At 41.3% G+C, this 330,546-nt stretch carries 262 protein-coding genes, 1 tRNA gene, 1 rRNA gene and 5 pseudogenes; 190 read left to right on the plus strand and 79 right to left on the minus strand.

Annotated features, from left to right (window positions below; all coding sequences use genetic code 11):
- Positions 1–184 precede the first annotated feature (184 nt).
- The 3 genes and pseudogenes from IEY40_RS12255 to IEY40_RS12265 all read left to right on the plus strand — a co-directional run.
- A pseudogene (locus tag IEY40_RS12255) lies at positions 185–772 on the plus strand (transposase); the annotation flags it as partial.
- A gap of 232 nt (positions 773–1,004) precedes the next feature.
- Entirely contained in the window at positions 1,005–1,397 is a 393-nt protein-coding gene (locus IEY40_RS12260) for a hypothetical protein (protein ID WP_188956585.1), read from the plus strand.
- A 597-nt stretch (positions 1,398–1,994) separates the two neighbouring features.
- Positions 1,995–2,435 (plus strand): hypothetical protein, encoded by a 441-nt coding sequence (locus IEY40_RS12265; RefSeq protein ID WP_188956587.1) that lies wholly within the window; start codon positions 1,995–1,997, stop codon positions 2,433–2,435.
- A 410-nt stretch (positions 2,436–2,845) separates the two neighbouring features.
- Here the strand turns inward: IEY40_RS12265 and IEY40_RS12270 are convergent, their stop codons facing one another.
- Positions 2,846–3,940: a GNAT family N-acetyltransferase/peptidase C39 family protein gene (locus IEY40_RS12270; RefSeq protein WP_188956589.1), complete on the minus strand. Its 1,095-nt coding sequence runs from the start codon at positions 3,938–3,940 to the stop codon at positions 2,846–2,848.
- A 73-nt stretch (positions 3,941–4,013) separates the two neighbouring features.
- Here IEY40_RS12270 and IEY40_RS12275 point away from each other — a divergent pair, with 73 nt between their 5' ends.
- Complete coding sequence (locus tag IEY40_RS12275) at positions 4,014–5,465, plus strand: RimK family ATP-grasp domain-containing protein (RefSeq protein WP_188956591.1); 1,452 nt, start codon at positions 4,014–4,016, stop codon at positions 5,463–5,465.
- A gap of 150 nt (positions 5,466–5,615) precedes the next feature.
- On the opposite strand, the gene dgcS is transcribed toward IEY40_RS12275, so the two are convergent.
- Complete coding sequence (gene dgcS / locus IEY40_RS12280) at positions 5,616–6,497, minus strand: diguanylate cyclase DgcS (protein ID WP_188956593.1); 882 nt, start codon at positions 6,495–6,497, stop codon at positions 5,616–5,618.
- Between the two features lie 161 nt (positions 6,498–6,658).
- Here dgcS and IEY40_RS12285 point away from each other — a divergent pair, with 161 nt between their 5' ends.
- From IEY40_RS12285 to IEY40_RS12330, 10 genes are all read left to right on the plus strand, one after another.
- Positions 6,659–8,611: a monovalent cation:proton antiporter family protein gene (locus IEY40_RS12285; RefSeq protein WP_188956595.1), complete on the plus strand. Its 1,953-nt coding sequence runs from the start codon at positions 6,659–6,661 to the stop codon at positions 8,609–8,611.
- 301 nt (positions 8,612–8,912) lie between these two features.
- On the plus strand, positions 8,913–9,449 hold the full coding sequence (locus IEY40_RS12290) for a sigma-70 family RNA polymerase sigma factor (RefSeq protein ID WP_188957032.1): 537 nt from the start codon (positions 8,913–8,915) through the stop codon (positions 9,447–9,449).
- Positions 9,446–10,213, plus strand: coding sequence for an anti-sigma factor (locus IEY40_RS12295; RefSeq protein ID WP_188956597.1), 768 nt, complete (start codon positions 9,446–9,448; stop codon positions 10,211–10,213). The genes IEY40_RS12290 and IEY40_RS12295 overlap by 4 nt, the downstream gene beginning before the upstream one ends.
- 261 nt (positions 10,214–10,474) lie before the next feature.
- A complete protein-coding gene (locus IEY40_RS12300; protein ID WP_188956599.1) occupies positions 10,475–12,064 on the plus strand; it encodes a DUF4331 domain-containing protein in 1,590 nt (529 codons plus the stop codon).
- Positions 12,065–12,074: 10 nt separating this feature from the next.
- The gene (locus IEY40_RS12305) at positions 12,075–12,590 is read left to right on the plus strand and encodes an Ig-like domain-containing protein (RefSeq protein ID WP_188956600.1); all 516 of its coding nucleotides are present in this window, start codon (positions 12,075–12,077) and stop codon (positions 12,588–12,590) included.
- A gap of 58 nt (positions 12,591–12,648) precedes the next feature.
- Positions 12,649–13,752: a tetratricopeptide repeat protein gene (locus tag IEY40_RS12310; RefSeq protein WP_188956602.1), complete on the plus strand. Its 1,104-nt coding sequence runs from the start codon at positions 12,649–12,651 to the stop codon at positions 13,750–13,752.
- A gap of 87 nt (positions 13,753–13,839) precedes the next feature.
- On the plus strand, positions 13,840–14,904 hold the full coding sequence (locus IEY40_RS12315) for a HupE/UreJ family protein (RefSeq protein ID WP_188957033.1): 1,065 nt from the start codon (positions 13,840–13,842) through the stop codon (positions 14,902–14,904).
- A gap of 160 nt (positions 14,905–15,064) precedes the next feature.
- Entirely contained in the window at positions 15,065–15,403 is a 339-nt protein-coding gene (locus tag IEY40_RS12320; protein WP_188956603.1) for a hypothetical protein, read from the plus strand.
- 428 nt (positions 15,404–15,831) lie between these two features.
- The gene (locus tag IEY40_RS12325; RefSeq protein ID WP_188956606.1) at positions 15,832–19,038 is read left to right on the plus strand and encodes a DEAD/DEAH box helicase; all 3,207 of its coding nucleotides are present in this window, start codon (positions 15,832–15,834) and stop codon (positions 19,036–19,038) included.
- A gap of 92 nt (positions 19,039–19,130) precedes the next feature.
- Positions 19,131–19,472: a hypothetical protein gene (locus tag IEY40_RS12330; protein ID WP_188956607.1), complete on the plus strand. Its 342-nt coding sequence runs from the start codon at positions 19,131–19,133 to the stop codon at positions 19,470–19,472.
- Between the two features lie 158 nt (positions 19,473–19,630).
- On the opposite strand, the gene IEY40_RS12335 is transcribed toward IEY40_RS12330, so the two are convergent.
- A complete protein-coding gene (locus tag IEY40_RS12335; RefSeq protein WP_188956609.1) occupies positions 19,631–20,629 on the minus strand; it encodes an NADH:flavin oxidoreductase in 999 nt (332 codons plus the stop codon).
- Positions 20,630–20,637: 8 nt separating this feature from the next.
- The gene (locus IEY40_RS12340) at positions 20,638–21,252 is read right to left on the minus strand and encodes a LysE family translocator (RefSeq protein ID WP_188956611.1); all 615 of its coding nucleotides are present in this window, start codon (positions 21,250–21,252) and stop codon (positions 20,638–20,640) included.
- Between the two features lie 203 nt (positions 21,253–21,455).
- Here IEY40_RS12340 and IEY40_RS12345 point away from each other — a divergent pair, with 203 nt between their 5' ends.
- Complete coding sequence (locus tag IEY40_RS12345; RefSeq protein ID WP_188956613.1) at positions 21,456–21,959, plus strand: DTW domain-containing protein; 504 nt, start codon at positions 21,456–21,458, stop codon at positions 21,957–21,959.
- A gap of 46 nt (positions 21,960–22,005) precedes the next feature.
- Here the strand turns inward: IEY40_RS12345 and IEY40_RS12350 are convergent, their stop codons facing one another.
- The 9 genes from IEY40_RS12350 to IEY40_RS12390 form a co-directional block, all read right to left on the minus strand.
- Complete coding sequence (locus IEY40_RS12350) at positions 22,006–22,728, minus strand: DUF6445 family protein (RefSeq protein WP_188956614.1); 723 nt, start codon at positions 22,726–22,728, stop codon at positions 22,006–22,008.
- A 7-nt stretch (positions 22,729–22,735) separates the two neighbouring features.
- A complete protein-coding gene (locus IEY40_RS12355; RefSeq protein ID WP_188956616.1) occupies positions 22,736–24,229 on the minus strand; it encodes a tryptophan halogenase family protein in 1,494 nt (497 codons plus the stop codon).
- 45 nt (positions 24,230–24,274) lie between these two features.
- Complete coding sequence (locus tag IEY40_RS12360) at positions 24,275–25,234, minus strand: cupin-like domain-containing protein (RefSeq protein WP_428848166.1); 960 nt, start codon at positions 25,232–25,234, stop codon at positions 24,275–24,277.
- A gap of 72 nt (positions 25,235–25,306) precedes the next feature.
- A complete protein-coding gene (locus tag IEY40_RS12365) occupies positions 25,307–26,029 on the minus strand; it encodes a SapC family protein (protein ID WP_188956620.1) in 723 nt (240 codons plus the stop codon).
- 118 nt (positions 26,030–26,147) lie between these two features.
- Complete coding sequence (locus tag IEY40_RS12370) at positions 26,148–27,743, minus strand: tryptophan halogenase family protein (protein WP_188956622.1); 1,596 nt, start codon at positions 27,741–27,743, stop codon at positions 26,148–26,150.
- A 283-nt stretch (positions 27,744–28,026) separates the two neighbouring features.
- Positions 28,027–30,933 (minus strand): TonB-dependent receptor, encoded by a 2,907-nt coding sequence (locus IEY40_RS12375; RefSeq protein ID WP_188956624.1) that lies wholly within the window; start codon positions 30,931–30,933, stop codon positions 28,027–28,029.
- A 493-nt stretch (positions 30,934–31,426) separates the two neighbouring features.
- Complete coding sequence (locus tag IEY40_RS12380; protein WP_188956626.1) at positions 31,427–32,428, minus strand: LacI family DNA-binding transcriptional regulator; 1,002 nt, start codon at positions 32,426–32,428, stop codon at positions 31,427–31,429.
- Positions 32,429–32,494: 66 nt separating this feature from the next.
- Positions 32,495–33,823, minus strand: a complete 1,329-nt coding sequence (locus IEY40_RS12385) for a glycoside-pentoside-hexuronide (GPH):cation symporter (RefSeq protein WP_188956628.1) — start codon at positions 33,821–33,823, stop codon at positions 32,495–32,497.
- 85 nt (positions 33,824–33,908) lie between these two features.
- A complete protein-coding gene (locus tag IEY40_RS12390) occupies positions 33,909–35,240 on the minus strand; it encodes a GH1 family beta-glucosidase (RefSeq protein WP_188956630.1) in 1,332 nt (443 codons plus the stop codon).
- Between the two features lie 374 nt (positions 35,241–35,614).
- Between IEY40_RS12390 and IEY40_RS12395 the strand changes: the two genes are divergently transcribed.
- From IEY40_RS12395 to IEY40_RS12430, 8 genes are all read left to right on the plus strand, one after another.
- Positions 35,615–36,928 (plus strand): sugar MFS transporter, encoded by a 1,314-nt coding sequence (locus IEY40_RS12395; RefSeq protein WP_188956632.1) that lies wholly within the window; start codon positions 35,615–35,617, stop codon positions 36,926–36,928.
- A 51-nt stretch (positions 36,929–36,979) separates the two neighbouring features.
- A complete protein-coding gene (locus tag IEY40_RS12400) occupies positions 36,980–39,577 on the plus strand; it encodes a glycoside hydrolase family 3 protein (RefSeq protein WP_188957035.1) in 2,598 nt (865 codons plus the stop codon).
- A gap of 72 nt (positions 39,578–39,649) precedes the next feature.
- Positions 39,650–40,729 (plus strand): glycoside hydrolase family 16 protein, encoded by a 1,080-nt coding sequence (locus tag IEY40_RS12405; protein ID WP_188956634.1) that lies wholly within the window; start codon positions 39,650–39,652, stop codon positions 40,727–40,729.
- Positions 40,730–41,094: 365 nt separating this feature from the next.
- Positions 41,095–41,895 (plus strand): 3'(2'),5'-bisphosphate nucleotidase CysQ, encoded by an 801-nt coding sequence (gene cysQ / locus IEY40_RS12410; RefSeq protein ID WP_188956636.1) that lies wholly within the window; start codon positions 41,095–41,097, stop codon positions 41,893–41,895.
- A gap of 70 nt (positions 41,896–41,965) precedes the next feature.
- Complete coding sequence (gene mak, locus IEY40_RS12415) at positions 41,966–42,871, plus strand: fructokinase (protein WP_188956638.1); 906 nt, start codon at positions 41,966–41,968, stop codon at positions 42,869–42,871.
- Positions 42,872–43,008: 137 nt separating this feature from the next.
- Entirely contained in the window at positions 43,009–43,788 is a 780-nt protein-coding gene (locus IEY40_RS12420; protein WP_188956640.1) for a YdcF family protein, read from the plus strand.
- The gene (locus tag IEY40_RS12425; RefSeq protein ID WP_188956642.1) at positions 43,789–44,463 is read left to right on the plus strand and encodes a DUF2982 domain-containing protein; all 675 of its coding nucleotides are present in this window, start codon (positions 43,789–43,791) and stop codon (positions 44,461–44,463) included. It begins immediately after the preceding gene.
- 36 nt (positions 44,464–44,499) lie between these two features.
- Positions 44,500–44,913, plus strand: coding sequence for a GFA family protein (locus IEY40_RS12430; RefSeq protein WP_188956644.1), 414 nt, complete (start codon positions 44,500–44,502; stop codon positions 44,911–44,913).
- Between the two features lie 23 nt (positions 44,914–44,936).
- Here the strand turns inward: IEY40_RS12430 and IEY40_RS12435 are convergent, their stop codons facing one another.
- The 3 genes from IEY40_RS12435 to galE form a co-directional block, all read right to left on the minus strand.
- A complete protein-coding gene (locus IEY40_RS12435) occupies positions 44,937–45,308 on the minus strand; it encodes a bactofilin family protein (RefSeq protein WP_188956646.1) in 372 nt (123 codons plus the stop codon).
- A 126-nt stretch (positions 45,309–45,434) separates the two neighbouring features.
- Positions 45,435–45,920, minus strand: coding sequence for a ferredoxin-type protein NapF (napF, locus tag IEY40_RS12440; RefSeq protein WP_188956648.1), 486 nt, complete (start codon positions 45,918–45,920; stop codon positions 45,435–45,437).
- Between the two features lie 66 nt (positions 45,921–45,986).
- Positions 45,987–47,009, minus strand: a complete 1,023-nt coding sequence (gene galE, locus IEY40_RS12445) for a UDP-glucose 4-epimerase GalE (RefSeq protein WP_188956650.1) — start codon at positions 47,007–47,009, stop codon at positions 45,987–45,989.
- Between the two features lie 296 nt (positions 47,010–47,305).
- Between galE and phhA the strand changes: the two genes are divergently transcribed.
- The 6 genes from phhA (at position 47,306) to ompW (ending at position 53,263) form a co-directional block, all read left to right on the plus strand.
- Positions 47,306–48,103 (plus strand): phenylalanine 4-monooxygenase, encoded by a 798-nt coding sequence (gene phhA / locus IEY40_RS12450; RefSeq protein WP_188956652.1) that lies wholly within the window; start codon positions 47,306–47,308, stop codon positions 48,101–48,103.
- Positions 48,104–48,177: 74 nt separating this feature from the next.
- Positions 48,178–48,516, plus strand: a complete 339-nt coding sequence (locus tag IEY40_RS12455; RefSeq protein WP_123776978.1) for a 4a-hydroxytetrahydrobiopterin dehydratase — start codon at positions 48,178–48,180, stop codon at positions 48,514–48,516.
- A gap of 161 nt (positions 48,517–48,677) precedes the next feature.
- Positions 48,678–50,216 (plus strand): transcriptional regulator TyrR, encoded by a 1,539-nt coding sequence (gene tyrR, locus IEY40_RS12460; RefSeq protein WP_188956654.1) that lies wholly within the window; start codon positions 48,678–48,680, stop codon positions 50,214–50,216.
- Between the two features lie 239 nt (positions 50,217–50,455).
- On the plus strand, positions 50,456–51,442 hold the full coding sequence (locus tag IEY40_RS12465; protein WP_188956657.1) for a fumarylacetoacetate hydrolase family protein: 987 nt from the start codon (positions 50,456–50,458) through the stop codon (positions 51,440–51,442).
- A gap of 115 nt (positions 51,443–51,557) precedes the next feature.
- Positions 51,558–52,208: a maleylacetoacetate isomerase gene (maiA, locus tag IEY40_RS12470; RefSeq protein ID WP_188956658.1), complete on the plus strand. Its 651-nt coding sequence runs from the start codon at positions 51,558–51,560 to the stop codon at positions 52,206–52,208.
- 407 nt (positions 52,209–52,615) lie between these two features.
- Positions 52,616–53,263: an outer membrane protein OmpW gene (ompW, locus tag IEY40_RS12475; RefSeq protein ID WP_188956660.1), complete on the plus strand. Its 648-nt coding sequence runs from the start codon at positions 52,616–52,618 to the stop codon at positions 53,261–53,263.
- Between the two features lie 76 nt (positions 53,264–53,339).
- Here the strand turns inward: ompW and IEY40_RS12480 are convergent, their stop codons facing one another.
- The gene (locus IEY40_RS12480) at positions 53,340–54,083 is read right to left on the minus strand and encodes an SDR family NAD(P)-dependent oxidoreductase (RefSeq protein WP_188956662.1); all 744 of its coding nucleotides are present in this window, start codon (positions 54,081–54,083) and stop codon (positions 53,340–53,342) included.
- A 334-nt stretch (positions 54,084–54,417) separates the two neighbouring features.
- On the opposite strand from IEY40_RS12480, the gene metA reads away from it, so the two are divergent.
- From metA to IEY40_RS12555, 15 genes are all read left to right on the plus strand, one after another.
- Entirely contained in the window at positions 54,418–55,365 is a 948-nt protein-coding gene (gene metA, locus IEY40_RS12485; protein ID WP_188956664.1) for a homoserine O-acetyltransferase MetA, read from the plus strand.
- 336 nt (positions 55,366–55,701) lie between these two features.
- On the plus strand, positions 55,702–56,892 hold the full coding sequence (locus IEY40_RS12490) for a thiolase family protein (RefSeq protein ID WP_188956667.1): 1,191 nt from the start codon (positions 55,702–55,704) through the stop codon (positions 56,890–56,892).
- 177 nt (positions 56,893–57,069) lie between these two features.
- Positions 57,070–58,563 carry a CoA-acylating methylmalonate-semialdehyde dehydrogenase gene (locus tag IEY40_RS12495; RefSeq protein ID WP_188956668.1) on the plus strand — a complete coding sequence of 498 codons (1,494 nt, stop codon included), beginning with the start codon at positions 57,070–57,072 and terminating at the stop codon, positions 58,561–58,563.
- Between the two features lie 233 nt (positions 58,564–58,796).
- Entirely contained in the window at positions 58,797–59,954 is a 1,158-nt protein-coding gene (locus tag IEY40_RS12500; protein WP_188956669.1) for an acyl-CoA dehydrogenase family protein, read from the plus strand.
- Between the two features lie 50 nt (positions 59,955–60,004).
- Positions 60,005–60,787, plus strand: coding sequence for an enoyl-CoA hydratase (locus IEY40_RS12505; protein WP_188957037.1), 783 nt, complete (start codon positions 60,005–60,007; stop codon positions 60,785–60,787).
- Positions 60,787–61,905, plus strand: coding sequence for an enoyl-CoA hydratase/isomerase family protein (locus IEY40_RS12510; protein WP_188956671.1), 1,119 nt, complete (start codon positions 60,787–60,789; stop codon positions 61,903–61,905). Before IEY40_RS12505 ends, IEY40_RS12510 begins: the two co-directional genes overlap by 1 nt.
- Before the next feature lie 14 nt (positions 61,906–61,919).
- Positions 61,920–62,819, plus strand: coding sequence for a 3-hydroxyisobutyrate dehydrogenase (gene mmsB / locus IEY40_RS12515; protein ID WP_188956673.1), 900 nt, complete (start codon positions 61,920–61,922; stop codon positions 62,817–62,819).
- A 12-nt stretch (positions 62,820–62,831) separates the two neighbouring features.
- Positions 62,832–63,590 carry an SDR family oxidoreductase gene (locus IEY40_RS12520; protein WP_188956675.1) on the plus strand — a complete coding sequence of 253 codons (759 nt, stop codon included), beginning with the start codon at positions 62,832–62,834 and terminating at the stop codon, positions 63,588–63,590.
- A 201-nt stretch (positions 63,591–63,791) separates the two neighbouring features.
- Complete coding sequence (locus tag IEY40_RS12525) at positions 63,792–63,998, plus strand: hypothetical protein (protein ID WP_188957039.1); 207 nt, start codon at positions 63,792–63,794, stop codon at positions 63,996–63,998.
- Positions 63,999–64,019: 21 nt separating this feature from the next.
- The gene (locus IEY40_RS12530) at positions 64,020–65,033 is read left to right on the plus strand and encodes a DMT family transporter (RefSeq protein WP_188956677.1); all 1,014 of its coding nucleotides are present in this window, start codon (positions 64,020–64,022) and stop codon (positions 65,031–65,033) included.
- Positions 65,034–65,059: 26 nt separating this feature from the next.
- Complete coding sequence (locus IEY40_RS12535; protein ID WP_188956679.1) at positions 65,060–65,980, plus strand: M14 family metallopeptidase; 921 nt, start codon at positions 65,060–65,062, stop codon at positions 65,978–65,980.
- A gap of 340 nt (positions 65,981–66,320) precedes the next feature.
- Entirely contained in the window at positions 66,321–67,913 is a 1,593-nt protein-coding gene (locus IEY40_RS12540) for an ABC-F family ATPase (protein WP_188956680.1), read from the plus strand.
- A gap of 130 nt (positions 67,914–68,043) precedes the next feature.
- Positions 68,044–68,409 carry a hypothetical protein gene (locus IEY40_RS12545; protein ID WP_188956682.1) on the plus strand — a complete coding sequence of 122 codons (366 nt, stop codon included), beginning with the start codon at positions 68,044–68,046 and terminating at the stop codon, positions 68,407–68,409.
- A gap of 18 nt (positions 68,410–68,427) precedes the next feature.
- A complete protein-coding gene (locus IEY40_RS12550) occupies positions 68,428–69,258 on the plus strand; it encodes an alpha/beta fold hydrolase (RefSeq protein ID WP_188956684.1) in 831 nt (276 codons plus the stop codon).
- A 145-nt stretch (positions 69,259–69,403) separates the two neighbouring features.
- A complete protein-coding gene (locus IEY40_RS12555) occupies positions 69,404–71,404 on the plus strand; it encodes a methyl-accepting chemotaxis protein (protein WP_188956686.1) in 2,001 nt (666 codons plus the stop codon).
- 1,195 nt (positions 71,405–72,599) lie between these two features.
- Here the strand turns inward: IEY40_RS12555 and IEY40_RS12560 are convergent.
- The 4 genes from IEY40_RS12560 to IEY40_RS12575 all read right to left on the minus strand — a co-directional run bounded on the left by IEY40_RS12560 (position 72,600) and on the right by IEY40_RS12575 (position 75,352).
- On the minus strand, positions 72,600–73,145 hold the full coding sequence (locus IEY40_RS12560; protein WP_188956688.1) for a DUF1415 domain-containing protein: 546 nt from the start codon (positions 73,143–73,145) through the stop codon (positions 72,600–72,602).
- A 15-nt stretch (positions 73,146–73,160) separates the two neighbouring features.
- On the minus strand, positions 73,161–73,769 hold the full coding sequence (locus IEY40_RS12565; RefSeq protein ID WP_188956689.1) for a LysE family translocator: 609 nt from the start codon (positions 73,767–73,769) through the stop codon (positions 73,161–73,163).
- Between the two features lie 148 nt (positions 73,770–73,917).
- Positions 73,918–74,736 (minus strand): DUF2797 domain-containing protein, encoded by an 819-nt coding sequence (locus IEY40_RS12570; RefSeq protein ID WP_188956691.1) that lies wholly within the window; start codon positions 74,734–74,736, stop codon positions 73,918–73,920.
- A gap of 109 nt (positions 74,737–74,845) precedes the next feature.
- A complete protein-coding gene (locus IEY40_RS12575) occupies positions 74,846–75,352 on the minus strand; it encodes a glycine cleavage system transcriptional repressor (RefSeq protein ID WP_188956694.1) in 507 nt (168 codons plus the stop codon).
- 285 nt (positions 75,353–75,637) lie between these two features.
- On the opposite strand from IEY40_RS12575, the gene IEY40_RS12580 reads away from it, so the two are divergent.
- The 7 genes from IEY40_RS12580 to IEY40_RS12610 all read left to right on the plus strand — a co-directional run bounded on the left by IEY40_RS12580 (position 75,638) and on the right by IEY40_RS12610 (position 84,593).
- Complete coding sequence (locus tag IEY40_RS12580; protein WP_188956696.1) at positions 75,638–77,893, plus strand: ABC transporter permease subunit; 2,256 nt, start codon at positions 75,638–75,640, stop codon at positions 77,891–77,893.
- Between the two features lie 58 nt (positions 77,894–77,951).
- Positions 77,952–79,613 carry a phosphate ABC transporter permease PstA gene (gene pstA / locus IEY40_RS12585; protein ID WP_188956698.1) on the plus strand — a complete coding sequence of 554 codons (1,662 nt, stop codon included), beginning with the start codon at positions 77,952–77,954 and terminating at the stop codon, positions 79,611–79,613.
- A gap of 28 nt (positions 79,614–79,641) precedes the next feature.
- Entirely contained in the window at positions 79,642–80,460 is an 819-nt protein-coding gene (gene pstB / locus IEY40_RS12590) for a phosphate ABC transporter ATP-binding protein PstB (RefSeq protein WP_188956699.1), read from the plus strand.
- A gap of 49 nt (positions 80,461–80,509) precedes the next feature.
- Positions 80,510–81,214: a phosphate signaling complex protein PhoU gene (gene phoU, locus IEY40_RS12595; protein WP_188956701.1), complete on the plus strand. Its 705-nt coding sequence runs from the start codon at positions 80,510–80,512 to the stop codon at positions 81,212–81,214.
- Between the two features lie 357 nt (positions 81,215–81,571).
- Entirely contained in the window at positions 81,572–82,717 is a 1,146-nt protein-coding gene (locus tag IEY40_RS12600) for a putative sulfate/molybdate transporter (RefSeq protein ID WP_188956703.1), read from the plus strand.
- A gap of 457 nt (positions 82,718–83,174) precedes the next feature.
- Entirely contained in the window at positions 83,175–83,756 is a 582-nt protein-coding gene (locus tag IEY40_RS12605) for a DUF502 domain-containing protein (RefSeq protein ID WP_188956704.1), read from the plus strand.
- 474 nt (positions 83,757–84,230) lie between these two features.
- Positions 84,231–84,593, plus strand: coding sequence for a YajD family HNH nuclease (locus IEY40_RS12610; RefSeq protein WP_188956705.1), 363 nt, complete (start codon positions 84,231–84,233; stop codon positions 84,591–84,593).
- Positions 84,594–85,763: 1,170 nt separating this feature from the next.
- On the opposite strand, the gene IEY40_RS12615 is transcribed toward IEY40_RS12610, so the two are convergent.
- Positions 85,764–85,991 (minus strand): DUF1289 domain-containing protein, encoded by a 228-nt coding sequence (locus IEY40_RS12615; protein WP_188956707.1) that lies wholly within the window; start codon positions 85,989–85,991, stop codon positions 85,764–85,766.
- A 78-nt stretch (positions 85,992–86,069) separates the two neighbouring features.
- Between IEY40_RS12615 and IEY40_RS12620 the strand changes: the two genes are divergently transcribed.
- From IEY40_RS12620 to IEY40_RS12655, 8 genes are all read left to right on the plus strand, one after another.
- Positions 86,070–87,371: a methyltransferase gene (locus IEY40_RS12620; RefSeq protein ID WP_188956709.1), complete on the plus strand. Its 1,302-nt coding sequence runs from the start codon at positions 86,070–86,072 to the stop codon at positions 87,369–87,371.
- Between the two features lie 251 nt (positions 87,372–87,622).
- Entirely contained in the window at positions 87,623–88,672 is a 1,050-nt protein-coding gene (locus IEY40_RS12625; protein WP_188956712.1) for a 3-oxoacyl-ACP synthase III, read from the plus strand.
- 58 nt (positions 88,673–88,730) lie between these two features.
- The gene (locus IEY40_RS12630; protein ID WP_188956713.1) at positions 88,731–89,606 is read left to right on the plus strand and encodes an alpha/beta fold hydrolase; all 876 of its coding nucleotides are present in this window, start codon (positions 88,731–88,733) and stop codon (positions 89,604–89,606) included.
- 121 nt (positions 89,607–89,727) lie between these two features.
- Complete coding sequence (gene oleC / locus IEY40_RS12635; protein ID WP_188956714.1) at positions 89,728–91,422, plus strand: olefin beta-lactone synthetase; 1,695 nt, start codon at positions 89,728–89,730, stop codon at positions 91,420–91,422.
- 33 nt (positions 91,423–91,455) lie between these two features.
- The gene (gene oleD, locus IEY40_RS12640) at positions 91,456–92,505 is read left to right on the plus strand and encodes a 2-alkyl-3-oxoalkanoate reductase (RefSeq protein ID WP_188956716.1); all 1,050 of its coding nucleotides are present in this window, start codon (positions 91,456–91,458) and stop codon (positions 92,503–92,505) included.
- A 223-nt stretch (positions 92,506–92,728) separates the two neighbouring features.
- Positions 92,729–93,913 carry a methionine gamma-lyase gene (megL, locus tag IEY40_RS12645; protein WP_188956717.1) on the plus strand — a complete coding sequence of 395 codons (1,185 nt, stop codon included), beginning with the start codon at positions 92,729–92,731 and terminating at the stop codon, positions 93,911–93,913.
- Positions 93,914–94,269: 356 nt separating this feature from the next.
- Positions 94,270–94,551: a GIY-YIG nuclease family protein gene (locus IEY40_RS12650; protein WP_188956720.1), complete on the plus strand. Its 282-nt coding sequence runs from the start codon at positions 94,270–94,272 to the stop codon at positions 94,549–94,551.
- A 713-nt stretch (positions 94,552–95,264) separates the two neighbouring features.
- Positions 95,265–95,546 carry a GIY-YIG nuclease family protein gene (locus IEY40_RS12655; protein ID WP_188956722.1) on the plus strand — a complete coding sequence of 94 codons (282 nt, stop codon included), beginning with the start codon at positions 95,265–95,267 and terminating at the stop codon, positions 95,544–95,546.
- Positions 95,547–96,525: 979 nt separating this feature from the next.
- On the opposite strand, the gene IEY40_RS12660 is transcribed toward IEY40_RS12655, so the two are convergent.
- From IEY40_RS12660 to IEY40_RS12670, 3 genes are read right to left on the minus strand one after another with little or no spacing between them, the layout of a single operon-like run.
- Positions 96,526–96,921, minus strand: coding sequence for a hypothetical protein (locus IEY40_RS12660; RefSeq protein WP_188956723.1), 396 nt, complete (start codon positions 96,919–96,921; stop codon positions 96,526–96,528).
- Positions 96,921–99,038, minus strand: coding sequence for a bifunctional diguanylate cyclase/phosphodiesterase (locus tag IEY40_RS12665; RefSeq protein ID WP_308424503.1), 2,118 nt, complete (start codon positions 99,036–99,038; stop codon positions 96,921–96,923). The genes IEY40_RS12660 and IEY40_RS12665 overlap by 1 nt, the downstream gene beginning before the upstream one ends.
- Before the next feature lie 13 nt (positions 99,039–99,051).
- Positions 99,052–99,675, minus strand: a complete 624-nt coding sequence (locus IEY40_RS12670) for a transglutaminase-like cysteine peptidase (RefSeq protein WP_229777096.1) — start codon at positions 99,673–99,675, stop codon at positions 99,052–99,054.
- A gap of 1,470 nt (positions 99,676–101,145) precedes the next feature.
- Between IEY40_RS12670 and IEY40_RS12675 the strand changes: the two genes are divergently transcribed.
- From IEY40_RS12675 to IEY40_RS12780, 22 genes and pseudogenes are all read left to right on the plus strand, one after another.
- Positions 101,146–102,312: a nucleotide sugar dehydrogenase gene (locus IEY40_RS12675; protein WP_188956733.1), complete on the plus strand. Its 1,167-nt coding sequence runs from the start codon at positions 101,146–101,148 to the stop codon at positions 102,310–102,312.
- A gap of 555 nt (positions 102,313–102,867) precedes the next feature.
- Positions 102,868–103,008: a hypothetical protein gene (locus IEY40_RS12680; protein WP_188956735.1), complete on the plus strand. Its 141-nt coding sequence runs from the start codon at positions 102,868–102,870 to the stop codon at positions 103,006–103,008.
- Positions 103,009–103,153: 145 nt separating this feature from the next.
- Entirely contained in the window at positions 103,154–104,377 is a 1,224-nt protein-coding gene (locus IEY40_RS12685) for a hypothetical protein (RefSeq protein ID WP_188956737.1), read from the plus strand.
- A gap of 658 nt (positions 104,378–105,035) precedes the next feature.
- Positions 105,036–106,319, plus strand: coding sequence for an oligosaccharide flippase family protein (locus tag IEY40_RS12690; RefSeq protein WP_188956739.1), 1,284 nt, complete (start codon positions 105,036–105,038; stop codon positions 106,317–106,319).
- 23 nt (positions 106,320–106,342) lie between these two features.
- Positions 106,343–107,431 carry a glycosyltransferase family protein gene (locus IEY40_RS12695; protein WP_188956741.1) on the plus strand — a complete coding sequence of 363 codons (1,089 nt, stop codon included), beginning with the start codon at positions 106,343–106,345 and terminating at the stop codon, positions 107,429–107,431.
- A 640-nt stretch (positions 107,432–108,071) separates the two neighbouring features.
- Entirely contained in the window at positions 108,072–109,163 is a 1,092-nt protein-coding gene (locus IEY40_RS12700; RefSeq protein ID WP_188956743.1) for a glycosyltransferase family 4 protein, read from the plus strand.
- Entirely contained in the window at positions 109,150–109,896 is a 747-nt protein-coding gene (locus IEY40_RS12705) for a WecB/TagA/CpsF family glycosyltransferase (RefSeq protein ID WP_188956745.1), read from the plus strand. Before IEY40_RS12700 ends, IEY40_RS12705 begins: the two co-directional genes overlap by 14 nt.
- Before the next feature lie 16 nt (positions 109,897–109,912).
- Complete coding sequence (locus tag IEY40_RS12710; RefSeq protein ID WP_188956747.1) at positions 109,913–111,340, plus strand: mannose-1-phosphate guanylyltransferase/mannose-6-phosphate isomerase; 1,428 nt, start codon at positions 109,913–109,915, stop codon at positions 111,338–111,340.
- Positions 111,340–112,764, plus strand: coding sequence for a phosphomannomutase (locus IEY40_RS12715; RefSeq protein WP_188956749.1), 1,425 nt, complete (start codon positions 111,340–111,342; stop codon positions 112,762–112,764). Before IEY40_RS12710 ends, IEY40_RS12715 begins: the two co-directional genes overlap by 1 nt.
- 25 nt (positions 112,765–112,789) lie before the next feature.
- Positions 112,790–114,190 carry an undecaprenyl-phosphate glucose phosphotransferase gene (locus tag IEY40_RS12720; protein ID WP_229777097.1) on the plus strand — a complete coding sequence of 467 codons (1,401 nt, stop codon included), beginning with the start codon at positions 112,790–112,792 and terminating at the stop codon, positions 114,188–114,190.
- Between the two features lie 761 nt (positions 114,191–114,951).
- Positions 114,952–116,163, plus strand: coding sequence for an outer membrane beta-barrel protein (locus tag IEY40_RS12725; protein WP_188956751.1), 1,212 nt, complete (start codon positions 114,952–114,954; stop codon positions 116,161–116,163).
- Between the two features lie 7 nt (positions 116,164–116,170).
- On the plus strand, positions 116,171–116,707 hold the full coding sequence (locus IEY40_RS12730; RefSeq protein ID WP_188956753.1) for a polysaccharide biosynthesis/export family protein: 537 nt from the start codon (positions 116,171–116,173) through the stop codon (positions 116,705–116,707).
- Positions 116,707–118,962, plus strand: coding sequence for a GumC family protein (locus tag IEY40_RS12735; protein ID WP_188956755.1), 2,256 nt, complete (start codon positions 116,707–116,709; stop codon positions 118,960–118,962). Before IEY40_RS12730 ends, IEY40_RS12735 begins: the two co-directional genes overlap by 1 nt.
- Positions 118,959–119,693, plus strand: a complete 735-nt coding sequence (locus tag IEY40_RS12740; protein WP_188956758.1) for a tyrosine-protein phosphatase — start codon at positions 118,959–118,961, stop codon at positions 119,691–119,693. The genes IEY40_RS12735 and IEY40_RS12740 overlap by 4 nt, the downstream gene beginning before the upstream one ends.
- Before the next feature lie 45 nt (positions 119,694–119,738).
- Positions 119,739–120,398 carry a hypothetical protein gene (locus tag IEY40_RS12745; RefSeq protein ID WP_188956760.1) on the plus strand — a complete coding sequence of 220 codons (660 nt, stop codon included), beginning with the start codon at positions 119,739–119,741 and terminating at the stop codon, positions 120,396–120,398.
- Complete coding sequence (locus IEY40_RS12750) at positions 120,398–121,753, plus strand: O-antigen ligase family protein (protein WP_188956761.1); 1,356 nt, start codon at positions 120,398–120,400, stop codon at positions 121,751–121,753. The genes IEY40_RS12745 and IEY40_RS12750 overlap by 1 nt, the downstream gene beginning before the upstream one ends.
- A gap of 619 nt (positions 121,754–122,372) precedes the next feature.
- A complete protein-coding gene (galU, locus tag IEY40_RS12755; RefSeq protein WP_188956762.1) occupies positions 122,373–123,263 on the plus strand; it encodes a UTP--glucose-1-phosphate uridylyltransferase GalU in 891 nt (296 codons plus the stop codon).
- A gap of 19 nt (positions 123,264–123,282) precedes the next feature.
- Entirely contained in the window at positions 123,283–124,278 is a 996-nt protein-coding gene (locus IEY40_RS12760) for an acyltransferase family protein (RefSeq protein ID WP_188956763.1), read from the plus strand.
- Positions 124,279–124,447: 169 nt separating this feature from the next.
- Positions 124,448–124,772, plus strand: a pseudogene (locus IEY40_RS12765) (transposase family protein); the annotation flags it as partial.
- Between the two features lie 224 nt (positions 124,773–124,996).
- Complete coding sequence (locus tag IEY40_RS20305) at positions 124,997–125,167, plus strand: group II intron maturase-specific domain-containing protein (RefSeq protein WP_368855374.1); 171 nt, start codon at positions 124,997–124,999, stop codon at positions 125,165–125,167.
- Positions 125,168–125,504: 337 nt separating this feature from the next.
- On the plus strand, positions 125,505–127,004 hold the full coding sequence (locus tag IEY40_RS12775; RefSeq protein WP_188956765.1) for a hypothetical protein: 1,500 nt from the start codon (positions 125,505–125,507) through the stop codon (positions 127,002–127,004).
- A 377-nt stretch (positions 127,005–127,381) separates the two neighbouring features.
- Positions 127,382–127,574, plus strand: a pseudogene (locus tag IEY40_RS12780) (transposase family protein); the annotation flags it as partial.
- Positions 127,575–127,611: 37 nt separating this feature from the next.
- Here IEY40_RS12780 and mnmC1 read toward each other — a convergent pair.
- Positions 127,612–129,717 carry an FAD-dependent 5-carboxymethylaminomethyl-2-thiouridine(34) oxidoreductase MnmC1 gene (mnmC1, locus tag IEY40_RS12785; protein ID WP_229777098.1) on the minus strand — a complete coding sequence of 702 codons (2,106 nt, stop codon included), beginning with the start codon at positions 129,715–129,717 and terminating at the stop codon, positions 127,612–127,614.
- Positions 129,718–129,849: 132 nt separating this feature from the next.
- On the opposite strand from mnmC1, the gene fabB reads away from it, so the two are divergent.
- From fabB to purF, 9 genes are all read left to right on the plus strand, one after another.
- A complete protein-coding gene (fabB, locus tag IEY40_RS12790; protein ID WP_188957048.1) occupies positions 129,850–131,064 on the plus strand; it encodes a beta-ketoacyl-ACP synthase I in 1,215 nt (404 codons plus the stop codon).
- Positions 131,065–132,205: 1,141 nt separating this feature from the next.
- Positions 132,206–133,342: a 4-phosphoerythronate dehydrogenase PdxB gene (pdxB, locus tag IEY40_RS12795; RefSeq protein WP_188956767.1), complete on the plus strand. Its 1,137-nt coding sequence runs from the start codon at positions 132,206–132,208 to the stop codon at positions 133,340–133,342.
- Positions 133,343–133,534: 192 nt separating this feature from the next.
- Complete coding sequence (locus IEY40_RS12800) at positions 133,535–134,551, plus strand: aspartate-semialdehyde dehydrogenase (RefSeq protein WP_188956769.1); 1,017 nt, start codon at positions 133,535–133,537, stop codon at positions 134,549–134,551.
- 289 nt (positions 134,552–134,840) lie between these two features.
- Positions 134,841–139,097 (plus strand): FimV/HubP family polar landmark protein, encoded by a 4,257-nt coding sequence (locus tag IEY40_RS12805; RefSeq protein WP_188956771.1) that lies wholly within the window; start codon positions 134,841–134,843, stop codon positions 139,095–139,097.
- Between the two features lie 2,883 nt (positions 139,098–141,980).
- Entirely contained in the window at positions 141,981–142,766 is a 786-nt protein-coding gene (truA, locus tag IEY40_RS12810) for a tRNA pseudouridine(38-40) synthase TruA (protein ID WP_188956773.1), read from the plus strand.
- Between the two features lie 33 nt (positions 142,767–142,799).
- Positions 142,800–144,077, plus strand: coding sequence for a bifunctional tetrahydrofolate synthase/dihydrofolate synthase (folC, locus tag IEY40_RS12815; RefSeq protein WP_188956775.1), 1,278 nt, complete (start codon positions 142,800–142,802; stop codon positions 144,075–144,077).
- Positions 144,078–144,153: 76 nt separating this feature from the next.
- Positions 144,154–144,798, plus strand: a complete 645-nt coding sequence (dedD, locus tag IEY40_RS12820) for a cell division protein DedD (RefSeq protein WP_188956777.1) — start codon at positions 144,154–144,156, stop codon at positions 144,796–144,798.
- A 152-nt stretch (positions 144,799–144,950) separates the two neighbouring features.
- Positions 144,951–145,439 (plus strand): CvpA family protein, encoded by a 489-nt coding sequence (locus IEY40_RS12825; protein ID WP_188956779.1) that lies wholly within the window; start codon positions 144,951–144,953, stop codon positions 145,437–145,439.
- Between the two features lie 39 nt (positions 145,440–145,478).
- Entirely contained in the window at positions 145,479–146,993 is a 1,515-nt protein-coding gene (gene purF, locus IEY40_RS12830) for an amidophosphoribosyltransferase (protein ID WP_188956781.1), read from the plus strand.
- 383 nt (positions 146,994–147,376) lie between these two features.
- Here purF and IEY40_RS12835 read toward each other — a convergent pair whose 3' ends face one another.
- Entirely contained in the window at positions 147,377–148,087 is a 711-nt protein-coding gene (locus tag IEY40_RS12835) for a tRNA (adenine(22)-N(1))-methyltransferase (RefSeq protein ID WP_188956783.1), read from the minus strand.
- Between the two features lie 170 nt (positions 148,088–148,257).
- On the opposite strand from IEY40_RS12835, the gene IEY40_RS12840 reads away from it, so the two are divergent.
- From IEY40_RS12840 to IEY40_RS12855, 4 genes are all read left to right on the plus strand, one after another.
- A complete protein-coding gene (locus IEY40_RS12840; RefSeq protein ID WP_188956785.1) occupies positions 148,258–150,213 on the plus strand; it encodes a DNA topoisomerase III in 1,956 nt (651 codons plus the stop codon).
- 85 nt (positions 150,214–150,298) lie between these two features.
- Positions 150,299–151,447, plus strand: a complete 1,149-nt coding sequence (locus tag IEY40_RS12845; protein WP_188956787.1) for a hypothetical protein — start codon at positions 150,299–150,301, stop codon at positions 151,445–151,447.
- A gap of 166 nt (positions 151,448–151,613) precedes the next feature.
- The gene (gene msrA, locus IEY40_RS12850; protein WP_188956789.1) at positions 151,614–152,207 is read left to right on the plus strand and encodes a peptide-methionine (S)-S-oxide reductase MsrA; all 594 of its coding nucleotides are present in this window, start codon (positions 151,614–151,616) and stop codon (positions 152,205–152,207) included.
- Between the two features lie 645 nt (positions 152,208–152,852).
- The gene (locus IEY40_RS12855; protein ID WP_188956791.1) at positions 152,853–154,217 is read left to right on the plus strand and encodes an FG-GAP repeat domain-containing protein; all 1,365 of its coding nucleotides are present in this window, start codon (positions 152,853–152,855) and stop codon (positions 154,215–154,217) included.
- A gap of 147 nt (positions 154,218–154,364) precedes the next feature.
- On the opposite strand, the gene IEY40_RS12860 is transcribed toward IEY40_RS12855, so the two are convergent.
- The gene (locus IEY40_RS12860) at positions 154,365–155,300 is read right to left on the minus strand and encodes a LysR family transcriptional regulator (RefSeq protein WP_188956792.1); all 936 of its coding nucleotides are present in this window, start codon (positions 155,298–155,300) and stop codon (positions 154,365–154,367) included.
- Between the two features lie 125 nt (positions 155,301–155,425).
- On the opposite strand from IEY40_RS12860, the gene IEY40_RS12865 reads away from it, so the two are divergent.
- The 5 genes from IEY40_RS12865 (at position 155,426) to IEY40_RS12885 (ending at position 160,198) form a co-directional block, all read left to right on the plus strand.
- The gene (locus IEY40_RS12865) at positions 155,426–156,451 is read left to right on the plus strand and encodes a zinc-binding alcohol dehydrogenase family protein (RefSeq protein ID WP_188956793.1); all 1,026 of its coding nucleotides are present in this window, start codon (positions 155,426–155,428) and stop codon (positions 156,449–156,451) included.
- 59 nt (positions 156,452–156,510) lie between these two features.
- Positions 156,511–156,801 carry a putative quinol monooxygenase gene (locus IEY40_RS12870; protein ID WP_188956794.1) on the plus strand — a complete coding sequence of 97 codons (291 nt, stop codon included), beginning with the start codon at positions 156,511–156,513 and terminating at the stop codon, positions 156,799–156,801.
- A gap of 128 nt (positions 156,802–156,929) precedes the next feature.
- Positions 156,930–158,408, plus strand: a complete 1,479-nt coding sequence (locus IEY40_RS12875) for an ATP-binding cassette domain-containing protein (RefSeq protein ID WP_188956795.1) — start codon at positions 156,930–156,932, stop codon at positions 158,406–158,408.
- A gap of 449 nt (positions 158,409–158,857) precedes the next feature.
- A complete protein-coding gene (locus IEY40_RS12880) occupies positions 158,858–159,403 on the plus strand; it encodes a thioredoxin family protein (protein WP_188956796.1) in 546 nt (181 codons plus the stop codon).
- A 138-nt stretch (positions 159,404–159,541) separates the two neighbouring features.
- A complete protein-coding gene (locus IEY40_RS12885; protein ID WP_188956798.1) occupies positions 159,542–160,198 on the plus strand; it encodes a nitroreductase family protein in 657 nt (218 codons plus the stop codon).
- A gap of 90 nt (positions 160,199–160,288) precedes the next feature.
- On the opposite strand, the gene IEY40_RS12890 is transcribed toward IEY40_RS12885, so the two are convergent.
- The gene (locus IEY40_RS12890; protein ID WP_188956800.1) at positions 160,289–161,578 is read right to left on the minus strand and encodes an alpha/beta fold hydrolase; all 1,290 of its coding nucleotides are present in this window, start codon (positions 161,576–161,578) and stop codon (positions 160,289–160,291) included.
- Between the two features lie 276 nt (positions 161,579–161,854).
- Between IEY40_RS12890 and IEY40_RS12895 the strand changes: the two genes are divergently transcribed.
- The 9 genes from IEY40_RS12895 (at position 161,855) to IEY40_RS12935 (ending at position 173,216) form a co-directional block, all read left to right on the plus strand.
- Complete coding sequence (locus tag IEY40_RS12895) at positions 161,855–162,499, plus strand: MBL fold metallo-hydrolase (RefSeq protein ID WP_188956801.1); 645 nt, start codon at positions 161,855–161,857, stop codon at positions 162,497–162,499.
- Between the two features lie 119 nt (positions 162,500–162,618).
- On the plus strand, positions 162,619–163,638 hold the full coding sequence (locus IEY40_RS12900) for an XdhC family protein (protein WP_188956803.1): 1,020 nt from the start codon (positions 162,619–162,621) through the stop codon (positions 163,636–163,638).
- Between the two features lie 2 nt (positions 163,639–163,640).
- A complete protein-coding gene (locus tag IEY40_RS12905; RefSeq protein ID WP_188956805.1) occupies positions 163,641–164,258 on the plus strand; it encodes a nucleotidyltransferase family protein in 618 nt (205 codons plus the stop codon).
- 223 nt (positions 164,259–164,481) lie between these two features.
- Complete coding sequence (locus tag IEY40_RS12910) at positions 164,482–164,934, plus strand: (2Fe-2S)-binding protein (RefSeq protein WP_188956807.1); 453 nt, start codon at positions 164,482–164,484, stop codon at positions 164,932–164,934.
- 2 nt (positions 164,935–164,936) lie between these two features.
- Positions 164,937–167,180: a xanthine dehydrogenase family protein molybdopterin-binding subunit gene (locus IEY40_RS12915; protein ID WP_188956809.1), complete on the plus strand. Its 2,244-nt coding sequence runs from the start codon at positions 164,937–164,939 to the stop codon at positions 167,178–167,180.
- A 187-nt stretch (positions 167,181–167,367) separates the two neighbouring features.
- Entirely contained in the window at positions 167,368–168,813 is a 1,446-nt protein-coding gene (locus tag IEY40_RS12920; RefSeq protein ID WP_188956811.1) for a methyl-accepting chemotaxis protein, read from the plus strand.
- Positions 168,814–168,897: 84 nt separating this feature from the next.
- Positions 168,898–169,599, plus strand: a complete 702-nt coding sequence (locus IEY40_RS12925; protein WP_229777100.1) for a cupredoxin domain-containing protein — start codon at positions 168,898–168,900, stop codon at positions 169,597–169,599.
- Between the two features lie 2 nt (positions 169,600–169,601).
- Positions 169,602–171,935, plus strand: a complete 2,334-nt coding sequence (locus IEY40_RS12930) for a bifunctional diguanylate cyclase/phosphodiesterase (RefSeq protein ID WP_188956813.1) — start codon at positions 169,602–169,604, stop codon at positions 171,933–171,935.
- Between the two features lie 12 nt (positions 171,936–171,947).
- Entirely contained in the window at positions 171,948–173,216 is a 1,269-nt protein-coding gene (locus IEY40_RS12935) for a hypothetical protein (RefSeq protein ID WP_229777101.1), read from the plus strand.
- Positions 173,217–173,311: 95 nt separating this feature from the next.
- Here the strand turns inward: IEY40_RS12935 and xthA are convergent, their stop codons facing one another.
- From xthA to IEY40_RS12985, 10 genes are all read right to left on the minus strand, one after another.
- Positions 173,312–174,118 carry an exodeoxyribonuclease III gene (xthA, locus tag IEY40_RS12940; protein WP_188956815.1) on the minus strand — a complete coding sequence of 269 codons (807 nt, stop codon included), beginning with the start codon at positions 174,116–174,118 and terminating at the stop codon, positions 173,312–173,314.
- Positions 174,118–174,417, minus strand: a complete 300-nt coding sequence (locus tag IEY40_RS12945; RefSeq protein WP_188956817.1) for a YciI family protein — start codon at positions 174,415–174,417, stop codon at positions 174,118–174,120. The genes xthA and IEY40_RS12945 overlap by 1 nt, the downstream gene beginning before the upstream one ends.
- Positions 174,418–174,452: 35 nt before the next feature.
- Positions 174,453–175,004 carry a septation protein A gene (locus tag IEY40_RS12950; protein WP_188956819.1) on the minus strand — a complete coding sequence of 184 codons (552 nt, stop codon included), beginning with the start codon at positions 175,002–175,004 and terminating at the stop codon, positions 174,453–174,455.
- A gap of 113 nt (positions 175,005–175,117) precedes the next feature.
- Entirely contained in the window at positions 175,118–175,984 is an 867-nt protein-coding gene (locus tag IEY40_RS12955; RefSeq protein WP_229777102.1) for a substrate-binding periplasmic protein, read from the minus strand.
- 148 nt (positions 175,985–176,132) lie between these two features.
- Positions 176,133–176,936 (minus strand): tryptophan synthase subunit alpha, encoded by an 804-nt coding sequence (gene trpA, locus IEY40_RS12960; protein ID WP_188956823.1) that lies wholly within the window; start codon positions 176,934–176,936, stop codon positions 176,133–176,135.
- Positions 176,929–178,134: a tryptophan synthase subunit beta gene (gene trpB, locus IEY40_RS12965; protein ID WP_188956825.1), complete on the minus strand. Its 1,206-nt coding sequence runs from the start codon at positions 178,132–178,134 to the stop codon at positions 176,929–176,931. Before trpB ends, trpA begins: the two co-directional genes overlap by 8 nt.
- 56 nt (positions 178,135–178,190) lie before the next feature.
- Positions 178,191–179,594: a bifunctional indole-3-glycerol-phosphate synthase TrpC/phosphoribosylanthranilate isomerase TrpF gene (gene trpCF / locus IEY40_RS12970; RefSeq protein WP_188956827.1), complete on the minus strand. Its 1,404-nt coding sequence runs from the start codon at positions 179,592–179,594 to the stop codon at positions 178,191–178,193.
- Positions 179,587–180,630: an anthranilate phosphoribosyltransferase gene (gene trpD / locus IEY40_RS12975; protein WP_283108116.1), complete on the minus strand. Its 1,044-nt coding sequence runs from the start codon at positions 180,628–180,630 to the stop codon at positions 179,587–179,589. The genes trpCF and trpD overlap by 8 nt, the downstream gene beginning before the upstream one ends.
- On the minus strand, positions 180,630–181,232 hold the full coding sequence (locus tag IEY40_RS12980; RefSeq protein WP_188957056.1) for an aminodeoxychorismate/anthranilate synthase component II: 603 nt from the start codon (positions 181,230–181,232) through the stop codon (positions 180,630–180,632). The genes trpD and IEY40_RS12980 overlap by 1 nt, the downstream gene beginning before the upstream one ends.
- A 29-nt stretch (positions 181,233–181,261) precedes the next feature.
- A complete protein-coding gene (locus tag IEY40_RS12985; protein WP_188957058.1) occupies positions 181,262–182,833 on the minus strand; it encodes an anthranilate synthase component 1 in 1,572 nt (523 codons plus the stop codon).
- A 444-nt stretch (positions 182,834–183,277) separates the two neighbouring features.
- Between IEY40_RS12985 and rnm the strand changes: the two genes are divergently transcribed.
- The 4 genes from rnm to scpB are packed head-to-tail and all read left to right on the plus strand — an operon-like array spanning position 183,278 to position 186,253.
- A complete protein-coding gene (gene rnm, locus IEY40_RS12990) occupies positions 183,278–184,138 on the plus strand; it encodes an RNase RNM (RefSeq protein ID WP_188956829.1) in 861 nt (286 codons plus the stop codon).
- Positions 184,135–184,755: an L-threonylcarbamoyladenylate synthase gene (locus IEY40_RS12995; RefSeq protein ID WP_188956831.1), complete on the plus strand. Its 621-nt coding sequence runs from the start codon at positions 184,135–184,137 to the stop codon at positions 184,753–184,755. Before rnm ends, IEY40_RS12995 begins: the two co-directional genes overlap by 4 nt.
- A gap of 33 nt (positions 184,756–184,788) precedes the next feature.
- Positions 184,789–185,577, plus strand: a complete 789-nt coding sequence (locus IEY40_RS13000) for a segregation and condensation protein A (RefSeq protein ID WP_188956834.1) — start codon at positions 184,789–184,791, stop codon at positions 185,575–185,577.
- Between the two features lie 28 nt (positions 185,578–185,605).
- Complete coding sequence (gene scpB / locus IEY40_RS13005) at positions 185,606–186,253, plus strand: SMC-Scp complex subunit ScpB (RefSeq protein WP_188956836.1); 648 nt, start codon at positions 185,606–185,608, stop codon at positions 186,251–186,253.
- 131 nt (positions 186,254–186,384) lie between these two features.
- On the opposite strand, the gene IEY40_RS13010 is transcribed toward scpB, so the two are convergent.
- Positions 186,385–187,317 (minus strand): LysR family transcriptional regulator, encoded by a 933-nt coding sequence (locus IEY40_RS13010; protein WP_188956837.1) that lies wholly within the window; start codon positions 187,315–187,317, stop codon positions 186,385–186,387.
- A 184-nt stretch (positions 187,318–187,501) separates the two neighbouring features.
- Between IEY40_RS13010 and IEY40_RS13015 the strand changes: the two genes are divergently transcribed.
- The 6 genes from IEY40_RS13015 to IEY40_RS13040 all read left to right on the plus strand — a co-directional run bounded on the left by IEY40_RS13015 (position 187,502) and on the right by IEY40_RS13040 (position 195,411).
- Complete coding sequence (locus IEY40_RS13015) at positions 187,502–188,581, plus strand: efflux RND transporter periplasmic adaptor subunit (protein WP_188956839.1); 1,080 nt, start codon at positions 187,502–187,504, stop codon at positions 188,579–188,581.
- A gap of 3 nt (positions 188,582–188,584) precedes the next feature.
- Positions 188,585–191,668, plus strand: coding sequence for an efflux RND transporter permease subunit (locus tag IEY40_RS13020; RefSeq protein ID WP_188956841.1), 3,084 nt, complete (start codon positions 188,585–188,587; stop codon positions 191,666–191,668).
- A gap of 201 nt (positions 191,669–191,869) precedes the next feature.
- Positions 191,870–192,742, plus strand: coding sequence for a 23S rRNA pseudouridine(2605) synthase RluB (gene rluB / locus IEY40_RS13025; RefSeq protein WP_188956844.1), 873 nt, complete (start codon positions 191,870–191,872; stop codon positions 192,740–192,742).
- Between the two features lie 175 nt (positions 192,743–192,917).
- The gene (locus IEY40_RS13030) at positions 192,918–193,250 is read left to right on the plus strand and encodes a hypothetical protein (protein WP_229777103.1); all 333 of its coding nucleotides are present in this window, start codon (positions 192,918–192,920) and stop codon (positions 193,248–193,250) included.
- Between the two features lie 257 nt (positions 193,251–193,507).
- A tRNA-Leu gene (locus IEY40_RS13035) sits at positions 193,508–193,593 on the plus strand.
- A 456-nt stretch (positions 193,594–194,049) separates the two neighbouring features.
- On the plus strand, positions 194,050–195,411 hold the full coding sequence (locus tag IEY40_RS13040) for a DUF4397 domain-containing protein (protein ID WP_188956846.1): 1,362 nt from the start codon (positions 194,050–194,052) through the stop codon (positions 195,409–195,411).
- A gap of 146 nt (positions 195,412–195,557) precedes the next feature.
- Here IEY40_RS13040 and IEY40_RS13045 read toward each other — a convergent pair whose 3' ends face one another.
- Positions 195,558–195,833 (minus strand): HU family DNA-binding protein, encoded by a 276-nt coding sequence (locus tag IEY40_RS13045; protein ID WP_188956848.1) that lies wholly within the window; start codon positions 195,831–195,833, stop codon positions 195,558–195,560.
- A 271-nt stretch (positions 195,834–196,104) separates the two neighbouring features.
- On the opposite strand from IEY40_RS13045, the gene IEY40_RS13050 reads away from it, so the two are divergent.
- The 3 genes from IEY40_RS13050 to rplY all read left to right on the plus strand — a co-directional run bounded on the left by IEY40_RS13050 (position 196,105) and on the right by rplY (position 198,759).
- The gene (locus IEY40_RS13050; protein ID WP_188956850.1) at positions 196,105–197,526 is read left to right on the plus strand and encodes a L,D-transpeptidase family protein; all 1,422 of its coding nucleotides are present in this window, start codon (positions 196,105–196,107) and stop codon (positions 197,524–197,526) included.
- 270 nt (positions 197,527–197,796) lie between these two features.
- Positions 197,797–198,348, plus strand: a complete 552-nt coding sequence (mepK, locus tag IEY40_RS13055) for a peptidoglycan L,D-endopeptidase MepK (protein WP_188956852.1) — start codon at positions 197,797–197,799, stop codon at positions 198,346–198,348.
- A 123-nt stretch (positions 198,349–198,471) separates the two neighbouring features.
- Complete coding sequence (gene rplY, locus IEY40_RS13060; RefSeq protein ID WP_188956854.1) at positions 198,472–198,759, plus strand: 50S ribosomal protein L25; 288 nt, start codon at positions 198,472–198,474, stop codon at positions 198,757–198,759.
- 215 nt (positions 198,760–198,974) lie between these two features.
- Here the strand turns inward: rplY and tamB are convergent, their stop codons facing one another.
- Together tamB and IEY40_RS13070 are read right to left on the minus strand one after the other, a co-directional pair.
- On the minus strand, positions 198,975–202,841 hold the full coding sequence (tamB, locus tag IEY40_RS13065) for an autotransporter assembly complex protein TamB (protein WP_188956856.1): 3,867 nt from the start codon (positions 202,839–202,841) through the stop codon (positions 198,975–198,977).
- On the minus strand, positions 202,838–204,628 hold the full coding sequence (locus tag IEY40_RS13070) for an autotransporter assembly complex protein TamA (protein WP_188957062.1): 1,791 nt from the start codon (positions 204,626–204,628) through the stop codon (positions 202,838–202,840). The genes tamB and IEY40_RS13070 overlap by 4 nt, the downstream gene beginning before the upstream one ends.
- Before the next feature lie 210 nt (positions 204,629–204,838).
- Here IEY40_RS13070 and IEY40_RS13075 point away from each other — a divergent pair, with 210 nt between their 5' ends.
- From IEY40_RS13075 to hrpA, 3 genes are all read left to right on the plus strand, one after another.
- Complete coding sequence (locus tag IEY40_RS13075) at positions 204,839–205,873, plus strand: isoaspartyl peptidase/L-asparaginase family protein (RefSeq protein WP_188956858.1); 1,035 nt, start codon at positions 204,839–204,841, stop codon at positions 205,871–205,873.
- Between the two features lie 432 nt (positions 205,874–206,305).
- Complete coding sequence (locus IEY40_RS13080) at positions 206,306–206,722, plus strand: CBS domain-containing protein (RefSeq protein ID WP_188956860.1); 417 nt, start codon at positions 206,306–206,308, stop codon at positions 206,720–206,722.
- A 78-nt stretch (positions 206,723–206,800) separates the two neighbouring features.
- Positions 206,801–210,676, plus strand: coding sequence for an ATP-dependent RNA helicase HrpA (gene hrpA, locus IEY40_RS13085; RefSeq protein WP_188956862.1), 3,876 nt, complete (start codon positions 206,801–206,803; stop codon positions 210,674–210,676).
- A 662-nt stretch (positions 210,677–211,338) separates the two neighbouring features.
- On the opposite strand, the gene IEY40_RS13090 is transcribed toward hrpA, so the two are convergent.
- The 3 genes from IEY40_RS13090 to ackA form a co-directional block, all read right to left on the minus strand.
- Positions 211,339–211,794, minus strand: coding sequence for a hypothetical protein (locus IEY40_RS13090; RefSeq protein ID WP_188956864.1), 456 nt, complete (start codon positions 211,792–211,794; stop codon positions 211,339–211,341).
- A gap of 800 nt (positions 211,795–212,594) precedes the next feature.
- Complete coding sequence (pta, locus tag IEY40_RS13095) at positions 212,595–214,742, minus strand: phosphate acetyltransferase (RefSeq protein WP_188956866.1); 2,148 nt, start codon at positions 214,740–214,742, stop codon at positions 212,595–212,597.
- Between the two features lie 44 nt (positions 214,743–214,786).
- Positions 214,787–215,989 (minus strand): acetate kinase, encoded by a 1,203-nt coding sequence (gene ackA, locus IEY40_RS13100; RefSeq protein ID WP_188956868.1) that lies wholly within the window; start codon positions 215,987–215,989, stop codon positions 214,787–214,789.
- Between the two features lie 212 nt (positions 215,990–216,201).
- Here ackA and yfbV point away from each other — a divergent pair, with 212 nt between their 5' ends.
- A complete protein-coding gene (yfbV, locus tag IEY40_RS13105; protein WP_188956870.1) occupies positions 216,202–216,639 on the plus strand; it encodes a terminus macrodomain insulation protein YfbV in 438 nt (145 codons plus the stop codon).
- Between the two features lie 53 nt (positions 216,640–216,692).
- On the opposite strand, the gene pflA is transcribed toward yfbV, so the two are convergent.
- From pflA to cysK, 6 genes are all read right to left on the minus strand, one after another.
- On the minus strand, positions 216,693–217,430 hold the full coding sequence (pflA, locus tag IEY40_RS13110) for a pyruvate formate lyase 1-activating protein (protein WP_188956873.1): 738 nt from the start codon (positions 217,428–217,430) through the stop codon (positions 216,693–216,695).
- Between the two features lie 78 nt (positions 217,431–217,508).
- On the minus strand, positions 217,509–219,791 hold the full coding sequence (gene pflB, locus IEY40_RS13115) for a formate C-acetyltransferase (RefSeq protein WP_188956875.1): 2,283 nt from the start codon (positions 219,789–219,791) through the stop codon (positions 217,509–217,511).
- 387 nt (positions 219,792–220,178) lie between these two features.
- Positions 220,179–221,711: a DUF3360 family protein gene (locus IEY40_RS13120; protein ID WP_188956877.1), complete on the minus strand. Its 1,533-nt coding sequence runs from the start codon at positions 221,709–221,711 to the stop codon at positions 220,179–220,181.
- 721 nt (positions 221,712–222,432) lie between these two features.
- Positions 222,433–223,323 (minus strand): LysR substrate-binding domain-containing protein, encoded by an 891-nt coding sequence (locus IEY40_RS13125; protein WP_188956879.1) that lies wholly within the window; start codon positions 223,321–223,323, stop codon positions 222,433–222,435.
- A gap of 220 nt (positions 223,324–223,543) precedes the next feature.
- A complete protein-coding gene (locus IEY40_RS13130; RefSeq protein WP_188956881.1) occupies positions 223,544–226,384 on the minus strand; it encodes a TonB-dependent receptor domain-containing protein in 2,841 nt (946 codons plus the stop codon).
- Between the two features lie 608 nt (positions 226,385–226,992).
- Complete coding sequence (cysK, locus tag IEY40_RS13135) at positions 226,993–227,958, minus strand: cysteine synthase A (protein ID WP_188956883.1); 966 nt, start codon at positions 227,956–227,958, stop codon at positions 226,993–226,995.
- Positions 227,959–228,345: 387 nt separating this feature from the next.
- Between cysK and IEY40_RS13140 the strand changes: the two genes are divergently transcribed.
- Positions 228,346–229,467, plus strand: coding sequence for a beta-ketoacyl-ACP synthase III (locus tag IEY40_RS13140; RefSeq protein WP_188956885.1), 1,122 nt, complete (start codon positions 228,346–228,348; stop codon positions 229,465–229,467).
- A gap of 35 nt (positions 229,468–229,502) precedes the next feature.
- A complete protein-coding gene (locus tag IEY40_RS13145) occupies positions 229,503–230,732 on the plus strand; it encodes a response regulator (protein ID WP_188956887.1) in 1,230 nt (409 codons plus the stop codon).
- A gap of 98 nt (positions 230,733–230,830) precedes the next feature.
- On the opposite strand, the gene IEY40_RS13150 is transcribed toward IEY40_RS13145, so the two are convergent.
- Both IEY40_RS13150 and cysZ read right to left on the minus strand, forming a co-directional pair.
- Positions 230,831–233,176, minus strand: a complete 2,346-nt coding sequence (locus IEY40_RS13150; RefSeq protein WP_428848162.1) for a carbohydrate binding family 9 domain-containing protein — start codon at positions 233,174–233,176, stop codon at positions 230,831–230,833.
- Positions 233,177–233,365: 189 nt separating this feature from the next.
- Positions 233,366–234,139: a sulfate transporter CysZ gene (gene cysZ / locus IEY40_RS13155; protein WP_188956889.1), complete on the minus strand. Its 774-nt coding sequence runs from the start codon at positions 234,137–234,139 to the stop codon at positions 233,366–233,368.
- 160 nt (positions 234,140–234,299) lie between these two features.
- On the opposite strand from cysZ, the gene IEY40_RS13160 reads away from it, so the two are divergent.
- From IEY40_RS13160 to IEY40_RS13195, 8 genes are all read left to right on the plus strand, one after another.
- On the plus strand, positions 234,300–237,722 hold the full coding sequence (locus IEY40_RS13160) for a chromosome segregation protein SMC (protein ID WP_188956892.1): 3,423 nt from the start codon (positions 234,300–234,302) through the stop codon (positions 237,720–237,722).
- A gap of 21 nt (positions 237,723–237,743) precedes the next feature.
- Positions 237,744–238,838, plus strand: coding sequence for a cell division protein ZipA (zipA, locus tag IEY40_RS13165; RefSeq protein WP_188956894.1), 1,095 nt, complete (start codon positions 237,744–237,746; stop codon positions 238,836–238,838).
- 149 nt (positions 238,839–238,987) lie between these two features.
- On the plus strand, positions 238,988–241,000 hold the full coding sequence (gene ligA / locus IEY40_RS13170) for an NAD-dependent DNA ligase LigA (protein WP_428848163.1): 2,013 nt from the start codon (positions 238,988–238,990) through the stop codon (positions 240,998–241,000).
- 50 nt (positions 241,001–241,050) lie between these two features.
- On the plus strand, positions 241,051–241,566 hold the full coding sequence (locus tag IEY40_RS13175) for a DUF2919 domain-containing protein (RefSeq protein WP_188956895.1): 516 nt from the start codon (positions 241,051–241,053) through the stop codon (positions 241,564–241,566).
- 162 nt (positions 241,567–241,728) lie between these two features.
- On the plus strand, positions 241,729–242,928 hold the full coding sequence (locus IEY40_RS13180) for a cyclic di-GMP phosphodiesterase (RefSeq protein ID WP_188956897.1): 1,200 nt from the start codon (positions 241,729–241,731) through the stop codon (positions 242,926–242,928).
- A 16-nt stretch (positions 242,929–242,944) separates the two neighbouring features.
- Positions 242,945–243,751, plus strand: coding sequence for a Rossmann-fold NAD(P)-binding domain-containing protein (locus IEY40_RS13185; protein WP_188956900.1), 807 nt, complete (start codon positions 242,945–242,947; stop codon positions 243,749–243,751).
- 50 nt (positions 243,752–243,801) lie between these two features.
- Positions 243,802–244,035, plus strand: coding sequence for an RNA-binding S4 domain-containing protein (locus tag IEY40_RS13190; RefSeq protein WP_160054335.1), 234 nt, complete (start codon positions 243,802–243,804; stop codon positions 244,033–244,035).
- An 11-nt stretch (positions 244,036–244,046) separates the two neighbouring features.
- Positions 244,047–244,439, plus strand: a complete 393-nt coding sequence (locus tag IEY40_RS13195) for a ribonuclease E inhibitor RraB (RefSeq protein ID WP_188956902.1) — start codon at positions 244,047–244,049, stop codon at positions 244,437–244,439.
- 161 nt (positions 244,440–244,600) lie between these two features.
- On the opposite strand, the gene IEY40_RS13200 is transcribed toward IEY40_RS13195, so the two are convergent.
- On the minus strand, positions 244,601–244,801 hold the full coding sequence (locus IEY40_RS13200) for a hypothetical protein (protein ID WP_188956904.1): 201 nt from the start codon (positions 244,799–244,801) through the stop codon (positions 244,601–244,603).
- Positions 244,802–244,896: 95 nt separating this feature from the next.
- Between IEY40_RS13200 and IEY40_RS13205 the strand changes: the two genes are divergently transcribed.
- The gene (locus tag IEY40_RS13205; RefSeq protein ID WP_188956906.1) at positions 244,897–245,103 is read left to right on the plus strand and encodes a hypothetical protein; all 207 of its coding nucleotides are present in this window, start codon (positions 244,897–244,899) and stop codon (positions 245,101–245,103) included.
- 58 nt (positions 245,104–245,161) lie between these two features.
- Here IEY40_RS13205 and IEY40_RS13210 read toward each other — a convergent pair whose 3' ends face one another.
- Positions 245,162–245,839, minus strand: coding sequence for an SDR family NAD(P)-dependent oxidoreductase (locus tag IEY40_RS13210; protein ID WP_188956908.1), 678 nt, complete (start codon positions 245,837–245,839; stop codon positions 245,162–245,164).
- Between the two features lie 218 nt (positions 245,840–246,057).
- Here IEY40_RS13210 and IEY40_RS13215 point away from each other — a divergent pair, with 218 nt between their 5' ends.
- The 5 genes and pseudogenes from IEY40_RS13215 (at position 246,058) to IEY40_RS13235 (ending at position 254,286) form a co-directional block, all read left to right on the plus strand.
- Positions 246,058–246,819, plus strand: coding sequence for a TSUP family transporter (locus IEY40_RS13215; protein ID WP_188956910.1), 762 nt, complete (start codon positions 246,058–246,060; stop codon positions 246,817–246,819).
- A gap of 77 nt (positions 246,820–246,896) precedes the next feature.
- Positions 246,897–248,240: an exonuclease subunit SbcD gene (gene sbcD, locus IEY40_RS13220; RefSeq protein ID WP_188956912.1), complete on the plus strand. Its 1,344-nt coding sequence runs from the start codon at positions 246,897–246,899 to the stop codon at positions 248,238–248,240.
- Positions 248,237–251,929, plus strand: a complete 3,693-nt coding sequence (locus IEY40_RS13225) for an AAA family ATPase (protein ID WP_188956914.1) — start codon at positions 248,237–248,239, stop codon at positions 251,927–251,929. Before sbcD ends, IEY40_RS13225 begins: the two co-directional genes overlap by 4 nt.
- A gap of 327 nt (positions 251,930–252,256) precedes the next feature.
- Positions 252,257–253,531: a peptidoglycan DD-metalloendopeptidase family protein gene (locus tag IEY40_RS13230; RefSeq protein ID WP_188956916.1), complete on the plus strand. Its 1,275-nt coding sequence runs from the start codon at positions 252,257–252,259 to the stop codon at positions 253,529–253,531.
- A 333-nt stretch (positions 253,532–253,864) separates the two neighbouring features.
- Positions 253,865–254,286 (plus strand): annotated as a pseudogene (locus IEY40_RS13235) (VOC family protein).
- 85 nt (positions 254,287–254,371) lie between these two features.
- Here the strand turns inward: IEY40_RS13235 and IEY40_RS13240 are convergent.
- Entirely contained in the window at positions 254,372–255,637 is a 1,266-nt protein-coding gene (locus IEY40_RS13240) for an MFS transporter (protein ID WP_188956918.1), read from the minus strand.
- A 382-nt stretch (positions 255,638–256,019) separates the two neighbouring features.
- Between IEY40_RS13240 and IEY40_RS13245 the strand changes: the two genes are divergently transcribed.
- Together IEY40_RS13245 and IEY40_RS13250 are read left to right on the plus strand one after the other, a co-directional pair.
- On the plus strand, positions 256,020–256,898 hold the full coding sequence (locus IEY40_RS13245; RefSeq protein ID WP_188956920.1) for a hypothetical protein: 879 nt from the start codon (positions 256,020–256,022) through the stop codon (positions 256,896–256,898).
- A gap of 121 nt (positions 256,899–257,019) precedes the next feature.
- Positions 257,020–257,394 (plus strand): VOC family protein, encoded by a 375-nt coding sequence (locus IEY40_RS13250; protein WP_188956923.1) that lies wholly within the window; start codon positions 257,020–257,022, stop codon positions 257,392–257,394.
- A 78-nt stretch (positions 257,395–257,472) separates the two neighbouring features.
- Here IEY40_RS13250 and IEY40_RS13255 read toward each other — a convergent pair whose 3' ends face one another.
- From IEY40_RS13255 to IEY40_RS13265, 3 genes are all read right to left on the minus strand, one after another.
- Positions 257,473–258,027: a M48 metallopeptidase family protein gene (locus IEY40_RS13255; protein ID WP_229777112.1), complete on the minus strand. Its 555-nt coding sequence runs from the start codon at positions 258,025–258,027 to the stop codon at positions 257,473–257,475.
- Positions 258,028–258,204: 177 nt separating this feature from the next.
- Positions 258,205–258,642, minus strand: coding sequence for a DUF3010 family protein (locus IEY40_RS13260; RefSeq protein ID WP_188956925.1), 438 nt, complete (start codon positions 258,640–258,642; stop codon positions 258,205–258,207).
- A gap of 115 nt (positions 258,643–258,757) precedes the next feature.
- On the minus strand, positions 258,758–260,113 hold the full coding sequence (locus tag IEY40_RS13265; protein WP_188956927.1) for a DEAD/DEAH box helicase: 1,356 nt from the start codon (positions 260,111–260,113) through the stop codon (positions 258,758–258,760).
- 177 nt (positions 260,114–260,290) lie between these two features.
- On the opposite strand from IEY40_RS13265, the gene rssA reads away from it, so the two are divergent.
- The 3 genes from rssA to nrdG all read left to right on the plus strand — a co-directional run bounded on the left by rssA (position 260,291) and on the right by nrdG (position 264,046).
- Entirely contained in the window at positions 260,291–261,235 is a 945-nt protein-coding gene (gene rssA, locus IEY40_RS13270) for a patatin-like phospholipase RssA (protein WP_188956929.1), read from the plus strand.
- 229 nt (positions 261,236–261,464) lie between these two features.
- On the plus strand, positions 261,465–263,582 hold the full coding sequence (gene nrdD, locus IEY40_RS13275; RefSeq protein WP_188956931.1) for an anaerobic ribonucleoside-triphosphate reductase: 2,118 nt from the start codon (positions 261,465–261,467) through the stop codon (positions 263,580–263,582).
- Positions 263,582–264,046, plus strand: coding sequence for an anaerobic ribonucleoside-triphosphate reductase-activating protein (gene nrdG / locus IEY40_RS13280; RefSeq protein WP_188956932.1), 465 nt, complete (start codon positions 263,582–263,584; stop codon positions 264,044–264,046). Before nrdD ends, nrdG begins: the two co-directional genes overlap by 1 nt.
- Before the next feature lie 40 nt (positions 264,047–264,086).
- Here nrdG and IEY40_RS13285 read toward each other — a convergent pair.
- Positions 264,087–265,324, minus strand: a pseudogene (locus tag IEY40_RS13285) (NADH:flavin oxidoreductase/NADH oxidase family protein).
- A 137-nt stretch (positions 265,325–265,461) separates the two neighbouring features.
- The gene (locus tag IEY40_RS13290) at positions 265,462–267,912 is read right to left on the minus strand and encodes a TonB-dependent receptor (protein ID WP_188956934.1); all 2,451 of its coding nucleotides are present in this window, start codon (positions 267,910–267,912) and stop codon (positions 265,462–265,464) included.
- Between the two features lie 363 nt (positions 267,913–268,275).
- Here IEY40_RS13290 and IEY40_RS13295 point away from each other — a divergent pair, with 363 nt between their 5' ends.
- Genes IEY40_RS13295 through IEY40_RS13305 form a run of 3 tightly spaced genes read left to right on the plus strand, consistent with a single transcriptional unit; the run spans position 268,276 to position 270,198 of the window.
- Positions 268,276–268,632 (plus strand): YibL family ribosome-associated protein, encoded by a 357-nt coding sequence (locus IEY40_RS13295; RefSeq protein ID WP_188956936.1) that lies wholly within the window; start codon positions 268,276–268,278, stop codon positions 268,630–268,632.
- 37 nt (positions 268,633–268,669) lie between these two features.
- Positions 268,670–269,278, plus strand: coding sequence for a GTP cyclohydrolase II (ribA, locus tag IEY40_RS13300; RefSeq protein ID WP_188956938.1), 609 nt, complete (start codon positions 268,670–268,672; stop codon positions 269,276–269,278).
- A gap of 53 nt (positions 269,279–269,331) precedes the next feature.
- Complete coding sequence (locus IEY40_RS13305; RefSeq protein WP_229777105.1) at positions 269,332–270,198, plus strand: hypothetical protein; 867 nt, start codon at positions 269,332–269,334, stop codon at positions 270,196–270,198.
- Positions 270,199–270,315: 117 nt separating this feature from the next.
- Here IEY40_RS13305 and IEY40_RS13310 read toward each other — a convergent pair whose 3' ends face one another.
- The 9 genes from IEY40_RS13310 to suhB all read right to left on the minus strand — a co-directional run bounded on the left by IEY40_RS13310 (position 270,316) and on the right by suhB (position 277,830).
- A complete protein-coding gene (locus tag IEY40_RS13310; RefSeq protein WP_188956942.1) occupies positions 270,316–270,681 on the minus strand; it encodes a VF530 family protein in 366 nt (121 codons plus the stop codon).
- 108 nt (positions 270,682–270,789) lie between these two features.
- The gene (locus IEY40_RS13315) at positions 270,790–272,250 is read right to left on the minus strand and encodes a carbon starvation CstA family protein (RefSeq protein WP_188956944.1); all 1,461 of its coding nucleotides are present in this window, start codon (positions 272,248–272,250) and stop codon (positions 270,790–270,792) included.
- A gap of 161 nt (positions 272,251–272,411) precedes the next feature.
- Positions 272,412–273,122 carry a two-component system response regulator BtsR gene (btsR, locus tag IEY40_RS13320; RefSeq protein WP_188956946.1) on the minus strand — a complete coding sequence of 237 codons (711 nt, stop codon included), beginning with the start codon at positions 273,120–273,122 and terminating at the stop codon, positions 272,412–272,414.
- The gene (locus IEY40_RS13325) at positions 273,119–274,795 is read right to left on the minus strand and encodes a sensor histidine kinase (protein ID WP_188956948.1); all 1,677 of its coding nucleotides are present in this window, start codon (positions 274,793–274,795) and stop codon (positions 273,119–273,121) included. Before IEY40_RS13325 ends, btsR begins: the two co-directional genes overlap by 4 nt.
- A 115-nt stretch (positions 274,796–274,910) precedes the next feature.
- On the minus strand, positions 274,911–275,255 hold the full coding sequence (locus tag IEY40_RS13330) for a replication protein RepA (RefSeq protein WP_188956950.1): 345 nt from the start codon (positions 275,253–275,255) through the stop codon (positions 274,911–274,913).
- Positions 275,242–275,910: an AAA family ATPase gene (locus IEY40_RS13335; RefSeq protein ID WP_188956952.1), complete on the minus strand. Its 669-nt coding sequence runs from the start codon at positions 275,908–275,910 to the stop codon at positions 275,242–275,244. Before IEY40_RS13335 ends, IEY40_RS13330 begins: the two co-directional genes overlap by 14 nt.
- Before the next feature lie 106 nt (positions 275,911–276,016).
- Positions 276,017–276,319: a PilZ domain-containing protein gene (locus IEY40_RS13340; RefSeq protein WP_188956954.1), complete on the minus strand. Its 303-nt coding sequence runs from the start codon at positions 276,317–276,319 to the stop codon at positions 276,017–276,019.
- 136 nt (positions 276,320–276,455) lie between these two features.
- Positions 276,456–276,866 (minus strand): phosphate-starvation-inducible protein PsiE, encoded by a 411-nt coding sequence (locus IEY40_RS13345; RefSeq protein WP_188956956.1) that lies wholly within the window; start codon positions 276,864–276,866, stop codon positions 276,456–276,458.
- A gap of 160 nt (positions 276,867–277,026) precedes the next feature.
- The gene (gene suhB / locus IEY40_RS13350; RefSeq protein ID WP_188956958.1) at positions 277,027–277,830 is read right to left on the minus strand and encodes an inositol-1-monophosphatase; all 804 of its coding nucleotides are present in this window, start codon (positions 277,828–277,830) and stop codon (positions 277,027–277,029) included.
- Between the two features lie 150 nt (positions 277,831–277,980).
- Between suhB and trmJ the strand changes: the two genes are divergently transcribed.
- The 12 genes from trmJ to IEY40_RS13410 all read left to right on the plus strand — a co-directional run bounded on the left by trmJ (position 277,981) and on the right by IEY40_RS13410 (position 290,675).
- Positions 277,981–278,697, plus strand: a complete 717-nt coding sequence (trmJ, locus tag IEY40_RS13355; RefSeq protein ID WP_188956959.1) for a tRNA (cytosine(32)/uridine(32)-2'-O)-methyltransferase TrmJ — start codon at positions 277,981–277,983, stop codon at positions 278,695–278,697.
- A gap of 23 nt (positions 278,698–278,720) precedes the next feature.
- A complete protein-coding gene (gene cysE / locus IEY40_RS13360; RefSeq protein ID WP_188956961.1) occupies positions 278,721–279,542 on the plus strand; it encodes a serine O-acetyltransferase in 822 nt (273 codons plus the stop codon).
- 229 nt (positions 279,543–279,771) lie between these two features.
- On the plus strand, positions 279,772–280,233 hold the full coding sequence (gene iscR / locus IEY40_RS13365; RefSeq protein WP_188956963.1) for a Fe-S cluster assembly transcriptional regulator IscR: 462 nt from the start codon (positions 279,772–279,774) through the stop codon (positions 280,231–280,233).
- A gap of 79 nt (positions 280,234–280,312) precedes the next feature.
- The gene (locus tag IEY40_RS13370; RefSeq protein WP_188956965.1) at positions 280,313–281,527 is read left to right on the plus strand and encodes an IscS subfamily cysteine desulfurase; all 1,215 of its coding nucleotides are present in this window, start codon (positions 280,313–280,315) and stop codon (positions 281,525–281,527) included.
- A 32-nt stretch (positions 281,528–281,559) separates the two neighbouring features.
- Entirely contained in the window at positions 281,560–281,943 is a 384-nt protein-coding gene (gene iscU / locus IEY40_RS13375; protein WP_137221296.1) for a Fe-S cluster assembly scaffold IscU, read from the plus strand.
- Between the two features lie 14 nt (positions 281,944–281,957).
- Positions 281,958–282,281 carry an iron-sulfur cluster assembly protein IscA gene (gene iscA, locus IEY40_RS13380; RefSeq protein ID WP_160054300.1) on the plus strand — a complete coding sequence of 108 codons (324 nt, stop codon included), beginning with the start codon at positions 281,958–281,960 and terminating at the stop codon, positions 282,279–282,281.
- Between the two features lie 49 nt (positions 282,282–282,330).
- Positions 282,331–282,855, plus strand: coding sequence for a co-chaperone HscB (hscB, locus tag IEY40_RS13385; RefSeq protein ID WP_188956967.1), 525 nt, complete (start codon positions 282,331–282,333; stop codon positions 282,853–282,855).
- 65 nt (positions 282,856–282,920) lie between these two features.
- The gene (hscA, locus tag IEY40_RS13390; RefSeq protein ID WP_188956969.1) at positions 282,921–284,780 is read left to right on the plus strand and encodes a Fe-S protein assembly chaperone HscA; all 1,860 of its coding nucleotides are present in this window, start codon (positions 282,921–282,923) and stop codon (positions 284,778–284,780) included.
- Positions 284,781–284,788: 8 nt separating this feature from the next.
- The gene (fdx, locus tag IEY40_RS13395) at positions 284,789–285,124 is read left to right on the plus strand and encodes an ISC system 2Fe-2S type ferredoxin (RefSeq protein ID WP_188956971.1); all 336 of its coding nucleotides are present in this window, start codon (positions 284,789–284,791) and stop codon (positions 285,122–285,124) included.
- Between the two features lie 146 nt (positions 285,125–285,270).
- Entirely contained in the window at positions 285,271–286,182 is a 912-nt protein-coding gene (rimK, locus tag IEY40_RS13400) for a 30S ribosomal protein S6--L-glutamate ligase (RefSeq protein ID WP_188956973.1), read from the plus strand.
- A 123-nt stretch (positions 286,183–286,305) separates the two neighbouring features.
- On the plus strand, positions 286,306–286,737 hold the full coding sequence (gene ndk, locus IEY40_RS13405) for a nucleoside-diphosphate kinase (RefSeq protein WP_188956975.1): 432 nt from the start codon (positions 286,306–286,308) through the stop codon (positions 286,735–286,737).
- Positions 286,738–288,146: 1,409 nt separating this feature from the next.
- Complete coding sequence (locus IEY40_RS13410; protein ID WP_188956977.1) at positions 288,147–290,675, plus strand: TonB-dependent receptor plug domain-containing protein; 2,529 nt, start codon at positions 288,147–288,149, stop codon at positions 290,673–290,675.
- Between the two features lie 108 nt (positions 290,676–290,783).
- Here the strand turns inward: IEY40_RS13410 and IEY40_RS13415 are convergent, their stop codons facing one another.
- Complete coding sequence (locus tag IEY40_RS13415) at positions 290,784–291,149, minus strand: TraR/DksA family transcriptional regulator (RefSeq protein ID WP_229777106.1); 366 nt, start codon at positions 291,147–291,149, stop codon at positions 290,784–290,786.
- 137 nt (positions 291,150–291,286) lie between these two features.
- Positions 291,287–292,231 (minus strand): tRNA dihydrouridine(16) synthase DusC, encoded by a 945-nt coding sequence (gene dusC, locus IEY40_RS13420; RefSeq protein WP_188956979.1) that lies wholly within the window; start codon positions 292,229–292,231, stop codon positions 291,287–291,289.
- 351 nt (positions 292,232–292,582) lie between these two features.
- Between dusC and IEY40_RS13425 the strand changes: the two genes are divergently transcribed.
- The 7 genes from IEY40_RS13425 (at position 292,583) to IEY40_RS13455 (ending at position 299,835) form a co-directional block, all read left to right on the plus strand.
- The gene (locus IEY40_RS13425; protein ID WP_188956981.1) at positions 292,583–293,011 is read left to right on the plus strand and encodes an HvfA family oxazolone/thioamide-modified RiPP metallophore; all 429 of its coding nucleotides are present in this window, start codon (positions 292,583–292,585) and stop codon (positions 293,009–293,011) included.
- 114 nt (positions 293,012–293,125) lie between these two features.
- Complete coding sequence (locus IEY40_RS13430; protein WP_188956983.1) at positions 293,126–293,971, plus strand: HvfB family MNIO-type RiPP peptide maturase; 846 nt, start codon at positions 293,126–293,128, stop codon at positions 293,969–293,971.
- A 56-nt stretch (positions 293,972–294,027) separates the two neighbouring features.
- Positions 294,028–294,783, plus strand: coding sequence for an HvfC family RiPP maturation protein (locus IEY40_RS13435; protein WP_188957072.1), 756 nt, complete (start codon positions 294,028–294,030; stop codon positions 294,781–294,783).
- 379 nt (positions 294,784–295,162) lie between these two features.
- Positions 295,163–295,528, plus strand: a complete 366-nt coding sequence (locus tag IEY40_RS13440) for a YbaN family protein (RefSeq protein WP_188956984.1) — start codon at positions 295,163–295,165, stop codon at positions 295,526–295,528.
- Between the two features lie 132 nt (positions 295,529–295,660).
- On the plus strand, positions 295,661–296,212 hold the full coding sequence (apt, locus tag IEY40_RS13445) for an adenine phosphoribosyltransferase (protein WP_188957074.1): 552 nt from the start codon (positions 295,661–295,663) through the stop codon (positions 296,210–296,212).
- A gap of 149 nt (positions 296,213–296,361) precedes the next feature.
- Entirely contained in the window at positions 296,362–299,358 is a 2,997-nt protein-coding gene (gene dnaX / locus IEY40_RS13450) for a DNA polymerase III subunit gamma/tau (protein ID WP_188956986.1), read from the plus strand.
- 144 nt (positions 299,359–299,502) lie between these two features.
- Positions 299,503–299,835 (plus strand): YbaB/EbfC family nucleoid-associated protein, encoded by a 333-nt coding sequence (locus IEY40_RS13455; protein ID WP_160054287.1) that lies wholly within the window; start codon positions 299,503–299,505, stop codon positions 299,833–299,835.
- A gap of 54 nt (positions 299,836–299,889) precedes the next feature.
- On the opposite strand, the gene IEY40_RS13460 is transcribed toward IEY40_RS13455, so the two are convergent.
- A complete protein-coding gene (locus IEY40_RS13460) occupies positions 299,890–300,162 on the minus strand; it encodes a hypothetical protein (protein WP_188956988.1) in 273 nt (90 codons plus the stop codon).
- 374 nt (positions 300,163–300,536) lie between these two features.
- Between IEY40_RS13460 and IEY40_RS13465 the strand changes: the two genes are divergently transcribed.
- The 8 genes from IEY40_RS13465 (at position 300,537) to nadE (ending at position 308,512) form a co-directional block, all read left to right on the plus strand.
- Positions 300,537–301,034, plus strand: a complete 498-nt coding sequence (locus IEY40_RS13465) for a hypothetical protein (protein ID WP_188956990.1) — start codon at positions 300,537–300,539, stop codon at positions 301,032–301,034.
- Complete coding sequence (locus IEY40_RS13470) at positions 301,027–301,260, plus strand: helix-turn-helix transcriptional regulator (protein WP_188956992.1); 234 nt, start codon at positions 301,027–301,029, stop codon at positions 301,258–301,260. The genes IEY40_RS13465 and IEY40_RS13470 overlap by 8 nt, the downstream gene beginning before the upstream one ends.
- Before the next feature lie 151 nt (positions 301,261–301,411).
- On the plus strand, positions 301,412–302,011 hold the full coding sequence (gene recR / locus IEY40_RS13475; protein WP_188956994.1) for a recombination mediator RecR: 600 nt from the start codon (positions 301,412–301,414) through the stop codon (positions 302,009–302,011).
- A 291-nt stretch (positions 302,012–302,302) separates the two neighbouring features.
- Positions 302,303–304,216, plus strand: a complete 1,914-nt coding sequence (gene htpG, locus IEY40_RS13480; protein ID WP_188956996.1) for a molecular chaperone HtpG — start codon at positions 302,303–302,305, stop codon at positions 304,214–304,216.
- Between the two features lie 65 nt (positions 304,217–304,281).
- Positions 304,282–305,145, plus strand: coding sequence for a co-chaperone YbbN (locus IEY40_RS13485; RefSeq protein ID WP_188956998.1), 864 nt, complete (start codon positions 304,282–304,284; stop codon positions 305,143–305,145).
- Positions 305,146–305,281: 136 nt separating this feature from the next.
- Positions 305,282–305,926, plus strand: a complete 645-nt coding sequence (adk, locus tag IEY40_RS13490; protein WP_188957000.1) for an adenylate kinase — start codon at positions 305,282–305,284, stop codon at positions 305,924–305,926.
- Positions 305,927–306,219: 293 nt separating this feature from the next.
- On the plus strand, positions 306,220–307,524 hold the full coding sequence (locus IEY40_RS13495; RefSeq protein WP_188957001.1) for an inosine/guanosine kinase: 1,305 nt from the start codon (positions 306,220–306,222) through the stop codon (positions 307,522–307,524).
- Between the two features lie 157 nt (positions 307,525–307,681).
- Positions 307,682–308,512: an NAD(+) synthase gene (gene nadE, locus IEY40_RS13500; RefSeq protein ID WP_188957004.1), complete on the plus strand. Its 831-nt coding sequence runs from the start codon at positions 307,682–307,684 to the stop codon at positions 308,510–308,512.
- Here nadE and IEY40_RS13505 read toward each other — a convergent pair.
- Complete coding sequence (locus IEY40_RS13505) at positions 308,509–309,126, minus strand: DUF6942 family protein (RefSeq protein WP_229777107.1); 618 nt, start codon at positions 309,124–309,126, stop codon at positions 308,509–308,511. The genes nadE and IEY40_RS13505 overlap by 4 nt on opposite strands.
- Before the next feature lie 367 nt (positions 309,127–309,493).
- Between IEY40_RS13505 and IEY40_RS13510 the strand changes: the two genes are divergently transcribed.
- The gene (locus IEY40_RS13510) at positions 309,494–310,945 is read left to right on the plus strand and encodes an alpha/beta hydrolase (RefSeq protein ID WP_188957006.1); all 1,452 of its coding nucleotides are present in this window, start codon (positions 309,494–309,496) and stop codon (positions 310,943–310,945) included.
- A 13-nt stretch (positions 310,946–310,958) separates the two neighbouring features.
- Here the strand turns inward: IEY40_RS13510 and IEY40_RS13515 are convergent, their stop codons facing one another.
- The gene (locus tag IEY40_RS13515; protein ID WP_188957008.1) at positions 310,959–311,864 is read right to left on the minus strand and encodes a substrate-binding domain-containing protein; all 906 of its coding nucleotides are present in this window, start codon (positions 311,862–311,864) and stop codon (positions 310,959–310,961) included.
- 371 nt (positions 311,865–312,235) lie between these two features.
- On the opposite strand from IEY40_RS13515, the gene IEY40_RS13520 reads away from it, so the two are divergent.
- The 7 genes from IEY40_RS13520 (at position 312,236) to IEY40_RS13550 (ending at position 319,635) form a co-directional block, all read left to right on the plus strand.
- Complete coding sequence (locus IEY40_RS13520; protein WP_188957010.1) at positions 312,236–313,684, plus strand: sigma-54-dependent transcriptional regulator; 1,449 nt, start codon at positions 312,236–312,238, stop codon at positions 313,682–313,684.
- A 205-nt stretch (positions 313,685–313,889) separates the two neighbouring features.
- Complete coding sequence (locus IEY40_RS13525; protein ID WP_229777108.1) at positions 313,890–315,857, plus strand: TonB-dependent receptor plug domain-containing protein; 1,968 nt, start codon at positions 313,890–313,892, stop codon at positions 315,855–315,857.
- 3 nt (positions 315,858–315,860) lie between these two features.
- On the plus strand, positions 315,861–317,276 hold the full coding sequence (locus IEY40_RS13530; protein WP_188957011.1) for an ATP-binding cassette domain-containing protein: 1,416 nt from the start codon (positions 315,861–315,863) through the stop codon (positions 317,274–317,276).
- A gap of 98 nt (positions 317,277–317,374) precedes the next feature.
- Positions 317,375–317,986, plus strand: coding sequence for a CbiQ family ECF transporter T component (locus IEY40_RS13535; protein WP_428848164.1), 612 nt, complete (start codon positions 317,375–317,377; stop codon positions 317,984–317,986).
- A 25-nt stretch (positions 317,987–318,011) separates the two neighbouring features.
- The gene (locus IEY40_RS13540) at positions 318,012–318,557 is read left to right on the plus strand and encodes a core component of ECF transporter (protein WP_188957014.1); all 546 of its coding nucleotides are present in this window, start codon (positions 318,012–318,014) and stop codon (positions 318,555–318,557) included.
- Positions 318,554–319,348 (plus strand): DNA-binding protein, encoded by a 795-nt coding sequence (locus IEY40_RS13545; RefSeq protein WP_188957016.1) that lies wholly within the window; start codon positions 318,554–318,556, stop codon positions 319,346–319,348. The genes IEY40_RS13540 and IEY40_RS13545 overlap by 4 nt, the downstream gene beginning before the upstream one ends.
- Positions 319,349–319,362: 14 nt before the next feature.
- Entirely contained in the window at positions 319,363–319,635 is a 273-nt protein-coding gene (locus IEY40_RS13550) for a hypothetical protein (protein WP_229777110.1), read from the plus strand.
- Between the two features lie 128 nt (positions 319,636–319,763).
- Here IEY40_RS13550 and IEY40_RS13555 read toward each other — a convergent pair whose 3' ends face one another.
- Complete coding sequence (locus IEY40_RS13555; RefSeq protein WP_229777111.1) at positions 319,764–321,929, minus strand: diguanylate cyclase; 2,166 nt, start codon at positions 321,927–321,929, stop codon at positions 319,764–319,766.
- Between the two features lie 362 nt (positions 321,930–322,291).
- Between IEY40_RS13555 and IEY40_RS13560 the strand changes: the two genes are divergently transcribed.
- The 4 genes from IEY40_RS13560 (at position 322,292) to IEY40_RS13575 (ending at position 326,954) form a co-directional block, all read left to right on the plus strand.
- Complete coding sequence (locus IEY40_RS13560; RefSeq protein WP_188957018.1) at positions 322,292–322,558, plus strand: DUF4212 domain-containing protein; 267 nt, start codon at positions 322,292–322,294, stop codon at positions 322,556–322,558.
- An 11-nt stretch (positions 322,559–322,569) separates the two neighbouring features.
- Complete coding sequence (locus IEY40_RS13565; protein WP_188957020.1) at positions 322,570–324,288, plus strand: sodium:solute symporter family protein; 1,719 nt, start codon at positions 322,570–322,572, stop codon at positions 324,286–324,288.
- Between the two features lie 129 nt (positions 324,289–324,417).
- Entirely contained in the window at positions 324,418–326,265 is a 1,848-nt protein-coding gene (locus IEY40_RS13570; protein ID WP_188957022.1) for a DUF294 nucleotidyltransferase-like domain-containing protein, read from the plus strand.
- Positions 326,265–326,954, plus strand: coding sequence for an exonuclease domain-containing protein (locus tag IEY40_RS13575; RefSeq protein ID WP_188957024.1), 690 nt, complete (start codon positions 326,265–326,267; stop codon positions 326,952–326,954). The genes IEY40_RS13570 and IEY40_RS13575 overlap by 1 nt, the downstream gene beginning before the upstream one ends.
- A 73-nt stretch (positions 326,955–327,027) precedes the next feature.
- Here the strand turns inward: IEY40_RS13575 and IEY40_RS13580 are convergent, their stop codons facing one another.
- On the minus strand, positions 327,028–328,110 hold the full coding sequence (locus IEY40_RS13580) for a ketoacyl-ACP synthase III (protein ID WP_188957026.1): 1,083 nt from the start codon (positions 328,108–328,110) through the stop codon (positions 327,028–327,030).
- 102 nt (positions 328,111–328,212) lie between these two features.
- Positions 328,213–328,887 (minus strand): GntR family transcriptional regulator, encoded by a 675-nt coding sequence (locus IEY40_RS13585; RefSeq protein ID WP_188957028.1) that lies wholly within the window; start codon positions 328,885–328,887, stop codon positions 328,213–328,215.
- Between the two features lie 203 nt (positions 328,888–329,090).
- Between IEY40_RS13585 and gmhB the strand changes: the two genes are divergently transcribed.
- Together gmhB and IEY40_RS13595 are read left to right on the plus strand one after the other, a co-directional pair.
- On the plus strand, positions 329,091–329,645 hold the full coding sequence (gene gmhB / locus IEY40_RS13590; protein WP_188957029.1) for a D-glycero-beta-D-manno-heptose 1,7-bisphosphate 7-phosphatase: 555 nt from the start codon (positions 329,091–329,093) through the stop codon (positions 329,643–329,645).
- Positions 329,646–330,443: 798 nt separating this feature from the next.
- Positions 330,444–330,546, plus strand: a 16S ribosomal RNA gene (locus IEY40_RS13595); the annotation flags it as partial.

Below are 330,546 nucleotides of genomic sequence, written 5' to 3' on the forward strand. Positions count from 1 at the left end.
GTGTCATTCTTTGTAAAATCAAATGCAGGCGATGTAGCTTAAATAGCATTTGGCATAGTGATGATGGTGAGAAGTCATTGCTTCATTAGCCACATCATTCACGGTCATGCTCGCTTCTCTTTTTAAGTATCATAAAAATGGGTGGCATGATTAATCACATCATAAAAATGGGTGGCATGATTAATCACAAAGTGGTTTTGATACCTACATCGCAGACAATCAATTTAGAAAACGAAACCCGTTGTTTCAAGAAAGTGAAACTTACGAAACCGAGCAAGAAAAACGCAGATTAAAAAGACGTAATGGCAAGCCTCGATTGTTTACTTCAGATGATTTTCATTATGACGAAGCAACGCAAACTTGCCGATGTCCGGCAGGCAATGAGATGTGGCGAAGCGGCATCAATGTCAAAAGTTATCACCAAGAATACACTCGATTCTGTGGTTATTTAAAAGATTGTAAAACTTGTCCGTTGCAACAGCAATGCATGCGAAAACCGCCGATAAAAACGGGTCGGCAAGTGCAGTTTAAAAATGATGCCTCACGGAAAAAACTGAGTTACACCGACAAGATGAAAGTGAAAATAGACAGCCCAATGGGGCGGCGGCAATATAGCAAACGACTGGGCTGTATCGAACCGGTATTTGGCAATATTACGGTCAACAAAGGGATGAATAAATTGACCTTACGTGGCCAAGCCAAAGTGAATGCCCAGTGGCAACTGTACTGCCTTGTTCATAACATAGAAAAGTTGCAACACACGATGCACTAAGAAGGGGAAGCCCTTTTTACCTCAAAAAACGCTACAAACCGGCCTCAATACCCCCTAAAGCACACTAAAAAAATCAACAAAACTGCATGCTAAATAATAATCTAAACACCACTAAATAATTGAATCAAAATATAAACTCAGATATTGTTTATTCATTAATCAAAATAAATTTAAAAACGAGTAATTCTACAGGCTCGTTATAAGGCAAATCTAACTCGTATGGTTTTAATGGATGAAAGCTAAAGTTAACCTAATCCCCAAAGCATTATTGGGAACAATATCGTTTCTAATGATTATTGTATTATTTCTTTGGTTAAGTGCAATTCATGAAGTTATTGAAGATGGTAACGCATTTGGATTCTCAATCGGGATGAGTAAAGCCGAAGTGTTCGCTAATTTGCAGGAGCACACAGAAAAAAATATCGAGGCTATTAACTTAGTAAGTGCCGATAATAAATCTTCGAAAAGAGGCGTGTTATCGTCAAATACTCACGACTTTTATGCTTCTGATAAATGGGTAGTTATGTTTGAGTCAGCCTATTTTTTTGATAGCGTTACACTTGAATTTTGTTCAGGTCACTTATGCAAGATATTTAGAAAAAGGCAATATCTTGAAATGCCTTAAATGGTTGTAAAGCCTTATAACACATATGAGCCTTCCGCCAGTCAATAGGCGCGCCCTTTTGCTACGGGAAGATATTTGACTGCTTTTGCAGTCAAATACCTTTAGTATCCAAGATGGTCAATCAACAAATTCATCTACTTCGTCTGTCATTTAGCTGTCAAATCATCGTGCTCTTAGCAATAAAAGAATGCAAATACATATAGAGTGTTTCTTAGTGCGATTTCTAAAAAATAAAGAATGCTGCCTGACGCTTTTCAATCCGTTGAAATATCAGGGGCACTACGACTAAATGGATTTAAGAGGTAGAGCGACGCAGGAAGCCAAAGCCGAGACATTTATCGGTTAACCCTAAGATGGCACTATTCAAGTCAGAGGTGCTTTGTGCACAGTTAGTTTCAAATTTAGTTAGGTCAGAAATTTAGTTGCTTTTGTTTAAAACGTGTTTTGTTTTCTTGAAAATATTCAAATTCAACTCTGAACTTGAGGCCGTTGAAGAAAATAGCGTGAAGTTCACATGGATGTGAGCTTAGCTTTCGCGGTACAGGATGTACCATCGGAAGCGTTAGCATTTTCGAGTAAGGCCGAAGCAGATTCCGAATGCAGGTCAAAGTTAAATCAATCCCCATGGCGACCTTTTCGTTTTTTGAAAATGTTGCGGGGCGGCTGGGAGTTCCAAGAGGGAACAGCCGTTGGTTTCCTCTTGGTCTGGTGTGGGCGAAGCGCCACGACGTTGGTGGCCGCAGGCCATTAGTACAAAAGTACAAAGCTAACACCTGGATTCCGGCTAAAAATCATTGCCGGAATGACGCCGTATTTGGCCTGTGTAGGGTGGAACCTTGCGATCGTTATTTCAAGCGAAGTTTGAACATTCTGGTGTGGGCGAAGCGCCACGACGTTGGTGGCCGCAGGCCATTAGTACAAAAGCACAAAAGTACAAAGCTAACACCTGGATTCCGGCTAAAAATCATTGCCGGAATGACGCCGTATTTGGCCAGTGCAGGGAGGAACCTTGCGATCGTTATTTCAAGCGAAGTTTGAATATTCTGGTGTGGGCGAAGCGCCACGACGTTAGTGGCCGCTGGCCATTAGTACAAAAGTACAAAAGTACAAAGCTAACACTTGGATTCCGGCTAAAAATCATTGCCGGAATGACGCCGTATTTGGCCAGTGCAGGGAGGAACCTTGCGATCGTTATTTCAAGCGAAGTTTGAACATTCGGGTGTGGGCGAAGCGCCACGACGTTGGTGGCCGCAGGCCATTAGTACAAAAGTACAAAAGTACAAAGCTAACACCTGGATTCCGGCTAAAAATCATTGCCGGAATGACGCCGTATTTGGCCTGTTCAGGATGGAACCTTGCGATCGTTATTTCAAGCGAAGTTTGAACATTCGGGTGTGGGCGAAGCGCCACGACGTTAGTGGCCGCTGGCCATAAAAAGCTTAACCATCTTAAGCCAAAGATGACTCAACCACTAAACACGATACCTGTTTCTGCTTTCCATACTGCATCACCTGCGCAAGCTCTGCCTGACTAATGGGCACGTAAGCGGCATTAATGGCATCTTTTTGAGCCTCAACAAACGGGTCGTGGATAAACATAAACTGTTCGTTATAGCCACTCAATACCACCCAATGTGGGCCTTTTTCGCCATTAAAACGATAGGTACTGATCATTAATAACACCACAAACCTTTGGTCTATCCACTGTTTTAATTGAATAATTGTTGGCGAGGCGTTATGAATCACAATGTCTTGTAAAGCCAGTTGCTGACAAAAATCATTGTGTACTAAAGTTATCACCGCTTTTTTGTTTTTATCGCGCACGCTATCGATAAATGGCACCGATGAAGACTGGCTGAAAATTGCAATTTGTAAGCCGCGTTTAAGTGCGGCTAATGCTAAGCCGTGTACGCTGCAGCCGCCATGACCACTGGTCATGAATATTGTGGTGGCCTCGCGCCAAATACTTAACTCATCAACTCGGCTAGGTCGATAATCGGGTTTAATGGCATTTATCGCCATCATTAAACACGCTGCACCGCAAGTAAAGGGCGTGGTTTGCACATACAAAGGCATCTTAATAACCTTGCTAGGTCCCGGTGGGTCTAATCGCTTATGCATTCGCACGCCATCTGCCAAGTCATCATAATAATGGACTAAGGTTTTTAGTACCTTATAACCCATTTTTAAATAAAGATTCTTTGCCGCGATATTGTCGTTTCTCACTTCGAGGCGTAATGTAATAAAGCCACGTTCGACGACGGTTTTTTCGCAGAGACTAACAAGCTCAAAAGCAATATTACGGCCTCTAAATTCGCTAGCAACGGCAATAGAGTAAAGTCTAGCTAACCGAGTGCCACGGTTAAACAGTACTAAGGCATAAGCGGCTAACGTGCCGTCTATTTCTGCGACTAATAAACAGTCTAAAGGTGAATTGATAAAACGTTTCATTTGCCGAGGGCTAATTTTGTCGCCGCTAAAGGCATTGTTTTCAATAGTATTGAGTTGGGGTAAGTCGGTGAGGTTGGCTTGGCGTAGCAGCATGAGTCGGCTCGAAATGGCAAACAACTAGTGGGTTAATTTACGCGCTAAACCGCATAAGAGGCAATAGATATTTATGGCTCAGTTTTTAATTGTCACCGACGATGTCAATGATTGGCGTCCTTATTTGCCAAGTGATCATATGGTCACGGTTCATGATTATTTAGAGATGGGGGCGTACTCGGATAAAAGCGCCATGCAAGTGATTAACTTATGCCGCAGTTATGACTATCTCACTACCGGGTATTATTGTTCGTTAATGGCTGAAGCTCGCGGACATCGGGTGATCCCTCGAGTGATGACTATTAACGACTTATCCCAAGACCGCTTTTTTAGTTTGCCTCAAGCTGGGCTTGATAAGCTGGCAGACAATGTCACTCGCATTGCGATGAAGGTTTATTTTGGCTACTGCGATAATCCTGCATTAGATAAAATTGCCCGCAAAATATTTGAACGTTTTACCGTACCCATTTTGCAAGTGAACTTGCTAAAAGTGTTGGGTAAATGGCAGGTAGAAATTATTGAACCTGCTGCTTTTCAAGACTTAACAGAGCCTGAGCAAGATTTGTTTGCTCGCTATTTAGAAGTGTTTTCTCAAAAAGTGTGGCGCTTACCTAAACCGTCAAAACGCTATCGTTACGAAATCGCCATGTTAGTTGATGAAAGCGAAAAAATGCCTCCGTCCGACAAAGCGGCATTGAAATTATTTACCAAAGCAGCCAATCGTATAGGCATGGATTTAGTGCAAATCGGTAAACACGATTTGGCTCGCTTAAGTGAGTTCGATGGTTTGTTTATTCGCTCCACCACTAACATTAGTAACTTTACTTACCGATTTGCAAAAGCCGCAGAGCAGCTCGGTTTAGTGGTGATGGATGACCCAGAATCCATTATGAAATGCACTAATAAAGTGTTTTTAACCGAATTACTGTACAAACATAAAGTGCCGGTACCTAAAAGCGTGATTTTTAAAGCGTCGGATAAAAACTGGGCTGATGATGTGATTAATGCCATTGGTTTACCCATAGTATTAAAAGTGCCAGACGGCGCATTTTCGCTTGGGGTGGTGAAGGTAAAAGACCGTCAAACCTTACTTGAGCAAGCTGAACACATTTTTGAGCACAGCGCGCTAATTTTGGCACAAGCTTTTATGCCAACCGATTACGATTGGCGCATTGGCGTGTTAAACCGCCAGCCAATTTACGCGTGTCGCTATTTTATGAGTCGTGGCCATTGGCAAATTTATCAGCATCATCAGAGCGGCCGTGTCAGTAGTGGTGATTTTGACTGTATCGATTTAAAAATGGTACCGCACAATATTGTTGATGCCGCAGTTAAAGCATCTAATTTAATTGGATCTGGTTTGTATGGCGTAGATTTAAAAGAAATCGATGGCAAAGCGTTTGTGATTGAGGTGAATGACAACCCGAGTATTGATCACGGTGTTGAAGATTTATTTTTAGGTGACTTAGTTTACGATCGGGTGATGACTGAATTTTTAAGGCGTATTCAATTACGTGGTCTTTAGTGAGGTTGAATTAAAGTTTAATATCTTAATTAGCCTCAACACAGGACAAAAGCCGAAAAAAGCCCTTATTCAAATTGACTAAGGGCTTTGTGTTCATTAATTAGTTGTCTATCCAAACCAACGCCATGGTGCTAGCACCTGCGCGATTTTTTAACCTTCACTAATACGATAACAATTGCGGCCAGCGGCTTTAGCGGTATACATGGCTTTATCTGCACGTTCGTACAAGTTGTCTGCAAGTTGTTCAGGGATAGCCTCTGCAATCCCTAAGCTACATTTTATGTCGTACTCGGTTAATTGAGCATGTTTAGGCATCATGTCAATAATTCGCTGACAGACTATTTCTGCAGCTTGCGTATCACCTTGAGTGATAATCACAAATTCGTCACCGCCAATTCTAAATGCTTGGTCGGTATTACGAATCGCTTCGTTAATTAATTCTGCAAATCCAACTAAAACATAATCGCCTGCTTTATGGCCATGTATGTCATTAAGTTGCTTAAATTTGTCGAGATCGATGACTACCAAAGACACCTGGCCTTGGTAGCGATTCGCGCGAGCCAATGCTGTACCAATAGCTTGGTTGTAATAATGGCGATTGCCTAAACCAGTTAACGAATCAAACATGGCTTGTTTAGACATGCTTTGGTATTTCAGCGCATTGCTTAATGGCTGAATAAACATCGACTCTAATCGGCTTAGCATATGCGCTTGTGCCGAACTTAGTGGCATAGCAAGTTGATAAACCATGTTAAATTGGTCTTGTTTATCTGCAACAGTGCGTTGCAGTTCAATACCGTAATGACGTCCCCAAACAAACTTTTGTTTGTCTAGGGTCAACTGTAATCCTTTAATCGGCAAATGTTGTCCTAAAATTTTGCCGAAACAGGCAAAAACTGTCCTAGGATCTAAACTTCCATGTAGTTGTTGAATAACTTGAATAAGATCCAGTTCAGAATCCATATTCAAGTAAGCGTCTGAACGGTACCAGTAATCTTCAGGATACAACTCTGTAGCGAGTGCAAAATCCATAGTATTTTCTCCAGTACGTGACAACTAATTACTTTTTTATTAGCAATAATCGTGCCCATGAATAAAATTCTATAGTTATTAGTTGTTTGATGATTTACTGTAGGAGAAGTACAGCATTAATTTCCCTTTCGACATTTTTTTGACAAGGAGCCTAGACCATAATGGAACACAGCATTTTTATTCATATTCTTTCAATGCTTGTGATTGCGATTGTGGCGATTGCATTGTTGCGCCGCCTTGGTTTGCCGGCTATTTTGGCTTACTTGTTAACCGGTGTGGTGAGCGGTCCAAGCGGTTTTCATTGGTTTACCCAGTTACAAATGCAGTCGGTTGCAGAACTTGGCGTGGTATTACTGATGTTCACACTCGGGCTTGAGTTCTCGGTGCCACGTTTATGGGCGATGCGTCGCACAGTTTTTGGTCTGGGCAGTGCACAAATGATTGTAACTGCATTGGTTGCTGGCGGCATTGCCATGTTAGTCGGTCAAAACCTGGTGGCTGCGGTGGTGATTGGTTCGGCGATAGCGTTATCGTCAACAGCCATTGTGCTTAAACTCCTTAATGAACAAAACTGGTTACGCAGACGCCACGGTGAATTATCGGTCAGTGTGTTGTTATTCCAAGATTTAGCCGTAGTGCCTTTACTCATATTAATGCCATTACTGGCAAATGATGGCACTCAAATGAGCTTTAATGCCATTGCTTGGGGCTTACTTACCGGCATTTTAGCGTTTTTAGGCTTAATGTCGTTTGGCAAGTGGATATTGCCGCGTATTTTCGATGAGGTAGCGCGTTCGCGTTCGAACGAGTTATTTGTATTGTCTACTTTAGTTGTGGCGTTAGTGACTGGCGCTTTTACCCAGTGGCTAGGCTTATCAATGGCATTAGGGGCATTTATTGCTGGTATGTTATTGGGCGAAAGCCAATATCGTAGACAATTAGAAGCTGATATTAGGCCATTTCGTGATTTGCTAATGGGGTTATTTTTTATCTCGATAGGCATGTTGCTCGACTTTAATTTAGTGATGCAATATTGGTGGCAAGTCATACTAATTCTAGTCAGTGTGGTGTTGGCTAAAGCGATGATTGTGTACGGCTTACTGAAGTTAGTGGGCGAGAATGGCAAAATTGCTTTAAGTACCGCCATCAGTTTAGCTCAAGTGGGTGAGTTCAGTTTTGTGTTATTGGCACTGGCGGTGAATTACCAATTACTCGAAAAAGAAGTCAGTACAGTACTCGTGGCCGTTGCGGTGATTTCAATGTCTATAGCACCGTGGCTTATTCGTCATAGTATTGATATTGCTAAAAAGCTCACGGGAGGACATAAAAAGCCACAAAATGAGCCATTAGAGGTTAATTTACCCATTAGTGACGACAGTGATTTAGTACTGATCCTAGGTTACGGTCGGGTAGGGCAAACCATTGCACGCTTTTTAAAAACTGAGGCTGTACCGTATATTGTGCTCGATCTGGATCCTACGCGCGTTACTGAAGCAAGAGCTGCTGGGGAAAATATCTATTTTGGCGATGCGTGCCGTATGGCGTTATTAAAAAAAATGGGCATTCGTCAAGCCAGTTTAGTCGTGGTGACGTTTTGTGAACCAAGGCAATCAGAAGAGTGTCTTGCAGTAGCCAGAAAACTGGCACCCGAAGTAAAAATCTTAGTGCGTACTCGTGATGATTCAAATTTACATGAGCTTAAAGAGGCCGGGGCGACTCAAGTCATTCCTGAGTCGCTTGAGGGCAGTTTAATGTTAGTGTCACAGGTCTTATTTAAATGCGGTGTGCCATTAACGCGGATCATTAAACGGTTAGAATCAGAGCGTCGTAACCATTACCAGTATTTACACGGCTTTTTTTCTGGCACAGAAACCGATTTCACCCTCGATTTATTGCACGCAGTATCGCTAGCCAATGGGGCCAGTGCCGTGGGGAAAACAGTAGCCGATATTCCGTGGCAAACTTTAGATGTTGAACTCAGGGCAGTGCGTCGCCGTGGAGAAGAAATGGATCCACCGCCTGATGACTGGATTTTAAGACGTAATGATATTTTGATGTTGGTGGGTAAACCGCGCAGCATCGAAAAAGCCGAAGAGTATTTGTTGCAAGGCTAATTGGTATTACTTATTTGCACTGTTTATCTTGAGTTTAGATGTCAGTAAATTTTTAAATCAAAAACACTATCATTGCAAAGTGATGGTGTTTTTTTATGGCTCAATTTTCAGCTCTTAACTCTTAACTCTAAACTCTCACTGCTCAATTGTATTGCTGATGTGTTTCATTACGTTGATTACTTAGTTTAGTGGTTAAGTTTTATTTTAAAAATGATGCATCCAAAAGATGAGTTGCTACGTATTGACTTTATTGGGCCGTTATTTTTACTCGCAAACCTACCAATAGGAAACATCGTTGACTATGGAACAAGACACGCTATTAGGGTTGCTTAGTGCAACTGCTGCAGGCGACAAACAAGCCTTTGCTGCTCTGTATAAACAGACCTCTGGTCAGTTATTTGCCGTAAGTTTAAAAATGCTTGGCAGACGAGAACTCGCCGAAGAAGCCTTGCAAGAAGCCTATGTGAAAATATGGCACAACGCGACCGAATACCAACATGGTAAAGGCTTGGTGCTCACATGGATGATTAGCATTGTGCGTTACCGAGCATTAGACATGCTGCGTTATCATAAAGTGCGTAAAGAAGATCAATTTGAAGATGGCCAAGAAGCCACGTTCGAAGCCCCTATGTCAGATGAAGGGCCCGATGTAACTAAGACCAAGCTTGATGATTGTATGGGCGAGCTTGAACCTCAGCAAAAACAGGCCATACATTTAGCCTATTACAATGGCTTAACCCACCATGAAGTGGTTGGGCATTTAGACTTACCATTGGGCACCATTAAAAGCTGGATCCGTAGAGGCTTACAACAATTGCAGAGGTGTTTAACATTATGAATTATCGTGACCCCGAATTACGAGATGCATTAGCTGCCGAATACGTATTAGGCACATTACGTGGTCAGGCTCGTCGCCGTTTTCAAACGTTAATGATGCAGTTCCCAAGCTTGCGCGAAAGCACTTGGCTGTGGGAACAACACCTACATGGCATGAACGAACGCTTAGCACCCATCGAACCTGATCAAGCTGTGTGGCAACACATCAGCCAACGACTTGGCTTTACCTTGGCAAATGCTGATACTCGTGTTGCAACCGATAAAACCAATACTGTTCACGAGCAAAGCAGTGAGTCATTAAAACAGCCTCAGTCAAATGTGGTGTCGTTGTCTTCATTTAAGACTCGTTTATGGCAAGGTGCTGCCTCATTTGCTACCGCAGCCGCAATAATCTTGGCTGTCGTGTTAGTTAAACAACAATCCATTGATATACCTGTTGCCCAGCAAGTCGCGGTAGTGCAAGGTGCAGAGTCGCAAGCCTTGTGGTTAATCGAAGTGACTGACAACAGCATTGAAGTACGTTCAACCAGTAACTTTACCCCATTGGCAAATAAAGATTATGAGCTGTGGATGATAGCCAAAGGTATTGAAAACCCAATATCACTTGGCTTGTTACCAAAATCGGGTCAACTATCATTGCCTAAAGACAGTCAATTTGATGCGGTTGATATTGTTGCGTTAGCGGTCAGTTTAGAACCATTGAATGGTTCACCAAATGGCTTGCCGACAGAGGTACTCTACACAGCAGAGTTAGCCGTATTGTAGCTCCAAGTATCAACTAACAATCATCACTTTTTTTGTGATGAGTTTAATCACCTTAAATAAAACGGCCTAAATAGTATTTAGGCCGTTTTTTATTATTTATTCGAATTTCGATATTTTATTTTCATATTTATTTTGCTTTATTATTAGTGGTTTGGTTTGAATCATCTTGAAATGTAAAAATTAATTCTAACTTGTTGCATCCAATATCGCATCTCAGCCGTTTATTGACATGACTCTACTCAAAACAACAAGGACATAGTCATGCAAGTACTTAAAGTATCGCTCATCGCAAGTCTCGTTTGTAGCAGCTTACTAAGCGCTAACACCTTAGCGTCAAGCCACCGAGAAGCACCAAACATTACCCGTATGCCAACATTAGACTCGACCGACTTTTATGCCTTTAATAGTTACGAAGCTGGCCGTGAAGAATACGTCACGTTAATTGCCAATTACATTCCCCTGCAAGATGCTTACGGCGGACCAAACTATTACGCGATGGACCCTGCTGCGATATACAGCATTCACATCGATAATGACGGTGATGCAATAGAAGATTTAACCTTCCAATTTCAATTTACTAACCAACTTGCCAATAACAATCAAGGCATCGCGTTAACTGTCGGGCCTGCCGGTAATCAACGCACTGTTGCGGTACCACTTAAAAATGTGGGTGCTATTAGTGCGGGCGATCAAAGTGCCGCAAACGTTACTGAATCTTATCAATTGAGTTTAGTAAAAGGCGCGCAAACGGATGGTAATGTCACAGTATTAAGTAACAGTGCTGGTGGCACAACATTCAATAAGCCACTTGATTATATTGGTAACAAAAGCTTTGGTGATACTGCTGCCTATGCGGACTATGCCAGCCAATTTGTGTATGAGTTTGCTATTGAGGGCTGTGAAAGTCCTGCCAAAGTGTTTGTTGGCCAACGTAAAGACCCGTTTGTGGTCAACTTAGGAAAAACCTTTGATTTAGTCAATTACGTACCTGTTGAAGGCGATAGTGCTCCAGGTGCTGGCGACCAAGGCGGATTCCCTGGTGGTATTACCCAATCAAGTGAAAACGATGACTTAATGGATAAAAACGTTACAGCCTTGTCTATTGAAGTACCAAAGTCATGTTTAATCACTCAAGGTAACGGCACGATTGGTGCGTGGACTACTGCGAGTTTACCGCAAGCACGCATTTTAAACCCGAACGCTAAAAACGGTAAAACGGAAGTTAACGGTGGTGCATTAACTCAGGTTTCTCGCCTTGGTAATCCATTGGTTAATGAGTTGGTGATTGGCTTAAAAGACAAAGATACCTTCTCGAGTGCGCATCCAAAAGATGATGCTCAATTTGCTGATTATGTGACTCATCCAAGTTTACCTGAATTGTTAAATATTCTATTTAAAGATGCAGTTAATCAAACGCTGGGTACTGATATTGCAACCCTAGCGCCAACAAACTTCCCAAGAACTGACTTAATTACGGCCTTTTTAACCGGCTTCGCTGGTGTTAACCAACTTGAAACCGTTACACCATCAGAAATGCTGCGTTTAAATACTGGTATTCCTGCTAAACCACAAGCAATGCAATCAGCTTTTGGTGTTGCTGGCGATGATTTAGCCGGTTTCCCTAATGGTCGTCGCCCTGGTGATGACGTGGTTGATATTGCACTGCGAGTGGTCATGGGACGTCTATGTTATCCAATCCCTGTTAACGGAACAGACACTGACTTAGGTTTGTGTACTAGTGATGATGCCAGTGTCGGTAATGTGCCATTTACCGATGGTGCGCCTGTGGATGCGAGCATGATGATGGATCACTTCCCTTACTTAGCGACGCCATTGTCGGGTTCAAAATAAGGAGTTAATAATGAACACATCAACTAAATCTATCACTAAACCATTTCTGTTAATTAGCCTATTAAGTGGCGGTTTGTTGGTTGGGTGTAACTCAGACGACCATAAGATGAACGCCGTTAATAAAGCGCCAATAGTTGACGACATCATGTTGACCACGGAAACCGAAACCGCAGTTATGGCACAAGTTACTGCCCTGGACAAAGAAGGCGATGTTTTAGGGTTTACCTTAAATCAGCAACCAAGTTTGGGCATGGTGAGTTTAAAACCCAATGGTGAGTTTACCTATACGCCAAACACTGAAGTCACCGGTACAGATAGCTTTACCATTGCCGTGACCGACGGCATTAATGATTCTGTTAATGCCACTGTGATGGTGACGATTGATGCACAACAGTTGCAATTTTCAAGCTTGAGTCGACAGGCATTTTTACAAAATGCCAATGATGAACCTCTACGACTCAATGGCCGCGATGTCAGTGATGATGTCAGTGAAGCTAACTTCTATGATGATCTGTTACTAGATTAAGCATTAACTAATCGTAAAACAGGACGAAAATAGCCATGGATGGTATTAAGGAGAATATATGCAAGGTGTAGCGACTAGGATAATACGTACAACATTAACTGCCTTGATTGGGGTTGTTGTCGTGTTGGCAAATAACAGTGTGGCAGCCCCATATACGCCAAAATCTGAAGATGAAATTATTGCCACTTGGAAGGTGCTTGACGATTCACCAACCTATACAAATAATGCAAAGCAAGGCGTTAGCTTAGCGCAAATCAGCGAGTTTATTGAGCAAGGACAGTATCCTGGAGAGGCTGATTATCGTTATGGTCGCGCCAAAGCATTGTTGCAAGCCAAAATGAGTCAAGAAACTCCCGATGCACAAACTTTTTATTTGTATGCACGCGTGTTACAACATCAGCATCAATTCTCTAAAGCTATCAAGGCGCTAGAACGTTCTATTACCTTAGACCCACTTGCCGTTAATAGCTGGTTATTAAAAGCCAATATTCATTTAGTGCTAGGTGACATAGTCGGTGCTCGTGAAGCCTGTTTGGCGTTAATCGGTAAAGCCGATATTTTATTGATTTCGACTTGTGCGTTAGAAGTGGCAGGGCAAAATGATAAGTTACCAGAAAGCTACAATGAGTTGGTGCGATTATACAACCTTTACCAGCCGATCAATGAACAAGAACAATATTGGATAGTGCAAATTTTAGCTGATATGGCAATGAGACAAAATCTTGCTGATAATGCCTTAGTGTATTTAAACCAAGTTGATTTACAGCGCGCGCCGGTTAGCTTATTAGCCTTGTGGGCCGACGTGCAAATGTCATTACAGCAGCATCAACAAGTTATTGATACATTAGGTGATATTGTTAGCAGTAATCCCATACAAGATGATGCACTCTTGTTGCGTTTAGCCCGAGCTGAAAAGGCGCTTAATGCTTCTGTTGAATGGCAATGGGCATTTGCTCAACGCGTAGAACTACGCGAACAAAGACAAGACAGCTTGCATGCATCAGAGCTGGCGCAATATTATTTATATGTTGATGTACAGCCGACAAAAGCATTGTACTGGGCCAAAGTAAACTGGCGTGTTGCAAGGCAAATTAACGATCGTATCTTGCTAGAAGAAGCGCGTTTATTGCTCAAACAAGAACAAACCAAAGAGACGGTTTAAACCGTACCCAGTAAAAAGGAATACACAGTGAACCTTTCTAAGTGGATATTGACCACAGCTAAAAGTGTCGTATTGTTCGGCCTGTTGATGGTTAGTCATGCCAGTGTTGCTCATCAAATGAGTACCAGTTATTTGTCGCTCAATTTAGATCCGCAAGGGCAGGTACAGGGAGCATGGCAAGTACGCTTTTTCGATCTTTATCAAGTGATTGATATCGATCAGAATCAAAATGGTCAGTTAACCTGGGGCGAGTTACAGCGTAATCAACTTGCGGTGACCCAATATTTACAATCAAATTTAATGATAAGCCGCAATCAAAACTGTGAACTTGTGTTTGATGTGGCGCAGCAAGTGGACCAACATTTTAATGAAGGTTATTTAGTCGCCTCATTTAATGGCCAATGCCTGAGTGATGGTGCGCTAAAAATTGATTATCAAGCTTTTTTTGAGGTCGATACTGACCACAAATCTATTATGACGATTGATACCCCTGAGAATCAATACACAAGAGTTATCAGTAACGACAACCGTACTTTATTGATTAACCTAGCCGAGAGCTCAACGTTCGACACCGTGAAAGAATATGTCTATCAAGGTGTTATTCATATATGGAAAGGTACCGATCATATTTTATTTTTATTAGCCTTATTGTTAACTTGCGTGCTCATTCGAGAACAAAAAAGCTGGCAGGCAATTGAAAGCCCAATAAAAATCATCAAACAAACTGCATGGATAATTACCGCGTTTACCTTAGCTCACTCGGTCACATTAACTGCGACAGCATTAGGTATTTTAGATTTTAGTAGCCATTGGGTTGAACTTGGCATCGCTTTATCTGTCTTATTTGCAGCACTTAATAATATTTGGCCAATTGTACTGCGTTTAGGCTGGATAACTTTTGGCTTTGGTTTACTACACGGAATGGGTTTTGCTGGCGTGCTGGGTGAGTTGGGATTACCTGAAAACCAAAAATTGCTGGCAATTTTAGCGTTCAACTTAGGTGTTGAAGTGGGCCAATTAGCTATTTTAGCCGTAGTGTTACCGATACTGGTTTTTTTTCGTCATCAACGATGGTATCGCGTGTGGGGTATGCAAATAGGTTCCGTAGCGATTGGCATTATGGCAATTCAATGGTCAGTTGAGCGTTTTTAATGCATCAAGTTAGCTGAAAGAGTTAACTTCACTTGCTAAAGAGTGGACTTTAGCCATAGTCTCAATCACGATTAGGTTAAATAAGACGGCCATCAGCAGTCGCTATTTTACTAGCACGCTGGTGGCGCTAATATTCGATGCAATAGATTTAGGAGTCGTGTTGGTTGTAATTATTGGGGTAATAGTGACACTCATAGCCGCGATATTTGCGGTTTATAAACTCAATCAGTGCACTCATCGTATTTACTTATATATCCAAAAACATCATCAAGATGAATATCAGCATTGTAAGACTCTTGGCGGTATTGCCGGTGGGGGGCAGCGCAACACGTCGCTGTTTGTGATGGAGTCCTTCCACTCAGGTAAACTTGCTAGTGTTGACGACCCGCAATTACAACAATTGCGTCAACAACTTACCCGCTTAAAAACATTGTTTATTTTGTCGCCAACATTGATATTTATAATCATAACCCTCATTGCTGAGCTTTGGGTGAGCTAAATATTACCAAGAAGTTAGCTCTTCCTTTGCAGCAAATATCTTATCCACAGAGTCCAATCTTGGCGGATGGAAAACTTGATTTTATGCACAGCGTTCTCATATTTGGCGCTACACATATCAAGATAAACTAAACAAAGCTGACACACTCAAGACGCAGTATTTTTGTGCCTTAATTGCAAAGCTATATCTTCTCTATAAACCGATTATAAGATAGCCCTGCGTTAATTAACTGAACTGAGAGACAAAGGGTAATCCGAATTTCTATCATCAACGTACCAAGATACAAACGTCGTTTACGTTTATTCGTGGTTAATTAACGGATAACAACACGCAAAAGCTAGATATTGCATGCTTTCTTCCATAGAATGGTAAGTTAACTTTTTATCAGCAGTGATGATTTTTCTGCTCGGTTTTTATTAGGTATATTGATGTCGGCGAAACTGTTTAATCTTCCCATTAAGCTTTCATTAGAGATGATCGCGAAACTGTTCTCGGCCACGCAAATTCAAAAAGCACAAAACTACTTGATCCAAGGTCGAGTATTGGAAGTGAGCGCCAGCAGTGATAATCATGATATCGAAGCCTATGTTGAAGGTTCTGCTGAAGAGCCATACCGCCAAGAAATCACCCTCGTCAATGTTAACCACAAAATAGTGATGCGCTCGCATTGCACTTGCCCTGTTCGCACAAACTGCAAACACGTTGCCGCCGCGATGTTGGCGCTGGTAGATAAAAAACCAGTAGAAGAGCAACGCATTCACCAATGGTTACGTCAGCTCGACGAACAAAAAACAGTGACTGAGTTTGAAGATGAGGAAGAGGAAAAAGACCGCATTATTTATGTGCTCTCTAATGACCCTAATGGTATTTTTGTCGAATTTAAACGCAGTAAACTCAATAAGAAAGGTCAATATAACAAAGGCAGTAAACTGGCGTTAACCGATATTCGTTACAGTATGCCGTGGTGGATTGGTCCTGACGATAAACAAATTATTAGTTTATTACTCTCTTCTAATAATCAAGGTTCTAAAATCTACATCGATGGTGAAATCTCATACCTTGCTTTGGTCAAAATGCTTGCCGAACAAGTGTGTTTTTGGGAAGAAAATCGCACGCCATTAACTTGGGCTAAATCGATTGTGCCAGAGTTTATTTGGTGTGAACTGGATAAAAAACACACGCAAATGCAAATGCGTATGCCCGGGCTTGAAAACTGGGAGTTTCTTGCTACTGAGCCGCCATTGTATGTTGAATTAGATTATTTACGCTTAGGTAAAATCGATACCGATTTGTCGGCCAAAAAACTCAGCTTATTGCAACATATGCCACCTGTTCCACTGGCGCAAGTGGATCAAATTAGCCACAAAATGTTACAGCACTTTTCGCCTAAAACCGTGCCTGTACCGAGTGAAATCGATTTTTGTGAGATCAGCGACCCATTGAAAACTAAACTGGTTTTTACCCGCGAAATTTATGCTAACAATCCCATATTGCAACCTGTCATTAGAGTTGAACAGCATTATGGCGATATCAGTTTTAATGCCTCACTGAAGCCTGAACGTATTAGTTTAGTTAAAAAGGGCAGTGTTCAATATCAAGTGCATCGTCATGTTGACCAAGAATTAGCTATTTTACAAGCATTGACTGAAGCTGGTTTAGTGACGTTTATTCCGAGTGAATATGGTAAGCAACCTGAGTACTTTTTAAGTGTTGGTTTGTTACCTGAATCGATTTTCGAGTGGTCTGACTTAACTGAAAATGGCCTTGATGCATTAACGGCGCTGGGCGTTGAAATTGAGTTTGAAGATGACTTTGACTTAAACATTGTCGATGCGCAGTTAGATGTTGATTTGGTCGACGATGATGAGTCTGGTTGGTTTTCACTGTCACTGAGCGCCGATATTGAAGGTCAAAATGTACCCTTATTAGCCTTAGTGGCTCGTTGGTTGCAACAAAATGGTGAGCCAGCTGATGACGATGAATTGATCCTTCCTGGCCCAAATGGTGGTTTTATTAAAATAAAAGCCAAAACCATTAAGCCATTGATTTCGATTATTCAAGAATTGTTTAATCGTCACTCTGGCGATCATATTGCTATACCGCGAAACCGTGCCCACATTCTTAATGAATTATCTGCCAGCGATGTACGTTTACTTAATGGCGAAAGAGTGCGCAACCTGGCGGCAAAATTAGCTGAATTCAAAGGGGTAACAGAAGTTGAGTTACCAGCGGGCTTAAATGCCACGCTGCGTGATTATCAAAAACAAGGTTTCGATTGGCTGTGCTTTTTAAAAGAGTACCAACTGGGTGGAATTTTAGCCGACGACATGGGCTTAGGTAAAACCATCCAAACCTTGGCGTTTTTACTTAAAGCAAAACAAGACGCCACTGAACATCGAACCAGCCTAATTGTGTGTCCAACCAGCTTAGTGGGCAACTGGCTTAAAGAAGCCAACAAATTTGCCCCGTCACTTAATGTAGTGGTTATTCATGGCAATAAACGCCAACCATTGTTAGATCAAATCAATGAGTTTGATGTGGTGGTAACAACGTATCCGTTAATGCTTCGTGATGAAGCCATTTACGGCGATTATGTGTTTGACCATATTATTTTGGATGAAGCACAGCAAATCAAAAATGCTCAAGCGAAAGTGACTCAGGTGATTAAAACCTTAAAAGGAAAGTTTCGTTTGTGTTTGTCGGGCACGCCGCTTGAAAACCACCTAGGCGAGCTGAAATCACTAATGGATTTTTGTTTGCCTGGATTATTAGGTCAACACAGTTACTTTAATAAAGAGTTTCGTGGCCCGATTGAGAAACAAGCGGATGTTGAAAAATCTGTATTGCTGAGTAAGCGTATTTCGCCGTTTATGTTGCGCCGCACTAAAAAAGAAGTCGTGTCTGAACTACCTGAAAAAACCGAGATTATCCAAACCCTTGAGCTTGAGAAAGACCAGCGTAACTTGTACGAGTCTATCCGCCTGGTGATGGAGAAAAAACTGCGGGAACTGTTTGCTAAAAAAGGCGTGTCGAGTAGCCATATTGAGTTTTTAGATGCGTTATTAAAGTTACGTCAGGCTTGTTGCGATCCTCGCCTTGTTAAACTTGAGCAAGCACAGCAAGTAAAAGACAACGCTAAACTCACCTGGTTAATTCAAAACGTACCCGAGATGATTGAAGAAGGCCGCAAAATCCTTATTTTCAGTCAATTTACCGGTATGCTCGCGCTGATTGAAGATGAGTTAAAAACCATGGTAATAAGCTACAGTAAGTTAACTGGCCAAACGCGTGACAGACAAACTCAAATTGATGCGTTTCAAGAGGGTGATAACTCGGTATTTTTAATCAGTTTAAAAGCGGGCGGAACGGGGCTTAATTTAACGGCTGCCGATACCGTTATTCATTTTGACCCATGGTGGAACCCTGCTGCAGAGCGCCAGGCAACCGATCGTGCGCATCGTATTGGTCAGCTCAATCCGGTATTTGTTTACAAGTTAATAGCGCAAGGTACGGTTGAAGAGAAAATTCAGGAAATGCAGCAGCATAAACAAGGTTTGGCAGACAGCATATTATCCGATGGCACTCAAGGCCCATGGCAAGGTAACGCCGAGGATTTATTGGCATTATTGAGTTAAGGTGTTGAATGAGTTTTTGAGTGAGTTTTTGTTTATTTTCTTTTTATAGTGGTTTAATCACTAATTAATTTGAGGTTACGGCATTGCCTGCAATGTATTTTAAACGAGGTTCTGGTGCACCAAGGCCAAGACGTGGCAATCGTGCTACGCCTGCGCTGCATATGGACTACTTTGAGCAAGTGTTTGTTGAGTTGCGCCGTCATCCTGAAAAAATTGCCATTGTTAGACACAACATTGCTGAATTTCAAGCACAGCCATTTTTGAAAAAGGGCTTACACACCGCCATTGATAGATTGCTACTGGTATTTGAAGACAATGATGATATTGAGTTGCTCTACAGGCAGGTGATGAGTGAGGATGTTGGCCAGCGGGTAAGACGCTACCCGCTGATTTTTAAAGGTATAATATCACCTGTAGTCAACGCTGTTGATTAGTGCTTTATCTGACTGGATAATCAGCTTAAGTGTTACTCATACTTAAGCTGCCGCACTCAAGCACTCAAGCACTCAAGCAAAGCAACCCAAACCAAACGCTCAATTCAAGCAACCCAAGCGCTATTAATTCAAACCCTCAATTTAAACAAGCAATGGCGCTAAGCTTGCATCACTTTGTTAGCAAATTCACTTGGGCCAGCTAAAATCGCCCGGCCTACTGCGACTAAATCCACTTGCTTCGTCGTTAAAATGGTTTCGATGTAATCCACGCTTTCAATACCGCCAACACCAATAACCGCCGCAGTGGTTGTGCCCGTTAACGGCGCGGCATCTTCTACTAAAAAGCCTTCGCCGCGTTTATCTTTAGGTCGATTCCAGCCGCCAATTCCTGATGATACATTGAGTATTTCAACGCCTGCAGCCACTAACCATTGGCAGACTTGCGCCATGTCTGCATGAGTTAACCCCCCCGGGTATCCGTCTTGGCCTGGAATGCGAGTCATAACCGCTAACCTTGGTGCCACTTGTTTTATTTGAGTGACAATTTCAATTAATATTCTGGCGCGATTTTCAAGCTCTCCGCCATATTTATCTTGGCGTTGATTGGTTAATGGTGACAACCATTGATTAATCCCGTAACCGTGAGCACAGTGGATCTCAACTAAATCAAAACCGGCTTTATCGGCACGTATTGCAGCAGCCACAAAGTCTTGTTGCCAAGTGTTGATATCGTCTACTGTCATGGCGCGTGGAGTTGGTAGTACACGGTCGTATGCTGGCACAGTAATGCCAGAAGGCCCCATGACATCACTGCTAATAGCCGCACTGTCTTTACCGCCACAATGGGTAATTTGTAAACCGGTTTTAACGCCTGCTGTATGCAGTGTACTGGCTACCGCGGTTAATCCAGGTAAGCATGCGTCATCGTGCGCACCGAGTTGGTTAGTTTCGCTACGACCAGCCAGATTAACATGACTGTATTCCACCATCACAAGGCCTGCACCCGATTGTGAAAGATGATGATAATGCGAAATGGTAGCAGGCGTTGCTAAACCATTAACGTCAGCGGTTTGTGATGCCATAGGTGGTACCACTAAACGGTTTTTAAGAGTTAATCCGTTACTTAAGGTTAACGGAGTAAAGCGAAGTGCAGTCATTGAAAATCCTATAGGGTAATGGCAACCAAGATGCCTGCAAGCAGCATAATACTGCCTGCGGTGCGATTAATGATGTTGGCAGCTTTGGGTGAGGTAAACACACGTTTAGCACTTGATGCTAAATACGCATAAGCAAGATTTACCGAACCAAAAGCACAAGTGGCAACGGTTAAAATAATGGCAACATCCAGTAAGCTTACTTGAGCCATGGGCACAAATGCGGGGAAAAAACTCACATAAAAAATCAGCGCCTTGGGGTTACCTAAAGTAATCACAATACCAGTGAGTACATTTTTGTTTAAACTGACTTTTTGGGGCTCAACAAGCTGGACACCATTCGCTGTCGAGCGCAACATACTTAAGCCTAGCCAGCACAAATATAAGGCGCTGGCATATTTAATCAGTTCAAATGCAGGTCCCATTGCATGAGCTATTGCAGACAAGCCAAATAAGGCTAATAAGATATACAGAAAATCGCCAAGCAGTACACCAATTGTCATTGCTACGCCATGTGAAAGGCCATTTGAGAACGATCGAGATACCACAGCAAACACCGCAGGGCCTGGTACAATGGCCAAAATAACCATGGTAAAAAATAATGCGACAATTTGTTGGTAAGCCATTAATACTCTTCAGTTCTTTTTTGTTGTGGTTGATGGCACATCTGCCGATTGTTGGCGATTATAGCGTAAATCGATCATGAGAATGTCATTACGATGGTGCTGTGAAGTATCAATTGTGTAATTCATTATGTCTAAAAGCTGCCTGGTAAATGTGTTACATTGCTAGATTATTCAAGCGTATAGAAATTTTTGTAGGGATTGTTGTGCAATTCATCTTATTAACCCACTCAAGAGAGTTAGTTCGTGCCAGTAACACCGGCCAAATAGTGTTGCAGGTGTTAGGTGAACGCGCCCGTTTGATTGAATGGCATCGTAAGCTCCCTGATACCAAATTGTTAACTGCCATTGATGCTGGGAAAGTTGGTTTAGTGTTTCCTGCGGATGATAATTCACCATCATTAAACTTAGATGCTACAGCGAGTTTAAATAGCAGCGCAAATAATACTGTGCCATCCTTCGAGTATTTGCTGTTGATTGATGCGACCTGGCAAGAAGCTCGTAAAATGTATAATCAAAGCCCATATCTTAAAAGCTTAGTTAAAGTGGGATTACAACCAACACATGCCTCTATTTATCCACTGAGGCGTAATCAGCTTGAGGGCGGGTTATGTACGGCAGAATGCGTGGCGTTATTACTTAAAAAAGTGGGAGAGGCTGGGTTAGCTAAGCAACTGACAGAATGCTTGATGGAGTTTATTGAGCGCTAGTTTACGCTTTTATGAGCCATAACGGACTCAGCGCGATTACTCTAGTTTACTGAAAATCGATAAATATATTTGCAGTAAGGCGACCTGTTTGCGGGTTGGCATCGATATCGGTATCTGGATTGACTAGGGTTGAATGCAGTAAGTTACCAGGGTAAATCACCACACGATTTGGCCGATATTCTACCTGATGATACAAGCAGAAATGATCATTACTGGCCACACAATAGCGTGGGTTTGATTGGATTATTTGATCAACAAAAGGCTGTGCCTGAGTAAAATACTGGTCGATATTGTCGTTAGTAATCCGTTCAAAACCACTGGCATTGTGCCTAAAAAATCCGGTGTCGCCATGGGGGCCGTCATTAAGGTAATGCAATATGGCGAAGTAATAGGGATTTGGGGTATCAAAGTGGGGCAAACATTGCAGTGGTACTAGGTCTTTTACCTGGGTGTCGATTAATGAAAATACCCCTTGTTGCGGTTTTAATCGCCGGGTTGTTGGGATGCGGTACACATCGTAAATAAGCTGAAATACAGCATCAAGTACGTCGATGATATATTGCCTTGGCAATGCAGTACGCTGACCAGGATAAAACGAGCTTTTATCCTGATTAAACTGGTCGTCATTAATCGCGATATCAATTAGTTGAGTGATATCGCCTGCAAAATTATCTATCACGATAACTGGCGTTTGTTGTTGGCCAATCAACTGCACCTGCGGTGCAATAGGATTGGCCCGTATCAGCGTTTGAGTAGCCGGTGACGACATCGTTAGCTTAGCCTTGCATCGCTGTTGACTTGCAATAGTGTTGCACAAAGTCATGATGTGCAGGTAGGGTGTCAACTTTGCGTTTAACCGTTGCTTTAATGTTGTTCAAAAAGCTTTGCAATTCTGCTGGCTCCATTAAATCGACAATTGGGTGGTATTCCTTTGGTATCAAGCCTTGTCCCATCATGACTTGGATCCACGAGCTTTCACCAAATAGTTCATTACCGTATTTATAGACTTTGCCAGATTGACTAAACATATCAATACGATGCTGCAATGATGCGGGTATTGGCATGTTTTTACAGTAGCGCCAAAAACGGCTGTCTTCGCGGTCGGTGACTTTATAATGCAAAATAATAAAGTCGCGAATATTGTCCATTTCAATTTTGGTTTGTTGGTTAAATTCATCGACATCAGCCTGAATAACTCCATGTGCCGGGAACAATTGCAGTAAACGCACGATACTGCGCTGGATCATATGGATGCTGGTGGACTCTAGTGGCTCTAAAAAGCCTGCTGACAAGCCAACCGCAACACAGTTTTTGTTCCAATGCTGGCGCCGCGTACCGGTTTTGAATTTAATGACGCGCGGTTGATTAATTGGTTGGCCTTCAATGTTATTGAGCAGTAACTCGGTGGCATCGGCATCCGAAATAAATTTGCTGCAAAACACCAAGCCGTTACCTGTACGGGTTTGTAGCGGAATACGCCATTGCCAACCCGATTGATGCGCGATAGAGCGAGTATAAGGAATCGGTTTTTGCACCGCTTCGGTTTGTACTGCAATGGCGCTGTCACACGGTAGCCAGTGGCTCCAATCTTCAAAGCCGGTATTTAACGTTTGCTCAATCAATAAGGCTTTAAAACCAGTACAGTCGATGAATAAATCGCCTTCAATGAGTTCGCCATTTTCAAGCTTTAATGCTTTGATATCGCCAGAGTCGTCATGCTGCAGCACATCGGCAATTTTACCTTCAATGCGCGTCATGCCATGTTGCTCGGCAAATTTACGTAAGAATTTGGCGTATAAACTGGCGTCCATATGATAGGCATGGTTGTAGTCTTGATTGGGTAATACGGCAAAACGGCCCTGGCGAGCAGCTAAATGTTCAGTGCAGTAATCGCCAATCTCGCTGACCATATTTTGCTGCTTGCCTTTAAGCCAAAAGTGCTGAAAGCCACAAGCCCAGCAGTCTTTGCCTAAAAAACCAAACGAGTGCAAATAGTCTTTATTGACGTCGTGCCAGTTTTCAAATTGAATCCCCAACTTAAAAGTGGCATTGGTAGCAGCCATCACATCTTGTTCTTTTAAACCTAATAATCGATGAAAAATGTGTAGGGTAGGGATGGTGGCTTCACCTACACCAACAGTGCCAATGTCGTCAGATTCTACTAAGACAATATCAAGATTTTTGCCCATAAGTTTGCTAAACGCGGCTGCAGCCATCCAACCTGCAGTACCGCCGCCAGCGATAACAACTTTTTTGATTGATTTATTCATCTTGGGCTTCCTGTTTAATGTCTTAGTTTGTTGCTGTATTCAGCATTATCGTTTTAATTTATTGATTAAATCTGCGCGTAACTTACGTGCATTTAACTCATCTAACGGTTTGGTTAACATGCCTTTAGCGTTATCTGGAATATAACTGTCGTCAACATCATCATGATCGAAGATGTAATGATTGAACATGGCCTTCCATGCCTGACGCTGCGCCTTTGGCAATGATCGTAGGCTTAATATACTGTGCTGTAATGCGTTATTAGGACGGCCTAAGTAGCCCGGGGTATCACGCCACCAGTGGGTAATGAGCACATTTATATCGTCAATTCCGCGAACATGATGCCACCACATGCTGGGAATAAATAACACATCACCTGGATTTAATTCAGCTGTTAACGAGGCATCTAACGCCTGTTGAAATTTAGGAAAACGCTCAAAGTCTGGGTGTTCAACATCTACCATGCTGATGTCCTGTCCACCGGGAGCAAATTCCATCGGGCCAACATAAAGATTGCTGATTTGTTCAGGTGGAAACAGGGTAAAGGTACGTTTGCCCACCACGTTACAGGCAAGGTTTAGCGGAAAGTCAAAATGTGCTGCTACCTTAGTTTTGTTACCCAACCAAATGCTGGTGAGTGGATTGATAGGGTGTAAGTTCAGGCTGTTTTGCTCACCAAGTCCTGGCAAAAATTGATGGATATCGGTGGAGCCCATATAAATACCGGCAGGCGTTGAACTGGCATTCTCTTGTTGTAATCGGTTAATTAACTGATTGAAATCTAAACGCCCAGCTTGATAATTAAAGCCATCAAGCTGCTGATTGTAAAACACTCGCCCTTGTTCCTCTGGCGCCAAGTAGTAGGCGGTAACGGTAGAACCTTGATAAAACTGACGTAAATAATCTAGTGCTTTCTCGGCGGATTCAAGCCCTGCCTGTACTAAAGGCCAATGACGACATAAACCTTTAAATACTATTGGTTTGTCGGCTTGTTCTATATGCGTCATGACTTGCGCTAATGTCCAATCGCTTACGCAGTCGACGGCTGTTAATGTGTCATTGGGCATCAGCGCAATTCCTTAGCCTTGAGCATTTTTAAGGTTAAGTAAGTCGCGCACTGTGCTTTGTGAAGCCAGTGCCATATAAATGGCTTGTAAGTAACCTTGTTGATGTAATTTTGCTAGCGTATCGGCAGTTAGCGTTGCTAAGGTGTTTTCGTTGATGGTGTAAAAGCCAATCATTTGATGTTTTTGGCCGTTGTTTAACTCGATATCTAAAGTAAACGACTCAAGTAGTTCATGCTCAATTAACACGTCAATAAAACGTTGGCTGTCGATAAGACCGTGATGAATGATTTCCAACATTTCACCGACTTCATCTAATAACGGTGTGTTACCGCCATAAGGTAAAAACAACGCTTCGCCCTCAGTTTTGTTGACTCTGGGATGATCTAAATCGACATGAATAACGCGTTGTTGGCGCTCAACGCCATCTTCACGCACGGTTTGTTGACCGATTAAAAATGGCTGACGACGCACACTCAGAGGGACATAAGAAGCATTCCAACCTGCATCAGATAAAAACAGGTTTTCATTTTGTGCAAACCCAAACAATGCTACCGAAAAGAATTGACCTGTGGCGGCATCTTTGTGAAAGAAAATAGGGTAGTGAGCTTGAATGCTGCGAAACTCTTGCGGGAATGTCACGCTATACCAAAGGTTGTCTCCTAATGCTGCTGAGCGACTAGTGTTAACCTTCAAGTCTTTATGATCTATGCTATTTAGTAGTACATGTTGGCTCATGTTAAATCCTATTATATTCGTTCAAATACGTTCTATTGTTATGGTTTTTGTACGTGATGTCATCTTAGTTAGCAATGTTTACAACAAGGGTGGTAATCAATTACGTTAATTAATCCCATTAAAGCTTAGGGAATCCATATTGAGCCACTTTATCTAATAGGGCTCTGTTACTCGGCAAACTTTTGCTTAATGCTTGAGTGCGTTGTTGATTATCGGTAAATAGTTGTTGTGCAAGCTGTTGCATGGACGGCTTAACATGAGTTGGTAACTGAGTTTTGAAGCCCATCCCATAAAGCACATATTGAAAACTGGCTGCAGGGAAGAGCGCTTCCTTATAACTAATGTCATGTTGGCTTGGTGCCTGGTAACGCCATAATTCAAGCTGCGCCTGTAAGCGATCGGGTATCGAGCTGCTGTCACGATGATCGCGCCAATAGGCATCGGCCTCGCGTTGACTAATGACATAATGTAGCTTTAAAAAGTCGATAATTTGTTGCCAATGCTGCTGATATCGCAAGTTAACTCGATCTGCAATTGTGTCCATTACCTGGCGGTTTTGCGGTAATTGCTGCGCTATTGTGGATGCTGTCCATTCTATTAATGCAAGGGCAGAGGCTTCTAATGGTTCGATAAAGCCTGCGGCCATACCAATGGCAATACAGTTGTTTTGCCAGCATTTGGCATGATAACCAGGGTTAATATTCAGCTTTCGAGGCTCAAGTTGTGAAACGAGTTCCTTACTGGTGCCGTTAGCGATTAAGTAATCCCGCAGTACTTGCTCTGCTTGTTGATCATGACTATGGCTTGATGAATACACATAACCAACCCCTTTGCGGGTAGGTAGGCCTATATCCCAAATCCAACCATTTTGTTGAGCCGTTGAGTGAGTACAAGAGGCAATAGCCGTTGCAGGATCTTCATAAGGCACTTGCATCGCTAAGGCGCTGTCATTAAATAATACTGACTTTTGACATAAAAACGGTACTTGTAAATGCTCACCTAATAGCAATGATTTAACGCCTGTACAGTCAATAAACAATTGACCGTGTATTTCACCATGTTGCTGAGTGATAAGCTTTTCAATGTCACCCTGTTCATTATTCACAATATGTTCGACATGATCGCGAATATGAGTCACACCTAACTTTTGCGTACAATGTTCGGTGAGTAACTGGCTGAATTTGCCAGCATTGAGATGATAACCGTAATTGTTTTGAAAATGGTATTGTGCCGAAGAAATGGTTTTTGGCGCTAAGCCTAGTTGTGATAATACTTCTTGGCTACTAACGGCCTGCGCAAAGCTGACTTGCTGTGCATGAGGTAACCAAAATGGGCACAAATCGAGTTCTTGGTGGCCATGAGGTAGGCTAAAAGGATGCAGGTAGCTATTTGATTGTGTCGATTGTGCTGCGGCGGTATCTGTACGCCAATTAATAAAGCGAGAGCCTTGTTTAAAGCTGGCATCACAACGACGAATAAAATCATTTTCATCAATACCTATCTTGCTCAAGGTTGAGCGCATTGAAGGCCAAGTGCCTTCACCCACACCAATAGTGGCTACATCGGGTGATTCAATTAAGGTGATATTGAGCTTAGGAGAGTGGGCTAATACGCCCTTGTCGACATTATGCTCAGCCGCCAGTATTCCTGCGGTGATCCAACCGGCGGTGCCACCACCAACGATGACTATTTGGGTGATTGGTTTTTGCATCATCTCTACCTACGCTTTGAGCGTTATTGTTATTTTTACTGTTCTATGATGTTTTATAAGCATCAGAAACATCATAAGTAGAATTTTAGAAAATGTAAGCTTTTTCAATTATTGGTTTTGATTGGACTGTGTAAACATCCCAATATAAAAATAGTAACGTCCTTGTTACTCAATATATAGCAATAAAAAGAGGTGACAAAGTTTGTGCACCTCAACGACCTAAATAGAGCTTTGATGTATCCCGTTCAAACTGGGTAAGACGGGATAACATCGGCTTTGTTACAACTTAGAAGGTGTAACGTGCACCAATACTATAACGTGCACCTGTTTCGGTTAGGTTTAACACTTGCTCATCAGCCAGTCCGTGTACACGAACATACTCTTCAGTAATGTTAAGTCCTTCGAAAAAGACCGTTAAGCCTTCAACTTGCTCGATGTCATAACTGACTGACAAATCGATTTGTGAATAAGCTTCAGTGTACTGAGGGAATAAACCAGTACCTTGACTGGTTGCACTTAAGAACTCATCACGCCAGTTGTAAGCCACACGCGCTTGGAAGCCATAGTTTTCGTAAACTAATACTGCGTTAGCGGTATCACTAATACCCACTAGAGCTAAGTCACTATTAACTAAAGTGTAGTTGGCTATTACGCCCACTCCGCTTTCGCCGAAGAAGTGCTGCGCTGCAAACTCCCAACCGTCAATGACTGAATTTTCTGAACTGTTTAATGGTGTGTTGATATTAAAGTTTAACAACTCATCATTGTTAGCTGCACTGCCACTAATGGTTTGGTTAGCCACATCTACAGCAGCATTATCAGCAAAGTTTGCGAAAATATAATCACGTACAGCACCCGCTTCAGTTGTGCCTGTTGCAGCAACAGCCGCTTTGTATAAATCGCCTGATGCAGGGTTATAAATGCCGTTAGTGGTGACTACCGGATCGACACTAATAAAGTTTTGCGTGTCTTTACGGAAATAACCCACAGACACATAGCTTGATGGCGCGTAATACCACTCAGCAGAGAAGTCGATGTTTTCAGATTCTAGCGGTAATAATGTTGGGTTACCTGCTGAACCACCACCGTTAGTACGGTTAGCAAGGGTGGCTAATACTGTACCGCCTTGGATGTCTGTGTAGCTAGGACGACCAATGGTTTCACTGTATGCAGCACGGAGCATGACATCTTCTACCACTTCAATATTGAAGTTAAAGCTTGGTAGTACATAGTCATAATCACCGGTTTTGGTTTCAAAGACTTGCTCGCCTGTAGCTGATAATAAAATCTCAGTTTCGGCAATCCAATCTGCCCCGTCATAACCAGCAACTGCTGCGGTAGAGGTGACATCAGTTTGCTCATAACGCAGTCCGAAATGCACGTCATATGGCATGCCAGAAATTTCGTCTTCGTAGTTATACTGTACATAAACCGCTTGTGATTTTTCTTCAGTATAACGGTCTGTTTCTGCAGCATAGTTAGTTGACGGGCAGAAGCCATTACCACAATCACCACTAACAGAAGAGGCATAATTTGCTGCAGCATAATCACGTACTGAGGCAAAATCCCACATGAAAATGGTGTTCAGGATATCAAAGTTACCGTCTGCAAGTGAAAAGTCACCGCCATTGGCATCAAATTTGTCATGGATAGTGTCAGCTGGGAACCATGCATCTTCCAAATCGCCAGCAGAACCTACTCCACCCCAATCGTTACGTTGCACGTTAACGGTTTGAGAGTGGTTATTGACGTTAGTTAATGCAATACCAAAATCAATGCTACCAGCATCTTCAAGGTAGTATTCACCGTCAAATTGATACTGGTCAATTTCAGACTTGTTACGTGAATTGGTAAATACTGAACCTGTTACCATCATATCTGCAGCTGTCACAGCGTTACCGCCGCCTACTGCCAGTACCGGTAAGTCGCCGCTAAAGTCGGTTGCTGCGCTTGTACGGATAAAGGCTGCAGTACTTAAATTGTTGCTTGAACCGTAAATGTTGTTTGGTTTGTTTTCAGCCACAGAGTTGTGTGCATCAAAAGTCAGTTTTAAGTTATCTGTTGCTTGCCACTCAATGTTAAAGCCTAATGAACCACTTTCGTTACGTACGCCATAATCGCCCGCAGCCATTGATAAGTCAGCAGGTGAGTCGTAGGTTTCAGAATAAATTAGCGGTGTTGCATAAGGACCATCAGACCATACGTTTTCAGTTGGTACGAAGTTAAACCATGCTGATACGTCATTTGATTGAGTATCGATATCGTTGCGCATGTAGGTGTAATCTAAACTGGCAGTAACGGTATCGATTGGGCTGTATTGCAGTACTAACTGGCCGTTTGTACGAGTACGTTGCTGTTCTTCAAAACGATAAACAGTAGTTTGTGGTACTGAATAGAAATCATCATCGCCAGGACGGTTAACCTGGGTATCATCATTTGCAACTCCGCCCCATTCGCTGGCGTTAGTTGCAGTGCCTGGGAATGTGCGCCAGCCGGTACCGACTTGTGCTTGTTTGTTACCGCTTTCACGATCTTGGTAGCTTGCAGACAATGAAATACCAAACGTGTCATCAGCAAAGGTATTTGAATATAAGCCAGATACCTCAGGTGTCACTGAACCATTATCGGTTGATTTGTCATCAACGGCTTTAACACCCACTGTCGCCTTAAGGCCTGGAGAGCTTAATGGCTTGTGCGTTAAAATATTGATAGTTGAACCGATACCACCGGTAGAATCCGATGCTTGGCTCGTTTTATGGACTTCTACACCGCTGATACTTTCAGATGCGATGTTAGCAAAGTCAAATGAGCGAGTACCTGTCGTTACTGGCATTTGACGACCGTTAAGGGTAATCAAGTTGTAGTCAGGGCCAAAACCGCGCACAGACACTTTACTGCCTTCGCCGTTAGAGCGGTCAATCGATACACCGGTAATACGTTGTAGCGATTCTGCTAGGTTAGTGTCTGGAAATTTACCAATATCTTCAGCAGAAATAGAATCTACAACGCCACTTGAAGAACGCTTTACGTCCATTGATTTAATTAAACTGCCACGAATACCAGTTACCGAAATGACTTCGATATTTTCTTCGCTTACTTCATCTGCAGCATGAGCTGGTAGGATACTGCTCATACCAAGTACAAGCGATAAACTGGTCGCAAGCTTGGTTTTGTTAAATTTTCTTGTTTTCATCTAGGAAATCCCCATTGACTAGATTTTATTTCTTTCAATATTGCGAGTTGGGCGCAAATCGTTTTTGTAATTCTTCATCGGCGCTGTGATCATTATTTATAAATTGTTGTCATATAAAACAGCTAATGTAAGCGCTTACATAAAACTAGTTTAAATTGTGACCTTAGTCAACAAAAACAAGTTTAAATTATTACATTTCATTAACTGTCGTGCTAGGGGATAGTTAGTCATATTTTTTAGTGTATGTTTTTATTGATTTTATTTTTTACAGGGAGATTTGGGGTAAAATGTAAGCGCTTTTTTATGTTGCGGCAAATGTTACGGTTATTAATGCGGTTTGATCTGGATAATAAAGGGGAAATGCTTGATTTTAATATTATGGTTTCCTGATATATATCAGGCATTGTTTTAAATATCGTGTTAAAGAGAATGCAACGCAAAAATAAAAAAACCAGCAAATGCTGGTTCTAGTTTATGGCTTTAGTTAATGGATCTAGTCAATGGCTCTAGTAGAGGTTCGGATAAATAGTTCTGGCCGGAATGAGCTTTCAACCACCGTTTCTTTGTCGTTATACACATGTTGTAATACCCATCGTGCAGCCATTTTACCCATTTCATGAATAGGGTTGCTCACTGTGGACAACTTAGGCGAGATATATTGCGGGAATGGAATATTATCGTAACCAATAAATGAGATATCTTCTGGCACACGCAAACCATGTTCTAAGCAAACCGATATCGCTCCAGAAGCCATTTGGTCGTTAGCGCATATGACAGCAGTAATGGGTTTGTTTAGTGACAGTAAATGCTCCATAGCTTCACTTCCGCCATCTTCTTTAAAATCACTTTCAATGCACATACTGGCATCGAAACCAATACCATAATGCTTAAGTGCGCGCTTATGACCTTTCAAACGATCTCTTACGTCTAGCTTAAACAGTGGTCCCGAAATATAAGCAATGTCTTTATGGCCGAGTGATAAAATATGATCCGTAGCCATAAAACCGCCTTGTTCATTTTCAAGATAAACACAGCGCTCTTTAATGGAGTCAATATAGCGGTTAATAAACACGATAGGCGTTGAGCCTTTACTCAGCTCAATGAGGTATTCATCTGATACCGCTTCAATATCTAAAATAAGTGCATCGCATCCACGGCTCATTAGAAACTCAACACTGTCTTTTTCTTGCACTTCATCACTGTGGCCAGCAGCGATAATAACGTGTTTGTTGGCACCACGAAGCACAGTTTCAATTTCGGTCATCATCGGGCCATAAAATGGTCCGTCGAGTTGCGATACCAATACACCAACGCTATTAGAACAATTAGACGCTAAAGACTGGGCAATAGTATTGGGGCGATAACCTAAGGTTTGCATCGCATCTAACACTTTCTGTTTGGTTTTATCACTGACTTTGGTGTTGTTGTTCATCACTCTGGACACAGTAGCCAGAGAAACACCTGCCATTACAGATACATCATAAATCGTTGCCATATAGTCATTTCACGTTAAATAATTCAAATTAGTCTTGGAGCATATGGCCCCAAGACTAACATGCTTTTATTTTACTTCTCTATTTAATTCTAAGTGGATTTCATCAACTCTTTTATTATCTAGCACATACCAACGCATCACCAAGGCGACCAAAATTGATCCAATGGCAGGGAAAAGAGTAAACGACAATAAAATACCCTGTTGTGTTGCTTCGGTTTGAACGGTATCGGCTTGATAACCGAAACCGGCAAGTAGCCAACCCGCAGCAGCACCACCAATGGCGACACCCAGTTTGATGAAGAATATCACTGAAGAATAAATCATTCCCGTGATGCGCACGCCATTTTTATATTGGCCATAGTCGACCACATCGGCCATTTTTGCCCACAATAATGGGGTAGCCATGTTGAAGGTAAAACCCCAGATAATAAACATAAAGAAGGCCAGTACCACTTGATCGCTTGGCACAAAAAAACTGAGTACACATATAGCAGCAGCAATAATTTGTAAGCTGATATACGCTTTAACTTTACAGACACGTTTGGCTAGCGGTTCAGCCAAAATACAGCCAAAGATGTTACCAACCATACCTAAGGTGATAAATAAGGTGATTGAGTCTGGCATGTTGAGATAATACTTAACGTAATAAATAGCTAAGCTAGTGCGCAATACCATGCCTGATAATAAACACACAGAGGCGATTGCCAGTACGCGCCATTGATCATTTTTGAGCATGTCGCCAAAGTCTTTCTTAAAACTAGATTGCTGATCAATTGGTGGGTGAAGACGCTCTTTTGTGCCCCAAAAACATACTAAAAACATTGCCACGCCCAAAATACTCATGGCGGTAATCGTCAGCTGATAACCTTTTGCTTCATCTCCCTGGCCTAAAAACTCAACCAAAGGTAGGGTTAAACCAGATACCAGCAGACCACCTAACATGGCAAATACAAAACGGTATGATTGCACCGATACGCGCTCTTTAGGATCGGCGGTTAACACGCCGCCTAATGCGCAGTATGGAATGTTAATGGCCGTATATACCATCATTAATGCCGTATATGTCACAAAGGCATAAATCATTTTACCGTCTTCAGTTAAGTCTGGAGTGGTGAATGCCAGCACACTGATACAGCCAAAGGGCAGGGCAAACCATAACAAGTAAGGTCTGAATTTACCCCAACGAGTATTAGTTCTGTCTGCTAGAGCGCCCATTAGTGGGTCGGTAACAGCATCAATTAAACGCACGGCTAAAAACATGGTGCCGACAAATGCAGGTGAAATACCGAAAATATCGGTATAGAAAAAGGTTAAAAACAGCATAACCGTTTGGAAGACGATATTACTTGCTGTGTCTCCAAGTCCGTAAGCAATTTTCTCTTTAATACTGATCATACGTGCCTCAATAATTGTTGTTATATTTTTATGATGCGTTGAATAAAACAAAGCCGCTCATAGGAACGGCTTAAACTGTTTAGGTTTATTTTCTGTTAGCTAATAAGTCTTTGTAGGCATGCGCACTCGACTTTAGCGTACGCTTTTGGGTGTCATAATCAACATAGACAATCCCAAAACGTTTTAAATAACCTTCGGCCCATTCAAAGTTATCCATTAGGCTCCAGGCAAAATAGCCCACAATATTTACGCCTTGTTCTATTGCATTATTTACCGCATTTAAATGAGCGTCATAATAGGCGAGTCTATCTTGGTCATCTACTTTACCATCAATTAATTTGTCTGCCATAGCGGCACCATTTTCGGTAATGTACATTGGCGGTAATGGATAAAGTGCATGGAGTGACGTTAATAAGTCAGTAAAGGATTCTGGGTAAATCTCCCAGCCAATATCGGTCTTTGGTTTATCAACCATATCAATTTGGCTAAAACCTGTAACTGGGTCCGCTTTGTATACAGCGCGGGTATAAAAGTTGATGCCTAAAAAGTCGATTTGTTGGGCAATAATATCAAAGTCGCCTTCTTGGATTAACGGCATATCTTCTGCGGTAAAATCGTTAATAATCTCTGGGTAGCAGCGATCAAACAGCGGCTTAATGTACCATTGATTAAAGTATTGGTCGGCTTTGCTAGCGGCTTTTACATCTTCAGCTGATTCGGTCGCGCTGTAACAAGGAGTAAAGTTAAGTACGATGCCATTTTCTGTGTTCGGACTATTTTGTTGCAATACCTTCATCGCTAAACCATGCGCTAACAATAGGTGGTGAGCAGATTGACGACCGTATGATTTTTTAGCCAAACCAGGAGCATGTACGCCAATTTCATAGCCTAAATATGAGCTGCAAAAAGGTTCATTAAACGTGGCGTAAGAATAAACTCGATCGCCAAAGGCTTTAGTGATTTTGTCGGTGTAGTCAGCAAATAGGTAAGCTGTTTCACGATTTAACCAGCCGCCATTGTCTTCAATGTGTTGTGGTAAATCCCAGTGGTATAAGGTTACAAAGGGTTTAATGCCACGACGGTTCAATTCATCTAATAAATCGATATAAAACTGGACACCTTGGGCGTTTAAACTGCCATCTTTGTGTAACACGCGAGGCCAAGAAATAGATAAACGGTACGCATCAACGCCTAAAGACTCAATTAAATCAATATCTTCGCGCCATAATTTAACATGTTCACATGCTTGTTCGCCATTTGATCCATCGCGAATTTTCCCAGGGGTAGCACAAAACGTGTCCCAAATACTCGCTAAACGAGTATCTGCAGCGCCTTCTATTTGAAAAGAAGCCGTCGCTACACCATAGGTGAATGTTTTTGATTGCATCTTCGAGTCAGCTGGTAACATTATTTTCATATGATTATTCACTTCGCTTAAATTAAGTTTGAGTCTTTATTATTGATAGCTTTTTGCGCTGAAACACCCGTGATAACAGGTTAATGTCGATTTGCTCAAAGATGAATTTTTCTATTCGAGCGGTTAAAAATCGTTGACATCAGTTATCGATATGTTAAAAATGAAAGCGCTTACATTGAGATTAGTGATTAATTAAACAAAGGTCAATAATTGATTTATCAAATTGATCACAATAGGTCTGTAGGGGAAGTTATTAACTCAGGGTTTATCTGAGCTAATGATTTATGGACATATTTTGTCGCTACTTAGGTGTAGCCATCAATAATTTCAATTGATAACAACCCAATATAACGATTTATAACATAGGGAATGTCATGGCGACTTCACAACAGCAACCAGAATTAACAAGCGTTGATTCTACTCACCAAATAGGGGACTTTCGCTTTGCGTTAGTCGCGTTAACTTCATTATTTTTCATGTGGGGCTTTTTAACTTGCCTCAATGATATTTTAATTCCTTACTTAAAAAACATGTTTGAGCTTAATTATACTCAAGCAATGTTAGTGCAGTTTTGCTTCTTTGGTGCTTACTTTATTGTCTCCATACCTGCGGGCGCATTAGTGGGTAAAATTGGTTATCAAAAAGGGATTATTACCGGTCTGGTTATCGCCTGTGTTGGTTGCTTATTATTTTATCCCTCAGCGAGTTACGGCTCGTACAACATGTTCTTGTTTGCTTTTTTTATTTTAGCCTCGGGCATCACTATTTTACAGGTATCAGCAAACCCGTACGTCAGTGTACTCGGTCCTGCTGAAACAGCCTCTTCTCGCTTAACCTTAACGCAAGCGTTTAACTCATTAGGTACAACCGTTGCTCCTTTCTTTGGCAGTTGGTTAATTTTATCGACGGTTGAACATGATGAGAAAATCACCGAAGTGGGTGAGGTCATTGGTCAGTTAACTGTGCAGCAACAAGCCAGTGCAGTGCAAACGCCTTACTTAATTTTAGCCGGTGCATTATTCGTGCTCGCGCTTATTTTTATGCTGTTAAAGTTGCCGTTACTTGGCAAAAAAGTTGTCAGTACACAAAAAGACTCTGCGGGCAGCGCATGGCAGTATCCACATTTAGTTTTGGGTGCTGTGGGAATTTTTGTGTACGTGGGCGCTGAAGTAGGTATTGGCAGCTTTTTGATTAGTTTTTTAACTCAAGATGATATTGGTGGTTTATCCGAGTCACAAGCTGCACATTACATTGCATACTATTTTGGTGGCGCCATGGTCGGTCGCTTTATTGGTGCCGGTGTAATGCAAAAAGTGAAAGCCGGTAAAGTATTAGCCTTTAACGCTTTATGTGCCTGCGTATTAGTGGTTGCGGCCATGTTTAGTGCTGGCAGTGTCGCGATGTGGGCACTATTGCTTGTGGGGCTATGCAACTCGATTATGTTCCCGACTATCTTTAGCCTAGCACTGCAGGATTTAAAGCAACATACCAGTCAAGGCTCAGGCATTTTGTGTTTAGCCATTGTCGGTGGTGCTGTCTTACCTTTAATTCAGGGTGTTTTGGCCGACAACTTAGGTATTCAGTTGGCCTTTATTGTGCCGTTAGTTTGTTATGGCTTTATTGGTTATTACGGTTTAGTTGGCTGCAATGCAAAGCGTCCAATATTTAATGCACAGCAGCAAGGATAAGGAAATTACATGAACACGAATAATGCGATTGTCGCTTTTAAATCGACAGCAATGACGACAAAAATAAGCACGCTAAGTTTGGCTGTATTGTTATCTTTAAGTGGTTGCAGTGATGCGAAACAAGTTGAACAAACCAAAGACGTAAAGTCTGTTGCCGACACTAAAACTGTCGAAGTTGTCGCTAAGTCTGGTATTGATTTATGGCCAGCACTGACGCCTGCTATTGCTAAAGATGTCGAGCTTGAAGCTAAGATTACGGCATTAGTTAGCAAGATGACGGTAGAGCAAAAAGTGGCTCAGATGATCCAACCTGAGATCCGCGATATCACCGTTGAAGATATGCGTAAATATGGTTTTGGTTCGTACCTTAATGGCGGTGGTGCTTATCCAAATAATGATAAGCACGCTACTCCTGCTGACTGGATTGCTTTAGCTGAGACTTTATATCAAGCCTCTGTTGACGATTCTATCGATGGCATCAATATTCCGACGATGTGGGGCACAGATGCGGTACATGGTCATAACAACGTAATTGGTGCGACATTATTTCCACATAATATTGGTTTAGGCGCGGCGAATAATCCAAAACTAATTGAGCAAATTGCTGCGATTACGGCCAAAGAAGTGATGGTAACCGGTATTGATTGGGTATTTGCACCGACAGTTGCAGTTGTTCAGGATGACCGTTGGGGTCGCAGTTATGAGGGGTATTCTGAAGACCCTAGCATCGTAAGAGATTACTCTTTTGCGATTGTTGAAGGTTTACAAGGCGCAGTAAATGGCGACTTTTTATCTGATCAACGAGTTCTGTCAACGGTTAAGCATTTTATCGGCGATGGTGGTACCGAAAAAGGGATTGACCAGGGCGACAATATCGCGAGCGAACAAACACTGGTTGATGTTCATGCTCAAGGGTATGTTGGTGGTTTAAATGCGGGCGCACAGAGTGTGATGGCCTCGTTTAACAGCTGGCATGGCGAAAAAAATCATGGCAACAAATACTTACTGACAGATGTATTAAAAGATCGCATGGGCTTTGACGGTTTTGTTGTGGGCGATTGGAATGGTCATGGACAAATTCCTGGCTGTACTAATGAGTCTTGTGCACAAGCTGCTAACGCGGGTTTAGATATCTTTATGGTGCCAACCGCGGCATGGAAACCTTTATTTGAAAACACTGTGGCGCAAGTTAACAGCGGCGAAATTAGCCAAGCTCGATTAGACGATGCTGTATCACGTATTTTACGCGTTAAATTAAGAGCTGGTTTATTTGATAAGCCTAGTCCTGCAAATCGTCCATTATCGGGCAAGACAGAACTTATAGGTCAAGCAAGTCATCGTGATGTTGCGCGTCAAGCAGTACGTGAGTCATTGGTGTTATTGAAAAATAATCAAAATGTGTTACCGATTTCACCTAAGTTAACCGTTTTGGTTGCTGGTGATGCTGCCGACAATATCGGTAAGCAGTCAGGCGGTTGGACCATTACGTGGCAGGGTACCGACAATAAAAATGCCGATTTCCCAGGTGCTACGTCAATATACTCAGGCATTGAGCAAGTGGTTAAGCAAGCCGGTGGCCAGGCTATATTAAGTGCGACAGGTGAATTGACCGAACAGCAAAAGCCTGACGTGGCTATTGTGGTGTTTGGCGAAGAACCTTATGCAGAAGGCAATGGTGATATTGATAATTTAGAATACCAACGTGGTGATAAACGCGATTTAGCCTTGTTAAAGCAGCTTAAAGCTCAGGGTATTCCTGTGGTATCGGTATTTATCAGTGGTCGCCCAATGTGGGTCAATGCCGAGTTTAATGCATCGGATGCCTTTGTTGCAGCGTGGCTACCTGGCTCAGAAGGTCAAGGTATTGCTGATGTGTTATTTACTGATGCAGACGGTAAGATCAAACATGACTTTGGTGGCAAACTATCATTCTCATGGCCTGCTACACCGCAGCAAACAACGGTTAATGTACCACTAGAAACAGCCTCAGCTGAAGCAAAGTACAAACCACTTATCCCATTTGGTTATGGCCTTAATTATCAATCAGATGCCAGTAGCAAGATAGTATTAGATAATTTATCTGAAGATAATTTATCCGCTGAACAAACAACTTCAGATTTAGCGTTATTTGAGCGTGCAGTTAAGTCACCTTGGTCAATGTACATTGCCAATAGCTCAGAGCGTCAAGGCTTGTCTAGCAGTGTTGCACAAAACAGCGCGTTAACTATTCGTACTATGGATCGTGTTGTACAAGAAGATGCTAGATTTGTGTCATTTAATGGCAGTGAAGAGGGCGTTGTTGGATTAATCAGTAACTTCCCTCGTGACTTTAGAGCCTACAGCAATAGCGACTCAGCGTTGACGTTAAGTATTAAGACTACAGCGTCATTGCAAAAGCCACTTTGGTTAGGTATGGCTTGCGAAGGGGATTGCCGCAAACAAATCGATATTGCTCAACAAGTGAATAGCAAGTTAGGCGAGTGGCAGAGTATTAGCGTGTCTTTGGCTTGTTTTGCTAGCGAGCCAATGGACTTTGGCAAAATCACTATGCCGTTCTATATTGCGACCAGCGATAAAGTTGATGTTAGTTTTAGTGATGTGGTGATCCACACTCAACCAAGTGACAATACGATTCAATGTAAAGAGTAAATTGCTCTGAAATGCTCGGCCAGACCCTAGTCAGTCTGGCCAAGCTTTAGCTTAAATTAGGTATAGAACAAGATGAGCAGAATATTGAAGCGTATTGGTAGCAACAATTCATTTTTACCCAAATTAACCGCGTTGACGTTAGCGTCGTTAATTATCTCGGGTTGCCAATCAGTTGACGACAAGCAAACTCATAGCGCAAACAGTCTAGGCACTTCTTCCTGGAAAATGGTATGGCAAGATGAGTTTGAGGGTAATGAGGTTAATACTGATAAATGGAGTTTTGCTGTTGATTGCTATGGCGGCGGAAATAACGAAGCACAATGTTATACCGCTCGCTCTGAAAACGCTTCTGTAGCCGATGGTTTACTGACAATCTCGGCGATTAAAGAGCGCTTTTCTGGACCAGCAGTGAATGATTCTGATCCAAGTTATGATGTCAATGACACCACTAAAACATTGGACTATACCTCTGCACGATTAGTTTCTAAAAACAAAGGCGATTGGAAATACGGCCGTTTCGAAATTCGAGCCAAATTGCCACAAGGACAAGGTACCTGGCCAGCTATTTGGATGTTACCAACTGATTGGCTGTACGGTCCTTGGGCGGGTTCTGGTGAAATCGATATTATGGAAGCGGTTAATCTTAAGGTGGTTGCAGACGGTGAAGCACCTGTTTCAGCTATTCATGGCACGCTACATTACGGCAAACAATGGCCAAATAATGTCTATACCGGGCAAGAATATCGCTTACCTAATGGTGTCAATCCCGCGGATGGCTTCCATGTGTATGCAGTTGAATGGCAACAAGGTGAAATACGATGGTATGTGGATGATGTTCATTTTGCCACACAACGTTCATCTACTTGGTATAGCCAATATGTCGATGATAAGGGCAAATTAGTTAACGCACCAGACGACGCCCCCTTCAATCAGCGGTTTCACATGTTATTAAATCTTGCCGTTGGTGGTGATTGGTCGGCAAATGTTCATAAAACCGGGATTGATCCCTCGGTATTTCCGCAAACGATGTTAGTGGATTACGTCAGAGTTTATGAATGTGCTCAATCTCCAAAAACAGGTGCAGGTTGTGAAACCATTAATGAAAATGCCGTCATAGTTAAAGGCAAAACCTTAGCCGACAGTACACAATAATCTGTACTATTGCTAAGGAATTGAATTAATGGCTAGATGCGGATATCAGTGTTAATGCGGACATCAGTGTTAAATAGTGTATTAATTCAAAATAGTCGTATTTTGTAATGTACAGAAATACCTTTGAAAGCATTGAATACGAATGCAAAGATGCAGTGTTTGCTTTGACGCTCGTGGCGCTTAGCTTAGTATCTGCAAACACTAATGTGTTATCAGATTGTTGTATTAGCGGGTTGTAATGACCAAATAAGCTTTAATCATTTTAGGATTAACTACGATCAAATGAATATATCAATTTACAGTGTGAACGATGGCATAATGTATATAAATGGTATCGAACTGCTATAAATTTTTAAGGAATTGATTTGTCGAACATTATATTTACAGTCACTGATTTACAGAAAATCGTTACGCTTGCCAAAGATGCTGGCGCTGCCATTATGCAGGTTTATGCTCAATCCGATTTAGGCGTAGAAGTTAAGCAAGATGATAGCCCGGTGACTGCAGCGGATATTGCCAGTCACAATGTTATTGTCGCAGGGCTTAACACCCACTTTGCCGATATTGCTGTAATGAGTGAAGAAGCCGCGGACATTAGCTGGGCCGAAAGACAAACCTGGCAGACCTATTGGTTAATAGACCCGCTTGATGGCACTAAAGAGTTCATTAAGCGTAACGGCGAGTTTACTGTCAATATTGCGCTTATTCATCAAGGTAAAGCAATTGCGGGTGTTGTTTACGCCCCGGTGTTGAACAAATGCTACAGCGGCGTGATCGGGCAAGGTGCTTGGCTTGAACATAACGGACAAGTATCGATATTAGATATTCATGACCGAGCCCTACAATCGCCTGCTATCGTGGTCGGAAGCCGTTCACATGTCAGCCCAGATGTGGCTGAATATTTACAGACTATCGGTGAGCACCAAATGCTCAGTGTCGGCAGTTCGTTGAAATTTTGTATGGTGGCAGAAGGCCAAGCAGATGTGTATCCAAGACTGGGGTTAACCAGCGAATGGGATACCGCGGCAGCGCAAGCAGTATTAGAAAGCGCAGGCGGCGTGGTATTAGCGTATCCCGCAATGACGCCGCTTGAATATAACCAAAAAGAAAATATTTTAAATCCGTATTTTATTGCTGCATCGTCAGCATGGTTTGCTCGTAAATAACGTTAATGTTATTGGCCTTTGCAAACCCAAATATGGAACCCCAATTAATAAGCAAATGGAGTGACAAGTTATGATGCGCATGGGCGTCGATCTCGGTGGTACCAAAATTGAAATTGTAGCGTTAGCTAACGACGGTGCAGAAATATTCAGAAAGCGCATTCCAACGCCAAAAAATTATCCTGGAACCATTGAAGCTATTGTTAGCTTAGTGGCCGATGCCGAAGCGGCAACAGAGCAAACTGGGTCTGTCGGTGTCGGTATTCCTGGTGTGGTATCGCCATTTACCGGTTTGGTTAAAAACTCAAACTCAACTTGGATTAACGGCCATCCATTAGATAAAGATTTAAGTGATGTATTAAAGCGCGAAGTGCGTGTTGCGAATGATGCCAACTGTTTTGCGGTATCTGAAGCTGTTGATGGCGCTGCGGCAGGTAAAGGCGTGGTATTTGGCGGTATTATTGGTACAGGCTGTGGTGCTGGTGTTGCGATTAATGGCCGTGTTCATGGTGGCGGAAACGGCATTGGCGGCGAGTGGGGTCATAATCCATTACCTTGGATGACAGCAGATGAATTTAATTCCACCACGTGTTTTTGTGGCAACCGCGATTGTATTGAAACCTTTATTTCTGGTACAGGCTTTATACGTGATTTCCGTGAAGCCGGTGGCGATGCAAACAGTGGCATTCAAATCTCTGAAATGATGCAACAAGGCGACCCATTAGCAACAGCTGCATTTGAGCGTTACATTGACCGTTTGGCTCGTTCATTGGCCCATGTGATTAACATGATGGACCCTGACATGATTGTATTAGGTGGTGGTGTGTCGAATATCGATGCCATTTATACTGAGTTGCCTAAAGTATTGCCTAAATATGTGGTTGGTCGTGAGTGTGGCACGCAAGTGGTTAAAAATAAATTTGGTGCATCTTCTGGTGTTCGTGGTGCAGCCTGGCTTTGGGGTAAAGACGAAAAGTAGTAATCCCCATGTTTGCACAGCATTTAAACGGCACTTAATAGTGCCGTTTTTGTTTTGCGCGTACTAAGTTACACTAGCGCCAATATTGGAATATGAGTTGGTATATCTGACTAAATAAGTGATTGAGTGGATTATTGATGTTTTGGTTAAAAAAAGTCTTGTCGCAATTGGTAATGCCCATTCCTTTGACTGTTTTATTGTTATTGATTGCTGGGTTATTGTGGCGCAGTCAGCGGCAATCGCTATTGTCATTAGGAAAAGTGGCATTAATATTTGCAACCTCTGTGTTGCTTCTGTGCAGCCAATCGCAAGTTAGCTATTGGTTAACTCACTCACTAGAGTCACGCTATGCCCCCAATAATCAAGTGATGACTGAACGATGTGTGGTGATGGTACTAGGTTCAGGTAATATTGAACAGGCAGGCCTAACTGCCGTGCAGCAGTTATCAGCCACAGCATTAGCGCGCTTAAGTGAAGGGCTAAGGCAACTTACTTTAGGTCAACACTGTACATTGGTTGTGAGTGGTTACAGTGGTGGCCAACAACCGACACCTCATGCCAGCATAATGGCCAAAGCGGCGATTGAACTGGGGGGGGAGCCCGCTCGTATTGTTAAGTTTGAGCAACCCAAAGACACCATTGAAGAAGCTTACGCATTACAACAATTGATTGGCCAGCAACCTTTTAAGTTAGTGACCTCAGCAACCCATATGCCACGGGCAATGGCTATTTTCACTCAATTAGGCTTACAACCGCAAGCTGCACCAACCGACTTTATTGCGCACCAAAGCTTTTGGTGGCGCTTAGATGCAGAGCAATTATTAGCTTCCCAGCGCTCAATTCATGAATATGTCGGAATGCTTTGGCTGCAGATTAAAGGCCTATCACCACAGCACATTCCTTTGGAGACAATGTAAATGACCGATGAGCTATTGATCAGTCCTTTTTCGAAACGTAATGGCATAACCTTAACCTTATTTGGCTCAGTGAGTCTGTTAATCAGCTTGATTGTTTTTATTGGCTTTGGCAGCTTGTTTGCGCTTGGAATGATGTTTTTTGCCCTTGGTTCAGTCGGTTTAATTTTAGGCGTCGCCAAAGTGTATCAACCAGCAGTTAGTTTTAAGTTTACCGCTGAAGGCGTGGCATTTTTTCACCGTCGCGGTCAGGTATTTATTGAATGGGATAATATCCAACGCATTGACAATGTAAGAGTAAACCAAAATATGGAATTGATAGAATTACCGTATATTGGCGTTAAACTTAAAAAAATAAATCCTATCTTGGATTGTATTTCCCCGCGTTTAGCCACGGGCTTATTAACGGAGCAGCGGCCACTGTTGATGACTGCAGCAACGCAAGATGAAGATTTACAAAGCCTAGAAGGGTATTTAGGCACAGAATATACGCCGCTAGTCGTAAATGGAGACCGTTATCGAGGCGTGCTAGCGATGTTTGGACATCGCTGCCAAACCTTAAATGAGCAACTGGGCTATCATCTTTACTTGTCGACAGACAGTGTCGATCGCGATCCAAAAGAGTTTGTTAGCCTACTACGCCAGTGGCAACAACAAGCGAGTGTGTCTAAAGCGTAATAACGCTTGCCGGTTCAATAACGTGCGAGAAGGTTTATGACTATGGGTATTATATTACAAGGCGGGTGTTTATGTAGGGCAATACGTTACCAAGCGACTGACATGCCATTTGATGCCGATCATTGTCATTGTAACCAATGCCGAAAAAGTGCAGGTGCGATTGTGATGAGTTGGATGGACTTTAACACAGATCAAGTGATGTGGTTGCAAGGGCAGGTAACTGAATATGCTTCTTCGGCTCATATTCGCCGAGGTTTTTGTCAGCAATGTGGTACCACATTGACCTATCGGCATGTGGATTACCCACATTATTGCACTCTGTCGATAGCATCACTTGATGACCCAAACAAAGTGCAACCCACATATCATATTTACACTAATGAGCAGGTCAGTTGGTTAACCATTGATGATACTTGCCAACGGTTTAACAGCAATAAAACCAGCGTTTAACATTATCTCGCGTTCAACATACCTTAAGTTTTACTATGGTGAGTGGCCGCAGTGGTCGAGAGTGGATCTCGATGACGATAGCCTAAAAACTGGCCACCATCTAAAATTTCAATGTTTTCACAAAATGCATCGCCTTCAAAAACCCCTTGATCATGTAAAGTGATTTTTTTACAGCGCGCTTCACCAGACAGTTGTCCCGCAACCATTAACTCGCGGCATAATATATCGCCTTCAACCGTGCCGCTAGGCTCTATGGTCACATTGCCTTGGGCTTGAATATCGCCGCTGATATGGCCGGCAATCAATACATCACCGCTAAAAATAAGCTTGCCAGTTAAATGACATTCTTGAGCGATAAAACTTAATGGATTGACAGGCTTTTTTTGACCAAACATCGTAGTGCCCTTATGTTAGTGCTCTATATGGCTAAATTGGGTGGCTAATATAACGTTAAAATCAGTTTAACAACACTACAAACTGTGCATTGTGTTAAGTCGCTTGAATTCGAGATAAGCAATAATCTACTCTATTTTGATCAATGCAATTGCATCAGTAGGGCAAGGTGAAACGCAGGCGCCGCAACCGGTACAGGCATTAGAGTCGATTTTCGGCTTAGGGACTTGACCAACGGCCATAGTAAAACTAATTGCGCGCGCTTCGCAGGCATCTTTACAGCTTTGACACCACACACCTTTAGCGGTTAAACAGCTGTCTTTTATGGTGGCAATAATAGTCCAAGGTAACTCAGTCGAGCTATCAAAAACCGGTTCAGGACACACCTCAACACATTTTTTGCAAAATGTGCACTCATCATTACTGAAGTCTATTTCAGGAAATCCTCCTTCACCACGTTTAATAATTTGCGTGTCGCATGCCGTAATGCATTTATCACAGCGGGTGCAATTGTCAGTAAAGGCTTGTTCAGATTTACTCCACGGCGGGCGGATTACATTGGTTTTGCGGCGGCTAAAGAGGTTACGGCGACTTTGGTTTATACCTTGGGTCATTACTATTCCAATAGGCTTTTATTAATTGCTGCAGCGAATATTAGCATTAGCTGCAGCAAAAAATTGTTAAGCGTTAGACAATTTATACCCATCAGGGTTATTTGATTGCCATTTCCAGCTACTGCTAGCCATATCTTCTACACTATGTGTTGCACGCCAGTCTAATTGTGCAGCGGCAAAGCTTGGGTCTGCGTAACAGGCGGCAATGTCACCAGGGCGACGAGGACTTATTTGATAAGCAATGGTTTTGCCACAGGCTTTTTCAAATGCTTTTACCATGTCTAACACGCTGTAACCAATCCCAGTACCGAGGTTATAAGTTACTAAGCCTGGTTTAGTTTGTAATTTTTTCAGTGCTTGTAAATGACCGACGGCTAAATCAACAACGTGAATATAATCGCGAACGCCGGTGCCATCAGGTGTGTTGTAGTCATCGCCAAATACACTTAATTGCTCACGCTTACCCACAGCAACCTGGGCAATAAACGGCATTAAGTTGTTTGGAATATCATTTGGGTCTTCACCAATTAAGCCACTTTCGTGTGCGCCAACTGGATTAAAATAACGTAAACGCGCGATGTTCCAGCTGTTATCTGAGTGATGTAAATCCGCTAAAATATGCTCAACCATCAGTTTAGATTGGCCATAAGGATTAGTTGCACCGGTAGGGAAGTCTTCTTTAATCGGTAAACTTGCGGGATCGCCATAAACCGTCGCAGATGAACTAAATACTAGGTTCTTAACATTATTTTCCGCCATCACTTGGCACAAAATAATGGTGCCAGTGACATTGTTTTCGTAATATTTAAGCGGTTTAGCTACCGATTCGCCAACGGCTTTTAAGCCCGCGAAATGAATTACGGATTCGATACTATGATCTGCAAACACTTTTTGCAGCAGAGCTTTATTGAGAATATCGCCTTGATAAAACGTGGCTTCCTTGCCTGTAATAGTATGAACTCGGGCTAACGCTTCAACACTAGAGTTTGATAAATTGTCTACGATGACCACTTTCTGTCCAGCATTTAGTAGCTCCACTACTGTGTGCGTACCTATATAACCTGCGCCACCGGTTACCAAAATTGCCATAGTTTAATCGTCCTGTGAATAAATGAGTCATGTTCTATCTACATTGTAAATTATCACCGTTCAAGTACCAGCAAAATTATTGATATTACCCATAAAAAGTCACTGGTCGGCTGTGAATTGATTGCGATGATTAAATGAAAAGTCACCACGGTAAACTGAGGGTTATTTTTGGCCTTTGTATGTATTTGTTTACAAATACCCCTGCATTATCCCTAGACAATAAACTGTGAAGGAGTTAACAAAAGCACAACGTTAGCACACTATGTAGGGAGTGAAGTTTACGTAAAGTGGAACCTATGACGACAGCAACAAAATATATTGCTCACCAACCTGATGCCCAAGGTTACATTGATTACTCAGAGCATGAGGATCAATTATGGCAGCAGTTATACCAGCGCCAAGTAACGAATATGCCTGGGCGTGCGTGTCCTGCATACCTTAATGGTTTAGATGCATTAGGGATGTCGATTGAGCGTATTCCTCAATTACCCGACATCGACAAAGTTCTTTTAGCGGCTACTGGTTGGAAAACTGCTGCAGTACCAGCATTAATTTCTTTTGGACGTTTTTTTGAGTTACTGGCTAATAAAGAGTTTCCGGTTGCTACGTTTATCCGTAGTAAAGAAGAGTTCGATTACCTGCAAGAACCCGACATATTTCATGAAATATTTGGTCATTGTCCTTTATTAACCAACCCATCATTTGCAAACTTTTCGCATATGTATGGCCAGTTAGGACTTGCTGCAACTAAAGAGCAGCGGGTTTTTTTGGCACGTTTGTATTGGTTTACCATAGAGTTTGGTCTTGTGCAGGCTAAAGGTGAGTCTTTGCAAATTTATGGTGGAGGAATTTTAAGTTCACCTGGTGAAACCATGTATGCATTAAGTGATAAGCCTGAGCGTAAGCCGTTTGATTTACTCGACGTACTGCGCACGCCTTATCGAATTGATATTATGCAGCCGATTTATTACGTGATTGAAAATATTGACTACTTAGATGAAATCGCTCGTATGGACATTATGAGTATGGTGACTAAAGCTCAGCAACTCGGTTTGTTTGAACCGAAATTTGAGCCAAAAGCCAAAGCCTGTTAACGATTAAGTGCAGCAGAGTCTGTGGCTCGTTAAGCTGCAAGTAACACATGACTATATTAAGCCAAGGAGTACAAATGAGCGCATTAACCGAGATGAAGTGTGAAGCTTGCCAAGCTGATGCACCTAAAGTAACCGATGCAGAGCTGGCAGAGCTTATCGGGATGATCCCTGATTGGGGAGTAGAAGTACGTGACGGCATTATGCAACTAGAACGTGTGTATAAATTTAAGAATTTTAAATTGGCGATGGCATTCACTAATAAACTTGCTGATTTAGCTGAAGCAGAGTTTCATCATCCTGGTATTTTGACTGAATGGGGCAAGGTTACCGTTACTTGGTGGTCGCATTCAATTAAAGGTTTACACAAAAACGATTTCATTATGGCTGCCAAGACGGACCAGTTGTTAGACTAGATATTACTATATCGATTTCAGCATGTTACGTTAACGTAACATGCTGAATAATTTGTCTGTTACAATTCTACTGTAAACTTCACTTGCCACCGAAGCAATATCCCTCTAACGTTGTCACAAATTTCCGTAACAAAACACTAATAAATAGGGAATCGTTACATATGCGTTTGGAAGTCAGCTGTATTGATCGCGTGGGTTTAGCGAAAGACATCCTCGTCGTGCTTGAAAAACATGGTATTAACTTAATTGCTATTGATGCCAGTAATAAAGGTTTCCTATTTTTGCAATTTGCAGAAATCAGTTTCGAAACCTTGCGTGAATTGATGCCACAAATTCGTAAAGTAGAAAGTGTACATGATGTGCGTACCGTGTCTTTTATGCCATCTGAGCAAGAGCATTACGCCTTAAAAACATTATTGAAAACCTTGCCTGATTCGGTTTTTTCAACAGATTCAAAAGGGCGAATCCGTATTGCCAATGAGTCTGCACTATTAACCCTAGGCATGGCAGAACATGAAGTGGTTGACGAATCACTTAACCATTGGGTGCAAGGCTTTAACTTTGCCCGCTGGATGAGCGAAACGCCTGTATTAGCTCAGGCTACTCGCGTGCAAATTAATTCCAATGAATACCTTGCCGAAATGCTTCCGATTTATTTGCCCGACGATGACGACACCACTATTTTAGCTGGTGCGGTAATTTCACTTAAATCCCCAGCCCGAGTGGGTAAGCAATTTAATGCATTGCAAAATCAAACCACGGGGTTTGATAATGTATTAGCTAATAGCGACAAAATGAAAGACGTATTAAAACAAGCTAAGCGTATGGCTCAGCTTGATGCGCCGCTATTGATTACTGGTGAAACAGGAACTGGTAAAGAGTTAATGGCTCGTGCGAGTCACGACGCAAGCATGCGCCGCGAACATCCCTTCATTGCCATTAACTGTGCAGCCTTACCCGACAGTGTTGCAGAAGAAGAACTATTTGGTTTTGTGACTAACGGTACCGTGGTGAAACGCGGCTTATTTGAAGAGGCTAAAGGCGGCACGGTATTTTTAGATGAAATTGCCGAAATGTCTAAAGCAGCACAAGTTAAACTATTACGCTTGCTGCAAGATGGCACCTTCAGACGTATTGGTGGCGATGTAGAAGTGCGCGCAGATGTTCGCATTATTTGCTCAACCCAGAAAAACCTCGCTGAACTATGCCAAACGGGTGAGTTTAGAGAAGATTTATATTATCGCATCCATGTGTTGAGTTATCACATGCCATCCCTGCGTGAACGAAAAGTAGATGTCATTCCGTTGACTGAAATGTTTTTAGAACATTACAGTCAGCAGTTGTCGAGTCCGCTGCGTCGTATTTCTGCCAATTGTCGTGACTATTTGTTTACTTATGCCTGGCCGGGTAACGTGCGTCAGCTTAAAAATGCCATATTCAGAGCCGTATCGATGTGGGATGGCTCAACCGAATTGACTGTCGAACAACTTAAACTTCCGTCATATGCCGAAGGTTTTGGTTATTTTGACGAAGAGTTTGAAGGCACACTCGACGAAGCAATGAAAGATTACGAAGCCGGTTTACTGCGTCGTTTGTATCCTGCTTATCCAAGTACGCGACAATTGGCGAAAAAACTCGGTGTGTCTCATACCGCCATTGCCAATAAATTGCGCGATTATAATATTAGTAAAAAAAAGTAATGTAACGATTTAATGCCAGCTAATTGCTGGCATTTTGCTCACTTTAATGCTGTAAACCAGCATTAAAGTGGCTTTTTATCGTCTGTAAATAATAATGTACAAATCACGATTTATCTCAGCACAGCGTGATTTGCTGCACATGCTAGGATTTTGCGGCTTTTTATGATCAAAATGAGTGAGCAATGCCATTCATGCTGTTGATCTCAAGCGCGGATGCCAACCAGAATTTAGGAGCAATAATGAAACTTGCAAGTTACCACAACGGACGTCGCGACGGCCAATTGATGTTAGTCAGTAAAGATTTAACCAAAGCGGTTGCCGTGCCTGCCATTGCTAAAACAATGCAGCAATTACTTGATGCATGGGATTTGTTGTATCCACAGTTAAGCGAGTTATATGAAGCACTAAATGACGGTCAAATGGATAATGCCATCGCTTTTGATGAAGCTCGTTGTTTATCACCTTTACCGCGAGCGTTCCAATGGGCTGACGGCAGCGCTTACGTCAACCACGTTGAGCTTGTGCGCAAAGCTCGCGGCGCAGAAATGCCAGAGTCATTTTGGACCGATCCATTAGTATATCAAGGTGGTTCAGACAGCTTTATTGCGCCTAAGGCTGATATACAAATGGCAAGCGAAGAATACGGTATCGATTTTGAATCAGAAATTGCCATTGTGACTGATGATGTCGCCATGGGCGTGTCGGCTGAAAATGCCGCGAAGCACATTAAACTGTTAATGCTGGTTAACGACGTGTCATTACGCAACTTAATCCCAGGTGAGCTCGGGAAAGGTTTTGGTTTTTTCCAATCTAAACCATCTAGTGCGTTTTCACCGATTGCGATAACACCAGATGAATTGGGTGACAAATGGCAAGACAGTAAGGTTCATTTGCCACTAGTGACTCATTTAAACAGCGAATTATTTGGCCGTCCAAATGCGGGTGTCGACATGACATTTAACTTTAGTCAGTTAGTCTCGCATGTGGCTAAAACCCGACCATTGGGTGCTGGTGCGATTATTGGTTCTGGCACGATTTCAAATTACGATCGCAGTGCAGGTTCAAGCTGCTTAGCTGAAAAGCGTATGCTAGAAATTATTGCCGACGGTAAAGCATCAACTCCGTTTATGCATTTTGGCGACACAGTCCGAATTGAAATGTTTGACGAAAATGGTGTAAGCATATTTGGTTCCATAGACCAAAAAGTCGTTGAATATAAAGCGTAAAAACTACGACCACGTATGTTTAAAAAGGCAATAACGTATCATCGTTATTGCCTTTTTTGTTATTGACGGTTAAACAAAACCCAAATAAAAAACAAAACAAAAAAGAGGATGGAATATGAAACTCTATGGTTATTGGCGCTCAAGCGCTGCATATCGTGTGCGTATCGCATTAAATTTAAAACAGTTATCGGCAGAGCAGGTTTCTGTGCATTTAGTCAATAACGGCGGAGAGCAACATTCGCCAGCTTATCATCAACTCAATCCACAACATCTTGTGCCAACCTTGGTTGATGATGGAACGGAGGGGCAATTTAATTTATCGCAATCATTGGCGATTATTGAGTACCTAGAAGAAAAATATCCAAAAGAAGCCTTATTGCCGAGCAATATTGAGCATCGCGCCATTGTGCGTGGGATGGCGCAAGCCATTGCGTGTGAAATCCACCCATTAGACAATTTACGGGTATTGCAATACTTAGTAAAAGACATGGGCGTGTCTGATGCCGATAAAATGCGTTGGTATCAACATTGGATAACAGTAGGTTTTACCGCGTTAGAAGCGCAATTAAGCCAGTATTCTGGCCGTTTTTGTTTCGGTGACACACCAAGTTTGGCGGACATTTGTTTGGTGCCACAGGTGTACAATGCAAAACGCTTCAATGTTCCACTTGATGCTTTTCCTAATATCGTTCGCATCAATAACGCTTGTAATCAATTAGCTGCCTTTGCCGATGCAGCGCCAGAGCAGCAACATGACGCCAGTTAAGCTTTTTTAATAGCTATCAAGACCGATATCCTTTATTCCAAACTACGGTTAACTTGCTCACAAGCTAACTGACGAGAATAGTGTTTCGAGGATCAAGCCATATTCAACTCACTTATTATGACAAGTTTTATATGGCTTAAAGATTCTTGGCATTTTTACATTCAACTCAGCAATAAGTCTATGATCTGCCTCCAATAAGGTAACTTTAAAATGCATCTTTTGTCTCGTATTGCCAATATTTTGTGATCTAAATCAAGCTCAAAGCAAGCAATGCAGTACCTCAATATGAGTAGTGTGATTTTATTGATCTAAATCAATATTGTTAATGAATAACTTAGGTAGGTTAGCGGCAATTGTTAAGGATGTTACAAAGTTACATCTATTTATTGTTGTCATGGAGTCTGAAAATGAATAAGAAAATTACCCTAGGTTTAGTTGCTGCTTCGTTACTTACTGCTGGTTTATCTTTTGGTGCTGCTGCGCATCAAGCGGGCGACATTATTGTTCGTGCTGGTAGTGCAACCGTAGCGCCTAATGAATCAAGCCCCGTGGTTGCGGGTGTCGCTGAGTTTACGGTTGATAACAACACGCAATTAGGGCTTAATTTTGGTTATATGCTGACCGACAATATCGCGGTTGAACTTTTAGCTGCAACGCCATTTAGTCATGATGTGTCACTGGGTGAACTAGGTGTGATTGCTAACACTAAACACTTACCACCAACTTTAGTTGCTCAATATTACTTTGGTGATTCTCAGTCTGTACTGCGTCCATATGTGGGCGTAGGAGTTAACTTTACCAACTTTTTTGACAATGATTTTAACCAAGGTGCCAAAGATTTAGGCTTAGATAATCTGTCGATGTCTAACTCATGGGGTGTTGCGGCGCAGGTTGGGGTTGATTACCAAATAGATAAAAAATGGTTAGTTAACGCATCGGTGTGGTATGCGCAAATCTCTACTGATGTGAGCTTTGATATGGGGGCAGATCATGTCGTGGTTGAAACCGATATCGACCCTTGGGTTTATATGATTAGCGTGGGTTATACTTTCTAAAGACTTATATCGTAGAGACAAAAACAGGAACCTTTTAGGTTCCTGTTTTGTTATGTGAGCTTAACTAAGTGTAAAGTTAACCGCGTTTCTTTTTCGGTTTCCAATGACGGGTATTATAAATATATTCGGGCAGTATCCGGTTTATCCACGCCACAAGACGCCAGCGCTTGGTGACATACACGCGGCGTTTTCCTTTTTTCAATGCTGTTAATATTTGTGTGGCCACTTTATCGATTGGCGACAGTAGTAATTGCGTATTTAAATGCACCGCTTTATCAAATAAGCCTAATTGAATGTCGCTAATCGTCACCGGTAACTTTAAGCGTTGTGCATGCATGCTCAAACCTTGCAGATAATTTGCTGCAAAGGCTTTTGATGCGTGATAAGCCACATTGGGGCCGCCTCGCTGTCCTGCAATTGAATTTATCGCTGCTAATTGCCCATAACCTTGCTCACACATCAATTTAAAAATACATTGGCTAGCGGCTGCAAATCCCATCACATTGACGTCAATGGCGTGTTGGTCAATAGACCAAGGGAGCGCAGGGTCGTACTCGTTAACACCAGTATTCACAATCACTAAGTGAGCGCCATTATGTTGCTTCCACGCTTGGTTAAGCTGTTCGATTAGCATGTGTGGTTGGTCAATAGATAATGGGTAAACGGTGACCTCGCCAGGAAGGCTCTGAGTAAACTGCTTGAGTGATTCAGGGTCATGCACAAAGAGTACTAGAGACACCTGCTGTGCCGATAACTGTTTTGCTAGCGCTTGGCTGAGTTGAGAGCCTGCACCAATGATCATTGCTGTCGCGACAGACATAGTTAACCTCATGATTATCAATGGCTCATAATAGGAATAACGTCGTTTGATAACAAGAGAGAAAAAAAATCAACCTAAGACGTGTAGACTTCTAGACATCCTTGTGTATGATTGATGATATCAATGAGTGCTTGTGTGACTATTGCTTATATCGCGTGTTATCAAGGTCTAGCGTTAATCTGTATATAAAACCACATCAGTTTGGCTTGTTCAGACAGCATTTTCGCAGAATGTTGAAACTGTGATCAGCGAAACATATTGGTTTACAGCATGTAACCTATTTTTTGCCACTTAACACATGGTTTGTATTTAATTAACCCAAAAGGTGAGTCGTATGCCGGTTCGAATTCCAGATAATCTTCCCGCTGCAGGTATTTTAGAGTCAGAAAATATTTTCGTGATGTCTGAAACCCGTGCCGCCAATCAGGACATCCGTCCGATGCGGGTGCTGATCTTGAATTTAATGCCCAATAAGATTGAGACAGAAACTCAATTGCTGCGATTATTGGGTAATACGCCGTTACAGGTTGGGGTAGATTTACTGCGTATTCATGACAAAGAATCAAAGCATACCTCTGTTGATCATATGAATACTTTTTACCGTGATTTTGAAGATGTCCGCCATAACAATTATGATGGCTTAATCATTACCGGCGCACCGCTTGGACAAATTGATTTTAAAGATGTGGTGTACTGGGATCATATTCGCGAAATTATCGATTGGTCGCAAAATCATGTTACTTCGGTATTGTTTTTGTGTTGGGCCGCCCATGCAGGTTTATATCATTTGTATGGTTTAAAACGTCAGCTGCTGCAAAATAAACGCTCTGGGGTATTTAATCACAGCCGCACCAGCGATCCACATCCATTACTGCGTGGTTTTGACGATGAGTTTTATGCGCCGCACTCACGATTTGCCGAGATGAATGTTGAAGAGTTACGTCAACATCCAGAGGTTGAAGTTTTGGCCGAATCTGAAGAAGCTGGTGCATACATTGCCATTAGCCGCGACAATCGTAATTTATTCGTGATGGGTCATCCAGAGTATCAAAAAGATACCCTTAACGACGAATACACTCGTGATTTAGGCCAGGGCTTAAATCCAGACATTCCGCAAAATTATTATCGTAATGACGACCCAACTCAAGATCCGATAGCGCGCTGGCATAGTCATGGCAGCTTATTGGTCAGTAACTGGCTTAACTACTACGTGTATCAGTTAACGCCGTATGATTTAAATGACATGAGCGCAAAAACACCGTGGGAAAATAAAAAGTCATAATAATCGACTCTTTTTAGTTAAAGCCGTAACGTCTATAGATGTTGCGGCTTTTTTGTTTTTGGTGTCACTTACCTGCGTTACGTGTATCAGTAGACTAAAGTTTAACGTCGACTTAGCTCGTTAGTGCACACAAAATAGTATGTGTTTTATTTTAATTAAAACAATATTTTGCGTGTTATTTATTATCATTTTTTATCAAGTGTAAATCTGCAATGACAACCCCATCTAATTAACATCACATTTTAGACCATTTTTTACTTGCTTTACGTTAGCGTCAACGTCAAAGTGGTGTGATATTATTTTGATATTTTCTATGCGCACAAAATAGGAGTGGTTATGAGTACAGAGCAAACAGGTCAAGATATCGTTATTGTCGCCGCGAAACGTACACCAATGGGTGGGTTTCAAGGTGCATTGTCTGAGGTAGCATCGCCAGTATTAGCTGCTGCCGCGATTAAAGGCCTTTTGGCGCAAACCGGTGTAAGTGGCAACCGCGTAGATGAAGTATTAATGGGTTGTGTGTTACCAGCAGGCCTTGGCCAAGCTCCCGCTCGTCAGGCAACATTGGGTGCAGGTTTACCATTAAGTGTTGGCGCAACCACGGTAAATAAAGTGTGTGGTTCAGGTATGAAAACCGTAATGTTAGCGCATGATTTAATTAAAGCTGGTAGTAGCCAAGTTGTCATTGCTGGCGGAATGGAAAGCATGAGCCAAGCGCCATATTTACTCGATAAAGCTCGCGGTGGCATGCGAATGGGACACGGTAAAGTCATGGACCATATGTTTTTAGACGGCCTTGAAGATGCCTATACTGGTGGGGCAATGGGTACATTTGCGCAAAAAACGGCAGATGACTTTGGCCTTACGCGTGAGCAAATGGATGCCTTTGCATTAAGTTCACTCGAAAAAGCCAATGCTGCGATTAACTCTGGTGCGTTTAAAGATGAGGTAGTGCCTGTCACCATGAGTACCCGTCGTGGCGATGTCACTGTCGACACTGATGAGCAACCAGGTAACGCCCGTCCTGAAAAAATTCCAACATTACGTCCCGCATTTACCAAAGATGGCACCATTACCGCCGCTAACTCAAGTTCTATTTCAGACGGCGCCGCAGCATTAATGTTGATGACTCGCGCAAAAGCAAGCGAACTAGGCTTAACCGTCATGGCCACTATTAAAGGCCACACCACACATTCACAAGAACCATCATTGTTTACTACGGCTCCAGTGGGCGCTATGCAAAAACTGTTCGACAAGGTTCAGTGGAGCAAAGATGACGTTGACCTTTATGAAATCAACGAAGCATTTGCAATGGTGACTATGCTAGCAATATCTGAGCTAGGGCTAGACGCCAACAAAGTGAATATCAACGGCGGAGCATGTGCCTTAGGTCATCCAATCGGCTGCTCAGGTGCACGTTTGTTGGTCACATTGATTTACGCGTTAAAAGCTCAAGGGCTTAAGCGTGGTGTTGCATCGTTATGTATTGGTGGCGGCGAAGCCACAGCCATGGCGATTGAGGTGTAAATAGAAATATAAGAAAGTTCAACAAGATTAAGTTCGACAAGACCACTGTACAGGAAGAGGCAAATGCAGCCACATAACAAGTGAGACTGACAACCAAAATAATCGCGTCACCTGTGCAGTAACTCAATATGAGTGAGCCTAGCTCACTAAAGATGTTCAAGGATCGAGGAAAGCAACATGATCACACAAGTTAAGCATTACATAGATGGCGAATTCACTCATGGTAGCGGCGATCGTAATATCGATGTGACCAATCCGGCTAACAACAGCGTTATCGCAAAAATTAATTGTGCGACCACAGCAGAAGTCGAATTAGCTATTTACAGTGCTAAAGAAGCGTTTAAAACTTGGAAAGAAGTCCCTGTTTCTGAGCGCGCACGCGTCATGTTGCGTTACCAACATTTGCTCAAAGAACATCACGATGAATTAGCGACTATTTTGGCACAAGAAACCGGCAAAACCTTTGAAGATGCTAAAGGTGATGTATGGCGTGGTATTGAAGTCGCCGAACATGCCTGTAACGTAGCATCGTTAATGATGGGCGAAACCGTTGAAAACGTTGCTCGTAATATCGACACCTATAGTTATACACAACCACTGGGCGTGTGTGCCGGTATTACCCCATTTAACTTCCCTGCAATGATCCCGTTGTGGATGTTCCCGTTATCGATCGCATGCGGTAACACATTCATTTTAAAACCATCAGAACAAGACCCAATGACGCCACAACGTTTAGTTGAACTGTTTGTTGAGGCAGGCGCGCCAAAAGGCGTGTTACAGCTTATTCACGGTGATAAAACCGCGGTAGACATCTTGCTAAGAGACCCAGCGATTAAAGCGATTTCGTTTGTGGGTTCAGTGGGTGTTGGTCAATACATTTATAAAACCGGTACTGACAACTTAAAACGGGTACAAGCATTTGCCGGCGCTAAAAACCACTGCGTTATCATGCCAGATGCGAACAAACAGCAAGTGATTAATAATATGGTCGGCTCTTCAGTGGGTGCTGCTGGTCAACGTTGTATGGCGATTTCGGTTGCAGTCTTTGTGGGTAAAGCTAAAGAGTGGATCCCTGAATTAAAAGAAGCGCTCGCGAAAGTTCGCCCGGGATTATGGGATGACAAAGACGCCGCTTACGGCCCTGTCATCAGCCCTGCCGCCAAAGAGCGTGTACTTAAACTGATTGCCCAGGGTAAGGCTGAAGGCGCAGATTGTTTACTTGACGGCAGTGACTTTACTTTAGAAGGTTACGAGTCTGGAAACTGGGTTGGTCCAACCATGTTTACCAATGTCACCACCGACATGAGTATTTACAAAGAAGAGATTTTTGGCCCTGTACTGTGTTGCATGGAAGCTGAAACATTAGACGATGCTATTGAGCTGGTTAACAACAGTCCATATGGTAACGGCACATCAATCTTTACCGCATCAGGCGGCGCGGCGCGTAAATACCAACATGAGATTGAAGTGGGCCAGGTTGGGATTAACGTGCCTATCCCTGTGCCGCTTCCATTCTTCTCATTTACCGGTTGGAAAGGCAGTTTCTATGGCGATCAACATGCTTATGGCAAGCAAGCCGTGCGTTTTTGCACCGAAACCAAAACAATTACCACGCGTTGGTTTGACTCAGAAGCCGTTAGCGGTCCTAACATGAGCATTAACTTAAAATAAATGTGCTTGATGGCGCCGCGATACATTACTTCTATCGCGGCAATAACGAGCCCAAACACAACAAGACCCACTTGATTTGCCCCTTGGATGATTTTCAACTTGTATGAGTCGTCTTTTACATGATTCTGCATTAGCTCGAATATCATTAATGCAATGGTTAAGCCGTTTAAACGGTAGGCGAACAAGCCATCAAATGACCCAAGAGTCATCTAATACTAAAATAGGAGTCCATCATGGATTTTAATTTAAACGAAGATCAGCGCCAATTTGCTGATTTAGCTCGTCAATTTTCTGCTGAAGAACTCGCGCCATTCGCCGCAAAATGGGACGAGGAGCATCATTTTCCTAAAGACGTGATTCAAAAAGCCGGTGAGCTTGGATTCTGTTCTTTGTACTCGCCAGAGTCAGAGGGCGGTATGGGTTTATCTCGTTTAGATGCGTCAATTATTTTTGAAGAACTAGCCCATGGTTGTACCGCCACCACCGCCATGTTAACCATTCATAATATGGCCACCTGGATGGTGACTACGTGGGGCACAGAAATTTTACGTAAACAATGGTCAGAAGGCCTAACCACAGGGCAACTTTTAGCCTCTTATTGCTTAACTGAACCAGGTGCAGGTAGTGACGCGGCATCACTGCAAACTAAAGCCGTGCGTGATGGTGATGATTACTTAATTACTGGTTCAAAAATGTTTATCTCTGGTGCCGGTGAAACTGAGCTTTTAGTTGTGATGTGCCGTACCGGCGAAGCTGGCCCTAAAGGCATTTCTGCTATTGCCGTACCCGCAGACGCTGCAGGCGTTACTTATGGTAAAGCTGAAGACAAAATGGGTTGGAACGCACAACCTACAAGACTTATTAGCTTTGAAAACGTGCGTGTGCCAGCCGCTAACTTGCTTGGCGAAGAAGGCCAGGGTTTTACTTTTGCGATGAAAGGCCTCGATGGCGGTCGCATTAACATTGCTACTTGCTCAATTGGTACCGCACAGGCTGCGCTAACGCGTGCGACACAATACATGAACGAACGTAAGCAATTTGGCAAACCATTAGCGGCGTTCCAAGCACTTCAGTTTAAGTTAGCCGACATGGCAACAGAGTTAGTTGCTGCACGCCAAATGGTGCGTTTAGCGGCATTTAAACTTGATACTCACGACCCAGAAGCCAGCGCCTATTGCGCCATGGCAAAACGCTTTGCGACCGATGTCGGTTTCCAGGTGTGTGACAGTGCGCTGCAAATTCATGGCGGTTATGGCTATATTCGCGAATATCCATTAGAACGTCATTTCCGTGATGTGCGAGTGCATCAGATTTTAGAGGGCACCAATGAAATTATGCGCCTGATTATTGCTCGTCGTTTACTCGCCAGTGATGCTCATCCGATCCTGTAATGAGTCGTTCCACTCGTGACTCTCTAGCCCTAGCCTAAGGACAGTAAATGATGACAACAAACACCGCATTAATCGAACATATTATTGGTCATACGGCCATTTTGACCCTCAACAACCCGCCAGCCAATACATGGACAGCAGACAGTTTACAGTTATTGAAGCAAACCATTATTAAGCTGAATCAAAACAAAGATATTTATGCCCTAGTGATCACAGGTCAAGGTGAAAAGTTTTTCTCCGCTGGTGCCGATTTAAATTTATTTGCCGATGGCGATAAAGGCAATGCTGCAAGCATGGCAAAGCATTTTGGTGAAGCCTTTGAAACCCTAAGTGCGTTCCGTGGCGTGTCAATTGCCGCCATTAACGGTTACACCATGGGCGGCGGTTTAGAGGTTGCATTAGCCTGCGATATTCGTATTGCTGAAGCCCAGGCGCAAATGGCACTACCTGAAGCCACCGTTGGATTATTACCTTGTGCTGGTGGCACACAAAACCTCACTGCATTAGTGGGTGAAGGTTGGGCTAAACGAATGATTTTATGTGGCGAGCGTATTGATGCCGCAAAAGCTGAAAAAATTGGATTAATTGAAGAAGTCGTTGAAAAAGGTCAAGCCCTTGATGCCGCGGTTGCCCTCGCGGCTAAAGTCGCGAAACAGTCACCGAGTAGCGTGAGTGTTTGCAAAACCTTAATTCAAGCTGGGCGAACGATGCCACGCACTCAAGCGCTGCCACTTGAACGTGAATTATTTGTCGGTTTATTTGATACCGAAGATCAAGCTGAAGGTGTGAACGCCTTTTTACAAAAACGCGCCGCAATCTGGAAGAACTGCTAATGACTCAAGATGTAATATTTCAAACTCTCGGCACACTATCAGGCCAATCGATTGGCATCGTGACCCTTAACATCGAAAAAGCGCTCAATGCGTTAACCCTCGATATGGTTGCCGCGATGCAAACCCAATTAACCCGCTGGCAAACCGATGACAGCATTGCGTGCATAGTGTTACAAGGTGCGGGCGAAAAAGCATTTTGCGCCGGTGGTGATGTGCGTGCGATTTATCATGCATCTATTGCTAACCCAAATAACATTACCGATGAAGCGTGCGGTTTCTTTACTCAAGAGTATCAGCTCGATTACTTGCTGCATCAATTTGGTAAACCAGTATTAGTATGGGGCGATGGTATTGTTATGGGAGGCGGCTTAGGTTTAATGGCCGGCGGCAGTCATCGTATTGTGACTGAGCGAAGCCGAATTGCTATGCCAGAAGTCACGATTGGTTTATACCCCGATGTCGGTGGCAGTTACTTTTTAAATCGTATGCCAGGCAAGACGGGATTATTTTTAGGCTTAACCGCTTACAACATGAACGCTGCCGATGCTTTGTATGTGGAGTTGGGCAATCATTATTTACACAGTGATGAACAAGAGCTGTTATTTGATGCCATGGCCGAACTAAAGTGGAGTCAAGACAGTCATCTCAATCATCAATTGTTAAGTGATTTGCTTACCAAAATGAGTGAGCCGCATCTAGCCACTCTGCCAGACAGTCATTTACAGCAATACCAAACTCAAATCGATTTATTAATGGCTGGTGATATTTTAGATGTACATCACCAATTATCGACTTTAAATACCGATCTTGAATGGCTACAACGTGCCCAGAAAACCGCCTTGGCCGGCAGCCCAATTAGTTGGCATTTAATTTTTGCCCAAGCTCAATTAGGTGCTGAGCTTAGTTTAGCGCAATGCTTTAAGTGGGAGCTTGGTGTCAGTGTTAATTGTTGCTCAATGGGCGATTTTTGCGAAGGGGTTCGCGCGTTACTGATTGACAAAGATCGCCAACCTAAATGGTTATTTAACGATGTTGAAGCAGTAGATCAAAGCCGAATCAACCAACTGACCACATCCCCATGGGACGCCAAGAATCACCCATTAGCTGACTTTACTTAATAAGGATTATTATCATGGCAACAGTAGCATTTATTGGTTTAGGTAACATGGGTGGCCCAATGGCGGCCAATTTAATCAAAGCCGGCATGACCGTGACAGTATTTGACTTAAACCCGCTGGCAGTAGAGACACTAACCTCACAAGGTGCTCTGAGTGCTAAAACCGCTTGTGGCGCAGCAGCATCGGCAGACTTTGTGATTACCATGTTACCTGCGGGCAAGCATGTTAGAGGCTTATATTTAGGTGATGCCAATAATAAAGGTCTGCTTGATGTAGTCTCTAAACAAACACTATTAATTGATTGCTCGACCATCGATGCCGACAGTGCGCGTTTAGTGGGCGCTAAAGCTGCCGAGAAAGGCCTTGAATTTATGGATGCGCCAGTATCTGGCGGTACAGCAGGTGCAGCAGCAGGTACACTGACCTTTATATGCGGTGGCTCAGATGCAGCATATGCTCAAGCACAAACGGTGTTAACTGTGATGGGCGGCAATATTTTCCATGCGGGTGCAGTAGGCGCCGGGCAAGTTGCCAAAATTTGTAATAACATGCTTTTGTCTGTGTTAATGGTCGGTACTAGCGAATCAATCCAATTAGGTTTGGATAATGGCTTAGATCCTAAAGTATTGTCTGATATCATGAAAGTCAGCAGCGGCGGTAACTGGACACTCGAAAAGTACAATCCATGTCCAGATGTGATGGAAAACGTGCCGTCGTCTAAAGGGTATCAAGGCGGCTTTATGGTCGACCTCATGGTAAAAGATTTAGGCTTGTCGCAACAAGCGGCATTAGCCTCTAACTCGAGCACACCTATGGGTTCACTTGCACGCAGTTTGTATGTTAATCATGCGCGTCAAGGCAATGGTAGTCGCGATTTTTCGAGTATTTTTGAACAGTTTTCAAAGAAAAAATAAAGGATTCAGTTGATGGAATTAAAAGATAAGGTTGTCGTCATTACTGGCGGAGCAGGTGGTTTAGGTCTGGCTATGGCCCATGATTTAGCTGCCCAGGGGGCTAAATTGGCGCTTATCGATGTTGACCAAACTAAGCTTGAGCAAGCTTGTGCTGATTTAGGCGCGACAACTGAAGTACAAGGTTATGCGCTAGACATTACCGACGAAGAAGATGTAGTGGCTGGCTTTAAGTATATTGTTGAAGACTTTGGTCAGGTGAATGTGCTGATTAATAATGCAGGCATTTTACGTGACGGCTTAATGGTTAAAGCCAAAGGTGGCGTCGTCACTGACCGTATGTCGTATCAGCAGTTTCAATCGGTTATCAACGTTAACTTAACCGGCAGCTTTTTATGTGGCCGTGAAGCGGCTGCGGCAATGATTGAAACCAAACAAGCTGGGGTTATCATTAACATTTCTAGCCTGGCTAAATCGGGCAATATGGGACAATCAAATTATTCTGCTTCTAAAGCAGGTGTTGCCGCTATGTCTGTAGGCTGGGCCAAAGAGTTAGCGCGTTATAATATTCGAAGTGCTGCAGTGGCGCCGGGTGTTATAGCTACTGAAATGACAGCAGCCATGAAGCCTGAAGCTCTCGAGCGTTTAGAGAAAATGGTCCCAGTAGGGCGCTTAGGTCAACCTGAAGAAATCGCATCAACGGTTCGTTTTATCATTGAAAATGATTATGTAAACGGCCGCGTATTTGAAATTGACGGCGGCATTCGCTTATAAGCGATAGAGTGATCCTTTTGCTCATTATCTGTTCGCTCATCGCAATGTAACGCGTTGAGCACTTTCATATAATGAATGTGATTGGTATTCCCTGCATTCAGTTTGTTATGATGTTGTCACGCCGAGCTTATGCTCGGCGTGGCTTTTTTACTTTTAAGGATTAATCACGTGGCAAAATTAGAACAAATATTAAAAAAGATCATGCTTATCGTGGGTATTCTTGGTGTTGTGATTATTTATGGCGGCTTTTTATATCTGCTGTTTTCGGGACGTTCCACAGCCGCGTTACCGTGGTTCTTACTTATTTCTCCATGGATTTGTGTGTATTTTGGCTTGAGCCACCTTCAGCAAGTTGCAGTTATTAGCTGGTTTGCCAATAAGTTCAGTTTTAGAAAGTCATCTAAATAACTCATTCAGCAAGGTTAACTTATGGCTTCTACCACGCCGCTATCTCGCACCGCACTGACATTTTATACATTAGTAGCCTTAATTGCGTTTGCCGCTAACTCTGTATTTTGCCGCCTGGCGTTGTCAAATGAACAAGCAGTGTCACTCATAGACCCAAGCAGTTTTACTGCAATCAGATTAGCATCAGGTGCGTTGATGTTGGCTTTATTGATGTTACTGACTTCAGTAAAAGGCCGATCTAAACAAGACTTAGCAACACAAGACATAGCAACGCAAAACCTAGTAACAAACGATAAGTTGTCAACAAAAAAGCACGGCAGTTATTTAGCTGCGGGATTGTTGTTTGTGTATGCCATTGGTTTTTCGTACGCTTATGTGTTGCTAGATACAGCAACCGGTGCATTAGTATTATTTGCAGCTGTACAAATTAGTATGATGATGATCAGTTATTTACAAGGTCAAAGACTGAATTTGCTTGAGATAATTGGCGCGCTAGTGGCGTTTGCCGGTTTTGGCTATTTAGTTTGGCCTAGCCTCAGCCTTGGCAGTGAGACATTATCAATAACAGGCTTAGTCCTTATGGCCATTAGTGGTTGCGCGTGGGGTGGCTATACCCTGTTGGGCAAAGGCACCGCAAACCCATTGTTTGCCACAGGTTACAATTTTATTCGCACTTTACCGTTAGTGGTGTTGATGCTTGCTATCGTATGGTTGTTATCAGGTTTAGTGTCAGTAACACAAATACAATCAGATCCGGCTGGGCTGGTATTTCAATTAAGTACTCAAGGGGTTGTACTAGCGATACTCTCGGGCGCGTTGGCCTCGGGCGTAGGTTATGCGCTATGGTATCAAGCGCTTAGAGGATTAAGTGCCAATCATGCCGCAGTATTACAACTGTCTGTGCCTGTTATTGCCGCAGTCGGTGGGGTCATCTTTGTGGGCGAAAAAATTAGTCTACACCTGATTATCTGCGCCAGTATTATTTTGTTTGGTATTGCCCTGGTCATTTTAGCCAAAACAAAATCTAAACTTTAACTAGAATTAACGATAAAAGAGGTTTCATGACAGATTCGACTGTATATCCAATTGGCACACCGGGACAAAAATGGACCGATGCTGATAAAGCGCAATGGTTAGCACAAGTTACCATCAAACGTTCATATCAAGATGAAGTGGTCAGTAAATTAATCCCACTTGCAAGCGAGTTTGAGCAAGTGCAATACGGCGCGTTATCTTATGACGCTGACAAGTATCCGTTATTTGGTTTTAAATCGCCTAACTGGGACAGTAACAAAAAGACCATTTTAGTGACGGGTGGCGTACACGGTTACGAAACCAGTGGTGTACATGGCGCAATCCAATTTTTAGCCACTAAAGCGAAACTATACAGTCAGTATTTTAATATTGCTGTTGCGCCCTGTGTGAGTCCATGGGGTTATGAAACGATTAACCGTTGGAACCCAAGAGCGATAGACCCTAATCGCTCTTTTTACGCCAATAGCCCTGCCGAAGAGTCGGCGGCATTAATGGCGTTTGTTGCCACATTAGGTGAGGTGTATGCTCATATTGATTTACATGAAACGACAGACACTGATGAGTTAGAGTTCAGGCCGTTATTGTCCGCTCGTGATGGCGTGGAATACGAAAAGGGTATTATTCCTGACGGTTTTTATTTGGTTGGCGACAGTGATAATCCAACGCCTGAGTTTCAAAAAGCCATTATCGATCGTGTGGCAAAAGTGACTCATATTGCACCAGATGACAATGGCCAACTTATTGAAGTACCGATTGAGCAGTTTGGGGTGATTAATTATCCGGTTAAAAAGCTTAGCTTGTGTGCTGGCATCACTGTAAATCATTTCAATACCACCACTGAAGTGTACCCAGACAGCCCACATGTAACGACTCAACAATGTAACGATGCGCAAGTTGCAGCAATTACTGGCGGCCTAGATTACATTGTAGACTATTTGCAGGGGTAAACCTTAGATTCGATATAGGCTGCCTAGCGGCTTAGTCTTTTTGCTGGTCTTAATCGCAAAGTGAAATCGTCTTTGCACTGTACTCATCATTACAGTGCGGAGACTGTTTTTGTGAATGACTGTTTAGGTTGATAAATAGACCAATAATCCTTACAATGTCGCGCTTTATATCTACCCCTTCGGCGATGCCGTATATCAGTTTAAATCTCATTATTATTAGGCTTGGCATTTGATAAAGCATTTGTTTAAGAACTGACTTGAGTCACACAGATGTCAACTCGAGCCATTAAGCTATAATATGATACTGGTTTAAACACACAACACGATTTGGAATTTCATTTTGATTACAACAGCTAACATCACAATGCAGTTTGGCGCTAAGCCACTGTTTGAAAATATCTCAGTCAAATTTGGTGGCGGTAATCGCTACGGTTTAATTGGCGCGAATGGTTGTGGTAAATCCACCTTTATGAAAATCCTTGCCGGTGATTTAGAGCCTTCGAGCGGTAACGTGTCTTTAGACGTTAACGAGCGCATGGGTAAATTAAACCAGGACCAGTTTGCATACGAAGCCTTTTCTGTCGTAGACACTGTGATCATGGGACACCGCGAATTATGGAAAGTAAAGCAAGAGCGTGATCGTATCTACTCACTGCCTGAAATGACCGAAGAAGACGGCATTAAAGTGGCAGATCTTGAGATGGAATTTGCTGAAATGGACGGTTACACCGCTGAATCTCGCGCGGGTGACTTACTATTAGGTGTAGGTATTGGTACCGAGCAGCACTTTGGTTTAATGAGTGAAATCGCACCAGGTTTTAAACTACGTGTATTGTTGGCTCAAGCGCTGTTTTCTGACCCAGATTTATTGTTACTTGACGAACCAACCAACAACTTGGACATCGATACTATTCGTTGGTTGCAAGATATGTTGAACCAACGTAACAGCACCATGATCATCATTTCGCATGACCGTTATTTCTTAAACTCAGTGTGTACGCACATGGCTGACTTAGATTATGGTGAACTGCGCGTATTCCCAGGTAACTACGACGAATACATGATGGCAGCACAACAATCACGTGAACGTTTAATGAGCGACAATGCCAAGAAGAAAGCACAAATCGCTGAGTTGCAAACCTTCGTAGCGCGTTTCTCGGCTAACGCATCTAAAGCAAAACAAGCCACATCACGTGCAAAACAGATTGATAAAATTAAGCTTGATGATATCAAAGCATCTAGCCGTGTTAACCCGTTTATCCGTTTTGAACAAGAAAAGAAATTGTTCCGCAACGCATTGGTAGTTGAAAATCTAGCCAAGGGTTACGACACACCTTTATTCAGCAAATTTGACCTTATGGTTGAAGTGGGCGAGCGCATTGCGATTTTAGGACAAAACGGTGTGGGTAAAACCACCTTGCTACGTACTTTAGTACATGACATTCCACAGGATGAAGGCACCATTCATTGGTCTGAAAATAATAACATTGGTTATTATGCTCAGGATCATGAATCAGATTTTGCTAACGACATGACCTTGTTCGAGTGGATGAGCCAATGGCGTAAAGAAAACGATGACGATCAATCAGTTCGTGGTATTTTAGGCCGTATGCTGTTTGGTGCAGACGACATTAAAAAGTCGGTTAAAGTGTTGTCGGGTGGTGAAAAGGGCCGTATGTACTTCGGTAAACTTATCATGCAAAAGCCAAACATTTTATTACTCGATGAACCAACCAACCACATGGATATGGAGTCGATTGAGTCATTAAACAACGCCCTAGAGAAATACGAAGGGACGTTAATGTTCGTATCGCATGACCGTGCATTTGTATCGTCATTGGCAACTCGTATCCTTGAAGTTAGGCCACAAGGCATTAATGACTTTAAAGGCACTTACGATGAGTTCCTCGCAAGTAAAGGCATTGAAGGTTAAGTTGATTGGGCTTCGCCCCAGTTAATCATTAACTCACTAAAAGCCCTGAATATATGTTCAGGGCTTTTTTGTTTTTATATTATTGATTTAGCAATATACTCAAATGAAATGATTACAGGCAGACAAATATATGAGCATTACCCTCGAACAAGCATCTAGTACCTTGAATGAACTCAAATGTCGTACTAATTTTAATATTAAGAATGTCACCGAATACATGCTACCTGAGCTTAAAGAGCCAGTTTATGTACATGTTGAAGGTAAAATCCCGTTACTCATAATCCGTCCGGCATTTGAAGTTTTTTCAACAGAGCTTGCCACCATTGACGGCGTGCACGCTAAATACGATTATTATCACAATGCGCAAATGACACGCTTTCCGACAAGGCAATACAAAGGCTTAAATGAAACCCATTACGGATTAGCCTTTAGATTCGATAATGTTGAAGCCATCAAACTGTTTATTAATCGGTTAATTGAAATCGTAAAAGGATAAGTAGGAGAACACCACGCCATGACAGAACAATTTAATATCAATCAGTTTAATTGTTCCATTAGCGGTAAAGGCCAAAGCTTAGTGTGGGCCCACGGTTTATGCGGCTGTATGCAAAGTGAAGATGCAATTGGCGTGTATGCATGGCATCGATTTCCTAAAAAGCTCCAACTTATTCGTTACGACGCCATCGGCCATGGTTTATCAACCCAAGGCGAGTCAGTTGATGACTATCGTTGGCCAAACCTAGCCAAAGATATGTTACGGGTCGCTGAGTATTATCGTGCGGCTACACCGCTTATTTTAGGTGGACAATCTATGGGTTGTGCGACCAGTTTGTATGCGGCATTAATGTATCCTGAAAGAGTAAAAGGCTTGATTTTAATGACACCACCCATAGGTTGGCAGGCTAGGGCCAACCAAGTCGATTATTATCATAAAATAGCCAAAGCAGCACGGATATTGGGTGGTAAAGGCCTTGCAAAAATGAATGCCAAGCATTTAGACAAAATGCTCCCAAGTTGGTTAATCGATGCTCACAAACACAGCGTGTTAGGCATGCTGGACGGTTTAAAGTCGATGAAACGTCAAACATTACACCAGCTATTTACCGCTGCTGCAGATAATGATTTACCGACTATAGAACAACTTACCAGTATTGATGTTCCGACACTCATTCTGGCTTGGGAAGGCGATGATGCTCATCCAGTCGAAAGTGCAATCACATTACAAAAAACACTGCCTCACGCCACATTACATATTGCTAGTTCAATGGACGATGTTAATGATTGGCCAGCATTAATCAGCGAGTTTTGCCTTGCATTAAATCAATCGCACACCAATACCCCATAGTAGGTAGGTCATTAACAATTAGAACGGCATAAACTAATTTAGCTGTGAGCTAAGTCTGAGTTTTGCTTACTGAGTAATACAGCAGTTTAAATGTCGTCTAAAGTATCACCCAATGATATGTTTTATTAATCGCAAAGGAATGTTTATGAATTGGCAGTGGATAAGTAACCTTAAAATATCACGTAAGCTTGCTTTGTTAGTATTGCCACCGCTACTCACCAGCATTTTGTTTGGCGGCATGTATGTCAGCAATGAGTATCGCACTCAGCAGCAACTCCAGTTAGTGATAGAGTTGTCTAATGTTGCCATTATCAACAGCGCGCTTGTGCATGAGCTGCAAAAAGAACGTGGCATGAGTGCAGGTTATATTGGGTCAAAAGGGCAATCATTTAAAGACGATTTACCCGTGCAACGTGGTCAAACCGACAATCAAATTAGCCGCTTTAAACAATTTGCTCAGCAAGACGATTTTCCTATTCAATTGCAATCTACTTATGATCAAGTCACCTCTTCATTACTTCAACTAAAAACAATGCGTGATAAGGTGAGTAATCTTGCTGTTACCGTGCCTGAGCAAGTTAGCTATTACACCCAAATGAATACTTTATTGTTGTCGATGGTAGATGAAGCGGCAAACCAAAGTCTAGACAGCGAGCTGTCAATGAGGCTTAAAGCTTTTGCAGCTTACTTGCAGCTAAAAGAGCGTGCAGGCATTGAACGAGCAGTATTGAGTACCACTTTTGGCCACAGCGAGTTTGCTCCAGGTTTGTTCCGCAAGTTTGTAACCTTAGTTGCAGAGCAACAAACATATGCAGAACGTTTTATTGCTGCGGCTCACACAAACAATATTAATTTATTTAAACAAGCACAACAAAGCTCAGCCATGACAGATGTTCAAGCTTTACGTGAAGTGGCATTTGCTCAAGATGCTACGGCAATGTTGGCGCAAAGTCCTGAGGAGTGGTTTAAAACATCAACAACACGCATTGCAATTCTTACAGAGCTTGAAAAACAATTTGGTAATGATTTAATTCAACTCAGCCAGGATAAGTTAGCTAAAGCATCGCAACATATGTACTCCACCGCGTTGTTATTACTGTTAGCTTTAGTGTTTGTTATTATTATGAGCCTGAGCGTGTCGGCATACTTACATCGCAGCTTAAATGTATTGCACAAACAAATGCTCCATGCCGGAACACAATATGATTTAACCACTCGTTTACCTCATCAATCTGAAGACGAATTTGGCCAAATTTCAATCGCGTTTAATCAAATGATGGCCGAGTTTGAAGACATCATTACCCAGGTGCGTGTCAATGCGGTTAATTTGGTTAATGCTGTTGAAAAAATGAATGGTTATACACGTTCAATGCAAATCGATGTGCTACAAGGTTCATCAGAAGCAGAGCAGGTCGCTTCTGCCATGACACAAATGAGTGCAACAGTGCATGAAATTGCTGCCAATGCTGTTCAAGCATCAGATGCGTCAGCAAAAGCGAACTTAGAAGCCAAAAGTGGTGAAAGTGACGTTAGTAAAACCGGTGATGCTATTCAATTGCTAGCCAATGAAATAGCAGATGCTGCACAAGCGATTGGTCGTTTAGATGTTGATGTTCAAAGTATTGTGACCATTCTTGATGTGATTAGCTCCATTGCTGAACAAACCAATTTATTAGCACTTAATGCGGCAATTGAAGCTGCTAGAGCTGGCGATCAAGGTCGAGGCTTTGCCGTTGTTGCTGATGAGGTTCGCACGCTTGCGCAGCGCTCACAAAGCTCTACTGAAGATATTAAAAGCATGACCGAACGATTAAAGTCTGGCGCTACAACAGCAGTTAAAGCCATGAAACGAGGTCAAGAACAAGCACAGCTCAGTGTTGAAGAGTCTAAGCATGCTGGCAGCGAACTGAAGCTCATTGCTGAACATGTAGGCGTCATTGACAGTATGAATGAACAAATTGCCGCTTCGACACATGAGCAGTCAGCCGTGGCTGAGGAAGTGAATCGCAATGCGATGAAAATTACTGAAATTTACCACCATACTCAAGAAATATCGCAACAACTTGCAGAGCTAAACGACAGCTTACTCAATGATGCTAACAATATGTCACAGCAAGTGAGCAAGTTTACCTTATCAACAAGCTGAGACAACAAGCGAAAAACCTAGAACGCTACGCGGCTAGAGGCTATAAAAAGCTTGAGCAACTAACCAGCAGGTTTTACTTGGCTACGGATTAAATGACTATTCGCTGTTATAGCTGCGCAGCGATCTAGCAGGACGAAGTCCGTTCTAGCTTCTAGGATCGTCATCACCCTTTATCGCCTGTTTACTTCCACTACTCCGTCGTTCCGGCAATGCTATTGAGCCGGAATCCAGGTGTTGGCTTTTATGCTTTAAAGTTTTTAAGCAAGGTCAAAAGAAACACCTGGATCCCTGATAACAGATCTCAGGGATGACGTGCAGGTGTGGCCAAATGACACATTTGCTAATCCGTACTCAGATTAAGCCCACTACTTCGCCTTTTGCTCATTCGAATTCAGATTACGCCAACTACTTCGCCTTTTGCTCATTCGAATTCAAACAACGCTCACTACTCCGTCGTTCCGGCAATGCTATTGGGCCGGAATCCAGGTGTTGGCTTTTATGCTTTAAAGATTCAATGCCCAAGCAAAGTCGAAAGAAACACCTGGATCCCTGATAACAGCTCTCAGGGATGACGTGCCGGTGGGGCCAAATGACACATTTGCTAATCCGTACTCAGATTAAGCCCACTACTTCGCCTTTTGCTCATTCGAATTCAGATTACGCCAACTACTTCGCCTTTTACTCATTTGAATTCAGATTAAGCCTATTACTTCGCCTTTTGCTCATTCGAATTCAAACAACGCTCACTACTCCGTCGTTCCGGCAATGCTATTGGGCCGGAATCCAGGTGTTGGCTTTTATGCTTTAAAGATTCAATGCCCAAGCAAGGTCAAAAGAAACACCAGGATCCCTGATAACAGATCTCAGGGATGACGTGCCGGTGGGGCCAAATGACACATTTGCTAATCGGTACTCAGATTAAGCCCATTACTTCGCCTTTTGCTCATTCGAATTCAAACAACGCTCACTACTCCGTCGTTCCGGCAATGCTATTGGGCCGGAATCCAGGTGTTGGCTTTTATGCTTTAAAGATTCAATGCCCAAGCAAAGTCAAAAGAAACACCTGGATCCCCGATTAAAGCATTCGAGGATGACGTGCTAGAACCTAGAACCTAGAACCTAGAACCTAGAACCTAGAACCTAGAACCTAGAACCTTGAGTCTGCAAGCGAAGCATTTCGTAAACCGTTATCAGTCTACGCTTTAGTACAATGCTGCAATAAATTGACAAAAAACTCGCTGCCTTTGCGTTCAGCAAAAGCAATATTACGCTCAGGGATTGATTCGGGGTCTGTGTAGTTTGCCAGCGCAATTTCCATGCTAGCTTCGCGAATGATGTGCAAGGTTGGGTAGGGAGCTCGATTGGTAAAGTTAGCGGCGCTATCCTGGGGTTCGCCTTCAAAGCAATAGTCTGGATGAAACGTTGCCAGTTGATACACACCTTCATAATCGTGCTCAACTAATAAGTCGGTGGCATCGTCTACCAGATCTAAATAGGCATAAAACCCCTCGAAGCCGCGCGGTAAAATGAACAAGGTCGTTTCAGTTTCTGGGTGGTCATCAAGGTATTGGCATTCGGTTGCTAGTGCTTTCAATACTGCTTTTACTTTGGTTTGTTCAATGGCCACATAGCGAATACTGGCACGTTCAACCTCTCTACGAGCAAACGGACAAATATTGTATTTCATGATGACATCAACAACCCACTTTTCTGTGTGAGCCAGGCATTCATGGTGTTCCATTAATTAACCTTTTCGTTATACTGGTGATGAAGCGGGTAACACCATAGGAATAATTGATGCGACCAATAGCAATGCCATCGAAATATTAAAAATACGCTGTTGGCGTTCATTTTTTAATAAACGTTTAAGTGCGACGCCAAAACTTAACCAAACAATAGCACAGGGGAATGCGACACATAAAAACACGCTGGCGATGGTAATCACCTGGCTATTTAACTCCTGTTGCACCGAAGTAAAAGTCGCTATTGCGCCCACGGCCATAATCCAGCCTTTAGGGTTTACCCATTGAAATGCGGCAGCTTGTATAAAGCTAAACGGTTTACTGACTTGTTTGCCTTCCATTTTGCTACTGCTATTAGCAATTAACCACGACAAATAGAGTAGGTAAGTAATACCAACTACTTTGATTACCGTATGAATAATCGGATAAGCCTGAAATATTGCGCTTAAGCCTAATCCGACGGCTAAAATCATAGTTGGAAAGCCCAAGCTTATGCCTAGCAAGTGCGGAATACTGCGTTTAATGCCAAAGTTTACCCCAGATGTCATCAACATAATGTTGTTAGGACCTGGGGTTATTCCAGCAGAAAAAGCAAACAATGCAATGGCGAACACTAACTCCATGAATGGGTCTCTTAAGCTAAGGTTTTGAGAAGCAGAATTTTAGGGGAATTTTTCTACCGAGCATAATGATATTTTTACAAATGAGTAAATTATTTACTCATAAATCAGTGAAACTGCTGAACATTGAGAACAGCAGTCGCCACAATGGTTAGCAACTCACATCGACTTCATAAGATGAAAACTTACGAATGTTAATCACGCCAGTATCAAAAATCAGGTATTGACCCTTAATACCTTGCAATATCCCGCTTACCTCAGCAATTTTATCAAAGTTATGTGATTTTACTTTGGTCGGAAATTCAGTAATAGGGTAGCTAATCGCTTGAATCTTGGCATCTAAACGTTCTATGACAATATCTTCATGCTCTTTGGCAAGTGCTTGCAGTTTATCTTCAATTAACGGAATAAGTTGCGCAGCCTGATCAACCAGATCGATGTCGTCATTATGACCTTTAAGCATGGCTTGCCAATGGGTTTTGTCGTTAATAAATTTGGCAAGTTCAATTTCAATTAACCCAGACATTTTACGCGTTGACACTTTAAAAATAGGTAAGCCTTGAGTGGCACCCTGGTCAATCCAGCGCGTAGGGATTTGCGTGTGCCGAGTAATGCCGACTTTAATACCAGAAGTATTAGATAAATAAACATAATGTGGCACAAAACAGTTTGACATTGCCCATTCTGGCTCACGACACGTACCCTGATCAAAGTGACAGGTTTCTGGTTTCATTATGCACATGTCACAACTGGCTAACTTTGTCATACACACATAGCAATGGCCTTGCGAGTAACTCTTTTTGGTTTTTTTACCGCAGCTGCTGCAAAAAACATTACCTGTGTGAGTCATGGTAAGCGTTTTACCAATGAGTGGGTTTAGCGCTAAGCGCTCCTCACCGACAGGTAAATGATATTCCACCTCATTGTTGTCATTGAGGTGGGTTTTCAGTTTTGATAGCGTTCCAAACATGGTGAATCCATTTTATCGTCTTTATTTGCTCGCAGTTTAGCAGATGATGAAAATGGAATTTAGCGTTAATTTAGCTAACAGGGTTCATGTACTGTTAATCAGTTAGTTTTTAAGCTGACTGGCTTAATTTATCTAATACCACATCATCTCCCATTTCATACAACGAGATGGCAATCATCTCTTCTTGAGCTGCATCAGTAAGCCCGAGCTCCATTGTGGCTCTAAATAAGGCAATCCCAGTATGGCTTGCCGTTTCATACTGGCTACTAAATCTTTCTATATTAATACCTAATGCATTCATTTTATTAGATATATGCAAAACAATACCCGGGCGATCATAAGCTACAAGGTTGTAACGGAGTTGTTTGATGGGCTTCGCACTCAAACTGGTTTTGGAAAAGGTCATGGTGAGGCCATCAATGCATTCAAGTGCATCAACCAGCTCATCCCATTTCAGTGCCGGCACTTCTAATTGTAATATTGCGGCAAAAACGCCATCAATATGGCGCATTTCAGAATCCAACCAGTTACCATTATGTCGGCTAACCACATTGGCGATTTGTTCTACTAATCCTTTTCTATCAGGTGCTTGCAAAGTGATAAGGTAACGCATCATACGATATTTCTCCTATATACATTGGCTGTAACACAACTGTCATCTTTACGTCATATAATCGCAGCCACTTAAGATTGTGTTATGGCTTTACTGCTGTTTTACGACGATTTAATTATGCATCTAATGGTGTTGAGTAATTAATAATGATATGGCTTTGCGTCGCAATATTCGTTGTTAATTTACTGAATAAAGTTAACCATTTAGTCATAAATATTTATTGTTAGCACAGTAAACTGCACAATCAAAGCGCTAATTATGGCATCGATTAATTATTAGAGGTTCTTAATGGAAAGTCAGGTAAATCAACCTGGTTCTGCTGAAAAAAGTTTACTAGCGGGTAAACAAGCATCACGCAGAGCATTTAAGGATAAAGCAGCAGAGTTTGGGATAACAGTCGGCGGCACTATGGTGTTTGTGGCTCTGTTATTAATATTTTTCTACTTGCTGTATGTCATCAAGCCTATTTTTGATGGGGCACATATAGAACCTGTGACCAGTGTGAGCTATCAACATGCTGATGCCAAAACGTTAATGATTGGCAGTGATGAGCAAAACGAAGTGTTATATCGCGTCACGCAATTAGGTACGGTTGATTTTTATTCTTCGTTAACCGGACAATTAATTTCATCGTTTACCCCTAAGTTACCAGACGGCGCAACGGTGACAAGTAGTGCTAAATCGAGTCCAAGCGAACAACGTTTTGCGTTAGGTTTAAGCAATGGCCAAGTTATCGTTGTCGGAATCGACTTTACGGTGACCTACCCAGACAATCAGCGTCAAATTACGCCTAAATTAACTTATCCAATCGGTGATGAGCCGTTAACCATCAACGAAGATGGCGCCGTATATAACCTAGTGTTCGACTACAGCGGTAGCCGTATGAGCTTTGCTTACCAAGATGCCAATGGTGCCTGGAAGCTAAATCGCCAAGAAGGCGAAGAAAACATGATGACCGAAGAAGTTGAATGGTCTTCTATCGAAGTGTTTGTTGAAGATGCGCCTAAGCAAGTGGTGTCAGCGTTAATGACCCCCGATCATCGCCAATTAATTTTAAGCACCACTGACAAGTTATTTGTGTACAACACTCGCGATGCTGACGAGGTCGAATTACTGCAAGTGCTGGATGTTAAAAAGGGTGAAGCCAAAATTAAGCAAGTAAACTTACTTGCGGGTGCTAGCTCAATTATGATCAGCTACGACAGTGGTGTGATCAGCCAGTACTTTCAGGTGAATGGCGATAAAGGCCGTTTGTACCAACAAATTCGTGAGTTTGACGATGTTGCGCCAGTGAACGCCATGGCCACTGAGTTTTATCGTAAAAGTTTTGCAGTGTTGAGTTCAGAAGGGGAGTTAACCTTACTGTACACTACTAGCCAACGTAACTTGTTTGATGAAAAGTACAGCTTACCTAACCCAGGTTTAATGGCGTTTAGCCCGCGTTCAAATGCTTTGGTGATTGAAGCGGATAACAAGCTCAATCTGTTTTCGGTTGAAAACGACCATCCAGAAGTATCGTGGAGCGCCTTGTGGCAAAAAGTGTGGTACGAAGGTTATCCTGAGCCGCAATATGTTTGGCAGTCAACGTCTGGTTCAGACGATTTTGAAGCTAAGTTAAGTTTAATGCCATTAGCATTTGGTACTATGAAAGCGGCATTTTATGCCATGCTGTTTGCGGTACCTCTTGCGGTTGCAGGAGCCATTTATACGGCTTACTTCATGACACCTAAAGTGCGTAATGTGGTTAAACCGACCATTGAAATTATGGAAGCGTTACCTACGGTTATTCTGGGTTTCTTAGCGGGTTTATGGTTAGCGCCACTCATTGAAGATCACTTGCCCGGCATTGTGGTGTTACTGATGTTGTTGCCAATATCGATATTAACCACTGCATTTGCATGGAGCAAAATGCCAGAAACCTGGAAGCACCGCTTACCAGAAACCTATCAAGAACTGATGTTGCTACCAGTGATTATTTTCGTTGGTTGGTTCTCGTTCACCATTAGTCCAGTAATTGAAGTGGCATTGTTTGACGGTAACACACGTCAATTTATCACTAACGATCTAGGCATTACCTTCGACCAACGTAACGCGTTTGTGGTAGGTATTGCGATGGGCTTTGCGGTTATCCCAACCATTTTCTCTATCGCCGAAGATGCCATTTTCTCAGTACCGCGTCACTTATCAAACGGCAGTTTGGCATTAGGTGCTACTAACTGGCAAACTTTGACCCGTGTCGTGTTGCTAACCGCAAGTCCAGGTATTTTCTCTGCCATTATGATGGGGCTTGGCCGCGCCGTAGGTGAAACCATGATTGTATTAATGGCCACCGGTAACACAGCGATTCTCGAGTGGAGTGTGTTTGAGGGTATGCGTACCTTGGCAGCTAACATTGCGGTAGAAATGCCAGAGTCAGCCATTGGCAGTTCGCACTATCGAGTGTTGTTCTTAGCCGCCTTTGTACTGTTTATATTTACCTTCTTCTTCAACACCATTGCAGAAGTCGTACGTCAGCGTTTACGCGACCGTTATAGCTCACTGTAGGGAAAGATGATGACTCATATATTGATTATTTCGCCAATCGCCTTGAGAGGTTTGTGCAATGGGTAAGTGGTTTAAATCAGGTTCACCTTGGATTTGGATGACAGGTGGTGCCGTAAGTATCAGTTTAATTGCCGTTTTAGGCTTATTACTGTTAATCGCATGGCGTGGCTTAAGTTACTTTTGGCCAGCTGACATTTATGAATGGCAACTAGAAGATAACAACGGGGTAAAAAGCACGTTAATTGGTGAAATTTACGACCGTGAAGAAGTGCCAACAGAGCGTTTAATCTCTGCCGGTCATAAGTTCACAGAACATCCTGGTGAATTTGTGACACGTTACTTGGTTAAAACCGGTAACCGTGAGTTTGTTGGCTTAGATTTTCGTTGGATTTTAGCCACAGATATCGTTAGCCGCACAACGCCAGCTGACGTTGCAAAACTAGAGCGTACCAAAAACGGTAACTTCTATGGCTACCCAATTGCTGTGATTGAAGACGGAAAACGCTTAGAGTTAAACAGTGAAGCTGATATTGAAGCCTCTCTATTTAGCCATATAGATCGAGCCGTTGATATTTCTGATCAGGCGTTAAGCCTACAAAAGTCAGATATTGGTTCAATTAACTATCAAATTGAACGTCTTCGCTTAAAGCAGCGTGGTTATGAGCTTGATGGTGAATTAACGGACAAGCGCAAAGCTGATATTAAGGCACAAATCGAGCAGTTAAACCAAGACTACCTCGTGCTTGAAAAAGATTTATTTGCACTGCGTGATCAAGCCGCTCGTGACTCAGTTGTTGTGCGCGATATGCGCGGTGAAGAAGTGATACTCAAGCTAGACTCTATTTTAGATGTTAGCTACGTAAACCACATGAACGTGCTGCAAAAAGTCGGTCATTGGTTTGCCGGTATAGGTCGCTTTATTAACGACGACCCGCGAGAAGCCAATACTGAGGGGGGAGTATTTCCAGCCATTTTCGGTACCGTGTTTATGGTGATGTTAATGGCTGTTATTGTGACGCCATTTGGTGTTATCGCAGCGATTTACTTGCACGAATACGCTAAGAAAGGCCCGATTACTAAGATGATCCGCATTGCTGTGATTAACTTAGCTGGTGTGCCGTCAATTGTTTATGGTGTGTTTGGTTTAGGCTTCTTTGTATACATGATGGGCGGATCAATTGACCAATTGTTTTTCCCTGAAGCATTACCTGCACCGACATTTGGCTCACCAGGTGTGATTTGGTCTGCGCTTACATTGGCTATTTTAACTTTACCGGTTGTGATTGTATCGACAGAGGAAGGCTTAAGCCGTATCCCAAGTGCAGTTCGCCAGGGCAGCTTGGCATTAGGAGCAACTAAAGCAGAAACCTTATGGCGCATTGTTATTCCAATGGCAAGCCCAGCCATTATGACAGGTTTGATTTTAGCGGTAGCGCGTGCGGCTGGTGAAGTTGCACCGTTGATGTTAGTGGGTGTGGTAAAATTAGCGCCAACTTTACCCATAGACATGAACTTCCCGTTTGTGCATTTAGAACGTAAGTTTATGCACTTAGGCTTCCATATTTACGATGTTGGCTTCCAAAGCCCTAACGTTGAAGCTGCGCGCCCATTGGTGTACGCAACATCGTTCTTATTAGTATCAGTAATTGTTGCACTTAACTTAACCGCGATTAGCGTGCGCAACCATTTACGTGAAAAATTCCGTTCGCTAGAACACTAATTAGCGATATCCTGAAGGAAAGAAAAAAATGATTTCTATTGATAGTTCAGCAATGCAAACAGAAGCAGTTGATTTAGTTAACTTACCCGCGCAGGATACCGCACTTGAGATCCGTAACCTTGATTTACGTTACGGTGATAAACAAGCGTTGTTTGATGTGTCGATGAAGATCCCTAAAAAACAAGTTACGGCGTTCATTGGCCCAAGTGGTTGTGGTAAATCAACCTTGTTACGTTGTATTAACCGCATGAACGACTTAGTTGATAGTTGTAAAATCGACGGTGAAATCTTGCTTCATGGGCAAAATATCTATGACAAAAAAGTGGATGTCGCGTCATTGCGCCGTAACGTCGGTATGGTGTTTCAGCGTCCTAACCCATTCCCTAAGTCAATCTACGAAAACGTGGTTTATGGCTTACGCTTGCAAGGGTTAAATAACCGCCGTGAATTAGATGAAGCAGCAGAACGCTCACTGCGTGGCGCTGCGATTTGGGATGAAGTAAAAGACCGTCTACATGACAACGCCTTTGGCTTGTCGGGTGGTCAGCAACAGCGTTTAGTGATCGCACGTGCTATTGCCATTGAGCCAGAAGTTTTATTGCTCGATGAACCGACATCGGCGTTGGATCCTATTTCAACCTTAACCATTGAAGAATTAATCACCGAACTTAAACAGCAGTACACTGTGGTGATTGTAACGCATAACATGCAGCAGGCTGCGCGTGTATCGGATCAAACGGCGTTTATGTACATGGGTGAACTGGTTGAATACGCAGACACGAACACGATTTTTACTACCCCTAAAAAGCGTAAAACAGAAGATTATATTACCGGTCGTTACGGTTAATCTCTCATTACATCGCTTTTAATAAACAGATAAAATTTAGGTGGGTATTATGGAAAAAATGAATTTAAGTAAACATATCTCTGGCCAGTTTAATGCTGAACTTGAAGATATTCGTAATCGCGTATTGGCTATGGGCGGTTTAGTTGAACGTCAGCTCGAGCAAGCACTTGATGCGTTAACAACATTAGATGCCGAACTGGCACAAAAAGTGATTGAAGGCGATCACCGAGTGAATGGCATGGAAGTGTCAATTGATGAAGAGTGCACGCGTATTATTGCCAAACGTCAGCCGGCCGCCAGTGACTTACGCATGATCATTGCTATTTCAAAAACCATCGCTGATTTAGAGCGCATTGGTGATGCTTGTGTGCGTATTGCTAAAGCTGCGCTTGAAAAACGTGTCAACACGCAACAGCCATTATTAGTGAGCATTGAAAGCATGGGCCGTCATGCAACACGCATGTTGCACTCAACCCTAGATGCACTAGCGCGTATGGATGCAGAACAAGCTCTTGAGCTTCACAAAGAAGATGCTAAGTTAGACAAAGAATACGAAGGTATTATTCGTCAATTAATGACCTACATGATGGAAGACCCGCGTTCAATTCCGGGAGTGTTAGACGTGTTATGGGCAGCGCGTGCAGTAGAGCGTGTTGGCGACCGTTGTAAAAACATCTGCGAATATGTGATTTATTATGTAAAAGGTAAAGATGTTCGCCATACTTCGTATGAAGATATGGAAAAAGATCTGTAACTTTTCAATAATAATACTCAAGTGTCTCACGAGCTTAATCGTGCTGCCATGAGTGTTGTTATGTATGGTAAAGCCCCTTAATTGGGGCTTTTTTATACCTGTTAAAAGTGACTCCGCACGTATTATCTACACTGGATCCCTTTTCACCTTATGGTAACGGCAATCTAAACAAGGTTGTTGACTGCTTTTAATTCATGAGTCGTAATCATGTGGACATAATGACAGTGTTGATAATATGCACTGGTTCAAATTGTCCCAAAAATTTTGTAAATCAGTTTTTTATTTTGAAGTAGATCTCACTTTTGATGTGGCATTGTAATTGCTATGTTTAAGTATCTATTACCTTCGGCAAGATTTATGAGATGCGAAATCAATCGTTACGACAACGTCAATAAGATTTCAGGTGAGTTCAGTGGTGCATTTGCAGACTTAGGCACCTTCCTTCCTCTAGTGTTAGGGTTAATTGCTCTTAATCACTTTTCTCCTCAAGGGATATTCTTAGGTTTCGGCTTGTTTGCATTATTTACAGCGCTTTATTATCGAAGACCTATGCCAGTACAACCTATGAAGGTGATTAGTGCGTTAGTCATTGCAGAAGGAATGTCACTCGGAATGCTCCAAGCGTCGGCGATATTAATGGGAATTATTTTGCTGATATTAGCTTACAGCGGCATTATTCAATGGATGGCTAAGCAGTTATCGCCAGCAATTAGTATTGGTATCCAGTTAGCAATAGGACTTCAGCTTATTTGGCTCGGTGGCGTTATGATGAGCGAAACTTGGTTTATTGGTTTACTTGCATTCGGGTTATTGTTCGCTAGTCGTTATATGCCAATGCAATACTTGGTCATGCCGTTAGTGATTATTTTGGGTATTACTTGGCAATATACCAGTGGTACAACGCCTAGCTTTAACTTTACCCAAGCTAGTGCATGGCAATTAAGTTGGCCTAGTATCGATGAATGGGGCTCAGCGGCAATACTATTAGTATTACCGCAGTTAGCCCTGACACTAACTAATGCCGTCATTGCCGTATCGGCAATGGCCAAAGATAAGTTTCCTGAAGACGCAGCTAAGTTTGAACCACAACAATTTGCTAAAAGTTCTGGTTGGGCTAACTTATTGTTAGCTCCCTTTGGGGCTGCAGCCATGTGTCATGGCGCGGGAGGGCTTGCCGTGCAACATCACTTTGGTGCTCGGACATGGTTAGCTCCCACTATATTTGGCAGTACATGTATACTCATTGCTATTTTTTGGGGCCAAGGCATTGCCGGTGCGCTTTCATTAATTCCTCTTGCTATTTTAGGCAGTCTACTTGCAATAGCTGGTACGCAATTAGCGTGGTCAAAACGCTTTATAGATGGTAAGCCTTTTTGTATTTTTGTTATTTTTTCAACTGCAACAACATGCTTATTAATTAATACAGCAGCAGGCTTAGCCATTGGAGTGTTATTAGAGTTAGGCCGTTATCAATGGTTGAATGTCGCTAAAATGAATAAGTAATTCATTCTGTTTGCCGCTTTTTGGCCAGAGATCAGCAAGCCTTTTAATAGGTTCTAATCGATTCAAAATCGTTAACAGTTTCTAGGGGCTGTTGTTCTTTGCTGGTTAAATTTTGTTCGAGTTAAAAACGTTTTAATCGAGGCGAATGGATTGATGCCTAGCCATCTAGGCAACTCTTTATTTGCAAAGACTCATTCAACAAAGAGTAAAACGTTTTTGGCCGAACCCTTCGGGCAGCGTTTGTTGGCCATTTTTACTGCGTTATCGACTTTTTATGTAGAATAACTACACCTCAAAGTCTCTGCCGCGCAGTTATATATGTGAGTAAAGACCAACAATTCGCTGCAAAAATAACCTTGAAAGATCAACAGACTCTAGACAGTGAACAGATTTGAAGTGACTAATCAACAAACTGTGTTAACATTTTTATCCTGTTCTTCCTGCTTTTATGTGATAAATGAAAAATACCCTTGCCCGTGGTTTAATGAATTTATTGCCTATGGTGTTATCCATATGGCTTTTTTGGTCGCTATTTATATCGCTTGATGGTTTAGGTAAGTTATTACTTGAACTCGTGGGTATAACGCCTGTGTTTGTGGGGGCAGGTTTTTGCTTAGTCGCCAGCTTGGTGTTTGTCGCCGGTTTGCTTTTTTCAGTTAGTCCTATCGCATGGGTTTATGGCTGGATAGAACGCCAGTTGATGAAGTTTCCGCTGTTTAAATCGGTTTATGGCAGCATTCGAGATATTGCCAGTTTAATGAATCGAGATGGCCAACCTAAAACCCAAAAAACCGTGTTAGTTAAACAAGCTAATGGAAGTTATGTCGTTGGTTTTATCATGAGTGAGACCGCGCCACAACCACTGGCTGATGCATTGCCTGAAGGTGAGTGGGTGCCAGTATTATTTCAATTAAGCTATCAAATCGCTGGCGTGACCAGTTTAGTAAAACGTGAAGACTTAATTAGTGTTGATTGGTCATTTGAAGATGCCATGCGTTTTAATCTCACCGCTGGGATTAGCAATACTAAAGCAGAATAATATCAATGGCCTGATTCGTCATCATTGTTACCATGTACTCAATATTGTCCTCAAAAGTGTTAAAGCAAAGGTTTCATGCCTATTTGGCAATGAAACCTTGGTTTATGTCATTTTAATAGTCGTATACGTTTGGTGATAAGTGCCGATGAATCGTTAGCATTTGCTTATGGTTTACGGATCAGAGCACACACCATGACAGGTGTAGAATTAACCGATAAAAATCCAGAACAAGGCTTTTTATCGTGTTGAAGTATATCTAGAACATGGCGGCCAGCAATATGACGTAACGGCTTACACTCGTGAGCGGATTATTGCCGACATTATCAGTCAGTATGAACGTTACTTACATTACCTTTATTTATCGAATTCAGCTCCTGTAGCAAAATGATTGTAAAATAACAGCGTATAAACAATTGCCCCAAGCGATAACAGTGATTATCCTTGGGGTAATTTTTTTGTATTAAGTGATGCATCATGTCAACCAATCAAAACTCAAGTAAATTAGATAAAGTCTTAGCAGAAGCCAGAGACTACAAAGCCTCCCGAGAAAAGGGTTACCGCGAACAAGCGCTGAAACTCTATCCATGGGTTTGTGGTCGCTGTACACGTGAATTCACTCATAAAAATCTCTCAGAATTAACCGTTCATCACCGCGATCATAATCACGATAATAATCCTTCTGATGGCACCAACTGGGAATTATTGTGTCTGTACTGTCACGACAATGAACATTCTCGCTTTGAAGAACTCATCCGTTACGGCAGCACTAAAGAAGCCAAACAAGAAGCCGCCACGTTCAATCCATTTGCTGATTTAAAAGCCATGATGAAAAAGTAGAGGCATAGCCGTCGTTGCAGCGATGCTAATTACGTAGTCGTTACGGCAATGCTTCCTATTACGTCGTTACAGCAATGCTAATGATTTAGTCGTTCCAGCAATGCTTCCTACTACGTCGTTCCAGCAATGCTTTTTAGCCGGAATCCAGGTGTTAGCTTTTTTGCTTTTACACAAGGTCAAAAGAAACACCTGGATCCCTGATACAAGCATTCAGGGATGACGTGCGGGTAGGGACAAACTCCGTCGTTTGTTCATTCGTATTCAAATGACGCCACTACTACGTCGTTTACTTATACGTATCCAAATAACACCAACAGCTACGTCATTGCGGCAATGCTTCCTACTACGTCGTTCCGGCAATGCTTTTGAGCCGGAATCCAGGTGTTAGCTTTTTTGCTTTTGCACAAGGTCAAAAGAAACACCTGGATCCCTGATACAAGCATTCAGGGATGACGTGCGTGTAGGGACAAACTTAGTCGTTTGCTCATTCGTATTCAAATGATGCCACAACTTTCTGGTTTACTTATACGTATCCAAATAACACCAACAGCTACGTCATTGCTGCATGCTTCCTACTACGTCGTTCCGGCAATGCTTTTGAGCCGGAATCCAGGTGTTATCTTTTTTTACACAAGGTCAAAAGAAACACCTGGATCCCTGATACAAGCATTCAGGGATGACGTGCGAGTGGGGCAACACCTGGATCCCTGATACAAGCACTCTGGGGTGACGTGTGAGTAGGGACAAACTTAGTCGTTTGTTCATTCGTATCCAGATGACGTCCACTATTACGTCGTTCCGGCAATGCTTTTGAGCCGGAATCCAGGTGTTAGCTTTTATGCTTTTACACAAGGTCAAAAGAAAACACCTGGATCCCTGATACAGGCACTCAGGGATGACGTGTGGGTAGGGCAACACCTGGCTCCCTGATACAAGCATTCAGGGATGACGTGCGGGTAGGGCAACACCTGGATCCCTGATACAAGCATTCAGGGATTACGTACGGGTGGGGACAACGCTTAACACCTAGTACCTAGGATCTAAAATCAGTAAGCGAAGCGTTCCGTCAACCGTTATCAGCATTACCTAATACCAAGAATCTAGGATCTAAAATTAGTAAGCTAAGCGTTCCGTCAACCGTTATCAGCATTACCTTAGACCGCTTGCTTGTTATAGCTTTAAGCGTTTTTCTGCTTTAAGCCATTGGGCGCGTGATAGGGTTTTGTTATTACGGTCACCTAAAAACAATTGTTTTCTCTCGGCGAGTTTGTCTAAAATCTGTTGTTTTTGCGGATCTGTCGCTTGTGACCAAATGACAATTTCGTCGATGTGACGAAAGCAGCCCATACAATAATCGTCAGCATTTAAGCCACAACGGGCGACACAAGGCGAGTGCATAGTTTACAATTCCGGTTTGGGTTATCTGAACCCGCATCCTACCATTTCAATCAGCTGAGGTTAACTGTAAGCATCAATATGTCTTCAATCGATTATCAACACACCTTTACAGCACTTGATGCATTGCTTGGACGCTTGGCGCCCTTGTGGCAACTGGTGGCTTTTGAGTGTGACCACTTACCTTGGCAAGCTTCATTTCCTAATCTAGCACAAATTGTGTGGCAATTAGACGATGCTGAAATCGATGCGATTGATGCTGATCAGCAGTTACTTGTCGACACACTACTCCCAAGCTTGATAAGCGACATAAATCAAAGTCAACATCAGCATGCAGCAGAAACAATTGAACAGTTAAGCTTGTTAGTCTTCACTTTGCCTACAAGCACCATTAATACCCTAAACAAGCAAGCAGCATCAACAGCCGAACAGCAATCTGATTTAGCGCATTTCAGCGCTCATATTAAAGGTCGAAAGTGGCAACAAATTAATGCATTTGCTGAGCAAATTGACCCGCAATATCAGCCAGAATTAACTCGGTTACCGATATTAGAATGGTGTGCTGGTAAAGGGCACTTAGGACGATTGGTAGCTAAGCAACAGCAAATTGAAGTCACGAGTCTCGAATGGCAAGCTAATTTATGTCAACAAGGTCAGGAGTTTGCAAAACAATGGCAGTTGTCGCAGCGGTTTATCTGTGCCGATGCATTTGCGCCGCTTAACCCTAATGACACGATACTTTATCCGCAGCAACATGCTATTGCGCTGCATGCTTGTGGTGATTTGCATGTACGTTTATTAAACCTTGCAACTCAGGCCAATACTCAGGCGATTTCGATTTCACCTTGTTGTTACCATTTAATCCAAGACACACATTATCAACCACTTTCAACTCAAGCCAAAGCCAGCAAAATAAAGCTTTCCAGGCATGATCTACAACTGCCATTGCAGCAAAGCGTCATTGCCAGTCCCAAGCAACAATCATTGCGCTTACAAGAAGTGTCGTGGCGCTTAGGGTTCGACAGCCTCCAGCGTCAGGTACGATCTATTGATGCTTATTTACCTGTTCCAACGGTTAAACAGAGCCAACTCAGTGGCAGTTTTAGCGATTTTTGCCTCTGGGCTGCAAATTACAAGAAGTTAGTACTCCCTAACGACATCGATTTCGATGTATTTTTACAGCGTGGAATAGCACGACAACGGTTAACAAAGCGCATAGACTTAGTCGCGCATTTATTTCGTCGAGCTCTAGAAGCGTGGTTATTGCTCGACCGAGTATGTTTTTTGCAACAACATGGATATGAGGTTTCACTGAGTGAATTTTGTGCAAACAGTGTTACACCACGAAATGCCTTTATCCAGGCAATTAAAACAACAGCTTAAGTTGGTTAATATGTATTTTTACAACTAAGCCTTTGTTTAAGCTATTTTATTTAACGTAACTCTGTAATAATCAAGGCGCTAGTTAATCAACAGCCTTCACAAAGCCGTAAAAAAAACATCAAAGAAGCCGAGTTAGCTGCGGTTTTTGATTGAATATTTAAGCCATTCTTGTTCAAATGGCGGGTTAATAATGAATAACAATTATTCTAGTGGCTTTGGGCTTGCTAGAGCGAAGCGAATTATACGGTTTAATGAAATATTCACGCGTCTATATCAATAGTCTGGCTTATGAGCTAGCACCACAAATAGTGTCGAGTAGCGATTTAGAATCTCGCTTAGCACCGCTATATCAAAAGTTTCGTATTCCAATGGGGCAACTTGCCGCATTAACGGGTATTACTGAGCGCCGTTGGTGGCCCAAAGGCCATCGTTTATCAGACGGTGCAATTGCCGCTGCCCGTAAAGCAGTAAACGAAACTGGCATTAATGTCAGTGATCTAGGCGCAGTTGTTTATACCGGAGTGTGTCGTGACCAACACGAACCCGCTACCGCGTGCCGCATAGCTGCTGAACTTGGCGTGTCAAAAGATACGGCAATTTACGACATCAGTAACGCCTGTTTAGGGGTGTTGTCGGGTATTTTAGACATTGCTAACCGTATCGAGCTTGGGCAAATTAAAGCGGGGATGGTGGTGTCGTGCGAATCTGCACGAGACATCGTCGATGCCACAATTGACCACATGTTAGCCGAACCGACAATGCAAAACTTTGCCCAGTCATTGGCAACACTCACAGGAGGCTCAGGCGCTGTTGCCGTTATTCTAACCGATGGTAGCTTACCACTCACCACCACTCGTCAACATCAGTTACTTGGTGCCAGTCATTTGTCTGCGCCAGAACATCACCAATTGTGCCAATGGGGCTTACAAGAAGCAGGGCACTTATTGTATCGCGAGTTTATGCGTACCGACGCGGTTACCTTGCTTAAAGAAGGTGTCGAGCTTGCTAAACACACGTGGGAACACTTTTTAGAGCAACGCGACTGGGTTGTTGAGCAAGTTGACAAAGTGATTTGTCACCAAGTTGGCGCATCAAACCGCAGGCAAGTGCTTAATGCATTAAGCATTCCGCATGAGAAAGAGTATCCAACCTACCAAAAGCTTGGCAACATGGGGACAGTGTCGTTACCTGTTACCGCCGCCATCGCACACGATGAAGGTTTTTTACGTGTTGGCGACCAAGTCAGCTTTTTAGGCATAGGCAGTGGTTTAAACTGCATGATGTTAGGAATTAAATGGTAAGCCTTAGGCTGAATTTAATTTTTGCATATCATTATAAAAATAGTTAACAGGATGCATCATGCTAGACAACTTACTGCCATTTAAAAGTCATTATTTAGACCGTAACGGCAATAAACTGCACTACATCAATGAAGGCCAGGGCGAGCCAGTGGTTATGGTGCACGGTAATCCTAGTTGGAGTTACTACTACCGTAATTTAGTGAGCGCGTTGAGCGATCAGCATCAATGTATTGTGCCAGACCATATTGGTTGCGGCTTATCAGACAAGCCTGACGATCCACAATACGATTACACCTTGAAAAACCGTATTGATGACTTAGAAGCCTTACTTGACAGCTTAGATGTTAAACAAAACATCACCTTAGTGGTACACGACTGGGGCGGTATGATTGGAATGGGCTTTGCTGCTCGTCATCCTGATCGCATCAAACGTATAGTGTGTTTAAACACGGCAGCATTTCACTTACCCAAAACTAAGCCGTTTCCGTGGGCATTGTGGATTTGCCGCGAAACCTTACTCGGCACTTTGCTTGTACGTGGGTTAAATGCTTTTTCATCAGCGGCTTCGTACGTAGGTGTTAAACGCAAACCCATGTCTAAAGAAGTGCGTGAAGCTTATGTCGCACCATTTGATTCTTGGAAAAACCGTATTTCGACATTACGCTTTGTTCAAGACATTCCACTCAAACCTGGCGACAGAAACTACGACCTAGTGACGAGTATTGGCGATAGTTTAAGTCAATTTGCTGACGTACCCACGTTGATTTGTTTTGGTTTACAAGATTTTGTATTTGATAAGTATTTTTTAGAAGAATGGCGACAGCGAATGCCTCATGCAACGGTGCACGAGTTTGCTGACTGCGGTCATTACATTCTTGAAGATGCCAGCGACGAAGTGATTGGCTTAATTAAAGACTTCATCGAAAAAAATTAATTACACCCTAAAAGGCTCATTTGAGCCTTTTAGCTATTTAATCATCTAAAATTATCTATATGTTGGCGTACTTGTTAACCTGCATATATGCGTTATTCACATTAGCCCAAAATGAAGCCACATGACCAAAACCTCTACACTTGCTAATGCCAATATCTGTCAGCACCTTAAAACGGCGGCGCAAGCTATGCCTACCGGACTTGCTGTTGCTGTGCAACACGCTAAGCAGGGCCAGTTCAATTATCAAGAAATCGACTTTGCTACCTTACATCAACAATCAGACATGATTGCCAAAGGGCTTATTCAATACGGTATCAAGCGTGGCATGAAAGCCGTGTTAATGGTTACCCCAAGCATTGAGTTTTTCTCGTTAACATTTGCCTTGTTCAAAGCCGGGATCATTCCAATTTTAGTTGACCCAGGTATGGGCATCAAAAACCTTAAACAGTGTTTTGATGAATCGCAACCAGACGCTTTTATCGGTATCCCGAAAGCGCACATCGCCAGACGTGTACTGGGGTGGGGTAAAAGCAGTGTTAAACAGGTAATTAATGTCGGTGGTTCAGGCATTGAACGTTGGTTAACAAATGCCACAAGTTTAGAAACTATTACCGAAATAGGCCGAAATGAGGCTTATCCTTTTGAAATGGCCCTGCTAAAGCCAGATGATATGGCCGCTATTTTGTTTACCAGTGGTAGCACCGGCACTCCCAAAGGTGTGGTGTACAGTCATGCCATGTTTGAAGCGCAAATAAGCGCACTTAAACACGATTACGGTATCGCTCCTGGTGAGCGAGATTTAGCCACTTTCCCGCTGTTTTCATTATTTGGCCCAGCGCTTGGCATGGCATCGATTGTGCCAGACATGGATGCCAGTAAACCTATTACCGCAAACCCAGCCAATTTGTTTGCGGCAATCGAGCAATATCAATGTAGCAATATGTTTGTTAATCCAGCTTTGCTAGAGCGATTAGGTCAAGCTGGTGAGCAAACTCAGCATAAACTGACTAGCGTTAAGCGAGTGATATCAGCAGGCGCACCGGCAACGATTAGTTCTATTAAACGTTTTAGCCAAATGCTCAACCCACAAGTTGAAGTGCTTAACTCTTATGGTGCCACTGAATCGTTACCTATTAGCATGATTGGTAGTCATGCGTTGTTTGCGACCAGTGAACTGACCGATCAAGGTAAAGGCATATGTGTCGGCAAACCGATATCGTCGGTTAGTGTTGATATTATTGCCATTACAGATAAAGTCCAATCAGATTGGTCTGAAGTTAAAAAGCTTAGCGCAAATGAAATTGGCGAAATTGTTGTGAGCGGCCCAATGGTTAGCCAAGCCTATTATCAACGTCAACATGCTACTGAATTAGCTAAAATTAATCACGGTGAACATGTTAAACACCGCATGGGTGACGTGGGGTATTTAGACGATAACGGCTTATTATGGATGTGTGGTCGTAAAGGTCATATTGTTGATGCTACGCGTGGACAACAAAGAATTAAGCGTTTTTATACACTACCTTGTGAGCGGGCATTTAACACTCATCCACAAGTAAAACGCTCGGCTATTGTTGGTGTTAAGGTTGGCGATAATATCGTGCCGGTATTGTGCATTGAACTACAAAAAGACATTGTTTGCTCCACTTCAAAAACGCTATATAAAGAACTTTTAGCCATTGCAGAACAATACCCGCATACAGACGGAATAGGGCGTTTTTTAATTCATCCAGAATTCCCAGTAGATGTACGTCACAACGCCAAAATATTTAGAGAGAAACTTGCCCTTTGGGCACAAAAGCAGTGGAAAGAATAAGGCTCGTCTTAAAGTAAGCATAAGGTATTAATAATGAATCTGACAGATTTACATCCTCTTGAGCAAGCTGCGCTTAAGCAATTATCATTGTCGGTCAACAAAGTCTTTGTTACCGGAGCAGGCGGTTTTTTAGGATTGGCGATTTGTCAGCGCTTACTGGCTGCAGGAATTCAGGTCGTCGGTTTCGCCCGTGGAGATTATCCAAAACTCGTTGAACTGGGCGTCGATATGCGCCAAGGCGATATTAGCGATTACGATTGCGTTAAACACGCCATGCAAGGCTGTGACTTAGTATTTCATGTGGCCTCAAAAGCGGGTGTATGGGGCAGTAAGCAAAGTTATTATTCACCTAATGTTGATGGCGCAAACAATATAATTAATGCCTGTAAAGCGCTTAATATACAACGTTTAGTGTATACCAGTACTCCAAGCGTAACCTTTGCAGGGCGTGACGAAAACGGCATTAATGAGTCAGCACCTTACGCTGACACATACCTCAATTATTACGGCGAATCTAAAGCTATCGCAGAGCAACATGTGCTTGCTGTTAACTCCACTCAACTTCACACTACAGCTTTACGACCACATTTAATTTGGGGGCCAAACGATCCTCATCTTGTCCCAAGAGTGATTGAGCGAGCTAAAGCCGGACGACTAAAGCTAGTTGGCCATGAAGACAAACTGGTCGATACTATTTACGTTGATAACGCTGCTTATGCTCATGTTTTAGCGGCGTTAGATTTAGTCACTAATGCCAAGTGCGCAGGCAAAGCGTATTTTTTAAGCAACGATCAACCCATTACCATGGCTGATATGCTTAATCGTATTCTCGCCTGTGTTGATTTACCACCAGTAACCAAACGTGTTCCGGCTGTTGTTGCTTACGCTGCAGGTGTGGTACTTGAAACCGTATACGGTTTACTGAATAAATCGCAAGAACCCATCATGACGCGTTTTGTCGCAAGGCAACTCTCAACCAGCCATTACTTTGACATCAGCGCCGCTAAACAAGACTTAGGTTACCAACCACTGGTTAGCATAGATCAAGGTATGCAAAAGCTTAAGCAATCTCTATCAAGGTAATGCTCTTGTTACCATTCATATTCTGCTGGTACTAATAATATGGATATAACTGATTCAAACGATGTAAACAGCTGTTTGTAACATTGTTTTTACATCTTCTCGAGGGTTATTTTCCAGTAATCACTTGGTTATATTTTATTCCTCTGTATCTTAAATTCCGACCACCACAACAATAACCCCAAAGAGGGTAACAACATATAACAAGGTGGCGCAGGGAGAAGCAATGCAAAATAACAATCAGGGTAAATGGAACTTAGCAACTTTAGCCATTCACGGCGGACATCAACGCGAAGCCTTTGGCTCACTCACCACACCGTTATATCAAACTGCCACCTTTGTTTTTGACAATGCCGAACAAGGCGGGGCACGTTTTGCAGGCGAAGAACCGGGTTATATTTATACTCGTTTAGGCAACCCGACAACCGCAGAGCTTGAACGTAAAATGGCATTATTAGAAGGTGCTGAAGACGCAGCAGCAACAGCATCTGGCATGGCAGCTGTATCAAGTGCGCTGTTAACTCATTTGCACGCAGGTGATCATCTCGTTGCATCTAAAGCTGTTTATGGCTGTACGTTCGCCTTAATGACCACTCAGCTAACGCGTTTAGGCATTACGAGTACACTAGTCGACTTCACCGACATGAACGCAGTAGAGGCGGCAATCAAGCCAAACACCAAAGTGCTGTTTTGCGAAACTCCAGTCAATCCTCACCTACAAGTGTTTGACCTCACCGCCATGGCAAACGTTGCCAAAGCGCATAATCTCGTGTCGATAGTCGACAACACCTTTATGACACCACTATTGCAGCAACCGCTAGCGTTAGGCATCGACATGGTCATTCACAGTGCCACCAAGTATTTAAATGGCCACGGTGATGTTATCGCAGGTATTGTGTGCGGCAATGCAGAACACATGCACCGATTAAAATACGAAATATTAAAAGACTTTGGTGGCGTGATATCTCCACACGACGCATGGTTAATCTTACGTGGTTTAAAAACCCTAGACGTACGTTTAACTCGTCATTGTGACAACGCAGAAGTGTTAGCTGAATATTTAGATAAACACCCTAAATTCAGCCAGGTCTTTTACCCAGGCTTATCTCACCACCAAGGCCACCGCTTTGTTGGTAACCAAATGAAACGCGCCGGCGGCGTTATTGCATTTGAGTTAACAGGCGACAAGCAAGATGCCATCAACTTCGTTAATCGTGTAAAGCTATTTACCATCGCCGTAAGTTTAGGCGACGCCGAATCGCTAATCCAACACCCAGCATCCATGACACACTCACCCTACACCCCAGAGGCACGATTAGCCGCTGGTATCACCGATAACCTACTGCGAATCTCGGTTGGCTTAGAGAATGTAGAAGACCTGATTGCAGACATAGAACAAGCACTGCTGTAGATAAATGATACAAGCGGTACGTGAAAAGAAACACCTGGATCCCTGATACAAGCACTCAGGGATGACGGGCGGGTGAGGCCAAAATGCACATTTGCTTATTTACTACACAGCTACAACGCCCACTACTCCATCGTTTGCTCATTCGTATCCAGATGATGCCCACTACCACGTCTTTTGCTCATTCGTATACAAACAACGCCCACTATTACGTCGTTCCGGCAATGCTTTTGAGCCGGAATCCAGGTGTTTTCTTTTGCTTTTGTATTTAGTAATAGAATTCTGAGCTTTGTTAAGGATCAACGAAGCTCGCATTTAACTGCTATATTTTGAGATTACTTTAATTGAGTTAAGTGTTTATGGATAAGCAATCATATATTTACATCATGGCTAATCGGCCAAATGGCACGCTCTATATTGGAGTGACGTCTGATTTAATCAGACGAAATTGGGAGCATAAAAATGGCTTGTCTGATGGTTTTACTAAAGAGCATTCAATTAAAATGTTAGTTTACTACGAAGTATTTGATGACATCTATAATGCGATTACAAGAGAGAAACAGCTTAAAAATTGGAAGCGAGAATGGAAAATTAAATTAATTGAAAAGTTTAATCCACGCTGGGAAGATCTTGAAATTTAGATATTTAAGCGAGGCCAAAAGAAACACCTGGATCCCTGATACAAGCACTCAGGGATGACGGGCGACTGGGCCAAAATGCACATTTGCTTATTTAGTACACAGCTACAACGCCCACTACTCCATCGTTTGCCCATTCGTATACAAACTCCGTCCACTACCACGTCGTTCCGGCAATGCTTTTTAGCCGGAATCCAGGTGTTAATTTTTATTCTTTACACAAGGTCAAAAGAAACACCTGGATCCCTGATACAAGCACTCAGGGATGACGGGCTGGTAGGGCCAAAATGCACATTTGCTTATTTAATACACAGCTACAACGCCCACTACTCCATCGTTTGCCCATTCGTATACAAACTCCGTCCACTACCACGTCGTTCCGGCAATGCCGTTGAGCCGGAATCCAGGTGTTGATTTTTATTCTTTACACAAGGCCAAAAGAAACACCTGGATCCCTGATACGAGCACTCAGGGATGACGGGCGGGTGGGGCCAAAATGCACATTTGCTTATTTAGTACACAGCTACAACGCCCACTACAACGTCGTTCCGGCAATGCTTTTGAGCCGGAATCCAGGTGTTAGCTTTTCTGTTTTAAGGGCAAAGCCTAAAATACCAAGTGTCTTCAGCACTAGTAAACCTTATAAAACTGTCATTGAGTAAACCTAAGCTTCCAACTCAGCTATAATTTTTGGCAAGCTATTCATTGGAGAGATTATGAACAAGCAATCATATATCTACATAATGGCCAATAGGCCCAATGGCACACTCTATATTGGAGTGACGTCTGATTTAATCAGACGAAATTGGGAGCATAAAAAGGGCTTATCTGACGGATTTACTAAAGAACATTCAATTAAAATGTTAGTTTACTACGAAGTATTTGATGACATCTATAATGCGATTACAAGAGAGAAACAGCTTAAAAATTGGAAGCGAGAATGGAAAATTAAATTAATTGAAAAGTTTAATCCACGCTGGGAAGATCTTGAAATTTAGATATTTAAGCAATGTCAACAGCAACACCTGGATCCCTGATACAAGCACTCAGGGATGACGGGCGGGTGGGGCTAAACCTAGAACCTAGTACCTGATTTAAAGAAACAGTTGGAACCCTGATACAAGCACTCAGGAATGACGGGCGGGAGATGCTTACTGATGCATACCCACTACAAGGTTAGCAGGTAATGCTTGTCACTACTCCTTACAAACAACACCTACTATCACACCGTTAGCTCATTCGTATCCAAACACCGTCCACTAACACGTCGTTCCGGCAATGCTGTTGAGCCGGAATCCAGGTGTTGGCTTTACGTTTTTAATACTCAAGCGAGATCAACAGCAACACCTGGATCCCTGATACAAGCACTCAGGGATGCCGTGAGAGTAGGGCAACACCTGGCTCCCTGATACGAGCACTCAGGGATGACGTGAGAGTAGGACAACACCTGGATCCCTGATAGAAGCACTCAGGAATGACGGGCGGGAGATGCTTACTGATGCATACCACTACAAGGTTAGCAGGTAATGCTTGTCACTACTCCTTACAAACAACACCTACTATCACACCGTTAGCTCATTCGTATCCAAACAACGCCCACTACTACGTCGTTCCGGCAATGCTGTTGAGCCGGAATCCAGGTGTTGGCTTTACGTTTTTAATACTCAAGCGAGATCAACAGAAACACCTGGATCCCTGATACAAGCACTCAGGGATGACGTGAGAGTAGGACAACACCTGGATCCCTGATACAAGCAATCAGGGATGACGTGCGGGTAGGGCAACACCTGGATCCCTGATACAAGCACTCAGGGATGACGTGAGAGTAGGGCAACACCTGGATCCCTGATACGAGCACTCAGGGATGACGTGCGGGTAGGGCGACAGCTTCACCTAGAACCTAGTACCTTCTTTTACAAACACCCACAAAAAAGCCCAATTTAATGGGCTTTATTATTACTCAACACGCTAAAAAGCTTAGTTGCTAGAGATTGTTCCTGCACCGCCACCAGAACCGCCGCCAAAACCTGGGCCGCCTGGAGCAGGGGCTGCACCAAATGCGCCGCCAGCTGCGGTTTGTAACTCTTCAAGGTTAGCTGCAACAATAGCAGGATCTATACCGTTAGCAATCGCAATAGCTAAAATTTCATCTGGGCTCAAACCGGCAGCATAAGCAGCTTGAATGGCTTCAATAATTAATGCTTCATCACCATTCGCAGCAACAAATGCATTCGCTAACTGAGCTGATACATCAGATACGGGTGCATTCTGAGTGCTAGCGGTTAAAGTATCTTCAGCTGCAATCACACCAGCAGACATGCCGGTAGTCATTAATGCAGAAACTAATAACAGGGTTAATTTATTCTTACGCATTATGTTGCCTCGTGATTCAGTGAGTGGCTAAAGTTATTCAACTCCAATGCACTTGTCCATGTGTTTGTTGCATTAGCTGGAATGATTGTACTGAAATTCCGTACGGCATACAATCCATTCCCTTGCAAACCATCGATGTTCATGAGTGAAAAGTGTTCACCTATCATAGCTGACTCAACCTGAGGTGCGATGATTTTAATACCGATACCATGACAAATTTGAGTGATGGTTTGTACAAAAAAGCGTGTATCCGCCTCTGCAATATCACGTACGTAACTAGCATCAATCTTAATGTAATCAATGTTTAAGTTTCTAATATAACAAAACGAAGTCAAACTTGAACCAAAACGTTCAATCGCAATATCAATATCGAATTGTTTCGCCTGACGAATAAATCTTTCAGTCGACTCCAGAGAAAGCATCGCAGCAGATTCGTTAAATTCATACAAAAGTGGTGGAAGCGTTTTGTGCATTTTTTGATAAAGATCGAACAACCATTCAGTAAATACCGGATTATGTAACGCTCGGTTACTAATATTAATCGCTACTCGAGTATGTTCTATGTGTTGTAACTTATAAAAAATGAAGCACACAACAGCTTGTTCTAACTCTTGTAGAACACCAAGTCGTTCTGCCATTGCAAAAACATCCAGTGTCGATAACACTTCGCCTTCAACTTTAAAACGAACAAACGATTCTACATATAAAATTGACTGATTATTATCAACCACAGGTTGCAGCATTAAATCGAATATTTTGTCCAATGGGATACATTTAATGGCAAAGTCTTTGCTATTACAATGACTGATCTCATTTTTAAAGTATTCAGTAAACTGGGTTAAAATACCGACCCATTCTACGCGAGAATGGTTTTTTTTCATCATCTGCGCCGTGACTAATCCTTTATTATTTTCGGCATATTGATTATGCACAAGCTGGTGGTCTAAACGCTTCACCACTTCAGCAAAATCTTCCTGGTGATTAACTCGTGTAAGCGAGTGCTTAGCAAAACCATTATTAAATCGACTTGAACTCTCAATCATAATATTAGCGGCAATTTGTTCATCAATCTCTTTTGCTGCTTCTTCAGTTAACAAGCTTAAAAAAGCAAATTCTGAGCCGGAAATACGATAAAACGTGGCGTCCTGTAAAGCACTTATTTGTTTACTGAATAACTGTGCGCCAGACAAAATATAATCATCACCACTGCCATAACCTTCATTGTCGTTAACATGTTTTAAAGATGTCATAGACACCAGGCCTAAATAAAATCGATTACCATGCTGGTCGTACTCAGCTTGAATAGACTCAAAGCGTTTTAATAAAGCGCGGCGATTAGGTAATCCAGTATGTGGATCGATATACACTTCTTTTGACAAGGCTTCTGCTAGCTGGGTTTGTTCGTTAAACGATCGTTGAACGTTCTCAACCATACGATTAATTGCATTAACTACAGTTCGCAGTTCCGAGGTGAAAGGGTTAATTGAATTAATACTAAAGCGTTTTTGAATTACCGACTCAGCTTGTTTTTCTATGCTGCGCAGTGGATTTAACACTGCTTTCAAAATCAAATAAGCACAAATAAGAGCGATAAATAATTGTAATAGGGTAGTCACTAAACTGCTTAGCGCATGATCCCACAAACTTTTGTAAGACGTGCCAGCATGTGACTGCACCTCAAGTTGTCCAGCAATACGCCAGCCATCGCTGACTTCGCTGGTCATAACCGGTGGGTGCAAAGTAAACCAATCAATAAACCATTTCGGTACACCAAAGTTACCTTGTGGATTAGTGCGCTCAAATATCAGTTTGCCATCTAAATCGGTAAACGTAATATGTTGATAATAGCCCGAATCGAAAATCGCGTTAGTCATTGTTTCGGCAATAACTAAGCCTTCTTCATCCATATACGGTGAAATAGATAAACCTAAACTGTGAGCAGCTCCTTGCGCATGTGAGGCAAGTTGTTCATTTAGGTAAGTCCGCATATTAGCCACGTTGTTATAAAGCGCCGCTCCAAAGCTAAAAATAGATAAGCAGCTTATTAGCAGATATAACTGCAACCTTAATGATATTCCTTTAGTAAACATTGTCCTCGCCACCATCATTTGCTCCATGTCTCATCATCGGTTATTCACCGTTTTCAATTCTATTCACTAAATCGGTCCAACTTTTAGTACCACTGCTTGTGGGCTTAGTACTACCAAGACCTTGCGCTTTAGCTAACCATAAACCTTGGCCATTAAACGAATAAACTGGCTTTAAATCACGGCGTTGGTTGGCTGGTAATATTCTGGTTTTTAAATTATCTAGCACCAAAGGCATAGCCTTTGGATTATCAAAATAAATCAGTACCATATGCGGTTCATTTATCAACAATGCTCTCACATACATCAGGCGCATCTTACTTTCATCAACGCCCATAGCTTTTAACGTAAAATACTTAAAAATGGCAAAATCTTCACAATCCCCACCTTTAGTGCCTAATGACTCTATCGGTGTTGCCCAATAATCACCTTTACCCCAATGATCACTGTCGCTTGTAAAACGTATCCTGCGATTAGCAAATTGATTAGCTAAATATAATTTGTCGGAGTCACTTAAACCAAGGCCTTCATTAATTGTATCTCGCCAGTCTGTAAAGTCATCAACTCTGTTAGCACCATAACGTTGTTCAACAACCTTAAAAAAGTCTGCTGTAAATAATTCGTCAGTAATACTGGCAATACACACAGCCGAAAAAGCCACTGACATGACAAGCCAATGGCGATACTTACTTTTAAAAAGCCAAATGAGTTTAATAGGCAAATCCCACTGCAAATGGTACAGAATGTTAATTTTGTAATTTTTTTACGAAAAACAGTCTCCATCATAATCTAGTTAGCGGTTAAACGACAATATAATGACCATATGTTGTTGTATCAATGTGTTTAAAATGCAATCTAAGTCCAAAGTATTACCAGTAATGATTTTGTAAACATAACCTCATTCCTTGTTGTTAAATGCGGCAATATTGGCTGTGTCAATTTGTTGGCATAATAATTGTTAGATTAAAGTTAAAAGTCATGTGAATTAGCGTAACACAAGCAAGGCTTACGAGCGCATTACACAAATAAAATGATGATGTTGATTTCATTTGTTGTATTGGTGTATAGCTTAAATATTGGAAAGTAATATTTATACAATGACTTAGAGTGGTTTTTTTGTTGATGTTATCTAGGTGGATAAATTTTACAAAATTAAACCCACCTAAATGGATGTATTTTGCACTGCACAAATATAGTGCATAAAATCAATGTAAGTATCATTGCAGTGCGAACAAATTAACATCAAGCATAATGAAAGTAACACGACTTTCTATGTGTTTTATTTGTAAATTTGCAGAAAGGAATCGTCACTAAGATTCGATGGATTAATACAACTAAAGACGTAATCAACACATGATAGCGTTTAAATTGAACAAAACGACGAATAAATAGCACTTTATAAAAGATCGTCAAAAAACTGTCATTAACTTACCGTATACATTATAATTACCAAATCATTAAGAGGACTGACGTAAAACAGATAGTAGAAAAGGAACATTCATACAAGGCATGACGCCACCGAGAACTGTTGTATGGGAAGATAAATCTAGTGATTTAATCCCATTAGTTACCGATGCGATCTCATATCGTTGTTGTTTCCTATTTTGTCCAAAATACATTCTTTTAGGTGTGAAGCTCTCAATATCACCTAAATCTTAAATGTATTGCCAATATTGACGAGTTAAAGCGACATCCGCATAACTTATCACAGGCAAGCGAGCATAAGCCGCAGGACCCTTTCTACTGTTTCGTTCTGAAACGCCAAACATCCTTAAAAAGTAAAAAGTAAAAAGTAAAAAGTTAATAAGTAATAAGAACAATTTTACCGGTTTTACAGCAATCTAGAGGCTGCAATCTAGTGGCGGTAGCGTGCCTTTTTTTAGTAAAACACACGCAGACATCCCATAAACACTCCATGCTAGAATCTGAACCTAGAACCTAGAAATTGCATTTTCGCACGTCATCCCTGAATGCTTGTATCAGGGATCCAGGTGTTGCTTTAAAGGCTCATCATCCTCGAATACTTTTATCGGGGATCCAGGTGTTGCTTTATCTTTAGGCTTTTACCTAGAACCTAGCACCTCCTTCTACAAAATACGCATTAAAACCAATTTACGATCAACAGGAAGTTTACAAGATGAAAATTGCCATCGCAGGCACAGGCTATGTAGGCCTCTCTAACGCAATGTTACTAGCGCAACATAATGAAGTTATAGCGGTAGATATCATCGAGCAAAAGATTGCCATGCTAAATGATAAAGTCTCACCAATAGCCGACGTCGAAATCGAAGACTTCCTCGCCAACAAGCCATTAAACTTCAAAGCGACACTTGATAAACATGCCGCCTATAAAGATGCCGAATTCGTCATCATTGCAACACCTACAGACTACGACCCAAAAACTAACTACTTTAATACTTCATCAGTTGAGTCTGTTATTAACGATGTGATAAGCATTAACCCAAATGCAGTGATGATCATTAAGTCAACCGTACCAGTAGGCTACACAGAGCAAATCAAACTAAAGTTAAATTGTGCCAACATCATTTTTTCTCCAGAATTTTTACGCGAGGGCAAAGCACTACACGATAACCTATATCCATCGCGTATTATCGTTGGTGAACTAAGCGAACGAGCACAGACTTTTGCTAACCTGTTATTACAAGGTGCGATTAAGCAAGACATTGAGGTGTTGTTTACTCACTCAACTGAGGCGGAAGCGGTTAAGTTATTTTCAAACACTTACCTGGCACTTCGGGTCGCTTACTTTAACGAGCTAGACACCTACGCTGAAGCTCACGGACTAGACAGTAAACAAATTATCGACGGTGTGTGTTTAGACCCGCGAATAGGTAATCATTACAACAACCCATCGTTTGGCTATGGTGGATACTGCTTACCAAAAGATACTAAGCAATTACGTGCAAATTATGCAGACGTACCTAATAACTTAATTGGGGCCATTGTCGACGCTAACACCACCCGTAAAGACTTTATTGCTGAATCAATCCTAAAGCGTAATCCTAAAAAAGTGGGTATCTATCGTCTGATCATGAAGTCAGGCTCAGATAACTTTAGAGCATCAAGTATTCAAGGCATTATGAAGCGCATCAAGGCCAAAGGCGTTGAAGTTATTATTTATGAACCAGTACTAGAACAAGATGAATTCTTTAACTCGTTAGTATATCGAGACCTTGAACAGTTCAAAGCCGATGCTGATGTTATTGTGTCGAATAGAACCGCAGATGAGTTAAGTGATGTTGCGAATAAAGTCTATACCCGTGATTTGTTTGGTAATGATTAATTTATTTAAAAGAGTAAAAATGCCCGAGCTAAAAATAGCTAAAAATTAGTAACGTCAATTATAAACAGTATGACGGGGAGGTATTTAGTATGCGCGGTAAAAATAATATCAATGATGATATTAGCGCTTATTTTACTCCTAATATATTTAGCGTATAGGCTGTAATTCAGGTGTGATCATTTTTTTATGACGTCACCTTTAACACCTTGGTTTTATGAAATGATTTATATCCGTTATTAGTTATCTCCGTTGCGATAAGTTGTATTTTTAATGTAGCAATTATATGTCCATTAGGATCATTTAATTGAGATAAAATTTATCTCAATTGCAAGGTGAGAAATAATTTCCGAAATAACATCTATTCTTACTGTGTTAATAGCTCTAAGGTCTAAGGTATATAGGACCCATATGGCCTGTGTCATTAAAATTCCTTGCTGCTGTCGTAAAGTTTTCCATACATTGCTATGGTTTATTAGAATATTATGAGTTACCTCAAGTTATTAATAAGAATAAAATTGGTCTTTTACCATTTAATGAACAAAAGGCCAGTCACCAATGAAGTTATGGGAATATTATTCTAGCGGATTACTTGTGTTCAGGCGAAGCTTTAATAAATATGGTTTAGGTGGTTTAGGTGGTTTAGGTGGTTTAGGTGGTTTAGGTGGTTGGGGGGGGGTTACGATGAATGCGATATGAAATCTTTATTTTATATTTTTGAAAATGCATGTTTTAACTCTGTTTTTGAATCTTTGTAAAAAACATCCTAGAAAGGATTGTTCTTGGTATTATATGTCACGAAGTATATTGGATTTTTCATTGAATGTAAAAGTATCTTGATTTTATGTATTATATCAAAATAAATTTTTTAAAAAACTATCTTGCTTTAGTTGTTATCTTATCATTATTGATAAATCCATCACTCGCATTTATTAATAATTTTATAGTAAGCACTCCAAAGTTTATGGTTATCCTTTTTGAATTGTTAGCTTATTTTTTTATTTTGCTGTATATTTATTTTAAGGGGTTTAGGGAAAAAGATTCAAGTCCATTATATATAATATTTATTGCTATATATTTCACATTTCTAATTAATATGCCTTTATATTCTGGTATGTTAGACGGTTTAAGAAATTTTCTCATTATCGGGCTGTTTACTATGGTTGGTAGCCGGCTTAATTTTCAACAATTAAAGTTCATTTTTGGTGTGTTTACTTTCTTAGTTATGTTTTTTTTAATTTTGGAAATTATTGATGTTCAGCTATATGTCAATATTTTTAATCCATCTTCTTACTTTGAACAAAGCAGGGGCTTAATTGTAAGTGAAACTAATGAAACGGGATTGTTTGGTGCTGCCTTAGGTTTTGAAAATAGATTTAGCTATGGTATTTTTAATGGAGCAAGAACATCATCTATTTTTTTAGAGCAAGTTGGATTAGGTAATTTTGGTCAGATTTTGTTGATTTATACTTTGTGTTTTTGGTCTAATTTTAAAATAAATACGAAAATATTTTTTATGTCTTCAGTATTTATTATTGTAACATCAACAGAGTCCAGGGCTGCAGGTTCACTTTGTATTATTTATATCTTGATTTTTTTATTCCGAAATATGTTGTTCAAAAGAGTTAATGCATTTGTAATGCCGCTGTGCATTTTATTTGGTTCATTTTTTACAATATTTTTTAATGTGCAATATTCGGACACCCTTTCAGGGAGATTTTATATTGGAATGGAACATTTTTTTGATTTAAGTTTTTTAGATTATTTAGGTCTGTCAGCCGCCTATTCTTATAAGTTTGCTGATAGTGGATATGCTTATTTGATGTCCTCATCAACTATTTTTGGTTTCTTTGCTCTTTATTTCTATTTGAATTTTTATAGTAAGCAAAAATATAATTATTCAGTGCTTTATTCTTTATATTTGTCATTATACATATATGCTAATTTAATTATTAGTGGTAGCTCTGTTTTTTCTATTAAAACTGCACCTTTAATATGGGTTTTATTTGGGTTTTTCAAATACAGAGAATCTATTTGTGATTTGAGTTCTTATCAATTAAAGAAGTAATAAAGGTGAATGTGAGAGTTTTTCATGTAGTTCATCCGTTTCCCTCAGTGTTCGTGGTCTAGTAGATGTAGTATTAAATTTAGTTCTACCATAGCTTAAAAAAAACATAATATTGAAGTATATTCATTAAATTCTGATTTTAAATTGAAAAAATACTTACTGATCAAGATATTTTTAATGGCATTCCTGTTAAATGTTTTTGGCTAGCTATAAGCGTTATTCTTTGTGTACGTTACTTTTAAATGCTCTAAATACGTTTGATGTCGTTCATGTGCATTCTGTTGATTTTTATTCGAGTATTTTTTCTTAAAATTATTTAAAATTATTTAAAATTTTAAAGCTTATGTTGACATTGGTTGTTCACGGTGTTTTTTTATATTAACAATCATGTAAAATTAAAAGATAATTCTCTGAATATATAACACCTTTTCACTTTCTCAATTTGAGGTTGTAATATGTTGTAGGATAAATGGTTAAGATTTATTTAAAAGGGTTAAATAAAAATAAAGTGTTTTGCTTTCAAGTTAGAGTAGTAATTTCTGTATGTGATACTTCGTGAGCTCTATGTTTAATGTAGTTTGTGCGCTCATGTTGAGTTTTTGTTTTATAACTTATTTTTTATGTCTAAGATACTTTTGTCTTAAGGGGAGGGGGGACGTTGTTATTTAGCCGTTTTTTTAAAAATGGGTACTGGATGTTATCGGAGAAATTAATCTCAGTCGTTTCCGGTTTTTTTATTACTGTATATACAGCGAGATATTTAGGCCCTGAATCAATGGGTGTTATAATATATATAATTTCCGTCTTATCTATAGTTGTTCCTTTGTCACAATTAGGTACAATGCAATTAATTTTTGATAAAACACTAAGGAATCGAAACTTAGGTATTAATATTTTATTGTATTCTAAGTTTTGTATGAATGTCGTTTTTATATTAATAATGCCTTTGTTAATATTATTTTTATATTTCAATGGCAATGGTAATGATAGTGAAACTTGGTTTTTGATTGTTACTTTAATTGCTTATGTATATTACCAGACCCTTGATAACTTTAGTCCTTTTTTCGACTCGATTTTATCGTCAAGAACAAATGTTATTGCGACAAATTTTGGAGTTTTATTTTCTCACGTTAGTAGGTTAATCTTTGTTATTTTCAACCTTCCTATGTTTTTTTTTGGTATTCCATATTTAATAAGTGTTATTGTTCCTTATGGTATAAAAAGTTTTTACTTCAACGGTAATTATAGAGGTAAAATAAACCCATCAAATAAACGAAAAAAAGTATATCGAGAGTATATACTTAAAGCTGGTGTCCCTCTTGCTATATCTTCATTTTCGGTGCTTTTATATGTTAAAGTAGGACAAGTTATTTTAGGGGGGATATCTGGTTTTTATTATTTAGGTATCTATAATGCGGCAAATGCTTTAGCTCAAGCTTGGTTGTTTATCCCCATCACTTTGATAACTATCGGGCTTACTAAAGCATTGAAATTAAATGGTGGTGATAAAATTAAGGCGTTAAGTGTAATATTATCTGTTATCACTATCTTAATGGTTTTAGTAATAATTTTTTTCTTTTTTTTATCATATGAAATCGTTTCATTCACGTTTGGAGTTGATTATTTAGCAAGCTCTGATGGTGTGTTTTTATTAAGCCTCGCAAGTTTTTTTTCAGTTTATGGTGTTTTTTTTACTCGGGTTATTGTCAGTTATGGCGGTTACAATTTTCTTATGAAGAAAATGTTTGTAACGTTAGTTTTTAATTTGATAATTTCATATGTATTCATAAATGCTTATGGTTTAATCGGAGCATATTGTTCAATAATCATAACTGAGTTTTTATCATCTATAGTTTTTAATGCGTTTTATCAGAAAGTCAATCTGTTAAGCATCTTTAAAGAATTCTTTAATTTATTTAATAATATCTCGTTATTAAAATAGTACGTGTTTTATATAAGGTTTTTATGAAAATACTGTTTTTGTCAAATGCAAGTTTAACATCGGGTTTTATTGTCGGTAGTCATCAGTTAGCTCGACAGTATATCCTTCAAGGTCATGATGTTATTCATGTAAGTTCTCCCGTCTCAATTTTAAATATTTTAAAAGGTAGAGTGGGATTAAAAAAACTTTATCAATCACTTTTCGGAAAAAATACACATACACATTGGGGTTTTTTTGACTTAATTCCATTTGTGCCTTTTCCTTATGGTTATTTTGGTTTTTTAGATAAGATTGATGATTTTTTCATTAAACAAACAATAAAAAAATATAATAAAAATGGATTTGATTTGGTCTTAGTTGATCAACCCCTTTTTCATGGGGTAATTAAATATTTAGATTCAAAAAAAATAGTCTATAGACCTACAGATATTTATAGTGATATGGGGGGTGAACGATTTAATTTAGCAGAAAAAAAAATCATTCCCTTAGCAAGCGTAATTATAGCAACAAACAAGATTGTATTAGAAAAGTTGTCTCTGAAAAATAGTATAAAATCATTCGTTATAGAAAACGGAGTGGATAGTGAGTTTTTTTCAAGTGGAAAAAGCTATACAGAACAAAGACAAGGGTGTGTATATATTGGCGCTATTGATTTTCGTTTTGATCATGAAGTATTAGTAAGGTTGGCTGAAAAATACTCAGATATTAAATTCGATATTTATGGACCATGTGTGATTGACGTAGATAATAAAATTCCTAATCTAAATTATTATGGTCCATTATCCTATTTTGAATTACCAAGTATGTTGAAGAAATATAAAGTCGGATTATTGCCATTAAATAACCATCCTGCTAATTCAGGTCGTTCACCCATGAAGTTGTGGGAGTATTACTCTAGTAAATTATTGGTTTTAAGGCGAGGGTTTGGTAATAAACCTTTAGGGCCTTGGGATATTATTTATAATGATTGTAATGATGTATTTAGTTCTTTCGAAAAAGCTTACTTTGAAGAAGATTCTGAATTAATATTAAGTGAGACTACAAGAAAAGATTTTTCTTGGGATTATATCTCGAAAGAAATTATTAGCATAACAGTAAATAGTGATCAGTAACGATATAAAATTATTAGACAACGCCCCTTTAGGTTGTATTTTTATTTACTAGCCTTACTTACTCATGTTTCTTAGATATTTTTAATATTATTATATTATTATATTATTAATGTTAGTATTATTTATTGTGCTAGCGTTATTTTATCGCATTTCAATGCATTTAATTTCAAGGTTTTGCATTTAGATAATGAAATTAAAGTTCTGACTTCTATTGTATATAATATTTTCTTCATTTTTTTGCTTTTACCAAATCTCAAAGTGGTACTTTTTTCGTAAATTGGTTACAGAATTCTCTATCTTAGCTTTATTTACAATAGTAGTATTTATTCCCAGTTTCAACTGGATGAATATTATTTTTTACCTATGTAATTTTGTTAATTAAATTGTTAACGTTAATGTATGTAGGAGGGCTAACTCATCTTCATATTTCTAAAATTGTAGTGGCTTACTAGTTAAGAACGGTGAGGTAGGATTGTTTGGTGCGATATTAGGTTTTTAAATAAGTTTTTATAGTTTATCAGCATAACTCAGTTTTTTAAATTTCTAGATAAAAGCTATTTATTTTTTTAAAATTCAAAGGCATTAAGAGATAATATAGAAAATCAATGTATAAATAGTTATAATTAAAAGGTTCGATTTTATGAGAGTAGTACACATAGTTCGTCAGTTTCTACCTAGTATCGGGGGCTTGGAGGATGTCGTTTACAATATCAGTGCTGAACAAATTAAAAGTGGCTGTGAAGTAACTGTTTATACTTTAAATACTGATTTTCAAAATGATAATCAATTATTGAAAGACGAAGTGTATGCGGGTATAAATGTTAAACGATTCTCTTGGATGGGTTCTAAGCGTTATTCTATTTGTGCTTTACCAGTTAAATTGTTAAATGAGTTCGATGTTATACATGTTCATGCTGTAGATTTTTTTGTTGAATATTTATCATCCCTTAAAAGATTAAGGTTAATCAAGTCTAAGTTAGTTTTAACTACCCATGGTGGTTTTTTTCATACAAATAACCAAGCTTATCTAAAAAGGATTTTTTTTAAATTTATTACACCTTTTTCTTTATCGCAGTTTGATGTTGTTACTTGTTGTAGTATTAATGACTATGATTTGTTCAAGAACTTAAATAAAAATGTTTTGTTAATAGAGAATGGTGTCGGTTTTAGAAAACTTGGTGAAGTTGATTGTGTCAATCGAAGTCGTTTAGATGACAATGTTTTTATTTATTTTGGTCGATTCAGTGATAATAAACGATTGCCATTATTAATTGAGTTTTTTTCATCGTTAACTCGAACTGATATAAAGTTGAAAATCATTGGTCGCTCTAAAACTGGTAATGTTGAAATTATAAAAGATGCCATCAATAAAACTAAATCTAAAAATGTAGAACTTGTCTTAGATAAATCAGATGAAGATATTTTAGATTATATAAAAGGTGCTCGATTCACAGTAAGTGCATCTGAGTACGAAGGCTTCGGTTTGAGTGTGGTTGAGCTCATGTCATATGGTTTAGTTCCTTTACTTTCATCAGCTCCTCCGAGCTTCCACCGATTTATAGCAGAATCAAAATCTGGTGAAGTTTTCGATTCTAATATTGAATCCTTCACTTTAGCAATTGAAAAAGTTTGTGATAGTTGGAGTGTTGATATGGCGGAAAAAGCAGAAGGTTATTCAAGGCTGTTTTCTTGGGATACCGTTTCGGAGAGATATTTAGATGTTTATCAATAATGAAATGGCACAAGATCAAATAGTTAACAATTTAGACCTTGTTGACGATATTAATATCGCACTCCTAAAAAGTATGCTTACTGAGTCTAAAAGCCCCATATCTATAGGTTTTATTAATCAACATGCTTACAATTTAATTCATAGTAACGATAATGTTAGGGTTTTATTTGATTCGTTAACTTTTCGTTTTCGTGATGGCATAGGAATGAAGTTTGCTTGTAAATTAAATGGCTGTCATCCTGGTTACAATTTAAATGGTACAGATTTTATTCCTGACTTGATTAGTTTTTATTTGGAGGTAAATGCAAGACCTAAAATTTTTGTTTTTGGAACGCAAGAGCCTTGGTTAACAGCAGGTGCTAATAAATTATTTAAGGACCACGAAGTAATTTCTATGGATGGTTTTAAAGATGTTAGCGATTACTTGTCAATACTATCTGATTCATTATCAATAGATGATAAGACGCTAATAATTCTTGCCATGGGAATGCCAAAACAAGAGCTTTTAGCTAAAGAAATACTTAAAATATCTCAAGGGTCACAACTAATTATCTGTGGTGGCGCAGTGATCGACTTTTTAGCAAATAGGTTTACACGGGCACCTAAGTTATTCCGAATGTTAGGTTTAGAGTGGTTATACCGTTTACTTGTTGAGCCTAAACGATTATTCAATCGTTACGTAATAGGTATTCCTAAGTTTTTTTTCTACATATTAATGAATCGTAATATTTAGTTTATAAGGTCTTTATATGCTTTTACCTGTAATTATGGCCGGCGGGTCTGGCTCGCGTTTGTGGCCTTTGTCGCGTCAACAATTCCCAAAGCAATTTTTAACCTTGCTTGGTGATCATTCTATGCTGCAAACCACAGCAAACCGTTTGACAGGCATTTCTCATTCGCCTGCATTGGTTATTTGTAATGAAGAGCACCGTTTCTCTGTTGCCGAACAATTTCGTTTAAATAACACACCAAATAGCGGGATTGTGCTTGAACCTGTTGGCCGTAACACTGCGCCAGCTATCGCATTAGCTGCTATGTTGGCTATTCGTAATGGTGATGATCCATTATTGCTTGTGCTTGCGGCTGATCACGTCATTAAAGACCAAGTGGCTTTTTGCCAAGCTGTAACGAATGCAATGCCGCTTGCTGAGCAAAATCAACTTGTTACTTTTGGCATCGTTCCAACAGCACCGGAAACCGGTTATGGTTATATTCAACGCGGCGATGCATTAGCCAGCGGTTTAGGCTTTGATGTTGCCCAGTTCGTTGAAAAACCCAATTTAACCACCGCCCAGGATTATATTGCTACTGGCCAATATTATTGGAACAGCGGTATGTTTATGTTTAAAGCCAGTACATACCTACAAGAACTAAAAATTCACAGTCCGGCTATTTTTGCTGCGTGTGAAGCAGCATTGGTTGATGTTACTCATGATGCGGATTTTATTCGTATTAACAAAGCGTCGTTTGAAGCCTGTCCAGACGATTCGATTGATTACGCTGTAATGGAAAAAACTCAACACGCTGTAGTGGTACCCATGGATTGTGGTTGGAGTGATGTAGGCAGTTGGTCAGCTCTTTGGGAAATAGACGATAAAGACGCACAAGGTAATGTGTTTAAAGGCGATGTTATTGGTATTAATACGCGTAACTCTTATGTTAACGCCAGCGAAAAATTAGTGACTACAATTGGTTTAGATGACGTCGTTGTCGTTGAAACTAAAGATGCTATTTTAGTAGCAAAACAGTCAGAAGTTCAACAGGTTAAGCAAGTTGTTGAACAACTTAAAGCGGAACAGCGCAGTGAATGGCAGCATCACCGTGAGGTGTATCGCCCCTGGGGTAAGTATGACTCGATAGATAACGGTGGCCGTTTTCAGGTTAAGCGCATAACCGTAAAGCCCGGTGCTAAATTATCAGTTCAAATGCACCATCATCGAGCTGAACATTGGATTGTGGTATCGGGTACCGCCAAAGTGACTAATGGTGATAAAGATATTTTATTAACCGAAAATCAATCGACTTATATTCCTGTTGGTGTTGTACATGCATTAGAAAACCCCGGTAAAGTGGATTTAGAATTAATTGAAGTTCAGTCAGGCTCTTACTTAGGTGAAGACGATATTGTGCGTTTTGAAGATCGTTATGGTCGAGTTGCCACCTCGGAGGCTAAGTAATGTTGGTTAGCCATAAAGTCATACAGCACAGCAATATTGCCTTTGGTACGAGTGGTGCCCGTGGCCTGGTAGGCGATTTTAATACAGACGTGTGTGCTGCTTTTACTGTTTCATTTATTCAGACTATGCGCTTCGCCTTTAGTTTCAAATCTGTTGCGATTGCCATAGATAATCGTCCAAGCAGTTATACCATGGCCCAAGCGTGTGCTAGTGCCGCTGAGCAGCTAGGATTGAACGTTATTTATTATGGTGTAATACCTACCCCAGCATTAGCCTTTCAATCTATGAACTTATGTATTCCATCGATTATGGTTACGGGTAGTCATATCCCATTTGATCGTAATGGGCTTAAATTTTACCGACCAGATGGTGAAATTTCTAAATCTGATGAGTCGTCGATTATTAATGGCCAATTTACTTTTGAACCCATTTCAAGTTTGATTGAACTACAAACGTCACTCGAGGCGTCAGAAGCTTATGTTGCTCGTTACTTAGATTTATTCGACAGTCCTTTTTTAACGGGTAAGCGCATTGGTATTTACCAGCATTCAAGTGCTGGGCGTGATATTTACCCTGCATTATTTGAACAACTTGGCGCCGAAGTTGTGCTAATCGGCCGCAGCGATACCTTTGTACCTATTGATACTGAAGCTGTGAGTGAAGCTGATTGTCAAAAAGCTATTGATTGGACAAATCAATATCAATTAGATGCATTGTTTTCTACCGACGGTGATGGTGATAGACCAATGCTGGCTGATGAACAAGGTCAATGGTTACGGGGGGATATGTTGTGCTTATTGTGCGCACAAGCATTATCGATTGAAGCGCTAGCTATTCCTGTGAGTTGTAATACTGCGGTTGAGTTGTCAGCAACGTTTAAGGCAGTAATGCGAACAAAAATTGGTTCGCCATATGTGATTGCCGGCTTTAATGAGCTAAAAGAAACATATAATAGTTATGCTGGTTTTGAAGCTAATGGTGGTTTTTTATTAGGCTCTGATGTTTATTTTAACCAACAACAACTCAAGGCTCTACCTACTCGGGATGCTGTTTTACCCGTTCTGATGTCACTATTTTCAGCAAGAAACAGTTCTGTTTCTGTGTTAACTGCAAACCTTCCTAAAAGATTTACTCACAGTGACAGACTGACTGAGTTTGCTCTAAGTAAGAGTAAACAGATAATGGAGTTTGGTAATAATTACCCCAACAAGTTGTTAATAGCGCTAGGTTTAGGCGACTGTTTTATTCAAAAGCTTAACACCGTAGACGGTTTACGTTTTGTCTTAGATTCTGGTGACATAGTGCATTTAAGGCCGTCAGGAAATGCACCTGAATTTAGATGTTATGCAGAAAGTGATTCTTTAGAAAAAGCTAAAACACTTGTTAATCGAGTTTTGCCATTGTTGGCAAAAATAAATTTTTAGTTATGTTACTTTTTAGGTGAGTCAAATGGATAGACCATCCAAATTTCAATTTGTTGGTTCCAATTCAAGTTTTCTATTGCGCATTATTGATATGTCGTTAGTTGTCATTGCCTTACTAATTATTATGCAAGGCTATCATGTTCCATTTAGCAAAGATTATTTATTAGTAGTTGCAGGTGTTTTACTTTTATTTAGTTATATTAGTGAATCTCTAGGCTTATATCGTTCCTGGCGTTTAGGTAAATTCACCCACATGTGCAGGCTATTAGCAGCTATCGTTACCATTTGTTTTTTAATCATATTTACTGCTCTGTTCTTTTTTAAATATGCTGAGTTATATTCACGTGTGGTTATGACTGGGTGGTATGTTTTATCCGTTGTTATGTTATTAAGTTGGCGCTTGTGTGTTCGTGAAATAAAACGAATTAGGCGAATTAAAGGCTTTAGTGTTGAAAAGATCGCGATTGTTGGTCTCACTGAAACCGGAATGAGTTTATATAGCGAGATTTTAGCTCACGATGAGCTAGGGTTTGACTGTGTTGGATTTTTTGATGATAGAGAACCTAGTCGTATTACTGATTTAGATCCAAAGTTAATAGAGGGTAATATTAATCAAGCAATTGAATTAGCTAAAAATGGTGATATTCAAAAACTTTATGTGTGTTTACCGATGTTAGCAGAACAACGTATTGCTGATATTATTCAACAATTAGGCGACAGTACAATTGATGTGCTAATTACACCTGATTTTTTAATGAAAAACTTGATGCATGCTCGTATTGGTAATGTCGGTGAGGTCGACACTATTAGTGTATTTGAATCGCCTGTAAATGGAACTAAGCGATTTTATAAACGAAGCTTTGATATTGTGTTTAGTATTTGTGCCATTATTGCCATATCTCCTGTATTGATAGCTGTTTCAATTGCTGTTTATATGTCATCACCCGGACCGGTGTTATTTAAACAAGATCGTTACGGCCTCGATGGTCGAAAGATTAAGGTTTGGAAATTCCGCTCTATGACAGTGACGGAGAATGCTGACAAAGTGACACAAGCTCGTAAAGGCGATGCACGTATAACGAATGTAGGTGCATTTATTCGCCGTACTTCTTTGGATGAATTACCACAATTTTTTAATGTACTATTTGGTGATATGTCAGTTGTTGGTCCAAGGCCTCATGCCGTGGCACATAACGAGGAATATCGTAAGCTTGTCACTTACTACATGTTGCGTCATAAGGTATTACCTGGCATTACTGGTTGGGCTCAGGTTAATGGTTGGCGTGGAGAGACTGATACACTAGATAAAATGGAAAAAAGAGTTGAGTATGACCTTGATTACATCCGTAATTGGACTCTTTGGTGGGATGTAAAGATAGTCTTTTTGACGTTTTTTAAAGGATTTGTCGGTAAGAACGTATATTGATTTTAGGTCCTAGAGGCGAGGTTCTTGGAACTCACAAGTTCGCCAGAGAGCGGACTTCGTCCTTAGATGTTTAGTGCGTCATTCCGGCAACGCTGTTGATCCGGAATCTAGGTGTTGGCTTTTCATCACGTCATTCCGGTAATGCTTTTGAGCCGGAATCCAGGTGTTGGCTTTCATCACGTCATTCCGGTAATGCTGTTGAGCCGGAATCCAGGTGCTGGCTGTTCATCTCGTCATTCCGGTAATGCTGTTGAGCCAGAATCTAGGTGTTCAGTTTGTAGCTTTTAAGCAAAATCAAAGCAACACCTGGATCCCTGATAAGAGATCTCAGGGATGACGAACGAAGGGATAACGGCAATGCCTACTATTACGTCATTCGCTAATGTTTCATTACGTCATTCTGGTAATGCTGTTGAACCGGAATCTAGGTGTTGGCTTTTCATCATGTCATTCTGGTAATGCTGTTGAACCGGAATCTAGGTGTTGGCTTTTCATCATGTCATTCCGGTAATGCTGTTGAGCCGGAATCCAGGTGTTCAGTTTGTAGCTTTTAAGCAACGTCAAAAGCAACTCCTGGATCCCTGATAAGAGATCTCAGGGATGACGTGCGGAGATATTCCTAGAACCTAGAACCTAGTACTTTGAATCTGTAAGCGAAGCGTTCTTTAAACCGTTATCCGTCTATTCTATCGTTTTAAGTTTACCCATTGACGTCTTGCGTCAGTGTTAATTAGTTCCATTATTTTATAAGGATATAAGTCATGAATGTACCATTTAAAGTGAGTTGTATAGCTGCCATAGTGAGTTCCGTGATACTTGTTTCCCCAGTATCCGCTGCTGATGAAAAAGCAGGAGTCATCCGTACTGAGTCTGGTATTGATTTTACGCCCGGCTTAAACACGGGTTTAAAATATGATGACAACATTACCAGTGCAAATGAAAACTCTGAAAAGTTTGATAGCTGGGCTATAACCGTAACACCCGCATTACAAGCACAGTTAATTGATGGCCAAACCACATTTACCGTCGATGCGGCACTTGAGTATGGTGATTACTTCTCTAGCAGTGACGATAGTTATTTAGATGGTCTGCTAAAAGCGAAAGCCGATGTCGATGTTAACCAGTCGAGACGATTTGGTTTTGATGTAGCCTATATCGTCGGTCATGAAGATCGAGGTAGTGGAGTCTTTGAAGGTACTAGTGGCGCAGATCAAAATGAGCCTAATGCTTATGATGTCACAAGTGTTGGTGGATATTACGAATACGGCGCCAAAACAACGCCAGCTAGAATACGTGCTAATGCTGAATATTTAACTAAAGAATACAGCAATTTCGAGACAGTAACTCAGTATCGTAATTTGGATGATACCACCCTAGGCGCAACCTTTTATTACGATACTCAAGCATCAACGAGTATTTTATTAGACTTTCAAAGTATAGATACCGTTTATGATATTGTTGATCCTACTGGAGATCGCGACAATAAAACTAATACAGCATTACTTGGGGTTGAGTGGGCTGCTTCTGCTGCCACAGAGGGGAGTATAAAAGTCGGTTACCAACAAAAAAGTTTCGATAATACTGAACGTGATGATTTTAATGGTATCTCCTGGGATGCTAAAGTAACCTGGAAACCATTAACATATTCAGCTTTTGACTTTGGCACCGGTCGTACCAGCCGTGACCCTAATGGCGAAGGAGATTTTATTCGAGGGACCAGTTATAGTGTGAAATGGCACCATGAATGGAGTGAGCTGTTTACCTCTTCAATTGGATTTCAACAGGTTAATGATGACTACACAGGTATTGATCGCGAAGATAAAAGTAAAATCTATCAATTTGGCCTCAATTATTATGTCAATCGCTGGTTAACCCTTAATACTGGTGTGGATATTTTTGAGGTGGACTCAACAGATAGCCAATATGTTTATGACAGAAATGTTTATTTTATCAAAGCTGAAATGACCCTATAGGTAAATAATGAAGTATTTAGCGACAATTTTCACTGTAGTTTTTATGTTGTTTTTAGTGTTTATGCCATTAACAGCATATGCAGAAACTCAAAACTATCGATTAGGCGCGGGTGACACTATTATTATTAAAGTTTATGGAGAAGAAGCCTTAACTCTTGAAACTCAAGTAACTAATAGTGGCACCATCAATTATCCTTTTTTAGGCTCATTAAAGTTAATTGGTTTAACAATTAAAGAAGTAGAAAAAATTGTATATAACGGCCTAAAAGGTGATTACTTCATCGAACCTAATGTGTATGTTGGTATGGTACTTTATCGTCCTTTTTATATTCATGGTGAAGTAAAACAGCCTGGGGGATATCCTTATCAACCAGGGATGACGGTTAACCAAGCCATTGCATTAGCGGGTGGATTAACCGAACGGGCAGCGAAAGACAAGATTGCTATTTCTCGAGAGGGTAGCAAGATTGAATCTGAACTAGGCAATATCAACAGTAATATCAAAGCTGGTGATACAATTACTATTGAACAGAGATTCTTTTAATGAGTTTTCAAGAGCGACGAATAAATACTTCACATTCAATGACAGTGAATGCATCTACCTTACCATTAGATCAATTAATGGATATAAAAAAGCTTATACAACCTATATTACGTTTTAAATGGCGCATTTTGACCTTTGCTTTATTAGTAACTGCAATAACAATATTTGTTGTGTTGAGTATGACGCCTATTTATAGTGCTAAGTCAACATTATTGATCGAGGCTGCTCAAGCTCAAGCTATTAAAATTGATGAAGTATATGGCATTAACTCAGGGCAAGATGAATATTACGGTACGCAATTTGAAATTTTAAAATCACGTAGTATTGCACAAAGAGTATTTAACGAATTAAATCTAGAAAATAATCCCGTTTTTAATCAAACCCCAACTTGGCTTAGCGAATTAAAATCTAAGCTAAACTTTATTCCAAAAGAGCTTATTTCTGTCGATAGTAAAGTAGCTAAAAATATTGCAACTCACCAAATGATTGATATTTTTATTGAATCTATAAATATCATACCAGTAGCTAAAACTCAGTTGGTAAATATTAGTTATGAAAGTTCCGATGCCCAATTAGCTGCTGAAGTGGCCAATGCTATTGGTGATACTTATATTGTAAGTCAGCTAGAATCGAAATTAGGTATGACTCAAAAAGCCAATACATGGCTTAGTGGTCGTTTAGAGGATTTACGTTTAAAACTTGACCAGTCTGAGTATAGGCTTGAACAGTTTAAAGTTGAGAATGGTTTAATTGACGTTGAAGGTGTCACAGCTCTTGATGCTAAAGAGTTAGAGCGATTAAGTGACGAAATCACCGTTGCGCGTTCACGCAAAGCTCAAGCTGATAGTTTTATGGCAGTAGTGAAGCGTTATGGTGCCACCGATATTAGTCGTCTAGAAAGCCTACCTGAAGTTACATCTCATTTATCAATACAAAACGTAAAACGTGAAGTGGTGTTGGTAGAGCGTAAAGTTTCTGAGCTGCAACAGGTCTATGGCCCTAAACATCCTAAGATGATTGCTGCCCAGGCAGAATTAAGCACAGTACAGCAGAACTTACACAAGCAAATTAGCCGTCTAGTGCAAGGTATTGAAGACGAGGCGCAAACTGCGGCACAAACTTTACAAGCTTTAGAAACCCAATTTGGTCAAGCAAAAGGTGCGTTTCAAAATCTTAGTACTAAAGATACTGATTATCAGCGTTTATTGCGCGAAGTTGATACAAATAGACAGCTATTTGACAGTTTTTTGTCGCGTCAAAAAGAAACAGAAGTAACTGGTGATTTCGATTCTCCAGTCGCCCGCTTTACTGACCGTGCAGTGGTACCATTAGTACCTGAAAAACCCAAAAAGAAAGCTATTATTATTTTAGCTTTTATTGCGAGTTTGGGATTTGCCATGGTGATGGTATTAATTCTTGATGCTTTAAATGACACAATTAAAACCAGTGATGATGTTGAAAAACTCCTAGCACAGCGCGCTTTAGGCTATATACCAAAAGCGAAAAAAGGCACAAGTTATGATGATATAAACTTTGCCTTTTACGATCCAAATCTTCCTCTTCATGCAGAAGCCGTTCGCACGATACGAACATCCATGTCTTTAATGGCTATGGGGAGCGACCTTCATACTATTGAGGTGACATCATCAAACCCAAATGAAGGTAAAACTACTACTTCGATGAATTTAGCTTTTGCCTATGCAACAATGGAGAAGGTATTAATCATTGATGCTGACTTGCGAAAATCAAGCTTAGGTCTGCGTTTTGGTTTACCGACTTACCAACCCGGTCTTGCCAATGTATTATCTGGAACGGAAAGTATTGAGCATTGCATTGTTAAAGAGGTGAAGCATAATGTAGATGTTATGCCAGCAGGAGCTGTGCCATTAAATCCACAAGAGTTATTGGCCTCATCTCAGTTTGCAGAATTACTCACAGAGTTAAAAACACAATACAGTAAAATTATTATTGATACGCCGCCCGTGCATGCAGTGAGTGATGCATTAATTATTACCTCGTTATGTGATGCAACGGTATTAGTTGTAAAAGCGGCTCATACTCGCAGTGAAGCTATCAAGCTTACCTTAGCCAAGTTAAATCAAGCGCGTAGTAAGGTGTTTGGTGTGGTACTGAACCAATTTAACACGAAAGATGCTGCGCGTTATCAAGGTGATTATGGTTATTATCAAGCCTATGGTGCAGAGTATGCGAGTAAAACGCCTGCTGAAAGCAGCAAGGAAAATACCAAAGCATGATAGATCTGCACTGCCATATTTTGCCTAATATTGATGATGGCGCTAAGTCTATTGACGAGGCTATCAGTTTAGTTAAATTGGCAGCAGAGCAAGGGGTGTCGCGTATGGTCGCGACACCCCATATTCATTTAGGTATTTTTGATAATACTTTGCACACCATTAATACTGCTTTTGAGTTGTTAACCTCGAAATTAGCATTAACGGATATTAACATTGATATTCGTGCTGCTGCAGAGGTAAGAATTTCACCTGAAATTATGTTGTTTATTGAACAACAGCAATTGCCTTTTTTAGGCCAATATCAGCAAAAAAATGTATTATTACTTGAGTTACCCAGCAGCCATGTTCCGCCAGGCACAGATAAATTAATTAGCTGGTTGTTAGCAAAAGACATATTACCCATGATTGCTCATCCCGAGCGAAATAGAGAGTTGCAAACCCACCCTGATAGAATAAAACCCTTTGTACAAACCGGTTGTTTATTACAGCTGACGGCAGCATCATTGTTAGGTGATATGGGATTATTACCGCAACAAACCAGTGAGTACTTTTTAAAACAAAAATTGTACACAATTGTGGCTTCGGATTGTCATTCTATAAATCGTCGTCCGCCAAAATTGAAGTTAGCTTATGATGCAATTAGTGCTTTGGTTGATGAAGATTATGCCTACTTAATGACGACCGCTACCCCGTATAATATTTCTAATTCACTATTTGAACAGTCGAGATAATTGATGATTAAAGTGGTTTGGTCAATGAGACGCGCAGGGTATTTTATGATCATAATAGTGTTAGTAGGTTTATTACCTATATTACTGCAAAAAGGCTTAGCCAATGCTTATCATTTCAAATCTCGATTTTATATTGATCAATGGCAGCAAAAGGAAACGCCCACAAAATTACAATATTCCAATGCTTTATTAGCTGCAGATTATGCTTATAGCATTGACAGTCAAAACCCACATTATTTATTAACGTTAGCGAAAGTGATGGAGTGGGGCGTTTTTTCACATTTAGCTCAAACAAATACTCCCGCTTTTAATCGTTTGTATTTGGATGCAATTGAACAGCGTCCACATTGGCCAAACGCCTACAGCGATTACGCTTATAATCTAGCTTTTATTCAGCATGATGTTGATCAAGCCTGGCTGTATTTAGAGCAAGCATTAGTATATGGCCCTTATACCCCAGAAGTGTTGCATCAAGCCTTGGCAATAGGATTCTCTTCATGGGGATATTTGTCTGTTGAGCAGAAACAGCTGGTATTTGCTGTTGCCCGAAAATCTGTTGTGGCAAATTGGCGCATGCGCAATGACTTAAAGCAACTTGCAAAGCAGTATCAATTAACCTCGGTGATTTGCACTTATTTGAAGTATTCAACTCCAACCTTAAATGCCGTTGATGAGCTGTGGGTTAATAAGGACATGTGCCGTTAATGAACGCCCAACACTCTCAAACAATAAATATGCGCTTATTTGATAAAACGATGATATTGATTATTTGTGCATTAGTGATATGGATGCCAATTCCATTGGGCAGCAATCGAATTTGGGCATTAGCTATATTAGAGTTTGCTATTGTCAGCTTAGCGATTGCGCATGTAGCATATTGTTTTAAGCATAATAGCCTGTTGTTACGTTATCGATGGCAAAAGCACTTACTCATTGCTCCAGGCTTATTATTAGTTTATTTGTGTTTACAGTTGTTAAATTGGTTCCCTAGTATCGATACGGTTGATGCTTACCAAACGGCACAACAACTGTTAAAAACCTTTTGTTTTATCATGTTTATTCTCCTATTAAGCCAGTATTGCCAGCATCAACAAGCTTTACGATGGTTGTTAATCGCTATTATTCTGTCGGGGTGTTTGCAAGCATTTTACGGCACGCTTTTGAATTTATTACAGTTAGAATCATCACCTATTTTTGGTTATCACGATGGCGACAGAGCAAAAGGGTCATTCGTTTACCAAAACCACTTTGCTAATTATTTAGCGCTTTGTTTAAGTATTGCTTTTGGTTGGCTGTTATCTGAATTAAAAACCACAAAATATGAGTACGATTTAAGGCAACGATTGGTTGATCTGCTATCAACCTTATTTAGCCGTAAACTGATTTTACGTTTAGCCATTGTGATTATGGTTATCGGCCTAATTTTAAGTCGTTCACGTATGGGCAATGCCGGTTTCTTTACCGCTCTAGGTTTTGTATCGCTTTTATCAATGTTTATTTACCGTCGCCCTCCAACTTTATTTAAACCCTTAGTGGTGAGTATTTTTATATTGGATCTGTTAATTGTAGGGTCTATTTTTGGTGTTGATAAAGTAAAGCAGCGCTTGGAAGATACCTCATTTAGCTCCGAAACTCGCGATGAAGTGGTGATTGATAGTATTCCTATTATTCAGGATCATTTGTTCACTGGCACGGGAGGCGGCAGTTTCTACACCGTATTCCCACAGTATCAACCTCAGTTTTATTCTGGGTTTTATGACCATGCCCATAATGATTATATTCAGTTCACCGTTGAATACGGGGTGGTAGTGACTGGATTATTAGGTTTGTGGGTATTGTACTGTTTATGGTTAGCGTGCCGAACCATGTATTTACGTAATAACAAACTCTATAAAGGCATCGCCTTTGGCTGTGCGATGGCCATAGTGCACATGCTGATCCACTGCACGGTTGACTTTAACTTGCAATCTCCTGCAAATACCTTGTTATTTTTAACTATTTTAACTTTATGCTGGTTGGTTAGATATTTGCCATCGGACAATCAGAAAAGAGTGAAATAGGCCGTCATCTTTATGCACGTCATCTTGGAATGCTTTAATCGGGTGCCTGGTGTCGCTTCACCCGCACGTCATCCCTGAGATCTGTTATCAGGGATCCAGGTGTTTGTTAGTTTTTAGGTCCTAGGTCTTAGCTACTAGGAGTTAGGAGTTAGGAGTTAGGAGCTAGGAGCTCTCAAGCTCGCCTGAGAGCGGACTTCGTCCTTCTAGGTTCTGGTTCATCAGCTCGTCATCCCTGAGTGCTTGTATCAGGGATCCAGGTGTTTCTTGTTATTTTGTGTAACAGCGTAAAAGCCAACACCTGGATTCCGGCTTAAAAGCATTGCCGGAACGACGGTAGTAATGGGCGTCATCTGGATACGACATAGAAATTACGGACTAGTGGGTATTTCTCACTAAGTCGTGGCTGTTTTTTGATGCTCAACCCGCTCGTCATCCCAGAGTGCTTTAATCGGGGAGCCTGGCTTTCTCCAACTCGCACGTCATCCCTGAGTGCTTGTATCAGGAATCCAGGTGTTTCTTTTTATTTTGGGTTAGGTTTTTTAGTCACTTATTCTTTTTACCTTTTTACCTTTTTACCTTTTTATTTTTTGCTATTAGCTCACGCTAAATAAGGATATTTATGAAAGTTGTTATACCTGTTGCCGGTTTAGGCACTCGAATGTTGCCTGCCACTAAAGCTATTCCTAAAGAAATGTTACCTTTAGTTGATAAACCGCTGATTCAGTACATTGTTGATGAGTGTGTGAGTGCTGGGATTAAAGAGATTGTTTTGGTGACCCATGCCAGTAAAAACGCGATTGAAAACCACTTTGATAAATCTTATGAGCTCGAATCAACATTAGAGAAGCGTGTTAAACGTCAACTACTACATGAAATACAGTCTATTTGCCCTAAAAACGTCACCATTATGCATGTGCGCCAAGGTGAAGCTAAAGGTCTAGGGCATGCTATTTTATGTGCCAAGCCCTGTATTGGTGATAATCCATTTGCTGTGGTATTGCCTGATGTTATTTTAGATTCATACTCTGCTGATCAGCGCACTGAAAACCTAGCCTCAATGTTAATTCGTTTTCGTGAGTCGCAAGCAAGTCAAATTATGGTTGCGCCAGTGCCAGATGATCAGGTTCACAAGTACGGTATTGCTGACTGTGGTGGTGAAACTATTAACCCTGGTGACTCTACTAAGATTTTTAATATGGTTGAGAAACCTGAGACTGGTAAAGCGCCTTCGAATTTAGCCGTTGTCGGCCGTTATGTGTTATCAGAAAAGATCTGGGACTTATTAGCACGCACGCTTCCAGGTGCTGGTGATGAAATTCAGCTTACCGATGCTATTGATATGCTGATTGAGTCTGACACGGTAGAAGCTTTTAACATGACAGGTAAGTCTCATGATTGTGGAGACAAGCTTGGCTATATGAAAGCATTTGTAGAATACGGTTTACGCGATCCTAAGTTAGGCGGTGACTTTAAGAAAGATTTAGCTGACTTGTTAGAAGAATATAAATAATTTTATTGAGAATATTATCATGAAAGAAAGACTCCCAACTCTTGATGGTTTGAGGGGATATGCCTGCATATTCGTTGTACTATCACACCTTCCTTGGCCTGATTCTGTAAAAGCAGAGTTTAATGGTCTATTAGGTGCTATTGGCGTTGGTTTTTTTTTTGTATTGAGTGGATTTTTAATGGGTTATTTGTATATCCAGAAAGACTTTAATGTCAAGTCAGTAGTAAATTATTCAATTGCAAGGTTTTCTAGAATTGTTCCAGTTTATTGGTTTGTCATACTGATATACTTATTATTGTCATATTTATTTTCAGGTTTAGATTACCCATTTGATATGGGGAGCGTTACTAATGCTTTAAGACATATTTTTTTAATTGGAAGTAGCTATGTTTTTTGGTCAATACCTCTTGAAATTCAATATTATATATTTTTTATATTTTTGTGGTATTCGTTTTTTAAATTTAGTTTTTTACAAAAAACACTCTTGTCGATTTCACTTGTCATCCTGCTATACTCCTTTGATCTCTGGCCAGGCCTAGTGCTATTTAGCAAATTACCTTTTTTCTTAGCTGGTACCTTTTTTGGAATATTACCAAGGATTTGTATTTCAAAAAATATTTGGTTGATTTTTTTTCAAGTTATGAGTTTTTTTCTATTATTTTTACCAATGTTTTATATTAGTGATAATAAAGCCTTTTATGATTCTTTTGAGGTGGCTGTCTATTATGGTTTGGCGATATATTTTATTTCACACGGAACACGGTTTTCAAATTTAATCATGTCAAATAAATATATGGCAGAAATTGGTGCGGCAAGTTTTTCAATATATTTGATTCACCTTTTACTATTATATTTTTATGGTACTTTTTTGGGTTTGGATATGGATGTTTATGACAGTTTATGGTTTCTGGTAGCATTGATAACGATTGTAACTTCACTAGTTTTTCATAAAAAAATTGAGGTAAAATTGCATTATAAATTTAAATACTTTTTGGAACGTTATATTAAGAGATAAAATAAGATTATATCTATTAGCTGGGTAAAAAGTGAACGTTTCTTTAACAAGAGAATCCATGGTTGGTCGATTTTCATACGTACCTATTAAAAAAAAGAGATAAAAATAACTTGTTTGCTCTAGCCTGTGAGATCTAAAAGCACTCTTTTTCTTTGCCTTTATAATTAATATGCTTAAAAGTCTTGATAATATATCTGATTGGATTTCCCTTATAAATAAATAGCTTGGTGTCATTGGTGTCTGTTTACTCGTACTAAGCGCAGTGATATCAGGTGCGCAAAGTTGGGCCGATTGCTACGAGTTAGGGACATTAAAACTCATGTGGCTGCGTAAATATCACCCCTTCGCTAATGGTCTTCCCAGCCAGCAGAACCGTAATGGTCGCATCTTCAGAGGAGTGTCAAAGCAATCCTTGCTCGATGCCTTGTTGAGTTGGGTCAACGAGCATCGGCTTAGCACAGTCTTCTATTGCGATTGATGGGAAAGTGCTTAAAGAGAGGTTTGAAGCCTGTGGGCTTGAGCTTCACCCAACGAAAACCAAAATTGCGTATTGCAAGGATAGTTCAAGAAAAGGTAATCACGAGAACATTAGTTTTGACTTTTTAGGGTACACCTTCAGACCACGTCTTTGTCGGAATAAACAAACACAGGGTATCTTTGTCAGTTTACGCCCGCAGCGAGCAGAAATGCTCAAAAAGGGATGATAAAGAAAATTAGAATGCTAGGTATTCGAAAGCTAACAGATTTAATTCTTGAGCAAATAACCAGGTGGATCAATCCAATCATCAACGGTTGGATAAACTACTATGGCAGCTTCTGTCGTTCCGAGTTGTACAGGGTCTTGCTCGAGGTAAACAAAGCGTTAATCTGGTGGGCGAGGCACAAGTAGAAACTTCAACGACGCAAAACGAGAGCGGGTAAGTTTATGGAAAAACTTGACTATTACAACGAGCCTAGATGAAAACAGCATACTTAGAAGCGGTATTAAATACTGGATTAAGTGATATGGCTAATTAATGAACTCTCATGCGGTTGCCCTGGGCGATATAGCCCTGTTATCATTAATCTAAAGCAAAATAATCAATTTAGCGGGTAAGTTTAATTATCTGATATTATGTTCAACATCATTATTTTAGAATCGTTTGCTCTGAAATACTTTGAATTAAGTTATGTACATTAGAAAGCATTTTTTCATTGAATAAATTATTTCCATCTGGAGCAAGGCTATGGAAAGCGTAAATTTTGATATATATGAAGTTGCAACCTCAGAGGTTTATACAACTGAACAGGAACTTTATAATTGTCTTAAAACATTAAATGATGGTGTTCCGGTTATTGTAGATTTTGATGAAACACTTTGGTTACGAAATTCAACAGAAACATTTTTATCGAATGTTTCTCCATCCTTATGGGTCGGGTTTTGGCTACAATTACTGGGTTTAGTTCGCCCTTGGTGCTGGTTGTCTCCAAAGGATCCAGACCATACTAGAGATTGGGTCCGTGTACTGACCATTGTGATAGTCGCTCCGTGGTCTATCTGGCAGTGGAATAAAGTTGCCGTGAAACTTGCAAAACAACATCTCAACCAGAACCTATACCATGCACTGATACAGTCAAAGCAACCAGTTATGGTGGCTAGTTATGGTTTTGGTTTTGTAATACAACCATTATTAGATGCGTTAAATGCTTCATGGCCCTTAATAGTGGCAAGTGACCTCAAAACTGCACCTAATTTGAGAAAAGAAGGTAAAGGGGCTGCTGTTGTGAAAGTATTAGGAATTGAGGTTGTTCAAAAAGGACTTTCTATTAGCGACAGTAAATTGGATAGCGATTTATTGGCAATGACCCGCTATTCGGCCCTTCTGCAGTGGCCAGAGGCAAAATATCAACAAGCTGGTTTAAAACCAATGCTGCCCTTTGTTTATCTTAAAAAAATAAAGAGACCCGATGAAAGTTACTTTACTCGTGCAATTTTGGGGCATGACTATTTACTATTACTATTGATATTTAGCCTAGCTAGCACTACTCCACTATTAAGTGCTTTATGTTTATTGTTATTTGTATTGAGTTACTTTACCGCATATGAAATTGGTTATTATGAAAATGATCGACTGGGTTTAATTAATGAATGTAAGCCTAAAGTATCAAAAGACTACCATAAACTTGCCCATAATTTTGTTCCGTATTTTTCTTGGATTATGTCAGGTCTACTTGCCATACTGGCTTCTATTGTTGCGACCCAAGTTAATGGGCTCCGAAGTATATTTTATCATGACAACATTTACTCTAGTGCTATCCATATTTGGTTGGTTTTTGTTGTTTTACTCATTAGTGTTCGACTTGTTTTTGCATGGTTTAATCGTCTACCTGAAATTGGGCGAATCGTACCGATGCTCGCTCTCCAGTTAGCGAGAACCACTGGATATTTGCTGATTTTTACAACTAGCATGGCCGGAGTACTTTTTTGTATTAGTCAAGCACTTAGTCAGTGGATTCCTTACATGATTTATCGGTTTGGAGGCTCTCGTAATCAGTTTCCAATCCATTTAGTTAACTTCATGTTGCTGCTGTGTTTTTTAATTATTGAAAGTCTGAATTATGGGGGAAGTTTTTCAACAATTTGGCATTATTGGCTGACATGGGTTCTTGTCGGCTACAGTATGCTAAGAGCAGCAATTGAACTTAGAACCTTTATTAAACATCTCAAGCTGCAGCGGAGTGATTAAAGGCTGGATTTAGTAGTTAGGTTGAAAATTAAACACTCATGCGGTGGCACTGGGGGGCGATACTGGCAGTACTCCAGAAAAGAATAAGTAAAATAATGAGATAGATTATAAACTCACGAACATTCATCGTATTAGATGATCAAATTTATCGCCAAACAAAAATTACCACGAGTCAATGTCATGAATGCGAAACAAGTTTTATCGAAATCCCTCTCACTTGTCAGGGGCTGATTATACTTGATCGCTTTTCATACATCCTACTTAAAAACAAAGAGATAAAAATAGCTTGATTGATCTCGTCAGTGTGATCAAACAGAGCTCTTTTTCTTTTTCTTTTTCTTTGTCTTTATACTTAATATGCTTAACATCTCGATAAGATTACTGATTGCCGTTCCCATATAAATCAAGAACATGATGTCATTGATATCTGCTTATTCGTCTTAAGTGCAGTGATATCAGGTGCGCAAAGTTGGGCCGATTGCCACGAGTTCGGGACATTAAAACTCATGTGGCTACGTAAATATCGCCCCTTCGCTAATGGTATTCCCAGCCAGCAGAGCATTGGACCTTACCTGAACGAAGTAGCAGTGTGTTACTGCATTTTACATTACATCAATGCTTTTCCTTTTAGCAGTTTGCGTAGCCACATTCTATTAGGGCTTAGCAATGCTTGTAGCTCTAAATTAAGAGGTGACAGTTCGCCGCATAGGTTTGCGGCGAGGCATTCGGCAACTAGCGGACCTGAGCTTAGACCGCGTGAGCCTAAACCACCGAGAACATATAAGCCTTCGTATATCGGTGCAGGTGTGGTTTGCCAGTAACGTTGCCATAGGCTGGGTTTGTCTTTGGATTGCTGCTGAATACCATATCGATTAAATAACTCTTCAACATCAGTTGCACATCCCATTACCGGGAAGTGGTCGCGACTGACCATCCTTACGCCGACTCTGGCATCGTTGTTTGAAACATCAATATCGTTTGGCCAGTTTGAATGCGGGAAGCTTTGCTTCATTTTTAAACTGTTTTCGTGTTGTTCTTGCGGGCAAAATTCTAGATGTTGTGGATCTTTTACATAACTTGCGCCGACGCAATGAAGGTTATTGTGTTGCGGCGTTAAATAACCATTAGCACATATAACAGTGGTGAGGTGTGCCAATTCACCTTGTGCGGGTACATGACTTACCTGGCCCCTAAAGCCGGTGATTTGAAGCTGTTTTGTTTGTGGGTAGTCGGTGAGTTGTGCGCCTGAGGCGACAACTAATTGTTGGTGAGTTGCGATGGGGTGCTCAGCATTATCAGTAAACAACTGCCAACCTTGTGGACCTGATTCAATACTCTTTATATGACTATTATAAACAACAGTGACTTTAGCTAACGTTTGTGCTTTGGCGATTGCTGCTTGTGCGAATTTAAACGGGCATGCCCAACCACCTAGTGGATAGTAAAAGCCTGATTTATTAATGTCGAGATTGGCGAGTTGACTCGCGCGTTTGCTATCTACCGCTAGCGCAATTTCTGCAGGCCAGTTTTGTCCGTTAATTATTTTTGTTAATCTGGCTTCACTTCGTTCATCAAAACCTGTGTGTAATACACCGCACCATTGGTGACCAATGGTAAAACCATCACTCACTAGAGACTCAATTTGGCGGCGGCTAAATAAAAATGCTTGTTGAAAAAACTGACTCAATGGCCCGTTCTCTGGTGTGAGTAATGGGTAAATTGCCCCTTGCTTATTACCCGATGCTCCATGGCCAAGTTGTGCATCTTTACAGTAAAGAATACTATTTTTACCTCTTTGTGCGAGTGACAATGCAAGGCTGGCTGCTGCAATGCCACCGCCGATGATGGCAATAGGTTGATTATCGTTAATGCTCTTTGGTGTTGGATTATAGGCAAACTGTTGTTTAAGCTGGTGTGCTAATGCATGGCGCTCTGCAATGGCAATATCATCAATGAGCTTTTGAGTTGTTTGTGTTGTGATTGTTCGAGTATTGAACCCACATTGACTCAGTTGTTTGCTTATCGTTTGCATTGTTGTTTCTGTGAGCGAATCTTTTGTCGCGATATAAACACTTGCATCATCAAGGCTTAAGCGACCACATTGCCACAGTACCGCTGGATTAAAATAGTGATCCCTATGCTCTGATTGACTCGTATCGGGTAGGGCAAGCCAGTGCTGAATCCTTTGGCATTGTGGAGTTGCAATGGTTTTTAATTGCTTGAGCGGTTCGCCATAATATACATCGACAATAAGCCGTGTATGATTAAGTGTTAAACGCTGGCAACCATTGATGGCTGCAATTTGGGTGTTTAGCAGTGTGTTAGCCTGTTCAACTAATGGGTGATTTAAGTTGAGTATCCCTTGTTGTGACCATGTTTGTTCAAGTTGCTGACGATTGATGGGTTGTTGTGCAAATACAACAAGGTGCACTCGATTTTGAGTATTATTGGCTTGTTGCTGATTTTTGTACTCGATAGCAGATTGTAATAATAGGATTTCATGACCATCTGCAAAACCAAATTGCCCGAGGGTGAGTAAATTAGGTTGTTTGTTTGCACTGTGCTGAGCGTCACCGGTTTGCAATACTATATCGATATACTGCTGTACAGATTGATAATATTGATTTTCACAGTCGCTATTATTTCCCAACAATGGGCTTCTATGCAAAGGTTGTTGGGCGTCAGATGCAGATAACAAAGTGCTTTTACTCAAAATATTTTACTCAGGCCACATAACTTGGCATTATTTTACCTGCGTTTATGGAAAGCTGACCACTTAATTGCTCCAAAGCAGCTATGATTGCCGCAATTAAGTACCGACATGTACCAAATGGATAGCAAAAAAATGAAAAGAGTCGTGATCACCGGAATGGGTGTTGTTTCAAGTATCGGTAATAACAAACAAGAAGTGACCGAGTCACTTAAAGCAGGTCGTAGCGGTATTACCCACTCTGCACAGTTTGAAGAAATGCAATTACGCAGTACAGTTTGGGGTGATATTAAAATGAACCCTGCTGACCACATCGATCGTAAAGCACTTCGCTTTATGGGTGATGCAGCCGCTTATGCTTACATTGCCATGCAAGAAGCCATCGCTGATGCTAATTTGACTGAAGAACAATATTCTAATTTCCGTGTTGGCTTAGTTGCTGGTACGGGTGGTGCGTCGTCTAAAAACCAAGTTCAAGCAGCTGATACGCTACGTGAAAAAGGCGTTAAACGTGTTGGGCCGTATATAGTGCCTCGTATTATGGCCAGTACTGCTAGTGCATGCTTGGCTACGCCATTCAAGATTAAAGGTGTTAATTATTCAATCAGTTCTGCATGTGCAACTTCTGCACACTGTATCGGCCACGCAGTTGAACTTATTCAAATGGGTAAGCAAGACATGGTTTTTGCAGGTGGTGCAGAAGAGGTTGATTGGACATTGACCATGGGCTTCGATGCTATGGGCGCGTTGTCGACTAAATATAATGCAACTCCAGAAAAAGCTTCGCGTACTTATGATGCAGACCGTGATGGTTTTGTTATTTCAGGCGGCGGCGGAATCGTTGTTGTTGAAGAATTAGAGCATGCACTTGCTCGTGGCGCGAAAATTTATGCAGAAATAATTGGTTATGGTGCCACATCTGATGGCTACGACATGGTTGCTCCGTCTGGTGAAGGTGCTGTACGTTGTATGCAAATGGCACTTGCCGATGTTGACGCTCCAATTGATTATATTAACACTCATGGTACATCAACACCTGTTGGTGACATGCGTGAGCTTGAAGCATTACGTGAAGTGTTTGGTGACAAAATGCCAGCTATCGCGTCTACTAAGTCTTTAACTGGTCACGCTTTAGGTGCTGCAGGTGTTCATGAGGCTATTTATAGTATGATCATGATGGAAGACAGTTTTATTGCACCAAGCATTAACATTGATAATCTTGATGAAAAAGCTGCTGGCATGCCAGTGGTGCAAGAAATGCGTAAAGCAGAGTTAAACACCATTATGAGCAACAGCTTTGGTTTTGGTGGCACTAACGCAACATTAGTTATGCGCAAGTACAAAGCTTAATTGTATTAGCAGCCTTATCTGCTAAGTACTAAAAAAGCCAGCATTGGAAACAACGCTGGCTTTTTTGTGTCTTTTTTGAGGGCTGGGACGACGATATTCCATTTTAGCCTGGAACCTAGAACCTCAAATCAAAATCAACAGAAACACCTGGATCCCTGATAAGAGATCTCAGGGATGACGGGCGAAAAAATGACGGGCGACGAGGTAAAGCATTGGCTTTTCCTACGTCATTCCGGCAGTGCTGTTAAGCCGGAATCCAGGTGTTGGTTTTCCGCTTTTACACAAAGTCAACAGCAACACCTGGATCCCTGATAAGAGATCTCAGGGATGACGGGCAGTAGGGTTAGCTACTTTGGAGGCCTCATAACGCCGACTACTCTGTCATTTGTTCATTCGTATTCAGTTGACGCCCACAACTCCGTCTTTTTGCTCATTCGTATTCAGTTGACGCCCACAACTACGTCATTCCGGCAGTGCTGTTAAGCCGGAATCCAGGTGTTGGTTTTCCGCTTTTACACAAAATCAACAGCAACACCTGGCTCCCTGATACAAGCACTCAGGGATGACGGGCATTTGGGTTAGCTACTTTGGAGGCCTCATAACGCCGACTACTCTGTCATTTGTTCATTCGTATTCAGTTGACACTCACTACTTCGTCTTTTGCTCATTCGTATTCAGTTGACACACTACAACGTCATTCCGGCAGTGCTGTTAAGCCGGAATCCAGGTGTTGCTTTACGCATTTAACAAGGCCAACAGAAACACCTGGATCCCTGATAAGAGATCTCAGGGATGACGGGCAGTAGGGCATTCAAATAGCGCCCACTACTTCGTCTTTTGCTCATTCGTATTCAGTTGACACTCACTACTCCGTCATTCCGGCAGTGCTGTTAAGCCGGAATCCAGGTGTTGCTTTACGCATTTAACAAGGCCAACAGCAACACCTGGAACCCTGATACAAGCACTCAGGGATGACGTGCGGGTGGGGCAACACCTAGTACCTAGTACCTAGTACCTTAAGCCTGTAAGCGAAGCGTTCAAGAATAACGGTTTCTCTCGTCCAACTTCTAGCTTTGGTATAAGATACGGGCCATAAAAGTGCGATGTGAAGTCGTTAAATTCGCTGATAATAAGATTCCCGATGAAAATAATTGCTGATGAAAATATGCCTTATGTCGATGCCTTGTTTGGCGACTTAGGTGAGATTGAATATGTTAATGGCCGCACATTAACGCCTGAGCAAGTGAGTGATGCTGATGTGTTACTTGTGCGTTCAGTTACAAAAGTGAATGCTGCATTACTTGATAAGGCTAATAAGCTTAAGTTTGTTGGCAGTGCGACCATTGGTACTGATCATGTTGAAGTAGATTATCTTGCTCGGCGCGGTATCCCATTTACCAACGCTCCAGGTTGTAATGCGACGGCAGTAGGTGAATACGCTTTCATTGCCATGTTAGAACTTGCACAACGCTCTGGTGAATCTTTACAAGGTAAAGTTGTTGGGATTGTAGGTGCTGGCAATACAGGCACTGCGGCAGCTAAGTGTTTACAAGCGTATGGTTTGCAAGTGCTATTGTGCGATCCCGTAAAGGCTGAGCAGGGCGATAAGCGCGAGTTTGTCTCGATCGATACTTTAATTGCCCAGGCTGACATCATTAGTCTACACGTACCAATCACTAAAGATGGCGAACATAAAACCTGGTATTTATTCGATGAAACACGCTTAAATCAATTAAAACCCAATACCTGGTTACTTAATTGTTGCCGTGGTGAAGTCATTGATAATCGAGCGTTGATTAAGTTTAAACAGCAACGAGACGATGTAAAACTGGTACTAGATGTATGGGAAGGTGAGCCTAATCCTATGCCTGAGTTAGTCGCATTAGCTGAGTTTGCTACACCGCATATTGCTGGTTACAGTTTAGAGGGAAAGGCGCGTGGAACTTTTATGTTGTATCAAAAATTATGTGCCGTGCTGGGTCTTGAAGCTAATAAATCACTAACCAGTTTGTTGCCGATTTTTCAGTTTAGCCAAATCAGTGCTCAAACAGAATTAACCGAAGCACAATTATTGACATTGTCGCGCCTGGTGTATGACTTGCGTGACGATGATCGAAAATTCCGTGGTTGTTTTAACACTTCATCTGGTTTTGATTTAATGCGCAAACAACATACTTATCGTCGTGAATACAATGCAATTTCGTTAACTCAAATACAATCAACTGAACAACGTAATGGTATTAATCAAACTATGTTGACAGCGTTAGGCTTTAATTGATTTAGCGAAGACTAATTTTGCGCTTGAATACGCCAATAAATAGCCATTTGTGGCATAAAAGTAGTGATATTTATCCAGTTGAGAAAAAATCACTACAAAGCAGGTGTTTTTAATACATTAACCCTAGCAAAGCATCACTAAACTAGGGTAGATTGATTGTTCAAACTGGATAATAGGAGTCGAGCGTTAATTATGTCTCAGGAATTTAATGTAGTCGTTTTAGGTGCATCGGGCGCAGTGGGTCAAACTATGATTGAGATCCTCGAGCAGCGTAATTTTCCGGTTGCTAAGTTGTTTCCGTTAGCGAGCAGTCGCAGTGCTGGCGAAACGGTCAGTTTTCACGGTAAACAAGTTGAAATTCTTGACGTAGAAACGTTTGATTGGAGCCAAGCTCAAATTGGTTTCTTTTCAGCTGGTGGTGACGTATCTGCTAAATGGGCACCAATTGCGGGCGAAGCAGGTTGTGTTGTTATTGATAACACCTCACATTTTCGTTATGACATCGACGTGCCATTAGTGATACCAGAAGTGAACCCAGAAGCCATTGCTGATTTCCGTAATCGCAATATTATTGCTAATCCAAACTGTTCAACTATTCAAATGCTTGTCGCACTAAAGCCAATTTATGATGCGTTTGGCATTTCACGCATTAACGTGGCTACGTATCAGTCTGTGTCTGGTACAGGTAAAAAAGCGATTGAAGAATTAGCAGGTCAATGCGCTAAGCTACTTCAAGGTTTACCCGCTGAGCCGTCTGTTTACCCTAAACAAATAGCGTTTAACGTGTTGCCACAAATCGACATGTTTATGGAAAACGGCTACACCAAAGAAGAAATGAAAATGGTGTGGGAAACACAGAAGATTTTTGGTGACGACGAAATCGTGGTTAACCCAACTGCTGTGCGTGTACCTGTGTTTTATGGTCACTCTGAAGCAATCCATATTGAAACACGTCAACCTGTTGATGCTGAAGAAGTTAAAGCTGTTCTTCGCGATGCACCTGGCGTGGAATTATTTGAGAGCGACAACGAGTACCCAACAGCGGTTACTGAAGCTGCCGGTAATGATCCTGTGTATGTTGGGCGTATCCGTAAAGATATTTCTCACTCGCATGGTATAAATTTATGGGTTACTGCCGATAACATTCGTAAGGGTGCGGCATTAAACAGTGTACAAATCGCTGAAATTTTGATTAGAGATTACTATTAATTGAGCTTTGCTCAACGCTAATCTATTAATCATTAAGTGATTTAGTTTAAAAAGCCTGCAGCTAGCAGGCTTTTTTCGTTTTACTTGCGCCAGTAGTAGCAGGGGTGGCAGATCTAGTTTATAGTCGTAAACGTATCATTTTTAACATCTATACTGCTTTTTTAAGTGCAAAAGTTAGCGCCAAACCGATGTGATTTGATATAGTAATGACAATAAATACTAATGATAAAAATTGCCTACAGCCTGTTGCCAAGACGGTAACTCAATAGCGCTTAAAGGGAAGGATTGGATGACTTTGCGTACTTCTTATATTTTGGGGTTAATTGCCTGTGCGACCCTTGGCTTAACCAGTTTACAGCTTATTGATTCTGCTCAGGCTGAAACACTGAAAATAACCGGTCCTAACGGCGAGGTTAAACAGCAAGTTAAGCGTCAATACGGTCCTACTACCGCTAGAGACACTTTCTGGAGTATTGCCCAAAAAGTACGCCCTAATGACCGCGTAAGTGTTTATCAGGTCATGGCCGCATTGTTTGACGCCAATCCACATGCCTTTAGTGGTAATAATTACAATACCTTAGAACGTGGGATGATTTTATTAATTCCGTCTGCTGATGTCATGGCCGCCATTCCTGATAATGTTGCTCGCCGCCGTGCAGAACAAGACGATCGCAATATAACTCGTCAAACGCCACAACCTCGTATAACCCCAAAACCTGTTATTAACAAACCGTCACCCATTGTTGAAGTGGTTAAAAAAACAAATGCAGATAAACCGCTGCAAATAGCACAACAAACGCCAGCCGTTGAAGTACAAACTCAAGCATTAAAGCAAGCCAATGCCACAGAAGTAAAAGATCTTAATTCCGTACTCGATAAAGCCAATGCCAAAGCATTAATGTTGACCGATGAGCTTGCTCGCGCTCAAGATGATTTGATGGTGAGTAACAATGATAATCAAGTGCTGAAGAATAAAATTGGCCAGATGTCGTTAAACATTTCGTCGCTTGAAGAAGATTTACAACTGTTAAACGAAAAACATGACAAACTTACCATCGAATACGAAAAACTGTTGCAGCAAGCAGGTAATGCTGAACCTGTAGTTGAAGAGCCTGCAGATTTCTGGCGCAGCTTGATGGACAACACCTTGATGCTGATAGTAGCCGCATCGGTACCCTTACTGTTGTTATTTGCTTTAATTTTTTGGTTATTGACTCGTCGTAAAAATAATAATCAAACTGCTGCAGAAGACACTCCACAAACCGAAACGGTTGCTAAGCAACCTCCTGCTCCAGCGGTCGATGAAGACGATCATGCTGATGATATGGTGATTCACCTCGACTCAGATGATGATGAATCAATTGATGATTTATTAGATTTAGATAGCGTTGATTTACAGCCTGAAGTGTCACTGGCCAATGACGGTGAAATGGACATGGCATCAGACATGTTTATTGGTGAAGACGCGGAAGCAGAAGATGACGAAGGCTCTTCTCTAGATGATCTTTGGGCAGAGGCGATGGAAGATCAAGATTCTGAACTTGAACCTCTTCAAGATGATGACGATCTCGACAGTTTATTAGCCGGGTTAGATGATGCACCAGCAGCAACTATCACAGCAGCTGCACCTGAAGATGATTTAGACAGCTTACTAGCCGATTTTGATGGCGATAGCACCGATAACGACCAACTTGATGCCTCGGCAGAAAATGATATCGATTCGCTACTCGCTGAATTTGATATGCCCGCAGAGTCAAAGCCTGAAACCGTCGAACCTGAAGAAACCGTATCAAATGACGATGATATCGATTCGCTACTCGCTGAATTTGATATGCCCGCAGAGTCAAAGCCTGAAACCGTCGAGCCAGAAGAGGCAGTATCAAATGACGATGATATCGATTCGCTATTGGCTGAATTTGATATGCCTGCAGAGTCAAAGCCTGAAACCGTCGAGCCAGAAGAGCCCGTATCAAATGACGATGACATCGATTCGCTATTGGCCGAGTTTGACATGCCAGCAGAATCAGAAGCTGAGATAACAGAGCCTGAAAAGGAAGAACCAAAAGCAGAAGAAACGGTATCAAATGACGATGACATCGATTCGCTATTGGCCGAGTTTGATATGCCTGCAGAATCAGAATCAGAAGCTGAGATAACAGAGCCTGAAAAGGAAGAACCAAAAGCAGAAGAAACGGTATCAAATGACGATGACATCGATTCGCTATTGGCTGAATTTGATATGCCAGCAGAATCAGAAGCTGAGATAACAGAGCCTGAAAAGGAAGAACCAAAAGCAGAAGAAACGGTATCAAATGACGATGACATCGATTCGCTATTGGCCGAGTTTGACATGCCAGCAGAATCCGAAGCTGAGATAACAGAGCCTGAAAAGGAAGAACCAAAAGCAGAGGAAACGGTATCAAATGACGATGACATCGATTCGCTATTGGCCGAGTTTGATATGCCTGCAGAATCAGAAGCTGAAGTAGAAACCGATGCAGACCAACCAGAAAACACTCCTGATGAACGCGCTGAAAATGATCAAACATCAGCAACGGATGCAGATGAGTTATTAGCTGAGCTTGAGCTAGACAACAATGATGATGAACCGTCAACCGATGAAGACATCGATGCGTTATTAGCTGGTTTAGCTGTTATGCCAACTGATGATAAAGATGAAGATGCTCCAGTGCAGCCGCTGAACAGTGAAACTGTTAATACAGACGATGATTTGGCTGCATTAATAGCCGCAGAGCTTCAAGATGAAGACGGTGATGAAGAGACCCAACAAGCTGAATCTGACGATGATATAGATGCTTTATTAGCGAGTTTAAACGAGCCAGTTATTGAATCCAATGTTGCGGATATTAATCCTGAAACTGATGATACCGATCTGTCAGAAGAGGAAGATTTAGCTGCGCAAATAGCAGCAGAGCTTGAGGATGATTCAGATGACGGTTCAAATAACGCTTCAAATAACCACAGCGATGAAGTTGACACTGATGACGACATTGATGCGCTGTTAGCCAGCTTAAATGAACCTGTTGTTGAGCATACCGATAGGCTAACTAGCCTAGATGCTGAGGTTGAGTCTGATACAGACAGCGACGAAGATGACGTTGCAGCACAATTAGCTGCAGAATTAGAAGATGATGAACATAATACTGCCGCAGATCTTATCAACAGCAGCGACGATGATATTGATGCGCTATTAGCTAGCTTTGATGAACCAGAAATGGAATCACCGCTGGAGCCACTTAGTGAAGAAGAATCACTCGTTGATGCCAATAGCCTAGAGAATGCTCAAGGTATTGCGCCAGAGAAAGAACAAGTCTCTGATGATGTGTTACATGAGCCGCAAACGCCAGACGATGATGTTGATGCACTGCTGGCCAGCTTTGAGCAAGACATCGAAGATGAATATGCCACGCCAGTCAATGACCCTGATGTTCAACTCGATGCCGACAACTCTGAAGATATTGAAGACGAAGATTTATTTAAAGAGCTTGATGAATACTTAAATGATCTCGATTTAAGCAGAGCAGAAAACAACGCAGACAATACTGAATCTGACAGTGAGGTTGACGATAGCGACAAAGCATTTTTTGATGCTGAACTTGATGCTATGTTGGCTGACAGTGACAACGAAGCGGATGTTGAAACTGAGCTTGGTTCAGACAGTGAAAGTAAGAATGATGATGACGGTTTAACGTTTACCCTCGATGACGATTCAGATGATTCAGATGATTCAGATGATTCAGATGCTGAAAATGATGGTACATCAGAAGATGAACTGAACGCACGTCTTGCAACAATGGGCGATGATGATGTGTCTATTGATGCATTCAGCACAAACGAAGATGCACCCAGCACAAGTGAGCCGGTAGCAGAAGAGAAAACTCGAGGCTCAACAAAAGCGAACAAAGATTCTAGCTTTTTCAATGATTTAAAAGCTAATAAGCCAAAGCCCGCCATGCTCGATTGGGAAAGTGACTTGCTTAAAGCGGCTGAAACCGCAGTGGATGAGCAAGATGACGAACCTAATGTGAGTGATGATGACTTACTAGCGGCATTTTCACAGTCATTAAACGATGACGACAGTGACGATTACACCTCAGAAGATGACTATATTTTGAGCGACGATAATTTAACTGTAGATGAAGCTTTGGCTGCACTTGATGAAAAAGAGCGCAGTAGAAACCCTCAGTTTAGTGTCAGTGATGACGACCTAATGAGTTTTGAGCGCGAGAATGGTTATATCGATATCGATAAACTATTAAACGATGCTGACGAAGATGACGATAAAACCGATCAATATAAAGACGTTGATGTTGATATGGGGGAAGTGAATTCGTTAATTGGCAATGCCGATATGATTGATGTTGATGACGAAGAAAACTCTGTTAATGCAAAATTAGACTTAGCAAGGGCGTATATCGAAATTGAAGATCAAGACAGCGCCAAAGCATTGTTGAAAGAAGTTCAAATTGACGGTAACGATCGCCAACAAGCAGAAGCGGCAAACTTACTCAAAGGTTTTCGTTAGCCACTAAAGTGTAGAGGTTCAATTGATTAAACGGCGCAGTTATCTGCGCCGTTTTTTTTGTTCCGAAAAAAGGAGCTTATGCCAACCCGAGTGCTTGTAACAGGGATCCAGGTGTTGGTCTACCCGCACGTCATCCCTGAGATCTGTTATCAGGGATCCAGGTGTTTTTTTTGACTTTTCTTGAGTATTTAAAGACAACACCTGGATTCCGGCTCAACAGCATTGCCGGAACGACGTGGTAGTGGGCACCATCTGAATATGAATGAACAAACGATGGCGTCGTGGGCGCAATAGTTGAATTACTGGATGACGTCGTGGCTATTTTTAGGTCCAACGCTTTTCATCCTCGAATATGTTAATCGGGGACCCAGGTGTTACTCCACCCGCCCGTCATCCCTGGGATCTGTTATCGGGTAGCCAGGTGTTGCTCTACCCGCACTTCATCCCTGAGATCTGTTATCAGGGATCCAGGTGTTGTTTTTGACTTTTCTTGAGTATTTAAAGACAACACCTGGATTCCGGCTCAACAGCATTGCCGGAACGACGTGGTAGTGGGCACCATCTGAATATGAATGAACAAACGATGGCGACGTGGGCGCAATAGTTGAATTACTGGATGACGTCGTGGCTATTTTTAGGTCCAACGCTTTTCATCCTCGAATATGTTAATCGGGGACCCAGGTGTTACTCCACCCGCCCGTCATCCCTGAGATCTGTTATCAGGGACCCAGGTGTTGCTCCACCCGCCCGTCATCCCTGAGATCTGTTATCGGGTAGCCTGGTGTTGCTCTACCCGCACGTCATCCCTGAGATCTGTTATCGGGTAGCCAGGTGTTACTCCACCCGCCCGTCATCCCTGAGATCTGTTATCAGGGATCCAGGTGTTGTTTTTGACTTTTCTTGAGTTTTTAAAGACAACACCTGGATTCCGGCTCAACAGCATTGCCGGAACGACGTGGTAGTGGGCACCCTCTGAATACGAATAAGCAAACGATGGAGTCGTGGGCACCATCTGAATAAGAATGAACAAACGACGGAGTAGTGGGCGCTATCTGAATACGAATGAGCAAATGACGGAGTCGTGAGCGCAATAGTTGAATTACTGGATGACGTCGTGGCTATTTTGGGTTCAACGTTTGTCATCCTCGAATATGTTAATCGGGTAGCCAGGTGTTGGTCTACCCGCACGTCATCCCTGAGATCTGTTATCAGGGATCCAGGTGTTGTTTTTGACTTTTCTTGAGTATTTAAAGACAACACCTGGATTCCGGCTCAACAGCATTGCCGGAACGACGTAGTAGTGGGCACCATATGAATGAACAAACGATGGAGTCGTGGGCGCCATTTTAATATTAATGAGTAAACGACGAAGTCGTGGTTGTTTTTAAGTTCAACGCTTGTCATCAATGAAGTCTGTTATCGGGTAGCCAGGTGTCGCTCCACCCGCCCGTCATCCCTGAGATCTGTTATCAGGGATCCAGGTGTTGTTTTTGACTTTTCTTGAGTTTTTAAAGCCAACACCTGGATTCCGGCTCAACAGCATTGCCGGAACGACGTGGTAGTGGGCACCCTCTGAATATGAATGAGTAAACGATGGAGTCGTGGGCGCTATCTGAATACTAACGTGAAAGCAGCGCAATAGTTGAATTACTGGACGAAGTCGTGGTTGTTTTTAAGTTCAACGCCCGTCATCAATGAAGTCTGTTATCGGGTAGCCAGGTGTTGCTCCACTCGCTCGTCATCCCTGAGATCTGTTATCAGGGATCCAGGTGTTGTATTTGACTTTTCTTGAGTATTTAAAGACAACACCTGGATTCCGGCTAAACAGCATTGCCGGAACGACGTAGTAGTGGGCACCATCTGAATGAGTAAACGACGTGGTAGTAGGCACCATCTGAATATGAATGAGTAAACGATGGAGTCGTGGACGTCATTTGAATGCTAATGAGTAATTGATGTCGCCTGGCTCCACCCGCCCGTCATCCCTGAGATCTGTTATCAGGGATCCAGGTGTTGTTTTTGACTTTTCTTGAGTTTTTAAAGACAACATCTGGATTCCGGCTCAACAGCATTGCCGGAACGACGTAGTAGTGGGCGTCATCTGAATGAGTTAACGACGTGGTAGTAGGCACCATCTGAATAAGAATGAACAAACGACGGAGTAGTGGACGTCATTTGAATGCTAATGAGTAATTGATGTCGCCTGGCTCCACCCGCACGTCATCCCTGAGATCTGTTATCAGGGATCCAGGTGTTGTTTTTGACTTTTCTTGAGTTTTTAAAGACAACACCTGGATTCCGGCTCAACAGCATTGCCGGAACGACGTGGTAGTGGGCACCCTCTGAATACGAATAAGCAAACGATGGAGTAGTGGGCGCTATCTGAATACTAACGTGAAAGCAGCGCAATAGTTGAATTACTGGATGACGTCGTGGCTATTTTTAGGTCCAACGCTTGTCATCCTCGAATATGTTAATCGGGTAGCCAGGTGTTGGTCTACCCGCCCGTCATCCCTGAGATCTGTTATCAGGGATCCAGGTGTTGTTTTTGACTTTTCTTGAGTTTTTAAAGCCAACACCTGGATTCCGGCTCAACAGCATTGCCGGAACGACGTAGTAGTGGGCACCATATGAATATGAATGAGTAAACGACAGAGTAGTGGCTATTTTTAGGTCCAACGCTTTTCATCCCTTACCTAAATGCCTATCAATTCTTGCTGAAATCGAGAATATTCAGGTTGATTGGGGATAAGTTTGAAAGCAGGGCGCTCTTGTGTCATTTACTCATCTATTCATTAGAGTCAGTAAGAGTGCCTATATCCAATTACATAATGTCTCAAATTGGTATAAACTTCGCGCCATTAATTAGTAGAGGAAATTGCTATGCGGGTTGCGTTAGGTATTGAATATGATGGAAGTGGTTTTTTCGGTTGGCAACGCCAGGCCGATGTCGATTCAGTGCAAGCCCAGCTTGAAAAAGCATTAACTTATGTGGCAAATGAACCCATAGAGGTTTTTTGTGCTGGTCGTACAGATTCCGGAGTGCATGGCACTGGTCAAGTGGTGCATTTTGAAACCACAGCAGAGCGGCCATTAACGGCTTGGACATTAGGCATTAACGCCAATTTACCAGACAGCATTGCTGTACGCTGGGCAAAAGAAGTCGACGACACTTTTCATGCACGTTTTAGCGCTACCGCACGTCGATATCGTTATGTGATTTACAATCATCAATTACGCCCGGGGATTTTACGCTCTGGTGTGAGCCATTATCACGGTGATATTGACGAAACATTAATGCATCAAGCAGCCCAATTACTGTTAGGTGAACACGACTTTACTAGTTTTCGTGCGGTGCAATGTCAGTCAAACACTCCGTTTCGTAATGTACACAAAGTCAATGTCACGCGCCAAGGCATGTATGTGATGGTTGATATTCAAGCCAATGCATTTTTACATCACATGGTGCGCAATATTGTCGGCTCGTTACTGGAGATTGGCTTAGGCAATCAGCCGATCAGCTGGATAAGCGAGTTACTGGCATTAAAAGATCGCAATCAAGCCGCGGCAACAGCAAAACCTAATGGTTTGTATTTAGTTGATGTGACGTATCCAGAGCAATACCAAATCCCCAAACTGGCTCTTGGGCCATTGTTTATGTTGGATTAAATTTAGCGTCAGTCAAAGAAAGTGAGATTTTATATGTCGGCTATTAATGAAATGCATGTTCCTAACCTGCAATCGAGCTTAGACCAATGGCTAGAGTATTTGCTGGCTATCCACCCAAGTGAAATCGACATGGGGCTGACTCGTGTCAAAGAAGTAGCCAAGCGCTTATCGTTATTAGCGTTAGCGCCAACGAAGGTGATAACCGTTGCAGGCACAAACGGCAAGGGCACTAGCTGCGCCATGCTTGAGTCTATTTTACGCCAATTGGATTTAACCGTGGGAGTTTATAGCTCGCCACATTTAATGCGTTACAACGAACGGGTACGGATTAATCAGCAAGATGCCAGTGATGAATCTCTTATTGAGGCATTTTGTGCTATTGAAGCCGCGAGAGCCGAGATTTCGTTGACTTTTTTTGAATACGCGACCTTAGCGGGTTTATATTTATTTAAGGCTGCAAACGTGGATGTGGCCATTCTTGAAGTGGGTCTTGGCGGTCGTTTAGATGCGACAAACATTATTGATTCAACAGCGGTTATTTTGACCTCAATCGATCTTGATCATCAAGAATACCTTGGCGACACGCGTGAGTTAGTAGGCCGTGAGAAAGCAGGTGTCTTTAGGCCTAATTGTACTGCAGTCGTGGGTGAGCCAGACTTACCTCAATCGGTTAATGATTATGCGAACGAGCTACAAACAAACTTATTCCGTGTTGGTGTTGAATTTGAATATCAGGTATCTAGTACAAATTCTACGACATGGCACTTTAAGTCGAAGCAACATAGTTATGATGACCTACCTTTACCGCGTTTACCGCTTCCTAATGCTGCCAGTGTCGTGGCTTTAGTGAGCCAAGTATGGCCTACTATTACCCAACAACAGATTAGCGATGGTTTGTTAAGTGCGCAACTTGCAGGGCGCTTAGAGCAAGTGAGCCAGCAACCATTGGTGCTACTTGACGTTGCCCATAATCCACACGCTGCTCGTTATTTAGCAAAACAATTACAGGCTTACCAAGGCCGGCGTAATGTGGCATTGTGTGGCATGTTAAAAGATAAAGACATTAAGGCTGTACTTGCACAATTAACACCACAGATTAACCAGTGGAATTTAGTGAGTCTAGACAACCCTCGTGGTGCGTCAGCTGCGTTGTTGTACCAGGCATTACCCGATGATAATAGCCGTGCAACGGCCGTACAATATGATGATATCGCTAGTGCATGGCAGGGAATACAACAGTCAATATCCAAAGACGATGTAGTTATTGTGTTTGGTTCTTTTTATACTGTTGCAGGTTTTAAGTTAGTTTAAGTCTTTTTAGCCAGTCATTGGCTAGTAAGTAGTTAGTGTTAGCAAGATAGGGCATTATTTAAAAAGGGAATTCGCTTTGAATCGTCAATTTCAAAATCGTTTGGTGGGCACCATAGTGCTTGTCGCATTAGGGGTAATATTTTTACCCGACTTATTAGATGGTAAAAAGACTCAAGTTGTTGAGGAGTTTACTGAAATCCCATTACGGCCTTTAGCAAAAAGCCACAATAACTCAAATAATACTCAAGCAACTGAAGCTGCTGGTGACACAGTTGAAGAGTTTCAGGTGTTAACCATTCCAGAGCCACAAGACTTAGGCAGTGATGTGGTTGAGTTGGGTAGTGAAGAACCTGTCGCGGTAGCTAAAAAAGTTGAAAATAAGCCCATTCAAACTCAGCCTGCTAAACCCCAGCCTAAAACTGAGCCCGTTAAAGTGGTTGCTCAGGTTAAAGCTCCAGTAAAATCAGCCATTACAGCTGGCTTTACTTTACAGTTAGGTGGTTTTAACAACGCCGCCAATGTTAGTACATTGATTGCTCAATTGCGTAAAGCAGGATTCACTGCATATACATTGCCAGCTAAACCTGTTGATGGAAAGTTAACTCGAGTGTTTGTTGGCCCTGAAGTTTCAGAGTCGAAGCTTAAAGCACGCCAAGAGCCCATTTTTAAATTAACTGGGTTAAAGGGCAAGATCATTGCCTACAATCCTCAAGAACAATAACTTGTTCAGACGGTAGATATGTTGCGTGGTTGAAATTAGCAAATTGATTGTTCGCAATCACGCATGAATAATTTGAACAATCAGGGGTGAGAAACATCTCTGTCTCTGTTAGAATCGCGCCGTCTTGAACCCTATACCGGATCCCCATTTTCATGGTTTGGATTGATTACGCAATTATTATCGTTATCGGATTATCAACTATTATTAGTTTGATCCGCGGATTCGCAAAAGAAGCCATGTCACTTGTGGTTTGGTTTGCCGCTTTCTTTATCGCTAGCCAGTTTTATCTCGATCTTGCTGCGCATTTAACTCAAATGCAGGACGAGTTAGTTAGAAACGGTATCGCGATTGCCATTCTGTTTGTCGTTACCCTGATCCTAGGGGCATTAGTCAATTATTTATTAGGTCAGTTAGTGTCTAAAACTGGCTTGTCAGGTACAGACCGAATACTAGGTTTGTGCTTTGGTGCCATTCGTGGTGCCTTGATAGTTAGTGCATTACTGTTTTTTATGGATGCATTTACTGCATTTCCAGACACCGTATGGTGGAAAGGTTCAGTACTTGTACCCGAATTTGGCGTGGTTATTCAGTGGTTTTTTAACTATCTCGAAAACACCTCAAGCTTTGTACCCAAAATATAATTATAAACATAAAACACCTTACAGTGAGGAACCTTACCCATGTGTGGTATCGTCGGAATAGTAGGAAAATCAACAGTTAACCAAACCATTTATGATGCGCTGACTGTGCTTCAACATCGTGGACAAGATGCTGCAGGTATTGTGACTGTAGACATCAATGCGTTTCGTTTACGTAAAGCCAATGGTTTGGTGAAAGATGTGTTTGAACCTAAACACATGCAACGTTTACAAGGCAATGCTGGCATTGGTCATGTGCGTTATCCTACCGCGGGTAGCTCTAGTGCTTCTGAAGCTCAGCCGTTTTATGTTAACTCGCCATTTGGTATTTCGTTAGCGCATAACGGTAACTTAACCAACACGATTGAGTTAGCTGAAGGCCTAGTGAAAAAACGCCGTCATGTGAATACCACATCTGACTCAGAAATCTTACTTAACTTATTAGCCGATGAACTGCAAGAAACTCGTAGTTTGTCATTAAGTGCTGACGAAGTGTTTGATGCTGTTGCTAAAGTCCATGCGCAAACCCGTGGTGCTTATGCGGTTGTTGCAATGATTATTGGCCAAGGCTTAGTTGCATTTCGTGATCCATTTGGTATTCGTCCTTTAGTGTTGGGTAAACACGAAACGGCTACTGGCACTGAGTACATGGTTGCGTCAGAAAGTGTTGCTTTAGACGCTGTTGGCTTTGAAGTGATGCGCGATGTAGCACCTGGTGAGGCGGTTTACATTTCACTTGATGGTCAGCTCTTTACTCGTCAATGTGCAGTAGACCCAAGTTATGCCCCATGTATTTTTGAGTTTGTGTACTTTGCCCGTCCTGATTCAAGCATCGACAAAGTCTCTGTATATGCAAGTCGCGTAAACATGGGTGCCAAATTAGGTGAAAAAATCAAGAAGGAATGGGAAGATCACGACATCGACGTGGTTATTCCTATTCCAGAAACCTCATGTGATATCGCATTAGAAATTGCACGTTGTATGGACTTGCCGTACCGCCAAGGGTTTGTTAAAAACCGCTATATTGGTCGTACGTTTATTATGCCTGGTCAGCAAGAGCGTAAAAAGTCAGTACGTCGCAAGCTCAACGCAATTAATACCGAATTTAAAGGTAAAAATGTGTTGTTAGTTGATGATTCTATTGTGCGTGGTACCACGTCAGAACAGATTATCGAAATGGCACGTGAAGCAGGCGCGAAAAAAGTGTACTTTGCTTCAGCTGCTCCTGAAATTCGTTTCCCGAACGTTTACGGTATCGATATGCCAACCTCTAATGAGCTTATTGCTCATGGTCGTGACGCAGATGAGATTGCTAAAATTATTGGCGCAGACGGCATTATTTTCCAAGATTTAACTGATTTAGTTGAAGCCGTAAGAATGGAAAATCCAGAGATTAAGCGCTTTGAAACTTCAGTTTTTGACGGCCATTACATTACCAACGACGTGAATCAAGAATATTTAGACCACTTGACTCAATTACGTAATGACGATGCTAAAGCCAACCGCAGCAAAGACATTGGCACTAACTTAGAAATGCACAACGAGTGTCATCCATAAGTGAGCCGTCTTGTTAGCAATATTTGTTAACAACAAAAAACCAGCATGAAAATGCTGGTTTTTTTATGGGTTTTAAAAGGCTTAAGTGCTAAAACCTAAAACCTAAAACCTAAAACCTAAAACCTAAAACCTAAAACCTAAAACCTAAAACCTAAAACCTAGAACCCAAATCAACACCTGGATCCCTGATAAAAGATCTCAGGGATGACGGACTAAAAATACGTCATTGCGCAACGTTCGCCTACGTCACATCGCAAGTAACGCCTACAGACTTAATCGAAGTAACGTCCGCCTACGTCATCCCGGTAACGATGTTGAGCCGGGATCCAGGTGTTATCTTTAGGCTTTTAAGTGAAATAAAGATGAGTAACTCTTACTGGCTTCTAAAAAGTAATCGTTTGATAGTCTTGTAGAGCTTGGGCTGCTTTTTGGGGATTTGAAAGGCTTATCTTTTGATAATGTGTCAGGACTTTGTCTAAATAACGCTGAGTAATATCGCGTTGCATTTCGGAGTTTGACTGCCACAGTTGATTACCCGCAGGACTAACTTGAGTGCTTTCAGAGCGGGTTGAATTGCCCGATATAGTCGGTTCTAATTTGCCATGAGATACATATAGTATTTCATAAAATCGGCGATTCTCTTCAATCAACTTTTCATCAATTAAACGGCATTCAAGCTTGATCAGATGTTGGCGTAATTCGTACTGGTGGTGCACAGGACAGAGTAAAAAATCGATATGTAGCTGAGGATTTTGCAGGCAAATTGAATTAACGAGCTCGATCATCAAATCTCCGCCCACGCCAGCGATAACAACAAGTGGGTTTTCTGGATAATCTGACAAGGGAAGCTTTGCTACATCGATACAATGTACATGCCATTGGGGAATTGATTGGCGTGGATAAAAACGTTGTAACTTATCTTCTAATTGCTGCATCAAGTTTGGGACAATATCGACAAAATGTATTGTCGGTGAAGCCTGTCTTGATAATAACGCCGCACCTAATAAACCATGGTCACAGCAACAATCCCAAATGTGCGTATAGCCTGTTGGGATCATGTCATTGAGTTGCGTTAAGCGCTGGCCAAGTTTCATTGAGCTAATAGTTTATAAAAATAAAACCCGCATTGTAATGATTTTTACCGTGAATGCTATGTGATTTGCAGCAAGATAAATTAACAGGTAATCTATACTGTAATTTTATACAGCTAATTGGCGCGATTGATGTTTGCGCTCACTGAACCTTTACGACCTGATAATGGATTATGATTTTATATATAGCTGAAAAACCCAGTTTAGGCCGAGCGATTGCTGATGTACTTCCGAAGCCTCACAAAAAAGGCGATGGTTTTATAACGGCTGCCAACGGTGATTGTGTATCTTGGTGTATTGGTCATTTGCTCGAACAGGCAGAGCCAGATGCCTATGATGATGCCTTTAAATCATGGAAGCTTGAGCATTTGCCCATAGTGCCACAAACTTGGAAGCTACAACCAAAACCTAAAACCCGCAGCCAACTGACCGTGCTACGTAAACTGGTTAAGCAAGCAACATCAATTATCAATGCGGGCGATCCAGACAGAGAAGGGCAATTGCTGGTTGATGAGGTGATTTCCTATCTGGGCGTAAAAGGCGACAAACTCAATCAAGTTCAGCGTTTATTAATAAGCGATTTAAACCCACAGGCGGTAAAACGCGCGCTAGGGCAACTGCGTAGCAATCGTGAGTTTGTGCCATTATCAACCTCTGCATTAGCGCGCAGCCGCGCCGATTGGTTATACGGCATGAACATGACCCGTGCGTATACTATTCAAGGGCGTAAAGTCGGCTATCAAGGTGTGTTATCTGTTGGCCGAGTTCAAACACCGTTACTCGGATTAGTGGTGCGCCGCGATGATGAAATCGCTAATTTTATCCCTAAAGCATTTTATGAAGTGCTAGCCCATTTATTAACAGACCAACAACAAGCATTTTCCGCAAAATGGCAACCTAGCGAAGCCTGTAAACCTTATATGGACGAAGATGACAGAGTGTTAGCTAGAGGATTAGCTGAAAACGTTGTTTCGCGAATTACAGGTAAATCCGCTGAAGTCACCAAATTAGAAGCCAAAGACAAGCGCCAAAACCCACCATTGCCTTACAGCTTATCCGCACTGCAAATCGATGCAGCTAAGCGCTTTGGCTTGTCAGCCAAAGAAGTGCTAGACACTTGCCAAAGTTTGTATGAGCGTCACAAATTAATTACTTACCCTCGTTCAGACAGTCGTTATTTGCCCAAAGATCAACTTGCATTAGCCCCCAAAGTATTAGATGCAGTGCTTAGAGGCGCTTCTGGGTTAGTGGATGGTTGCGACGCACCTAATGCCAAGCTTAAATCTAAAGCCTGGGATGACAGTAAAGTGGATGCCCATCATGCGATAGTACCCACCGAAAAAGTGGCTAATTTGTCGGCGTTATCAAGTAATGAAGCCAAGTTGTATCAACATGTGGCAAGGCAATATTTAGCCCAGTTTTATCCCGCTTATATCTATGCTGAAACGGCTGTTGAAGTGACCATTGAGGGTGGATTATTTACCACTAAGGCGCGACAAGATAAAGCTTTAGGTTGGAAGCAGTTATTTAAACGTACAACGGCAAATCAAAGTAATACTGATTCAAATAACAATGATGACGACGATAACGAGCAGTCACTACCGCCGCTAGTAAAAGGCCAAATACTGCAATGTGAGCGTGGTGAATTATTAGAAAAAATGACCCAAGCGCCTAAACATTTTACTGACGCGACCTTATTAGGTGCCATGACGGGCATCAGTCGTTATGTTACCGATAGCGACATTAAAAAAATCCTCAAAGAAACCGATGGCCTAGGCACAGAGGCTACACGTGCCGGGATTATTGAGTTGCTGTTTAAGCGTGGTTATTTAGTTCGTCAGGGTAAAGCCATTAAAGCGACGCCTGTTGGTGTTGGTCTTATTCGCAGTTTACCCGATTCTGCCACCACACCCGACATGACCGCATTATGGGAAAATAGTCTCGATGCCATTAGCCAAAAACGCTTAAAGTACGATGCGTTTATGCAGCCATTACTCAGTCAGTTAGATGGCCTAATTACTCAAGCGTCAAGTCAGTTACCCTCAGCATTACAAGGTGTTGCCAATAGTGCGCCAAAGCGCAGTTTTAAAAAAACGTATAAAAAGAAGACCAAAGCAAAAGTGAAATAGTGGTAAGGTAATTTAAAGCTTTAAGGTTTTCCTCTGTTAAAGAGGTTACACCGGTGTTACCTGTATATTTAATGGAAACAATAAAATGGATCTTTTAAAAAGAATAACAAATTTGCTTAAGAAGCATAAGATTAACGTTGAAACTGAATTATGTGACCTTGAGTCGAGCAATGATTTATTTCAAATTTTCGAAAGTATCACGCCAGAACGTTTTCTTCATTATGATCCAGAGTGCATTGATGGAATCGAATCATATAAATACGTATTTATGCAACATGTCGATGTGACCCTTGGCGAATTTAAGCCAACTAATATTTCTGTCAGTGGGAGTATGGATACAACCGTCACGTTACACTTTGAATATAAAGATAAAAAGAAGAAATTTAGCATTCTCCAAGATGGGTCTAGCTGGGTTACAGATAGTTTTTATGACAAGCTAAATAATTTTATTCAAAAAGAATTGCAAAGTAAGTACCTGACTCTTCCTACCGGTGATCAAACGACGGCTGTGGTTTATTTACCTAAAAAAGTCGCTAATACAATTAATAAGCATTATATGGGAATGAGTAGTGCCGATGATATTGTCGCGTTTTTGGTTAAAGGCGGGCTTGTTGAGCATATTAATTGGAACCACACAGCACCAGATGCATACAATGGTTATACCTCTGAAGGCGAAACCATCGCGACCGCAATACTAAAAGCGAAATTACCCGAAGGGACTCCTTACCCGCCCAACCCACGTAAAGACGGGATGTTTGAAATGTTCACAGAGTCAACACCTGTTAATGTTCATCTACAGAATAAAAAGGGAGAAACACCTTATCGCTTGGCACTTACTGGTGACTCAGTTTTTTTGAAACAATCTTTAGGTAAAATAAGTCAAGATTGCGTCAGTATTTCTAAGCTACTCAGTAGTGAATGGTTTCCTATTAATCCGGAAATTTTTAAAATTATTGAGCCAATGAAAGACAGTTTACAGCGCGCTAAATTCCATTCTCACTCTGGTTTTTATAATGTGCTATTTTCTCTAGAGGACAATTTCATCATTAGTGAAAATGCATTTTCTATCGAGGGTAGAGAAAACGCTGAGGGTGTTTTTTATTATGAAGTGTTCATTCAGAAAGCTGGCAATGGTAACAACACGATATTAAAAAACTTCTCTGAAACAGAAGTTGAAGATATCCAAGCGCTCATCAAGCAGTATTGCGATGATACCCTTTGGCATGAGAGTTAAGCGGAAAACACATATGAGTCTGGTGCCGGTTAATGGGGTAGCGGAGGTTATTTGGCGACTGTGTCATTTAAGTTTAATCAACGCCATAGTGAACTATTATCCCATTAAGTTCATATTGTAGCGTTATGATAGATAACCTTATCAATAAAAAATTCAGGAGGCTGTTATGAAAAGCACACTAGCATTAACGATATTTGCAGCAAGTTTATTGTCTTATGCATCGAATGCCACCGCAGATAAAGCTATTTTGGCTGGTGGATGTTTTTGGTGTATGGAATCGGATTTTGAAAAACTTGATGGCGTAACCGATGTAGTCTCAGGATTTACAGGTGGAAACATCAAAGACCCTACCTATAATGGTAACCACCGTGGTCATTATGAAGCGGTTGAAATAACATACGATCCAAGCAAAGTGAGCTACTCAGAGCTGTTGGAGCATTACTGGGTCAACATTGACCCTTTTGATGCAAGCGGACAGTTTTGCGATAAAGGTTCTAGCTATTTAAGTGCAATTTTTGTGGCAAACGACGCCGAACGTCAAATTGCACAACAGTCTAAAAGCAAGGTGGAAAAGCAGTTTCCCAATAATAAAGTGGTTACGCCGATTTTAAATGCGTCTATCTTTTATCCGATAAAAGGCGATGAGAGTTACCATCAGGATTACTATAAAAACAATCCACTTCGCTATAATGCTTACCGTTGGAACTGCGGCCGAGACAAAAGATTAGCAGAAATTTGGGGGGATAAAGCGACACATTAAGTGTGAGTTTATCAATCGAACTCGTATGAGTTCGGTTGAACGTTCAAATATGTTGCTTATTTCAAGAGATTTCATTGATGAAAGATAGTAACACTAGAGATGAACATTTAATCGCATTTGCTATTGCTTACCTAATGTAAGTGCTTCCGCTAGATATTTAGAGCCTTCATCTTTAGAATTGATTTAAAATATTCAAATAATGCTCAATGCTTCATTATCAAAAAATGATATTAAACTGTTTATTTAATAGTATTTATTCTGTTTTAGACGCCTGAATCTAATCAATATAACTCTTCTGCGAATAACGTTACATAATCTCTAAGTTTATCCACGATAGCAACTGATTTTATATACAGTGAAAATAATGGTTATCTTACTAATAAATCACTAAAAAGTATTAAAGTATTCATTTGAAAATTCAAGTGTGGATTTAATAGTGGGTGTTGTCTAAGGTTGATTTTAAGAATGGTAATTAATTATGGATCTTTAAAGTTTGTTAATGATTTTAAGATGAACAATCTTTTTTATAAAAAGAAACAAATTGAAAATACAGGACGTTTTTAGCAAATCACTTAAATGCTCAGACCTGATGAGTCGGTCGTCAATAAGTTGTAGGGCTATATTAACTAAATATGGAGAATTTCAATGTCTAAAAAATTATTAATATTATTATCCTTCTTTTTTGTCATATCAGGCTGTGGCGGCGACTCTAGTAACTCTGACCAAGACTCTGAAGATTCAACTGAACAGCCAACAGAGCCCATATCATTAAGTTCAACAACATTACCAGCGGTTGATGGACGTGAATTAATTACAGATATTGCCTCTACAGATCTAAATCAAGACGGAATTAATGACCTAATATTAGTCAGAGTTGGAAGTGGATATTCTGAAGATGCTTATTTTCAAGCTTTGATTAATGACGGTAATGACTCATTTGAAGATAAAACGGATTTATATTTTGCAAGCCTGAATTTTCAAGGCTATAGCTGGGTTGAAAAAATCTATCTAGTTGACCTTAATAATGATGGAAAGCTCGATATCGTTTCTCATCATGACCAATTACCCTCTAATCTTGTTAAACCTATGATTCAAAATACAGATGGTCAGTTTGAGTTTATTAATCTCGATAGCTTTGAAGGTATAGGCTCATTTGTTCCGGTCGATGCAGATAATGACGGCGATATTGATTTAATGGCACATAGTATTGATAATTTTGGTGATTCTGTTGAGCGCACACTAAGTTGGACTTTACTCATTAACAACTTAGTTGAAACTGATTCGATGACGTTTAGTCTTGGTACAGGCTCTATTTCTAGCTTTAAAGGTGTTGATACTAGTACATTTATCTATAGCCCTGTGATATTCGATTTAAACTTTGATGGTCTTGATGATGTTTTTTATGGTGGGCCTAAATATGTTAATGGCTTTATAAATGAATTAATTCCATTTACAACATTAGTTAATGCAGGAGAGCAAAGTTTTATAGATCAGAGTGATAGTGTCATTGTAGGCTCTGAAGGCTTAACTCATGTACGCGAAATCAGTGCAGCCGACTTTAATGGCGACTCATTTATTGATGTATTAGTTTCTAGCCATGGTTATGATGGTGGGAACTTTCCAGGTGAGAAAAATCAGTTGTTAATTGCTGACGGCACTGGAAAACTAATAGTTGATGACACAATGCAACAAGCTTTTAATTACCAAGGTTTTACTCATTCGCATGATGTCGGTGATATAGACGGTGATGGAGATATTGATATTGTATTTTCTGACATAACGGGTGCAGATATCGATGGTCAAAACGTGATTCAAATATTGGTCAATGATGGCAATGCTAACTTTTCGCGTAGGAGCACTTCGGTAGAGGTTGGTAGTGACAGTGCTTTTATTGTTTCAACAAAATTAGTGGATTTGAATGCCGATGGCTTTATTGATTTAGTTGTTGGTGGTGATGATTTGAGACACCCAGGTGTTATTGTTTGGAATGATGGAGCAGGCAGTTTTTAATTTGTATTACTAATATCTAAAAACTATTTAATAACAGTAGGTTATTCTTTTGGTTAAGTATAGCCTACTGTACGTATTTAAAGTTTTATTGCGCTCTAATTTATCTCTTGTCATCGACATTTCGTCATAAACTTTGACTCAACAATATTAATCCAACACACTTTTATCTAAAATGCCTTTAGCGATTAATTGTTGCAACAACTTGCGGGTTTGCTGCTTGAGCATGTCGCGTAATAATCGGGTCGCAGGGGTGATAGATTGTCTGCTGGGAAATATTAACCACAGTTCTGTGGTTTTAACCTGGTAGTCTGACATGATGGTGACAAGGTTATTGGTCAATAAATCATGTGCCATATCAAGGCATGATTTTGCTGCGATCCCTTTGCCGTTTACGCACCAACGCCTCACTAAGTCGGCATCGTTTGCGACTCGATTACCCGATACTTTAACTTTAATGCTGTCATCACCCTGGGTAAATTCCCATATATCATGGGTTAAGTTTTGTAGCTGGTAGAGTAATGCATTATGTTCCGCTAAATCTTGCGGGTGTTTGGGCGTGCCATATTTATCTAAATATGCTTGAGAAGCGCAGATTAATCTAGGGACGTTGCAAATTTTAAACCCATATAAATTAGCATCATTAGGTGAGCCATAACGAAGCGCTAAGTCGACTGAGTCGCGATAAAAATCAACATTTGTATCACTTATGCTGACACGCAAACTCACTTTTGCATGAGTGTCCATAAAGTCGTCAATCCAAGGGATAACTACATTGCGCCCCAGATCTGATGAAACAGATAATCGTAAGTCACCGTCAATAATATCCAGCTCACCTTTCATGTTCTGTTTGGCTTGCTCAAGCATTAACATGGCTTGTTCGCATTGTGGAATATACTTCTCACCAGCACTCGACAAGCGTAATTGACGCGTGGTACGAATAAACAATTCCGCTCCTAAATGAGCTTCAACTCGCTTTAAAGCTGCGCTGGCAGTTGCTGTGCGCATGTCTAAATTAGTAGCCGCAGCGGTAATACTGCGAAACTCAGCAACTTTGATCACCACTTGTAAGTCTTCTAAAAGCATGATTATCCATTTTAAATTGATAATGTTTCAATCATTATGCTGTTTATGGCGAATAAAACAAGCGCTAACATAGCTTCATTAAGTTAGTTACTCAGTTAGCCATTTTTATTATTAGGAATATCAGCATGAAAGCCATTGGATATAAGCAGTCTCTACCTATTACAAACCCTGAATCATTAATCGATGTGACCTTGGCGCAACCTATCGCCACTGGTTATGACTTACTGATTAAAGTGAGTGCCATTGCCGTTAACCCAGCCGACTATAAAGTACGATTAACAATGCCACCAATTGATGGTGAAGTAAAAGTTATTGGTTGGGATGCCGTAGGTGAAGTGATTGCTGCTGGTGACAAAGTGAGCCAATTTAAGCCTGGTGATGTGGTTTATTATGCCGGTGACATTACTCGCCCTGGTAGTAATGCTGAGTATCAATTGGTTGATGAACGTTTAGTGGGTTTTAAACCGAAAAGTTTATCTCATGCTGAAGCCGCAGCATTGCCTTTGACTGCTATCACTGCATGGGAGTTATTGTTTGAACATTTAACCATCAAGCAACAGAGCCCTGGTTCAACTGATAAATCAAATGAAGTGATTTTAGTGGTAGGTGCGGCTGGTGGTGTAGGTTCTATTTTTGTGCAAATCGCTAAAGCGATTACAGGTGCGACTGTCATTGCAACAGCATCACGTGCAAGTTCAAGTGATTGGGTTAAAAAGCTGGGTGCAGATTATGTTGTTGACCATACAAAGCCACTTACTGCGCAAATTGAGGCATTAAATATTGGTCCTGTGACCCACGTTGCCAGCTTAAATAGCACTGATGCATATTTTGAAAGTTACACCGAAGTACTAGCGCCATTTGGCAAAATCGCAATGATTGATGATCCCCAAGCGCTTGATGTTACTAAACTTAAGCTCAAGAGTTTATCGCTGCACTGGGAGTTTATGTTTGCGCGTTCGATGTTTAACGCAGTCGATATGGATGAGCAGGGACGTTTACTCAATCGCGTTGCTGATCTTGTTGACCAGGGTTATATTCAAACTACGTTAGGCCAGCACATGGGCGAAATTAATGCTGCAAACTTACGTGCAGCACACCAAGCGTTAGAGGCTGGCAGTGCGATTGGTAAGATTGTTCTTGAAGGGTTTTAAGCGTTATCGTCAGATTTGATTATTCATTGTTATTTAAATTTATTAAAACAGGATTTAACATGTCTCAATTAACTATCGTTGCCAATATTACTGCTAGAGCAGATAAAATCGATTTAGTAAAAGCTGAATTATTGAAATTGATTGAAGTAACTCGTGCTGAAGAAGGCTGTATTAACTACGATTTACATCAAAATAATACAAATCCTGCGCACTTTATGTTTTATGAGAACTGGCAGAGCCGTGAATTATGGCAAGCTCATATGGGCAATCAGCATTTAGCTGATTATGTGGCAGCTACAGAAGGTGCCGTTGTTGAGTTTGTTGTGAGTGAAATGACCCTTGTTAACTAATGAGTATCATTGACACAAGTGATGCGATAAAGACTAAAGCAGATCATTAAATGATCTGCTTTTTTTGTCGATTTTTTTCAGCAACTTGTGAGACACTCAAACGATGTAAAGTGTAGGTAGGTGGTAAGATGGAAATTAGATTTTCACAGCTGCAAAGCAGTTCATCGAGTGTCGACTTAGTGATTGACGAATGGCTCATTGCTGCGAAACAATCTTGGGGAGTGTTTAGCACCGAGGGCGATGTGGGAGCCATGTTAGGCCAACTATTAACCCAGACGCCTCACGATCAACCACTCGATTATTCTGGCAATATTATCGGCGTTGACTCGACACAAGTCGCTGTGGTGTCGTTGTTGGCTCAACAATCGTTACTTGAAGATATTTTAGAACAAGATGACAGTGAGTCACTCGGTTACACAGACCCCAAAACCACAGTGTTTGGGGTGATTTATGGCCAGTGCCATGATAACGCCATGACCCATCAGTTGTTGCAACAGCTCGATTTAATTCATCTAAGTCAAAGTAGTTTCACTCAATTATCGACAGGTGAAGGTCGCAGGGTCATGTTAGCTCGCGCCGTCGCCACCCAAGTGCCTTTTTTAGTCTTAGACGAACCGTATGCTGGACTCGATGTTGGCCATAGGCGGACTTTAACCGAGTATTTACAGCTGTTATCGCACAGCATGCAAATCTTAATAGTGGTGTCTCGTGAAGAAGATTTACCTGAGTGGATTGAGCATGTTGCTTTATTTAGCCACGGTAAATTAGACAGTGTGATGAGCAAGTCTGAGTGGGATAGTCATCCCGTTATTAATCAGTTAACCGCTCAATCAGGACAACAAAGTGAAGAGTTATTGGCACTTATTCGTCGTCATCGTCATAGCCCTATTTTTTCAAATCCGGTATTTCAATTACATAATGGACGAGTGGCATATAGCGACAAAGTGATTTTTTCAGGGGTAAATTGGCGTATCGATAATGGTGTGCATTGGCAAGTAAAAGGTCCTAATGGTTGTGGTAAAAGCACCTTGTTAGGGCTTATTTTTGGCGATCATCCACAGTGCTACAGTAACGATATTGATATCTTTGGTAAAAAGAGAGGCTCGGGAGAGAGTATCTGGGAAATTAAACAGCATATTGGCATGGTGTCGTCAGCGCTGCATATGCAATACCGGGTTAATTGCAGTGCGCTTGACGTGATTGTTTCTGGTTTTTATGACTCGATTGGCTTGTACCAAAAGCCGACACAACAGCAAGTGGCTATCGCGACAGAATGGTTAACTATTTTACACATGGGACATTTGAGCAAAACGGCGTTTAAACAACTGGAGTATGGCCAACAACGTTTGTTGTTAATCGCCAGGGCAATTGTAAAACAACCTACGTTGTTAATCCTCGATGAGCCATATCAAGGCTTAGATTATTTAGGCCGTAGGTTGATTAAAAACTCTCTTGAATTGATAGCGAAAGAACATTTAAGTCAATTACTTTATGTATCACATTATCAACAAGATAGTCTTGCTAGTATTGAGCACTATATTGAGTTTGTATTAGATGACACTGAGCAAGGTTATCGGGCTGTCATCAGCGGGCCGACGATAAATTAACCTGAGTTCGGGATAATAAACGCCTTTCAAACAGTCCTTTGTCCTGTTCACTGCGTTGAATCGACTTACAGTAGGTTGCTATTGACGCGTCAATTCGCCTTGTTAGCATAACAAATGACAAGCTTGGAGATGAGGATGGGTAACATGTTGATTTTAAATAGCATAAGTTCATGACTTATACCGAGATCAAGTTAAGTTAATTGTTAACGGCTCATGTATACGGATAAACAGTCAACTCAGGTTGGCTGTTTTGCTTTAGGCTCATCTTTCGATTATTAAAAATAAATTGATAATGTTTCAATTTTTACCCTGTATATGGCAAACAAAGTTAAGCGTACAATAACGTCATTACAGTATGCTTCGCGGCAATATGTGTTTAAACCAAATGTATGTTGGCGTTGTTACTTTACTTTGGGTTATCCCGAATTCAGTTTTTAAGGTTAAGCGTTATGTTACTTGATACACCCATTTGTGATTTTGGCTGGAAAGCCCCCAACTTCACTTTAAAGAATCCTCATGGAGACGTGTTTACCATGAGTGAACACCTGGGTGATAAAGGCTTATTGATTATGTTTATTTGTAATCATTGCCCTTATGTAAAAGCCATAGCGGCTCGCTTAGCCGAGGACACTAAACTGTTGATGGCAGAGGGCATTAACGTGCTAGCAGTGATGTCTAATGATTACCATTTAGTTGACGCTGACTCGCCAGCAAATATGCTTCGTTTTGCCGAGCAGCATGGTTTTACCTTCCCGTATTTAGTGGATGAAGACCAACAAGTTGGCCAACAATACGGCGCAGTGTGCACTCCAGATTTTTTTGGTTTTAATGCCCTGGGCGAGTTGCAATATCGTGGTCGTCTGGACGATACGCGGTTACAAAACGATCCTAATCGTATACCAGAGCTGGTGAATGCCATGCAATTAATTGCTGCTATCGGTAAAGGGCCTAAACAACAAACCGCCAGTATGGGCTGTTCGATTAAATGGCGTTAACGGCCTTAAAAACAAGTTAAGCACAATATTTGCTTGATAGAGAGCCGCTCGAATTTACTTATTTTTAAATTACTTACTTTTAACTTACTTACTTTTAAATTATTTACACTGTCATATCTTATTGTTATGGAGCATTACATGACTCACGCTATTATTTCTGATTTAGAAAAACGTTACACCGCAAAACGCTACGATGCGACTAAACGCGTATCGGCTGAAGATTTAGCCGTTATTTATGATGCAATGGTGTTGTCGCCTTCATCAATTAACTCTCAACCATGGAAATTTATCGTGATTGAAAGTGATGAAGCCAAGCAACGTCTGCATGATTCATATGCTAACAAGTTCCAGTTTAACCAGCCACACGCTAAAACGGCTTCGCATACAATTTTGTTTGCTTATAACCCAAAATATACACGTGAAGATTATGCCAAAGTGGTAGACCAGGGCATTGTTGATGGTCGTACTAAGGCTGAAGATCGCGAAGGTGCATTTGGTGCATATGCGTTTGTTGATTTAAACACAGATGAGGCAGGTAACAACGCTGCTTGGACTAAGTCGCAAACTTATTTAGCACTAGGCAACACTATGCATACGTTAGCGCGTTTAGGTATCGATTCTACACCGATGGAAGGTGTTGACAGTGAAATGCTAGGCCAAGTGTTTGCTAAAGAATTAGACGGTTATGTGTGTGATGTGGCGTTAGCATTTGGTTATCACCATCCAGATGAAGACTATAACGCTAAACTGCCTAAGTCTCGCTTAGCAGCAGAGCAGGTATTGCAAGTATTGTAATGGCTCAATAGTGTAAAACGATACAATCTCCATCAAAAAGGGGCATAAGATTCAGTCTTATGCCCCTTTAAAATCTGCCAATGTAATCAGTTAGCGCAAACAATGGCCTCTATTGAGACTAATGAGTTTGTCTAGCACCCGCTCACCGTCCATTCTAATGCCGTTGTGTTCATACTCAGAGGTGAGCCAATATTTAAGATTACTCACTTGCTTAGCCGTTTCTAAGCTGTACTGCATTTCGACAAACATATCTTCGCTGTATATCGCGGCGGCAACGGGCACTTTATTTACCGCAAGTTGCTCTAGGTTGTACAAGGCAGGCCAATCTTTTTTCGCTGCGATTAAATTGGCCGCTTGTTGCAGTGGCTCAAGTTGTTCAAATTGAGAAAACATCCATGGATACACCATTTCGCCGGTAAATAATAAGGGTTTACCTGGTTTGTAATTAAACTGGCTGTATTGCGCCCTAATTCTATGCGCAGACCATGCTGATGCTTGTTGCTGGCAGTATATTGACTCGTGCATTAATGCAAATATTGGGTTGGTGTTGTAATCAAGGTATTGACTAAATTGATGAAGAAACAATGGGTTTACATCAACGCCGTGAGGTGTGTCTATTAAGGCTTGCTCAAGTAAATAGTAAACAGATTCAGGCCCTTGTTCCATGCCCAAGTTAATACCCAATAGTTGGAGCATTTCGACCGTTAATAACTCGCCAGTGCCAAGGTAGACTTTATTGTCGAACAAGTATTTAGCCAGTGTGTCGACCAAAACTCTGGCATCGCTGAAACGTGTGAAAAAGTCATTGTTTTTGGCGATAACACGCTGATAAGTTGCTTGGTAAACCTCATCTGCGGAGCGTGTTAATGAGGGGATACCACCCGTGATATAGGCTTCTTTTACGCCTTCTGGTGCGGCAGATAAATAATGTAATACACAAAATCCACCAAAGCTTTGGCCTAAAATGCTCCACGGCTCGCCTGGTGACAATTTAGTGCGAATATATTCCGCATCACGGATAATGCTATCGGCACGGAAAAAACTTAAATAGGCGGCCTGATCGGTGGCACTCATGTAACTTAAGCTGGTGGCATTGACGGGTGTCGATAATCCTGTTCCACGCTGGTCTAATAGCAGTACCCGGTATTCTTTTAGTGCGCGTTTAATCCAGCCACTATTGCTAAGCGGTCTTACAGCGCCAAAGCCAGGCCCACCTTGGAAAAAAACTAGATAAGGTAATTGTTTGTGTTGGTTTTCAATACTTACTAGTTCTCGGGCAAATACGGTAATTTGCTTACTGGGACTTTGTTGATAATCAAGCGGCACTGAGAAAAAATGTTTACGAGCTTTGATGTCTGATAAAGTGATATCAATGTGCATACATATCCTACTAAGTCTTGTGGGAAGCATTACGAGTTGCAGTGAACTGTACGATTGTTGTATCAGTTCTATTCATTCAGCGTTTAACACTGAACAAGCTACTCATTAATAAATACCCATTGGTTATTTAATTGGGCGCTATCGTATTTCTATACTTATATTGTACATCAACAATGCAAAGCTTGATGGGTATCACATTATAAAGCTATCTAGATCAATACTGCCTAGGTAAAATTAACCGATAATCAACATATGAGCATAAGCGTGAGGTTGTCGATGAAGTATCAAATTATCCCTGTTACTCCTTTTCAGCAAAACTGCAGTGTTATTTGGTGCGAAAAAACCTTAAAAGCTGCGGTAGTTGATCCGGGTGGTGATATTGAAAGGATTATGGCTGAGGTGACTAAGTTAGGCTTGAACGTTGAGAAAATTTTATTGACTCATGGCCATATCGATCATGTCGGCGGCGCGGCGAGTTTAGCTGCAACATTATCCGTGCCGATTATTGGTCCACATGAAGCCGATAAATTTTGGTTAGATAACTTGGTAAAACAAAGTCAAAACTTTGGTTTTGCGCGAGCAGAAGCATTTGAACCCACGCAATACCTCAAAGAAGGTGACGAGGTGACTATTGGCGAGCAGACCGTCAGTGTGCTGCATTGCCCTGGTCATACACCTGGACATATTGTGTTTTATAATGAGCCAACTAAATTAGCTTGGGTTGGCGATGTGTTATTTAGAGGTTCTATTGGCCGAACCGACTTTCCGCAATCTAACCATCAAGACTTACTGCATTCAATTACCACTAAATTGTGGCCTTTAGGGCAAGACGTAAGCTTTATTCCAGGCCATGGGCCGATGTCGACCTTTGCTGAAGAGCGCCAGCATAATCCGTTTGTTGCAGATCAGTTATTTGATTAATAATCAGTTTTTGCAAATCATTCAGAAAATTAAGACATAAATTGAAACTAATGATTCTTTGCATTGTAAAGACAGTCTGTTAGCTTAGGAGACTGCCTTTACAATGATGGACAGTTTTCATGGTTCAACACCTTGTTGATTTACTCGATACCTGGTTACCTACTTATCAAGAAGATTGGGTTTTAGCTGTATTAACTCAAGTGCAAGGGTCTTCTTATCGTAAACCCGGCGCGATCATGTTATTTCATCCAATGGGGAAAAGCTTAGGCATGCTCAGCGGTGGCTGCCTTGAGGCTGATCTTCGTCGCCATGCTCAACGTGCTATTCAAACCCAACAAGTTCTGCAATTAACTTACGATGCGACAGACGAATCTGATACTAGTTATCAGTTAGGATGTGGTGGCATTGTCAATATTATGATGGTGTCGCTTAACAAGGCGAATAATTACCTCGGTCTCGTTAAAGTACATGACGCTCTAATGCGTGGAGATAGTGGTATTTATCAAATTAACATTGCCGATGATGGTGCGCCAAGTCATGCAGTGTCTGGATTATTTGCCGAACAAGAAAATGACTCGCCAACTGCGATAACCTTAAACACTAAAACCGAAAAAGTGCTACAACAGCATAATACCGTGTTGAATATCCCCCTCAGACCGCCGGTACACATTGGTATTTTTGGTGGTGGATTAGATGCTCAACCCATAGCGCAAATGGCGCAAACAATGGGGTGGAATGTGTCGGTGTTTGATGAGCGTACAGCATATGCGCGTAACTATGATTTTCCTGGTTGCCAAATTATTAAACATCCAACGCCAAGCATTCCGCCAGATTTACTCAAGGGGCTAGATGCGGCTTTTGTAATGAGCCACAACCTACAAATTGATGCCAAAACTTTAAAAACATTGCAACCCTTAGAATTGGCATATATTTCGTTATTAGGCCCAGTTCATCGCCGCGATAAAGTGCTCGATATCGCTGAGTTAAATGTTGATGATTTCAAAGGCTATTTTTCAGCGCCAGCAGGCTTAGCATTAGGTGGTGAGTTACCTGGTTCAGTAGCATTAAGTATTTTATCTCAGTGTCATGGCGTGTTGTACAACAGCAAATTGACCAGCCTTGATTGTGTGATGCTTTAGGAATGAACCGCTCATCAACGGTCAAGATTGTTAGTGTTATTTTGGCTGCTGGCGCGAGTAGCCGATTTAACGGCAGTAAAATCACCGCTAAAATTCAAAATGGTCAAAGTGTACTCGGTCACAGCATTGCCACTCTTAATCAGCTAAGCGAGGTAGCGAATATCGCAGCGCCAGTGGTGATATTGGGTGCACATATCAATGATGACGTGATGGCGATTACTGCCAATACCCTGCGGATGATTAATCCACATTGGCAGTTAGGCTTATCAAGCTCGGTTAAACAAGCTGTGACCTATGCGATTGAAGTAAAGGCAGATGCATTATTGTTGGTGTTGGCTGACCAAGTTGCCTTATCTGTGGATGATTATGTGGGCTTGATTGAGGCTTATCTGCAAAATGGCAAAACTAGTTGTAGCTATTATCATCAAGATGTCGGCGTCCCGGCGATTTTTATAGCTGACGATTTTACTGATTTACTGTCGATTAACGGTGATAAGGGCGCTAAAACGGTGTTAAAACGCCATGCTCATCAACACAGCTTAAATATTTTACCGATGGAAAACGCACAGTTTGATATTGATACACCAGCCGATTTAGCCCTGTGGTTAGATCAACAATAGTGAACTTCACTTGAGCAAGTTAAGCTCAATTTAATCAAATTCAAGTAGCGTTATATAAAGCTGTCTACAAATATAAAAGCAATCTACAAATACAACAGCGAGCGATGACCTTAACCGCAAGCTATTGCGACAAATACAAGTTACTGCAAGAAACACAAGCTACTGAAAGCTTGTTATCAAGAGTTTATATCAGTAAGGCTTTTGCCCTAATTAAGGAGTGATTATGACAACCGCAACACAAAAACTACTGGTCAATGGTAAGGACTTTACCCTTGATGCAGACCCGAATATGCCGGTTTTATGGGCTTTGCGTGATATTTTAGGCTTTACCGGTACCAAGTTTGGTTGTGGCGCGGGCTTATGTGGTGCGTGTACTATCCATGTTGATGGCAACCCAATGCGAGGCTGTTTAACCAGTCTTAAACAAGTGCAGGGCAAACAAGTCACCACTATTGAAGGTCTAGAGGCTCAAAAGCTCAAGGATGCGTGGTTGGAACACAATGTGCCTCAATGTGGCTTCTGTCAGGCTGGGCAATTAATGTCTGCCGCAGCATTATTAAAAACCACGGCTAAGCCTAATGATGCACAAATTGACGATGCAATGTCGGGCAATATTTGTCGTTGTGGGACATACCCACGTATTAAAGCGGCAATTAAATCTGCGACGGAGGCATAATCATGACGACATTTACCGCAGTTGAAAATATTAGCCGTCGTAACGTACTTAAGTTATTTGGTGCCGTGGGTGGTGGTTTAGTCCTAGGTAGCACCAGTTTAGCCTGGAGCCCAATGGCGTTAGCGCAAGACAAACAAGCCACCATGAATTTGTTTGTTGCCATTGGCGAAGATGACAAGGTATATCTAACGTGTCATCGTTCTGAAATGGGACAAGGCATTCGTACCGGTATTCCGCAAGTATTGGCCGATGAATTAGAAGCCGATTGGGACAAGATTGTTGTTGTTCAAGGCTTAGGCGATATAGCTTATGGCGATCAAAATACTGATGGTAGCCGAAGCATTCGTAAGCAGTATAAAAAAATGCGTCAAATGGGCGCAATGGCCAGAACCATGCTCGAGCAAGCTGCTGCAGATAAATGGAATGTGCCATTGGCTGAGGTTTATGCCAAACAAAGTCGCGTGTATCACAAAGGGTCAACTAAAAGTCTTCGCTTTGGTGAGTTAGCTGTCGCGGCATCGGCCATTAAGGTGCCGAATATTGAAACGCTGACGTTTAAGCCAGATAGCGAATTTAACTTTATTGGTAAGCCTAAAACTATCGTTGATATGGATGACATATTAGCGGGTAAAGCCATGTTTGGTTATGACATTAATGTTGAGGGCATGGTGTATGCCAGCATTACTCGCCCGCCAGTACTGGGTAGTGATGTGGCCACTTTTGATGATAGCGCGGCCCGTAAAGTGGCGGGTGTATTGGATATTATTCAGTTACCGGTACCTAAAGGTGCACCATTATTTCAGGCTTTGGGCGGCATAGCCGTGATTGCCAGTAATACCTGGAGTGCGATGGAAGGTCGCAAAGCGCTAAAAATTACCTGGACCCAATCTGTCAATGATAGCCATGATACCACTCAGTATTTAGCTGATTTAGTCGAACGTGTTAAACAGCCTGGCAAAGTTGTGCGTCAGTTAGGTGCCAGTGTTGATTCATGGCCCGCGGAATCGACAATCAATGCGGTTTACACTGTGCCGTATTTAACCCATGCCATGATGGAGCCCCCAGTGGCTACAGCGAGTGTGACCGCGGATGGATGCGAAATTTGGGCATCAACTCAAACACCACAGAGCACTCAGAAAAATGTAGCCGGTGTGCTCGGGTTGGCTGATGAGAAAGTGAAAGTCAATGTGACGCTATTAGGCGGTGGATTTGGACGCAAATCCAAACCTGACTTTAGCGTAGAAGCGGCCATGTTATCTCAAAAGCTTAATAGGCCCGTTAAAGTGTCGTGGACCCGAGAAGATGAAATACAAAATGGTTATTACCATGCGATTAGTGCGCAATTTTATCAAGCTAGACTAGATAAAAATAATCAACCTCAAGCCATGTTAGCCCGCACTGGTTTTCCCTCTATTAGTTCAACCTTTGCTGAGGGGGTCGAATTGCCCTCGGCTGGTGAGCTTGATTTAGGCTTTGTTGACGTGCCATTAGCATTACCACAAATTCAACTAGAAGCAGTAAAAGCTAACGCCCATACTCGTATTGGTTGGATGCGTTCTGTGTGTAATATTCAACACGCTTTTGGTATTGGCAGTTTTGTTGACGAGTTAGCGGTGAAGGCCAATAAACCTTGTCTACAGATGTGGCGTGAAATGCTTGGCGAAGCCAGAAAAGAAACCTTAGCAAATCAAGGGTTCGAGTACGGTAATTACGGTGAAACACTTGACGATCATCCTATTGATGTCGGCCGTTATCATCATGTGTTAGATATTATGGAAGCTAAGCTTGCGCAACAACCTCCAGTGCTTAAAAATCAGGGGTGGGGCTTTGCTATTCATCGCAGTTTTACTACTTATGTTGCCGTTGCTACGTTAGTTGAAGTGAAAGATGACAACCTTAAAGTGCTTAAAAGCATCGCAGCGATTGATGCGGGTTTAGTGGTGAATCCCGATCGATTAGCGTCGCAAACAGAAGGTGCGATCATTTTCGGATTAAGCTTAGCCTTGATGGGAGAGATTAGCTTTAAAGATGGTAAAGTGCAGCAATCGAACTTTCATGATTATCCATTACTGCGTTTACCACAAAGCCCTGAAATAGAAGTTATTCATATCAAATCGACCGCTAATCCTGCCGGTGTTGGCGAGCCTGGTGTACCGCCAGTGGCACCCAGTTTAACGAACGCAATATTTGCCGCTACTGGTAAACGATATCGTGATTTACCGCTTAACAAAGTATTATCTGTATAAGTTCAATAGATAAAAATTGTGAGCGCTAGCACTTAAGTTTTACACGCTTAAGTCGATAATTATTAAGTTAAATGCCTAAGTGTGTTGCACTTGGGCATTTTATTTTTTTAGCCGCTGTTCATCATCGAACAGACTTACTCAGCTATACTATTGATGTTTGATATAAATTGCCTCAGGAAGCGTAAAAATGAAACAAATCCAGTTTAGAAAAATTGACGCAATAATGATTAAGTTCAGCCTAAACGGTAAATTTTGGATTGTGTGTTCTATGGTTGCCGCGATAACCAGCGTAATTGCATTACTTAACTATCAACAAGCGAACGATTTCATCGCACAGGCATCTCAAGAGAGGGTAAAAGCCAGTGTACAAAGCTTTGCTGCCGTGGCCAATAATCAAGGTTTACCTGAGGCCCAACTGCAACAATTTGCATCAGATAACCAATTACAAATCTCTGCCCGTGATAATACCGGTCGTAATGGCGATACCGTAACCGCTTCTGCCAGTGTCGGTAATCAATATTTGAGCCAAAGCCAGAATGCGACCCAGTGGGAGCAAGATGCAAAAGGCGACGCCAGGTTTATGTTGATCATTGCCTTGGTCGGTTTACTGCCGTTGTTTCAACTCAGTTACTGGATTTCAACCTCATTGGGTGGCGGACTGTGGGAAATGTATATGGCCATTAAGCGTTTGGCCGACGGTGATTTAAGCTTTAGGCTTAACTTTTTTGGCACCGATGATTTTAGTTTGATCGCGACCGACATTGACCGCTGCGCTGATAACATGAGTGAAATGGTTAAGGCCATTCGTGATAACGCCCACACCTTATCTGCAGCGGCAGATGAGTTTAATAGCCAGGCAAATACCAATAAGGATCTTATCGACCAACAGCATCACTTTTTAGACGCGGTATCTCATGCCATGGATCAAATGACTTCTGCTATTGCTGATGTGTCACACCATGCGGGTGAAACTTCATCTCACACTCAACAAAATGCTAAGCAGATGGACCAAAGCCAGCAAAAAATTAATGATGCAGTGCAAAGGGTCCGATATTTATCTGAACGAATTGCTGAATCATTTTCGTCGGTTGAGCAATTGTCTCGCGATGCCACTCAAATTAACGATGTGGTGACCACTATTGAAAGTATATCTCAACAAACTAATTTGTTAGCGCTTAATGCTGCGATTGAAGCGGCAAGAGCGGGCGAACAAGGTCGAGGTTTTGCGGTGGTTGCCGATGAAGTGCGAACGCTAGCGGGCCGGACTCAAGAAGCGACAGTACAAATTCAGAAAATGATTGAAGGCCTACAAAAAGGCACTACAAACCTTACCGGTATCACTAATGTGATTGTCGAGCAAGCCGATCAAGGTAGCGCTAGTATTAAAGCTGTGGGTGACGATATTACTCAAATGGCAGGATCGATTAGCTCGGTATTTGACATGAGTAGCCAAATTGCCGCATCTGCAGAGCAACAAAGCATGTCTGCTGGGGACATTTCATCGCAAATTAGTCATATTCGTCAACAATCTGAAATCATAAGCAATACCGCAAAGCAGTCTAGCGTGCTAGCAAAAGAGCTTAATCAATCTTCAAAAGGATTAGCAGCAATGTTAAGCCAATATAAAATTTAAGATGGTTGAAATAAAACACCCTTTGGTTTGGTCTTGTATTGAGTTGTGAAATTGATGATTTTATTTATATTAATAGGAGTGTAAATGATTGGTTTAAGCCTGAGTCGTGACAAGAGTAAGTTAAGCTTAACGTTGTTGCTAAATCTGACAACATTGCTGTTGTTAACTCAACAAGTTACTCAAACTGTAAGTGCTCAGGAGTTTTTAATACTCAATCAACAAGGCCAAGCTGCGGTAAATGTAGTGGTATATTTACAACCCAGCAATGCGGAAAATCGTATTGTAGCCGCGGAATCTGTAAAAGCTGAAGTGCACCAAAAAGACAAACAATTTTCACCTTATATTACCGTGGTTCAAAAAGGCCAAGAAGTCGCTTTTGTTAATGAAGATGATATAACCCATCATATATATTCAGCATTAGGTCCAAAACGATTTTCGTTTAAGTTGCGCCACGAGCAAGCAAAACAGTTAATCATGTTTGAAACCGCTGGGCATGTGTCGATGGGCTGCAATATTCATGATTGGATGTCGGGCCATTTGCTGGTGGTTGATACGCCGTTTTATGCGATTACAGATAACCAAGGTAAGGTGATATTTAATGCATTGCCTGAGGATGATTTTAGTGTAGTAGTATGGCACCCACAATTAAAGCTTAAAGATAACCAGCAATTACAGACATTTCATTTACCCAGCGAACAGTCAAAAGTTATCACCTTAGACGCTGAATTTGATAGTATTCCTAAACAGCAAAGTTTAGATGAATTTGAATTCCTAGAAGGATATTAATATTGGTATTGTTTAAGCGTCTGCAGACACGGATTTTTGCGTTTTTTGTACTGGTTATTATTGCAGTACTGACCTTGTCTTTCTGGCTGTCATATCAATCCAATCAACGACTCGAACATCAGTATGTTGCTAACCAGCTCGAGGTAGCGAGTTTAGTCTTTGAGTCGCAATACGATAATCGAAATTATTATTTAGCGGCGTTTGCCTCTACAGCGGCAAAAGATTTTGCTTTAAAAGACATTTTTATTGATGGTGATAACCGAAGTTTTTTAGTGGCATTAAATAATCATCGTGGGCGTATTAATGCTTCACTCGCGATGGCGGTGTCGGGTGATGGTAAAGTTATTGGTCAGTTGGTTGCTTCACAGGATGAACTCGGACAAGACGTAGTGGCGCTCGGCTCTGAACAACATACGCCATTTCGCTATAAACTGGACACAGAGTTTGATCAAATAAGTCCTTTCTACTTACTCGATAACAAATTATATCAAATTAAGTTTTCCCCTCTGACCAGCGGCGGAGATAGTGTGATTGGTTGGGTTGGTTTTGGTTTTCTAATTGGTGACTCATTAGCAAACTCACTGCAAAAACTCACCGGATTAAACAGTGGTTTTATGCTGTTGGATAAAGATCAGATTACTTCCGTTGGTCATTCAAGTTTTCCGCTCGAGCGTCATGAAACACAATTGATGACCCAATATATTGTTGAAGGCCTGGCCGACAGTGATTTTATCTTATGGAAACAATTTTTAGGTCAAGTTGATAATAAATCCTTGCATGCTTACATGTACAAGTCGCGGTCAGATTTATTGGCATCGATAGAATCTCAGTGGTTACAGCAAGTGGCTGTGTTGCTATTAATGTTACCGGTATCGTTGCTATTGGCATTTTGGATTTCTGGCAGCATTACCCGGCCAATTAAACAATTAATAGAACAGGCTCGCTTTATCGCTAAAGGTAATTACCATTCTCATGTAAGCGTTGACTCAAGTGTTGAGTTACAACAGCTCGCTAACGAGTTTACCTCGATGCAACAAGCCATTGTTACGCGTGAAAAATCCATTGAACACCAAGCATTTCATGATCCACTTACTAATTTGGCCAATCGTAATCAACTACAACGAGTGTGCGAGCCTTGGTTGATAGCGGGTTCAAATATGGCTATTTGCTTAATCAATATCCGCCGTATGACTGAGGTGAATGTCACGTTAGGCCATGCGGTTGGCGATGAAGTGATTAAAGAAGTGGCTAAACGATTGTGTCATATCAATCCGAATGCGTTGGCATGTCGTTTGTCTGGAGATGAGTTTGTGTTGGCATTTAAAGAGTGCGAACAATCATCTTTTGAAGCATTCCTAGCCATGTTACAAGCGAAAATTAGCCAAGAATATCATTACCAAGATATTTTACTCCATCTACAATTTACTGCAGGGGTTAGCTTTCATCGGCATGGTGTAGATATCGTTACTCTTTTACGTCAAGCTGACACCGCGTTGCAACACGCTAAAATGAACAAGCGTGATTACCAGATTTACGATGCCAATATTGATAAAAATAGCATTGAGCGTTTTCAATTAATTAACGAACTAAAATTGGCTATTGAGCAAAATCAATTAGTGCTTTACTACCAACCTAAACTCAACTTAGTGAAACAAAAAATTACTCACGTTGAAGCATTAGTACGCTGGGTGCATCCTAGTCGTGGGATTATTCCACCTGATACTTTTATTCCTATTGCTGAAAAAACCATGCAAATGGATGCCTTGACTCGCTGGGTTATTACTGAAGCAATGGCGCAATATCATCGTTGGCAGGCGCAAGGTATAGACATGTGCATTGCCGTTAATATCTCTGCTGAAAATTTGAAAGACGAACAGTTTTGTTATTGGGTGATAGACACCTTGGCGCAGCAAAATGTGCCCGTATCAGCGATGACGCTAGAGATAACCGAAGATGCCGTGGTGTCAGACCCTGAACTTGCGATTAAACAGCTAACGTTATTGCGGCAAAATGGCTTAACCTTATCTATTGACGATTACGGCACTGGCTATTCATCTTTAGCGCAATTAAAACAACTGCCTGTAGACGAGTTAAAAATTGATAAGTCATTTGTGCAAAAGTTACTTCAGACAGAGGCTGACCAAATTATTGTGCAATCAACCTTACAATTAGCACATAACTTAGGCCTTAAAGTGGTCGCAGAAGGCATTGAAGATAAAGAGACCTTACAATGGCTCACTGAACGCGATTGTGAAATGGGCCAAGGTTTTTATTTGTCGCGGCCATTACCAGAACAGCAGTTTAACGATTGGTTAAGCCAGTCTACTTACGTGTAGGAGTGCTAATTATTGACTGTTATTGACCGTTTCGTATCTCGCTGCATTTGTTTATCTCTCGTAACTGTTCACTTAAGTGTCCAGTCGATGGAGTGGGGTGAAATTGAACATCATGTCAGTGGCGTAGTTGATACTCGTATTGGGTATGCAGACAGCAGCGATTCATACTTAAGCGCAGGCCTAGGTAAGTTTAGTGCCAACAATGGTTCACAGTTTGCCTTGTCACAACTAGGATTGAGTTATCACACGCAATGGGGCGATGCTTGGTCTAGTCGCATTGTCGCGAATGGCTATTTGGATGGCATCAATAATGGCATCGGTTTAACTGAGGCCTTAGTGCGATATCGCGATATTCCAAGCGAGTCGGGTATCCGTCTTGATGTTGAATTTGGCTTAATGTACCCCAAAATATCATTAGAAAATGTCGCTACCGCGTGGGCATCACCTTACAGTTTAAGTTATTCGACCATTAACAGCTGGCTTGCTGAAGAAGTTCGCCATATTGGTTTGTCGACCACAATTGAATCTTTAGGTAAATATCGCCAATCCGCGCATGACTTTTCATTAACCGCAGAAGCTTTTATGTTTAATGACACCACGGGAGCAATGCTCGCGTGGCATGGATGGACGCAAACGTCGAGGCAAACGCTGTTACAAGAAACGATTCCCATCACCGCCATTCCTGCAATGCAGCCAGATGGCATGCTCGCAGAGCAAGCCGCAAATTCAGACCCATTTACCGAACTTGATGATCGTATTGGTGCCCATGTTGTTGCTAAGTGGGCGTGGCGAAGTAACGGCAATGTGCAAGTAGGATACTATGACAACAATGCCAACACGCTTATTGTTAAGCAAGGTCAGTATGTTTGGTTAACCAAATTTGGTCATGTTGGTGCTAAATGGTTGTTGCCCTATGGTGTTAGTTTCATTAGTCAATATATGCAAGGCAATACCTTAATGACCAATACCGACGGTTTACCTGTGGTCGATAACGATTTTCATTCGGGTTATATCATGTTGAGTAAACGTTTTACTCAACACCGTGTAAGCTTGCGTGTAGAAGACTTTTCTGTGACCGATAAAGATGTTACCCCAGATGATAATAATAACGAGGATGGTCAGTCGTTGACTGTGGCATATCAATATCAACTGGATAAACCCTGGTTTATTCAGCTTGAGTACAATGTGATTGATTCTACTCGTCCTGCTAGGCGTTATATCAATCAACCTATCGAGCTTGTTGAACAGCAATGGCAAGTGTCGAGTCGATACTTCTTTTAAATTGAATAAACAAAAATGCTACACCAATTATGGTGTAGCATTTTATTTGGACAGGGCATTAGCGAGACTGACAAATCTAATAAGTCATAGATTGCTTAACTTAATGTTGTCCAAATTGGCGCATGATCAGACGGTTTTTCAATGCCGCGTAAATCATAATCAACGTCAGACTCAACTAGGCGGGTGACCATAGGTTGCGTAACTAAAATTACGTCAATGCGCAGACCTCGGTTGTCATCGAAGCCTTTACTGCGATAATCAAACCACGAGTAACGCTCAGTCCGACTTGGGTGTAAATGACGGAAACTATCGACAAATCCCCATTGTTGTAGTCGCGCTAACCATTCACGCTCTTCAGGCTGAAAACTGCATTTGCCGGTTTTTAACCAACGCTTTGCGTTTACATCGCCAATACCGATATCTAAATCAGTAGGCGAAATATTAATATCTCCGATCACCGCAATGTCTTCATCTGCTTTATGATGCTTGTCTAAATGCGCCATTAGGTCTTGATAAAACTTACGCTTAGCAGGATATTTTGTTTCGTGATGAATGCTTTCACCCTGCGGAAAATAACCATTGAACACGGTTAACGTACGGCCATTATCTTGTTTAAATTGTCCAATGATTAAGCGGCGCTGTGCGTCTTCATCGTCGGTTTCAAACCCTTTGATAATCTTAAGCGGTTCAGCTTTAGACAGCATAGCCACACCATAATGTGCTTTACCGCCATGGTAATGCACTTTGTAGCCCATGGCTTCAACATCAGCAACTGGAAATGCTTCGTCGTGTACTTTGGTTTCTTGTAGACCAATAATATCTGGCGAGTGACTGTCGATCAGCGCTTGCAACTGATGCAAGCGTGCGCGTAAGCCATTAATGTTAAATGAGACAATCTTCATTAAGGCAATACTCGCTTAAATGGCTTAACGATAACGCTTTTGTAAACTCCTGCAGCAATATATGGGTCAACATCAGCCCATGCTTGCGCCGCTTCTAAAGATGGAAAATCCGCGACAACGAGTGAACCGGTAAATCCTGCTTCACCAGGGTTTTCGTTATCAATCGCTGGATGCGGTCCAGCTGTTAATAAGCGACCTTCATCAGCTAAAGCTTGTAAACGAGCTAAATGATCTGCGCGAACTGACATGCGTTTTTCTAGGCTGTTTTCTACGTCTTGAGATGAAATCATGTACCACATATTGACGGCTTCCTTGTTGAAATACGAATTGATGATCACTGACCATCTTCTGGGTTAATTGGTTCTTCTTGCATATTTTTATAAAGATAAACAACGGTAATGACAGTATTAATTAGAGTTAGGGCAGTAAGGCCAAACACTTTGAAATTAACCCATGTTTCTAATGGTAAACTAAAGGCAATATAAATATTTGCTAAACCACATAATACAAAAAAACTGACCCAATACCATGTGACTTGTGTCCAGATTTTATCGTCTACAGTCATTTCTTTTCCTAACATGCTTTTCAGCGCAGGTTTTCCCATGACTTGTGACACAATTAACCCAATCGCAAATAAGGCGTAAACGATGGTGACTTTCCATTTTATGAAGGCGTCATCATGGAAAAATAAGGTTAACGAACCAAATACGGTCACCATTGCAAAGGTGGCTAGGTGCATCTTTTCAATGTGTTTATACAATAAATAGGTGACGACTAATTGAATCGCTGTAGCCGCAATTAACACGCCAGTAGCTGTGTAAATATCGTAAAACTTATACACAGCAAAAAAAATCACTAAAGGTAAAAAATCTAACAGTTGCTTCATAAATATCTCAAACAGAATGAGTACAGAAAACCACAAGAGTGGTTAATCTAATAATATAATAAGGTGCAATTGTACATGAGCAGAGCGTGTTTATGAACTGTAAGCTGTTGCTATTAACTGCTTGGGATATGTTTAGATTCTAATGTGATCCACAGTTGTTGCTCGTTAAGTAATTCAGCACTTTTTTTCGATAAGTAGGGATTGTGTAACACGATTTCTGTGCGTTTATCTAATTGTGATTTTTCTAGCATGTTTTGGGTAATAGGGTGGTTATAAAATAACTGATCAAAGCTGCCATCTACAATTGATTTTCTAAGCCCGTAATCAATGCGTTCAGCTAAGTGTGTATTGCTTTTACGGACGAAAAAATAAATGGGTGCAGGGTATTTGAGTAAAAATTTATGTTCTAGCACCACGTTAGGGTACCGGGCTAAGTCGCGCCAAGGTTCGTGTATTGAACGAGGGTAATAATCAAAACGACCTTTTAATAACATGGTGATGAGTTGTTGATCGCCGCCGCGGATCACATTAAAACCATTGCTGTTTAAAATATCGACATCAGGCCAGTCTGTGCCTTGACCCATTAAAGTTTGTTTGATTTGTTCTAAGTCCATTTGCTCAAACTTAGCTTGATCATTTCTACGAATAAGCCCTATTCGATATCCCATTAGGCCTTTTAATAAAGGAATGTATATCGCTTGTAATTGCTCCTCTCTTTCTATGCTCGTCATTGTCCATACAACATCAATCATTTTATTGTCAGCAACCATTTTAAGTGCGCGGCCTTGTGGCATTTCAATCATGACTGCGTTCAGTTGATAGTCGCCATATTGATCTCGACTTTTTTCTAAGGCAAGCTCAAGCAGTGAGATAAAATAGGCTTGTTTGGGATCAATACCTTGAATGGATGCATTATAATTGACAATGGTTTTTGGAAGGAGTGTATAGTCCGCCGCGTTAATTGGGCATATCACAGACATAAAGCAAATCGTTAAAATCCTTATCAACGAATTTTTCATACGACCTCAATTTCTGAGTTGATTGGTATATTGAAATCAGTATTGTTGAGTATAGAGAGTATAAAAAAGGAGCAAACTCGTTGCTCCTCAGTATTTGTTAAAATACATCTTAAGTTGCAGATTTCATCGCAGTTGTAAACTCTGCAAGCTTAGCTAAAAGTGTTACTTCATCATGTTGATGTGCTTCAATGATTTTCACCACAGCTGACCCCGAAATGGCACCTGCAGCACCCGCGCTGATAGCTGCGCGAACTTGATCAGGTTCTGCGATACCAAAACCTAACAATGGCGGTGGAGCATTAAACTCAGCTAATTGGGCCAAAATGTTTTCTATCGGTTGACCTGCTTTTGACTCGGTACCGGTTACACCTGCACGAGAGAGTAAATAGGTATAACCTTCGCCGCGCTCGCTCACAAGTTTTAAGGTGTCAGCATCTGCATTAGGTGGTGCTATAAAAATAGGTGCAATGCCATGTGCTTTAGCTGCTTGACTAAATGGCGCAGACTCTTCAACAGGCACATCGGCAATTAACACTGAATCAACGCCAGCGGTTTGTGCTTTGGCATAAAATTCATCAATACCGTTTGCAAAAACAAGATTGGCGTAAAGTAATAATCCAATGGGTAAATCTGGATGCTGTGCACGAATTTTAGCGATAAGAGCGAAGCAATCATCTGGTTTAGTGCCTGCGGCTAAAGAACGTAAATTTGCACCTTGAATTACAGGTCCGTCAGCAAGTGGGTCTGAAAATGGAAACCCTAATTCGAGTGCATCAGCGCCGTTATCAACCAAGGTCTGAATAATTTTTAATGACAGTTCGAGGCCAGGATCGCCAATTGTCACAAAAGGAACGAACGCGCCTTTTTGTTGGGCTTTAAGGGCTGCAAATGTTGTTTGATAACGGTTACTCATTGCCGCTCTCCTGTTGTTTGGCTTCTAGAATATCAGCCACGGTGAAAATATCTTTGTCACCACGCCCTGATAAATTAACCACTAATATGGTTTCTTTGGTGGCTTCTTTTGCCATACGTACGGCGTATGCCAGTGCATGTGCTGATTCTAATGCAGGAATAATCCCTTCACAGCGTGCTAGTGTTTGAAACATTTCTAGTGCTTCATCATCGGTTGCTGACTCATAACGAGCACGGCCTATGGCATTTAAATGCGCATGTTGTGGTCCAACTGATGGAAAATCAAGACCCGCCGACACAGAATATGATTCTTCAATCTGGCCCGAGCTGTCTTGCATTAACGGTGACTTCATACCAAAGAATATACCGGTTTTACCGTGCTTAAGTGGTGCGCCGTGCATTGGTGTGTCGATGCCTTTACCGGCAGGTTCAACACCGATCAATTCTACTGATGGTTCATCAATAAAGTCAGCAAACATACCTATCGCGTTTGAACCACCGCCGACACAGGCGATAACGGCATCTGGCAAGCGGCCTTCTTTTTCAAGAATTTGCTTTTTAGTTTCTTCACCAATCATACGTTGGAACTCACGTACGATTGTTGGGAAAGGGTGTGGACCAGCTGCTGTGCCTAATAAGTAATGCGCTTTGTCGTAGCTGGCAGACCAGTCACGCATGGCTTCATTACAGGCATCTTTTAGGGTTGATGAGCCAGAGGTTACTGGGATAACTTCTGCGCCCATTAACTTCATTCTAAATACGTTTGGCGACTGGCGCTCAATGTCTTTCGCACCCATGTATACTTTACATTTTAGGCCTAAAAGCGCGCAGGCTAGTGCGGTTGCTACACCATGCTGACCAGCACCTGTTTCCGCAATGATTTCCTTTTTACCCATGCGTTTTGCCAATAATGCCTGACCTAATACTTGGTTGGTCTTGTGTGCACCACCATGGAGTAGGTCTTCACGCTTTAGGTAAATTTTTACCATCGGGTTTGGACTTAAGTTACGCGTTAAGGTTAATGCTGTTGGGCGACCAGCGTAGTTTTTCAGCAAGTCGGTAAACTCAGCTTGAAAGCTTTCGTCTTGCTGCGCGTCAACAAAGGCAGATTCAAGTTGTTTTAATGCTGGCACTAGAATTTGCGGTACGTACATACCACCGTATTCGCCGAAATAAGGGTTAAGCTTGAGCTCGGTCATAAATGTTCCCTTCGAGTAATCGTGTTTTAGCTAAAAATCGTGTCGTAATATACAAACTAGTTACGGCGTAATTGGGTGAATGCTTCAATTAATTTTTGATGGTCTTTATGGCCAGGTGCTGATTCTACACCAGAGTTGATGTCTACCCCATAAAAGCCTTGCTGGCTGGCGAGATAAACGTTATCTGGGGTTAAACCTCCGGCCAACATAGCATCGGCTTTATTGTCGATGTCTGCTTGCCAGTTAAAGGTTTGGCCGGTGCCGCCAAATTGCTCTGCAGATTTACTGTCATACAAATATCGATCAGCCCCTTGCGGTTTATTTGCCATCACCCCGGTTTGACTGTCGATTGCAACGGCTTTCCAAATTTGCGTGCTGAGCTGCTTTTGAGCCAACAGTGCGCGTAGGGCATCAATTTCGAGTTCGGTTTCATTGCCGTGTAATTGCACCGCAAATAGGTTAAGTGTTTGCGCTATAGACGCGATGGTTTCAATCTGTTCATTAACAAATACACCAACCATATTTAATGCAATGTGTTGTTGCTGCATTTGAGCAATAAGCTCTGCGGCTGTTTCTGCGTTTACCGCTCTAGGCGATTTAGGGTGGAAAATTAATCCGCCAAATACTCCGCCAGCTTTTGCTACCGCAGCAATGTCTTCAATACGAGTTAAGCCACAGACTTTATTATTGCCATAAATCAATTGTCTGCAGGCTAGATCAATATCGGCTTGTGCCATAATTGAACTACCCACAAGGTAGCCATCAACTAATGGATTCAGGCGACGAGTTTGCTGATGGTTATAAATGCCTGATTCGCTTATCACTACGCGATCGGTAGGGATTTGAGGTGCTAAACGTTCTGTCGTGGCTAAATCGGTACTTAAATCGCGCAGGTTACGGTTGTTAATACCAATAATTGGCGCATTAAGTTCAATGGCGCGTATTAATTCTGGCTGATTACTGACTTCAGTTAAGGTATCAAGTTGGTACTTAGCTGCTTCGTCGGCCAGCAGGCGATATTGGTTATCATCTAACACCGATAGCATTAATAAGATGGCATCGGCACCTTGGTGGGCGGCGAGTTTAACTTGATAGGAGTCGACAAAGAAATCTTTACAGATGATCGGTTGAGTCACTCTAGCGCGAACCCGTGGAATGTAATCCATGTCGCCTTGGAAAAACTCTTCGTCTGTTAGCACCGAAATACCAGCAGCATAGTGGTTGTAAATATCTGCAATCGCTTCGACATTAAAGTCTGCACGAATGAGTCCTTTAGACGGACTGGCCTTCTTACATTCTAAAATAAACTGTGCATTAGGTGCTTTAAGTGCCGCGTATAAACTACGATCAGATATTTTAGGCTGTAAACTGGCTTCAGGAAAGCGCAGTTTAAGGGCAGCAATATGGGCAACTTTCGTATCAACAATACGCGTCAATACGTTACTTTCTGGGTTACTCATTGTTTTCTCCAGCTTGGCTAGCAGCGGCTAAATCGGTTAAAAGAGTGTAGGCATTGCCAGTGGCTAAGGTGGCTAATGCTAACTGTGTGCCTTTGAGCACCGAGTCACAAACTCCACTGACATAAAGGGCACAACCCGCGTTGATGGCAACCGCATCACGATGAGCATTTTGGCCTTGCCCTTGTAAAATGGCTTGAGTGATAAGTGCATTATCACTGGGTTCACCACCTGTTAGTGCGGTGATATCTGCGCGCGTGACCCCAAGTTCTTCAGGCGTGAGCTGATAGGTACGTACAGTGCCGTCTTTTAGTTCTGCTACATGAGTAATATCGTGCAGTGCAACCTCATCTAAGCCGCTACCGTAAACCACCATGGCACGTTTTACGCCCAGAGCATGCAACACTTGAGCAATAGGCTCTATCAATTCAAGCGTGTAAACGCCGAGTAGCATTGCCTCTGGCTTAGCTGGGTTAATTAATGGTCCGAGTACATTGAAAATAGTGCGCGTTTTTAATGCTGCTCTAACCGGTACTGCATGCTTTACCCCACCATGATAGTGTGGCGCAAATAAGAAGCATAACCCGAGATCATCTAAACATTGGCTTGCGGCCTCTGGTGTCATAGTGAGTGCGATACCACAATGAGACAACAAATCAGATGAACCCGATTTACTCGACACACTGCGGTTGCCATGTTTGGCCACTTTAGCGCCAGCAGCGGCGGCCACAAAGGCTGCCGTAGTTGAAATGTTAATGGTGTTATAACCATCACCGCCAGTACCTACAATATCCACTATTCCGGTGTCAATCGATGCTTTAGAGCGAGGAAAAGCCTTTGCGGCTTGTCTTAATGCATCGGCTGCGCCGGTGATTTCGTCAATGGTTTCACCGCGCATTTTAAGGGCGACTAACATACCCGCCATGGTTGCGGGTTCCATATCGCCCGCAATAATTGTGCTAAACAGTTCGGCGGTTTGCTCACGGCTCAGACTGTTACCTTGATAAAGGTGGTCGAATAAAGGTTGTAAGTTAGCCATTATGCGCCTCCAGTAGCCGTATTGTCTTGAGTTAAGTAAGCCAGTGTTTGTGTCAGTAATTGGCTACCTAAAGTGGTTAAAATAGACTCCGGATGAAACTGAAATCCAATAGCCTGATGCTGTGGGTGCAATATCGCCATCGGCATGTCATCGGTTGTGGCGATAACCTCGAGACAATCTGGTACACGAGTGGCCACTAAGCTGTGGTAACGAGCAACTGGCAACGGCGATGGTAAGTTAGCAAATACGCCCTGGCCATTATGAAAAGTCGGACTGGCTTTGCCGTGTACAACAAAGGGAGCGCGCTCTACTTTACCGCCATAATACTCTGCCATCGCTTGATGCCCTAAACAAATACCTAGCATAGGTACTTTGCCTGCAACTTTACCGATAAGCTCCATCATGCAGCCTGCTTCGTGGGGTGCTCCTGGGCCTGGTGATAATACCAATGCGGCTTTACCCGTTTCGTTAATGAGTTTTTCGGCCAAATAATCGGCACTGACATCGTTACGATAAATCAACACTTCACAGCCTAAACTACGGAATTGATCGACTAGGTTGTAGGTAAACGAGTCGAAGTTGTCGAGTAAGTATAATTTCATTTTCGCGCTCGCTTGTGGGTTCGTGTTGCTCATAGACCACCTCCCATTTTAATGGCAGAAATAACGGCTTGGGCTTTTTGGCGAGTTTCATCGGCTTCGGCTTGCGGATCAGAATCAAATACTACGCCGGCACCGGCTTGAATATAAGCAACATCATTTTTGACAAATGCAGAACGGATAACAATGCAGGTATCCATGTCGCCTAAACCGTTAACGTAACCGACTGCGCCACCATAACTGCCACGACGAGCTTGTTCTGCTTCACGCACCAATTGCGATGCTCGTACCTTTGGTGCACCCACTAAGGTGCCCATGTTCATACAGGCTTGATAAGCGTGCAGGGCATCTAAATCATTGCGTAACTGGCCAGTGACACGACTCACAAGGTGCATCACGTGCGAGTAACGGTCTACTTTAAGTAATTCGGCGACTTTTCGGCTACCGCTTTGGCTAATGCGGGCAATGTCGTTACGGGCTAAGTCGACCAGCATCAAATGTTCAGACAGTTCTTTTTTGTCTAGACGCAGTTCAAGTTCGATACGGCTGTCTAAATCAAAGTCGATTTCGCCTTGGGCATTTTTACCGCGCTTACGTGTACCAGCAATGGGATACACTTCTACTTGGTTGCTTGCTGCGTCGTATTTCAAAGCACTTTCTGGTGAAGCACCAAACAAAGTGAAATCAGGACCGCGGAAATAAAACATGTATGGGCTTGGATTGGTCAGCCTTAAAGCGCGGTATGCTCCTAATGTGTTAGGACAAGGCAAGCTGAAACAACGAGATGGAACCACTTGAAAAATATCGCCGGCAACAATGTGCTCTTTTAAATCGACTACCGTTTTTTTAAATTGCTCGTCGCTGATATTCACTTCAGCTTCAGCGTCAATTGTTGCTAATGCTGCGACATCACCTAGTACAGTACATTGTTCACTGACAGTATCGACTTGTGTTTTTAGCTGCGCTTTAATGGCTGGGTCTTGATTAAATTGATGACTAACAATGTCAGCTTGTTTGGTTTGGTGATCAATTAATATTAAGGTTTCAGCTAGATAGAATAAATAATCGGGACAGTCGTTATTGGCATTAGGAGCTGCAGGAAGTGGCTCTACCGTATCAATTAAATCGTAAGCCAGTACGCCACCTAAAAATAAATCTTCGAATTTAACCGCGTTATTGGTTTGAATGTGCTGAACAAACATGCGCAAACCATCAAGCGGTGAAGTTGATTTTAAGCGCGCATCTTCATCTTGTAACTCGGTAGCTTTTTGTAAGGTTACGATTAATTGATTTGGATGAAGTTGCAAACCCGCGTGATTAAAAAATGTGGCAATGGGTTCAAGTAAGCTCGCGCCGTTTTCGGTTAATGCACTAAAAGTGAGTTGATAACCGTCACAGCGGATCATCATTGCGGCGTGAGTTAACACTATGCTTTTAAGATGATCTTTACTTTCGACCTCAGCGGATTCTAGCAGCATAGTATGCGGCGCGTTTTGGGTGACATGCTGATACAGGTTTAACGGATCAGTATGGTAGGTTAACGCTTGTTTTTGCGTACTAACCTGAGCGAGTTGGTTTGGTGTGATCACTGTCGTCTTCACTATGCTGCCGCTCCTTGTGTATTAATGTTTATCATCTGGTCACCTTAACTGCTAATTAACCCGAGTAATCCTATGGGCCAAATAACAAGAAAGCCCACATCTCTGCGGGCTTTCTGGTAAAATCTTGTCTCTTAAAAATGAGCACAACGCTTCACACCACCCGTTAATTTGGGAAGTGCCACCACCAAGTAATGTGTAATGAAGCTAATGTGTGTGTCATTGATAATCGCTATATTAAGTTCTGTATTTCGTGCCTATAGGAAAACCCAGCTGGGCTTTAAAGTCAATTGAATATTACTCAAAAACAGTGAAAAATGTATCCAGTGGTGTCTGTTGTTTATTTATTGAACATAAAGCGCAGCTTCACGCTAAAAATAGTTGTTATTTGACATAATTAATTCACTAATCCCAGCAGTATTTTTATTGGTATTCTTGTACAATAAACAGATGATTACAGACACTCTATTGGCCGATCTTCATAGCCACACGACCGCATCAGACGGTCAACTAACACCAACTCAATTAATTTCTCGCGCCATTGAAAAGGGCGTAGAGATGTTTGCGATTACCGACCACGATACCGTTGGTGGTTTAGCCGAAGCACATATTGCCAATCAAGCACATGCCACGCCATTAAAGCTGATCAATGGTTGCGAAATCTCGACTCGTTGGAATAGTTTTGATATTCATATTGTCGGCCTAAATATAGATGTTAGCCATGCGGGTTTATTAGAATTTTTAGCTCAGCAACGTCAATTACGTGAGGTGCGAGCCCAAGAAATTGGCGAGCGCTTAGCTAAAGCAGGTATTGAAGGGGCTTATGAAGGCGCCAAAGCCATTGCAGGTGATGCGGCATTAAGTCGTGGTCATTATGCAAGATGGTTAGCCGATCATGGCCATGCGACAGATATGCCCAGTGTGTTTAAAAAATATTTAGCCCGCGGAAAAACCGGTTATGTGCCCAATAATTGGGGCGACATGGCCAATGCGATAGAACACATTCATCAAGCGGGTGGTGTTGCTGTGCTTGCACATCCAAGTGGTTACAAGTTATCGGCAAAGTGGCTTAAGCGTCTTGTGCGCGAATATGCAGAAGCGGGCGGCGATGCGATGGAAGTGATTTTAGGGCAGCAAACGCTGGACGACCGCAATAATCTCATTGCACTGAGTAAACAAAATAACCTGCTGGCTTCTGTTGGTAGTGATTTTCACTTTCCTAGTAATTGGATTGAGCTAGGCAAAAACTTATACCAACCCCAAGGTGTTGAGTGGGTTTGGCAATCTCAAAATTGGATGGAACGGACATGAGTCAATTTTTCTATATTCACGATGAAAACCCACAAGCGAGGTTAATCAACCAAGCGGTGGCGATTCTGAAACAAGGTGGGGTGATTGTTTATCCTACCGACTCTGGTTATGCATTAGGCTGTATGATTGGCGACAAAAATGCCATGACACGCATGGTGCGTATTCGTCAGATTGAAAACGACAATAATTTTTCGTTAATGTGTCGTGACTTATCTGAGCTGGCTAACTTTGCCCGAGTAGATAACCAAGCTTATCGCTTACTTAAAAGCTGCACACCTGGGCCATACACCTTTATTTTTAAAGCGACCAAAGAAGTGCCGCGCCGTTTACAGTGCGATAAAAAGCGCACCATTGGTATCCGTGTGCCGAACAACTTAATTGCACTTGCTTTACTTGAAGCCCTCAATGAGCCAATGATGACTACCAGTTTGGTGATGCCAAACGAGCAAGCGGCAGAGTCAGACCCTGAGCACATCCGCGATATTTTAGAACACCAAGTTGATGGCATTATTCACGGCGGGTATTTACCTGAGAAGCAAACTACAGTCATTGATATGTCGGAAGATGAAGTGGTTATTTTGCGTTACGGCGCAGGCGACACCAGTGCATTTGAATAAATCCTTGATTCGATATAGTCAAAAGGGATAGTCATGCAGGGCATTCAACAGAGCCTTCCATTAGCTGTGGTGCGCGGTCAAGCGATGGACAGCATGCCGCTCGACCTATTTATCCCGCCAGAGGCATTAGAGGTATTTTTAGAAACCTTCGAAGGGCCTCTGGATTTACTGCTTTATTTAATCCGTAAGCAAAAGCTGGATGTGGTTGATTTACCTATTCAGCAAATTACGCAACAATATCTCATTTATATTGAGATATTGACCGAAGCACGGATTGAGTTAGCCGCAGACTATCTCGTTATGGCAGCCACTTTAGCCGAAATTAAATCCCGCTTATTGTTGCCCAAAATGGCGCATGAAGACGATGAGGAAGAAGATCCTCGTGTGGTGCTGATAAGACAATTAAAAGCCTATGAAGTGATAAAGCAAGCCGCAGCTGATTTAGATGAGCTGCCGCGAATTGATCGCGATGTGTTTCAAGCCTCTGTGGTTGCAGCCCCTGGCATTAAACCTGTCGTTGTGCCTCCTGAAGTGTCGTTAGCTGATATTGCTCGCGCCTTTGGCGAAGTACTCAAACGAATCGATGCCAATGAAGACCATCATGTTAAGCGCGAACAATTATCAACCCGTGAGCGCATGAGCCAAATCTTAGCGAAACTGTCTAGTACTGAATACTTAGGTTTTGAGCATTTATTTGATGTCAGTGAAGGTCGTGCGGGCGTTGTAGTTAGCTTTTTAGCGTTAATGGAATTGGTGAAAGAGTTGCTGGTTGAATTAGTACAAAATGAACCGTTTTCACCTATCTATATAAAAGCTTTCTAGCGTTTATCTTAACTGAGTCATTAGAATCATGAATCAAATCAATGCTATTCAGCTAAAACAATTAATTGAAGCCAGTTTATTTGTGTTAGGTAAGCCCTTGTCTGTCAAAGTCTTAAAAGAAACCGTATTAGCTGACTTTAATGTGTCACGCGTGCGGATCCAAGAAACTCTTGAAGAGTTACAATTAGACTATCAAGATCGCGGAGTACAACTTGTTAAGGTTGCTAGCGGCTATCGTTTTCAAACCCAAGAAATCCTCAGTCCATTTTTACAGCCATTATGGCAAGAAAAAGCCCCTAAATACTCTCGAGCCACCATGGAAACCCTTGCGGTAATAGCCTACAGGCAGCCAGTAACGCGTGGTGATATTGAACAAATTCGTGGCGTGGCAATTAGCAGTCATATCATTAAAAGTTTGCTTGATCGCAATTGGATTAAAGCGGTTGGTCATAAAGAAGTACCAGGGCGTCCTGCACTGTATGCCACCACTAATCAGTTTTTAGATTATTTTGGTTTAAAGAAATTGGCAGACTTACCCGCGCTAACTGATGTTGCGTCTTTACATGCGTTATTTGATAAAGCCCAAATTGCTATTGACGAAGACGCAGAACCGGCGAATGAACCCAACATTGCAGATGAAGAGATTGATGAAAGCAATAGCGATACTTCTGACTAAGCAGCCTGGTGACATTGCAAGGTAGTTCGCTCTTGTACAAACTAATGATGAAATGTAATGAATAAAAACCATTTAAGTTTATGCAGGCAATCGTTGATGGTTGCATATTAATAAATTTAATCATGTCCACTTCATATCCATATTTTACGGCTGTCTTTATTTGCGTGTTGAATACTCTCCTGATTTAACGGCAAATTGGCTAACATATAATCGACTAAACGTTGGCCTGTGAGGCTTAAAAAACGTCTTGATGGATACACTAAAAATACGACGCCAAGGTATGGAGTCAATTCATTAAATAAACGCAATAATCTCCCTTGTTCTATATCATCAATGCACAGTTGTTTTGGTAAATATCCAATCCCTCTACCAGACAATGTTGCTTCATAAGCTAACTGAATACTGTTGGTGCATAAATTTCCTTTTACCGCCTGCATTGCATCATTGGCTAATGGCACTTGGCTAAATGTTTTTCCATTTGGAAAGCGGAATAATATTGAGTTATGTTGTTCGATTTCAGTTAATTTTACGGGCGTTCCCGCTTTAGCTAAGTATTCAGGACTAGCAAAAAAACACATTTCTTCACTGATTATCGGCTTAGCTACCATGTCTATTTCGCTAAAGGTTTCTTGTACCATAAACGCAATATCAATATTATGGCGCACCATATCTAATGGCTCAGTACTGCTAATCATCTCAATTGATAGCTTTGGATTACTGTCCATAAACTCAAATATTTTGTTTACTATTTCCATCATTTGCGGAATAGGAAACATCAAAATACGTAAATGTCCGCTCACTTCAGCTTTACTATCCGTTATGTCGCTGAGTGTTTGGGCTAAGTCAGCCAAGGTTAATATGGTTTTTTGGTAGAAGTGACTACCTGCAGACGTCAGTGAGATCGCTCTGCTTTGGCGGTGAAACAACTTAGTGTTTAAAGATTCTTCTAAAGACAATAGCCGGCGGCTTACTGTTGACTTGGGTAAGTTCAATAAGTTAGCGGCTTCAAGTATGCTGCCTGTTTCAACAATACGGTGAAATAATTCTATGTCTTCAGTTTTCATATTGTTAACTCTGATAGTAAGCCAGTTAATTAAGCCCAAATAATGGGATTGATGTTCCCAAACAAACCCATTTATTGCAACTATAAATCAGCGTATTGTTCACCTATTATTATCAGAATTAATTATCAACCATTTAATACCATTCTTTTATGTTTGTTATCTGCCTAACCTCAAGGATTTATCGATGAAATATCACTCAATGTTACCGTTAACATTGCTTGCTACTGTGCTTTTTGCTGGCTGTTCTCAAGCAGAGAAAACCGAACAGAAAGAAGTTATTCGCCCAGTAAAGTTATTTGAGATTAATGAGTCAGCTGCTAACCAAGTGCATAAGTTTCCTGCGAAAGTGACAGCCAATAGTCGTGCTGAATTATCGTTTCGAGTTTCAGGTCAACTGGTTAATCTTGACCTAGTTGAAGGGGAGATGGTTAAGCAAGGTTTTTTACTCGCGAAACTAGATGATCGCGATGCTAAAAATAATTTAATGACAAGTGAAGCAAATTACGAGTTTTTATCGGCAGAGTTTACCCGTAATCAGGCTATGTTTAGCCGCCAATTGATTTCTCAGGCCGAGTTTGACAGCAGTAAAGCGCAATTAAAAACCGCTAAAGCCGCATTAGAGGCCGCGAAGGATCAACTCAGCTACACCCGTTTAGAAGCGCCATTCAGTGGCACTATTGCGAAACGTATGGTCGACAATCATCAAATTGTCCAAGCAAATCAAGGGGTATTAACCCTTCAAAATAACCACTTGCTCGACATCAGTATTCAAGTACCTGAAGCAATAGTGGCCAAGTATGCCCAAACTGTCACTCATGCTTTAAAAGCGAAAGTGCGTTTTAGTGCCATGAGCGACAGGGTTTTTGATGCTTATTTTAAAGAATATTCTACCCAAGTAACACCTGGCACCCAGGCTTATGAAGTGGTGTTTTCATTAGAACAACCGCAAGACGTGCAATTGCTTCCAGGCATGAGCGCTGAACTTATCATTGCACAAGCAACCCATGATCAAAGCGTATTTACCGCAATGGTACCGATGACCGCAGTGGATAAAGATGATACTAACGCCAAAGTTGTAGTGTGGAAGTATGATCCGCAAAGTGGTGTAGTGAGTCCGGTCGATGTGACTCTCGGGCGCGTGAGTAATGAAGGTGTAGAAGTACTAACAGGTATACAAAAAGGCGATTTAATTGTTTCTGCCGGCTTATCACAACTGTCTGTAGGCATGAAAGTAAAACCATTACGCTGGCAGCGAGGAGTATAAGCGATGAGTGTTGCTGAGTACTCTATTAATAATAAAGTCATTAGTTGGATGTTTACGCTTTTATTGCTGATTGGTGGCAGCGTTGCATTTACTGGTTTAGGCCAGCTTGAGTTTCCAGAATTTACCATTAAACAAGCATTGGTGATTACTGCTTATCCAGGAGCCTCACCTGAGCAAGTGGAAGAAGAGGTCACTTTACCGCTTGAAAATGCATTACAGCAACTTGATGGGGTAAAACACATTACCTCAATCAACAGTGCCGGTTTATCACAAATTCAAATTGAAATTAAAGACAGTTACGATAAACAGCGTTTACCACAAGTGTGGGACGAAATGCGCCGTAAAGTGACGGATACTCAAGGGCAATTACCGCCAGGTACCGCTACACCACAAGTTATCGACGACTTTGGCGATGTGTTCGGTATTTTACTTAACTTATCGGGTGATGATTTTAGTAACCGTGAACTGAGCAATTATGCTGATTATTTACGCCGTGAATTGGTATTGGTTCCCGGGGTAAAAAAAGTATCTGTCATCGGTAATATTACTGAGCAAGTTGTCATTGAAATATCGCAACAAAAATTGTCTGCTTTAGGCTTAGATCAAAATTATATTTACAGCTTAGTAAACAATCAAAACGTAGTGTCTAATGCGGGCAGTATCGTGATTGGTGACAATCGTATTCGACTTCATCCAACAGGCGAGTTTAATTCGGTTAACGCATTGTCTCGTTTAGTGGTGAGCTCGCCTGGCAGTACCGAATTGATTTACTTAGGTGACATTGCCCGTATAGCCAAAGAGTTTGATGAAACGCCAAGTGTGATTTATCACAACCGAGGGCAGTTGGCATTGAGCTTGGGGATTTCATTTTCTGGTGGCGTAAACGTGGTTGATGTTGGAGAGAAAGTCAACGAGCGCCTTGAGCAGTTAGAATCACAACGCCCTATTGGCATGGCGTTAGATACGGTATACAACCAAAGCCATGAAGTGGATAGCACGGTTCAAGGTTTTTTAATTAACTTACTCGAATCGATTGCGATTGTGATTGCCGTTTTGCTGCTATTTATGGGTTTGCGTTCGGGCTTATTAATGGGCTTAATCCTGTTACTGACCATTTTAGGTACTTTCATTATGATGAAGGTGCTTGGTATCGAACTACAACTTATTTCTTTAGGCGCATTAATTATTGCGCTGGGGATGTTGGTCGATAACGCGATTGTTATCACTGAAGGAGTATTGATTGGCTTACAGCGCGGAAAGACACGTTTAGCAGCGGCAAAGCTTATTGTGTCGCAAACTCAATGGCCATTACTCGGTGCAACGGTTATTGCGATTATTGCCTTTGCCCCTATTGGTTTGTCGCAAAATGCTGCCGGTGAGTTTTGTCGCTCGTTATTCCAAGTGTTAATGATTTCGTTGTTTATTAGCTGGATCACGGCCATTACCTTAACGCCATTCTTTTGTAATGTGTTGTTTAAAGATGCAGAGCCAACTGACGAAGAAGTTGATCCTTACAAAGGTTGGTTATTTACCGCATACCGCGGCACATTATCCATAGTATTACGCAATAGAATCGCGACCTTGTTACTGGTGCTGGTAATGTTAGCCTCTGCGGTATTTGGCTTTGGCTATATTAAAAACGTGTTTTTCCCAGCGTCAAACACACCTATTTTCTTTGTCGATGTGTGGATGCCTGAAGGAACAGACATTAAAGCCACTGAGCGTTTTGTGACCGAAATTGAGCACAAGCTTATTGCAGAAGATAAGCAAAACGGTACCGGTATGGTGCATTTGTCGAGTGTAATAGGCCAAGGGGCACAACGATTTGTTTTACCTTACCAGCCTGAAAAAGGTTATGCCGCGTTTGCTCAGATCATCATTGAAATGGAAGATTTAGATGCCGTTAGAGCGTATATGCCAGACGTTGAGCGCTTTTTAGCGCAGAACTTCCCGCAAGCGCAATATCGTATGAAGATGATGGAAAATGGTCCGTCGCCAGCAGCTAAAATCGAAGCGCGTTTTTATGGTGAAGATCCAACAGTGTTGCGTGCGTTAGCAACCCAAGCCAAAGAAATTTTCAATAACGAACCCGCAATGGACAGTGTTCGTCATGATTGGCGCAATCAAGTGCCGGTTATTCGCCCACAATTATTGAATGCTCAAGCGCGCGAAACAGGTATTAGTAAACAAGACCTAGATAACGCCTTATTGCTTAACTTTAGCGGTAAGCAGATAGGCTTATATCGCGAAACCAGTCACTTACTGCCTATTGTTGCCCGCGCGCCAGCAGAAGAGCGTTTACAAGCTGATAGCTTATGGAAAATGCAAATCTGGAGTGCCGAAAACAATACTTTTGTACCCGCGACTCAAGTTGTTAGCGAGTTTACTACTGATTGGGAAAACCCTCTGGTGATGCGTCGCGACAGAATTCGTATGCTAGCCGTATTAGGCGATCCTAAATTGGGTTCAGACGAAACAGCCGACTCAGTGCATCGTAAAGTGAAAGCGAAAGTCGAAGCCATTGAACTTCCCGCAGGTTATCGTTTCGAGTGGGGCGGTGAGTACGAATCTGCTGGTGAAGCACAGACGGCGGTATTCAGTTCTATTCCGCTCGGTTACTTAGCGATGTTTTTAATTACCGTATTGTTGTTTAACTCAGTAAGGCAACCGTTAGTGATTTGGTTTACCGTGCCACTTGCTGTCATTGGTGTCTCAGCCGGCTTACTGCTGTTTGACGCGCCATTTAGTTTTATGGCTTTACTTGGCTTACTGAGCTTGTCAGGTATGGTGATTAAAAACGGTATTGTATTGGTTGAGCAAATAAACCTCGAGCTTCATGATGGCGCAGCACCTACAAATGCATTAGTGCATTCTTGTGTGAGTCGCGTTCGCCCAGTTATGATGGCGGCGATCACCACAATGCTTGGGATGATCCCGCTTATCAGCGATGCTTTCTTTGGTTCAATGGCAATTACCATTATATTTGGTCTTGGTTTTGCGTCATTGCTGACCTTAGTCGTATTGCCTGTGATGTACAGCTTATTGTTTAACATCCGTTTTGACCGCCAAGATATCACTGCACATTAGTTTATCGCAGGGCTCATGATAAAACCGCTGACACATTTAACCGTGCCGGCGGTTTTTTTTGCTCGTTTGCTACATTCAGCGTATAATCTTGGCACTTTTCTAATTGTATGCGTCAAAGGCGGGTACAATCCTAAAAAGACAATAAAGCAAAAGTAATTAACCTTTTGCTTTCTATAGAATTTCTTTAAAGAGTCCCCGCTAATGAGTGAAAAATTGCAGAAAGTCTTGGCCCGTGCAGGCCATGGCTCCCGTCGTGAGATGGAGGCATGGATTGCTGCAGGCCGAGTTAGTGTTGACGGTGAAATTGCTGGTTTAGGCGATCGTGTTGAGGCTGATGCCAAAATACGTATAGATGGCCGCGCTGTTTCATTAAAGTCAGCTGACGACATTGTTTGTCGTGTGTTGGCTTATCATAAGCCTGAAGGTGAAATTTGCTCGCGCAAAGATCCAGAAGGTCGTACGACCGTGTTTGAACGTTTACCTAAAGTGCGTGATGCTCGCTGGGTTGCGGTTGGTCGTTTAGATATAAATACCTCTGGTTTATTATTGTTTACCTGTGATGGTGAACTCGCTAACCGCTTGATGCATCCATCAAACGAAGTAGAGCGTGAATACGCTGTGCGAACTTTTGGTGAAGTGCCTGAAGCGGCTGTACAACGTTTACGCACCGGTGTGACCCTAGAAGATGGTCATGCGCAGTTTGACAGCATCAAAGCCGCCGGCGGTGAAGGCATCAATCAATGGTGGCATGTGACATTACGTGAAGGACGCAACCGTGAAGTGCGTCGTTTATGGGAATCACAAGAAGTGCAGGTTAGCCGTTTGATCCGCGTACGTTATGGTCAAGTAGAGCTACCAAAAACCTTGCCACGTGGCGGTTGGATTGAATTGCCAATTGACCAAGTTAACTATTTACGTCAACTTGCAGGACTTGATCCTGAAACACGTTCATTATTGGGATCTGACAAACACAGTGTCGCTCGCTCTAAAGTGAAAAGTGCTAAAATTCGTCGTGCTGTACGCAAGCACAAAGTGGGTACAAACCACGGAAAACCTACTCGTCAACGTGACTAATCACATGACGTAGGTTTTATTCATAAAGGTCGCGAAAGCGGCCTTTTTTATTCTAGATTAAATCTATGTAATCCTACTTGTATAAAGCCCAATCTCAGATATGATCCGCACCATTAATTAAAACTTTCCGCTCAGGCCCTTTATGAGGCTTCGGTATTATTGTGAGTCATTGAACATGATGAAGAAATTGTTTGCTGGTCTATTAGTATTATTTGTTGTTGGTTGTGCATCTGCACCAAGTTGGGAAGGCATGTCAGAGCGTGAAATTAGCCAGTGGAAGTCTATAGGTTTTGATGCGACTCAGGCTCAAAATTGGCGCGTTCGTGGTTTTGATGCAACTGAAGCAAACGGTTGGGTTCAAGCTAACTTCAGTTTAGATACCGCAACAATTTGGGCTAAAGAGTCTTTTAACGTCGAAGAAGCACAAGTGTGGTCTGAAGCTGGCTTTGAAATTGAAGATGCTGTGACCAATCGCAGTAAAGGCTTAACACCGGTTAGAGCTAATTAATCGTATTATTTGTGCTATATTTTATTGCTGTTAAGCATGAGTACGTTGCTGTTAACTCACTCAGTTTGCTGTAATTTAAATCGAATTGACGAATTTTGAAGCGTTCGGTTAGCTCAAGTAAATATTTTTGTTGCTTGGGCTAAAAAAAACAGTAAAGTATGCACCAAGTTAAACGGGACGTGAAAACGCATCAGATTAACTTAGCGGAATTAAAAATTTAGTGCCTTGATATTCAATATCAAAACACAAAAAGTTTTGCCCGAGTGGTGGAATCGGTAGACACAAGGGATTTAAAATCCCTCGCTGAATAAGCGTGCCAGTTCAAGTCTGGCCTCGGGTACCATTATAATCTCTAGCAATAGAGAGTGGTGTAAAAAAGCCTCAACATTAGTTGGGGCTTTTTTACGTCTGAAATTTGAGTTTTTTCGTTAAAGTTAACGTGAAAAAGCAGAATCCATCGTGCTCTGGTTGAACATCAGGCGTGCCACTCTTTGATATCGAGAGTCGTCTGGCCTCGGGTACCATTACTGATATAAGTGATGCTAGCAATAGAGGGTGGTGTAAAAAAGCCTCAACATTCGTGGTAATGCCGCTCACTGTTAAGCGAGCGGCATTACAACATTAGTTGGGGCTTTTTTACGTCTGAAATTTGGTACTCAAATAGGTCCCAGTCTTCTGATAATCCTGATGAGTCATGGTGCAAAAAGTGAATGTAACAAAAAAGTGTCGATAATATGAACCGATAAAAAAATACCACCGTATAGAATTTCGTCATAACATTATATGAGGAATATCTAACATGAAACGGATTTATCCAATTGCAATATGCTTTTCGCTTGTTGGCATGACGGCCTGTTCTGACGATGATGATAACGCGGTGATAGAACCCGTTGTACAAAACGCTCAGGTTAGGGTGATTCATGCTGGCAGTGACGCACCTATGGTAAATGTATCGGCAGATGGTACTGAGATACTTACTGGCGTTGATTATGCTATGTCCAGTGGTTTGCTCGAGGTGACATCAGCATCATACGACATCGACGTAGATGCTATTCTTGCTGATGGCACAACGGCGACGGTACTTAATACTACCTTGATGGCTGAAGCGGATATGGAATATACCGCTATCGCACTAGGTAAAGTTGCTGATGAGTCGTTAGCATTAAAGCTTGTGACTAACCCTGTGGCTGATATTGCAGCGGGCTATGCCAGAGTGCAGGTTTTACATGCAACACCTTCAGTAGAGCTAGTTGATGTATATGTTACTGCTCCCGGTGATGATATTGCTGCTGCCTCGCCAACGCTTTCGGCCAACTACATGGATGTGAGTACACAGCTAGAAGTGCCTGCTGGTGATTATCAAGTTCGTATCACGGCTTCTGGAATGAAAGATGTTGTATACGATTCTGGCACGCTATCACTGGCCGATATGACTGACTACTTTATCAGCGCTATACCAAATACCTGGACTGGAGATTCACCAGTTGCTTTGCATGTTGCATTACCCGATGCAGAAGTTATTGTGAACGACATTAATAGTGGTAGCGACATTAGAGTTGTACATGCTGTTGCTGACGCGCCAGCGGTAGATGTTTTTCTCGATGATGCTACAGATCCTGCTGTTGATATGTTGTCATTTGCTAGTTCCACTGGATACTTGAATGTGCCTGAGGGCGATCATACCGTTACTGTTGCTGCTGATGCCGATAATAGTGTGGTGGTTATAGATGCAGAGCCCGTGTCGTTAATGTTGGGTAAGAGTTACAGTGCCTTTGCCGTTGGATCATTAACTGATGATGCCATTGAACCTTTAGTTTTAGATGAACAAATTCGTCGAGTGGCGACAGAGGCTAAGTTATCTGTAGTGCATAGTGCTTACTCTGCACCTGAAGTTGATGTATACCTAACAGAAACTGCAGATATTTCTAATGCTACGCCAGCACTTACAAATGTAGCATTTAAAGCTTCATCTGGAAGCTTAAGTATTGCACCAGGCACCTACAACATTAGTGTGACGGTTGCAGGCACTAAAACAGTGGCAATCGGTCCTTTAGAAGTCACATTAGACGCTAATGGTATTTATGGGGTGGCTGCCGTCGATAATGAAACCGGTGGTGCGCCATTTGGAGTGATTTTATTGGATGACTTTACGACGATCTAGTGTTGTTTTAAGGTGCTCAAGCCTTGAGGCTTATATATAAAATAACGGCTTACCATTGAATGGTAAGCCGTTATTATTGGATAGTTGCCAAACTCAATTTTGGTCAAGCAGTTAATGAGTAACCTATTGAAAGGAGCTATACATCTTCAGTTGTTAAGCTCTTGCTTTAAGTTTGGCGAAGCTTTAAAGCTTGGTTGGTTAAATCCTTCGATTTCTATCGCTTCACCCGTTTGAGGGTTTCGGCCCGTTTTAGGTAAATGGAAACGTAATTCAAATGTACCAAATTGCGGAATATAAATTTTTTCGCCTTCCGCTAATCCTCTATGAATAACATGTAATATTTGTTCGAGCTGTTGTTTAGTGTCAACTTGAGATGTGTCCATTTTTTTTGCCATGGATTGGATGAGTTGCTTTTTATTCATTGGGTTTTCTGTTGCTTGGGTGCGTTAAGCGCTTCTTATAACAATTCGAGATCTGTGTTCCTAGTTGTCTGTAGATAATTTAATGTTAACCGGCTATTTTTTATATAGATGATGGAATATTGAACGTTGAAGTAACGCTTTGGTATTAACTTTTGTTGTTAAAATGTTTCTGTCATCCAAAGTTACCAATTATTTGTAATAATGATTATATTCGTTTCGCTGCAAGGGTAAACGTGACAATATTGAGGTGTCGAAGGCTATGGAGAACAGCATGTTGAGTCAAGCTGCGCGATTTATTCATATTAGTATCATCGGTGTATTACTTTTGTGCGCATCGCCATTATCTTTGGCTAATGCACCACACCATTACGACAATCTCATCCAGCATTTGCAATTACAATACTTGGCTGAACCTACAGCACTGCGAGCTCAATACTTAGCGATATTACAATCTGGATCTGATGCCGAACAGCTAGAATATATCGACAGTATTCAGCAAAGTGTTGCCGCATTTTGGCATCAAAAACACGTCCCATTAGCCTATGATGCTTTAGGCGAAAATACATCGGTATTGGCAAAAAACATTGCCCTTGAGCCCGCAGTAGAAGATTACCTTGGCGTGATTAATTATCTGCGAAAATTAATGTGGTTAACCCAAACGCAAGGCTGGGCTGCGATTGAGCCGGGTGGCTTGTTGCGTCCGGGTGATGAGCATCCAAGTATTAAGCAAATTAGCCAGCGTTTATGGTTGCTCGGAGATGGCAATGAATACCTTGCCGATGAAGTGTTGTATTTACCTTCGTTAGTGCAAAGCGTGAAGCGTTTTCAGTCTCGTCATGGTTTAAAATCTGACGCAGTTATTGGGCCTAAAACCTTATTTTGGCTTAATCAAACTCCGCAGCAAAGAGCAACATTACTTGCAAAAAGTTTTGTCGATAAAACCGCTTATTTAAGCCAATTACCGCAACCGTATTTGCTGATTAATATCCCGGCTTTTCAAATGGTGTTAGTTGAGAATAATCAAGTGGTATTGGCATCAAAAGTGATTGTCGGTAAATCATATCGGCAAACGCCGGTTATGACCGGGCAAATCTCTAATATCATTATTAACCCAACATGGACTGTGCCGCGGCAACTCTTACGCCAAGATATTTTGCCTCAAATCCAATCTAATGGTCATTACTTTAATGACAGACATTTTGATGTGTTTGATTTTGATGGTAATCGAATAGATAAAAGCCCGCAAGAATGGCAACAAGCGGCAGTAGGGCGCTTTCCTTACCGAGTGGTGCAGCGTCCTGGTGGTGATAATGCGTTAGGCCGTTATAAATTCCATTTTAATAATGACCAAAGTATCTATTTACATGATACACCAACCAAATCATTGTTTGCGCGAGCCGATAGGGATTTGTCATCTGGTTGTGTGCGAATTGAAAAAGTACAACAACTGGCAGATTGGTTTGCAAACCATTTAGTTATCGACAAACGTACCTGGAGCCGTTTACAGACCAATTACACCAAAACACAATGGTTTGCGTTGTCATCGACATTACCTGTTCACATGGTGTACTGGCGTGCATGGGTCGATGATGAACATGTTGCCCAGTATCGTGATGATATTTACCAGTTAGCTCCGGTTAAACCGGTGAGCTTATTAAGCCAAAAAGCACAGCCACAAGCGATTGTGCAATAACACATAATTATTGCTTTGCTACATAAAACACAAGCTGATGAAGCAAAGTTAATTATTGTATATTTTACTCATAAGCACTTGAGCAACATCACACTCCTGTATTTTGTTATGTGTTTATTGCCAAGCCCAAAAATATCCCCACTTGCATTTATAACCATTAATGTTTAATTTACCTGTCAGTTGGATAAAAAACCAACAATGGTGTGTTTGCCCATTGTGAAGATGAAATCGTGCTTTAATGTATAAATCTATAAATTAAGTGGTGTAAAAATGACAATTGAGTGCCTAACTCGTCGACAAATTTTATTAGGCTTAAGCGGTGTCGCTGTAGCCACAATGTTACCTAACACTGCGCAAGCAAGTCGTTCTACTCATGGTGTAAAAGATCTTCATTTTTTTAATCGCCATACAGGTGAAAGAAGTCAAGGTAGTTTTTGGGTAGATGGCCAATATCAAGCTGAAACACTGACTGAATTTAATCAAGTATTGCGCGATCATCGCCAAAATGTGGCAGCACCGATTGATAAGCGATTATTTGAATATTTGTATAAATTACAGCTAACCTTAGATAATCAAGACGAAATCCATGTAATCTCTGCTTATCGTTCACCTAGAACGAATCAAATGCTGGCATCGAAAAGTAAAGGTGTCGCTAAGAAAAGCTATCATATGAAAGGGATGGCGATGGATATTGCTATTCCTGGAATTAGTACAAAAAATCTACGAGATGCAGCTGTTTCGTTAAAATTAGGTGGGGTGGGGTTTTACCCTAGAGACGGTTTTATCCATGTTGATTGCGGTCCCGTAAGGCGTTGGGGTTAATAGTCTTTATATCTGCTTGTGAGAAGCAGGTAGCTATGGTAATATCCGCGCGCTTTATTTGAGTCATCGTTGGTCGAAAATGATGACGCCTTTATACTTTATTATTTATTAAGTGAGTGACTAATGTCTTACACAATCAACGCACAAACCCGCACTGAAATCGGGAAAGGTTCGAGCCGCCGCCTACGTCATGCTGGTCAAGTTCCTGCTGTAATTTATGGCCCAAGCAATGAGCCTGTATCTATCAAGTTTGCACACAAAGACATCATTAACATCCAGTTAAACGATGACTTTTACACTACTGATTTAACTATCGTTGTAGATGGTAAAGAAATCAAAGTACGTGTACAAGCTGTACAGCGTCACGCGTTCAAGCCAATGGTTGAACACATTGACTTCAAATTTGCTTAATCGCTAATTTGAAAAAAAAGCGCCTAAGGGCGCTTTTTTTGTGTCTTAATTTAATGCTAGAACCTAGAACCTAGAACCTAGAACCTAGAACCTAGAACCTAGAACCTAGAACCTAGAACCTAGAACCTAGAACCTAGAACCTAGAACCTAGAACCTAGAACCTAGAACCTAGAACCTAGAACCTAGANTAGAACCTAGAACCTAGAACCTAGAACCTAGTCGATTTCGAAGCTGTAATAAATGTCTAACGATTGGCTCAACGTACTTGATACACTCTCTAAATACAGCTGCGAGAACAAGTAGTAACGTACCGTCATTTCATAACCTGGGTTAAAGACTCCCACCCCGTACTTAATCATTAGATCTTCGCCAATATAACCACTTACAGCAACTTTACCGTCATCGTTTGTATCGAGTTGTACATTTGAAAAACCGAACTTTTCAATTAGCCCAGTCGCAGTACTGCCTATGCTGTTCATTGCACCACCGTCAAATTGGGCTCCTAAGCTAAGCGCCGCACCCATCATAAGTGAGTTACTTTGTTCGTTTGAAGTGGAGGTGAAACCTTTACCTGTGAGAATGTAAGATAAGACTTCAGCTTGTTCTTTAGCTGGATTAGAAAATAACGTGACGACAGGGCGCATTGGGGTACCCGTTACCCTCACGCCGGCGGTGATGTCTTCATCTTTAATGTCTCGAGTGGCTTCAATATTAAGATTTGGCACACTAGTGGGGCCAACAAACTGCACTTCACCAGTATCAATGGTGAGTGTCTGTCCCATAAATTTATAAGTCCCTTTGTTGACCTTAATATCACCGAATAACATTGGTGGTTTAAATGCCTGCTGCTTTAGCACTAAGTTACCCTGAAGCTTACCTTTTAAGCCCATACCATCGATAGTGAGGTTTTTTCCTACATTGACATTGATGTCGGCGGTAATGGCATAAGGACTGGTTTTCACTATTTGCTCAGAAATAGAATCATTAAATACCACATCATTTGATACCGCGACGCCACCTTCAGCCAGTGGCACAATCTTAATTTGCCCTGAAGGCACATCGACTTGGCCTTTAACGGCAAACAGCTGCTGATCAAATGTCATATTAATGTCCGGTGAGACATTTAAAATGGCCATAGGCGGCTGAATCACCGCTAAATTACTGCCTTTTATGTCGATGTCACCGCTAAAGTTGCCTTGTGGCCAGGCTAGAGTGCCTTGTGTTGTGACTTGGCCATCGCCCATATGCCATTGACCATTAAGTTGCCCTTGTTGGCCCTCAAGGGCTAAAGACATGTACAACTTATCGATTAACGTTGGATTACTCGAGAGAGCGAATGCACCATCACTTAGTTTAATATTACCCGAAACATTTGGGTCCATTAATGAACCTGCAAGTGTTAGTCTGCTCGACAATAACCCCTCCAGCGTGGCAAGCCTCGGGAAAAACTCGCCAAAGGGGGCAAGGTTTAAATCATTAATATTAATCGTACCTTGCAAGGTTCTATCTGGCGTAATGTTAACACTCAGTTGGCTTTGCCAGTTTGCAATACCTGATGAGTCAAAGCTTAGTGTACTCGTGACTTGTCTTTCATCTAGTGTGGCTCTAAGCAGTAGTTGCTGATAGTCGATACTCACGGGTTTGGTTTTTGCTCGGGTCAATGTGATGTTGCCCGGCATTAAGGTAAATTGTAAATCGGCGGTTGGCTTTTTACCTTTGGCCCAATTGACTTGACTTGTTAACGCTGCTTGTCCGTCCCAGGTGATTTTTTTAGACAAAACTGGAGCCAATAATTGTCCTGGATTTCCACTAAAGTTAATGTTGGCTTGGCCTGTGTTGCCCAAGTTAATGTCGTTTACGAGGCACAGTTTATTGTGTGGGTGCACTAAACAAAAACGACTGACGCTACCACGTTGTTTTACTTGATCCCAATTGAAGGTGATTGGAGTATCTTGTTGCCATGCTCCGAGCACATTTGACAAGCTGAGTTGGGTAAATTGACCATCATATTGTTGTTTGTCGAGGTTACTATTAGTGGCTAGTTGGGTGTTGATCACCACGTCACCTTGTGTGATTAAGGTGGTTTGTTGCTGTTGTTGGTCGCCTTCACTAACAAGGGTTAATTTACTCAACTTATTATTGTTCCAAAATAGTAAGTTGTTATCGAGTTTTACTCGATAGCTGTGTTGCTCAAACGGACGGTAGTTAGCCACTAGGGTTGTATTGTCTATTTTACTGCCGTTATAGCTGAATTTATTAATTTGGGCATCAACATCGACAATCGGATTAGCACTATTACCACTCACATCAACTTTAGCAAAAATATTACCTCGCCCGCCAGGCAACCACTGGCTTAAATCTGGCACACTCAGTTCTGCATCAATATCCCAAAGGGTGTCGGCAGTACCATTTATCAGTAAGTTAGCTCCTAGCGCGTTGGCTTGAAGATTATCTGCATTAATGGCAAATGCTTGGTTGATGGCAATATTCCCTTGTAAGTTTAACGGGTAGCCATTGAGCCTGCCTGTTAAGTTTGCCTGTTCAATCGCCACCTTCCAGTTTTTAGCACCAATATTGCCCTGGCTGGTAAAATTGCCACTAAACTTACTTTTGAGCGGATTAAATTGAGTAAGATAATCAATATGCTGCAATTGAATGTTGTCGGTACGCACATTAGCTTGCCATATCAAATTATCTCTATAAGACAATTGCCCATCTATGTCGACATTGCCCGCAATAGATTGAATGTTGAGTTTGTTAACCGTTAATAGTTGTTGGCGGTTATCAACATCGGCACTAATAATAAGATTCGGATTAAACGGTGTTGTTAGTTGCCCCTCAAGTTTAGCTACTTGATCGCTTATGTTTCCGTTACTGGTAAATTGCTTGATTTGTGTAATGTATTCAGGGTTTTGTAATGGCCATTGCAAATAAGCATCGTTTAAATTGATTTGATAAGTGAGTTGTTTCGACGTTAGGTCGATGGTTGACGCTAATGTAAAGGCGTTGCTGCCCTTTGCTATTGCATTAATATTAAGCTGGCTCAAGTCTTGAGTTAAATCGAGTCTTAATGTTTGTTTAGCCAGTCCAGGTAGCTCAGTGACATGGTCAATATTGGCTTGCAGCTTTAACGTCAACGGGTAATGATCTAAAAAGGCAATATCGCCAATAACATTAAGGTCGCCATAGTCGTGTTGAATATCTAGTTGGGTGATGCCTAATTGATATTGTCGGAAACTTGCCGCCAAAAGGATGTGGCTGAAATTATCCTGGCGGTCCGCAATATTCAATTGAGTGTCGGTGGCTTCAAATTGTTTTACTTTTATTGGGAAAGGCATAAAGATGGCTGGTAACTGTGCCAACGGCCAATCATTTTCTGTAGCAGGTGTTTGCTTATCGAGCGCCTCGTTATTCGTGGCGGGAATATTAACCACTAACCCTTGGCTGGTTAAGGTTTCTATCTGCAGGCCACTTTCATTCCAAATCGCTTCTGTTGCAAGTCGGTCTGCGTGGTAGCTCATGTGATTAACTGTGACATCAACTCGGTTAAACTGGGCTTTATTAAGGCTAATACTAATCGGTAGCGTCAGCTCTTGTTGTGGATTGTCTGCGTTTTCTGGTGCGCCTGGTTCACTGGCAGGGATATTGTCTGTCACAATATCGACTTTGAGTTTGGTCGCTAACAGATTCGTCACACAAATTTGCTGGTTGATAAGGCAAGTTGGCACCCAATCAAGTTCAACACCTTGAGCATCGACTTGAATACCTTTCATTTTCCAGGATAAGTGATGTAACTTGAGGTCATTATTAAGTGTGCCTGACTGATATTCTAGGCCGATATCGCTAATTAATTTATCGACCAGCATGACCGTTATTTTACTGCCAAAGGGTGTCCCAATAGACACAGCAACGAGCATTAAAATGATTAAAGGCACATAAATTAAAATACGAGTATAGATTTTAAAGTTGCGCCACAGCTTAGCTTGAAGACTCAAAGGCGCTGGTGGTGTTTTGGTCAAATTAGCTTGTGGTTTAGATGTTTCGTCTGGGGTTAGTGCATTTTGTGCTTTGTTATCTATCATAACTCTGTCCCCATGGTTAAATGGAAACGGAATGAGCGTGCTACGGTTTCGGTTTCTTTTAAACCAAATCCTAAATCAAGTTTAATTGGTCCAATGGGCGATATCCAATGTACACCACCGCCAACAGCAACTACTGGTTCGAGTTGTCCGGTGTCAAAGGCATTACCAGCATCGACAAAGGTGGCAACGCGCCATGTTGGTGTTAAATAATACTGATACTCTAGGCTGCCGACGGCCAAATATCGCCCTCCAACGACCTGACGTGATAAGCCATCATCGCTGTTTGTATAATCAATATAGGGGCCAAGTTCTTGATAGCTATAACCTCGAATACTTTGGTCTCCACCGGCAAAATAGCGCAGCGAAGGTGGGATAAAACTAATATCATTTTTACTCGCAATGTTTGCGCCTAAATCGAGGCGTGCCACAAAGCGATGTTTATCAAATAGAGTTTCAATCCATTTAAACCGGGCTTGCAAGCGTGCTAAGCGAATAGTCGAACCAAGTGATGGGTCTGCATATTCCATGCTGTATGTTTGTCGAAAACCCGATTTTGGATCCAAGGTGTTATCACCGCGAATGGTTTTAGTGAGGTTGTAGCCTATTAAGTAAAATCGTGGGTCATACTCAATATCAAGTTGTTCATAAAACTCTCGGATAGACTCAACTGAGTAGCCGTATAACCAATTGCTTTTAGAGCGTTGTTGACGTGAAAGCCCAATTAAATATTTTTTAGACTCTAATTGGCCGGTATTGTCGAACGAGCGGCTTTCTTCATCATAGTCTTGAGTCACGCCATAGGTGTCTCGCAATATACCTAATTTAACTTTTAATTGGTCATCTAAAGGGTGACTTAATGGAATAGTATAGGTGGTCAAAATTTTAGGTCGATCAGGTGACCACTCCGCGCTAGTTTCTTGATAATGACCATAACGGTTAATTTGGGGCGTGCGCCAAGTAACTCGCACTCGAGGTTCAAAGGTGTCTTCCGTGCTGTTGCCTATATCAGCACCTAGACCGACCTCAATTAAGTGGCTTGGTCTTGGGCTAAGTTCAACTTTTATCGGCACTAAACCGTCACTGATTTTATCTATTTGAGGCAATACTTTAATGTTACTAAAGTAACCTGTATCGAGCAGATTACGGTTAAATTCGGTTAATTGTTGTGTGGCATAAGGCGCATCCGCCTCAAACGGGATTAATGCTTCAATCACATCGTCATTCAGTGTGCTGCCTTCAAAATCAACGTCACCAAATAAATAACGTTTACCAGAGTTAAATTGGATATTGATTTGCGCAGTATTAAAGTCGCGATTGATGCTAATTTCAGATTTAGTGTAGCGAGCATCAAAATAACCACGAGCTAACGCTAAGGTCACTAATTGAGACTTTAAAGAATCATAAACACCGTGGTTTAAAACATCGCCTGGCTTAACTTTAAGGCTGTTTAACCAAAGTGCAAACATGTCGTCTTGCAGCATATCGCCGCTAAAATTGATGTCTACCCATTGAATGACAATCGGATCGCCTGTGGTGATATTGAGGTTAAGCTCCCAAGGGCCTGATTCGGTTTCTTTTACATCAATATCAACAATGCCGTGGTAATAGCCCATAGATTCTAAGGCGTCTTGGGTATTGTCATCAACGGTAAACAAAAAGGCTCGGCGCTGCACGTCAGATTCAGGCAGGGTACCTAAGTGAGCGGTAATGTTTTTTTCAAGTTTTTTGCTTACACCGTCAACACGTACGTTAAGCCAAGTATTCTCGGCCAGCGCAAAGCCTGACATCAATAACGTCAATGAAAATAATAATAACTGGCTAAATTTAATTCGTTTAGAGGACAAATTAGGCAAATTTTCCAAAAATAGGGCTAATGATGCTTGTCACCATATCAATATGACTATTGTCGCTATAAAGGTGTAAAGTCGCAACAATATGATTGTAATAACATGGATAAATGGTTACAAAGATATACGCCTTTCAAGGACTTGCCGATCATGAATAAATTATATTTAACAATAGCCCTGTGTTTAGGGGTGACGTCATCACCCGTTATAGCACAAGATAATAGCCCTTTCTCGATTGCGATACACGGTGGTGCGGGGACCATTAATGCTGCTGATTTAAGCGCAGAGCAAGAAAAAGCCATTAGAGATAAATTAGCCCAAGCAATTAATAGTGGATATGACGTGCTCGAAAGCGGTGGAGACAGTATTGATGCAGTTCAGGCCGCGATTAATATTTTAGAAAATAGCCCATTATTTAATGCTGGTGTTGGCGCTGTATATACCTTTGACGGTGGCCATGAACTCGATGCTTCCATCATGGATGGTAAGACATTAAATGCAGGAGCGGTATCTGGCGTAAAACACATTAAAAACCCAATTGATTTAGCTATTAAAGTTATGCAAAAGTCGCCTCATGTCATGTTATACGGTGAAGGAGCCGAAGAGTTTGCCCTTACTCAACAATTCAGTTTGGTAGCCAATAGCCATTTTGATACGCCGCATCGCTATGCGCAACTGCTTGAAGCTAAAGCCAGCATCATGGAAGCCGAACAGGTTAATGGTGGCGATTATCAAGCATCAGTGAACCAATTACGCGATAATTATAAATACGGAACCGTAGGGGCTGTTGCCCTCGATAAACAAGGTAATTTAGCCGCCGGAACCTCAACTGGCGGCATGACTGCAAAACGTTTTGGTCGTATTGGAGATTCACCTGTGATCGGCGCAGGAACCTATGCTGAAAATGGTGTATGTGCGGTATCAGCAACAGGCCACGGCGAATATTTTATTCGCTATCATGTCGCCGGTGATATCTGTGCCAAAGTGAAATATCAGCAAAAAGGGATTATACAAGCCGCGGACGAGGTGATTAATCAAACGTTGGTGAATGCTGGCGGTACCGGTGGCGTGATTGCTATCGACAAACAAGGCAATATTGCTACGCCATTTAATACCGGTGGCATGTACCGCGCAAGTCGAGTTCACGGACAAGCCGCAAATGTGATGATTTGGCGAGATAAGTAATTGTGATAAATAAGCATGAAAAAGTTGCGCGACATAACTGATTAACATAATCGATTAATTTTACTGTCCAGTTAGGGCGTGTTTATCTTTGTTGATAAATTATGTAGTCGGCTATTTTTCTGTCAGAAAATCGCAAATGAACGCCGTTTAGCCTGCTAAATAAGTGAATTTGTGGGCAGTATGGCTGGAAAATAGTCACTGCCTGTCGGGTTGAGGCTAAAATGGCTTTATGCCGTGTTGGATAATCTCGACGTAGGGTCATTATGTCCACAATTATCCGCCTTGCCTAAATCCATTTTAGCTCTCAGCATAAAAAATAAACAAAGATAAACACGCCCTCGTTAATCTTGACTAAACTTAATCTGTATCGATAACAGTCGTACAGATTAAGTTTATTTCGCACGAGAGTCATTTGTGCACTTTGGGGGTAATATGGATTCGATTAAAATCAAAGATCACATGGATAGACGTCCAGTTTTATTAACCGCAAATATGTCATTAGCCATTGCTGTAGAGCAGTTACTGGCAAGCAATAAAAATGGTGCTCCGGTTGTGGATGCCAAAGGAGAGTTGGTGGGTTTTTTATCGCAACAAGATTGCTTAGCCGTGATGCTTAAAAGTAGTTACCACTGCGATATGACGAGTACCGTTGCCGATTGCATGAAAAGCCCAGTATTAACGGTTGCACCGGATGACAGCATTTTAGCGTTAGCCGAACAAATGCTTGGAGCGAAACCTAAAATTTATCCTGTAGTGAGCAGTGGTAAAGTGATTGGCACTATTAACCGTACTAATGTACTTGGCGCAATGAATACCTACATGCAGCAATGCTACTTATCTCCGGCATAACAATCGTCAAAATCATTATCATTATGCTGTTTTCCTTGCTAGGATCGCTTTTTTTCGATGTAAGCAAGGGAATCAGATTTGAATTCGGACCTTCACCCGCTATCTAAGGCGTATCTCAATCTTTGTTATCAAACCGATGCGGCTAAAATCCGTCGTCGCTTATTTCGTATTAATAAAGAGGCTGAGTCTGAAAAAAAATCTCAAACCCTAGCCCAGCTTACAGAGGCTGCAAAGCAAGCGTACGCCAAAGCGCAGCATCGCCTGCAATCTCGACCCGTTATTAATTACCCAGACGAACTCCCTGTCTCGCAAAAGCGTGAAGACATTGCCTCTGCCATTGCGAACAACCAAGTAGTGATTGTTGCTGGTGAAACTGGCTCGGGTAAAACCACCCAGTTACCTAAAATTTGCTTAGAATTAGGCTTGGGGACTCGCGGGCTTATTGGCCATACTCAACCGCGCCGTTTAGCTGCCCGAAGCGTTGCAAATCGCGTTGCCGATGAGCTTAACAGCCCACTAGGGGACGTCGTTGGTTTTAAAGTCCGTTTTGCCGACGCCATTAGTGATATCAGTTACATCAAGTTAATGACTGACGGTATTTTATTAGCGGAGCTCACCTCAGATAGATTTTTAAATCAGTACGATGCCATCATTATTGATGAAGCGCATGAGCGCAGCCTCAATATTGACTTTATCTTAGGCTACTTAAAACAAGTTCTAAAAAAACGCCCAGATTTAAAGGTGATAATTACTTCCGCCACCATCGATGTAGACCGTTTCTCAAAGCATTTTGATAATGCACCTGTGATTGAAGTGTCAGGGCGTACCTATGAGGTGGAAACTCGATATCGACCGTTAGTACGTGACAATGACGCCGATTTAGATGTGAGTGACGGTATATTTTCCGCAGTTGATGAGTTGATTGCTGAAGGGCCGGGCGACATTTTGATTTTCATGAATGGTGAGCGCGAAATTCGAGACACTGCCGATTTGCTGCGTAAACAACAATACCGCAACACAGAAATTTTACCTTTATATGCGCGTTTGTCCTACGGCGAACAGTCTAAAGTGTTTAAAAGCCATATTGGTCGACGGATTGTGTTAGCGACTAACGTTGCTGAAACATCATTAACCGTACCCGGTATTCGCTATGTGATTGACCCTGGTACTGCACGAATTAGTCGTTATAGCTATCGCACTAAAGTGCAGCGTTTACCGATTGAGCCTATTTCTCAAGCCAGTGCTAATCAACGTCAAGGTCGTTGTGGTCGAGTTGGCCCTGGTATTTGTATTCGTCTTTATGATGAAATGGACTTTATTCAACGTCCTGAGTTTACTGATCCTGAAATTTTGCGAACAAACTTGGCTTCAGTTATTTTGCAAATGTTGGCAATTGGTTTAGGAGATATAGCGGGTTTTCCGTTTATTCAACCGCCAGATCAAAAACACATTCGCGATGGTTTTTTATTGCTCGAAGAACTGCAAGCAGTTAAAAAACAACGCCATGATTTAGTGCTTACCCCATTGGGTAAAGATTTAGCCAAAATACCACTCGACCCACGGTTAGCTAGAATGGTTATCGAAGCTAACAAATTGGGCTGTTTGCATGAGGCGTTAGTCATTACCTCAGGCTTATCAATTCAAGATCCACGCGAGCGCCCCATCGATAAAAAGCAAGCTGCAGATGAGTGCCATCGCCGTTATGCCGATAAAGATTCTGACTTTGTTAGTTGGGTTAAACTGTGGGATCACGTTAAAGATCAAAAACATGAATTGTCGGCCAGTCAGTTTAGAAAACAATGTCGCGATGAGTATTTAGCGTATTTACGGGTACGTGAATGGCAAGACTTATACACCCAGATCAAACAAGCGGTACATGAACTTAAATGGCGAGTGAGTGACAATGCCGCCAGTTATGAGCAATTACATAAAGCCTTGTTATCAGGCTTATTAAGCCAAATTGGCTTTAAAGGCGAAAACAACGAATATTTAGGTGCCCGAAATCGTAAGTTCTTTGTGTTTCCTGGTTCGCCTTTAGCTAAAAAAGGCCCTAAATGGATAATGGCTGCCGAGCTCACTGAAACATCACGTTTATTCGCGCGTTGTTGCGCCAAAATAGAACCTGAATGGGCGGAGTCTTTAGCGGCGCATTTAGTAAAGAAGAACTATCTAGAACCACATTTTGAGGCAAAAGCGGGCAGTGTCGTTGCATTTGAAAACCAGGTGCTATACGGCTTAACGATTGTTAATCGCAGGCGCGTGCAATACGGCCCAATAGATGCTGTTGAAGCTCGCGAGATTTTTGTCCGCAGCGCATTAGCTGAAGGGCAGCTACAAACCAAAGAAGCGTTTTTTGTTAATAACCAAAAACTGTTGAGTGACATCGAATCACTTGAACATAAGTCGCGCCGCCGCGATATTTTGGTCGACGAGCAAGTGCTGGTGGATTTTTATGAACCACTTATCCCTTTTGGTATTTATAACGCGCCGTTATTTTTTGCATGGTGGAAAAAAGCCCGTCAACAAACCCCTGATTTATTAGACTATAGCCAAGCGTTGTTAATGCAACGCAGTGCAGATCATATTTCAGCGTTGGACTTTCCTGAAGTGTGGCATAAAGCCAACCTAGCTTTGACCGTAAGTTACCACTTTGAACCCGGCAACGTCGACGATGGCGTATCGGTGCACATTCCTGTTGCGTTAATCAATCAAATTGACGACAACGATTTTGATTGGTTAGTCCCAGGGTTACGCGAAGAAAAACTGGTGGCATTGATTAAGTCTTTACCCAAGAATTTACGGCGTAATTTTGTTCCTGCACCTGATTATGCCCGTGCCTGTTATCAAGCAATGAAACCGTTTGAATTACCGATGCTCGACTCGATGTGCAAACAATTATTGCGCATGAGTGGCGTGCGAATTTCAGCTGACGATTTTGATTTAACCCAAATCACTGAACATCTTAAAATGAACTTTAAGATTGAAGATGATCAAGGCCGTTTGGTGGCTCAAGGGCGAGATCTAGAAACATTAAAAGGGCAGTTACAAGGTGTGGTTGCCAAAGCGATACGTAAAGTGGCAGATAAAGGTATTGAGCAGCAAGCTATCACCAGCTGGACATTTGGTGATTTGCCCGTGCAATATCAACAACGTAAAGGCAACTACGAGGTTAAAGCGTATCCAGCCCTTATCGATAATAAAACCGATGTGTCAATTAAGCTATTTGATGATGAGCACGAAGCTAAACGTCATCATCGGGTTGGCTTACGTCGGTTATTGTTAATTAACATTCCATCGCCCGTTAAGCACTTGCAGCAAGCGTTGCCCAATAAAGCCAAACTTGCGATGTATTTTAATCCATTTGGGCAAGTGCAAATATTGATTGAAGATATTATTAATGCGGCTGTGCAACAGTTACTTGATCAAAAGCAGTTAGATATTCGCAATGAGGAACAATTTGACCAAGCCAAAGATTGGGTGCGCCAAGAACTTAATCCTACGGCAGAGCAAATAGCCTTAAACGTTGAACAAGTATTGACCATTTATCAACGGATTAAAAAACGCTTAAAAGGTAAAATTAGTTTAGATATTGCTTTTGCTATGAGTGACATTCAAACTCAGCTAGACAGTTTAGTCTACAAAGGATTTGTAGAAGATTGCGGTTGGCAACGCCTAGCTGATGTGGCCAGATACCTTAAAGCGATTGAAAACCGTCTTGAAAAGTTACCTGTAGATCCAACTCGTGACCGTTTACATATGCACAGTATCAGTAAGGTACAAGATACACTGACGGCACAACTTGCCAAAGTGCCACGTTCACAGCCTATACCTGAACTGTTAATTGAAGCTAGGTGGATGATTGAAGAGTATCGAGTTTCATGTTTTGCTCAAGTATTGGGTACTGCGTATCCTATTTCAGAAAAACGTATTCTTAATCATATCAGTCAAGTTTAAGGCGTTACAGTCGTTAAAAAAGCCGATGCAACACATCGGCTTTTTTGTTTTTAGATGAAAGTCTTTCAGTATTTCCTCTGTAAAACACTGTTTTTCGTGTTTTTAAGCCGAAAAAGCATCCACAACTGAAAGTTTTCTGTAATTTTATCGTGGTGACGGTTTGAAAGTCTCATGAGTATTGTTATACTCCCCAGCAAGAAGAAAGTGATTGTGCTTTTCTCTCTGTTAGGTAAATGTCACCCCCCAGAGACAAGCTAATGTTATTGACACTGCGCACTAGTACTCCGTCACTAAGATTAAATTGTTGAAAAATAAGACAGGCCTTCCCCCTACAAAACGACCTAAAGAAGATTGGAGTTATTATGGAAGTTCATGAATACGAAAATGCTTACTATCAAGTAAAAGATGACGTGTTAGAGTCTTTACCTTCAGACGAAGAATAAGGCGTTTGAACGAGCATATTAGTGTCTTGGCCTCGACGTCATCGCATTAAATACTCCGACAACGAATATAAAAATAGCAGCCTAGGCTGCTATTTTTATTGGTTGACAAAGCTTGTGTCACTTTTGTGAAACTAAAGCCTGTTCTGATTATAATTCAGTACTCTATCAAAATATTGATAGAGTGAATGTCTGTTAGAAATGGGGTTATTCAGACTAGTATTACCCCTCAATTCTGCCTTTTTCTGGAAGAATTTCTACAATCACCCACGAGCTGCCTTTTTTGTGTAATCGTATTGTACGGTCATCTATCCACTGCCTTCCGCCTTTTAATCCTTCCATTTTAACTACAACGGTAACGTCGTCGGTAAACTTTCGGAAAAAGTCGATATCAATTTCATCAATAGACATAGTGACTTGCTTCATTGATAAACCCAGCACGTGGCGTTGAACAGCTGAAGCAATATGGTAATGATCCATTACTTCTTGAATGTCTGGTGCGACAAACTGCTTGGCTTTCTCTACGTCTCTATCGATATAAATCGCTTGAAAAAATCCGAGTGATACTTGCTCTGGGCTCAGTTTAGGTTGCGAAGCATTGTCTGGTGACTGCTCACAAGCACTGACAAAGAAGAGTAATAGTAGGGTAAGTAAAGAAATCGGTTTTATATTTAACATTGGCGAATGGCTTCTCAATATTTAGACTGATTATATTAACTTAGTATCTCGGTTTATGACTGGACTGACAACCTTAGTAGCTATTTAATTGCTTGAGTGTCTAAAAGGTAAACACAGAAGGTAGAACAAGTTCCGTTTATTGCTCATTGGTTCGTGCTGTTTATGAAGATGTTATAAATCGTGAATCGCTAGACTATTTGCTCACCCACTCATTTTCAGATGATTATCGGTTAGATGATTGTGTCAATAACATGAATTTGAAGAGATTCAGATTCGACTAGGGAAAGAATTAAAACGCGGGTACAGGAACAAGTACATAAGCTATTACATGAAGAGAGTAGAGCGATTAAGTATAAAAAGAATATTAGTATTATCGAAATTAAACGCACGCCAGCTATATTTTGCGCATTTAGTCACTATTTCTATGGGTTAGAAGCACATTTACTTGACGATTCAAACATCGCGTGTCATATATAAATATATTAGTTAATTAGATGATATTTGATCGCTAGGTCAATACAGTAAAGTAATCTATTAACCGTGATGCTTGTCGTTGTAGTTTTATAACGAATACAGGCGTCAAAAAAGTTAATGTTATCCACAGAATCTGTGGACAAGTTTGTTGATGACTATGAGTTGTATTTATAACTGACTGTTAATTATATTGTTTTTTTTGCGGTTAAAAAATGCCGCTTCTGTACTTATGTGTCATTTTCAATCCCTGTTTTAGGTTGTATCTGTTAATAAAAAAGCACTGATAGTTAATCAGTGCTTTTTTGTTGGAAAATTTTGAGTTATCGCTACTTTTTACTATTCTGTGATGCTTGAATTGCGGTTAAAGCGATGGTGTAGACAATATCGTCAACCAATGCACCACGAGACAAGTCATTTACCGGCTTGGCCATACCTTGCAACATTGGGCCAATGCTGATCAAATCTGCACTACGTTGCACCGCTTTGTATGTTGTATTACCAGTATTTAAGTCTGGGAATACAAATACTGTCGCTTTACCTGCTACAGGACTATTCGGTGCTTTAGATTGCGCTACGTTTGGCATTACTGCCGCATCGTATTGCAATGGGCCATCAATGATTAGATCTGGGCGTTTTTCTTTTGCAATGCGAGTTGCTTCACGCACTTTATCAACATCAGAACCTGTACCAGAGTTACCGGTAGAATAACTGATCATCGCCACTCGAGGTTCAATACCGAATGCTTTTGCTGATTCTGCAGACTGAATTGCGATATCTGCAAGTTGTTCAGCATTTGGATCTGGGTTAATCGCACAGTCACCATAAACCAAGACTTGATCTGGCATCAACATAAAGAATATTGATGATACTAAGCTTGAGCCTGGAGCTGTTTTAATTAACTGTAATGGTGGGCGGATCGTGTGGGCCGTTGTATTAACCGCACCAGAAACGATACCGTCAACTTCATTTTCGGCTAACATCATGGTACCTAATACCATATTGTCTTCTAGCTGTTCGCGGGCAACCACAGCTGTTAAGCCTTTACTGCGGCGCAGTTCAAGCATAGGTTCTACGTATTTTTCACGAACGCTTTCAGGCTCTATAATCTCAATACCTTCACCTAGAACAACATCTTGTTGTGACGCTACACGTAAAATTTCTTCACGGTTACCGATTAATACACAACGAGCAATACCGCGCTCAGCACAAATTGAGGCCGCTTTAATGGTTCTAGGCTCTTCACCTTCAGGCAGTACAATGGTTTTACGTGCTGCACGCGCAAGCTCAGTAAGCTTGTAGCGGAAGGCGGGTGGCGACAAACGGTGTTCACGTGGAGAGTCTTGAGTCACACTTTCAATCCAAGTTTGATCAATATGACTTGCAACGTATTCTTGAACACGTTCAATACGTACGGCATCATCAACGGGTACTTCATGATCAAAGCGTTGAATGTTCAGTGATGTTTGCCAAGTGTTAGAGTCAATTAAAAATACAGGTAAGCCTGTTTCAAAGGCTTGTTCGCATAATTTCATGATTTCTGGCTCTGGCTGGTAACCACCTGTAAGCAGTAATGCACCAATTTTAACGCCGTTCATGGCCGCTAAACAGGCAGATACAATTACATCTGAACGATCTCCAGAGGTAACAAGTAAAGAGTTGGCTTTAAAGTGGGTCAGCATGTTTGGAATGCTGCGTGCACAAAATGTCACTCGGCGCATACGGCGCGTATGCATTTCACCAGCATTGATAATTTTAGCATTTAAATGCTTTGCTAAATCAGATGCTCTTGGTGAAATCAGTTCTAAATTGTATGGCACACTACCTAAAATACGCAGCGGACTTTTACCTGGTAATTGGAACATGCCAGAACTGTCAGTCGCATGAACTTGTTTATCGTCAAACACTTCTGATAAATCAGGACGTGTGCGGCCTTCATCATCTACAGGTGCACCAATTTTATTGATAATGGCACCGATAAGACGCTTATTTTTTTGCCCACCCCAAGAGTTGTAAGCAATTTCAAGACGGTTCATTAAACCGTTAGGTGTATCAACACCTGGGGTGGCGATAAAGATGACGTCGGCATCAAGTGCTTTAGCGATTTCATAATTGATATCGTCAGCAAAAGGATGGCTCCGAGTTGGCACTAAACCTTCAATAATAAGGGTTTCGGTATTACTTGCGCATTCAGCTGCGCGAGCAATAATTTGTTCCATTAATACATCTTGTTGTTCAGAGCGAATTAATGCTTCAGCATGTTCCATGCTGTACGGCTCTAAAGGATTTACCGTAGGTGATGTACTTAAAATAGTCGTTGAACGTTCTGGACCTTTGTCGCCTGAGCGGATTTGTGCAATAGGCTTAAAGAACTGCACTTTCACGCCTTTGCGTTCTAGAGCACGAACCATCCCTAAACTCAACGACGTTAAACCAACGCCAACACCAATGGGAATAAGCATAATATTACGAGACATGAAGACCTCTTAAATATGGGTTAATCATAAAAACAATATTGGAGTTATTTAACTGTAATTAACTTGATTGCATCTTCTGCGATAACCCACTCTTCGTTCGTTGGGATCACCATTGCAATCGTGCTACCAGCCTTAGTAATTACACCTTGTTGACCAAAACGGGCCGCTTTGTTGAGTGTGTCGTCAACGCTAAAGTTGAAGATTTCAAGTAAGTTAAGTACTTTTTCGCGGATAAGATCTGAGTTTTCACCGATGCCACCAGTAAAGATAATGGCGTCTAAACGGCCTAATGGAACTGTGTATGACGCAATGTATTTGGCTAAACGGTAGCAGAAGATATCTAAGGCTAACGTAGCGCCTTTATGGCCGTCTTGGTAACCTTCTTCAATGCCACGGCAATCATTTGTGAGCTCTGAAATACCTAATAAGCCACTTTGTTTATTAAGTAAGTTATTCACTTCGTCAAGGGTGTAACCAAGTTGCTTCACTAAGTGGAAGATGATTGATGGATCTAAATCACCACAACGGGTGCCCATGACCAAACCTTCTAATGGGGTTAAGCCCATTGATGTATCGACGCTTTTTCCGCCCTTAATGGCAGTAACTGACGCACCATTGCCCAAGTGAGCACAAATGACATTGGTATCTTTAATGTCTTTACCTAAAACTTTGGCTGCTTCGCGGCTCACAAATAGGTGGCTGGTACCGTGCATGCCATAACGGCGGATACCGTGCTCGCGATAGAGCTTATAAGGAAGGGCATACACGTAGGCTTTTTCAGGCATTGATTGGTGAAATGCGGTATCGAATACTGCAACTTGTGGTAACGCCGGAAACGAAGCAATAGCTGCGCGAATACCGATCAAGTGAGCAGGGTTGTGCAAAGGAGCAAGTGAAGCACAATCTTCAATACCTTGAATGACTTCTGGAGTGATGATGACTGAGCGAGTGAACTTTTCGCCGCCGTGAACGATACGGTGACCAATGGCTTTAATTTGTGCGGCCAATTGTGGTTGTTCAGCTAAAATTTTATTCACGATGAATTCAACTGCTTCACGGTGAGCAGTAAATGCACCAAGTTTAGCTTCGTTTTTACCGCCATTAAATTTCCACTTAATGCGTGAATCTTCTAAACCAAAACATTCAGCAAGGCCAGAAATTTGTTCATCGCCTGATTGGGCATCAATGATGGCAAATTTTAATGAAGAGCTACCGCAGTTGAGCACGAGTACTAATTTGTCTGACATGTTAACGCCTTATAAGTCAATGAAACTAAATGAAAAAACAAAATCCATTTTGGTTAAGGTTTATGAACATTCATAAACATCACACTGAGTGTTCTTACCGAATTGATTGCTACTGCAAAGAGTCGCTAATCCAACAGTGTATTTTGGTCAATACGCTGTATTATGTTACTGTTAAACCCATGTACTAGGCTGTTTAGGTACCCATATTGAACATGAATTTGATTACGTTATTTGCTGACGGTCGTCGTTATATGAAGACCTGGCCAATGGTGCGACAACTGGGGCTGTATTTCCCTGAATATCGAGTCGTCAAAGCTACCCAATTAGCTATGATTGCTATGCCTTTGCTTGGCATTGTTGCTGCGGCAAGCCAGCTGTATGTTTTAGGCTGGAACTTTTTACCGCAAGCCATCACAGTGTTACTTTTTTTTGTTAGCTTGCCTATACAAGGTTTGCTGTGGCTCGGATGGCGAGCGCGTCACCCATTACCTTTGTCTTTATTCGATTGGGGCAATCAACTCAGTTCAACATTGACTGAGATGGGGGTTGCTTGCCAACCTCTTGGAGCCAAGGCATGTTACTTAGACATGGCCACCATTTTAAAACTGGCTTTTGAACGTTTAGACCGACAATATTGGGATGAATTATAATTCATCCTTTGCTTAAGTGTTCGCTAATTTAGTGCTGTTGGCCACAATCTTGCTTAATATGTCGCTTTAATGCCACGGTCTAAAAACACTTTTTGTATTTGTTGCATTGTTTGTGCGCTTGGCGCGCTCACATTGGCTAAACTGTAATCTTCACCAAAAGACTGCCATTTGTGTTCGCCTAATGCGTGATAAGGCAATAACTCTACTTTCTCAACGTTTTGCATTGGCTTAATAAATTCGGCTAATTCAATCGCAGACTCTACATCTTCAGTAAATCCGGCAACAACCACGTAGCGTATCCAGGTTTTAATGTTGCGTTTGGCAAGGTACTGAGCAAATTGTAAAGTGCGATGATTACTGACTTTGGTTAAGTCGATATGCTTGGCATCATTCATTTGTTTAATATCAAGCAGTACTAAATCGGTATTATCGAGCAATTCGTCTATAACCGGTTCGTACTTACGCACAAACCCATTGGTGTCTAAACAGGTGTGAATGCCTTTAGCTTTACACGCTTGGAATAGCTCACTAACAAATTGCGCTTGGAGTATTGCTTCACCACCACTGGCTGTAATACCGCCGCCACTTGCGTCTAAGAAAGGTTGATAATCAACCAGCTGACTCATTATGTCGTCGACAGAGATAAGTTTGCCGCCATCTAGATCCCATGTATCACGATTATGACAATACTGGCAGCGCATTAGGCAACCTTGCATAAAAGCGATATAGCGGATACCCGGTCCATCAACTGTACCGAAAGATTCCACTGAGTGTATGCGACCTAACGTCATGGTTATTCCTTAAATGTCGATAAAAAAAAGGCTGTATCGAGAGTGTTGATTCTTCGATACAGCCAATTTTAGCAGAGACTACAGACCTTTAGTGAAAGTACGCGTAATAACGTCTTGTTGTTGCTCTGGTGTCAGTGCATTAAAGCGAACTGCATAACCTGACACTCGGATGGTCAATTGTGGGTATTTATCTGGGTTCACAATTGCATCTTCAAGCATTTCACGATTCATCACGTTAACGTTTAAGTGTTGACCACCTTCACGATTTGGTTTGCTAACAAAATAACCATCCATTAATGACGCTAGGTTAGTGCGGCGACCGTTGTCATCTTTACCTAATGCATTTGGCACAATAGAGAAAGTATAAGAAATACCATCTTGTGCATGTGCAAACGGAAGTTTAGCAACCGATGTAAGTGATGCAATTGCACCATTTTCATCACGACCATGCATTGGGTTAGCGCCTGGTGCAAACGGTGCTCCAGCGCGACGACCATCAGGAGTGTTACCCGTTTTCTTGCCATAAACGACGTTAGAGGTAATGGTTAAGATTGACTGAGTTGGAATGGCATTACGATACATTTTCTTATCGCGAATTTTAGCCATAAAGCGTTCAACTAAATCACAAGCGATATCATCTACACGTGGGTCGTTGTTACCAAATTTTGGATAATCACCTTCGATATCAAAATCAACGGCAATACCGTCTTCGTCACGAATAGGCTTAACTTTGGCATATTTAATCGCTGACAATGAGTCTGCTGCGATAGATAAACCTGCAATACCACACGCCATAGTACGACGAACATCACGGTCATGTAGTGCCATTAACGCTGATTCGTAAGAGTACTTATCATGCATAAAGTGAATGGCATTTAGGGCTGTCACATAGTGTGTTGCTAACCAATCCATTAAGCCGTCTAAGCGTGACATTACGTCATCAAACTCAAGCACTTCAGAAGTAATGGCATCTGCTTTTGGTGCAATTTGCAGTTTTAGTTTTTCGTCAATACCGCCATTGATTGCATAAAGCATTGTTTTGGCTAAGTTAGCACGAGCACCGAAGAACTGCATGTGTTTACCTACAATCATAGGGCTCACACAACAGGCGATAGCGTAATCGTCAGACTCAAAGTCAGGGCGCATTAGGTCATCGTTTTCATATTGAATAGAGCTGGTGTCAATAGACACTTTTGCACAGTAGCTTTTAAAACCTTGTGGTAATTGTGTTGACCATAACACTGTGATGTTTGGCTCTGGACTTGCACCCATGTTGTATAACGTGTGCAAGAAACGGAAGCTAGATTTGGTCACTAATGTACGACCGTCAATGCCCATACCTGCAATTGATTCGGTTGCCCAAATAGGGTCGCCTGAGAACAATTCATCGTATTCAGGAGTACGTAAGAAGCGAACCATACGTAATTTCATCACGAAATGGTCAACCATTTCTTGTGCTTGTTGCTCTGTTAGTAAGCCACTTTTGATATCGCGTTCAATGAACACATCAAGGAAAGTCGACGTACGACCTAAAGACATAGCCGCGCCGTTTTGGCTTTTTACTGCTGCAAGGTAGCCAAAGTAAGTCCATTGAATAGCTTCTTTCGCATTTTTAGCTGGCATAGAAATATCACAACCGTATTTGGCTGCCATGGTTTTCATTTGGCCTAGTGCACGATGTTGCTCTGAAATTTCTTCACGAAGCTGGATAACACTTTGTAAATCTTCACCCGCTTCCATTTGAGCTTGTAATGACGCAAATTGGTTAAACTTGTCTTGCATTAAATAGTCGATACCGTACAACGCGATACGACGGTAATCACCAATAATACGACCACGGCCGTATGCGTCTGGTAAACCGGTTAAGATACCTGATTTACGACAAGCCATGATTTCAGGTGTATAAACATCAAACACACCTTGGTTGTGGGTTTTACGTAATTCTGAATAAGTATATTGCACGTCAGCGTTTAGTTCGCGGCCGTATGCTTGGCAAGAACCTTCAACCATACGAATGCCACCATTAGGTAACATGGCACGTTTTAATGGTGCATCTGTTTGTAAACCGACGATAGTTTCAAGATCTTTGTTGATGTAACCAGCATCGTGCGACGTAATTGTCGACACCATGTCTGTATCGAAATCTACAGGGGCGTGAGTTTGGTTTTCTAACTTGATGCCTTCCATAACTTTATCCCATAGCGATAAAGTAGCATCAGTAGCACCTTCTAAGAATGACTCGTCACCTTCATAAGGTGTGTAGTTTTTCTGGATAAAGTCACGTACGTTAACTTCAGTTTTCCAATCGCCTGCAACGAAACCTTCCCATGCATTGGCAAATAGTTCGGTTTTATCTGTCATTTACTTAACCCTCTGGTTGTTTAACTACGGATACGATTGCAAGTGAAACTGGCGTTGTTATCCGTTGAGTGTGTACATTCTATGTCTAGGAACATTCGCTAGACTGAGTCGTTTACCGCTTCTGCGACATTCTTGGCAACCTGTGTGCCTAACTCACTTAATGACGCTTCAGATGTAATAACCGGCTAATGGTTTAAATTGGTAAGACCATTTATCCATGTGTTAATAATAGCACAAGATTCCAATATTTTCGGCAGAATTCGTTAATGGATTGGTAAAACTGTTAACTGGTTAACAGTCCCGTTTATTATTAGGTGTCAGCCGGGCAAAAAAAAGACGAAACTTGATCTGTTTCGCCTTTTTGATGGTTTTATGAGCTGAGTGAAATTACAGCAGTGCAGGTATGCCTTCAATCATACCAACGGCAAGCATGGCTGCTAAACAAATCACAAATGCAAGTCCAGGGATCACGATACGATCTGCAAAGGATAATGTTTTAGGACGCTCTTTATCACCAATTAAGCCATTGTTATCTAATAACATGGTCAGTGCCCAAGCTAATACTGGGTTGGCAACAAATGCAGCGAAAATACAAATACCTGCAGCTTGGCTGCTAGTGGTATCTTTTACCATCTGTAACCCTGCTTCAAGTAGCGGTAAAAATACTCCTACAAGCAACGCAATAGACATCACAGGGCGCCACACGGTGATATCCATTGGATATCCCACAATCGCCACAATAATACATAAACTGCCGAGTAAAATTGCACCCGCTGGAATAGGGCGTTTAGCAATGGCTGCTGGGATCATGTATGTACCCCAAGATGAGGTGATATTACCCCCACCAACAGCGGTTCCCACCATCTGTCTGATTGAACATGTGGTCATAGTGTCATCCACATCCATCAGAACTTTCTCAGCGCCTTTAGGGTAGTTAAGTTCTTGGAAAATTCGATGACCTAAAAAGTCTGGTGACCACATGGCAACGGCTAAAATAGCAAACGGTAACGAGGCAATAAAGTGCGCCATATTAGGCAAACCTAACATCCAACCGTGTTCGGTTGAGCCCCACCAATAGACAGGGTTTAGGTTAGGAATACCAGGGGCAGTAGTAAATTGCAGATCAAGCCCAGCACCAAGACCAAAAGCTAATGCAATAGCAGCAATCGAACACAATGGGATAGCTAACCAACGTTTACCAAATTTGGCTAACGAGGCGTAGATAATGACGTTTATTACCAAAATAATAAAGGCAACATAACCCAATGAATAATCTAAGCTGTGTTTAGCTTGCAAGCCGCCAGCCCAGTCAAATAAAGAACCAATTTGACTTTTAGCCCCCATAAAACCGAGGAAGACTAATAACCCTCCGGCAACTCCACTACTGGTAAGGTTGACCAGTTTTGAGCCGCCTTTAAAGTAACTGAGTATTAACCCAAATATACCGATTAATATAGCCAGTGCTAAAGGGTGCGCACCAGCTAGAGCGATAGTGCCAATGAGGGGGATCATTGGTCCATGGTTACCACCAAGGTTCGCGCGTGGATTAATTAAGCCTGAACTGATAATACAAAAGAGTAATGCTGGAATGAGCATTTCTACGCGCACGATTTGAATGGCAAATTCGGCCCCCAGACTCACATGATCCCATTTTTCACTTAAACCAGAAGCCCATGCAGCCATTACTGCAGAGTACATTACCGTAATACCAATGGTACCGGCGATTGCTGGTACTAAGTCTTCCCATTCAAAGCGAAAATCACGTCCAGGAAGGTTAAGTCCCCAGCGCCTTGGCTTCATTATTTTTAATTCATTTTCTAAGTAGGCATCACGAGTAGGAAATTCACTGGCTGGGCGGTGAAGTTCACTGTAACTCGCTTCTGTATCGGGTGTGGCTGATTGGCTGGCTTTATCTGACATAATTTCTCATTCTCCGAAAAGAACAGGTTATTTCATCAATTGATGAAGATGAGTGTGTTCCATTGAAGTGATGGCGGTTGTCCATTAGGTCAGCTAGCCAATGAGCTTAATTTAGCTCTAATCACTTAACTCGACTGTGATGCTTTGATCGATTTGCATACAGTGATGTCCTTATTTAGTCCTTACCCTCTTGGTAAGACCAATTTACCTAAGGATTTTAGCATAGGCTTGCCTGACCATCACTTGCTATCAATAAAGTTGATGTTTTGTTTATTAGAAGTGGGAGCCGGTTAACAAGTTGATGGCAAAATTAGATCAATAAATGACATGTAATTCTAGTAATAAAAGTCAAATTTTGTACACATTGATACCCAGTATCAGTTTGATTGATACATTGTAGCACTCATGTTCAGTTTAGCGTCGGTCGAAATGACATTGATATATTGGTTAGCCATCAAAATACAGAACCAAAACAATGTTAATAAGCGTGCGCAGGTGTAAATAAAGCGTGGTGGGTGAACTTGGGGGGAATTGACGTAATGAATACAGTGAACCGTAAAAGATAAGTCTATGATTTTCAATGGGGAAATAAGGTGATCTAGATGGAAGTCAACATTGCTTTGTGCAAAGCGTGTGCATTTTAAAAGTATCAATGCTGGCGCTTGCTGATAACCCCCTGTCAGCCTAATCCGCTCAAGGGGTTGTATTTATGGTTATAAAGTTATTCTCTTGTTATCCGTTTAGCTTCTGCGATAAGACAGTCCCGTAGAGGGTTTTTACCTGTATCTTGGCGCCATATAAACGATAAATGACGATTTAAATTTAGCTCTGGCGTGGTCAATACAACCAATTCTCCTTTAGCGACATCTTTTTCTATATCTAAATAGGGTAGACAACTTAAATATACACCGTTTTTGACGAGTGCTTTTAATAAGCCCACATGCTCATATTCTTTCCAAACATTTAATTTATCAATCTGTCCATGAATAGCGGCATCAAAAATACGTCTGGTTCCAGCACCTGGCTCCCTTAATACCCATTTTGCTTGCTCTAATTGCGATACACTGGTTTTGTGGTGTTTTGCAAAAGGGTGATGAGGTGAAGCGACAACCACAAGGTGATCGTCTACCCATGGCTCTTGATGCAGTCTACTGTCATCGATACGCCCTTCAATTACGCCTAAATCAAATTGGTAGTCCAAAACCTCTTTGGCGACATGGTCACTATTTTCTACCGCGATCTCAATTCTTAGTTCAGGGAAGTCATTATCAATTTTACTGATAAGGCGAGGTAATAAGTGTTCTGCAGCTGTCTGGCTAGAACATAATTTTACAGTGCCGCTGATAATATGTTGGTCATGAAGCCCCAATGCAATTTGCTGTGCATCTTGGAGCAACTTTTGAGCTCGTGGGCGCAGCCATTGTCCCCAGTGGCTCAAAATTAACCGATTACCTTGACGAATAAACAGTGGGCGGCCTAGTAAATGCTCAAGCTGACTTAATGACATACTGACCGCAGATTGACTCATCGATAATTTTTTTGCAGCCGCACTGACACTTTCGAAACTGGCTACAGCGTCAAAAACAGCGATTTGTTTCAGTGTATAGTGCATAAGTTACCTATTGATAATTCAGTCTTTAAGTTGTTATGTTCGTTCATTTTTGTTGTTTGGTATAGTGGTGATTGTGATTTTTGTGGTGAGGTTAGCAGTAATTTACGTTAACTCAGTATATGGACTGACTGTATTACGATATAAAAAATACCAAAATAAAAAACGGCATCCTAAGATGCCGTTTGAATATAGATCAATTATATGTAATCAATACCAATAATTAGAACTTGTAAGTTGCGGTTGTGTGGAAGTAACGGCCAACGTTGTCATATGCTGAGCTAGCAGCCTCAGTACCCGTAGTACCATAAGGTAAGTCACGGTTAAATATGTTGTCGATACCAAATTTCAGCATTATGCCTGAGTCGAAGGTATAGGCAACAGATGCATCACTAATATAGTAATCACCGTATGCCATAGCACTGCTTGGGTTGGCGTTGTTGTCTAAAGTGTAGTTAGTGTATAAATCTACCGCCTGAATGTAACGGGTTCTCCAAGAGTAATCCCAGTTATCAAGTGCAAAGCTGATGCTCCAGTTGGCTTGCCATTCAGCGTAGCCTGCAGTACCTGCTAACTCTTCATATGTGTCTGGCTCATCTTGGAAAGAGTAGTCATCACGTTTTAGTAAATGCGTGGCAATTAAATTAGTGCGAACATCGCCTTCAAATGCTTCGAAGGTGTAGCTGATATCAAAGTCGATACCTGCGGCTTCAAGTGCAGCGATGTTTAATGCAAACTGTCTAATTTGAGTCACTTCGCCTGTGGTTGAATCACGAGTGATTAAACTACAGTACTGGTTATTTACGCCATTTGTTGAATCAACACAGCGGTCAAGAATATCCTGAGCACCTACAGCGCTAATAGCATTCTCGATTTCAATGTTCCAGTAGTCAGTTGTGATTGATAAGCCATCAATAAAGCTTGGCTGATAGACCACACCGAGAGTGTAACTTTTTGATTCTTCCTCTTCTAACTCTTCATTGCCGCCGCTTAAACCTTCGAGGGTTTTGTCGTCGTAATCTGAGTCAAAACTGCTTGAAACGCCTAATGCTGAACAGTTAGCTTCGCGTATAGATGAGTCACTTAAATCATTTAGGTTAGACGTACGGCATGGATCGTTAACGCTAAAGAACGTTTGACTTGCTGCGCCATAAAGTTCACTGATGTTAGGTGCACGGATCGCTTCAGAGTAGGTTGTACGGACACGAATTTCGTCATCGACTTCCCAGCTTAAACCCGTTTTCCACGTCGTTGCATTACCGATAGTGCTGTAATCAGCAAAACGAATTGCAAGGTCAAGATCCAATTGACGAACCATTGGTAAATCAGCAAGTAACGGTAAAGTCATTTCTGCAAATACTTCACTAACGTCAAATTCGCCTTTGTCTTCGCCTAATATGTTGAAGAAAGTGCCTTCAGCATTATCAGGTTCAAAAATTTCACTTTGTTCTTTACGGTATTCAACACCCGTTGAGAATCCAACATAACCCGCTGGCAATTCAAACAAACCAGAGTTTGTCATGCTGCCGCCTAACACAGTTTGCTTAATAACTGATGTGCCTGTTGAGGTGGTATTAATATAATCGATGGCTTCTTGGCTTGGTGCGCCATAGCCAAAAATATCAACCGCAACACAACCTGCTGCTCTTGCTGCTTCGTCACGACAAACTGCTTCACCATCAACTAAAATTGAATCTAGTGCATTTTCATAATTACTGATAACAAGGTTGTTGCTGTTAATACGTTCAAGATCGGTCTGACCATAAACGGCATACAGGTCGTAATCCCAATCTTGAAAAACAATACCTTCAAGACCTAATACATAACGTTGGGTTTCGCGAGTATCATCTTCAACACGCACACCTAAATCTGTCATAAAGCGGCGGATATTGACGCTATCAACATCATTTTCTTGCATTAATGACACAAGTTCAGGGCTGATAAACGCGTTGTCTATGCTGACGTCATTGGTTGGGTCAGCAAAGAAAAATGCAGGTTGACCTTCATCTTTAGACTGACTGTTAGAGTATTTAGCTTCAAAATACACATTATGGTCATCGTTCAATTGGTAGTTTGTTTTGAAGTTAACGTTATAACGTTCAAATTCTGGTTGTAAAATCACAAACTGGTTTAAATTAGTGAAATCACAATCAGAGCAACGAATACCATCAACGTTCTCACCTAAATAAACATCTTTTAGCGAGCCATCAGCGTTAAAGGTTTTCCATCCGTCTAAATACATTGTGCCCGCGTTGCTAATACTGTAATGGCCAGCGTTTGGGGTTAATATTTTATCCGGATCGGCAGGGTCATTGTTATCAACAGTACGGCTTGTGTTCGCTAGGCTTGCATAAGATGTTGAGGTTTGGTCTCTATCAAATGCATTAAGCTGCTCTTGTGAGCTGTATTCAACAGCAAAAGCGATGTTACCGTCACCTTGGGCAAAATCTTTACCGTAAGAGATAGAGAAACGGTCTTTGTTAAAGTCGCTATCGTCAGCCCAGCCTTTGGTCGCAGAAACATCTAAGCCAGTAACGTTTTTCTTTAAGATAAAGTTAACCACACCGGTTACCGCATCGGCACCATAAATAGCAGATGCGCCGCCAGTGATCACTTCTACTTTGTCAATCCACACACTTGGAATTGTATTAACGTCAACGGACGATGTACCAGCAGAGCTTGATACGTGACGTTTACCGTTCACTAATACCAAGGTTCTGGCTGTACCCATACTTCTTAAATCAAGTAAGTTAAGACCTGAAGTACCAATTGAGTTACCTGAGTTAGCGAGTGAGAAAGTACTGCCTAAGGCGGGTAATTGGTTTAGCGCTTCACCAATATTCGTTACACCTGTTGATAATAATTCATCACCGGTAATGACAGTAACAGGCGTAGGCGCGATTGCACCTTCACGAATAATACGTGAGCCGGTCACTGAAATACGTTCTACATTTGATGCTGCAGCTTCTTCAGCTATGGCATTGATTGATGTGGTAGCAGACAACGCTACACCACTGATTAACGCAATGCGAACCGCATTGGCTAATTTTGAATTAACTTGCATTTATCACTCCCAGAAATGTTTTTTATTATGGTGTAATTGATTGCAGCACTTAGCGAAGTAAGCGAGCATAACATTACACGAACATGGGTATAACGATAAATACAATAAAAAACAACACTATAAAGATTAGGTATTTAAAAATAAGCGTTAACTCAAGTCATCATTTAAATAAACAAATAACAAACAACTGGGTGACTTAAATACTAATTTGTAAGTTTGGTAATTTACAAAGACTGATATTGTTATTTAAATGTATCAAAACGAGGTGGCTGCTGGAGTTTGAGGTTGATTATTAATCTGGTGATGTTACTTATTTGTAATTGAAATTTATTTAAAATAAAGATGAATTTATTTAATAGTGAAGTATTTTACTATTAAAGTGATGCGAAACAGTACAGCGGGATATTGCATACATTATATTTTGTATTGGTTAATATCGTATATTCAATGTGTTTAAATATTAACAAAGCTGCATAAAAATTATTTTTATGCATTTTTTTGACTAGTTATTGTAATCTATTTGAATGTTCTAAAATAAAAAATGCCAGCAATTATTTGCTGGCATTTTATTAATATGTAAGCCTTATTCTAGGCTTGAGCAACGTCAATTATTGCACATTTTCGCTATCGCTAAATTCTCCAGCAAATAATACTGATGATAAATAACGCTCTGCAGCAGAAGGTAAAATAACTACAATCGTTTTGTCTGCAAATTCTGGTAACGCAGCGATACGATTAGCGGCAACAACAGCTGCACCAGAAGAAATACCGACTAAGATACCTTCTTCTTTCATTAAACGACGAGCCATTTCAATAGACTCTTCGTTCGTCACTGCTTCAACACGGTCAATAATCGACAAGTCTAGGTTGCCAGGAATAAAACCAGCACCAATACCTTGGATTTTATGCGGACCAGGTTGAATAGGCTGCCCAGCTAACGCTTGTGCAATAACTGGTGAGTCAACAGGCTCAACTGCAACAGAGGTAATGGTTTTACCTTGCGCTTTTAAGTAACGGCTTACACCTGTTAATGTACCACCAGTACCCACACCAGCAACAAATACATCGACTTCGCCATCGGTATCATTCCAGATTTCTGGGCCGGTGGTTTTTTCATGAATTTCTGGGTTAGCTGGGTTACTAAATTGTCCAAGCACTAAATATTTTTCTGGTGCTGACTGGCGAATTTCTTCGGCTTTATCAATGGCACCTTTCATGCCTTTAGCGCCTTCGGTTAACACTAGGTTTGCACCGAGTGCTTTAAGCAGCTTACGACGCTCAAGGCTCATAGTATTAGGCATTGTAAGGGTTAGCTTGTAACCACGTGCGGCAGCAACATAAGCAAGTGCAATACCCGTGTTACCCGATGTCGGTTCAATTAACTCGATATCTTTGGTTAGCAGGCCTTTCTTTTCGGCATCCCAAATCATGTTGGCGCCAATACGACACTTAACACTGAAGCTTGGGTTGCGTGCTTCTACTTTTGCTAACACTTTGCCATTGCTGACACGGTTTAAACGAACTAACGGGGTATTACCTAAAGTGTATGAATTATCTTCGAAAATTTTGCTCATGGATTATTTGCTCCTATGGTTGCATCGTTCAATCATAATCTGCTGGCCAGAATTTAGAAGTGAAAGTTTGTTCTTCTTTATTCCTTTTAGTTATTAGCGTTAATGCTGTTATACTAAAATGGCGGTATTTGATGGGTTATTAGGCTTTTAGGCTAAATTATCCCCACTTGATGGTCTGACCATTATGCAAATTTAATTTAGTATGACGAAAACAAAATATAAAATACTAGAATAGCTGCAATAAGTTAATTCAGCTCGCTGAAATGTAACAGGACTGATGTCGAGGGGAGTGATGACAATATCATCATTTCGCTTAACTCGCATCATGGGACAGTCTAGTTGCTGATGAGCATTAACTCACTTACTCACAAATAATGGTAGAGCAAAATGAATAAAGTTGTGATTTCTGGCAGTGGTTTATACACACCACCATATAGCGTGTCTAATGATGAATTGGTTACCTGTTACAATAGTTATGTTGATCAATTTAACCAACAACATGTTGCAGATATAGAAGCAGGTACGACTGCTGCGTTAGCTTACTCATCGAGTGAGTTTATTGAAAAGGCATCTGGTATTAAAAGCCGTTACGTAATGGTAAAAGACGGTATTTTAGATACTGACATCATGATGCCATTGATTGCCGACAAACCTTCTGATGCTTTATCAATGCAAGCTGAAATGGGGATTGCTGCTGCTACGCAAGCATTAGCACAAGCAAACTTAAGCGCAGAAGATATCGATCTGGTTATTGTCGCCTGTGCTTATACCCAAAGAGCATACCCAGCAATTGCGATTGAAATACAACAAGCTATGGGCACCAAAGGCTTTGCGTATGACATGTTAGTGGCTTGCTCGTCTGCCACATTTGCTATCGTTAATGCGGTTAATGCCATCCGCGGAGGCACGGCTAATCGCGTGTTAGTGATTAATCCAGAGCTGACCTCACCACAAATAAACTTCCGAGATCGCGATAGTCACTTTATCTTTGGTGATGTGGCGACTGCAGTAGTGGTTGAGCGTGCTGAGCTTTCAACCTCAACAAATGCCTTTAGCGTATTATCTACTCGTTGTGTAACCGATTACTCTAGCAATATTCGCAGTAACTTTGGTTTTGTAAACCGCTGCGATCCTGCGCAAGCAAACAGTGCTGATAAGCTATTTCATCAACAAGGACGTAAAGTGTTTAAAGAGTTGCTGCCAATGATTTACCAGCACCTTGATGCTCAATTTTCTGATGAACAAATAAAACCTGAAGAATTTAAGCGTTTATGGTTGCACCAAGCCAACATAAACATGAATTTATTTGTAGTTAAAAAGCTCCTTGGCGATAATGTTGAACCATCGCAAGCACCTATTGTACTTGATGAATATGCTAATACAGCATCGGCAGGATCGGTGATTGCTTTTCATAAATTCAATCAAGATTTTAAAACCGGCGATTTAGGTCTTTTGTGCTCATTTGGTGCTGGTTATTCGATAGGCAGTATTGTGTTAGAGAAGTGCTAAGTCGTAACGTTTATAACAGTATTAAGGTGAGTATATTGCGTATATTGATTGTTGAAGACAGTTCCACAGTATCTAAAATCTTAACGCATTTAATTGTGCAAGATCTCGGATACCAGGTGGATGTCGCTCCTGACATGTCCAGTGCTTTGGTATTATTGGAGCAACATCAATATTTTGTTGTTGTAGCCGACTTAAATTTACCAGATGCATCTAGTGGTGACATTGTGCGTTTGGTTTTGTCGTCTTACAAAACGCCTTGCATTGTGCTCACCAGTAATTTAGATGCTCATCAACGTCGTGAAATCCTTAAACTGGGTATTGTTGATTATATTCCCAAAGATAACCGATACAGTTATCAATACGTCGTCAAGCTTATTGACCGCTTGTATCGTAATCAGCATGTTAAGGTGTTAGTTGCTGATGACTCGGTGGTCAGTCGTAAATTTGTCCGAATGCTTCTGGAGCATCATTTGTTTCAAGTGCTTGAAGCAAAAGACGGTGAAGAAGCATTAGCGGTACTTGAGCAAGAGTCTGATATTCAATTGCTCATTACTGATTACAACATGCCAAAAATTGATGGTGTAGAGTTAATATTGCGGGTACGCGAAAAATATAATCGGGAAGATATCGCGATTATTGGTTTGTCCAATGACAACGATGAAAGCTTATCGGCCAAGTTTATTAAGAACGGTGCTGATGATTTTTTGCAAAAACCGTTTGTACACGAAGAGTTTCATTGCAGGGTACTTAACACCTTAGATTCGCTCGATATGATGCGCAATTTATGGACTAAGGCTAATCGCGATTATTTAACCCAGTCGTACACTCGTCGGTATTTTTTCAGCCAGCATAATAGTAAAGAAACCGAGAGTGGGCTTTTGTCGGTTGCACTGTTAGATTTAGATTTTTTCAAAAAAATTAACGATACCCATGGCCATGATGTTGGCGATCAGGTGTTAATTGAATTTGCTTTACGATTAGAAAATGCCTTTGCGGCAAACTTTACTGTTGCGCGTTTTGGCGGTGAAGAGTTTGTTATTGCATTTAAGGGCTTAGATAGCACTAAAGCCAGTACCTTAGTGGATAAGTTTAGAGAGCAAAGCACTACGACTCCAATATCTACAAGCGCTGGTGATTTAGAGGTATCATTCAGTTGTGGTGTATCGACCAGAAATAACGAGACACTGGATCATGCATTACAGCGCGCCGATGAACTACTGTATCAGGCCAAAGCAGCAGGGCGAAACCAAGTTATTAGTCAATAATACTTATTATTTAAGCTGATCTATAACGCGAATAACAACGCCGTTGATATCATCCTTCAACGGCGTTTTTGTGTGGTTAATTTATTGGCATGTCAGTATTATAACAACCAAGCGTAACTCAATTTCATGAAGTATGTTTTCTCATGTTGAGTTAACGAATCTATGTCATCGTTTGCCACAAATGCGTCAGAATACCCTACATAAAATACACTTTGCGGATTTAACTTATAGCCGTATAACAATTCATTGCCTAAGTCTTGGTAAAGTTTATCTGGGTTTTGGTACTGATATAAATCCGGATTGCGTTCAATGCGGGTATAAACACTGCTTAAGCGAATAAAACTATTAAGAGTTAATTGCCAGTTTAAACGTATGTCACTGAGATTTGCCGTAAATAAGCGACCATTGTCAACATCTAAGGTTTGGTAGCGATGTGATAAATCGAGTACTAACGACTCGGTTATTTTCCACTCAACACCAGGATTAAACATATTGACTGACGCAGGGCGATTATTGGCAAAGTCGATATCGTCACCCAAGTACATGTCGAGCTCTAATTTGACTGAACCAATAGGAGTAAAATTGGTATACAACCAACCTAAGGTTTCCTCAAACATGGTTGTGTTATCGTCAATGTGAATAATGCTTGAGTTATGGCGTCTGCCTACTCGTTCACGCTGAATAATCCCTGTCGCAATATAACTCTGTAAGCCACCTTCAAATTCAATAAACATTTCAGTTTCTTGCTCGAGGCGTTCATTATTTTGACTATGGGTAATATCCCAATCTCCACCTAATTCAATACGGCTAAAAAAGTTGTTTTCCGGATACCAAATATAACCACCACCAAATACAAATTTAGTTAAATCAACTTTATCGATAAAACCTAAATCAGCTCTAAAATCACTGCCGATTGATTCATAATTAGTAGAGACATACCAGCTTCTACGCTCATGTTGATAGGCGATATTGAACATTTTATCATCAAATTCACCGTCTTTTTTGGTGCGCAGAACTCGCTCGTTAATTGCACAATCACCTATTTCACAGTCATCTAAGTCATAGCTACAATCGTCGCGACCGCAAAATTGATTGAAAAAATTATCCGGGTATTCAGTTTGCGAGTGGGCATATTGCGCGGTAAAGGTGTCTTGTTTCGTGGGCTGATATTTAACGTCTACGCTTGCCAAGTAGTTATGGTAATCATTTGCTTGTTTTAAGGTGACTAAACCGCCTATCGAAAATTGTTTGCTCGGATCAAATCGATATCGCGTTGCAACGTTATGGCTTTGCTCATTAATAACAGCAATGTCGGAGCTTAAATTACCTGGAACCAAAAATTGGCTTTGAATGTCATTGGCTGCCAACATGGCAAAAGTGTGGTCGTCAGTTTTACTCGTGAGCTTTAAGCCGTAGTCTGGTGAGCCAATATTACGGGTATGCAATAAATCTAATTGAGTATCAAAATAGTCTTTGTTGTCTAAAAAGAATGCGCGTTTTTCTGGGAAGAATAGGGCAAAGGTATTGTTGATATCTAATTGCCCTGCATCGGCTTCTACTTGTGAAAAGTCGGGGTTAATTGTCGCATTAAGTAGCGTAGTCGGAGTGATCCCCCAGCGTAAATCGACACCAGCTTCAATGTTCGTATCATCTTGCCATGGACCTGTTGGCGCAATATCTCGCTGATTACTTTGGTCTGCTACAAAAGATGGCGTAATTTGGAGGTCTTTACCTTGTGTCGCTCCAGCAAGGCCAGACGCTGTACCAAGTTGGCAAAGCTGACAAGACACATTTCGGTCAATTTGGTGGGTCGATAACCTATGTGTTTCATTTCTCGGATAAAAACGAATTAATTCTATTCCCCATGTTTGCAAAGGGTGGCTGTCATCAAAGTTAAACAAACGCAGTGGTAATTGTATTTCAACTTGGTAGCCTTGTTCGGTTAATTTACCTTTGCTGTACCAAATACCGTCCCAAGCATCGCTTTCTTGGCCTGTGAGCTCGTTCTCTATTGAATCACTTTGTACGCCGTAAGCATTTATAAAAAACTGGTAGGCTAGGCGTGCATTGTTAAAGGTGTCGAGCTTAATACCGACCATATCGTCTCCCCATGACTTATCACGGTCTCTTAGGTTAACCCTGATATTTTCTGGCGATGGATCATGAGCGATAAAGGCAAAATATAAGCTGGTTTTAGAGGCGAATACTTTGGCATAGGTATTTACTGGGGCAGCAATGTTCTCTCCAGGAGAGGTTTCGTATTTCAGCCTTACTTGGGCTGCTTGTTGCCAAACTGATTCATTGAAATCGCCATCGATTTCAATTTCTTGATTAATAGTTGGAATGTCTAAATGAAATTGTTGGTTAGAACCGGCAAAGCTGTCTTGCGATACAACACCAGACAAAACGCCCGCAATGAACACGACACGAAAAAAGTTAATCACAACCACTGTTTCTCTTTATTGTTATTTTGGCTATTGTCGCAAAAAAGTCTGCTCAGGGCAGGTCTGACTTGTGATAAAAATATCAATGAATTGTTACAGGATGTTGGTGTGAGATAAAAAAAGCCCGTTCAACAGAACGGGCTGATGTTAAGCATTGTCTCTTATCTGCTTAAGCGAAGCATTTAAAAGTTAATCTGGCGCAATCATTGGATTTTTGTAGGCTTCGCGATATTTATCAACCCACATTGACGTTGCACCACAAATGGCCACAGGCATCACAATAAAGTTTACTACCGGGATCATCGAAAACAAGGTGACCGAGGCACCAAAACTGTAGCTTGAACCTTTGGTGTTTTTAAGGGCAAACTTCATGTCAGCAAAGCTAACTTTATGGTTGTCAAATGGGTAATCACAATATTGGATTGCCATCATCCATGCGGTAAATAAAAACCACAAAACAGGCGCAGCAGTTTGACCTATGACGGGTACCCAAAATAACAGCAAAAATAACAGTGCTCTAGGTAAATAATATTTAAGCTTAGTCCACTCCCGCCCGAGCACACGTGGTAAGTCTTTAATCATGTCAATAGACGTACCTGTGTTTAAATTTTTACCGGTAAGATGTTGTTCAACTTTTTCAGCGAGCAAACCATTAAATGGTGCTGCTAGCCAGTTCATTACTGAGCTGAATATAAACGACATCACCACAAGCATAGTTAACACCGCTAATGGCCATAAAAAAAAGTGTAACCAGCTAAGGTAATCGGGTAGTTGGCCGTTCATCCAGTCAAAAAGTTGTGTAAGCTGGCCAACCGCAAGATACATCGCTCCAGCAAAAAGCACTAAATTAATCATCAGTGGGATAAATACAAATGAGCGTAATCCTGGCTGTTTAATTAATTGAAAGCCTTGCATAAAATAATTTACACCGCTCTTTTTAACGGTCTGAGTGTTGTTTACCATTTAACTCGCCTATTTTGTGACTCATAACATTGATTTTGACTAGGCAAAGACAATAAAACAAGCGATAAACTGTTTCAAAAGGATAAAAATCGTTACAAAATGCGGCTCAATTGCTAAAGTGAGCTGCTTTTTCCTTTTAATGCGTACCTGAACTGGCAACATGAGATTAAAACAAATAAAACTTGCTGGATTTAAGTCGTTTGTAGACCCAACTAAAATCCCATTTGATAACGCGTTATCAGCAATTATTGGCCCAAATGGTTGCGGCAAATCCAATGTGATTGATGCTGTCCGCTGGGTGCTGGGAGAAAGTAGCGCTAAAAATCTACGTGGCGATTCGATGACCGATGTTATTTTTAACGGTTCATCTTCACGTAAACCTATTTCTGTTGCTGGGGTTGAATTAGTTTTTGAAAATACTCAAGGGCGTTTAGCTGGGCAATATGCGAGCTATCAAGAAATTTCGGTTAAACGTCAAGTCAATCGCGACAGCGAATCAACTTACTTTTTAAATGGTCAAAAGTGTCGTCGCAAAGACATTACCGATTTATTTATGGGCACAGGACTTGGGCCGCGAAGTTATGCAATTATTGAACAGGGAACGATTTCCCGTTTAATCGAGTCTAAACCGCAAGAGCTTCGGGTTTTTATCGAAGAAGCTGCAGGGATTTCTCGTTATAAAGAACGTCGCCGCGAAACCGAAAATCGCATTCGTCATACACGTGAAAACTTAGCGCGTTTAAATGACATCAGAGTTGAATTAGGCGCACAACTCGACAAGTTATCACAACAAGCTAAAGCCGCATTACAATACCGCGAGCTTAAAAATAGCGAACGTCAATTGCACAGCCAGTTGTTGGTTATTCGTTATCAAGAACAATTAACTCAGACTGATAAACTTGAAGCTGAATTAAGCGGGTTAGATATTCAATCTCAGCAACTGCAAAGCACCGCCCAACATGCTGATACAAGTGTTACACAGCTTAAACAGCAATTGGCGGAGTTAAGTGATGCTGAGCATAAATTAGTTGAACAATATTATTTAACCGGTAATAACATTACTAAGCTCGAGCAACAGTTGAAGCATCAGCAACAACAAGATTCACAGTTGCAACAGCAAATCACGACTTTACAACAACAATTAGCCGCAGGTGATTTGGCTATTGCGAATTTGAACGACAACTATCAACTGTTAGTTGCACAAGCAGATGGCTTAACTCCGCAATGCGAACAAGCACAAGTGGAACTTGAGTTGATTGATGAACAATTACTTGTGGTTGAAGATGCGTGCGATGATCAACAATTACTGCTCACGCAATATGCTGAAACACTCGCGTCCAATAAAATGCAATTGGCATTATCGCAATCAAGCTTCACCCATCAACAACAAAGCCTCCAGCAAGATGAACGCCAAAAAGTACAATTAACGCAAGAGTTAGCTGCTTTAGAACAACAAGATAATCAATCGCTATTAAGTACGACCCAAACACAATTAAGCCTTGTTGAGATGCAGTTGGCTGAAACTCTTGCACAGCAAAAACAAGGCGATCAACAGCTTAGCGCCGCTCAATATGCACTCGATCAGCAGCGAGAAACTTATCAAACTCTTAAGCAAACCATCACTCACCGTCATGCTCGGTTGCAGCTCATAGATGAATTACTTGCTGGACATACACAATCGACAGGCCTGCAATTGTGGCAAGTGATAGAGGTAAAACCTGGCTGGGAAAAAGCCGTTGATATGGTATTGCACGGGTTAAGCCAATTACCGGTTTTAACCGCTGACGAAGCGCCTAGCCCAGCATTGGTTGGTTTTACTCAGCAGAGCGTCGTAAGCAATAATGCATTTTCCACAGAGGTTAATTTAGCCCCATGGATCTCGTCGGTCATTTGGGCGAAAAATCTTGATGATGCGATGCAACTTCTACCGCAAATTAATGAAAATCAATACATTGCCACTCAAGAAGGTTACTTGGTCGGTCACGGTTTTGTATTAAATCATACTCAATCTGGGCAGTCGGCTATTGTACTTAGCCAAGAGCGCATAATGCTAAGTGAGCAATTAATCGCGTTAGATATACAGTTAGCAGCAGCACAGCAAGCGTTAACTGAACAAACTCAACAAGCTGCTGAGCAACAAATACAATTAAGCCAGGTACAACAACACTGCCATCAATTGCAAATTAGCCAAACTAAGTTGCAATCGACCTTGGCCAGTTTGCAACAACAACTCACAGATAAACAACAAAAACAACAGAAATGCCATGATACGCTTACCAAGCTTGAGCAAGTCTATCGTGACAAACAAATGCAAATAGAAGCTTACGAAGCACAAGTTTTCACTCAAGAAGAGGCTTTGTCTGCTGCCATTAATCAACATGAGGTCGCACAACATGCATGGCAAAATAGTCAGGCAAAACTGCGTGAAACCAAAACTAAACGGGCTGATGCCTTTAGTAAACTGACTCAACAACAAGCTCAGCTACAGCAGCATGCCACGCAACAAGCGCTTAGTTTGCAACAATTACAACAACAAACTGAAAAACAGACTGAATTATCAAATCAGTACGCTCAATTACAACAAATGTTGCAAGATAATCAACATCAACGTGGAGAGCATCAATTAGCGCAATTATCTGCTCAACTTTCTGATGCGCTTGAGCAACAGCAAGCCCTGCAGCGACAATTGCAACAAAATCGTGCCCAACAGGCTGAATTGCAAACCAGTTTAGATAGCTCAGTATTGATGCAAAAACAACAGCTTGTAGTGTTACAGGACTTGACTCAAAAGATAAGCGCGTTAAAGTTACGTCGTGAGGGTTTAAAAGGGCAAGCTAATGCACAGCTGCAATTACTGCAAGAGCAGCAAATTCAGTTGCAACAGGTGATTGCCGATATGCCCGAACATGCCAGCGCAAACGTGTGGGCAGAACAGTTAGAAAAGGTAAAACAAAAGGTTGTTCGCTTAGGTGCAATTAACCTTGCGGCAATTGAAGAATTTGAAACCCAGCGAGAACGTAAAGATTATTTAGACAGTCAAGATGATGATTTAAATAAAGGATTATCTACGCTGGAAGATGCAATTAGAAAAATCGATAAAGAAACTAAAACCCGCTTTAAAGCGACATTTGAAGCGGTTAATCACGATTTAGGGCAATTATTTCCTAAAGTGTTTGGTGGTGGCAAAGCGTATTTGGCGCTCACCGATGATGACTTACTCGAAACGGGGGTCACTATCATGGCCCAGCCACCGGGCAAGAAGAATAGCACCATACATTTACTTAGTGGTGGAGAAAAAGCGTTAACCGCTTTATCATTAGTCTTTGCTATTTTTAGACTAAATCCAGCACCTTTTTGTATGTTAGATGAAGTTGATGCACCTTTGGATGACGCAAACGTCGAACGTTTTTGCCGTTTATTGCAAGAAATGTCACAAAGCGTGCAATTTATTTATATCAGTCACAATAAAATAACGATGGAAATGGCTGATCAACTCATTGGCGTTACTATGCATGAACCGGGCGTTTCAAGGATAGTCGCAGTGGACATTGAAGCCGCAGTTGCCTTAGCCGATGCGGTATAAATTAGAAAGACAGGGATAATAATGAAAGATCTACAACTGGTGTTGTTTGTATTAGGCGCGATCGCAATTATTGCGGTGTTAGTGCATGGTTTTTGGTCAATTAGAAAACAACAACCTAAATCAATGAAGCAAAGTCCGATGGCCGGATTTTATAAAAACCAAGCTCAACGTCGTGACACTGAAGGTTTCGATGAAGATGGTATTGGCAAAGTGCGCGTTCGTAAAGCTGACGAAGTCGAAGAAACGGTAAACAAACCTATTCTCAAAACTAATTTAAGCCAAAAACCGAACACTCAACCTCATATTACGCCAAGTAACACACCATTACAGGATTCTTTACGCCAGCCAGAGGCTGTAGCCGTTCAGCCAACGTTAAAGGTAGAAAATAATACACCACCCCCAGCATCTTCTAACGTGGCGCAAAGCGTGAGTTCTGCTATGAGCTTACCTAAAAAGATTTTTAACACCTCAACCAGCACCGCAAAATTAGAAAGCTATACAGGTAAACCGTTACCAGCAAAAAGCGAGCCTGTTAAAGCGGCCCCTGTTCAAGTAGAGCCTGCTAAGTCACAAACACCAATGCAACCGGCATTTAAATCAACCGCTGAGCCAGTATTGCAATCACAAGCACCTCAAATTGAACCTAAGCCTATTGCTACTGTGCAAGTAAAAACTGAGCCCAAAGCCGTGGTAAGCGATGATCCTATCGAACCGACAGATGTATTAGTGTTGCACATTGTGGCAAAGCCGGGTGAGCAAATTCAAGGCGCAGAATTATTGCCTAGCTTATTGTCACTAAACTTTAAGTTTGGAGATATGGATATTTTCCATCGACATATTGACAATGCAGGGACTGGTAAGGTGTTATTTTCACTAGCCAATATGTTAAAACCAGGCATATTTGATCCTGACAACATGGAGCAATTTGTCACCCAAGGTGTAGTGTTATTTATGACATTACCTGCTTTTGGCGATCCAATGATGAATTTTACTATTATGCTTAACTCGGCTTATCAAATTGCTGATGATTTGGACGCTGAATTACTCGATGGACAACGCCAACCTTGGTCAGATGCCATAAAGAAAGATTATATCAGACGCGTTAACGCGGCATAAATGATGCGTAATCTGTTGTGATTAACACAGCTTTAAGGCCGCAGCAGCGGCCTTAATTGTTTTATCTCTTTTACTTACATCGACAATAGCGCCTCAGGCTATGTGACGAAACGACTTCATGTTCAACTTGTATGATGACGGATACCCAAATGCACGCAATTCAAACCGAAATGGATCAACTGACTCAGACCATTAATCAGCACAATATTCGCTATTATGTCGATGATGCCCCCTCGATCCCCGACGCTGAATATGACAGACTAATGCAACGTTTAATCACACTTGAACGTGAAAACCCGCAATTAATCTTGCCAGACTCACCAAGCCAAAGAGTTGGCGGTATCGCATTACAAAAGTTTGCCCAAATTACCCATTTAAAGCCCATGCTCAGTTTAGATAATGCTTTCGAACAAAGCGATTTCGAAGCATTTAATAAACGTATTACCGACAAAGTTGCGCAAGTTGACTATGTTTGCGAGCCTAAGCTTGATGGATTAGCCGTGTCGATCACTTATCGCAATGGTGTACTTGAACGTGCCGCTACACGTGGCGATGGTTCTGTTGGCGAAGACATTACCGAAAACGTACGTACCATTCGCTCTATCCCATTAAAATTGCGTGGTGAAGGCTTTCCCGAATTAGTTGAGGTACGCGGCGAAGTGTTTATGCCTAAAGCAGCATTTGAGGCACTAAATCAACGCCAAATGAGTAAAGGTGATAAAGTCTTTGTTAACCCGCGTAATGCAGCAGCAGGCAGTTTGCGCCAGTTAGACAGCAAAATTACCGCGTCACGCGCCTTAGGGTTTTACGCCTATGCGCTTGGGGTGGTTGAAGGTGAATCACAGCCTATGCAAATGACCCATTTTGGCCAGTTAACCCAACTCAAGCAGTGGGGATTACCAATGAGCCAAGAGGTAAAAGTGTGCGACAGTGTTGAAAAAGTCTTTGCCTATTATCAAGATATTATGATTCGTCGCAGTCAGCTTGACTATGAAATCGATGGTGTAGTGATAAAGGTTAATGACATTACTAAACAACAGTCTTTAGGTTTTGTTGCCAAAGCACCTCGTTGGGCTATTGCGTATAAATTCCCCGCACAAGAAGAAATGACCTTGCTTGAATCAGTTGATTTTCAAGTAGGCAGAACGGGCGCAGTGACGCCTGTCGCACGTTTAAAGCCGGTTTTTGTGGGTGGCGTAACCGTTTCAAATGCGACACTACATAATGCTGATGAAATAGCACGTCTTGGGGTTAAAATTGGCGATACTGTAATTATTCGCCGTGCCGGTGATGTCATTCCGCAAATTGTCGCCATTGTTGCAGAGCAACGTCCTAATGATGCAAAAGAGATTGTATTCCCGCTGCATTGCCCTGTGTGTCAAAGTATTGTTGAACGTTTAGAAGGAGAAGCTGTTGCGCGTTGCAGTGGAGGCTTGTTCTGCGAAGCTCAGCGCAAAGAAGCGATTAAGCATTTTGCTTCACGTAAAGCGCTTAATATTGACGGCATGGGCGATAAAATTGTTGAGCAACTGATTGATAAAGAGCTCGTTAAAACACCGGCAGACTTATTTTCGCTTACGGCATCGGCTATCACGATGCTTGATCGCATGGCCATGAAGTCGGCTACTAATATTGTTTCGGCAATTAAAGCTGCCAAAACGACTACGCTGGCGAGATTTTTATACAGCTTAGGCATTCGTGAAGTCGGTGAGGCTACTGCTGCCAACTTAGCGCAACATTTTGCTGACTTTGAACGCATCCGCAGCGCGAGTGTCGAGCAGCTACTAGAAGTCAGTGACGTAGGTGAGATTGTTGCAAAACACATCAGTCAGTTTTTTGCCCAACCGCATAACATTGAAGTAATAGAACAACTGCTCGCTGCAGGCATAACCTGGCCAGTAATAGAAAAAGCTGACGAGTCACAATTAAGTCTTAAAGGGCAAACGTGGGTGCTAACAGGTACTTTGACGCAACTTAATCGTAATGATGCTAAAGCACAGTTACAAGCCTTAGGTGCTAAGGTGGCTGGCAGCGTGTCTAAAAATACCGATTGCGTTGTTGCCGGTGAGGCAGCAGGTTCAAAGTTGGCTAAAGCACAAGAGCTTGGCGTTAAAGTGATTGATGAGCAAGGGTTATTAGACTTACTCAATGCAAGCAATTGACCCCTGATGATCACTTTATTAATGTCTTTGCTCGCAGATAAGAGTCTATTGTGAATTTTAGTAATATTACCTGGCTCGATGAACGAGGCCACATTAAGCCGCCATTATTCTTGTATTTAATACTGATTTTTTTAGCGCGTGGTTGGTGTATTTTTATAGCTTCACTGACCCAATTTAATGATCGCTCAGGGCTAGTACGCTTGTTTTACCCAGAAAAAAGCGATTTCATTCTGGCATTAATCGCAGGCGTCGGTGCTGTATTGCTCTATGGGCTAGTGATAGCTGAGCGAAAACGCAGTTGGCTTTTATTGAGACCTTTATTTAACCGAAGCATCTGGTTTTTATGGGCTTTACTTATTTTAGATGGCGTGTTTTTATTGCAACGGATAATACACGACGATTACTTATTTAAAGTCGGTTACTCACTTGATGCACTTTTTTTATTTTGGTCTGTGATTTATGTACTAAAATCAAAGCGGTTACATTATTACTTTGCGGATTGGATCATAGAAGATAACGATGTGGTGGCTCATGCCTCGACAAACGGGACTAAAGTAGACAAGTAGCTGTAAGCTATTTAGCTATAAATTATCGGTTTAAATATAAGTATAATGATATAAACCAAGGCATAAAGAACAAATAAACAGTGACATAATTAATGACAATGTTAGCGTAATAATGACATTATCACTCAAGCCCGATTTGGCGAATGTGAAAGGATCACGACTTTGGCTAAAGCAGAATTAACACAAATACCTGTTTCTCAAATGGTTATTGGTTTAACCGTTAAGCTGCCTTTGTCGTGGACTAGCCATCCTTTTTTCCGCAGCAAAGTGAAATTAGAACAACAAGTGCAAATTGAGATGATTAAAGGTCTCGATGTTGATTTTGTTTATGTAATTGATGGCCATGATTTATTACCTGTCATTGAAACCCCTGTCGAAATAGAACAACCGCAAGAAGAACAAGTGCAAGAAGTGGATTACCGTCCACTGGCCAAAAAAAGTATGCGTGTTAGCCAACAGCGTTTTGTGCGAGCCGTTAACGACAGTCGTACAGTATTTGGCAAGGTGGTCAGTGATCCTGAGGGCGCTTATCGAGAAGCGGCAACCTTAGTTGAAGAGTTAGTCGAGCATTTGTATGAAAGTGAAACCCCGCATTTAACCTTAGTGGGTAGTGGCGAAGCAGACATGAGTGTTACACAACATGGCATTTCAGTCGCGGTACTGGCCATGATGATCGCCCATACACTCTCACTGACAAAGAAAGAAGTGCGCGACATTGCATTAGGCAGCTTATTTCACGATATAGGTAAGCTCAAAGTGCCAGAAGACATACGGCGCAAACGCGGTGAATTAACGGATGTTGAAGCTAACTTTCTTAAAAAACATCCAAACTTTGGTTTTGATATGCTTAAGCGAAGCGGATTATACCCAGATGCAATGCTCGACATAGTATTACACCATCATGAATTTATTGATGGCAGTGGTTTTCCCGATGGTTTAAATGAGGTCAAATTGTTAATCACCACGCAAGTGGTGTCATTAGCTAATGATTACGAAACATTATTATCCAAATACCACACTCCGCAAATTGCACTTGGCATTTTATTTAAGAATCACAGTAGTAAACACAGTGATAAACTTATTTCGGTTTTGGTCAAAATATTAGGTATTTATCCACCGGGCACCATTGTGCGCTTAACCGATGACGCCATTGCCAAGGTAATGATGACCACCGCTGATGTTAAACAGCCACATGTATGGTCTTGCGATACAAGTGGTGACGAGGCCAGTTTTCGATTTTTAATTAACGAAGATGTGCAGGTCAAAGAAGTCATTAAGTTAGATGAGTTATCCGAAGGTGCAATTAAAACGCTCCAAGCTAACAATTCTATAAGCTTTTATTTTAATCATTTTAATCACTAAAACCTCTCGAGGCTCGATGAATACAATAACCCTTATTGGATGTGGATGGTTTGGGCTTCCTTTGGCAAAACACTTAATAAACCAAGGTTTTCAGGTTAAAGCATCAAAACGTCAAGTTGATGATTTAGTCTCATTACCGCAAATGGGTATTGAAGGTTACCAGCTAGATTTAGCGAATGTCACCCTTGATGCCAAGGCTTCGTCATTATTTGATTCAGATGCAATTGTGATTAACATTCCGCCAGGTCTTCGTCGCGGAGAGTCTGACTATATTGCCTACTTAACTGAGCTTAAATCACTAATTGGAACTCGACAGTATCAAAAAGTGATTTTTATTAGCACTACTGGCGTATATCCATCGCTTGACCAAACGGCGACTGAAGATGATGCGAGTGCATTTAATGACATTAGTGATACTTTATTACAAGCAGAATCAATGTTTGCTTCAATGGCCAACAGTTGCATCGTTCGATTCTCAGGTTTGATTGGCCCTAAGCGTCATCCGGGACGTTTCTTTGCCGGGAAATCTGATGTCAGTGGCGCTAATGTTGCGGTTAATTTAGTGCATCTCGATGATTGCATTGCTGCAGTTAGCTTGATTTTATCAAAAAAGGAGACATTACCGATTTATAATCTTGCTGCGCCCATTCATCCAACTCGTGGTGAGTTTTATGTCGCTGCGGCAAACCACCTTGGGTTAACTGCGCCAGAATTTAACCAACAATCACAACCGAGTAAAGTGATTGATGGCCAGTTAATTTGCCGTGATTTAGGTTATGTGTATCAACAGCCAAATCCACTCAAAATGCTTGATGCTTGCTAAACGAGCATAGGCTATAATAGCAGGCATATTTTGAATAAAAGGCAATTATTGTGACGACTCAAACTCAAGCGTTTGCATTACTTCCAGGTGATGAATTCGTAGAACTGTACAAAGTATTAAAAGTACAAGGCCTAGTTAATGGCGGCGGCGATGCAAAGCACGTCATTACTGAAGGTCAAGTGACTGTTAATGGTGAAGTTGATACTCGTAAGCGTAAAAAATGTGTTGTGGGCGATATTATTTCGTTTAATGGCGCAAACATTGAAATTGTTGCTGCTCAATAAAGGACGAATACATGCAATTCCCTGATGATGACAATGGCCAAATGTTGGCTGCTATGGCTGAAGCCGGTATTGATTTAACTCAATCACTTGAAGTTGATTTCTTTTTGGTATTTGATGATCAGCGTGATGCTGAATCGGCTATCGAAGCGTTAAGCCAAACCGACATGAATGGTGAACTAGAACTTAACTTCGACGAAGAAAGCACAAAGTGGGAAGTGATTGTATGCCTTCACATGGTGCCAGAATATAATGCACTTGTTGCTAAAGAAACTGAGTTAAATATTTTTGCACAAGAGTTTGATGGTATTTCAGACGGTTGGGGTGTAATGCAGCATCAACATGGCGACGATGAGTTTGCTGATGAAGATGATGATCACGAGTGCAGTGAGCATTGCCACCACTAATAATATCTCGTTTCATCATGTATTAATTTATTTTCAATCGATAGAAAAAGCCGTTAATGCTCTGCATTAACGGCTTTTTTATTATTAACCAATTAATCCACTAATCAATGTGCTAGTTAGCTAACTAATCAGCTAACGAATTAACAGGCCGATAAGAAAAGCTATTCTTTAATTTCTTCAACCACTTCTTTGGTTTCTCGACCAATGGCTTTAACCGTATCGCGAGTACCATGGCCAATTGCCGTGGTGACTTTTTTCGTTGTGTGGCCTATTTCTTTGCCTGTTTGTTTTAATTCCGCGCATGCTGATAAGCACACCATAATACTCAACGGCACCAATATTAAGATGACTTTTTTATACATTGTAGTAGCCTGTTATAAATGAGTGTTAACCGTATCACTTGTTTACTTTAACGATAATAATCTTGATGATACATGGACAAAATTAAGGGAATACCATGGATGTTAATGCCACAAAAATTGGCCAAATTATATTTGTTATCACCGTTGTAATGGTGTTTTTTACTTTAAAATTTGCCAAGGGTAAAACGACAAACTTACCGTTAATTGGCTTTTACGCCATTTTGCTCAATGTTATCTTTGCTCCAGCAGGTTGGATATATTGCTGGTATTGGTCAACAAAACCATCGTTACCTAAAAAATAACCCCCGCACTATTGTAAGTACTAAACCCGTGGGGATGTTGCGGCAATATTGAAGTCAGTTAACCACGGTTAATGGTTAAATCAGACACATATCCGTGCTGCGTCGCAACTAAAGCACTTTTTAGCATCTGCGCAGCTTCATCGGCCGTCATAAAACTTGATGTGTCGATGTCTTTACCGCTTGTAGACCAAAAATCTGTTGCCATTCCGCCAGGATAAACCGCAATCAATTTCATTGGGCTTGATTTTAACTCTAATCGTAATGATTCAACTAAGCCTTTTACGGCCCATTTTACCGCACAATACGTTGACTCATTGGCTTTGCCAGCTTGCGCTGCTGTCGACATGACAACCACTACGTTAACCTTATGATCACGATAGCGGCTAACGAGTTCGCGCAATACCAAAATACTTGAGGTCAGATTATTGTGGATGAGTAGGTTTATTGCTTGTGGATCTTGTTGTTCAATAGGACCAAAGTAACCACTGCCTGCACAATGAATTACCGTCGTCGGTGGTGCTGATAATTGCGAAAATAAACGATGTACATCTTCTGCTACGCATAAATCTGCAACCTGCATGGCCACATTAGCTTGTTGATCAGCAGTAAGCTTAGCCGTTACAGCGGCCAGTTTCTGTTGGCTGCGACCGCTAATGAGCAATTGGCATTCGTCTACAGCATAATGTTGGGTAAGGGCTGCACCTAGGCCACTGCTGGCGCCAGTAATAACAATCATAATAAACCTTTATTTAGGTAAATACTCACTAAGCTAGTCACTATACCAATGCATTGCGAAACCGCAATCGTGGCGTGAGTTAATCACGGATTAAGCGTTCATTGAATAAAGGTGAATAAATTATCGGAACGCTTTGTATTTTGACGTTAAAGATTGTCTAATAACGCCTTGCCAATTGTCCTTCTGACTCACGTTTGTCGCTATTAACGAGAATCTTAATGTTTGAACTCACGCTCCAACTTGCACTTATTTTATTTGCTGTAGCCTTAATTGCCGGATTTATCGATTCGATAGCCGGTGGCGGTGGGTTACTCACCATACCTGCTTTAATGTGGGCAGGATTACCTCCAGCAGCAGCATTAGGCACCAATAAATTACAAGCCTGCGGTGGCAGTTTTTTTGCTAGTTTGTATTTTGTCCGCAAAGGCATGGTTGATTTGCGTAGCATTAAGCTGTCGCTCGTGTGTGCTTTTTTGGGGGCCGCTATTGGTACCATTCTTGTGCAAATGATAGATGCGAAGCTCCTTGAGTTAGTGTTGCCATTTTTAATTTTAGCAATTGGCTGCTACTTTTTATTTTCTAAAAAGATCAGTGAGGATGATCGCCAGCAAGTGTTTACGCCTACGGTGTTTGCTTTTACTGCTGCACTCGGTGTGGGCTTTTATGATGGTTTTTTTGGCCCAGGTACTGGCAGCTTTTTTGCCTTAGCATTTGTGTCTCTTGCCGGTTTTGGGTTAGCTAAAGCGACTGCTCACGCCAAATTATTAAACTTTGCTACCAATATCGCCTCATTAATTTTCTTTTTAATTGGTGGCCAAGTCGTGATCGTTTTAGGGTTAATTATGCTGGTAGGACAGTCTATTGGCGCAACACTTGGCTCGCGTTTAGTGGTCACTAAAGGTGTTAAAATTATTAAACCGCTGGTGGTCATTATGTCATTGGGCATGAGTATCAAATTGTTGTGGACACAATATATGTAAATGCGCTTTTGTAAGCGCCAATATGTTTAGCATTAAGCAATACTTCAACAAGCCATATTTCAAATTAAAGGGATGTTATGCGCATTATTCACACATCTGATTGGCACCTAGGTCAATATTTTTACGGTAAGAGCCGTGCTGCGGAACATCAAGCATTTATGCACTGGCTATTGAGTCAAATTGAGCTGCACCAGGTAGATGCTCTGATTATTGCGGGAGATATTTTTGATACTGGCACTCCACCGAGTTATGCACGCGCACTCTATAATCAATTTATTGTGCAAATTCAGCAAAGTGGTTGCCAATTGATTATTTTGGGTGGGAATCATGATTCAGTGTCGACCCTCAATGAGTCAAGACACCTTTTAGCCTGTCTTAACACCATTGTTATTCCAGGTGCATTTGACAGTATTAATGAACATATTATTCCACTTAAGAACCGTCAAGGTGAAGTGGGTGCTATTTTGTGTGGCTTACCTTTTTTACGACCGCGCGATATGGTGCTGAGTGAGTCGGGGGAATCATCTATTGATAAACAGCGAAAGCTGGGTGATGCCATTAGCGATTTATATCAGCAGTGTTTTGAGCAAGCAAGAGCATTAAATGCGACGTTAGCGTCACCCGTTGCAATAGTGGCAACAGGTCACCTGACCACTGTCGGCGCCAGTACTTCTGAGTCGGTTCGCGATATTTACATCGGCAGTTTAGATGCTTTTAACGCTTCGCATTTTCCGCCAGCTGATTACATTGCTCTTGGTCACATTCATCGCCCACAAGTGGTGGCTAAATCTGAACATATTCGTTACAGCGGCTCACCCATCCCGTTAAGTTTCGATGAATTATCGAGTCAACATCAAGGCAATAAATCCGTTTTTCTGGTTGAGTTTACCGCGGCCAAACTCAACACCGCTACGCCATTAATGGTACCAATGTTCCAAGCTATGCAAGTATTAAAAGGTGATTTGGACAGCATTGAGCAACAGCTATCAGAATTTACAGACAAGCTCACTAGCGAACAAACGACATGGTTAAGTATTGAAGTGTCGCAGCAAGATTATTTATCTGACTTACAGTCGCGAATTGCCGAATTAACTCAAGATAAAGCCGTAGAGGTATTACAGTTAAAACGGGCTCGTAGTCAACGTCAGCAGCACATTAAGCAACTGGATAACGAAACCCTATCAGAGCTTAGTGTCAGCCAGGTATTTGCCCGCCGTTTAGCTCAAGAGCAATTTGAAACCGACGCACAACAAGCGCAGCTTAGTAGAATTAAGCAATGTTTTGAGCAAGTGGTCGTAGAGGTTGAGGCTGAGCGTAATAGCCAAGAAACCGCAGCAAGCCATGTGCTACAAGAAACAAGCGGCCCAGCAATCGTTGACAATAAACAACTGGATTACGTGCAAGAAGGTGAACAAGAATGAAGATTTTAAGCCTTCGCTTTAAAAATATAAATTCACTTAAAAATGAGTGGAAAATTGATTTTACCCAATCACCTTTTGCCGAAAATGGTTTATTTGCGATTACCGGTCCAACGGGTTCTGGTAAAACCACCATTTTAGATGCTATTTGCTTAGCGCTTTATCATCGTACGCCAAGATTGAATAATATCTCTAAAACGACTAATGAATTGATGACTCGCGGCACGGCAGAATGCTTAGCCGAAGTCGAATTTGAAGTAAAAGGCGTCGCTTATCGTGCTTTTTGGAGTCAACGTCGTTCGCGCGATAAAGCCGATGGCAATTTGCAAGATGCACAAGTTGAATTGGCACTATTAAGTGACGGTAAAATCCTCGCCAGCCAAATTAAACGTAAAACCGAATTAGTTGAAGAAATCACTGGACTCGATTTTGCCCGTTTTACTAAATCGATGATGTTGTCTCAAGGACAATTTGCAGCATTTTTAAATGCCGATGCCAATGACCGAGCAGAACTATTAGAAGAACTGACTGGCACCGAAATTTATGGCTTAATTTCTGCCCGGGTGCACCAACACTATAGTGAGGCTAAAACTAATTTAAAAGTCTTAGAAGCCAAGCTTGGCAGTGTTGAATTACTCGATGATGGGCAACGTGAAGCGCAGCAACAGCACATTAAACAACTCAAGCAAACCTTGAGTGAGCAGCAGCAACAGTTAATCCAATTAACAGGTTTTTTAACCTGGGCGGATAATGTCCAACAAACTCAAACAGCGTTAAGCAATGCTAATGAGCAGCAACAGCAAGCGCTTGAGCGCCAGCAACAGCATCACTGTGAACTGACACAATTGGCGCACAGCGAACCCGCTCAGCTTATCGCCCCCTTGTTTGAGCAACAACAAAAAGCACAACAAAAAGTTACAACCCTGGCCACGCAAAAGATTGAGCTTAATGAGCAGGCGCAGTTAGCACAATCTGAGCTACAGACTCATCAGCAGCAACAGGGGCAACATCACCAACAGCTTGAACACATTACCCAAGTACATAAAGCCTTATTGACCTTGATTGACCAACAAGTATTGCCACTTGATCAACAGATCCATCAGGTTAATTATCAACTATCTCAAGTGACATCTAGTTTTAAGCAAACTCAGTCACAGCAACAAAAAATGCAGCAACAGCAGCAGCAACTGTTAACACAACAGCAATCACTTGGTACTGATAAACAAAAGATTGAACAACAACTTAATGCGCTACCACAAGGTCAAGATATTGCTAAAGCCTTCGGTGCTTGGCAATCGCAATACGCTCAGGTGCAGCAGTTAACTGAGCAATTGGCGCAGCTTGAACAGCAAGGTCAGCAACATCAACTTAACACTGAGCAAACTCAGGCATCTTTGAAACAATTGAGCCCACAAATAACTCAAGCTCAATTGGTTCTCACTCAAACGAATGCTCAGCAAACTGAAAGCCAGCAAGCTTTGGCCAACTTATTGGCTGGTGAAGATGAGCCACAGATCAGTGCGCAATATCAACAATGTGTAGAGCAACAAGCAGGGCGTTATCAACTAACTCAACTGTTCAGTCAATTTTCCCGCTCGCAACAGCAATGTCAGCAACTGAGTCAGCAGTCGGCGCTGTTTGACAGTGAGCTGCAAGCTATCACGAAATCATTAACAACAGTTAGGGCTCAGTGGACCGATAAAAATCAACAAGTTAAAGATGTACAAACCTTATTGCAGCAAGAGCAGCAAATCGCTAATTTGACCTTAGAGCGAGCTAAATTAAAAGCAGGTGAACCCTGTGCCCTGTGTGGTGCTACGGAGCATCCACTCGTTGAGCGTTATGAAGCGCTTAATGTGTCAGCAACTGAGCAAAGGGCACAACAATTACAAACCGAACTCGACAGTATTAAAAAGCAGGGTGAGCAACTTAAAAACCAGCAAACAGCACTGCAAGTCAAATTTGATAACAGCACAGCGCAGTTCAACCAAGCACAAGCAGAATTGCACAATATTGAACAGCAATGGCAACAGCAAACTCTAGCCTTGTCAGTGAATTTACGCCTAGATAGTCAACAGCAAGTAGCATTAGAAGATTATATTGCCACTGCCGACACTCAGCAGCAGCAATTGGCCACAAAGCTCACTCAGCTCAGCCGATGCCAAAAAACGTTACATCAACATCAGCAACAATGCGTGCAAGCCGAGCAAACAGTGGGTCAGTTAGTGAATCAACAAGGTTTGCTGACACAACAACTTGAAAATGCCAAGCAAAGTGTTGTGGCTCAACAACAGCGGATTGACAGCATAACCCAACAAAAAACTGACATGCTCAATGTGCTGACAAAGCAAATTACCGCCAGTGGATTGAGCGCACCAATGCTTCAAGAAGCTACGCAGTGGTTAGCGACATTACAACAACAGTTAACAGATTGGGCTCAGGCGCAACAACAAGCTATCGACAACCAACAACAATTGACGATAACCCGCGAAAAAATCACCAGTAACCAACAACAATTAAGTGAACTTAACGACCAGTTAACCGCTCAGCAGCAACAGGTTGAGCAAGTACAAGACCAACTTGCAAGCTTACAAGCCAAGCGTCAAAGCCTGTTTGCAGACAAAATAGTTGACGATGAAAAACAGTTAAGCCTGCACACTTTAGAACAAGCTCAGCAACAGTTGGCACTTGTAGAACAGCAGTTACAAGCGGCAGACAAAAAACGCACTGCGCTTCAGGTTCAGCTACACGGTATAACTAGCCAAAAAGAAGATGCCGAGCAAGAGTCACACCAACTAAAAACACAGTGGCAAGAAGCGTTACAACAAAGTCCTTTTACCGATGAGGCTGCGTTTAATGCGGCATTAATCACACCTCTAGAGCGCCAACGGTTGCAACAACTTAAACAACAGCTCGATAACGATATCGTCAAAGCAAACACCTTGGTTGAGCAAGCCTTAGCACGTCAAATTGAATTGACGCAGATCGGGGAGCAACATGACTATGATGTTACCCAGCATGAGGTTATAGCGCAGAAACACCAAGCGCTTGATGTTGAGACGCAGCAACACAAACAAACTCTGTGGCGTTTTACGCACGAGCTCGAACAAGATGCGAGTAAACGAGTTGGGCAACAACAACTGTTAGTTGAACAAGCCCAAATGCAACAAGATTACGATGACTTAGCCTACTTACATTCATTAATAGGTTCTCAAAAAGGCGATAAGTTCCGTAAATTTGCTCAAGGCCTTACGTTGGATCATTTAGTCGCTTTAGCCAATCGTCAGTTAGATAGGCTACAAGGTCGATATTTGTTAGAGCGTAAAGAATCAGATGCATTGGAATTGCAAGTGCTCGACACTTGGCAAGGTGATGCCGTACGTGACACCAGAACCTTATCTGGCGGCGAAAGCTTTTTAGTCAGCTTAGCCCTTGCATTGGCACTTTCTGACCTTGTTAGTCATAAAACGAGCATTGACTCACTGTTTTTAGATGAAGGCTTTGGTACGTTGGACAGCCAAACGTTAGATACCGCATTAGATGCACTCGATAACTTGAATGCATCAGGCAAAATGATAGGTGTGATTAGCCATATCGAAGCAATGAAAGAGCGGATCAGCGTGCAGATAAAAGTGAATAAAATGAACGGGCTTGGAATTAGTAAATTACCAAATGAATTTGCAGTTATCTGAGTTTGATCTGCTTCAAGCTCCCGTGATAACTGCAATCGACTTCAAACAAATTATTAAATAAATGTCATTTTATATTTGTAATATGATTTTTTTTTGATATAAAAGAGCGTTGATATGCAATTTGAGTGCAAAAGTCCGTGTTTTAAGCAGTTTTACCGGACGCCGTAGTATCAAATATTGGGGCATATTGGCAATAAAACCGACGTGAAGACATAGCATTAACAAGTTTAATCTCTGTCTCGCAATAACAATTTGCAGTAAAAGAAAAACAATAAATATAAAGCGTCATCTTTTAGGGTGGATTAGACATTGCTAACGAGTAAAATTATGGGCTTTGAAAGGCCTGACGTAAGTTCATTGAACTTACCTAACTTGCATAAGAAGCTATTGCTTGCAAGTGTGTTTGTTGTTGGAGCTGCATTGTTATGGCCAACCCAACAAGAGTTTTCATCACAACGAATTCCAGTGGCAATTGATATAGATTCGTTATTGCCGCATATCGCACTACAAGACCAAGCCCCAGTTGTTGTCCATCAAGATACACCCATTCTAGACCGTGTAATAGAATCAGGTGATACCTTAAGCCATTTGTTTCAGCTTGCAGGTATCGACCAACGTACCATGTATAAAGTGCTTGAGGCCGATTTAGAAGTATTAGCATTAGATACATTATTACCAGGTAACCGCATCCAGTTTTGGGATAATGCCAACGGTGAGTTAGAAAAATTAGAACTGTATTTTAATCCTGCACATCAAGTCGTGTTTACCCGTTTTGAAGACGGCAGCTTTGAAGTAAAAGACATTAACATTGATGGTATTTGGCAAAATCGAATCGTCGGTGGTGAAATCAACGGCTCTTTTTATGTTTCTGCTAAAAATGCAGGCTTAAGTGCTGCCGAAATACAAAAGGTCGAATCTCTCTTAAAAGCCAAATTAAATTTTTCTCGTGAGCTTCGTGCGGGAGACACGTTTTCTGTACTCGTCAATGATCAATTTGTAGAAGGCGAACCAACGGGCGTGACTTCAATAGAAGGCATTCGAATCAATACGGGACGAAGAGATATCACGGCATTTCAAAATACTGATGGCAATTTTTACGATATTAACGGCCAAAGCTTAGCACCAGCATTCCAACGTATTCCTCTCGATCGTAAAGTGCGCTTAAGTTCGCGTTTTAATCCAACACGTAAGCATCCAATTACTGGCCGAATTCGTCCACATAATGGCACTGACTTTGCTACACCTATCGGAACTAAGGTTGTTGCTCCAGGTGAGGGCGTTGTTACTATGGTAACCAAGCATGCGTTCGCAGGTAACTATATTGTGATTGAGCATGACAACAAGGTTCGTACTCGTTACCTACATTTGTCGAAGTTTTTAGTCAAAAAAGGTCAACGTGTGACTCGCGGTCAAGTGATTGCATTATCGGGTAATACCGGTGCATCAACAGGGCCACATTTACACTACGAGTTTATTGTCAATGGTCGCCCAGTTGATGCAATGAAAGCTAATATCGCAGAAGCCAAAGTGTTGCCTAAAAAGCAATTACAGGAGTTTCAGACACTAGTGCGTAGCCGTACAATGATGATGGACTTGGGTTAATAAACTCTCAATAACTCCTCTGTTTAATAGCAGGATAAATACATCATAAAAAATGCAGCCTAATAGCTGCATTTTTTATGTGAGTTTGAGGTTGTGTTGCAATCCACTAGAGTAATCTTTAACCGCAATGTGCTTTGTTATGGGTACTGATCTTGACACAAGCCTGAACTCAATTGACGTTATTGCACTTTACACCCCGAATTTAGATCATTTAGCAAATTACTCTTTATCGACTTTGTTAGCCTTTCAATCATGGCTTGTCTGTAATCATTAAGCCTAGGCAGAAAATGACATTGTTACGCTAGCCACAAAAGACCAACGTTAGGTAAAACAATGAAGCAGAATATCGTGCATATTGCGCTAGTGGTAAAAGACTACGATGAAGCAATCGATTTTTATGTAAACAAATTAAACTTTGAACTTATCGAAGAGAAGATACTTATCAATCTGAACAAGATAAGCGATGGGTTGTTGTAGCACCACCAAACTCTCATGGTACGGCGATATTACTAGCTAAGGCGTCTAAGCCTGAACAGCAAGATTTTGTGGGTAATCAAACCGGTGGTCGTGTATTCATCTTTTTGAATACTGACGATTTTTGGCGTGATTACAAGCGGATGAAATCGATAGGTATTCACTTTGTACGTGAACCGCAAGAGCAAGACTACGGTACTGTTGCGGTGTTTGAAGATTTGTATGGCAACCTGTGGGATTTACTTCAGCTAAACCCCAATCATCCAATGGCAAAAAGGTAGGCGTTAATTGTCATTTCCTACAATCTGCAATGCTATTTATCAATTGTCATTTAACTTAACTTAACTTGCTAGTTGCTCGCTGAGTTTATTGTTTTACATTGTCCGCATCCACCTCGGTTCTTGGGTCCATTTCATATGCGGTTGGGCTAGCCATATCGGTGACGGCACGAAAACTTTCTTTTGTTGCCAGTGTTGAAGGGGCAATATGGCTGCGACGTCTTAATAATACGATAACGAAGAAAATCGCCAAACAAGAACTGGTAAAAGCATATAACCCCTTGGCGCCTAATAATCCCATAGCAACTGAAGCTATGGGGGCACCAATAGCCGACGATAATCCCAGAGTGATGAGCATAGCGCTGCTTATTTCAACAAAATCTTCAGCGGTGGCGTTGTCATTCGCATGGGCTAAGCATATTGCATATAGCGTCATACAGGTTCCTCCCCAAAAAAAGGCTGATATCGCTGCAGGCCAACCGCCAAAAGTCGTGACAATGTAAGGAAGGGTAACAAACAGTAGTGACACCAAAGCGCCACCTAATGCGGTAAACATTAAAACACTGCGTCTATCAAACCTATCAGATAACTTACCCAGCGGTACTTGAAAACATGCTCCGCCAAGCACGGTTGCAGATAAAAATGCACCGAGTTGAATGTTGTCAAAACCATTATCTTTAGCATAAATAGGGGCTAATGCCCAAAATGCACCTGTGACAAAACCAGCAACCACGGCGCCAATCAATGCAACATGAGAGTGGCGCCACACCTTTGGCATATTTAACTTAACCTGCTTTACCACTGCTGGTGCTGATGAACGTGTTAATGACACAGGTATGATGGCGATAGAGATAAAGATGGCTGCGAGACCGAATAGCATCGATTCTCGCTCACTACCTAAATTGAACAGTTGTTGACCACACATCACCATGATTAAATTGAGTGTGGTATAGATAGACAGTATTGTTCCCCTATTACTGGCTGTAGACGTGCCGTTTAACCAGCTTTCGATGATCATGTATAGACCAGAAATCATTACTCCGATCAAAAACCTTAACAACATCCAACTATAAAACTCAGGTAATAAAGGAAACACTAAGATGACCACTGAGTAGCATGTTGCTAATACCGCAAAACTTCGAATATGACCAACTCGTTTAAGCATATAGGGTGTGGCTAAACAGCCGGAAACAAATCCTAAAAAGTAGCCAGATCCGGTCAAGGCGACTTGCGTATCGCTAAAGCCTGATTCACTGGCTGCGATGGGGAGCAAGGTCAATAATAATCCATGACCAAGAATTAAAAATGCATTCGATATGAGTAATGCTGAAAGTGGGATTAACGCGTATAACATGTTACTCCAAAGGCTACTATGTCATATGCACAGGCATACGATGAGCCAATATTTGTAGTATTTAATTCAGGTTTTCTATGCGGACTTTAATCCTATGTGTTGCTATAGTTCCGCAACTCGACTATGACTAGCGTGCTAATGAGCGACTGTTGCTGTTAGATTAGCTTATCAGCATCATCAAGGTTGGAAGATTTATGCCAAGTATTGGGGTTATTTTTTTATTCAATATTATCAGGTAATTAGTTTGTGACTGTCACGATGAATTTAACTTAATAGCACCAACTCGGTAGGCATTTTATTTATGTTGCACTTATATTGAACAATATGTTCACACGCAGAATTAATCTTTTAAGAATGGAAATATAAACATTGGTTATTGAAATTGAAGCTTACAGCGGCGATATTAACCAATAGGATGGTTTTTCAAAAACTTTTTATGAGTCGTTTTATGTACAGGGAAGTGAAAGTGAGACAATTATTAATTTTATGGGTATTTTTTATATTCACTGGACCAGCTTTAGCGGGAGATAACTATAAACCACAATCAAATATTTCGTTGTTAAGGTCATTAGATGCTGGATATATGATTATTGGTACAACGCATACAAACGAGGTTAATGATCTTCAATTAGTTGATATCGAAAACTTATTTTACGAACTGAATCCCTCGTTAATCCTGCTAGAAGGCGGCTTTTGGCCAGATAGCACGAGTCAATCGGCCGCTGTTGAATGCTGTGGTGAAATGGGGTTTATACAGTTTTTAGCGAAAAAAAATAATGTCAAAGTATCAACTTGGGAAGGTGATAGTCTAAGTGAAGCTCAGTTTATCTTGGATAAATTCGATAGTGAAAGTGTGAAGATTTTTTATCTGCTAAGACAGGCTCCTCAATTATTTAACCATGCTAATCTTGCTGAGGCGACGGAGAAAATGAAGTCATTATTGGGAGAGTCTGGTTTTCCTGCTCAAGAGTATCAAATCCTTTCGAAGCCACATTCAATTGAACAGCTAAACAGTATGTTATCGGCAATGGTTGGTAAAACGATTTCATGGAATGAGTTTACTACGGCTGATATTTTCGATGCTCAACTTAACACTGTCGAGTTCTCTAAGTTCCAAGCAATTAAAGACCGTGTAAATGAGTTTAGAGATCTTAACGCTGTGACAAAGCTTAAAACGGCACTTGCGAATAAAGAAAGAGTGATTTTCATTGGTGGACAACTGCATTTTGTTCCGGTTATGAATGCGATTATCAAACCATAATGGCAGTTAGAGCTACTGCTTATTAAGGTGAGATAGTCATGAAGTAACCATTATGAAGTTGTTGGTTTACAGATGTCTACCTAACCTTAATCTTACAAAAAACAATTAATTTGAGGAAGTGATGGATCTCAATCAAGTGACATTACCTGTGTCGAATATGGATAAGGCGGTGGCGTTTTATCAAGTTTTGGGGTTTACCTTAATCGTTGATACGCCACATTACGCACGCTTTGAATGCCTGATAGGGCAGAGTACCTTTTCGTTATCACTAGAGCCTGAACCGACGATGAATGGCGTGGTGATTTACTTCGAACATGCAGAGTTAGATTGCTGGGTAAGTGACTTGCAAGCAAAAGGGATTGAGTTTGCTCAGCTACCAAAAGATGAAAGGTATTTATGGCGTGAAGCAGTATTGTTTGACCCCAGTGGTAATAAGCTCAAACTCTACTGGGCGGGGGATAATCGTTTAAATCCACCTTGGCGAGTAAAGTCTTGAGTTAATTTTTCGACAACTCAGCTTCGTTTTAGGGTTCAGTGTAAATGAAGAATTAAGTTGTGATTATTCAAAAGAAGCTTAAGCGTAGGGAGATTGGCCTGCTTCTTCGGCGACCAGCCATACTCGCATATCAAACTCATACTGGTGATAGTCAGGCAGCATAAAAGTGCATAATTGATAGAAGGCTTTATTGTGGTCTTTTTCACGCAGATGAGCGAGTTCATGCACCACCACCATTTGTAACAGTTCGAATGGAATATATTTTAAGCGTGATGAGATACGGATTTCATTTTTAGCTTTAACTTTACTGCCTTGGCGTCGATTGACATAAGAATGTAACCCAAGTGCATGGTGGCTTACGTTAATTTTTTCGTCAAAAATCACTTTGGCTAATGGATCTGATTGACGCATATAGGTGTTTTTTAACTCTATCGCCATATCATATAAAGCTTTGTCAGTACGGATATCGTGCACGCGCGGGTAGCGACTTAAAAAGTGAGCACCTAATGCGTTGCTATCAACAAGCTGACCAATTTGCGAGACAACTTCTGGTCGGTAACCGCTTAAATATCGTAAAGCACTTTGCTCACTTTGACGCTGTTTAATGTCGGCGCTGGTAATGAGCTTACTCATATCTGTTTTGGGCTTTAATGCCTGACTTGCCGATTTAAGTGGCATTTTGGGCGGGGCTTGACGGCTTTTGGGTTTATTGTCTGGCATGGGGGCAACTTGGGAGGCAATTAAATGTGAGTGGTAATGTAGATGATTAAGGCGTTACTAACTATTGCAGTAACGCCATAATGTGGCGGTTTACGCTTTACCAAAAATAATGCGGTTATGCTGAACATAAGCCACATCAAACGCATTTTGTTGAACACGTTTTAAATCAAGTGATTCAAAATCAACTTGTGGCGGATTACGTTTTAACTGCTCTTTAATGGCAACCGGTGAAATAAGACTAACTGGCAGGTCAGTGATTTGAATGGCCGCCTCAAGTTTAAAGCTAGTGGCGCTGCCTGCTAACTTTCCTTTTTGTTCACGCTCAATAATCACAATTTGATCGACTCGGTAATCTTCCATCAGCTTGTGAAAAGCAAAGTGAAACTCACGGATAGATTCTGTTTCGTTTGAGTTTGATACGCTAAATGATATTTTACGGCATGCTGGCACGTTGTAGGTTTCACCTTCGTAGGTCAGCATACTGATAATGGCTTCGCCACCTTTTAATTCTACACCACAAATTTTCATGTTAATCCTTACTGTTTGTTACTGCACATCAGCTTTACGCTGATGTGTCGTTGTGCTTTGAGTTACGCAATTAATAATGCACAACCCTTTGTAATATTTGCTTAAAAGATGTTACTTAGTCTTCTGAGCTGTTGTCTTCTTCAATAATTTGAATGGGTTTTGCTTTACGGCGCATTGGCGCATCACCTACGTCAACTCCAGTAATAAAGCGTTTATCACGCTTAGGAGCCGCTTTGGCTTTTTTAGGCGCTTTAGCAGAATTACTTGCAGCGGTACGCAGTGGCGCACTACTTGTTTTGCCTGCTGTTGGTTTATCTTTAAGGCCGGTAAATTTAGCCTTCATGCCTTCGATAACTGTTGGCTCAAAGTTTTTTCGTAAAAATAGTTGAACTTTTTTAAAGCTGTCCCAATCTTTTGGGCCAACAAATGAAATGGCGTCACCTTTAGCACCAGCACGACCAGTGCGTCCAATGCGGTGGACGTATTCTTCAGCAAATTTTGGCATGTCAAAGTTAATCACTAATGACACGTTAACTAAATCGAGACCGCGTGACGCTACGTCAGTAGTGACCAATATTTGTGATTGACCACGAGCAAACTGATCCATAATTTGATTACGTGCAGATTGCTTTAAGTCACCGCTCAATGCCGACGTTGCAAAACCTTGTGCAGCTAATAGCGTGGCTAAACGGTCGGTGTCGGAGCGCGTTGCAGTAAACACAATCACTTGCTTGTGCTGTTCTTGTTTAAGAATATGCTGCAGCAATGCTTGTTTATGGTCTAAATGATCCACCAAAATAATGCGCTGTTCAATATCTTTATGCTCAGAATAAGACTCACCTATGGCTACATGGCTAGGTGATTTAAGCAGGGTTGCAGCAATTTCGTTAATGCTGTCGTGATCTAATGTGGCTGAGAACATAAGCGTTTGGCGACGCTTATGATCGGCGGCATCGTTAATGGCTTTTAACTGTGGCGCAAAGCCTAAGTCGAGCATGCGGTCAGCTTCATCAAGTACCAGTAGCTCAAGCCCATTTAAAAATAGGTGACGTTGTTGTAAGTGATCGGCAATGCGACCAGGTGTAGCGACAATAAAGTGAGGGTCGCGAGCTAATGCTTTAGCTTGGTCGTTAAAGTTTTCACCACCGAGTACGCTAATCGCTTTATATTGAGTATTGGCCACTAATAAACGCAGTTGGCCATATACTTGTTGAGCTAATTCGCGAGTTGGCAATAATACCAATACACGTGGATCCTTTTTAGACAAGGCGCGAGTCGAGATAACGCGTTGCATAGCGGGTAATAAAAACGCTAAGGTTTTACCTGAACCCGTTTTAGACGAGGCCATTAAATCTTTACCAGATAAGGCAATGGGCAGTGCTTGCGCTTGAACATCGGTAGGCGTGGTAATGCCAAGGTGTTTTAAACTGTCAAGCAGGCGCTTGTCCAATTGAAAATCGGTAAATTGCAAAGGTAAATCCCCTAAAAAATGATAGCCACGGATTATAGCGGTTTCACTGTGCTATAGCCAACAAGAGTCGCTTTCGTTATGCTATTTTTTGACATCACTCATTTATGCTGAAACGTTAATTGTGAACATTATTGATTGATAACGTCTGAATAAATACCTCGCTTGAAAGGATTAAAGATGACAAAGCTGACTGTAGGATTAGCATTAGGCAGCGGCGCCGCAAAAGGGTGGGCGCATATTGGGGTCTTAAAAGGGTTAGCCTCATTAGACATTTATCCAGATAAAATTGCCGGTTGCTCAGTGGGAGCATTAGTGGGCGCGGCATATGCAAATGAGCATCTCGCCGAACTAGAAACCTGGGTAAGCGGTTTCTCTAGCTGGGATGTGCTCGGATTAATGGATTTAGGTTGGCGCAAAGGCGGCTTAATTAGCGGCGAAAAAGTGTTTGATGTTTTAGCTGGTCGTATTGGCAATCTCAACATCGAACAGCTCAAGCGTCCTTTTGCCGCAGTGGCGACAGATTTATATTCAGGCCAAGAGATATGGTTTAAAGAAGGAGACTTACGCCATGCCGTGCGAGCATCGTGCTCCATGCCTGGTTTTTTACCACCAGTACAGCAAGATAACCGTTGGTTAGTTGACGGTGCTGTGGTTAATCCTGTACCTGTATCGTTATGCAGAGCAATGGGCGTTGATATCGTTATTGCGGTTGATTTAAATGGTCATCGCCGCGGCCATATGCACATGTTGCCAGAGCAATTAAAGAGTCGTGAGCCGAAAAAGTCTCAGCCTATTGATGAGAAGCGCCAATTAGAGTCTGGTTTTATGGACTTATGGGGCAAAGGTAAAGATTACATGAGTGGCTTGACCGATAAGTTTTCGCTTGGAGGAGGCAAGTCTCATCCAGGTATGATAGCGGTGATGTCACAATCGATGGATATTTTAGAGCAACGGCATAAACGTTCTCGTTTAATGGGCGAGCCGCCTGATATTTGTATCGTACCTGAAGTGTTTGATATTGGAACGATGGAGTTCCATCGCGCTAAAGAAGCCATTAAAGCGGGTGAGGATGCTGTACACGATATTGCTCATTTACTTAAAGCAACTTTAGCAGGACATTGATTTCCTATCGTAGGCCACGGTTATAGATGTGGCCTACATCTCGCCAACTTCGTGTTTATTTATAGCGCTTAAATGCAGCATTACTGTTATACCTATCAGTCTGCTTTCTTATGATCTGGATCAAAGAAGCTTATCCCAATATAGCGCCTAATACACAGCATATAGTGTTTATTAATACTGCTGCGCCGATATATGGTGTTTGTTGCAGCATCTTAAAAAGGTGAATTGTATGCTTGTTGTGGTGAAAAGGGACGGATGCCGTACTGCGTTTGACGCGAGTCGTATTAAAGATGCGGTAGTCGCTGCAATGGATTCTGCGGGGCAAGCAGATCACCAATATGCACTTGAACTGGCACAAACAGTTAAGCTGCAAATGGCTGATAAAGATCAGGTGGACATTCACGAATTACAAGATGCTGTTGAAGTATTGTTGATGTCGGGTCCATTCAAATCTGTGGCTCGTCATTATATTGAATACCGCCATGACCGCGACAAACACCGTGAAGCTCAAAGTAAGCTAAATTGTGCTATTCGGGGTTTAGTTGAGCAGTCGGATAGTGCAATTTTAAACGAAAATGCCAATAAAGACGCCAAGGTTATTCCGACTCAACGTGACTTGTTAGCCGGTATTGTGGCTAAACATTATGCTAAAACCCATTTGTTACCAAAAGATGTGGTCACTGCCCATGAAAAAGGCGAAATTCATTATCACGATTTAGATTACGCGCCGTTTTTCCCGATGTTTAATTGCATGCTCATTGATTTAGCTGGCATGCTGACACACGGTTTTAAAATGGGTAATGCTGAAATTGACACACCTAAATCGATTTCTACCGCGACTGCAGTAACAGCGCAAATTATTGCCCAAGTGGCGAGCCATATTTATGGCGGTACCACGATCAATCGTATTGATGAAGTGTTAGCTGAATTTGTGCAAAAGAGTTATCAAAAACACCTTGCTGTGGCTAAAAAGTGGCAGGTAGCCGATGAAGAAGGCTTTGCTATGACGCAAACAGAGAAAGAATGTCACGATGCCTTTCAGTCTTTAGAATATGAAGTGAATACCTTACATACCGCTAATGGCCAAACACCCTTTGTGACTTTTGGTTTTGGGCTAGGTACCTCGTGGGAATCGCGGTTAATTCAACAATCGATGCTTACCGTGCGCATGGCCGGTTTGGGAAAAAACCGTAAAACAGCAGTATTCCCTAAATTGGTGTTTGCGATTAAAGATGGCGTTAACCACAAAGCAACAGATATTAATTACGACATTAAAAAAATGGCGCTAACGTGTTCAAGCATGCGCATGTATCCCGATATTTTAAATTATGATCAAGTGGTTAAAGTCACTGGCTCATTTAAAACCCCAATGGGTTGCCGCTCATTTTTGGGCGCCTATGAAGAAAATGGTCAACTAGTGCATGAAGGGCGTAATAATCTAGGCGTAGTGAGTTTAAACTTACCGCGAATCGCCTTAGAAGCGGGTAATGATGAACAACGTTTTTATCAACTACTTGAAAAACGCTTATTAATCGCCCGTAAAGCGCTCGATACTCGCATTGCTCGTTTAGAAGGCGTTAAAGCCCGTGTTGCGCCGATACTTTATATGGAAGGTGCATGTGGTGTTCGCTTAAAAGCGGATGATGATGTGAGCGAAATCTTTAAAAATGGTCGCGCGTCAATTTCATTAGGCTTTATTGGTTTGCATGAAACCATTAATGCTATATATGGTCATGACAAGCATGTGTTTGACGATGCAGCACTTCGCGATAAAGCGGTGGCTATTATCAGTCGCTTAAAGCAAGCTACTGAATCTTGGAAACAAGAAACCGGTTATGGCTTTAGTTTATATAGCACCCCAAGCGAGAATTTATGCAGTCGTTTTTGTCAACTTGATACTGCTCAGTTTGGTGTGGTTGCTGGCGTGACTGACAAAGGGTATTACACCAATAGCTTCCACTTAGATGTAGAGAAAAAAGTTAATCCATTCGATAAGATTGATTTTGAACAACCTTATCCAGCAATCGCTAATGGCGGTTTTATTTGCTACGGCGAATATCCGAATATGCAACATAATATCGAAGCATTAGAAAACGTGTGGGATTACAGTTACAGCAGAGTGCCTTATTACGGCACTAACACCCCGATTGACGAGTGCTACGATTGCGGCTTTATTGGTGAGTTTAATTGTACCAGTAAAGGTTTTGTATGTCCTAAATGTGGCAATCATGAGCCTAGTCGTGTGTCGGTGACTCGCCGTGTATGTGGCTATTTAGGCAGTCCAGATGCAAGACCATTTAACTTTGGTAAACAAGAAGAAGTTAAACGCAGAGTGAAACATTTGTAATGCATTACAGTGCTTACCACAGTGTTGATGTTATCAACGGCGAGGGCACCCGCTGTACATTATTTGTTAGTGGGTGTGATCATGCATGTAAAGGGTGTTATAACCAGAGCACCTGGAGGCCTGATGCCGGTCATTTATATATTCAAGCGCTTGAAGATCAAATTATTGCAGACTTAAATGATGACCGCATAAAACGCCGAGGTTTAACATTAAGCGGTGGCGATCCTCTGCATCCTGTTAATGTTGAAACCATACTTCATTTAGTTAAACGGGTTAGGCGAGAATGCCCAGATAAAGATATTTGGTTGTGGAGTGGTTATCAGCTTGCAGAATTGAGCGAGGCGCAACAAGCGGTAATAGCATTGATTGATGTGTTGATCGACGGTAAGTTTGAGCAAGACAAAGCTGATCCCGCGCTATTATGGCGCGGAAGCAGTAACCAGATAGTTCATCGTTTTACTTAGCTTTAGTTCCACTTAGTTATAAATTAACCGAGGTAACAGCTCAGCCCTGCGTTATCCCAAGCAACTTGCGATAACGCCTAGTGCGTTGTTTGGTTTTAAATTGATCGACCAGTAAGCTCCATGCTGGTGAATCGTCAGTTAAGACGCATGTCCCTGGCTCATGCGTCTTAACTGACGTTTAATGATGGCCATAGTTGCTAATCCCGCCAAAGGTTTACTTTGCCAGTCTACTCTGGGTAACTGTGGAGTAAAGTCGGGCTGACTTTCCCATAGGTTTGTCAATGAAGGGTAAAATGCCAGTGCACTGGCAATACCACATAATTCAAAGCCTGCATCGAGCACTTGCTCGGCAACGGCTTTACGCCTAATGCCTCCAGTTAACATTAATGGAATGGGCGTTCGACTCACCAATTGTTCTGTCAACGTTAAAAAGTATGCTTCACGGGCTAGGGTGCGCTCATCGGCGCTTCGGCCTTGCATTGCTGGTGCTTCATAACTGCCGCCAGATAACTCAACCATATCGATATTATAGTGTGCCAATAGGTTAATGACTTTCTCGGCATCATCAATATCAAAACCACCACGTTGAAAGTCAGCTGAATTAAGCTTAACCGCGACATCAAATTTATCTCCACAACGCTGCTTAACTTGTTTTACTATTTCAAGTAATAATGCAGCGCGATTTTCAAGACTTCCGCCCCATTCATCGCTGCGCTTATTAGTGAGCGGCGATAAGAATTGAGCCAACAAATAACCGTGTGCTGCATGGATTTGGACGCCATCAAAGCCTGCTTGTTGAGCCAAACTCGCAGTGGTCACAAAGCGAGTCATCACATCTGCTATATCTTCATTTGTCATGGCTTTAGGCTGTGAAAACATTGATGAATGCTTGCCTAAATCTAATGCTATCGCCGATGGTGCAAGGTTTTTACCGCCCATGGCTTTAAATACTTGTCTGCCAGGGTGGTTGATTTGCATCCACACTCGGGCTTGTTTTTGCTTAGCAATGTTGGCCCACTGTGTAAAAGGAGCTAAATCACTATCGACCTGTAATACCACGCCGCCAGGACCTGTCATAGCATAACGGTCCACCATCACATTACCGGTTATCATTAAACCCACACCACCTTTTGCCCATGCATCGTAAAGTGCAAATAAAGCCGCATCTGGTTGTTGTTTTGCATTGGCGAGGTTTTCTTCCATGGCTGCCTTGGCAATGCGATTAGGGATAATGCCACCGTTAGGCAGGGTATATGAGCTAAACAAATTGTTGGGCATTGAATGCTGTCCTTAAAAGAAGGTGGATGAGTTTATCCCTCTTTAATAATTAATGTCCGTTATCATAAAGTAATACCGCCCAAACAAAAACACTGCCAAACACGATAACGTGCAGGCAGTGTTTTGAGTTGTTTTAATTAAATACGGTAGGTTACCGTTAACTTAGCATTACGTTCTTCGCCTGGTAAACCGCCTAAGAACATGGCTTTTTCGTAGTATGACTTGTTAAGTAAGTTATTAATATTGAGCTGTATTTTATAACGTTCCACATCATAGCTGATGGCTGTGTCAAATATGGTGTAACTAGGCACATAACCGTCTGGAATACCAAAAGAGCTTGAGTTGGTACTGCGCTCACCAACATATTCTGCCCCTAAGCTCACCGACACTGGCGCAGGTAAATTAAGCTCTGCGGCATAAGTCACCCAAGCACTTGCGGTAAGGTATGGCACGCCTTTTTGGTGCTGACCATAATCAGTACTATTAGGATTTTGATTGTCGCGAGCATCTTGGTATACGCCATTAACATTCACTTTCCACTGTTCATTTAAATTGGCGTTTAAGTCTAACTCGACACCTTTGGTGTCTTCACTACCGTCGTAAAAATACGGGTCTATTGTGGATGTTACCGCACTGCTGTCATAGTCAGGGTTACTGTAGGCAATATTAGTCCGAGATGATTTAAAAAAGACTAATGAGGCTAATAGTTGATCATCAAACGCTTTGAAACGAACACCTAGGTCGTTACTGACTGATTCTGAGTCTTCACGGTCGGCTTCATTGCCTGTGACATCACCTAACACGCTATAAGCGGTACGACCTTTGGAGTGGTTAACGAAAATAGAGACATCGTCCGTTGGCATATACGTTAAGCCAAGGTTGAAAGTAATCCCATTATCTGTTGTGTCCGCTTCTGGTTGAGGCTCAGCTAAGCTTGAGCTATAACGAGAATCAACACCCAGATGTTCATAGGTTTGCTTAATTTCATTAAACGCCACTCCAATGCGACTGGTAAAGCCTGCACCAAGGTATCCGACATGTTGTACACCCAAGCCCCATGCTGTGACGGTTTTATTATAATTACTGGTCAGTAATGGATCGTAATCTTCAAAATCACCTTCGGCCCAGTTTGGGTTACGAATATCGTAAATGTATGGCAGGGTACCTTGATAAGATACATCGCCATTGCTGTCTTTCAATACGTAATCGGCGTCCCAAATCGAGTATTGTTTAAAGCGAATGGTGCGGTCTTCAAAGTTAGCATTGACCAATAATTCGTTTTCGATATTGCCGATGTCAAAGTCGTAACGTAAGTCTGCAAAGTATTGCCAAGATTGTTCATCTGCTGAGACTTTACGATACTCCTGACGACGAGCGGCATAAGGATATAACACTTCATCCTCAACCAGTGGTGCGCGTGGGTTTTGGTTAATGATGCCATTTCGTTCCCAATACACATAATTATACGCGCCTGTTTGGCGAGCAAAACTGGTTTCATAATTACGATATTGCAATTGTTGGTTTAAAAACAGGTTATCTGTTAAGTAAATATTGTGGGTCAGTTTGAAGCGAAGTTCTTCACCTTCGTTATCTTTAGCCATAGGCGAAATTAACCCATTGTGGCCAAAGTCATAAGGTGTTTGGCCATCAGATGCGCTCAGCGAATTAGCCAGTTGTTGGCGTTGTTCATCGGTGAGTTGTACACCATTGCTGGTGGGATCATTAACCAAATCTTGCCAACTTACTTGGTCTGCCGTTTTGCCATCGACTGAAGCCGCATTATAAATACGGATAGGATGGCCAATGGAATCAACAGGAATGGAGTCGTTTATATAAGCTGTCGATAGCATTAGATTTTGGTTGTCGTTTAACACAAACTTTAACGAGCCGTAAACTTCATCGCGGTCGGTCCCGAGGTCACGATATCCGTCACTGCGGGCACTTTTAGCCACCACACGATAGGCGACATCGTCAGTAACAGCACCTGTGCTATCGGCCATAAATGAGTAGGTGTCCCATTGACCGACTTCGGCTTCCATAACATGCTTACTTTCAAACTCTGGCTTCTTTTCAATTAAATTCATTACGCCGCCAGCGCTTCCCATTCCGTATAAACCGGTAGCTGGGCCTTTTAGCACTTCGACAGAACTGACGTTAGTGAGTGAGCGGGTCGGGTTAAAAGTATTGCCTAATCCTGCGCCGCCATACATGCCGTCATAGGTGTAGTTTGCACCTAGGCCTCGAATGACAAGGTTGTCACCAATACCGTAGTTGTTTCCTGCTTGGGTAACACCACTGATGTTACGAATTAAGTCTTGCATGTTGCTGACGCCTTGCGCATCGATTAATGCTTCGTCAACAATCACTACCGCAGCAGGGGTTTCCATCAGCGACATATCTGATTTGGTAGCAAGGCCTGAATTCATTACCACTTGGTTTTGGCGACCGTATACGGTAATGCGCTCATAATCAGTTGATGATGCTTGGGTCGCTAGTTTTTGCTCTGTTGCTGTTGAATCTTGAGCGTATACAGGAAACAAAACACTTTGGCATGCAAGAGCAAGTAGGGATAATCGTAGTGATGTCATAATGGATACCTTGAATGATTTTATGCGAATGATAATGATTATCATAAAGATTGCAATGAGGTTTATATTTAAATGTGATTAAAATGTTCACGATAGCGGTTGAGTGCACAATGTTTATTCGTTTTGGTTGTAGAATAAGCGCTAGGTAAACAAAAAGGAGGTTTCAGGGTGTTGGTATGATTCAAAATCATTGCCTAACATTACATTCCAGAGGTATAAAGTTGTTGGCTGACTCATATATGCCGTGTTTGGTTGTCGCATATTAGGTGGGTTTGGGTATATAATCTGCGTCCGAAAAGGTGTTGTGAGGTATACAACTGAGTAGCCTATTCAATAACACACCAAAGTATTTAAGGTAACCAAATGAATTTAAAGCAAGAACTGCAAACATTAAATGATAAGTTAGACAAGTTTCGTCGCAAATTAGCCGCGGCTGAACAACGTGGTGATGCCACGGTTATCATGCAGTTTAAGAAAGAGATCGCCACTGTAACTAAACGTATTGCAAGCACTAAAGGCCAGCAAACACGTGAGTTAAGTAAAGAAGGTTCGGCATTAAAAACGCTTGGCTTTAAGCGTGCATTAACTAAAGCTGAACAAGCTGATATGGGCAAATTGAATAAGTCTGTTAAAGGTTTGGTTGTTGTGCATCCGTTAACGGCATTAGGCCGCGAAATGGGCATTAAAGAAGTGACTGGTTTTGCTCCTGCTAAGTTTTAATATTTTCTTTTACAGTTAGTTGTCGTAAGGTTAATTCATGTCGATAAAATATATCGCAACATCTAAATTACCCACTCCTTGGGGTGTTTTTGACATGCACGGTTTTGAAGAAATCGCGACAGGTAAAGAACACGTTGCGTTGACATTTGGTCAACTTGATCCCACACAAGCTATGCTAGGCCGTATTCATTCAGAATGCCTAACTGGTGATGCATTATTCAGTTTACGTTGTGATTGTGGGTTTCAATTGCAGGCCGCGATGCAGAGTATTGCAGAAAAAGGTCAAGGTTTTTTGCTGTACCTTCGTCAAGAAGGTCGTGGTATTGGTTTATTGAATAAAATTCGTGCTTACGAATTACAAGATGCCGGAGCCAATACTGTAGAAGCAAATGAGCGTTTAGGCTTTGAAGCGGATATGCGTAAATACGATATGATTTTACCTATGCTAAAACAAATTGGTGTAGAGAAAGTCAACCTGATGACCAATAACCCACGTAAAGTGATGGCGATGCAAAATGCAGGGATTGAAGTCTCTGAGCGTATTCCACTGCAAGTGGGCAAAAATCGGTATAATGAATCATATTTAAAGACCAAATCAACTGAACTTGGTCATATGATGTCTGAATACCATTTTAACAACGAATAAGCAGATCGAATAATAACGATATGGTGATAAATCAAAGGCGACATCATAGTCTTGTGGGTTTATCATCGTGTCGTTTTTTACGTTTAACTTTGCTTGTTTTACTCATTTTACCTTCCATCTTTACAAACCATTATGCTGTCGCTGAAGAGATTACCTCTGAACCTGATGCCTCACACTACGCTTTTGCTAATTATTTAGGCAGCGGTATTTATCGCACCTCTGGCCAAAGTGCTGCTGTGGTAAATATTCCATTAGGCTTTGATCTTGAAGAGTCAGACGAGCACCTTTTAAAATTACGCTTAACGGCATCATTGGGTTTTTTTGACTACTCTTTTAATGACTTACCTGGCGGCAGTTTTCCTAAAAGCGTTGGTACACTAACTCTTACCCCTGGCATAGAATATCATTGGCTGGTGGACGACCAATTGACGTTAGAATCATATGTGGATTTGGGATACGGCCATAATTTTTCTACCCATAGTCATGTCGGCATTTACTCTACTGGTTTGTCTAGTTTGTATCGTTTCGGCTCTGCTGCTTATAGCCCTGTTTGGGTTAATCGTCTTTACTACGCGGGCTATAAGAGTAATCAAAACGACAGTACTGAGGGGTATTCTGTACTAAAAACCGGTGTCGATTTTGCTTTGAATTACGATTGGCAATGGGATGATATCCGGGTAGAACCCAGATTGTTTGTCGCAGGGCACTGGTATTTTAACCAACTAAAGTTTGTCTCGCCTGTCGGTAAAAATGTTTTAACGTCATATACTTATGAAGTTGGTTCAACCTTGGCTTTTTCTAAACCCATTAATTTTTCGGCTATTGGCTTAGACAGTGTTGAAATTGATCATATAGGGTTAAGTTATCAAGTCGGCGGAGGCTTAAAAGTATGGCGTTTGATTTTTGAATTTCCTTTGTAGACTGTTTTTTTACTGCCATGTGAGTTAAACAAGCCGCACTTAAACAGCAAAATATCAATAATATAAACCTAAAAGATAAAAAAGTGCTGAATATTCAGCACTTTTTTTGTTTATAGATTATCCGTTGCCCCAAATGTCGGCATTAATGGGCTTACCCGGTGTATCAGTTTGTTCGCTGGTTTTGGCTTTAACAGCTTGAGGCTTTTTAGTTGCAGCATGTTGAGGCTTAGGCGCGGGTCTGCGAGAGTCATCTTTGGGGGGCGGTAAAGGTAACTTGTTTGCTTTAAGATACAAGTATTCAACTTTGTCACGTGCCCACTGTGTTTTACGTAAAAATTTTAAGCTCGATTTTACACTCGGATTGTCTTTAAAACATTGGATATTGATTCTTGAACCGAGTTCTTCCCAACCGTATTTTTCAACCAGTTCGGTAACAATAGTTTCTAGCTTTATGCCGTGAAGTGGGTTGTTTACTTGTGTCATGGACCGTACGAGCTAATTAAATTTGCCAATATTATACCCACATTATTATCAAAGATATATCAATGCAAAAACGGCAGCCTTGGCTGCCGTTTTATGATGAAGTGAATATTATTGTTCGTTTGCTAAACTGATGCTGTCTTCATCATCTGAATCAATATCACCTTTACCTTTGGTCTTAATGATAATCAGAGCCGCAATAATTGCTGTGGTTACCATACCTGCCACAGTTGATACTGTCATCGGTAAGCCAGCACCTAAAGTAGATGAATTAAGCATGAAGCTAATTACCACACAGGTCATAAACATCGCCGGAACTGTGCAAATCCAGTGGAACTTATTATGACGTAGCAAATATGCCGCTGCGGTCCAAAGCATTAATACTGCGGTGGTTTGGTTAGCGACACCAAAGTATCGCCAAATAATACCGAAGTCGACTTGAGTTAATATTGCACCGATGGCAAACAAGGGTAGCGCTAGCAAGAGGCGTTTAGGCAGTGCCACTTGTTTGATGTTAAAGAACTCAGCCAAGATTAAGCGAGCGGAGCGAAACGCGGTATCACCTGAGGTAATAGGTAGTACAATAACCCCAAGGATTGCTAAGAAGCCACCAAATGCGCCAAGTAACCCGTTTGATGCTTCATACACTACGTTGGCTGGGTTGCCCGCCATACCAGCATTAAGGCCTTCAACACCACCAAAGAATGACAATGCAATAGCACACCAAATCAGTGCGATAACACCTTCACCAATCATGGCGCCAAAAAACACAAAGCGACCGTTTTCTTCGTTTTCAACACAACGTGCCATTAATGGTGACTGTGTTGCATGGAACCCTGATACGGCACCACAAGCGATGGTGATGAAGAGTGCAGGCCATAATGGCATGTCATTAGGATTAAGGTTGGTAAAGAAGTCACCTATTTCAAAACCAGGTAACATCGTGTGTTCAGTTGATAGCATTAATGCGATGGTTAAGCCAAGAGACATAAAGACTAATAGCGCGCCAAAGAAAGGGTAAAAACGACCGATAATTTTATCGATTGGTACAATGGTAGCAATAAGGTAGTAGAAGAAAATAATGCCAACAAATATGGCAACATCAAAACCGGTTAATTTGCTAAGTAAACCTGCTGGAGCAGAGATAAATACCACACCGACGAGCAGTAATAAGATAATCGCAAACAGATTCATAAAGTGTTTAGCGCTTTTACCTAAATACTTACCCGCTAGGTTAGGCACTGATTGGCCGTTATTACGAACCGACAACATGCCTGAAAAGTAATCGTGCACTGCACCTGCAAAAATACAACCAAATACAATCCATAACATTGCTGCGGGGCCATATAACGCACCTAAAATGGGGCCGAAAATTGGGCCCACACCCGCAATGTTCAATAATTGAATTAAATAGACCTTACCTTTAGACATGGGCACGAAATCGACGCCATCAGTCTGAGTAAAAGCAGGTGTTTGTCGTTGAGTGTTAATGCCGAATACCTTTTCGACAAAAGCCCCGTAAATAAAATACCCACCAATGAGTAAACCAACGCAGAGTAGAAACCAAGTCATTTTATATCTCCCCATAAATATAGTAATGCAACTTTAAGGCATTTCTGTGTTTAATAGGGGTCAAACTCGGTAACGGGTTCAATTAGCTGGTTAAGTGGTAAATAAGGCAGTTGAAGTGTTTTACCCTTGGCAAAACGTGCTTAATGTCACGCATTAAAAGACTATTGAAAGCCTAATAATTGCTTTAGTTCTTTAAGATAGCGGCGCGAAACGGGCACTTTAGCACCGCTGTGAGTGGTGACATCTGCCCCAGTGTCGGTTATTTCTATTTCAGATATTGCATCAGGTGAGATGAGATATTGCTTATGGCAGCGAAATAACGCGGTTTTTTCTTCGAGCACTTTGAGTGTTAAGTGTGTATGACTAAAGCCATTACGACAATGAACATGGATACCGCCCACATCACTGACGATAAACTCCACATCAGCTGTTGTAATCACTTTAAGCTTACTGCCGCTGTAGCAGGGTAAATGTGCTAATTGTTTAGGTAAAATTGGTGCTAAAAGTTGAGGTGCTATATTGGTTCTAACTTTATCTAAAGTTTGATTAAAGCGGTTTTCATCTATGGGTTTCAATAAATAATCAAAAGCATTATTGTCAAATGCCTTTACTGCATATTCGTCAAAGGCGGTGATAAATACTGCCCGAGGCATCTGTTCTGGGTTCAGCATAGCAATTAATTCCATTCCATTTATCCGTGGCATTTGGATATCAACAAATATCAGGTCAGGTTTTAATCGATTAATGTGCTGTAACGCTTCTATCGCATTACCACATTGAGCCAGTACTTCAATGTCTGCGTGTTTTTCCAGAAGGTCTGCCACTTCTTGGCGGGCAAAAGGCTCATCGTCAATAATTAAACAGCGGATCATAAGGTTGCCTCTTCAAGCGGAATGCGCACACTGACACAGGTAAACTCATCAGCTTGGCTATGTACCTCGATACCGTAGTGTTCTCCAAAGAGGTTTTGCAAGCGCTTATGTACTAGGTTCATGCCTAGTCCTTCGGTGTTTATTGAGGGTTGGTATAGGCCTGCGTTGTCGGTAACACTGAGCAATAAGTCATTGCCTTCAACTTTAGCGTTTACTTTAATTACACCTTCGTCAAGCATTAATGATGTGCCATGTTTTACCGCATTCTCGATCAATGGTTGCAAAGTAAATGCGGGCATTTTGTGATGATGATAAATAGTCGGTATGGTGATGCTGACATTAAGCTTGTCGATAAATCGTGCATGCTCAATGGCCAGATAAGCATCGATATGTTCTAGCTCATCGCCTAAGGTGACTAGGCCTGTGGTACGGGTGAGGTTGATTCGTAAGAATTGCGATAACTGTTTAATCAACTTTTTTGCCATGGGCGGGTCGCGACTAATAATCGCACCAATGGTATTTAAGGCATTAAATAAAAAGTGTGGGTTAACCTGAGCGTGGAGTAATTTAATTTCGGCTTGCATTAATAAGCTTTTTTGTTGTTCAAAGCGGCCATATAAAATTTGGTTTGAGAGTAGCCGTGCAATACCTTCACCTAGAGTGCGATTGATATTTAAAAATAACTTATTTTTTGGCTCATACAATTTAATGGTGCCGACGACTTCGTCGTTACTGCGCAGTGGTATCACTAAACTTGAGCCAAGATTACAATGATTTGATATCGAGCAGGCATAAGTGGTGTCCACACCATCGGCAAACATGACTTTGTTTTGAGCAATGGCATCTAAGGTGATTTGGGAGGATATCGGTGTATTGGGCAGATGATGGTCGGCGCCAATCCCAATAAAAGCCAATAATTTATGACAATCGGTAATCGCAACCGCACCAACGCGAGTCTCTTCAATAATAATTTTCGCTACTTTTTGGCTCGACTCTTCATTAAACCCTTTCGATAAAATGCCAACACTGCGTTCAGCAATTTTCAGCGCATTAGTTGAAAAGCTCGAAGATAACTTGTCGAACATGGCCTTTTGGTCACGAACGATACTCATAAACATTGCAGCACCAAGTGAATTAATGAGTAACATTGGTGGCGCAATAACATAAACTAAGGCCCAAGCTTGATCAAAAGGTTTGGCGAATAATAAAATCAAACTCATTTGCATCAGCTCAGCACAAAATGTGAGCATAAAAACTTTAGACGGTGTGTATACCGACTCAGATTGACCTGCCTTTTTAAGATAGTAACTGACTAAACCTGCAGATAGACCTTCAAGGGTTGTCGAGATCGCGCAGGCAATATCGGTAAACCCGCCCATTGAATAACGATGTAACCCACCGGTTAGACCAACAAAAAATCCGGTCACAGGGCCACCTAATAATCCGCCGAGTACCGCTCCCATAGCACGAGTATTTGCAATCGCACCGGTAGTTTGTTCTCCGAAATAGGTCGCCATAATACAAAAAAGTGAGAATACAACATAGATAAAAACTTTGTGCGGCAGGCGCTTTGAACCTTCTGCAAAGAATTTAAACAACGGTGTTTTGCTTACAAGGTAGACAATAACTAGGTATACGCACATTTGTTGCGTGAGTAATAAAATCAATGACATGGCTTCTCACAAATTAGTGATATTAGATAGATATTGCATACCCAATTAGAGTTGCGGAGTTGAATCTGAATCTAAATTAGAATGCGTGAATAATAGTAAGGGAAATGAAGTGCTGTTAACGTGACGACTTACTCAATATGGTTAATTGATCGTTGTCATGTTGCTGATAAAACTCATCTATCAGGACTCTGAGGATTTTAGACTTGGCCACTTTGGTGGTTTTAGCTATTTCATCAAGTTGTGAAATGCTTTTTTCAGTAAGAGTAAATGTCGCATGACGGTAGATTTTAGTGCTCTTTTTATCGAGCCCTTTGAGAAACTGAGCCGTAGTTTGGCTCGGTGCAGTTTGCCCAGCAGTTTTACCTAATGCATAGTTATTTGCATCTTCAATAAAGTCATCCACAGACACCTTTTTGCGGGTGTCTTTGGTTTTTTTACGTTTGAGATCAGTTAAACTCATAACGATTTTCTGGTGGTATAGCAAAAAGCTCATCAGCAATGGCGCGAATTTCATCGGCAGCTTTACCATCGGGTTCGATTTCGAGAACAGACGAGCCACTTTCTTCGCTATCGTCGTAAAGATTTCGGCTAAAGGTGACCGAATCTAGCGCTCGTAATCCAAATGATTGCACGACTTCTTTGGCTTCTAGAATACGCTTGCCTTGTGATGGTAGTGCAGGGCATTGAGTAATCACAATAGCAGCGACCATTTTGGGGTTAACCATTTTACAGGTGCTAAGCATGTCTTCCATGTGAGGTAATGTTTTTAAATCACGACGTTTGGGTCTTAATGGAATAACAACATAAGTGGCAACTGACATAGCGGCACGCATAGCGAGGTTATCTTGGCCGCCACAATCGACAATAACATAGTCAAAGCGTTCATCAAGACTCAACAAGTCATTACGAATTTTACCATAAAGTTGAATACAATTAATCGCTTTTAAGCTCGGGTCATTGTTGCGAGCTTGGATCCAGTCTGATGTGGTGCGCTGGGGATCACAATCTACCATCAACACATTGGCATCGAATTTTTGGGTTATATATACCGCAAGGTTTTGCGCTAAACAGCTTTTTCCGCTGCCACCTTTTTCTCCACCAACGAGCAATATCATGTTTCGTTCCTCTATGCTTAACGTTGTGTCACGCCGCAAATGGGTGATTCGGTTTATCTATTGAGTATAGAGCAGCCCATTCAGACTGCATGGAATATTCAATGATTTAAATTAATTGCAGTGCAATGTGGAAACTCTGCGCTGAGCATTGCGAACAACGACACACCTGGCCTTTAATGGTATTTTGCTTAGTTGTGTTTTCGTTGAAGGTAATCGCGATAAGATCGCCGAGTTTAAAAGCTGTTTTAAAATCTAACAATATGCCTTTACGAGCTAAATCGATGCATACCCCATAGTCTTGGCAAGACTCTCCCTGGGCGTTTATCCAATCTAAACGTACCCGTTCAGCTTCCATATCAACTCTGAGTGAACTACGTTTTTCATCAAATCCTGTTGGCTCTTGGCCCATACTGTCGCTCCTTGAAAATCAAAACACTGAATTAATGGGGGTGTATTGTTACTATTAGCTTTATTGTTAGCACAATTACTTTGTTAAGCAAGCGCTAACACGGAGTTAAGACTGAGATCTTTTAATTTATTAGCTACTAATTATCGTAATCCTGGTTTTTAGGGTAGGGCATTTTTAACTGACCCCATCGGATAACAATAACAGTACACGCCAATACTATGGTGGATACTGATATGGCTAAAATACGCCAGTCTTCCATCGCCTTCATATCTAAGATGAGGTAACGCGCTAACGCTACGATAGCAATATATAACGGCATTCGAATTGGCAGCTTTCCCGATTCGATATAGTTAACCACCATCGCAAGTACTTCGAGGTAAATAAACAGCAAGAGTAAGTCTGCTAATTCAACGGTGCGAATAGCGATCATGTGGAGGATTTCTTCGCCGATGGCAAATAAAGTCGCTAGAGCAATTATAAATAAGACTAAGTGTTCAATGCTCTTTAAGGATTTAATGCTTAAGTCTTTAGCTTTATGTAATGGCATAGTTGTTATTCTGTAAGCAAATGAAGCTGCATTATCGACGAGTTTCGATAATTTGCCCAGTGATCCGGTTCAACTTTAGCAAATTCAAAGACAAAAAAACCGCTAATAGCGATAAATGCCAATAGCGGTTTTTAATAGTGTCTTGTCGAGGGAGATAAGCTTAGCGCTTTAATCCTTCGTTTAGTAACGGACGCATGGTTTTGACTAATTGTGTAGTTACTTTAGGGCTACCAGCAACAATGTTACCAGATGTCATGTAATTGTGAGCACCCATAAAGTCAGTGACAGTACCACCTGCTTCACGGCAAATTAAGTCGCCAGCAGCGATGTCCCATGGTTTTAGGCCAATTTCAAAGAAACCATCTAAACGGCCAGCAGCTACGTATGCTAGATCGAGTGCAGCAGAACCAGTACGACGTAAGTCAGCACACAGCGGGAAGACTTCTGCTAAAATAGCCATGTAGGTGTCAGTGTGTTGGCGAGCCTTGAAAGGAAAACCAGTACCAATCATGGTATTGCTTAGGTCGTTAACATTGGTCACACGTAAACGGAAATCGTTTAGCTTAGCGCCTTTACCGCGCACGGCAGAGAAGAGTTCTTCGCGAACAGGATCATAAATAACGGCAACTTCAATTTTGCCTTTATATTGAACTGCGATAGAAACTGCAAAATGAGGAATACCACGAACGAAGTTGTTAGTGCCATCCAAAGGATCAACTATCCAAACGTAATCTTTGTTGTCGCCACGGTTTTCACCGTCCTCTTCGCCCACGATAGTGTGATCTGGGTAAGATTTACGAATTTGATAAGTAATAGTTGCTTCTGCTTCCTTGTCTACACTAGTCACAAAATCATTAATACCTTTACTACTAACCTCAACACGGTCAAGTTCAGTATAGGCGCGCATAATAGTTTGGCCCGCAGCGCGTGCAGCGCGCGTGGCAATAGTCAGCATCGGATGCATTGCAATCCCCTGGATGTTAAAGAACGAGTAAAATAGCGCCCGCATTATACTTAATTTAGAGATTATATCAAATGCAGATTTTCATATAACGTAATAAACAACGACTGTGTTAATATATGGGCAATATTTTTTGTCAAAAGAAAGTCGTTCATGCTCAGTAATATTCGTGTTGTTTTAGTTGGAACATCCCACCCTGGTAACATTGGCTCTACCGCCAGAGCGATGAAAACCATGGGTTTATCTAATTTATATCTTGCAGAGCCGCGTACCGAACCTGATGGTCAATCTATTGCGCTTGCTGCTGGTGCATCTGATATCTTAAAAAATCTCACTACGGTCGACTCCTTACAAGAAGCGATTGCCGATTGCAGTTTAGTGATAGCAACCAGTGCGCGTAGCCGCACATTAGATTGGCCGATGCTAGACCCACGCGAAGCGGGTCAAAAACTGACTCAAGAAAGTCTTACTGGCCCTGTAGCTATTGTATTTGGCCGTGAGAATCACGGGCTGAGTAATGAGGAGTTGCAGCAATGTACTTATCATGTGGCTATTCCTGCAAATCCAGAATACAGCTCGTTAAATTTAGCTCAAGCTGTTCAAATCATTTGTTATGAAACTCGCGTTGCACATTTGGCGCAAACTGAAGCAGCGCCAGAAACAGAAGCGTATCCATTAACGGTTGAGTTAGAAAGATTCTTTGTGCATTTAGAGTCAACATTATCTAAAACGGGTTTTGTGATCAAAAATCACCCTGGTCAAGTAATGACAAAGTTACGTCGCTTGTACACTCGCGCGCGTATTGAAGCCCCTGAGATGAATATTCTTCGTGGCATTTTGACTTCCATTGACAAGAAAATGGATAAATAAGATTAATCCGTAAGGAACACACCATGGGCGTCATTGCTAGAATTAAAGAAGACATCGAGTCGATTTATCATCGCGATCCAGCTGCAAACAGTACCCTCGAGATTATATTTAACTATCCCGGTATGCATGCAATTTGGATCCACCGTATTAGTCATAAACTTTGGCGTGCTAATTGGCGTTTTACCGCGCGGTGTTTATCGACCTTTTCGCGTTGGTTAACTGGGGTTGAGATTCATCCCGGCGCAACAATAGGCCGACGTTTCTTTATTGACCATGGTATGGGCGTTGTTATTGGTGAAACAGCCGAAATTGGCGATGATTGCACGCTTTATCATAGCGTTACCTTGGGCGGAACCACTTGGCAGCCAGGTAAACGTCATCCTACTTTAGGCAATAACGTCGTAATTGGTGCAGGTGCTAAAATATTAGGCCCTATTACCATGCATGATGGTGCCCGTGTGGGGTCTAATTCTGTTGTGGTAAAAGATGTTGCGACTGACAATACTGTAGTCGGTATACCTGGCCGCGTAGTAGCTACACCGACTAATCAGTCAAAAGAGAAAACAGAACGCCGAACAGAAATGGCTAAAAAATATGGTTTTGACGCCTATGCGGTATCACCAGACAATCCAGATCCTGTTGCAAATGCAATAGGTCAAATGCTTGATCACATGCATTTAATGGATTCAAAAGTCCAAGAGTTGTGCCAAGCTATCCAGCAACTTGGTGGTGATGTGTGTACCAAAAAGTTGCCAGAGTTAAATGTTGATGCATTTGATGAAGCTGAACGAAATGCGGCAAGTAATCGTATACAAGATATAGATAAGTTTGACCCAAGTATTTAGTGATAGCTAAGTACTTGTAGATACAAGTCAAGAAAATAGCCGATATTGCGATTAATTGCCTTGTCGGCATTGAATTTTTGCGGATAAAAAGGTTAAATAGCCCCGCGAAAATGAAACCTTTTGTTATAAGAAATACCTTAATACCTGAGTAAATTAGTAGGATTAATACTTGACTAAATTAGTCGGGTATGATGAAATTACTGCATACTTTTTGGGAGCAGTACAAGTTATGAAACTTACATCAAAAGGTCGCTATGCAGTGACAGCTATGTTAGATGTTGCTATTCACTCAGCTTCTGGTCCAGTGCCTTTAGCCGATATTTCTGAAAGACAAGGAATCTCTTTGTCTTATCTTGAACAACTCTTCGCAAAGTTACGTAAACATGGTCTAGTGTCGAGTGTTCGTGGACCAGGTGGCGGTTATCGTTTAGGCCTTGAAGCCATCGATATTTCAGTAGGTATGGTCGTGCATGCCGTTGATGAATCTGTAGACGCTACTCGTTGTCAAGGACAAGGTAACTGCCAAAGTGGTACTCGTTGCCTTACCCATTCGTTATGGGGTGACTTAAGTAAACAAATTTCTGAGTTTTTAGATGGTATTTCGCTTGCAGGCTTAATGCAAAAACGAGATGTACAATTTATCTCGCTAAAGCAAGACGAAATGCAAAAGGAACATAGAGTGAGTTTGTAACTCAGCTATGTTGATTGATAAATAATTATTTGTACGTTGTATGTAGCCTCATCTGAGACTGCTAAGTACGGAGTGTGTTATGAAGCTTCCTATCTATTTAGATTATGCCGCAACAACCCCTGTAGATCCGCGTGTCGCAGAAAAAATGATGCAACACATGACAATGGACGGTGTGTTCGGTAACCCAGCATCGCGTTCACATCGTTATGGTTGGCAGGCAGAAGAGGCGGTTGATGTCGCCCGTAATCAAGTTGCTGATTTAATTAATGCTGATCACCGCGAAATCGTCTTCACTTCGGGTGCGACAGAGTCAAGTAACCTTGCTATTAAAGGCATTGCTCATTTTTATCACAAAAAGGGCAAGCACATCATCACCAGCAAAACTGAACATAAAGCGACATTAGATACTTGTCGCCAGTTAGAGCGTGAAGGTTATGAAGTGACTTACCTCGAGCCAGAAGCCAACGGCATTATTCCGATGGAACGCTTAGAAGCGGCTATGCGTGATGACACTATTTTGGTTAGCATCATGCATGTTAACAACGAAATTGGTGTGATTCATGACATTAATGCTATAGGTGAGTTATGTCGTTCAAAAGGTGTTTTCTTCCACATGGATGCTGCGCAAAGCGCGGGTAAACTTCCTATTGACGTACAAGCAACTAAAGTCGATTTAATTTCGATTTCTGGTCACAAGATGTACGGTCCTAAAGGCATCGGCGCGTTATATGTCCGCCGTAAGCCTCGTATTCGTCTTGAATCACAAATGCACGGTGGTGGGCATGAGCGTGGTATGCGCAGTGGTACATTAGCGACGCATCAGATTGTGGGCTTGGGCGAAGCTGCTGCAGTGGCTAAGCAAGATATGGCAGAAGATAGCGCACGCATAACTCGTCTTCGTGACAAATTATGGAACGGTATCAAGCACATCGAAGAAACATATATCAACGGTGATATGGAACAACGCTATAGCGGCATCTTTAACGTGAGCTTCAACTTTGTTGAAGGTGAATCGTTAATGATGGCACTGAAAGACCTAGCAGTTTCTTCAGGTTCTGCATGTACATCAGCCAGTTTAGAGCCAAGCTACGTATTACGTGCTTTAGGTCTAAATGATGAAATGGCACATAGCTCAATTCGTTTCTCTCTTGGCCGCTTTACTACCGATGAAGAAATTGAACACTCTATCAAAACGATAACTGAATCAATTGATAAGTTACGTGAAATGTCTCCTCTATGGGAGATGTTCAAAGATGGTATTGACCTTAATCAGGTTCAATGGGCACATCATTAATCGTATAACGACAAAGATTTTGGAGCAGTATCATGGCTTATAGCGAAAAAGTAATCGATCATTATGAAAACCCACGTAACGTAGGTTCATTTGACAAAAACGATCCATCAGTAGTCACTGGAATGGTTGGTGCACCCGCATGTGGTGACGTAATGAAGCTGCAACTTAAAATTAATGCCGATGGCATTATTGAAGATGCAAAATTCAAAACCTACGGTTGTGGCAGCGCAATTGCATCAAGCTCACTCGTAACTGAATGGGTTAAAGGCAAAAGTGTTGACGAAGCAGCAACCATCAAAAATGCTGATATTGCTGAAGAATTAGCATTGCCACCAGTTAAGATTCATTGTTCAATTTTGGCAGAAGATGCCATTAAAGCGGCAATTGAAGAGTATAAAAGCAAACAAGCTAAGTAATACCTGGAGTTTAGATGGCTATTTCAATGACACCTGCGGCGGCAGACCGAGTAAGATCGTTTCTTGCTAACCGTGGTAAAGGCTTAGGTTTACGCCTTGGATTGAGAACATCGGGTTGTTCAGGTATGGCATACGTCATTGAGTTTGTTGATGAACTCAATGACGATGATGAGCTTTATACTATCGATGGTGTGAATATTATTATCGATGCTAAAAGCTTCATCTATTTGCAAGGTATTGAACTGGATTTTGTCAAAGAAGGCCTTAATGAAGGCTTCCAGTTCAATAACCCAAATGCAAAAGGTGAGTGTGGTTGCGGTGAGAGTTTTACCGTTTAATTATTCACCTTAGCCGTTTTATCGAAAACAGTAAGCATGATATCTGCCCATGAATTATTTCGATCTGTTCAATCTAGAACCTGCCTTTGATATCGACACCGCCTTACTTGCAGAGCGCTACCGCGAACTGCAAAGGGCGGTTCATCCCGATAAATTTGCCAACGATACCGAGCAACAAAAATTGCTGTCGGTTCAGCGTACTTCGCAAGTTAATGATGGTTATCAAACTTTAAAAAATCCCTTACGTCGTGCTGAACATATGTTGAGCTTACGTGGTATTGAATTAAGTCACGAAACCACCACACTTAAAGATGGTGCATTTTTAATGCAACAAATGGAGTGGCGTGAAGCGTTAGAAGATATTCAGCACAGTAATGCACCTCAAGACCTAATTGACGAGTTATACGACTCTTTTGGCGAATTTGAATCGACGTTGTCGACTAAATTAACCTCGTTACTCGCCTCTAGTGAAGAAGCTGATGCATTATTGGCTGCAGATCAAATTCGTAAGCTAAAGTTTATGGCAAAATTGCAAGACGAATTGGCCCGTATTGAAGATGGCTTACTGGATTAATGAATCAGTACATTCAAATTTTATGGTTAGCATAGCTAATCAATAACACAACAAGTTGGAACACTATGGCACTGTTGCAAATTGCAGAACCTGGCCAAAGCGCCGCACCACACCAACACCGTTTGGCTGTGGGTGTCGATCTTGGTACAACAAACTCGTTAGTGGCGACAGTGAGAAGCGGCTTAGCATCGACTTTAGCTGATGACAATGGTCGTCACTCTTTACCGTCGGTCGTGCATTATGGCCAAGAAACTGTGCAAGTGGGTTATGAGGCACAAGCTAAATCGGCTTTAGATCCTCAAAATACCATTGTATCAGTTAAGCGTTTTATGGGCCGTAGCCTAGCTGATGTGCAATCTGGTGTACATAAACTGCCGTATACATTGCATGCTAGCGAAAATGGTTTACCAGTTTTTAGCACACCTACGGGACAGGTTAATCCTGTGCAAGTGTCTGCTGAAATTCTAAAGCCATTAATTGCTCGTGCAGAATCGACATTAGGCGGTGAGTTACAAGGTATTGTTATTACAGTACCTGCGTATTTTGATGATGCTCAACGTCAAGGTACTAAAGATGCAGCAGAATTGTTAGGCGTAAAAGTATTACGTTTATTGAACGAGCCTACCGCAGCGGCTATTGCTTATGGATTAGATTCTAAGCAAGAAGGCGTTATTGCTATTTACGATTTAGGTGGCGGCACGTTTGATATTTCTGTATTGCGTTTAAATCGCGGTGTTTTTGAAGTGCTCGCAACCGGTGGTGATTCTGCATTAGGCGGTGATGACTTTGATCATCTTCTAGTGAGCCACTTACAACAGGTGTGGAATATCAACGACCCTAACAATCAGTTAGCACGTCAATTATTGATAGAAGCTCGCCGAGTAAAAGAAGCGCTAACCGATAATGACAGTGTTGAAGCAAATGTAGTGATTGATAATAAGTCATTAACCACACTGGTGGATAAAGACTTATTCAATGAACTTATTAGTGCGTTAGTGAAAAAGACTATCGGCAGTTGTCGTCGTACGCTTCGTGACGCTGGTGTAAGCGTTGATGAAGTGATAGAAACGGTTATGGTTGGTGGTTCAACGCGTGTGCCTTTGGTGCGTGAGCAAGTGGAAGCTTTCTTTAAGAAAACACCACTGACCTCAATTGACCCCGATCGCGTTGTTGCTATTGGCGCTGCGATCCAAGCGGATATTTTAGTCGGTAATAAACCTGAATCTGACTTGTTATTGTTAGATGTCATTCCGTTATCGCTTGGTGTTGAAACCATGGGCGGATTGGTTGAAAAAGTGGTTACACGTAACACGACTATTCCGGTAGCACGCGCACAAGAATTTACTACGTTTAAAGACGGCCAAACAGCGATGGCTTTTCATGTAGTACAGGGCGAGCGTGAATTGGTAGAAGATTGCCGTTCATTGGCGCGTTTTACTCTGCATGGCATTCCTGCTATGGCCGCTGGTGCCGCTCACATTCGTGTGACTTTCCAGGTTGATGCTGATGGTTTACTCAGTGTCACGGCGATGGAAAAATCTACCGAAGTGAAAACCACGATTCAAGTTAAGCCTTCATTTGGTTTGTCTGACACTGAAATTGCAACGATGCTTAAAGATTCTATGAAGTATGCAAAAGATGACATTACCCGTCGTATGCTTGCGGAACAAAAAGTTGAAGCAGCGAGAGTGATAGAGTCATTAAATGCCGCATTAGGCAAGGACGGTGACTTACTTGATGAACAAGAGCGTAAGCAATTAACAGATGCAATAGCATTACTTGACGTTACCGCACAGCAAGACGATGTTGATGCCATTGAAAAAGCGATTGCAAGTCTTGACGATAAAACTCAAGATTTTGCGTCACGACGCATGGATAATTCTATTAGAACGGCGCTAAAAGGGCAGTCGGTCGATAACATATAGGTGAAATAATGCCACAGTTAGTTTTTTTACCCCATCAAGAGCTTTGTCCAGACGGCGCAGTACTTGAAGCAGAAGTTGGTGAGACCATTTTAAACGTTGCACTGCGTAACGGTATTCATATTGAACATGCATGTGAAAAGTCGTGTGCTTGCACCACTTGTCATGTGGTTGTACGTGAAGGCTTTAATCAGCTTGAAGAAAGCGATGAGCTAGAAGATGATATGCTTGATAAAGCTTGGGGTTTAGAACCTGAAAGCCGTTTATCTTGCCAAGCTAAAGTGGTTGATTGTGATATGGTGATTGATATCCCTAAATACACTATCAACATGGTTAGCGAAGGCTAATTAATAATAACGTAAGCGTAATTCAAGCTTATAAAATGAGAGTCAATCATCAAGATTGACTCTTTTTTTATTTCTGGTCATTCCAGTCATTGATTTTAAATAAACTCAGCGTATGATGCGCGAAAATTCCTATTTTGGAGCACTCTGTGCGCATCGCAATACTGTCTCAAGGCCCGCAATTATATTCAACTCGTCGCTTAGTCGAAGCTGCAGTCGCCCGCGGACATGAAGTTAAAGTTATCAACCCATTAAAGTGTTACATGAACATCAACATGACTAAGCCTAGCATTCATATGGCAGGTAAAGACTTAGGTCATTTTGACGCCGTGATCCCACGTATTGGTGCATCTGTCACTTTTTATGGCTCTGCAGTGCTGCGTCAATTAGAGATGATGGGCGTATATGCGGTCAATAGCTCGATTGGTATAGCGCGTTCACGTGATAAGCTCCGTTCAATGCAATTGTTGTCAAGGCAAGGCATTGGTTTACCTATTACTGGCTTTGCGAATAAACCCAGTGACATTCCTGACTTAATCGATATGGTCGGCGGTGCACCATTAGTGGTTAAACTGCTTGAAGGAACACAAGGCATTGGCGTGGTACTTGCTGAAACCCGCAAAGCCGCAGAAAGCGTTCTAGAAGCCTTTATGGGCCTAAAAGCCAACATTATGGTACAAGAATATATTGCTGAAGCCCAAGGTGCTGATATTCGTTGTTTTGTATTAGGCGATAAAGTGATTGCTGCAATGAAACGCCAAGCAAAGCCTGGTGAATTTCGTTCTAACTTGCACCGCGGTGGTAGTGCGACCTTAGTTAAGTTGTCACCACAAGAACGTTCTGTTGCACTGCGTGCGGCTCGCACAATGGGATTAAATGTCGCAGGTGTTGATTTGTTGCGCTCGAACCACGGTCCAGTAGTTATGGAAGTGAACTCTTCACCAGGGCTTGAAGGTATTGAAGGCGCAACCCAAAAAGATGTTGCAGATGCCATTATTAGTTTTATCGAAAAAAATGCTGCAAAAGTGAATAAACAAAACAACGAAATTGCTGCTTGTTAATATAATTGACGTAAAAAAATGCTCAAATGTTATTGTGATTACTGATAAAACTAGGCTTTTTCAGTTTAATTACGTATAATCCGCGCGAATTTTTTAAACTTGCTCACATTAAGGAAGCTAGTTATGGCGATCGAACGCACATTTTCTATTATCAAGCCAGATGCAGTTGCAAAAAACCACATCGGTGCAATCTATAACCGTTTTGAATCAGCTGGTCTTAAGATCATTGCTTCTAAAATGGTACACCTTTCTAAAGAACAAGCTGAAGGCTTCTACGCTGAGCACAGCGCACGTCCTTTCTTTGGTGCTTTAGTGTCTTTCATGACTTCTGGTCCAGTAATGGTTCAAGTGTTAGAAGGCGAAAACGCTGTTGTTGCTAACCGCGAAATCATGGGTGCAACTAACCCAGCTGAAGCTGCTCGTGGTACTTTACGTGCTGACTACGCAGCAAGCATTGACGAAAACGCAGTTCACGGTTCTGATGCAGTTGAATCAGCAGCTCGTGAAATTGCTTACTTCTTCAGCGCTGACGAAGTGTGCCCACGCACTCGTTAATCTTCGCTTGAAAGATTAAAAAAAGGAGCCTAGGCTCCTTTTTTTATATTTAACAATAATGAGCATTGGCATCTACAACTCAGCCATCAACATCCTGCCAATAGCACTCAAATCCAGCACCACATTTAATACCTTTCCATTAATTATGTGACCAATCGCAACGCAGGAGCAGTTGCCGACGACTGCATGGACACAGGAGATAGAGCAACGCAGGAGCAGTTGCCGACGACTGCATGGACACAGGAGATAGAGCAACGCAGGAGCAGTTGCCGACGACTGCATGGACGCAGGAGATAGAGCAACGCAGGAGCAGTTGCCGACGACTGCATGGACGCAGGAGATAGAGCAACGCAGGAGCAGTTGCCGACGACTGCATGGACGCAGGAGATAGAGCAACGCAGGAGCAGTTGCCGAGAGCAACTATGCCTACAATCCTATTACTTTCCTAGAAGACGCAGAACTCCCGCTGAGTGGTCAGATAATGAAAGTAATTGGTTTAATACCCAACATCTAGTCCACAACATCCTCACTTACCACACAATACCTAAGACCCAAATTGAATACTCAAGACCTAATGCAAGTACTTCTACTCCCCTTTACTATGATTTTGTCTTTTCACTTAATTGAAATCTGTTGCTCGCACTCTAGGAGGTTTAGCTGAGTAGATTAATTCATAAGGTAGCCTGATTAACTGCAAGGTTGAGTTTGTCAATTAGGTGATTACTCACCTTGAGCTATTCAGTCTAGTCGAGGTTATTTTAGCTACTAAATGTTATTAATTTGTTATGTTTAGCACGTCAATTTTAGAATGATAAATGAACTATTAGTTGAATGTTAGCGGCTAAATCGATGTATTAATACACGGTTTTTTAGGTGTTTTTGATCGCTTGAATGAGCGATTTGAAGTATTTATTAACATATTTTGAATAAAAATAAGCGTATAGGATACGTTTAAGTTCATTTGTGAATAAATAATCAGTGGATCATGCAGGCAACTTTGCTGTTTTTTAGTTCAAATAAATAATAATTTAATTAAATTTACAAAAACAGTAATGGGTACATTTTGTGAGTAATTGTATTTATATTGTTGTAAGTGTATTTATTTTGTTTTTTATAGATCTTGCATTTGTTTTTTTATAGTTCTTTATTTGTATTTTTTTTAATGCGTAAAATTAACACAAGAATAACAATAGTGCCTTATTTTGGTTATCTAATTGATTTTTATGTATATTTTTTTAGTCAAATTAATTATGTCTTTTAGTTTTATTATCATTTTGTTTACATGTTACCGTTGTTGACGAAAGGTTTTTTATTCATTAATAATGTTTTTGGTAATTGGCTAGGTCGATTATTAATAATTAAAAATATAACAACTTGTTTTATTTAATTCCAAGAATAGGGAGTTTTTCATGATTTCAGTAACATTAACTGCTAAGGCGATCCGTCGCAGTTTATTAGCTGTAGCAGCAACAAGTGTGGCAACAACGGGTTTGTTTTCTTCAGCCGTTATTGCTGCCGACGAGCAGAAAGTAGAACGGATCGAAGTCACCGGTTCACGTATTCAACGCCAAGATATGGAGACAGCTTCACCTGTAACTGTTATCTCTTCTGAAGCCATACGTGCGGAAGGTTTCACATCGGTTGACCAATTACTTCAAGCTCAAACTTCAATGGCGGGTGCCGCGCTAGGTTCAAGCTCAAACAATGGTTCAGACGGTGTCGCACAAGTTGACTTACGCGGCATGGGTTCACAACGTACGTTAGTATTATTAAACGGCCGTCGTATGGTGAACTCAGGATCTGGTGCTGATAGCTCTGTGGATTTAAACTCTATTCCTGTGGCAATGATTGCCCGCGTTGAGATTTTAAAAGATGGTGCATCCGCTGTTTACGGTTCAGATGCAATTGCTGGTGTAGTTAACATTATCACCAAAAAAGATTTCGATGGTTTCCAATTAGACCTTAACGGAAGCACTACGAGTGAAAGCGATGGTGAAACGGGTGAAATAAGCGGCTTATATGGTATTAACACTGACGGCGGCAACTACACTTTTGGTGCTGCTTATTCAAAGCGTGAAGGTGTGATTCAATCTGACCGTGATTGGACTGAGCCTGGTTATAGTTCATTTCTACCAACGGGTTCACTCGATGGTATGGTGCAAGATGGCAACGGTGGATGGGAAGATCGTTCAACCGGTTACGATTACACTACGAGCAGCTACTACCAAACTCCAAACGAGCGTTATAGCTTGTTTGCTAACATGGTTCAAGAATTAGACAATGATTTAGTGCTAACTGGTGATGTGCTATACACTAAGCGCAAATCGGATCAACAACTCGCTCCACAACCTGCTGATGTGATGTTGAATGTATGTGGCGCTGATGGCGTTGCTGCTGATGCCTCATGCATTACACTAAGCGATGCGATGACTACAGCTGGCATTGCAGCTGATGATACCGGTCGTGTTAACTACCGTCGTCGTACAACTGATGCTGGCCCTCGTATTTACTCTCAAGACACTGATACATTTCGCATCTCTGCAGCACTTGCTGGTGAACTTGATATTAATACAGGTATGAACTGGGATGTTGCTTATACCTACGGTAAAAATAAAGCAGACTCTAGCGTTGAGAACTCTATTAATGCAACAAGCCTTAAAGATTCAGTATATGCGAATCAAGATGCTTGGTTCAGTGGTGCAGCATTAACGGATGATATCGTTAATGATATTAGCTTTACTGACAACGCGAATGGCGGCAACGAACAACACACTGTTTCTGCGGGTTTAAACGGTGATTTATTTGATGTAAGTGCGGGCACAGTTGCATTTGCGATTGGCGCAGAATACCGCTATGAAAGCGGTTATTACAACCCCGATCCCGTGACAGTTGCTGGTGACAGTACTGCTGCACAACAGGATGCGACTGATGGCGATTACAATGTCATTTCTGTTTTCCAAGAAGTGAGTGTGCCTTTCACTGACAAATTAACTGGTGAATTTGCTCTACGTTATGACGATTATTCAACATTTGGTAAAGCATCAACATGGAAAATCGGTTTAACGTATGAAGCAACTGATGATTTAATGCTTCGTGGTGTTGCTGCAACAGGTTTCCGTGCACCGAGTATTAGTGAACTATTTGGTGGTGACACCGGTTCTTATGACTACTTAGATGATCCATGGGGCAATGCTCAAGATCCACAAATCCTAGTCCGTTATACGTCGGATGATGATTTGAAAGCGGAAGAGTCTGACTCTTACACTGCTGGTCTAGTTTATTCTCCAAGTTATGTTGAAGGTTTATCGTTAACGCTTGATTACTGGCGCTTTAAAGTTACTAACGCGATTACTCGTTTAGATGTCCAAGCTGGTTTAGATGAATGTTTTGCTAATGCATCTGCTGCAGCATGTGAAACGTTCAATATTGGTGCTAACGGTGACTTATCTGAGTTAACTAACTCGTTAACTAACGTAGGTAGCCAAGATACCAGTGGTATAGACTTTAACTTAGCGTACAACTTTGAAGCTCTATCGTTAGATTGGAAAATCAGTAATGACACGACTTACTTGTTAAACTTTGAACAAGAAGGTAATGACTACACCAATTACATTGACGGTAACTTTGGTGCTTATGCTGAAGTTCGTAACAACTTTAGCCTTCAAGCTGGCCAAGATAGTTGGAATGTTAACTACTTCAACCGTTACATCGGTGAAATGGATGACTTAGGTACAGGCGATAAAGTGGACGCAGTTCTTTACCACAACATTGCTGGTACTTACTTTGTTACTGACATGATTACCCTGAGTGCTGGTGTGAAAAACTTCACTGATGAAGAACCATCAAGCGTTTCTAACGGTAGCGACGGCGGCACTGTCCCAGAAGTGTATGACACTATTGGTCGTCAATACTATGGCGGCGTAACTGTTAAGTTCTAATAGTTGCAACAATAATGAATGCCAATAACACCTATTGGCATGTTAAAAAGCCTACAGAAATGTAGGCTTTTTTGTGTCTGTTTCTAAGGTAAGTCTATTTATAGATGTTTAGTGATTTAACCTAAGCTCTAACCTATGTTCATTAAGATACTTTTGTTGGCAGTTGCTGCAGCGTTGTTCAGTGGGGTCTATCTGTAATCTACCTGCGTCGATGTCCATTTCACAGTCAGAGCAGAGGCCATAAAGACCGAGATCGAGTTGGCATAATGCTGCATCTAGCTTCATTAATTGAGTGAATAGATCGGTGTTGGCTAACTTTACTTGTGACAGGTAATCTATAATATCCCCCAGTGCAGCGGTATGAGCCAGCTGACTCTCGTCTGGTGATATATCCTTGATAATTGACAATAACTCACGTCTCAACTTGAGTTCAAGTTGTTGTAATTTTTGCAGTATGTCCTGGTAGTTGTGCAACTGAAATAACCTTTACTGGTAATGTCACTAGAAATTCTATTCTAGGCACAAAAAAAACGTAGGTTATGACGAAGATCAATTCTGAGGTAGATTTTTGCACTCAGGCGACAAAAGTTTGTAGCCTGAGACGATAGAAATTAGCGTAATGACTGATGTGCCTGTTGTAGCACCGTCACAATCTCTTCGGTAGTTTTATAGACCCGTAACTCACGAAATAATGCATCCGCTTCAGGGTATTGACGATTTAAGTAGCTAAACCATTGTTTAATACGCGAAGGGTAATAATCTGATTTTCGGCCGCTGAGTTCTTTCTCCGTATAACTCATTAAGAGTGTTAACGTTTGTAGCCAAGTATAAGGTGTCGCACCGGTTTTTATGGTGTCGCCTAAATTAGGTAACGAAATCGCACCTCGGCCAATCATGACACTGTCACACCCAGTGACATCCATGCAACGTTGAGCATCAGCAGCATTCCAAATTTCGCCATTAGCGATTACCGGAATAGGTAATCGTTTACGAACCTCAGTGATGTATTCCCAATAAGCAGGTGGCTTATATCCGTCAGTTTTGCTGCGAGCATGAATTGCTAACTCTGATGCGCCTGCTTCGTAAACCGCTAATGCGTTTTCCATAAATAATGATTTGTCTTCGTAACCAAGGCGTATTTTGGCTGTGACGGGGTGCTCGCCTGGCACGGCGTTGCGCATGGCTTTAACAATCTTGTAAATGTTTTCTGGATATTGCAGTAATACTGCGCCACCTTTACTCTTATTGACCGTTTTAGCAGGGCAACCAAAGTTGGCATCAACGCCATTAGAACCTAATTCAATTGCCCTAATTGCATTTTCGGCCATCCACTCTGGCTCTTGTCCCAACAATTGCACACGAACAGGTGTGCCAGAGGGGGTTAATCCGTGATTGAGTAACTCAGGGCACAATTTGTAAAATACTTTCTCCGGCAATAGCTGGTTTACAACTCGTACAAACTCAGTAACCACTAAATCAAATGGGTTAATAGCAGATAAAATATCACGCATATGGTCATCAACCACGCCTTCCATCGGAGCTAAAATAACGCGCACAATACACCTTGCTGAATAAAAAAGTGCGCTATTTTACCGTGTTTATCTGTCGATAACAGCATTAAGCACCAGTTTAAGCACTCAGGTTTATCAATAAGTCCTTTTTTTTACTATTTATCAAAAAGATAGTCGGGATCTTGCAGGTCTTAAACTCATGCTCCCTCTTCTTGTGATGTTAATTTTGTGTTAATTTAACTCCGTCCTAGCCTGATTTTTTATTACTGAATGTGAGTTTTTTCACATTTATTTATTTATTTTGAAATAAAACTAACAGAGCGCAGGTCTCTTTATGCAAGCCGGCAATGATGTTGGTCACCATTACATAATCAAGACACGAGGAAGATAAAAATTATGAACTCAATCAAACAAACTACTGTAGCTGTTGCGTTAGGTGCTGTTGTGATGACTGCTGGTTTTGCTGCTGAAGTACAAGCGAACCCTTTTGGATTTGAACAATTAACAGCTGGCTATCAATTAGACGGTGGCGAAGGCAAGTGCGGTGAAGGTAAATGCGGCGGCGACATGAAAAAATCAGCTGAAAAAGCAGCTGAAGGTAAATGTGGCGAAGGCAAATGCGGCGGCGACATGAAAAAGTCTGCTGAAAAAGCGGTCGAAGGTAAGTGTGGCGAAGGCAAATGCGGCGGCGACATGAAAAAGTCTGCTGAAAAAGCGGTCGAAGGTAAGTGTGGCGAAGGCAAATGCGGTGGCGACATGAAAAAGTCTGCTGAAAAAGCCAAAGAAGGTAAATGTGGCGAAGGCAAATGTGGTGGTGATAAGTAAGCGATAGCCAATATTAACCACAACCATTTGATATTGCTTCGGCTTATCTGACACAATTAAGGCCTGAGTTTCAGGCCTTAATTTTATCTCGAATTTATGGTTTAAGGACGCAATATGTCTACAGTAAAACATCTCCCTTTAAGCCACGCGAGTGTCGGTTTAGGATTACGCCGTGAAATGTTGGATGAATTTTGCCAGCATGTACCAAAGGCAATCAATTTTTTTGAAGTCGCGCCAGAAAACTGGATGACATTAGGTGGTAAATTTGGTCGCCAGTTTAAGCAATTAACAGAGCAGCATACTTTTTTCTGCCATGGGCTTTCGTTATCCATTGGCAGTCCTGAGTCGCTTGATATTCAATTTGTTAAAAATATAAAGCACTTTTTGGATGAACATCGCATTGATGTGTACTCAGAGCATTTAAGTTATTGCTCGGGAACCGGGCACATGTATGACTTGATGCCGATACCGTTTACCGATGAAGCCGTGATCCACACGGCACAACGGATCAAGCAAGTTGAAGATATTCTCGAACGTCCTTTCATTCTTGAAAACGTGTCGTTTTATGCCGCCCCTGGCGCGCAAATGAGTGAACAAGTTTTTGTAAATGCGGTATTACAAGAAGCTGATTGCAAACTATTACTCGACGTAAATAATATTTACGTTAATTCAATTAATCATCAATATGATGCTAATGAATTTCTTGCAGCAATGCCAACAGAGCGTATCGCTTATTTGCATATCGCTGGCCATTATGACGAAGACGTTGACTTAAAGGTCGATACTCATGGCGCAGATGTGATTGCCCCTGTATGGACACTACTACAACAATGTTACCAATTACATGGTGTTCGTCCTACGTTGCTCGAAAGAGACTTTAATATTCCCAAAACTGAAATATTACTCAACGAGATAAACCAAATTCATCATTATCAACAAGATGCACAATTACATAAGTAATTAGTCTAAGTCGAGTTAAGTAGTGGTTGTAGCAGTGATTATTGAGGAAACTAATGATGGGATTTATTGACGTACAGCAGCAGTTTATGGATTATATTCGCGATCCTAGCCAACCTTTGCCTGACGGTATTGAAGCAAGGCGAATGACAATATACCGAGAGCTGTTTTTTAATAATATTTCAGGTTTTGTCTCTAGTGCTTTTCCGGTACTAAAAAGCTTATATTCTGTTGAGCAATGGCAGGTGTTAGTGCAACAATTTTTTGTTATGCACGATTGTAAAACTCCGATATTTGTAGAAATAGCCGGTGAGTTTCTGGCATTTTTACAACATGAATATATCCCGTCTGAACATGATCCTATTTTTATGCTACAACTTGCACATTATGAATGGCTAGAGTTGTGTACCGCTGTTGCACCAGACACTTTACAATCGCAACTATTAAGCAGTGATAATGTACAAGATCATCGTTTGATTTTAGCCGCGAGTGCTAAGGTTGCTCAATATGCCTTTGATGTTCAACATATCAGCGTTGATTATCAACCCATTGAGCCGACAACTCAGGCGAATTTCTTTTGTGTTTATCGTGATAGTGAAGATGAAGTGGCGTTTTTAAAACTTACGCCATTAAGTGCGCAAGTGTTAGCTTATATTGAAGAAATGGATCTCGCACAACAAGCGGTTAGCCTTGATAATATTATCGATTGGCTTGGTGAGCATTATCCGCAAATGTCGACAGATGCTTTATTTTCTGGTTGTTTACCTTTATTGCAGCAACTTGCACAAAAGGGGATTGTGGTAGCGGCCAAATAAACAAGTAGACTTAATAATTTTAAGGTTTTTATTTTATGAATATGCGTCTAAAATAAGCCACTTTTTGTGAGCGACTTCACATCGATATTGGTTAGTTAACTCATTTGTTAACGACACTATTGCAGATTGATGTAAGGCATTGCAGTAAAAATATCACTTTAATTTAGGAATTATCATGAGTCAGCCGTTTAAAGACCCGTTTAACATTGTTTATTTTATTGGTTTTATTTTGGTTTTATTAATTCCAACATTGCCAGCGACTCTTTCATGGTTAAAAGTGTCAGGATTAATTTAACGCTTATTTCAGAATAATCTGTCATGATATTGCCTTACTAAACCACTCTGATAGAGTGGTTTTTTGTTTATGGCGAGGGTGGTTATGGCGCTAAAACGCGGCTTTTTTTTGATTATTGGTCTGTGCAGCCTAGTATTAGGCTTAATTGGCATTATGTTACCATTATTGCCAACGGTGCCCTTTATTTTATTATCGGCATTCTGCTTTGCCCGCTCAAATGACCGTTTACACCATTGGTTAATTACACACCCTTGGTTTGCAGAAGGGATCCATCAATGGCAGTCAAAAAGGGCTTTGAGTCGACCTTTAAAGCGCAAAGCCATGTTTATGAGCAGCGTAAGCTTTTGTATTAGCATCGTAATTGTACCAATAATTTGGGTTAAAATTATGTTGTTCAGTATGATGCTCGTTTTGTTGTTTTTTTTGTGGCGGATCCCAGAGTTAGAATAATAAATCGTCAGTTAATGCATGACAGTTGCAACTGAGATTAAACGGGCATAAGATCACTTAAGTATTTTTACCAGAGTCCACCAATAACGTGGACTTTTTTATTGCGTAATCACTTTTAAACAGAGTTAACTAATTATGATGAACCAAGACAGTTTAGCGCTTATCAAGAACAGCATTAAAACCATTCCTGATTATCCAAAGCCAGGCATTATGTTCCGTGATGTCACCAGCTTGTTAGAAAGCGCTGAAGCGTACAAAGCAACAATTGCTATTTTAGTTGCTCACTACCAATCAAAAGGTTTTACTAAAGTGGTTGGCACAGAAGCGCGTGGCTTTTTATTTGGTGCGCCTTTAGCACTTGAGCTTGGCGTTGGATTTGTCCCTGTGCGTAAGCCAGGTAAATTACCGCGCGAAACCATTAGCCAAACTTATGAATTAGAATATGGTAAAGACACTTTAGAAATTCATACCGATGCGATTAACGCAAACGATAAAGTGCTCGTTATTGACGATTTATTAGCCACCGGCGGCACAATTGAAGCAACGGTTAAGCTTATTCGTCAATTAGGTGGTGAAGTTTCCCACGCTGCATTTGTTATCTCATTGCCTGAAATTGGAGGCGAAAAGCGCCTTCAAGGTCTAGGGATTGAAGTATTAAGCTTATGTGAGTTTGACGGCGAATAGTACGATTAAAATAACTGCTAATTTATTAGGCAGTTAACTGCATTAACGTCCATCAAATGCCCGCTCAACAATAGCATGCCAGCCCTTGGCATGTTATTGTTATCCCCTTTAATGGGATTGACTCCCGATAGCTCTATGTGGGGAATTTCATGTCTTATCAAGTGCTCGCCCGCAAATGGCGTCCAGCAAAATTTGAACAAATGGTTGGTCAGTCCCATGTACTAATGGCACTCACTAATGCATTAAGCCAGCAACGTCTTCATCATGCATATTTGTTTACCGGAACCCGTGGGGTCGGTAAAACCAGCTTGGCACGACTTTTTGCCAAGGGGCTTAATTGCGAAACTGGCGTAACGGCAAATCCTTGCGGTGAATGTTCAAGTTGTATTGAAATTGCTCAGGGTCGCTTTGTTGATCTCATTGAGGTCGATGCGGCTTCTCGCACTAAAGTAGATGATACCCGCGAATTGCTGGACAACGTGCAATACCGCCCATCTCGTGGTCGCTTTAAAGTTTACCTTATAGACGAAGTCCACATGCTGTCGCGCAGCAGTTTTAATGCCTTGTTAAAAACCTTAGAAGAGCCCCCTGAGCATGTAAAATTTTTGCTGGCGACCACGGATCCACATAAATTACCGGTAACGGTATTGTCTCGTTGTTTGCAATTTAATTTAAAGAGTCTGTCGCAGCAAGAAATCTGCAAGCAACTTGAATACGTCATTACTCAAGAACAATTACCTTTTGAGCCTCAAGCTTTAAATGTGTTGGCTAAGGCCGCTAATGGTAGTATGCGAGATGCATTGAGTTTAACCGATCAGGCCATTGCGTTTGGTAGCGGGCAGGTGATGCTTGAGCAAGTACAAACCATGTTGGGCAGTATTGATGAGCAACATGTTATTGCGCTATTAAAAACCTTATGCGATGCCGATGTGGCACCTTTGATGCAAATGGTGGCAAAAGTATTAGCGTTTGGTGCTGATGCTGAAGAAGTGCTGCGCAGTCTACTTGAGTTACTGCATCAAATTACTTTGACCCAGTTTGCTCCCGCCGCAGCTCAACAATCTCTGTTTAGTGAGCAAATTCTAGCGTTTGCTCAGCAATTATCGCCAGAACAAGTGCAATTGTATTATCAAATGTTACTTAATGGCCGTAAAGATCTCGCTTTTGCACCAGATCCTAAATCTGGGCTGGAAATGGCATTATTGCGTGCGGTGGCTTTCACTCCTGAAAAGCAAGTCAAACGATGGGTAACAGCCACTGCTGCCGTAATTGATTTAACACAAACGCACGAGGTCACTGATACAAGCCCAAAGCTTAAAGATTCAGTATCCGTTAGCCAAGAAAGTTTAAGTGGAGCACAAGTAGCATCACTTTCAACGGGGGTTGCACAAGTCAATGCAAGCCAAGTCTTAGCTACACAACATAATACTGAATCACTTAAGGTAGGATCTAGCGATGCAGCCTCGTCAGAAGATGTTTCAACGCAAAGTGAGTCAGGTGATGATGATGAGCTGGATAATACGGTTAGTGATCAAGACTATACAATCACTGATGCGGCATTAATTGCGGAACAAAGCGTATTGTTGAGTCAAGCTCAGAGCTATGGTTTTAATGAAAAATCAACAAGTCAAACTGATGCGAAGACAGATGACTCGTTAATCTCAGCAACCGGTGCGAATGTTAGCTTGTCTATTGATTCGGCCGTTATCAACGCGACTGCTGCTAAAACTGTTGATATTGAATGCAACGACCTTGCTGATGCTGAGCCCGCTCCTATTAACAATGCCACTGAGTCGAGCGTAGTTTTAGCTGTTTCTGTTGATAACGATTTAGATGATACTCATGATAGCGCTTCAGATACCTCATCAGACAGCTCTTTTGAAGGTTATTCCTATAGTGATTATGAGCAAGACGGTGACTATCAGCCTTCAGATCATGATGATTACATCGCATTTTCTGCACAGTCAGAGTCTGAGTTTAAAGATGAGTCATTCGAACCAACCAATACACTGAGTTTATCTTCGCAAGAGCAATCTGTACAAACCTCATCGCCTAAAGCATTACAACAGGCTGAGGAAAAACCTGCAGCACAAACCGCTGCAAACCAAGAAGATGCATTAGACTTTCTAAATGTAGTACTTGCCAGCCGTGATTCGTTAATTGCCGATGTTGGCGCGCTGCAGCAAAAAGAAGCTGAGGCTGCTAAAACACCTGTTGTCAGTAAGTCCGCGAACATAAGTAAAGTACCTGCTGCGCCGAAACGCTTTGCGACAACAGCTGAGTCAATGCCTGAGACTCCGATTGAATCATCACTTGAGATGTCACAAACAGATACGCCGATTGAGCTGCATCGTGTGAGTAATACAGAGACTATTCAAGCGTCTGTTCCTGTGTCTGCCACTATGCCCGAAGATCCAACAGACGATGTCTCTAATGGTCAACATTCAACAAATGAAAGTGTAACTGCAGATGCGAAATATGATAGGGCGCCATGGATAGAACCTGCTGCAGATGAGTCCTATACAACTTTTGCCGATTTTGCCCAGCAGCAGGCAACACAACCTGTTCAAAGCGGTTCTGCAGCAATAAAGCAAACCTCGAGCGCTTTTACGGCATCAAAGCCCGCTATTACTGCTGAGCCTTTAGCTAAACCCTTAGAGTCTCGAACGTTAACGGCGATAGCGCCGTTTACTCAACACACTATTGAAGGCGACGAGCTTGATTTACATTGGTATAAAGTGATGACAAATGTATCGGTTGGCGGCCGGGTAAGGCAGTTGGGTGTTAATTCTGTTTGCCAAGCACAAAGTAACCCATTGGTGTTGGTATTAAAACCGGACCAAAAACACCTTTCAGCACCTATTGCGATAGATCAATTGCAAGTCGCGTTGACGGATTATTTGCAACAACCAACTGAAGTTCAAATTCAAATCGGTATTGTTCCACAGCGAGAAACACCGTTAGAATTGCGTAAACGATTTCATCGAGAATTGATTGCTCAAGCCGAGCAATCAATTTTGCAAGATGATAATACTCAGTGGATGATCCAACGATTATCTGCCCAGTTAGACAGTGATAGTATTGAGTATCCGCCTGAGCAGTTGGCGCAAATTGCTCAAGATATTGCTCAATTAACTGCTCAATAACTATTCGTAAATGGTAATTTAGGTTGAAATGAACATATCTTCATCTCAAAAATGCTCAGCCTAGATTGCCAATCGATTTTATTTCAGTAAGATTAGCGTCATTATGGCGACGTGCTAACAACCCTAATTAGAGAGAGACAAACTATGTTTGGTGGAAAAGGCGGTATGGGCAATTTAATGAAACAAGCCCAAATGATGCAAGACAAAATGGCAAAAGTTCAAGAAGAGATCGCACGCACAGAAATGACCGGTGAAGCTGGTGCTGGCTTGGTTAAAGTAACCATGACAGGTAACCACAGTGTGCGCAAAGTTGAAATTGACCCAAGCTTAATGGAAGATGACAAAGAAATGCTCGAAGACTTGATTGCCGCTGCATGTAATGATGCAGCGCGTCGTTTAGAAGAAAATCAAAAGACTAAAATGGCTGAAGTAACGGGTGGCATGCAATTGCCACCAGGAATGAAAATGCCGTTTTAATCGTTGTATTTAACAACAAACAAAAAGCTCAAGCATAATGCTTGAGCTTTTTTGTTATGCATCAGAGTCATTTTGTATTGCGGCTAATACTACATAGCCTTGCGCTTCATAGTCATTAATACATTGCTGAAATTTATTTTCGAGTTTGATTTCATCAAAAAAACCCAAGGCATATGAATCACATTTTACCTTCATTTTTTTATCATTAATCAATATTGCTTCCTTCTTTAATTCTGCAAACCCCATAGAATAAGCAATTTCAACAAATTTGAGATTGATGACATATCCAAGTGCAACTGCAACGATAACAATAATGAGTTTTTTCACAATGAGTCCTTATTTTTAGTCTAAATCCATACTTAACAATAGTAGACGTTAAGTTTAGTGTGTTTGTTTAACGTAACATCTCAATAGGTAAATTAGTTATAGCAATGACTATGCCAAAATTCAAACACTTAAAAATCATTGGTTTATGTTTTTTCCTTTATGGCCGAATAAGCATTTTGCTTAAATAGTTGTCAGTTTGACCAATGAGATAATAGTGTTAGTAATGAATTGTTATCACTGATAAACGGTCATCAAAACAATTTAGCTTGGGTATATAAAAGTTAACATAAAGTATAAAATATTTGACATTTGGTCTGGGTGTATTACGTTATATGAAGTTAAATATTTCATACATAAAGTTTGCCGAGGTTAACATGGATAATAAGCGAAAGTTGATTCAATGGTTACAAGAGACGAGTTTTAGAGAAGTGACGCTATTTGTCGATTTTTTAGTGACGGCTTATATTAGCTACTTTTACGTAAGTCAGTTGGTGAATGCTTCAACAGAACAATTAGCCTCAATTGAGTGGTTGTCTACTGTGTTATTTGAGGTGATAGTTTATTCGATTGCATTGATGGTGGTGAGTTATATTGTGCTGGCATTTATCAGTGACGATGAGTTATCCCGGCCAATGGACGTTCGAGAAAAGCAGATTAATTTAGTTGGCTACAAATATACTGCCATCATTTTGCAAGTCGGGGTGATTTTAGCCTTATTTCAATATAATATCGCCGCCCAAGATTTCGAATTTATGCAATCAAGCCTGCCACATTTACCGTTACACATTTTAGTTGGGGCTTTCTTAATTGCAGAGTTAGCACATTATGGCGTGCAGTTGTACAAGGGCCGATCTGGAGATATATATGGGTAACCCTGAAGTAAACAAAATAGGGATTTCAAACTCAATTCGCACCCTACGTTTTTTAAATAATGAAATGACTCAAAAGCAATTAGCTGAACACATCGGTGTTACCCGGCAAACAGTGATGGCCATTGAATCAAATAAATACTCACCGACACTCGAGGTTGCGTTTAAAATTGCAGAAGTGTTTGACCTACCGTTAGATAAAGTATTTAGTTATCGTTCGGGTAGATAGTCAAGTGATTAAATTTGGCGCTTGACGTATTAACCTTTGCATTCACGCTCTGCTCAGACAATAATCGCACAGCATTATGGTTCAGTGAGTCTATTCTGAGCAGTGTTGAAGGTATTACAAATAGATCAGTCATTAAGGTATTCGCAATTTTATGAAGTTTAGTCCTTTGCTCGATGAGTTAATTCAATCTTTACGTGGTTTACCTGGTGTCGGCCCTAAATCTGCGCAACGTATGGCATTTCAGCTATTAGAGCGTGAACGTAAAGTGGGTTTAAAATTAGCCGAGTCATTACAAAAAGCAATGTCTGAAGTCGGGCATTGTCAAAGTTGTCGAACCTTTACTGAACAAGAGCTGTGCCCAATATGTTCAAGCCATCGCCGTGTTAATGCCGGTATTATTTGTGTAGTTGAAACGCCAGCAGATGTGCTCGCCATTGAAGCAGGTGGTCATTTTAGCGGACGTTACTTTGTGCTGCTAGGGCATTTATCTCCACTTGATGGCGTTGGTCCCGAAGAGTTAGGCCTGGCACTATTAGAGCGCCATTTAGCTTCAGACGATGTCAGCGAGCTTATTTTGGCCACCAATCCTACCGTTGAAGGGGATGCTACAGCACACTTTATTGCTGACATGGCAAGACGCCATAACGTGATTATTAGCCGTATAGCACATGGCGTACCCGTTGGCGGCGAACTTGAATATGTCGACAGCACAACATTAGCTTTGTCATTTAATGGCCGTATTCCGCTTTAATCACCGATAGCTGCTTTAGCGGTTCATCAAAGTCGATGCTGACCTGCCAATCACTTATTGGCAGGTATTTCCCTGCTAATATCATCTCTCTAGTACCAGACTGTAATCGTTTGTTACTGTGAAATGATTTTAGAGTCGATAAATACGTATTGTTGGTGAAATATTCGTCAATAAAACCCAACAGCCCTTGAAAACAGTTTAAAGCCCCCCATTTCTTGGTTAACGAAGATTTTTATACGAGTGGATAGTTCGACTCGTTTTGTATTAACGTAACACCAAGGGAAATTATTCATGTCTCAACAAGAAACTCATGGCTTTCAAACCGAAGTAAAACAACTATTGCATTTGATGATCCACTCTTTGTATTCCAATAAAGAGATTTTCTTACGTGAATTAGTCTCAAATGCGGCCGATGCAGCAGACAAATTACGCTACCTTGCGCTAACCGACGACGCACTTTATGAAGGTGACGGCGAATTACGCGTACGTGTCAGCACAGATAAAGAAAAAGGCACTGTTACTATTTCTGACAATGGTATCGGTATGACCCGCGATGGCGTTATCGAGCATTTAGGTACTATTGCTAAATCAGGAACGAAAGACTTTTTCAACAATTTATCTGGTGAAGCCTCGAAAGATTCTCAGTTAATTGGCCAATTTGGTGTTGGTTTCTACTCAGCGTTTATCGTGGCAAAAAAAGTCGTTGTGCGTACTCGTGCTGCTGGCCATGCGGTAAACGAAGCAGTATTGTGGGAATCAGAAGGAGAAGGTTCATTTAACGTTGAGACTGTCACAAAAAACACTCGCGGCACCGAAATCACTTTACACTTACGTGATGAAGAAACTGAATTTGCTGATGAGTTCCGTTTACGCTCAATTATTTCTAAATACTCAGATCATATCTCTATTCCGGTAGAAATGTTTGAAGCAGGCCAAGAAGAATCTGAAGGTGAAGACGGCGAAAAAATAGCTGCCACCGAAGGAACGTGGAAGCCAATGAACAAAGCCACAGCGCTTTGGACACGTAACAAATCTGATATTACTGACGAAGAATATCAAGAATTCTATAAACATATTTCACACGATTATGCCGATGCACTTAAATGGTCTCACAACCGTGTTGAAGGTAAGCAAGAATACACCAGCCTAGTTTACATTCCTGCTAAAGCACCTTGGGATATGTTTAACCGTGACCATAAACACGGCTTAAAATTGTTTGTGCAGCGAGTGTTTGTTATGGATGATGCTGAGCAATTCATGCCGACCTATTTACGTTTTGTAAAAGGCTTAATTGACTCAAAAGACTTACCGTTAAACGTATCGCGCGAAATTTTACAAGACAATCAAGTTACCAAAAACTTACGCCAGGCGTTAACCAAACGTGTATTAGGTATGCTTGAAAAACTTGCTGAAAATGATGCTGAGAAATACCAATCATTTTGGGCTGAATTTGGTCAAGTATTAAAAGAAGGCCCAGCAGAAGATTTTGCTAACAAAGAGCGTATTGCTGGTTTACTGCGCTTTGCTTCTACTCACGATAATTCAGCAGCGACTACCGTGTCTTTAGATGCCTATATTGAGCGTATGAAAGAAGGCCAAGATAAGATCTACTTTATTGTTGCCGACAGTCACGACGCAGCAGTTAATAGCCCGCACTTAGAGTTATTACGCAAAAAAGGCATTGAAGTATTACTGATGTCTGAGCGAATTGATGAGTGGTTAATTAATCACTTAACTGAGTTTAAAGGTAAAAAACTTCATTCGGTTACTAAAGGCGATCTTGAATTAGGTTCACTAGAAGATGAAGCTGATAAAGAAGCGCAAGATAAAGTGGCAGAAGAAGCTAAAGGCTTAGTTGAACGTATTAAAGCTGCGCTGGCTGATAAAGTATCTGATGTTAAAGTGACCTCGCGTTTAACAGATACCCCAGCTTGTGTAGTGACCGGCGACGGTGAAATGTCGACTCAAATGATTAAACTGATGCAAGCTGCAGGACAACCTGTGCCAGAATCAAAACCAACATTTGAAATTAACCCAAGCCATCCATTGGTTGAGCGTTTAAATAACGAAGCCGACGAGCAGTTATTTGCTGATTGGTCTAACTTATTATTGCAACAAGCGTTACTTTCAGAGAAGGGCAGTTTGTCCGATCCATCTGCGTTTATTAAGCTCACAAACCAGATGTTGATGGCCAGCTTTAAATAAGCTTACCTAAAGCAGTAAAAGCGGACAGTAGTCCGCTTTTGTTTTTAGATGATACCGGGGGCACTATGGATTACCTGATTAATTTAACCAAAGAAAACATCCAGCAGGTTGTCGATACCTCAATGGAAAAAATGGTGGTATTGGCATTTTGGGCGCAACCGCAGCCTGAGAGTGTACAGATGCTGCAAACCTTAGAGCAGATAGCACAGGCTCAAGCTGGTCGGTTTATTTTGGCTAAAGTCGATTGTGAAGCTGAAACCGAAATCGCTAATTATTTCCAAATTCAAAATTTACCAACCACATTGGTGCTAGACAAAGGTCGTCCGATAGATGGTTTTGCCGGCGTACAAACTGAGCAACAAGTGAATGAATTACTTAATAAGCATTTGCCGCCCTTATGGGTACAAGAGTTTGATGCGATTAAACAACTGTTAGCAGAGGGGGAGCTGACGGCTGAAGAGCTGACTCAACTCGCTGTAAAGCTAAAAACAGTGTATGCCAGTGCGCAGCAAGCTGCTGAGGTTGGGTTAGTCATGGCAGATGTTGCGTTACAGCAGGGGTTGTTAGCCGATGCTAAACAGTTGTTGGCTCAGGTTGGCTTAGCAGATCAAGACAGTTATTATCAGAATCTAATGGCCAAATTAGCATTAGCTGAAGATGCAGCCGATACTCCAGAGATACGTCAGTTACAACAAAGTGTTACACAACAACCTGATAATTTAGACGCGGTTGTTTCGCTGGCAAAAGCGTTAAATATTGCGCATCGAAATGAAGAAGCCCTTGAGTTATTGTTTGCTATTTTGCAAAAAGACTTAGGCGCATTAGACGGTAAAGTTAAACAAGCCTTTATGGATATACTTACCGCGATAGGACAGGGCAACGCGTTAGCTAATCAATATCGCCGTAAATTGTATACCTTACTGTATTAAACATCCCTTAGCGTTTTTGTTACAAACCTTATTAGATATAGGTCTAATGTGATAACAAAAGCGCTATTAAAAGTGCGGTATATGTGCGAAAATCGCCGCCCTAAAAAGAACATAAACTTAAAAGAGGACTTTTGAGATGCGCATTATTTTATTGGGTGCCCCAGGTGCCGGTAAAGGTACCCAAGCTCAGTTCATTATGGAACAGTATGGTATCCCACAAATCTCAACCGGTGACATGTTACGTGCAGCCGTTAAAGCAGGCACTCCATTAGGTTTAGAAGCCAAGAAAGTAATGGATGCAGGCCAATTGGTGTCTGACGACCTTATCATTGGTCTTGTGAAAGAGCGTATTGCTCAAGATGATTGTGTAAAAGGTTTCCTACTTGACGGTTTCCCACGCACAATTCCTCAAGCAGATGCAATGGCTGAGAATGGCATTGAGATCGATCATGTGATTGAAATCGACGTGCCTGACGAAGAAATCGTTAAGCGCATGAGCGGTCGTCGTGTCCACTCTGGTTCTGGCCGCGTTTATCATGTTGTGTTTAATCCACCAAAAGTGGAAGGCAAAGATGATGTAACCGGTGAAGAGCTTGCAATTCGTCCTGACGACGAAGAAAGCACTGTACGCAAGCGCCTAGGTATTTACCACGAGCAAACTAAACCGTTAGTAGACTACTATGGTAAAGTGGCTGCAGAAGGTCGCACTCAGTACAATAAGTTTGACGGTACTCAATCTGTGACTAAAGTGAGCGAGCAGTTAGCCAACGTATTAAAGTAATTACGATGCTAATGCTTATTAAAAACCTGCTGATGCAGGTTTTTTTATGCCAGAAATATAATAAGAATTGGCCCGTTAATTATCTGCAAATTATCTCTTAATGGTAAGTAAGGCCAAACAGTGTGAAACAAGCCTAACAATTACTGCGCTTTGAGTTAAAAGTAATATAAAGTCATTACTTATGTATGGTAGAATCTGCCGCCATTTTCGCAGAGGGCGACTTTTCAACGTTGAAAGTCGTCATAGGCAATTAACATCACACTGGCATGGACGCTAAGCTATGAGAGCCCAATATGAAGTTTCCCGGTCAACGTAAGTCAAAGCACTATTTTCCCGTAAACAGTCGTGATCCTTTATTGGCTCAACTTACCCAGCAGCCGCAACCATTCTCCACTTATATTTGTGGTATTGATCAGACTCTTGTCGATATTGAAGCCAAAGTCGAAGATGAATTACTTGAGCGCTATGGTTTACCCAAGGGTAACTCGACCCTCATTAACGATGAACAAGCTCATAATTTATATCACGAACTTAAATCAAATGAGATGATCAGTGACGAATTTGCTGGTGGTACTATTGGAAATACGGTACATAACTATTCTATTTTAGCCGACGACCGTTCTGTATTATTTGGTGTAATGAGCCAAAAAGTCATGGTTGGCAGTTATGCATATCGTTACTTATGTAACACCTCATCGAAAGTCGATTTAAACTATTTACAACCTGTTGACGGTCCTATTGGACGGTGTTTTACGTTGATTTCTGATTGTGGTGAACGAACTTTTGCTATCAGCAAAGGCTCAATGGATAAGCTGACTCCTGAGTTTATTAACAAAGATGTTATTCAAGGTAGTTCGGCGTTAGTGTTAACCGCTTATTTGATGCGAGCTAGTGACGGTGATGGCATTACCGATGCCGCGATGACAGCAATTGAATATGCCAAAGAAGCCGACGTACCCGTGGTGTTAACCTTAGGCACACGCTTTTTAATTCAAGAAGATCCTAAATGGTGGCAAGACTTTATTAAGGATCATGTGACCATTTTGGCCATGAACGAAGATGAAGGTGAGGCGCTAACCGGTTTTAAAGATCCGCTATTGGCCAGTGAAGCTGCGCTTGAATGGTGTGACATGGTATTGACTACCGCAGGGCCTATTGGTTTATATACAGCTGGCTACGCAGAAGACAGTGCCAAACGTGAAACCAGCCATTTGTTGTTACCGGGCGCTATTCCTGAGTTTAACCGTTATGAGTTTTCTCGACCTATGCTGAAAGAAGACTGTGAGACACCGATTAAGGTGTATGCTCATATATCGCCTTATATGGGTGGACCAGAGCTTATCCGTAATACCAATGGCGCTGGTGATGGCGCGTTATCGGCTTTACTCCATGATTTGTCAGCTAATACCTTCCATAAAACTAACGTACCTGGGTCAAGCAAGCACAAACGTGATGGCTTATGTTATTCATCATTTTCACAAGTATGCAAATATGCTAACCGTGTTGCATATGAAGTATTAGCACAGCACAGTCCGCGTTTATCACGTGGTTTACCTGAGCGTGAAGACAGTTTAGAAGAGTCATATTGGGAGCGTTAATCTCGCTTTAATTAAAAAAAACGATAATGAATCATCATTATCGTTTTTTTTTGCTTAGAATTTAATAGAATAACCTCAGTTCGGGTACAATCAAAACTTATCCGTTCATTAACAGCAGCTAGAATCAGCTATCACAGTAAGCAATCAGGAGCGTCACGTGAAAGGACAAATCTTAAGAGAGATGCATGTACTTAAGGCTATTGAGCCTGAGTTTGAAGTTCAGCGCCGAGTTGCATTTATTAAAGCAAAACTTAAAGAGTCGCATAGCCATAATGTGGTGCTAGGTATTAGTGGTGGCGTCGACTCTTCATTAGCGGGTCGTTTATGTCAGTTGGCTGTGGATAGCTTAAACAAAGAGCAGAGTGATATTTCCTACCAATTTATTGCTGTGCGCTTGCCATATCAAATTCAAAAAGATGAAGATGAAGCGCAATTAGCCTGCCAGTTTATTCAGCCTTCAAAGCAAGTGACTGTGAATATTGCCGACGGAGTGCTGGGCGTTCACCATGCCACACTAGCGGGCTTAGTTGAGGCTGATATGACATTACCAGAAGAAAACAAAGTCGATTTTGTTAAAGGTAATGTTAAAGCAAGAATGCGGATGGTTGCTCAATATAATATTGCCGGTTTAGTGGGCGGTTTAGTGGTTGGCACTGATCATAGTGCAGAAAATATTACCGGTTTTTATACTAAATTTGGTGATGGCGCGTGCGATTTAGCGCCGTTATTTGGCTTGAATAAACGCCAAGTACGCAAGCTTGCTGCATTTTTAGGTGCTCCATCGTTATTAGTTAACAAAGCTCCCACTGCAGATTTAGAAGACAATAAACCACAGTTAGAAGACGAAGTGGCGCTGGGATTAACTTACGATCAAATTGATGACTTTTTAGAAGGCAAAGAAGTACCTAAATCAGTCGAAGATAAATTGGTCGGGATCTACAAACGTACACAACATAAACGCCAGCCGATCCCAACGATTTACGACTAATCAGATATTTTAGTTTTTATTAGCAGTTCTCTAGTGTGTTCTATCAAGGCATTAGAATATTGCCGGTAATCTAAATATGGCGTCAGTAAACATGTGTGCTGACGCTTTATTTTATTCTTATCATCAATCGTTTGCCAAAGAGTGGACTCTTCTTTACTCATCGTCGATTCAGCGTCCGCAAATATTAGGCCGAGCCGTTGTTGGGTTTCTTTGCCGCATACAATATGCCAGCAATCTTTTGAGAAGTTATTTGGTAATAAGCACTCTGGGCGAGTATTAGGCACCACAATGCGTATTTGACAAGTTAAGCGGGGAAGAAACTGCTGGCTCGTCTTTGTGTTGACCAGTATGCGCTTGTCATCATGGAGTAGGTTATCTCTGATGCTTTTCCATACCGCACCGTTATTTGCAGTTATATCCACTTTTAAGCAGCATATCTTAGCCATAATAGTGACAATTTTTCGCCAATGATTTCCATTCAAGGCAATTAGTTTTGCAATAGCATCGGGCTGCGTTGCCTGCCAACCTGTTGGTAGTATTGGCGCAGTGGGTAGATAGAAAATGATGTCAGCGATTTGCGGACCTACAATCATTGTTGCTTGTTTACTCAGCATAAAATGTCAAAACCTTTGCTCTGTAACGATTTTAAAAGAATGTCAGTATATAAAAACGAAATGATCAGCAATTTTCAGCAAAAATAATGTTGAACCTTCACCGCTCTGGCGTTTATTTCGTTTGTCGTACGCGTTTTACTGAGTTTAATGATAAAATAAGCACAATGTTAATCCCGCAGTGTAGCAGATTATTTATTGACGATTTATCGTCACCTCACTGAATTTATCGTATTAATGATTTGGTATTTAACGCGTGTTGTGGGCTCATCGAATTAATCGTTTGATGGTAAATCATCGCCGGTTGGATATCCGTTTATTCATTTGTTAACCTCATTAAGTTAACAAATTTAATTAGTTAAGGTAGATAATGCGCGCCATCGTAATAGGGTCGACCAAACACCTGTTATTTGCTGCTTTTTATGGTGCTATCGGAATATGCGTCGCTATTCTGTTTACCGCCGTATGGCTATTAAACGATCGGCCTGATTTATCAATATGGCATACGACTCATCTCACATCTGAATATCACCAACAGTCAGGCTTAACCAATTTTAAGCAATACCTTGCTTTGGAAGATAAATTATTCGCAGAAGTTGATCGTAAAATTTATCGTCAATACCAACCACAGTTAGCGTCACCACTGAATCGTTATGAGCGCCATAGTTTGTCAGATCCCGCCTTGTGGCAACAAAACTGGAACCGTTCTTTTGAATGGCAAAACCCCCAAGCAGAATTTGGGTTATTGCTGCTCCACGGTATGTCAGATTCACCTTATGTGATGTCACATATCGCGCAACATTATCAACACCAAGCGCATATTGTGGGATTAAGGTTACCAGGGCATGGCACAGTGCCCTCAGGACTGACAGACATCACATGGCCTGATTTAGCTGGCGCAGTATCTCTTGCTGCAGCACATTTGGCTGCCAAGTTACCAGGTAAACCCATTTATGTGGCAGGTTTCTCTACTGGAGCTGCTTTAGCATTAAACCATGAGCTTGAAAATATTAACCTCAATAAGCCCACCGATTTTGCTGGGATGATATTTTTATCACCCGCGATAGGTTTAGCTCCTATTGCTGCTGGGGCATATTGGCAAGCGAAGTTGGGACGATTATTAGGTCAAGATAAACTGTACTGGAATAGTATTCAAACCGAGTACGATCCATTTCGCTATCAATCTTTTGCCGTCAATGCAGGGGACGTGGTTTACCGTTTAACATTACGTAATCAAACATTATTGGCTGGATTGACGGAGAAGCAATATAAGGCCATTGCGCCGATATTAACGTTTCAGTCAGTGGTTGATGATACAGTGTCTTCTCTATCCGTGGTTGAAAAACTGTATCAACACTTGCCAGTATCCAAAGGGCATGAATTAGTATTATTCGATGTCAATCGCAAACACAGCCATAATCAGTTATTGATGCATGATCCTTTGGCGCCTTTTGCACCTTTTTGGCTCAAGACGCCATTACCTTATCGTTTGAGTTTGCTTGAAAATAATATACAACACGATCATCATGTACAAGTGCGTGAACTTGCCAGTAACTCAAACTCTAGTGATGTACAGGCGCTGGCATTAATCTGGCCTAAAGAGGTGTATTCATTATCTCACGTAGCATTAACCTTCCCGATTGAAGACACCTTGTACGGTCCATTAGCCAGTGAAGAGCCAGATAAGATACAAATAGGCAGAGGAATATACCAAGGTGAGAGAGGTATTTTTAGTGTCACAGCCGCTGATATGTTACGTCAAAAGTGGAATCCATTTTACCCATATATGATGAGTCGAATGGACGAGTTTACCCAACAATAACATGCACTGTTAATTATTGTCCTCGCCATAGAATTTGCCCACTGTCTTTCAATTTATATCCAGATAATACGTTGGCTAATTGAAGTGTTTGTGGTTGTTTCAGTAATTTTAATAACTCTTGGAGTTGACGCCTAAAAAATATGCTTTGTGACATCACAAAGTCAAATGACTCAGTCAGCTTAGGGATAAAATGTAACCCGCTTTCCATTGCAACAGCTTGACAACCAAATCCGATATCAGCATCGTTACGAGCGATATAGCCGGCTAATTCCCGTTCAGAATTGGCCGTTGCTGTGTAAAGTAATTCATCTACGCTAGCATCGTTTAATGATAACCAATTTTGAAAGTGTTGTTGGCTCCCCGCACCTTTTTGGCGGGAAACCCAGCGAAGCGGTTGCTTTGTAATATTCATTTGATGATTAAATAAAGACGACATGTCTTTTCGCACCATTAATCCTTGATGTCGTTCATAGCCACTGACCATAATCCACTGCTGGTGGTTAGGAAAACTTTTTAATAATGAGAATATACTATTGTGATCACCCTGAAGATCTTCCCAATGAATACTACAAACATCTGCATAACCGCGCGACAGTAACTCTAAGCCTAATGTTGAGCCTGTAGCACTGTAACTTATTATTTTTTGATGTTCACTTCTAGCCATTAACTGTGCAACAAGCATTGATAGTAATGGGTCATCACTACCAGTGATGTGCATTCTGTCTGACAACATACCGCTATGACAAGAGTCCATTAACCAACGGTCTATCAATACTTTAGGAAATAGCCATTTACCCGTTACTTTTGTTCCAGGGAGGATGTGGTGATTCGCCATTGAGTAAACTTTTTTTTCATTTAAATCGAGATACTCAGCGACTTGTTTGGTATTCATGTAAATGATGTTTGATTCAATAGGCATATCATTCTCATTAGTAATTTAATGGTTGCGGCACGTTCAATATTATTTTTATGTTAATCGAGGCCATTACTCAAATATTAACGGTAACAAATAGGCCTTGCAGCCATTCTGTATAATAAGTCTTTAATGCAATATAAACACTGCAATAAAGCCAAGTTGTTAACTAACAACCCGCAAGCAAACTTAATGAACTCTAATTTAGGTGTTTATTGTAAGGTGAGTTTAACACTTTGAAAATCGAGTTATTATAAAACTGAGTCATCTGTGCTAATTTTATCTTTTACATTGTTTTAAAGGCAGTATTAGCGAACATACCGTTCAATATGACCTATTTTAAGGCAAGGGAATGATTCACGCTAAGGTAGCAAGCTATGAGTGTTGAACAAATACAATGTGTAAAACTAGATCGAGCAGTATTAGTTATTGAGCCTGATTTATCTATTTGGACTGCCATATCATCATTGTTAAAGCGTGACTTTGTCTTAGTTGAGTTTGCACGAAATGCCGAGCACGCATCTGTTTTATTTCAACGATTTAATTTTAATTTATGCATCATTGAGTTAAGTGTTATTGATGATTTTTGCTCATTCTTTTCATTAAGTCATCATGCAGTTAATCAAGATTATGCTCCCTCCCACCTGAGTGATAAAAAAACTCAATTACGCTTTAACTCTATTCCTGATGCCCCTTGTTTGGTGTTTCCTCAGCAGTTTATTGTTACCAGTAAAAGCCATAAGTCAGAAGACATTTTGTACGCCATACGTAAAGGTGCTTGTGATTACATCGTTAAACCGATAAATGCTCTTGAAATGAATGAGGTTATTTCTCGATGGTTGTTTCAACAGTCGGTTATTGCTGATACTTCTGTTGAGGATAATTTAACATTTAGTACACAGGAAAAGACTCCTAATAGTTTATTTTCATTTTTTATTGGCGATAGCATAGCGATTCAACAGGTTAAAAGAACATTAACCATAATCCGTTCCACTGGCCATGCATTATTGCTTGAGGGGGAGGTTGGTACGGGGAAAAAATTCGCTTTTAAACAACTCCAGCAATCATTAAATTCGCCCACCGATCTTATAATGATTGATTGTCGAGATCTGTCTCAACTCGATGAACAACAAATCAGATTTTATTGTGCTAACAGCAAACTACCATTATGGCTAGTGTTTAATCATATTGCTGAATTGCCAATGGATAAACAGCTTGTGCTGTTAATCATATTAGATTCAATAAAGATATATGAACAAATCAGGTTGGTTAGCATGAGTGCGACTCGATTATTTTCTCGGGTACAAAAAGGTGAGTTTTTAATTGAACTTTACTACCGTCTTGCTGAGTTTATTGTCGTTTTACCGCCATTACATCAACGCAGTGAAGATATTGTAATACTGACAAAGTTTTTCATTAATCGTTGTTTGATGAAAAGTGCTGCTACGCGTAAAGAGTTGTTAAATAATTATTCACAGTGGGGAGTGACTGATTTTCAATGTTTAACTGAATATTACTGGCCGGGTAATATCCAAGAGCTAAAAAATACGATAGAGCAATGCTTATTGCTCAATATTGCGCCTAAAGAATACATGCAGCGTTTAGCCACAACCCACAACCAGCATAGTACTAATCCATTAGAAACCTCAGAAATTAACTCTGGACAACATTACCTACCAGTTGATTGGGACTTAAAGAGCATTGAAAAAGCACATATTACTCGAGTAATTAAGCATTATGGTGGTAATAAAATGCTGGCTGCTGAACATCTTGGCGTGTCACGTAAAACAATCGATCGTAAAATTAAAGAGTGGGACCTCGATTAGGTGTAATCCGTTTTGCTGTAAATATGATGACAAATTCAGATTTGCTTTGGACAAATTGTCCGTTTTTGTGTTTTCTATTTCCTTTTGAGTGATTTTTGTTGCCTTAGTTGTAGTTTTTGTTAATCAAGCTTGAGCTTAATTGAGGCCTTCGGCAAGAATACGTTCATTAAAAATTGGACCTTCAGAAAATAGGAAGACATTGCCAGTGAATCAAATTAATCCTACACGTACATCGTTACGTTTATCTCTTTTATCAATTGCTATTTTGACTAGTTTTAGCAGTATGGCTGACGATATCGAAAGAGATCCGCTATTAAAAATTCAAGAAGTGATAGTTGTAAAAGGTCAAAGTGTATCAGCAGTGGAAGCATCGATGACACATTGGAGTATTTCAAGAGATGATATTGAAGCTTCAGGAGCCCAAAGCTTAGATAAAGTGTTGAAAAATGTCCCTGGTATTTATGTTCGAGTGGGCGGGCAGGGTACACCAAGAGTGGATATTCGCGGCTTTAAAGCGAGACATGTTATTTATTTAATTAATGGTGTGCCAGCCAATGATGCTGAAGATGGTCAGTTTGATCCTAGCGTTATCCCCACCTCATTAATTGAATCTATTGAAGTTTCTGTTGGACCATCATCTGTACTCTATGGTCCTGGTGGGGCGGGTGGTGTCATCAATATCATTACCCGAGAGGGCGATATGGAGCCCAGTTCCTCTGGTAATCTTGAATTTTCTGAAAATGATACGGCAAATGGCAATATAAACGTCGCTGGCAGTGGTAGTAACTGGCAAGGGTTTATGAGTTATAACCATCAACAGACTGACGGATTTCCGATGTCATCTGATTATGATGACACGGAAGAACAAATAGGTGATACGCGTTTAAATGCCGATAAAACCCTAGATAATGTGTACGCACAAGGTAGTTATTTTGTTTCAAATGACACAATGATTACCGGTAATATTAACTATAATTCAGCAAGTTGGGGTAAGCCAAGCTCTGATGGAACCGGTTCGAGTAAAGTTAAATATGAACGTATAGATGATTTCGACAGCATGGTTGTGCAGCTGGGTATTGCACATAAATTCTCGCAGTCATTAGTGTTTCGTGGTTTTGGCTATCATAACGAGAGTGATACTGTAGATGTTGTTTATAAGAGCAGTGATTATGATGATATAAAATCCAGCCAAGACAGCACATCAACTGTTCAAGGTGCTAACTTGCAGTTGATTAAAGATATGTTTGATTATGGCATGTTAACGACGTCGCTCATAAGCGAACAGCAACGTTGGGAATCAACTAGCGCTACATCGGGTTCAGACTCAAGTGATCAGTTTGACAAAGAAGCCTGGTTACATACATTCGCAGCAGAGTATCAGTATCAGAGTGATGATCTTTATGGCATGACATTAGGTTTAGCTGCTCATAATCATGAGCAAGACAAAGGCAATGATGATAATTATTCAGGGCAATTATCAGGTTACTGGAGTGTATCTGATAACAGTAAATTACATGCAGGCATCGCACGTAAGGTACGTTTTCCTTCATTAACAAATCTATATTCTCAATCTTCTGGTAATGAAGATCTTACCCCGGAAGAGTCTGCACACATTGAATTAGGCTTTAAACAAGGCTTAGCTTATCAAACCGAATTCGATGTGACAGGTTTTTATACTGAAGCAGACGATTACATTGCTAAAGACGACGACAGTATTTATCAAAACTTAGGTGACTACAAATTTAAAGGTATTGATTTTTATGTAAAAAATCAATATTTTGATAATTTAATGCTGACTGTTTCTTACAGTTATTTGGACTCTGAAGCATTAGATGATGACAATATTAGCGAGCTAGAGTACCGACCAAAAAATCAATATCGATTCCAAGGCCAATATCAATTTAATGTAGGATTAAAAGTGAGCCTTGATATTGAACACATTACCGATCAAATCTTCTACACAAGTGAAAAAATAAGCGGCAACACAGTGTCGGTTCAGAATGAATTAGACAGTTATACGCTTATTGATCTTAATCTTTCACAGCCAATTTTTGGCGATAATTTAGACGCTTATATCCGAGCGACTAATTTATTAGATGAAAATTATTACCAAAGTGAAGCTCTGCCTCAAGCGGGAAGGCAGGTGTTTGTTGGTATTAACTGGCAGCTTTAATTCATGATGTTACTGGCATTGCATCAAGTTGAACTGCAACAAGGCAATTCAACTTATTTATACCAGAACCTGAATCTCCAGATAAATGCTGGAGAATGCCACTGTATTAGCGGTGTGACGGGGTGCGGTAAAACAACCTTGTTGCAGCTGATGGCAATGCCAAATCAATTTAACTATCAGGGGGAAATCACTCACAGTGATGAGCTCATCATTGGGATTATCATGCAAGACCCTCATGTACAGTTAATTAGAGAGACCATAGGGGCAGAAGTTGCATTTGGACTTGAAAACCTATTAGTGCGACCTATTGATATGCTGCCGTTAGTTGAACAGGCATTAACTAAAGTGGGCTTAGTTTTACCGCTTAATACGCCAGTAGACCATCTCTCATTAGGTCAAAAGTATCGTCTCATGCTTGCCGCTCAACTGGTATTTGAACCTAATTTAATTTTAATAGATGAGCCTTGGGCTCAACTTGATAACCAAGGTATTACCGATCTTTGCAAGGTGTTATTAGACTTACTTAATACAGGTGTAGGTGTTGTAATAGTGGAACACAATACATATCCATTTACTCAACTTATTAATTATCAATGGCAGTTAATATCAGGAACGCTAATACCCGCGAATAAAGAGATATCTTCAAGTGAGGATTTTATCGAAAACATAAGCCGTCATTCTGTATCTCAACATGATATTGATAAAATACCGTTGACTATGACGCACCCGGTAAAGCAAGGTGCGCTCAGTTTAGGTGGGCGTCCTTGCGTGCTTAGCATGTCAGGGCTAACAATTCAGTTTGCTAATCAAAATCCACTATTGCACATCAACAATAATGTGACGATGCATTCGGGGGATATTGTGGGATTATTTGGTGAAAATGGTTGCGGCAAAACTAACTTGTTTAATCGAATCGTCGGTGTGAGTGCTGGTTATAAAGGGCAAATTTCGCTACTAGGTAAAACACCAAAATTGGGAATATTTGGCGCTAACTTGGGGTTTTTAATGCAAAGGCCATCAAGGCAACTTTTTGAAATGACGGTACAACAAGAGCTTGAATTTAGCCTAAAGCGATTTGGATTACCATTATCAAATGCAACAGATATATTAACACAGTTAAACTTAATGCCTTTAGCATTACACTCGCCACACAAGTTGTCTTATGGGCAACAGCATCTAGTGGCATTTGCATCTGTTCTGTGTATAAACCCCAAAGTATTATTACTAGATGATCCTTTTGCGGGTTTAGATGATAATTATTTCCCACTAGTGATTAAAGCTTTGAAACACTTTTCTGAAAACGGTGGTGCGGTTATTTTTTCAAGTCATCGTCATATTTTGTCTTCACTGATTAGCAAGTGTTGGTTAATTGAGCGGCAGCAGTTAACTGAACATTGTGTGTTAAACGGAACATCATAGTCATGATAAGTTTAAAATCAACTAAACATAAAAAGTGTAGATTAACCGTCATAGCGTCTTCGGTTGGTGAAATAAACTGTGACGTTTTTCATTCAAAGATAAAATTAATAATATGCAGTGCCGCAATTATCTTCAGTATTGTCTTATCGATGAGTGCCTTTTTAGTACAACAAGAAAACCTTGCTTACTTATTGTTAGTCAACGTCTTTTTACTTTTTCATGCATGGTGTCGTCAAGCTAACTTAGCCCCATTAATAAAGCTTTTTTTTATCCAATCCCTTGTTACTGTTGGCTTGTACGCCTTGCTTTATGGTGGAGAACGATTATTTGAAGCGATTATTGTCGTTACTCGAATAATACTGGTTATGTTACCAAGCTGGTGGCTTGCTTGTACGCAATCGAGTCATCAAATAAGTCAGGTATTGGGTTTATTATTACCAACAAAGTGGGCTTTTGTGGTTACAACATCAATAAAAGTATTACCCTTTATTGGTCAAGAAGTGCGAGATATTTACCATATTCAATGTCTGCGTGGGGCTCGTATTACACCTAAAGAACTAATAAACCCTATCAATTGGTATGAATTGGTTCAATGTGTGTTATTTCCTTTATTAATTCAATTATTAAGTTTATCAAAACACATTGCACATTCAGCAAACCAACGACATTTCGACAAATCATCAAAACACACACATTGGCCGTTCAATTAACCGTATAACGTTAAGGTAATCGTAAATGAATTCGAGATTTAATTTACACCATTCTTTATTTATTGGCTTTTGTGCAACATTGCTAGTGGTAATAAAAAGTATGTTACGGATGAAATTAGGCCTTTCTGGACATTCAATGTTTTTAATGAGTCTATTTTATTTAGTGTGCTACGGAGCAACGAATAAAGTTGGCAGTATGACGCTATGCGGATTGTTGGCGGGGTTATTAGCCATGATTTTAGGGATAGGGAAAGGCGGCTTCTTAATATTATTGAAATTCACCTTGCCTGCGATAGCAATGGACATTGGCTTACTTTTCATTGCTAATTTATTTTCTCTTAAATTACGACTAATTTTGCTTGCCTTGATAGGCAGTATTGCATGGGCTGTAAAATCAGGTTTGCAAGATTTTTTAGTGGGTATGGACATCAAAATAGTCCTAATCCAATTTGGCGTTAATAGTCTTAGTGGCAGTGTGTTTGCGGTATTAGGCGCATTACTTGTGCCACTGATTTTAAAGCGTTTAGATGCGCATGATTTACTAACTAAAAATGGGATGCGTAATAAATGACAACAACCTGGTTAATTTGTATTGATGATACCGATGATATTGGAACAAAAGGTACCGGAGAAATTGCTGAGGAGATCATGTATCTCATTATGTCCAAGTCGCACTTAAATTCAGTTAATGAGACAGAAAACAATATAGCTGCATGGGTGACAAGGCATCAACTATTTGTTCATCCTGATATTCCATACACCTCTCACAATAGCGCAATGTGTTTTGAATTGCAGTCAGCATTGTCATTAAGCCAAATCAAACAAATTTGTACGGAACATTTATTAGCTGAGAGTGCCTCTGTTGCTGATCCTGGTCTGGCGATTGTAGATAAATTAGCATTGACTCACGATGATGTAGTAAATCTCATTGCCTTTGGCTCTGAGGCAAAGCGAGAAGTTAAGACAAAAGATCAGGCTTATCAATTAGCAAAAGATGTGAATGTTGATTTATCAGAGCATGGTGGAACTGGTCAAGGCGTTATTGGTGCTATTGCCGGTATTGGTTTGCGTTTGTCAGGTAATGATGGACGTGTGAAAGGTAAAATATCCGTTGGATTAGCTGAAAATACAGATTATATATCGTTGAGTGTCAACCAAATCATCGCATGTTCAGGGCTTGATGGTGTAATTGATATTGAAGGAGTAAAACGTGATGGTGAAGACATTATTGTGCTAAGTGGTAAAGTGAAAGCCGTATTCGTTCACGATCAGTTTTTATTACTGGTTTACCAAAGTCTGGATAATCAAACTGGAAAAAAACATTGGTGTAATGCTTTAAAGCAACAGTTAAAAAAATACTAGAGAAAGGTAAATCGATGGAATCTAACGTTGATGAATATGATTGCTCAGTGATGTTAACGTGGTTTATGTTTAGACCGGCATCACAATCTGGCTCTTCATCCGGAAGCTGGATATTTCGCTTTAGCAGCGATAATGTTGTTCAATCCCGCTTAGCAGCATCCCATTGTCATTACTTTATGGCTGATGATGAAGATGAAATGCTTGATGATAAGTTGCTTAGCTGTGTTAATTGTATGCGTAGAAGATGGCTTGTTGATGGTTTTGAGTGTTATGGCTTACCATCGTAAAATGACCTTATAAAGACGTAATTTTCACGATATTTGAAATAGCTTGTAAATAGAAAACTAATTTATTTTAGGCTTGTCATTAAACTCCGGACGAGTTTATCCAACACCGTCCATAACGTTAGGCGAGCTTATCCATTAATAATATCGATGACAGTCTTATTTCGTCCTTCTTGTTTTGCCTTGTAGAGATTATCGTCTGCAATTTTTATCCATTTGTCTAACTCATTTGCATAGTCGGGATTAGCAGTAATAGCTCCTATACTTACAGTGACAGTAAAAGATCGCTTGTCCTCTGGTGATATCATTTCGAGATCAGCTAAAGCCTCTCTAAAGCTATTTAAATGATGTTTAATATGCAGTGCGTTTGTGAGCGGTAAAATTAATAAGAATTCTTCACCGCCATAACGAGAAACAATATCAATATCGCGTTTAAAGTATTTTTGTAGTAACTGAGCGACTATGCGCAAACACTCATCACCGGCTAAATGGCCATAGTTGTCATTTATATTCTTAAAGAGATCTAAATCCAATACCACTACAGTAATGGCTTGTTCGCTGCGTAGGCAAAAGTCTAATAATTCGGTAAATTTACGTTCTGCATAACGGCGATTGTATAAGCCGGTTAACGGATCTCGGTCAACTAATTCTTTGAGTTTACGGTTCGCCGTTTCTAACTCTTCAGTACGCCTTACAACTGTCTCTTCTAGTTCCACTTGATGGTCGATCAATTGCTGTTTACTTGCCGCTAAACGTTGATACAAACTGAATACTTCTTTTGGAGAGTTTTCGTCAATGCTTTGGATTTTATTTAGGCCTAATCCCGATGGACTAAATTGACTTGCAACCGCCTCTAAAGGCACTGTGAGTAATGCACTGAGTTTTCTTGATATGTAAAAAGTACCTATTAACGATATCAGTAACATAATAAAACTACTGAACATTTGCTCTTCAGCCAGTTTAAGCAAAGGAGAGAATTCTTTTAGGATATATACTGTCCAACCGTTATCGAGTGTTTGGTGAGCATAGATATATTCAGGCACTATTGATTTTGGACGCTCGATATTGAGTAACTCTAAGCGGGTACGATATACCCCATTATTAATCGCGAAATTGAATTTCGATAACGACTTTAATCCGAGTTTTTCAGAAGCATAAATAATTTGATTTTGTTCGTCAACCATGACAACTGATTCATCATCGGCATACTCACTTGCTTGATCTATATGCGAAAAATGATTTAAATCGAGTGAACCCTCAACGATTCCTGCTGTTGTGGTGTGCTGTTCATTGGTATAAAAAGGTGCGCTCATGGCAATAATTGAATCATTACCAAAGCCACGCCCAAGAAATACCGATGACACAAATAAACGGTGGTTGTAAAACGACTCAATAAAATAGTCGCGGTCTTTAATCGTCGTCTTTTGCGTTTTACTTTGAGCTAATAAACGAGACACAGGGCTTGCCGCAACGATTTCTGCTTGAGGATTGGCAATTAACATACTAATAAAACCGGGGTAACTATTATGTAAATTGGATAACATTGGTTGCCATTGCAATGGGTCATAAGAAGCAATGGTTAATTGGTTCGCAGCGTTTGCAATAACTGTTTTATGGTTGTTTATGTAATTTTGAGCTGACGTAGCTAGGTGAGACACCGCATCATTGATGTTTTCTTTTAACATTTTTTGCTGACGGTCTAAAAAATAGTAATTAAAAATCAGCGCAGAAAACAGCAAGGTCAGGGTGACCATGAGTGTGAAAAAGTAAGTGAGCTGTGCACTCAGTAAGCGACGATGACGGTCTTTTACCTTGTCTTTAAAAAACCACAATTTAGGTATTGCTAAAATAAGTAGTGAAGCAATGCTGGTATATACCAAGCCATTAACACCTTGCTTTGCAATAATAAAACCTAAGTGCGATGAGGGTATGTCCATAATAAAAGTGACATACAAATAAACCAATGGTGCACCAATAACTAACCAATACGTAGCGTCTGCATACAAGGCATAGATATCACGTCGCCTTGCGTAACCTAAAAATAATGCTTCTAGTCCAAAGAATAAATAAACATGAGGACTGTCCCAGTTAATCATTAACCCTGTTGACGCAAGCATCGCTGTCACAAATGCATACCACGGACCTAGCAAAACAGCTGCTATTACGGTGACAGTGTTACCTAATACAAATTGCACATTGGCAAAGAATTGGATGGGGTAGCAATTAATTAACAAACCTACTACGCCTAAAGCAATAGAAAAAAGCAGATGTTGTTGGTTAATTTGGGGAAGCTTCAAAAAGAGGTCCTTATTGATTTTATTATAAAAAGCGTCTTGCTATTCAATACTTATCTCAAGAATCCAATCAGATTTCAATGTAAAACCAGACTTTTTATCATTGCTTTATATTTTTACACCTCAAGAATGCCGATTTTAACCACGTTTAAAAGCCATTTTTGTTCGACCTTGGTCTAACTGAGTTTAACCAGCTTGTTATATCTATACAAAATCGACTTAGTTAAGATATTAATTAATATGCCTTTTTTGTGTTTTTTATTGCGTTATCTCTATCCGGGTACGACTAAGGTCTTGATTGTGGTGCAGCTCTGAGTTGCTAAATTAACAATGACTTTACAAAAACTAACGATAGGGGAGTCGCAATGAGTTTTGAAAATAACGAAAAGGCAGCGGGATACTGGCGCGAAAATTTACGCTTAGTACTTAGCTTGCTTGCAATTTGGGCTGCAGTGTCATTTGGCTGCGGTATTTTATTAGTTGATATATTAAACGAATTCACCTTTATGGGATTCAAACTGGGGTTCTGGTTTGCGCAGCAGGGTGCAATGTATGTATTCGTGGCGCTGATTTTTGTTTACGTAGCGAAAGCTAATGCATTAGACAAAAAATACAATGTTCAGGAAGACTAAGGGGCACTACGATGGATGTTCAAACACTCACTTATTTAATTGTCGGCGCAACTTTCGCGTTGTACATCGGGATCGCCATTTGGTCTCGTGCAGGTTCTACGAAAGAGTTTTATGTTGCTGGTGGCGGTGTTCACCCTGTGATGAACGGCATGGCAACTGCGGCAGACTGGATGTCTGCGGCATCATTTATTTCACTAGCTGGTATTGTGTCGTTTGTTGGTTATGACGGTTCTGTATACTTAATGGGCTGGACCGGTGGTTATGTATTACTTGCTTTGTGCATGGCGCCTTATTTACGTAAGTTTGGTAAGTTTACGGTGCCAGATTTTATTGGTGACCGTTATTACTCGCAAACCGCGCGTACAGTTGCCGTCATATGTGCCATCTTTATCTGTTTTACCTACATCGCAGGTCAAATGCGAGGCGTAGGTGTTGTGTTCTCCCGCTTCTTAGAAGTCGAGGTTGAAACTGGTGTATACATAGGTATGGCAGTGGTGTTCTTTTATGCGGTGTTAGGCGGCATGAAAGGGATTACTTATACTCAGGTCGCACAGTATTGTGTGTTAATTTTTGCTTTCATGGTGCCAGCAATCTTTATTTCGGTGATGATGACAGGTCATATTTTACCGCAAATTGGTTTTGGTGCTGAGTTAGTTGATGCCGCTGGTAATGGCACTGGGGTGTACTTACTCGATAAACTTGACGGTTTATCAGCCGAACTCGGTTTTTCTCAATATACCGAAGGTTCTAAAGACATGATCGATGTGTTCTTTATTACGGGTGCATTAATGTTTGGTACTGCAGGTTTACCACACGTTATCGTGCGCTTCTTTACTGTACCTCGAGTAAAGGATGCACGAATCTCTGCGGGTTGGGCATTAGTGTTTATCGCAATTATGTATACGACTGTGCCTGCTTTATCTGCGTTTTCTAGAGTGAATATGATTGAGACCATTAATGGTCCAGATTCAACAGGTGTACCTTATGAGACAGCGCCTTCTTGGATTAAAAACTGGGAAAAAACCGGTCTTATTACCTGGGAAGATAAAAACAACGATGGCAAGATTTTTTACACCAATGGTGATAAAAATGAAATGAACATCGACCGCGATATTATCGTACTTGCTACGCCTGAAATTGCATCGCTTCCAGCATGGGTTATTGCCCTTGTTGCAGCGGGTGGTTTAGCGGCGGCATTATCGACTTCAGCGGGTCTGTTGTTAGTTATCTCAACGTCGGTATCGCATGACTTACTGAAGAAAAACTTGATGCCCGATATTTCTGACCAAAAAGAATTGATGTACGCTCGTATTGCGGCGGCATTAGGTGTAGTGATGGCCGGTTACTTTGGTATCAATCCACCAGGCTTTGTGGCTGCTGTGGTGGCAATTGCCTTTGGTCTTGCAGCAGCATCATTGTTCCCTGCAATTATCATGGGGATCTTCTCTAAGACAATGAACAGAGATGGCGCGATTGCCGGTATGGTGATTGGCTTACTCTCTACTGCAGGTTATATTGCTTACTTTAAGTTTATTAATCCTGCAGCTAATACATCTGAAAATTGGTTTTTTGGTATTTCACCTGAAGGTTTTGGCATGGTAGGGATGTTTATTAACTTTGGTGTGGCATTTGCTGTCAGTAAAGTGACGGCTAAGATACCTGATGAGATTGTGACTATGGTTGAGTCTATCCGTTTCCCTAAAGGATCGGGTGAAGCGCACGATCACTAATCACCGATGTTGATTTTAAACTAATTTAAAGAGCGCTTCGGCGCTCTTTTTGTTGGGCTTAAGTCCTATAGCAGCTATATCTAAGCCTTTGCTATAGTGTTTATATGATGTATTCAATATGGATATAATATGGATGCAAGTGAGCTACAACCCGTCGAGCAGTTTTTAGCTGCACATTCTCCATTTGATTCTTTACCCGCTGAGGTCATAAGCCGTTGTGCTAAAAACATCACGGTTGGCTATTACAGTAAAGCCTCTGCTTTTGTCGAATTTGATACTCAAAACCCTAAATTATATATCGTACGCAGTGGTGCATTTGAGGTGCGAGATCCTGACGGTGTGTTGGTCGATCGTGTTGCTGAAGGTGAGTGCTTTGGTTTTTCGACGTTATTGTCTGGCGAGAAAGTAGTGAATAAAGTCGCTATCTTAGAAGATGGTTTGGTTTACCACTTACCTCAAGCTATTTTTGCGCAGTTACGTGCAGAGCAGCGTAGTTTCGATCAGTTTTTTGCTCGAGCGTTTGCTAAACGTTTACGTAATGAGGGACGCTTTAAAGCTAAAGACCTTACCACAACCAGTCGTATTACTTCGATTATGTGTGCTAAACCCATTATTGTTCAGGCGCACGCGAGTGTAATCGATGCCGCTAAAATAATGCGTGAACACCGAGTGTCTTCAGTACTGGTGATTGATAATAATAAGCTTGTGGGTATTTTAACTGACCGTGATTTACGCAATCGAGTTATTGCTGAAGGGCTAGATGTGGATACCTTGGTGAGTCAAGCTATGACGGTCAATCCTATCTCCACTCATGCCAATGCATTGGTTTTTGAAACCATGCTAACTATGAGCGAACATAATATTCACCACTTGCCAGTTGTTGATGGTAATAAAGCCATTGGTATGATCACCAGCACCGATATTTTACGTGCGCAGCGTTCGCAGCCATTATTGTTAATCGGTGAAATTGGTCGACAAGGCAATATCGACAGTTTAATTCAAGTCAGTAAACAAATTCCGTTGTTATTACAAAATCTCATCAGTGCCGATGCTAGAGCTGAAGAGATTGGTCGAGTGTTAACCTCAGTGACTGATGCGTTAACGCGCCGATTAATTGAGTTGAACCAGCAAATTTTAGGTAAGGCACCGATGGCTTTCTGTTGGTTAGCATTTGGATCTCAAGGCCGACAAGATCAAGTGGCATGTTCAGATCAAGATAATGGCTTGTTACTGGCGCACGAGCCTGATGAATTTGCGGCAGCTTATTTTGAAGCGTTAACTAAGGCGGTTTGCAAAGGGCTTGATCAATGTGGTTATGTATATTGTCCTGGCGATATCATGGCTCAAAATCCTAAGTGGCGTTTACCGTTAAACCAATGGAAATCGTTATTTAAACATTGGGTGCTAACGCCAGAGCCTAAAGCACTAATGCATGCGAGTATTTTTTTTGATATGCGACCCGTATTTGGGCCAATCAACTTATTCAGTGAACTACAAGATGACGTGTTAACGTCGACGAAAGATAACGATATATTTCTGGCTGGCATGGCGGGGAACTCGTTAACTGAATCACCTCCGTTAGGTTTTTTCAGGAAATTTGTGCTCGAACGTGATGGCAGTGAAGTCAAAGGTATGGATTTAAAGCATAAGGGGAGTGCACTGATTAATGATATTGCCAGAGTATATGCATTAAGTGCAGGTATAAAGGAAGTGAATACCGCTAAGAGGATCAGGGCCTTGATGGATGCTAATATTATTAATCGCAAAGATGCGCTTAATCTTGCTGATGCACACGAATTTATTGCCCATATGCGTCTTGCTAACCAAGGGTATCAAGTCACAAATAATCTGCCGGTAAATAATTTTTTAAAGCCTCAGCATTTATCATCATTATTGCGTCATCAACTGCGTGACGCATTTAAAGTCGTACACGATGCTCAGGCTGGGATTAAATTGAAATTTTTGAGGAGTTTTTAGTGCCAACACTTTGGTGGCTCAAATTCTTGTTGTGGCGTAAAAAAATGACTGGTTTACCAGAGCCATTAAATCAGTATTTGCAGGCGATAACTCCAGCTCTGTCTTGCACCTTTCATGATGCGCCATTAATGGCTATTGATCTTGAAATGACAGGATTAGACCCTAAGAATGACCAAGTGATTAGTATCGGTTTAGTTCCGATAGTGAAAGGCGAGATCCCGTTAGCAAAAGCACAACATCTGATGATTGCGATTAGCGGCAGTGTCGGACAAAGTGCCACAGTTCATGGCATTGTTGATAATCAATTGCACAAAGCATTAACCTTACCAGAAGCGCTTGCATGGTTTTTATCGCAAACTGAAGGCCATATCTTAGTTGCGCATCATGCACCGTTAGACATCCAGTTTATTCAGCAGCAATTAGTTCGCTGTTTTGGTCATTCAATCCCGTTGGTATTTATCGATACTCTAGCGATTGAAAAAAAACGTAGATTACAACAACAAGATATTTTACAACAAGGATCGTTAAGATTAGGTGCAAGCCGAGCGCGTTACCATTTACCTGTATATTCTGCTCATAATGCTCTAGTGGATGCGTTATCTTGTGCAGAGCTCTTGCTAGCGCAAGTGGCGGCAATGGGTGATGTTAAAAAGTTAACGGTCAAGAAATTGATAGATGTGATTAGGTAGATGGTTCAATTGCTGTTTGCGATCAAAAACAAGAAAGCCAGATTAAGACTGACTTTCTTGTATTGATAATGCGTTATTCAGCAGTTCGAGCTTTACTGAAAAAATAATCGACAGCAGGCTTTATCAATTCAAGCGCCGTTTTATCACACGGTGGTAATGTTGCGTCACTCATCTTAATTGGCGTAGTGCGCTCACCCCATTTAAATAACATTGCTGCAGATGTTAACCCTGCACCAAAAGCACATGATAAAATGGTTTGGCCCGGCACTATTTTACCTTGTGACAAAGCATCACAAATCGCGATAGGGATTGTTGCTGCAGAAGTATTGCCATAGTCAGCAATATTAACAAAGGCTTTTTCTTTTGGAATTTTCATCCGGCTAACAAGAGTGTCGATAATACGCTCGTTAGCTTGATGCGGAATAACAAAGTCGACATCGTTGATGTCTGTGTTGCATTTTTCAAGCACTTTAGCGCTTAAATTACCCATGCCATGGATTGCGCGCTTAAATACGTCTTGGCCGTTGATATGGATATAAAAATCCAGAGATTCAGTATCAAATCGGTCCATTTGAGTGCCAAAGTTAGATTGTAAAATATCGCGACCTTCAGGGTCGTTATTTAGCTCATAACCTAATATTCCGCCAGGACTGTCGCTCGCTTCTAATACAATTGCACCAGCACCATCACCGAATAACACTGCTGTTTCACGGCGAGACCAATCTAAATAAAAAGACAAGCGTTCAGCACCAATGATAAGAATCTTCTTATTTTGGCCGCTTTTAATCATTGAACTTGCCAAACCCACACCGTACAAAAAGCCGCTGCATGCTGCGTTAATATCAAAAGCACCACATGTTGCGCCAATATTGGCTTGAACAGTAGACGCAATATTAGGAATCAACGTATCTGGGCTGGCGGTAGCTAAAATGATCAAATCTAATTCGCTGCCATCAATACCAGCGGCTGCAAGCGCATGCTTTGCTGCAACCGATGCCATTTCAGAAGTATTAACATGGCTTATATTACGTTTACTGATCCCTGTACGCGTTTTAATCCATTCATCGGTAGTTTCCATGAATGTGGCTAAATCGTCATTAGTCAGTGTTGCGGTCGGTACTGATTTTCCCCAACCGGTAATGTGTGCATACTGCATAGCATTTCTCTCAATATATGTTAACAGTCATCTTTCAATATCAATAAGTTGGCACATACGCTTATGTGTAACTGACGCTTATCATTGATAGCATGACTGTTGTTATGACTTAATTTTTTGTTCTACTAATTTGGTAATCGAGTCTGCAGCATGCAAAATATGTAGGCGCAGTAAATCGGTTGCTTTTTGGACATCACGATCTTTACACAGTTCAAGTAAAATTCGGTGTTCACGTTCAGCCGTTGGGATCCCGCCAGTAAATAGCAGCTGCAAGCGGATATAACGATCGCAATTTGTATTTAAGCCGTGAACCACATCGAGGGTATGGGGACGGTTAGCCGCCTCGTACAAACGAGTATGAAAACGCGTGTTCAGTTCACTCCAACTGGCCACAGATTCTTTCAGCTTAAATGCCAATTCCAGTTGGACAAGCACTGCTTCTGCTTCTGAGATATCTTCATCGGTCAAGTTGGGAATAGCTTTAGCCAATAAATCAGACTCAATCATGGCTCGAAGTTCAAATAACTCAGTGACTTGTTCAACTGACAGTTTAGTGGCCGTTGCCCCTTTATGGGGTTCAAAATTGACTAAACCTTCAGCTTCTAATTGCACTAAGGCTTCACGAACCGGAATACGGCTAACATTTAACTGTGCCGCAATTGCTGACTGCCTTAGCGGTTCGCCACCTTCTATATCACCAGAAAGGATCTGTTCTCTGAGCGCTTCCACAACAAGTTGTGTTCGTGTTTTGTGAATAATAGGAGGTATATTGCTCATGTATTTTTGTGTTCATCACTAATTTATTCGAGCAAGGGTAACGCTTAGTAGCGCCATTATAAAGTGAAACCTCTGCATAAATGCAGATAAACATCATAAAAATTGACTAAATGATCAAATACGTAATATTTAACAGTTTGTCTGGCACCAAATTGATGTCGGTGGGATAATCCACCCAGTATTGAGTTTGAGGAGTGACTAGGTTGAAAAAGGCTGTATTTTTAGATCGCGATGGCGTTATTAATAAAGACACTGGCTATGTGCATAATGTAGATGACTTCGAATATATCGATGGTGTATTTGAAGCATGCTTAGCGTTAAAAGAGATGGGTTATCTCCTTGTTGTCGTGACTAACCAATCAGGTATTGCCCGTGGTATGTATAGCGAAGACGACTTTCATCATTTAACCGAGTGGATGGATTGGAACTTTGCAGACAAAGGTGTCGATCTTGACGGCATTTATTATTGCCCGCACCATCCTGAAAAAGGCTTGGGTGAATACAAGCAAGATTGCGATTGTCGAAAACCTAAACCAGGGATGCTTAACTCAGCGGCTCAGTTTCTCAAAATAGATTTAAGCCAATCAGTTATGGTAGGCGATAAAGCGGATGATATGAGAGCGGCAAAAGCTGCGGGTATTACAAGCGCGATATTAGTTCGTTCAGGTAAAGTGGTCGATGAAGCGGGTATTGAGCTTGCTACGGCAGTAGTAGACAGCATTGCTGACGTACCGAAGTTACTTCGCCAGTCTTTATAAACAGATACTATTTAATATATAGGTAGCGTTAATGTGTAGAGTCTCGCTACCTTACTCAAAAATACACAGAAATTCATCTCAGGGTTAATAACAGTTTAGAAAAGGTATACAAGTAAGGTTTTGCTTTTCTATCTCATGGTATTATATTTTTGCTTGCTCGTTCATCGACTCGACTTTACCTCTTTATCTACATAGTTATTAATCTGCTCACTCTATATATCAATGCATTTTGCTCCTTGTACCCAATTAACATCGTATTAACTTCACTTCAGTCATATTTCGGACTCAATAAGGTTATTTAAACACTTTTTCTGTTCATAGTGCCGTTTACGGCCTTTGTAGACAAAGAAAATAATATTTATATAAGTCTTCAATAGGCCTTATTTGTACATAAAGGCAGCACAAACAACTCAAAACATGCGTTTGAGTTTAAAATATGCGCAATTAGGTATTAATATCAATAAAATTTGATAAAAGTACTTGCGCAATAAATTGAGTTCCCTATAATGCGCACCACTGACACGGAACACGGCGTCTAACGCTAGTTACCGAGTACGCTCTTTAACAATTTATCAAGTAATCTGTGTGGACATTCACAGGTATTGAGTTATTCGAAATTGTCTTCTTGTTCTTAGGAATGTAGGCAATCAAAAAATTTAACTCAATGATGAGAATGTTCATAGTAATATGACACTACAGCAATGTAGTGAGTAATTTGTAAGCTCTTTGAGCGAAGCGAATTATGACAGTAGAATTCATTGAGCCGAAATATTATTAACCGAATATTTCAAAAAACTTTAATTGAAGAGTTTGATCATGGCTCAGATTGAACGCTGGCGGCAGGCCTAACACATGCAAGTCGAGCGGTAACAGAGGGTAAGCTTGCTTACTTTGCTGACGA

This window comes from Shewanella ulleungensis, from assembly GCF_014648315.1.
Lineage (GTDB): Bacteria > Pseudomonadota > Gammaproteobacteria > Enterobacterales > Shewanellaceae > Shewanella > Shewanella ulleungensis.

Coding starts and splice junctions, on each gene's coding strand:
- IEY40_RS12260 (WP_188956585.1), top strand. CDS start 1,005: ATGAAAGCTAAAGTTAACCTAATCCCCAAAGCATTATTGGGAACAATA.
- IEY40_RS12265 (WP_188956587.1), top strand. CDS start 1,995: ATGCAGGTCAAAGTTAAATCAATCCCCATGGCGACCTTTTCGTTTTTT.
- IEY40_RS12270 (WP_188956589.1), bottom strand. CDS start 3,940: ATGCTGCTACGCCAAGCCAACCTCACCGACTTACCCCAACTCAATACT.
- IEY40_RS12275 (WP_188956591.1), top strand. CDS start 4,014: ATGGCTCAGTTTTTAATTGTCACCGACGATGTCAATGATTGGCGTCCT.
- dgcS (WP_188956593.1), bottom strand. CDS start 6,497: ATGGATTTTGCACTCGCTACAGAGTTGTATCCTGAAGATTACTGGTAC.
- IEY40_RS12285 (WP_188956595.1), top strand. CDS start 6,659: ATGGAACACAGCATTTTTATTCATATTCTTTCAATGCTTGTGATTGCG.
- IEY40_RS12290 (WP_188957032.1), top strand. CDS start 8,913: ATGGAACAAGACACGCTATTAGGGTTGCTTAGTGCAACTGCTGCAGGC.
- IEY40_RS12295 (WP_188956597.1), top strand. CDS start 9,446: ATGAATTATCGTGACCCCGAATTACGAGATGCATTAGCTGCCGAATAC.
- IEY40_RS12300 (WP_188956599.1), top strand. CDS start 10,475: ATGCAAGTACTTAAAGTATCGCTCATCGCAAGTCTCGTTTGTAGCAGC.
- IEY40_RS12305 (WP_188956600.1), top strand. CDS start 12,075: ATGAACACATCAACTAAATCTATCACTAAACCATTTCTGTTAATTAGC.
- IEY40_RS12310 (WP_188956602.1), top strand. CDS start 12,649: ATGCAAGGTGTAGCGACTAGGATAATACGTACAACATTAACTGCCTTG.
- IEY40_RS12315 (WP_188957033.1), top strand. CDS start 13,840: ATGGTTAGTCATGCCAGTGTTGCTCATCAAATGAGTACCAGTTATTTG.
- IEY40_RS12325 (WP_188956606.1), top strand. CDS start 15,832: ATGTCGGCGAAACTGTTTAATCTTCCCATTAAGCTTTCATTAGAGATG.
- IEY40_RS12330 (WP_188956607.1), top strand. CDS start 19,131: ATGTATTTTAAACGAGGTTCTGGTGCACCAAGGCCAAGACGTGGCAAT.
- IEY40_RS12335 (WP_188956609.1), bottom strand. CDS start 20,629: ATGACTGCACTTCGCTTTACTCCGTTAACCTTAAGTAACGGATTAACT.
- IEY40_RS12340 (WP_188956611.1), bottom strand. CDS start 21,252: ATGGCTTACCAACAAATTGTCGCATTATTTTTTACCATGGTTATTTTG.
- IEY40_RS12350 (WP_188956614.1), bottom strand. CDS start 22,728: ATGTCGTCACCGGCTACTCAAACGCTGATACGGGCCAATCCTATTGCA.
- IEY40_RS12355 (WP_188956616.1), bottom strand. CDS start 24,229: ATGAATAAATCAATCAAAAAAGTTGTTATCGCTGGCGGCGGTACTGCA.
- IEY40_RS12360 (WP_428848166.1), bottom strand. CDS start 25,234: ATGACGCATATAGAACAAGCCGACAAACCAATAGTATTTAAAGGTTTA.
- IEY40_RS12365 (WP_188956620.1), bottom strand. CDS start 26,029: ATGAGCCAACATGTACTACTAAATAGCATAGATCATAAAGACTTGAAG.
- IEY40_RS12370 (WP_188956622.1), bottom strand. CDS start 27,743: ATGATGCAAAAACCAATCACCCAAATAGTCATCGTTGGTGGTGGCACC.
- IEY40_RS12375 (WP_188956624.1), bottom strand. CDS start 30,933: ATGAAAACAAGAAAATTTAACAAAACCAAGCTTGCGACCAGTTTATCG.
- IEY40_RS12380 (WP_188956626.1), bottom strand. CDS start 32,428: ATGGCAACGATTTATGATGTATCTGTAATGGCAGGTGTTTCTCTGGCT.
- IEY40_RS12385 (WP_188956628.1), bottom strand. CDS start 33,823: ATGATCAGTATTAAAGAGAAAATTGCTTACGGACTTGGAGACACAGCA.
- IEY40_RS12390 (WP_188956630.1), bottom strand. CDS start 35,240: ATGAAAATAATGTTACCAGCTGACTCGAAGATGCAATCAAAAACATTC.
- IEY40_RS12395 (WP_188956632.1), top strand. CDS start 35,615: ATGGCGACTTCACAACAGCAACCAGAATTAACAAGCGTTGATTCTACT.
- IEY40_RS12400 (WP_188957035.1), top strand. CDS start 36,980: ATGACGACAAAAATAAGCACGCTAAGTTTGGCTGTATTGTTATCTTTA.
- IEY40_RS12405 (WP_188956634.1), top strand. CDS start 39,650: ATGAGCAGAATATTGAAGCGTATTGGTAGCAACAATTCATTTTTACCC.
- mak (WP_188956638.1), top strand. CDS start 41,966: ATGATGCGCATGGGCGTCGATCTCGGTGGTACCAAAATTGAAATTGTA.
- IEY40_RS12420 (WP_188956640.1), top strand. CDS start 43,009: ATGTTTTGGTTAAAAAAAGTCTTGTCGCAATTGGTAATGCCCATTCCT.
- IEY40_RS12425 (WP_188956642.1), top strand. CDS start 43,789: ATGACCGATGAGCTATTGATCAGTCCTTTTTCGAAACGTAATGGCATA.
- IEY40_RS12430 (WP_188956644.1), top strand. CDS start 44,500: ATGACTATGGGTATTATATTACAAGGCGGGTGTTTATGTAGGGCAATA.
- IEY40_RS12435 (WP_188956646.1), bottom strand. CDS start 45,308: ATGTTTGGTCAAAAAAAGCCTGTCAATCCATTAAGTTTTATCGCTCAA.
- napF (WP_188956648.1), bottom strand. CDS start 45,920: ATGACCCAAGGTATAAACCAAAGTCGCCGTAACCTCTTTAGCCGCCGC.
- galE (WP_188956650.1), bottom strand. CDS start 47,009: ATGGCAATTTTGGTAACCGGTGGCGCAGGTTATATAGGTACGCACACA.
- phhA (WP_188956652.1), top strand. CDS start 47,306: ATGACGACAGCAACAAAATATATTGCTCACCAACCTGATGCCCAAGGT.
- IEY40_RS12455 (WP_123776978.1), top strand. CDS start 48,178: ATGAGCGCATTAACCGAGATGAAGTGTGAAGCTTGCCAAGCTGATGCA.
- tyrR (WP_188956654.1), top strand. CDS start 48,678: ATGCGTTTGGAAGTCAGCTGTATTGATCGCGTGGGTTTAGCGAAAGAC.
- IEY40_RS12465 (WP_188956657.1), top strand. CDS start 50,456: ATGAAACTTGCAAGTTACCACAACGGACGTCGCGACGGCCAATTGATG.
- maiA (WP_188956658.1), top strand. CDS start 51,558: ATGAAACTCTATGGTTATTGGCGCTCAAGCGCTGCATATCGTGTGCGT.
- ompW (WP_188956660.1), top strand. CDS start 52,616: ATGAATAAGAAAATTACCCTAGGTTTAGTTGCTGCTTCGTTACTTACT.
- IEY40_RS12480 (WP_188956662.1), bottom strand. CDS start 54,083: ATGTCTGTCGCGACAGCAATGATCATTGGTGCAGGCTCTCAACTCAGC.
- metA (WP_188956664.1), top strand. CDS start 54,418: ATGCCGGTTCGAATTCCAGATAATCTTCCCGCTGCAGGTATTTTAGAG.
- IEY40_RS12490 (WP_188956667.1), top strand. CDS start 55,702: ATGAGTACAGAGCAAACAGGTCAAGATATCGTTATTGTCGCCGCGAAA.
- IEY40_RS12495 (WP_188956668.1), top strand. CDS start 57,070: ATGATCACACAAGTTAAGCATTACATAGATGGCGAATTCACTCATGGT.
- IEY40_RS12500 (WP_188956669.1), top strand. CDS start 58,797: ATGGATTTTAATTTAAACGAAGATCAGCGCCAATTTGCTGATTTAGCT.
- IEY40_RS12505 (WP_188957037.1), top strand. CDS start 60,005: ATGACAACAAACACCGCATTAATCGAACATATTATTGGTCATACGGCC.
- IEY40_RS12510 (WP_188956671.1), top strand. CDS start 60,787: ATGACTCAAGATGTAATATTTCAAACTCTCGGCACACTATCAGGCCAA.
- mmsB (WP_188956673.1), top strand. CDS start 61,920: ATGGCAACAGTAGCATTTATTGGTTTAGGTAACATGGGTGGCCCAATG.
- IEY40_RS12520 (WP_188956675.1), top strand. CDS start 62,832: ATGGAATTAAAAGATAAGGTTGTCGTCATTACTGGCGGAGCAGGTGGT.
- IEY40_RS12525 (WP_188957039.1), top strand. CDS start 63,792: ATGCTTATCGTGGGTATTCTTGGTGTTGTGATTATTTATGGCGGCTTT.
- IEY40_RS12530 (WP_188956677.1), top strand. CDS start 64,020: ATGGCTTCTACCACGCCGCTATCTCGCACCGCACTGACATTTTATACA.
- IEY40_RS12535 (WP_188956679.1), top strand. CDS start 65,060: ATGACAGATTCGACTGTATATCCAATTGGCACACCGGGACAAAAATGG.
- IEY40_RS12545 (WP_188956682.1), top strand. CDS start 68,044: ATGAGCATTACCCTCGAACAAGCATCTAGTACCTTGAATGAACTCAAA.
- IEY40_RS12550 (WP_188956684.1), top strand. CDS start 68,428: ATGACAGAACAATTTAATATCAATCAGTTTAATTGTTCCATTAGCGGT.
- IEY40_RS12555 (WP_188956686.1), top strand. CDS start 69,404: ATGAATTGGCAGTGGATAAGTAACCTTAAAATATCACGTAAGCTTGCT.
- IEY40_RS12560 (WP_188956688.1), bottom strand. CDS start 73,145: ATGGAACACCATGAATGCCTGGCTCACACAGAAAAGTGGGTTGTTGAT.
- IEY40_RS12565 (WP_188956689.1), bottom strand. CDS start 73,769: ATGGAGTTAGTGTTCGCCATTGCATTGTTTGCTTTTTCTGCTGGAATA.
- IEY40_RS12570 (WP_188956691.1), bottom strand. CDS start 74,736: ATGTTTGGAACGCTATCAAAACTGAAAACCCACCTCAATGACAACAAT.
- IEY40_RS12575 (WP_188956694.1), bottom strand. CDS start 75,352: ATGATGCGTTACCTTATCACTTTGCAAGCACCTGATAGAAAAGGATTA.
- IEY40_RS12580 (WP_188956696.1), top strand. CDS start 75,638: ATGGAAAGTCAGGTAAATCAACCTGGTTCTGCTGAAAAAAGTTTACTA.
- pstA (WP_188956698.1), top strand. CDS start 77,952: ATGGGTAAGTGGTTTAAATCAGGTTCACCTTGGATTTGGATGACAGGT.
- pstB (WP_188956699.1), top strand. CDS start 79,642: ATGATTTCTATTGATAGTTCAGCAATGCAAACAGAAGCAGTTGATTTA.
- phoU (WP_188956701.1), top strand. CDS start 80,510: ATGGAAAAAATGAATTTAAGTAAACATATCTCTGGCCAGTTTAATGCT.
- IEY40_RS12600 (WP_188956703.1), top strand. CDS start 81,572: ATGAGATGCGAAATCAATCGTTACGACAACGTCAATAAGATTTCAGGT.
- IEY40_RS12605 (WP_188956704.1), top strand. CDS start 83,175: ATGAAAAATACCCTTGCCCGTGGTTTAATGAATTTATTGCCTATGGTG.
- IEY40_RS12610 (WP_188956705.1), top strand. CDS start 84,231: ATGTCAACCAATCAAAACTCAAGTAAATTAGATAAAGTCTTAGCAGAA.
- IEY40_RS12615 (WP_188956707.1), bottom strand. CDS start 85,991: ATGCACTCGCCTTGTGTCGCCCGTTGTGGCTTAAATGCTGACGATTAT.
- IEY40_RS12620 (WP_188956709.1), top strand. CDS start 86,070: ATGTCTTCAATCGATTATCAACACACCTTTACAGCACTTGATGCATTG.
- IEY40_RS12625 (WP_188956712.1), top strand. CDS start 87,623: ATGAAATATTCACGCGTCTATATCAATAGTCTGGCTTATGAGCTAGCA.
- IEY40_RS12630 (WP_188956713.1), top strand. CDS start 88,731: ATGCTAGACAACTTACTGCCATTTAAAAGTCATTATTTAGACCGTAAC.
- oleC (WP_188956714.1), top strand. CDS start 89,728: ATGACCAAAACCTCTACACTTGCTAATGCCAATATCTGTCAGCACCTT.
- oleD (WP_188956716.1), top strand. CDS start 91,456: ATGAATCTGACAGATTTACATCCTCTTGAGCAAGCTGCGCTTAAGCAA.
- megL (WP_188956717.1), top strand. CDS start 92,729: ATGCAAAATAACAATCAGGGTAAATGGAACTTAGCAACTTTAGCCATT.
- IEY40_RS12650 (WP_188956720.1), top strand. CDS start 94,270: ATGGATAAGCAATCATATATTTACATCATGGCTAATCGGCCAAATGGC.
- IEY40_RS12655 (WP_188956722.1), top strand. CDS start 95,265: ATGAACAAGCAATCATATATCTACATAATGGCCAATAGGCCCAATGGC.
- IEY40_RS12660 (WP_188956723.1), bottom strand. CDS start 96,921: ATGCGTAAGAATAAATTAACCCTGTTATTAGTTTCTGCATTAATGACT.
- IEY40_RS12665 (WP_308424503.1), bottom strand. CDS start 99,038: ATGGAGCAAATGATGGTGGCGAGGACAATGTTTACTAAAGGAATATCA.
- IEY40_RS12670 (WP_229777096.1), bottom strand. CDS start 99,675: ATGTCAGTGGCTTTTTCGGCTGTGTGTATTGCCAGTATTACTGACGAA.
- IEY40_RS12675 (WP_188956733.1), top strand. CDS start 101,146: ATGAAAATTGCCATCGCAGGCACAGGCTATGTAGGCCTCTCTAACGCA.
- IEY40_RS12680 (WP_188956735.1), top strand. CDS start 102,868: ATGAAGTTATGGGAATATTATTCTAGCGGATTACTTGTGTTCAGGCGA.
- IEY40_RS12685 (WP_188956737.1), top strand. CDS start 103,154: ATGTATTATATCAAAATAAATTTTTTAAAAAACTATCTTGCTTTAGTT.
- IEY40_RS12695 (WP_188956741.1), top strand. CDS start 106,343: ATGAAAATACTGTTTTTGTCAAATGCAAGTTTAACATCGGGTTTTATT.
- IEY40_RS12700 (WP_188956743.1), top strand. CDS start 108,072: ATGAGAGTAGTACACATAGTTCGTCAGTTTCTACCTAGTATCGGGGGC.
- IEY40_RS12705 (WP_188956745.1), top strand. CDS start 109,150: ATGTTTATCAATAATGAAATGGCACAAGATCAAATAGTTAACAATTTA.
- IEY40_RS12710 (WP_188956747.1), top strand. CDS start 109,913: ATGCTTTTACCTGTAATTATGGCCGGCGGGTCTGGCTCGCGTTTGTGG.
- IEY40_RS12715 (WP_188956749.1), top strand. CDS start 111,340: ATGTTGGTTAGCCATAAAGTCATACAGCACAGCAATATTGCCTTTGGT.
- IEY40_RS12720 (WP_229777097.1), top strand. CDS start 112,790: ATGGATAGACCATCCAAATTTCAATTTGTTGGTTCCAATTCAAGTTTT.
- IEY40_RS12725 (WP_188956751.1), top strand. CDS start 114,952: ATGAATGTACCATTTAAAGTGAGTTGTATAGCTGCCATAGTGAGTTCC.
- IEY40_RS12730 (WP_188956753.1), top strand. CDS start 116,171: ATGAAGTATTTAGCGACAATTTTCACTGTAGTTTTTATGTTGTTTTTA.
- IEY40_RS12735 (WP_188956755.1), top strand. CDS start 116,707: ATGAGTTTTCAAGAGCGACGAATAAATACTTCACATTCAATGACAGTG.
- IEY40_RS12740 (WP_188956758.1), top strand. CDS start 118,959: ATGATAGATCTGCACTGCCATATTTTGCCTAATATTGATGATGGCGCT.
- IEY40_RS12745 (WP_188956760.1), top strand. CDS start 119,739: ATGATCATAATAGTGTTAGTAGGTTTATTACCTATATTACTGCAAAAA.
- IEY40_RS12750 (WP_188956761.1), top strand. CDS start 120,398: ATGAACGCCCAACACTCTCAAACAATAAATATGCGCTTATTTGATAAA.
- galU (WP_188956762.1), top strand. CDS start 122,373: ATGAAAGTTGTTATACCTGTTGCCGGTTTAGGCACTCGAATGTTGCCT.
- IEY40_RS12760 (WP_188956763.1), top strand. CDS start 123,283: ATGAAAGAAAGACTCCCAACTCTTGATGGTTTGAGGGGATATGCCTGC.
- IEY40_RS20305 (WP_368855374.1), top strand. CDS start 124,997: ATGCTAGGTATTCGAAAGCTAACAGATTTAATTCTTGAGCAAATAACC.
- IEY40_RS12775 (WP_188956765.1), top strand. CDS start 125,505: ATGGAAAGCGTAAATTTTGATATATATGAAGTTGCAACCTCAGAGGTT.
- fabB (WP_188957048.1), top strand. CDS start 129,850: ATGAAAAGAGTCGTGATCACCGGAATGGGTGTTGTTTCAAGTATCGGT.
- pdxB (WP_188956767.1), top strand. CDS start 132,206: ATGAAAATAATTGCTGATGAAAATATGCCTTATGTCGATGCCTTGTTT.
- IEY40_RS12800 (WP_188956769.1), top strand. CDS start 133,535: ATGTCTCAGGAATTTAATGTAGTCGTTTTAGGTGCATCGGGCGCAGTG.
- IEY40_RS12805 (WP_188956771.1), top strand. CDS start 134,841: ATGACTTTGCGTACTTCTTATATTTTGGGGTTAATTGCCTGTGCGACC.
- truA (WP_188956773.1), top strand. CDS start 141,981: ATGCGGGTTGCGTTAGGTATTGAATATGATGGAAGTGGTTTTTTCGGT.
- folC (WP_188956775.1), top strand. CDS start 142,800: ATGTCGGCTATTAATGAAATGCATGTTCCTAACCTGCAATCGAGCTTA.
- IEY40_RS12825 (WP_188956779.1), top strand. CDS start 144,951: ATGGTTTGGATTGATTACGCAATTATTATCGTTATCGGATTATCAACT.
- purF (WP_188956781.1), top strand. CDS start 145,479: ATGTGTGGTATCGTCGGAATAGTAGGAAAATCAACAGTTAACCAAACC.
- IEY40_RS12835 (WP_188956783.1), bottom strand. CDS start 148,087: ATGAAACTTGGCCAGCGCTTAACGCAACTCAATGACATGATCCCAACA.
- IEY40_RS12840 (WP_188956785.1), top strand. CDS start 148,258: ATGATTTTATATATAGCTGAAAAACCCAGTTTAGGCCGAGCGATTGCT.
- IEY40_RS12845 (WP_188956787.1), top strand. CDS start 150,299: ATGGATCTTTTAAAAAGAATAACAAATTTGCTTAAGAAGCATAAGATT.
- msrA (WP_188956789.1), top strand. CDS start 151,614: ATGAAAAGCACACTAGCATTAACGATATTTGCAGCAAGTTTATTGTCT.
- IEY40_RS12855 (WP_188956791.1), top strand. CDS start 152,853: ATGTCTAAAAAATTATTAATATTATTATCCTTCTTTTTTGTCATATCA.
- IEY40_RS12860 (WP_188956792.1), bottom strand. CDS start 155,300: ATGCTTTTAGAAGACTTACAAGTGGTGATCAAAGTTGCTGAGTTTCGC.
- IEY40_RS12865 (WP_188956793.1), top strand. CDS start 155,426: ATGAAAGCCATTGGATATAAGCAGTCTCTACCTATTACAAACCCTGAA.
- IEY40_RS12870 (WP_188956794.1), top strand. CDS start 156,511: ATGTCTCAATTAACTATCGTTGCCAATATTACTGCTAGAGCAGATAAA.
- IEY40_RS12875 (WP_188956795.1), top strand. CDS start 156,930: ATGGAAATTAGATTTTCACAGCTGCAAAGCAGTTCATCGAGTGTCGAC.
- IEY40_RS12880 (WP_188956796.1), top strand. CDS start 158,858: ATGTTACTTGATACACCCATTTGTGATTTTGGCTGGAAAGCCCCCAAC.
- IEY40_RS12885 (WP_188956798.1), top strand. CDS start 159,542: ATGACTCACGCTATTATTTCTGATTTAGAAAAACGTTACACCGCAAAA.
- IEY40_RS12890 (WP_188956800.1), bottom strand. CDS start 161,578: ATGCACATTGATATCACTTTATCAGACATCAAAGCTCGTAAACATTTT.
- IEY40_RS12895 (WP_188956801.1), top strand. CDS start 161,855: ATGAAGTATCAAATTATCCCTGTTACTCCTTTTCAGCAAAACTGCAGT.
- IEY40_RS12900 (WP_188956803.1), top strand. CDS start 162,619: ATGGTTCAACACCTTGTTGATTTACTCGATACCTGGTTACCTACTTAT.
- IEY40_RS12905 (WP_188956805.1), top strand. CDS start 163,641: ATGAACCGCTCATCAACGGTCAAGATTGTTAGTGTTATTTTGGCTGCT.
- IEY40_RS12910 (WP_188956807.1), top strand. CDS start 164,482: ATGACAACCGCAACACAAAAACTACTGGTCAATGGTAAGGACTTTACC.
- IEY40_RS12915 (WP_188956809.1), top strand. CDS start 164,937: ATGACGACATTTACCGCAGTTGAAAATATTAGCCGTCGTAACGTACTT.
- IEY40_RS12920 (WP_188956811.1), top strand. CDS start 167,368: ATGAAACAAATCCAGTTTAGAAAAATTGACGCAATAATGATTAAGTTC.
- IEY40_RS12925 (WP_229777100.1), top strand. CDS start 168,898: ATGATTGGTTTAAGCCTGAGTCGTGACAAGAGTAAGTTAAGCTTAACG.
- xthA (WP_188956815.1), bottom strand. CDS start 174,118: ATGAAGATTGTCTCATTTAACATTAATGGCTTACGCGCACGCTTGCAT.
- IEY40_RS12945 (WP_188956817.1), bottom strand. CDS start 174,417: ATGTGGTACATGATTTCATCTCAAGACGTAGAAAACAGCCTAGAAAAA.
- IEY40_RS12950 (WP_188956819.1), bottom strand. CDS start 175,004: ATGAAGCAACTGTTAGATTTTTTACCTTTAGTGATTTTTTTTGCTGTG.
- IEY40_RS12955 (WP_229777102.1), bottom strand. CDS start 175,984: ATGTCTGTGATATGCCCAATTAACGCGGCGGACTATACACTCCTTCCA.
- trpA (WP_188956823.1), bottom strand. CDS start 176,936: ATGAGTAACCGTTATCAAACAACATTTGCAGCCCTTAAAGCCCAACAA.
- trpB (WP_188956825.1), bottom strand. CDS start 178,134: ATGACCGAGCTCAAGCTTAACCCTTATTTCGGCGAATACGGTGGTATG.
- trpCF (WP_188956827.1), bottom strand. CDS start 179,594: ATGAGTAACCCAGAAAGTAACGTATTGACGCGTATTGTTGATACGAAA.
- trpD (WP_283108116.1), bottom strand. CDS start 180,630: ATGGCTAACTTACAACCTTTATTCGACCACCTTTATCAAGGTAACAGT.
- IEY40_RS12980 (WP_188957056.1), bottom strand. CDS start 181,232: ATGAAATTATACTTACTCGACAACTTCGACTCGTTTACCTACAACCTA.
- rnm (WP_188956829.1), top strand. CDS start 183,278: ATGATTACAGACACTCTATTGGCCGATCTTCATAGCCACACGACCGCA.
- IEY40_RS12995 (WP_188956831.1), top strand. CDS start 184,135: ATGAGTCAATTTTTCTATATTCACGATGAAAACCCACAAGCGAGGTTA.
- IEY40_RS13000 (WP_188956834.1), top strand. CDS start 184,789: ATGCAGGGCATTCAACAGAGCCTTCCATTAGCTGTGGTGCGCGGTCAA.
- scpB (WP_188956836.1), top strand. CDS start 185,606: ATGAATCAAATCAATGCTATTCAGCTAAAACAATTAATTGAAGCCAGT.
- IEY40_RS13010 (WP_188956837.1), bottom strand. CDS start 187,317: ATGAAAACTGAAGACATAGAATTATTTCACCGTATTGTTGAAACAGGC.
- IEY40_RS13015 (WP_188956839.1), top strand. CDS start 187,502: ATGAAATATCACTCAATGTTACCGTTAACATTGCTTGCTACTGTGCTT.
- IEY40_RS13020 (WP_188956841.1), top strand. CDS start 188,585: ATGAGTGTTGCTGAGTACTCTATTAATAATAAAGTCATTAGTTGGATG.
- rluB (WP_188956844.1), top strand. CDS start 191,870: ATGAGTGAAAAATTGCAGAAAGTCTTGGCCCGTGCAGGCCATGGCTCC.
- IEY40_RS13030 (WP_229777103.1), top strand. CDS start 192,918: ATGATGAAGAAATTGTTTGCTGGTCTATTAGTATTATTTGTTGTTGGT.
- IEY40_RS13040 (WP_188956846.1), top strand. CDS start 194,050: ATGAAACGGATTTATCCAATTGCAATATGCTTTTCGCTTGTTGGCATG.
- IEY40_RS13045 (WP_188956848.1), bottom strand. CDS start 195,833: ATGAATAAAAAGCAACTCATCCAATCCATGGCAAAAAAAATGGACACA.
- IEY40_RS13050 (WP_188956850.1), top strand. CDS start 196,105: ATGTTGAGTCAAGCTGCGCGATTTATTCATATTAGTATCATCGGTGTA.
- mepK (WP_188956852.1), top strand. CDS start 197,797: ATGACAATTGAGTGCCTAACTCGTCGACAAATTTTATTAGGCTTAAGC.
- rplY (WP_188956854.1), top strand. CDS start 198,472: ATGTCTTACACAATCAACGCACAAACCCGCACTGAAATCGGGAAAGGT.
- tamB (WP_188956856.1), bottom strand. CDS start 202,841: ATGATAGATAACAAAGCACAAAATGCACTAACCCCAGACGAAACATCT.
- IEY40_RS13070 (WP_188957062.1), bottom strand. CDS start 204,628: ATGTCAGGCTTTGCGCTGGCCGAGAATACTTGGCTTAACGTACGTGTT.
- IEY40_RS13075 (WP_188956858.1), top strand. CDS start 204,839: ATGAATAAATTATATTTAACAATAGCCCTGTGTTTAGGGGTGACGTCA.
- IEY40_RS13080 (WP_188956860.1), top strand. CDS start 206,306: ATGGATTCGATTAAAATCAAAGATCACATGGATAGACGTCCAGTTTTA.
- IEY40_RS13090 (WP_188956864.1), bottom strand. CDS start 211,794: ATGTTAAATATAAAACCGATTTCTTTACTTACCCTACTATTACTCTTC.
- pta (WP_188956866.1), bottom strand. CDS start 214,742: ATGTCTCGTAATATTATGCTTATTCCCATTGGTGTTGGCGTTGGTTTA.
- ackA (WP_188956868.1), bottom strand. CDS start 215,989: ATGTCAGACAAATTAGTACTCGTGCTCAACTGCGGTAGCTCTTCATTA.
- yfbV (WP_188956870.1), top strand. CDS start 216,202: ATGAATTTGATTACGTTATTTGCTGACGGTCGTCGTTATATGAAGACC.
- pflA (WP_188956873.1), bottom strand. CDS start 217,430: ATGACGTTAGGTCGCATACACTCAGTGGAATCTTTCGGTACAGTTGAT.
- pflB (WP_188956875.1), bottom strand. CDS start 219,791: ATGACAGATAAAACCGAACTATTTGCCAATGCATGGGAAGGTTTCGTT.
- IEY40_RS13120 (WP_188956877.1), bottom strand. CDS start 221,711: ATGTCAGATAAAGCCAGCCAATCAGCCACACCCGATACAGAAGCGAGT.
- IEY40_RS13125 (WP_188956879.1), bottom strand. CDS start 223,323: ATGCACTATACACTGAAACAAATCGCTGTTTTTGACGCTGTAGCCAGT.
- IEY40_RS13130 (WP_188956881.1), bottom strand. CDS start 226,384: ATGCAAGTTAATTCAAAATTAGCCAATGCGGTTCGCATTGCGTTAATC.
- cysK (WP_188956883.1), bottom strand. CDS start 227,958: ATGAGCAAAATTTTCGAAGATAATTCATACACTTTAGGTAATACCCCG.
- IEY40_RS13140 (WP_188956885.1), top strand. CDS start 228,346: ATGAATAAAGTTGTGATTTCTGGCAGTGGTTTATACACACCACCATAT.
- cysZ (WP_188956889.1), bottom strand. CDS start 234,139: ATGGTAAACAACACTCAGACCGTTAAAAAGAGCGGTGTAAATTATTTT.
- IEY40_RS13160 (WP_188956892.1), top strand. CDS start 234,300: ATGAGATTAAAACAAATAAAACTTGCTGGATTTAAGTCGTTTGTAGAC.
- zipA (WP_188956894.1), top strand. CDS start 237,744: ATGAAAGATCTACAACTGGTGTTGTTTGTATTAGGCGCGATCGCAATT.
- ligA (WP_428848163.1), top strand. CDS start 238,988: ATGCACGCAATTCAAACCGAAATGGATCAACTGACTCAGACCATTAAT.
- IEY40_RS13185 (WP_188956900.1), top strand. CDS start 242,945: ATGAATACAATAACCCTTATTGGATGTGGATGGTTTGGGCTTCCTTTG.
- IEY40_RS13195 (WP_188956902.1), top strand. CDS start 244,047: ATGCAATTCCCTGATGATGACAATGGCCAAATGTTGGCTGCTATGGCT.
- IEY40_RS13200 (WP_188956904.1), bottom strand. CDS start 244,801: ATGTATAAAAAAGTCATCTTAATATTGGTGCCGTTGAGTATTATGGTG.
- IEY40_RS13205 (WP_188956906.1), top strand. CDS start 244,897: ATGGATGTTAATGCCACAAAAATTGGCCAAATTATATTTGTTATCACC.
- IEY40_RS13210 (WP_188956908.1), bottom strand. CDS start 245,839: ATGATTGTTATTACTGGCGCCAGCAGTGGCCTAGGTGCAGCCCTTACC.
- IEY40_RS13215 (WP_188956910.1), top strand. CDS start 246,058: ATGTTTGAACTCACGCTCCAACTTGCACTTATTTTATTTGCTGTAGCC.
- sbcD (WP_188956912.1), top strand. CDS start 246,897: ATGCGCATTATTCACACATCTGATTGGCACCTAGGTCAATATTTTTAC.
- IEY40_RS13225 (WP_188956914.1), top strand. CDS start 248,237: ATGAAGATTTTAAGCCTTCGCTTTAAAAATATAAATTCACTTAAAAAT.
- IEY40_RS13230 (WP_188956916.1), top strand. CDS start 252,257: ATGGGCTTTGAAAGGCCTGACGTAAGTTCATTGAACTTACCTAACTTG.
- IEY40_RS13240 (WP_188956918.1), bottom strand. CDS start 255,637: ATGTTATACGCGTTAATCCCACTTTCAGCATTACTCATATCGAATGCA.
- IEY40_RS13250 (WP_188956923.1), top strand. CDS start 257,020: ATGGATCTCAATCAAGTGACATTACCTGTGTCGAATATGGATAAGGCG.
- IEY40_RS13255 (WP_229777112.1), bottom strand. CDS start 258,027: ATGAGTAAGCTCATTACCAGCGCCGACATTAAACAGCGTCAAAGTGAG.
- IEY40_RS13260 (WP_188956925.1), bottom strand. CDS start 258,642: ATGAAAATTTGTGGTGTAGAATTAAAAGGTGGCGAAGCCATTATCAGT.
- rssA (WP_188956929.1), top strand. CDS start 260,291: ATGACAAAGCTGACTGTAGGATTAGCATTAGGCAGCGGCGCCGCAAAA.
- nrdD (WP_188956931.1), top strand. CDS start 261,465: ATGCTTGTTGTGGTGAAAAGGGACGGATGCCGTACTGCGTTTGACGCG.
- nrdG (WP_188956932.1), top strand. CDS start 263,582: ATGCATTACAGTGCTTACCACAGTGTTGATGTTATCAACGGCGAGGGC.
- IEY40_RS13290 (WP_188956934.1), bottom strand. CDS start 267,912: ATGACATCACTACGATTATCCCTACTTGCTCTTGCATGCCAAAGTGTT.
- IEY40_RS13295 (WP_188956936.1), top strand. CDS start 268,276: ATGAATTTAAAGCAAGAACTGCAAACATTAAATGATAAGTTAGACAAG.
- ribA (WP_188956938.1), top strand. CDS start 268,670: ATGTCGATAAAATATATCGCAACATCTAAATTACCCACTCCTTGGGGT.
- IEY40_RS13310 (WP_188956942.1), bottom strand. CDS start 270,681: ATGACACAAGTAAACAACCCACTTCACGGCATAAAGCTAGAAACTATT.
- IEY40_RS13315 (WP_188956944.1), bottom strand. CDS start 272,250: ATGACTTGGTTTCTACTCTGCGTTGGTTTACTCATTGGTGGGTATTTT.
- btsR (WP_188956946.1), bottom strand. CDS start 273,122: ATGATCCGCTGTTTAATTATTGACGATGAGCCTTTTGCCCGCCAAGAA.
- IEY40_RS13325 (WP_188956948.1), bottom strand. CDS start 274,795: ATGTCATTGATTTTATTACTCACGCAACAAATGTGCGTATACCTAGTT.
- IEY40_RS13330 (WP_188956950.1), bottom strand. CDS start 275,255: ATGAGTTTAACTGATCTCAAACGTAAAAAAACCAAAGACACCCGCAAA.
- IEY40_RS13335 (WP_188956952.1), bottom strand. CDS start 275,910: ATGATATTGCTCGTTGGTGGAGAAAAAGGTGGCAGCGGAAAAAGCTGT.
- IEY40_RS13340 (WP_188956954.1), bottom strand. CDS start 276,319: ATGGGCCAAGAGCCAACAGGATTTGATGAAAAACGTAGTTCACTCAGA.
- IEY40_RS13345 (WP_188956956.1), bottom strand. CDS start 276,866: ATGCCATTACATAAAGCTAAAGACTTAAGCATTAAATCCTTAAAGAGC.
- suhB (WP_188956958.1), bottom strand. CDS start 277,830: ATGCATCCGATGCTGACTATTGCCACGCGCGCTGCACGCGCTGCGGGC.
- trmJ (WP_188956959.1), top strand. CDS start 277,981: ATGCTCAGTAATATTCGTGTTGTTTTAGTTGGAACATCCCACCCTGGT.
- cysE (WP_188956961.1), top strand. CDS start 278,721: ATGGGCGTCATTGCTAGAATTAAAGAAGACATCGAGTCGATTTATCAT.
- iscR (WP_188956963.1), top strand. CDS start 279,772: ATGAAACTTACATCAAAAGGTCGCTATGCAGTGACAGCTATGTTAGAT.
- IEY40_RS13370 (WP_188956965.1), top strand. CDS start 280,313: ATGAAGCTTCCTATCTATTTAGATTATGCCGCAACAACCCCTGTAGAT.
- iscU (WP_137221296.1), top strand. CDS start 281,560: ATGGCTTATAGCGAAAAAGTAATCGATCATTATGAAAACCCACGTAAC.
- iscA (WP_160054300.1), top strand. CDS start 281,958: ATGGCTATTTCAATGACACCTGCGGCGGCAGACCGAGTAAGATCGTTT.
- hscB (WP_188956967.1), top strand. CDS start 282,331: ATGAATTATTTCGATCTGTTCAATCTAGAACCTGCCTTTGATATCGAC.
- hscA (WP_188956969.1), top strand. CDS start 282,921: ATGGCACTGTTGCAAATTGCAGAACCTGGCCAAAGCGCCGCACCACAC.
- fdx (WP_188956971.1), top strand. CDS start 284,789: ATGCCACAGTTAGTTTTTTTACCCCATCAAGAGCTTTGTCCAGACGGC.
- ndk (WP_188956975.1), top strand. CDS start 286,306: ATGGCGATCGAACGCACATTTTCTATTATCAAGCCAGATGCAGTTGCA.
- IEY40_RS13410 (WP_188956977.1), top strand. CDS start 288,147: ATGATTTCAGTAACATTAACTGCTAAGGCGATCCGTCGCAGTTTATTA.
- IEY40_RS13425 (WP_188956981.1), top strand. CDS start 292,583: ATGAACTCAATCAAACAAACTACTGTAGCTGTTGCGTTAGGTGCTGTT.
- IEY40_RS13430 (WP_188956983.1), top strand. CDS start 293,126: ATGTCTACAGTAAAACATCTCCCTTTAAGCCACGCGAGTGTCGGTTTA.
- IEY40_RS13435 (WP_188957072.1), top strand. CDS start 294,028: ATGGGATTTATTGACGTACAGCAGCAGTTTATGGATTATATTCGCGAT.
- IEY40_RS13440 (WP_188956984.1), top strand. CDS start 295,163: ATGGCGCTAAAACGCGGCTTTTTTTTGATTATTGGTCTGTGCAGCCTA.
- dnaX (WP_188956986.1), top strand. CDS start 296,362: ATGTCTTATCAAGTGCTCGCCCGCAAATGGCGTCCAGCAAAATTTGAA.
- IEY40_RS13455 (WP_160054287.1), top strand. CDS start 299,503: ATGTTTGGTGGAAAAGGCGGTATGGGCAATTTAATGAAACAAGCCCAA.
- IEY40_RS13465 (WP_188956990.1), top strand. CDS start 300,537: ATGGATAATAAGCGAAAGTTGATTCAATGGTTACAAGAGACGAGTTTT.
- IEY40_RS13470 (WP_188956992.1), top strand. CDS start 301,027: ATGGGTAACCCTGAAGTAAACAAAATAGGGATTTCAAACTCAATTCGC.
- recR (WP_188956994.1), top strand. CDS start 301,412: ATGAAGTTTAGTCCTTTGCTCGATGAGTTAATTCAATCTTTACGTGGT.
- htpG (WP_188956996.1), top strand. CDS start 302,303: ATGTCTCAACAAGAAACTCATGGCTTTCAAACCGAAGTAAAACAACTA.
- IEY40_RS13485 (WP_188956998.1), top strand. CDS start 304,282: ATGGATTACCTGATTAATTTAACCAAAGAAAACATCCAGCAGGTTGTC.
- adk (WP_188957000.1), top strand. CDS start 305,282: ATGCGCATTATTTTATTGGGTGCCCCAGGTGCCGGTAAAGGTACCCAA.
- IEY40_RS13495 (WP_188957001.1), top strand. CDS start 306,220: ATGAAGTTTCCCGGTCAACGTAAGTCAAAGCACTATTTTCCCGTAAAC.
- IEY40_RS13505 (WP_229777107.1), bottom strand. CDS start 309,126: ATGCTGAGTAAACAAGCAACAATGATTGTAGGTCCGCAAATCGCTGAC.
- IEY40_RS13510 (WP_188957006.1), top strand. CDS start 309,494: ATGCGCGCCATCGTAATAGGGTCGACCAAACACCTGTTATTTGCTGCT.
- IEY40_RS13515 (WP_188957008.1), bottom strand. CDS start 311,864: ATGCCTATTGAATCAAACATCATTTACATGAATACCAAACAAGTCGCT.
- IEY40_RS13520 (WP_188957010.1), top strand. CDS start 312,236: ATGAGTGTTGAACAAATACAATGTGTAAAACTAGATCGAGCAGTATTA.
- IEY40_RS13530 (WP_188957011.1), top strand. CDS start 315,861: ATGATGTTACTGGCATTGCATCAAGTTGAACTGCAACAAGGCAATTCA.
- IEY40_RS13540 (WP_188957014.1), top strand. CDS start 318,012: ATGAATTCGAGATTTAATTTACACCATTCTTTATTTATTGGCTTTTGT.
- IEY40_RS13545 (WP_188957016.1), top strand. CDS start 318,554: ATGACAACAACCTGGTTAATTTGTATTGATGATACCGATGATATTGGA.
- IEY40_RS13550 (WP_229777110.1), top strand. CDS start 319,363: ATGGAATCTAACGTTGATGAATATGATTGCTCAGTGATGTTAACGTGG.
- IEY40_RS13560 (WP_188957018.1), top strand. CDS start 322,292: ATGAGTTTTGAAAATAACGAAAAGGCAGCGGGATACTGGCGCGAAAAT.
- IEY40_RS13565 (WP_188957020.1), top strand. CDS start 322,570: ATGGATGTTCAAACACTCACTTATTTAATTGTCGGCGCAACTTTCGCG.
- IEY40_RS13570 (WP_188957022.1), top strand. CDS start 324,418: ATGGATGCAAGTGAGCTACAACCCGTCGAGCAGTTTTTAGCTGCACAT.
- IEY40_RS13580 (WP_188957026.1), bottom strand. CDS start 328,110: ATGCAGTATGCACACATTACCGGTTGGGGAAAATCAGTACCGACCGCA.
- IEY40_RS13585 (WP_188957028.1), bottom strand. CDS start 328,887: ATGAGCAATATACCTCCTATTATTCACAAAACACGAACACAACTTGTT.